General features: G+C 72.0%; 386 protein-coding genes and 3 pseudogenes (2 of these 389 running past the window's edge). 208 read left to right on the forward strand and 181 right to left on the reverse strand.

Going from position 1 to position 461373, the window contains the following annotated elements; all coding sequences use genetic code 11:
* Both L3i22_RS15695 and L3i22_RS15700 read left to right on the forward strand, forming a co-directional pair.
* Nucleotides 1-367: the end of a hypothetical protein gene (locus tag L3i22_RS15695; RefSeq protein ID WP_221327701.1), read on the forward strand. 3551 nt of this gene lie to the left of the window's left edge; 367 of the gene's 3918 nt are visible here — the last part of the coding sequence; its start codon lies off the left edge, out of view; its stop codon occupies nt 365-367.
* Between the two features lie 55 nt (nt 368-422).
* A complete protein-coding gene (locus tag L3i22_RS15700) occupies nt 423-1169 on the forward strand; it encodes a glycosyltransferase family A protein (protein ID WP_221327702.1) in 747 nt (248 codons plus the stop codon).
* On the opposite strand, the gene L3i22_RS15705 is transcribed toward L3i22_RS15700, so the two are convergent.
* From L3i22_RS15705 to L3i22_RS15715, 3 genes are all read right to left on the reverse strand, one after another.
* Nucleotides 1166-2194 carry an aldo/keto reductase family protein gene (locus tag L3i22_RS15705; RefSeq protein WP_221327703.1) on the reverse strand — a complete coding sequence of 343 codons (1029 nt, stop codon included), beginning with the start codon at nt 2192-2194 and terminating at the stop codon, nt 1166-1168. The genes L3i22_RS15700 and L3i22_RS15705 overlap by 4 nt on opposite strands.
* A gap of 69 nt (nt 2195-2263) precedes the next feature.
* Nucleotides 2264-4600, reverse strand: coding sequence for an ABC transporter permease (locus L3i22_RS15710; protein ID WP_221327704.1), 2337 nt, complete (start codon nt 4598-4600; stop codon nt 2264-2266).
* A 73-nt stretch (nt 4601-4673) separates the two neighbouring features.
* On the reverse strand, nt 4674-5363 hold the full coding sequence (locus L3i22_RS15715; protein ID WP_221327705.1) for an ABC transporter ATP-binding protein: 690 nt from the start codon (nt 5361-5363) through the stop codon (nt 4674-4676).
* Nucleotides 5364-5511: 148 nt separating this feature from the next.
* Here L3i22_RS15715 and L3i22_RS15720 point away from each other — a divergent pair, with 148 nt between their 5' ends.
* From L3i22_RS15720 to L3i22_RS15755, 8 genes are all read left to right on the forward strand, one after another.
* A complete protein-coding gene (locus L3i22_RS15720; RefSeq protein WP_255658676.1) occupies nt 5512-6321 on the forward strand; it encodes a sensor histidine kinase in 810 nt (269 codons plus the stop codon).
* On the forward strand, nt 6318-6968 hold the full coding sequence (locus tag L3i22_RS15725) for a response regulator transcription factor (RefSeq protein WP_221327706.1): 651 nt from the start codon (nt 6318-6320) through the stop codon (nt 6966-6968). Before L3i22_RS15720 ends, L3i22_RS15725 begins: the two co-directional genes overlap by 4 nt.
* Before the next feature lie 34 nt (nt 6969-7002).
* A complete protein-coding gene (locus tag L3i22_RS15730; protein ID WP_221327707.1) occupies nt 7003-7449 on the forward strand; it encodes a hypothetical protein in 447 nt (148 codons plus the stop codon).
* A gap of 76 nt (nt 7450-7525) precedes the next feature.
* On the forward strand, nt 7526-8665 hold the full coding sequence (locus L3i22_RS15735; RefSeq protein ID WP_221327708.1) for an acyl-CoA dehydrogenase family protein: 1140 nt from the start codon (nt 7526-7528) through the stop codon (nt 8663-8665).
* A gap of 34 nt (nt 8666-8699) precedes the next feature.
* Nucleotides 8700-9161, forward strand: a complete 462-nt coding sequence (locus L3i22_RS15740) for an Lrp/AsnC family transcriptional regulator (RefSeq protein WP_221327709.1) — start codon at nt 8700-8702, stop codon at nt 9159-9161.
* Between the two features lie 113 nt (nt 9162-9274).
* Entirely contained in the window at nt 9275-9430 is a 156-nt protein-coding gene (locus L3i22_RS15745; RefSeq protein WP_221327710.1) for a hypothetical protein, read from the forward strand.
* Between the two features lie 67 nt (nt 9431-9497).
* Nucleotides 9498-10295 carry an alpha/beta hydrolase-fold protein gene (locus L3i22_RS15750; protein ID WP_221327711.1) on the forward strand — a complete coding sequence of 266 codons (798 nt, stop codon included), beginning with the start codon at nt 9498-9500 and terminating at the stop codon, nt 10293-10295.
* An 84-nt stretch (nt 10296-10379) separates the two neighbouring features.
* The gene (locus L3i22_RS15755; protein ID WP_221327712.1) at nt 10380-11273 is read left to right on the forward strand and encodes an aminoglycoside phosphotransferase family protein; all 894 of its coding nucleotides are present in this window, start codon (nt 10380-10382) and stop codon (nt 11271-11273) included.
* Here the strand turns inward: L3i22_RS15755 and L3i22_RS15760 are convergent.
* Nucleotides 11270-11866 carry a TetR/AcrR family transcriptional regulator gene (locus tag L3i22_RS15760; protein WP_221327713.1) on the reverse strand — a complete coding sequence of 199 codons (597 nt, stop codon included), beginning with the start codon at nt 11864-11866 and terminating at the stop codon, nt 11270-11272. The two genes, L3i22_RS15755 and L3i22_RS15760, sit on opposite strands and share 4 nt — an antisense overlap.
* Before the next feature lie 123 nt (nt 11867-11989).
* Here L3i22_RS15760 and L3i22_RS15765 point away from each other — a divergent pair, with 123 nt between their 5' ends.
* Nucleotides 11990-12916 carry a zinc-binding alcohol dehydrogenase family protein gene (locus L3i22_RS15765; RefSeq protein ID WP_255658267.1) on the forward strand — a complete coding sequence of 309 codons (927 nt, stop codon included), beginning with the start codon at nt 11990-11992 and terminating at the stop codon, nt 12914-12916.
* A gap of 313 nt (nt 12917-13229) precedes the next feature.
* A complete protein-coding gene (locus tag L3i22_RS15770) occupies nt 13230-13682 on the forward strand; it encodes a hypothetical protein (RefSeq protein WP_255658268.1) in 453 nt (150 codons plus the stop codon).
* 207 nt (nt 13683-13889) lie between these two features.
* Here L3i22_RS15770 and L3i22_RS15775 read toward each other — a convergent pair whose 3' ends face one another.
* Nucleotides 13890-14912 (reverse strand): hemerythrin domain-containing protein, encoded by a 1023-nt coding sequence (locus L3i22_RS15775; RefSeq protein ID WP_221327715.1) that lies wholly within the window; start codon nt 14910-14912, stop codon nt 13890-13892.
* A 450-nt stretch (nt 14913-15362) separates the two neighbouring features.
* On the reverse strand, nt 15363-16220 hold the full coding sequence (locus tag L3i22_RS15780; protein ID WP_221327716.1) for an arylamine N-acetyltransferase: 858 nt from the start codon (nt 16218-16220) through the stop codon (nt 15363-15365).
* 27 nt (nt 16221-16247) lie between these two features.
* Here L3i22_RS15780 and L3i22_RS15785 point away from each other — a divergent pair, with 27 nt between their 5' ends.
* Nucleotides 16248-16532, forward strand: a complete 285-nt coding sequence (locus L3i22_RS15785) for a putative quinol monooxygenase (RefSeq protein WP_221327717.1) — start codon at nt 16248-16250, stop codon at nt 16530-16532.
* 78 nt (nt 16533-16610) lie between these two features.
* Here the strand turns inward: L3i22_RS15785 and L3i22_RS15790 are convergent, their stop codons facing one another.
* Nucleotides 16611-17333 (reverse strand): class I SAM-dependent methyltransferase, encoded by a 723-nt coding sequence (locus L3i22_RS15790; RefSeq protein ID WP_255658269.1) that lies wholly within the window; start codon nt 17331-17333, stop codon nt 16611-16613.
* A gap of 153 nt (nt 17334-17486) precedes the next feature.
* Between L3i22_RS15790 and L3i22_RS15795 the strand changes: the two genes are divergently transcribed.
* Entirely contained in the window at nt 17487-17678 is a 192-nt protein-coding gene (locus tag L3i22_RS15795) for a CsbD family protein (protein WP_221327719.1), read from the forward strand.
* Nucleotides 17679-17814: 136 nt separating this feature from the next.
* Here L3i22_RS15795 and L3i22_RS15800 read toward each other — a convergent pair whose 3' ends face one another.
* Entirely contained in the window at nt 17815-19167 is a 1353-nt protein-coding gene (locus tag L3i22_RS15800) for a KamA family radical SAM protein (RefSeq protein ID WP_221327720.1), read from the reverse strand.
* 135 nt (nt 19168-19302) lie between these two features.
* Here L3i22_RS15800 and L3i22_RS15805 point away from each other — a divergent pair, with 135 nt between their 5' ends.
* The 9 genes from L3i22_RS15805 to L3i22_RS15845 all read left to right on the forward strand — a co-directional run bounded on the left by L3i22_RS15805 (nt 19303) and on the right by L3i22_RS15845 (nt 29496).
* Complete coding sequence (locus L3i22_RS15805; RefSeq protein ID WP_221327721.1) at nt 19303-20316, forward strand: L-erythro-3,5-diaminohexanoate dehydrogenase; 1014 nt, start codon at nt 19303-19305, stop codon at nt 20314-20316.
* A gap of 4 nt (nt 20317-20320) precedes the next feature.
* Complete coding sequence (locus tag L3i22_RS15810; protein WP_221327722.1) at nt 20321-21856, forward strand: amidohydrolase; 1536 nt, start codon at nt 20321-20323, stop codon at nt 21854-21856.
* Between the two features lie 13 nt (nt 21857-21869).
* Nucleotides 21870-23420 (forward strand): lysine 5,6-aminomutase subunit alpha, encoded by a 1551-nt coding sequence (locus tag L3i22_RS15815; RefSeq protein WP_221327723.1) that lies wholly within the window; start codon nt 21870-21872, stop codon nt 23418-23420.
* The gene (locus tag L3i22_RS15820; RefSeq protein WP_221327724.1) at nt 23417-24148 is read left to right on the forward strand and encodes an OAM dimerization domain-containing protein; all 732 of its coding nucleotides are present in this window, start codon (nt 23417-23419) and stop codon (nt 24146-24148) included. Before L3i22_RS15815 ends, L3i22_RS15820 begins: the two co-directional genes overlap by 4 nt.
* The gene (locus tag L3i22_RS15825) at nt 24145-24510 is read left to right on the forward strand and encodes a hotdog domain-containing protein (protein WP_221327725.1); all 366 of its coding nucleotides are present in this window, start codon (nt 24145-24147) and stop codon (nt 24508-24510) included. The genes L3i22_RS15820 and L3i22_RS15825 overlap by 4 nt, the downstream gene beginning before the upstream one ends.
* Entirely contained in the window at nt 24507-25775 is a 1269-nt protein-coding gene (locus L3i22_RS15830; protein WP_221327726.1) for a glutamate mutase L, read from the forward strand. Before L3i22_RS15825 ends, L3i22_RS15830 begins: the two co-directional genes overlap by 4 nt.
* A gap of 518 nt (nt 25776-26293) precedes the next feature.
* Nucleotides 26294-27919 (forward strand): apolipoprotein N-acyltransferase, encoded by a 1626-nt coding sequence (lnt, locus tag L3i22_RS15835; RefSeq protein WP_255658677.1) that lies wholly within the window; start codon nt 26294-26296, stop codon nt 27917-27919.
* The gene (locus L3i22_RS15840) at nt 27916-28710 is read left to right on the forward strand and encodes a polyprenol monophosphomannose synthase (RefSeq protein ID WP_221327727.1); all 795 of its coding nucleotides are present in this window, start codon (nt 27916-27918) and stop codon (nt 28708-28710) included. The genes lnt and L3i22_RS15840 overlap by 4 nt, the downstream gene beginning before the upstream one ends.
* 261 nt (nt 28711-28971) lie before the next feature.
* Entirely contained in the window at nt 28972-29496 is a 525-nt protein-coding gene (locus L3i22_RS15845) for an FxsA family protein (protein ID WP_221327728.1), read from the forward strand.
* 467 nt (nt 29497-29963) lie between these two features.
* On the opposite strand, the gene L3i22_RS15850 is transcribed toward L3i22_RS15845, so the two are convergent.
* Both L3i22_RS15850 and L3i22_RS15855 read right to left on the reverse strand, forming a co-directional pair.
* On the reverse strand, nt 29964-30302 hold the full coding sequence (locus L3i22_RS15850; RefSeq protein WP_221327729.1) for an RNA polymerase-binding protein RbpA: 339 nt from the start codon (nt 30300-30302) through the stop codon (nt 29964-29966).
* Nucleotides 30303-30578: 276 nt separating this feature from the next.
* Complete coding sequence (locus tag L3i22_RS15855) at nt 30579-31766, reverse strand: serine/threonine protein kinase (RefSeq protein WP_221327730.1); 1188 nt, start codon at nt 31764-31766, stop codon at nt 30579-30581.
* A gap of 582 nt (nt 31767-32348) precedes the next feature.
* Here L3i22_RS15855 and L3i22_RS53485 point away from each other — a divergent pair.
* Entirely contained in the window at nt 32349-33218 is an 870-nt protein-coding gene (locus L3i22_RS53485; protein ID WP_255658272.1) for a hypothetical protein, read from the forward strand.
* On the opposite strand, the gene L3i22_RS15865 is transcribed toward L3i22_RS53485, so the two are convergent.
* Nucleotides 33184-34056: a phosphotransferase enzyme family protein gene (locus L3i22_RS15865; protein ID WP_221327731.1), complete on the reverse strand. Its 873-nt coding sequence runs from the start codon at nt 34054-34056 to the stop codon at nt 33184-33186. The two genes, L3i22_RS53485 and L3i22_RS15865, sit on opposite strands and share 35 nt — an antisense overlap.
* A gap of 2 nt (nt 34057-34058) precedes the next feature.
* The gene (locus tag L3i22_RS15870) at nt 34059-34601 is read right to left on the reverse strand and encodes a hypothetical protein (protein WP_221327732.1); all 543 of its coding nucleotides are present in this window, start codon (nt 34599-34601) and stop codon (nt 34059-34061) included.
* 103 nt (nt 34602-34704) lie between these two features.
* On the opposite strand from L3i22_RS15870, the gene L3i22_RS53490 reads away from it, so the two are divergent.
* Together L3i22_RS53490 and L3i22_RS15880 are read left to right on the forward strand one after the other, a co-directional pair.
* Nucleotides 34705-37242 (forward strand): DUF4041 domain-containing protein, encoded by a 2538-nt coding sequence (locus L3i22_RS53490; RefSeq protein ID WP_255658273.1) that lies wholly within the window; start codon nt 34705-34707, stop codon nt 37240-37242.
* 12 nt (nt 37243-37254) lie between these two features.
* Nucleotides 37255-37845, forward strand: a complete 591-nt coding sequence (locus tag L3i22_RS15880) for a hypothetical protein (protein ID WP_221327733.1) — start codon at nt 37255-37257, stop codon at nt 37843-37845.
* Here the strand turns inward: L3i22_RS15880 and L3i22_RS15885 are convergent.
* A complete protein-coding gene (locus tag L3i22_RS15885; RefSeq protein ID WP_221327734.1) occupies nt 37794-39029 on the reverse strand; it encodes an MFS transporter in 1236 nt (411 codons plus the stop codon). The genes L3i22_RS15880 and L3i22_RS15885 overlap by 52 nt on opposite strands.
* 67 nt (nt 39030-39096) lie before the next feature.
* Between L3i22_RS15885 and L3i22_RS15890 the strand changes: the two genes are divergently transcribed.
* Complete coding sequence (locus tag L3i22_RS15890; protein WP_221327735.1) at nt 39097-40071, forward strand: helix-turn-helix transcriptional regulator; 975 nt, start codon at nt 39097-39099, stop codon at nt 40069-40071.
* 11 nt (nt 40072-40082) lie between these two features.
* On the opposite strand, the gene L3i22_RS15895 is transcribed toward L3i22_RS15890, so the two are convergent.
* Entirely contained in the window at nt 40083-40778 is a 696-nt protein-coding gene (locus tag L3i22_RS15895; protein WP_221327736.1) for a hypothetical protein, read from the reverse strand.
* 97 nt (nt 40779-40875) lie between these two features.
* Between L3i22_RS15895 and L3i22_RS15900 the strand changes: the two genes are divergently transcribed.
* Nucleotides 40876-41337, forward strand: coding sequence for an SRPBCC family protein (locus L3i22_RS15900; RefSeq protein WP_221327737.1), 462 nt, complete (start codon nt 40876-40878; stop codon nt 41335-41337).
* A complete protein-coding gene (locus L3i22_RS15905) occupies nt 41334-41675 on the forward strand; it encodes a metalloregulator ArsR/SmtB family transcription factor (protein ID WP_255658274.1) in 342 nt (113 codons plus the stop codon). Before L3i22_RS15900 ends, L3i22_RS15905 begins: the two co-directional genes overlap by 4 nt.
* A gap of 53 nt (nt 41676-41728) precedes the next feature.
* Here L3i22_RS15905 and L3i22_RS15910 read toward each other — a convergent pair whose 3' ends face one another.
* Entirely contained in the window at nt 41729-42175 is a 447-nt protein-coding gene (locus L3i22_RS15910; RefSeq protein WP_221327738.1) for a VOC family protein, read from the reverse strand.
* 109 nt (nt 42176-42284) lie between these two features.
* Nucleotides 42285-42923 carry a DUF2461 domain-containing protein gene (locus L3i22_RS15915; RefSeq protein WP_255658275.1) on the reverse strand — a complete coding sequence of 213 codons (639 nt, stop codon included), beginning with the start codon at nt 42921-42923 and terminating at the stop codon, nt 42285-42287.
* Nucleotides 42924-42992: 69 nt separating this feature from the next.
* Here L3i22_RS15915 and L3i22_RS15920 point away from each other — a divergent pair, with 69 nt between their 5' ends.
* Nucleotides 42993-43790: an LLM class flavin-dependent oxidoreductase gene (locus L3i22_RS15920; protein ID WP_255658276.1), complete on the forward strand. Its 798-nt coding sequence runs from the start codon at nt 42993-42995 to the stop codon at nt 43788-43790.
* On the opposite strand, the gene L3i22_RS15925 is transcribed toward L3i22_RS15920, so the two are convergent.
* Entirely contained in the window at nt 43780-45393 is a 1614-nt protein-coding gene (locus L3i22_RS15925; RefSeq protein ID WP_221327740.1) for a methyl-accepting chemotaxis protein, read from the reverse strand. The two genes, L3i22_RS15920 and L3i22_RS15925, sit on opposite strands and share 11 nt — an antisense overlap.
* 170 nt (nt 45394-45563) lie before the next feature.
* On the opposite strand from L3i22_RS15925, the gene L3i22_RS15930 reads away from it, so the two are divergent.
* A complete protein-coding gene (locus L3i22_RS15930) occupies nt 45564-46334 on the forward strand; it encodes an LLM class flavin-dependent oxidoreductase (protein WP_221327741.1) in 771 nt (256 codons plus the stop codon).
* A gap of 30 nt (nt 46335-46364) precedes the next feature.
* Here L3i22_RS15930 and L3i22_RS15935 read toward each other — a convergent pair whose 3' ends face one another.
* Both L3i22_RS15935 and L3i22_RS15940 read right to left on the reverse strand, forming a co-directional pair.
* A complete protein-coding gene (locus tag L3i22_RS15935; RefSeq protein WP_221327742.1) occupies nt 46365-46811 on the reverse strand; it encodes a cupin domain-containing protein in 447 nt (148 codons plus the stop codon).
* A gap of 10 nt (nt 46812-46821) precedes the next feature.
* Nucleotides 46822-47673: a LysR substrate-binding domain-containing protein gene (locus tag L3i22_RS15940; RefSeq protein WP_221327743.1), complete on the reverse strand. Its 852-nt coding sequence runs from the start codon at nt 47671-47673 to the stop codon at nt 46822-46824.
* Between the two features lie 129 nt (nt 47674-47802).
* Between L3i22_RS15940 and L3i22_RS15945 the strand changes: the two genes are divergently transcribed.
* The 9 genes from L3i22_RS15945 (at nt 47803) to L3i22_RS15985 (ending at nt 57371) form a co-directional block, all read left to right on the forward strand.
* The gene (locus L3i22_RS15945) at nt 47803-49134 is read left to right on the forward strand and encodes an NtaA/DmoA family FMN-dependent monooxygenase (protein ID WP_221327744.1); all 1332 of its coding nucleotides are present in this window, start codon (nt 47803-47805) and stop codon (nt 49132-49134) included.
* 11 nt (nt 49135-49145) lie between these two features.
* Complete coding sequence (locus L3i22_RS15950) at nt 49146-50648, forward strand: ABC transporter substrate-binding protein (RefSeq protein ID WP_221327745.1); 1503 nt, start codon at nt 49146-49148, stop codon at nt 50646-50648.
* Entirely contained in the window at nt 50645-51604 is a 960-nt protein-coding gene (locus L3i22_RS15955) for an ABC transporter permease (protein ID WP_221327746.1), read from the forward strand. Before L3i22_RS15950 ends, L3i22_RS15955 begins: the two co-directional genes overlap by 4 nt.
* Before the next feature lies 1 nt (nt 51605).
* The gene (locus tag L3i22_RS15960; protein ID WP_221327747.1) at nt 51606-52454 is read left to right on the forward strand and encodes an ABC transporter permease; all 849 of its coding nucleotides are present in this window, start codon (nt 51606-51608) and stop codon (nt 52452-52454) included.
* Nucleotides 52441-53235, forward strand: coding sequence for an ABC transporter ATP-binding protein (locus tag L3i22_RS15965; protein WP_221327748.1), 795 nt, complete (start codon nt 52441-52443; stop codon nt 53233-53235). The genes L3i22_RS15960 and L3i22_RS15965 overlap by 14 nt, the downstream gene beginning before the upstream one ends.
* Nucleotides 53222-53974 (forward strand): ABC transporter ATP-binding protein, encoded by a 753-nt coding sequence (locus L3i22_RS15970; RefSeq protein WP_221327749.1) that lies wholly within the window; start codon nt 53222-53224, stop codon nt 53972-53974. The genes L3i22_RS15965 and L3i22_RS15970 overlap by 14 nt, the downstream gene beginning before the upstream one ends.
* A complete protein-coding gene (locus tag L3i22_RS15975) occupies nt 53971-55296 on the forward strand; it encodes an NtaA/DmoA family FMN-dependent monooxygenase (protein WP_221327750.1) in 1326 nt (441 codons plus the stop codon). Before L3i22_RS15970 ends, L3i22_RS15975 begins: the two co-directional genes overlap by 4 nt.
* Nucleotides 55293-56294 carry an LLM class flavin-dependent oxidoreductase gene (locus tag L3i22_RS15980; RefSeq protein ID WP_255658277.1) on the forward strand — a complete coding sequence of 334 codons (1002 nt, stop codon included), beginning with the start codon at nt 55293-55295 and terminating at the stop codon, nt 56292-56294. Before L3i22_RS15975 ends, L3i22_RS15980 begins: the two co-directional genes overlap by 4 nt.
* 93 nt (nt 56295-56387) lie before the next feature.
* Nucleotides 56388-57371 carry a zinc-binding dehydrogenase gene (locus tag L3i22_RS15985; protein ID WP_221327751.1) on the forward strand — a complete coding sequence of 328 codons (984 nt, stop codon included), beginning with the start codon at nt 56388-56390 and terminating at the stop codon, nt 57369-57371.
* Between the two features lie 25 nt (nt 57372-57396).
* Here L3i22_RS15985 and L3i22_RS15990 read toward each other — a convergent pair whose 3' ends face one another.
* A complete protein-coding gene (locus L3i22_RS15990; RefSeq protein WP_221327752.1) occupies nt 57397-58572 on the reverse strand; it encodes an ROK family transcriptional regulator in 1176 nt (391 codons plus the stop codon).
* Between the two features lie 145 nt (nt 58573-58717).
* On the opposite strand from L3i22_RS15990, the gene mmsA reads away from it, so the two are divergent.
* The 3 genes from mmsA to L3i22_RS16005 are packed head-to-tail and all read left to right on the forward strand — an operon-like array spanning nt 58718 to nt 62687.
* Nucleotides 58718-60265 carry a multiple monosaccharide ABC transporter ATP-binding protein gene (mmsA, locus tag L3i22_RS15995; protein ID WP_221327753.1) on the forward strand — a complete coding sequence of 516 codons (1548 nt, stop codon included), beginning with the start codon at nt 58718-58720 and terminating at the stop codon, nt 60263-60265.
* Nucleotides 60262-61560 carry a multiple monosaccharide ABC transporter permease gene (gene mmsB, locus L3i22_RS16000; protein ID WP_221327754.1) on the forward strand — a complete coding sequence of 433 codons (1299 nt, stop codon included), beginning with the start codon at nt 60262-60264 and terminating at the stop codon, nt 61558-61560. Before mmsA ends, mmsB begins: the two co-directional genes overlap by 4 nt.
* A gap of 17 nt (nt 61561-61577) precedes the next feature.
* Nucleotides 61578-62687, forward strand: coding sequence for a sugar-binding protein (locus tag L3i22_RS16005; protein WP_221327755.1), 1110 nt, complete (start codon nt 61578-61580; stop codon nt 62685-62687).
* A gap of 80 nt (nt 62688-62767) precedes the next feature.
* On the opposite strand, the gene L3i22_RS16010 is transcribed toward L3i22_RS16005, so the two are convergent.
* From L3i22_RS16010 to L3i22_RS16025, 4 genes are all read right to left on the reverse strand, one after another.
* A complete protein-coding gene (locus tag L3i22_RS16010; protein ID WP_255658278.1) occupies nt 62768-63445 on the reverse strand; it encodes a SprT-like domain-containing protein in 678 nt (225 codons plus the stop codon).
* A 453-nt stretch (nt 63446-63898) separates the two neighbouring features.
* Nucleotides 63899-65908, reverse strand: a complete 2010-nt coding sequence (locus L3i22_RS16015) for a xanthine dehydrogenase family protein molybdopterin-binding subunit (RefSeq protein WP_221327756.1) — start codon at nt 65906-65908, stop codon at nt 63899-63901.
* 5 nt (nt 65909-65913) lie between these two features.
* Complete coding sequence (locus L3i22_RS16020; protein WP_221327757.1) at nt 65914-66888, reverse strand: xanthine dehydrogenase family protein subunit M; 975 nt, start codon at nt 66886-66888, stop codon at nt 65914-65916.
* The gene (locus L3i22_RS16025; protein ID WP_221327758.1) at nt 66885-67373 is read right to left on the reverse strand and encodes a (2Fe-2S)-binding protein; all 489 of its coding nucleotides are present in this window, start codon (nt 67371-67373) and stop codon (nt 66885-66887) included. The genes L3i22_RS16020 and L3i22_RS16025 overlap by 4 nt, the downstream gene beginning before the upstream one ends.
* A gap of 108 nt (nt 67374-67481) precedes the next feature.
* On the opposite strand from L3i22_RS16025, the gene L3i22_RS16030 reads away from it, so the two are divergent.
* Together L3i22_RS16030 and L3i22_RS16035 are read left to right on the forward strand one after the other, a co-directional pair.
* On the forward strand, nt 67482-67910 hold the full coding sequence (locus L3i22_RS16030) for a DUF6010 family protein (RefSeq protein ID WP_221327759.1): 429 nt from the start codon (nt 67482-67484) through the stop codon (nt 67908-67910).
* Nucleotides 67911-68160: 250 nt separating this feature from the next.
* Nucleotides 68161-68355 (forward strand): hypothetical protein, encoded by a 195-nt coding sequence (locus L3i22_RS16035; protein WP_221327760.1) that lies wholly within the window; start codon nt 68161-68163, stop codon nt 68353-68355.
* 145 nt (nt 68356-68500) lie between these two features.
* Here L3i22_RS16035 and L3i22_RS16040 read toward each other — a convergent pair whose 3' ends face one another.
* Nucleotides 68501-69076, reverse strand: coding sequence for a TMEM175 family protein (locus L3i22_RS16040; protein WP_255658279.1), 576 nt, complete (start codon nt 69074-69076; stop codon nt 68501-68503).
* Between the two features lie 166 nt (nt 69077-69242).
* Here L3i22_RS16040 and L3i22_RS16045 point away from each other — a divergent pair, with 166 nt between their 5' ends.
* Complete coding sequence (locus L3i22_RS16045; protein WP_221327762.1) at nt 69243-70619, forward strand: NAD(P)/FAD-dependent oxidoreductase; 1377 nt, start codon at nt 69243-69245, stop codon at nt 70617-70619.
* A gap of 245 nt (nt 70620-70864) precedes the next feature.
* Here L3i22_RS16045 and L3i22_RS16050 read toward each other — a convergent pair whose 3' ends face one another.
* On the reverse strand, nt 70865-71599 hold the full coding sequence (locus tag L3i22_RS16050) for an SDR family oxidoreductase (protein ID WP_221327763.1): 735 nt from the start codon (nt 71597-71599) through the stop codon (nt 70865-70867).
* 114 nt (nt 71600-71713) lie between these two features.
* Here L3i22_RS16050 and L3i22_RS16055 point away from each other — a divergent pair, with 114 nt between their 5' ends.
* The 5 genes from L3i22_RS16055 (at nt 71714) to L3i22_RS16075 (ending at nt 78898) form a co-directional block, all read left to right on the forward strand.
* Entirely contained in the window at nt 71714-72913 is a 1200-nt protein-coding gene (locus tag L3i22_RS16055) for a DUF1800 family protein (RefSeq protein WP_221327764.1), read from the forward strand.
* A gap of 11 nt (nt 72914-72924) precedes the next feature.
* Nucleotides 72925-74130: a DUF1501 domain-containing protein gene (locus tag L3i22_RS16060; protein ID WP_221327765.1), complete on the forward strand. Its 1206-nt coding sequence runs from the start codon at nt 72925-72927 to the stop codon at nt 74128-74130.
* Between the two features lie 89 nt (nt 74131-74219).
* Nucleotides 74220-76076, forward strand: coding sequence for a PAS domain-containing sensor histidine kinase (locus tag L3i22_RS16065; protein WP_255658280.1), 1857 nt, complete (start codon nt 74220-74222; stop codon nt 76074-76076).
* A 133-nt stretch (nt 76077-76209) separates the two neighbouring features.
* Nucleotides 76210-76815, forward strand: a complete 606-nt coding sequence (locus L3i22_RS16070) for a DivIVA domain-containing protein (RefSeq protein WP_221327766.1) — start codon at nt 76210-76212, stop codon at nt 76813-76815.
* A 64-nt stretch (nt 76816-76879) separates the two neighbouring features.
* Entirely contained in the window at nt 76880-78898 is a 2019-nt protein-coding gene (locus L3i22_RS16075; protein WP_255658281.1) for an ATP-binding protein, read from the forward strand.
* Between the two features lie 115 nt (nt 78899-79013).
* On the opposite strand, the gene L3i22_RS16080 is transcribed toward L3i22_RS16075, so the two are convergent.
* From L3i22_RS16080 to L3i22_RS16100, 5 genes are all read right to left on the reverse strand, one after another.
* Nucleotides 79014-79811 carry a hypothetical protein gene (locus L3i22_RS16080; RefSeq protein ID WP_221327767.1) on the reverse strand — a complete coding sequence of 266 codons (798 nt, stop codon included), beginning with the start codon at nt 79809-79811 and terminating at the stop codon, nt 79014-79016.
* 108 nt (nt 79812-79919) lie between these two features.
* Nucleotides 79920-80519 carry a hypothetical protein gene (locus tag L3i22_RS16085; protein ID WP_221327768.1) on the reverse strand — a complete coding sequence of 200 codons (600 nt, stop codon included), beginning with the start codon at nt 80517-80519 and terminating at the stop codon, nt 79920-79922.
* A 113-nt stretch (nt 80520-80632) separates the two neighbouring features.
* Entirely contained in the window at nt 80633-81787 is a 1155-nt protein-coding gene (locus L3i22_RS16090; protein ID WP_221327769.1) for an oxygenase MpaB family protein, read from the reverse strand.
* A 203-nt stretch (nt 81788-81990) separates the two neighbouring features.
* Nucleotides 81991-82770, reverse strand: coding sequence for a (2Fe-2S)-binding protein (locus tag L3i22_RS16095; protein WP_221327770.1), 780 nt, complete (start codon nt 82768-82770; stop codon nt 81991-81993).
* Between the two features lie 180 nt (nt 82771-82950).
* The gene (locus L3i22_RS16100) at nt 82951-83478 is read right to left on the reverse strand and encodes a hypothetical protein (RefSeq protein ID WP_221327771.1); all 528 of its coding nucleotides are present in this window, start codon (nt 83476-83478) and stop codon (nt 82951-82953) included.
* Between the two features lie 170 nt (nt 83479-83648).
* Between L3i22_RS16100 and L3i22_RS16105 the strand changes: the two genes are divergently transcribed.
* The gene (locus tag L3i22_RS16105; protein ID WP_221327772.1) at nt 83649-85055 is read left to right on the forward strand and encodes an NAD(P)/FAD-dependent oxidoreductase; all 1407 of its coding nucleotides are present in this window, start codon (nt 83649-83651) and stop codon (nt 85053-85055) included.
* Here the strand turns inward: L3i22_RS16105 and L3i22_RS16110 are convergent.
* Genes L3i22_RS16110 through L3i22_RS16125 form a run of 4 tightly spaced genes read right to left on the reverse strand, consistent with a single transcriptional unit; the run spans nt 85032 to nt 86885 of the window.
* Nucleotides 85032-85652 carry a TetR/AcrR family transcriptional regulator gene (locus tag L3i22_RS16110; protein WP_221327773.1) on the reverse strand — a complete coding sequence of 207 codons (621 nt, stop codon included), beginning with the start codon at nt 85650-85652 and terminating at the stop codon, nt 85032-85034. The two genes, L3i22_RS16105 and L3i22_RS16110, sit on opposite strands and share 24 nt — an antisense overlap.
* Nucleotides 85649-86335: a DsbA family protein gene (locus L3i22_RS16115; protein WP_221327774.1), complete on the reverse strand. Its 687-nt coding sequence runs from the start codon at nt 86333-86335 to the stop codon at nt 85649-85651. The genes L3i22_RS16110 and L3i22_RS16115 overlap by 4 nt, the downstream gene beginning before the upstream one ends.
* Nucleotides 86335-86490, reverse strand: a complete 156-nt coding sequence (locus L3i22_RS16120) for a hypothetical protein (protein WP_221327775.1) — start codon at nt 86488-86490, stop codon at nt 86335-86337. The genes L3i22_RS16115 and L3i22_RS16120 overlap by 1 nt, the downstream gene beginning before the upstream one ends.
* A gap of 56 nt (nt 86491-86546) precedes the next feature.
* Nucleotides 86547-86885, reverse strand: a complete 339-nt coding sequence (locus tag L3i22_RS16125) for a nuclear transport factor 2 family protein (protein ID WP_221327776.1) — start codon at nt 86883-86885, stop codon at nt 86547-86549.
* Between the two features lie 79 nt (nt 86886-86964).
* On the opposite strand from L3i22_RS16125, the gene L3i22_RS16130 reads away from it, so the two are divergent.
* On the forward strand, nt 86965-87798 hold the full coding sequence (locus tag L3i22_RS16130; protein WP_221327777.1) for a MerR family transcriptional regulator: 834 nt from the start codon (nt 86965-86967) through the stop codon (nt 87796-87798).
* A gap of 39 nt (nt 87799-87837) precedes the next feature.
* Here the strand turns inward: L3i22_RS16130 and L3i22_RS16135 are convergent, their stop codons facing one another.
* Nucleotides 87838-88200 (reverse strand): nuclear transport factor 2 family protein, encoded by a 363-nt coding sequence (locus tag L3i22_RS16135; RefSeq protein ID WP_221327778.1) that lies wholly within the window; start codon nt 88198-88200, stop codon nt 87838-87840.
* Nucleotides 88201-88453: 253 nt separating this feature from the next.
* On the opposite strand from L3i22_RS16135, the gene L3i22_RS16140 reads away from it, so the two are divergent.
* Nucleotides 88454-89536 carry a DUF3616 domain-containing protein gene (locus tag L3i22_RS16140; RefSeq protein WP_255658282.1) on the forward strand — a complete coding sequence of 361 codons (1083 nt, stop codon included), beginning with the start codon at nt 88454-88456 and terminating at the stop codon, nt 89534-89536.
* Here L3i22_RS16140 and L3i22_RS16145 read toward each other — a convergent pair.
* Together L3i22_RS16145 and L3i22_RS16150 are read right to left on the reverse strand one after the other, a co-directional pair.
* Nucleotides 89533-89964, reverse strand: a complete 432-nt coding sequence (locus L3i22_RS16145; protein ID WP_221327779.1) for a MarR family winged helix-turn-helix transcriptional regulator — start codon at nt 89962-89964, stop codon at nt 89533-89535. The genes L3i22_RS16140 and L3i22_RS16145 overlap by 4 nt on opposite strands.
* The gene (locus L3i22_RS16150; RefSeq protein WP_255658283.1) at nt 89961-91490 is read right to left on the reverse strand and encodes an MDR family MFS transporter; all 1530 of its coding nucleotides are present in this window, start codon (nt 91488-91490) and stop codon (nt 89961-89963) included. The genes L3i22_RS16145 and L3i22_RS16150 overlap by 4 nt, the downstream gene beginning before the upstream one ends.
* 48 nt (nt 91491-91538) lie before the next feature.
* On the opposite strand from L3i22_RS16150, the gene L3i22_RS16155 reads away from it, so the two are divergent.
* Nucleotides 91539-92495, forward strand: coding sequence for a D-2-hydroxyacid dehydrogenase family protein (locus tag L3i22_RS16155; RefSeq protein WP_221327781.1), 957 nt, complete (start codon nt 91539-91541; stop codon nt 92493-92495).
* Here the strand turns inward: L3i22_RS16155 and L3i22_RS16160 are convergent.
* Complete coding sequence (locus L3i22_RS16160) at nt 92488-94302, reverse strand: glycoside hydrolase family 5 protein (RefSeq protein ID WP_221327782.1); 1815 nt, start codon at nt 94300-94302, stop codon at nt 92488-92490. The two genes, L3i22_RS16155 and L3i22_RS16160, sit on opposite strands and share 8 nt — an antisense overlap.
* Before the next feature lie 47 nt (nt 94303-94349).
* Complete coding sequence (locus L3i22_RS16165) at nt 94350-96296, reverse strand: bifunctional diguanylate cyclase/phosphodiesterase (protein WP_221327783.1); 1947 nt, start codon at nt 96294-96296, stop codon at nt 94350-94352.
* Nucleotides 96297-96578: 282 nt separating this feature from the next.
* Here L3i22_RS16165 and L3i22_RS16170 point away from each other — a divergent pair, with 282 nt between their 5' ends.
* Together L3i22_RS16170 and L3i22_RS16175 are read left to right on the forward strand one after the other, a co-directional pair.
* Nucleotides 96579-97688, forward strand: coding sequence for a branched-chain amino acid ABC transporter substrate-binding protein (locus tag L3i22_RS16170; RefSeq protein WP_221327784.1), 1110 nt, complete (start codon nt 96579-96581; stop codon nt 97686-97688).
* An 82-nt stretch (nt 97689-97770) separates the two neighbouring features.
* A complete protein-coding gene (locus L3i22_RS16175; RefSeq protein WP_221327785.1) occupies nt 97771-99894 on the forward strand; it encodes a transglycosylase domain-containing protein in 2124 nt (707 codons plus the stop codon).
* Between the two features lie 26 nt (nt 99895-99920).
* On the opposite strand, the gene L3i22_RS16180 is transcribed toward L3i22_RS16175, so the two are convergent.
* Nucleotides 99921-100754, reverse strand: a complete 834-nt coding sequence (locus L3i22_RS16180) for a patatin-like phospholipase family protein (protein WP_221327786.1) — start codon at nt 100752-100754, stop codon at nt 99921-99923.
* A gap of 115 nt (nt 100755-100869) precedes the next feature.
* On the opposite strand from L3i22_RS16180, the gene L3i22_RS16185 reads away from it, so the two are divergent.
* Nucleotides 100870-101454, forward strand: a complete 585-nt coding sequence (locus L3i22_RS16185) for a DedA family protein (RefSeq protein WP_221327787.1) — start codon at nt 100870-100872, stop codon at nt 101452-101454.
* A 38-nt stretch (nt 101455-101492) separates the two neighbouring features.
* Here the strand turns inward: L3i22_RS16185 and L3i22_RS16190 are convergent, their stop codons facing one another.
* Nucleotides 101493-101939 (reverse strand): MarR family winged helix-turn-helix transcriptional regulator, encoded by a 447-nt coding sequence (locus tag L3i22_RS16190; RefSeq protein ID WP_255658285.1) that lies wholly within the window; start codon nt 101937-101939, stop codon nt 101493-101495.
* 61 nt (nt 101940-102000) lie between these two features.
* On the opposite strand from L3i22_RS16190, the gene L3i22_RS16195 reads away from it, so the two are divergent.
* Both L3i22_RS16195 and L3i22_RS16200 read left to right on the forward strand, forming a co-directional pair.
* Nucleotides 102001-103542, forward strand: a complete 1542-nt coding sequence (locus L3i22_RS16195) for an MFS transporter (protein ID WP_255658286.1) — start codon at nt 102001-102003, stop codon at nt 103540-103542.
* A gap of 42 nt (nt 103543-103584) precedes the next feature.
* Nucleotides 103585-104475 carry an META domain-containing protein gene (locus L3i22_RS16200; RefSeq protein WP_221327789.1) on the forward strand — a complete coding sequence of 297 codons (891 nt, stop codon included), beginning with the start codon at nt 103585-103587 and terminating at the stop codon, nt 104473-104475.
* On the opposite strand, the gene L3i22_RS16205 is transcribed toward L3i22_RS16200, so the two are convergent.
* Nucleotides 104459-105940, reverse strand: coding sequence for a hypothetical protein (locus L3i22_RS16205; RefSeq protein WP_221327790.1), 1482 nt, complete (start codon nt 105938-105940; stop codon nt 104459-104461). The two genes, L3i22_RS16200 and L3i22_RS16205, sit on opposite strands and share 17 nt — an antisense overlap.
* Nucleotides 105941-106018: 78 nt before the next feature.
* Complete coding sequence (locus tag L3i22_RS16210) at nt 106019-107182, reverse strand: LLM class flavin-dependent oxidoreductase (protein ID WP_221327791.1); 1164 nt, start codon at nt 107180-107182, stop codon at nt 106019-106021.
* 558 nt (nt 107183-107740) lie between these two features.
* Between L3i22_RS16210 and L3i22_RS16215 the strand changes: the two genes are divergently transcribed.
* Nucleotides 107741-110263 carry a hypothetical protein gene (locus L3i22_RS16215; RefSeq protein ID WP_221327792.1) on the forward strand — a complete coding sequence of 841 codons (2523 nt, stop codon included), beginning with the start codon at nt 107741-107743 and terminating at the stop codon, nt 110261-110263.
* Nucleotides 110264-110386: 123 nt separating this feature from the next.
* Here the strand turns inward: L3i22_RS16215 and L3i22_RS16220 are convergent, their stop codons facing one another.
* Entirely contained in the window at nt 110387-112012 is a 1626-nt protein-coding gene (locus tag L3i22_RS16220) for a hypothetical protein (protein ID WP_221327793.1), read from the reverse strand.
* 208 nt (nt 112013-112220) lie between these two features.
* Nucleotides 112221-112400, reverse strand: a complete 180-nt coding sequence (locus L3i22_RS16225) for a hypothetical protein (RefSeq protein ID WP_221327794.1) — start codon at nt 112398-112400, stop codon at nt 112221-112223.
* Nucleotides 112401-112729: 329 nt separating this feature from the next.
* Between L3i22_RS16225 and L3i22_RS16230 the strand changes: the two genes are divergently transcribed.
* The 3 genes from L3i22_RS16230 to L3i22_RS16240 all read left to right on the forward strand — a co-directional run bounded on the left by L3i22_RS16230 (nt 112730) and on the right by L3i22_RS16240 (nt 116888).
* Nucleotides 112730-113296: a Uma2 family endonuclease gene (locus tag L3i22_RS16230; protein WP_221327795.1), complete on the forward strand. Its 567-nt coding sequence runs from the start codon at nt 112730-112732 to the stop codon at nt 113294-113296.
* Between the two features lie 151 nt (nt 113297-113447).
* Nucleotides 113448-116201 (forward strand): TIM-barrel domain-containing protein, encoded by a 2754-nt coding sequence (locus tag L3i22_RS16235; RefSeq protein WP_221327796.1) that lies wholly within the window; start codon nt 113448-113450, stop codon nt 116199-116201.
* Nucleotides 116202-116327: 126 nt separating this feature from the next.
* Entirely contained in the window at nt 116328-116888 is a 561-nt protein-coding gene (locus L3i22_RS16240) for a hypothetical protein (protein ID WP_221327797.1), read from the forward strand.
* 4 nt (nt 116889-116892) lie between these two features.
* Here L3i22_RS16240 and L3i22_RS16245 read toward each other — a convergent pair whose 3' ends face one another.
* A complete protein-coding gene (locus L3i22_RS16245; RefSeq protein ID WP_221327798.1) occupies nt 116893-118872 on the reverse strand; it encodes a M6 family metalloprotease domain-containing protein in 1980 nt (659 codons plus the stop codon).
* 62 nt (nt 118873-118934) lie between these two features.
* On the opposite strand from L3i22_RS16245, the gene L3i22_RS16250 reads away from it, so the two are divergent.
* The 3 genes from L3i22_RS16250 (at nt 118935) to L3i22_RS16260 (ending at nt 120237) form a co-directional block, all read left to right on the forward strand.
* Nucleotides 118935-119342, forward strand: a complete 408-nt coding sequence (locus tag L3i22_RS16250; protein ID WP_221327799.1) for an ankyrin repeat domain-containing protein — start codon at nt 118935-118937, stop codon at nt 119340-119342.
* A gap of 72 nt (nt 119343-119414) precedes the next feature.
* Nucleotides 119415-120047, forward strand: coding sequence for a DivIVA domain-containing protein (locus L3i22_RS16255; RefSeq protein ID WP_221327800.1), 633 nt, complete (start codon nt 119415-119417; stop codon nt 120045-120047).
* A gap of 31 nt (nt 120048-120078) precedes the next feature.
* Nucleotides 120079-120237 (forward strand): hypothetical protein, encoded by a 159-nt coding sequence (locus L3i22_RS16260; RefSeq protein WP_221327801.1) that lies wholly within the window; start codon nt 120079-120081, stop codon nt 120235-120237.
* On the opposite strand, the gene L3i22_RS16265 is transcribed toward L3i22_RS16260, so the two are convergent.
* The gene (locus L3i22_RS16265) at nt 120229-120735 is read right to left on the reverse strand and encodes a glyoxalase/bleomycin resistance/extradiol dioxygenase family protein (protein WP_221327802.1); all 507 of its coding nucleotides are present in this window, start codon (nt 120733-120735) and stop codon (nt 120229-120231) included. The genes L3i22_RS16260 and L3i22_RS16265 overlap by 9 nt on opposite strands.
* A gap of 17 nt (nt 120736-120752) precedes the next feature.
* Between L3i22_RS16265 and L3i22_RS16270 the strand changes: the two genes are divergently transcribed.
* Nucleotides 120753-121559 carry a helix-turn-helix domain-containing protein gene (locus L3i22_RS16270; RefSeq protein ID WP_221327803.1) on the forward strand — a complete coding sequence of 269 codons (807 nt, stop codon included), beginning with the start codon at nt 120753-120755 and terminating at the stop codon, nt 121557-121559.
* A 72-nt stretch (nt 121560-121631) separates the two neighbouring features.
* On the opposite strand, the gene L3i22_RS16275 is transcribed toward L3i22_RS16270, so the two are convergent.
* Nucleotides 121632-123263 (reverse strand): FAD-binding protein, encoded by a 1632-nt coding sequence (locus L3i22_RS16275; RefSeq protein ID WP_221327804.1) that lies wholly within the window; start codon nt 123261-123263, stop codon nt 121632-121634.
* Between the two features lie 66 nt (nt 123264-123329).
* Here L3i22_RS16275 and L3i22_RS16280 point away from each other — a divergent pair, with 66 nt between their 5' ends.
* Nucleotides 123330-123902 (forward strand): TetR/AcrR family transcriptional regulator, encoded by a 573-nt coding sequence (locus L3i22_RS16280; RefSeq protein WP_221327805.1) that lies wholly within the window; start codon nt 123330-123332, stop codon nt 123900-123902.
* Between the two features lie 65 nt (nt 123903-123967).
* Here L3i22_RS16280 and L3i22_RS16285 read toward each other — a convergent pair whose 3' ends face one another.
* Entirely contained in the window at nt 123968-126421 is a 2454-nt protein-coding gene (locus L3i22_RS16285) for a GH36-type glycosyl hydrolase domain-containing protein (RefSeq protein ID WP_255658288.1), read from the reverse strand.
* Nucleotides 126422-126549: 128 nt separating this feature from the next.
* Here L3i22_RS16285 and L3i22_RS16290 point away from each other — a divergent pair, with 128 nt between their 5' ends.
* Both L3i22_RS16290 and L3i22_RS16295 read left to right on the forward strand, forming a co-directional pair.
* The gene (locus L3i22_RS16290) at nt 126550-127581 is read left to right on the forward strand and encodes an LLM class flavin-dependent oxidoreductase (RefSeq protein ID WP_221327806.1); all 1032 of its coding nucleotides are present in this window, start codon (nt 126550-126552) and stop codon (nt 127579-127581) included.
* A 3-nt stretch (nt 127582-127584) separates the two neighbouring features.
* Complete coding sequence (locus tag L3i22_RS16295; RefSeq protein WP_221327807.1) at nt 127585-128256, forward strand: NADPH-dependent F420 reductase; 672 nt, start codon at nt 127585-127587, stop codon at nt 128254-128256.
* Nucleotides 128257-128433: 177 nt separating this feature from the next.
* Here L3i22_RS16295 and L3i22_RS16300 read toward each other — a convergent pair whose 3' ends face one another.
* Nucleotides 128434-129351, reverse strand: a complete 918-nt coding sequence (locus L3i22_RS16300) for a YafY family protein (RefSeq protein ID WP_221327808.1) — start codon at nt 129349-129351, stop codon at nt 128434-128436.
* 96 nt (nt 129352-129447) lie between these two features.
* Here L3i22_RS16300 and L3i22_RS16305 point away from each other — a divergent pair, with 96 nt between their 5' ends.
* Both L3i22_RS16305 and L3i22_RS16310 read left to right on the forward strand, forming a co-directional pair.
* Nucleotides 129448-129849, forward strand: a complete 402-nt coding sequence (locus L3i22_RS16305) for a DUF1761 domain-containing protein (RefSeq protein WP_221327809.1) — start codon at nt 129448-129450, stop codon at nt 129847-129849.
* 47 nt (nt 129850-129896) lie between these two features.
* Nucleotides 129897-130907, forward strand: coding sequence for a hypothetical protein (locus L3i22_RS16310; protein WP_221327810.1), 1011 nt, complete (start codon nt 129897-129899; stop codon nt 130905-130907).
* 3 nt (nt 130908-130910) lie between these two features.
* On the opposite strand, the gene L3i22_RS16315 is transcribed toward L3i22_RS16310, so the two are convergent.
* Nucleotides 130911-131444: a DUF305 domain-containing protein gene (locus L3i22_RS16315; protein WP_221327811.1), complete on the reverse strand. Its 534-nt coding sequence runs from the start codon at nt 131442-131444 to the stop codon at nt 130911-130913.
* Between the two features lie 88 nt (nt 131445-131532).
* Nucleotides 131533-133035, reverse strand: a complete 1503-nt coding sequence (locus tag L3i22_RS16320) for a DUF1996 domain-containing protein (RefSeq protein ID WP_221327812.1) — start codon at nt 133033-133035, stop codon at nt 131533-131535.
* Nucleotides 133036-133263: 228 nt separating this feature from the next.
* On the opposite strand from L3i22_RS16320, the gene L3i22_RS16325 reads away from it, so the two are divergent.
* The 6 genes from L3i22_RS16325 to L3i22_RS54610 all read left to right on the forward strand — a co-directional run bounded on the left by L3i22_RS16325 (nt 133264) and on the right by L3i22_RS54610 (nt 137830).
* The gene (locus tag L3i22_RS16325; protein ID WP_255658289.1) at nt 133264-134181 is read left to right on the forward strand and encodes an acyl-CoA dehydrogenase; all 918 of its coding nucleotides are present in this window, start codon (nt 133264-133266) and stop codon (nt 134179-134181) included.
* The gene (locus tag L3i22_RS16330) at nt 134175-134897 is read left to right on the forward strand and encodes a PIG-L deacetylase family protein (RefSeq protein ID WP_255658290.1); all 723 of its coding nucleotides are present in this window, start codon (nt 134175-134177) and stop codon (nt 134895-134897) included. The genes L3i22_RS16325 and L3i22_RS16330 overlap by 7 nt, the downstream gene beginning before the upstream one ends.
* Complete coding sequence (locus L3i22_RS16335) at nt 134894-135493, forward strand: class I SAM-dependent methyltransferase (RefSeq protein ID WP_221327813.1); 600 nt, start codon at nt 134894-134896, stop codon at nt 135491-135493. The genes L3i22_RS16330 and L3i22_RS16335 overlap by 4 nt, the downstream gene beginning before the upstream one ends.
* A gap of 260 nt (nt 135494-135753) precedes the next feature.
* Nucleotides 135754-136368 carry a TetR/AcrR family transcriptional regulator gene (locus L3i22_RS16340; protein ID WP_221327814.1) on the forward strand — a complete coding sequence of 205 codons (615 nt, stop codon included), beginning with the start codon at nt 135754-135756 and terminating at the stop codon, nt 136366-136368.
* On the forward strand, nt 136365-136814 hold the full coding sequence (locus L3i22_RS16345) for a thioesterase family protein (RefSeq protein WP_221327815.1): 450 nt from the start codon (nt 136365-136367) through the stop codon (nt 136812-136814). Before L3i22_RS16340 ends, L3i22_RS16345 begins: the two co-directional genes overlap by 4 nt.
* The gene (locus L3i22_RS54610) at nt 136811-137830 is read left to right on the forward strand and encodes an alpha/beta fold hydrolase (RefSeq protein ID WP_221327816.1); all 1020 of its coding nucleotides are present in this window, start codon (nt 136811-136813) and stop codon (nt 137828-137830) included. The genes L3i22_RS16345 and L3i22_RS54610 overlap by 4 nt, the downstream gene beginning before the upstream one ends.
* Here the strand turns inward: L3i22_RS54610 and L3i22_RS16355 are convergent.
* Nucleotides 137827-139332, reverse strand: a complete 1506-nt coding sequence (locus L3i22_RS16355; protein WP_221327817.1) for a cellulase family glycosylhydrolase — start codon at nt 139330-139332, stop codon at nt 137827-137829. The two genes, L3i22_RS54610 and L3i22_RS16355, sit on opposite strands and share 4 nt — an antisense overlap.
* 116 nt (nt 139333-139448) lie before the next feature.
* Here L3i22_RS16355 and L3i22_RS16360 point away from each other — a divergent pair, with 116 nt between their 5' ends.
* The 3 genes from L3i22_RS16360 to L3i22_RS16370 are packed head-to-tail and all read left to right on the forward strand — an operon-like array spanning nt 139449 to nt 141700.
* Complete coding sequence (locus L3i22_RS16360; RefSeq protein WP_255658291.1) at nt 139449-140225, forward strand: metallophosphoesterase; 777 nt, start codon at nt 139449-139451, stop codon at nt 140223-140225.
* A 30-nt stretch (nt 140226-140255) separates the two neighbouring features.
* Nucleotides 140256-141044: a carboxylesterase gene (locus L3i22_RS16365; protein ID WP_221327819.1), complete on the forward strand. Its 789-nt coding sequence runs from the start codon at nt 140256-140258 to the stop codon at nt 141042-141044.
* Between the two features lie 44 nt (nt 141045-141088).
* Nucleotides 141089-141700: a VOC family protein gene (locus L3i22_RS16370; protein WP_221327820.1), complete on the forward strand. Its 612-nt coding sequence runs from the start codon at nt 141089-141091 to the stop codon at nt 141698-141700.
* Nucleotides 141701-141781: 81 nt separating this feature from the next.
* Here the strand turns inward: L3i22_RS16370 and L3i22_RS16375 are convergent, their stop codons facing one another.
* On the reverse strand, nt 141782-142483 hold the full coding sequence (locus tag L3i22_RS16375) for an SDR family NAD(P)-dependent oxidoreductase (RefSeq protein WP_221327821.1): 702 nt from the start codon (nt 142481-142483) through the stop codon (nt 141782-141784).
* 209 nt (nt 142484-142692) lie between these two features.
* Between L3i22_RS16375 and L3i22_RS16380 the strand changes: the two genes are divergently transcribed.
* The 3 genes from L3i22_RS16380 to L3i22_RS16390 all read left to right on the forward strand — a co-directional run bounded on the left by L3i22_RS16380 (nt 142693) and on the right by L3i22_RS16390 (nt 144788).
* Complete coding sequence (locus L3i22_RS16380; protein WP_221327822.1) at nt 142693-142926, forward strand: hypothetical protein; 234 nt, start codon at nt 142693-142695, stop codon at nt 142924-142926.
* Between the two features lie 233 nt (nt 142927-143159).
* Nucleotides 143160-144134, forward strand: a complete 975-nt coding sequence (locus L3i22_RS16385; protein ID WP_221327823.1) for a hypothetical protein — start codon at nt 143160-143162, stop codon at nt 144132-144134.
* A 36-nt stretch (nt 144135-144170) separates the two neighbouring features.
* Entirely contained in the window at nt 144171-144788 is a 618-nt protein-coding gene (locus tag L3i22_RS16390) for a TetR/AcrR family transcriptional regulator (protein ID WP_221327824.1), read from the forward strand.
* Between the two features lie 10 nt (nt 144789-144798).
* On the opposite strand, the gene L3i22_RS16395 is transcribed toward L3i22_RS16390, so the two are convergent.
* The 8 genes from L3i22_RS16395 to L3i22_RS16430 all read right to left on the reverse strand — a co-directional run bounded on the left by L3i22_RS16395 (nt 144799) and on the right by L3i22_RS16430 (nt 154424).
* Nucleotides 144799-145860 (reverse strand): alanine racemase, encoded by a 1062-nt coding sequence (locus L3i22_RS16395; protein WP_221327825.1) that lies wholly within the window; start codon nt 145858-145860, stop codon nt 144799-144801.
* 34 nt (nt 145861-145894) lie between these two features.
* Nucleotides 145895-147496, reverse strand: coding sequence for an ABC-F family ATP-binding cassette domain-containing protein (locus L3i22_RS16400; RefSeq protein WP_221327826.1), 1602 nt, complete (start codon nt 147494-147496; stop codon nt 145895-145897).
* 521 nt (nt 147497-148017) lie between these two features.
* Nucleotides 148018-148824 (reverse strand): hypothetical protein, encoded by an 807-nt coding sequence (locus tag L3i22_RS16405; protein ID WP_221327827.1) that lies wholly within the window; start codon nt 148822-148824, stop codon nt 148018-148020.
* Between the two features lie 84 nt (nt 148825-148908).
* Nucleotides 148909-149793 (reverse strand): intradiol ring-cleavage dioxygenase, encoded by an 885-nt coding sequence (locus L3i22_RS16410; RefSeq protein WP_221327828.1) that lies wholly within the window; start codon nt 149791-149793, stop codon nt 148909-148911.
* Nucleotides 149790-150761, reverse strand: coding sequence for a maleylacetate reductase (locus tag L3i22_RS16415; RefSeq protein ID WP_221327829.1), 972 nt, complete (start codon nt 150759-150761; stop codon nt 149790-149792). The genes L3i22_RS16410 and L3i22_RS16415 overlap by 4 nt, the downstream gene beginning before the upstream one ends.
* Nucleotides 150758-152506 (reverse strand): FAD-dependent monooxygenase, encoded by a 1749-nt coding sequence (locus L3i22_RS16420; protein WP_221327830.1) that lies wholly within the window; start codon nt 152504-152506, stop codon nt 150758-150760. The genes L3i22_RS16415 and L3i22_RS16420 overlap by 4 nt, the downstream gene beginning before the upstream one ends.
* Nucleotides 152507-152622: 116 nt before the next feature.
* Complete coding sequence (locus L3i22_RS16425; RefSeq protein ID WP_221327831.1) at nt 152623-153543, reverse strand: helix-turn-helix domain-containing protein; 921 nt, start codon at nt 153541-153543, stop codon at nt 152623-152625.
* Nucleotides 153540-154424, reverse strand: coding sequence for a LysR substrate-binding domain-containing protein (locus L3i22_RS16430; RefSeq protein ID WP_221327832.1), 885 nt, complete (start codon nt 154422-154424; stop codon nt 153540-153542). Before L3i22_RS16430 ends, L3i22_RS16425 begins: the two co-directional genes overlap by 4 nt.
* Nucleotides 154425-154494: 70 nt before the next feature.
* Between L3i22_RS16430 and L3i22_RS16435 the strand changes: the two genes are divergently transcribed.
* From L3i22_RS16435 to L3i22_RS16445, 3 genes are read left to right on the forward strand one after another with little or no spacing between them, the layout of a single operon-like run.
* Nucleotides 154495-155670 carry a thiolase family protein gene (locus L3i22_RS16435; RefSeq protein ID WP_221327833.1) on the forward strand — a complete coding sequence of 392 codons (1176 nt, stop codon included), beginning with the start codon at nt 154495-154497 and terminating at the stop codon, nt 155668-155670.
* Nucleotides 155667-156329, forward strand: coding sequence for a 3-oxoacid CoA-transferase subunit A (locus L3i22_RS16440; RefSeq protein WP_221327834.1), 663 nt, complete (start codon nt 155667-155669; stop codon nt 156327-156329). Before L3i22_RS16435 ends, L3i22_RS16440 begins: the two co-directional genes overlap by 4 nt.
* Nucleotides 156326-156976, forward strand: coding sequence for a 3-oxoacid CoA-transferase subunit B (locus L3i22_RS16445; protein ID WP_221327835.1), 651 nt, complete (start codon nt 156326-156328; stop codon nt 156974-156976). The genes L3i22_RS16440 and L3i22_RS16445 overlap by 4 nt, the downstream gene beginning before the upstream one ends.
* A gap of 327 nt (nt 156977-157303) precedes the next feature.
* Here L3i22_RS16445 and L3i22_RS16450 read toward each other — a convergent pair whose 3' ends face one another.
* The 3 genes from L3i22_RS16450 to L3i22_RS16460 form a co-directional block, all read right to left on the reverse strand.
* Nucleotides 157304-157810: a hypothetical protein gene (locus L3i22_RS16450; RefSeq protein WP_221327836.1), complete on the reverse strand. Its 507-nt coding sequence runs from the start codon at nt 157808-157810 to the stop codon at nt 157304-157306.
* A 93-nt stretch (nt 157811-157903) separates the two neighbouring features.
* On the reverse strand, nt 157904-158410 hold the full coding sequence (locus tag L3i22_RS16455) for a septum formation family protein (RefSeq protein WP_221327837.1): 507 nt from the start codon (nt 158408-158410) through the stop codon (nt 157904-157906).
* 254 nt (nt 158411-158664) lie between these two features.
* Nucleotides 158665-160263, reverse strand: a complete 1599-nt coding sequence (locus L3i22_RS16460) for a methyl-accepting chemotaxis protein (RefSeq protein WP_221327838.1) — start codon at nt 160261-160263, stop codon at nt 158665-158667.
* A gap of 279 nt (nt 160264-160542) precedes the next feature.
* Between L3i22_RS16460 and L3i22_RS16465 the strand changes: the two genes are divergently transcribed.
* Nucleotides 160543-161418 (forward strand): TIGR03619 family F420-dependent LLM class oxidoreductase, encoded by an 876-nt coding sequence (locus L3i22_RS16465; RefSeq protein WP_255658292.1) that lies wholly within the window; start codon nt 160543-160545, stop codon nt 161416-161418.
* 285 nt (nt 161419-161703) lie between these two features.
* Here the strand turns inward: L3i22_RS16465 and L3i22_RS16470 are convergent, their stop codons facing one another.
* From L3i22_RS16470 to L3i22_RS16495, 6 genes are all read right to left on the reverse strand, one after another.
* The gene (locus L3i22_RS16470) at nt 161704-162507 is read right to left on the reverse strand and encodes an alpha/beta fold hydrolase (protein WP_221327840.1); all 804 of its coding nucleotides are present in this window, start codon (nt 162505-162507) and stop codon (nt 161704-161706) included.
* Between the two features lie 176 nt (nt 162508-162683).
* Nucleotides 162684-163706 (reverse strand): branched-chain amino acid ABC transporter permease, encoded by a 1023-nt coding sequence (locus tag L3i22_RS16475; protein ID WP_221327841.1) that lies wholly within the window; start codon nt 163704-163706, stop codon nt 162684-162686.
* A complete protein-coding gene (locus L3i22_RS16480) occupies nt 163703-164569 on the reverse strand; it encodes a branched-chain amino acid ABC transporter permease (RefSeq protein ID WP_221327842.1) in 867 nt (288 codons plus the stop codon). The genes L3i22_RS16475 and L3i22_RS16480 overlap by 4 nt, the downstream gene beginning before the upstream one ends.
* Nucleotides 164570-165268 carry an ABC transporter ATP-binding protein gene (locus L3i22_RS16485; protein WP_221327843.1) on the reverse strand — a complete coding sequence of 233 codons (699 nt, stop codon included), beginning with the start codon at nt 165266-165268 and terminating at the stop codon, nt 164570-164572.
* A complete protein-coding gene (locus tag L3i22_RS16490) occupies nt 165265-166011 on the reverse strand; it encodes an ABC transporter ATP-binding protein (RefSeq protein ID WP_221327844.1) in 747 nt (248 codons plus the stop codon). The genes L3i22_RS16485 and L3i22_RS16490 overlap by 4 nt, the downstream gene beginning before the upstream one ends.
* A 2-nt stretch (nt 166012-166013) precedes the next feature.
* A complete protein-coding gene (locus L3i22_RS16495; RefSeq protein WP_221327845.1) occupies nt 166014-167186 on the reverse strand; it encodes a substrate-binding domain-containing protein in 1173 nt (390 codons plus the stop codon).
* 152 nt (nt 167187-167338) lie between these two features.
* Between L3i22_RS16495 and L3i22_RS16500 the strand changes: the two genes are divergently transcribed.
* On the forward strand, nt 167339-168106 hold the full coding sequence (locus L3i22_RS16500) for a 3-hydroxybutyrate dehydrogenase (RefSeq protein WP_221327846.1): 768 nt from the start codon (nt 167339-167341) through the stop codon (nt 168104-168106).
* Between the two features lie 10 nt (nt 168107-168116).
* Nucleotides 168117-168920, forward strand: a complete 804-nt coding sequence (locus L3i22_RS16505; RefSeq protein WP_221327847.1) for an alpha/beta fold hydrolase — start codon at nt 168117-168119, stop codon at nt 168918-168920.
* Here the strand turns inward: L3i22_RS16505 and L3i22_RS16510 are convergent.
* The 10 genes from L3i22_RS16510 to L3i22_RS16555 form a co-directional block, all read right to left on the reverse strand.
* Nucleotides 168857-169021: a hypothetical protein gene (locus L3i22_RS16510; RefSeq protein ID WP_221327848.1), complete on the reverse strand. Its 165-nt coding sequence runs from the start codon at nt 169019-169021 to the stop codon at nt 168857-168859. The genes L3i22_RS16505 and L3i22_RS16510 overlap by 64 nt on opposite strands.
* A gap of 104 nt (nt 169022-169125) precedes the next feature.
* Nucleotides 169126-170088: a LacI family DNA-binding transcriptional regulator gene (locus tag L3i22_RS16515; protein WP_221327849.1), complete on the reverse strand. Its 963-nt coding sequence runs from the start codon at nt 170086-170088 to the stop codon at nt 169126-169128.
* A gap of 38 nt (nt 170089-170126) precedes the next feature.
* Nucleotides 170127-170483, reverse strand: coding sequence for a nitroreductase/quinone reductase family protein (locus L3i22_RS16520; protein ID WP_221327850.1), 357 nt, complete (start codon nt 170481-170483; stop codon nt 170127-170129).
* Nucleotides 170484-170516: 33 nt separating this feature from the next.
* On the reverse strand, nt 170517-170936 hold the full coding sequence (locus L3i22_RS16525; RefSeq protein ID WP_221327851.1) for an SHOCT domain-containing protein: 420 nt from the start codon (nt 170934-170936) through the stop codon (nt 170517-170519).
* 31 nt (nt 170937-170967) lie between these two features.
* Complete coding sequence (ppk2, locus tag L3i22_RS16530; RefSeq protein ID WP_221327852.1) at nt 170968-171783, reverse strand: polyphosphate kinase 2; 816 nt, start codon at nt 171781-171783, stop codon at nt 170968-170970.
* 101 nt (nt 171784-171884) lie between these two features.
* Nucleotides 171885-175154, reverse strand: a complete 3270-nt coding sequence (locus tag L3i22_RS16535) for a discoidin domain-containing protein (RefSeq protein ID WP_221327853.1) — start codon at nt 175152-175154, stop codon at nt 171885-171887.
* Complete coding sequence (locus L3i22_RS16540; RefSeq protein WP_221327854.1) at nt 175151-176557, reverse strand: family 43 glycosylhydrolase; 1407 nt, start codon at nt 176555-176557, stop codon at nt 175151-175153. The genes L3i22_RS16535 and L3i22_RS16540 overlap by 4 nt, the downstream gene beginning before the upstream one ends.
* Nucleotides 176558-176570: 13 nt before the next feature.
* Complete coding sequence (locus L3i22_RS16545) at nt 176571-178976, reverse strand: beta-L-arabinofuranosidase domain-containing protein (protein ID WP_221327855.1); 2406 nt, start codon at nt 178974-178976, stop codon at nt 176571-176573.
* 665 nt (nt 178977-179641) lie between these two features.
* On the reverse strand, nt 179642-180406 hold the full coding sequence (locus L3i22_RS16550) for a hypothetical protein (RefSeq protein WP_221327856.1): 765 nt from the start codon (nt 180404-180406) through the stop codon (nt 179642-179644).
* 573 nt (nt 180407-180979) lie between these two features.
* Nucleotides 180980-182809: an arabinofuranosidase catalytic domain-containing protein gene (locus L3i22_RS16555; RefSeq protein ID WP_221327857.1), complete on the reverse strand. Its 1830-nt coding sequence runs from the start codon at nt 182807-182809 to the stop codon at nt 180980-180982.
* A gap of 198 nt (nt 182810-183007) precedes the next feature.
* Between L3i22_RS16555 and L3i22_RS16560 the strand changes: the two genes are divergently transcribed.
* The gene (locus L3i22_RS16560) at nt 183008-183793 is read left to right on the forward strand and encodes a PrsW family intramembrane metalloprotease (RefSeq protein ID WP_221327858.1); all 786 of its coding nucleotides are present in this window, start codon (nt 183008-183010) and stop codon (nt 183791-183793) included.
* Nucleotides 183794-183800: 7 nt separating this feature from the next.
* Here L3i22_RS16560 and L3i22_RS16565 read toward each other — a convergent pair whose 3' ends face one another.
* The gene (locus tag L3i22_RS16565) at nt 183801-184472 is read right to left on the reverse strand and encodes a TetR/AcrR family transcriptional regulator (protein WP_221327859.1); all 672 of its coding nucleotides are present in this window, start codon (nt 184470-184472) and stop codon (nt 183801-183803) included.
* Between the two features lie 62 nt (nt 184473-184534).
* On the opposite strand from L3i22_RS16565, the gene L3i22_RS16570 reads away from it, so the two are divergent.
* The gene (locus tag L3i22_RS16570) at nt 184535-184918 is read left to right on the forward strand and encodes a VOC family protein (protein ID WP_221327860.1); all 384 of its coding nucleotides are present in this window, start codon (nt 184535-184537) and stop codon (nt 184916-184918) included.
* A 111-nt stretch (nt 184919-185029) separates the two neighbouring features.
* The gene (locus tag L3i22_RS16575) at nt 185030-185848 is read left to right on the forward strand and encodes an alpha/beta fold hydrolase (protein WP_221327861.1); all 819 of its coding nucleotides are present in this window, start codon (nt 185030-185032) and stop codon (nt 185846-185848) included.
* A gap of 99 nt (nt 185849-185947) precedes the next feature.
* Here the strand turns inward: L3i22_RS16575 and L3i22_RS16580 are convergent, their stop codons facing one another.
* Together L3i22_RS16580 and L3i22_RS16585 are read right to left on the reverse strand one after the other, a co-directional pair.
* Complete coding sequence (locus L3i22_RS16580; protein ID WP_221327862.1) at nt 185948-189322, reverse strand: CARDB domain-containing protein; 3375 nt, start codon at nt 189320-189322, stop codon at nt 185948-185950.
* Nucleotides 189323-189534: 212 nt separating this feature from the next.
* A complete protein-coding gene (locus L3i22_RS16585; protein ID WP_255658295.1) occupies nt 189535-193071 on the reverse strand; it encodes a family 78 glycoside hydrolase catalytic domain in 3537 nt (1178 codons plus the stop codon).
* A gap of 208 nt (nt 193072-193279) precedes the next feature.
* On the opposite strand from L3i22_RS16585, the gene L3i22_RS16590 reads away from it, so the two are divergent.
* The 5 genes from L3i22_RS16590 to L3i22_RS16610 all read left to right on the forward strand — a co-directional run bounded on the left by L3i22_RS16590 (nt 193280) and on the right by L3i22_RS16610 (nt 202440).
* Nucleotides 193280-195928: an amino acid permease gene (locus tag L3i22_RS16590; RefSeq protein WP_221327864.1), complete on the forward strand. Its 2649-nt coding sequence runs from the start codon at nt 193280-193282 to the stop codon at nt 195926-195928.
* On the forward strand, nt 195925-198099 hold the full coding sequence (locus L3i22_RS16595) for a bifunctional diguanylate cyclase/phosphodiesterase (RefSeq protein ID WP_221327865.1): 2175 nt from the start codon (nt 195925-195927) through the stop codon (nt 198097-198099). Before L3i22_RS16590 ends, L3i22_RS16595 begins: the two co-directional genes overlap by 4 nt.
* Nucleotides 198100-198173: 74 nt before the next feature.
* Nucleotides 198174-199667: a GGDEF domain-containing protein gene (locus tag L3i22_RS16600; protein WP_221327866.1), complete on the forward strand. Its 1494-nt coding sequence runs from the start codon at nt 198174-198176 to the stop codon at nt 199665-199667.
* 120 nt (nt 199668-199787) lie between these two features.
* On the forward strand, nt 199788-200990 hold the full coding sequence (locus L3i22_RS16605; RefSeq protein ID WP_221327867.1) for an epoxide hydrolase family protein: 1203 nt from the start codon (nt 199788-199790) through the stop codon (nt 200988-200990).
* A gap of 49 nt (nt 200991-201039) precedes the next feature.
* Complete coding sequence (locus tag L3i22_RS16610; RefSeq protein WP_221327868.1) at nt 201040-202440, forward strand: amidohydrolase family protein; 1401 nt, start codon at nt 201040-201042, stop codon at nt 202438-202440.
* A 10-nt stretch (nt 202441-202450) separates the two neighbouring features.
* On the opposite strand, the gene L3i22_RS16615 is transcribed toward L3i22_RS16610, so the two are convergent.
* Nucleotides 202451-203842 (reverse strand): hypothetical protein, encoded by a 1392-nt coding sequence (locus tag L3i22_RS16615; protein WP_221327869.1) that lies wholly within the window; start codon nt 203840-203842, stop codon nt 202451-202453.
* Nucleotides 203842-204885 carry a DUF3500 domain-containing protein gene (locus L3i22_RS16620; RefSeq protein ID WP_221327870.1) on the reverse strand — a complete coding sequence of 348 codons (1044 nt, stop codon included), beginning with the start codon at nt 204883-204885 and terminating at the stop codon, nt 203842-203844. The genes L3i22_RS16615 and L3i22_RS16620 overlap by 1 nt, the downstream gene beginning before the upstream one ends.
* Before the next feature lie 392 nt (nt 204886-205277).
* Between L3i22_RS16620 and L3i22_RS16625 the strand changes: the two genes are divergently transcribed.
* Nucleotides 205278-205529, forward strand: coding sequence for a hypothetical protein (locus tag L3i22_RS16625; RefSeq protein ID WP_255658299.1), 252 nt, complete (start codon nt 205278-205280; stop codon nt 205527-205529).
* A 112-nt stretch (nt 205530-205641) separates the two neighbouring features.
* Here the strand turns inward: L3i22_RS16625 and L3i22_RS16630 are convergent, their stop codons facing one another.
* The gene (locus tag L3i22_RS16630) at nt 205642-208266 is read right to left on the reverse strand and encodes a LuxR C-terminal-related transcriptional regulator (protein WP_221327871.1); all 2625 of its coding nucleotides are present in this window, start codon (nt 208264-208266) and stop codon (nt 205642-205644) included.
* A gap of 88 nt (nt 208267-208354) precedes the next feature.
* Between L3i22_RS16630 and L3i22_RS16635 the strand changes: the two genes are divergently transcribed.
* Both L3i22_RS16635 and L3i22_RS16640 read left to right on the forward strand, forming a co-directional pair.
* Nucleotides 208355-209359, forward strand: a complete 1005-nt coding sequence (locus L3i22_RS16635; protein ID WP_370644471.1) for a permease — start codon at nt 208355-208357, stop codon at nt 209357-209359.
* Nucleotides 209360-209402: 43 nt separating this feature from the next.
* Nucleotides 209403-210131 (forward strand): TIGR03943 family protein, encoded by a 729-nt coding sequence (locus L3i22_RS16640; RefSeq protein ID WP_221327872.1) that lies wholly within the window; start codon nt 209403-209405, stop codon nt 210129-210131.
* Nucleotides 210132-210140: 9 nt separating this feature from the next.
* Here L3i22_RS16640 and L3i22_RS16645 read toward each other — a convergent pair whose 3' ends face one another.
* On the reverse strand, nt 210141-211214 hold the full coding sequence (locus L3i22_RS16645) for a hypothetical protein (RefSeq protein WP_221327873.1): 1074 nt from the start codon (nt 211212-211214) through the stop codon (nt 210141-210143).
* A 319-nt stretch (nt 211215-211533) separates the two neighbouring features.
* Complete coding sequence (locus L3i22_RS16650) at nt 211534-211965, reverse strand: MarR family winged helix-turn-helix transcriptional regulator (RefSeq protein WP_221327874.1); 432 nt, start codon at nt 211963-211965, stop codon at nt 211534-211536.
* Between the two features lie 115 nt (nt 211966-212080).
* On the opposite strand from L3i22_RS16650, the gene L3i22_RS16655 reads away from it, so the two are divergent.
* The 4 genes from L3i22_RS16655 to L3i22_RS16670 all read left to right on the forward strand — a co-directional run bounded on the left by L3i22_RS16655 (nt 212081) and on the right by L3i22_RS16670 (nt 219090).
* Nucleotides 212081-213151, forward strand: a complete 1071-nt coding sequence (locus L3i22_RS16655) for an alkene reductase (RefSeq protein WP_221327875.1) — start codon at nt 212081-212083, stop codon at nt 213149-213151.
* A 140-nt stretch (nt 213152-213291) separates the two neighbouring features.
* Entirely contained in the window at nt 213292-218166 is a 4875-nt protein-coding gene (locus L3i22_RS16660) for a caspase family protein (protein WP_221327876.1), read from the forward strand.
* Complete coding sequence (locus tag L3i22_RS16665; RefSeq protein ID WP_221327877.1) at nt 218159-218503, forward strand: hypothetical protein; 345 nt, start codon at nt 218159-218161, stop codon at nt 218501-218503. The genes L3i22_RS16660 and L3i22_RS16665 overlap by 8 nt, the downstream gene beginning before the upstream one ends.
* A complete protein-coding gene (locus L3i22_RS16670) occupies nt 218500-219090 on the forward strand; it encodes a hypothetical protein (RefSeq protein WP_221327878.1) in 591 nt (196 codons plus the stop codon). The genes L3i22_RS16665 and L3i22_RS16670 overlap by 4 nt, the downstream gene beginning before the upstream one ends.
* A gap of 4 nt (nt 219091-219094) precedes the next feature.
* Here L3i22_RS16670 and L3i22_RS16675 read toward each other — a convergent pair whose 3' ends face one another.
* Nucleotides 219095-220252 carry an RtcB family protein gene (locus tag L3i22_RS16675; RefSeq protein ID WP_221327879.1) on the reverse strand — a complete coding sequence of 386 codons (1158 nt, stop codon included), beginning with the start codon at nt 220250-220252 and terminating at the stop codon, nt 219095-219097.
* Nucleotides 220253-220296: 44 nt separating this feature from the next.
* Complete coding sequence (locus L3i22_RS16680; protein ID WP_221327880.1) at nt 220297-220740, reverse strand: hypothetical protein; 444 nt, start codon at nt 220738-220740, stop codon at nt 220297-220299.
* A 95-nt stretch (nt 220741-220835) separates the two neighbouring features.
* Between L3i22_RS16680 and L3i22_RS16685 the strand changes: the two genes are divergently transcribed.
* The gene (locus tag L3i22_RS16685; protein WP_221327881.1) at nt 220836-221309 is read left to right on the forward strand and encodes a response regulator; all 474 of its coding nucleotides are present in this window, start codon (nt 220836-220838) and stop codon (nt 221307-221309) included.
* A gap of 46 nt (nt 221310-221355) precedes the next feature.
* Nucleotides 221356-221757, forward strand: coding sequence for a PPOX class F420-dependent oxidoreductase (locus tag L3i22_RS16690; protein WP_221327882.1), 402 nt, complete (start codon nt 221356-221358; stop codon nt 221755-221757).
* A gap of 70 nt (nt 221758-221827) precedes the next feature.
* On the opposite strand, the gene L3i22_RS16695 is transcribed toward L3i22_RS16690, so the two are convergent.
* A complete protein-coding gene (locus tag L3i22_RS16695) occupies nt 221828-222154 on the reverse strand; it encodes an STAS domain-containing protein (RefSeq protein WP_221327883.1) in 327 nt (108 codons plus the stop codon).
* A 260-nt stretch (nt 222155-222414) separates the two neighbouring features.
* Here L3i22_RS16695 and L3i22_RS16700 point away from each other — a divergent pair, with 260 nt between their 5' ends.
* The 3 genes from L3i22_RS16700 (at nt 222415) to L3i22_RS16710 (ending at nt 225489) form a co-directional block, all read left to right on the forward strand.
* Nucleotides 222415-223179, forward strand: coding sequence for a SigB/SigF/SigG family RNA polymerase sigma factor (locus L3i22_RS16700; protein WP_221327884.1), 765 nt, complete (start codon nt 222415-222417; stop codon nt 223177-223179).
* Between the two features lie 32 nt (nt 223180-223211).
* Nucleotides 223212-224456: an EAL domain-containing protein gene (locus L3i22_RS16705; protein WP_221327885.1), complete on the forward strand. Its 1245-nt coding sequence runs from the start codon at nt 223212-223214 to the stop codon at nt 224454-224456.
* 133 nt (nt 224457-224589) lie between these two features.
* Nucleotides 224590-225489 carry an anti-sigma factor RsbA family regulatory protein gene (locus L3i22_RS16710; protein WP_221327886.1) on the forward strand — a complete coding sequence of 300 codons (900 nt, stop codon included), beginning with the start codon at nt 224590-224592 and terminating at the stop codon, nt 225487-225489.
* A 6-nt stretch (nt 225490-225495) separates the two neighbouring features.
* On the opposite strand, the gene L3i22_RS16715 is transcribed toward L3i22_RS16710, so the two are convergent.
* Both L3i22_RS16715 and L3i22_RS16720 read right to left on the reverse strand, forming a co-directional pair.
* A complete protein-coding gene (locus L3i22_RS16715; RefSeq protein WP_221327887.1) occupies nt 225496-226131 on the reverse strand; it encodes a sensor domain-containing protein in 636 nt (211 codons plus the stop codon).
* An 88-nt stretch (nt 226132-226219) separates the two neighbouring features.
* Nucleotides 226220-226555 (reverse strand): hypothetical protein, encoded by a 336-nt coding sequence (locus tag L3i22_RS16720; protein ID WP_221327888.1) that lies wholly within the window; start codon nt 226553-226555, stop codon nt 226220-226222.
* Nucleotides 226556-226790: 235 nt separating this feature from the next.
* On the opposite strand from L3i22_RS16720, the pseudogene L3i22_RS16725 reads away from it, so the two are divergent.
* Both L3i22_RS16725 and L3i22_RS16730 read left to right on the forward strand, forming a co-directional pair.
* Nucleotides 226791-228848 (forward strand): annotated as a pseudogene (locus tag L3i22_RS16725) (catalase); the annotation flags it as partial.
* A 282-nt stretch (nt 228849-229130) separates the two neighbouring features.
* Nucleotides 229131-231407, forward strand: a complete 2277-nt coding sequence (locus tag L3i22_RS16730; protein WP_221327890.1) for a bifunctional diguanylate cyclase/phosphodiesterase — start codon at nt 229131-229133, stop codon at nt 231405-231407.
* A gap of 99 nt (nt 231408-231506) precedes the next feature.
* On the opposite strand, the gene L3i22_RS16735 is transcribed toward L3i22_RS16730, so the two are convergent.
* Nucleotides 231507-232346, reverse strand: coding sequence for a LysR family transcriptional regulator (locus tag L3i22_RS16735; RefSeq protein WP_221327891.1), 840 nt, complete (start codon nt 232344-232346; stop codon nt 231507-231509).
* A 71-nt stretch (nt 232347-232417) separates the two neighbouring features.
* Here L3i22_RS16735 and L3i22_RS16740 point away from each other — a divergent pair, with 71 nt between their 5' ends.
* Entirely contained in the window at nt 232418-233143 is a 726-nt protein-coding gene (locus L3i22_RS16740) for an SDR family oxidoreductase (RefSeq protein ID WP_221327892.1), read from the forward strand.
* 100 nt (nt 233144-233243) lie between these two features.
* On the opposite strand, the gene L3i22_RS16745 is transcribed toward L3i22_RS16740, so the two are convergent.
* Both L3i22_RS16745 and L3i22_RS16750 read right to left on the reverse strand, forming a co-directional pair.
* The gene (locus L3i22_RS16745; protein ID WP_221327893.1) at nt 233244-233801 is read right to left on the reverse strand and encodes a hypothetical protein; all 558 of its coding nucleotides are present in this window, start codon (nt 233799-233801) and stop codon (nt 233244-233246) included.
* A gap of 318 nt (nt 233802-234119) precedes the next feature.
* Entirely contained in the window at nt 234120-234941 is an 822-nt protein-coding gene (locus L3i22_RS16750) for a hypothetical protein (RefSeq protein ID WP_221327894.1), read from the reverse strand.
* A 377-nt stretch (nt 234942-235318) separates the two neighbouring features.
* Here L3i22_RS16750 and pdxY point away from each other — a divergent pair, with 377 nt between their 5' ends.
* On the forward strand, nt 235319-236170 hold the full coding sequence (gene pdxY, locus L3i22_RS16755) for a pyridoxal kinase PdxY (RefSeq protein WP_221327895.1): 852 nt from the start codon (nt 235319-235321) through the stop codon (nt 236168-236170).
* Between the two features lie 386 nt (nt 236171-236556).
* Here the strand turns inward: pdxY and L3i22_RS16760 are convergent, their stop codons facing one another.
* On the reverse strand, nt 236557-237333 hold the full coding sequence (locus tag L3i22_RS16760) for an NPP1 family protein (protein WP_221327896.1): 777 nt from the start codon (nt 237331-237333) through the stop codon (nt 236557-236559).
* Nucleotides 237334-237478: 145 nt separating this feature from the next.
* Nucleotides 237479-238666: a PQQ-binding-like beta-propeller repeat protein gene (locus L3i22_RS16765; protein ID WP_221327897.1), complete on the reverse strand. Its 1188-nt coding sequence runs from the start codon at nt 238664-238666 to the stop codon at nt 237479-237481.
* A gap of 540 nt (nt 238667-239206) precedes the next feature.
* Here L3i22_RS16765 and L3i22_RS16770 point away from each other — a divergent pair.
* On the forward strand, nt 239207-239776 hold the full coding sequence (locus tag L3i22_RS16770; RefSeq protein ID WP_221327898.1) for a hypothetical protein: 570 nt from the start codon (nt 239207-239209) through the stop codon (nt 239774-239776).
* A 315-nt stretch (nt 239777-240091) separates the two neighbouring features.
* Here L3i22_RS16770 and L3i22_RS16775 read toward each other — a convergent pair whose 3' ends face one another.
* The 4 genes from L3i22_RS16775 to L3i22_RS16790 all read right to left on the reverse strand — a co-directional run bounded on the left by L3i22_RS16775 (nt 240092) and on the right by L3i22_RS16790 (nt 245768).
* Entirely contained in the window at nt 240092-241348 is a 1257-nt protein-coding gene (locus L3i22_RS16775) for an RIP metalloprotease (protein ID WP_221327899.1), read from the reverse strand.
* Nucleotides 241349-241634: 286 nt separating this feature from the next.
* Complete coding sequence (locus L3i22_RS16780) at nt 241635-242564, reverse strand: MBL fold metallo-hydrolase (RefSeq protein ID WP_221327900.1); 930 nt, start codon at nt 242562-242564, stop codon at nt 241635-241637.
* Nucleotides 242565-242643: 79 nt separating this feature from the next.
* Entirely contained in the window at nt 242644-245034 is a 2391-nt protein-coding gene (locus L3i22_RS16785; protein WP_255658303.1) for an FtsX-like permease family protein, read from the reverse strand.
* Complete coding sequence (locus L3i22_RS16790; RefSeq protein WP_221327901.1) at nt 245028-245768, reverse strand: ABC transporter ATP-binding protein; 741 nt, start codon at nt 245766-245768, stop codon at nt 245028-245030. The genes L3i22_RS16785 and L3i22_RS16790 overlap by 7 nt, the downstream gene beginning before the upstream one ends.
* Before the next feature lie 169 nt (nt 245769-245937).
* Between L3i22_RS16790 and L3i22_RS16795 the strand changes: the two genes are divergently transcribed.
* The 3 genes from L3i22_RS16795 to L3i22_RS16805 all read left to right on the forward strand — a co-directional run bounded on the left by L3i22_RS16795 (nt 245938) and on the right by L3i22_RS16805 (nt 248584).
* Entirely contained in the window at nt 245938-247140 is a 1203-nt protein-coding gene (locus L3i22_RS16795) for a sensor histidine kinase (protein ID WP_255658304.1), read from the forward strand.
* Entirely contained in the window at nt 247137-247799 is a 663-nt protein-coding gene (locus L3i22_RS16800; RefSeq protein ID WP_221327903.1) for a response regulator transcription factor, read from the forward strand. Before L3i22_RS16795 ends, L3i22_RS16800 begins: the two co-directional genes overlap by 4 nt.
* A 143-nt stretch (nt 247800-247942) precedes the next feature.
* Nucleotides 247943-248584 (forward strand): class I SAM-dependent methyltransferase, encoded by a 642-nt coding sequence (locus L3i22_RS16805; RefSeq protein WP_221327904.1) that lies wholly within the window; start codon nt 247943-247945, stop codon nt 248582-248584.
* Nucleotides 248585-249215: 631 nt separating this feature from the next.
* On the opposite strand, the gene L3i22_RS16810 is transcribed toward L3i22_RS16805, so the two are convergent.
* From L3i22_RS16810 to L3i22_RS53495, 3 genes are all read right to left on the reverse strand, one after another.
* Nucleotides 249216-250025: an AraC family transcriptional regulator gene (locus tag L3i22_RS16810; RefSeq protein WP_221327905.1), complete on the reverse strand. Its 810-nt coding sequence runs from the start codon at nt 250023-250025 to the stop codon at nt 249216-249218.
* Nucleotides 250026-250324: 299 nt separating this feature from the next.
* On the reverse strand, nt 250325-250726 hold the full coding sequence (locus L3i22_RS16815; RefSeq protein WP_221327906.1) for a hypothetical protein: 402 nt from the start codon (nt 250724-250726) through the stop codon (nt 250325-250327).
* Between the two features lie 48 nt (nt 250727-250774).
* On the reverse strand, nt 250775-252169 hold the full coding sequence (locus tag L3i22_RS53495) for an alpha/beta fold hydrolase (RefSeq protein ID WP_255658679.1): 1395 nt from the start codon (nt 252167-252169) through the stop codon (nt 250775-250777).
* A 110-nt stretch (nt 252170-252279) separates the two neighbouring features.
* Here L3i22_RS53495 and L3i22_RS16825 point away from each other — a divergent pair, with 110 nt between their 5' ends.
* Together L3i22_RS16825 and L3i22_RS16830 are read left to right on the forward strand one after the other, a co-directional pair.
* Entirely contained in the window at nt 252280-253467 is a 1188-nt protein-coding gene (locus L3i22_RS16825; RefSeq protein ID WP_221327907.1) for a pyridoxal phosphate-dependent aminotransferase, read from the forward strand.
* Between the two features lie 98 nt (nt 253468-253565).
* Nucleotides 253566-253811, forward strand: a complete 246-nt coding sequence (locus tag L3i22_RS16830) for a hypothetical protein (RefSeq protein ID WP_221327908.1) — start codon at nt 253566-253568, stop codon at nt 253809-253811.
* A 72-nt stretch (nt 253812-253883) separates the two neighbouring features.
* Here the strand turns inward: L3i22_RS16830 and ctaD are convergent, their stop codons facing one another.
* Nucleotides 253884-255653 (reverse strand): cytochrome c oxidase subunit I, encoded by a 1770-nt coding sequence (gene ctaD / locus L3i22_RS16835; protein ID WP_221327909.1) that lies wholly within the window; start codon nt 255651-255653, stop codon nt 253884-253886.
* Between the two features lie 114 nt (nt 255654-255767).
* Here ctaD and L3i22_RS16840 point away from each other — a divergent pair, with 114 nt between their 5' ends.
* Nucleotides 255768-256040 carry a DUF3040 domain-containing protein gene (locus L3i22_RS16840; protein ID WP_221327910.1) on the forward strand — a complete coding sequence of 91 codons (273 nt, stop codon included), beginning with the start codon at nt 255768-255770 and terminating at the stop codon, nt 256038-256040.
* A gap of 22 nt (nt 256041-256062) precedes the next feature.
* On the forward strand, nt 256063-256263 hold the full coding sequence (locus L3i22_RS16845; RefSeq protein WP_221327911.1) for a hypothetical protein: 201 nt from the start codon (nt 256063-256065) through the stop codon (nt 256261-256263).
* A 119-nt stretch (nt 256264-256382) separates the two neighbouring features.
* Here the strand turns inward: L3i22_RS16845 and L3i22_RS16850 are convergent, their stop codons facing one another.
* Complete coding sequence (locus L3i22_RS16850; protein WP_255658306.1) at nt 256383-256928, reverse strand: TetR family transcriptional regulator; 546 nt, start codon at nt 256926-256928, stop codon at nt 256383-256385.
* A 132-nt stretch (nt 256929-257060) separates the two neighbouring features.
* On the opposite strand from L3i22_RS16850, the gene L3i22_RS16855 reads away from it, so the two are divergent.
* Nucleotides 257061-258512: an MFS transporter gene (locus L3i22_RS16855; protein WP_255658307.1), complete on the forward strand. Its 1452-nt coding sequence runs from the start codon at nt 257061-257063 to the stop codon at nt 258510-258512.
* Between the two features lie 98 nt (nt 258513-258610).
* On the opposite strand, the gene L3i22_RS16860 is transcribed toward L3i22_RS16855, so the two are convergent.
* The 5 genes from L3i22_RS16860 to L3i22_RS16880 all read right to left on the reverse strand — a co-directional run bounded on the left by L3i22_RS16860 (nt 258611) and on the right by L3i22_RS16880 (nt 271974).
* Nucleotides 258611-264700 (reverse strand): S8 family serine peptidase, encoded by a 6090-nt coding sequence (locus L3i22_RS16860; protein ID WP_221327913.1) that lies wholly within the window; start codon nt 264698-264700, stop codon nt 258611-258613.
* 219 nt (nt 264701-264919) lie between these two features.
* Nucleotides 264920-267829: an AAA family ATPase gene (locus L3i22_RS54340; RefSeq protein WP_221327914.1), complete on the reverse strand. Its 2910-nt coding sequence runs from the start codon at nt 267827-267829 to the stop codon at nt 264920-264922.
* Nucleotides 267830-268140: 311 nt separating this feature from the next.
* Nucleotides 268141-269331, reverse strand: a complete 1191-nt coding sequence (locus tag L3i22_RS16870) for a globin domain-containing protein (RefSeq protein WP_221327915.1) — start codon at nt 269329-269331, stop codon at nt 268141-268143.
* A gap of 20 nt (nt 269332-269351) precedes the next feature.
* The gene (locus L3i22_RS16875) at nt 269352-270554 is read right to left on the reverse strand and encodes a low temperature requirement protein A (RefSeq protein WP_221327916.1); all 1203 of its coding nucleotides are present in this window, start codon (nt 270552-270554) and stop codon (nt 269352-269354) included.
* A 10-nt stretch (nt 270555-270564) separates the two neighbouring features.
* On the reverse strand, nt 270565-271974 hold the full coding sequence (locus L3i22_RS16880; protein WP_221327917.1) for an MDR family MFS transporter: 1410 nt from the start codon (nt 271972-271974) through the stop codon (nt 270565-270567).
* Nucleotides 271975-272045: 71 nt separating this feature from the next.
* Here L3i22_RS16880 and L3i22_RS53510 point away from each other — a divergent pair, with 71 nt between their 5' ends.
* Nucleotides 272046-272723 (forward strand): TetR/AcrR family transcriptional regulator, encoded by a 678-nt coding sequence (locus L3i22_RS53510; protein ID WP_255658309.1) that lies wholly within the window; start codon nt 272046-272048, stop codon nt 272721-272723.
* 37 nt (nt 272724-272760) lie between these two features.
* Here L3i22_RS53510 and L3i22_RS54345 read toward each other — a convergent pair.
* The 6 genes and pseudogenes from L3i22_RS54345 to L3i22_RS54350 form a co-directional block, all read right to left on the reverse strand.
* Nucleotides 272761-273816, reverse strand: a pseudogene (locus tag L3i22_RS54345) (sensor histidine kinase); the annotation flags it as partial.
* A gap of 86 nt (nt 273817-273902) precedes the next feature.
* On the reverse strand, nt 273903-274559 hold the full coding sequence (locus L3i22_RS16890; protein WP_221327919.1) for a response regulator transcription factor: 657 nt from the start codon (nt 274557-274559) through the stop codon (nt 273903-273905).
* Nucleotides 274560-274639: 80 nt separating this feature from the next.
* The gene (locus L3i22_RS16895; protein ID WP_221327920.1) at nt 274640-275908 is read right to left on the reverse strand and encodes a cation:proton antiporter; all 1269 of its coding nucleotides are present in this window, start codon (nt 275906-275908) and stop codon (nt 274640-274642) included.
* Nucleotides 275905-277164 (reverse strand): cytochrome P450, encoded by a 1260-nt coding sequence (locus tag L3i22_RS16900; RefSeq protein WP_221327921.1) that lies wholly within the window; start codon nt 277162-277164, stop codon nt 275905-275907. Before L3i22_RS16900 ends, L3i22_RS16895 begins: the two co-directional genes overlap by 4 nt.
* Nucleotides 277161-278150 (reverse strand): alpha-hydroxy acid oxidase, encoded by a 990-nt coding sequence (locus L3i22_RS16905; RefSeq protein ID WP_221327922.1) that lies wholly within the window; start codon nt 278148-278150, stop codon nt 277161-277163. The genes L3i22_RS16900 and L3i22_RS16905 overlap by 4 nt, the downstream gene beginning before the upstream one ends.
* Nucleotides 278147-279694 (reverse strand): NAD(P)-binding domain-containing protein, encoded by a 1548-nt coding sequence (locus L3i22_RS54350; RefSeq protein WP_221327923.1) that lies wholly within the window; start codon nt 279692-279694, stop codon nt 278147-278149. Before L3i22_RS54350 ends, L3i22_RS16905 begins: the two co-directional genes overlap by 4 nt.
* 78 nt (nt 279695-279772) lie before the next feature.
* Between L3i22_RS54350 and L3i22_RS16915 the strand changes: the two genes are divergently transcribed.
* Nucleotides 279773-280267 (forward strand): DinB family protein, encoded by a 495-nt coding sequence (locus L3i22_RS16915; protein ID WP_221327924.1) that lies wholly within the window; start codon nt 279773-279775, stop codon nt 280265-280267.
* A gap of 14 nt (nt 280268-280281) precedes the next feature.
* Here L3i22_RS16915 and L3i22_RS16920 read toward each other — a convergent pair whose 3' ends face one another.
* Nucleotides 280282-281301, reverse strand: coding sequence for an FAD-dependent monooxygenase (locus L3i22_RS16920; protein WP_221330000.1), 1020 nt, complete (start codon nt 281299-281301; stop codon nt 280282-280284).
* Nucleotides 281302-281406: 105 nt separating this feature from the next.
* On the opposite strand from L3i22_RS16920, the gene L3i22_RS16925 reads away from it, so the two are divergent.
* The gene (locus tag L3i22_RS16925) at nt 281407-281577 is read left to right on the forward strand and encodes a hypothetical protein (protein ID WP_221327925.1); all 171 of its coding nucleotides are present in this window, start codon (nt 281407-281409) and stop codon (nt 281575-281577) included.
* Here L3i22_RS16925 and L3i22_RS16930 read toward each other — a convergent pair whose 3' ends face one another.
* From L3i22_RS16930 to L3i22_RS16940, 3 genes are all read right to left on the reverse strand, one after another.
* A complete protein-coding gene (locus L3i22_RS16930; RefSeq protein WP_221327926.1) occupies nt 281578-282144 on the reverse strand; it encodes a dihydrofolate reductase family protein in 567 nt (188 codons plus the stop codon).
* Nucleotides 282145-282234: 90 nt separating this feature from the next.
* Nucleotides 282235-282525 carry a hypothetical protein gene (locus tag L3i22_RS16935; RefSeq protein ID WP_221327927.1) on the reverse strand — a complete coding sequence of 97 codons (291 nt, stop codon included), beginning with the start codon at nt 282523-282525 and terminating at the stop codon, nt 282235-282237.
* Nucleotides 282526-282888: 363 nt separating this feature from the next.
* Nucleotides 282889-284385, reverse strand: a complete 1497-nt coding sequence (locus L3i22_RS16940) for an aromatic amino acid ammonia-lyase (RefSeq protein WP_255658310.1) — start codon at nt 284383-284385, stop codon at nt 282889-282891.
* Nucleotides 284386-284448: 63 nt separating this feature from the next.
* Between L3i22_RS16940 and L3i22_RS16945 the strand changes: the two genes are divergently transcribed.
* Both L3i22_RS16945 and L3i22_RS16950 read left to right on the forward strand, forming a co-directional pair.
* Nucleotides 284449-285966, forward strand: a complete 1518-nt coding sequence (locus L3i22_RS16945) for an NAD(P)-binding domain-containing protein (protein WP_221327928.1) — start codon at nt 284449-284451, stop codon at nt 285964-285966.
* Nucleotides 285967-285968: 2 nt separating this feature from the next.
* Nucleotides 285969-287333: a class I adenylate-forming enzyme family protein gene (locus tag L3i22_RS16950; protein WP_221327929.1), complete on the forward strand. Its 1365-nt coding sequence runs from the start codon at nt 285969-285971 to the stop codon at nt 287331-287333.
* Between the two features lie 154 nt (nt 287334-287487).
* Here the strand turns inward: L3i22_RS16950 and sodN are convergent, their stop codons facing one another.
* Both sodN and L3i22_RS16960 read right to left on the reverse strand, forming a co-directional pair.
* The gene (gene sodN / locus L3i22_RS16955; protein ID WP_221327930.1) at nt 287488-287892 is read right to left on the reverse strand and encodes a superoxide dismutase, Ni; all 405 of its coding nucleotides are present in this window, start codon (nt 287890-287892) and stop codon (nt 287488-287490) included.
* Entirely contained in the window at nt 287892-288386 is a 495-nt protein-coding gene (locus tag L3i22_RS16960; protein ID WP_255658311.1) for a flavin reductase family protein, read from the reverse strand. Before L3i22_RS16960 ends, sodN begins: the two co-directional genes overlap by 1 nt.
* A gap of 104 nt (nt 288387-288490) precedes the next feature.
* Between L3i22_RS16960 and L3i22_RS16965 the strand changes: the two genes are divergently transcribed.
* A complete protein-coding gene (locus L3i22_RS16965; RefSeq protein WP_221327931.1) occupies nt 288491-289132 on the forward strand; it encodes a DUF309 domain-containing protein in 642 nt (213 codons plus the stop codon).
* Here L3i22_RS16965 and L3i22_RS16970 read toward each other — a convergent pair.
* The gene (locus L3i22_RS16970) at nt 289116-289658 is read right to left on the reverse strand and encodes a DUF3558 family protein (RefSeq protein WP_221327932.1); all 543 of its coding nucleotides are present in this window, start codon (nt 289656-289658) and stop codon (nt 289116-289118) included. The genes L3i22_RS16965 and L3i22_RS16970 overlap by 17 nt on opposite strands.
* 123 nt (nt 289659-289781) lie before the next feature.
* Complete coding sequence (locus L3i22_RS16975) at nt 289782-290246, reverse strand: Lrp/AsnC family transcriptional regulator (protein WP_255658312.1); 465 nt, start codon at nt 290244-290246, stop codon at nt 289782-289784.
* Between the two features lie 82 nt (nt 290247-290328).
* Between L3i22_RS16975 and L3i22_RS16980 the strand changes: the two genes are divergently transcribed.
* Nucleotides 290329-291300, forward strand: coding sequence for a DMT family transporter (locus L3i22_RS16980; RefSeq protein ID WP_255658314.1), 972 nt, complete (start codon nt 290329-290331; stop codon nt 291298-291300).
* On the opposite strand, the gene def is transcribed toward L3i22_RS16980, so the two are convergent.
* Nucleotides 291229-291774, reverse strand: coding sequence for a peptide deformylase (def, locus tag L3i22_RS16985; protein ID WP_221327933.1), 546 nt, complete (start codon nt 291772-291774; stop codon nt 291229-291231). The two genes, L3i22_RS16980 and def, sit on opposite strands and share 72 nt — an antisense overlap.
* Nucleotides 291775-291933: 159 nt before the next feature.
* Here def and L3i22_RS16990 point away from each other — a divergent pair, with 159 nt between their 5' ends.
* Nucleotides 291934-292797, forward strand: a complete 864-nt coding sequence (locus L3i22_RS16990) for a Pr6Pr family membrane protein (protein WP_221327934.1) — start codon at nt 291934-291936, stop codon at nt 292795-292797.
* Here the strand turns inward: L3i22_RS16990 and L3i22_RS54615 are convergent.
* Nucleotides 292688-293047, reverse strand: a complete 360-nt coding sequence (locus L3i22_RS54615) for an RCC1 domain-containing protein (protein ID WP_370644542.1) — start codon at nt 293045-293047, stop codon at nt 292688-292690. The genes L3i22_RS16990 and L3i22_RS54615 overlap by 110 nt on opposite strands.
* Nucleotides 292933-293532, reverse strand: a pseudogene (locus L3i22_RS16995) (DUF6461 domain-containing protein); the annotation flags it as partial. The gene L3i22_RS54615 and the pseudogene L3i22_RS16995, both read right to left, overlap by 115 nt.
* 1395 nt (nt 293533-294927) lie before the next feature.
* Here L3i22_RS16995 and L3i22_RS17000 point away from each other — a divergent pair.
* Nucleotides 294928-295143: a hypothetical protein gene (locus tag L3i22_RS17000; RefSeq protein ID WP_221327936.1), complete on the forward strand. Its 216-nt coding sequence runs from the start codon at nt 294928-294930 to the stop codon at nt 295141-295143.
* Nucleotides 295144-295332: 189 nt separating this feature from the next.
* On the opposite strand, the gene L3i22_RS17005 is transcribed toward L3i22_RS17000, so the two are convergent.
* Complete coding sequence (locus L3i22_RS17005; RefSeq protein WP_221327937.1) at nt 295333-295524, reverse strand: hypothetical protein; 192 nt, start codon at nt 295522-295524, stop codon at nt 295333-295335.
* Nucleotides 295525-295623: 99 nt separating this feature from the next.
* Here L3i22_RS17005 and L3i22_RS17010 point away from each other — a divergent pair, with 99 nt between their 5' ends.
* Nucleotides 295624-296784 (forward strand): mCpol domain-containing protein, encoded by a 1161-nt coding sequence (locus L3i22_RS17010; protein WP_221327938.1) that lies wholly within the window; start codon nt 295624-295626, stop codon nt 296782-296784.
* Nucleotides 296785-297064: 280 nt separating this feature from the next.
* Here L3i22_RS17010 and L3i22_RS17015 read toward each other — a convergent pair whose 3' ends face one another.
* Nucleotides 297065-297562, reverse strand: coding sequence for a hypothetical protein (locus L3i22_RS17015; protein WP_221327939.1), 498 nt, complete (start codon nt 297560-297562; stop codon nt 297065-297067).
* Between the two features lie 192 nt (nt 297563-297754).
* On the opposite strand from L3i22_RS17015, the gene L3i22_RS17020 reads away from it, so the two are divergent.
* The 7 genes from L3i22_RS17020 to L3i22_RS17050 all read left to right on the forward strand — a co-directional run bounded on the left by L3i22_RS17020 (nt 297755) and on the right by L3i22_RS17050 (nt 305396).
* Entirely contained in the window at nt 297755-298126 is a 372-nt protein-coding gene (locus L3i22_RS17020; RefSeq protein WP_221327940.1) for a cell wall-active antibiotics response protein, read from the forward strand.
* 43 nt (nt 298127-298169) lie between these two features.
* Nucleotides 298170-299105 (forward strand): cation diffusion facilitator family transporter, encoded by a 936-nt coding sequence (locus tag L3i22_RS17025; RefSeq protein WP_221327941.1) that lies wholly within the window; start codon nt 298170-298172, stop codon nt 299103-299105.
* Nucleotides 299106-299385: 280 nt separating this feature from the next.
* A complete protein-coding gene (locus L3i22_RS17030) occupies nt 299386-300705 on the forward strand; it encodes a YcaO-like family protein (RefSeq protein WP_221327942.1) in 1320 nt (439 codons plus the stop codon).
* A gap of 17 nt (nt 300706-300722) precedes the next feature.
* Complete coding sequence (locus L3i22_RS17035; RefSeq protein WP_221327943.1) at nt 300723-301355, forward strand: TOMM precursor leader peptide-binding protein; 633 nt, start codon at nt 300723-300725, stop codon at nt 301353-301355.
* Entirely contained in the window at nt 301352-302974 is a 1623-nt protein-coding gene (locus tag L3i22_RS17040; protein WP_221327944.1) for a hypothetical protein, read from the forward strand. The genes L3i22_RS17035 and L3i22_RS17040 overlap by 4 nt, the downstream gene beginning before the upstream one ends.
* Nucleotides 302971-303705: a hypothetical protein gene (locus L3i22_RS17045; protein ID WP_221327945.1), complete on the forward strand. Its 735-nt coding sequence runs from the start codon at nt 302971-302973 to the stop codon at nt 303703-303705. The genes L3i22_RS17040 and L3i22_RS17045 overlap by 4 nt, the downstream gene beginning before the upstream one ends.
* Before the next feature lie 590 nt (nt 303706-304295).
* Nucleotides 304296-305396 (forward strand): hypothetical protein, encoded by a 1101-nt coding sequence (locus tag L3i22_RS17050; protein ID WP_221327946.1) that lies wholly within the window; start codon nt 304296-304298, stop codon nt 305394-305396.
* Between the two features lie 70 nt (nt 305397-305466).
* Here L3i22_RS17050 and L3i22_RS17055 read toward each other — a convergent pair whose 3' ends face one another.
* Nucleotides 305467-306264 (reverse strand): alpha/beta hydrolase, encoded by a 798-nt coding sequence (locus L3i22_RS17055; protein ID WP_221327947.1) that lies wholly within the window; start codon nt 306262-306264, stop codon nt 305467-305469.
* Between the two features lie 461 nt (nt 306265-306725).
* On the opposite strand from L3i22_RS17055, the gene L3i22_RS17060 reads away from it, so the two are divergent.
* The gene (locus L3i22_RS17060; protein WP_221327948.1) at nt 306726-307475 is read left to right on the forward strand and encodes a lysophospholipase; all 750 of its coding nucleotides are present in this window, start codon (nt 306726-306728) and stop codon (nt 307473-307475) included.
* 328 nt (nt 307476-307803) lie between these two features.
* Here the strand turns inward: L3i22_RS17060 and L3i22_RS17065 are convergent, their stop codons facing one another.
* Nucleotides 307804-309354 carry a polysaccharide lyase family 1 protein gene (locus L3i22_RS17065; protein WP_221327949.1) on the reverse strand — a complete coding sequence of 517 codons (1551 nt, stop codon included), beginning with the start codon at nt 309352-309354 and terminating at the stop codon, nt 307804-307806.
* Between the two features lie 278 nt (nt 309355-309632).
* Between L3i22_RS17065 and L3i22_RS17070 the strand changes: the two genes are divergently transcribed.
* Together L3i22_RS17070 and L3i22_RS17075 are read left to right on the forward strand one after the other, a co-directional pair.
* A complete protein-coding gene (locus tag L3i22_RS17070; RefSeq protein ID WP_221327950.1) occupies nt 309633-310016 on the forward strand; it encodes a cupin domain-containing protein in 384 nt (127 codons plus the stop codon).
* A 396-nt stretch (nt 310017-310412) separates the two neighbouring features.
* A complete protein-coding gene (locus L3i22_RS17075) occupies nt 310413-310691 on the forward strand; it encodes an excalibur calcium-binding domain-containing protein (RefSeq protein ID WP_221327951.1) in 279 nt (92 codons plus the stop codon).
* Nucleotides 310692-311009: 318 nt separating this feature from the next.
* Here L3i22_RS17075 and L3i22_RS17080 read toward each other — a convergent pair whose 3' ends face one another.
* Both L3i22_RS17080 and L3i22_RS17085 read right to left on the reverse strand, forming a co-directional pair.
* Nucleotides 311010-311591, reverse strand: a complete 582-nt coding sequence (locus tag L3i22_RS17080) for a Dps family protein (protein ID WP_221327952.1) — start codon at nt 311589-311591, stop codon at nt 311010-311012.
* 334 nt (nt 311592-311925) lie between these two features.
* Complete coding sequence (locus L3i22_RS17085; protein WP_221327953.1) at nt 311926-312141, reverse strand: hypothetical protein; 216 nt, start codon at nt 312139-312141, stop codon at nt 311926-311928.
* Nucleotides 312142-312284: 143 nt separating this feature from the next.
* On the opposite strand from L3i22_RS17085, the gene L3i22_RS17090 reads away from it, so the two are divergent.
* Both L3i22_RS17090 and L3i22_RS17095 read left to right on the forward strand, forming a co-directional pair.
* Nucleotides 312285-312830, forward strand: coding sequence for an alpha/beta hydrolase (locus L3i22_RS17090; protein ID WP_221327954.1), 546 nt, complete (start codon nt 312285-312287; stop codon nt 312828-312830).
* Between the two features lie 42 nt (nt 312831-312872).
* Nucleotides 312873-313262, forward strand: coding sequence for a hypothetical protein (locus L3i22_RS17095; protein WP_221327955.1), 390 nt, complete (start codon nt 312873-312875; stop codon nt 313260-313262).
* A gap of 4 nt (nt 313263-313266) precedes the next feature.
* Here L3i22_RS17095 and L3i22_RS17100 read toward each other — a convergent pair whose 3' ends face one another.
* Nucleotides 313267-315144 carry a BTAD domain-containing putative transcriptional regulator gene (locus L3i22_RS17100; RefSeq protein ID WP_221327956.1) on the reverse strand — a complete coding sequence of 626 codons (1878 nt, stop codon included), beginning with the start codon at nt 315142-315144 and terminating at the stop codon, nt 313267-313269.
* A 119-nt stretch (nt 315145-315263) separates the two neighbouring features.
* Between L3i22_RS17100 and L3i22_RS17105 the strand changes: the two genes are divergently transcribed.
* Complete coding sequence (locus L3i22_RS17105) at nt 315264-316133, forward strand: hypothetical protein (RefSeq protein WP_221327957.1); 870 nt, start codon at nt 315264-315266, stop codon at nt 316131-316133.
* Here the strand turns inward: L3i22_RS17105 and L3i22_RS17110 are convergent.
* From L3i22_RS17110 to L3i22_RS17120, 3 genes are all read right to left on the reverse strand, one after another.
* Entirely contained in the window at nt 316130-317893 is a 1764-nt protein-coding gene (locus L3i22_RS17110; protein ID WP_221327958.1) for a thiamine pyrophosphate-dependent enzyme, read from the reverse strand. The two genes, L3i22_RS17105 and L3i22_RS17110, sit on opposite strands and share 4 nt — an antisense overlap.
* A 177-nt stretch (nt 317894-318070) precedes the next feature.
* Complete coding sequence (locus L3i22_RS17115; RefSeq protein ID WP_221327959.1) at nt 318071-318916, reverse strand: TIGR03619 family F420-dependent LLM class oxidoreductase; 846 nt, start codon at nt 318914-318916, stop codon at nt 318071-318073.
* Between the two features lie 18 nt (nt 318917-318934).
* Nucleotides 318935-319594: an alpha/beta fold hydrolase gene (locus tag L3i22_RS17120; RefSeq protein WP_221327960.1), complete on the reverse strand. Its 660-nt coding sequence runs from the start codon at nt 319592-319594 to the stop codon at nt 318935-318937.
* A gap of 56 nt (nt 319595-319650) precedes the next feature.
* On the opposite strand from L3i22_RS17120, the gene L3i22_RS17125 reads away from it, so the two are divergent.
* Entirely contained in the window at nt 319651-320766 is a 1116-nt protein-coding gene (locus L3i22_RS17125; RefSeq protein ID WP_221327961.1) for a YafY family protein, read from the forward strand.
* A gap of 189 nt (nt 320767-320955) precedes the next feature.
* On the forward strand, nt 320956-321339 hold the full coding sequence (locus L3i22_RS17130; protein ID WP_221327962.1) for a response regulator: 384 nt from the start codon (nt 320956-320958) through the stop codon (nt 321337-321339).
* A gap of 58 nt (nt 321340-321397) precedes the next feature.
* On the opposite strand, the gene L3i22_RS17135 is transcribed toward L3i22_RS17130, so the two are convergent.
* Complete coding sequence (locus tag L3i22_RS17135) at nt 321398-321871, reverse strand: carboxymuconolactone decarboxylase family protein (RefSeq protein ID WP_221327963.1); 474 nt, start codon at nt 321869-321871, stop codon at nt 321398-321400.
* Between the two features lie 144 nt (nt 321872-322015).
* Entirely contained in the window at nt 322016-322735 is a 720-nt protein-coding gene (locus L3i22_RS17140) for an SDR family oxidoreductase (protein ID WP_221327964.1), read from the reverse strand.
* 147 nt (nt 322736-322882) lie between these two features.
* Here L3i22_RS17140 and L3i22_RS17145 point away from each other — a divergent pair, with 147 nt between their 5' ends.
* The 3 genes from L3i22_RS17145 (at nt 322883) to L3i22_RS17155 (ending at nt 325943) form a co-directional block, all read left to right on the forward strand.
* Nucleotides 322883-323905: an alpha/beta fold hydrolase gene (locus tag L3i22_RS17145; RefSeq protein ID WP_221327965.1), complete on the forward strand. Its 1023-nt coding sequence runs from the start codon at nt 322883-322885 to the stop codon at nt 323903-323905.
* A 66-nt stretch (nt 323906-323971) separates the two neighbouring features.
* Nucleotides 323972-324664: an isoprenylcysteine carboxylmethyltransferase family protein gene (locus L3i22_RS17150; RefSeq protein ID WP_221327966.1), complete on the forward strand. Its 693-nt coding sequence runs from the start codon at nt 323972-323974 to the stop codon at nt 324662-324664.
* Nucleotides 324665-324674: 10 nt separating this feature from the next.
* A complete protein-coding gene (locus L3i22_RS17155) occupies nt 324675-325943 on the forward strand; it encodes a hypothetical protein (RefSeq protein ID WP_221327967.1) in 1269 nt (422 codons plus the stop codon).
* Here L3i22_RS17155 and L3i22_RS53530 read toward each other — a convergent pair.
* The gene (locus L3i22_RS53530; RefSeq protein WP_255658319.1) at nt 325940-326548 is read right to left on the reverse strand and encodes a hypothetical protein; all 609 of its coding nucleotides are present in this window, start codon (nt 326546-326548) and stop codon (nt 325940-325942) included. The two genes, L3i22_RS17155 and L3i22_RS53530, sit on opposite strands and share 4 nt — an antisense overlap.
* Nucleotides 326549-326577: 29 nt before the next feature.
* Nucleotides 326578-327129, reverse strand: a complete 552-nt coding sequence (locus L3i22_RS17165; RefSeq protein ID WP_221327968.1) for a CGNR zinc finger domain-containing protein — start codon at nt 327127-327129, stop codon at nt 326578-326580.
* A 70-nt stretch (nt 327130-327199) separates the two neighbouring features.
* Between L3i22_RS17165 and L3i22_RS17170 the strand changes: the two genes are divergently transcribed.
* From L3i22_RS17170 to L3i22_RS17190, 5 genes are read left to right on the forward strand one after another with little or no spacing between them, the layout of a single operon-like run.
* Entirely contained in the window at nt 327200-328168 is a 969-nt protein-coding gene (locus tag L3i22_RS17170; RefSeq protein WP_221327969.1) for a DMT family transporter, read from the forward strand.
* Between the two features lie 54 nt (nt 328169-328222).
* A complete protein-coding gene (locus L3i22_RS17175; protein ID WP_221327970.1) occupies nt 328223-329014 on the forward strand; it encodes an alpha/beta hydrolase in 792 nt (263 codons plus the stop codon).
* Between the two features lie 8 nt (nt 329015-329022).
* Nucleotides 329023-329982, forward strand: a complete 960-nt coding sequence (locus tag L3i22_RS17180; RefSeq protein WP_221327971.1) for an alpha/beta fold hydrolase — start codon at nt 329023-329025, stop codon at nt 329980-329982.
* Entirely contained in the window at nt 329982-330767 is a 786-nt protein-coding gene (locus L3i22_RS17185) for an oxidoreductase (RefSeq protein ID WP_221327972.1), read from the forward strand. The genes L3i22_RS17180 and L3i22_RS17185 overlap by 1 nt, the downstream gene beginning before the upstream one ends.
* Nucleotides 330768-330802: 35 nt before the next feature.
* Nucleotides 330803-332173 carry an FAD-binding oxidoreductase gene (locus L3i22_RS17190; RefSeq protein ID WP_221327973.1) on the forward strand — a complete coding sequence of 457 codons (1371 nt, stop codon included), beginning with the start codon at nt 330803-330805 and terminating at the stop codon, nt 332171-332173.
* A gap of 7 nt (nt 332174-332180) precedes the next feature.
* Here L3i22_RS17190 and L3i22_RS17195 read toward each other — a convergent pair whose 3' ends face one another.
* From L3i22_RS17195 to L3i22_RS17205, 3 genes are all read right to left on the reverse strand, one after another.
* Complete coding sequence (locus L3i22_RS17195) at nt 332181-334880, reverse strand: AAA family ATPase (RefSeq protein WP_221327974.1); 2700 nt, start codon at nt 334878-334880, stop codon at nt 332181-332183.
* Between the two features lie 39 nt (nt 334881-334919).
* Nucleotides 334920-337343, reverse strand: coding sequence for an AAA family ATPase (locus L3i22_RS17200; protein ID WP_255658682.1), 2424 nt, complete (start codon nt 337341-337343; stop codon nt 334920-334922).
* Nucleotides 337344-337433: 90 nt separating this feature from the next.
* Complete coding sequence (locus L3i22_RS17205) at nt 337434-338366, reverse strand: BTAD domain-containing putative transcriptional regulator (protein WP_221327976.1); 933 nt, start codon at nt 338364-338366, stop codon at nt 337434-337436.
* 142 nt (nt 338367-338508) lie between these two features.
* Here L3i22_RS17205 and L3i22_RS17210 point away from each other — a divergent pair, with 142 nt between their 5' ends.
* The 4 genes from L3i22_RS17210 to L3i22_RS17225 all read left to right on the forward strand — a co-directional run bounded on the left by L3i22_RS17210 (nt 338509) and on the right by L3i22_RS17225 (nt 345686).
* Nucleotides 338509-341217 carry an AAA family ATPase gene (locus L3i22_RS17210; protein WP_221327977.1) on the forward strand — a complete coding sequence of 903 codons (2709 nt, stop codon included), beginning with the start codon at nt 338509-338511 and terminating at the stop codon, nt 341215-341217.
* A gap of 18 nt (nt 341218-341235) precedes the next feature.
* Nucleotides 341236-343953, forward strand: coding sequence for a LuxR family transcriptional regulator (locus L3i22_RS17215; RefSeq protein ID WP_221327978.1), 2718 nt, complete (start codon nt 341236-341238; stop codon nt 343951-343953).
* 73 nt (nt 343954-344026) lie between these two features.
* Nucleotides 344027-344743 (forward strand): alpha/beta fold hydrolase, encoded by a 717-nt coding sequence (locus L3i22_RS17220; RefSeq protein WP_221327979.1) that lies wholly within the window; start codon nt 344027-344029, stop codon nt 344741-344743.
* Nucleotides 344744-344972: 229 nt separating this feature from the next.
* Complete coding sequence (locus tag L3i22_RS17225; protein ID WP_255658320.1) at nt 344973-345686, forward strand: GTP pyrophosphokinase family protein; 714 nt, start codon at nt 344973-344975, stop codon at nt 345684-345686.
* On the opposite strand, the gene L3i22_RS17230 is transcribed toward L3i22_RS17225, so the two are convergent.
* Entirely contained in the window at nt 345687-346157 is a 471-nt protein-coding gene (locus L3i22_RS17230) for a type II toxin-antitoxin system PemK/MazF family toxin (protein ID WP_255658321.1), read from the reverse strand.
* A gap of 56 nt (nt 346158-346213) precedes the next feature.
* Here L3i22_RS17230 and L3i22_RS17235 point away from each other — a divergent pair, with 56 nt between their 5' ends.
* Nucleotides 346214-347074, forward strand: coding sequence for an SAM-dependent methyltransferase (locus L3i22_RS17235; protein ID WP_221327981.1), 861 nt, complete (start codon nt 346214-346216; stop codon nt 347072-347074).
* Here L3i22_RS17235 and L3i22_RS17240 read toward each other — a convergent pair.
* Nucleotides 347034-349082, reverse strand: coding sequence for a helix-turn-helix transcriptional regulator (locus L3i22_RS17240; RefSeq protein ID WP_221327982.1), 2049 nt, complete (start codon nt 349080-349082; stop codon nt 347034-347036). The genes L3i22_RS17235 and L3i22_RS17240 overlap by 41 nt on opposite strands.
* A gap of 121 nt (nt 349083-349203) precedes the next feature.
* Here L3i22_RS17240 and L3i22_RS17245 point away from each other — a divergent pair, with 121 nt between their 5' ends.
* Nucleotides 349204-350070: an NADP-dependent oxidoreductase gene (locus tag L3i22_RS17245; RefSeq protein WP_221327983.1), complete on the forward strand. Its 867-nt coding sequence runs from the start codon at nt 349204-349206 to the stop codon at nt 350068-350070.
* 6 nt (nt 350071-350076) lie between these two features.
* Here L3i22_RS17245 and L3i22_RS17250 read toward each other — a convergent pair whose 3' ends face one another.
* A complete protein-coding gene (locus L3i22_RS17250; RefSeq protein ID WP_221327984.1) occupies nt 350077-350673 on the reverse strand; it encodes a TetR/AcrR family transcriptional regulator in 597 nt (198 codons plus the stop codon).
* Between the two features lie 120 nt (nt 350674-350793).
* Between L3i22_RS17250 and L3i22_RS17255 the strand changes: the two genes are divergently transcribed.
* The 3 genes from L3i22_RS17255 to L3i22_RS17265 all read left to right on the forward strand — a co-directional run bounded on the left by L3i22_RS17255 (nt 350794) and on the right by L3i22_RS17265 (nt 352845).
* Complete coding sequence (locus L3i22_RS17255) at nt 350794-351627, forward strand: TIGR03620 family F420-dependent LLM class oxidoreductase (protein ID WP_221327985.1); 834 nt, start codon at nt 350794-350796, stop codon at nt 351625-351627.
* Nucleotides 351628-351629: 2 nt separating this feature from the next.
* Nucleotides 351630-352367: an SDR family NAD(P)-dependent oxidoreductase gene (locus L3i22_RS17260; protein WP_221327986.1), complete on the forward strand. Its 738-nt coding sequence runs from the start codon at nt 351630-351632 to the stop codon at nt 352365-352367.
* Nucleotides 352368-352437: 70 nt separating this feature from the next.
* On the forward strand, nt 352438-352845 hold the full coding sequence (locus L3i22_RS17265) for a hypothetical protein (RefSeq protein ID WP_221327987.1): 408 nt from the start codon (nt 352438-352440) through the stop codon (nt 352843-352845).
* A 1-nt stretch (nt 352846) separates the two neighbouring features.
* Here the strand turns inward: L3i22_RS17265 and L3i22_RS17270 are convergent, their stop codons facing one another.
* The 4 genes from L3i22_RS17270 to L3i22_RS17285 form a co-directional block, all read right to left on the reverse strand.
* Nucleotides 352847-353314, reverse strand: a complete 468-nt coding sequence (locus L3i22_RS17270; RefSeq protein ID WP_221327988.1) for a nitroreductase/quinone reductase family protein — start codon at nt 353312-353314, stop codon at nt 352847-352849.
* 95 nt (nt 353315-353409) lie between these two features.
* The gene (locus tag L3i22_RS17275; RefSeq protein WP_221327989.1) at nt 353410-353925 is read right to left on the reverse strand and encodes a hypothetical protein; all 516 of its coding nucleotides are present in this window, start codon (nt 353923-353925) and stop codon (nt 353410-353412) included.
* Nucleotides 353926-353956: 31 nt separating this feature from the next.
* Nucleotides 353957-354862, reverse strand: a complete 906-nt coding sequence (locus tag L3i22_RS17280) for an LLM class flavin-dependent oxidoreductase (RefSeq protein WP_221327990.1) — start codon at nt 354860-354862, stop codon at nt 353957-353959.
* On the reverse strand, nt 354859-356931 hold the full coding sequence (locus L3i22_RS17285; protein ID WP_221327991.1) for an LLM class flavin-dependent oxidoreductase: 2073 nt from the start codon (nt 356929-356931) through the stop codon (nt 354859-354861). Before L3i22_RS17285 ends, L3i22_RS17280 begins: the two co-directional genes overlap by 4 nt.
* Before the next feature lie 82 nt (nt 356932-357013).
* Here L3i22_RS17285 and L3i22_RS17290 point away from each other — a divergent pair, with 82 nt between their 5' ends.
* Nucleotides 357014-357448, forward strand: a complete 435-nt coding sequence (locus L3i22_RS17290; protein ID WP_221327992.1) for a MarR family winged helix-turn-helix transcriptional regulator — start codon at nt 357014-357016, stop codon at nt 357446-357448.
* 32 nt (nt 357449-357480) lie between these two features.
* On the opposite strand, the gene L3i22_RS17295 is transcribed toward L3i22_RS17290, so the two are convergent.
* Complete coding sequence (locus L3i22_RS17295) at nt 357481-358275, reverse strand: thioesterase family protein (protein ID WP_221327993.1); 795 nt, start codon at nt 358273-358275, stop codon at nt 357481-357483.
* Nucleotides 358276-358349: 74 nt separating this feature from the next.
* On the reverse strand, nt 358350-359441 hold the full coding sequence (locus tag L3i22_RS17300) for a pyridoxal-phosphate dependent enzyme (protein WP_221327994.1): 1092 nt from the start codon (nt 359439-359441) through the stop codon (nt 358350-358352).
* 934 nt (nt 359442-360375) lie between these two features.
* Here L3i22_RS17300 and L3i22_RS17305 point away from each other — a divergent pair.
* Nucleotides 360376-360828: a MarR family winged helix-turn-helix transcriptional regulator gene (locus L3i22_RS17305; RefSeq protein ID WP_255658324.1), complete on the forward strand. Its 453-nt coding sequence runs from the start codon at nt 360376-360378 to the stop codon at nt 360826-360828.
* A 174-nt stretch (nt 360829-361002) separates the two neighbouring features.
* On the opposite strand, the gene L3i22_RS17310 is transcribed toward L3i22_RS17305, so the two are convergent.
* Nucleotides 361003-362412 carry a PLP-dependent aminotransferase family protein gene (locus tag L3i22_RS17310; protein ID WP_221327995.1) on the reverse strand — a complete coding sequence of 470 codons (1410 nt, stop codon included), beginning with the start codon at nt 362410-362412 and terminating at the stop codon, nt 361003-361005.
* 47 nt (nt 362413-362459) lie between these two features.
* Here L3i22_RS17310 and L3i22_RS17315 point away from each other — a divergent pair, with 47 nt between their 5' ends.
* The 4 genes from L3i22_RS17315 to L3i22_RS17330 all read left to right on the forward strand — a co-directional run bounded on the left by L3i22_RS17315 (nt 362460) and on the right by L3i22_RS17330 (nt 367772).
* Entirely contained in the window at nt 362460-363602 is a 1143-nt protein-coding gene (locus L3i22_RS17315; RefSeq protein WP_221327996.1) for an MFS transporter, read from the forward strand.
* Between the two features lie 169 nt (nt 363603-363771).
* Nucleotides 363772-365013, forward strand: coding sequence for a DUF6271 family protein (locus L3i22_RS17320; RefSeq protein ID WP_221327997.1), 1242 nt, complete (start codon nt 363772-363774; stop codon nt 365011-365013).
* A 1-nt stretch (nt 365014) separates the two neighbouring features.
* A complete protein-coding gene (locus tag L3i22_RS17325) occupies nt 365015-366619 on the forward strand; it encodes a GNAT family N-acetyltransferase (protein ID WP_221327998.1) in 1605 nt (534 codons plus the stop codon).
* Between the two features lie 4 nt (nt 366620-366623).
* Nucleotides 366624-367772, forward strand: a complete 1149-nt coding sequence (locus L3i22_RS17330) for an MFS transporter (protein WP_221327999.1) — start codon at nt 366624-366626, stop codon at nt 367770-367772.
* Nucleotides 367773-367820: 48 nt separating this feature from the next.
* Here L3i22_RS17330 and L3i22_RS17335 read toward each other — a convergent pair whose 3' ends face one another.
* Nucleotides 367821-369365: a ricin-type beta-trefoil lectin domain protein gene (locus L3i22_RS17335; protein WP_221328000.1), complete on the reverse strand. Its 1545-nt coding sequence runs from the start codon at nt 369363-369365 to the stop codon at nt 367821-367823.
* A gap of 133 nt (nt 369366-369498) precedes the next feature.
* Here L3i22_RS17335 and L3i22_RS17340 point away from each other — a divergent pair, with 133 nt between their 5' ends.
* Together L3i22_RS17340 and L3i22_RS17345 are read left to right on the forward strand one after the other, a co-directional pair.
* The gene (locus L3i22_RS17340) at nt 369499-370539 is read left to right on the forward strand and encodes a glycoside hydrolase family 43 protein (RefSeq protein ID WP_221328001.1); all 1041 of its coding nucleotides are present in this window, start codon (nt 369499-369501) and stop codon (nt 370537-370539) included.
* Between the two features lie 74 nt (nt 370540-370613).
* Nucleotides 370614-372005: a PQQ-binding-like beta-propeller repeat protein gene (locus L3i22_RS17345; RefSeq protein ID WP_221328002.1), complete on the forward strand. Its 1392-nt coding sequence runs from the start codon at nt 370614-370616 to the stop codon at nt 372003-372005.
* Here the strand turns inward: L3i22_RS17345 and L3i22_RS17350 are convergent.
* Complete coding sequence (locus L3i22_RS17350; RefSeq protein WP_221328003.1) at nt 371949-372371, reverse strand: ankyrin repeat domain-containing protein; 423 nt, start codon at nt 372369-372371, stop codon at nt 371949-371951. The genes L3i22_RS17345 and L3i22_RS17350 overlap by 57 nt on opposite strands.
* A gap of 127 nt (nt 372372-372498) precedes the next feature.
* On the opposite strand from L3i22_RS17350, the gene L3i22_RS17355 reads away from it, so the two are divergent.
* Nucleotides 372499-373701, forward strand: a complete 1203-nt coding sequence (locus L3i22_RS17355; RefSeq protein WP_221328004.1) for a glycosyltransferase — start codon at nt 372499-372501, stop codon at nt 373699-373701.
* On the opposite strand, the gene L3i22_RS17360 is transcribed toward L3i22_RS17355, so the two are convergent.
* Entirely contained in the window at nt 373702-375159 is a 1458-nt protein-coding gene (locus tag L3i22_RS17360; protein WP_221328005.1) for a cryptochrome/photolyase family protein, read from the reverse strand.
* Nucleotides 375160-375430: 271 nt separating this feature from the next.
* Nucleotides 375431-376000, reverse strand: a complete 570-nt coding sequence (locus L3i22_RS17365) for a hypothetical protein (RefSeq protein ID WP_221328006.1) — start codon at nt 375998-376000, stop codon at nt 375431-375433.
* A gap of 89 nt (nt 376001-376089) precedes the next feature.
* Here L3i22_RS17365 and L3i22_RS17370 point away from each other — a divergent pair, with 89 nt between their 5' ends.
* The 6 genes from L3i22_RS17370 (at nt 376090) to L3i22_RS17395 (ending at nt 382696) form a co-directional block, all read left to right on the forward strand.
* The gene (locus L3i22_RS17370) at nt 376090-377298 is read left to right on the forward strand and encodes a serine/threonine-protein kinase (RefSeq protein WP_221328007.1); all 1209 of its coding nucleotides are present in this window, start codon (nt 376090-376092) and stop codon (nt 377296-377298) included.
* A gap of 82 nt (nt 377299-377380) precedes the next feature.
* Nucleotides 377381-377854, forward strand: a complete 474-nt coding sequence (locus L3i22_RS17375; RefSeq protein ID WP_221328008.1) for a MarR family winged helix-turn-helix transcriptional regulator — start codon at nt 377381-377383, stop codon at nt 377852-377854.
* A complete protein-coding gene (locus L3i22_RS17380; RefSeq protein ID WP_221328009.1) occupies nt 377841-378935 on the forward strand; it encodes an NAD(P)-binding domain-containing protein in 1095 nt (364 codons plus the stop codon). Before L3i22_RS17375 ends, L3i22_RS17380 begins: the two co-directional genes overlap by 14 nt.
* 66 nt (nt 378936-379001) lie before the next feature.
* On the forward strand, nt 379002-379769 hold the full coding sequence (locus L3i22_RS17385; RefSeq protein ID WP_221328010.1) for a S9 family peptidase: 768 nt from the start codon (nt 379002-379004) through the stop codon (nt 379767-379769).
* Between the two features lie 101 nt (nt 379770-379870).
* Nucleotides 379871-381022, forward strand: a complete 1152-nt coding sequence (locus L3i22_RS17390) for a PP2C family protein-serine/threonine phosphatase (RefSeq protein WP_255658328.1) — start codon at nt 379871-379873, stop codon at nt 381020-381022.
* A 57-nt stretch (nt 381023-381079) separates the two neighbouring features.
* Nucleotides 381080-382696, forward strand: a complete 1617-nt coding sequence (locus tag L3i22_RS17395; RefSeq protein WP_221328012.1) for a methyl-accepting chemotaxis protein — start codon at nt 381080-381082, stop codon at nt 382694-382696.
* A gap of 53 nt (nt 382697-382749) precedes the next feature.
* Here L3i22_RS17395 and L3i22_RS17400 read toward each other — a convergent pair whose 3' ends face one another.
* Nucleotides 382750-383808 (reverse strand): RCC1 domain-containing protein, encoded by a 1059-nt coding sequence (locus tag L3i22_RS17400; RefSeq protein ID WP_221330008.1) that lies wholly within the window; start codon nt 383806-383808, stop codon nt 382750-382752.
* Between the two features lie 198 nt (nt 383809-384006).
* Between L3i22_RS17400 and L3i22_RS17405 the strand changes: the two genes are divergently transcribed.
* The 3 genes from L3i22_RS17405 to L3i22_RS17415 all read left to right on the forward strand — a co-directional run bounded on the left by L3i22_RS17405 (nt 384007) and on the right by L3i22_RS17415 (nt 388246).
* Nucleotides 384007-385125 (forward strand): cellulose binding domain-containing protein, encoded by a 1119-nt coding sequence (locus tag L3i22_RS17405; protein ID WP_221328013.1) that lies wholly within the window; start codon nt 384007-384009, stop codon nt 385123-385125.
* A gap of 257 nt (nt 385126-385382) precedes the next feature.
* Entirely contained in the window at nt 385383-385745 is a 363-nt protein-coding gene (locus tag L3i22_RS17410) for a hypothetical protein (protein ID WP_221328014.1), read from the forward strand.
* Nucleotides 385742-388246, forward strand: coding sequence for a hypothetical protein (locus tag L3i22_RS17415; protein WP_221328015.1), 2505 nt, complete (start codon nt 385742-385744; stop codon nt 388244-388246). The genes L3i22_RS17410 and L3i22_RS17415 overlap by 4 nt, the downstream gene beginning before the upstream one ends.
* Nucleotides 388247-388270: 24 nt before the next feature.
* On the opposite strand, the gene L3i22_RS17420 is transcribed toward L3i22_RS17415, so the two are convergent.
* Complete coding sequence (locus tag L3i22_RS17420) at nt 388271-389023, reverse strand: GNAT family N-acetyltransferase (protein ID WP_221328016.1); 753 nt, start codon at nt 389021-389023, stop codon at nt 388271-388273.
* A gap of 314 nt (nt 389024-389337) precedes the next feature.
* Nucleotides 389338-390189 (reverse strand): helix-turn-helix transcriptional regulator, encoded by an 852-nt coding sequence (locus L3i22_RS17425; protein WP_221328017.1) that lies wholly within the window; start codon nt 390187-390189, stop codon nt 389338-389340.
* Nucleotides 390190-390275: 86 nt separating this feature from the next.
* Here L3i22_RS17425 and L3i22_RS17430 point away from each other — a divergent pair, with 86 nt between their 5' ends.
* The 8 genes from L3i22_RS17430 to L3i22_RS17465 all read left to right on the forward strand — a co-directional run bounded on the left by L3i22_RS17430 (nt 390276) and on the right by L3i22_RS17465 (nt 400969).
* Nucleotides 390276-391037: an SDR family NAD(P)-dependent oxidoreductase gene (locus L3i22_RS17430; RefSeq protein ID WP_221328018.1), complete on the forward strand. Its 762-nt coding sequence runs from the start codon at nt 390276-390278 to the stop codon at nt 391035-391037.
* A gap of 241 nt (nt 391038-391278) precedes the next feature.
* Entirely contained in the window at nt 391279-393120 is a 1842-nt protein-coding gene (locus tag L3i22_RS17435) for an ATP-binding protein (protein WP_221328019.1), read from the forward strand.
* A gap of 37 nt (nt 393121-393157) precedes the next feature.
* Nucleotides 393158-394285, forward strand: a complete 1128-nt coding sequence (locus tag L3i22_RS17440) for a glutamate--cysteine ligase (protein ID WP_221328020.1) — start codon at nt 393158-393160, stop codon at nt 394283-394285.
* A gap of 47 nt (nt 394286-394332) precedes the next feature.
* Nucleotides 394333-395646, forward strand: coding sequence for a M20/M25/M40 family metallo-hydrolase (locus L3i22_RS17445; protein WP_255658329.1), 1314 nt, complete (start codon nt 394333-394335; stop codon nt 395644-395646).
* A gap of 47 nt (nt 395647-395693) precedes the next feature.
* Entirely contained in the window at nt 395694-397295 is a 1602-nt protein-coding gene (locus L3i22_RS17450; protein WP_221328022.1) for a xylulokinase, read from the forward strand.
* A gap of 1816 nt (nt 397296-399111) precedes the next feature.
* Nucleotides 399112-399627, forward strand: coding sequence for an LURP-one-related/scramblase family protein (locus L3i22_RS17455; RefSeq protein ID WP_221328023.1), 516 nt, complete (start codon nt 399112-399114; stop codon nt 399625-399627).
* Between the two features lie 91 nt (nt 399628-399718).
* Nucleotides 399719-400498, forward strand: coding sequence for a hypothetical protein (locus L3i22_RS17460; RefSeq protein WP_221328024.1), 780 nt, complete (start codon nt 399719-399721; stop codon nt 400496-400498).
* Nucleotides 400499-400564: 66 nt separating this feature from the next.
* Nucleotides 400565-400969 carry a hypothetical protein gene (locus L3i22_RS17465; RefSeq protein WP_221328025.1) on the forward strand — a complete coding sequence of 135 codons (405 nt, stop codon included), beginning with the start codon at nt 400565-400567 and terminating at the stop codon, nt 400967-400969.
* Here L3i22_RS17465 and L3i22_RS17470 read toward each other — a convergent pair.
* From L3i22_RS17470 to L3i22_RS17485, 4 genes are read right to left on the reverse strand one after another with little or no spacing between them, the layout of a single operon-like run.
* Nucleotides 400948-402525: a glycoside hydrolase family 13 protein gene (locus L3i22_RS17470; RefSeq protein ID WP_221328026.1), complete on the reverse strand. Its 1578-nt coding sequence runs from the start codon at nt 402523-402525 to the stop codon at nt 400948-400950. The genes L3i22_RS17465 and L3i22_RS17470 overlap by 22 nt on opposite strands.
* 26 nt (nt 402526-402551) lie before the next feature.
* Nucleotides 402552-403433 carry a carbohydrate ABC transporter permease gene (locus tag L3i22_RS17475; protein WP_221328027.1) on the reverse strand — a complete coding sequence of 294 codons (882 nt, stop codon included), beginning with the start codon at nt 403431-403433 and terminating at the stop codon, nt 402552-402554.
* Complete coding sequence (locus L3i22_RS17480; RefSeq protein ID WP_221328028.1) at nt 403433-404350, reverse strand: carbohydrate ABC transporter permease; 918 nt, start codon at nt 404348-404350, stop codon at nt 403433-403435. The genes L3i22_RS17475 and L3i22_RS17480 overlap by 1 nt, the downstream gene beginning before the upstream one ends.
* The gene (locus L3i22_RS17485) at nt 404347-405696 is read right to left on the reverse strand and encodes an ABC transporter substrate-binding protein (protein WP_221328029.1); all 1350 of its coding nucleotides are present in this window, start codon (nt 405694-405696) and stop codon (nt 404347-404349) included. Before L3i22_RS17485 ends, L3i22_RS17480 begins: the two co-directional genes overlap by 4 nt.
* Nucleotides 405697-405874: 178 nt before the next feature.
* Here L3i22_RS17485 and L3i22_RS17490 point away from each other — a divergent pair, with 178 nt between their 5' ends.
* The 3 genes from L3i22_RS17490 to L3i22_RS17500 all read left to right on the forward strand — a co-directional run bounded on the left by L3i22_RS17490 (nt 405875) and on the right by L3i22_RS17500 (nt 410716).
* Nucleotides 405875-406879 (forward strand): LacI family DNA-binding transcriptional regulator, encoded by a 1005-nt coding sequence (locus L3i22_RS17490; protein WP_221328030.1) that lies wholly within the window; start codon nt 405875-405877, stop codon nt 406877-406879.
* A gap of 211 nt (nt 406880-407090) precedes the next feature.
* Entirely contained in the window at nt 407091-409526 is a 2436-nt protein-coding gene (locus L3i22_RS17495) for a CBM35 domain-containing protein (protein WP_221328031.1), read from the forward strand.
* A 71-nt stretch (nt 409527-409597) separates the two neighbouring features.
* Complete coding sequence (locus tag L3i22_RS17500; RefSeq protein ID WP_221328032.1) at nt 409598-410716, forward strand: NAD(P)/FAD-dependent oxidoreductase; 1119 nt, start codon at nt 409598-409600, stop codon at nt 410714-410716.
* Here L3i22_RS17500 and L3i22_RS17505 read toward each other — a convergent pair.
* A complete protein-coding gene (locus L3i22_RS17505; RefSeq protein ID WP_221328033.1) occupies nt 410676-412241 on the reverse strand; it encodes a serine/threonine-protein kinase in 1566 nt (521 codons plus the stop codon). The genes L3i22_RS17500 and L3i22_RS17505 overlap by 41 nt on opposite strands.
* Before the next feature lie 110 nt (nt 412242-412351).
* On the opposite strand from L3i22_RS17505, the gene L3i22_RS17510 reads away from it, so the two are divergent.
* Nucleotides 412352-413938 (forward strand): diguanylate cyclase, encoded by a 1587-nt coding sequence (locus tag L3i22_RS17510; protein ID WP_221328034.1) that lies wholly within the window; start codon nt 412352-412354, stop codon nt 413936-413938.
* Nucleotides 413939-413947: 9 nt separating this feature from the next.
* Here L3i22_RS17510 and L3i22_RS17515 read toward each other — a convergent pair whose 3' ends face one another.
* The 5 genes from L3i22_RS17515 to L3i22_RS17535 are packed head-to-tail and all read right to left on the reverse strand — an operon-like array spanning nt 413948 to nt 418037.
* Nucleotides 413948-414901: a zinc-binding alcohol dehydrogenase family protein gene (locus tag L3i22_RS17515; protein ID WP_221328035.1), complete on the reverse strand. Its 954-nt coding sequence runs from the start codon at nt 414899-414901 to the stop codon at nt 413948-413950.
* On the reverse strand, nt 414898-415260 hold the full coding sequence (locus L3i22_RS17520) for a hypothetical protein (protein WP_221328036.1): 363 nt from the start codon (nt 415258-415260) through the stop codon (nt 414898-414900). Before L3i22_RS17520 ends, L3i22_RS17515 begins: the two co-directional genes overlap by 4 nt.
* A complete protein-coding gene (locus L3i22_RS17525; RefSeq protein WP_221328037.1) occupies nt 415257-416120 on the reverse strand; it encodes an extradiol ring-cleavage dioxygenase in 864 nt (287 codons plus the stop codon). The genes L3i22_RS17520 and L3i22_RS17525 overlap by 4 nt, the downstream gene beginning before the upstream one ends.
* 31 nt (nt 416121-416151) lie before the next feature.
* Entirely contained in the window at nt 416152-416916 is a 765-nt protein-coding gene (locus L3i22_RS17530) for a citryl-CoA lyase (protein WP_221328038.1), read from the reverse strand.
* Nucleotides 416901-418037 carry a CaiB/BaiF CoA-transferase family protein gene (locus L3i22_RS17535; protein WP_221328039.1) on the reverse strand — a complete coding sequence of 379 codons (1137 nt, stop codon included), beginning with the start codon at nt 418035-418037 and terminating at the stop codon, nt 416901-416903. Before L3i22_RS17535 ends, L3i22_RS17530 begins: the two co-directional genes overlap by 16 nt.
* A gap of 178 nt (nt 418038-418215) precedes the next feature.
* On the opposite strand from L3i22_RS17535, the gene L3i22_RS17540 reads away from it, so the two are divergent.
* On the forward strand, nt 418216-419637 hold the full coding sequence (locus L3i22_RS17540) for an amidohydrolase family protein (RefSeq protein ID WP_221328040.1): 1422 nt from the start codon (nt 418216-418218) through the stop codon (nt 419635-419637).
* 4 nt (nt 419638-419641) lie between these two features.
* Nucleotides 419642-420436, forward strand: a complete 795-nt coding sequence (locus tag L3i22_RS17545; RefSeq protein WP_221328041.1) for an IclR family transcriptional regulator C-terminal domain-containing protein — start codon at nt 419642-419644, stop codon at nt 420434-420436.
* A 45-nt stretch (nt 420437-420481) separates the two neighbouring features.
* Here L3i22_RS17545 and L3i22_RS17550 read toward each other — a convergent pair whose 3' ends face one another.
* Nucleotides 420482-421288 (reverse strand): SAM-dependent methyltransferase, encoded by an 807-nt coding sequence (locus L3i22_RS17550; protein WP_221328042.1) that lies wholly within the window; start codon nt 421286-421288, stop codon nt 420482-420484.
* Nucleotides 421289-421462: 174 nt separating this feature from the next.
* On the opposite strand from L3i22_RS17550, the gene L3i22_RS17555 reads away from it, so the two are divergent.
* A complete protein-coding gene (locus L3i22_RS17555; protein ID WP_221328043.1) occupies nt 421463-423541 on the forward strand; it encodes a M14 family zinc carboxypeptidase in 2079 nt (692 codons plus the stop codon).
* Between the two features lie 313 nt (nt 423542-423854).
* Here L3i22_RS17555 and L3i22_RS17560 read toward each other — a convergent pair whose 3' ends face one another.
* Both L3i22_RS17560 and L3i22_RS17565 read right to left on the reverse strand, forming a co-directional pair.
* Nucleotides 423855-424934 carry a hypothetical protein gene (locus L3i22_RS17560; protein ID WP_221328044.1) on the reverse strand — a complete coding sequence of 360 codons (1080 nt, stop codon included), beginning with the start codon at nt 424932-424934 and terminating at the stop codon, nt 423855-423857.
* A 252-nt stretch (nt 424935-425186) separates the two neighbouring features.
* Complete coding sequence (locus L3i22_RS17565; protein ID WP_221328045.1) at nt 425187-426629, reverse strand: PepSY domain-containing protein; 1443 nt, start codon at nt 426627-426629, stop codon at nt 425187-425189.
* Nucleotides 426630-426861: 232 nt separating this feature from the next.
* Between L3i22_RS17565 and L3i22_RS17570 the strand changes: the two genes are divergently transcribed.
* Entirely contained in the window at nt 426862-427278 is a 417-nt protein-coding gene (locus L3i22_RS17570) for an ATP-binding protein (protein ID WP_255658337.1), read from the forward strand.
* A gap of 93 nt (nt 427279-427371) precedes the next feature.
* On the forward strand, nt 427372-428415 hold the full coding sequence (locus L3i22_RS17575) for an NAD(P)-dependent alcohol dehydrogenase (RefSeq protein ID WP_221330010.1): 1044 nt from the start codon (nt 427372-427374) through the stop codon (nt 428413-428415).
* 305 nt (nt 428416-428720) lie between these two features.
* Here L3i22_RS17575 and L3i22_RS17580 read toward each other — a convergent pair whose 3' ends face one another.
* From L3i22_RS17580 to L3i22_RS17590, 3 genes are read right to left on the reverse strand one after another with little or no spacing between them, the layout of a single operon-like run.
* A complete protein-coding gene (locus tag L3i22_RS17580; RefSeq protein WP_221328046.1) occupies nt 428721-429533 on the reverse strand; it encodes an ABC transporter ATP-binding protein in 813 nt (270 codons plus the stop codon).
* Nucleotides 429530-430594, reverse strand: coding sequence for an iron chelate uptake ABC transporter family permease subunit (locus tag L3i22_RS17585; protein WP_255658338.1), 1065 nt, complete (start codon nt 430592-430594; stop codon nt 429530-429532). Before L3i22_RS17585 ends, L3i22_RS17580 begins: the two co-directional genes overlap by 4 nt.
* Entirely contained in the window at nt 430591-431625 is a 1035-nt protein-coding gene (locus tag L3i22_RS17590; protein ID WP_221328047.1) for an iron ABC transporter permease, read from the reverse strand. The genes L3i22_RS17585 and L3i22_RS17590 overlap by 4 nt, the downstream gene beginning before the upstream one ends.
* 132 nt (nt 431626-431757) lie before the next feature.
* On the opposite strand from L3i22_RS17590, the gene L3i22_RS17595 reads away from it, so the two are divergent.
* The 7 genes from L3i22_RS17595 to L3i22_RS17625 all read left to right on the forward strand — a co-directional run.
* A complete protein-coding gene (locus tag L3i22_RS17595; RefSeq protein ID WP_221328048.1) occupies nt 431758-432780 on the forward strand; it encodes an ABC transporter substrate-binding protein in 1023 nt (340 codons plus the stop codon).
* Nucleotides 432781-433404: a GNAT family N-acetyltransferase gene (locus L3i22_RS17600; protein WP_221328049.1), complete on the forward strand. Its 624-nt coding sequence runs from the start codon at nt 432781-432783 to the stop codon at nt 433402-433404.
* Between the two features lie 52 nt (nt 433405-433456).
* Nucleotides 433457-433690 carry a phosphopantetheine-binding protein gene (locus L3i22_RS17605; protein ID WP_221328050.1) on the forward strand — a complete coding sequence of 78 codons (234 nt, stop codon included), beginning with the start codon at nt 433457-433459 and terminating at the stop codon, nt 433688-433690.
* Nucleotides 433687-435180 carry an FAD-dependent oxidoreductase gene (locus L3i22_RS17610; RefSeq protein WP_255658339.1) on the forward strand — a complete coding sequence of 498 codons (1494 nt, stop codon included), beginning with the start codon at nt 433687-433689 and terminating at the stop codon, nt 435178-435180. The genes L3i22_RS17605 and L3i22_RS17610 overlap by 4 nt, the downstream gene beginning before the upstream one ends.
* Nucleotides 435177-435398 carry an MbtH family protein gene (locus L3i22_RS17615; protein ID WP_221328051.1) on the forward strand — a complete coding sequence of 74 codons (222 nt, stop codon included), beginning with the start codon at nt 435177-435179 and terminating at the stop codon, nt 435396-435398. Before L3i22_RS17610 ends, L3i22_RS17615 begins: the two co-directional genes overlap by 4 nt.
* A gap of 79 nt (nt 435399-435477) precedes the next feature.
* Nucleotides 435478-450315, forward strand: coding sequence for a non-ribosomal peptide synthetase (locus L3i22_RS17620; protein ID WP_221328052.1), 14838 nt, complete (start codon nt 435478-435480; stop codon nt 450313-450315).
* A protein-coding gene (locus tag L3i22_RS17625; RefSeq protein WP_221328053.1) for a non-ribosomal peptide synthetase crosses the window boundary here: on the forward strand, nt 450315-461373 show its 5' portion. Its footprint extends 1409 nt past the window's final position; 11059 of the gene's 12468 nt are visible here — the first part of the coding sequence; it begins with the start codon at nt 450315-450317; its stop codon lies beyond the right edge, outside the window. The genes L3i22_RS17620 and L3i22_RS17625 overlap by 1 nt, the downstream gene beginning before the upstream one ends.

Genomic DNA, 461373 nt, shown 5'->3' on the forward strand with positions numbered 1-461373 from the left:
GCTGACCGGGCACACCGACGCGGTCAGCGCGGTCGCGTTCAGCGCCGACGGGCGGACCCTGGCCAGCGCCGGCTACGACCGGACGATCCGGCTGTGGAACGTCGCGGACCCGGCCGAGCCGGCCGCCGCGCTCGACGGCCAGGCGCTGACCGGGCACAGCGGGGTCCTGCTCACGCTGGCCTTCAGCCCGGACGGACGGTCGCTGGCGGTCGGTGGCGCGGACACCACCGTGCGGCTCTGGCAGGTCGACCGGGACGCGGCCGAGCGGCGGATCTGCTCGACGACCCGGGGTGTGCTGACCGCCGCGCAGTGGGATCAGCTGCTGCCCCGGCTCGAGTACCGTCGGCCCTGTCCCGACTTGTCGTGAAATATGCCTCGTGCCGCTACCGTCGGCTGTCCGGGCTTCTCGTGAAAGGTGCCTCATGCCGCTGATCTCCGTCCTCACCCCGGTGCACGCGGACCGGGCGGAGTTCCTCGCCGAGGCGGGCGAGAGCCTCGCCGCGCAGGACCTGCCGGCCGGGTGGGAGCTGGAGTGGCTGGTCCAGGAGGACGGCCCGGCGTCGGAGTTGGCCGCCGTGCCCCGGCGGTTCCCGTTCGCCCGCTACCAGGCCAACGGCGAGACGCTGGGCGTCAACATCGCGCGCAACGTGGCCCTGGCCCGGGCGAACGGCTCGCTGGTGCACGTGCTCGACTCCGACGACCTGCTGCTGCCGGGCGCGTTGCGCACGGCGATCGCGGCGTTCGGCGCCCATCCGCGCATCCACTGGGTCAGTTCGCAGGCGTACGACCTGCTGCCGGACCTGACCCGGGTGTCGTTCCCGGCGCCGCTGGAGCCCGGGGTGATCGAGCCGGGTGTGCTGACCCAGCTGGTCCTGGACAGCGGGAAACCCGCGGCGCCGTGTGCCGGGCTGACCGCGCGCACCGACACCGTCCGGGCGTTCGGCGGCTGGGTGGCCACCGCGCGCGGCGGGGACCTGGCGCTGGTGGTGGCGCTGGGCGAGACGACGCCGGGTTACCTGCCGCCGGAGATCACCTGGTTGTACCGGCGGCACCCGGGCCAGATCACCGGCCAGGCTGGCTGGTCCCGGCTGCAGGACGAGTCGATGGCGCTGATCCGCCAGCGCATCGCCGCGCTGCGCCGCCTCAGCGTCTCCGTCGCCGGCGATTAGGCCGCCGCCCGGCCCCAGTTCTCCTTCACCGCCATCATCTGGGCGGTCTTGGCGGGGTCGCGGTCGACCAGGTCGCCGAGCACCGCGTCGATCTTGACGAGCAGGTCGTCGGACAGGCGGACGCCGGCCGCGGCGGCGTTCTCGGTGACCTGCTCCGGGCGGGTCGCGCCGATGATCGCCGAGCTGACGCCGTCCTGCCGCAGGGTCCAGGCGATCGCCAGCTGGGCCATCGACAACCCGGCCTCGTCGGCGAGCGGCCGCAGCTGCTGAACGCGTTCGAGCAGCTCGTCGCCGAGCACCCGGCGGATGAACCGGGGCGCCCGGCCGCCGCTGGAGGCGCGCGAACCTTCCGGCGGGGGCTGCCCGGGCAGGTACTTGCCGGTCAGCACGCCCTGGGCGAGCGGCTGGAAGACGATCTGCCCGAGGCCCTCGTCCCGGCAGAGCGGCAGGACCTCCGGCTCGATGACCCGCCAGAGCATGTTGTACTGCGGCTGGTTGGCGACGATCCGGCTGCGCAGGCCCATCCCCGCGGCGAGGTCGAGGGCGGCCCGGATCTGCGGCGCGGTCCATTCGGAGACGCCCAGATAGAGGACCTTGCCCTGACGTACGAGGTCGTCGAAGGCGATCAGCGTCTCGTCGAGCGGCGTCCGCTCGTCGAAGCGGTGCGCCTGGTAGAGGTCGACGTAGTCGGTGCCGAGCCGGCGCAGCGAGGCGTGACACGATTCCATGACGTGCTTGCGGGACAGGCCCCGGTCGTTCGGGCCGTCGCCGGTCGGCAGGCACACCTTCGTGGCGATCTCCACCGACGAGCGGCGGACCGGGCGCAGCGCCTCACCGAGGAGCTCCTCGGCCGCGCCGAGCGCGTAGACGTCGGCGGTGTCGAACGTGGAGATCCCGGCGTCCAGCGCGGCCCGGATGCACGTCATGGCCGAGTCGCGCCCCACCGACTCACCATGGGTCAGCCAGTTTCCGTACGTGATCTCACTGAGGTAGAGGCCGCTGCGCCCCAGGCGTCGGTGATCCATACGTTTCACCCTATTTGGTCATGGGCGTCGCCCGGCTGCCCGGTTTCTGCCGGGCGGCCGGGCGACTCGTCACTCGTTGTGCAGCACCTGGGCGATCGTCAGCCGGGCCGCCGACCGGGCCGGCAGCAGCGCCCCGAGCACCGCGATCAGCACCCCGGTGAGCACCAGCAGCGCGAGCATCCCCGGCCGCCAGACCTGCATCACCTCGGCCGGCAGCCGGATGCTGCTGGCCTTCGCCGCGAGCGGCACGACGAAGTGGTGGGCCACCATCCCCAGCGGGATTCCGATCAGGCCGCCGATCACCCCGAGCGCGGCCACCGAGGTCACCATCATGGTCACCACCTGCCGTGGGGTCATCCCGATCGACTTGAGCATGCCCAGGTCGCGGCGCCGGTCGAAGACGTTCAGCGCGACCGTGTTCAGCACGCCGAGCGCGGTGACCACGGCCAGCAGGATCGACAGGACGGTGGAGAACCCGCGCACGACGGTCGTGAGGTCGTTGCCGCCGGTGTTGTTCCAGGCGAACAGCCCCGGGTCGGCGGTCCGGACCGCGGCGGCGTACGCGTTCAGGTCGGTCCCCTCGACCGCCTGCACCTGGTAGAAGAAGTTCTCCGGGACGAGCTTGCGGCCGGGGTCGAGCCGGGTGAGCGCCGCCCGCTCGGCGAACAGCCCCTCCGGGCCGGGCACGCCCCGAACCGTCTCGCCGACCAGGGTGAACGTCGTGCGGGCGCCGCCGAGCTCGACGGTGAGCCGGTCGCCGAGCTTGAGGCCGCGCCGGGTCATCAGCTGGGTCGGCGCCACCACCTCGTCCGGCCCGGTGATCCAGTGCCCGTCCAGGAGCTGGGCCTCGTAGCCCATCGCCGCGACGTCGCCGCGACCGAAATTGATCGGAATCGGCTCGCTCAGCCCGGCGACCGAGACCGACACCCCGTAGAACACCGCGACCCGGGCGGTGCCGGGCAGCCCGCGCAACATCGCCTCGATCCCGGTCTCGCCGCGGGTGCTGGTCGGTCCGATCTGCGGCGAGGTCGGCCGCACCCCGATGTCGCCGCCGGAGCGGTTACCGATCTCGGCGACCCGCACGACCGAGCCGGACAGCCCGCTCGCGAAGGTCACCGTCAGGACGCCGAGCAGCAGCGTGGCCATGGTCAGCGCGGTCCGCCCGGGCCGGGCGAACGGCAGGCCGAGCCCGAGGCTGACCGACCGCGGCAGCCGGGAGCCGGTCAGCGCCCGCTGCGCCCGCAGGCCGCGGCCCGGCCGCTGGGTGGTGCCGGCCGAGATCGCCTCGGCGGCGGAGAGCCGGTGGGCGCGGCGGGCCGGCAGCAGCGCGGCCAGCACCACGATCACCGGCAGGCCGATCAGCCCGGCGGCCCACACCCAGGGCCGGGTCCCGGTGTCCTGGCCGAACCCCAGGCCGCGGAACGTGTCGCCGAGCATCGGCTGGGCCGCGAACGCCCCGAGCACCGTGCCCGGCACCGCGCCGATCACCGCCGGGACGGTCACCATGGTCAGGTACACCGTGACGACCTGGCGCGGGGTGAACCCGATCGCCTTGAGCACCCCGATGTGCCGGACGCCGGAGACCACCGCGCCGCTCACCACGTTGCCCACGATGATCACGGCCACCAGCAGGCCCAGCACCCCGAACGTGCCGAGGAACGGCAGGTACGTCCCGGGCTCGGCGGCCGCCTTGTCCTTGAGGACCAGGTACGGCTGGGCGGCGACGAGCGCGCCGCCGGGGAGCCCCGTGGTCACCCCGGCGAGTCGCGCCGCCACCGCCTCCTTCGACGAGACGTCACCCGCGAACCGGTAGAGCATCTGGGTCGCGGCCGGACGCATCGCGGTCATCTGCGCCGGGGCGACCCAGGCGTCGGCCGAGCCGCTGATGCTGAACGCCCAGCCGACCACGGTGAGCCGGGTCCCGTGCACGGTGAGCGTGGTGGTCCGGGCGAGCGGCCCGCTGTCGAAGTCGTCCGGGTGCGGCGCGGAGGCCAGCACCACCTCGCCCGGCGCGGTGGCCCAGCGGCCCCGCCAGACGTCCAGCCGGTCGACGGCCCCGCCCGGGTCGGCGCGACCCACCACGGTCAGCGGGCCGCCGGCGAGGAAGAGGTCGTCCTGCTCCTCGGCCTCGACCACGACCTGCGGGAACGGCCCGTTCAACGCGGTCACCCCGGCGGTCGCGCCGGACAGCTGGGCGTCGGTGACCTTCGCCGGGTCGAACGTGGCCACCGAGTGCGCGCCCCGCTGCGTCTCGAACGCGCGGTCGAACGGCGCGGACGCGGCGTCCAGCAGGGCGAGCGAGACCACCCCGGTGGCCGTGCAGAAGAGCGCCACCAGGGCGATCACGAAGGTCTGCAGCTTGCGCCGGCGGATCGCGGCCCGAGCCGCCCGCCACACGGCCGTCATGACGACGCTCCGCTTCGCTCCGCGTCATCATGACGTGAAGGACTGAGCTCGATGATGAACTCCCTTCGGTCGTTCATAGTCTCTCCAGCGTGGACTCGCGGGCCACCCGGCCGTCGCTCATCTCGATCAGGCGGCTCGCGCAGCGGTGCGCCAGCCGCTCGTCGTGCGTGACGATCAGCAGCGTCTGACCGATCTGGTTCAGATCCAGCAGCAGGTCCATCACCTGCTCGCCGGCCTTCGAGTCGAGCGCGCCGGTGGGCTCGTCGGCGAGCAGCAGCGCCGGCCGGTTCATCAGCGCCCGGGCCACCGCGACCCGCTGCCGCTCGCCGCCACTGAGGACGGCCGGGTACATGTTGCGGCGGTCGGCGATGCCCAGCTCGTCGAGCAGCTCCAGGGCCCGTTTGCGGGCCGGGCCGGCCTTGCTGCCGGTCAGCTGGGCGGCCAGGGCCACGTTGTCCAGCGCGGGCAGGTCGTCCAGCAGGTTGAAGAACTGGAAGATCATCCCGAGGTGGTGGCGGCGGAACAGCGCCAGCCGGGTCTCGTTCATCTCGTCGACGCGCTCGCCGTGCACCTCGATCGTGCCGGCGGTCGGCCGGTCCAGCCCGGCGATCATGTTGAGCAACGTGGACTTCCCGCACCCGGACGGGCCCATCACGGCCACCGCCTCGCCGGGCCGGATCTCCAGGGACACCCCGTCCAGCGCGACGGTCTCCCCGTACTCCTTGCGTACGCCGCCGAGGCGCACCACCGTCTCACTCGTCATGGCACGGAACGCTACAAACGTCGTACCGGAAAGGCATCGGACCGTGGTCTGACATCCTCGCGCCGTAGTCCTGGAGATGTAGGCGCCGTAGGCGCCCGGGATGATGTGCCGGTGGCCGCCGTCTGCCAAGGTGTGACGGGTGGGAACGGTGTGGCTGTCGAGCGCGCTGGCGGTGGCCTGCGCCATCGCCGCCGGCCTATGGGTCGCGCTGGTCCGCGTCCGCCGCCGGCACGCCCGTGACCTGGGCGAGCGCGGCTGGCTGCTGGAGCGGGAGCGGGAGATCGCGGCCCGCTCGGCGGTCGGTGAGGAACGCGCGCGGATCGCCCGGGAGCTGCACGACATCGTCAGTCACAACGTCAGCGTGATGATCGTGCAGACCGCCGCCGCGCGCGAGGTGATGGCCACGCTGCCGGCCACGGCGGACTCCGCGCTGGCCGAGGTGGAGAAGGCCGGCCGCACCACGATGACCGAGCTGCGGCACCTGCTGGGCCTGCTCGCGCCGCGCGCCGAGGGCGGCGAGACCGATGCTGATCTCGCGCCGCAGCCCACGTTGCGCAGCCTCGGCCCGCTCGTCGACCGGATCGCGTTCGCCGGCCTGCCGGTCGAGGTGCGGATCGCCGGCGAGCCGCGCCCGCTGCCGTCCGGCATCGACGTCACCGCCTATCGCATCGTCCAGGAGGCGCTGACCAACGCGCTGAAGCACGGCTCCGGCGGCAAGGCCGAGGTGACCATCCGCTACGCGGAGCACGCGCTGCGGGTCGAGGTGCTGACCACCGGCCCCAGCGTGCTGACCGGAAATGCCCTGCCGCGAAGCGGCGACGGGGAGGGCTCCGGCGCCGGTCGCGGTCTGCTCGGCTTGCGGCAGCGAGTTTCGCTGTACGGCGGTGACCTGGACGCCCGCCGCCGCCTGGGCGGTGGGTTCCGCGTCCGTGCCAGGATTCCCGTGGAGGGGCCATGACGTCGCCGCGCGTCCTGATCGTCGACGACCAGGAGCTCATCCGAGCCGGATTCCGGCTGATCCTGACCGCCCGCGGCATCGACGTGATCGGCGAGGCGGCCGACGGCGCCGAGGCGGTCGACGCGGAACGCCGGCTGCGGCCCGACGTCGTGCTGATGGACATCCGGATGCCGGCCATGGACGGCCTCGAGGCGACCCGGCGGATCCTGGCCCGCGGCACCCGGTGCAAGGTGCTCATGCTCACCACCTTCGACCTGGACCGGTACGTGTACTCGGCGCTCGCCCTGGGCGCCAGCGGCTTCCTCCTCAAGGACGTCACCGCCGACCACCTGGCCGCCGCGGTCCGCCTGATCGGGACCGGGGACGCGCTGCTCTCGCCGTCGATCACCCGGCGGCTGGTGCAGCGGTTCGCCACCGCGGAGCCGGCCGTGCACCGCGACCTGTCCCCGCTCACCCCGCGCGAGCTGGAGGTGCTGACGCTGCTCGGGCGCGGGCTGTCGAACGCCGAGCTGGCCGAGACCCTGACGCTGAGCGAGGCGACCGTGAAGACCCACGTGGCCCGCATCTTCGCGAAGCTGGAGCTGCGCGACCGGGCCCAGGCGGTCGTCCTGGCCTACGAGACCGGCCTGGTCACCCCGGGTTCCTGAGTTTTGTCGGACCCCTCGTCTAGGTTCCTGAGCCATGGGAAGCCTGGACTGGGACGTGCTCGACGAGCGGGCCCGCGGCGGTGACGCCGACGGGGTGCGGGACATGCTGTGCGCGGCCGCCGAGCCCGAGCGGGTCGCGTTCCTGATCCTGGCCGCCCGGCCCACCCCGTTCGCGGCCGAGGTCGGTCGTGACCTCGCTGACCTGGTCGCTCATGACCTGGTGAAACTGGGTCGGGTGGCGGTTCCGCTGAGTGACGCGCACCGGGCCGGAGCGTCCCGGGCCGTGTGGGAGCTGCTGCTCGCCGCACTGCCCACGCTGATTCCGCTTCGGCCGCGCGGACTGCCGGGCGTCCTCGAGCTCGGCACCCGGGTGGCGGTCGCGGTCGGCGCTCACGATGACCTTCCCGAGCTGGCCTCGGTGCGCGGGGGAGCCCGGCTGACGGCCGAGGCGAAGCGGCTGCGGGCGGTTCTGGTCCGATGATCGGGCGCGTGCCAGGAAAGCGGGTGGGGAGGTGAGCTGGGTGTCCCGGGAGTTGAACGAGCGTTAAGCTGACGGGGTGACCGTCGATCGACTGCTTCCCACCCCTGAGGCACATGACCTGCTCGACCTCACCAGTGAGCTCGCCACCCGTGAGCTGGCCGGCAAGGTCGACGACTACGAGGCGCGCGGCGAGTTCCCGAGAGAGGTCCTGCGTACGATAGGCCGCTCCGGGCTGCTCGGGTTGCCGTATGCGGAAAGCGACGGTGGCGCCGGACAGCCGTACGAAATCTATTTGCAGGTCCTGGAAATTCTCGCCGGAACCTGGTTGGGGATCGCCGAGGCGGTCAGCGTGCACACCCTGTCCTGTTTCCCGGTCGCGGCCTACGGCAGTGAGCGGCAGCGCAAGGCGTTGCCGGAGATGCTCGGCGGTGACCTGCTCGGCGCCTACTGCCTCTCCGAGCCGCAGGGTGGCTCGGACGCGGCGAACCTGACCACCCGCGCCGTGCCGGACGGTGAGGACTGGCTGGTCAACGGCACGAAGGCATGGATCACGCACGGCGGCTCGGCGGATTTCTACAACCTCTTCGTCCGCACCGGCGCGCCCGGCGCGAAGGGAATTTCCTGCCTGATCGCGGATGCGAACACGCCCGGGCTGCTGCCGCAGGCGCGCGAGCGGCTGATGGGCATGCGGTCCGCGGCGCCGGCGCAGATCGTCCTGGACAACGCGCGGATTCCGCACGATCGCCTGGTCGGCGACGAAGGCCAGGGCTTCGCCATCGCGATGAAGGCGCTCGACGCCGGGCGGCTGGGTATCGCGGCGTGCGCGGTCGGACTGGCCCAGGCGGCGACCGGCTATGCGGTCGCCTACGCGCGTGAGCGTGAGCAGTTCGGCCAGCCGATCGGGCGGTTCCAGGGCGTCGGCTTCATGCTCGCCGACATGGCCACCCAGGTCTCGGCGGCCCGGGCGCTGCTGCTCGCGGCGGCCCGCCTGAAGGACGCCGGCCGGCCGTTCTCGATCGAGGCGGCGAAGGCGAAACTTTTCGCCACCGATGCCGCGATGCGCGTGACCACGGACGCGGTGCAGGTGCTCGGCGGGTACGGGTACGTCGCGGATCACCCGGTCGAGCGCTGGTTCCGCGAGGCCAAGATGCTGCAGATCGTCGAGGGCACCAACCAGATCCAGCGGATGGTGATCGCCCGCTCGCTGACCGGCTGACAGCAATCGGTTGCCCGGTCGTTACTCTTACCGCGTGGAAGAGATCGACCGGGCGATCGTGTCAGCGCTCACCGTGGACGGGCGGCTGTCGTACACCGACCTGGCCGAACGGGTGGGCCTCAGTGTTTCCGCCGTGCACCAGCGGGTCCGCCGGCTGGAACAGCGCGGTGTGATCGCGGGGTACACGGCGAAAGTTTCCTACGAGGCGTTGCATCTGCCGTTGACCGCGTTCGTGGCGATCCGGCCGTTCGACCCGTCCCAGCCGGACGACGCGCCGGAGCGGCTGGCGCATCTCACCGAGATCGACTCCTGCTACTCGGTGGCGGGGGAGGACTTCTACATGCTGCTGGTGCGGGTGAAGAGCCCGGCTGACCTGGAGCGGTTGCTGCAGGACATCCGGACGGCGGCGAACGTGACGACGCGGACGACGGTGGTGCTGTCGACGCCGTATGAGAACCGGCCGCCGCGGATCGCGGCGTCTGCCGACGACGAATAGTTCCTTCGCTCGGTCCGTACCCCATGGTGTTGCGGGTCTTCTTTTGACCTAGCCTCCTAGGACGCCTAAGCCATGGTGTGCCTGGGCACTCCGAGACTGGCAAGCTGGAACGCATGGACGCGAGCGACGGTGACCTGCACAGCAGGCTGACACGGGACTGGGCGGCCGGCGGGAACGACCTGCTCGCCCGGCTCGACCTCGCTATCCCGGCCGCCCGCCCCGGACATCCCCGTCGCACCTCGTGGACCCCGCGGGCCGCCGTGGACTGACATCCGGACCCGTGTCGGGTCCGCCGGGCGCGCGTTGTCCTGACGACACGAGCGAAGGGCGGACGACATGCGACGACGTACCCTGCTGGCCGCGTCCGTGGTGGCGGCCTCGGCGGCGGCCGGCGCCTGGGCCTACGAGTCCACCCGCCCCGTCGTCGTCCCGCTGGCCGTGCCCTCGGTGCCGCCCGGCCCGGAACGCTGTGAGCTGCGGTATTCGAAGGCGCGGGGGACCACTGTCGACTTCTACACGGCGGTGCCGGCCGGGCACGGCGACGGCTCGGGGCTGCCGGTCTGTCTGGTGCTGCACGGCGGTTCGAAGCGGCCGGCCGACTTCGAGGGGCTCGGGCTGGGCCGGTTCCTGACCGACGCGGTGAACCGGGGCGCGGCGCCGTTCGTGCTGGCCGGGGCGACCGGGGACCGGCTCGCCTGGCAGCCGGACGGCCGGGACGACCCGCAGCGGATGCTGCACGAGGAGTTGCCGGTGTGGTGCGCGGCGCGCGGCTACGACACCGGGCGGCTGGCGGCGTGGGGCTGGTCGATGGGCGGTTACGGCTCGTTGTTGCTGGCCGAGGCGTTTCCGCGGTTCGTGCGGGTGGTGGCGGCGTTCTCGCCGGCGGTGGCGCCCGGGGACGCGGTGTTCCGCGACGCGGATCGGCTGGCGGGCACGCCGGTCGGGCTGTGGTGCGGCCGGTCGGATCCGCTGTTCGGAAACGTCCGTGCGCTGCGCCGGGAGTTGCCCGACGAGCCGATGGCCGGAACATTCGGACCGGGAAAACATAACTTCGATTATTGGAGTACGGCGATTCCGGCGGCTTTCGCGTTCATCGCCGCCCGATTGAGCGGGGTAACACCGAGTCCGGCGTGATCGGGGACGGGAATCGCCCCGTACTTTCGGCCCCGGTCGGAATGCGGAGGCGGATGGCGTCCCGGCTCGGATAGCGTGCGATGTATGAATGACAGCGGGAGCCGGGTGGTCGTACCGGAAGAATTCGCCCGGTGGCGGGCCCACCTGGACGGGGTCAGCGGCCGTGCGTGGGTCGCCGCCCTGCCCGCCCACGTCGAGCGTCTCCTCGCCCGGTGGCGCCTGACCCTCGACGAGGCCGCGCCCCGGCACGGCGGGCAGGCCCTGGTCCTGATGGTGACCCGCGACGACCGTCCGCTGGCGCTGAAACTGAGCGCGCCGCAGGACCCGGCGACCGCGCGGGAGGCGGCCGGCCTGCGTGCGTGGCGTGGTCGTGGCACCGTTGAGCTGCTGGAATCCGAGCCGGGCGCGGTGCTGCTGGAGCGGCTCGACCACACGCGGACGCTGCACGCGCTCCCGGTGCGGGAGGCGGCGGTCATCGCCGGCGGTCTCCTCCGCCTGCTGGCGATTCCGCCGCCGCCCGAGGTGCCGGCGTTGCCGGACATCGCGACGACCCTGCCCGAGCGCCATCGAAGGCTGGGCGATCCGGTTCCGGGCCGCTGGTTCTCCCAGGCTTTGGAGTACGCGGTGGACCTGCCCGGCGCCGGAGAGAATGTTTTGCTCCACGCGGATCTGCACTACGGAAACATTCTCGCCGGAATTCGATATCCGTGGCTCGCCATTGATCCGCGTCCGTTGTCCGGTCCACCGGAGTATTCCGTTCCCGAGCTGCTGTGGAGTCGAGTGGACGAGCTTCATTCGGCGGCCGAGATCCGCCGGCTGTGTGACCTTCTGGTCGACGCCGCCGGGCTGGATCCCGGCCTGGCTGTGGGCTGGGCCGTGACCCGCTGTGTCGATTACTGGCTGTGGGGCCTGGAGCGCGGTCTGACCATCGATCCCGTCCGCTGTTCGCGAGTCGTGGCCGCGTTGCTCCGCGACTAGCGCCCATCGTCCGGGATCAGCGCCGTGACCAGGTCACGCAGCGTGCGGTCGAGGCGGTCGCCCGCGCCGCTGGCGAGCACGCCGAGAACGGGCTCGCTGTGCACCGAGGCGAGCAGCACGTGGGCGAGCATGTCGGCGTCGAGGTCGGGGCGTTCCTGCCCGGCCAGCGCGGCGATGTGGCCGTGCCAGGCGCGGTAGACCGGATGTTCCTCGCGTGGCCCCTGGTCAGCCGGTGTCGCGATGGTGGTGCCGAGCGCCGCGAGCAGGCCCTTGTTGCGGGAGACCAGGTCGACGATCGCGCTGAGGAAGGCGAGCAGCCGGGCGCGCGCGGGGGCGCCGGGCCCGAGTGGGGGTGGCCCGTCGGCGATCGCCACGCCGAGGTCGTGGGCGCGCTCCTGGACGAGGGCCAGCATCAGCCCGTCGCGGCTGCCGAAGCGGTGGAACACGGTGCCTTTGCCGACGCCGGCGGTGGTCGCCACCAGATCCATGGAGATCTGTGCCGGGTGGTGGTGGGCCAACAGCTCCTCGACGGCCCGGAGCAGGGCGGTTCGGTTGCGGGCGGCGTCGGCGCGGAGGCCTTCGGATCGTGGCATGGCATCTCTCTCGACAAGTTGACCGGCGGTCCAGTAACGTCGGAGTCAAGTGGACTGCCGGTCAGTTTAGCGGGGGGAGGGCACGTGCGGCGAGTGCGATATCAGGAGTTCGGCGGCCCGGAGGTGCTGACCGTCGAGGAGGCCGAGCGTCCGGCTCCGGGCGAGGGCCAGGTGCTGATCCGGGCGGAGGCGATCGGGGTCAACTTCGTCGACACCCGGTTCCGTCGTGGCGGTGAGGGGATCTTTCGTCGGCCGTTGCCGGGTCGCCCCACCGGCGACGTCGCCGGGATCGTCGTCGAGGTGGGGCCGGGGGTGGATCCGGGGCTCGCCGGCCGCCGGGTGGCGGCTCTGGCCGAGGATGCTTATGCGGAGTTCGTTGTCGCGGAGGCGCGCTGGCTGGCCGACGTCCCGGCCGGGCTGAGTGCGGCTGATGCGGTGATGCTGCCGATGGCCGCTCCGGTGGCGCTGCGGGTGCTGCGGTCCGCGGGTCTGCGACGCGGCGAAAGTGTTCTGGTGCATTCCGCGGCCGGAGGGATCGGGCACCTGATCGTGCAGCTCGCGCGGGTCCTCGGCGCCGGTGTCGTGATCGGGGCGACCTCGGGTGACAAGGGGGATTTCGTTCGCTCGCTCGGTGCTGACCTGGCGGTGGACTATGCCGTGCCGGGTTGGGCAGGGCGAGTGCGGGAGGCGCTGCCGGCGGGCGTCGATGTCGTGCTGGACGCGGCCGGTGGGGTGCTGATGCGGGAGGGCGTGGCGTTGCTGGCGCCGTTCGGTAGGGCGGTGGCCTACGGCGCGGCGTCCGGCGATCCGGGTGAGGTGCCGGTCGGTTCGCTGTTTGCGCTGCGGACCATCTCTGGTTTCAACCTGACCGCCTGGCGCCGGGCGGCCCCGGATGTGGCCCGCCAGGAGATGGACGAGGTGGCGAATCTGTTCGCGGCCGGACGACTTCGGACCAGAGTGCATGCTGAATTGCCGCTGGCGGAGGCGGCAACGGCTCACAAGTTGATGGAGGAGCGCGCCCACAGTGGGCGGCTTCTGCTCCGCCCATGACTTGCGGTTCGCGGAGTCTGCATCGCTGCGCCCGTACCCGGGGTTCCCCGAGGTCCTGTTCCGGCGGCGGGTCTTGCGTCGCTGGGGGTGGGTGCTGCCGCGCTCGGGTCGTGGGTGTTCGCGGGCTGGTTCAGAGCGCGGGTGCTGCGCCGCGCGGGTGCGGGTCGTGGGTGTTCGCTGTTCGGCTTTGCCGCGGGGAGCTTCGTGCTCTTCGGCCGTCGGGGGAGGTGCTGCGGGTCGATTGTTCGGCGTGGGGCGAAGTGTTGCGGCTCTAGCGTGACCGGGTTGATGGCGCACGTGGGAGGGAAGACCGATGGCGGAACCGGGCCGCATGATTGAGCAGGCTGTTTCTCGCGCTCTGCACCTCGCGCAGAGCTGGACCGGGTGGGACGGGACGCCGATCCCGGTCGACGATCGGGTGTATACGCCGCACAAGGCGATTCGGCGGATCGGCGATCACCTGATCGATCATCTCGCCGAGGTGGAGGCGCGGCTGGCCGGGGTGCCGACGATCCCGGACCACTGGCACGCGTCGGCGATCACCACGCCGGGTGATCTGGCGCCGTTCACCGGGGAGGACCTGGCGGAGGCGACGAGCCGGCTGACCCGGTTGGCGCAGATCTGGGTGGTTCGGTTGGGGGCGCTGACCGAGGAGCAACTCGATCGGGCCTCACCGGGCGCGTGGACGATTCGTGAGATCGCGGGGCATTTGTCCGATACCTACTACGCCGATGCGGTCGGGGACCTGGCTTCCGTGCGCGGATAGCCCGGAGCGAGGCCACCTCGCATCGGCGGTCACCTTTGCCCTTGCCTGTTTTGTCCCCTGCTCGGGGCTTTCGCCCGCAGCGCTTGGTTGAGTGGGGGAGCGGCGGCCCGCCGGTGTGGGGCCGCCGCTCTTGGCTGGGGCTGCCAGCCGCTCTTGGCTGGGGCTGCCAGCCGCTTTGGAGGGGGCTGCCAGCTTTTGGAGGGCTGGCTATGTGATGGCGGGTGGCGACTTCAGATGGAGGACGGGGGTGGACCAGCCGTTGTCGGGGACGCCGGCGTCCAGGGCTTCGGCCAGGGCGCGTTCCTCGTAGCGGAAGTGGGACTCCATGATCGCGGCCAGGCCGTCCAGTTCCGGGGCGATCGCGGCTGGGGCGGAGGTGGTGAGATCCGCTATGCGGGTGAGGATTTCGGTGATCAGGCCGTGGTCCTCGACCAGCTTGTCGATCGTCGGCGCCAGGTCGGGGCGTTCGTGCAGCAGGGCGGCGAACAGGCCGCTGTCCTCGCCCTGGTGGTGCGTGGTCAGGGCACTGCAGAAGGCCAGGCAGTGCGTCCGCAGATCGGTCTGCGCCCAGTCGGCCGCGGCGGTCTCGCCGCGCGGAGCCGGGTGCGCTGGGTCGGCCGGGGCTGTCTTGCCGCGCGGAGCCGGGTGCGCTGGGTCGGCCGGGGCTGTCTTGCCGCGCGGAGCCGGGTGCGCTGGGTCGGCCGGGGCTGTCTTGCCGCGCGGAGCCGGGTGCGCTGGGTCGGCCGGGGCTGTCTTGCCGCGCGGAGCCGGGTGCGCTGGGTCGGCCGGGGCTGTCTTGCCGCGCGGAGCCGGGTGCGCTGGGTCGGCCGGGGCTGTCTTGCCGCGCGGAGCCGGGTGCGCTGGGTCGGCCGGGGCTGTCTTGCCGCGCGGAGCCGGGTGCGCTGGGTCGGCCGGGGCTGTCTTGCCGCGCGGAGCCGGGTGCGCTGGGTCGGCCGGGGCTGTCTTGCCGCGCGGAGCCGGGTGCGCTGGGTCGGCCGGGGCTGTCTTGCCGCGCGGAGCCGGGTGCGCTGGGTCGGCCGGGGCTGTCTGATCGCGCAGATCGGGGTGCGGGAGGTCGGCGGTGGTGGCCTTGTCGCGCGGGTCGGGGTGGGCCTGGGTGGCTGCGGTGGATCGGCTGCGTAGGGCAACCAGGCGCCGGCGCAGTTCCTGGTGGGTTTCGGCTAGTTGTCTGCTCAGCGCGGCGACTCGGTCGCCGGTGGGGGAGGCCACTTGGGCGGTCCTTCGGTTCCACACCTCCATGCCCGGCGTGGTCCGCCGCCGACACGCGATGCTCCCGCAATCCGATCACATCGGCTTTCGCCGGGGCAAACCCCAAATCCGATTTAGTACGACCTATGCCGCGGCCGCGAGGCAGGAGCGTGACGCTGGCCGGCGCCGGTGAGGCGGGGAGCGATGAGTCGCCGAGGCGCGGGCGTTGCCGGGGCCGGGTGCGACCGCGCGGGGCGGGCGCGGCCACGTGCGGCGCACGCTCTGGCGGGTGCGCCGGGTGCGCCGGGTGCGCCGGGTGCGGCGGGTGCGGCGGGTGCGGCGGGTGCGCCAGCCGCGCCAGCCGCGCCAGCCGCGGGCCGGGGCGTGGCTGGGTGCGGCGAGGCGCGGGCGGGGCTTGGTGCGGGCTGGTGGGTGTGGTGCGGTGGCGGTGGCTTGCGGGGTGCGGGTGGGTCAGGTGGGCTGCTGGGCCAGCCACTTCTCGTGGGCTGTGGAGAGGCGGGACCACAGGGCGTCGCGTTCGGTGGGGGTGGTGTCGGTGAAGGTGAGGCCGAAGACGTCGGCCATGGCGGTGAAATAGTCGGTTCGGGTGGTCAGTTCGGTGCGGTCGGGGTCGGTGCCGATTCGGGTCAGGACCAGGGTTCGGATCAGGTCTACGCCGGTGGCGTCTCGGCGGGCGGCGGTGGCGACCCGGACGAAGCCGGACTCCGGGGAGGTCGACAGGTGCTCGTGTTTGGCCTCGAAGGCGGACATCTCGGTGGCCGCGCCGCGGAAGTCCATGCCGAGGAACGAGCCGGTCGGGTCGTGGTCGAAGCGCCAGGCGCCGGGCTCCAGGTCGGAGGGGGACAGGCGGTAGCGGAACGGGCCCTGCTGGTACTCGCCGGCGACCAGTGGGAGCGGGCCGTGCAGGCCGTCGCCCATGCCGAGGTCGACGAGCCACTCGCCGGCCGGGGCTTCCGGGGCGGGCAGGCCGGTGACGGTCAGCACGAGATGGTTGGCGCTGAGCTCGGCCGGGGTCGAGGCGTTCCCCTGCACGCCGCCCACATGCCGGGTGACCTGGTATCCGAGCGCTCGCAGCAGCGCCGAGAACGCCCCGTTCAAGTGGTAGCAGTAGCCGCCGCGGCCGGCCAGGATCCGCCGGGTGGAGTCGGCCGGGTCGATGGTTGTCGGGCGGCCGAGCCAGATTTCCAGGCATTCGTAGGGCACCCGCTCGGCGTGTGCCGTGTGCAGCGCGTGCAAACCCGGCACGCTGGGGGCCTGACCGGCGAGTGACGAGAGCCCGAGCCGGTGAAGATACCCGTCGACGTCCATACCGGGACCCTATCGACCGGAGGCCACGTGATCATCATTGCCGGGGAGCTGCGCGTCGCGCCTGACGATCGCGACGACTATCTGACCGCGGTCGCCGGGGTGGCGCGGCTGGCCAGGCGGGCTCCGGGCTGTCACGACTTCACCCAGTCGGCCGATCCGATCGAGTCGGGCCGGATCCTGGTCTACGAGCGCTGGGAGTCCGACGACGACCTGCTCGCCTTCCGCGACTCCGGCGGCCCGGACCTGGACCTGCCTCCACTCCTGTCAGCAGATGTCCACAAATATCGGATTTCTGCCGTCGAAGCCCCCTGACCGCAACCCCGGCCGGCGCGGCCGTGAGCAGGACGTGGCCGCAAAAGCGGATCGGCCAAGGCGGCAGAGAGCCGAACCTCAGGCAGGCAACTCCGCGTAGGCGCACTGGGTCAGGTAGGGCAACGTGTACGAACTCCGGCCGACCAGCGCCGGATGCGTAGCCGTCAACTGCCGGACCTGCGCGAGCACCGCCGCCCGCTCGTCGACCGGCAGCAGGATCACCCGGCTGCGCGAGGCGACCAGGTCGAGCAGTTCCCCGGGCCGCATCGTGTGCGCCCACTCGAACGTCGACGTGGTGATCGGGCCGAGCGGCGGCCCCATCACCGTCGCCCGCCGGGCCTCGCGCCCGATGATCGTGCCGAGACGCTGCACCCAGTCGGTGCGCTCATCGCGCAGGTTCCAGATCAGGCCGAGGCGGCCGCCGGGCGTCAGCACGCGCGCGATCTCCGGCACGGCGCGCGCCGGGTCGACCCAGTGCCAGGCCTGCGCGACCAGGACCACGTCGACCGACGCGTCCGGCAGCGGGATCTGTTCCGCGGTGCCCTGGCGTGCGGAGACTTCCGGCACGGCCCGCCGCAGCTCGCCGAGCATGCCCTCGGACGGGTCGACGGCGATCACGTCGAGGCCGCGGGCCCGGATCTGCCGGGTCAGTTTCCCGGTGCCGGCGCCCAGGTCGAGGACGCGGGGCTGCCCAGCGGGCAGAAGAAAATCAAGGGCGTCTTCGGGGTACGGCGGACGGCCGCGCTCGTAGGCGCCGGCAGCCGTTCCGAAGGAGGTCGCGGCAACGGAGGGGGCATCCACGACCACGATCATATTCCGCGCCGGACGACCTCGCCGTACATCGAGTGCGATCACTCGCTGTTTCGGAATCGCGCCGATCGGGCACTTGATGGTCGAGGCGCTGAGCGAGGTTCGAGGCGCCGGACGACGACGAGCAGCACGGAGGGTTGACCGATGAGCTTCACCGACAAGGTCAAGAACAAGGCCGAGGAACTGTCCGGCAAGGCGAAGCAGGCCGTCGGCGACGCGACCGACAACCCGCGTCTGCAGGCCGAGGGCAAGGCCCAGGAGGCCGCCGCGCACGCCAAGCAGGCCGGTGAGCACGTCAAGGACGCGGGCCACGACGTCCGCGACACCTTCAGCTGAACCAGGCACGGCGAAAGCTGAACCAGGCACGGCGAAAGCCGAACCAGGTAGGGCGAAAGCCGAACCAGGCGAGGCGAAAGCTGAGCTGAGCTAGACAGCACGAAAAGGGCCCCCTCACCCGGGGGCCCCTTTCGTCTTACACCGCGACGACTTCCTGCTGCTTGCGCCACCAGTCCTGGCCGGCCTCGGGCAGCGTGTCGATCGGGTCGTAGTAGGCGTAGAGCTTCGACAACGCCTCGCTGTCGTCCTTCTCGATCGACGTCCGGTAGTTCTTCGTCCAGTACGAGATGCCGTGCTCCCGGTCGTACTCGGCGACCATGTGCACCCAGCGCTTGCCGACGAACGGCACGTCGCAGACGATCCGCGGCGTCGCGTAGCCCGGCAGGTACCCCATCAGGTCGTGCTGCAGCTGCTGGGCGTGCCAGACCGGCACGCGCCAGTGCTCCGCGTTCGGGATCATGTCGCACATGTAGAAGTAGTACGGCAGGATCCCGGCCTCGCCCTGCAGCCCGAAGCACAGGTCGAGCAGGTCGGCCGAGGTGTCGTTGATGCCGCGCATCAGCACGCCCTGGTTGCGCACGTCGCGCACGCCGATCTCGAGCAGCGTCTGGGCCGCCTTGGCGACCGACGGGGTCAGCGAGTTCACGTGGTTGACGTGGGTGTGCACGGCCAGGTTGACGCCGCGCCGCTGGGCGGTGACGGCGACCCGGTGCATGCCCTCGACGACGTCGTCCTGCAGCCAGTGCTGGGGGAGGCCCATCAGGGCTTTGGTCGCCAGCCGGATGTCCCGCACGGTCGGCACCGCGAGCAGGCCCATCAGGTACGCCTCGAGCTGCTTCCACGGGACGTTTGCCACGTCGCCGCCGGAGACGACCACGTCCCGTACGCCGGGATGGGTCTTCAGATAGTCGAGGTGGGCCGCGTAGCGATCCACGGGCTTCTGCAGGAGCTTGAGCTTCGGGACCGTGGGCGTGCTGTTGCCGACCAGGTCCATCCGGGTGCAGTGCCCGCAGTACTGCGGACAGGTCGACAGCAGTTCGGCGAGGACCTTGGTCGGGTAGCGATGGGTGAGGCCCTCGGCGACCCACATGTCGTGCTCGTGCAGTGAGTCGCGGCTGGCGTTCGGGTGCGACGGCCAGTCCAGGCGCCGGTCGGTGGCGATCGGGAGCATGTACTTGCGGACCGGGTCGGCGTAGAACGACGCCGTGTCCGGCACCTCGTGCGGCACCATCGTGTTGAGCATCTGCGGCGGGAGCAGCATCGACATGGTGGCCAGGCGCTGCTGGTCGGCCTCCAGGTCGGCGTAGAACGACTCGTCGACCAGGTCGCCGAGCACCGCCCGCAGCTGTTTCACGTTCTTCACACAGTTGACCCGCTGCCACTGGGCGGACTGCCACTGGGCGGGCGTGACGTCGCGCCAACCGGGGAACCGGGTCCAATCCGGCTCGACCAGCTCACGCCGCTGGTACTCGTATGGCTGTTCGGACACCGCGTCCTCCCGAAGTTTAAGATCCGTTCAGGTGCACTAACGTACTGGAGAATCTTCGGTCTAGAAACCCAGGCTACGGAAGATTTACGGTAGAGCGGCGTCTGTAGGCGAGTGTTTAACGTGAGGAGGCTGTTGATGGCGGGATCGGTGGGTCTGCACCGGGTGATCGAACCGGCCGGGGTGCTGCCCCAGGCCGCCTGGCGCCTGGACGCCTCCCCGGAGATCGGCCCGGACGAGGTGCGCATCCGCGTGCAACGGCTCAACCTCGACGCTGCCAGCTATCGGCAGCTCGCGCAGAAACATGCCGGAGACGGGGCGAAGATCCGCGCCGAGGTGCTGGAGATCGTCGGGACCCGCGGCAAGATGCACAATCCGGTCACCGGCTCCGGCGGCATGCTGATCGGCGTGGTCGAGGCGGTCGGCCCGGAGTCGCCGCTGCCGGTCAAGGCCGGCGACCGGGTCGCGACCCTGGTGAGCCTGACCCTGACGCCGCTGCGGATCACCGACGAGCTGCGGGGCTGGGACGGATTGTCCGAGCAGGTCCCGGCGGACGGGACGGCGATCCTGTTCGGCCGCTCGATCGTCGGGGTGCTGCCCGACGACCTGCCGCCGGAGCTGGCGCTGGCCGTCTACGACGTGTGCGGGGCGCCGGCGCTGGTCGACCGGGTCGCCCGGAGATATCGGGACCCGACCGTGCTGGTGCTCGGCGGGGCCGGCAAGAGCGGATCGCTGAGCCTCGCGGCCGCCAAGCGCGCGGGGGCCCGTACCAAAGCGATTGTCGTCTCCGAAGCGGAGCGCGACGCGCTGGCGCAAGCCGGAGTCGCGGATGAGATCGCGATCGCCGATGCCCGGAACCCGGTCGAGGTCGCCGGGAAAGCCGGCCCGGCGGACATCACGGTCGTCTGCGTGGACGTGCCCGGCTGCGAGCACGGCGCGATCCTGGCGACCGAGCCGGGCGGCACCGTGATCTTCTTCTCGATGGCGACCAGCTTCTCCGCGGCCGCGCTCGGCGCCGAGGGCCTGGCCGCCGACGTGACCATGCTGGTCGGCAACGGATACGTGCCCGGGCACGCGGAATTCGCGGTCGATCTGCTGCGCACGACACCCGCGGTGCGCTCGTTGTTCGAGAAGCGGATCGCGGGAGACTGACCGCATGACTAACCCCAAGGTCTGCTACACCAACGGTCGCTTCTACTCCGCCGCCGAGCCGCGCGCCACCGCGATGCTGGTCAGCGGCGGGACCATCGAGTGGCTCGGCGACACCGCCGACGCCCCGGCCGCCGACCGCACCGTCGACCTGGCGGGCGCGCTGGTCACCCCGGCGTTCGTCGACGCGCACCTGCACGCCACCGACACCGGCCTGGCGTTCGACGGCCTGGACCTGTCCGGGTCCGGCTCGGCCCGCGAGGTGCTCGACGCGGTCGCCGCGTTCGCGGCCGGCCGCCCGGCCGACGGCGTGGTGCACGGGCACGGCTGGGACGAGTCGACCTGGACCGACCAGACCCCGCCGACCGCGGGCGAGCTGGACCGGGCCGCCGGGGGCCGCAAGGTGTACCTGTCCCAGGCCTCGGTGCACTCCGCGCTGGTCAGCTCGGCGCTGCTGCCGGCCGCCGAGGGCGTCGACGGTCACCACCCGTCCGGCTGGGTGCGCGAGCACGCGCACCACGCGGTCCGGGCGGTCGCGCTTGGCGCGCTGACCGACGCGCAGCGGACCGCGGCGCAGCGGACCGCGCTGAGCCGGGCCGCCGCGATGGGGATCGCCGCGGTGCACGAGTGCGGCGGGCCGGGCACCTCCAGCGAGGCCGACTTCCGGTCGGTGCTCGCGCTGTCCGGGCAGGGGCTGCCGCAGGTCTTCGGCTACTGGGGTGAGCTCGGCGGCGCCGAGAAGGCGCGGGAGCTGGGCGCGGCCGGGGCGGCCGGCGACCTGTACGCGGACGGCGCGCTCGGCTCGCGGACCGCGTCGCTGCGCGCGCCGTACCACGACGGCGAGCACGGCTGCGGCGAGGCGTTCCTGACCGCCGAGCAGGCCGCCGAGCACCTGCTCGACTGCATCCGGGTCGGCTTCCAGGGCGGCTTCCACGCGATCGGCGACGCCGCCATCGAGACCGTGCTGGAGGGCTTCGCGCTCGCCGCCAAGCAGGTCGGCGTGGACAAGATCCGGGAGGGGAACCACCGGATCGAGCACGTCGAGCTGATCGACAAGGCGATGATCGCCCGGATGGTCGAGTTCGGCGTGATCGCCTCGGTGCAGCCGGTCTTCGACGCGCTGTGGGGCGGCAACGACCGGATGTACGCCCAGCGCCTCGGCGTCGACCGGGCCCTGACCAGCAACCCGATCGGGGCGATGCACGCCACCGGGGTGGCGCTGGCGTTCGGCTCGGACGCGCCGGTGACCGCGCTCGACCCGTGGTCGGTGGTGGTCGCCGCGTCCGCGCCGCGCAACCCGGTCTACCGGATGAAGGTGCGGGCGGCGTTCGCGGCCGCCAGCCGCGGCGGGTGGCGGGCCGCCGGCGTGAGCCGGGTCGGCGTGCTGGCCCCGGGCGCGTCGGCGACGTTCGCCGCCTGGGACACCCCGGGCGGGGTGCTGGAAGGACTGCCGGCGCTGCTGCCGGACATCGACGGCGTGGTGCCGGCGCGGCCGGTCTGCCGCCGCACGGTGCTGCACGGCGACACGATCTACGAGAGCTAGGGAGACTGGTCAGTTGGCCGGGAAGCTGGATCTGGACCCGCGGATCGTCGCGCGGGCGAGGGCGCTCGCCGCGAAGGCCGGGCAGCCCGTCGTCGACCTCGCGCGGTCGCACACCACCGTGTCGGTGGAGCGGGCGGTGCTGCGCCTGGCCGGGGTGCACGGCGCCGACTCCGACGGGATCCCCTGGGTGAACCGCCTGGTCGACGCCGTACGCGCGGACGTCGGGCTCGGGCACGGGGTGGCCGTGCCGGTGCTGCACGCCGCGCTGACCACGGGTGTCGAGGACCTCACGGTGCTCGCGCAGAAGGCGGCCGCGGGGTCGGTGCGCTTCGAACAACCGGAGAAGAAGGCCGAGGTGGCCGCCGCCCGGCGGCAGGCGAAGAAGGCCGCGGCCGGCGGTCTCAAGATCGTCGATCGGCGCCGGGCCGAGAGAGAAAAACTGATTCGACGGTACGGCGATCCGAAGCAGCGCCCGTGGATCTACCTGATCGTCGCGACCGGGGACATCTACGAGGACATCCCCCAGGCGCAGGCGGCGGCCCGAGCCGGCGCCGACGTGATCGCGGTGATCCGGTCGACCGGGCAGTCGCTGCTGGACTACGTGCCCGAGGGCGCGACCCGGGAGGGCTTCGCCGGCACCTACGCCACCCAGGAGAACTTCCGGCTGATGCGGGCGGCGCTCGACGAGACGTCCCGTGAGCTTGGCCGATACATCCGGCTGACCAACTACGCGTCCGGTCTGTGCATGCCGGAGATCGCCGCGCTGGCGGGCATGGAACGCCTGGACATGATGCTGAACGACTCGATGTACGGCATCCTGTTCCGCGACATCAACCCGATCCGGACCTTCGTCGACCAGCGGTTCAGTCGTCAGGTGCACGCCCGCGCCGGGATCATCATCAACACCGGTGAGGACAACTACCTGACTACGGCCGACGCCGTCGAGGCGGCCCACACCGTGACCGTGTCGCAGCTGCTCAACGAGTTCTTCGCGCACGAGGCCGGCCTCGAGGACTGGCAGCTCGGGCTCGGGCACGCCTTCGAGATCAACCCGGATCTGCCGGAGTCGTTCCGGATGGAGCTGGCGCACGCGCTGCTCGCCCGGGAGCTGTTCCCGGACGCCCCGCTCAAGTGGATGCCGCCGACCAAGCACATGACCGGCGACGTCTTCCGCGGCAACCTGCTCGACGGCTTCTTCAACCTGGTCGGCGCGCTGACCGGCCAGGGGATTTTGCTGGTCGGCATGATGACCGAGGCCGTGGTCACCCCGTGGCTGTCGGACCGCGACATCGCCCTGCAGAACGTCCGGTACGTGCTCGGCGCCGCCGGCAAGCTGCACGAGGACTTCGTGCCCGCGCCCGGCGGCTTCATCCGGGAACGCGCGAACCAGGTCCTCGGCGAGGGCATCGAGCTGCTCGAGCGGATCGTCGACGACACGCTGATGGACGCCATCGCCGACGGCACGTTCGGCCTGATGAAACGGCCCGCCGACCGGGGCAAGGGCCTCGACGGGGTGGCCCGGCACGACGAGGACTACTACAACCCCGTACAGGAGATGCTGTGATCGTCCGCCCTTACGGAGACACCACGGGCGACGGCATGGTGCAGCTCTCCTTCACCCTGCCGATCGTGCACGACAAGCGCGCCGAGGGCGCCGCGCTCCAGCTCGCCGGGAAGATGGGCATGGATCCGGCGATGCTCGTGCACGCCAAGCCGATGGGCGACGGCTTCACGTTCTTCGTCGTCTACGGCAAGGTCGGCCACCTCGTCGACACCGAGAAGGTGCAGATCGTCGAACGGGACTTCCCGCTGCTGAGCGCGAAGGAGGTGAACGCGGTGATCAAACGCCGCCTGCGCCGCCCGCTGAACGTGGTCGGCGCCTGCATCGGCACCGACGCGCACACCGTCGGCATCGACGCCATCCTCAACCTCAAGGGCATCGCCGGCGAGAAGGGCCTGGAGTACTACTCGGAGATGTCGGTGACCAACATGGGCGCCCAGGTGTCGGTGCCCGACCTGGTCGAGGAGGCCCGGGCGAAGAAGGCCGACGCGGTGCTGGTCTCGCAGGTGGTCACCCAGCGCGACGCGCACCTGCACAACACCCGGGCGATGTCCGCGGCGTTCCGCGAGGCGCTGCCGGCCGGCCGGCGCCCGCTCCTGATCATCGGCGGCCCGCGGTTCGACGAGCTGATGGCCGGCGAGCTCGGCGTCGACCGGATCTTCGGCCGCGGCACGACGCCGCGCGAGGTCGCCTCCTACCTGGTCCATGCCCTGACGGAGAAGAAACAATGATCACTGTTACGCACCGGCGGTATGTGCCGTACTCGCACGCGCACTACGCCGGGAACCTGGTCGACGGGGCGTACTCGCTCGGGCTGTTCGGCGACGTGGCCACCGAGGTCTGCATCCAGCTGGACGGGGACGAGGGGCTGTTCGCCTCCTACGACGACGTGCAGTTCAAAGCGCCGGTGCAGGCCGGCGACGTCCTGGAGATCACCGCCACGGTGGTGACGATGGGCACCCGCAGCCGGAAGATCGCGTTCACCTCGACGGTGGTCTGCCGGGGGACCGGGGGCTCGGCGGCGGCGGTGCTGGCCGAGCCGATCATCGCGGTGACCGCGGTGGGCACGGTCGTCGTGCCGCCGAAGGCGTGACCCGCGGGGACGTCGCCGTCTGCGTGGACGTCGGGTCGACGTACACCAAGGCCGCCTTGATCGATCTGAGCGGCGCGCGACTGATCAGCCGGGCCGAGGTGCCGACGACGTCCGGAACGGACGTCCTGGAGGGTCTGGACGCCGCCGTCGCCGCCGTGGGTGGCGACGGCGCCCCGCGCTACGTCTGCTCGTCGGCCGGTGGCGGGCTGCGGCTCGCGGTCGTCGGCTACGAGAGCCTGGTCACCGCGGAGGCCGGGCACCGCGTCGGGCTGTCCGCCGGCGCCCAGGTGGTCCACGTCGCGGCCGGTCCGCTGACCGGCGCGGCGATCGCCGCGCTGCGCGCGTCGCGCCCCGACGTGGTCCTGCTGGTCGGCGGCACCGACGGCGGCGACGGCGAGGTCCTGCTGCACAACGCCGGGCGCCTGGCCGCGAATCGCTTGCGGTTGCCGGTGGTCCTGGCCGGCAACGCGGACGTACGGGCGGAAGCCGCCCGTCTGCTCACCGAACGCCGGGTGCCGGTGACCGAGACCGGCAACGTGCTCCCCCGGATCGGGGTGCTCGACCCGCTGCCGGCCCGCGCCGCGATCCGCGAGGTGTTCCTGCGGCACGTGATCGGCGGCAAACGCCTGTCGAAGGGCACCCGGTTCGCCTCGCTGGTGCGCGCCGCGACGCCGGACGCGGTCCTGGCCGGGGTCGAGCTGCTCGCCGACCGCGCCGGATCCGGGGTCCTGGTGGTCGACGTGGGCGGCGCGACCACCGACGTGTACTCGGCGCTGCTGCCCGACGCGGAGGCGGAGACCGGCCCGCGCCGCGATGTGGCCGGAACGTTATGGAGATCGCGAACCGTCGAGGGCGACCTCGGCGTCGCGGTCGGCGCGGACGGCACCCGGCAGGCCGCGACCGCGGAGAAACTGGCCGAGCCGGGACCGGACCGCGAGCTCGCCGCGACCGCCGCCATGATCGCGCTGCGCCGGCACGCGCGGGGTTACTCGGCCGGGCCGGGACTACCCCGGACGGGTGGCCGTGACCTGCGCGATGTCCGCCTGGTGGTGGGCTCCGGCGGGGTGCTGCGGCACGGCGGCGGCGAGCACGTGCTCGGTGCCGTGCTGGGCGACACGGCCGGTGGCTGGGCCCTGCCGGACCGGGCCCGCGCGGTGATCGACCGGGAGTACGTGCTGGCCGCGGCGGGATTGCTGGCCGTCGATCAGCCGGCCGTCGCCGGGGCTCTCGCGGACACCCTGCTGGCCGCCGGGCGGGATCGATAGCGTACATTTTCGAACACGCCGGAGGACGCGACACGCCGGAACGGGCATCAGCCGGTTGACAGACCGCCCCCGTCCGGACGTACCGTCTTCAGGTCCTGTTTCACGGCAAGCGACTGTGATCCGCTTCGCTCCCTTACCCACTGGCCGCAGTGCCGTTCCCGCAGGGGTCGCGCGTTCAGCCAGGTCCAGGGGGTTCGGGTGCGCGGGCGGCGCGGACGGGTCGCACCACCGGGAGCCGAGACGAGCCGAGCCTGGCCAGTAGACAACGGCACGACGCGGGCAGCCAGCCCGCGGCGCGTCGGTCCGAAGGTCAGCGCGACGCACGCCTGGCGTAACGGCCGTGATGAGGGACAGAAGCACCCCGAGGGGCGCGGCCGCTGGACGCCGCGCCCCTCTGCCAGTTCTCCCCGTCCTTGCCGGCCCTTTTCCCAGCTCCCTCCTGGCCGGCTGATGCCGGATTGCCGCCGACTGCCTGGCCGGAACCGCGCGACCCGGCAGGTAGCCTGCCTGGCGTGGAAATGACGATGCCGCCACCCGAACTCGCCGAGCCCGGTCCCGGCGACCCGGCCCCCGCCGCGCCCGCACCCGCGCCGCTGCGGCTGCCGGTGGCCGTGGCGCTGGCCGTGGCCGCGGGGGCGGCGTTGCTGCTCGCCCTGCCGCCGTACGACCTGTGGTGGCTGGCCCCGGCCGGGGTGGCCCTGCTGACCGCGGCGGCGCACCGGCGGCGGCTGCGCGCCGGCCTGGGCCTCGGCTTCGTCACCGGCCTGGTGCTGTTCTTCCCGCTGCTGGAGTGGACCCGGATCGCGGCCGGCTGGCTGCCCTGGGCGCTGCTGTCCACCGCCCAGGCGGCCGTGCTCGGCCTGACCGGCCTGGCCGTCGCCGTGCTGTCCCCGCTGGCCGACCGGCGGCGGGCGCTCTGGCCCCTGCTGATCGGTCTGCTCTGGGTCGCCGACGAGGCGCTGCGCGACCGGGCCCCGTTCGGCGGCTTCCCGTGGGGGCGGCTCGCGTTCAGCCAGGGCGACGCCCCGTCGCTGCGCCTGGCGGCCTGGGGCGGCGCGCCCCTGGTCACGTTCGCGGTGGCCGCCGCCGGGGGCGCCCTGGTCGCGCTGGCCTGGCGGGACTGGCGCCGCCCGGCGTTGCTGCCGGTGGCCGGTTTCGCGGCCGCCCTCGGCGTGCTGGTCGCCGCGCCGGCCGCGGTGCCGCTGTCCGCGCCGACCGGCCCGGGCTACACCGTCGCGATCGTCCAGGGCAACGTGCCCCGCCTCGGGCTGGACTTCAACGCCCAGCGCCGCGCGGTGCTCGACAACCACGTCAGCGCGACCCGGCAGCTGGCCGCCGACGTGCTCGCCGGCAAGCAGCCGAAACCCGACCTGGTCGTCTGGCCGGAGAACTCCAGCGACATCGACCCGCTGCGCAACCAGGACGCCTCCGACGAGATCGCCGCGGCCGCCGCGGCGATCGGCGTGCCGATCCTGGTCGGCGCGGTGCTGCGCACCGACAACCCGAACGACATCAAGAACGCCGGGCTGCTCTGGATGCCCGTCACCGGGCCGGACCTGACCCAGACGTACGTCAAGCAGCACCCGGTCCCGTTCGCCGAGTACATGCCGCTGCGCCCGATCGCGCGCCTGGTCACCGACAAGGTCGACCTGGTTCGGAACATGCTGGCCGGCGACCACGCCGGCGTGATCGACACCGGCGCGCTGACGCTCGGCGACGTGATCTGCTTCGAGGTCGCCTACGACGGCATCGTCCGGGACACCGTGACCAAGGGCGCCCAGATCCTCGCCGTGCAGACCAACAACGCCACCTTCGACGAGGGCGAGGCCCGCCAGCAACTGGCCATGGTCCGGCTGCGCGCCGTCGAGCACGGTCTCGACGCGTTGATGGTGTCGACGGTCGGAGTGTCGGCTTTCGTGGATACGAGCGGCGGCGTGCACGGGGCGACGGCGTTCAACACGGCGGAGGTGGTGGTGCATAAGATGACCGCCGGGGGGACGCGTACGCTGGCGACTCGTTCGGGCATCTGGCCCGAGGCGACAGCGGTCGGGCTGACCGTGATCGCCCTGGCCGGCGCCGTTCTTCTGCGCCGCCGGCGGGTAAACCACATCACTGACGGCGACGAGAACGTGGAGGAAAGTTGAGCGAGGCGGAAGGCTACCCGGGAGTGGGGCGTGTCCTCGTGATCATCCCCACGTACAACGAGGCCGACAACGTACGGCTGATCACCGCCCGGGTGCGCGCGGCCGTGCCGGACGTCGACATCCTGGTCGCCGACGACAACTCACCGGACGGCACCGGCGCGATCGCGGACGAGCTGGCCCTGGCCGACGACCACATCTTCGTCCTGCACCGGCAGGGCAAGGAGGGGCTCGGCGCGGCGTACAAGGCCGGCTTCGCGTGGGCCAAGGACAAGGGCTACGACGCGGTCGTCGAGATGGACGCGGACGGCTCGCACGCCCCCGAGGAGCTGTCGAAACTGCTCGACGCGCTCGGCTCGGCGGACGCGGTGCTCGGCACCCGGTACATCCCCGGCGGCAGCGTGCACAACTGGCCGATGCACCGGCTGCTGCTCTCCCGCGGCGGCAACATCTACATCCGGATGGCGCTCGGCATGCCGTTCCGGGACGCGACCGGCGGCTACCGGGCGTACCGGATGACCGTGCTGGACGCGATCGACGTGGCGACCGTCGCCTCGACCGGCTACTCGTTCCAGGTGGAGCTGGCCTGGCGGACGTTCAAGGGCGGCTTCAAGCTCGTCGAGGTGCCGATCACGTTCACCGAGCGCGAGCACGGCGTCAGCAAGATGAGCGGCAACATCTTCAAGGAGCAGCTGCTCCGGGTCACCGTGTGGGGGGCGCAGGCCCGCAAGGAGTCGCTGCTCAACCTGCTCGGCCGCAAACCCAGGCAGGAGCAGCGGCAGACCTGGCCGTGAGCCTTGGCCTCGCCGGGAGGCTTGGGCTTGCCGTGCGGCTTGGTCTTGCCGTGCGGCTTGGTCTTGCCGTGAGCCCTGGTCTTGCCGTGCGGCTTGGTCTCGCCGTGCGGCTTGGTCTTGCCGTGAGCCCTGGTCTCGCCGTGCGGCTTGGTTGAGTGATGGTGGCCGTTTTCTGAGTGACGGTGGCCTCAGCGGGCACACAGGCAGGTCGCAGGTTCCGGTGTCATGCTGGAGTGGCACGCATGACACCGGAGGACTCCAATGCGCCGTAGCCGCTTGGCATATCTGCCTTTCGTCTTCCCGCTGCTCGCGATCGCCGAGATCTCGGCCTTCGTGGCGGTGGCCCACCTGATCGGGGCCGGCTGGGCGTTCCTGCTGCTCGCCGCGGTCACCCTGGCCGGCTTCTCGCTGCTGCGCCGGGAAGGGATCCGCGGCTGGCGGGCCTTTCAGCAGGCTGCCACGGCCGGCCGGCCGCCCGGCGCCGAGGTGGCCAACTCGCTGGTCGGGCTCGGCGGGGCGCTGCTGCTGGCCCTGCCCGGCTTCGTGACCGGCGTGATCGGGCTGCTCCTGCTGCTGCCGCCGGGCCGGGGGCTGGCCCGGGGTGGGGTGGAGCGCTTCGCGTCCCGTCGCCTCGGGGGCGCCGCGACCGGCGACCTGTTCGGGCCGCGCAAGGTCCGGGTCCGCGTCGACGACCCGGGCGTGGTCGACTCCACCGTGGTCAACGGGGAGACCCCGCCGGCCCAGCGCGAGCCGGCCGCCGCCATCGAGGGCGAGATCGTCCGCTAGCCCAGCCTCTGCCTGATTCGTCCTACCGCGGCCCGCGCCGGAGCCTTCCTCCGGCCCGGGCCGCTTTTTGCCCAGCGAGCCGCTCGGCAAGCTGGGCTCGGCGGGGCCCAGCCAACTCGGCGAGGCCCAGTCGTGCGGCGAGGCCCAGCCAGCGCGGCGAGGCCCGGTTTGTCCGGCGAGGCCAGCTTGCACGTGTCGCCCGGTTTGTCCGTCGAGGCCGGCCGCGCCCGCCGGCCTTCGCGTGGGAGCGCCCAGGCCCGAAATGCCCCGGCCGGGACCCGCTCGCGCCGGACCCGCTCGCGCCGGGTCCAGGCCCAGCCGGGTCCAGGCCCAGCCGGGTCCAGGCCCAGCCGGGTCCAGGCCCAGCCGGGTCCAGGCCCAGCCGGGTCCAGGCCCGGCCCGGGAGACGACGAAAGGGCCGCCCCCAGCCGGGGCGGCCCTTTCCGTGCCTGGTGTTGCGACCGGGACTAGCGGCCGCGGCGGGTGCGCACTTCCTGGAGGCGTTCGTTGAGAATGTCCTCCAGCTCGGCGATCGAGCGCCGCTCCAGGAGCATGTCCCAGTGGGTACGCGGCGGCTTCGCCTTCTTCGCTTCCGGCTCGCTGCCGTCGACCAGACGGGCCACGCTGCCGTCGAACTTGCACTCCCAGGTGGTGGGCACCTCGGCGTCGACGGCGAACGGAACCTCGAACTGGTGACCCTTGACGCACAGGTACTCACGGGTCTGTCGGGGCGCCAGCTCGGTGTTACGGTCGGACTCGTAGCTGACTGCGCCTAGACGGCTGCCGCGCAGCATGCGTTCGCCCATGATCGGCTTCCCCTCGCTCGTGGTGCTGCTCTCGTTGGTGTAACGAAAGGGGCGGCCGCCGGATTCCTGCGCCCGCCGAGTGTTCTATCGGTCTTTTACCCGCCTGGTAAAGGCGATGTAACGCTATGAGCGTAACCGGCCAGCGACCTTACCCTGCAAATTGAACGGTCGTGAAGTGGACCTTGGTCCAGTTTACGACCGTTTGACACATCTACGGGTGGTGCGATGTCGGTCACTCGGACGGTAACCGGCGGCCACATCGTGATCATGTTGTCGCTAATGGCCGCCGGGGGTGGCCTGGGCCGGAGCGGGAGCCCCCGCCGGCCGCGCCGAACCCAGTGCGGCCAGCGCCGAGGCCAGGTCACTGACCTGACTGGTGAGCTGCGCCACCCGCTGATGCGCGGAGTCCGCGTCGGCTCGCGCGGCGGCCAGGCGCCGCTCCAGGTCGACGCGTTCCTCGACGGCCCGATCAAGATCTTTGCGGGTCCGGTCGAAGTCCCCGGCCGTGCGCCGCAACTCGTCCCGATCGCCGGTCACCGCGGCGAGTTCCTGCCGCACCCCGGCCACCTCGGCCGCGGCCCGGTCGGCCCGGGCGGTCGCCTCGGTGGCCGCCTTCTCGGCGCGCGCGGTGGCCTCGGCGGTGGCCCGCTCGGCGGCCTTCGCCCGCAGCTCGGCCTGCTCGGCGGCGGCCCGCAGGGCGTCCGCGTCGGCGCGGGCGGCGGTCAGCGACTCCTCGGCGCGGGCGGCGGTCTGCTCCGCCGTACGCCGGAAGTCGTTGTGATCCCGCAAGGCCGCCGCAAGATCGCGTTCCGCGGCATCGCGCTGGGCCTTGGTCTCCTGGACCTGGTGCCGCGCGGCGGACAGCTCGTCGCCGGCCGCGTCGCGTTCCGCCTCGGCGCGTTCGCGCAGCGCGGCCGCCGCCGTCGCGGCCTTCACCGCCTCGTCGCGCGCCGTGAACGCCTCCTGCTCGCGCTTGCCGGCCTCCTCGGCCGCCCGCGTCGCCTCGGTGGCGCGCTGCCGGGACTCGTCGCGTTCCGCGGTCGCGGCCACCGCGATCTGCTGCGCCGCGGCGGTCGCGGTCGCCGCCTGCTCGGCGTCCCGGCGCGCGTCGTCCCGCTCGGCGTGCGCGGCGGCCACCGCCGACGACGTCTCCGCCCGCACCTCGGCGACCTGCCGCTCGACCCCGGCCGGCGACATCTCCGAGTGCAGCGCCTCGGTCAGCGTGCCGACCATCTGGTCGAGGCGGTCCACCACCTCCCAGGTGCGGGCCACCGAACCGGCCAGCCCGGGGGAGGAGCGGTGCCGCATCCGCACGTTGCGGTTGGCGCGCTGGCACTCGCCGTCGTTGTCCCGGCAGTACCGGAACGGCCGGCCGGCGGAGGAACGCTGCGGCACGGGGCGCCCGCAGTGGGCGCAGGGTCGGGTTTCCATCGCCTCGGCGGCGGAGTGGTCCTGCATCGTCATAGCAGGACCCACCCTAGGCCGAACAACGATCTTCCCGATGTCACCACACCGATGCCTTCCCCGAGCCGCGCATTGTTTCCCCTACTGTGCCCGCTCCACTCGCCCTGCCCCGGGCCCTCTCGGTCGATCAAGATCAAATTCTTCATTGCCTATGTCCGCCGGGGTACAGATCGTCGCTCCCGCGGGGACCCTTCCGGGCCTCGCAGGGCGCGGGGCGCCCAAGAACGCGAGGCCCTCCAGGGCGATGTCCGTGGGTGGTTGCGGTTCAAAAGAACCAACGCCAGCCGGCTGCCGCGCAGGGCCCAGCCGCGGCCCCGCTCCCGGCGGGTGGGATATCCGCGAGCGTCGTGGTGTCCCTGCTCGTCATGCTCGGAGCGAAGTTCGCGATCAAGCTGCGCCGCGGCCTTACCTCGCGGATTTGCGGCGTGGCCCGAAGAGTGTGGGCGCTGGGCAGCGGGGATCGCGGCGTGGCTGGGAGTGCGGTCCGGGGGAGTGGGGATCGCGGCGTGGCCGGGAGTGCGGTCCGGGGGAGTGGGGATCGCGGCGTGGCCGGGAGTGCGGTGCGGGGGAGTGGGGGTTCGGTTGGCTGAGCCGTTTCGGTGGGATCTGATCCGGCCGGATGAGCTGGGTTCGCTGCTCGACGGGGTCGAGCCGCCCGACCTGTGGTTCCTGGACGCGCTCACGGTCTGCGCCGGCAAGGTGCTGGCCCGCAGCGGCGACGGTGACCCGGTCTTCGTCGGCCGGTCGCTGGACTCGATGTTCGACCTGCTCAGCGGCGCCCTGGACGGCCTCGGGGAGCGCCGGCTGCACCGCCTGCCGATCTCGTTCACGCGGCCGTACCGCCGGGTGGGCCCCCGGCGCTGGGCGGAGCCGGCGCTGACCACCGCGGAGCGCGACGAGGCACGGCGGATGCTGGCCACGGCCGGGGTCACGCCCTACACCCTGGCCCGGCGCCGCCGCCCGGTCACGTTCGTCGACGTGGTCGACGGCGGCGGGACGTTCACCGAGCTGTACGACCTGCTCCGCACCTGGATCCGGGACGAGCGGGAGACCTGGCCGGTGATCCGGCGCAAGGTGCGCTTCGTCGGCGTGACGATCCAGCAGCGGACCAGCCCGAACACGTACCGCTGGGCGCAGGCGCGACAGTGGACCCGGGAGCTGCCGGCCGACGCGGTGCGGAGCGTGTCCCTGGACGTCGACACCTGGTCGTACCTCGGCAACACGCAGCAGAAGCTGACCCGTTCACTGCGCCCCGACCGCTGGCTGGCCGACGCGGACGGCCCGGACCGGGGCGAGCGGACCCGGCAGGCGCTGGCCGAGGCGGTCGCCCTGGTCGCCCACGGCCGCAGCCGAGCCGGCCGGCAGGCCCTCGCGCGGTCGATCGGCGAGCGAGCCCAGCCCTGGACCCGCACCCTGGTCACCGACCTGAACGCCGCCGCGGAGGGCCGATGAGACGAGTTGAGGCCCGGCGCAGATGGGCGACGTTCCAGCTGAGGTCGAGCGTCGCCGCGTCCTCGCCCGCGAGGCCCAGGAAGCACCACGCCTGAAAGGTCGGCACGAGCAGACTCCGCTCCAGTTCGGACAGCGGCCGCACCTCCTCGTACCCGCTGATCACCCCGTCCTGATACCCGCGCCAGGCCAGCGCGAAGTCGGCCACGAGATGGCTGACGTGGGTGAGCTCGAAGTCCAGCACCCCGGTCAGCCGATCGTTCTCGAACAGCAGGTTCCACGGCGTGAAATCGCCGTGGATCACCCCGCTCGGCGCCTCCACGACCGGGTTGGCCGCGAAGAACTCCACCGCCGCGGCCCGGCACGCGAGCAACTCGGCACCGTCGTCCGGATGGAGTTCCCGGTACGCCCGCAGCGTGCGCTCCAGCTCCGGATCGCCGACCATCGCCGCGGGAAACCCGAAGCCCTCGCGCTGCCCGGTGATCCCGGTCGCGGCCAGCGCGGCGTGCAATTCGGCGAGCAGCCGGCCCCGCCGACGCTGCTCGGCGGGACTGTCCGAGCCGGCCGTGACGTGCGGCCGGCCCGGCAACCGATCCGCCAACAGCCACACGCCGTCCGGCGTGACCAGGGGTTCCTCGGCCGGCTCGGGGGTCGGCCAGCCCTGCTCCCGGAGCGCGGCCGCGACCCGGAGCGAATACCGCCAGTCCGGGCTGTCCGCCGGGTTGATCCGCTGCACGACGTACTCCCGGCCGTCCCGGGCCGCCGCCCAGGTGTACGTGGACCGGGCGCCCAGCTGCGGGCCGACGGTCAGCCGCCAGCGATCGCGGACCTCCGGGTCCATCGTCACTCGCCGCCCAGGGTGCTGTCGCCGCTGTGGTAGTCGTAGTCGCGGTCCCGGCCGGGCGGGCGGATCTCGTGCACCGCCGACGGCGTGGCCAGCCGCAGGCCGTCCTCCGGCTCGGCCAGCTCCTTGGCCAGGTCGTTGGCGAAGCTCGCCGCCCACAGCCCGCCGACCAGCACGACCACCAGCAGCGCCAGCCCGGCGCCGCTCATCGTGGTCCCCTTCGCGGCCCCGTACGCGAACGCCCCGGCCGCCGCCACCAGCGCCAGCACCTGCCCGGCGCGGTAGGCGTACCTCGCGCGTCGCCTCCGGACCCGCCGCGAGTCCCGCAGGGCGGTGCTGGCCAGCAGGCAGTCGACCGTCTCGCCGCAGGTGCCGCAGTCGACCGGGGTGCCGGCCTCGCCCTCGGCCGGTCGCTCGGCCACGATCGGGTGCAGTTCGTACCACTGCAGAACCGGGGTTTCCGGCTCGGCGACCCCCTCCGGCCGCTGGGCCACCCGGTGCCCGAGCTCGAACGTCGGCCGGGTCTCGTCCGTCACACTCATCGATCCACCATGGGGTGACGCGTCAAGGTCGGTCGATCGGTGGACGCGTGGATGACTGTCCGGTCTGTGGAGATGATCAAAGAGTGATCGTACGGTGACGGTCATGTCCATACCGTTCGATCTCTGGGGCCAGCGTGGCTGGGCCTCCGCGGAAGTCGCCGGCGAGTCGCACTACCAGGCCGCGATCCGGTCGCTGTTCGGCGCGCGTCTCCCAGCCGGTGGCAGCGAGATCACGGTCGCCGCGCAGCTGCTGCCCGAGCCGCTCAACAAGCACGACCGCAACGCGGTGGCGGTGTTCGTCGGCCCGGCCCAGGTCGGCTACCTGCCACGGGAGACCGCGATGAGCTACGCGCCGACGCTGATCGGCCTGGTCGCGCGCGGGTGGACGCCACAGGTCGGCGCGCGGGTCTGGGGCTCGCAGTGGGGTCCCGGCGAGTTCAGCGTCTCGGTCCGCCTGGACCTGGCCGAGCCGCACATGATCATGCCGGCGAACCAGCCGCCGCCGGAGCCGCACCGGATGCTGCCGTCCGGCGGAGCCATCCAGGTCACCGGCGAGCAGCACCATCTCGACGCGCTCGCCACCTGGCTGCGCGCCGAGGGGGAGTGCTGGGTGCACGCCACCCTGCACGAGATCACCGAGCAGTCCGCCCGCAGCGCGCGGACGGTGGTCGAGGTGCGGATCGACGGCGCCCGGGTCGGGCAGCTCACCCCGCGGATGAGCGGTGAGGTGCTGGCCGCCGTCCGGCACCTCGCGGAGCGCGGCCTGGGCGCCTGCACGCGGGCGATCGTCAAGGGCAACAGGATCAAAACCGAGGTCATTGTGTACGCGGCCCGCGCGCACGAACTTCCGGACAGCTGGCTCGACCTCCCCTCCGAAACCGCGCCCCCGCCCGCCGCCTCCCCGGCCCCGCCGGCTCAGCTCGCGCCGGTCCCGATGCCCCGCCCGATCCCGATCGTGCCCGTCGCCGCGGAACCCTCAGCAGCCGAGACCGCGGTCCTGTCCGCCCCGGCGAGCCGGCCGGCGGCACCGGCACAGCCGCCGGCCCCGGTGATCCTGCCGGCGGTGCCGCCCGCGCCGATCGGCCAGATGCCGCCGCCCGAGCCGGCCGCCCAGACCGCCGTGCTCCCCGCCCCGGCCGGGCACACCACGGTGCCGATCACGCCGCCCGCCCCGCGGGGACCGCGTGCTCCCGACGTACCGGAAAGGCAATCGGACCCGGCGCAAGCCGCGGGACCACCGCAAGCACCGCATCGCCCGCGTTTCAACCCGCCGCCGAACTGGCCCGCCCCGCCGCCCGGATGGTCGCCGCCGCCGGGCTGGGCGCCGGATCCGGGCTGGGGACCGCCCCCGGCCGGTTGGCAGGTGTGGATCGAGGAGCCGCCGGTCGAGGAGCCGCGGCACGATCCGGAGATCCCGCTGTTCGGGGCGCGCGGGAAGGCCCGGGAGCTGGCGGCCGAGGTGGAGAAGCTGCGCGCCGAGCGGGAGGAGATGGCCCGGCTCGGGCTGTTCGACCTCAAGGACCTGATGGAGCAGCGGCAACGCCTGCAGCGCGACCTCACCGACCTGCGGCACCACCTCGACGGACTGCGCAAACAGGTGGTCGTCACCGAGGAGGAGGCGCTGCTGCAGGAGGCCGGGATCTACCGCTACCGGCATCCGCTCAGTGACGCGGTCGCCTACCAGGAGGCCCTCGCCCACCTGCAGGATCAGATCAAGGAGATGGCGAAACCGGACGGCGGCGCGGTGCTGGCCGCGGCCGGCTGGACGGTGAACGGCTCCGAGGCGCAGGGGCGGACGATGCTGCGCGACTACGCGAAGCTGATGCTGCGCGCCTACAACGCCGAGGCGGACAACCTGGTGCGGACGCTGAAGCCGTACAAACTGGATGCCGCGATCGAACGGCTCGGCAAGGTCGCCGGGACCATCGCGCGGCTCGGCAAGACGATGGACATCCGGATCTCCGAGCCGTACCACCGGCTGCGCGTGCAGGAGCTCGGGCTCACCGCCGACCACCAGGAGCGGCTCGCCGAGGAGAAGGCGCGCGAGCGGGAGGAGAAGGCCCGGCTGCGCGAGGAGCGGCAGCTGCAGCAGGAGATCGAGCGGGAGCGGGCCCGGCTGGACAAGGAGCGGCAGCACTACGCGAACGCGCTCGCCGCGCTGCGGGCCGGCGGGGACGTCGAGGGCGCCGCGCAGCTGCGGGACCGGCTCGCCGAGATCGACGCCGCGATCCAGGACGTCGACTACCGGGCCGCGAACGTCCGGGCCGGCTACGTCTACGTCATCTCGAACCTCGGCGCGTTCGGCGAGAACATGGTCAAGGTCGGGATGACCCGCCGGCTCGACCCGCTGGACCGGGTCCGCGAGCTCGGCGACGCGTCCGTCCCGTTCGTCTTCGACGTGCACGCGCTGTTCTTCGCCGAGGACGCGGTCGGCATCGAGGCGCAGATGCACGCCCGCCTCGCCGACCGCCGGGTCAACCTGGTCAACCAGCGGCGCGAGTTCTTCTACGCGACGCCCGCCGAGGCGAAACGTCACCTGATGGAACTGACCGGAAACCTGCTTCAGTACGAGGAGACGCCCGCCGCCCTGGAATACCGCCAGAGCCTCAACCAACCCCGCCGGAACGTCGTACCCGGGTGATAGACCTACGGGGTGGACGATCTGGAGCTGTTCACCGAGGAGGTGGCGGCACTCAACGGTGACCAGCCGGTGTTCCCCGCCCGCGAGGTGGTGGACCGGCCCGGCGACCCGGAGCGCTGGTTCCCGGGCTGGCCCGGGCCGGTGCTGCTGCTCTCGGTGGAGAATCAGGGCGTCTGCGCGTGGGGTGTCCCGCTCGACGATCCGGCCCCGCCGGTGCTGGTCGGCGGGCCGGCCGGCGCGACCCGGGTGTTCTCGCCGGACGTGGCCTCGTTCGTCGAGTTCCGGCGCTGGGCGGCGAGCTGCGAATGGGAGTTCGCGGCGCAGGCCGACGAACTGGACGAGGTGACCCTCAGCCACCTGCGCCGGCGGTACCGGGAGCGGCCCGGCCCGCGGGGCTGGCCGGGCCGGGCGACGTTCCGGTTCGAGGGGGCGGACGTGCGGATCATGCTGTGGGACGCGCCCGGCCAGTGCGACTGGTTCGTCGCCGGCGCCGGCGAGGCCGAGCTGCTGAACCTGCTCCCGTTCGCCGACCTGCGCACGTCGCTGTATGCCTACGACGCGTCCGGGGCCGCGGTGCTCGCCCGGGTCAGGGGGCGGGGCTGACCGGGGCGGGGGATCAGCAGGGCGCAGAGGACGGTGGCGGCGCCGGCGGCCGAGACGGCCAGGGGTGTGGTGGTGAGCTGGGCCGCCGCGCCCAGGATCACCGGGGAGAGGCCCTGGGCGGTCATCATGCCGGTGGAGAGCAGCGCGAACATCTGGCCCCGCCGCGCCTCCGGGGTGGCCTCCAGCAGCGGGCGCTGCAGCCCGAGTTGGTACGCGGCGCCCGCCCCGCACAGCACCAGCAGCGCGAGCGAACCACCCAGCGGCAACCCGGCGACGAGCAGCGCCAGCGGCCCGCCGGCCAGGACCACCAGCGGCCGGGAGAGGCGTTCGCGCATCGCCGGGCGGACCCAGCGGCCGACGATCAGGTCGCCGAGCAGCATGCCGACCGGGACCGCGGCCATCAGCGCGCCGGCCGAGCCGGCCGGGAAGCCCCGCGCGGTGGCGTACGCGACGAGCAGCGCCTCGGCGCCCGCGACGCACGCCGGCGGCAGCCAGTGCACCAGCATCAGCCGGCGGATCACCGGGTCGCCGAGCAGGTCCCGGACGCCGGTCAGGCTGGCCCGCACCGCCGAGCCGCCCTCGGCCCGCAGCCCGTCGAGATCGGGCAGGCCCAACCGGACGATCAGCGCCGCCAGCACCTGCCCGGCGGCCGCGACGAGCAGCGCCTGCCGGGGGCCGACCGCGGCGACCGTGACCCCGCCGACGGCCAGGCCGAGCAGTTGCGCGCCGGAGGACGCGGCGTTCATCACCGAGCGGCCCAGCACGTACGCGTCGCCGGTCAGGACGTCCGCGACCAGCCGCCCGGCCGCGCCCATGAAGATCGGCGTGCCGCAGGCGACCGCCGCGATGATCGTCAGCTGCGCGGCGACCGGCATCTCGACGGTGGCGATCAGCAGCGCGGCCGCGCCCCCGGACAGGTACCCGGCGACGATCAGCGGCCGGGGCCGGATCCGGTCGGTCAGCGCGCCCAGCAGCAGCCCCCCGGCCAGCTGCGGCAGGAACCCGGCGGCGAACGCGAGCGCGCTCAGCAGCGCCGACCCGGTCTGTTCGAAGACGAGCACGGAGAGCGCGAAGATCCGCAGGGATTCGGCCGCGATCGCGGCGGTGCGGGCGAAGAACAGCACCCGGAACTTCGGCTCGGCGAAGACCTCGCGGTAGGTCGCGCCCCGATCGGCAACAGTCACCCCGTCACGATGTCGGCCGGCGGGTCACCGGCGCGATTGATTCGCCAGGTGGCGTAACGTCGGGGTGGTGTTGCGGTTCGAGGTCGGTGCGGAGGATCTGCTGCGCACCCGGTTCGCGGTCTCGCCGATCTTCGAGCTGCACGACCTGCTGCGGGCGCTGGAGACCCCCGCGCCGGCCCTCCCGTCGTCCTGGCTCGCGCGCTTCCGGACCGGATTCGATCAGCTGCGGGAGCATCCGGGCCGGGACGCCGTCCGGGTGCTGAAGACCGCCCGCGAGGGTGCGAACTTCTTCGCCCCGCCGCCGCGCGGGATGGCGCAGACGATCGAGCAGGACCTGGCCGCGGTGCGGGCCTGGCCGCTCGGCGCGGCCCGTGAGGAGATCGACTACTACCTGGCCCGGCGGCGGGTCACGGCGGCGACCCGGGCCTTCCTGTACGACCCGGACGTCCTCGACCGCGTCGCCGACTTCCTGGAGCTGGCCTGGTCGGTCCTGCTCGCCGCGGAGTGGCCGCAGATGCGGGCGGTCTGCGAGCGGGACGTCGTGCACCGCGCCGCCGAGCTGGGCCGGGCCGGGTGGGAGGCGGCGCTGGCCGGCCTCGGCCCGCGGGTCCGCTGGCGGGACGGCGGGATCGAGCTGTCCGCGCACGGCGGGCCGGCCGGCGCGCTGGGCGGGGCCGGGCTGCTGCTCGTGCCGGCGGTGACGATCTGGCCCGGCACCGCGGTCTTCGGCGACGACCCGTGGCCGAAGGCGATCATATATCCGGCCCGCGGCGTGGGCGCGCTGTTCGAGCCGGCGCCGGCCGCGGTGCCGGACTCGCTGGCCGGGCTGCTCGGCCGGAGCCGGGCGCAGCTGCTGATCGGGCTGGGGGAGCCGGCCAGCACGACCCACCTCGCGGCGGTGTTCACGCTGGCCACCGGGGCGGTCGGCGACCATCTCGCGGTGCTGTACCGGGCCGGGCTGGTGACCCGGGCCCGGTCCGGGCGGTCGGTGCTCTACGCACGGACGCCGCTCGGCGACGCGCTGGTCCGGGCCGCGGGCTGAGCCGGGCGGGGTCAGGTGACCGCGTACCACCAGCGGTCGAGGTCGCTGTCCATCGCCTCGATCTCCTCCTCGCTCGGGCGGTAGCCGGGCGGCAGGTCGACCTCGAGCGCTCCGGTCCGCCGGACGATCTCGCGCAGCTCGGCCACGCCCGGGGTGGCCGGCAGCTCGTCGGCGTGCAGCGGATACCCGCCGACCAGGATCTCCGGGCCCAGCCCGTACCAGTGGGCGATCAGCTCGGCGTCGCCGTCCCGCTCCGCGGCGGCCGCGATCCGGGTGGCCACGTCGATCAGCCGGACCCGGTTCGGCGGGACCGCGGCGGCGCCGGTCAGTCGCCCGGCGCCGGCCATCCGCTGCCACAGCGCGCTGCCGGCCTCGGCGTAGAGCCAGGGTGGGTCGACGTACCCGGTCGCCAGCTCACGCTCCGGAAGCTCGTCGTCCTCGTGCAGGTCGGTGAAGTCGTCCAGCCCGTCGAAGAACGCGCGCCGCTCCGCGTAGTCGGGGTGCTCGGCGACCGGGAACCGGTAGGTGTGCCCCCGTCGCAGCAGGATGTCGCGCACCCGCCCCTGCGTGATCGAGCAGTCGAAGGTGAACTGGAACGCGTAGAGCGCGACGAACCAGTCGCGCAGCCGTCCGTCGTCCGCCGGGTGGTGCCGGTCCAGCGTCCGGACCGACTCGTACACCAGATCCTCGATCTCATGCATCGACACCCGGGCACCTTAGCCCGTCACCGACGCGCAACCGATGGTTGCATGTTGCGCCGGTCCGGGTTAGGTTAGGTGCAACCAAAGGTTGCAGGAGGAAGTCATGGAACTCGGAACCATCGAGCGCGAGATCTACGTCGACGCCACCCCCGAGGTCGTCTTCGAGGTGGTCAGCAGCGCGGAGCACCTCAAGGGCTGGTGGCCCGACGACGCCGACTACGCGGCCGTCGCCGGCGCCAGCGGGACGATCAGCTTCGGGAAGGGCGACGCCGAGGCGCAGGTCGAGCAGTTCACCGTCGTCGACGCCCAGCCGCCGCGGATGTTCTCGTTCCGCTGGACGCACCCGGCCGGCGAGACCGCGACCGCGGGGAACTCACTGCTGGTCACGTTCGACCTCACCCCGTCCGGCGGCGGCACGACGCTGCGGATGACCGAGACCGGGTTCCGCGAGCGGGGCTGGTCGCAGGCCGTGCTGGAGGAGTGCTACCGGGACCACGTGACCGGTTGGGATCACTTCATCCCGCGGCTCGCGCCCTACGTCGCCACCCTCCAGGTCCAGCCGTGACCACGGCCGTCGTCGACGACGATCTCTGGTCGGCGATCGGCGACCCGACCCGGCGGCGGATGCTGGACCTGCTGCTCACCGAGGGCGGCGGCACGGCCAGCACGCTGAGCCGGCAGATGACCGTGACCCGCCAGGCGGTCGCCAAGCACCTGACCGTGCTCGACCGGGTCGGGCTGGTCCGTGGCCGCCCGGCCGGCCGGGAGCGCCGCTACCAGGTCGACGAGGCGCAACTCGCCCGCGCGGTCGCCCAGCTCGCCGCGGTCGGCGCCGCCTGGGACGCCCGCCTGCAGCGCATCAAGCGCATCGCCGAGGCGATTCAACAAACCAGAAACACCTGATTTGGGTACGGGCGTGGCCCGCGCCCGCACGCAAGGCCGCCGGCGCGGGTGGGTCAGTCCAGGCAGAACTCGTTGCCCTCCGGGTCGGCCATCACGATGTGCCCGGCGTTCGGCGGCACCGGCTCGTGGCGTTCGAGCCGGGTCGCGCCGTGCCCGACCAGGCGCTCCGCCTCGGCCTCCAGCGCCGCCATCCGCTCGTCGCCGGTCAGCCCGGGCGCCGCCCGTACGTCGAGGTGCACCCGGTTCTTGCCGGTCTTGCCCTCCGGCACCTGCTGGAAGAACAGCCGCGGCCCGGTCCCCTTCGGGTCGACCACGGCCGACGCGCTGTTCCATTTGTCCTCCGGCACACCCCACGCCGCGAGGGCCTGCTCCCACGAGTCGAACCCGTCCGGCGGCGACTGCACCTGATAGCCCAGCGCCTCGGCCCAGAACGCGGACAGCGCGGCCGGGTCGGCGGCGTCGAAGGTGAACTGGACCTCGCGTGCGATCTCAAGAGTCATGCCCCCACCCTGCCGCAGATTGCGGACACGGGCTGACCGGAAATCGAACGAACCGGCGGATCACCCGGGCCGCGGCGTGGCCCGGGCGGCGCGAGCCGCGGGACCGGGCCTACTCCGCGGCGAGCGGCGGGCCGACCTGGTCGTCGAGCCAGTGCCGCAGCGGCAGGCCGGCGCGCAGGAAGTCGACCACCCGGGTCTTCGCCGCGGCCGTGCCCAGCCAGGCCGCCGGCGGCCACTCCCGCCAGGTGATCAGGCCCTTGTGCCGGAGCAGCTCGATCCGCGGATGGTCCTTCGGGTAGCCGCGCGGCGCGGTCTTCAACGTGTCCCGCCCGGTCACGGTGATCCCGGCTTTCTCGGCGTCCGCGATGAGCCCGAGCAGCACCGTGCCGCTGACGTCGTTGGCGACCGCCGTCCGGTAGCGGTCCAGCTGACCGGAGTCCATCTGGTAGTACCCCGACCCGGCGGCCAGCCCGTCCGCCGACAGCTGCAGATAGCCGCCGCCCTCCAGCCACGCCCCGAGGTGCGTCTTGTACGGCGTCTTGTCCTTGCTGAACCGCACGTCCCGGTACGGCCGGAAGACCTTCCCCGGCCCGAACTCCGGCTCGAGCGCGGCGAGCAGCTCCAGCATCGGCCCGCGCACCTGCTCCTCGTAGAACGGGAGGTGCCTGGTCCAGTACGTCTTCGAGTTGTCGGCGCTGAGCCCCTCGTAGAACTCCAGCGCCTCGACCGGCCAACCGCGGAACGTCACCCCACGATTCTGCGCCATCGCCCGCGGCCGCCTTGAGAAGGGTCGCGGATTCATATATTAGCTATAGAGGTGATAGGCGATCCGAGCGAGTTCCTGTGGTACATCCCCAACGAGGACCGGCCCGGCCACCGCGGCGACGACGTGGTCGCCGGGCACAACAGCCTGGACGCGCTGGTCAGCCAGGCGCAGGCGGTCGAGGCGCACGGCTGGGGCGGCGCGCTGATCGGCACCGGGTGGGGCCGGCCGGACACGTTCACGGTGGCGACCGCCCTGGCCGCGCGGACGACGACGTTCCGGCCGTTGATCGCGGCCCGGCCCGGTTACTGGCGGCCGGCGCACTTCGCCTCGGCCGCCGCGACGCTGCAGCACCTGAGCGGCGGGCGGGTGCTGATCAACATCGTGTCCGGGAAGGACAACCTCGCCGCCTACGGCGACGAGGAGGGCGATCAGATCCAGCGGTACGGCCGGACGCGCGAGTTCCTGCGGATCGTGCGCCGGTTGTGGGCCGAGGAGAACGTCACCTACCAGGGGGAACACTTCCGGGTCACCGATTCGACCGTGGTGCCGCGGTTGAGCCGGCCGCCGCGGCTGTACTTCGGCGGCGCGTCCGAGGCCGCCGAGCGGGTGTCCGCGGCCGAGGCGGACGTGCAGCTGTTCTGGGGCGAGACGCTCGACGGCGTACGGGAAAGGATCGAAAGGTTGAAAGCTCTGGAAAAGGAGCTGGGGCGGGAGCATCCGCCGCTGGAGTTCGGTCTGCGGATCACCACGGTGGTGCGCGAGACGACCGAGCGGGCCTGGGCGGACGCCGAGGCGAAGGTCGCCGCGACGTCCGAGGGTGATCAGTTGTTGCCGCTGCTCAGAGCGTGAAACCGGTGACCAGGTCGCGCAGCTCGCCGCTGGTCCGGGCCAGGCTCGCGGCGTTCTGCTGAGCCTGTCCGGCCACCGCCGTCGTGGTGCCGACCGCGCCGGCCACCCCGGCGATGCTGTCGGCGATGGTGGTGCTGCTGTCCGCGACCTCGGCCACGTTGCGGCCCATCTCGCTGGTGGTGGCGGTCTGCTCCTCGACGGCCGCCGCGATCAGCGTCTGGAAGTCGCTGATCCGGTTGACCACGTCGCCGATCCGGCCGATCGCGCCGGCCGCCTCGGACGAGTCGGACTGGATGGCCTGGACCAGCCGGCCGATCTCGGTGGTGGCCCGTGCCGTCTCCTGCGAGAGCTCCTTGACCTCGCCGGCCACCACCGCGAAGCCCTTGCCCAGGTCACCGGCGCGGGCGGCCTCGATCGTCGCGTTCAGCGCGAGCAGGTTGGTCTGCTCGGCGATCGCCGTGATCATGGCGACCACCTTGCCGATCTCGGCGGACGACGCGCCCAGCTTGCCGACCGTGCGGTTGGTCTGCTCGACCGCGCCGACCGCCTCGCCGGCCACCTGCGCGGCCTCGCCGGCGTTGCGGGCGATCTCGTCGATCGCCAGGGTCATCTCGGAGCTGCCGGCCTGCAGGGTCCGCACGTTGCCGGAGACGTGCCCGGCCGAGTCGGCGACCGCGGTGGCCTGGGCGTCGACCTCGGCGCTGGCCGCGGCGATCCGGGTGGACACCTCGGAGAGCTCGCCGGAGGCCGCGGAGACCGTCTCGGCGTGCCCGGCGATCGCGGCCACCGTCTCGCGCAGCGACGCGGCGGTCCGGTCCACCGCGTCGCTGAGGCTGCCCAGCTCGTCGCGGCGGTTCAGGCCGACCCGCACGGTCAGGTCGTGGTCGGCGAGCCGCTTGAGCGCGGCGACCACCTTCGCCAGCGGGCCGGTCACCGAGCGGGTCACCCAGATCCCCATCGTGATCGCCAGCGCGGTGGCCAGGATCAACGCCAGCACGAGCATCCGCAGCGCCGTGGTGCGGACCTTCTCCACCTCGGCGCGGAGCGCCTCGGCACGCTGGTCGACCGAGGCGTCGAGGCTTGCGGTCAGATCCAGGATCTTCCCGTACGAGGCCCCGGCCTCCCCACCGTTGATACTGGTCATCGCCGTGGCGCGACCGGCCCGGGTGTCCGTGGACAGCCACTGCATGACCTTGGCGTCCCAGGTGAAGAAGTCGTCCCAGGCCGGCTTGAGCTGGGCGAACTTCGCCCGCTCGGCCGCGGTCATGGCGCCGGTACGGGTGGCCGCCAGGTCGGTGTAGATGGTGTCCTTCGACTTCAGCTCGCCCTCGCGGTTGTAGCCGTCCGGGCCGGTGGCGTAGGCGTACCCGAAGGCGCCGGCGTCCGCCACGACCAGGCCCTGCCAGCCGGTGACGTCGGCCGCGTCGTACTTGATCGCCCCGATGTCGTCGCGGACCTGCTCCAGGGTCGCCAGCTCCTCCTCGGCGGAGACCTGCTGGCGCATTCCCCACCAGCCGACCCCGGCGGACGCGCCGATCAGGGCGGTCAGCACGAAAAAGGAGGCGCCGAGGCGCTTGCCGACATTGATGTCACTGATCCGCATGCCTCTGAGATCGGCGTACGCGGGCAGGGGTTGAAGGTTTGCGATGTGACCCTGGTCGCGGACGGTTGATGTTCGGTTGCTCTTCGCCGCCCGCGTTTTAATCCTATTCGGCCGATAGGAATTATGGTCTAATGGGACTCTGCTCGATCCGTTGCCGAAGGTGGTCCCCGATGCGTGGTGTTCCCGTCCTGCTCGCCCTGTCCGTCGGCGGGCCCGGCCTGCACTCCCTGGCCGACGCGGGGGAGATCGTGGCCGCCGCGGAGGAGGCCGGGGTCGCCGCGATCCGGCTCGCCGACCGGTCGCCGAACGGGACCGCGCTCGACCCGGCGGTCGTCGCCGCCTACCTGGCCGGCCGGCACGCCGGGATCGGATACCTGCCGGTGCTGCCGACCACCGGGAACCCGCCGCTGACCGCGGCCCGGCGGACGCTGTCGCTGGACACCGCCACCGGCGGGCGCTCCGGGGCGGTGCTGCGGCCGGGCGACTCGGTGCCCCGCTGGATCGAGTACGCCCGGGTGCTCACCCGGCTGTGGGAGTCGTTCCCCGGCGACGACCGCCCGGACGGGCCGGTGCTCGTGGCCGACCTCGGGGTGCTCGGGGTGGCGACGGTCGCGCCGCTGGCCGACATCGTCGTGGTCGACCTGGGGCAGGCCGGCGGGGCGGACGCGGACCTGAGCCAGGCCCTGCGGCTCGCCGGGCGGGAGCGCGGGGAGGTGGCGCTGCTCGGCCGGGTCACGGTGGCCAAGGGTGAGGTGGTGCCGGGCTTCGCGACCCGGCTGCGGTCCTGGGTCGACGAGCACCTGCTCGACGGGGTGGAGCTGGTGGCCGAGGGCGGGGTGGACGACGTGGTCAAGGTGCTGCGGGCGCTGACCCCCCGGCCGGTGGGCCGGACGCTGCGCGAGGCCTTCGAGCTGCGCCCGGCGGTCGCCCTCGCCGGCTGACGGGCCGGCGGGGCGCTCAGGACCGGGCGCTCAGGACTCCGCGTGGCCGACCGGGCCGACCCACTTGAGGTCCGGGAGGTTGACGACGATGGCCTCCTGGGTGGTGCGGGAGATGACCACCACGGCCTCGTTCGCCGGGTCCGGGTTCTCCTCGCGGTGCGGGACCCACGGCGGGACGTAGATGTAGTCGCCGGGCTTGGTGTCGACCCGGGTCTCGCCGTGCTCCTCGTCCAGGAAGACGAACGACGGGTGGCCGCTGACCACGTAGATCGCGGTCTCCGACGCGCCGTGGTGGTGGTTGCCGGAGGAGGTGGACGCGGCGACGTGGGTCTCGCCCATCCACAGGTTCCGGCTGCCGACGGTGGCGCCGCTGATCGCCTCGACGCGGCGCATGCCGGTGGTCTGCGCGGTGTCCGCGCTCAGGGAGCCGCCCGCGACGTGGTGCAGCCGGCGGTGGAACGGGTCTTCGTCTGCCATGCCCATGATCCTATCGATCCAGTAGGACTTTGTGCAGGGCCGCCGCGGTGCCGGTGACCAGGTCCGGCGGCAGGCCGCGGCGCGGCTGCACGGAGAGCGCGATCGGCCGCGGCGCCGGCAGGTCGTCCCGCTCGACCAGGCCGTCCGGGCGCTGGCCCTGGGTCGCCATCAGGCCGACGCCGAGCCCGGCCCGGACCGCGGCCTGCACCCCGGCCAGGTGCGCGGCCTCGCAGTCGACGTCGGCGGCCAGCCCGTGCGCGGCGAGCGTCTCCAGGGCCCGGGTGCGCAGCGCGCAGGGCGCGTCGAAGGCGACCAGCGGGATCGGCCGGCCGCTCGCCGGGGGCGTCCACTGTGGCGCCGAATACCAGGTCAGGTGCAGCTCGCCGACGGTCCGCGCGCTCTCGTCCTCGGCCGGGCCGAGCAGCAGGGCCAGGTCGATCCGCCCGTCCTGCAGGTCGGTGCGCAGCTGGCTGCCGCGGTCGATCCGGAACCGGATGCGCGCGTCCGGGAACGTGCCGGTCAGCGCGCCGGCCAGGTCGGGCAGCAGCTGGGCGGCGGCGTGCTCGGTGGAACCGATCAGCAGCACGCGTTCCGCGGTGGCGCCGAACGCGTGCAGCGTCTCGTCGTGCACCGCGAGCAGCCGGCGCGCGTGCAGGAGCAGCGCCTCGCCGTCGGCGGTGAAGCGGGAGCCGCGGCCGTCGCGTTCGACCAGGGTGCGGCCGAGGGTCGTCTCCAGCCGGCGCACGTGCTGACTGACCGCGCCCTGGCTCAGGTGCAGGGCGGTCGCGGCCCGTTGGAAGCCGCCGCAGTCGGCGACCGCGACCAGGCTGCGCAGCGGTGCGATGTCGAGAAAACGACTCATGCCTATCAGGTTACTAGGAATTGATTAGCCGTGGTGATGGCTCACATCACGATCTCTCGTTGGACACGACCGCCTACCCACCGTGATGCTCGTCTTGTTGAACCCTGCAATCCTATCGGAGAAGTAGAGATGACTCGAAGGAACCTGATACTCGGCGCCGTACTGCTCGGCGTCGGTGGACCGGGCCAGCATCACACCTGGCTGAGTCCCGAGATACCCGGTGACGCCAGCGTGGACATCCGCTGGTACATCGCCCGCGCGCAGCAGGCCGAGGCCGCCAAGTTCGACCACGTGTTCATCGTGGACAGCCAGTTCATCACGCCGGACTCGCCGAACCACTACCTGAACCGGCTCGAGCCGCTCACCCTGCTCTCCGCGGTCGCCGTGCACACCACCCACATCGGGCTGGTCGGGACGCTGACCACCTCGTACAACGACCCGTTCAACATCGCCCGGCGGCTGGCCTCGCTGGACGTGATCAGCGGCGGCCGGGCCGGCTGGAACGTGGTCGCGACCGGGGACGGCGGCACCGCCGGGAACTACGGGCGCGAGGAGCACTACGACTACTCCACCCGGTACGGCCGGGCCCTGGAACACGTCCGCGTGGTGCAGGGGCTGTGGGACTCGTACGAGGACGATGCCTTCCCCCGCGACAAGGAGCGCGGCGTCTTCTTCGACAAGGACAAGCAGCACGCCCTGAACCACGTCGGCGAGCACTTCTCCGTGGTCGGCCCGCTCAACCTGCAGCGCAGCCCGCAGGGCCAGCCGGTGATCTTCCAGGCCGGCGACTCGGACGAGGGCCGGGACCTGGGCGCGAGCATCGCCGACGCGATCTTCACGCACGCGCAGACGATCGAGCAGGGTCGAGCGTTCGCCGCCGACCTCCGCGCCCGCGCCGCCGCCAAGGGTCGCGACCCGGAGCAGATCCTGATCGTCCCGGGGATCAGCCCGATCATCGCCGACACCGACGAGGAGGCCCGGGCCAGGGAAGCCGAGATCGTCGGAGGCAAGGACTTCGACCGCGCGCTCAAGGAGCTGGGCCGGCCGTTCGGCTGGCACGACTTCACCCAGTACGACCTCGACGCCCCCTTCCCCGACCTGGGTGACCTGGGCGACCGCAGCTTCAAGACGCAGGCCGAGCGGATCAAGAAGCTGGCCGCCGACAACGGCTTCACGCTGCGCCAGGTGGTCCGGCACAGCATCGACTCGCGCCGCTCGCCGTTCGTCGGCTCGCCGCTGACCGTGGCGAACGAGATCCAGAAGTGGTTCGAGGCGGGCGCGTTCGACGGCGTCAACATCACCGTCACGGTGCCCAGCGAGTTCGCCCGGTTCACCGACGAGGTGCTGCCGATCCTGCGCGGGCGCGGCGTCGCGCGTGACGAGTACGGGTCCACCACCCTGCGCGGCAACCTCGGCCTGCCGGTGCCCCGCAACATCCACACCCGCGAGCTGGTCAAGTGAGGGGCACGGCGATGAGACGTACCAAATTTGCTGCCGCAGCCGTGGCCGCCACCCTGACCCTCGCGGGGTGCGCCGGAGGCGCGGCCGGCGCCGACAGCGGCGAGAGCACCCTGCGCTGGGCCGTCACCCTGCCGGCGCACTGGGACCCGGTGGTCAGCGGCAGCGGCGCGCAGTTCCGGATCCTGTCGCTGGCCTACGCCTCGCTGACCGACATCAACGAAAAAGGCGAGGCGGTCCCGAGCCTCGCGCAGAGCTGGGACTACAACGCCAAGGGCGACCAGGTCACCTTCCACCTGCGGCCGAACCTGAAGTTCACCGACGGGTCGGCGCTGGACGCGGCCGCGGTCAAGGCGTACCTGGAGCGGGCCAAGACGCAGAAGGACTCGGCGCTCTTCGGCGACCTCACCTCGATCAAGACGGTCACCGCGAAGAGCGCGACCGACGTGGTGATCGACCTGACCCAGGTGGACTACCAGATCCCGCTGCTGCTCGGCGAGCGCGTCGCGCAGATCACCAGCGCCACGGCCGCGCAGGACGCGAAGAAGCTGGACCAGTCGCCGGTCGGCGCCGGCCCGTTCGTGGTCACCGAGAACGTGCCCGGCTCGCACGTCTATCTCAAGAAGAACCCGGACTTCTGGGACGCCGCGAACATCCACGTCGACAAGGTCGAGCTGCTCGCCGCGCCGGAGGACGCGACCATCGTCTCCGGGCTGCAGACCGGCGTCTACGACCTGGCCAACCTGATCCCGAGCCAGGTCAAGGCGGCCGAGGCGGCGAACCTGGACGTGGTCCAGCAGCCCGGCTTCAACGCCTCGAACATCAGCCTCAACGTCAACAAGAAGCCGTTCGACAACCCGAAGGTGGTCGACGCGGTCCGCTACGCGATCAACCGCCAGGAGTTCGTCGACAAGGTCACCTTCGGGTACGGCAAAGCCACCGACCAGCCGTTCCCGTCCGAGTACCTGGCGTACGACCCGCAGTCGGCGAACAAGTACCCCTACGACGTGGCCAAGGCCAAGCAGCTGCTCGCCGAGTCCGGCGTCCCGGCGAGCGACCTGAAGCTCAACCTGGTCGTCCCGGCCCAGTCCACCGCGGCCGAGATCGTGCAGTCGCAGCTCGCCGCGATCGGCGTCCCGGTCACCATCAAGGTCGACCCGAACTGGGCCACCCCGTTCTTCGCCAAGGACCTGACGCTGTCGCTCTACGGCACCACCGGGCGCGAGTCGCCGGTGCAGACGCTGACCGCGCACTTCGGGCCGAACGGGCCGCTGAACCTGAGCACGCCGTACGAGCCGGAGGGCTTCGAGGCCGCGGTCGCCAAGGCCCGCCAGACCCCGCTGGACTCGCCGGACTACCAGGCGAACCTGCAGGCCGCGACCCGGGCCGGTCTGGACAGTCGGGCGCTGGTGTTCACGTACTCGCAGCCGAACCTGTTCGTGAAGAGCAAGAAGGTCTCCGCCCTGACCCCGATCCCGGGGCAGATCCACTGGACCGGGCTCACGGTCGGCTCATGACGAGACGCCTGCTGACCGGCCTGTTGCGTTCGATCGCGATCTTCGTACCGGTCTTCCTGGTCGCCACGTTCGTCACGTTCGCGCTGCGGGCGCTCAGCGGGCTCACCCCGGCCCACCTGCAGCTCGGTGAGTCGGCCACCCCGGAGGCGGTCGCCCAGATCGAGCACCAGTGGGGCCTGGACCGGCCGTTCCTCACCCAGTACCTCGACTGGTTCGGTCAACTGCTGCACGGCGACCTCGGGACCAGCTGGTACAACGGCGCGAACATCAGCCGGCTGCTGATCGAGGGCGCGGTGATCAGCCTCTCGGTGGCCGGCCTGGCCCTGGTCATCGGGGTGGTGTTCGGCTTCGGGTTCGGCGTGCTGGCCGCGGCCCGCCGGACCACCTGGGTGGACCGGGCGATCACCGGGTTCATGACGTTCATCTCGGTGATGCCGTCGTTCGTGGTCGGCATCGCCCTGGTGGTGGTGTTCGCGGTCGGGCTCGGCTGGTTCCCGTCGGCCGGCTACGTGCCGGCCGAGCGGGGGCTGGGCGTCTGGCTCGCGCACATCGTCCTGCCGGCCGTCGCGCTCAGCTTCGACACCGTCTCGGACGTGGCCCGGCAGTTGCGGTCCGGGCTGGTCGCGGCGTACCGGGAGAACTACGTGACCGGCGCGGTGGTCCGCGGCCTGAGCCCGCGCCGGATCTTCTTCCGGCACGTGCTGCGCAACGGGATGGGCCCGGCGCTGACCGTGCTCGGCATGAAGTTCCCGAACCTGCTCGGCGGCGCGGTCGTCACCGAGTCGATCTTCGGGATGGCCGGGTTCGGCAAGTTCGCCGCCGACTCCGCGCAGCGCGGCGACGTGCCGGCCGTGCAGGGCGTGCTGGTCGTCTCGGTGATCCTGGTCGTCGTCTTCAACCTGCTGGTCAACGTGATCCTGGTCCGGGTCACCCCGGCCTCGGCGAGAGGGGTCTGACATGGTCCGCCGCGTTCTCGGGCTGGCCACCGGGCGGATCGCCGCCGGCATCCTGCTCGCGGTCGTGCTGCTCGCGATCCTCGGCCCGCTGCTCGCCCCGCACGACCCGCTCGCGGGCGGCGCCGAGGTGCTCACCCCGCCCTCCGGCGCGCACTGGCTGGGCACCGACTACCTGGGCCGGGACGTGCTCAGCCGGCTGCTCGACGGCTCCCGGGTCAGCGTGCTCGGCTCGGTGCAGGTGGTGCTGGTCGCGCTGGTCGCCGGGGTGATCCCGGGGATCCTCAGCGTCTACCTCGGCACCGTCTTCGAGTGGCTCACGCTGCGCCTGGCCGACACCCTGATCGCGCTGCCGTTCCTGGTCTTCGCGGTCGCGGTGACCGCGCTGCTGGGCAACGGCATCCCGCAGGCGATGTTCACCGTCGGGATCCTGATCTCGCCGCTGTTCTACCGGGTGTCGCGGGCCGCGACGCTGTCGGTGGCGCGCTCGCCGTACGTCGAGGCGGCGATCATCGCCGGCGCCTCGGTCGGCTGGGTGGTCCGTAGGCACGTCTGGGTCAAGGTGCTGCCGCCGATCGCGGTCGCCCTGGCCAACACGGCCGGCGTCGGCTTCGTGGTGGTGTCCAGCCTGACCTTCCTCGGCATCGGGGTGCAGCCGCCCGCGCCGACCTGGGGCGGGGTGCTCGCCGCCGACCTCGGCTACCTGAGTTTCCGGCCGTGGGCGCCGCTGGTGCCGACCGCGCTGATCATGGCCACCGTGTGGGCCTGCAACCTGCTCGCCGACGCGATCCGGGACGTCTCCGGCGCGGCCGGGCGCGAGCTGCTGAGGAGGAAGCGTCATGTCCCTGCTTGAGCTCCAGGACGTCCGGATCGGGCGCGGCGCGGAGACGTTCGTGCGCGGGGTGTCGTTCGCCCTGGAACCCGGCGGCGTGGTCGGGATCGTCGGGGAGTCCGGCAGCGGCAAGACGCTGACCTGCCGGGCCGCCCTCGGCATCCTCCCCGAGGGGTTCACCGTGGACGGCCGGATCGAGCTCGACGGCCGGGACCTGGCCGGCCTCGGCCCGCGCGAGTGGACCGCCCTGCGCGGCTCGACGATCAGCGCGGTCTTCCAGGACCCGGCCTCCTACCTCAACCCCTCCCTGACGATCGGGTCCCAGATCGCCGAGGTGATCCAGGTCAAACTCAACACCAAAAGGCGGATTGCGAGGGTACGGGCGGTCGAGCTGCTCGACGCCGTCCGCCTCCGGAACCCCGCGACCGTGGCCGGCCAGTACCCGCACGAGCTCTCCGGCGGAATGCTGCAGCGCGCCCTGATCGCCACCGCCATCGCGGCCGAGCCCAAGATCCTGATCGCCGACGAGGCCACCACCGCGCTCGACGTGACCGTGCAGGCGGAGATCCTCGCGCTGCTGGCGTCGCTGCGCGCGGAGACGGGGCTGGCGCTCGTGGTGGTCTCGCACGACCTGGCCGTGGTCGCGCAGCTCTGCGAGGAGGTGCTGGTGATGCGGGCCGGCGAGGTGGTCGAGCAGGGGCCGGTGGAGCAGGTGCTGCACGCGCCGCGGCACGAGTACACCCGGCTCCTGATCGACGAGCACGAGTCGTACGGATTGGAGAAGTATCTTGTCTCTTCTTGAGATCAGCGATCTGAACGTCCACTACGGCAAGTTCCACGCGCTGCGTGGTGTCGATCTCGCGCTGGCGCCGGGGGAGACGGTCGGGGTCATCGGCGAGACCGGGTCCGGCAAGTCCACCCTGGCCCGCGCGATCCTCGGCCTGGTCCGGGTCTCGTCCGGCAAGATCGTTATCGACGGCGACGAGGTGAGCGCGTTCCGCCCGCGGCGGTGGCGGGCGTTCCGGCGTCGCGGTGTCCTGCAGTATGTCTTCCAGGACCCGCTGCGCAGTCTCGATCCGGATCTGACGGTTGCCGAGTCCTTGGCGGAACCGTTGCGGATTCAAGGTCGTACCGGAAATGTCGGTAAATATCTCGATCGGGTGCGCCTCGACGCCTCGCTGCTCGACCGCCTGCCCGCGGAGCTCTCCGGCGGCCAGCGGCAACGGGTGGCAGTGGCCCGGGCCCTGGTCAGCGAACCCCGGCTGATTCTGCTCGACGAGCCGGTCAGCGCGCTCGACTCGGCCAACCGGGTCCGCGTCCTGGAGCTGCTCAAGGAGCTGCGCGACGCCGGCACCGCGCTGCTGTTCATCTCGCACGACCTGGGCTCGGTGGCCGGGATCGCCGACCGGATCGCCGTCCTCTACCAGGGCGAGATCGTCGAGGACGGCCCCACCCGCCAGGTGATCACCGACCCCCGGCACGACTACACGAAGTTGCTGATCAATTCGGTCCCGACCCTGCGAAAGGCGGTCACCGCATGACGACCCGGAAGATCCATCTGGCGCTGCGCGCGTACGGCGTCGGCGGCCCCGGCCAGCACAGCCTGTGGAAGGACCCGCGGGTCCCGAACAACGCCAGCATCGACATCGACTGGTACATCGCCCAGGCCAGGGCGGCCGAGCACGCGAGGTTCGACGCGCTGTTCATCGTGGACAGCCAGTTCATCGACGCGACGTACCCGCCGCACTACCTGAACCGCCTGGAACCGCTCACCCTGCTGTCCGCGGTGGCCACCCACACCCGGCACATCGGGCTGGTCGGGACGCTCAGCTCGACGTACAACTCGCCGTTCAACGTGGCCCGCCGGTTCGCCTCGCTGGACCACATCAGCCACGGGCGGGCCGGCTGGAACGTGGTGACCAGCCTGGACTCCGGCACGTCGCGCAACTACGGGCTGGACGAGCACCTCGACTACGCGACCCGGTACGGCCGCGCGCTGGAGCACGTCCAGGTCGTACGCGGGCTCTGGGATTCCTATGAGGACGACGCGTTCCCGGCCGACGTCGAGCGGGACCTGTTCGTCGACCCGGCGAAGCTGCACGCGCTGAACCACGAGGGCGAGCACTTCCGGGTGGCCGGCCCGCTGAACCTCTCCCGGTCCGAGCAGGGCCAGCCGGTGATCTTCCAGGCCGGGGTGTCCGAGGAGGGCCGCAACCTGGCCGCCGAGGTCGCCGAGGGGATCTACGCGCCCGGCGGATCGCTCGACAAGGTCCAGGCGTATTACGCGGACATCAAGCGGCGCGCGCTCTCCAAGGGCCGGAACCCGGATCACGTGAAGATCTTCCTGGGCGCCCAGCCGGTGATCGCCGGCACCGACGAGGAGGCGCACCGGCTGTCCCGGGAGATCTTCGAGGCGGACAACGACTTCACCCGCAAGCTCGCCCAGTTCGGCCGCTCGTTCGGCGCCTACGACTTCGCCCGGCACGACCTGGACGCCCCGTTCCCGGACGTCGCCCACCTGGCCGAGAAGAGCGGCCGGACCCGCGGCGCCGCGATCGTCGAGCGCGCCCGCGCGGAGAACCTCACCCTGCGCGAGACGGTCCTGGCGTTCACCGAGTACCAGCCGTCCCCGTTCACCGGGGATCCGAAGACCGTGGCCGCGACGATCGCCGAGTGGTTCGCCGCGGGCACTTTCGACGGGCTCAACATCGGTTTCCGTACGAGTGAGGACCTGAACCGCTTCGTCGCCGACGTGGTCCCGCTGCTGCAGTCCGACGGCCTGTTCCGCACCGAGTACGAGTCGGCCACCCTCCGCGGCAACCTCGGGTTGCCGATCCCCGCGAACCGTTGGAGCACGGTATGAGCATCCGGCTCGGTTTCCTCACCCACGTCCAGGGCCGCGGCGAGCACGCCCAGGCCTACCGCGACGCGCAGGAGCTGTTCGTCGTCGCCGACGAGCTCGGCTTCGACGTCGGCTGGGTGGCCCAGCACCACCTGCCGATCCACGGCGGCGGGCTCTCCTCGCCGTGGACGTTCCTGGCCCACGCGGCCGCCCGGACCAAGCGGATCCGGCTGGCCACCGCGATCACCATCCTGCCGCTGGAACACCCGATCCGGCTCGCCGAGGACGTCGCCGTGGTCGACACGCTCAGCGGCGGCCGGGTCGAGATCGGCGTCGGCAGCGGCTCCGGCCCGCAGGAGTACGCGGCGTTCGGCGCCGACTTCGAGCACCGCCGCGAGCTGACCACCGAGCACTTCGCGGTGCTGCGCCGGGCGCTGGCGGGGGAGGAGGTCGGCACGCCCGGGTTCACCATCCAGCCGCCGATCGCCGGGGACTTCAGCGACCGGGTGTGGCAGGGCGTCTTCAGCGACGCCGGCGCCGGCTACGCGGCCGAGGCGGGCGCGAACCTGCTGCTCAACCGGGCGACCTACGGGTACGACGAGTCGACCGACGAGATCCAGCGCGGGTGGGCCGACACGTACCTCGGAAAATGGCGGCAACCGCGACCGCCGCGCATCGGTCTCTCCCGGTTCGTCTTCCCGGCCCGCGACAAGCGGGCGGCGCTGACCCAGATCGAGGAGGGCGTGCTGCGCGCCACCGCGAACTTCGTCTCCCGCGGCACGTTCCCGGCCGGGCAGACCCTGGAGGAGTACCTGCGCCGCTTCCACGCCTTCTACGGCCACCCGGACGAGATCGTCGCCGCGTTCCAGCAGGAGAAGGTCCTGCCGGTCGCCACCGACCTGATCACCCAGTTCAACCCGGGCGTGCCGGAGCTCGACGCGGCGATCCGCGCGCTGGAGCTGATCGCCACCGAGGTCGCCCCGGCCCTGGGCTGGAAACCCCAGCCCGCGGCCGACTAGGCCCGGCCCCGGCGTTCGCGCGCGTCTTGACCTCAAGCGACGTTGAGCTTGAACACTGTCCGGGATGCTGTCTCTTGGGGAGGGGCCCCGCGCATGCGCGCAATCCAGGTAGCCACGTTCGGCGGACCGGAAGTGCTGACGGTCGCGGAACTACCCGAACCGGTGCCCGGTCCCGGTCAGGTCGTCATCGGCATGGCGGCCGCCGACGTCATCTTCCTCGACACCCTGCTGCGCGGCGGCTGGGGACAGAACTTCTTCCCGCTGACGTTGCCCTACGTGCCGGGCGGTGGCGGAGCGGGCGTGGTGGTGGCGACCGGCGACGGGGTGGACCCGGCCTGGATCGATCGGCGGGTGGTGGTACGGGCCGGCGCCGGTTACGCCGAGCGCGTCGTCGCGGACGTCGGGGAGATCATGCCGGTGCCGGACGGCCTGTCCTTCGAGACGGCCGCGGCGCTGGTGCACGACGGTGTGACCGCGCTCGGCATGGACCGCCTGGGCATGCCGGAGAGGGGCGCCTGGGTGCTGGTCTCGGCGGCTGCCGGTGGCGCCGGATCACTGCTGGTGCAGCTGGCCGTCGACGCCGGAGCCCGGGTGGTGGCCGCCGCGTCCAGCGATGTCAAGCGGGCCCTCGCTCGCCGGCTGGGCGCGACGATCACCGTCGACTACACCCGGCCGGACTGGATCAGCCGGGTGCGGGAGGCCACCGGTGGCGGTGCCGCCCTGGTCTATGACGGGGCGGGTGGGCCGCTGGGCACGGCGACCTTGGACGCGGTGGCCGACGGCGGCCGGTTCATCACCTACGGCTCCGGCGACGGTTTGGCCGCCCCGGATTCCGAGGTGGCCGCGCGTCGCGGCATCCAGGTGTGCACTCCGCTGCTGGACGGCCCACCGAACCGGCAGACCGTCCGCGAACTGCTGGGTCTGGCCCTGGAGCGGGCCGCGCGGGGGCAGCTGCGCCCGGCGGTGGGCGCCACCTATCCACTGGAACGCGCCGCTGACGCGCACCGCGCACTCGCCTCGCGCGCCACAGTCGGCAAGTCGTTGTTGCTGGTCGGCGGCGCTCGAGCCGCCGGCTGACCTCGCTGCCGGACCCGGCCCAGGCCTACAGCGAGAGCAGGTCCGAGACCTGCGGCGAGTACGTCGTGTGCAGCACCAGCGCCGCCGCCCCGACCATCGCGGCGTCCGCGCCGAGCGGGGAGACCTCGACCCGCACGGTGCGGATGCTGCGGGCCAGCGGCCGGGTGGCGAGCGCCCGCGCGGTGGCGTCGCGGAAGCGGGTCTCCAGGTGGCGCAGCCCGTGGCCGCCGAGCACGACCAGGTCGATGTCGAGGATGTTGGCGACGTTGACGACCGCGGTGGCCAGGTGCGCCGCAGCCACCTCGACCACCTTGACGGCCATCGGATCGCCGTCGACCACGCCCTGCCGCAGCGCGGCGTAGGTGCCCAGCCCGCTCGCCGCGACCAGCGCGTTCGGGCTGATCAGGCTCTCCAGGCAGCCGTGGTTCCCGCAGTAGCACTCCGGGCCGTCCGGCTGGACCGACTGGTGGCCGAACTCGGCGGCGTTCATCGAGCCGCCCCGATAGACCTGGTTGTCCAGTATCAACCCGCCACCGACACCGGCGCCGAAGAAGAAGTAGGCGAAATCGGCCACGCCGCGGCCCGCGCCGGCCCAGCACTCGCCGATCGCCGCGGCGGTCGCGTCGTTGTCCAGGGTCACCGGCAGGCCGGTCGCCTCGACCAGCATGTCCTTGAGCGCGACCCGGGTCCAGCCCATCAGCTGCGGCGGCCCGACCAGCGCGCCGAGCGCCTGATCGATCGGGCCGGGGGTGGCCAGGCCGAGGCCGAGCACCCGGTCACGGGCCACGCCGGTGGTGGCCAGCATGTCCTCGACCAGGCCGGCGATGGTCGCGGTGATCTCCGCGGGGGAGGCCCCGGGCACCACCGGCTGCTGCAGCTTGACCAGCGGCCGGCCGAGCAGGTCGGTGACCACACAGGACAGTTGGAACGGGTCGAAGTGCACGCCGACCGCCAGGCCGGCGTCGGCGTTGACCCGCAGCCGGGTGCGCGGTTTACCGCCGCTGGACGCGGCCGCGCCGTCCTCCCGGACGATGCCCTCGGTGATCAGTCGCCGGACGATGCCGGAGACGGTCTGCGGGGTGAGCCCGGTGGACTCGGCGATCTCGACCCGGCTGATGCCGTCGGCGAGCTGGATCTGGTCGAGAACGACGGCCCGATTGTACTGGCCGACTTTCGGAAGGTTGGTTCCTGTACGCCGCACCGGAGTAGCGCCTCCCGGTCGTTACCTGATCGATGCCGACCATGATGCCACCTACCCGTTGACTTAGTAAATAAATAAGATTTACAGTCTGGAAACGCTGACGTCACGCATGTAGATATCTGCAAAAGACCTGTTGGGAGGCGGCATGAGCGCTGCTCCGCCACTGCTGGAGATGCGGTCTATTACCAAGACCTTCCCCGGCGTCAAGGCGTTGTCCGACGTGAACCTCACCGTCCGTGACGGTGAGATCCACGCGATCTGCGGGGAGAACGGCGCCGGCAAGTCGACCTTGATGAAGGTCCTCAGCGGCGTCTACGGGTTCGGGTCGTACGAGGGCTCGATCGTCTATCGGGGCGCCGAGGCGAGGTTCTCCGACATCCGCGCCAGTGAGCACGCCGGCATCGTGATCATCCACCAGGAGCTCGCGCTCGTCCCGGGGATGTCGATCACGGAGAACATCTTCCTGGGCAACGAGCCGCGCCGGTACGGCCGGATCGACTGGAAGGCCGCGAACAGCAAGGCCATCGAGCTGATGGCGATGGTCGGGCTGAAAGAGGACCCGGACACCCTGATCAAGGACATCGGGGTGGGCAAGCAGCAGCTCGTCGAGATCGCGAAGGCGTTCGCGAAGGACGTGCAGCTGCTGATCCTGGACGAGCCGACCGCCGCGCTGAACGAGAACGACTCGCAGCACCTGCTCGACCTGCTGCGCGGGTTCAAGCAGCGCGGCATCACCTCGATCATGATCTCGCACAAGCTGAACGAGATCGAGGCGATCGCCGACTCGATCACGATCCTGCGCGACGGGAAGACGATCGAGACGATCGACGTCAAGGGCGAGGGCGCCGACGAGGACCGGATCGTCCGCGGGATGGTCGGCCGCGACCTGAGCAGCCGCTTCCCGGACCACACGCCGAACATCGGCGAGGTGTTCTTCGAGGTGCGCGGCTGGACGGTCCGGCACCCGATCTCCGCCGACCGCCTGGTCTGCAAGAACTCGAACTTCACCGTGCGACGCGGGGAGATCGTCGGGTTCGCCGGTCTGATGGGTGCCGGGCGCACCGAGCTGGCGATGAGCCTTTTCGGTCGCTCCTACGGCGTCTACGAGAGCGGGCAGATCTTCAAGGACGGTAGGGAGATCCAGCTCAAGTCGGTCGCCGACGCGATCGCCAACGGTCTGGCCTACGTCAGCGAGGACCGCAAGGCGGTCGGCCTGAACCTGCTGGACGACATCAAGACCTCGGTCGTCGCCGCGAAGCTCTCGAAGATCACCCACAACGGGGTGCTGGACGAGGCCAAGGAGTACCGCGAGGCCGAGGCGTACCGCAAGAGCCTGCGGATCAAGACGCCCACCGTCGACGAGGGCGTCACCAAGCTCTCCGGCGGCAATCAGCAGAAGGTCGTCCTGGCGAAGTGGATGTTCACCGACCCGGACCTGCTGATCCTGGACGAGCCGACGCGCGGTATCGACGTCGGTGCGAAGTACGAGATCTACGGGATCATCCAGGAACTCGCGTCCGAGGGCCGCGGGGTCGTGGTGATCTCCTCCGAGTTGCCCGAGCTGATCGGGCTCTGCGACCGGATCTACACGGTCTTCGAGGGCACGATCACCGGCGAGATCTCGCGGGCTGACGCCAACCCGGAAACCCTCATGAAGCAGATGACCTCCACGAAGAAGCTGGCCACGTCATGAGTCGGATTAAAGAGCTACAGAAGAACCTCTTCGGGGGTACGACCTCGAACGCCCGCCAGTTCGGGATGATCTTCACGCTGGTGGCGATCATCCTGTTCTTCCAGGCCAAGACCGGCGGGTTGACCCTGCAGTCGGGCAACATGATCGCCCTGACCCAGCAGTACGCGTACATCTCGGTGCTGTCCATCGGCATGCTGATGGTGATCGTGGCCGGCCACATCGACCTGTCGGTCGGCTCGGTCGCCGCGTTCACCGGCATCGTGGTGGCCAAGGCGATCACCGAACACAACGTGCCGTGGCCGGTCGGCATCGTGCTCGGCCTGGTCGTCGGCGCGCTGATCGGCGCCTGGCAGGGCTTCTGGGTGGCGTACGTCGGGATTCCCGCCTTCATCGTCACGCTGGCCGGCATGCTGCTCTTCCGCGGCGGCAACCAGTACATCGGTAACGCCGACACCGTTCCGGTGCCGCAGGGCTTCCGGGAGATCGGCGCCGGTTACCTGCCCGAGGTCGGCCCGGATACCGGGTACAACAACCTCACGCTGCTGCTCGGCCTGCTCGCCTGCGTCGCGGTGGTCTGGCGTGAGCTGCGGTCCCGGCAGGTGCGCACGCAGATGGAGGGGGCCGAGCCCGCTCCGCTGTGGATCGCGATCCTGCGCATCGTGGTGATGATCGCCGTGATCGTCTTCGTCGCGCTGCGCTTCGCCGGTGGCCGGGTGGGCACCAGCTTCCCGATCTCCGGCATCATCCTCGCCGTCCTGGTTCTCGCGTACTCGTTCTACACCCGGAACACCGCGGGCGGCCGGCACATCTATGCGGTCGGCGGCAACTCGCGTGCCGCCGAGCTGTCCGGCGTGAAACTACGCCGGGTGAACTTCTTCGTCATGATGAACATGTCCGTCCTGGCCGCCCTGGCCGGCATGATCTTCGTGGCCCGGTCCGCGGCCTCCGGCCCGCAGGACGGACTCAGCTGGGAACTCGACGCGATCGCCGCGGTCTTCATCGGCGGCGCGGCGGTCTCGGGTGGTCTCGGGACGGTCGGCGGTTCCATCGTCGGCGGTCTCGTCATGGCCGTGCTCAACAACGGTCTGCAGTTGACGGGCACCGGCTCCGACATGGTCCAGATCATCAAGGGTCTGTTCCTGCTCGGCGCCGTCGCCCTGGATGTCTACAACAAGAAGCAGGGTCGTTTCTCGATCATCGGTTCACTGACGCGCAATTTCCGCTCCGGGCATGAGGCAGCGGCCGGCACGTCATCCGAACCGAGCATCGAGAAGCAGCCTGCGGCCCGCTCCTGAGAAGGGTATTAATTTCCATGCGTCGTAACTTTCTGATCAAGAGCGTTGCCGTCGGTGCGGCCGTCGCGCTCGCCATGACCGGCTGCTCCAGCGACCGTGAGGGCACCTCCAACGGTGACTCCGCCGCCCCGGCCGCGGGCTTCGCCAAGGACGCCCTGATCGGCGTGGCCCTGCCGTCGAAGACCTCGGAGAACTGGGTGCTCGCGGGTGACCTGTTCACCAACGGCCTCAAGGACGCCGGCTTCCAGTCCGACGTGCAGTACGCCGGCGCGTCGACCACGGTCGCCGACCAGCAGGCGCAGATCACCGCGATGGTGACCAAGGGCGCGAAGGTCATCGTCATCGGCGCGACCGACGCCGCCCAGCTGTCCACCCAGGTGTCGGCGGCCCACGCGGCCGGCGCGAAGGTCATCGCCTACGACCGCCTGATCACCAACACCGCGGACGTGGACTACTACATCGCGTTCGACAACTTCAAGGTCGGCCAGCTCCAGGGCCAGGCCCTGCTGGACGGCATGAAGGCCAAGAAGCCGACCGGCCCGTGGACCGTCGAGCTGTTCTCCGGCTCGCCGGACGACAACAACGCCGGAGTCTTCTTCAACGGCGCGATGGACGTGCTCAAGCCGCTGATCGACAAGGGTGACGTCGTCGTCGGCTCCGGCCAGAAGGACGTCAAGCAGACCGCGATCCAGGGCTGGAAGGCCGAGGGCGCGCAGAGCCGCATGGACTCGCTGCTGAACTCGACCTACAACGGCAGCAAGACCCTGGACGGCGTGCTCTCCCCGAACGACACCCTGGCCCGCGCCATCATCACCTCGGTCAAGGGTGCCGGCAAGCCGATCCCGGTCGTCACCGGCCAGGACTCCGAGGCCGAGTCGGTCAAGTCGATCATGGCTGGCGAGCAGTACTCCACGATCAACAAGGACACCCGCAAGCTGGTTGCCGAGACCATCAACATGGTCAAGACCCTGCAGACCGGTGCCACCCCGACCGTGAACGACGACAAGTCGTACAACAACGGCACCAAGGTCGTCCCGGCGTACCTGCTCCCGCCGGTCATCGTCACCAAGGCGAACGCCGCCGAGTCGTACGCCAACGACCCGAAGCTCGCGCCGCTCACCAAGTAAGACCGAGTAAGTAGATCGCGCAAGCGGGCGTCCCCGGGTTTCCGGGGGCGCCCGCTCCGTCTTATCCGGCGGCCGGCTTCTTATCCGGCGGCCGGCTCGACCATCGTGAACGGGGCGTTCAGCAGGCCCTTCGCCGTCCTGATCTGAAAGCGGGTGCGCCCCTGCTTGACGATCGTCCCGGTCAGCCCGCCGTACTTCCCGGCGCCGGTCAGCCGGACCTGGTCACCGATCCCGGGCTGACCGGAGGGCCGCGCGCCGCGCGACCGGATCCGGGTCAGCTCCGCCGCGTAGGCCGGGTGCAGCGCCGCCGGATGCCCCCGGTACGTCCAGGCGAACAGCGCGAACCGGTCGAACCGCGGCGAACACTCCCGGCACGACTTCACCCGGACCGGCTGCCGATGCGCGGTGGTGCGGTGACCGGACCGGCAGACCCCCAGCCAGGCCCCGTCCACCCGGGGCGCCTCGGCGGGCACACATCGCCGCCCCGAGCAGCCGATCCGGATCGCGGTGGCCCGCCACACCGCGTTGTGCCCGTGCCGCGGGCCGACCAGGGCGTGCGCGATCTCGTGCAGGATCGTCTCGATGACCTGCTCGGGCGCGTACAACTCGACCAGGGGGCGGGAGAGCCCGATCTCCTTGCGGTCGGCGCGGCACACACCGGCGCGGGTCTTGGCGTCGTCGAAGGTCAGGCGCCACGTGGTCAGGCCGTGCCGGGCCATCAGGGCGAGCGCCGTCTCCCGCGCGTCGTTCAGGTTCAACCGTGCTCCTCGTTGTCCTCCTAATCATGCCGCAGCCCTACGACAATCTCCCGGAGCAGCCATCCGGTCCGCGGCGGCCTCCTTCGCCCAGGGCGATGCCCGGAAACATCAAGATCAACTTCTTCATTGCCTACGCTGCGGCCAATAACTGATCGTCGCTCCCGCGGGGACCCTTCCGGGCTTCGCAGGGCGCGGGGCGCCCAGAACGCGAAGCCCTCCAGGGCGGCGTCCGAGGGTGGTTGCGGTTTCAAAGGACCCCCGCAAGCCGCCCGCCGGGTCAAGGCCCAGCCGCGCCTCCCGCTCCCGGCTGGTGCTGGGGGCTGCCTCCGGCACCCCGAAACAGCCCTGGCCGCCAGCCGAGTCCGCGACCGCCGCGCGCGCTGGGGTCGCGGCGTGGGTCGGGGCGGCGTGGGGGCCGGGATCGGCACGGAGGGCGGGGCTGTGCGGGTGTGGTCAGAGGAGTTTGTCGAGGCGGGCGGGGAGGTGGCGGATCCGGGTGCCGGTGGCGTGCCAGACGGCGTTGAGGATGGCGGCGGGGGAGCCGACGATGCCGACCTCGCCGATCCCCTTGCTGCCCATCGGGTTGAGGTCGTCCTCCGGGGCGTCGAGCCACCCGGCGTCGAACCACTCGACGTCGGCGTGCGTCGGGATGTGGTACTCCGCGAAGTCGTGGTTCACCCAGGTGCCCTGGGCCGGGTCCAGCACCGACTCCTCGTGCAGCGCCATCCCCATCCCCATGATCATGCCGCCGAGGAACTGGGACCGGGCGGTACGCGGGTTGAGGATGCGCCCGCCGTCGAACATCCCGAACAGGCGGGACACCCGGATCTCGCCGGTGACGGTGCTGACCCGTACCTCCGCGAAGTGCGCGCCGGAGGCGTGTCGCCCTTCCTTCTGCTCCCCGACCAGTTTCGTGGTGTCGAAAACGGCCACGTCCGCACCCGAGGAACGCAGCTCGCGGCAGGCCCCGGTGACCGCCCAGCCCCAGGACGCGCTGCCCGAGGAGCCGCCGGCGACCGAGGCCCGGGGCAGCGTGCTGTCGCCGATCAGGATGTGGATCCGCTCGATCGGCACGTCGAGCTCGTCCGCGGCGATCTGCGCGAGGATCGTCCGCGCGCCGGTGCCCAGGTCGGTGGCGGCGATCGCCACCTCGTACTCACCGTCGCCGAGTCCGCGCACCCGGGCGGTCGACGGCATCGCCATCGCCGGGTAGGTCGCGCCGGCCATCCCGGTGCCGGTCAGCCACTCGCCATCGGTGCGCTGCCGTGGCCGCGGATCCCGTCCCGACCAGCCGAACCGCTCCGCGCCGCCGCGCAGGCACTCGACGTAGCGGGGATTCTCCGGTGAGTTGCGGATCCGCAGCCCGACCGGGTCGACGCCGAGGCGGACCGCCAACTCGTCGAGCGCGCACTCCAGCCCGACCATCCCGGGCGCCTCGCCGGGCGCCCGCATCCAGCGCGGCGTCGGCACGTCGAGCCGGACGACCTGGTGACCGGTGCGCAGGTTCGGCACCGGGTACATGCTCCGGGTGACGACCGACGCCGACTCGACGAACTCGAACAGCCGGCTCGACTGCGTCCACGTCTGGTGATCGATCGCGGTCAGCGTGCCGTCCGCGGTCGCCCCGATCCGGAGCCGCTGGACGGTCGGCGCGCGATGGCCGACGACGCTGAACATCGCCTGGCGGGGCAGCGCCACCTGGACCGGCCGCCCGGTGACCAGTGAGCCGAGCGCGGCCAGCACGGCGTTCGGCCGGGCGCTGCCCTTGGCGCCGAAGCCGCCGCCGATGTGCTCGGCGACCACGTGGACCCGCTCGGCGGGCAGCCCGAAGATCGTGCCCAGGGTTTCCGCGATGCCGGACGGGTGCTGGTTGGCGTCGTACACCGTCAGGTCCGGACCGTCCCAGCGGGCGATCGTGGCGTGCGGCTCCATCGGGCTGTTGTGCACCGCCGGGGTGCTGTACGTGACGTCGATCGTCACCGGGGCGCCGGCCAGCGCCCGCGCCACGTCCCCGGTGTGCGACTCGGCGGGCACGCCCGGGACGACCGACTCCGGGGTGTACCGGTTCGGGTCGTCGGCGCGCAGATCGACCTCATGGTCGTCGACGGTGATGTCGAGCTGGATGTCCTGCGCGGCGCGGCGCGCGGCCTCCAGCGTGCCGGCGACCACCAGGGCGACCGGCTGGCCGCGGTAGCTGATCTGATCGGACCGCAGGACGGCGAGCTCGGGGTCGTCGGACGCCGCCAGGTGCGGGACGTTGCCGTGCCAGAGCACGACCAGCACGTCCTCGTCGGTGGGGTCGACCAGGACCGCGTCGAGCCGGCCACGGGCCACCGGGGACTGGACGATCCAGCCGTAGGCCATCCCGTCCTGGTGGTACTCCGCGGCGTACCGGGCCGCGCCGGAGACCTTCGCCGGCCCCTCCAGGCGCGCCACCGGTGCGCCGACGGCACGCGTCGCCATGCTCGTCATCGGACGTCTCCCGCCAGCGCGGCGAGCGTCGCCGCGGTCAGATTCCGGATCAGGACGATCTTGTACGCGTTGTCCCGCAACGGCTCCGCGTCCAGCAGCTCGGCGTCCGCCGCGGCCCGGAAGTGCTCCTCGGTCGCCGGCCGCCCGCGCAGCGTCTCCTCCGCGGCGAACGCCCGCCACGGCTTCGGCGCGACCGCCCCGAACGCCAGCCGCACGTCACGGACCAGGCCGTCTTCCACCCGCAGCGCCGCCGCGACGGAACCGACCGCGAACGCGAAGGACGCCCGGTCCCGCGCTTTCCGGTACCGCGAGCGGGCCGCGAACGGCAGCGCCGGCACGTCCACCGCGGTGATCAGCTCGCCGTGCTCCAGCACGGTGTCCCGCTCCGGGGTGTCGCCGGGCAGCCGGTACAGCTCGGTCACCGGGATCGACCGCGGCCCGGCCGGCCCGTCGACCTGGACGATCGCGCCGAGGGCCGCGAGCGCGACCGCCATGTCCGACGGGTGGGTCGCCACGCAGGCCGGCGAGCCGCCGAGGATCGCCAGGTTGCGGTGGTCGCCCTCGCGCGCCGGGCAGCCGGACCCGGGCAGGTGCTTGTTGCACGGCATCGTCGCGTCCATGAAGTACCGGCACCGGGTGCGCTGCAGCAGGTTCCCGCCGGTCGTCGCCATGTTCCGCAGCTGCCCGGACGCGCCGGACAGCAGGGCCTGACTGAGCATCGGGTAGGCGGTTCGCACCCGCTGATCGGCGGCAAGATCACTATTGCGTACGGCGGCGCCGATCCGGATCCCGCCGTCCGGGAGATCGGTCACCGCCCGCAGCGGCAGGGTGTTCACGTCGACGAGCACGTCCGGGGTGGCGACGCCGAGCTTCATCAGGTCGACCAGGTTCGTGCCGCCGGCCAGGAACACCGCGCCCGGTTCCAGTCCGGCGGCGGGGCCGGTGGCCGTACGGTAATCGAAGGTTTTCATCGGCCCGCCGCCTGCCGGATCGCCGGAACCATGTTCGGGTAGGCCCCGCAGCGGCACAGGTTGCCGCTCATCCGCTCGCGGATCTCGGCGTCGCTGAGCAGGTCGTCGGTCTCGGTCACCGCGCTCGGCCAGCCCTGGGCGGCCTCGTCGAGCATGCCGACCGCCGAGCAGATCTGGCCCGGCGTGCAGTACCCGCACTGGAACCCGTCGTGATCCAGGAACCCCTGCTGGACCGGGTGCGGCTCACCCATGTCGGCCAGCCCCTCGACCGTGGTCACCGCGGCGTCCTGCTGGGTGATCGCCAGGATCAGGCAGCTGTTGACCCGGCGGCCGTCGAGCAGGACCGTGCACGCGCCGCACTGGCCGTGGTCGCAGCCCTTCTTGGCGCCGGTCAGCCGCAGCCGCTCGCGCAGCGCGTCGAGCAGCGTGGTCCGCGGGTCCAGCCCGACGAGATGGTGCTGGGCACCGTTGACGGTGAGACGCATCCCCCGCCGATACCCGTCCACAGCGGGTTAAACCGGTTGGCCAGATCCCGTGGACACGGGGCATTCCGGCCACTGTTCGGGCCTGTCGATCCTTCCTAGATTCAGCCCATGTCTGTGCTAACGCCGCTGCTCATCGGGGTCGTCGCGGTCCTCGTCCTGTCGCTGGTCCCGGAACCGCACCGCCAGAAGATCAACGCGCTGGGGATCGCCGGGGCCGGCGCGGTCTACGTCAGCGGCGGCGGTTTCGGCCGGTGGGAACTCGCGTTCACCACGGTCATGACCGTCGTCGCCTATCTCGGGCTGCGCGGCTGGCGGTGGATCGGGGTCGGCTGGCTGCTGCACACCGGCTGGGACGTCCTGCACCACCTCAAGGGCAACCCGATCCTGCCGTTCGCGCACGACTCGTCGTTCGGCTGCGCGATCTGCGACCCGGTGATCGCGCTGTGGTGCTTCACCGGCGGCCGATCGTTGCTGGTCAGGCATCGTCCTCGGGCTCGTGCGGGCGCCGGGCTGCCTGATTCGCCACGTCCGGAATGATGTTGCTGTGATCGGCCTTGCCGGTCCCGTCCGCCGCGACATCCGGATGCACGGACCGCCGGTGGCCCTCGATCTCGTCGTCGGCGAAATCGGTGTGACAGAGGTTGCAGTTAGCCATCCCTCCACCGAACCAGACAACCCGGCCCGATGCCTCCTCTATCGGCCGTTCCCACCCAGATCTTTCGGCCTGCTCCCCGTTCGGGCGGCCGTTCGCCACGCGCCCCGAAAATCGCGGTCATAGGGTCAGGGCGTGGAAGCGCGGCAAGCGAGAGCCAACGTCGCGCGTTTCGTGGGCAACGGCGCGCTCGGGCTCGGCTTCGCCGTCGCGCTCGCGGCGGCGCTCTTCGGGATGGGCACGCCGATCGCGCCCTACGTCCTCGCCGGCCTCTTGGTGATCACGGGCGTAGGACTGCGGCTGGAAGGGGCGATCCTGGATCGCGGCTGACCGCGGGTCTCCGATGACCCGCACCTCAACTGCCGCCGCGAGCGGGCGCCTCGACGTCATTGTCTGGAGTGGATTGAACTTTTCCGGCCGGAATCCGTTGGAAGAATTGTCCGGGCGCGTGTGTCCCCAGCACCGCGCCCGGGCTTCAGGACGGGGCCTCGACGACCCGGGCGATCCGCGGGTCGGGGACGATCCACAGGACCGCTACGCCCGCGAAGCAGGCCAGCGCGACCCACACCGGGACCGGTGCCAGTGCGCTGAGCAGCCCGACCAGCAGCAGCGCCGTGGACACCTTGCCCTTGCGGTCGCGGCCGACCGCCCGGCGCAGCGGCGAGTCCGGTCCCTGGTGGCGCATCGCGACCGCTTGCAGGACGAAGTAGCCCGCGGCGGCGGCGAGCAGGTTTACGCCGTAGACGAAGACCGGGGTGTGCGCGAAGCGGGACTCGTCGACCCATGCGGTCGTGAACGGCAGCAGCGAGAGGGCGAACAGGAGCCCGAGGTTCGCCCACAGCACGCCCCCGTCCACCTGCTTGATCAGGTGAAACAGGTGGTGATGGTTGGTCCAGTAGATGCCGACGTAGACGAAGCTCAGCAGATACGTGAGGAGCCCGACCCCGGAGCTGCGGGCCAGGTCGGCGAGGCTGTGCCCGTCCGGGACCTTCAGCTCCAGCACCATGATCGTGATGATGATGGCGAGCACGCCGTCGCTGAGCGCCTCCAACCGGCCGGTCCTCACCGTGCTGCCGTCCGGCGCGGGGTCGTCAGGATCTGGCTCATGGTTCCTCCCCGGGGTGCGGTGTGGTCACGAGCTGAGACCGGACAGCCCCCGGATCTGTGACGTGGCGGACTCGCTGTCACAGATCCGGGGGCTGTCCGGTCCTTCTGGTGTGCGAACGATTCTGGTGGTCGGCGGCGGGTACGCCGGGTTCTACACAGCGTGGAAGCTGGAGAAGAAGCTCCGGCGCGGCGAGGCACGGGTCATCGTCATCGACCCGCGGCCCTACATGACGTATCAGCCGTTCCTGCCGGAGGTGCTGGCCGGCTCGGTGGAGGCCCGGCACGCCGCGGTCTCCCAACGGCGACACCTCAAGAAGACCAAGATCATTTCCGGTACGGTGGTGAAGATCGACCACGCCTCGCGAAGCGTGACCGTGCGCCCGGCCGAAGGACCCGAGTACGCCCTGGCCTACGACACGATCGTGGTGACGGCCGGCGCGGTCACCCGCAAGCTCGCCATCCCGGGCGTCGTCGAGCAGGCGATCGGTCTCAAGCACGTCGAAGAGGCCGTCGCGATCCGGGACCAGCTGCTCACCGCGTTCGACCGGGCGTCGACGCTGCCGCCCGGCCCGCGCCGGCGACGGCTGCTGACCGTCACGTTCGTCGGCGGCGGGTTCTCCGGGGTGGAGGGCTTCGGCGAGCTGTTGTCGCTGGCCACCGCGCTGGTGAAGAAGTATCCCGAGCTCGACCCGGCCGAGGTCGGTTTCCACCTGGTCGAGGCGCGGGACCGGATCCTGCCCGAGGTCAGCGAGAAGCAGGGGCGGTGGGTGGTCCGGGCGCTGGAGAAGCGCGGCGGCCACGTGCACCTCGGGGCGCTGGTCCGGTCCGCGCAGGACGGGCACGTGGTGCTGTCGACCGGGGTGGAGTTCGACTCCGACCTGATCGTGTGGACCGCGGGCAACGCGGCGAACCCGATGGTGCACAACCGCACCGACCTGCCGATCGACGCGCGCGGGCTGCTCGTGGTCCGGGCCGACCTGCGGGTCGGCACCGCGGACGCGCCGGTCCCGGACGCGTGGGGCGCCGGCGACGACGCGGCGGTGCCGGACCTGGCGCTCGGCGACGGGACGGCGACCGTGCCGAACGCGCAGCACGCCGTCCGGCAGGGCAAGCTGCTGGCCCGGAACCTGCTCGCCGACCTGCGCGGCGGCCGGGTCCGGGAGTACGTGCACCACAGCCTCGGCACCGTCGCCACGCTCGGCCTGGGGATCGGGATCTTCGAGTGGCGGGGGCTGGTGGTCAAGGGGTTCCCGGCGTGGCTGATGCACCGGGGTTACCACGTGCTCGCGGTGCCCAGCTGGGAGCGGAAGTTCCGGGTGCTGGCGATCTGGCTGATCGCGGCGGTGTTCGGGCGGGACATCGTGTCGCTCGCCTCGGTCCAGCACCCGCGGCACGCCTTCGTCACCGGCGGCGACCCGGCGGTCCTGACGATCGCGCCGGAGCCGGTCACGGATGCGGCCGAGCCGCTTCCGGATTTCGTGGGATAGGCCGACCGGTCCGCGATTTCGGGTTTTGTGGGGTAAACCGTGCCCACCCTCGGACGTCGCCCTGTAGGGTCTCGCGTTCTGGGCGCCCCGCGCCCTGCGAGGCCCGGAAGGGTCCCCGCGGGAGCGACGATCTGTACCCCGGCGGACCGGGGCAATGAAGATCTTTAATGGTTTTTTCTTGGTCGCATTGAACGGCCCGCTCCGGAGAGCGGGCCGTTTTTGCAGGTCAACCAGCTAGGAACAGGTCAGCCGGCTAGGAACGTGCGGAAGTCGGTCTTGGCGAGGTGGGCGCCCGGCTTGGCGATGATCGCGTCGCCGGCGACCGCGGCGAACATGCCGGCGGCCGGGTCGAGGACGACGGTTCGCTTGTCGTCCTTGGCCGCGAGGTAGACGCGGCCCAGCTCGTCGAGGGTGAAGACCTCCGGACCGGCGACGTCGCGGGTCGCGTTGAGCGGTGCGCCCGCGGCCACCTCGGCGACCGCCCGGGCCACGTCCGCCGAGGCCATCGGCTGGATCGGGGTGGCCGGCAGCCGGACCGTGTCGCCGTCGGTGGTCCAGGACAGGACCGCGCCGACGAACTCGAAGAACTGGGTGGCCCGGACGATCGACCACGGGATCGGCCCGGCCTTGAGGATGTCCTCCTGGAGCACCTTGGCCTGGTAGTAGACCAGGTCCGGCACCAGCTCGGCGCCGACGATGGACAGGATGACGGCGTGGCCGACCCCGGCGTCCTTCGCGGCGGCGAGCAGGGTGTCCATCGTGGCGCGGAAGAACTCGGGGGACGCCTCGTCGAAGGTCGGCGAGTTGGTCAGGTTGACCACGACGTCCGCGCCGGTCAGCGCCGCGGCCAGGCCCTTGCCGGTGAGCAGGTCCAGGCCGGTCGACGGGGAGTGCGGCACGGCCTCGTGCCCGGCGGCGTCGAGCAGGGTGACGACCTGCGAGCCGATCAGCCCGGTGCCCCCGATGACGGCGATCTTCATGGTGGTGCCTCTCTGTTGGGTTCACCGGCTATGACCGGACAGCCCCCGGATCTGTGACAGGTTCCGGATGCCGCGCTTACACGGGCCTTACACGGCGGGCCTAGCGTCGCCGCCATGACCGAGCGCACCCGGGTGTCGCACCTGCTCCGAAGGCTGACCTTCGGCCCGACCGCGGGCGAGGTGGACGCCGCGGTGAAGGTGGGCTTCGACGCCACGCTGCGGACGTTGATCCGCCCGCCGGGGCCGGTGCCGGAGCCGGAGCTGGGCGCCGAGCCCGACCCGAAGGACCGCCAGGCGCGGCAGAAGCAGGCGGCCGCGGCGCTCCGGTGGTGGCTGGGGCAACTGGCCGCCGGGGGAGCGGCGGAGAAGCTGACGTTCTTCTGGCACGGGCACTGGGCGACGAGCGTGCAGAAGGTGCGGTCGGGGCGGCTCATGCTCGGGCAGCTGGCGACCTTCCGGAAGTACGGCTTCGGGGACACGTCGCCGCTGGTCCGGGCGATGCTCCGGGATCCGGCCCTGATCCTGTGGCTGGACGGGCAGAAGAACACCCGCCGGGCGCCCAACGAGAACCTGGCCCGGGAGCTGATGGAGCTGTTCACGCTCGGGATCGGGGCGTACACCGAGGCCGATGTGAAGGCGGGCGCGAAGGTGCTCACCGGCTGGCGCGTAGACCGTAAAACCGGAAAGTCGGTATTTGTCGATAAAAAGGGTGCGGACGGGCCGGTCACGCTGCTCGGGCGGACCGGCACGTTCGACGTGGACGACTACGCCGGCCTGCTCGTCGACCACCCCGCCCACCTGCCGTTCCTGGCCCACCGGCTGTGGATCCGCTACGCCTCGGCGACCGCGCCCTCCGAAGCGGCCGTCGCCCGGATCACCGCCGCCGGGCGGAACGCCTCCGCCCTGCTCACCGCGCTGTGCGGCGATCCGGAATTCGAGGGCACCAACGGAACCCTGGTGAAGCAGCCGGTCGAGTGGCTGATCGGCGCCACCCGCCAGCTCGGCCTCCCGGTGCCCCAGCAGGCCCTGGCCGACCTGCGCGGACTCGGCCAGGTGCCGATGCGCCCGCCGTCGGTCGGCGGCTGGCCGGTCGGCGTCGCCTGGCTGACCACGTCGGCCACGGTGGCCCGGCTGCGCGCCGCGCAACGGCTCGCCGCCGCGGCGAAGACCGAGGTCAAGGATCCGGAGGCGCTGGCGAACCTGCTGGTCGTCGACGGGTGGAGCGACCGCACGCTGGCCGTGCTGCGCGGCGTCAAGGATCCGCGGAAGCTGCTCGCGATCGGCCTGGCCAGCCCCGAGTACACGGTTCACTGAGAGGGGTTGGGATGGACACGCTCACCCGCCGCCGGTTCCTGATCGCCAGCGGAGTCACCGTGGCGGCCGGGGCTGCCGCGTACGGCATCACCGATCTTCTGAAATCCGCCGGGGAACGCGATCCGGCGGCGAAAGTGCTGGTCCTGGTCACGCTCTACGGCGGGAACGACGGACTCAACACGCTGATTCCGTACGGCGATCCGGCCTACGCCACGGCCCGCGCGGACCTGGCCTACGACCCGGACAAGCTGCTGCACCTGGACGACCACTTCGCCCTGAACCCGGGCCTGACCGGCCTGCACCAGCTCTACCAGCGCGGCGGACTGGCGATCGTCCGGGGCGTCGGCTACCCGAAACCGGACCGCAGCCACTTCCGCTCGATGGACATCTGGCAGACCGCGCAGCCGCAACGGCCGGGCACCACCGGCTGGCTCGGCCGCTGGCTGGACGCCGCGGGCGGCGATCCGCGGCTGGCGGTCTCGTTCGAGCCGGTCCTGCCGCCGCTGCTGGCCGGCGCGACAAGTGCCGGCGCGACCGTGCCGGGCGGCAAGCTGACCCTGCCCGCCGTGATCACCCCCGCCCAGGTCGAGGCGCTGGGCGGGCCGGTGCCCGGCGAATCGCCGGCCCGGGCCCGGGCCGCGGCCTGCTTCGCGGACCTCATGCGGGTCCAGGACCTGATGGACGACACCATCGCCGAGGACGACGGGGCCGAGGACGACGACGCCCCGGCGACCGCGACCGGCGGCAGCGCCCCGCCGCTGGACCAGCAGCTCGCGCTGGTCGCCCGGTGCGTCGAGGCGGGCGTGCCGACCCGGGCCTACTCGGTCTCGCTCGGCGGCTTCGACCTGCACGCCGGCGGCCGGGACGCGCAGCAGTCGATCCTGGCCCGCCTGGACCGGCCGCTCGCCGCGTTCCAGCAGCGGATGGCCGGCAAGGGGGTGGTGGTCGCGGTCTACTCCGAGTTCGGCCGGCGGGTGCGGGCGAACGCCTCGGACGGCACCGACCACGGCACCGCCTCGGACCTGTTCCTGCTGGGGGACGGGGTGACGGGTGGGATGTACGGCGAGGCCCCGAGCCTGACCGACCTGGACGACGGCGACCTGAAGTACACCGTCGACTTCCGGGACGTGTACGCGGCGTTGCTGCACGACGTCCTCGACGGCGATCCGGCGCGTACCCTGGACGGCTGGGGCGGCCGTCTGGAAAAGGCGCTCTGAACTGTTCGTTCGTTGCTGTCGGGCAACTTCCGGCGAGGCCGGGCCCAGACTGGCGTGGGACAGTTCCGGCGTAGCGGAAAGGCTGCCCGATGGGGAAGCCAACGGCAACGGCACCGGACGTACGTGGGCGGCTGCGCACGCTGTACGTCCTGGTCTCGATGGTGTCGGTCACCGGGCTGGCCGTCGTGTCGGCGCTCCTGCCGGCGCGGACGCTGATCTTCGGCATGGTCGCGATCGGGCCCGCGCTGGCCGCGCCCGCGGCGAGTCCGGCCGCTGTGCTCGGGGTGGGTGGCTATGCGCTCGCGGCCGGCTTCGCGGTCTCGACGGCACAGGGCCTGCTCGGCACCGGGGCGCAGGTGGCCCGGCTCGGCTTCGTTGCGATCGCGACCGGGATCTGCTGGTTCCTGGCCCTGCACCATCGCCGCATGCTGCGGGTCTCGGCCGGGTCGGCACGGGAGCGGGAGATGCTGGGCGCGGTCGCCGAGCAGTCCGGCGACGCGATCATCGCCAGCACGCTCGACGGCCGGATCCTCGCCTGGAACGGCGGCGCCGAACGGATCTACGGGTGGACGGCGGCCGAGATGCTCGGCCGGTCGTTCGGCGAGATCCTCCCGGCGGATCGGGGGTCGGCGCTCGAGGACACCCTCGCCGAGCTGGCGCTGGGCCGCCGGATCCACCTCGACGAGACCCGCCGGATCCGCAAGGACGGCACGGCGTTCCTGGTCTCGGTGGACGTCTGGCCGGTCCGCGACGGGAACGGGATCGTCGTCGCGGCGGCCGCCACCGAGCGCGACATCACCGAGGAGAAGCAGGCCCGGGACCGGTCCGCGCGGACCGACCGGCTGGAGAGCCTGGGCCAGCTCGCCGGCGGGGTCGCGCACGACTTCAACAACCTGCTCGCGATCATCCTGAACTACGCGGACTTCCTCGCCGACGAGGTCACCGGGGCGGCCGCCGACGACCTGTCGCGGATCCGCAACGCCGCTGACCGGGCCAAGTCGCTGACCGGGCAACTGCTGCTGTTCGCCAAGGGCGAGCCCACCCAGGTGGAGATCATCGATCTGAACCGGGTGGTCACCGAGGCCGACGAGCTGCTTGGCCGGACCATCGGCGAGAACGTCCGGCTGATCTGCCGCCCGGCGGACGGGCTCATGCCGGTCCGCGCCAACCGCGGGCGGCTCGACCAGATCCTGCTCAACCTGGTGATCAACGCGCGGGACGCGATGCCCGAGGGCGGCGTCGTGGTGGTCGAGACCGACTACCTGGAGCTGGGCGCCGAGCCGGCCGCGCCGCTGCCGCCCGGCCGCTATGCCCGGCTGACGGTCAGCGACACCGGCTGCGGCATGACGCCCGAGGTTCGCGACCGGCTCTTCGAGCCGTTCTTCACCACCAAGACCCCCGATCGAGGTACGGGGTTGGGCCTCGCCACGGTCTACGGCATCGTCGGCGACGCGGGCGGCTCGATCGGCGTCGACTCGGCGCCCGGCATCGGCACCACGTTCCGGATCCTGCTGCCGGCCGCGACGTCCCAGGTGGAGGCGCCGGCCGGGCCGTCCGGCGAGCCGGCGCAGGGGCACGGCGAGCTGGTCTTGGTGGTCGAGGACGACGACTACGTCCGCGATCTGGTGATCCGCATCCTGCGGGACCACGGCTACCGGGCCACCGCGCTGGGCGAGTCGCTGGCCGGGATGGACCTGGACGACGTCGCGCTGGTGATCACCGACGTGGTGATGCGCGGCCGCTCCGGCCCGGCCCTGGCCGCCCGGCTCCGCGCCCGCCGGCCCGACCTGCGGGTGCTGTTCATGTCCGGCTACAGCGACGCCGAGGTGCGCGGGGAGTACGGCGTCAGCCCGGAGATCCCGATCCTGCAGAAGCCGTTCACCGCCGTCGAACTGCTCACCGGAGTGGGGGACGCCCTGTCGGCGGCTCACGCAAACGGGGCTTGACGTGCACACGATGTTGACATTGACTCGTCGGGCCGGGTGTACTTCCTTCCGACGCTGACCGGGCTCAATCGGATCACCGTCTTCGTCGCCGCCAATGTGGGAACGTGCACAGGCTCAGGAAGGTGGTACCGCCATGGGGCTGAGTCCGGCGGAGATCGACCGCGTCGCGTTCCGGCGCCCCCGTCCGGGTACGAACGGCTACAGCGAGGACCAGGTCGACGCGTTCCTCGACGACGTGGCCGGCGAGATGCGCCGGCTCGAGGCGGAGAACCGGGCGCTGAGCGAACGGCTCGCCCCGGACGATCCCGAAGACCTCGCCGAGCGGGTCCGTCGCGCCGAACTGGACCGCCTGCGGGCCGAGGAGCACGCCCGGGCGCTGCGCGACGAGCTCGCGTCGGCCAGACAGTCGGCCGGGCCGCCGGCCAAGTTGGACAACCCGCACATGCTGGAGCTGGCCCAGCGCAACGCCGACGAGTACGTCGCCGAGGCCCGCCGGGAGGCGGAAACCCTGCTCGAGCAGGCCGGTGCCAAGGCCGCGCACCTGCTCAGCGACGCGCAGCTGCGGGCCTCCACGATCGTGGCCGACGCGCGGCACGCGCACGCCGAGGCGATCGCCGGCATCGAGGCACAGCGGACCGCCACCCTCGACGAGCTCAGCGAGCTGGCCGCGCTGGCCGAACGTCAGCGGGCGTCGGTCCGCGGCGACATCACCGGCCGCCTGGGTGAGTTCACCGCCTGAAAAATCCGGGTCAATTTGTTGCAGACCGGCAAATACCACAGTTTTTTCGGCGCACACTTTTCTGGTGACGGTGAACGGAATGGTCGCCGGCCCGGCATGGACGGCGTCCCTGAACAGTGCGGCGCTGCTGGACAGCGTGCAGGAGGCGTTCCTGGCGGTGGACTCCGCCGGCCTGGTGCGCGGAGTCAACCGGTCGGCCCAGGAACTGCTCGGCTTCCCGGCCGAGGAGATCTGCGGCCGCCATATCGACGACACGCTGCGCCCGGAGCACGACGGCCCGACCGAGCCCGCGCTGGCCCGGCTGTTCGCCTCCGCCCCGCAGCGCCCGGTCGGGCGGGAGATCCGGGTCCGGCACCGGGACGGCCACCCGATGGCGGTCCGCGCCACGGTGTCGGTGATCCCGGCGGCCGGCGGCCCGGTCGCCTGCATCTTCCTCACCGACCTGTCCGGCCAGGCGGACGCGGAGGAACGCGCCGACCGCAACGACAGCTTCCTCGCCGCGCTGCTGGACAGCCTGTCGGTGGGCGTCACCGCCTGCGACGACGCCGGCCGGCTGGTGGTGCTGAACCGGGCCGCCCGGGACGACCTCGGGCTGCTCGCCGACGGCCCGGTCCCGCAGCCCGGCGCGATCACCGCCGGTGCGGTCATCCGCGACGACCGTGCGACGCCGCTGGACTGGGAGCAGACACCGCTGGCCCGGGCCTCCCGGGGCGAGCACGTCGACGTGACCGACGTGGTGGTCGAGGTGCCCGGCCGCAGCGCCCGGACGTTCGCCACCACCGCCCGGCCGATCCACGGCCCGGACCGGCGCCAGGTCGGCGCCGTCGCGGTGGCCCAGGACGTCACCGCGGTCCGCCGCCTGGAACGCTTCCGGGTCTGCCAGGACACCATCGACCAGATCCTGACCTCGTCCACGTCGATCGCCGAGGTGACCCCGGCCGTGCTGCGCGCCGTGGCCGGCACCCTGGGCTGGCCGGGCGCCGAGCTGTTCCTGCTCGACGAGGCGTCCGGCGTGCTGCGGCCGGCCGGGCACTGGGGCTCCGGCGACGAGATCTTCGGGCACCAGCCGATCTACGGCCAGGCCCTGACCGGGCGGGTCTGGGCGACCGGGCAGCCGATCCTGGTCCCGGACATCACCTCGCGGCGCGACCGGTTCACCGGGTACGAACGGGACCGGATGGAGGCCTGCCTGCGGAACGGGGTGCGCACCGCGCTGGCCGTCCCGGTCCGTGACAGCGGCACCCTGCTCGGGGTGCTGACCTGCTACGCCGCCGCCCCGGAACGGCACGAGGACCAGCTCGTGGTGCTGCTCAACGGGGTCGCGGCACAGATCGGCGCGTGCGTCGCGCTGCGCCGGTCCGAGCAACTCGCCCGGCAGCTCAGCCAGGTCCAGGAGGACTTCATCAACCTGGTCGGGCACGAGCTGCGGACCCCGCTCACCTCGATCACCGCGAACGCCCGGATGCTGGCCGAGGACGCCGGCCTGCTCGACGAGGAACATCGGCAGATGGTGACCGCTATTGATCGCAACGCGGGCATCCTGCAGAGCATCGTCGACGCGCTGCTCGACCTGGCCCACCTGGACTCCGGGCACAGCGACGTCCGGCTCGGCATCGTCGACCTGGCGGCGATCGTCGCCGACGCGATCACCGTGGCCCGGCACCCCGCGGCCGACGCCGGCGTGCGCCTGGAGGCCTGTCTCCCGGCCCGGCTGCCGATCGCCGGCGACGCCGCCCGGCTCCGGCAGGTCGTCGACGACCTGCTGGCCAACGCGATCCGGTACAGCCGGCCGGGCGAGCCGGTGCGGATCACGCTGATCGAGGACACGATCGCGGTCCGGCTCTGCGTGATCGACCTCGGCATCGGGGTGCCGGCCGGTGAGCACGGCCGGGTCTTCGACCGGTTCTTCCGCGGCAGCAACGTCCGCCACCACGGCATCGCCGGGCACGGGCTCGGCCTCAGCCTGGCCCGGGCGATCATCCGCCTGCACCACGGCACAATCTCGCTGTCCGACAACGATCCCACCGGCACGGTGGTCTGCGTGACGCTTCCGCTGCTCGCGGGACCGGATTCGGCACCCTGACCGTCCGCCGCCCGGAAGGATGACGGGTGTGCTGCTGCAACGCTGGTTCGCCGACCGCGGGGGTCTCCTCGATGGTGGTCAGCGCCGAGCAGGCCGCCCAGCTCTGCGCGGCGGCCTATCGACCTCGGCCGCGAGCCGCGACCCGGAGTGCGCGGGGAGGCAGCCGGACGCCGCCCAGAGTGTGGAGCGCGGCCGCCCCACGCCGCCGCGGCCGAACACCGGCCCGGGTGCCGGCAACCGCTGCGTCCAACGCGGCCACCTCGGCCTCGATCTCGGCATCGTCCTGGTCGCCGATCGTGGCCGCGGCCTCCTCGTCGGCCGCGGCTTCCGGGTCGGCCGCCGGCTCCGGGGTCGCCGCGTCGTCGGCTGCGGGCTCCGGGTCGTCGCCGGCGTCCGGGGCCTGCGGCGCGGCCGGCTCGCGGACCTGGATCTCGATGGTGTCGCGGGTCCGGACCTCGGCCTCGGCGAGCGGCGCGGCCAGCAGGAACGCCTCCGGCAGCCCGGCCGGCAGCGCCTCCGCGGCGACCCCGGCGGGCTCCGGCGTGAAGAGCATCTTCGCCGCACCCAGGTTCGCGGCGGCGAACAGCGCACTGACCGCGGCCAGGATCGGCGACGCGCTGACGGACGTGGCGACCAGCACCCCGGTCGCCGCCGCGGTGGCCAGCGCGGTCGTCGCGCCGGCCTGCCGGATCCGCTGCGTGCCCCGGGCCCCGATCAGGAACGCGGCCGCCGCGGCCGCCGACCCGAGCACCGCGGAAACTCCCCACACGGTGGCGATCGGCCAGATCGGCCCGACCGGGTAGTCCCCCTCGGAGAGGAAGAACAGCAGGAACGGCGCCCCGACCAACGCGGTCATCAGGAACACGACCGCGTCGACGGTGAGCACGATGGCCCCTCCGGTGATCGCGTCCATCCTGCGTGCCCAACCAGTGCTAACCATGGTGACCGCCCTCCCCGCGAGCTTTGATCAGGCACCGTACCTTATCGATCCGGTAACAGCTGCCGGGGATCGCGAGCCTGATCAATCTCCGACAAGCCGCCCTGCCGCCCGCGCGCGACCGCGGGCGTCCTGGATCCCGGCCGCGACCGCCGCGTACAGCGCGGCGCCCGAACCGACCCCGGCGATCAGCCCGACCACCCCGTCCGAGGCGCCGAGCCCGTGCGCCACGAAGCCGGCCACCCCGAGCAGTGTCATCGCCGCGCCCAGCCAGTGATAGACCGGCATCCGCCACGCCCAGGCCAGCGGGAAGAAGTGCACGCCGACCACCACGGCGACCCAGGCGACCGCGACCTCCGGCGCCGCCAGGACCTGATTGATCACGTAGAGCCCGCCGAACAGCGCGACGACCTCACCGGCCACCGCGTACCAGTACCGCCGGTCGGTGAACCCGACGACGTCGCCCGGCCGCGCCCCCACCGTCGCCAGGCGCGCCACCCGCAGCACCCCGGCGAACAGCGCGACCGCCACCAGCACCCCGGCCACCCGGATCACCAGCGGCCACGGGCCGGCCAACCCGCCACTGTTGACCATCACGAACACCGTGCCGAAGCTGAGCGCGATCATCGAGCCGGTCAGCAGCCCACTCGGCCGTCGGCGCACATCGCTGGTTGTCCCCGTCATGCGGACATCCTGCCGTCACCGGACATTCCGCGCTGTCCCGTCGGCCGCCGGCGCCGCTCGGCCGTCGCCGGCGAGGCTCGGCCGCCGTCGGCGACGCTCGGCCGCTGCCGGGGTCAGGGTGGGAGCTCGGCGCCCCAGCGGGCGAACTGCGCGCGGGCCTGCCGCTCGCCCCGGGTGAGCAGCCGCGCGCGTCCGCCGGGCAGGCGGCCGAGACCGTGGCTGAGCAGCAGGTTCACCCCGAGCCGGGACAGGCCGTACCACGGTGGACGGTGCGGGAGGCCCAGATCGCGCATCGCCGCGCGGCCGAGCAGCCAGGTGCTCACCGAGAGGGCGCGTTCGCGCTCGTAGCGGCGCCGCCAGCCGTGCGTGACCTCGTCGGTCATGGTGATCAGCGCGCGGGCCAGGGCGACACTGTTCGCGTCCGGCGGCGGATCGTGGGCGAGGAAGTGGTAGAGCAGCCGCCGACCCTGGCGCTCGGTGTGCGGCAGCCACCGCTCGTCGACGCCGAGCAGCCAGCCGACGTAGCACCAGAGGTGCATCACCGCCCGCGCGTCGTCCCGGGAGACGCGCACCCCGAGCAGCCGGAGGTGCAGCAGGAAGCTGGTCGAGAAGACGCCCAGCGTGCTGGCCTGGTCGTACTGGTTGATCGGGGTGCCACGGCCGGCGTGATCCCAGCCGGGGTCGTCCGTGAGCGAGGCGTTGACGAGGGCGTGCATCACCCGTACGTGCAGGGTGGTCCGGAATCCGGCGCCGTCCGGCGCCAGACCGCCCGGCGCGGTGACCGCACGCCACCAGATCGACGTCTCCCGGATCCGCCGCAGCGTCTCGCCGCCGGTCAGCCGGCCGGTCCGGACCAGCGGTTCGAGGGCCGCACCGGTGCGGTACCCGCCGAGCAGCGAACCGTAGGCCAGGACCAGCCCGGCGTCCATGCCGAACGCCCGGCAGGCCTCCGCCCCACGGGCGAGAAGATCGTCATCGACCCATCCGGGCCGCTTCCGGACCGCGGCGAGAAAGGCGGCGAAGATTTCCGGTACGTCGTCAGCCGGCCCCGCCGCGATCATCCGATGCAGGTCGCGACTGGTCAGCGACGGCGACTCCCGCACCGCCCGGACCAGCGCCGCGGCCGGTTCGTCGCACCGGCTCAGCCCGGCCTGGAGAGCGGCGATCTCCGGCCCGGTCGGTTCCGCGCCCGGCCCGGCGAGCAGCCGCAGCGGCCGGGCCGCGCGCTCGCCCCACGCCCGGTCCGCCCCGAACCTCGTCGGCACCATGCCCCGACCATAGGCACTCGGCGGCGCCAGCGGGAGAGCCGCGGCGCCCGGTGCTCGGGCAGCGGAAGCGGGAGAGCCCGCGGCGCCCGGTGCTCGGGCAGCGGAAGCGGGAGAGCCCGCGGCGCCCGGTGCTCGGGCAGCGGAAGCGGGAGAGCCCGAGCCCGCGGCATCCGGTGCTCGACAGCGGCAGCGGGACCCGTGCGTCAGGTCGGCCGGTTCAGCACCGAGCGCCAGTACCGCTGCCGGTCCTCGGGCGGCGTCAGCACGCAGTCGCCGCAGGTGCCGCCGCCGGGCACCCGGTAGTACAGGCAGCAGTTGCGCCGGACCAGGAACCAGCGTTCCCGCCCCGGATCGGGCCGGATCAGGTCCGCGGTGGCGCGCAGCGGCGGCCGGCACAGCGTGGCCTCGACGATCTCGGCGGCCCGCGCCGCGTGTTCGGGCGTCAGGTCCGCGATCATGCCGGCCGCGCCGCCCAGCGCCGAGGCGACGTTGCCCCACAACACGTGCGGCGACAGCGCGAACCGGCTGCGGAACACCTCGAGCAGCGGCTGGACCAGGCCGAACGTGGCGGTCTCGGTGAGCCGGTCGGCGATCACGTGGGACGGCTCGCCCGCGCAGGGGATCGAGGTCAGGTCCCGGTAGGCGATCGGAATCGGACCGCCGGGCACCGGCCGCCACCACAGCCGCGAGATCGCCGGCACCGGCAGGGCCTGGCCGGCGGCCGCCGCGCCGAGCAGGGGCGAGAGGAGCCGCGAGGCGAGCCCGAGAAAGGTGATCGACGCGACCGCGCGCTCCTCGATGGCTTCCCGATCAAGACCGGACATCCGTACGAGGGTGTTGCGCGCCGTCTCGACCCGGGCCGCGACCATCCGCTCGTCGAGCAGCGCGCTCAGCGGGAGCCACCCCGGTTCCGCGTCCCAGGGCTCCCACTCGAAGTAGGGGCCCAGCCGCGACGCGACTCGCAGCGCCTCCACCGATCCCACGCGGCCCAGCCTAGACGCCCGGTCCACGCCGAACGCCAACCCCCGGGATCAATACGACGACGATCCGCGCTCGCCGGACCGGCAGTCCGCCGTGGCCGGGGTTGACGACCTGCTCCGCCGTACGCCGCAGGAATTGACCGCAAGGGGAAGCGGCCGGGAGTTGAGCGGATGGTTGTCGGGTCAGCGGTCGCAGGCCTGGTCGGCGGCGGAGCGCCAGTCCTTCTCCGGGACCACGTGCTGCTCGGTGTAGCCGGTGACGGTCAGGACCTCGCCGGGCGCCATGGCGCGCAGCTGGGCCAGCGTGAAGGTCAGGCTGCCGGGGTTCGACAAGCCGCCGGACAGGTAGTACTCGACGCCGTCGCGCAGCTCGGGCAGGGTGTCGCGCTGGTTCAGCCACTCGGGTGGCGTTTCCAGCAGGGTGATCCGGGCGGGCGCCTCGACGGTGCTCACCCGGATCGTGCTCGACGGCAGCGGGCTGGTCGGCGCCTCGACGGACCACTCCACCCGCGTCGCGGGCGGTGCGGTGCTCGTGCCGCTCTCCCAGAGCGTCACGTAGTCGATCCCATCGCGGGCGCACTCCGCGATCAGGACGGTCGGCTTGCCGTCGGCCATCACCAGTGCGAAGTACGGATTCGCCTTGGGCCCGCAGGCGGTGAGGGAGAGCAGGCCGGCCACGCCGAGAAGCAGGCCCGCCCATCGCTTCGACATATGAACCCCCGTGAATATCGATCGTCCTCGCCGACGCTAGGGCCGCCCGGGGCGACGCACGGTGACGATCGGCTCACGAAAGGATCACGACCGCGGACGTCTCCGGGCGGCCGTCACGCGGCGCGCCGGAAAGATATGGTGAGGACTCCTAATTGGAACGGGGGCCATCCATGTCAGTCGCGAGCCGGTTCGCCGAGATCTCGACGTCCGCGCAGCCGACCGGCGCGCGGGTCCTGTTCCGGCAGGTGATCGTGCTGGGCGGGAGCGTGGCCGGGCTGATGGCCGCCCGGGTGCTCAGCGATCACGCCGAGTCGGTGCTGATCGTGGAGCGCGACGACCTCGCCGCGCTCGACGCCTCGGACGAGCAGATCGCCGCCGACCCGATCGGCGCGGTCGGCCCGCGGCCCGGCGTGCCGCAGGGCAGCCAGGTGCACGCGCTGCTGCCGTCCGGGCAGATGCAGCTGGAGCGGTGGTTCCCCGGGTTCGGGCAGCAGGCGCTGGCCGCCGGCGCGATCGACCCGCCGCTCGGGACGAACCGGTTCTACATGGACGGTGAGCTGCGCGACGACCCGCCGACCGGGCCGGCCGCGCAGGCGCTGATCTCCAGCCGGCCGTTCCTCGAGGCGCTGATCCGGAACCGGGTGCTGGCGCTGCCGAACGTCCGGACCGTCGTCGGCCGGGGTGAGGACCTGCTGATCGAGGACGGCACGGTGACCGGGGTGGTGGTCGACGGCGTCGCCGAGTCCGCCGACTTCGTGGTCGACGCGACCGGGCGATCGAGCCGGCTGGGCGACTGGCTGGAGGCGGCCGGCTTCCCGAAGCCGCCGATGCAGCGGATGGGCATCAAGCTGAACTACGCGACGAAGCTGTTCCGGCGGCCGGCCGACGCGCCGGTGTGGACGTGCATCTCGATCGCGAACCCGGGCCCGGGCAAGACCGCGCGGATCGGCGGATTCACCCCGATCGAGGGCGACCGCTGGACGATGCTGGTCTCCGGGTACGCCGACGACCGGCCCGGCCGCGACGACGAGGAGTACCGCGAGCGGTGCGTCCGGGACTTCCCGGCCGACTTCGGCGACGTCGCGACGACGGCCGGCTCGGCCGGTGCGGTGGTCACCTACCACCAGGCGGACAGCCGGCGCCGGGACTTCCACACGCTGCGCCGGTTCCCGGCCCGGCTGGTCGCCGCGGGGGACGCGGTGGCCTCCTTCAACCCGGTCTACGGCCAGGGCATGACCTCGGCGATGCTGCACGCGTCCTGCCTGTCGGAGTACCTGCGCGGCAACCCCGACCTGGCGAAGCCGGCCCTGTCCTACTTCGCCGACGTGAAGGTCGTGGTCGACGCGGCCTGGCAGGTCTCCACGATGGCCGACCTGGCGCTGCCGCACGTGGACGGCCCCTACCCGCGCGGCTACAAGATGATCCAGTGGGCGAGCGGGCTGATCTTCAAGGCGTCGATGCGGGACCCGGCGGTCAACCAGCGGCTCGGCCAGGTCACCACGATGCTCGCGCACCCCAGCGCCCTGACCAGCCCCGGTTTCCTGATCCGGGCCCTAGCCGTCGGAGCCCGTGCGTAGGGTGTGCAGCCCGTCCAGCAGGAAGCGCAGGCGGCGCTGATAGTCCGCCCGGGTCTGCTGGCTGCAGGCCTGGACGATCGCGCCGCGCTCCAGGATCAGGTAGTTGAGATCCTCGGGCGTGAGGTCGGCGCGGATCACGCCGGCCGCCTGCGCGTCCCGGAGCAGGCCGAACGCGAACTCCTGCGCCTTCGCGCACAGGTGCAGCAGCGGCTCGGAGTCCGGCAGCGCGCGGATCAGCACGTCGTTGGCGGCCGGCTCGTCGTACTGCAGCAGCCACATGCCGAGCAGGTACTCCTCGAACCGGGCGAGCGGGTCGCCCCGCTCGCCGGCCGCGGCGATGATGCCCTGGATCCGCTCGGCGACCAGCTCGTCGACGACCGCGTCGATCAGGCCGCGGCGGCTGCCGAACCGGTGGTAGATCGTGCCCTTGCTGACCCCGGCCGCCCGGGCGACCTCGTCCAGCGGGGTGGTCAGGCCGCCCGAGCGGAACACGTCGAGGGCGGCCCGGCGGATGCCCTCGACGTTGCGCCGGGCGTCGGCGCGCCGCGGCCGGTCCGGCCCGACCGGGCTTGCCGAGTCGCTCGCCGGCTCGCTCATGCCGGCTGGGCGGCGCGGTCCTGCCAAGCTTTGTCCAGCACCTGCCGGAACGCCTCGATCGGCTGGGCGCCGGAGATGCCGTACTTGTTGTCGAAGACGAAGAACGGGACCCCGGTGATCCCGTACGCCTGGGCCTGCGCGATGTCGGCCCGGATGTCGCCCTCGAACGCGCCGTTCGCCAGCGCCTCGACCGCCTTCGCCCGGTCCAGCCCCAGCTCGGCGGCGAGGTCGGCGAGCACCTCGTGGTCGGCCAGGTTGAGCCCGTCGGTGAACTCGGCCTTGAACAGCCGCATCACCATGTCGTGCTCGCGGCCGGCCGCCTTCGCCAGGTGGATGATCCGGTGCGCGTCGAGGGTGTTCACCATGATCGAGTCCTCGAACCGGTAGTCCAGCCCGGCCGCCGTGCCCTGCGCGGTCAGGTGGGCGTGCGACGCCTCCAGCTGGGCGGCCGGCATCTTGTAGTTCTGCGCCAGGTACTCGTCGGCCTTGATCGCCTCGCCGACCGGGAAGCCCGGGTTCAGCTGGAAGCTGTGATACCGGACCTCGACGGCGGAACCGTGCGGGAACTGCTCGATCGCCTGCTGCAGGACGCTGTCGCCGAGGTAGCAGAACGGGCAGACGACGTCGCTCCAGACGTCGATGACGATCGGCTCGGCCGTCCGGCCGAAAACGCTGGCGGTCATCAGTTGCACACCCCATCCACGTCGCACACGCCGGCGCCGTCCGCCGACTCCAGGAAGATCAGTGCCGGAACGACCGGCGCGGGCTGCTCGATCGCCGGGGCGTCCGGCTGCTCGGCGACCGGCTCGGCGGTGGCCGGCAGGGAAGTTGACTCCATGGTCAAGAAGCTAGCAACAACTTGACCCTACCGACAAGAACGGTGCGGCGAACGTCTCAGCCGATCGTCAGCCCGGCGATCCGGCCGTCCCGGAGGGTGAAGTGCTCGTCGACGTCGGCCACGCCACCCGGGAAGTCGCCCCGCAGGCGGACCGCGACGACCCAGCCGTCCGCGCCGTCCGGGCGGATCCCGGTGACCTCGGCGGTGTACGTGTACTTCGCCGCGACCTCCGCCCGCCAGGCGCGGATGGCGGTGTGGCCGACCCGGGTGCGGCCCTCGTCGACGACTGTCGCGTCCGGGGTGAACGCCTGGACGACGGCGTCGGGGCTGCCGCCGCTGTCGGCGGTCAGGTAGGCGCGGACGGGGGCGGGCAGGGTGCTCAGATCGATGCTCATCGGGCCATCGTGCGAGCTCCCGGCACGGGAGGGTCAAGCGCTGGACTCTCCCCCTGGGGGAGGGGCGAGGATAGGGCCCATGGCCGCCCTGCTGACCGTCGGTGAGTTCGCCCAGCTCACCCACCTGAGCATCCGGACCCTGCGCCGCTATCACGACTCCGGGCTGCTCACCCCGGCCCGGGTCGACGAGGCCACCGGGTATCGGTACTACGACGCCGGGCAGATCCCGGCCGCCCAGGTGATCCACCGCCTGCGCGAGCTGGACCTGCCGCTGGCCGAGGTGCGTCAGGTGCTGGCCACGCCGGACCAGGAGGAGCGGGCCGGCCTGATCGCCGCGCACCTCCGGCGGCTGGAGGACCAGCTGGAGCGCACCCGGGCGGCCGTCGCGTCGCTGCGGCAGTTGCTGCGGCCGCCGGCCACCGACCTGCCGGTGCGGGTCCACCGGGTCGGGGAGACGACGGTCGCCGGGATCGGGGCGGAGGTCGTGCTCGGCGACGTGCTCGCCTGGTATGCGGGGGCGATGGCCGAGCTCGACGCCGTGGTGGTGGAGCCGGCCGGGCCGCCCGGCGGGTCGTACGACAACGAGCTGTTCACCGACGGCCGGGGGCACGCCCTGGTCTACCTGCCGAGCGCCGCCCCGCCGTCGACCGGGCGGGTGCGACCGGTCGTGCTGCCGGCCGCGGAGCTGGCGGTCGCCACGCACGCCGGGGATCACGACACGATCGACGTGACCTACGGACGGCTGGGCCGGTGGGTCGCCGAGCATTCCCTCGCCGTGGGCGGCCCGGTCCGGGAGCACTACCTGTGCGGCCCCCGGGACACCGCGGACGCCGCGTCGTGGCGCACCGAGATCGCCTGGCCGGTCTTCGCGGCCGCCCCTCAGGCGTCCCCGACGCCCGGCAGCGGGATGTAGTGGCCGTTTCTCAGGCGTCCCCGGCGCCCGCGCCGCTTCTCAGGCGTCGCCGGGGCCCAGCAGCAGGGTGTAGACGCTGGTGATCTTGCCGCCGGCGACGTGCGCGACGTCGATGCCGCGCACCACCGGCGGCTCGCCCCGCGGGCCGAAACCCCAGGCCAGGTAGCCGAGATCCTGCACGACGTGGATCGGTCCGGTGGTCGTGAAGACGAAGCCGGGCGACCCGTCGAGGATCTGCTGCGCCTTGGCGTCGAGCGCCTCGTGCCCGGTCACCGTCTCGTCGGGGTCGGCGAACGTCACGCCGGGCGCGTAGACCCGGCCGATCGCGGCCCGGCGCCGGTCTCCGTCGCGCTCGTTGAAGACGTCCAGCAGGTTGGCTCGCATGAGCTCTTCGACGGTCACCTCGTGAGGTCCTTTCCGTGGGGCTTGCCAGGTTCGGGCGATGGGCTCGATGCTCGGGTGCCGCGGGCCTGGCGCGGGCTGATCGAGACGACGGCACTGCTGCGGCACCGCCCGGATCAGCGGCTGATCGAGACGACGGCACTGATTATCCGGTGCTGGTCACCCGGCACGAGCGCGGGGACACGTCATGCCCGGGCCGGGAGCGGCGCGGTAACCGGCAACCGGGGACCGGTGGTGGCCCCGTGGTGCGACGATGTCGACCATGACGGTCGACTACACCGTGCGGTTGCGGTTCTCCGACGACTCGCGGGCCGCGGCAACCCACACCAACCTTTCCGCCGTACGGCTTGACGGACGCGTCCTGTGGATCGCGGGCGACGAGACCGCGACCGTCGAACGGCTGCTCGCCGACTCCCCGGAACGGCCCGCCGAGTTCGGCGCGGAGGCCCGTTTCCGCCTCGCCGACCTGGTCGACCTGCCCGGTGCGGACGCCGACGAGGAGGCCGACGTGGAGGGGCTGGCCCGGAGCGGGGACTTCCTCTGGGCGGTCGGCTCGCACAGCCTGCGCCGCAAGCAGATCCGCGACCGGCACGACGGGCCGAAGGCGCTGAAGCGGCTGGCCCGGATCGAGGGTCAGGACAACAGGCAGATTTTGGTACGGCTGCCGATCGCCGACGTGGACGGCGTCCCCACGCCCGTCCGGGAGAAGGTGGTCGACGGGGTCACCCATCGGGCCGCGGCGCTGAGCGGGCGGGACGACCTGCGCCGGCTGCTGCGCGACGACGAGCACCTGGCGCCGTTCCTGCCGATCCCCGGCAAGGACAACGGGCTGGACATCGAGGGGATCGCGGTCGTCGGCGAGCGGGTCTACCTGGGGCTGCGCGGGCCGGTGCTGCGCGGGTGGGCGTTCGTGCTGGAGGTGCGGCCGTACGTGACGCCGGAGGAACCGGAGCGGTTGCGGCTGCGGTTGTTCGAGGACGGCCGGCCGTACCGTAAGCATGTCCTTGATCTGAACGGGCTCGGCGTGCGGGACCTCTGCCCGGACGGGGACGACCTGCTGGTGCTGGCCGGGCCGACGATGTCGCTGGACGGGCCGGTGTGGATCTACCGCTGGCACGGCGCGAGCCGGGTGGGGATGCCGTCGGTGGTCCGCGGCGAGCTGATCAGCCGGGAGCTGGAGCTGACCTTCGGCGAGGGCGACGACCACGCCGAGGGGATGAGCCTGTTCGGCGACGGCCGGGTGCTGGTGGTCTACGACAGCCCGGCCGCCGCGCGGCTCACCGAGGACGGCGCGGTCATCGCCGACGTGCTGAAGCTGCCGCCGCGCCGGCCTTAGTCCATCGTGATCGTGTTGAAGCGGGCCAGCAGCGTGGCCAGGGTGTGCACGTCCTCCCGCGGCCACGCACCGAGCCGGGCGCGCAGGCGCTGACTGCGGGCCGCGCGGGCCTGCAGCATCCGGCGCCGGCCCTCCTCGGTCAGCGCGACCAGGTGGGCGCGGCCGTCGGCCGGGTCGGGCAGCCGCTCGATCAGGCCCAGTGCCTCCAGCGGCTTGAGCTGCCGGGTGATGGTGGCCTTGCCGACGCCGAGGTCCTCGGCCACGTCGCTGGGCCGCCGCGGGCCCTGGTCGCGCAGGCGGACCAGCAGGCCGTAGGCCGACGCGTCCAGACCCGGGTGCACGCCGTGGCTCAGCCGCTGGGAGGCGGCGCGGGCCCGCCGGACGAAGACGGCGAACTCGCGCTCCAGGGCCGCGTAGTCGTCAGTCATCCCTTCGTCTGCAGGGCGCTCGTGGTGCGCAGCGGAACCTCCCGGATGAACACGATGCAGAGCAGCGCGACCAGCGCGAACGGGGCGGTGTACAGGAAGAGGTTACCGGTGGCGTGGCCGTACGCGTCCTGGACCACGGCGCGGACCGGGGCCGGCAGGTCGGCCAGCCGGGGGACTCCGGAGCTGCCGCCGGTGGGATGGATGCCGAGCCGGGCCAGGCCGTCGGTGGTGTACCGGGTGATCTGGCCGGCCAGCACGGCGCCCAGCGCGGAGACGCCGATCGTGCCGCCCAGCGAGCGGAAGAACGACACCGAGGTGCTGGCCGCGCCCAGGTCCTGCAGGCGGATCTGGTTCTGCACGGCGAGCACCAGGTTCTGCAGGGTGGTGCCCAGGCCGATGCCGAGCAGCGCCATCCCGATCGCGAGCTGCCAGTACGGCGTGGCGTGCCGGGTCAGGCCGAGCAGCCCGAGCCCGGCCGCGATCAGCACCGCGCCGCCGACCAGGTACGGCTTCCACCGGCCGGTCGCGGTGATGATCCGGCCGACCACCGCCGAGGCGAGCGCCAGGCCGAGGATCAGCGGCAGCGCCAGGATGCCGGCCAGGGTCGGCGACTTGCCCCGGGACAGCTGGAAGTACTGACTCAGGAACGTGGTGCCCGCGTACAGCGCGACGCCGATGACCAGGCTGGCCGCGATGGCCAGCACGACCGTGCGGTCGCGGAACAGCCACAGTGGCACGATCGGCTCCGCGGCCCGCCGCTCGACCAGCACGAACACCAGGGTGAGGGCGATCACGCCGGCGAGCATCAGGGCGGTCGGGCCGGACAGCCACGCGTACTTGTCACCGGCGAACGTCACCCAGACCAGCAGCAGCGACGCGGCCGCGGTGATCAGCGCGGCGCCCGCCCAGTCGATCCGGACCCGGCGGCCACCGGCCGGCAGGTGCAGCGTCCGCTGCAGCATGACCATCGCCAGCACGGCGAACGGCACGCCGACGAAGAAGCACCACCGCCAGCCCAGCCAGCTGGTGTCCACGATCACCCCGCCGATCAGCGGGCCGGCCGAGGTGGCGACGGCGAGCACGGCGCCGATGTAGCCCGAGTACTTCCCGCGCTCGCGCGGCGAGATGATCGTCGCCATCACCACCTGGGTGAGCGCGAGCATCCCGCCGGCGCCGACGCCCTGCAGCGCCCGGGCCGCGATGAGCAGCGCCGGGTCGGCCGCCAGCCCGGAGAGCACCGAGCCCGCGGTGAAGACGATCAGCGCGGCCTGGATCAGCAGTTTCTTGCTGACCAGGTCGGCGAGCTTGCCCCAGACCGGGCTGGACACCGTGGTGGTCAGCAGCGTCGCGATGATCACCCAGGTGTAGACGCTCTGGTCGGCGTGCAGGTCCGCCACGATCGTCGGCAGCGCGTTGGTGACGATCGTCGAGGACAGGATCGCCACGAACATGCCGGTGTAGAGCCCGGACATGATCTGCAGGATCTGCCGGTGCGACAGCGGCGCCGGCGCCTGTGTCGTGGTCATGCGATGGACTCCCATTCAGTTGCCTGGGGCAACTATATAGTGGGGGTCATGCGGATCGTCGTGCTGGATGACTATCAACGGGTGGCGCGCGGCTACGGGCCGTTCGACGCGCTGCCGGACGCCGACGTCGAGGTGCTGCACGAGCACCTCGACGACCCGGATGCGCTGGTGGCGGCGCTGCGGGGCGCGCAGGTGGTGGCGGCCATGCGGGAGCGCACCCCGTTCCCCGCGGCGCTCTTCGACCGGTTGCCCGACCTGCGCCTGCTGATCACCACCGGGATGGCGAACGCGTCGATCGACCTGGCCGCGGCCCGCGCGCACGGCGTCACGGTCTGCGGCACCAGCCTGAGCGGGTCGGCCCGGAGCTCGAACACCGCCGAGCTGACCTGGGCGCTGATCCTGGCCGTGCAGCGGCACGTGACCACCGAGGACCGGGCGCTGCGGGACGGGCGGTGGCAGACCACGATCGGCACCGATCTGAACGGGGCCACGCTCGGCGTGCTCGGGCTGGGCCGGCTCGGCACCCAGGTGGCCCGGATCGGGCAGGCCTTCGACATGCGGGTGATCGCCTGGAGCGCGAACCTGACGCCGGAGCGCGCCGCCGGGGCAGGCGTCGAGTACGTCGACCGGGACGAGTTGTTCGCCGACAGCGACGTGCTCACCGTCCACCTGAAACTCAGCGACCGGACGACCGGCCTGGTCGGCGCGGCCGAGCTGGCCCGGATGAAGCCGTCCGCGGTGCTGATCAACACCTCCCGCGGGCCGATCGTGGACCGGAACGCGCTGGTGAGCGCGCTGACCGCGGGCACGATCGCCGGGGCCGGCCTGGACGTCTACGACGTCGAGCCGCTGCCGGCCGGTGACCCGTTGCGCGGCGCGCCGAACACCGTGCTGCTGCCGCACCTCGGCTACGTCACCGACCGGACCTACCGGGTGATGTATCAGCAGATCGTCGAGGACATCGAGGCCTGGCGGGCCGGCGCGCCGCTGCGGGTGCTCAGCTGAGCTTGCGGCAGAGCAGCGCGTCCGGGGTGCGGGCCGAGCCGATCCGGCCGGTCCAGGCGATGCCGGCGACGTATTCGTCGTCGGCGCACTGGCCCTTGTACCGGCCGGTCGCGAAGTCACCGCCCGGGTTGCCGGCCGGCCGGTTGTCGCCGCGGTCGAACCAGACCGTGCGGCCGGCGTCGGCGGAGGCGGGCTGGCCGGTGGCGCACAGGGCGCTGGACATCGCGGCGCCCCGGACGGCGTAGCCGATCAGGCGGGCGGCGGCCGGGCACTCGAACTTGGTGTAGCCGGAGGCCCAGTCCCGGCTGACGTACCGCTCGTCGGTGACGACCTGGTACGACGTCCACGTGGTGGCGCCGGCTGTGTCCGTACACAAGCCGCGGTTTTGATTGTGGCTCAAACCGATCAAGCGCTGGCCGTCCGGGCAGGCGGCCTTGCGGGCGCCGGAATCCCAGTCGGGCCGGCCGCGCATCTGCAGGGAGGCGATGAAGTCGCCGTGGTCGGGGCTGAGCATCGAGTGCACCGGGACCGGATCGACGTGGCCGGACCGGCCGGTCGCGCCGAGCAGGCGTTGCCAGGCGGCCGACCGCCAGTCCGGGTCGTCGAGCAGGCCGGAGCGGTGCCCGGCGGCGTCGAAGAAGAGCAGGCCCCAGCCGTTGGCGGCGCGGGTCTCGGCCCAGCCGACCGCGGGCCAGTAGGCGAAGTCGGCGTCGGCCCGGATCAGCAGGTCGACGAAGTTCTCGAACCAGGCCCGCTGGGCGCTGCCGGGCGCGGCGTTGCCGTCGACGCCGAACTCGCTGATCCACACCGGCGCCGTGAAGTGGTTTCCGGGCTCGCCCGCGACGTAGAGGGCGTCGCGGTTGACGACGGCGGCCAGATCGGCCGGGCTCAGGTCGCGGTAGCGCGGGTCGCTGGTCTCGCCGATCCCGGTCGCGCCGCTGTGGTTCGGGCCGGTGTAGTCGTAGAAGTGCGCCGAGTAGACCAGCTTCCCGGACCGGACCAGCGTGTGCGAGAGCGTGCGGACCGGCTTGAGGGTGGGCCGCTCGTGCGCGAAGCCGTCCACCGGGATGCCGGTCCAGTTGATCCCCTCGACGATGATCAGCAGGTTCGGGTTGGCCTCGGCCAGGATCCGGTCGCCGGTGCGCTGCGAGGCGGCGAACCAGTCGTGCCCGTCGCCGCTGCCCCAGTTCGGGTCGTCGAGGACGTTGCGGCGCACCTCGTTGTAGAGATCGGCGCCGACCACGCGGGGGTTGTCCCGGTAGCGGCGGGCCATGAACAGCCAGTCGTCCGCCCACTGCTGCTCGGTCTGGGCGGTGTTCCAGCGCTCGTTGCCGTCGACCCCGCAGCACCATTTCGTGGTGGTGGTGTGGTTGTTCAGGATGACGGCGAGGCCGGCGCCGGTGAGTCCGGCGACCACCTGGTCGTACACCTGGAGTGGGGTGAGTCCGTGCAGTTGCGGGTTCGCGGCCGAGTCGGCGACCGGGGTCGCGTCGCGGATCATCTCGTTCGAGAACGGGAGCCGGACGCTGTTGAGGCCGAGTTGGCGGAAGCCGTCGACGATCGAGGCCAGGGGAGCGCGGTCGAGGCCGAGCGGCATCCGGCCGGAGTCCTCCCCGGCGTGGTGCGTGCCGTCGCCGTTCGAGGTGCCGCTCGCGCCGTGCCAGTTGGCCGAGCGCAGCTGGAAGCGGTCGCCGTCGGCGTCGACGATGTAGCGGCCCCGGGTGGAGAGCGGTCCGGTCCAGTCGGGGGCGGCCGGGGCGGCGGCAACCGCCGGAGCGAGCAGGAGCAAGGCGAGAATGATTCGCATTGACCCATGCTCGCAGAAAAGTGACGTACTTCAATATGCGCGACCGGTCAGACGATCGCGCCGGAGAGCACCGCCTCGGCCCGCCGGCAGGCCGCCCGCAGGTCATCCGGCGGGACCGGGTGGCTCAGCAGGTAGCCCTGGGCGAAGTCGCAGCCGATCTCCCGCAGCCGGGTGAGCGTCGCGAGGTCCTCCACCCCCTCGGCCACCACCTGGAGACCCAGGTTGTGGCCGAGGTCGGTGGCGCTCCGCACCATGATCGCGTCCGGCGTGCCCTCGGCCAGGTTCCGGACGAACGTCCGGTCGATCTTCAGCTCGTCGGCGGGCACGTCCCGCAGCTGGAGCAGCGACGAGAAGCCGGTGCCGAAGTCGTCGACCGACACCGCGACGCCGCTCTCGCTGATCCGGCGCAGCGTCCGCAGCGCCGAGCCGGAGTCGGCCATGATCCCGGTCTCGGTCAGCTCCAGGCAGAGCAGCTCGGCGGGCAGTCCGGCGGCGACGATCGTGGCCTGCACGGTCTCGGCGAAGCGGTCGTCGCCGAGCGCGCCGGGCGACACGTTGACCGAGACCCGGCACGACCAGCCGGTCGCCCGCCAGGCCGCGGCCTGCCGGGCGGCCACCGCCAGCAGGTGATAGGTGAGCGCGGTCTCCAGGCCGCCGCGCTCGGCGACCGGCAGCAGCGTGGCCGGCATGACCAGACCGTGGGTGGGGTGCTGCCAGCGGACCAGCGCCTCGACCGCGGTGACCTGCCCGTCCGAGAGCCGCACCTGCGGCTGGTACCAGAGCTGCAGCTGGCCGTCCGGGTCCCCGGTCTCGAGCAGCACCCGCAGATCCGCGAACAGGCGCATCCGGTCGTCCTGCTCGTTGACGTCGGTGCCCGGGTCGTAGACGGCGACCCCGCCGCCGCGGCGCTTGGCGCGGTACATCGCGGTGTCGGCGTGCCGGAACAGCTCGTCGGCGCTGTCCACCGGGCTGAGCGCGACGCCCACGCTGCCGCCGACCGCGGCCAGCTGGCCCTCCACCCGGAAGTCCCGGTTCAGCTCGGCCACCAGCCGGTCGGCGAGCCCGACGGCCTCCGGCAGGCCGGTCACGCTCGGGATCAGCACCGCGAACTCGTCGCCGCCCAGCCGGGCCACCACGCCGGGGGCGCCGACCTGCCCGGCCAGCCGCCGGCCCGCCTCGATCAGCACCTGGTCGCCGGCGTGATGGCCGATCGTGTCGTTCACCGCCTTGAACCCGTCCAGGTCGATCACCATCAGCGTCACCGGGTCGCCGGCCCGGTCCAGCGCCTCCTGCAGGTTCTGCTGGAACAGCGTGCGGTTGGGCAGCCCGGTCAGCGCGTCGTGCAGGGCCTGGTAGCGGCTGTCCGCGGCCCGCTCGACCAGCCGGCGCTGGTAGCCCAGGATCATCCGCATGATCATCGCGACCAGGGTCAGGCCGGCGCCGAACCCGATCGCGGTGCCGACCAGCAGCCGGCCCTGGGTGTTCCGCAGCATCGTCACCTGCTGCTGGGCGTACTCGTGGTACGAGCGGGCGATCGCGTCCACGTCGTTCTGCAGCGAGTAGTAGGCCGGCGTCAACTGGAGCCGGTCGAACTGCATGTAGTCCGGGTCGCTGCCGGCCACCTTGTCGATCAGCTGCTCGGCGAGCAGGCGGTACGCGACCTGCCCGGTCAGCAGGCTCCGGGCGTCCTGCCGGATCCGCTCGTCCGCCGACCGGCCGAGCTCGGTCAGGTTCCGTTCGGCGCTGTCGGCCACCTGCACGAACCGGCTGCGGACCGCCACCGACGGCTCGACCTGGTAGTGCCGCAGGTTCACCTCCTGCATCGCCACGGCGATCCGGGCCTCGGTGAACTTCTCGTCGACGACCAGGGCGGCGCTCTGCTGGCGGGTGGCCCGGGTCGTGCTGATCGTGCCCTGCAGCACATACCCCGCCAGGGCCAGCAGGACGACGGCCAGCGACACCGTCGTCAGAAGGCTGCGGCCACGGCCTCGCATGCGCCCCAACACATTCCCTGTTTCGGCAGCTTCCCCACCGGTTCAAGGAAAACGCTTCAGTTCCGGGCAGACGGCGTCGATCGGACCGTTGTGCGTTCAGGTTCTGTCTCGCGGATCGCGAGGGGCTACGGCGTGGCCCAGCCGGCGCCTGACGGCGTCCGGAGGAAGGCCACATACAACCCCGGTATGCGACCTTCCTCCGGCCGACGCCAGACACCACCTGGACCTCGCCTCGCTCCCGCGCGATCCGCGAGACAGAACCTGGGTGTCGTCGCGGCTGCCGTGCTGCTGGCCGGTCTGGCGGGCTGCTCGGAGTCCGGCAGCCCGGGCCCGGCCGTGTCGCCGGCCGACGTGATCCGGCTGGCCAGTGTGCTGCCGCTGACCGGGCGCAGCAGCCACACCGGCGAGTCGATGCTCAACGGGGCCAAGCTCGCGGTCGCCGAGGTCAACGCCGCCGGGGGAGTGCTCGGGCGCGACGTCGAGCTGATCACCGAGGACGACGCGTGCGATCCCGGCACCGCGGTCAGCGCCGCCCAGACCGTCATCAAGCAGGACGTGGCGGTGTCGGTCGGCGGGTACTGCAGCAGTGCCGTCGTACCCACGCTGAAGATCTTCCGTGACGCCGGGGTGCCGATGGTGATCGCGCAGGCGAACTCGACCGACCTGATCGCGCCGCACTACGACAGCGTGTTCCTGATCTGCGGCACGGTCACCGCCGAGGCGGTGTTCGCCGTCGACTGGATGAAGAAGCTCGGCGGCAAGCGCCTGTCGATCGTCCACGACGGCACCAGCTTCCCGATCACCCTGGCCGACGCGACCGCCGCCCGGGCCCGCGCCACCGGCGCGCTGACCGTGGCGAGCGAGCTGAAGCTGAGCCAGGGGGCCGCCGACTACCGGCGGATCGCCCAGGCGGTGGTCGCCGGCCGGGCCGACACCGTCTACTACACCGGCTACTACGGCGAGGCGAACCAGCTGATCAAGGATCTGCGGGGGAGCGGCTTCACCGGGCGGATCGTGGTCGGCGACGGCGCCACCGACGGGCCGCTGCTCACCGACCTGAGCCAGGAGCAGAGCAGCGACGTCTACGGCACCGCGCTGCTCGTCCCGGAGTTCATGCCCGAGCTGGCCGAGTGGTCGCAGCGCTATCAGCAGGCCTACGGCGTCGCGCCGGGCCCGTCCAGCGCCGAGTCCTACGACGCGGTGATGGTGGCGGTCGGCGCGATCAAGCGGGCCGGCGGCACCGGCCATGAGGCGCTGCGGGCCGCGCTGAGCGCCACCGACTACGCCGGCCTGTCCGGGACGGTCACGTTCAACGCCGACGGCACCCGGACCGTCCCCAAGTTTCTCCTGCTCAAGGCGGACGGTAAGCGGTTCCGGCTGGCGGGTGGATAAAAGGTGTCCGGGATCACGGCACTGTTCTGCGGTCGTACCCCGTCGTTATTGGTGACGGTCCAGAACGGGAGAACAGACGACGATGCGCAAGAACGCGACCTCCCTGCTGATCTGCGGCCTGCTCGGCGGGCTGGTGGTCGCCGCCGCGGCGTTCCCGGCGGCGGCGATCTCCGGCCTGACCGCGAAGGCCGGCGGCGACTCCTTCGACAGCCTGCCCAGCGAGCTGAAGGACTACAGCTCCCCGCAGATCACCCGGGTCTACGCCAGTGACGGCAAGACGCTGATCACCCAGTTCTACGACGAGTTCCGCAGCGACGTGCCGCTCAAGGACATCTCGACGAACATGCGGGCGGCGATCGTCGCGGCCGAGGACCGCAACTTCTACAAGCATCACGGCGTCGACTTCAAGGGCGTCGCGCGGGCCTTCGTCAACAACAGCGGCGGCAACGCCCAGCAGGGCGCCTCCACCCTGACGATGCAGTACGTGCGGATGTCGCTGGCCTACTCGGCGACGAACCCGCAGGAGATCGTCGACGCCACCAAGGACACCCCGAAACGCAAGATCACCGAGATGAAGTACGCGTTGCAGGTCGAGAAGGAGCTCACCAAGGACCAGATCCTGGAGCGCTACCTGAACATCGCCCCGTTCGGCAACCAGGCGTACGGCGTCTTCGCGGCCAGCCAGATCTACTTCAAGAAGCGCCCCAAGGACCTGACCGTCGGCGAGGCCGCCATGCTCGCCGGCATGGTCAAGGCGCCGACCAGCTTCAACCCGACGATCGCGACCGGGTACACGCAGATCAAGGAGCGGCGGGACAACTACGTCATCCCCGGCATGGTCACGATGGGCTCGATCACCCAGGCGCAGGCCGCCGCCGCGCTGAAGGAGCCGATCCCGCGGCAGGTGACCTCGATCGGCAACGGCTGCATCGCGGTCGCCAAGAGCTGGGGCTTCTTCTGCGACTACTTCTACCGCTGGTGGATGGGGCAGGAGACGTTCGGCGCCACCGCCTACGACCGGGAGCGGCAGCTCAAGAGCGGCGGCTATCAGGTGGTCACGTCGCTCGACATCGACGCGCAGAACGCCGCCCGCAAACGGATCAGCGAGCAGATCAGCGACAACACCCGGAACGCGATCCTGCTCGCCGGCGTCGAGCCGGGCACCGGCCGGGTGCGGCTGCTCGCCGCCAACCGCAAGTACAAGCTGGACGACCCGGCGCACCCGCAGAACCCGCTCTCGCCGAACCCGGCGCTGCGCAAGCAGAAGATCCGCGCGTCGTACCCGAACACCACCAACCCGCTGATCACCGGCGGCGGCGACATCGACGGCTACCAGGCCGGCTCGGTGTTCAAGATGTTCACGATGGTGGCCGCACTGGAGGCCGGCGTCCCGCTCAACCATACGATCAACACCCAGGTGCAGTACCACTCGCACTACCCGGTCGAGGCCGACTCGCCGTCGGCCTGCGCCGGCACCTCCGACTGGTGCCCGAAGAACGCCGGGGCCAAGGAGGCCGGGCCGTACAACATGTGGACCGGGTTCGGCATGTCGGTCAACACGTACTTCGTGCCGCTGGAGGAGCAGGTCGGGGCGGACAAGGTGGTCGCCGTCGCCAAACGGTTCGGCGTCCAGTTCCGCAACTCGCAGGACGCGACCTACGCGAAATCCGCCGCCACCTGGGGCGCCTTCACCCTGGGCGTGTCCGCGTCGACGCCGCTCGACATGGCCGACGCCTACGCCACCCTGGCCGGCGACGGCATGTACTGCACGCCCACCCCGATCCAGCAGATCACCAGCGCCGACGGCACCAAACTCGACGTCGGCAAGCCGGCCTGCACCAAGGCGACCACCCCGGACGTGGCCCGCGCGGCCCTCGACGCGGCCCGCTGCCCGGTCGGCGACGCCGCCCAGACCGGCGACTGCCACGGCAACGCCACCGCGCCCGCCGCGCACGGCCAGATCGGCCACCCGGTCTACGGCAAGACCGGCACCACCGACGCGAACAAGACCTCGTCCCTGATCGTCGGCACGACATCGCTGGTCATCGCCGGCTACATGGCCGACCCCGACTACCAGAACCACCCCGACCCGACCAACCACTACCAGGTCAACGGCGCGGTGATCGCCACCCTGGCCGACGCCCTGAAGGGCAAACCCAAAGTCCAGTTCAAACCCCCGACCAACACCCTTGCGTACGGCGGTTAGCCCCGCCCCCGGCGCCGGCGGCGGATCTACCGGTCGGCCCAGAGGGTGCGGAGCGCGGGCGCCTCGGCGGCGGCCTGGGCGCGGCCGGCCTCGGCGGCGGGGCCGCGGCGGGCCGGGTCGAGGGGGTTGGTGCCGAACGCGGCGCGGGTCGCCGTGTCCGGGGTGATCACCGTGCCGCGGACCTCCGGGCCCAGGGCCGCGAGCTGGGCGGCCGGGCGGCCGGACGGGCGGGCCGACTGCGACGACGGGGCGAGCACCACCACCCGGTCGGCGCCGGCGGCCAGGTCGACGTTGGCGATCGAGCGGATGCCGCCGTCGACGTATCGCGTGCCCTCGACCGTCGCCGGCGGCCAGGTCAGCGGGATCGCGCAGCTCGCCGCGACGGCGTCGATCAGCGGGACGCCGCTGGACGCGTCGAAGATCCGTACCTCGCCGGTCTCGGCCTCGACCGCCGGAATGAGCAACCGGACCGCCGGCCAGTCGGCGTCGCCGATCCGGGCGGCGATCGCCGCCCGGCGTTCCGCCTCGGAGACGGTGCGGGCGCGCAGCGCCTGCCGGCCCAGCCAGGCCCGGCCGCGCGCCGGATCGCCGGGCCAGAGCCCGGCGACCGCGAACTTCAGGAGATTCCCGAGACGCAGGCGGGCCGGGATCTCGCTGCCGGGGCCGGCCACCTGCGCCTCGAAAAGAGCTTTCAGCGGTACGCCGGAGAGCACCTGAGCCGCCGTCGACGAGCCCGCCGAGGTGCCGACGACCAGTCCCGCGCCGGTCAGGTCGACGCCGTGTTCGGCCAGCCCGTGGAGCAGGCCGATCTCCCAGGCGACGCCGGTGACGCCGCCTCCGCCCAGAACGAGTGCCTTCATGCCCGTGATCCCATCACACCGGGCCGGGAGCAGCATAGACAACAGTCGTTCGAGGCGGCCGTGACGAGGATCGCGAAGGTGTGTCGCCCGGTGCCGGCCGGTCTACGGTGGGGCCATGCTGGAGCTCATCGATCGGTTCGGCTATCTCGGCATCGGGGCGATCGTGTTCGTGGAGAGCTTCGGCATCCCGGCGCCGGGCGAGACGGTGATCATCGCGGGCGCGGCCTACGCCGGCCGGGGCCATCTCAGCATCGTCGCGGTCGCGCTGATCGCCTTCGTCGCCGCGGTGACCGGCGACAGCCTGGGCTACTGGATCGGCCGGCGCGGCGGGCGGCCGCTCGTGCACCGCTTCGGGCATTACGTCCGGCTGACCCCGGAACGTCTGGACAAGGTCGAGGGCTTCATGACCCGCCAGGGCCCGAAGGTCGTCGTGGTCGCCCGGTTCGTCGAGGGCCTGCGCCAGCTCAACGGCGTCGTCGCGGGCCTCACCGAGATGCCCTTCCCGCGCTTCCTGGCCTGGAACATCCTGGGCGCGGCCCTGTGGGTCGGCGTCTGGTCGACCGCCGCCTACCTGGCCGGCGACCACATCGAGCAGATCGCCGCGACCCTCAGCCGCTACCTGGTCATCGCCGTCGCGGTGGCGGCCGTCGCCCTGTTCCTGTTCTTCCGCCACCGCCTCCGCCGGTCAACCCCCAAATAAGATCAACCCCACCCTTCGCCGTACGGCGGTGAAGGCCGTCACAGGGTGGCGAAGTCCTCGTCGCCGCCGGTGGACTCGGTCATCCGGGTCAGCCAGGCGTGCACCGTGGCCAGCTGTTCCGGGGTGAAGCCGGCCGACAGCCTGGCCTCGACGGCCCGGACCGTGGGCAGCGCCTCGGCCAGCCGGGTGTGGCCCGCGTCGGTGAGGAAGACCTGCTGGGAGCGGCGGTCGGACGGGTGCGGGCGCCGCTCGACCAGGCCGGCGCGTTCCAGGCCGGTGAGCATCTCGTTGGCCGACTGCCGGGCGGTCGAGACGGCGCGGGCCACGTCGGCGACGGTCAGGCCGGGCTGCTGGCTCAGCATCAGCAGCGACGCGAACTGCGCGACGGTCAGGTCGTGCCGGACCAGATCCTCGGCGACCGCGCCGCGCAGGGACAGCCAGGCGTGCCGGACGAGGAAGGTCGAACATTCGGCGAGGTATTCCACCGGCCCATTGTGCTCCGGGCGGGATTGACAGGAACCTGTCATTCGGAGAAGAGTGACACCCATGACCGTCAGGGACCTGTCAAACAATCTAGCGCGGCAGCGCCGGGTGCTGGCCGTGCTCGTCTTCGCCGCGGTGCTGATCTGGATCGACACGAGCATCCTGGGCATCGCCCTGGAGCGGCTGGCCGACCCGGCGACCGGCCTCGACGCCACCCCCGGCCAGCTGCAGTGGGCCGTCGGGGCGTATTCACTGCTCTTCGCGACCGCACTGTTCGCCGCCGGCGCGCTCGGCGACCGCTACGGCCACCGCACGATCCTGGTGCTCGGCCTGATCTTCTTCGGCGCCGCCTCGGTCTGGGCGGCCTGGGCCGGCGGCGCCATCGGCCTGATCCTGGCCCGCGGCGTGATGGGCCTGGGCGGCGCGATGATGGTGCCCACCTCGATGGCGATCATCGGCGCCACCTTCCCGCAGGAGCGGCGGGCCGGGGCGATCGCCGCCTGGTCGGCCTCCAGCGGCGTCGGCGTCGCGCTCGGCCCGCTGCTCGGCGGCGTGCTGGTCGACCACTTCTGGTGGGGCTCGGTCTTCCTGGTGAACCTGCCGGTGGTGGCCGTCGCGCTGATCGGGATCGCGCTCGTGGTGCCCAACCCGCGGCAGGAGCATCGCCGCCGCCCCGACCCGGCCGGGCTGCTGCTGTCCACCGCCGGACTCGCCCTGCTGGCGTACGGGCTGATCGAAGCCGGTCAGGACACCGGCTGGTCCAGCCCCCGGGTCTGGGGAACGGTGCTGGCCGGACTGGCGCTGCTCACCGGGTTCACCGTCCTGGAGTGGCGGTCGAGCGAGCCGTCGTTCGACCCGCGGCTGTTCCGCAACGGGCGGTTCAGCGCCGGGAACGTCGCGATGGGCGCGCTGTTCTTCGCGATCACCGGGCAGATGTTCTACGGCAACTTCTACCTGCAGGGCGCGCGCGGGATGTCGGCGCTGCACACCGGGCTGGCCTTCCTGCCCGGCGCGATCGGCGTGGCGGTCGGCTCCGGGCTCGGCGCACGGCTGGCCAAGCGGTACGGCGTGGGCCGGGTCAGCGGCACCGGGCTGCTCGTGGTCGCGGCCGCCTTCCTGGCCAACCTCGGCTTCGGGCTGCACACCCCGCTCCTGCTGTTCTGCGCGGTGGGCCTGGTCAGCGGGGTGGCGATGGGCTGCGCGATCGCGCCGACGGTGGCCGCCGTCATCGCGGTGCTGCCGCAGGACCGGATGGGCGCCGGCTCGGCGGTGAACAACACGGTCCGGCAGGTGGGCAGCGTGCTCGGGATCGCGCTGCTCGGCACGATCCTGACCACGACGTACCGGAATCGGATCGAACCGTTCCTCGCGTCGCTGCCGGAACCGGTCCGGGCGGCCGCGTCACCCTCGGCCGAGCACACCCGGGCCGTCGCGGCCGGGCTCGGCCGGCCGGATCTGGCCGGGGCCGCGAACGACGCGTTCATCACGGCGATGCACGTCACGGCGGCTTCCGCCGCGTTCGCCGCGGCGCTGGGCGGCATCCTGCTGCTCACCGCGTTCCGGGCCCGCCGCCCGGCACCGGAGCCCGCACTCGCACCGGTGTGACACCCGGGGGAACCGGGGGCGCCGCGAGCGCGTCTTACCGGGATGAAGAGCCTCATCGCGGTGGCGCTGTCGGCGGCGATCCTGGCCGGGTGCGCGGGTCAGGCACCGGCCGCGGCGCCGGGGGCGTCCGACCGGGCGGCGGCACCGGGGGTGTCCGAGCCGGCGGCGGCGACCGTCGCGCTCGACCCGGTGGCGCTGGTCGGGCTCTGGCAGCTGTCCGCCGACGGCGCGCCGAAGAACGTGGTGCTGCGCATCGGCGGGCCGGGCGACCTGGAGCTGTTCCAGCCGTGCGCGGTGCTGACGGGCGACTGGCGGGCGGACGAGACCGGCCTCTTCGCCGGCCGCCTGGACAGCCGGTCCGGCCCGCCGCTGTGCGACGGCCCGGACCTCGGCGCGACCGTGGCCCGGGCCGCCGGCTACCGGATCGACGGGGCCGAGCGGGTCCTGGTCGACGACCGTGGCGCGACCGTCGCCCGGCTGCTGCCCGGTGCCGTGCCGGTGACCCGGCCGGACCTGGCGGCCGACGTCACCGGGGTGCCGCGGGTGACCGACGAGATCCGGCAGCGGCTCCGGGCCGCCGCCCCGCTGCCGGCCGGCCTGACCCCGGTCACCGCGCCGGTGCTGCTCGGCCGATGGCTGCCGGTGGACCGGCCGGCCCGGGCGAGCCGGGCGTACGTCGAGTTCCTGGCCGACGGGCGGTGGCAGGGCAGCGACGGGTGCAACGGTGCGGGCGGCGGCTGGGCGGCCGGGCCGGGCGGCTCGCTGGTGGCGACGGCCGGCGCGTCCACCGAGGTCGGCTGCGACAACGTGCCGGTCAACCGCGCGCTGGCCACGACCCGCCGGGCCGGCCTCGACGGCACGACGCTGGTCCTGCTGGACGTCACCGGCACGGAGCTGCTGCGCCTGACCCGACAGATCACTCCGCGACGGTGATGATGCGGCGCCGGCGGGTCGCGCGGAACAGGAACAGCCCCGCGGCCAGCAGGATCGCGCCGCCGGCGGCCAGCAGCCCGGTGGACGGGCCGGTGATCGGGAGGCTGGCGCCGGTGTCGACGGTCAGGTCGGCCTTGTCGTTGGTGTGGACGGTGTCCTGCACGCCGCCGTACGCCTGGACGTAGCCCCCGTCGTGCGCGCCGTCCTCGATCTCGACGGTGAAGGTGAACATCTGCTTGCCGCCCTTCGGCACCTGGTCGAGCACCAGGCACGCCCAGTCCCGGCCCGCAAAACCGTCAAAGTTGACGTCCGTGGGCGAGGTGCCCGGCAGGCACATCTGGTCGGAGGTGACCGGCTTGACCCCGGACGGCAGCTTGACCCGCACGTAGTTGAGCGACTGGGTGGACAGCCCGACCGTCGCGAACGGGCCGAGGTTCCGCATGCCGATCTGAGCCGTGACCCGCTCGCCGACCGCACCCTGGAAGACGCCGCCGACGGCCTTGCTGTCGGCGGGCGCGGTCGGGGTGGTGACGGTGAACAGGGCGACGTTGTCGTCCGGGTTCAGGTCGTCCTGGACGTCGTCGTCCTTGATGCTTGCGGCCGACGACATCTTCTGCAGCTTCAGCTCGTCGCCGGTCCGCCCGGCGTTGCGCTTGGTGAAGGCGGCCACGTACTTGTCGGTGAGGCCGACCACGACGGCGTTGGCGTAGTACTGCGCCGGGCCGGGGGCGTCCGCCTTGACCTTGATCTTCGCCGGGGTGGCGGCGGACAGGGCGGCGGTCTCGCCCGGGGCGAGCGAGTCGTCGAGGACGCAGATCACGCCGCCGACCTCGGCATCCGGCTCGCAGTTGCGGTAGCGGCCCAGGTCCGCCTCGAGGGTGTCCTGGCCGGCCACCGCCAGGCCGAGCGTGCCGGAGGTGGCGTTGCCGGTGTTCCGGACGGTCACCGGCAGGACGGCCGACTCGCCGCGGCCCAGCTTGACGTCCGGCAGGGCGCCGATCTCGAGGTCCACACCGGGCTTGGTGGTCCGGATCACCTGCACCTCGACGTCGTCCATCTCCTCGCCCTCGACCGCGACGGTCACGTGGAAGGACGAGGTCAGGCTGGTCGACGTGGTGGCCGGCTTGACGGTGAAGCTGAAGGGGCGGCGCTCACCGGCCGCCAGCTTGCTGATCTTGCAGGTGGTGGCCGAGCAGCCGGCCGGCGGCACGAAGCCGAGCGACGCCGGCACCGAGTCGAAGCCGATCACCACGTTCTCGGCGGCCCCGCCGCCGACGTTCCGCATCTCGAACGTGACCGTCTTGGACAGGCCGTCGACCACCGTGATCGACTCGGTGAGGTCGAGGAAGACGATCGGGAAGTCGAGGGCCGACTCCGCGTGAGCCGGCAGCGCGAGACCGGACAGGGCCAGACCCGCGGCCAGCGGGGGCAGCAGGAGGCGACGGAACAGGGCGCGCAGACTCATGATCACCGTTCTCGGAATGGGTCACCCGGGCCGAAGCCGGGCGAAGTCCGAGCAGCGTAAGCGGCCGAACCTGCAAGATCAACCAGCCGATCGCGTCGCCTTTCCGGCCGTCCGGTGCTTCTCGATCTCGCCGGCCGCGTCGGGGACCGTGCGCCCGTGGGCCGCCGGCCGGCCCCCGTACGGATCCGCCTCGCCCCACAACGACGTCGGCGCCGCCCGGCGGACCACCGGCAGCACCTCGGCGGCCAGCCGCTCCAACATGGTCAGCTGCTGCTCGTGCGGGATCATCGTCGGCAGGCTGAACGACTGCAGATCGTGCCCGAACGCCTCGTGGAACCAGAGGATCTTCTCGGCGATCTGCTGCGGCGACCCGACCAGCACCGGCCCCCGGGCGATCGCGTCGTCGATGCTCGCGAACGTCGACTCGTTGCCCGGCGTGTGGTTCCCCGGCCGGTTGAAGAACTCGATGATCTTCTCGTAGGTCGGCCCGAACGCCGCCCGCGCCTGCTGCGTGGTGTCGGCCAGGTAGAGGAACCCGGCGCCGGCCCCGACATAGGCGAACCGCGGGTCGTGCCCGTGCTCGGCATAGGTCCGCCGATAGTGGTCGATCAGCACGGTGTAGTTGTCCCGCGGCTGGATTGCGTTCGCCGAGAAGAGCGGGTCGCCCCACTTCCCGGCCAGCTCCGCCGAGGTCACCGTGGTCGCCGAGCCGTGCCAGACGCGCGGGGCGCCGGCGTAGGGCCGGGGCAGGCTGGTCACCTCGTCCAGCGGCCCGCGGAAACGCCCCTGCCAGGTGACCTGCTCCTCGCGCCAGAGGCGGCGCAGCAACTCGTACTTCTCCGCCAGCGCGTCCCACTGGTCGCCGTTCCCGATGCCGAACATCGGCAGCTGGCGCAGCTCGTTGCCCTTGCCGATGACCAGCTCGAGCCGCCCGCGGGACAGCTGGTCGACGGTCGCGTAGTCCTCCGCGACGCGCAGCGGATCGAGGATCGACAGCACCGACACCCCGGTCGAGATCCGCACCCGGCTGGTGCTCGCGGCAACCGCGCCGAGCAGCACGGACACGCCACTGGACAGGAACGCGCCGGCATGCCGCTCACCGATAGCCACCGCGTCGAACCCGAACTCCTCCGCATACCTCGCCGAGGTCAGCGCCTGCGCGAACCGCTCGTCGGGCCGGATCTCCCGCCCGGTCACCGGATTCGTCAGGTTCGGAAGAATGTCAAGGACCTGAAACCTCACGCGCTGCCTCCCGCCGGCCGACCTCGCCCCCGACCATACTCCGGATCGCCCATCGGCAAAGTAGTGATTAAGGTCAAATTCTTCATTGCCTCGGCTGCGGCCGATAACTGATCGTCGCTCCCGCGGGGACCCTTCCGGGCCTCGCAAGGGCGCGGAGCGCCCAGAACACGAGACCCGCAAGGGCGACGTCCGAGGGTGGGCACGGTTTACCCCAAACCCCGAACGGCCACCGAGGCTGTCTCGGCTCCGAGGGCGGTTGCTCTACCCCAAGATCTGGTCCCGTGGGAGTTGTCCACACTGCAGCGTCATCCACAGGCCACCAGCATGATCTTGCCGATTCACGCGACAATTACGTCAGCGGAGGTGGCCCCCCCTCAGGGAGGGTGGGACCTGCTCTTTTGGTGATCGACGGGCTTTCGGGGTGGGCTCGGCTCCGGTGTGGCTGAGGTGGCACGGATGGGCGAGGCCCGGCGGTGGGGCGGGCTCGGGACCCCTCGAACGGGGTGGCGGTCGATAGGGTGACGACTGTCGACAGTGGGGGCTCGGGGTGGAGGACGGATGTGGGATGCGCTGATCGCTGCCATCGCGGCCGCGGTGATGTCCCGGGCCAGTGAGGACATCGGTAACGCGGCGCAGTCCACCTGGACGATGCTGATCGGCCGGGTCAGGGCCCGCCTGGGGACCGGCGCGGCGCTGGTCGACACCGGTGACCGGGACGCGTTCGAGCGGGCGCTGCGCGAGCTCCTGGAGAGCGATCCGGAGTTCGCCGCCCGGGCCCAGGCGCTGGTCCAGCAGGCGCAGGGCGAGCTCGGCGCGGCGTCGCCGATCGCGGTGACGGTGCCCAGCCCGGCGCTTCCGGAGCGGCTCGCACCCCGGCTGCTGCCCAACGGGCCCGCGGACTTCGTCAACCGGACCGGAGCGCTCGCCGCGCTGGACGAGATCCACCGGACCGGGGCGCTCGCGGCGCCGGACGAGATCCACCGGACTGGGGCGACCGCGGTGCTGGACGAGATCCACGGGACCGGGGCGACCGCCGCGCTGGATGGGATCCGCGGCACGGGCCGGGCCGGCGCCACCCCGGTTGTCGTGCTGCGCGGCGCGCCCGGGATCGGGAAGAGCGCGCTCGCGCTGCGCTGGGGTCACCAGCGGCAGGAGTGGTTCGGCGGCGGGCAGCTCTACGCGGATGTCCGTGAGCTTCCGGACGCGCTGCTGACCAGCCCCGAGTCGACCGAGGCGGTGGTGACGACGTTCCTGGTGGCGATGGGCGTGCCGGTCGGGCTGCTGCCGGACAGCTTCGCGGCCCGGCTGTCGCTGTACCGGACGATGACCGCCGACCGGCCGGTCCTGCTGATGCTGCGCGGCGTCGCGCTGCCGGCGCAGGTCAGCCCGTTGATCCCGACCGCTCCCGGCAGCCTGGTGCTGGTGAGCACCCAGCACGACGTGAGGGGCATGGCCATGGACGGCGCGCAGTTCATCGACGTCGGCCCGCTCGACGACCCGGCCGCCCGGGAGTTGCTCGCCGCGGTCGCCGGCCGGGAGCGGATCGAGGCCGAGCCGGCCGCGGCGCAGCGGGTGATCGACCTGTGCGGGCACCTGCCGATCGCGCTGCGGATCGTCGCCGCGCGGCTGCGGCTGGACGCCACGACGACGGTCGCCGAGCTGGCGGGTGAGCTGACCGCGGAACCGTACCTGCTCGACGCACTGGCCCTGCCCGGTGCCGGCAACGCGGTCGAGCCGCTGTTCAACAACGTCTACCGGCACCTCGGGGTCAAGGCCCAGGGGCTCTACCGGGACCTCGGGGTGATCCCGGTCGCCGAGGTCACCGACGGTCTGCTGGAGCGGATCGGCTGGCGGGAGCGGGCCGCCCGGCGGTCCGCCGTCGACGAGTTGCTCGGCCTCAACCTGCTGGAACGGGCCGGCCGGGACCGGTACACGCTGCATCCGCTGATCCGGGCGCACGCGGCCCGGCTCGCGAGTGAGTCCGAGACCGGGGCCGAGACCGGGGCTGGGGCTGGGGCTGGGGCCGAGACCGGGGCTGGGGCTGGGGCTGGGGCCGAGACCGGGGCTGGGGCTGGGGCTGGGGCCGAGACCGGGGTCGGCTGGCCGGAGCGGGTGGTGGCGGAGACCGTCGACTACTTCTGCGACCTCGCCGAGTCCGCGGACCGGGCGATCATGGGGGAGCGGCGCCGCCTGATCACCGGCCCGGCGCGGGACGACGGCCCGTTCGACGGGCCCGGCCGGCGGGTCGAGGCCCTGCGGGCGCTGGACCGCGGCCGGGAGGACCTGCTGCGGGTGACCCGGGCCGGGCTCGCGATCGGCGCCGACACCCAGGTGGCGCGGCTCGCGACGGCCGCCCAGGCGCTGTACTTCAACCGGCCGTACCTGGCCGACCGGATCGCGATGTCCGAGTTGGGCATCACCGCGGCGCAACGGCTGGGCCGGGCCGACGTGGAGGTCCAGATCCGGTGCACGCTGTCCGCGGCGCACTCCGGCGCGGGTGACCTGACGCGGGCACGGGCCGAGATCGACCGGGCGCTCGCGCTGCTGCCGGCCGCCGATGACCGGGTCCTCGCCGGAACGGCCTGGGAGTTCTTCGCCCGCCTGCTCGACCGGGTGGCGCGCGCCGCCCCGGAACCGGAGCAGGCCGCCGCGCGCGAGGAGGCGGAGGCGGCCTTCCGGACGACGATCGACATCTACCGCGAGGTGGGCCTGAGCCGCGGCGTGGCGCTCGGGCAGCTCTACTACGGCGTCCACCTGGACGCCGCGGGCCGGTCGGCCGACGCGTTGCCGCTGCTCGAACAGGCGCGGGACGGTCTGAACCGGGCCGGCGACGACCGGAACGCGACCCGGGCCGGCGCGGCGATCGGGGCCGCGCACCTGCACCTGGGCCGGCATCGCCGGGCGTACGAGGAACTGGCCGCGGCCGCCGCCTACCTCGCCGTCGCCGAGCTGTGGAACTACGAGCTCGAGGTACGGGAGAACCTGATCGTCGCCGCCACCGCGCTCGGCGACCGGGTGTCGGCCGCCGAACACGCGTCCCGCGCCGCCGAGATCCGCCGCCGATCAGACCCCGCGAGCTAGCCACACCGCGTCGGGAGAGCCGCCGCCGGTCAGACCCCGCGAGCCAGCCACACCGCGACGGGAGAGCCGCCGCCGGTCAGACCCCGCGAGCCAGCCGCGCCGCGGTGGGAGAGTCAGCGGGGGTCAGATCCCGTGAACCAGGTGCACCGCGACGGGGTGGTCGGTGCCCGCGACGCGGAGGTGCCACCGGCCGTCGCCGAGACTTCCGGCGCGGGCCAGGGTGTACAGCGCGGCGACCAGCCCGGCCACGTCCGCGCTCCCGGCGATCTCGGCCCGGCGGCCGTCCCGGAACACCGCGACAGCCCCGCCGGCGACACCCGCGCCGGCCACGGCGGCCCCGGGGAACCGGGCGAGCGTCTCCTCGGCCCAGGACCGGGCCGCGGATCGCCCGGTGACCGCGGCCCGGGTCAGCACCTCGGCGGCCTGCAGCGTCCGCAGGTCCCACTCGTCGTCGCCCGCGTGGAGGTGACCGATCCAGCCGTCGACCGGCTCGGCCACGTGCCGGCGGACGGCCGCGGGATATCGCCGTACCCAAATAAGCTTGTCTTCGGTTTTGGTGTGGATCACGTGCGAGGCCACCGGGACGGTGTCCGGGATCGGCGGCGGCCAGACGGGCAGCGGGGCCGGCTCGGGCGGCTCCGGCAGGTCGAGCAGCTGGTAGAGGACCGTGCGGAGCGGGCGCGCCGCCGGCGGCCCGGCGAAGGTGGCGTCGACCGCGGGCGCGTACCGGCCGGGCACGTGACCCGCGATGGTCGCCTCGACCTGCTCGGCCGGTGAGCGGCGTGGGTCGAGGCGAGCGGCGAGCCGGCTCAGCGTGGTCATCGGCGTGCCGGGGATGACCTCGTCGCCGAGCGGGGCCAGCAGCAGTGGAACGTCGGCGCCGGCCGCGAGCAGGCTGACCGACGAGTGATCGCCGACCACGCAGTCGGCGGCCGCCAGCGTCGCCTGCCAGCCCTCGTCCGGCGGGATCATCAGCAGGCCGGCGTCGCGCGCGGCGGCCAGCCACATCCGCACCTGGAGTCCACCGTGGCCGCCGGTCACGTTCGGATGCAGCACGGTGGCCACCCGGTAGGCGTCGGCGTCCAGCTCGGCGAGCAGTCGCGCGGGCAGCTCCGGCCAGCGGCCGAACAGCGACTGCCGTCCCCAGGTCGAGGTGACCACGACCAGGCGGCGGTCGCCGAGGCCGAGCGCGGCCCGGTAGCGCTGCCGCAGCAGGCGGGCGGCCCGCAGCCGGTCCAGCATCGGATCGGCGATCAGCACCGTGCGCCCGGCCGCGGCCGGTTCCGCCGCGGCGAGCTGCGCGGCCTGCTGCGGATGGGTGACCGCGACGAGCACCCGGCGCCCGGTCAGGTCGTCGGCGCGGACCGTGCCGGTGACCCGGCGACCGTCACCGCGCGAGTCCGGCAGGCTCTTGTGGAAGCCGGCCCCGTGCTGCAGCACCAGGGTCGGCGCGTCGATCGTCCGCAGCTCGGTGTTCTCACTCGCGGTCAGCGCGGCGTCGAAGTCGAGCTCGGCCAGCTGCTCCCAGGGCACGATCTTGGCGCCGGCCCGCCGCAGCAGCTCGGGAACGCCGTCCCGGAACGGCGACGAGTCGTTGAACGCGAACACCACCTGGACCCGCGGGTCGTCTCGGAGCAGCTGGACCGCGTCGAGGACGCGGGCCGTGGAGGTGACCGTGCGGGCGATGGCGAGGAGGGTGCGCTCGGCGGCCACCGTCACCCACTGAGAGGCCTCGGCGCCGACCGGCACGCGGACGGAGTCCGGCCTCCGGCCTCCGGCCCCCGGCCCCCGGCCCCCGGCCCCCGGCCCCCGGCCCCCGGCACTTCCAACGAGTCGGGAGCGCCGATGGGTGCGGTTGAGGAATCGGTGCTGCTCACATCGCCGGCCGTGACCACGGGACGAAGCTAGTCGATGGCCGCGCCCCGCATCCAATCCGCCCGGGGAAGCGGCATCATCGTCACCGGGCCGGAGCCGGAGCCGAGGACGGGCGCGTGGGCTGACCCCGTACCTCCGAATTGGTCTTGATCTTGCGGGCTCGACGAGCACTGGTGAGCAGGCGTTCGCGGTCCGCCTCGGCGATCAGCTCGCGGCGGTGGTCGTTCGCCAGGCTCAGCATGACGTCCGGGTGCATCAACATGACTGGATCTCCTTCGTGGTAACCGCTGATGAGTCCATCCTCGGTTTCCGAAGGTCCGGTCACATCGGGAACACCTGTCTATCTTCGCTGCCCAGCAGGGTTTAGAGACAGCCCGCGACGCGCCTAGGCATACCTACGACCGGGGCCTCCCGCTCGAATGCCCGTTGACCTCACCTCTAGCGCAATGACAAGATGCTCCATAACGACTTGTCGTGGGACAATGAACTAGAGATGGGTAGGGCATGAAGTGGTCGGGTCAGTTGCTGTCGCCTGGACAGGCTTGGCATGGCACGCTGGAGGAAGGCAGGTGCCGGGAGGTGGAACAACCGATGAGCGCGACGATCCTGGAACACCCGGGACCCTGGAGCGAGGACGAGTACTTCGCTCTTGGCGAGACCATGAATCGGGTCGAGCTGGTCGACGGGAGTCTCTGGGTGAGCCCCTCACCAACCAATAGGCATCAGCACATCTCATTCCTGCTCGCGAGGGAGCTCTACGGCCCGGCTCAGCTTGCCGACCTCCTGGTCTTGCAAGATGTCAACCTGCGGTTGGCCAGCGCTCGCGTGTTGGAGCCGGACATCGTGGTGGCCAATGCCAGTGACCTGGCTCCGGCGGTCGATGCCGCGGACACGGTGCTCGTCGTCGAGATCGTTTCGCCGAGCAATGCCGGAATGGACCGCCTGCTCAAGCCGCAGTTGTACGCGGCCGCCGGGATCGGCTGGTACCTGCGGGTCGAGCAGCCGCAGGAATCGGTGGAGTTGCATCTCCAACGCCTGGTCGAGGGGCAGTATGTCTCGTTCGCGGTGGCCGGCCCGGGGGAGGAACTGGTCACCGAGGAGCCGTTCCCGTTCCGGCTGGAGATCGCCTCGCTACTGGGGCATCGCCGCCGCCGGTGACGGCGGTTTCGTGGCCGAGCGGATCGCCGGGGGCCGCGTGGTCGTAGAGCGGGACCGGGGGTGCCGGCTACCGGCCAGCCTTTTGTTTGATCCATTGACATTTGTTACCGGCGAGTGACAGCGTTGTCAGGGATAGATCTCATCGCCACCGATGGGGGTTTTCCTGTTGCGCGATCTTGTCCGTAGGAGGGTCGCCGCGGCGGCCGCCCTGACCCTGGTGACGGGCGGCCTCGCGCTGACCCCGTCCTCGCCCGCTCAGGCCCACACCAAAAATCCCCGGAGCGTCGTCTCCGGCAACGCCCGCTTCCAGGTCCTCTCGCCGACCCTGATCCGCACCGAGTACTCGGCGACCGGCCACTTCACCGACGCCGGCACCTTCAACGTGATCGGCCGCGACGACTTCGCGCCGGCCCGCTTCACGCAGAAGGTCGCGCACGGCTGGCTGACCATCGAGACGGGCGCTGCCACCTTGCGCTACCGGGTCGGTTCCGGTCCGTTCGGCAAAGACAATTTGACGGTACGACTCGAAACCGCCCGGCAAACCGTGACCGCCGCCCCCTGGTCGGGCACCGGCGCGCCGGACTGCGAGCCCGGCGCCCTCTGCGAGGCCGAGGCCCTGGCCCTGACCGGCCTGAGCACGGCCACCGACCACCGTGACTACACCGGCCAGGGCTTCGTCGCCGGTTTCGAGGGCACCGGCACCGCGCTCACCTTCGCCGTCACCCCGGCGAGCGCCGGCGCCCAGCAGCTCAGCGTCCGCTACGCGAACAGCACCGGCGGCGACGGCCAGAACGTGACCCGCACGCTGACCGTCACGGTCGACGGCGTCGCGGCCGGCACGCTGAGTCTGCCCCCGACCGGCGGCTGGGACACCTGGGCACTGGCGTCCGTGCCACTGAGCCTGACCACCGGCCGGCACCAGATCGCCCTGGTCCGGACGGCGACCGACACCGGCAACGTCAACGTGGACAGCCTGGCCGTGCTCGCGCCGGGCGCCGGGTATCCCGGCCCGGTGACGCCGGCTCCGCGGCCGTGCGCGTTCGGCACGGTGTGCGAGGCGGACACCGGCGCCCGGGCCGGCGGCGCCAGGCTGGCCGACGACCACAACGGCTACTCCGGCGAGGGCTTCCTGGCCGGGCTCGAACGCACCGGCGCGGGGGTGGCGCTGACCGTGACCGGGGTGCCGGCCGCGGGCACGTACCAGGTGCAGGTGCGGTACGCGAACGGCCAGGCCGGCAGTCAGCCGGTGCAGAGCCGGACGATGGCGGTGACGGCGAACGGGGATCCGGCGGTCACGGCCACCCTGCCGCCGACGAGCGGATGGGACTACTGGCGTACGCAATCGGTGTTGATCGGTTTGCAAGCCGGGACCAACACGGTGAGCCTCGGCTGCCCGACCGACCAGAGTTGCAACGTCAACGTGGACACCGTCGCGGTCACCGGGCGGACGGCACCGCTGCTGGCCGCGCACGCGCCGCTCGGCGGGTACCGGCGCGGGCTGGACAACGTGAACGGCGGCGCGCGGACCTACGCGGGGCTGCTGTACCAGGACGGCTGGTCCCTGGTCGACGATTCGGGCACCGGGCAGGACGGCTACGTCTTCGCCTACGGTCCGGATTACCGCCGCGCGCTGCGTGAGCTGTCCACCCTGACCGGCCCGACGAAGTTGCTGCCGAACTGGGCCTACGGCGTGTGGTACTCGGAGTATTACGACCGTACCGCCGCCGATCTTGAATCTCTGGTGGCGCGCTTCAAGAGCGAAGGCGTGCCCCTGGACTCGCTGGTCGTGGACACCGACTTCAAGGCGCCGGACCGGTGGAACGGCTGGTCGATCGATCCCACCCGGTTCCCGGACTGGACCGCGTTCGCGACGTTCCTGCGCGAACAGGGCGTGCACACCGGCCTGAACATCCACCCGAGCATCCTGGGCTCGGATCCGAGGTTCGCGCAGGCGCAGCAGATCGCGAAGGGCAAGCTGCAGCGGACCGGCTGCAACGGGGGAGCGGACTGCTACGTCTTCGACTTCGACGACGCCGACCAGCTCCAGGCGTACTTCTGGCTGCACGACCAGATGGGCGCGACCGGCGTCGACTTCTGGTGGCTGGACTGGTGCTGCGACGCGTCCCGTGGGGTGGACGCCCGGATCAACCAGGCGTACGCCGACAAGACCGGGTTCGCGTTCTCCCGGGCCTACGGCTCGCTGCAGGCCGGCGGTTACGGCAACCCGGGGCCGGTGCCGTCCGGTCCCTGGGCGGACAAGCGGACCACGCTGCACTTCACCGGGGACACCATCTCGAACTGGGAGACCCTGCGGTTCGAGGTCGGCTACACCCCGGGTGAGTCGGCGGCGACCGGGCTGGCCGCGGTCAGCCACGACATCGGCGGGCACACCGGCGGGCTGCAGGAACCGGGCAGCGAGCCGGGCAGCACGAAACTGCCCGACGACCTGTACGCGCGCTGGGTGCAGATGGGCACGTTCCAGCCGATCGACCGGCTGCACTCCAACCACAGCGACCGGTTGCCGTGGCAGTACGGCCCGGCCGCGAACGCGTCCGCGAAGAAGTTCCTCAACCTGCGGAAGAAACTGCAGCCCTACACGTACGCGGCGGCGAAGGAGGCCACCCGCACCGGCATGCCGATCGTCCGGGCGATGTATCTGGCCTACCCGGGCGAGCAGGAGGCCTACGCGACGTCCGGCAGCCAGTACCTGTACGGGCCGGACCTGCTGGTGGCGCCGGTGACCACGCCGGGCTCGACCGCGACCACGACGGTGTGGTTCCCGCCCGGCGACAGCTGGACGGACTACTTCACCGGCAGGCGGTACGCGGGTGGGACCAGCGCCGCGATCACCACGACGCTGGACACCATGCCGGTCTTCGTCCGCTCCGGCGCGAAGAAGCCGTAGCCGGACCGGGGGTGCCGGGCCGTGATCACGGCCCGGCACCCCCGGTCCACAGTGGCCGAAAGTCGGTTACCCGGGTGGTCACCGGACGGTACCTTTCGGTCACGGGCCGGCGACGGGGGAGCGACGATGACGATGCGCGAGTTGAAGCGGCTCGAGATGGAACGGCTCTGGGAGAGCACCCGGCGGTTGCGGATCTCGCTCCTGGTCACGCTGGCGGCCGTCGTGGTCCTGCTGGTGCTGCTGATCGTCGGCGATGTCGGCCTCCCGGTCTTCTTCGGCGCACCGATCGGCGTCGGCATCGGCCTGCTGCTGACCATCCCGAACCGTAAGGTCGTGGCCGAACTGGGCCTGACGCCCGCCGAGGCGCGCGTGATCGTGGAGGCCGAGCGGCTGCGGCGGAACGGCGTCGCCGACCTCCCGCCCGAGGCCCGGGCCGGGCGGGAGACGGTGCGCGGCCGCATCTGGCTCGCCGTCGCGCTGGTGAGCACCGTGATCCTGGTGGTGGCGGCGAAGTACTTCTTCGGCAAGGCCGGCCAGACGGTCGAGGAGGACGCCCCGACCGACATCTGGTTCGGGGTCAGCTTCTTCGCCGGTTTCGCCGCGCTCGTGCTGGCACCCACCGCGTTCTGGCAGGCGGGCAACCATCGGGAGGCCGCCCGCAGCTGGCAGCGGCGGGCCGGGGCCTGAGTCGTCAGCGCCGCACCGTGCACGTGGTGGTGACGGTCGCGGCCGGGTCGCTCTCCGAGGTGACCGTGACCCGGGTGGTGTGCTTGACGTAGACGTCCACCGACGCCGTCCGGTCGACGGCCACGACCTCCCGGGGCAGCGTCGCGCCGGGCGCCGCGATCCGGAAGACGTCGTCGCCGGTGCCGGTGTTGCGCAGCGGGATCGTGCACTTGCCGTCGCGCGCGATCGCCGGCGCTGCCTGCACGCCACGAGCGGCCGGCCCGGCGCCGTCCAGCGAGCGCACCGCCACCTGGTACGACAGCACCCCGCTCCGGTCCCGCTTCCGGTCCAGCACGTAGAACTGCAGCCGGTTGGCGGTGTCGGTGTACTCGAACTCGCTGCCCGACCCGGTCCCGGCGTGGAACAGCGCGTCCGACAACTGCCGGTAGTCCCCGATCGTCATCTTCTGCGGCGTCCCGTCCGGCAGCACGAAGTCCACCTTGTCGATGTCCTGCGGGTTGGCGTCGACGGTCCAGATGAACGGCGCGTTGTCCGCGTTCTTCGTCTTGGCCAGCAGCACCCCGGAGTCCGGCGTGAACGAGTCGAACCCCATCCGGTCGACCACTTCCAGGGTGTAGTTGTCGTACTTCCCGCCGTCGCAGAACGGATCCGTCGCGGTGTCGCAGGCCGGTGCACGGTCGCCGCCGTCGAGCGTCACGTTGATCCCGGCCAGGCCGCGCCCCTCCACCTCGCGGGCGGTCACCCGGGTCACCACCACCCCGGAGGTGGCCAGCGCGTCCCGGGACAGCTTGAGCACCGCGTCGTCGTCGACGATGCCGAGCTTCACCTTGTTGCGCAGCATGTGCTGGGCGCCCATCGACGACCCGGAGGTGCCCGGGATCAGCCACCGGCTGTGCGGCCCGCCCGGCCCGTTGAACGTGCCCCGGCTCAGCATCTCCCACGGCCCGCTGTAGTCGCGCCGGGCCGGCACACTGTACGGATTGTTGTAGTTGTCGCCGATGCCGAGAATGTGGCTGAACTCGTGCGCGTAGGTCGACATCCCCGAGCTCTCCGCCTGCAGCGAGCTGCCCTGGGTCGCGTTGGGCCAGACGTTCGACGACGCGGCCCACGAGGTCCAGTCGACGTACCGGGTCGCGTTCCAGTTCGGCAGCGCCGCGTCCGGCGGCCCGAAGTCGTCGGTGACGTCCTCCTTGGTCTGGAACTTCATCTGGCCGAACTCCTGCCAGGTGGACGACTCGTCCTGACCCGCGGACAGGAAGAACACGAAGTCGAACTTGGCCGCTTCGGCCTCACCCACCGCCGTGGTCCAGGCCGCCTTGGCGTCGGTACGGAGGTCGCGCCCGCACGTGTCGCCGGCCGGGCAGCCCTGGCCGCGCTGCATCGAGTTCTCGATGCCGTACTCATGACTCGACTCCGGCATCTGGTAGACGCCGAACGCGCTCAGCTCGATGCCGTACCGCCCGTTCGAGTCCTCCATCCAGTACTCGTGGATGGTGTGCCCGTGGTTGAGCGCGCCCGGCTTGTTGAGGAAGTCCCGGTAGAACGCCGGAACCGCGGCCCGGTCCAGGTTCTGCACGCCGTTCGGGTTGCCGTAGATCGTGGAGTTCGCCGGCTGGGTCACCACGAACGGCTGGTTCGGGTAGTCGACCAGCACGAGCGCGCCCTTGAAGTTCCGCTCCGAGCCGGGCACCGCCGGGTCCGCCCAGTTCGTCCCGGGCACCGCCCGGTAGTCCGACCAGGTCATCGTGTCCGGCAGTTCGTACCGCTGCGGGTCGATCGGCTGCGGGCCGCCGCCCGGCTTGGCCAGCGCGGCCGCCTGGTCGACCTGCCACGGCTGGGTCTGCGGCCAGTGCCGCATCCGCCACGGCGTCTCCGGGTCGACGCCGCCGGGCGGCGCGGCCGTCGCCGGGGTCGCGGCGAGCGCGCCGGACACCGCCAGGATCGTGACCGACAGGACCGAGAGCAACCGCCGCGCCGTCGTCATCCCGCCATCCTGCCAGTCCAATAGATGCTTATCAATTGGACTGGCGGTCGACAATGGACCGGATGAACCAGCGCCGACGCAAGAGACTGCAAGCCCGTCTGCTGGCCGCCGCCGGCTGGGGCAGCGCCCGGGAGGTCGCCGCGCTGCTGCGGGCCGGCGCCGACCCGAACCTGCCGGCCCCGGGCGGCAGCACCCCGCTGTACCGCGCGAGCGTGCAGAACCGTCCGGAGATCGTCCGGCTGCTCGCCGCGGCCGGCGCTGACCCGGACCGGGAGAGCGGCACGGGCGACGAGGGACTGCCGCTGACCGCCGCCGCCTGCTGGGGGCACGAGGCCGCGGTGCGCGAGCTGCTGGCCGCCGGCGCCGACCCGCACCGGCGCGAGGACGGCGGGAGCGGGCGCACCGCGATCGAGTGGGCCGAGGCCGGCGGGCACCTCCGGACCGTCGAAATCCTGACCGCGGGGGTGTGATCCCGGTTTCGTCCGGCCGGAGCGGGCGGTGCGGCGGCGTACAGTCGGAGACCGATTCGATCGGGGTGCTCTATGCCGCTAACGCCGGCCGACGTTCACAACATCAGCTTCCAGCGGGCCACCCTGGGCCGCCGGGGGTACGACACCGACGAGGTCGACGCGCTCCGGGAGGAGATCGGCCTGGAGATGGCCCGGCTCCTGGCCGAGCAGGACGCCCTGACCGACCAGCTCCGCCGCGGCGGCCCCGGTCCCGCCACCGGCCCCACCGAGGACGAGCTGGCCGAGGTCAGTGACGCGCTGGGCCGGGAGCTGCGGGCCCGCGACGAGTCGGCGCGGATCGCCGACGGTCTGCAGCGCCGGCTGCACGAGGTCCGCAACGCCGCTCCGGTCCCGGCGCCGCCGGCGCTCGACGAGCGGGTGCTGGCGATGGCCCAGCGCACCGCCGAGCAGCACGTGCAGGACGCGTTCCAGGAGTCGGAGCAGGTGCTCGGCGAGGCCCGGCAGGAGTCCGAGCAGCTGGTCGAGCAGGCCCGGTTGACCGCCCGCGACATCGAGCAGGACGCGCTGCGCCGCGACGGCGAGGCGGCCGCCGCGCTGACCGAGCGCCGGTCCGCGCTGCAGCACGAGGTCGCCGAGCTGACCGAGCTCGCCGAGAACTACCGGGCCGACCTGGCCGACGACGTCCGGCACCACGGCGCGATCTGACCTTACGGTCCTTGCCCGGAGCCCGGACGAGTTGATCGCCTTCGCCCGGGAGCGGCTCTCCGCGCACCAGGTGCCCAAGGCGGTGCACCTGGTCGACGCGCTCCCCAGGAACCCGTCCGGCAAGCTGCTCAAACGCGACCTGCGCGAGCGGTTCGGCGGCGCCGCCTCCGCGGTCGGCCGGTCAGGCTGACTGGCTCTGCTGGGCGGCCCACTCGGCGACCCGGCGGGCGCTCTCCTCCTCGGACAGGTCCTCGACCCGGGTCATGATCGACCAGCGGACGCCGAACGGGTCCCGGATGCTGGCGAACCGGTCGCCGGAGACGAACGTGGTCGGCGCCTCCCGGATGACCGCGCCGGCCGCCTCGGCCCGCGCGACCACCGCGTCCACGTCCGGGCAGTAGCGGCCCATCGAGTAGCAGTCCTGGTCCCCCTCCGGCGGCGCGACCAGGCCGTAGTCCGGCATCGGCTCGCCGAGCTGCAGCAGCCCGTCGCCGAAGTCGAGCACGGCGTGTGCCACCACCTTGCCGAACTCGGTCACGTCCACCACCCGTGCCCCGAAGATCTCGGTGTAGAAGTCGATCGCCCCGCGCGCGTCCGGAATGACCAGAAAGGGGGTCAGAGCGGTCGCGCCGTGCGGTGTGCCGTTCGTGGTGTGCCGGCCGTCCGCGGCCTTCGTCGTCTCGGTCATAGGACAGGATCGTAGGTATGACCAGCGGGAAGCGGCTTGAAGATTCGCGACATCCGCGGGGTGTCCTCTACCCGGCGCGGCTGCCCACCTTCGCGCGGATCCCGCCGCCCGAGCCGGTCGAGCAGTTCGTGCGGTGGTTCTGGATCCCGGAGTGGCAGCTCCAGCCGGGACGGTCGTCGCGCCAGCACCTGATCGCGTTCCCGGCCTGCAACCTGGTCGTCGAGCCGGACGGGGTCGGGCTCGCCGGGCCGACCACCCGCGCCTCGCACCGGGATTTGACCGGAACCGGCTGGGGCGTCGGCGCCCTGCTCCGGCCGGCCGCGGTGCCGCACCTGGTCGCGGACCCGGCCGCGGTGCGCGACACCTACCAGCGGATGGATCTTCCCGACCTGCACGACCTGGTGTGCCGGGCGATGACCGGGCCCGGCGACCGGCACCGGCACGCCGTCGACGCGTTCGCCGGGTGGCTCGCCGCCCGGATCCCGCCGCCGGACCGGGAGGCGCTGCTGGCCAACGAGATGGCCACGGTCATCGACTCCGATCCGGAGATCCGGACGGTCAAGGACGCGACGGTACGGCTGAGCATCCCGGCCCGATCCCTGCAACGGCTCGCCGGTCGCTACGTCGGGCTGACCCCGCTGGCGATGATCCGCCGGCGCCGCCTGCAGGAGGCCGCCGAACGCCTGCGCACCGACCCGGACACGGCCCTGGCCGACGTCGCCGCGGACCTCGGCTACAGCGACCACGCCCACCTGGCCAACGAGTTCCGCGCGGTCCTCGGCCTGACGCTCAGCGGCTATCGGCGCAGCGCCACCGAACCCTGACCGGGACCGATCAGGCCAGGTGATATCACCCGCCCGACTCGCCGGCTCGAACGTGGCGGAGACGCGACCGGCCTACGACCGGCGGGCCATCTGCCGGGCGGCGCGCAGGCCGAAGACGACCGCGGGACCGATCGTCGAGCCCGGCCCCGGATAGGTGCGGCCCATCACCGACGCGGAGTTGTTCCCGGCGGAGTAGAGGCCGTCGATGACCGTGCCGTCCTCGCGCAGCGCCCGGCCGTCCGGGTCGGTGACCACGCCACCCTTGGTCCCGAGGTCACCGATGACGATCCGGTACGCCGCGAACGGCCCCTTCTCCAGCGGCCCCAGGCAAGCGTTCGGGTGCACGGTCGGGTCGCCGTAGTACCGGTCGTAGGCGGAGTTCCCGCGCCCGAAGTCCCCGTCGACCCCGGACCGGGCGAACCCGTTGAACCGCTCGACGGTCGCCCGCAGCCGGGCCGCGTCCACGCCGATCCGTCCGGCGAGCTCGTCCAGGGTGCCGGCCTTCGCGGTGATCCCGGCCTCGCGCATGGCCTTGTTGTTCTTCGGGTCGAGCGCGAACGTACGCAGGTAGCGCCGCGCGTGCCGGGCGTCGGCGACCATCCAGTACACCCCGTCCTTGTCGTGTTCGAGCATGTGGTGCCCGAGGTCGACGTAGGACTCCGACTCGTTGGCGAACCGCTCGCCGTGCGCGTCCACGATGATCGAGTACGGCAGCGACCGCTCACCCACCAGGAACGCCGGCCCGTGCCCCGGCGCGCCCGCCAGCGACCCGCCCCACCAGGCGTCGTCCATCAGCTCGACCGCGGCGCCGGCCTTCTGTGCCAGCTCGATCGGGCGTCCCAGGTTCGCCGGGTTCCCGGAGGGCGAGCCGTCGATCCCGTGGTACCGCCGCCGCCACTCGGTGTTGTGGTCGAACCCGCCGCCGGCCAGCATCACGCCCCGCCCGGCGCCGACCGTCACCGACCGCCCGTCCCGGGTGATCCGGATCCCGGTGACCCGGTCGCCCTCGACGATCAGCTCCTCGAGCGGCGCGTCGAGCCACAGCGGCACCCGGCCGCGCAGCACCACCGCCCGCAGGAACGAGGTGGCCAGCCCGGCCCCGATGCCGGTCAGCCGCTGCCCGCGGACGACCCCGCCGAGCGCCCGGAACACGAACTTCGCGCCGCGCCCGAAGCCGGCCGGGGTCGACCAGGCCCGGCCCAGCAGCCACACGTCGTCGGTCTTGACCGGCATCGCGGCCGGCGCGTTGATCGTCTTCCACCAGTCGCCGATCGTGCGGGAGTTGACCGGCTCGACCTCGATCGCCCGGCCGATCTTCCCGCCGGGTAGCTCCGGGTAGTAGTCGGGGTAGTCGGCGGACCGGGCGAACACCATGCCGTGCTTCTCGGCGGTGGTGACGAAGTCGGTGACCCCGTCGACGAACGCCTCCTTGCGCTCCCGGGACGTGGACCGCCCGGTCTCGCCGACGGTCGCCTCCAGGTAGGTGAGCGCCTCCGCCCGGGAGTCGCCGGCCCCGGCGCGGCGCATCAGCGGGTTGTCCGGCAGCCACATGCCGCCGCCGGACATCGCGGTGCTGCCACCCCACTTGGCGCTGCCCTCGACGATCAGCACGCTGAGTCCCTCGTCGGCGGCGCCCAGCGCGGTGGCGAACCCGGCCGCGCCGCTGCCCACCACGACCACGTCGTAGGTGTGATCGAAGGTCATGGTCGGTCCCTCCCGGCTCCCGGCTCCCGGCAACCGGACAAGACTGTCCGGTTGTTAGGGTGCAGCATGCCCACCAGCAGCGGTCGCGTCAACCGTGGTCCGGCCGCGGCCTCGGAGAATCGGCAGGCGATCCTCGACTCGGCCCGCCGGCTGTTCACCGAGCGGGGCTATCACGTGCCGCTGAGCGCGATCGCCAAGGACGCCGGGGTCGGCCAGGGCGTGCTCTACCGGCACTTCCCGACCCGGCTCGACCTGGCGTTCACGGTCTTCGAGGAGAACTTCACCCAGCTCGAGGCGATCGCCGCGGAGCCCGGCCCGGACGCGTTCGGTCACCTCTGGGAGCGGATGGTCGAGCTGACCGTGGAGTCCGCCGCGTTCGTCGAGATGGCGGTCGACGCCCGCCGGGCCATGCCGGAGTACACCGGCGGCGAGCGCCTGCGGGTGCTGATCGGCGACACGCTGCCGCGGGCCCGGGCGGCCGGGCTGATCGATCCGGTCGTCACGGTCGCCGACGTGCTGCTGGCGCACCGGATGGTCTACGGCGTCATCGCGACCGTGATCGATCCGGCCGAGGCCGCGCCGGCCGCCCGTCGCGCGGTGGACCTCCTGCGCTGGGCGGCCAGAGATCAAAAGACGTAAATCCGATTTCCCGTACGCGGTGAGCCCGGTGGCCGGGCGAGCCTGAACCCGCCCGGCCGTACGGGTCAACCCCCGATGACCGCCTCGACCCGCACGGTCGCGCCCGCCGGGGCGAGCGGGATCAGCGCGCCGTCCACGCGTTCGCCGTCGACGAGCAGGTGGGTGACCCGCCCGCGGGCCCCGGCCGGCTTGCGGACGGTGATCTCGTAGGTGGCGCCGCGGAAGGCCCGGGTCGCCGAGAAGCCGGGCCATCCGTCCGGCAGCACCGGGTCGATCCGCAGGCCGGCCAACTCCGGCCGGATGCCCAGGATCCACTGGGTGATCGCCACGAAGTTCCACGCCGCGGTCCCGGTCAGCCAGGAGTTCTTGGCCTCGCCGTGGGTCGGCGCGTCCCGGCCGGCGATCATCTGGGCGTAGACGTACGGCTCGGACCGGTGCACCTCGCTGATCGCCTCCCGCGCCGACGGGTTGATCCGCCGGTAGTAGTCGAACGCGCGGTCGCCGTGGCCCAGGATCGTCTCGGCGATCATGATCCACGGGTTGGTGTGGCAGAAGATCCCGGCGTTCTCCTTGTACCCGGGCGGATACGTGGAGATCTCCCCGAGCTCGATCCGGTACGACGTGTACGCCGGCTGCTGCAGCACCACGCCGTGCGGGGTGGCCAGCCGCTCGGCGACGCTGTCCAGCGCGCGGGCGGCCAGCCCGTCGTCGAGCCCGACGCCGGCCAGCACGCACATGCCCTGCGGCTCGACGAAGATCTGGCCCTCGTCGTTCTCGCCGGAGCCGACCGGGTTGCCGTAGAAGTCGTACGCCCGGCGGAACCAGTCGCCGTCCCAGCCGTGCTCGGTGATCGTGCCGGTCATCTTCTCCGCGGCGGCCCGGTACTCGGCGGCCCGCTCGTCCCGCCCGCGCAGCTCGGCGATCCCGGCCAGCTCCTTCGCGGCCAGCACGAACTGCCCGGCGATGAAGACCGACTCGGCCTGCCCGCCGACCGCGTTCTCGGTGGTCTGGAACGGCTCGCCGGGCGTGTCCGAGAAGCAGTTCAGGTTCAGGCAGTCGTTCCAGTCGGCGCGGCCGATCAGCGGCAGGCCGTGCGGCCCGAGCCGGTCCAGGGTGTACGCCAGGGAGCGGGTCAGGTGCTCGTAGAGGGTGACCTCGCTGCCGGCCTCGTTGTCGAACGGCACCGGCTCGTCCAGGATCGTCGCGTCCCCGGTCTCCTTGAGGTAGGCCGCGACGCCCAGGATCAGCCACAGGGGATCGTCGTTGAAGCCGTCGCCGATGTCGTTGTTCCCGCGCTTGGTGAGCGGCTGGTACTGGTGGTACGCCCCGCCGGTGGCCAGCTGGGTGGCGGCGATGTCCAGGATCCGCTCCCGGGCCCGCTCCGGGATGACGTGCACGAAGCCGAGCAGGTCCTGATTGGAGTCCCGGAAGCCCATGCCGCGGCCGATGCCGGACTCGAAGAGCGACGCCGACCGGCTCAGGTTGAAGGTCACCATGCACTGGTACGCGTTCCAGATGTTGACCATCCGGTCGGTGTCCGGGTCCGGGGTGCTGACCTGCAGGTTGCCGAGCAGCCGGTCCCAGTGCTCGCGCAGGGTGGCGAAGCCCTCGGCGACGGCTTGCGACCGCAGCCAGTGGGCGATCACCGGTCGTACCCGAAGCTTGTTGAGGTTTTGTGATTGTGGGGGATCGAACTTCTGGTCGCGCGGGTTCTCGGCGTAACCGAGCACGAAGATCACCTCCCGGGACTCGCCCGGCGCCAGGGTGAGGCGGACGTGGTGGCTGCCGATCGGTGACCAGCCGTCGGCGATCGAGCCGGTGGCCGCGCCGTTCTCGACCGCGGCCGGGCGGTCCCAGCCGCGGTAGGCGCCGAGGAACGCCTCGCGCTGGGTGTCGAAGCCGGCCAGCGGCTCCGAGCAGGCGAAGTAGGCGAAGTGGTCGCGCCGCTCCCGGTACTCGGTCTTGTGGTAGATCACGCCGTCGTCCACCTCGACCTGCCCGGTGGAGAAGTTGCGCTGGAAGTTCGTCGCGTCGTCCTGGGCGTCCCAGAGGCAGAACTCGACCGAGGAGAAGAGCGACAGCTCGGCGGTGGTGTCGCGCTCGTTGGTGACCGTGGTCCGCCAGACCTCCAGGGTCTCGCCCAGCGGCACGAAGTACAGCGTCTCGGCGCGGACGCCGCCGCGGGCCGAGGAGATCCTGGTGTACGACAACCCGTGCCGGCACTCGTAGTCGTCGAGGTCCCGCTGGGTCGGCTGCCAGGACGGCGACCAGAAGTCACCGGTCGCGTCGTCGCGCAGGTACAGGTAGCGGCCGCCGAGGTCGAGCGGCGCGTTGTTGTAGCGGTAGCGGGTGAGCCGGCGCAGCCGTGCGTCGCGGTAGAACGAGTAGCCGCCCGCGGTGTTGGAGATCAGCCCGAAGTACTCCTCCGAGCCCAGGTAGTTGAGCCAGGGCAGCGGGGTGTCGGGCCGGTCGATGACGTACTCACGGGTCCGGTCGTCGAAGTGTCCGTAACGCACCATGCATCTCCTTCGGTTGGGAGCGCTCCCATTTCGGGATTGTAAACGCCGCCTGTGCCCGGGCTCACGTTTGATTGACGTGTCAATTACCTCGCGGCATAGTTGACACGTCAATCACGGGAGGCGGGGTCATGCGGGAACTGGAATTCGGGCTCGACACCTTCGGCGACGTGCCGGTCGGCGACACCGGCGCACCGGTGTCCTACGCCGCCGCGATCCGGCAGGTCACCGACGAGGCGGTGCTCGCCGACGGGCTCGGCGTCGACGTGATCGCGCTCGGCGAGCACCACCGCCCGGAGTACGCGATCTCCACCCCGGAGACGGTCCTCGCCGGCATCGCCGGCCGCACCTCGCGGATCCGGCTGGCCTCCGGCGTCACCGTGCTCAGCTCGGACGACCCGGTCCGCGTCTTCCAGCGCTTCGCCACCGTCGACGCGCTGTCCTCCGGCCGCGCCGAGGTGATCCTCGGCCGGGGCTCGTTCACCGAGTCGTTCCCGCTCTTCGGGTACGACCTGAGCGACTACGACGTGCTGTTCGAGGAGAAGCTCGACCTGTTCGTGCGGCTGCTCGACGAGCGGCCGGTCACCTGGACCGGCACCACCCGCGCCCCGCTGACCGACGCCGACGTGTTCCCGAAGACCGAGTCCGGCCGGCTGACCACCTGGGTCGGCGTCGGCGGCTCCCCGCAGTCGGTGGTCCGCACCGCCCGGCACGGCCTGCCCCTGATGCTCGCCGTGATCGGCGGCGCCCCGGACCGGTTCGCGCCCTACGTCAAGCTCTACCGCCAGGCCGCCGAGCAGCTCGGCACGGTCGCCCACCCGGTCGGCATGCACTCGCCGGGCTTCGTCGCCGACACCGACGAGGAGGCCAAGGAGATCTTCTACGCGCCGTACAAGGTGATCCGCGACCGGATCGGCGCCCTGCGCGGCTGGCCGCCGTTGCGCCGCAGCGAGTTCGAGGCCGAGGTCGAGAACGGCTCGCTCTACCTCGGCTCCCCGGAGACGGTGGCCCGCAAGATCGCTCGCGCGGTCCGGGCGCTGGACGTCGGCCGGTTCGACATGATCTACACTGCCGGGGCTCAGCCGGTCAGCGCCCGGCTGCGCTCGGTCGAGCTGTTCGGTGCGAAGGTGATGCCCATGGTCCGCGACATCCTGGCCGGCTGAACGATGACCACACTCGGCATCCTCGGCGCCGGCAAGGTCGGCACGGTCCTGGCGCGACTCGCGGTCGCCGCCGGCTACGACGTTCTGGTGGCCGCCTCGGGCGACCCCGCGAAGATCAAGCTCATCGTCGAGGTCCTCACCCCCGGCGCCCAGGCCGTCCCGGCGGCGGAAGCGGCCGCCCGGGCGGACATCGTCGTGCTCGCCCTGCCACTCGGCAAGCACCAGAACGTCCCGGTCCCGGCCCTGGCCGGCAAGCTGGTGATCGACGCGATGAACTACTGGTGGGAGGTCGACGGCATCCGCGACGACCTCACCGACCCGCGGACGTCCTCCACCGAGACCGTCCAGAGGTTCCTGCCGGCGTCCCGGGTGGTGAAGGCCTTCAACCACATGGGCTACCACGACCTGGAGGAGGGCGCCCGCCCGGCCGGCTCGCCGGGCCGGCGCGCGATCGCCCTGGCCGGCGACGACCCGGCCGACGTGGCGGCGGTGTCGGCGCTGATCGACGCGCTCGGCTTCGACCCGGTCGACGCCGGGCCGCTGGCCGAGGGCATCCGGATGGAACCGGGCGCCGAGCTGTTCGGCGCGAACGTGGCCGCCGACGAGGTCCGCGCCATGCTCGCCGGTTTCCCGGACTCCCCCCGCGGCCGAGCCGTCGCCGAAGCCCGCGCCTGACCCACCTCCCCGGGCCCCGAGAGCGTGGGTTCTTTTGAACCGTGCCCACCCGCGGACGTCGCCCTTGCGGGTCTCGCGTTCTGGGCGCCCCGCGCCCTTGCGAGGCCCGGAAGGGTCCCCGCGGGAGCGACGATCGGTTATTGGCCGCAGCATAGGCAATGATGAATTTGATGGGTCTCAATTGCCGGCGGCGCGGCGGAAGCGGTCGGCGAGCTGGGTGCAGGCGGCCTGGAGCTCGGGTGGGGCGACCGGCTCGAGGTCGGTGTCGTAGCGGGCGAAGGCCGCCGCCAGGCTGACCCAGGACCAGGAGCCGAGGGTGACCCGGCAGCGGTCCGGGCCGAGCTCCTCGACGATGCCCTCGTGGGTGAACCGGGCGATGTGCGCGGCCGGTTTGCCGAGGATCGCGGTTCCCTGGCACGGCCAGTTCCCGGAGGTCGAGCCGCGGAAGACGCCCAGGACGTAGCCGGTCACGTCGCCGCCGGGGAGTTCGCGCGGGGTGAAGCGGGGGCCGTTCGGGGTGCGCAGGGTCATCCGGTCGGCCCGGAACGTGCGCCAGTCGTCGCGGTCGAGGTCCCAGGCGATCAGGTACCACCGGCCGTCCCGGGTGATCACGTGGTGCGGCTCGGCCCGGCGCCGGTTGTCGCCGTAGTCGAAGCGGAGCACCTCCCGGGCGTGCACCGCGCCGCTCAGGGCCAGCAGGAGCTCGCCGTCGACCTCGGCGGCCGGGCGGCGTACCGCGGTCACCCGCAGCGCCTCGACCCGGTGCCGCAGCCGGGACGGCAGGACCTGCCGGATCGTGGTCAGCGCCCGGGTGGCCGCCTCGCCGCCCGCCACCTGCAGCGCCAGGACCAGCGCGACCGCCTGCTCGTCGTCGAAGAGCAGCGGCGGCAGGTCCTTGCCGGCGCTCAACCGGTAGCCGCCGTCGGGGCCCTTCACCGCGTCGATCGGATAGCCCAGCTCGCGCAGCCGGTCCACGTCCCGGCGGATGGTGCGCAGGCTGATCCCGAGCCGCTCGGCGAGCAGGCCACCGGGCCAGTCCCGTCGGGACTGCAGCAGGGACAGCAGGGCCAGCAGGCGGGCGGACGTGGTCGGCATGCTCCGGATTCTGCCCGGAGAAGGTGCCACAACCTGGCACCTACCCCTGCGAATCTTGCCGCACCTTCCGCTTACGAGCAGTTCGGAGACACCATCATGGGCGACGTCAACTGGATCGGGATCCTGGCCGGCTTCCTGGCTTTCACCGTGCTCGGCGGCGTGTGGTTCGCGCTGCTCTTCCCGCGGGCGTACAACCGCTCGCTCGGCCGGGAACCGGGGGCCAAGCCGGAGCCGTCGCCGCTGTTCTTCGCCGGGCCGGCGCTGACCAGCCTGGTCATCACGGTCACCAGTGCCTACCTGATGGCGGAACTGGGGATCGAGACGTACCGGGAAGCCCTGGTCTTCGGGTTGGTCGTGGGTGTCGGCTATCTCGCGGCGAACACCGTGAACATCGCGATCAACCCGAACTTTCCGCGGCCGCTGCTCTACGCGGCGATCTCCGGGGGCTACAACATCCTCGGCAGTGTGCTGGTGAGCGTGCTGCTGCTGTCGTTTTAGGACTCGCTTAGCGGGCGGTTAAGGGCGGACTCGGGATAGTCCTCGGCATGCGAAACAAGACTCTCGCGACCCTGACCGCGCTGGCCGCCGCCGTACCGCTGGCGGCGTTCACCGCGCCGACCGCGGTGCAGGCGGCCGGCTCCAAGTTCTGTGACGGCGGCAGCTACACCGTGCTCGGCAAGACCGGCGTCAAGGACCGGTTCCGGGGCACGGTGGCGGCGCCGGCCGGGCGCTTCACCGTGCAGGGAAAGTACACCCGGTTCAGCGTGGACCCGGCGACGTTCGCGATCTACGACTACACGTTCACCGGCGCGGCGAACGTCGGGGACATGACCGGGGGACAGGCCACCGCGGTCTACGCGAGCAAGGTGCCCGACCATCGGGGACTCGCCCTGACCAGTGGCATCAGCCTCGAGCTGCGGGACGGGGACATGACGATCTCCCGTACCGGGACCGGGGGTCTGAGCATGAAGATCCAGGCCAAGGACTGTGCGCAGGGCGGCATCTTCCAGATGGAGCCGGCGCGCGGTGACGGCACCCGGACCCGGATCGTGCACACGCTGGCGGACTCCGCGTTCTACTACGACAACCCGAACTTCCGCGCCAGGCTCGGCTCGTGGCTGGGCTCCGCCTGCGCCGACGAGGTTTCCGGGCCCTCCGGGCAATTTTGCGTACGGGTGAGCCCGCGCGTGAACATCGCCAGCGATGCCGCCCCGAAGCTGGTGCTGCGGGACAGCGCCCAGGTCGCCACGCGGGTTCGGCAGGCGTCGTGCGGGCCGGACTTCACCAACCCGCTGGGTCTGTCGGAGACGACGGATCACTGCGGGGCGACCAGCGTCTGGGATGTCGCCAGCGGTGGGCGGATGGGGATGGTGACCGGGGAGGACGCCACCGAGGTGGCCAACCCGCCGACCAACTGCACCGAGGACTGCGAGGCGGGGAACGGGGTCAACGGGCGGCTGGCGATCCTGGGGTTCCCGGCGGTGGTTCCGGCGGGGAGCCGGCTGGCGCCGCGGACGTCGGGGGACGGGCTGACGGCTCCGCTCACCGCGCCCTGAGGGTCATCCCACGGGGAGTGCTGAACGGGTGGTGAGGACGGTGCCGGCCAGGGTTCGGGTGGCCTGGTCGGCGCCGTGGTCCTGTTCGCCGCGGGCCAGGGCGATCGACTGGGTGATGCCCTCGCGGAGCTTGTCGAGGGCAGCGCGGTCGAAGGCCGTACCGGGAAGGGCTGTCATGGTTTTCAGTTCTTCCGCGGTGACCATGCCCGGCATCGGCATGCCCACGTGCGGATTGTCGGCCGGGAGGCCGGCCCGGTCGTGCAGGGCGCGCAGTTGGGGCAGCTCGGCGTCGGTGAGGGTGCGCACCTGGGCGGCGAGCGAGGTGACTGCGGGGGTCGCGGTGTGCGCCGGGATCGCGTCGAGCAGGGGGAGGAGCTGCTCGTCGAGGGCCAGGGCGACCTCGATCCAGGCCAGGTCGGTGCCGCCGAACGCCGGCTCCGTCGCGGTGGCGGTCGTGGTCGCGACGGCCGCGGTTGGCGTCGGCTCGGCGCAGCCGGCCAGCATCAGCGCCGCGGCCGCGATCGCGATCAGTCGCACGGTGGCTCCTTGCATACATGCGGAACATGACAGGTGATGCCCCTGCTGCTGGTCAGCAGGGGCATCGGTCCTACTCGGGTCGGGACGGTCAGCCGCCGGTGAAGGTCGGCGTCGAGCCGCACTTCGCCCCGGCGTTGATGCACACCTTGACCAGCGCGCCGATCTTCGCCGGCTCCCACGCGTTCATGAAGTCGCCGTGGATCGACGACGCCATCCCGGAGGACAGCGCCAGCCCGTCCCCGCCGAGCGAGTCGTAGCCGAGCATCAGCGACAGGCTCGGGATCGCCACCGGGAAGTCGCCCTTGCAGACGCCGTTGACCGACGGACCCATGTGCGACTTGTGGTCCGGCGAGTCGACGTGCTTGCCGTCCCAGCAGTCCTGGAACGTCAGCTGGTAGATCAGGTTGCCGCCGGCCGCACACTTCGGCCAGTTCCCGTCGGCGCTGCGGCCGGTCTCGGCGCTGCCCGCGCACCAGAACTGCGAGCTGGTGCCGGCCGGCGTGGCGACCTGCTTCTTCGGGTCACCCTGGACCATCACCAGGCCCGGCGGGAACGGCCGTACCGTCGCCGGGTCCTTGATCTTCGCCCCGTAGTACGCCCGGAAGTTCTTCATCTTGACCGGGGTGCCGTTCTTCAGCAGCGTCGGCGCCCAGTACGCGCTGTTGTCGCCGGGCGCCGTGCAGGTCGTCGACTCGGCGAGCAGGTCCTTGCCGGTGCTGCTGGCGGTGACCTTCGGGCCGAAGAACGTGTGCAGGTGGGACGCGCCGGGCAGGTTCGGGAAGACGATCGGGTCGTCGGGCGTCTCGCCGGAGACCGAGCAGTCGGTGTGGAACTCGGGGACCATGGTGATGCCGGCCGGGACCGGCTTCGAGGCCACCGCGTTGTACTGGGCGAGCGCCTTGTCCCACGCGGCCTGGTCGACGTCGACCCAGCCGCCGGGGGTGGCGGCGGGCGGGGTTGAGGTCGCGGCGCTCGACGGCGTCGCGGACGGGGTGCCGGCCGGCGGCTCGGTGGTCGTGGCGGGGGAGGCCGGCGGCGTGGTCGGGGTAGCGGAGCCCGACCCCAGCAGCAGGTAGTTGAGGTTGACGAAGTCCGAGCGGGACTTGCTCTTCATGACCAGGAACAGATTCTGCTTGCCGGCCGGCGCGGCGGCGGCCTTGGCGGTGACCGTCGTCCACTTCTGCCAGCCGCCGGTCTTCGCGACCGGGAACGTGGCCAGCAGCGGGCCGGCCGGGCTGCCCAGGCGTGCCTCGACCGCGCCGCCGTCGGCGTTGTTCGAGGCGATCCGGGCGCTCAGGGTGCCGCCGCCGATGGTGACGCCCTGGTACTTCAACCAGTCGCCGTTGGCCAGCCAGCCGACGTTCTTGCCGCCGCCGGTGTCCGAGGTCTTCTCGGTCTTGGCGCCGGACTGGGCGGTGAACGCCTCGGCCTGCAGCGCGCCCGGGACGGTGACCTCGCCGGCGTCCGCGGTCGCGATGTAGACGCCGCTCGCCCCGAGCGCCGCGACCACGGTCGCGCCCAGGATCACCCGGGTGGTCCGGCGTCGCCGCCGGGGATCCCCCGGAGCGACGTGCCTCGATTCATTAGACATGCGAAATCCTCAATCAACTGCCGAAGAATTGCTTCGGGACGAATTATGCGCACCTCTCACAGCTGATTCAATACGTCAAGAAAAAATTCATTTCCGCAGGTCAGAGGGGTGCTGGTGGCCGCGATCCGGCCTCTGAATAACAGTTTTTCCGAGCCGGTTCCTTAAGTTTTCTTTAAGGCTTACGGGTGGTTCGTGATTGCCCGGCGAAACGCGGGGTATCCGCTCGCCGTGTTGATCGAACTTCCGGATCTGCCCCTGCCCGGCCGCGGGGCGACCGCCGAACGTCTGCGCGGGCTGACCGCGCTGGGCCGGGCCGATCTCGTCGCCTGCCGGCTCGCCGAGGGGCACGCCGACGCCGTCGCGATCCGCGCCGAGCTCGGCGACGCCTGTCCTCCCGGCGATCAGGACCATGCGGTGGGCGAGGTCCGCTGGGGCGTCTGGGCCGCCACACCCGCTTCGGTACGGGCCGAGCCCGGCCCCGAGGGCTGGCTCCTCACCGGCGACCGCCCGTGGTGCTCCGGCGCGGCCTGGTGCACCGACGCGCTGGTGACCGCGGCAGCCGACGACGGGATCCGGCTGTTCGCGGTGCGCAACGACGGCCCGTACGCGCAGCCCCTGGACGGCACCTGGCCGGCGATCGGGATGTCCGGCAGTGACAGCCGGACGGTCCGCTTCACCGGCGTCCCGGCCCGCCCGGTCGGCGGCCCCGGCGACTACGTCGACCGTCCCGGCTTCTGGCACGGCGGCGTCGGCGTGGCCGCCTGCTGGTACGGCGGCGCGCTCGCGGTCGCCGACACCCTGCACGCCGCGGCCCGCGCCCGGGAGCTCGGCCCGCACGCGCTGGCGCACCTCGGCGCGATCGACGTCGCGGCCGGCGCGGTCCTCGACCAGGCGGCGGCCCGGATCGACGCGGAGCCCGGGGCCGACGCGCACCGGCTCGCCCTGCGGGTGCGCGCGACCGTCGAGCACGCCGCGACCGAGGTGATCGACCGGGTCGGCCGGGCGCTCGGCGCCGGGCCGCTCTGCCGCGACAACAACCACGCGCAGCGGATCGCCGACCTGACCGTCTACCTGCGCCAGAGCCACGCCGAGAGCGACCTGGAACAGCTCGGCCGGCTGCTGGCGACGGAGGAGTCACCGTGGTGAGACCGATCGCCGGGAACGGCACCACCGAGGAGCAGTGGCGGACCTGGACCGCGATGCGGCAGTGGCCCGAGCTCCGGCTCGACCCGCCCGGCCCGCCGCTGGTCGTCGCGCCGCACCCGGACGACGAGATCCTCGGCGTGGCCGGGCTGATGGCCATGCTCGGCGCGGCCGACCTGGCCGCGGTCACCGACGGCGAGGCGTCGCACCCCGGGTCGACCGTGCACACACCGGCCGCGCTCGCCGCGATCCGGCGCGCCGAGACCGCCGATGCGCTGAACCGGCTCGGGCTCGGCTCGGCGGTGACCCACCGGCTCGGGCACCCGGACGGCGGGATCGACGAGGACGTCCTGGCCGGGCAGCTGGCCGGGCTGCTCACCCCGGGCCGGTGGTGCCTGGTCACCTGGCGCGGGGACGGGCATCCGGACCACGAGGCGAGCGGGCGGGCGGCGGCGCGGGCGTGTGCCGAGACCGGCGCCCGGCTGCTCGAATACCCGATCTGGGCGTGGCACTGGGCGTCGCCGGACAGCCCCGACGTGCCGTGGGACCGGGCCCGGCGGGTCGATCTGCCGCCGGCCGCCCGGACCGCGAAATCCGCCGCGATAGCGGCTTTCCCGAGCCAGACCGTGCCGCTGGGCCCGGCCGAGGCGGACGCCGCGATCCTGCCGCCGCACGTCGTCGCCCGCTTCACCCGCCCGTTCGAGGTGATCTTCGCGTGACCACGCCGATCGCCTACTTCGAGCGGATGTACGCCGCCGACCCCGACCCGTGGAGCTTCGAGTCCCGCTGGTACGACGCCCGCAAGCACGCCCTGACCGTGGACGCGCTCCCGTCGCCGCGCTACCGGCGCGGGCTCGAGCCGGGCTGCTCCACCGGCCTGCTGACCGCACGGCTGGCCGCCCGCTGCGACCACCTGCTCGCGGTCGACGCGGTCGAGTCGGCGGTGCGGACCACCGCCGGGCGGCTCGCCGGCGACCGGCACGTGCGGGTGCGGGCCGCGCGGATGCCGGACGAGTGGCCGGAGGAGACGTTCGACCTGATCGTCCTCTCCGAGCTGGGCTACTACTTCGACGACGCCGACCTGGCGACGCTGCTCGCCCGGGCGGCCGGCTCCCTCGAGCCCGGTGGCGACCTGGTGGCCGTGCACTGGCGGTGGCCGGTCGGCGAGCACGCCCGCGGCGGCGACGAGGTGCACGCCGCCCTGGCCGGAGTCCCGGGCCTGCACCGGCTGGCCCGGCACGAGGAGGCGGACTTCCTCCTGGAGGTCTTCAGCCGCGACCCGGCCTCGGTCGCGCGCCGCTCCGGCCTGCGGTGATCGCCGTCGTCGTCCCGGCCCACGACGAGCGCGCGCGGCTGCCGGCCTGCCTCGCCGCGCTGCGGGCGGCTTTCCGCCGGTCACCCACGACGAGGACCGGGGCCTGGTCGACGCGGTCCGGGCGGCCGGCGGCCGGGTGGTGACCGACGCCCGCTGCCCGGTGCGGACCAGTGCCCGCCCGGACGGCCGCGCCCCGGACGGGTTTTCTGTTCACCTCAATAATCTTTACGACCGGTCGGTCTTTTTGTAGGGTCGAGGGCATGACCCAGGACGGCCGGCTGCTCCGCGGCGAACGCACCCGCACCGCGGTGCTCGACCAGGCGCTGCTGCTCGCCACCGTCGACGGGCTGGACGGGCTGTCGCTCGGCCAGGTCGCCGCGGCGCACGGGGTCAGCAAGTCCGGCCTGTTCGCGCACTGGCGCTCCAAGGAGTCGCTGCAGCTCGCGGTGATCGACCACGCCCGGGCGCAGTGGACCGAGCGGGTCATCCGGCCGGCGCTCGCCGAGCCGGCCGGGGTGCGCCAGGTGTGGTCCGTGCACGACCACCGGCTCGGGTTCTACGAGTCCGGGGCGCTGCCCGGCCGGTGCTTCTTCGCCAACGCGCACTTCGAGTTCAACGCCCGCCCGGGGGTGATCCGGGATCGGCTCGCCACCGAGCAGTCCGACTGGATGGCGTTCCTGACCCGGGTCGCCGCCGAGGGCGCCGACCTGCGGCCGGGCACCGATCCGGCACAGCTGGCGTATCTGATCGAGTCGCTCGGGGTGTGCGCGGTCATGCGCCCCTCGCCGGCGAGCTTCCGGCACGCGCGCCGGGTGCTGCACGACTTCCTCCGTACCGTCGCCATTGATCCTGATTCTCTCCCGGAGCTGACATGACAACCGTGACCGAAGCCGGCGCCATCATTCCCATGCCGGTGCACTTCGACGACCTGGACGCGATGGGGGTCCTGCACAACGCGCGCTACGCGGTGCTGGTCGAACGCGCCGTGATCCAGTGGTGGAACGAGCACGGCGTCTCGTTCTCCGGTGGCCGCCCGACCACGCCGGACGCGTTCAACGTGGTCCGGGAGTACGGGATCACCTTCCACCGCCCGGTGACCGGGACCGGCGACATCGTCGTCCACTTCTGGATCGACCACCTGGGCTCGACCAGTGCCACCTACGGTTTCCGGGTCACCTCCACCGACGGCGGGATCGTGCACGCCGAGGGCAAGCGGGTGAACGTCCGGCTGGACCCGGCCACCATGCGCCCGGCCCCGTGGACCGAGCCGGGCCGGGAGATCGCCGCGACCCTGCTGCGGCCCGGCAAGATGGGTGGATGAGCACCTTCGTCCTGATCCACGGCGCCGGCGACGTCGGCTGGTACTGGCACCTCGTCGAGGCCGAACTACGAGCGCGCGGCCACGACGTCGTCGCGCCGGACCTGCCCTGTGACGACGACACCGCCGGCCTGGTCGAGTACGCCGACGCCGTGGTCGCCGCGATCGGTGACCGGACGGACCTGGTCGTCGTCGGGCAGTCGCTGGGCGGCTTCATCGCGCCGCTGGTCTGCGCGCGCGTGCCGGTCGACCAGCTGATCCTGGTCGCGCCGATGATCCCGGCGCCGGGCGAGTCGCCCGCTGAGTACTGGTCGCACACCGGCTGGGACGTGCACGGCGACTTCGACGACTGGTTCTACCAGGATGTCCCGCCCGAGCTGGCCGCCGAGGCCCGCCGGCACGGGCGCGCCCAGTCCGAGGCCCGGCTGGGCGAGCCGTCGCCGCTGACCGCGTGGCCCGACGTGCCCACCCGGGTGCTGATCTGCCGCGACGACCGGATGTTCCCGCCCGACTACCTGCGCCGGGTCGCGCGGGAGCGGCTCGGCGTGGTGCCCGACGAGATCGACGGCGGTCACACGCCCGCGCTGAGCCGGCCGGTGGAATTGGCGGGGCGGCTCGACGCGTACGTCTCAATCCCGGTTTTGATCCGGACTTTTTTCGCGGCCTTCGCCTCCGGCGACGACCTCGACGAACGCCTCGGCGCGCTGCGCCGCGCTTTCCTGCCCGGTGCGATCATCGTCCGCACCTGCGGGTCAGAGCCTGAGGTGTACGACGTGGAAGGCTTCATCGCCCCACGCCGCGCCCTGCTGAGCGGCGACGGGCTGACCGGCTTCCGGGAGTGGGAGGTCACCGGCCGCACCGAGGTGTACGGCGACGTCGCCCAGCACTTCTGCACCTACGCGAAGTCGTGGACCCGGGACGGCGCCGAGCACACCGGCCGCGGCGCCAAGACGATGCAGTTCGCCCGGACAGCGGCCGGCTGGCGCCTTTCCGCGGTTGCCTGGGACGACGAACGTTAGGACGCGTCGATGCGCACGTCGTCGAACCAGACCGAGCCCAGGTTGTCGCCGGACTTCAGGTGCAGCTGGACGCCGGCCGCGTCGTCCGGCGCGACCGTCTCGACGGTCAGCCGGGTCCAGTCGGTGGTGCCCCGGGGCAGCCGCGCCGACCGGTCCTGACGGATCCAGCGGCCGTCGGCGTCGAACCAGCTCAGCGCGATCTCGGTGGTCCCGGTCGCGTCCGCGCCGCGGGCCCACGCCGACGCCGTCCAGGTCTGGCCGCCCACCACCGGGGTGACCGGGGAGATCCGCAGCGACGGCAGGCCGCGCGAGCTCCGGCCGGTGCCGGAGAACCGCACCGACCGGGAACCGGCGTGCGCGACCTCGTCGGTCTGCTGGGCGACCCCGCCCTCCGGGAAGTTGTCCCGCCACGGCGAGTCGGTGTTGTCCTGCTCGAAGCTGAGGTCCAGCACGTCCTCGGCGGATTCGGTGCCGGACCAGGCGGACCGGACCACGGCGGCGGCCGGCTTGGCGGTGCCGTCGGTGCGGTAGAGGCCGAACTGGTACTGCGCCGGCAGCGTCGCCACCATCGAGCCGGCCGGGATCGAGCCCTCGGTGAAGTCGGTCAGCGTCCACGGCGACACCGAGCGGACCCCGGCGACCGCCGCCGCCCGGAAGACCCGGGCCAGGTAGGCGGCCTGCTCGCCGGGACTGCCGACGCCGGTGCTCAGGCCGGTCTCGCCGATCACCATCAGGTTCGGCGCGACCGCGGCGCGGGCCCGCACGATGTCGGTGAGCGCCTTCTCGGACTCGCCGTAGAAGTGGAAGTCGTAGTAGTCCAGCGTCACGTCGCCGAGCACGTCGCGCAGCTCGGCCAGCCCGTCCGGGCCGGCGTGCCCGTCGACCGACACGGTCAGCGGCATCGTCGGCGCGAGCGCGCGGATCGCCGGGATCACGGTCCGGACCCAGCGCACGGCCGGCTCGTCCTCCGGCGACATCTCGTTCTTCACCTCGACCGCGATCACCCGCGGGTCGTCGGTGTACGGCCCGATCACGGCCCGCGCCCAGTCGACGCTCCCGCGCACGCTCTTGTAGTGCGACCACCAGTCGAACAGGGTCAGCTTCACGGCGAGCCCGTGCAGCGCCGCGATGCTGATGAAGTCGCTGAGCCTGTCCAGGTACTCGGGCCGCGGCGTGGGGAAGCCGAACACCCGGGGGAACACCACGATCCGCACGCTGTCCGCGCCGAGCGCGGCGATCCGGCCCAGGTCGCTGTCGACCTGCACCGCGTCGAACCGGGTCCACATCGCCGACCAGCCGGCGCCCGAGGGGTAGTAGTTCATGGTCTTCGCCCCGGCGACGGCGGCGAGCCGCCCGGCCAGGGTCGGAGCACCGTCGGCGGCGGCCGTCACGGGCGCGGTTCCGGCCTCCGGTTCGTCGGCGGAGGCGGGCACCGCTGGGGCGAGGACACCCACGGTCAGCAGGAAAGACAGGGCGAGGGCACGAAAGCGTTCACTGCTCATCGAGGTACGGCGTCCTTTCACGTCATCGTCGCGGCATGAACCGTTTCGGCCCGCCCGAGACGACGCGGAGTTCAGCCCGGTTGCCAACCGGACACCATCCGGTGCAGGGTCGTGCCGTGCCCCGGCTTGATCGCATCGCGCTCATCTCTGACGTCCACGGGAATCTGACCGCTCTGGAGGCCGTGCTCCGCGACATCGAGGACCGGGGGATCGAGCGGATCTACAACCTCGGCGACTTCGTCGGGAAGGGGCCGCGCGGCCGGGAGGTGATCGACCGCTGCCGGGAGCGGTGTCCGGTCAACATCCTCGGGAACTGGGACGACTTCCTGCCCGACCCGGCGCGGACCTACGACAACGAGGCGATGCGCTGGTGGCTGGCGCAGCTCGGCCCGGGCCAGGGCGACTGGCTGCGCGCCCTGCCGTTCTGCCACGACCTGCTGATGAGCGGCCGCCGGATCCGGCTCTTCCACGCCTCGGCGACGAGCGTGCACCACCGGGTCAGCTTCGACCACGACGGGGAGCAGTTCGCCGGCATGTTCGCCAACACCGCGGCGACCGGGGACCGGAATCCGGCGCCCACGGTCGTCGGCTACGGCGACACGCACGATCCGTTCTACGAGGTGGGGCCGGGTGGCCGGACGCTGTTCAACACCGGCAGCGTGGGCAACTCGATGGACGACCCGACCCCGGTCTACGCGATTCTCGAAGGGGTTCTCGACTCCCCGGAGCCGGCGTCGTTCGGCGTTCAGTTCGTCCGCGTGCCGTGCGACCTGGAGGCGGAGCTGGCCGAGGCGGCCCGGCTGGGCATGCCCGAGCTGGACGGCTACGTCTCCGAGCTGCGGCACGGCATCTATCGCGCCCGGAGCACGCCGGTCTATCACCGCAAGGGCTGAACTCCGGCCGGTCCCGTACGTTGTCCCCCGATGATGGACACTTCGGAGCGAGAACCGAGCCGCCTGCTCAGTCACGGCGGCCGGACCGCGCGGGCCGTGCTGCTGCTGCACGGATACACGCACGACCCGTCGCAGTTCGCCGGGCTCGGGGCGGAGCTGTTCGCGCGCGGTTACAACGTTTTCATCCCCAGGGCGCCGGGGCACGGTCTGCCCGATGCGCACGCTCACCGGTCGGTCACCCGAAGACAATTGACGACGTACGGCGAAGAAGCTCTTGATCTGGTGAAAACGCTCGGCGACGAGGTGGGCATCGCCGGCATCTCCGGTGGCGCGGTGCTCGCGGCCCGGCTGGCGACGCGCCGGGACAGCGAGGTCCGGCGGCTGTTGCTGCTGGCCCCGTTCTTCCGCCCGAGCCCGGCGCAGGCACCCGCCGCCCTGATCGACGCCATGACCGTCCTGTACGGCCGCGGCCTGCTCCCGGACCGGATCACCACCCGCGGCTATTCGCTGCGCGCGGTCGCCCAGTACCTGGCGCTCGCCCGCACGATCCGCCCCCGCAACGCCCGCCTCGACACCCTGGCGATGGTCCTCAGCCGGGGTGACACCGTCGTCGACCCCCGCCGCGCGATCGCGGTGGCGACCCGTCTGGCCGGCTCGAGTGGCATTCCGCTGACCCTGGAGAGCATCGAGGGAGCCGGGCACGACGTGCTGAAGGTCCCCGGTTCCGAGAAGCTCTACGCGGACCTCTACGAGGGTCGCCCCGGGCATGGACCAGGGCCGCACACGGGGGCGACCACCCCCTCCGCGACGGCAGAGTGATCCGTGGATGCCGACCGGGCATCCACACAGCGGAGGAGCTGACGATGGTGGACTTCCAGGTCGAGATCATGGTCCTGCCGGTTGCGGACGTGGACCGGGCCAAGGCCTTCTACGCGGGCCTCGGGTGGCGCGAGGACGTGGACTACGCGGGCCCCGACGACTTCCGGGTGGTGCACTTCACCCCGCCCGGATCGGCCGCGTCGATCATCATCGGCAGCGGGGTCACCGACGCCGTCCCGGGCTCCGAGCGCGGCGTGCACCTGGTGGTCGGCGACATCGAGGCGGCCCGCGCCGACCTGGTCGCCCGGGGCGCCGAGCCGAGCGAGATCTTCCACGACGCGGGTGGCGTGTTCCACCACGCCGGCACGGCCGCCCGGGTCGCCGGCCCGCACCCGGACCGCCAGTCGTACGGCTCGTTCCTGACCTTCAGCGACCCGGACGGCAACGTCTTCACGCTGCAGGAGGTCACCCGGCGCCGCCCGGGCCGGATCGATCACGTCGTCTACGGCTCGGCCGCCGAGCTGGAGGCGGCCCTGCGGGACGCGGCGATCGCGCACGGCAAGCACGAGGCCGAGGTGCTCGACGGCAAGTACGACGAGAACTGGCCGGCCTGGTACGCCCAGTTCATGGCCCGGGCCGCCGGCCTGGAGTCCTGAGCAACCCGCCACGAGAGCCGGCCCGGAACGCCCCGGGCCGGCTTTTCCGTGCTCAGCTCGGCCCATTTCCGTGGCGCCGGTTCAGCTCGGCCCGCTTCCGCGGCGTCGGCTCAGCTCGGCCCACTTCCGCGCCTCGGCGATCCGGTCCGCGCCGGCCGACAGTGCCGCCGCGAGCGCGTCCGCGCCCAGCGGCAACCGGCGCGGCGGGTCGTCGGCCGCCACCACCCGCACGATCGCCTCGGCCGCCCGCACCGGCTCGCACTCACCCAGCTCCACGAGGATCACCCGGATGCCGAGCGGCGCGACCCGCACCTCCAGGAAGCCCTCCGCCGCGATCCCGCCGGTCCGCCGGTCACCGGCGGAGACCTGCACGAACGTGCCGGCCCGCAGGACCGGCAGCGCGGCCTCGGTGACGTGCACAACGCCGAACAGGTCCGCCTCGATCTCGGCCCGCAGGCCGTCCGCATCCCCGGCCCGCAGGCTGTCCGCGTCCTCGGCCCGGAGTCGGTCCGCGTCCTCGGCCGGCGCGCCGGTGACCACCACGTCCAGGCGCCCGAACGCGTCGACCGTGTCCCGGACCGCCCGTCGCGCCGCGGCGGGGTTGGTGACGTCCAGCGCGACCGCCTCGACCCGCCCCGGAAACGCCGCGACCAGGTCTTTCAGCTCGTCCGGCCGGCGCGCGGCGGCCATCACCCGGGCGCCGGACTCGGCGGCCGCCACCACGACGGCCCGGCCGGGTGCCCGGTCACTCCCGGTCACCAGCCAGACCTTCGGCTCACTCATGCTGTCTCCCCTTCCCGGCGGTGGTCCCACCGGCCCACTGTCGCCCGCGGCCCCCGGGTGCGGGACCAGGGTCCGGCCCTGGCCCGGGGGACACCAGGGTTCGCGACCAGTGCGCCGCCCTGGGGCGCCGGGCGCCCCGGACGGAGCAGGTTGAACGGACTACCCGCTGCACTCCCTGCGCGCAGCGGTCGCCTGAGAGGGGTTCCATCGTGATCACCGCCCGGATCGCGCCGTTCGCCGTAGCCGCGGCGTTCGGCCTCGCCTTCGCCTCGGCCTGCGACGACGAGATGTCCGTCGCCGACGCCGTGGTCGCCGCGGCCGCCGGCCCGGACCGCCCCGCGCCGCCGCCCCCCATCCGCCAATGGGTGGAGTCGTCCCATCGGAGGGAATCCCTTCAGCCCGGAGAAGATCAAATTCTTTCTTGCCTCGGCTGCGGCCAATAACTGATCGTCGCTCCCGCGGGGACCCTTCCGGTCCTCGCAGGGCGCGGGGCGCCCAAAAACGCGAGGCCCTACAGGGCGACGTCCGCGGGTGGCTGCGGTTTCAAAGGACCCACGCGATCCGATCCGTGGTCCCGGCCCAGCCGCGTCTTCCGCCCCCTCGGGGCCGGGTTCAGTGTTGTGATGAAGTTCGCTCGATTGGCAAATATTGATTATAGTGGCCTATAAACTTCACCATGTCGAACGTTGTTGAATGGAACGATGCCGCGCAGGACGCCTTCGCGGGGGACCTCGTCACGATCTTCGCGTACACCACCCCGGCCGGCGGCGCGATCGCGATCCCGGTCTCCCCGACCGGCGGAGTGCACCGCCCGGCCGGCGAGCTCTCGGTGACCACGTCCCTGGCGTTCAACCGCAAACTGCGCCACCTGCTGCGCGACCCCCGGGTGGCGATGGCGTACCACACCCGCGACCACGGCTTCGCCACCGGCGACGACTTCGTGCTGGCCCAGGGCCTGGCCACGGTCCCGCTGGAGCCGTCCCCGGCCCGGCTCGCCGCGATCCAGCCGGACATGGACCGCTTCCTCGGCCCCGCCCCGACCGGCCCGATCTGGGACTGGCTGCTCCGGGAGTACCACCAGCAGCGCGTCGTCATCGACATCGCGGTCCGCCGGGTCGCGTCCTGGCCGGCCCTGGACGGCAGCGGCGCCCGCCAGGTCACCGGCGAGCCCTGGCCGGCGGCGAGCCCGGCCGCGCAGCAGCCGCCGGCCCGGGGCACCGCGCCCCGGGTCGACACCGCCAGGTTCCACAAGCAGATCCACCAGCTCCCGCACCAGCTGGTCGCGTTCCGCGGCGCGGACGGTTTCCCGGTGGTCGTGCCGGTCCGGGTCACCGCCCGGGACGAGCGCGGCCTGCACCTGGAGGCGCCGGCCGGCCTGCTCCCGGAGGGCGGCCGCCGAGCCGGTCTCGCCGCGCACTCGTTCGGCCCACAGGCGATCGGCCTGGCCACCCGCTGGGCCACCGGCTGGCTGGAGGTCACCGGCGGCGCCGCGGTCTACGCCCCGCACACCGCGGCCGGCTTCGTCGCCCCGCCGGTCAAGACCGTCCAGACGTTCGTCAACGGCGTGATGGCCAAGCAGGGCATCCGCAAGGCCCGCCGGGACGGCACGCTCACCGAGCTGGCCGCGCTGAAGGCCGCGCCGGTGGAATGAGGGAAGCCGCCGGTACGACCGCTACGATCCGTGATCGTGGCAGCGAACCGGTACAACTCGCCGCGGCGAGCCGACGCCGCGGCCGCGACCCGTGCCGAGATCCTGGCCGCCGCCCGCGAGCTGTTCGTGCGGGACGGCTACGCGGAGACCACGGTTCCGAAGATCGCCCGGGCCGCCGGCGTCGCGGTGCCGACCGTCTACACCAGCGCCGGCGGTAAGGCGGACATCCTGGCCGCGCTGCTGATGCCGATCATGGAGGATCCGGCGGCGACGGAGACCGCGTCGGCGGTCCGGGCGACCTCCGACGGCGCCGAGATCATCCGCCTGATCGGGTACGGAACGTGGCAGAACCACGCCCGGCACTGGGACACCGTCGTCGAGCTGTTCCCGCAGGCCCGCGCCGAGCCGGCCGCCGCCGCCGTGCACGACCGGATCCTGCGGGGCTATCAGCAGGCGGTCGGCGTGATCGCCGACCGCCTGGCCGAGTCCGGCACCCTGCGTGCCGGCCTGAGCCGGGACGACGCGCACGACATCCTGTGGTTCTACTTCGGCGCGGGCGCCTGGCCGGCCCTGGTCCGGGACCGCGGCTGGTCCCTGGAGCGCACCCGCGACTGGCTGATCGAGGCGGCGTCCAGGGACCTGCTCAGCGGCTGACCCCGCCGGCTCAGGTGTTGGCGTTCCGAGCGGCCACCCGCCAGCGGTCCACCTCCTGGCCCGCGGACACCACGACCAGCTCGTCGGCGAGGTTCACGGTCGTACACACGTGGTTGGGCACCACCCGCAGGACCTCGCCGAGCCCCGGCACCGCGGCCCCCTCGGGCACAACGACCGTGGCGTGGTGCTCGGACAGCGCGACGATCCGCGCCTCCGGCTGATCGATCAGCCGCCCGAACCCGGTCGCCCACGCCTGCTGGTCGGCCCCGAGCACCTTGCTCCCGGCGTCCACGATGATCCGGTTCCCGGACCGGCTGACCACCGTCGCCGTGACGGTCAGCGCCACGTCCGCCCACCCGCACGTGCCCAGCTCGACCTGCTGCGCGTCGCCGAACAGGTAGACCCCGGGCCGCATCTCGGTCACCACGCCCGGGCCGGTCAGCGCGGCGGTCGGGGTGGAGCCGCCGCTGCGGACGCCGGCGTCCAGGCCCGCCGCGGTCACCGCGGCCGCGGCCTCGGTCAGCGCGGACTCCTCTTCACCCGCGACCGGCCGCTGACGACCGGGACCGTAGGCGTGACCGGGGAACGTGAAGACCCCCCGTACGCGCAAGCCTGCTTTTTCTGCCTTTGCGGCAAGATCACCGGCCGCTGCCGGCGCCACGCCGCTGCGATGATGCCCGCTGTCCACCTCGACCAGCACCTCCAGGCCGGGCACCGCCGCGCCCAGCGCCGCGGCGCTCTCCGCCGAGTCGATCCCGACCCGCAGCGCCACCCGCGACGCGAGCTCCCGCAGCCGGGCGGCCCGCTGCGGCGAGGGCCAGACCGGATACGCGATGAACAGGTCGTCGAGCCCGGCCGCGGCGAAGACCTCGGCCTCGGCCACGGTGGCCACGGTCAGCCCGGCCGCGCCGAGCTCGACCTGCCGCCGGGCGATCTCCACGCACTTGTGCGTCTTGGCGTGCGGCCGCAGCGCGAACCCGCGGGCGGCGGCGCTCGACGCCATCGCCCGCAGATTCCGGTCGAGCACGCCCCCGTCCACGATCACGCTCGGGGTGGGCAGATCGACAACCACGACAACCTCCTGAGGTACGACTCGCCAGTAAAGATCACTCGGTCAGTTGCCCGTCGGCCAGGTGCAGCCGGCGCGTGATCCCGATCTCCGCCAGGAACCGCGCATCGTGGCTGACCACGACGAACGCTCCCCGATAGGCCCCGAGCGCCGCCTCCAGCTGCCCCACGCTGTCCAGGTCGAGGTTGTTGGTCGGCTCGTCGAGCAGCAACAACTGCGGCGCCGGCGCGCCGAACAGCACGCATGCCAGGGTCGCCCGCAACCGCTCGCCGCCGCTGAGCACCCCGACCGGCAGATGCGCCCGCGCGCCCCGGAACAGGAACCGTGCCAGCAGGTTCATCCGCTCGGCGTCCGGCAGGTCGGGCGCCCACGCGGCCAGGTTCCCGGCGACGGTCCGGGCCGGGTCGAGCAGGTCGAGCCGCTGCGACAGGTAGGCCACCCGCCCGTCGGCGCGCGTCGCCACCCCGGCGTCCGGCTCCCGATCCCCGCTGATCAGGCGCATCAGCGTGGACTTCCCGGCGCCGTTCGGGCCGGTCAGCGCGATCCGCTCGGGCCCGCGAACATCAAGATCAACATCATTCAGGACCCGATTGCTTCCGTACGAAATCCGCAGCTTCTCCCCGTGAAAAACCGTGCGCCCAGCCGGAACCGCGGTCCCCGGCAACTCGATGGCGATCCGGTCGTCCTGCCGGGCGGCCCGCGACGCCTGGTCGAGCCGCGTCCGGGCGTCCCCGACCCGGTTCGCGTGCACCTCGTTCGAGCGCGCCGCGGACACCTGCGCGTCCCGCTTGAGCCCACCGGCCACGATCCGGGCCAGCCCGGCGTCCGCGAGATTCCGCGACGCGTTCGAGGCCCGGCGCGCCGCCCGCTCCCGGGCCTGCTGCATCTCCCGCTTCTGCCGCTTGAGATCCTGCTCGGCGTTGCGGACCTGGCGCTCGGCGACGTCCCGCGCCTGGCTCCGCGCCTCGTCGAACGCGCTGAAGTTCCCGCCGTACCATCGGATCTCGCCGTGCTCCAGCGCCGCGATCCGATCCATCTCGTCGAGCAGCGCCCGGTCGTGGCTGACCACCAGCAGGCATCCGGTCCAGCTCCGCAGCACGTCGGTCAGCCGCTCGCGGGCCGCCCCGTCGAGGTTGTTGGTCGGCTCGTCGAGCAGCAGCACGTCCGGCCGTTTGAGCAGCTGGGCGGCGAGTCCGAGGGAGACCACCTGGCCGCCGCTGAGCGTGCCGAGCGGCCGATCCAGCCCGATCCCGCCGAGCCCGAGCCGCTCCAGCTCGGCGCGGGTCCGCTCCTCCACGTCCCAGTCGTTGCCGACCGCGGCGAAATGCTCCTCGGCGGCATCCCCGGACTCGATGGCATGCAGCGCGGCGATGACCGCCCCGACCCCGAGCACCTCGCCGACCGTCTGCCCGGCCAGAAACGGCAGATGCTGCGGCAGATACCCGAGCACCCCGTCGACGACGACGCTGCCCCCGCCCGGCCGCAACTCCCCGGTGATCAGCCGCAGCAGCGTGCTCTTCCCGGCCCCGTTCGCGGCGACCAGCCCAGCGCGCCCATCGGGCACGGACACCGACAGATCATCGAAAACCGGAGTGTCATCCGGCCAGGAAAACGACAGATTGGTGCAAATGAGAGACATCAAAAGGCCTTAGAGGTACGAAGGTGTCCCTGATCAGGGAATGACGACAGAGACCACGCGGACGGCGCCATCACACGCGCACGTCGGTGGCCGCATCAGGGCCGTAACCCCGAAACGTCGTCGTCCATAGACACCGGCACTCTCCGTCCTCCGGAACCGTCCCCCAGATTAGCGCGCGATCAGAGCCCGCCTCGCCGGTCAGCCCACACCAGCAGCGCCGGCCACCCGCCGTGCTCTGCCCCTGCCAGCAGGGCCGGCATCCGTCGCGGCCCGGCGGATACGTTTCGGTCGATACCCCAGGCGCGCATCGGCCCTGGGCTCCCGCAAACGCCGCGCTGGGATCTCCGATACAGCGTGTAACCGTAGTCGATCGAACGATGTGAGGCGGACGGTCGAGACATGAACCTCTCCCATGAACTCCGCCCCGCACCATGCGTCCCGCCGCCCTGCTCACCACCGCCGACGACCGCACCCGCCCGACGCACCGACCGGTCGAGTTGCGGGCGGTGGGCTCAGGCCGATCACATGTCTGGCCTGGCCCATGGCCGTGGCCGCAGCGCCGACCAGGTGATCATGGCCGGTCCGGTCAGCAGCAGGACGGCTGTGGCCACCGCGAGCATCGAGGGCGGCGGACTCGTGACGTTGTAGGAGCCGCAGCTCATGTCCAGGTCCTGGAACGGTTTCAGGAACTGGGTCTGCCGGTCGAGACCGGCCAGATTGTCCACCGCGGGCACCACGGCGAACACCAGCAGCATGGCGCCGGCGATGAGCAGGACGTTCTCCACCGGGCGGCCGCTGGTGCGGGTCATCGCGAGGACGACCGATACCGCCGCGGTCACCAAGGTCAGCATGCCCGGTGCGGTGACGATGAGCGGAGCCGGCGCGGCGACCCCCGGGTAATCGGGGAAAAGGCCGGTCAGGATCAGCGGAACGAGGACCACACCGAGAACGACGTGCCAGAGCCGGAGGCGTACCCCCGCAGCTCGGGGGAGGAGCCGCACCGCCGTCGTCGCACACACCAGGGCGAGAAAGCGCACGGCTTCGGCCGCCCAGCCGTAGTACAGCTGACCGCGCCGGTAGTCCCAGACCTCGGCCGACCGGTTCCCGCAGCCGCCCGCGCTCCAAAGATCGGGCACCGGAGTCCACTCGGCGATCAGATCGATCAGGACAGCCACGGCCAGCAGCAGGCAGAACGCCACCAGCGCGCCGCGCCGGAGCCGGGGCGCCGGGTGAACCGGCATCGCGGCGAACATCGCCAGGATCAGGAACGTCATGGCCTCGGCGCCGTGCCGAAACACAGTCGCGTCCGTCCTGATCGCGGCGCCCACGACTACCAGCGCGACGCCGTAGACAGCGATCACCGCGGCAAAGGGGCGCACGCGGACGAATTCTCCCCGCCACCCGTGACCGGATCAGCCGAAACGCGTTTCCGGGGCCAGGACGATGTCGAAGCGGACCCGGGTCCACGGGCGGTCGCCCAGGTCGCGGCCGTCCGGCGTCGGGGTGCCGGGCGCCTGCCGTTCGAAGTCCTTGACCAGGGAGTCGCGGACGCCGAAGACGCTGTCCCGGTCGAGCAGTTCGTCGCCCCGGACGAAGATGTGCGTGACAAGCGTCCGAAGGCCCGCCGCCTCGACCATGAAGTGCAGGTGGGACGCGCGCATCGGGGAGCGCCCGGTGGCGTCGAGCAGCTTGCCGACCGGCCCGTCGTGCGGGATCGGGTAGGGCGTGGGCACGATCGCCCAGAACCGGTACGCCCCGTCCGCGCCGGTGTGCAGATGACCGCGGGCGGCGACCCGGTCGTCCCCGTACTGCACGTCGTAGAAGCCGTCGTCGTCCGCCTCCCACACCTCGATCCGCGCCCCGGGCACCGGCTTGCCGTCGGTGTCGGTGACCACGCCCTCCACCCAGCACGGCTCCCCGGGTGCCCCGCCGGCGATGTCCCCACCATGCTCGATCGCGGGCGAGCCCTCGACGAAGAACGGCCCGAACACGGTCGCCTCGGTGGCGTCCCGGTAGGCCTCGTTGTTCACCGTCACGGTCTGCATGGACGCGCCGAGCACGTCGGAGAGCAGGATGAACTCCTGCCTGCGGTCGTCGGTGAGGTGCCCGGTCGCGGTGAGGAACGCGATCGCCTGCTGCCACTCCGCCTCGGTCAGCCGCACGTCGCGGACGAAGGCGTGCAGGTGCCGGGTGAGCGCCCGCATGATCTCCTTCAGCCGCGGATCGGGCGTCCCGTCGAAGGACGCGGTGACCCGTTCGATCAGCTGCTCCTCGCGAGCCTGCTGTTCAGCGCTCATCTCAGTTCCTCCCCGGCCCAGGCTCGGTGCAGCAGTTCGGTCAGGTTCTCGGCGGTGACCGGGACCGGGTTGCCGGCCGGCACCACCGGCAGGATCGCCTCGACGGCGGCCGGGACGTCGGTCTCCCGGAATCCGTAGTCGCGCAACGCGCGCGGGGCGCCGATCTCGTCGCGCAGGCCGTCCAGCGTCGCCGCGATGCGGGCGGAGACCCCCGGGGCGTTCAGCGCCATCACATACGGCAGGACCGTCGCGTGCGTCTGTGCGTGCGGAAGGTTGAACATCCCGCCGAGCACATGGCAGATCTTGTGATGGAGTCCTGAGCCGGCCGACGCGAACGCGACCGCGGCCAGGTGGGCGCCGTAGACCGTCTGCTCCCGGCCGTCGAGGTCGGGCCGGCGCAACCCGTCGCGCAACGCCCGGATGCCTTCGAGGGCGAGTGCCAGGTTGATCGGGTCGGCCCGTGGCGCCCACATCGAGTCGACGCAGTGCGCGAGCGCGTTCAGCCCGGACGCGGCGGCGAGCTCCGCCGGCAGCGTCAGGGTCAGCGCGGCGTCGTAGAGGACGGTCCGCGGCAGCACCCGCGGGTCGGAGCCGGTGGTCTTGCGGCCGTTCTCGGTCAGGCCCCACACGTTGGTGGCCTCCGAGCCGGCGAACGTGGTGGGCACCGCGACGATCGGCAGCCCGGTGGTCAGCGCGACCGCCTTGGCCAGCCCGGTGGTCGACCCGCCACCGACGCTGACCAGCACGTCGTGGCCGTCGGCGGCCTTGCGGGCCCGCTCGGCGACCTCGATCGGCACGTGCATCGCCACCTCGCGGTGGTGGGTCGCGCCGGGCAGCACGTCGGCTGCCCGGGTGGTGATCACCAGTGGTCGCCGGCCGAGCCGGGCGACCTCCTCGGGGAGGCGCTGGAACGCCTGGTGGGAGGCGAAGACCACGCGCTGCGGCAGGGTCTCGTGGGTGAAGTTCATGAGGTTCGCCCGAGGATCGTGGCCATTGCGCCGCGCAAGGCCCGGTGGGGGTCGCCGGGCAGGCTCATCGAGCGCCAGCCGATGTGCTTGTCCGGGCGGACCAGGATCGCTCCATCCTCCTCGACCTCCCGGACGCGCGCCCAGTCGTAGTACAGATCGGTGACCGCCCGGCCCGGCCCGATCACGATCGCCTCCAGGCCGATCCCGAACTCGGCCGCGACCTTCTCGGCGGCCTCCGCCCAGGTGCCGCCGGCGATGCCGGTGAGCAGGGTGAACCGGGTCATCGGGGCCAGGTCGAGGGTGGAGACCCGGTTCCGGGAGTCGCCGACCCAGACGTGCGGCAGCCGGGAGCCGGGCACCGTCGACGGCTGGTAGTACAGCTCCGGGTCCCGCACCGGCGCGGGCCGGGCCGAACCGTCCGGGACGACCGCCGCGGACGTGTAGAACTGGCCGAGCTCGACCCCGTGCGCGTTGAACTCGTAGTGCTTGAGCTCCATCGCGGACACCAGGGCGGCCCGTTTGGCGGCGCCGGCCGGGGTGTCCGCCTTGCGCTCCTCGATGCGGGCGGCCATCTCCGCCTCGTCCTTCGCGTCGAGCAGGCCGAGCACCTCGAAGAACTGGACGAACTCGCGGCTCGACCGGTTGGCGCGCAGGACGATCTGCTCGGCCACCGGGGCCCGCTCGGTGGTGTACGTGTCGAGCAGCCCCGGATCGGCCTGCCCGCGCAGCACGGCGGCGAGTTTCCAGGCCAGGTTGTAGGAGTCCTGGATCGACGTGTTCGACCCGAGACCGTTGGACGGCGGGTGCCGGTGCACGGCGTCGCCGGCGCAGAACACCCGCCCGTGGTGCAGACGCTCGGCATACATCTCGTTGTTGCCCCACAACGACGTGCCGGTGATCTCCACGTCCAGATCGGGCAGGCCGAGCAGGCTGCGGACGATCGCGACCGCGGCGGCGTCGTCGACGACCGGGGCCGGCTGGTTGATGTCGTACCCCCACACGACCAGCCACTCGTTCCACGGGCGGACCATCCGGACCAGCCCCGCGCCGATGCCACCGACGTTCGAACCGGGCTGGATGACCCAGTAGAGGACGGAAGGCCGATTACCCACGTACGGCGAAAGGTCTGCTTTGAAATTGATGTTCATCGAACCGGCGATGTCCATTGCACCGGCCATCGGCAGCCCGAGATCCTCGGCGACCTGGGAGCGTGCGCCATCCGCGCCGATCAGGTATTTCGCTCGGATCGTGTACTCCTGGCCGGTGACCCGGTCGCGCACCTCGACGTCGACGCCGTCCTCGTCCTGGTGGTGGCGCAGGTATTCGGTGGAGAACAGGGTCCGGGTGCCGCGCTCGGTCGCGTTGCGGACCAGGATCGGCTCGAGGTAGGTCTGCGGGATGTCGACCGGCAGGCAGGGGGAGGCCAGCTCGTAGTCGCCGTGCCGGCCCGGGTGGGTGCCCCAGGTCAGGATCCGGCCGATCTCCTCACCGGCGATCGCGGTGCAGAAGACGGTGTCGCCCATCAGATGGTGCGGCGTGGCGTCGGCGAGCACCTGCTCCTCGATGCCGGCGTCGCGGAACACCTCCATCGCGCGCTGGTTGGTGATGTGCGCGCGGGGGGTGTTCGCCGTCCAGCGGTACTTGGTGATCATGAGGTTCGGGATGCCGAGCGTGGACAGCAGCAATGCCGCGCCCGCGCCGGCCGGGCCCGATCCCACGACGAGAACATCGGTGGTCACCACCATGGTCCTGCCTCCTCCACAGCTGCGGTCCGGGCCAGTCTGGAGGTCTGCCCCAGGGGCAGAGCAAGCCCTCGGGAGGAAACACGGCGGAAATCAGAAAGCGTGGCGGAACTTCAAAATCAAAAAGATTGCGGCGTACGACGTACGTCCGCGGCCCTGATCCCGAACCGCGCCCGGAACGCCTGCGAGAAGTAGGTCGCCGAACCGAATCCGCACCGCGCGGCCGCCTCCGCGACGCTCGTGCCCGGTGCCGAGAGCAGCAGCGCGCGAGCCCGATCCAGGCGCCGGGCCAGCACGTACTGCGGAAGGCTGGTGTCCGTCGCGGCGAAGGCCCGGGACAGATGCCGCTCGCTGATCCCGATCCCGGTGGCGACCCGTGCCGCGTTCAGACCGGGATCGGTCAGATGGTCCTCGATGAAGGCGCGAGCGTTGGCCAGGTGCACCCGGCCCGGGTCGGCCGGGGTCCGCCCGAGCAGCGCGGCGACCAGGTGCAGCAGGGTCTCCTCGTCGACCGCCGGCTGATTCTGATCAGCTCGCACGGCGCGGTCGACCAGTGCGCTCAGCGTGCGCGCGGCCGGGGCGACCACCGGAGCGCGCAGCTCGTCCAGCCCGGTCACCTCGCGGAACGTCTCGCGCGGCACCTTGATCGCCAGCTCCTCCAGCCCCCGCGAGAAGCCGCGCATGAACGGCCGGTCCGCGTCGCAGACCAGCACCTGCCCCGGCCGCAGCGTGACCACGCCGTCGTCGTGATAGAAGAACGCCTCGCCCCGAACCGCCAGGTAGACCGCGATCGCGTCGGCCGGGCTGGTCCGGATCACCTCGGCCGGCCGCTCGACGACGTGCGAGTTCCCCCGCACCCGGGCTAGCTGGACCCGGTCGAGCCGCAGGTTCAGCTCGGTCCCGTCGAACGGCTCCTCGCCGAGCATGTGGCAGCGCAGACCGATCAGCGCATCCCGGTTGTGGTCCTCCCACAGCTCGATGCGCCGGGCGGTGGGCAGGCCGGCGGTGCTGAACCGGACCAGCCGCCGGGGCGGGGTCACGACGAGCAGCGTACGACGATGTCGGCCACCTGACGAACCGCCGGCGAGCTCTCCGCGGCCCGGGTCGCGATCGCCAGGTCGATCGTCGGCGCCTGGTTGATCGGGACGTATTCGACACCCTCCAGGTCGAGGCTGCGGACCGCCTCCGGGACCAGGGCGACGCCGAGCCCGGCGGCGACGAAGACGACCAGCGTCGCGGTCTCGCCGACCTCCATGATCGACGACGGTTGGAAGCCCGCGGCGGCGCACGCGGCCAGCACGTGCTCGTGCATCGACGAGCGGTGCCCGGAGAAGTGCGTCACGAACGGGTCGCCGGCCAGCTCGGCCAGGTCGATGCTCGCCCGGTCGGCCAGGTCGTGCCAGTCGGGCAGGACCGCGATCAGCCGCTCGGTGCGCAGCACGCGGACGTCGAGCTCCGGCCGGACGACGCCGTCGGGACGCAGGACCACCAGGTCGTACGTGCCGTCCAGCAGACCGTCCAGCAGCGCCGGGCTGAGCGACTCGCCGTGCAGCTCCAGGCGGACGTCCGGCAGCAGCCGGCGCACCTCCCGGGCGGCCTGGGGGAGCAGGTCGTAGGTCGCGGTGCCGATGAAGCCGACCGACACCCGCCCGGCGTGCCCGGACGCGACCAGGGACATGTCGGTGGCGGCGCGCTCGACCGAGCCGAGCACCGCGCGGGCGTGCTCGGCGAAGCGCAGACCCGCCCCGGTCAGCTCGACCCGCCGCGTGGTGCGGCTGACCAGCTCCACGCCGAACTCCCGCTCCAGCTGCTTGACCTGCTGCGACAATGCCGGTTGGGCGAGGTGCAGGCGCTCGGCGGCCCGGCCGAAGTGCCGCTCCTCGGCGAGCGCCACGAACGAGCGCAGGTGCCTCAGTTCCATGCATCCACGTTATCAATCGAGCTTTATTCAGTATTGGCCACGATCGGTGTGGTCGGCCTAGGTTGGTGGCATGACTTCCGCGTACCTCTTCGCCGCGACCCGGACGCCGTTCGGGCGATTCAACGGGGCCCTCGCCGAGAGCCGTCCGGACGATCTGGCCGCCGCCGCCGTCCAAGGCGTGCTGAGAAAGACCCCCGACCTGGATCCGGCCGCGATCGGCGACGTCGTGTGGGGCTGTGCGAACCAGGCCGGCGAGGACAACCGTAACGTCGGCCGGATGGCCGTGCTCCTCGCCGGCCTCCCCGTCTCGGTTCCGGCCACCACGGTCAACCGGCTCTGCGGCTCGTCGCTGGACGCCGCGATCATCGGCTCCCGGGCGATCGAGACCGGTGACGCCGACGTGGTGCTGGTCGGCGGCGTCGAGTCGATGACCCGCGCCCCGTGGGTGCTGCCGAAACCGTCGAAGGCGTTCCCGGTGGGGAACGTGACCGCCGTGTCGACCACGCTCGGCTGGCGGCTGGTCAACGACAACATGCCGAAGGAGTGGACGATCTCGCTGGGCGAGTGCAACGAGCTGCTCGGGGAGAAGTTCGGGATCTCCCGCGAGCGGCAGGACGCGTTCGCCGCCCGATCGCACGTCCTCGCTGCCGCGGCGTGGGATGCCGGCTTCTACGACGATCTGACCGTTGCCGTCGGCGACCTGGTCCGGGACGAGGGCCTCCGGCCGGACAGCACCGCCGGGAAACTGGCCAAGCTCAAGCCGTCGTTCCGCCCGGACGGCACGATCACGGCCGGCAACGCGTCCCCGTTGAACGACGGCGCGTCCGCGGTCCTGCTCGGCTCCGAGGCGGCCGCTGACCGGATCGGATCAGCCCCGATCGCCCGGGTCGCCGGCCGCGGGGTGTCCGCGGTCGACCCGGTGATGTTCGGTTACGCGCCGGTCGAGGCCGCCGACCGGGCGCTCGCCCGCGCCGGCATCACCTGGGCCGACGTCTCCGCGGTCGAGCTCAACGAGGCGTTCGCGGTGCAGTCCCTCGCCTGCGTCGACGCCTGGGACATCGACCCGGAGATCGTGAACGCCAAGGGCGGCGCGATCGCCATCGGCCACCCGCTCGGCGCGTCCGGCGGCCGCATCCTCGGCACGCTCGCCGCGCGGCTCAAGGAGTCCGGCGGCCGTTACGGCGTCGCCGCCATCTGTATCGGCGTCGGTCAGGCCCTCGCCGTCGTCCTGGAGAACGTGGCATGAGCGCCGTCAAGATCTGCGACAGTACGACGGAGGCCGTCGCCGGGATCGCGGACGGCTCGACCGTCCTGATCGGCGGGTTCGGGCTGGCCGGGATGCCGGTGCAGCTCATCGACGCGCTGATCGAGCAGGGCGCCACCGACCTGACCGTGGTGTCCAACAACGCCGGCAACGGTGACACCGGGCTCGCCGCGCTGCTGGCGAAAGGCCGCGTCCGCAAGGTGATCTGCTCGTTCCCCCGGCAGTCCGACTCGTGGGTCTTCGACGGGCTCTACCGGTCCGGCAAGATCGAGCTGGAGGTCGTGCCGCAGGGCAACCTCGCCGAGCGGATGCGGGCCGCCGGGGCCGGCATCGGCGCGTTCTACAGCCCGACCGCGGTCGGCACGCCGCTCGCCGAGGGCAAGGAGACTCGCGAGATCGACGGCCGGACCTACGTTCTGGAGTTCCCGATCAAGGGGGACGTCGCACTGATCGGCGCGCACCGGTCGGACCGGATGGGCAACCTGGTCTACCGCAAGACCGCCCGCAACTTCGGCCCGGTGATGGCCACCGCCGGCCGGCTCGTGATCGCCCAGGTCAGCGAGGTGGTCGACACCGGCGCACTGGACCCGGAAGCGATCGTGACCCCGAGCATCTACGTCGACCGGGTGGTGGCGGTATGAGCCTGAACAAACACGAGATGGCCGCGCTGGTGGCCCGGGACATCGAGGCCGGCTCGTTCGTCAACCTCGGGATCGGCCAGCCGACCCTGGTCGCGGATCATCTACCGGCCGACGCGGGCATCGTGCTGCACACCGAGAACGGCATGCTCAACATGGGTCCGGCCGCGACCGGCGACCAGATCGACCCGGATCTGATCAACGCGGGCAAGGTGCCGGTGACCGAGCTGCCCGGCTCGGCGTATTTCCACCACGCCGACTCGTTCGCCATGATGCGCGGCGGCCACCTGGACGTCTGCGTGCTCGGGGCGTTCCAGGTCTCCGCGCGGGGCGACCTGGCCAACTGGCACACCGGCGAGCCGGACGCGATCCCCGCGGTCGGCGGCGCGATGGATCTGGCGGTCGGTGCGAAGAGCGTCTACGTGATGATGACCCTGTTCACGAAGGACGGCACGCCGAAGCTCGTGCCGGACTGCACCTATCCGCTGACCGGCCTGCGCTGCGTCAACCGCGTCTACACCGACCTGGCGACCTTCGTCATCACGCCCGAGGGCGTGCGAGTCCGCGAGACCTTCGGCATCTCGTTCGACGAGCTCAGCGCCCGCCTGCCGATCCCACTCCTGAGCGGAGACTCTGTCCCGGCGCGGTGACAGCGAGGGTCGGCGCCCGGCCCGCGGCCTTCGTAACCGCACCGTCGCTCGGGAGGGTGGCGCGATCCGTCCTCCGTGAGGGGCGCTGTCCTCTTTCGCGAGGGCGCAGGTCGGGGCGATCTGCCGAGCGAGACCGGCCACCGGTGGTGGGCAGGGGAGCCGGCCCGGGCAGGGAGTCGGTTCGGGCCGTTGGCAGTGGGCCGGGGAGTTGGTCCGAGTCGTTGGTGGTGGGCCGGGGAGTTGGTCCGGGCCGTTGGTGGTGGGCCGGGGAGTTGGTCCGGGCCGTTGGTGTGGGCTGGGGAACTGGTCCGGGCCGTTGGCGGTGGGTCAGTTCGGGTGGGCCCAGGCGAAGGCGGCGATGATGCCGAGGGCGAGGGCGACGTTGAGCCAGCGGATCCGGCGGACGTGCAGGCCGTCGTCGGGGAGGGCGCCCACCTGCTGGAGCGCCTCCACCAGCCACCATGGGCCCTCGCGCATCGGCTGGTGATTGAACGTGGTGTGGAAGGCGGCGATGTCCACGGACGGGTAGCCCTTGATCGGCAGCGACGTGTCCAACTCGTCGTGGTGCGGGTCGCGCGGAATGACCAGGCTGCGTGCGACTCGCCAGCTGCGGAAGAAGTTGCGGATCACCACGGCGTCCGGGGTCACGACCACGCTGGTGCCGGGTCCGCCCAGATAGACCGCAACGGCCAGCGCGACCAGCATCAGCGAGAACGTCGCCGAACTGGCCGGCCAGGTCAGCCAGGTCACGACCGGAATGAGCCCCAACGCCAGCCCGATGATCGCCAGCCCCTGCCAATCACGTTGGCGATAGATCATCCGGCGTGGTGACACGGCGACAGCATAGATGCCGTGCGCGGGCATCCCGGTCGGCCTGGGCGTCCTCTCCGTGGCCGCCTTCTTCATGGGCCGGAGGAAGGCCGAGGGCTACTTCGTGTGGATCTCGGTGCCGGCGACGACGGAGCCGGTGACCGGGCTCTGGGCGGCTTCGACCACGCAGAGGACCACGTGGTCCTCGGGCCACGATTCGGCCGACGGGGAGTACTGCCAGGTCTTCCAGCCGTCGACGGCCGGTGAGTCGTATTGGTCGAAGGCCTCGGCACAGAACTTCTCGGACTGCTGCTTGACGGCCTCGTCGCCGGGGTAGGCGCCGTCGGGCAGGGTGGTGACCGCGTATACCTCGGCCTGGTGGCTCTTGGCGCAGTCGGTCACCGGCAGCGCGTAGGCCGTTTCGTCGTCGAGGTCGGAGATGCAGTGTCCCGCCTGGACCTCCGCGACGTTGACCATCTCGAAGTCGTCGTTCCCGAAGTGGCGGGGCAGCCAGAAGAAGAGTCCCCACACGATCGCGCCGAACGTCACCGCCAGGGCGACGTAGCCGGGCCATTTCCGTTTCGGGCCGCCCAGGTAGGAGTGGTTCGCATCGCTCTCGGTCACGAATCGGAACGGTACCGGTCGATGACCCGATCGCGATGCCCCGGTCCGCGAAAATGATCAAGGCGCGGGGCGCGGGGCGCGGGGCGCGGGGCGCGGGGCGCGGGGCGCGGGGCGGGGCGAGGGCGCGCGGCGGGGCGCGTGGGCGCGAGGGCGTGGCGCAGCGGGGGCGAGGGTGTGGGCGCGGGGCTGGGCGTGGCCCGGGATCGAGCGCGGGGGTGGGGCAGGGCGCGGGGGTGGGGCGGGGCGAGGCGCGATCAGTAGCGGAACGTGCCGATGATGTCCTGGAGCTGCGTCGAGATCCGCGCCAGGTCCGTGGCGGCGTGTTCCGTGGCGTTCGCCGCGTTCCGCGTAGTCGACGTCACGTTCACTACCTCGGCCAGCTGCGAGCTGATGTTCGACGTTCCGTCCGCAGCCCGCCCCAGGTCGTCGGTCATGCCCTTGGTCGTGGCGCTCTGCTCCTCGACCGCCGACGCGATCGTGTTCTGGAAGTCGTTGATGTTGCCGATGATCTGGCCGATCCCGGCGATCGACTCGACGGCCTCCTTGGCGTCCCGCTGGATCGCCTCGACCCGGTGCGAGATGTCCTCGGTGGCTTTAGCCGTCTCCTGGGCGAGGTCCTTGACCTCGGACGCCACCACCGCGAAGCCTTTGCCCAGCTCACCGGCCCGGGCCGCCTCGATCGTCGCGTTGAGGGCGAGCAGGTTCGTCTGCTCGGCGATCGCCGTGATCGTCTTGACCACGCTGTCGATCTCGCCGGACGACACGTCCAGCTTGGTCATCAGTTTCTCGGCTTCGGCGGCGACCTCGACCGCACTCGACGCGACCGCCGCGGCCTGGCTGGCGCTGATCGCGATCTCCCGGATCGCCGCGCCCATCTCCTGCGCACCCCCGGCGACCGCCTGCACCCCCGCGGTCACCGCCTCGGCGGCCTGGTCGATCGAGTGGACCCGGCTGGAGGTCTGGTCGACGCCGCCGGACAGGTTCCGGCTGGCCTCCTGCATGTCCTCGGATCGCTGGGCGAGCCCGGAACTCGCCTCGGAGAGCGTCTGCATCACGGTCCGCATGTGGTCGACCGCCGCGCCGGCCGAGCGGGACATCCGCCCGATCTCGTCGGTGCCCTGGTCGGCCGGGCTGTCCCGCAGGTCGCCGGCGGCCATCGCGGACATCACCGCTTCGAGCGCGGCCAGCCGGCGGGCGAACATCCGGGCGACCAGGAGGGCGATCGCGCCGGCCAGCAGGACGCCGACGACGAGCGTGGCGATGATGGTGACCCGGGCGCGGGAGGCGGCGTCGGCGGCGGCTTTCGCGGCGGCGGCGGCGTTGGTCTGCGAGAGGGACTTGAGTTCTTCGATGTGTTTGACGGCTTCGACGATGGCCGGGTTCATCTTGGTGGTGCGCAGGTTCTGCCACTCGTCGAGGTTGCCGGCGTCTTTCGCGGCGACCGCCTGGGCGCGATATTTGAGGTATTCCTCCCACGACGTCTGGACCTGGGCCATCCCGGCCTTCTCGCCCGAGCTGACGTCCAGCGCGCTGTAGTCGGTGATCTGCTGCGACACCTGGTCGATCATCGTCGCCGAGTCCGCGCTGTAGGCCTTGGCCTTGACCGGGTCGGTCGAGGTGGTGCCGGACAGCCCGGCCCACCGGGAGTGCCAGATCAGCTGCTGGATGTCGAGCACCGCGGTGATCGGCTTCAGGGCCTGCCGGTAGATCGCGTCGGCCCGCCCGGCGATCGTCGACATCCGGGTGATCCCGACGACGCCGACCACGACCGCCACCACCAGGCCGACGGTCGCCGCCAGCAGCAGGTTCGACCGCATGCTCATCGAGCTCAGACGCTTGCCGTTGGACGCCACGGAACCACCGTAAAAGCCCGGAGCGGCCGGAAGTTCCCACTTCCGAATGTCCGTAACGTCAGACTTAAAAACACCAAACCCTTAAATGCGATTGGGGTACGGGATCAGCCGACCACCCACCACCCCACCAGGCATCGGAGAAACAGTGGGTGGTGGATCCTCCGCGCGGATGATCAACGGCGGCGACCCTCCTCAATGGAGAAACTCGCCGTTAGGCTGCACGCCATGCGGCTGGGTGTGAATCTTCCACAGAATGATCGATACGATCTCGCGCACGACGTGACCGCGTTCGCCCGCGCGGCCGAGGAGATCGGCTTCGACAGCCTGTGGGCGTACGAGCGGATTCTCGCCCCGGAGGACACCAGCGGCGCCCACGGCCTCTACGGCATCCCGGACCTGCCGTGGCCGGCGAGCTATTCGCACACCACGGATGCCCTGGTCACGCTGACCCTGGCGGCGGCCGTCACCGGCCGGGTCGAGCTCGGCACGAGTGTGCTGGTGCCCGGCCTGCACCTGCCGTTCCGGCTGGCCCGGAGCCTGGCCGCGCTGGACGCGGCGAGCGGCGGCCGGCTGATCGCCGGGCTGGGCAGCGGCTGGTCGATCGACGAGTTCGAGGCCACCGCGCCGCGGCCGATCGCCGAGCGGGGCCGGGCGCTCGACGAGTTCCTGGACTACGCGGCCGCGGCCTGGGGGCCGGACCCGGTCTCGTTCGAGAACGACCGCTACCGGCTGGCGCCGAGCCGGGTGAACCCGAAGCCGAAGCGCCGGATCCCGATCCTGCTGGCCGCCTCGAACCGGACGGCGCTGGGGCGGATCGCCCGCCGGGGCGACGGCTGGCTGCCCACCGGCGTCCCGCCCCGGCGGGCCGGCGAGGTGCTGGCCGGGATCCGGGCGCAGGCCGCCGAGCTGGGCCGGGATCCCGCCGCGATCGGCTGCGTCTTCCAGCTGGGGATGCGCAGCCTGGCGGAGGTGCCGGCGGCGGGCCGGCAGCCGTACACCGGAAGCGTCAAGCAGGTCGTCGCGGACCTCGAGGCGCTGGCCGAGGCCGGCGTGGACCACGTGTACGTGACGCTCGCCTCGGCGGCCCGCGGCCTCGACGAACTGATCGACGCCGCCCGGACCCTGCACGCGGAGGTCCGGGCCGCGGGCCTCTGACCAGCGATTCCCGCGTGGCGGGTCAGGGGATCCCGGGGAGCGCGCCGGCACCCCATTCGCGGCACCCCATTCGCGGCGCACGATCTCGGCGAACGCCGCGCGGAAGTACACGTCCTCGTACGCCCACGCCGGGTCCTGGTAACCGGGCAGGGGATAGGGGTAGAGCGATTCCCCGAGGGCGATGAAGGCTTGCAGGATCAGGTGTGGAAGTCGCATCGGATTACCTCCTGGAGAAGAGCCGGAGCCCGGTGGCGGGCCGGACGGCTCCGCCACCGGTGCCGGGGATCAGCTGTGCTCGCGGGCCGCGCGCTCGATCACGGCCGCGGTCTTCTCCGGCTGCGACGCCAGGACCAGGTGCGACGCGCCCTTCGCGACGGTCACCTCGGCGTGCGCCCGGGCCGCCATCCAGTACTGCGCGGCCGCCGGGATGTTCTTGTCGGCGGTCGGGATCAGCGCGTAGCTGGGGATCGTCTTCCACGCCGGGGTGCCGGTCTCCGGCTCGGCGAGCGCGGCCGCGTCGATCGGGCGCTGGCTGACCGCGAGCAGCCGCGCGGTGCGGGCCGGCACGTCCGCCGCGAATTGCTGCGGGAACTTCGCCTGGTCGATGTAGAGGTCGGAGCCGATCTGGTGCAGGGTCGGCGCGAGCGTGCTGCCCGGGAACTTGTTCGACAGCTCACCGGCCGACTCACCGGTGTCCGGCAGGAACGCGGCCACATAGACCAGGGCCGTCACCTTCGGGTCGCCGCTGGCCGCCTCGGTGATCACGTTGCCGGCGTAGGAGTGCCCGACCAGCACGACCGGGCCGTCGACGTCGTCCACGACCGACCGGACCACCGCGGCGTCCGAGGCGACGCCGCGTAGCGGGTTCGCCACCGCGACGACCGGGTAGCCGTCGTCCTGCAGCCGGCGGACCACGTCGTTCCAGCCGCTGGAGTCGGCGAACGCGCCGTGCACCAGGACCACGGTCGGTTTCGCCCGGTGGCCGCCGGCGTGCGCTTCGGCGATCGACGGGCCGAGGCCGTAGACGGCGCCGGCGGCGAGCACGACGCCCGCGGTGGTGGTGGCGATGACGCGCGACTTCTTGTTCATGGCAACTCTCCTCAGCAGGGGTTCTGCCGAGAAGCCTGTCCGCGGCCGGGGGTCGGGCGCCCCCGGGAACGGCCCTGGTGCCCACCGCCCCGTGCCCTGGCCGGGACAGGACCCGGCCCCGATCTCGGAGGGGAAGGTGAGATCGGGGCCGGGACGACGTACCGGAAAAGTGGTTTTTATGGGGTTGAATTGATCGGCTCGCGGCGGCGGACCGCGCGTTGCAGGGGCTCCCATCGGGTGCGGAGGCCGGCGAGCCCGCCCGGGACGAAGTAGACGGCCAGGATGAACAGCGTGCCCAGGATGAACAGCGGCTCGCTGAGCGGGCCGGGGAGCTGCCCGCCGAGACGGGCCAGGCGCTGGTCGAGGTAGGCGTAGAGCAGGCCGCCGGCCAGCGCGCCCCACCGCGTGCCGGCGCCGCCGAGGACCGCCATCACGATCAGGGCCAGGGTGAAGTCCGACGAGGCCACGTGCGGCGACGCGCCGCCGACCACCAGGGCGTAGACCACGCCGCCGAGCGCTGCCAGAGCGCCGGCAAGAACAAAGGCGACAAGCTTCACACGGTACGGCGACAGCCCCACCACCGCGATCCGACGCTCGTCGTCGCGCAGTCCGATCAGCGTGCGGCCCAGCGGCGCCCGGTCGACGGCGTGCACGACCAGGACCACGACGACCAGGACGGCCAGGGCCAGCCAGTACAGGTTGACCGTGTTCGTCACGCCGACCAGCGCGTCCGGCAGCGACCCGGTGCGCATCGGCAGGCCCTCCTCGCCGCCGGTCAGGCCGCCCGGGTCCCGGTTCACCAGGATATAGCCGACCTGCGCGAACGCGAGCGTGACCATCGAGAACGCGATCCCCGAGGTGCGCAGCGCGACCGAGCCGAGCAGTCCGGCCAGGGCCGCCGCGGCGAGCACGGTGACCAGCGTCGCCGACCACAGCGACCAGGCGTAGTGGCTGACCAGGATGTCGACGCCGTAGGCGCCGGCCGCGATGTAGAGCGCGTGCCCGAACGACAGCAGCCCGGCCCGGCCGAACAGCAGGTCGTAGCCGAGCGCGAGCGCCCCGAAGACCAGGCAGACGGCCAGCAGCTGGAGCGTGCCGGGCGAGTTGAGCGGCCCCTCGAAGAGCCCGGGCAGCGACAGCGTCGACCACGGCAGCACCGCCGCGAGCAGCAGCAACGCCAGGGGAACGAACCGTTTCACGCGGCGACCGCCTTTCCCGCGATGCCGGCCGGGCGCAGCAGCAGCACGACGGCGAGCAGCACCACCACGCTGACGTCCCCGGCGCCGGCCGCGCCGTAGTAGTTGACGAACTGCTGGAGCAGGCCGACCCCGACCGCGGCGATCGCCGAGCCGTTGATCGAGCCGAGGCCGCCGATCACCACCACGATGAACGCGAAGATCAGCAGCGAGCCGCCCTGACCGGGGGAGACCGAGGTGAAGTACATCCCGCCGAGGATCCCGGCCAGCCCGGCGAGGGCCCCGCCGATCGCGAAGACCAGCGTGAACGCGTTGCGCACGTCGATGCCGAGCGCCCGGACCATGGCCCGGTTCTCCACCCCGGCCCGGATGATCAGGCCGTACCGGGTCCAGCGCAGGAACGCCAGCAGCCCGCCGAGCACCAGCACCGCGGCGCCGATCAGCAGGAACCGGTCGTCGGGCACGGTCGCGCCGAGGATCCCGGTCACGTGCGACGCCCATTGCGGGCGCGGGAAGACCCGGGCGTCGGCGCCCCAGACCGACTGCAGCAGCGCCACCCCGGCCAGCGACAGACCGACGGTGACCAGCACCTGCTCGGTGTGCCGGGCGTAGAGCGGCCGGATCAGCACCAGCTCGACCAGCGCGCCGGTGGCGGCGGCCGCGACGATGCCGAAGACCACCGCGAGCGGCAGGCCCACGTGCGGGGCGGACCACCAGGTGGCGTAGGCGCCGACCGACAGGAACAGGCCGTGCGCGAAGTTCAGGACTCCGGCCAGGCCGAAGACCAGTGACAGTCCGGAAGCGATCAGGAAGTAGAGCGCCGCCAGGCCGAGCCCGGTCAGCGTCAGCAGAACCACCGTCGACATTCAGTGCCTCCCGACGCCGAGCAGGGCCCGCGTCGTCTCGTTGTTGCCGAGCAGGTCGCTCGCGGCGCCGCGCCAGGCGACCCGGCCGGCCTCGATCACCACGGCGTCGGCGGCCAGCTTGCGGACCACCGCCAGGTTCTGCTCGACCAGCAGCACCGGCACGCGTTCGGCGACCCGGCCGAGCACGGTCGCGACCGCGGTGACCACGGCCGGGGCCAGGCCCTTGGTCGGCTCGTCGACCAGCAGCAACCGGTTCGGGTTGAGCAGCACGCGGGCGATCGCGACCATCTGCTGCTGCCCGCCGGACAGTGTCCCGGCGCGCTGCGCGGCCCGCTGTTCCAGTTCCGGGAACAGCTCGTGGACCAGGGCATAGTCCGGTTCCGGGGTGCGCTCGGCGAGCCGCAGGTTCTCCGCGACGGTCAACCCCGCGAAGACACAACGATCTTCCGGTACGTACCCGAGCCCGTCCCGCACCAGCCGGTGCGTGGCCCGCCCGAGGGCCGGCTTCCCGTCGTACTCGACGCTGCCCTCGGCCGGGAGCTCGCCGAGGATCGCGCGCAGCGTGGTGGTCTTGCCGACGCCGTTGCGCCCGAGCAGCGCGGTGACGCCGGTCGCGGCCACGTCGAAGGTCACGCCCTGCAGGATGTGGGACCCGCCGAGGCGTACCGAGAGATCCCTGATCGTCAGAATCGAATTCACAACCCCTCCCCGAGGTACGCCTCCTGGACGAACGCGTCGGCCATCACCGCGTCCGGGGTGTCGCAGGCGAGCAACGCCCCGTGGTGCAGGACCGCCACCCGGTCGGCCAGGTCGAGGACCACGTCCATGTGGTGTTCCACCATGAGCACGCTGCGGCCGGTGCCGGCGGTCAGCCCGCGGATCACCTCGACCAGGGCGGGCACGTCCTCGGTGCTCACGCCGGCCATCGGCTCGTCGAGCAGCAGCACGCGCGGGTCGCCGGCGAGCAGCAGCGCGATCTCGAGCTTGCGTTTCTCGCCGTGCGCGAGGGAGCCGGCGGTGCGGTCGGCGCGGTGCTCAAGACGTACCTCCGCAAGAATTTCCGCGACGCGGACCGTGATGTCGCGGTCGGAGCGGCGACGCCAGGCGCGCATCGCGCCGCCCTTGCGGGCCTGCACGGCGAGCGCGACATTGTCGGTGACGGTGAGCGAGCCGAAGACCGCGGAGGTCTGGAAGGTCCGGCCCAGGCCGTTGCGGGCGCGGCGGTGCGGCGCGAGCCGGGTGATGTCGTCGCCGCCCAGCAGGATCCGGCCGGAGCTGGGCCGGCGCAGGCCGCTGATCAGGTTGAACAGCGAGGTCTTGCCGGCGCCGTTCGGGCCGATCAGGGCGACGAACTCGTCCGGATCGAGGTGCAGGGTGACGTCGTGGACGATCGGCACGGCGCCGATCGTCCACGAGACACCCTCGACGGTGAGGGCGGGCACGCTCAGCCCTTCATCGCGGCGACCGGCGGCGCGGCGGCGCCCGGGTCGATGGTGCCGGTCAGCGCCGCGCCGGTGCTGGTCAGCTTCGCCTGGAACATCGGCTGGAGCAGCGCGTGGTCCTCGGCGCGGACGGTGAGCGTGCCCTTGACCGAGTCGAAGCTCCAGCCCTCCAGCGCGCTGACCATCTTGCCGGCGTCGTCCGGGCTCGCGGTGAGCGCGTGCACGATCATCTGCGCGGCGGCGAAGCCGTCCGGGTGGAACAGGTCGGTCTTCCCGCCCGGCACCGCGGCCTTGAGCGCCTGGTAGGCCGGGTTCTCGGCGGCCCCGTCGAAGTAGTGCGCGAGCAGGTTCAGCTTGTCCGCGGCCGGGCCGAAGCCGGCCCAGGCGGCCCGGATGTCCAGGCCGGTGACGACCTTCGTGCTGGTCAGCACGCCTTGCTGGTCGAGGGCCTGCCACATCGCGCCGGCCGTGGCGCCGGCCCAGGCGACGAAGACCAGGTCCGGCTTGGCGGCCTTGATCTGGCTGGCGAACGGGGTGAAGTCGGTGGCGCTGGCCGGCACGGCGATGCTGGTGACCGTCGCGCTGCTGCCGACCACCTTGGTGACCGCGTCGACGTTCGACTTGCCGAACGCCGAGTCGGGCGCGAAGACCACGACCTTCTTACCGTCGCCGAGATAGGCCTTGGCGGTCAGGACGTCCTGGTACGACTGCCGCCCCGACCGGAACGTGTACTTGTTCGCCCCGGTGATCGCGTCGCTCGCGGCCGGCCCGGAGACGAACAGCACCTTGTTCTCCGCGGCGAGCGGCGCCACCTGCAGCGCCACGCCCGAGGACGTCGAACCGGCGAGCACCTTGTACCCCTTGCCGATCAGGTCCTTGGCCGCCGACACCGCCTTGACCGGGTCACCGGCGTCGTCGGTCCAGCTGACGTTGATCGTGCGGGCGCCGATCTTGCCGGTGTTGTTGGTCGCGTACGCGAGCCCGGCCTTGAACCCCTCGGCGTACTGCGCGCCGTAGCTGGCCAGCGGCCCGGACTGGGAGTAGACCACGCCGACGTTGATCGACGAGTCGTCCCCGGCCGCCTGTTGCGGGCTGCCGCATCCGCTCACGGTGACCACGGCGACGGTCAGCGCGGCGCCGAGCCACGCACGCCGGGATGTCGACAAGGACCTCATCGAATGCCTTCCGTTAAGAAACTGTTTCGTGTGGCCACCAGCTAAGAGTGTCGATGTGACGTAGACCATCCGGGTTGATCACAGGGGTTTCTCGTCTCTTGTGTGGCGTGGCCACATACTCGGCGCGGTCGCCGATCCGTACGGTCACCGGCATGACGACGGCACGGGTGGTCGACCTCGACCTGACAGGACGTACCGCGCTGGTGACCGGCGCGGGCAGCGGCATCGGACGCGCCTGCGCCGAACGCCTGGCCGCGGCGGGCGCCGAGGTGATCGCGGTGGACATCGACGAACGCTCGGCGAAGGAGGTGGCCGCGGCGATCGGCGGGCGGGCGATCTGCGCCGACCTGTCCGACCCGGACGCGGTCGACGCGCTGCCGGCCGAGGTGGACGTGCTGGTCAACAACGCCGGCCTGCAGGTGGTGGCGCCGCTGCCGGACTTCCCGGCGGACAAGTTCGCGCTGATCCAGCGGGTCATGGTGGAAGCGCCGTTCCGGCTCGTGAAACTGGTGCTTCCGCACATGTACGACCGGGGCTGGGGGAGGGTCGTCAACATCTCCTCGGTGCACGGGCTGGTCGCCTCGCCGTACAAGGTCGCCTACGTGACCGCCAAGCACGGCCTGGAAGGGCTCTCCAAGGTGACCGCGCTGGAGGGCGCGCCGCACGGGGTGACCTCGAACTGCGTCAACCCGGCCTTCGTCCGGACGCCGCTGGTCGACAAGCAGATCGCCGACCAGGCTCTCGCGAACGGCATCCCCGAGGCCGACGTGGTTGAGAAGATCATGCTGGACCGGGCGGCGATCAAGAAGCTGATCGAGCCGGAGCAGGTCGCCGAGCTCGTCGCGTATCTGTGCAGCCCGCCGGCCTCGTTCATCACCGGATCATCGATCGTCATCGACGGCGGCTGGACCGCTCACTGAGGAGTCGCACGTGCAGGAGATCGAGATCCCGGTGGCCGGTGGCACGCTGCGGGCACTGAGCTGGCCGGGGCCCGGGCCGGTGGTTGTCGCGGCGCACGGGATCACCGCGAACGCACTGTCCTGGGCCGCGGTCGCCCGCGCGCTGGCCGGCCGGGTGCATCTCGTCGCGGTGGACCTGCGCGGGCGGGCGGGGAGTGCCGGCCTGCCCGCGCCGTTCGGGATGGCCGCGCACGCGGACGACCTGGTCGCGGTCCTCGATCATCTGGGGGTCGGGAAGGCGCCGCTGGTGGGGCACTCGATGGGGGCGTTCGTGGTGGCGGCGACCGCGTTTCATCATCCCGGGCGTGTGGGGCCGGTGTTGATGGTGGACGGTGGGGTGTCGCTCGGTGTGCCCTTGACCGTCGAGGTGGACGTGGCGCTGGAGGCGGTCATCGGCCCGGCGATGCGACGACTCTCGATGAAATTTGAGTCAGCAGCGGATTATGTCGCTTATTTCACGGCGAATCCGGCATTGGGTCGCTACTGGTCGGCGGACCTGGAAGCCTACGTCCTGCGCGACTTCACCGGCACCGGCTCGACCTGCAACGTCGACGCGATCCGCGCCGACGCCACCGACATGCTCCGCGACCCGCTGCCGGCCCCGTTCCCGCTGCTCTGGGCCCCCCGCGGCCTGATGGACGAGGACCAGGGCCTCTACCGCGCCGACCAGCTCACCGACGTCGACGCCGAGCTCGTCCCGGACGTCAACCACTACACGATCCTGCTCGGCGCCGGCGCCTCCCGGGTCGCCGACCGGATCGCCGCGCTGGTCTGACGGCGGATCGGGCGGACCAGCAGCAGGGCGGCCACCACGGCCAGGCTGACCGCCGCGGAGAGCAGCAGCAGGTGACGGGCCGCCACCACCTCGGCGGTCAACCTCCGCCGCCGCTTCCGCGCCGCCTACGCCACGACCCCGGCCGCTTACCGCAGCACGTTCCGCGCACGGTAGGCGGCGCGGGCCCGGGCCGCGGGTGGGCCGGTCAGCTGGAGCCGCGGACGGTCAGGGCGGTGGGCAGGCGGGGCGGCGGGGGCAGGGCCGGGTCGAGCAGGTGCCGGATCGCCGAGGCCGCTTCCTCCTCGACCGGCATGAAGATCGAGGACAGGTCGGCGGCCTCGGCCAGGGCGCTGCCGTCGAAGCCGACGACGGCGACGTCGTCCGGCACGCGGCGGCCGGCCTCGCGCAGCGCCTGCAGCACGCCCATCGCCGACACGTCGCAGGCGGCGAAGACCGCGTCCAGCCGGGGTTCGCGGGCCAGCAGGTCCTTGGCCGCGGCGTAGGCGGTGGCCCGGGTGAAGTCGCCGTGCGTGGCGACCACGGTGAGCCCGGCGCCGGCCATCACCCGCAGGAAGCCGGCCCGGCGTTCCCGGGCGCACGGCGTGTCCGGGCCGAAGACCGCGCCGACCCGGCGCCGGCCGGTCGTCACCAGGTGGACGGCGGCCTGGTGGCCGCCGCTCTCGTTGTCCGGCGCGACGAACGGGACGCCGGGCGCCGACTCGCCCAGCGCGATGGTGCGGCCGCGCCGGGCGTAGGCCGCACCGGGAGCCGCCGGCACGTTGATCAGCACGCGGCCGAACGGCGGGTCCGGGTCGGCCGGCGGCGGGGCCGGGACCAGCTTCACTTCGAGGGCGACGTCCTGCCCGGCGAGCGCGTGGGCCGCCCCGGTCAGCACCCGGCCGTAGAACGGCTTCGCGCTCAGCGCCTGCGGGTCCGGGTCGACGATCAGGATCTCGATGCGCTCCCGGACGCCGGTGCGGGCCCGGCCGGTCGCCAGGGCGCGGGCCGCGCCGTGCGGCTCGAAGCCGAGCCGGTCGGCGACCGCGAGCACCCGGCGGCGCACCTCCTCCGAGACGCCGTAACCGTCGTTGATCGCCCGGGACGCGGCGGTCTTCGACACCCCGGCGACCCGCGCCACGTCGGCCAGTCTGGGACGTCGCTCCTGCATGGATCAACGATATCTGACGATGGGAGCGCTCTCCGCGGTCACGCGGGCCGGATCTCGACCAGGGGGCTCCCGGCGATCCAGCTCTCCAGCGTGCCGGCCCAGGTGAGGGCCGGCACGATCTCGCCGAAGATCCGGGCGCGTTCGTCCGGATCGGTGACCGGCCGCCCGCGTACCCTCAGATCCTGATCTTTCAGGTGGATGGTGAACGCGGGGTCGGCCAGCACGTTGGCGTACCAGTCGCGAGACCCCGGGCTGCCGGTCAGCCAGTAGCGGCCGGCCGCCCGGTAGCGCCAGGTCTCGATCCGTCGTGGCTGCCCGCTCCGGCGCCCGATCGTGGTGATCTCGACGGTCTGTTGCTGGTCCAGCGGTGCCAGGGTCTCGTCCATCGCGGTCATGGACCCATCCTGATACCTCAACCAGGCTTCACCTCAAGAGCGGGCTGTGGTCGGGCGGGTTCCGAGCGCCTCGGCCTTGATCTGCTCGAACTCGGCGGTGTCGATGGCGCCGGAGTCGAGCAGCGCCTTGGCCGAGGTGATCTGCTCGGCGGCGCTCGCCGGGGCGGTCTCCTTGGCGGCGACCGACCGGATGTAGTCGTCCTGCCGCGCCCGCATCTCGGCCTGGGCCTCCATCGAACGCGTGGACATGCCGTGGCCCCGGGCGATCACGTAGACCAGCGACCCGATGATCGGCAGGAAGATCAGGAACAGCGACCAGATCGTCTTGCCCCAGCCGCCGAGGTCCCGGCTGCGGAACAGGTCGCCGAAGATCCAGAACAGGCACATGAACCAGGCACAGAAGATGAAGAACTCGATCGTCGCCAGCAGGAACGATCCGTTGTCGTTGAACACGCGGTACTCCTTCGATAGGTGGGGTGGGCACTCAGAACGGGGTGGGGATGAGCCGGCCGCCGACCGGCGGTTCCGCGTGCCCGTCCTTCACCGATCGCCGGGGGAGCTTCACGTCCCGGTGCGGCGTCGGCTCGTAGGGCACCATGCTGAGCAGGTGGGTGAGGACGTTGAGCCGGCCGCGCCGCTTGTCGTCGGTGCCGGCGATGAACCACGGCGCCCAGTCGGTGTCGGTCGCCTTGAACATCTCGTCCCGGGCGCGGGAGTAGTCCCGCCACTTGCTGTACGACTCGAGATCCAGATCGGACAGCTTCCAGGTCTTGCGGGGGTCGTTGATCCGGTTCTTCAGGCGCCGGGTCTGCTCCTCCGGGCTGACCTCCAGCCAGTACTTGACCAGGATCACGCCGGAGTCCACGATCGCGCGCTCGACGCCGGGCACGAGCGCCAGGAACTGCTGGGCCTGCTCCTCGGTGCAGAACCCGAGGACCCGTTCGACGCCGGCCCGGTTGTACCAGCTGCGATCGAAGATCACCACGTCGCCGGCGCCGGGCAGGTGCGGCACGTAGCGCTGCAGGTACATCTGGGACCGTTCCCGATCGGTCGGGGCGGGCAGCGCGACGACGCGGAACACCCGGGAGCTGACCCGCTCGGTGAGCGCCTTGATGGTGCCGCCCTTGCCCGCGGTGTCCCGACCCTCGAAGACGATGCAGATCTTGGCTCCGGTGGCCTTCACCCACTGCTGCATCGCGACGAGCTCGCCGTGCAGCACTCGTAGTTTCCGCTGGTATTCCTTCTCCGTCATGCGGACCGGAGCGGGCCGTTCCTCGCTCGGCTGTTTGTGCTTCGCCATGACGTCAAGAGTTCGGTCACGGCCGCGGCGGCGCATCGTCCGGTGAGGATGAACGAACCCGGTGGCGGACCTGCCGGAGCAGGCCCGCCACCGGGCTCCGATCAGCCGAAGGCCTTCACCTCCAGCAGTCCCACCGAGGCCGTCCCGCTGGTCAGGGCCACCCGCAGGCGGGTCGTGCTGAGCTGCGGGAAGGTCACCTCGTTGTATTGATTGGCGACCACCGGGTAGCCGCTCGCCGACGGCACGTCGGCATACGCGGTGCCGGTCCAGTACTGGAGTTTCCAGGACGCCGGCAGGTCGATGCCCTGGCCGTCGTCGAAGAAGTAGACCTGGGCCGACTTGAGGGTCTGCGCCGTGGGCCAGGTGAGCTCGGCCCACTGCTGGCCGGTGTTCGGCCAGGTGCCCCAGCGCGGGTTGACCGTGTCGTTGGACGACGGCGGGTCGATCCCGTCGTTGAGCGCGGCCACCGACTCCCACGACGAGGTGTACGACGCGCTCGGCGTCGCCGTCAGCGCCAGGTTCGACGACACCGGCGGTACGACCGTGCCCCGCTGGTACAGCTTGAGCTCGGTCAGCCCGGTCTTCGCGGTCCCGGTCGGCTGGGTCACCTGGATCCGCAGCCGGGTCGTGCTGACCGGGGTGAAGTTGACCTTGTTGTAGTTGGACTGCGGCGCGGCCGGCGACTTGACCTGCGAGGTCGCGGCGACGAAGGCCGAGCCGTTCCAGTACTGGACGGTGTAGGCCGACGGCGGCCGGTAGTGGTTGGTGGCCCGGTCGTTGCGGAAGTAGAGCCGGGCCTCGTCGACCGTCCTGGCCGAGCCGAAGTTGACCTCGTACCAGTCGGTCGCGTTCGCGCTGCCGTAACTACCCCACAGCGGCGAGTTGGTCGGCAGCCCGTCGACGGCGGCCGCGGTGGTCGTCCCCGAGGCGGTGTACGACGCCGACGTCGTCGCCCCCGCGGCCAGGTTGGTGGCGGTCGAGGTCAGGTCGACCCCGGCCTTGGCGAACACGTCGGTGATCCGGTCCCCGCCGAGCACCACGTTCTGCGGCGCCTGCAGCGACGAGAACGCCGCGCTGTACGCGACCGTCCCGCTGCTGCCCGACGGGAAGGTGACCGCCCCGGTCGCCGGGTTGTAGGTGAACGGCGTGAGCTGGTTGACCGTGGCCACCCGGGTCCCGTTCAGGAAGATCGAGTAGCCCTGCGGGACGCCGCTGTACTTGACCACCCCGTCGGCCGGGTCGTCCCAGACCACCGAGAGGTCCGCGTTGCGGTAGCGCAGGTTGTTGACCGCGAAGTTCGGCCAGCCGATGTTGATCGGGGACAGCTCGATCTGCGCGTCGTTGCGCGGGCGCAGCCCGGCCACGTCCTCGATGATCGTCCAGTTGCTGCTGCCCAGGATGTTGTGGTGGATCCAGGACCGGTAGGTGATCGCGCTGCCGTTCCAGTCCGCCCAGAACTCGTTGGCGTCCGGCCAGTCGGTGCTGCCGTTGATGTACTGCGCCCAGGTGTTCCAGTAGAGCAGCTTCTTGTAGTCGTCCGCGCTCATCCACTGGTTGGGGTAGTTGCGCAGCACCGACGAGTAGAGCCGGAACTGCACCGTCGAGTTGATCGTGGAGAAGTTGTTGCTGCCCGGGCTTCCGGCGGCCGCGGCGGCCGCCTTGTCGACCTGGTTCGCGGTGTAGAACGGGAAGATCGGGTACTGCGCCGGGTCGGCGAACAGCCGCAGCGCCTGACGGTAGTCGGCGGTGTTCGGCATCAGCCCCACCGCGTACGGATAATAGTTGTTGATCTCTTTCCAGGGGACGAACGTGTTGGTGGCGACGTGCTTGTGCTCCAACAACTGGTCGGCCGGGTTCCAGAGGGTGGTGACCACGCCGTTCTTGATCCGGTCGGCGAGGGTCTGCATCTCGGTCGCCTTTGCGGTGTTCCCGGCCAGGGTGTAGGCGTCCCGGGCGGCGTTCGCCGCGGACCAGACGTACGCCGTCTCGGCCCGGTCCAGGTTGCCGGCCTTCCAGTGGAACGACACCGCGTCGGCGTCGTTGCCGGTCATCGCGCCCCAGTCGTACTCGATCACGCCGTTGTTGTTGGTGTCGTAGGTGGCCAGCTGCCCCTTGGCGTCGCCCTCGGCGTACCGGGCGAAGTTGTTCAGCATGGCCGGCTGACCGCCGTGGATCTGGTACGCCCGCCACGCCGCCTCGGCGATGTACTGCGTGTACGAGTTCGACCAGTTCTCCGGGTCACCCGGGTTGTCGACGAACCGGCCGTTCGCCGAGTACTGCCCGACCGCGAGGTACGGCCCGTACGAGTACTCCGCGTTGCGCAGGTACTTCAGGTCGTCGATGTGCATCGGCTGGGTCAGCGCGATCGCGTTGTTGTACCCGGTCGCGCCCTCGACCGACTGCGGGAACTGGAAGTCCTGCCCGGGGATGTCCGCGTCCAGGTAGTTGAAGCGCATCAGCCACCAGCGGTAGTAGATGTTCTTCTTGATCGCCGGGTCCGGCACGTCGATGTACGGGACGTTGTCGGCCCACCACTTGTTGTACGCCCGCACGTGCGTCGCGAACGCGTCGGCCGCACTCAACGCGCGGTAGGTGTTGTAGTCGGTCAGCGACGCCGGGATCTCGGTCGCGACCATGCCCAGCTGCACCTTCGTGGTGACGGTGGCCCCGGCCGCGACGGTCACCGACCGGGACAGCGCGCCGCTCGCCGCGGTGAACCCGTCCCCGGAGAACCGCGGGTAGATCGTGGTCAGGCTGTTCTTCACCGCGCGGGTGCCGGTCAGCTCGGTGCCGCTGACCGTGGTCGCGTACGGCGAGGTCGCGTTCAGCGTGACGGTCGCCGACGCGGTCCCGGAGTTCACCACCGCCAGGTTGGTGACCAGGACGTTGTTGTTGGTGATGTACCGGGTGGCCTCCACGCGCAGCGTGCCGCTGGTGTGCACGGTCTTCGCATAGCTCGGGGTCTGCTTGCGCTGGGCGGCCTGCTCGGTGAACGTGCCGGGCGAGGCGGTCACCGCGTACGCGTTCTGGCTGCTGATGTTGTCCCAGTAGGCGGCGTTCCCGCCGAAGCCGATCACCGCCGGGTTGTAGGTGTACATGAACGCCGCGCGCCCACGGGTCATCAGGAAGTTGCCGGCCGGGTCACTGCCGGTGCGGGTGAGCAGGCGGTCCATCCAGAAGTCGGTGCCGCCGGACTCCGCGTCGTAGATGGCCTTCATGGTGTCGCCGGTGGTGTAGGCGACCGGCGGCTGCGGGATCGCCGAGCCGCTGAACGTGGGCAGGCCGATCGTCTGCGCGGCCTGCGCCGCCGTCGCCGGCAGGCTGAGCACGGCCGCGACCAGGAGCAGGGTCATACCGTAGGCGCGCCTCATGACTGGAACGCCTTCCACTCGAGGATGCCGGTGGAGTAGCCGGTGCGCGAGGTGACCTGCAGACGTAGACGTGTTGAGTTGACTTGACTGAAGTTGACGACATTCTCAACATTGCCGGAGACTCCACATGTTGACTGCATTGATACGTCAACATATGCACTGCCGTTCCAGTACTGCAGTTTGCAGGAGGCGGGCAGGTCGATGCCCTGGTTGTCGTCGAACCAGTAGATCGACGACTTGTTGATCGACTGCGCGGTGGGCCACTGGTACTCGACCCATTGCGTGCCCTGTTGCGGCCAGTTGCCGTACGCCAAATTGGTTCTGTCCTGTGAATTCGCCGGTGTGCCGCCGTTGTTGATCGCCGCCAGCGACTCCCACGACGACACGTAGGAGGTGGACGCCGTCGCATTCGGTGCGAGATTGGTGCCGCTGCCGGAACTGCCGCCACCGACGGTCGGAATGACCTTCTGGATCGTGCCGTCGGCGTTCCAGTACAACTTGTCCACCGCCACCGACCGGCGGAAATTACCGCCGCCGGGCGCGTCCGCGGTGTGGTAGACCAGGTAGGACTGGCCGTTGAAGTCGACGATCCCGGCGTGGTTGGTCGTCGACGACACCTGCCCGAGCACGATCCCGCGCTCGGTCCACGGCCCCAGCGGATTCGCCGCGGTCGCGTACCGCTGGCAGGCGTAATTCGAATTGGTCACGCAGCCGTTGGTGTCGTTGGCCGCGTACATCAGGTAGTAGGTGCCGTTGCGTTTGAACATCCACGGCGCCTCCCAGTAATTGGTGAGCCCCGACGGTGTGACCACCGATCCGACCGTGCTGATCATGTCGGCGCCGAGTTTGACCGCGCGCGGCCCCCAGTACCCGCCCCAGTACATGTAGGCCTGGCCGTCGTCGTCCACGAACACCGTCGGGTCGATGTTCAGCCCGGACGAGTTCGCCGTGCTGTCGCTGATCAGCGGCCCGCCCTTGGCGTCGGTGAACGGCCCGAGCGGGCTGCTGCCGACCGCCACGCCGATGTCCATCCACCCGGCGCCGTTGCCGTTGACCGAGGTGTACCAGTAGTACTTGCCGTTGCGCGGCTCGACCTCGCCGGCCCACGCGTCCGCCCCGGCCCACGCGAACGTGCCGATGTTCGCCTTCGCGCCGTTGTCGGTCCAGGTATTCGCGTCGGTGGAGGACAGCACGTGCCACTCACGCATGACGAAGTTGGTGCCACCGGTCGGCGCCTCGTCGCGCCCGGCGTAGATGTACATGGTGTTGCCGACGACCAGCGGGGCCGGGTCGGCGGTGTAGATCGCGGTGATGATCGGATTGGCGGCGGCCGCCGGGGTGGCCACCGCGGCGACCGCGGTGATCACGCCGCAGGCGGCAGCCACCCATTTTCGTACGGACATCTGGGCTCCTCTGCTACTGAACCTGGGAAACCTCGGACGCGGACAGCGCCCGGCTGAAGATCCGGAAGTTGTCCACGGCCGCGGCGAGGTAGGGATCGCCGGCGTACTGCGAGCGGCCGATCCAGTTCTGGGTGGTGGCGCCGAGCGCGCTCGGCCGGACGGTGAGCGCGCTGTTGCGGGCCACCTCGGCGCCGTTCACGTAGAGCACGCCGAGGTTGCCGGTGTGGGTGACCGCCACGTGCGTCCACACCCCGGTGGGCAGGGCGGCCGGGGCGTTGATCTGCTGCTCGGCGCCGGCGCCTCCGGTGGTGATCGCGTACCGGGCGGTGCCGGCGCTGCTGCGCGGCGTCAGGAACAGGTACGAGCCGGTGCCGCTGCCGAAGTCGAAGACGCGCGTCCACGTCGTGGCGGCGTCGACCCGTACCCAGAAAGCGATGGAGAACGAGGTCGCGCCGCTCACAATTCCGGAAGGCAGATTGACGTACGCGGTGGAGCCGTTCAGCAGCACCGCATTGCCCGCGCGCCCGGCCGTCCGGGTGGCGCTCCCGGCCAGCGTCCCGTTGCGCCCGCCGCCCCCGGTGTCGAGCACGGTGCTGCCCGATGCCTCGTCGAACGGGTAGTGGATCTCCGCGGCCGGCGTTCCGGTCACCGTCCAGTAGACCGAGTACCGCTGCCCGTGCGTCTTGTAGAACGGCCGCAGCAGCACCGACCCGCTGGTGTACTCCAGGGGCACGCCGGTGGCCTGCAACGAGGCCGGGTCGAGGGTCGGCAGCGCGGTCAGGTTCTGGGTGCCGAACTGGCCGGCGAGCACGATCGGCCCGTGCTTCACCGCCCGTACCGTCGCGTTGTCCGGGGTTGGTTCTTGAGTGAGTGCCATCGGCAGGCTGATGTCGACGGTGTCGCCGCTCGCCCAGGTCCGGTTGATCGCCAGGTACGTGCCGGGTGTCGCGGTGCCGGTCACCGTCCCGTTGACCCGGACCTGCGCGCCGGTGGTCCACGACGGGATCCGGATCCGCAGGTCGATCGCCCCGGCGCCGGTCACGGTCAGCCGGGACGTGGACGTCTCCGGGTACGTGGTGGCCTGCTGGACGGTGATCCCGCGCCCCGGCCAGGTCAGCGTGGAGGCGATGAACAGGTTCACGTACAGCGTGTTGCCGTTGACGAAGTAGATGCTGTCGCCGAACTTGGTGTTCGTCTCCATCCCGGTGCCGTGGCAGCAGGTGAAGTTGTCGTAGTCGTTGCTGTAGCTCTTGATCCCGCCGGCCCGCAACGGCACGTAGTAGCAGTGGAAACCGTGCGCCGAGCTCGGGTTCTGCGCGCCGAGCAGGTGGTTGTAGAGCGCCTTCTCGTAGAAGTCCATCCACTCGGCGGCCCGGCCCGGATCGGTGAAGAACAACTGCCGGGTCAACTTCAACATGTTGTACGAGTTGCAGCACTCGCAGGTGGTGTCGGACAGTTGGCTCGCGATCTGGTTCGGCGTCTGGAAGTACTCGCCGTTGGAGTTGCCGCCGATCGCGTACGAGTGCTGCCGCACCACGAAGTTCCAGAAGTTGACCGCGATGTCGCGGTACCGGGTGGTGCCGGTCGCGTGGAACCCGCGGATCGCCGCGATCGCCTTCGGGATCTGCGTGTTCGCGTGGAACCCGGCCAGCGCGTCGGTGTTCGCGGCGAGCGGGTCGAGGATCTGGGCGTGGTCGAAGTACTGCGCCGTGGTCAGGTGCGCGGCGTTCTCGGTGACCTGGTACAGGTTGAACAGGGTCTCGCCGATGCCCCCGAACTCGGTGCGCAGGATCTGCTGGCGCTGGGCGTACGTCAGCGGGCTGTTTCTGCTCTGGACCCAGCCGGCCTTGCGCTCCAGCACCGTCCTGGCCTGCGCGTTCCCGGCGAGCTGGTACTGATCGAGCAGTCCCGCCACGATCTTGTGGAGCGTGTAGTAGGGCGCCCAGACGCTCTGCCCCGCTTCGAGACGATCAAAAAAGCTTTCCGGGTACGCGGACAGGTAGCCGCTCGGCTTCTGGCAGAGCGCGAGCTGAGCGACCAGGTAGTCGCCCTTGGTCTTGAACGCGGCCTCGCCGGTGCTCGCATACGCCTGGGCCAGCGCGGAGAGCACGTGCCCGATCGAGTGCCCGCGCAGCTCGGTGGCCGGGGACTCCCAGCCGCCGCACGGGGTGGCCGACGAGGACAGTCCGGCGGTGACCCGGAACATGTGCAGCAGCCGGTCGGCGTCGAGGAACCGCAGGTACTCCTGGGTCCGGCCGGCGTTGTCGGCGAACGGGCCGGCGCCGAGCCGGACCGCGGTGAGCGGGAACGGGTAGGCCGAGACCCCGGTGTCCGGGCGGGCCAGGGCGGGGGTGGGCAACAACGCGCCGGCCGCGCCGGCGGCGCCGGTCATCAGCAGGGTGCGCCGGGAGAGGGGCATGGGGGATCGCCTTTCTATCGATAAGTGTCGATTTATACGCGGGGAGTCGACCCCTTCCGTGCGGCGGTGCGGGAGGGTGCGCGGCGTTTCCGGACAGCCGGAATCGGCCGCCGGGAGGGCGGATCGAGGGTGCTTTTCCCGAGGCGGCCACGGCCCGGGCTGACTTCTCCGGACCGGGGGTGCAGGTCACCTCGGAGGCCAGCGTTCCTTACGAAAACGTTTTCGGCAAGATGTCAGCCAGGTTACGAATAGAAACTCATCGACGGCCAATCACCCTGGTAGCGCCCCTGCGAGGGGTTACTCACGCCGAAACTCCCAGGTTGCCGACCGAAACCGGCGGCGTTCAGGGGCGGTCTTTGCGCTAGCCCGGTTTGGCTCTAAGGGCCTCTCCGCGCCTGCTTTGGGAGGCCGCGAATGCTTGCCGGCGTGTTCCGCGAAAGTTTGCTGACCCTGATCGGGCGGTCAGCTGGTAGAAGCCCTGCTGCTCAGGCCGATGTCGCTGTCATAACGTGCACGTACGGGATCTTGCCGCTCGAAAGTCCGATTTCTTGGGCGTCGGTGGTTTTGCTCAGCGCGATCCATGGCTGACCGCGGGCTCAATCTGCCGATGCCCTGATCGGGTATAGCAGGTGTTTTCGGGGCGACTCGCGCGCTTGGTTGTCGTGTCACCTGAGAATGTTGGCGACCAGCGAACATGAGGTGACCAGCAGTGCGAGTACGGCGGCCCGTTCCCCGACGGTCCACGTGGTCCAGCCGTGGCCCGGTATCGGCCCATCGATCCACAGAACGGTTTGGTTGCCTCGTTCCCGGTAGCGGCCGATCAAGAAGCCGACGATCGTACTGACGATGACGGTCAGTGCGGCTGTCGCGACCGAGCTAGGACGGCCGTCGACAACTCCGGCTGTGGCCAGCAGTACGACGATCATTGTTGAAGTCAGCAGACTGGCGCCGGACAGCCGTGCGGTGCACCATCGGCGCAGTTCGGGCGAGCCGTCGGCGTATCGGAGAATTTTACGGAATTGCTCTCCTCGGCCGATTGCCCAGGCGCTGTCGGCCGACTCTATGGTGATGACGGCCGACTGTGCATCGATGTCGACGGCCACTTTGTGTCTGTCGTCGCCGGCGCGGATCTGTAAATTTTCGAGCTGGCGCGGGTCGCCCGGCTCGAGGCGGTTCTCTGTTGCGGTTCGCAATCCACTCAACGATCTGCTGCGGAGTCGGGCGCCGTTCCAGATCGTGGTGATCTCTGGAGTGGACAATGTAATGCCGTCGGCAGACGCCCGGATCAACTTGCTGATCTTGTCCTCGTCGAGCTGTGGACCGTATACCGTAATTTTTACGACCGTTGTTTCCTCTGCCGAAGCGTCAGGAGTCGGGGGGATCACCACTGCATTCTCCTCTTGGCCGGGCGGGTGGATGCCGAGGTGCAAGTCGGTAGGAAACTCGCCGGCGACCCCTAGATCTCTTGTGGTGAGAGACCTGAGATCGCTTCTTGATCCGCTTGCCCGGTGAGCGTAATTGATGTATGTGTGCTGTCACTTCCTCCAATGACACTGTATGGACTGTAGTTCAACGGAGTTTGGGGTGGAGGGCAGCCAGATGACCAAATTGACAAAATTAGCCAGTGTCTGAACGAGCCGGAGTGAGTGGGTGCAGGGGAACTCCGTTTCTACATCGGACACGGCATTTTCGGTCATCAGGTGCCGTTGATGATGAGGTTGAGGAGTGCGCTACGCCGGACTTCGGCGCCGATTTTATTTTTCCTTGAGATCATCACAACTGGCTTGACAAAATTAGCCAGCATTTGGGTTGAAGTCGAGGTGCGGTTGATGCGGGGTCAGTTCATTCTTGCGATGGGCCGGGTGCTTGCGCAGATCGACTGCTGTTGGCCAACTCCGCGGACCCTGTCATGTGGTCGTTCAACTTGGGGCCTGTGGGCCGACGGCCGACCGGAGACGGTGAAGGCCGGCGTGCGACGCACGCCGGCCTTCGATGAGCAACGGTCAGGACAGGGCGAACTTCTGGGCGGCCGAGCCGTTGCAGTCGTAGATCTGCAGGCGGGTGCCGTTGGTGGTGGCGCCGTTCGGGGCGTCCAGGCAGCGACCCGACTGCGGGTTGCGCAGGGAGCCGTCGGCCTGCTGCTGCCAGACCTGGCCGGCGACGCCGTTGCAGTCGTAGAGCTCGACCTGCGTACCGTTGGCGGTGCCGTTGCCGTTGATGTCGAGGCAGCGGCCCAGGGTGCGCAGCGCGCCGTTGGACTGGTGGAACCAGTGCTGGTCGGTGCCGAAGGTCTGGCAGTCCCACAGTTGCACGGCGGTCAGGTTGCCGCCGTTGTCGTCACCGGCCACGTCGACGCACTTGCCGCCGGGGCCGGCCGTGACGCCGCCGCCGTTGACCGCGAACTTCTGCGCGGCCGCGCCGTTGCAGTCCCACAGCTGCAGCCGGGTGCCGTTGGCGGTGTTGCCGTTCGGCGAGTCGACGCAGCGGCCGGACTGCGGGTTGCGCAGCGAGCCGTCGGCCTGCTGGACGAACTTCTGGGCGCCGCCGCCGTTGCAGTCCCACAGTTCCAGCAGCGTGCCGTTGGCGGTGCCGTTGCCGGTCGCGTCCAGGCAGCGGTTCAGCGTGCGCAGCGAGTTGTCCGGGAAGTGCGTCCAGTGCTGGTCCTCGGCGTAGTTCTGGCAGTCCCACAGGGACACCGCGGCGCCGTTCGCGCCGGTGTCGTCGGCGGCCACGTCCACGCACTTGCCGCCGGGGCCGGTGACCGTGCCGGCCGGGCCGTTCGGCACGTTCGTCTGGCCGCCGTAGCCGACGGCGACCACGTTGGCCTGCACCGCGTTCTCGGCCGCGTCGGTCGGGTAGCCGTAGGTCATCGCGCCCTCGAACCAGGTGCCCCGGTTGCGGTTGCTGTTGTCGCCACCGATCCCGAGGATGATCCCGCCCTCCTGGTGCATCGGCTTGTAGCCCTGCTTGTCGGTCGGCAGCGAGCCGTTCCACCACGTGCTCAGGCCACCCGACTGGGCATTTCCACCCTTGAGGGCGTACGTCGTCTGGCCGTTGTTCTTCAGCACCGCGGTGACGAACGGCGAGCTGTTGCCCGGGTTCGGGTTCGAGCCGTTGGCGCCCTGGAACATGCCGTTCTCCAGGTCCGCCTCGATCCACGGGCCGGAGCCCTGGCACGGCGCGAAGTAGCAGGTGGTGGCGATGCTGACGGCGTCCATGTGGCCGTTGCCGGTGTCGTACGGGGTGGACTCGGCGTTGCCGTAGTCGAAGCAGCAGTCGGAGCCGACGTGGGTGCCGCTGGCCACCATGTAGACGCCCTCGGGCTGGCCGTTGACCGCCACGCCGGACGCGACCCCGTTGTAGCGGTAGCCGACGCCGGGGGAGACCCAGAGTCCGTACACCTTGTGGCCGCCGGCCGTCACCGCGATCTCGCTCGCGTCCGCGCCCCGGTCGCCGCTGCCGGCGCCGCCGTCCGGCGCGACCGTCAGGTCGTTGTGCCGGCTGCTCTGGTCCCAGACCTTGGTGATCCGGCAGGTCGTGCCGTTGCAGAAGGCGTCCTGGTCGGCCGCGTTCGCGTAGCCGCCGGCGGCGAGCGTGCCGACGTCGTGGGTGGCGCCGTCGGAGGCCCGGGTGACCTGGTAGAGCCGGCCGCTGTAGGCGCCGAACAGCGCGCGGGTGGTGCTGTGCGCGGCGACGCAGGCGGTGCCGGCCGCGGCGTAGATGTCGCAGGGCAGGGTGCCGGCCGCGCTGGCCGGCGTGGGTGCGGCGAGCAGTCCGGCGATCAGGCTGATCGCCGCCGCGGCGAGCAGCGTGAGAGAGCGTTTTCTTGGCATGGCGAAGGTGCTCCTCGCGGAGGGGGATGGGAGCGGATGACATCGACCGACGTCGTGTCATCTATGTTTCGGAAGTTACGCCCGCTGATCGAACACGTCAATATGCGATTACAAATGTGCGGTTCTGTTGGAAGCCGCGCCGACCCGCCACTGTGCACAAGCTTTTGCAGGTCAGCGTGGTCGGGAATACTCACCGGCATGACTTCCGCGTGGCGCCGATGGGCGTGGGTTCCGGTACTCCTGATCGGGGTGGCGCTGTTCGTCCTGGTGCTGGTGACCCTGGTGGACACCCAGAACCTCAACTACGTGCCGTCGATGATCCTGCTCGGCGCGAGCATCGCCCCGGCGACGTTCCTGACCTTCGCGCAGGGCCGCTCCGGCCGGTGGCAGGTCCCGGCGTCCACGCTCGCGGTGACCGCGTTCTTCGGCGGCGTGATCGGCGTGGTCGCGGCCGGCTGGCTGGAGTACGACGCGCTCCACAAGCTCGGCGTGCTCCCGATGGTGTTCGTCGGCCTGATCGAGGAGACCGCGAAGCTGCTGGTGCCCGTGGTCGCGCTGGCCTTCCTCTGGCGCCGGCGCCCGACGCCGGCCGACGGCCTGGTGATCGGGGTCGCCAGCGGCGCCGGCTTCGCCGCGCTCGAGACGATGGGGTACGGGTTCAGCGCGCTGCTCGCCTCCAACGGCAACATCGGCGACGTCGAGCAGACCCTCTTCGTCCGCGGCGTCACCGCCCCCGCCGCGCACCTGGCCTGGACCGGCCTGACCAGCGGCGCGCTGTTCGCGTTCGCCGCCGCGCCGGGTCTGCGGCGGCTGTTCGGGTTCGTGCTGACCTTCCTGGCGGCGGTCGGCCTGCACGCGGCGTGGGACAGCTTCGGCACCGAGATCGCGTACATCGTGGTCGGCGGGGTCAGCATGGGCTGGGTCCTGCTGGAGCTGCACCGGTACCGGCGGTTCACCCCGAACCCGGTGCCCGTGCCGGCCTGACCGGTGCTCACCCCGCGGGCAGCAGGGTGGCGGCGAGGAGCGTGGCCGTCCGCTGCCCCCACTGCGCCGGGGTCCACCCGCACAGATCGCTGAACTGCAGATACGTTTCGACGTTGCCGATCACGAACGCGATGTCCCGGGCCTGCTCGACGTCCAGCTCGGGCTTCAGCGCGCCCCGCTCCGCGAGCAGCTGGACCAGAGCGCCGTATGCCGTCCGGGTCTGCTCCTGATTGACCGCCCACTGTGCGGCCAGCTCCGGGTCGGTGCCGGTGGCCCCGCGGACCACCCGCATCAGCGGCGCCACCCGCTCGACGATCGACCGGCCGCCCTCCTGCCACAGCGCGATGACCCGCCGGGGGTCGGGCTCCGCGTGGATCTGCCGCACCCACGGCCGGTCGAGCAGCGGCACCGGCTCGTCGTCACCGACCGCCGCCTCGTCGAGGGCCTGTTTGAGCAGGGTGCGCTTGTTGGCGAAGTGGAAGTAGACAGTCTGCACCGCCACCCCGGCCTGCTCGGCGATCTGGTCGAGCCGGGTCGGCGCGTAACCGTGCGCGACGAATTGCTCGGCCGCCGCCGCCACGATCCGGCGCCGGGTGGCCCGCGCCTGCTCCGCCCGGGTCCCGGACTTTCGCTCTGCCGGGGTGCCAGATTTTCGCGGGCGCTTGACAGGGTCGGCCATTCGCTAGAGCCTACTCTAGTGACTGGCTAGAGTTGATTCTAGCGAAATGAGCGGAGCTCACGATGACCGAGCTGTCCGGGATCCATCACGTCAAAATTCCCGTCGCCGACCTCGATCGCAGCCGCGACTGGTACACCACCGTGCTCGGGTTGCGGGTGGCGATCGAGTTCGCGGAGGACCGGGTGCTCCACGGCCTTGCCCTGGTCGACCCGGCCGGCACCCTCAGCCTGGCGTTGCGGCTGGACCCGGCGCGGGCCGCCGGGCTGGCCGGGTTCGACCTGGTCGCACTTCGTGTGCCGACCCGGGACGCCGTCCAGGGCTGGAGTCGTCGGCTGACCGAGATCGGCCAGCCGCACGGCGGCGTGGTGACCGGGCACGACGGCGGCTCGGTCCTGATCGGCCTGCACGACCCGGACGGCATCGAGATCCGCCTGTACGCCGACTGACCACCGCCGTCGGGCCGGTCTTTGTGCTGGCTGACCGCGGCCTTCGGGCCTGACCCCGGGCCGGCTGACCACGACCCTTGCGTCAGGCGGCCGCGACCGAGAGGAACGATCATGATGGACCAACTTGCCTGGACCGACACCGGTGGCGACGGGCCAGTGCTACTGCTGATCCACGCCGGTGGCTTCGCCGACTGGCTCGTGCCGCTCGCGGCCGAGCCCGCGCTGGACGGCCTCCGGGTGATCCGGCTGACCCGGGCCGGTTACACCGGGGTGGAACCGCCGCCCGGCCTGACCGTTGCCGATCACGCGGGGCACGCGGCCGCGCTGCTGCGTCACCTCGGTGCGGTTCCCGCGCACGTGGTCGCCCACTCGTCCGGCACCACGATCGCGCTGCAGTTGGCGTTCGACCATCCTGACCTGGTCAGCGGGCTGACGCTGAGTGAGCCGCCACTGGTGGACACCCTGGTCGACCCGGTGGACCTGGGGTTCCTGCACGCGACGATCGGGCCGGCGATCGGCGCGGCGATGGGCGCGATGGCGCACGGGGACCGGCCGGGCGCGTTCGGCGCGTTCATGACCGCGGTGTGCGGGCCTGAGTACCGCGAGGTGATGACCCGCGTGCTGGGCGCCGAGGGGCTGTCGCACGCGGAACGGGACTGCGGATACTTCTTCACCGCCGAGCTGCCCGCGGTCGCCGGGTGGACGCTGGACCCGGCGATCGCCGGGCGCCTGGCGAAGCCGGTGCTGCTGATCGAAGGTGGCCGGAGCCCGGCGCCGACCCACCGCCTGGTGGCCCGCCTGGCCGGCCTCTTCCCGCAGGCGACGACCGCGACCGTCGAGAATGCGAACCACCTGCTGCCACTTACCGCGCCGGCCGAGCTCGCCGACCTGATCGCGGCCGGGTTGCGCGTCACAACGCACCGATCGTGACCGTGTCCGCCCGGTCCGAAAGCAACGTGACAACGGGCCGGTGGGAAACGTGACGGCGGGCTGGGGTGCGCGGTCCGCCGCGCACCCCAGCCCCTCAGGTCAGCTTCCGGAGAAGGTGAACTGCGAGCCCGGCTGGGTGACGATGTTGCCGTCGGCCGAGTTGGTGACGGTGACGCCGGAGAGGACCGCGTTGCCGCGCGCCCCGCTCATCGCCAGGATGCCGGCGCCGTTGTTCGACTTGTCGATCCGGACGTTCGTGATGGCGACGTTCGGCATGTTCCCGCCGCCGTTCTTGAACTGGATCCCGTCGTACGTCGAGTCGATGATGTCGGTGTCCCGGATGGTGACGCCGGTGATGTCCTTCGTGGAGGGGAACAGGGTGATCGCCCCGAACTCCTGGTCCTCGTTCCAGAACGCCCCGCCGGTGCGGTAGAGGCCGTTGTTGGCGATCAGCGTGGTGCCGGAGAACGGCAGCGGGCTGTGGTCGGTCGCCAGCATGATGCCCGGGTAGTTCGCCGTGTCGGAGACCAGGTTGTTCTCCGCCGAGTTGCCGTAGCCGCCGTAGATCGCGATGCCGTTGGCCCGCCACGGCAGCTGCACGGTGTTGTTCACGAAGTGGTCGTCGTGGTCGATGTCGACGTTCTGGTCCTTGACGTACGGGTTGGCCCAGATCGCCAGCGCGTCGTCGCCGGTGGTCCGGAACGAGGAGTTGAAGACCCGGGAGTTGCGCGTGCCGTTGGAGAAGTTGATCCCGTCGGCGTACGTGTCGCGGATCCGCATGCCGCTGAACTCGACCCCGTCACCCGGGTTCCAGTAGGCCGGCGTGTCCGAGTAGTCCCGGCCGACCCAGGCGCCGACGTTGACGTGCTCGATCCACACGTTGCTGATCTTCGTGTTCTTGCCGAACCGGCCGTTGAGGCCGTGGCCCCGGTTGGCCCGGTTCTGCGTGTTGCCGAAGATCGCCAGGTCGGAGATCTGGGTGTTGTCGTCGATGTCGAAGCCGACGTTGCCCTCGTGCGGGTGGTTGATGTTGCCGACCACGTTCTGCGGCTGGGTGTTCGTGTAGAGCTGGGTGTGCCACATGCCGGCGCCGCGGATCACGGCGTTCCGGATGCCCTTCTGGTTGTACTGGTTGCGGGTCGGGTCGGGCGAGAGGATCTTCTGCTCCTGCCGCCACTGCCCGGCCGGGATCCAGACGCAGGGGATCACGCCGTTCTCGTCGTCGGTGACCGCCCGCTGGATCGCGGAGGTGTCGTCGAGCCCGTCGTTCGGCACCGCGCCGTACGTGGTGATCGAGACGCAGCCGGCCGGCTGGCTCAGCGGCGCCGCGACCTGCTCCAGGTCGATCAGGTCGATGACGTAGAAGCTGGCCGAGTCGCCCGAGTCGCGCTGCAGCTTGAACCGGGTGCCGGCCGGGTAGGACGTGCCCAGCAGCGCGTTCGACTCGTCGAACAGCCGGCGCGCGTCGGCCGACGGGGTGTTCGACAGCGACTCGGTGTCGTCGGTGGTGCCGTACAGCCAGCTGTTGCGCGAGCTGAGGGTGAGCTTGCGGTTGAAGACGTCGTTGACGTACAGGCTGATCGTCCAGTCCTGGCCGCCACCGCCGGCGGCGTCCGGCACCGAGTTGCGGACCACGATCGAGTTGGCCTGGTTCGCCGAGGTGAACTCGACGAACTGGCCGGTGCTGCCCAGCCGGACCGACTGCCGGCCGGAGGACTCCGAGGCGAAGTTGGTGTGCCCGAACGTCCGCAGCGCGTCCGGCTGCAGCAGCGTGCCGGTGTAGCGGGCGGCCTCGGCCTCGTACTCCGAGTACGGCACCGCGGCGCCGCGCCCGACCACGATCGACTTCGACAGCGTGTTGTTGCCCTCGTTGGTCTCGGCGACCACGCCGGCCGAGTCCGTGGTCGCGACGGCGGTGGCGCCCCCGCTGGTCGCGGTCCAGGTCCCGCCGATGGTGACGGTCGTGGTGGCGCCGGCCGCGATCGCCGGGGTGGCACCGGTGAGCGTGCTGGAACCGACGACGACGCGGGTGGTGCTGGCGGCCGCGGCGCTGGTGCCCCGGTTCTGCACGCCGACGGTGAAGCTGACCGCCGCGCCGACCGCCGGGTTGGCCGGGGTCAGGTTGACCGCGGTGACCAGCAGGTCCGGGCCCGGCGCCTGGGCGACCACGAGCTGGGTGCTCGCGGTGAACGTGTTGTTGTCGTTGTTCGACTCGGCCACGGTGTTGGCCGGGTCGACCGTCGAGGCGACGGTGTAGGTGCCCTGCGCCCGGGCGCTGACCGCGCCGGTCACGGTGGCCGTCGCGCCGGCCGCCAGGGCCGGGACGTTCGCGCTGGCCACGACGGCGCCGTTGAGCTTGAAGTCGAGCGTGGTGGCGGCCGAGGCGACGGTGCCCGAGTTACGGACGCCGGCGGTCAGGGTCAGCGCCGACGTCTCGTCCGGGCTCGCCGGGCTCCACGTGGTCGAGGTGACCACCAGGTCCGGCGCCGGCGCCCAGGCGCCGATCACCTGCAGCTCGGCGACCTGCCCGCCGGGCGCTCCGCTGTTGGTGAAGAACTGCAGCCGTACGTCGGAAGCCTTGCCGCTGACCGGGATGGTCACCGTGTTCTGGCTGTTCGACGGGCTGAAGCTGTAGTCGGCACGGGCCTTGAGCTCGGTGAACGCGGTGGCCGTGCCGGCCCGGCCGAGCACCTGGACGGCCTGCGTCCGCGGGCCCCAGGCGGCGTCCGGGTTGAGCTTGACGACGACGCCGGTGACGTTCGCGTCCGCGCCGAGCTTCACGGTCAGCGTGGACGGGAAGCCGGCCGACTCCCAGTACGTGCTCAGGTTGCCGTCGTTGGCGTTGGTCGCCACGAAGTTGAACGTCGCCGAGGACGCCTCGATCGCCTTGCCGCCGGCCAGGTCGGTGCCGGTCGGCGGGTTCGGGTCGGGATCCGGGTCGGGGTCGGTCGTCCCGCCCACGCCGTAGACCTCCAGCTCGGACAGCTGCCCGGCCGGCCAGCCGGTGTTCGCGGTGATGTTCACGCGGACGAACCGTACCGAAGCGGAAGTGAAGTTGATCGTGACGGTGTTGCCGGTGGCCGGGTCGAACACCCGGCCGGCGGACGCCGAGAGATCGCTGAACGTCGAGCCGTTGGCGCTGCCCTGCACGCTCAGCGTCTGCGTGCGGGTGGCCCACGCGGTCGCCGGCGGCAGCTTCAGCGCGACCTGGTCGATCGCGACACTGCTGCCGAGGTCGACCTGGATCCACTGCGGAAAGGCGTTGTTCGGGCTCTCCCAGTAGGAATTCGGGTTGTTGTCGTTGACCGCGGCGGCGGGCTGCGCGCCGAGGGAACCGCTGGCCGAGACGACCTTGCCGAGCGCGAGGTTGGCGCCGCCGGCGGCGTGCGCGGCCACGGGGGACAGGCCGAGGACGGTCAGGCCGGCCACCAGGGCGACGCTGACCAGTCTTCGACCGAGAGCTTTCGGATTCATGGGGGTCCGTTCTGGGACGGGAGCGGAGCGGACGGGTTTTACAGCTCGCACACGGAAAATTTCGGAGATCTGCCGAGTTCTTGCGAGCGAGGACATTCAATGTTTCAGATATGTCACTGGTTCGTCAACGCTCGTTCTCCAGAACACGTCAGCACGGAAAAGGCCGGGCGCTCGGCGCCCGGCCTTCACCTGTCAGAAGCGGTCAGCAGCGGTCAGACGGTCGAGGTGAACGTGTAGGTCCCGGCGCCGACCACGTAGGACGTGCCGCCGACCGGCACCGCCTCGGCCGGCGCGGAGGTCACCGTGGCGCCCGGAACCCGTACCGTCGCCGAGGTGTTCGGAGCGACGACGACCTGCAGCGTGATCGTGGACCCGGACCGGCTCCACGCGCTGCGGACCCGGCCGAAGGCCGTGGTCAGCTCGGACGACGCCGAGGTCAGCGTCCCGCCCGGCTTCGGCGCGAGCAGCACCTGGGCATACCCGGGCGCGGCCGGCGCGACCCCGCCGACCTGGCGGTAGAGCCAGTCGCCGACCGAGCCGAGCCCGTAGTGGTTGAACGAGTTCATGCCCGGGTCCTGCAGGCTGCCGTCCGGGCGGATGCCGTCCCAGCGCTCCCAGATCGTGGTCGCGCCCTTCGCGATCATGTAGCCCCAGCCGGGGTAGTCCGGCTGCTGCAGGATCTGGTACGCGACGTCCACATGCCCGTGGTCGGCGAGCACCGGCAGCAGGTTCTCCACCCCCATGAAGCCGACCGACAGGTGACCGCCGCGGGCCGCCACCTTCGCGGCCAGCTTGTCCGCGGCCGCCTGCACCCGGTTCGCCGGGACCAGGCCGAACGCGAGGGCCAGCACGTACCCGGTCTGGCTGTTGTTCCCGATCGTGCCGTCGGCCGCGACGAACCGGCCGGCGAACGCGGCCGCGACCTGGTCGGCCAGCGCGCCGTAGGACGCGGCCTGCGCGGTGCGGCCGGTGGCCGCCGCCATCCGCGACACCAGCCGCGCCGACCAGCCGAAGTACGCCGTGCTGGTCAGGTCGTTCGCGGTGCCGTCGTCGACGTTGAGCCAGTCGCCGTAGGTGTCCTGGTTGCGGATCAGGTCGGTGCCGGACGTGCCGCGCAGGTAGTCGACCCAGCGGGCCATCGCGTCGAACGTGCGGTCGGCCGGTCCGAGGTCGCCGTAGCGCTGCCAGATCGTGTACGGCACGATCACGCCCGCGTCGCCCCAGCCGGCCTTGCCCGCGCCGCCGAGCACGTCCGGCGCCACGTCGGTGAACGCCCCGTCCGCGTGCTGCGCGTCGACCAGGTCGGTGGCGAACTTGTTGAGCAGCCCGTACGTGTCGAAGTTGAACGTCGACGTCGCCCCGAACGCGGCGATGTCCCCGGTCCAGCCGAGCCGCTCGTCGCGCTGCGGGCAGTCGGTCGGGATGGAGAGCAGGTTCGACCGGGCGCCCCAGAGGATCGCCTGCTGGACCTTGTTGAGGGTGGCGTCCGAGCTGGTGAACGTGCCGGTGGCGGCGCCGTCGGTCCAGGCCGCGAGCCCGGTCAGGCTGTCCGCGGTCGGGGTGCCGGGGAAGCCGGTGAGCTCGACGTACCGGTAGCCGTGCACGGTGAACCGCGGTTCGAACGTTTCAGTGCCGCCGGTGCCGGCCAGGGTGAACCGGTCGGTGGCCTGCGCGGCCCGCAGGTTCGTGGTGTAGAGCGTGCCGTCGGCGTTGAGGATCTCGCCGTGCCGCAGGGTGACCGTGGTGCCGGCCGGGCCGGTCACCCGCAGCCGGTCCCAGCCGGTGAAGTTCTGCCCGAGGTCGGCGATGAACACGCCGGGCTTGGGCTGGGTGATCGCGACCGGGCGCAGCTCCTGGTGGACGGCCACCCCCGGGTCGACCTGCGGGACCAGGGTGGGCCGGGTGCCGGTCCTGACGGTCACCGCGGTCCAGCCGCTGTCGTTGAAGCCCGGGGCGGTCCAGCCGGCGATCGCCTGGCGGGCGTCCTGGGTCTCACCGGCGTACAGGTCGTCGGCGCGGACGTTGCCCGGCGCGGTCCGCCAGCTGCCGTCGGTCTGCACGGTGGTCGAGGTGCCGTCGGTGAACTCGACCACCAGCTGGGCGGCGTACCAGGGCTGGGTGCCGTACCGCTGGCTGCCGGCGAAGCCGATGTTCCCCGAGTACCAGCCGCGGCCGAGCTGCGCCGCGAGCGCGTTGTCCCCCTGCCGGATCGACGAGGTGACGTCGAAACCCCGGTACTGCAGCCGCTTGGTGTAGTCGGTCCAGCCCGGCGCGAGCCGCTCGGCGCCGACCCGCGTGCCGTTCAGATAGGTGTCGTGCAGACCCAGCGCGGTGGTGAACAGCCGCGCCCGGGCCACCGGCTTCGCGATCGGAAAACCCTTGCGGAGGTACGGCGCCGGGCCCGGCACCAGCACCTGGCTGCCCCACTGGCCGCCGCCGTAGCCGGCCAGCACCTGTGCCGACGCCCATCCGGAGTCGTCGAACCCGGGCTGCTGCCAGCCGCTGGGCGCGGTGGTGAACGCCTTCCACGACCCGTCGGTGACCGTCGAGCCGAGCTTGGCGATCACCCCGGCCGGGCCGGCCGCGGTGTTCGTGGCGGCGATCGCGATCGTGCTGGTCCCGGCCGGGATGGTCACCGCGGCCGCGGTCTTCCACGAGTCGGTCACCCGGGGGCTGGCCGAGACCTGCGTCCCGTTGACCCACACGTCCGCGGTGTCGTCACCGGTCACCACCATCGTGGTGCTCGCGGCCAGGCTGACTGTCCTGCGGAAGTACCGGGTGGCGGCGGGAGCGCTGTTCGCCGGGTCGCCCTCCGGGTACCAGATCCAGTTCGCGCCGCTCAGGTCGCCGGCCGGGGGTGCGCCGACGAACGGCGCGGTCAGGGTGATGCCGGTGTCGAAGTGGGCACTCGGGCTCCACCCGCTCGGCCGGCCCTGCGCGTCCCAGACCCGGACCCGCCAGTGGTAGGTCTTGTTGGGGGCGAGCGCGGTTCCGCCGTACCCTAAGTCGGTTGATTGTGATGTTGCGACCGTGCCGCTGTCCCAGACGTCGGCGGCGCCCGGCGTGCTGCCCACGGTGATCTGGTAACGGCCCTGCATCTGCCCGCCGGTGCCGGACGCGAGCCGCCAGCCGAACCGCGGACTGTCCACGCCGACCGGGTTGACCTGCCGATTCACCGTCAGGTCGGTGACGCTCACCGGCGAGGCCGCGGCCGGGTCGGGCAACGCGACACCATTGCCCCACGGCCCGGCGCCAAGATCTTTCGCGGTGGTCCAGGAGGCGTCGGAAAAGGCCGGGTCAGACCAATTTTCCGGTACGGCGGTAGCCACCCGCCACGAGGTGTCGGTGACCAGGTCCACCGACCCGGCGTGCAGATGCCCCAGGACGCCGGCCGGTCCGCCGGTGTTGCGGGCCGCGATCGCGACCGTGTTCGACCCGGCGTGCAGCGCGCCGGCCAGGTCGACGTAGATCGCCTTCTGCCAGGAGTCGGCCACCCGCGGCGAGCCGGCCAGCCGGGTGCCGTTGACCCAGACGTCGACGGTGTCGTCGCCGGTCACGACGAACTGGGCAGTCGCGATGTCGGCGGCGGTGACGGTGAACGTGCGGCGCAGGTAGCGGGTGGCGGCCGGAGCGCTGTTCGCCGGATCGCCCTCCGGATACCAGATCCAGTGCGCCCCGGTCAGGCTCACCGGCGGATCCGCCGCCACGGCCTGAATCGATATCGGTGCCAGCAGGAGCGCGGCTGTCATGGCCGCGATTGAACCGTTCATTCGGACCTCCTGAGCGCGTGAAACGTTTCATAACGACGCTCATCGATCCTATGGTTGTTAACGCGCACGAAACAAGAACCTTGTCTATTTCCGCAACTCGAACTCGGCCCCGATCGGCTCAGCGGCTCAGCCGATCGCTCGTCGCGCCGATAGGGCGGACGAGCGGGAGGAGTCGTGGGTGCGGGTCATGACGGCTGCGGCCGGGGCCGGGAGCGATGACCGGTCCCTGCGCGAGCACCCCCGGACGATCGGCTGGTTCGGCACCACGGCGCTGGCCATGGGCGGGTCGAACCAGAGCCTGTTCCTGATCCCCGCGCTGGTCGTCTCGCAGGGCAGCGCGGCCGTGCCGCTGCTCGTGGTCGGGCTGCTGCTGTCCTGGGCGGCCGCGCCGGGCTGGCTGGAACTGGTCCTGATGTGGCCGAACCGGGTCGGCGGGATCGCCGCGACCTGCGCCGAGGCGTTCCGGCCGTACAGCGCGGTGCTGGCCAACCTGACCGGCGTCTGTTACTGGTGGGGCTGGGTCCCGACCTGCGGTCTCACCGCGATCCTGTCCGGTTCCGCGATCCACCAGTGGGTGCTGCCGCAGGTGCCGGTGACGGTGCTGGCGGTGACGATCGTGGTGCTGTTCACCGCGGTCAACCTGGCCGGCGTCCGCTGGGTGACCCGGCTGGCCAGCCCGATCGCGATCGGCTCGGCGCTGCTGGCCTTCCTCTCGGTGATCGGGCCGGTGGTCACCGGCCGGACGGACTGGCACCAGGCGGCCTCGTTCCACCTGGTCTCGCCGTTCGCCGGGGTCTTCGGCGAGATCACCAGCGCGATGGCCGGGCTCTACCTGATCGGCTTCGCCGCGCCGGCCTTCGAGGCGGCCACCTGCCACGTCGGCGAGACCAAGGATCCGGTCCGCAACGTCAAGCGCGCGATGATCGCCAGCGGCGGGATGGCCGGGGTCTACTTCCTGCTGGTCCCGGTCGTCTGGCTCGGGGTGATCGGCACCGACGGGCTCAGCGGCGAACTGGCGGTCAGCCTCGGCCCGGTGTACGGCACGGTGCTCGGCGCGGCGGCCAAGTCGGCCGCGATCATGTTCATGATCTTCAACATGTTCCACGGGACGCTGCAGCCGCTGGCCGGCGCCGCCCGGACGCTGTCGCAGCTGTCCGAGGACGGGCTGCTGCCCCGGGTGCTGTCCGCGCGCTCGCGCACCGACACCCCGTGGGTGGCCACCACCCTGACCGCGGTGCTGGCGATCGCGTTCCTGCTGGCCGGCGACCCGGTCTGGATGATCGCCGCGGCGAACTTCACCTACCTGATCGGGATCGGCCTGCCGAGCGTCGCGGTCTGGCTGCTGCGCCGGCAGGCCCCGGACCAGCACCGGCCGTGGCGCGCGCCGCGGGGCACGGTGATGCTGGGCGTGTGCGCGGCCGCCGTCTGGGGATTGTCGACGGTGCTCGGCTTCGAGCAGTACGGCCTGCCCACCGTGCTGTTCGGCCTGGCGCTGGCCTACTCCGGCGCGGTGTTCTACACCTGGCGGGTGGTGCGCGACCGCCGCGCGGCCGGCCTGCCGGTCTACTTCCGCTCGATGCACATGAAGCTGACCGGCGCGATGCTCGCGGTGATGGTGCTCGACGGCGCCGGCTACCTGCTCGCCGTGCAGACCGTGGACCGCGGCCAGCTGATGCTGACCACGGTGCTGCAGGACATCTTCGTCGCGGTCGCGATCCTGACCGTCACCGTCGGGCTGGTGCTGCCCGGCACCATCGCGCAGGCCGCCGGGCAGCTCGCGGCCAGCGCCGACCGGCTGGCCCAGGGCACCCTCGCCGACCTGACCAAGGCGATGGAGGCGCTGGCCGGCGGCCGGTTGGAGGACGCGCACGCCCAGGTCGACGAGACCCCGGTGGCGGTGCACACCCGCGACGAGATCGGCACCATGGCCGAGAGCTTCAACGTCATGCAGCGCCAGATCGCCAAGGCCGCGATTGCGCTCGACGTGGCCCGCGAGGAGCTGCGCGACCACCGCGACCACCTGGAGGACCTGGTCGCCCGGCGCACCGTGGCGCTGGAGGCGGCCAACCGGGAGATCGAGCAGCGCGCGGCCGAGCTGGCCGAGCAGGGCCAGCAGCTCGAACGGACCCTGCACGACCTGGAGAGCGTGGAACGGGAGCGCCGGCAGCTGCTGGCCCAGACCATCCGCGGCCGGGAGGACGAGCGCACCTGGCTGGCCGCGGAGCTGCACGACGGCCCGATCCAGCGGCTCACCGCGGTGCGCTACGGCTTCGAGGAGGCCTCGCTCGCGCTGGAGTACGACGACGTCGCGGACAGCAAGGCGCTGCTGCTGGAGTCGCAGCAGCGGCTCGAACAGGAGATCCGGGACCTGCGGAGCCTGATGACCGAGCTGCGCCCGCCGGCCCTCAACGAGCAGGGGCTCGAACCGGCCCTGCGGGACCTGGCCTCCTCGTTCACCCGGCGCACCGGCCTGGAGTGCCCGGTGTCGGTGGCCACCACGCGGCGGATGACGCCGGAGGCCGAGACGGTGCTCTACCGCGTGGTGCAGGAGGCGCTGACCAATGTGGCCAACCACGCGCACGCCGGTCGTGCTCGTGTGGAGCTGGTCGACGCGTACGGCGGCGAAGGGGTTGATCTGACCATCGACGACGACGGGGTCGGTTTCGCGCTGGAGGACATGCCGTCGTTCGTCGCCGGCGGGCACTTCGGGCTGGCCGGGATGCGGGAGCGGGCCGAGTTGACCGCCGGGCGGTACACGATCACGTCGACGCCCGGGCACGGCACCCGGGTGCAGATCTGGATGCCGGCGTCCGAACGTGAGGTGGCGGCGTCATGATCGACCGGCAGCGGCCGGACCGCGGCTCCGGCGAGGCGGGCGCGTCCACCATCCCGATCGTCCGGACCCTGGTCGTCGACGACGTGGACGAGGTGCGCGACGGGCTGATCCGGCTGATGGCCCGGGTGCCGGGCATCGAGGTGGTCGGCGCGGCCCGGGACGGCGCCGAGGCGGTGGCGCTGGCGACCGAGCTGCGGCCGGCCGTGGTCCTGATGGACATGCGGATGCCCGGGATGGACGGGCTGACCGCGACCAAGAAGATCACCGCGCTGCCGGACGCGCCCGCGGTCATCGTGCTCTCCGCCTACGGCGACGAGTCGCTGGTGATCGAGGCGCTGCTCTCCGGGGCGTGCGGTTACCTGGTCAAGGGCACCAGCGGGGTGGCCCTGGCCGAGGCGGTGCAGGCGGCCGCGCGCGGCGAGGCCCGGCTGGCCGGTTCGGTGACCCGGCCGCTGGTCCAGCGGCTGGTGGAGTCGCTGACCGCCGAGCGCGGCCTGCGGACCGCGGCGGAGCAGGCCCAGCGCAGCGCCACCGAACGGGAGTCGGAGAACCGGGCGATGGCCACCCGGCTGGCCGGGCTCCTCGACTCCGCGCCGGTCGGCATCATCGAGACCGACCCGACCGGCCGGGTGCTGCGGTGGAACCGGGCCGCCGAGGGCATCTACGGCTGGACCGAGGCCGAGGTGCTGGGCCGGGTGGACCCCAGTCTCACCGACCCGGGCAGTTCCTCCGCCCAGCACCTGCGCAGCGACGGCTCGATCGTCGAGGTGGAGGTCGCGCAGGCGCCGCTGGTCGACGAGGACGAGCGGCTCACCGGCGGGATCCGGATCGTCACCGACGTGACCGAGCGCCGGCTGCTCGAGGACCGGCTGCACCACCAGGCCTTCCACGACCTGCTGACCGGCCTGCCGAACCGGGCGCTGTTCCTGGACCGGGCCGAGACCGCGCTGGCCCGGGCCCGCGTCAGCGGGCAGCCGGTGCTGGTCTTCCTGCTGGACCTGGACGGGTTCAAGACCGTCAACGACAGCCTGGGCCACCTGGCCGGCGACGAGCTGCTGACCATCGCCGCGTCCCGGCTCGCCCAGTGCATCGGGGCCGACGACACCGTGGCCCGGCTGGGCGGCGACGAGTTCGCCGTGCTGGTCGAGCGGTTCGACGATCCGGGCGTCGCCGAGGCGCTGGCCGAGCGGATGCTGGCCGCCCTGCTGGAGCCGACCTGGCTCGAGGGCCGCCCGCTGACCGTCGACACCAGCATCGGCGTGGTCGAGTCGTCCGGCGCCGAGGACGAGAACGCGCTGAGCCTGCTGCGCGACGCCGACCTGGCGATGTACGCGGCCAAGACCGGCGGCAAGGCGCGCTTCGCGCGGTTCGAGCCGCAGATGCGCATCGCCGTCATGGAGCGCGCGATCGTCGAGTCGGATCTGCGGGCCGCGCTCAAGCTCGACCAGCTGCGGCTGGTCTACCAGCCGATCGTGGACATCCGGACCCGCCGGATGCAGGGCGCGGAGGCGCTGCTGCGCTGGTACCACCCGGAACGCGGGGTGATCCCGCCGGTCAGCTTCATCCCGCTCGCCGAGGACCTCGGGCTGATGACCGAGCTCGGCGCGTGGGTCATGCGCAGCGCCTGCCGGCAGCTCGGGGCCTGGCGCCGGCAGCTGCCGGACGGCCGCAACCTGTACGTGAGCGTCAACCTGTCGCCGACCCAGTTCGCCGACCCCGGCCTGCTCGACCACGTCCAGGACTGCCTGCGGGAGTCCGACCTGGCGCCGGAGAACCTGGTCCTGGAGATCACCGAGCAGGTGCTGGTCGACCAGTACGGGCGGGCCCGCGCGGTGCTCGCCGAGCTGAACCGGCTCGGCGTCCGGGTCGCGATCGACGACTTCGGCAGCGGCTACAGCTCGCTGGCCTACCTGCTGGAGCTCGACGTCGACATCCTCAAGATCGACAAGTCGTTCATCGACGCGCTGGCGCTGCGCCCGAAGGCCGCGGTCCTGGTCGGCAGCATCCTGCACATGGCGTCCGCGCTCGGACTCCGGCCGATCGCCGAGGGGATCGAGGACGAGGAGCAGCTGGCCTACCTGCTCGCCGCGAACTGCCCGTCCGGCCAGGGCTACCTGTTCTCCACCCCGGTCGACCCGGACCAGATCGCCGCGATCGCCATCGCCCCCTGATCCGGGCCGGTCGCACCCGACCGGCACCCGTTCCGGTACCGGGCCGGCGGCCGGCATCGGATTCCCTTGTGCCCGTGACAGACGCCCCGCGGAACGACCCGCCGACTCGGCAGCCCGCCAAGCACGCGTGGTGGCTGTACCTGACCGCATTCGTTCTCGGGCTGATCCCGTACGTCTTCCTGCCGCCCGGTCCGCTCTTCGGCGTCTGGTTCGAGGTGTTCGCCTGGTCCGGGGTGGCCGCGATGGCCTACCGCCTGCTGCGTTACCGGCGCGCCGGAACGGGCCCGCTCTGGCTGATCACGTTCTGGGCCGCCTGCGGGGCCGCCGGCGTGCTCGTCCTCTCGATGCTGGAGCGGCCGCCGTCACCGGGCCCGCAGGACGCGGTCTTCCTGCTGGGCAGCACCGCGCAGATCGTCGGCATGATCTGGCTGGTCCGCCGCCGGGTGCCGGCCCGCAACCGGGAGCGGCTGCTCGACTCGGCCGTGATCAGCTGCGGGTACGCCCTGGTGGTGGCGATCTTCCTGATCAAGCCGGCGGTCGTGCAGGCCGGCTCGGTGCCCGCCGCGATCACCCTGGCCGCCTACCCGATGGCCGACCTGTTCATCTTCGCCCTGCTGGTCAGCCTGCTGCTCAGCGGCGGCCTCGGCGGCCGGGCGATGCGGCTGCTCGTGCTCGCCCAGCTGGCCCTGCTGGTCTACGACCTGGCCTACGCGTTCGTCCCGGAGCTGCTGTTCCAGAGCTCGCTGTTCGCCGGCGTGGCCAACGCGGTCTCGCTGCTCGTCTACGGGCTGCTCGGCGCCGCCGCGCTGCACCCGGGCTTCGTCGAGCTGACCACCGCCTCGACCCGCAGCCGCCCGGACCTGCCCTGGCTGCGCACCCCGCTGCTGTGGACCGCCACGATGGCCGGGCCGGTGCTGCTGGCCTGGGAGGCGTGGCGCTACGACTCGCGGGTGCCGGACGCCGTCGTGATCGCGGTCGGCTGCACCCTGATCTTCGGCCTGGTCGTGGGCCGGCTGCAGATCCTCGTCGCCCGGGTCAACTCGCAGACCGCGGAGCTGGCCGAGCAGGCCCGGACCCTGGAGGTGCTGGCGTCCTCGGACGGGCTCACCGGTCTGGCCAACCGCCGCACCTGGGACGACCTGCTGGCCGCCGGGCTCGACCAGGCCGGCCGGCGGCACCTCACCACGACCGTGGCGATCCTCGACATCGACCACTTCAAGCAGTTCAACGACGTGCACGGCCACCAGGCCGGGGATCGCCTGCTCAAGACCGCGGCCGCGAACTGGACCGCGCAGATCCGCAATCAAGACCTTCTTGCCCGGTACGGCGGTGAGGAGTTCATCCTCCTGCTGCCGGACTGCGACGCGGCCACCGCGACCGAGATCCTGCACCGGCTGCGCGCCGTCACCCCGGACGCCCAGACGTTCTCCGCCGGCGTCGCCACCTGGGACCACCACGAGTCCGCCGACGACCTGGTCGCCCGGGCCGACGCCGCCCTCTACGCGGCCAAACACGCCGGGCGGGACCGCTCGGTCGTCGCCGAGCCCGGCCACGCCGTACCGGTCTGAGCGTCGCGGCGTCTTCACATGCCGCGACGAGCGGCCATGGAGTCGATCGGCCCGGAGTGGAAGCATCCGAATCGAAAGAGTCGAATGCGATGGCGCCCGGATCGAGAGGACAACAGCGACATGACCACGATCGAGCAGCACGCCGGTGACTCCGCCTGGCCGTTCACGGTGCAGATCCCCAAGGACGCGCTCGACGATCTGGGCCGCCGCCTGGCGGGCACGCGCTGGCCGGGCAAGGAGGTCGTCGGGGACCGGACGCAGGGCGTGCAACTGGCCACCATGCGGGCGCTGCACCAGTACTGGACGACCGAGTACGACGGCCGCCGGATCGAGACCCGGCTGAACGCGTTGCCGCAGTTCACCATGGCGATCGACGGCGTCGACATCCACTTCGTGCACGTCCGGTCGCGGCATCCGGAGGCGCTGCCGCTGATCATGACGCACGGCTGGCCGGGCTCGGTGATCGAGCTGCTCGACGCGGTCGGCCCGCTCACCGACCCGACCGCCCACGGTGGCGGCGCCGCGGACGCCTTCCACCTGGTGCTGCCGTCCCTGCCCGGGTACGGCTTCTCCGGTGAGCCGGCCGAGACCGGATGGGATCTCGCCCGCACCGCGCGCGCCTGGGCCGAGCTCATGCGCCGGCTCGGCTACCAGCACTACGTGGCCCAGGGCGGGGACGTCGGCGCCGGCGTGACCGACACGATGGGCCGGCTGGGCCCGGACGGGCTGGCCGGCATCCACACCAACCTGCTCGTGCCGGCGCTCAACGACCCGGCGTCGCTGCCCAGCGGCACGGACGCCGAGCGGGCCGCGCTGGCCGCCATCAAGACGTTCCAGAGCAGCGGGAACGGGTACTTCGTGGAGATGGCGACCCGGCCGCAGACGATCGGGTACGCCCTGCTGGACTCGCCGGCCGCGCTCGCCGCCTGGATGATCGACCACGACACCGACGCCTACTACAAGATCGCCCGCGCGTTCGTCGACGGGCAGCCGTCCGGCAACCTCACCCGGGACCACATCCTCGACAACATCACCGCCTACTGGCTGACCGGCACCGGCGCCTCGGCGGCGAGGTCCTACTGGGAGGCGTACGGGCCGGACGCGCCCGCCGCCGGTGGCCGGCCGCTCCCGCCGCCGCGGATCCCGGTCGGTTTCAGCGCGTTCCCCGGCGAGATCTGGCGGACGCCGCGCAGCTGGGCCGAGCAGTCCTACCCGACGCTCACCTACTTCGGTGAGGCCGAGCGCGGTGGCCACTTCGCCGCCTGGGAGGAGCCGGAGCTGTTCGCGGCCGAGCTACGGGCCGCGTTCCGCTCGTTGCGCTGACCGGTGACCCGGCCCTGACCAGCGGGAACGCCGGTAGGCTGGGCAACCGATGAGTACTCTGCTGCTGCGCGACGCCACCGTCGTCGACACCCGGGCCGGCGGTCTGCGGCCGGGCACCGACGTCCTGATCGAAAACGGCCGGATCGCCGCGGTCGGTCCCGGTCTGCCGGCGCCGCCCGGCGCCGAGGTGGTCCAGGCCTCCGCACGGTACGTCGTGCCCGGCTACAACGACATGCACGCGCACCCGCTCGGCCAGCGGGCCGGCGTCGACGCCACGCTGGAGCTGATGCTCGCGCACGGCATCACCGGCTTCCGCCAGATGCACGGCGACCTCGGCCTGCTCCGGGCCCGCGCGGCCGGGACGCTGCGTCTCCCGGCCGCGTCCCCGGCCCTGCTGGCGCTGCCCGGACCGCTGCTGACCATGCTGAACACCGCGACTCCGGAGGCCGCCGCGACGGCGGTCCGCGAGCAGGTCACGGCCGGCGCCGACTTCGTGAAGTCGGCGGCGATGACCCCGGACGGGTTCTTCGACGCGCAGGCCGAGGCGCTGCGGCTGGGCGTGCCGATCGTCGGTCACCTGCCGGCCGGCCTCGACGTGGTGCGCGCCTCGAAGCTCGGCGTCCGGTCGGTCGAGCACTTCGGGGCGGGCCTGGGCGTGCTCGGCTGCTGCTCGGGCCACGACGAGATCCCGGCGACCGGCGAGCAGCGGCTCCGGCTGCCGTCGGTCCGGCTGCCGTTCATGGACCGGATCCTGGCGGCGGTGCTGCGCCGGATCGTGCTCAACCCGGTCCAGCTGAACAAGCCGGCCGATCTCGCGCTGCTCGACGAGGCGATCCACGAGTACGACGAAGGCCACGCGCACCGGCTGGGCGAGCGGTTCGCCGCGGACGGCACCTGGCACGTGCCGACGCTGATCCGGCAGAAGACCAGCAAACTCTGCGACGACCCGGGTTTCCCGGCCGATCCGGACCTGCGCTACATGACCCCGGCGACCCGCCGGACGTGGGACGGCGCGGTCAAGCGGTTCGCCCGGTTCACGCCGGCCCAGCGGGCGACCCTGGCCGCCTCGCACCGGCTCGAGTATCACCTGGCCAGGACATTCGACCAGGCCGGCGTACGGATGCTGGCCGGCACCGACTCGTCCGGCGCGGTCTGGATCGTCCCCGGCGCCGGCCTGCACGACGAGATCGACCTGCTCGCCGAGGCCGGCATCGCCCCGCTGCGCCTGCTGCAGATGCTCACCCTGAACGCCGCCGAGTTCCTGGACGCCACCGCGACGATGGGCACCGTCGAGCCGGGCCGCGACGCCGACCTGGTGCTGCTCGGCGCGAACCCGCTCGACGACACCGCCAACCTGCACCGGGTGACCGGGGTGATCCGCTCCGGGACGCTCTACCCGGAGCAGCGGCTGACCGCGATGAAGGACCGGCTCGTCCGTACCGTCGGCTGATTTTGATCTTCTAGGCACCGGCCAGCGTCCGGGTGATCAGGCCGGCCCCGAGCACGACCACCACCGCGGCGCTGACCAGCGGGAGCAGGCGGGCCCACCGGGCCGGCGCGCCGCCGGAGAACCGGCCGGTGAGCGCGGCGAACCGGCGGGCCCGGACGAGCAGGACCCCGATGCCGATCAGGACCGCGGCCAGGCCGGCGCTGAACGACACGATCAGCAGCAGGCCGACGGCGATGTGGCCCAGGCCGATCGCCAGGATCATCACGCCGAGCGCCTCGGGACACGGCACCAGGCCGCCGGAGATCCCGAGCGCCACCACCGACGCCAGTCCCACCCGCCCGGCCGGCGGATGGTCATGGTGATGGTCGGGCCCGTGGTCGTGGTCGTGCCCATGGGCGTGCGCGTGGGCGTGGACCCGGGCGAGCACCGTGCGGCGCTGCCAGAGCAACCGCAGGCCCAGACCCAGCACGAGGACGCCGGAGATCAGCTCCAGCGCCGGGACCAGGACGTCCGGCATCGCGAACCGGGTGGTCAGCAACGCGGTCAGGCCGATCACGAAGACCGACGACGTGTGCGTGACGGTGACCGACGCGCCCAGCGCCAGCGCGTCGCGGACCCGGGCGCCGCCGCCGACCAGGTAGGCGGCCATCATCGTCTTGCCGTGCCCCGGGCTGAGCGCGTGGAACGCGCCGAGCAGCATGGCCAGTGCGACGGCGGCGAGCGTGACCCCGGCCGAGCGGGCCGGATCCTGGGTCATCGACAGCAGGCGCTCGACGCCCCAGCCGGTGCCCCCGGTGTCCGGCGCGGCCGCCGGGGCGGTGTCGCCGAGCACCGTGAACGTCGTGCTGACCTGCCGCTGGGCCTCGTCGTGCCGCTGTTCGCCGACCCGGATCGGCGCCTTCTTCGGGGTCAGGACGGCGACCTGGTACTGCGGCTTGGCCGGGGCGAAGTCGTTGCGGAAGAACAGCGCGTGGTCGCCGGCCGCCGGGGTGAGCGGGGCCGTGGCGGTGACGTGCAGAACGCCGTACCCGGCCTGGGCCTGGAGGTAGGTCGGCAGCTCCACGCCGGTCAGCCGGAGCGGCACCGGGACGTCGTCCACCCGCAGGGCGACGCCGGCGAGCAGGCGCCGGGCGTAGGCGTCGCCCTCGGCCGGGCTGAACGCCCGGTCGTGATCGGTGTCCAGGTCGGCGAGGAAGGCCGGGGCGACCAGGACGCCGGCCGCCAGCTCGACCTCGACGGTCACCGTGTCGGTGCCGACGGTGACGTACGAGGTCTGCCGGGAGACGTCCAGCGGATGGGCCGAGGCGGCGCCCGCCGGGAGCAGGATGAGGGCCGTCGCCACGAGGGGCGCCAGCAGCCGGGCCGGCGCCCTCCGTGCACGGCCCGGGGCCGTGGTCGTCATCAGGAGATCGCTGCCCCGTAGTCGTTCTCCGGATCGCGGTAGATGCCGTGGATGTGGTTCGCGGCGGTCCCGCCCATGGCCTGCGGCGAGTACTCGATGATCACCCGCGGGCCGGTCACCCGGAAGTACGCGGCGCCGGTGCTGGTGGTCGGCCCGTACCAGGCGAAATAGGTCTGATCCAGGGTGGCCTGGACCTCCGCCAGCCGGCTCGCCGCGTCCTCGGCGTTGACCAGGTTGCCGTACTTGCCGATCAGGGTCAGCAGCGTGGCCTTCTGCGCGGCGGTCAGCGACGAGCCGGGGACGCCCTCGTAGATCGGCGCGCGGGCGTCCTGGCCGGGGCCGTACAGCAGGTCGATGTACGTGCTGCCGCGCACCGCCTGCGCCTTCTGCGCCGTGGTCAGCGAGCTGACCAGCGTGTACGCCGAGGTCCAGATGTCCCCGAGCGGCTTGACCGCGACGCCGGCGTCGGTGTAGCTGCCCGGCTGCGCCCCGATGAAGCTCGGGTAGAGGGCGACCTCGGTGCCGGACACCGTGGCGTTGACGGTCACGTGGTGCCCGCCCCACTGCCACTGCCACGGGGTGGTCGCCGACGGGCTGCCGATCAGCGCGATCCAGTAGTACTTCTGGCCGTACAGCAGGCCGCCGCCGCTGGTCAGGAAGTCGTCGGCGCGCCACTCCTGGCGGACCCGCTGGTAGCCCTCCGGGCTCAGGGTCGCCTGCATCACCGCCAGCCAGGCGTTCTGCTGGGGGGTGGTCAGGTTGCCCCACATCAGGCCGCTGCGGGTGTAGAGGCCCTGGGGCAGGTTGGACCACTTCTGCTTCTGGGCGGTGTTGGTCCAGGCGTACTGCACCGCGGTCTTCTGCGCGGCGGTCAGGGTGGCGAGGAACGCGTTCGCCGCGCTGACGATGGCCGGGGTGGTGTCGGCCACGGCGACGGCCGGTGGTGGCACGGGCGCCGGGCCGGCGGCGGACGCGTCGACCGCGCCGCCGGTGACCAGCGCGAGGGTCACGCCGGTGGCGAGGAGAGCGGATCTCGTTCTCAAGGAGGCTGCCTTTCCTGGGTGCGGGTGGCTGCACGTTCAGCTCGTCGATCGATCGAGGTGAATGAGAGTAGAGCACATTCCCGCACCGGGTGATACATCACGCCGACTACATACCATCGGGGTGTCTGTGCAGCTCAGGGCGTTGCAGAATGGTATTCCGTGCCGCTTTTCGATCGTATTTGACAATGGCTCGCCATGGCATTCCGTGCAATTCTTCGCGACCGGCTCGCGGGGCCTCCGGCCTGCGGGTTCACGGGGTCGGGCGCGGCTGGGGGATCGTCACCAGCATTGTCGACAAAATGGCGCGCAATATGGTCGACGGGCGGCCTGTGCGGAAGGACACGGCGGCCCGGGACGAGGCGCCGGGCCGGGTGGTTCCTAGGATGGTCGCCATGAGTGACGAAACGACGCCCGAGCAGCTGCGCCAGCACATCAAGGACCTGGACGCCGAGATCGCCGAGCTCCGCCGGCTGGACGGCGACGCCCAGGCCCGCCGCGGTGAGGACGGCGGCGAGTCCGAGGGCAACGTCGAGAACGAGGAGCTCGCCACCGAGCTGACCGGGATCGCCGAGAACGAGGCCGTCATCGACGTCCTGGTCCAGCGCCGGGAGAGCCTCGAAACCCGGCTGCGCGCCGCGGAGTAGGTGCTACGCCGCCCCGGTGGAAGCGGTGTAGGAGCAGCCGGGGATATCCATCTTCATCATGGAAAAAGCCTACGAAGGCGACCGGGGGAGCGGTATACGTCGGGTGACGTAACTAGCCGCGATCCCCGGGTACCAGGTCGCGGAGCTGGGCGCGGGATGTCACGCCCAGCTTCGGGAACGCCTTGTAGAGGTGGGTGGAGACGGTCCGGGCGGACAGGAACAGCGATGCGCCGATCTCGCGGTTGGTCAGGCCGGCCGCGGCCAGGCGGACCACTTCGCGTTCCTGACCGGTCAGGGTGGTCCAGGCCGAGGTGGCCGGTTCGAAGGCGGTGACTCCGGCGGCGCGCAGTTCGGCGGCGGCCAGGTCGGCCCAGGGGCGGGCGTCCATCCGTACGAAAGCGATCGAGGCCGCGTGCAGCTCAGCGCGAGCGTCCCGGGATCGTTGGCGCCGGCGGAGCCAGGCGCCGTATTCCAGGCGGGCGCAGGCGAGTTCGAAGGGCCATTGCGCCGCGGCCGGATCGGCGGTCGCCGCCAGGTGGAACGGCTCGGCGCCGTCCCCGGCCAGCTGCGCCCGCGCCCGGGCCAGCTGGAACCGCAGTCGTGGCGCCGCCCCGGCCAGGCGCTTGCCGGCCCGGTCGACCACCGGCCGGAGCTCGTCGAGAAGGCCGGCCCGGACCCCGGTGACAACATAAAGAGCGATTTCCCGGTACGACATGTGCGGGTGCAGTGGCTCCCCGGAAGCGTCGAAGAGCGGTTGCAACGCACTCCAGGCCCCGTCCGCGTCCCGCTCGGCGACCGCGATGTACGCCCGGGTGACATGGCTGGTCACCTCGAGGACCCGGTACTCACCGGGAGTGAGGGTCCGCAGCCCGGTGCCGCACATCTCCCGGGCCAGCTCGACCTGACCGCGCACGGCCGCCGCCCGCGCGCCCAGCTCGAAGCCGTGCTCGCCGGCGAACGCGTGCCCGATCGTCGCGGCCAGGTCGACCAGCAGCCGGCTGGACTGCTCCGCCGCGTCGAAGTCCCCGAGGTCCAGCTGCACCTGGGCCAGCGTCATCAGGGTGTTCGTCATGTTGGCCGGGCCGCCCTTACGGAACAGCTCGACGGCCCGCCCGAGCCGGATCAGCGCGGTGCGCGAGTCGTCCAGGACCCAGGCCGCGGCGCCCAGCATCATCTCGTGGTTGGCCATCTCGGTCGGCGGACCGTCCGGGACCGGGTCGTCGTGGATCAGGTCCAGGATGTCGGGCGGCCGGTCGAACGGGTCGATCTCGGCCCGGATCCAGGCCCGGCAGGCGACGATCGGGGCCGGCAGCGGGCCGCGCCGGGCGGAGATCCGGTCGTAGCGGTCCAGCCAGCGCTCTACCAGGGGCCCGTCGGAACCGCGGCGGTAGGCCAGCACCGCGAGCGTGGTCAACGACGACCAGCCCCAGTGCGGCTCCTCGTCCTGGACCAGCTCCAGGGCCGCCAGGACGGCGCCCCAGGCGTCGCGCTGGCGGCTGGTCTGGGAGATCGCGTAGGCCAGCATGTGGCTGGCGATCGCGCGGGTGGACCGGTCGGTGGACCGGTCGTGCAGCGGGCCGGCCAGCTGGATGATCCACTCGAAGAAGCCGCCGCCGGAGGCGGTCCAGGCGGCGTTCAGGGTGCGGCGCTCGCGGTCGGCGGGGGCCGGGCTCAGCTCGGCCGCCCGGATCAGCGAGCGGGTGGCCTCGGCGTAGGCGCCCCGGCGCTGGGCGCGTTCGGCGGTCTGTTCCAGGGCGGCGGCGACCGATTCGTCGGTGACGATGGTGGCCTCGGCCAGGTGCCAGACCCGGCGGTCCGGGTCGTCGTGGTGCGCGTCGGCGAGGCGGCGGTGCGCCCGGACCCGGTCCTCGGTGGTGCCCAGTTGGTAGGCGGCCGAGCGGGCCAGCGGATGCTGGAAGCGGACCGTGTGCCCGGCGACGGTGACCAGGCCGGCCGCCTCGGCCGGCCCCAGCCGGCGTAGCAGCGCCGCCGGGTCCTCGGCCCGGCCGACCGTGCGCAGGTCGCCGTCGCCGGCCGCGACCAGCAGCAGGGTTGCCCGGGTGGCGGCCGGTAGCGCGCGGAAGCGGGCGGCGAAGGCCAGCTCCACGGTGGTCGGCTCGCTGTCCGCGGTGGCCGCCCGGCCCAGCTCCAGCAGGGCCAGGGGGTTGCCGGCGGCCCGGTCCAGGATCCGCGGCAGGGTGGCCCCGGCCAGGTCCACCCCGGCCTGTTTGAGCAGCCGGATCGCGTCGTGCTCGCCCAGCGGTGGCAGGGCGACCGCGGGCAGGCCGGCCAGCGCGGCCGGGATCTCGTTGTCGCGGCAGGCGGCCAGGAACGCGACGTTCGTGCCGCGCAGCCGGCGGGCGATGAAGCCCAGCACGGACAGGGACGTCTCGTCGCACCACTGGGCGTCGTCGAGGGTGATCAGAAGCGGACCGGACTCGGCCTCGGACTCCAGCCAGGCCAGCACGTCCAGCCGTAGCCGCAGCGGGTGCGGCGACTCACCGGCCACCGCCGCCAGCAGCTGGTCGTCGGTGATCAGGTCGGCCAGGGCGGTGTAGGGCAGATGCCGGTCACTCAGCGCGCCGGTGGCGGCCAGCGTCCGGCCGCCGGCCGCCCGGACCGCGTCCAGCACGGCGGTCTTGCCGGCACCGGGGATACCGGTCAGCAGGGCGACGGCGCCGGGAGCGGCGAGCAGGTCCGACACCTGACGCAGCGTGTCCGCACGGCCGATCAACATCCGGCCATCCTAGGGACGCGGTCGGGCTTTGCCGGTGGGAGCGGGTAGGTTCGGTCCCGGCCGCACGACTGACGACAGGGGGCTGCCGGTGAGCGCACCGACGACCACGAGCACGAAGAAGAGCGCGCCGAGCCCGGAGAAGGGTGCCACGATCGGCTCGCTCGAGGTGCTCGCCGTGCTGCTCGTGCTGCTGGTGCTCGCCCGCGGCAGCATCGCCGGGATGATCTCCGGGGCGGCCCTGCAGACCTGGTCGACCGTGTTCGTGTCGGTGCTGGTGCAGGCGGTGCCGTTCCTGGTCTTCGGGGTGGTGCTCTCGGCGGTCATCGCGGTCTTCGTGCCGCGCAGCTTCTGGGCGCGGGCGCTGCCCAGCCATCCCGCGCTCGCCGTGCCCGCCGCCGGGATCGCCGGCGTCATCCTGCCCGGCTGCGAGTGCGGCAGCGTGCCGATCGCCGGCTCGCTGATCCGGCGCGGTGTCACCCCGGCGGCCGCGCTCGCGTTCCTGCTGGCCGCGCCCGCGATCAACCCGATCGTGCTGACCGCCACGGTGATCGCGTTCCCCGGCGAGCCGATGATGGCCGTCGCCCGCGGCGTGGCCAGCCTGGTCGTCGCGGTCACCATGGGCTGGCTCTGGCTCCGGATCGGCAAACCGGAGTGGATCAAGCTGCCGCACCGGCCCGACCTGGACGACGAGTCGCGCTGGCGGGCGTTCTGGGCGGCGTGCCGGCACGACATCATGCACGCCGGCGGCTTCCTGGTGCTGGGCGCGGCCGCCGCGGCGACGATCAACGTGGTGATCCCGGCGTCCTGGCTGCAGAGCCTCGCGGCGTACCCGGTGGTCTCGGTGATCGCGCTGGCCACCCTCGCCGTCCTGCTCAGCATCTGCAGCGAGGCGGACGCGTTCGTCGCCGCGTCGCTGTCCCAGTTCTCGCTGACCTCGCGCCTGGTCTTCCTGGTCGTCGGCCCGATGGTGGACCTCAAACTGATCTCCATGCAGACCGGGGTGTTCGGCCGCCGCTTCGCGATGCGGTTCGCGCCCGCGACGTTCGTGGCCGCGATCCTGGTCGGGTCCGCGTTCGGGGTGGTGCTGCTGTGAGCGCATTCGTTTCCGCGGTCCGGGCCGGCCGGGCGGTGCCGCGATGAGCCGGATGGCACAGGCGGTGATCATGCTGCTGTTCGGTGGCGCGATCATCAAGGCGACGGTCACCGATGTGTTCCTGCGCTATGTCAAGGAGGGCCTTCGGCCCTTCCTGCTGGTCGCGGGAATCCTGCTGGTCGCGGCGGCGATCATGACGATTTGGTACGACCTTCGCGCGTCCCGTCACGGCGCGGAGGAGCACCCCGAGGAGCATGACGACGGGCACGGTCACGGCCACCACGAGCCGCGCGTCGGCTGGCTGCTGCTCCTGCCGGTGCTCGGCCTGCTGCTGATCTCGCCGCCGGCGCTGGGCTCGTTCGCGGCCGGGCAGGCCGGCAGCGTCGGGCTCTCCGCCGCCTCGGACTATCCGCCGCTGCCGGCCGGCGATCCGATCGAGCTGAGCCTGCTCGACTACGCGTCCCGGGCGGTCTTCGACAGCGGCCGCAGCCTGGCCGGGCGCAACGTGAAGATGACCGGCTTCATCACGCCCGGGCCGGACGGCAAGCCGATGCTCGCCCGGATCGTGCTGACCTGCTGCGCGGCCGACGGCCGGCCGATCAAAGTCGGTCTGACCGGTGTCCCGCTGGACGCGCCGCCGGACGCCTGGATCCAGGTGGTCGGCGTCTACAGCACCGAGGTGGGCACCGACCCGGTGAACCAGGCGCAGGTCGCCTACCTCGAGGTCAAGTCCTGGCAGGAGATCGACCAGCCCAAACAGCCCTACGCCTGATCGGCCGGGTCAGATGGTGCGCAGGTCCAGGCTGTTCCGGACGAACGAGGACTGGTCGCCGGTCGACCACCACAGCACCCCGGCGCGGTAGGCGATGTTCCCCGCGTCCGGGCTGATCAGCACCAGGTGCCGGTTCGTCAGGTCGTAGATCAGCAGCTGCTGGTTGCCGGTCAGCTCGGACTGGGTGGTGATCTTCGCCAGCACCTCGAACCGGTCCAGCACCGCCACGTCGGTGATCGCCGTGGCGACGTTGCCCTCCAGCACCTTGCGGCGGGCCGAGCCGTCCGGGTGCGACAGATCGATCCGCGAATACCCATCCTCGTTGATCGACACGACCTGGCACCAGGCGGTGCTGCACGCCGTCACGGTCCGGTCCGCCGACGGCACCGCGACACTCGCGCCGGTCGTCAGGTTGCGCAGCGCGGTCGCCCCGCGCGCCGAGGTCTGCCCGTCGACCGCCCACGGCCACCCGGACAGCCCCCAGGTGCCCTTCTCCCGGGTGACGGCGACCGGCCCGCCGGTGAGCGCCACCGACCGGAACTCGGTCTGATCCCCGGCCCCGCTCGCCACCCAGTGCACCGTGCCGTCCGCGACGATCAGGTCGTGCTCGGAGTCGTAGAACCGCATCGCCCCGACATCGGCGGTCAGCATCCGCGCCGACTTCGGCGCCCGCCGGTCGGCGGACCACAACTGCTGCTTGCCCTGGACGCTCTCCACCCAGATCAGGGTGTCCCCGCTGCTGGTCACGGCGGCGAACGGGGCCCGGTGCTCGGCCGGCACCCGGCGCAGCTCGGTCACCTTGCCGTCACCGTCGCGGACGATCAGGCGCAGGGTCTTGGCGTCGGCGCTCTGCGTGGTGCCGATCGCGGTGCGGGCGTCCAGGAACAGCGCGGGGGAGAACTCGCTGCCGTCCGGAAGCTTGGACGGGGCGCTGCCGCGTGCCGCGTTCGGCCAGGCGGTGGCGAGCGGGATCGGCTGCGGCTCACCGGACTGCGCGGGCGAGCCGAACAGCAGCGCCGCGCCTGCGGCGAGCGCCACACCGAGGCCGATCACCGTACGCGCGTTGCGCCCCCGCCGTGACATCACGCGATGTTAGCTCGGGTCGCTGCGCGGGCCGGATCGCGCGTAGCAGATTCCGGCCGTCAGGTGGCGTTTTCCACAGCAACGGTCCGTCCACAGCCCGCCGACATGATCTTGCTCGTTCCTGCCAAACTTCTCGGTGTGGAGGTGGCCCCCCTTTGGGAGGGTGGGTTTTTTTTTTTTTTACGTAGGCCGCTCCCGGTGCAGGCCGCCGGCAGGGCTCCACCGAGCCTGCCGTGGGCGTCGGCCGCGTCGATGGCATCCGCCGGGACCACGGTTGCCGCGCCGACATCCCGGCCACTCCCGTCCCGCCGCCGGCGGCTCAGGTCGTCCGGTGCGGGCATCGCCCCACGTGGACCTTGGCGAGCAGGCCGGCGAACTGCTCCTGGTCGTCCGGGGTGAGCGCGCCGAGCAGGTCGGGCAGGCGGGCGTCGACGTCCTCGTACAGCGCACGCCCGATTTTTTGTCCCTCGGGGGTGGCGTGCAGCATGACCACGCGCCGATCCTGCTCGGACGTCGTGCGGCGGACCAGCCCGCGGGCCTCGATGCGGTCGATGAGCTGGCTGAGCGCGGGCTTGGCCATGCCGAGCTGGGCGGCGAGGTCGACCATCCGCCGGGGCTGGTCCTTGATCGTGCACAGCAGCTGGGACTGCGCGGGGGTGAGGTCGTGCTCGGCGCAGATCTGCGCGTGGCGGCGCTGGATCGTGGCGGAGAGCCCCAGCAGCATGTCGCCGAGTCCGGGGTGTGGTTTCACCTGCCCATTCTCCTTCATCGAGGTGCGGTGAGCGCCATCGTACTTGCGGACGTTCACGTGATGAACTAACTTCGTTCACGGCGTGAACCGTTTATCGGATGAAGGATTCAGAATCATGGCAACCGCATTTGACGCGTACGACCTCGGTGGCACCAAGCTCAGCAACCGCATCGCGATGTCCCCGATGACCCGTAACCGCGCGTTCGGTCCGGGCCTGAGCCCGACCGAGCTGAACGCGGAGTACTACGCGCAACGGGCCGGCGCCGGCCTGATCATCACCGAGGGCACCCAGCCGGCGGAGGGTGGCCAGGGCTACCTGAACACGCCGGGCCTGCACTCCGACGAGCAGATCGCCGGCTGGCGCACGGTCACCGACGCGGTGCACGCGAACGGCGGCGTGATCTTCGCGCAGCTGATGCACACCGGCCGGATCGGGCACCCGAGCATGCTCCCGGGCGAGCTCGGCCCGGTCGCGCCGTCCGCGGTGCCGGCCGCCGGCCAGGTCTTCACCCACGACGGGCTGCAGGACCTGGTCACCCCGAAGGAGCTGACCGAGGCGGAGATCGCCGAGGTGATCGCCGGGTTCGCCGCGGCGGCCCGCAACGCGATCGCGGCCGGGTTCGACGGCGTCGAGATCCACGGGGCGAACGGCTACCTGGTGCACCAGTTCCTGTCGACGAACGCGAACCGGCGCACCGACGGCTGGGGCGGCGACATCGAGGGCCGGACCCGGTTCGCCACCGAGGTGGCCACGGCGGTGGCCGAGGCCGTCGGCGCCAACCGGGTCGGCATCCGGCTCTCGCCCGGGAACACGTACAACGACATCGCCGAGGAGTCCGTCGAGGAGCTCTACACGGCGCTGCTCGCCCGGCTCGCCCCGCTGAACCTCGCCTACCTGCACATCGCCGAGAGCGCCGGCCGGGAGCTGACCACCAAGCTGCGCGCCCAGTGGCCGGGCACGTTCGTGCTGAACCCGGGCACCTACCCGAACCCGACCGGCCCGGACGCGCTCGCGCTGATCGAGGACGGGACCGCGGACCTGGTCTCGTACGGCGTCCTGTTCCTGGCCAACCCGGACCTGCCGGCCCGGCTGCGGGCCGGCGGCCCGTTCAACACCCCGGACATGGCCAAGGCCTACGGCGGCGACCACACCGGCTACATCGACTACCCGCCGCTCGGCGCCTGACCGACCCCGGCGGGGCGGGACTCGCTGTCCGCTCCGCCGATCGGGCGGAATGAATCCGGCTGTTTCGCCGGAAGTCTTGTCACCCAGCGTGCTGCCTCGATAGCGTTCGGTCCTCCGTCTGTCTCTTGAGGAAGGTGGACGTGACCGGACGCGCCGCCCTGCTCATCGGTGTCCCCTCCTATCAGAGCGAGCTCTTCGAGGCGTTCCCGCACGTCGTCGAGGCCGACGTCAAGCTTATGGGTGACGTTCTCAAGAAGTCCGACTATGCCGTCACCACCTGCGGGGTCGGCGGCACGGCCAACGGCTTCGGGTCGCTCAGCCAGATCCGCCAGGCCATGAAGAAGGCGTTCCGGGAGGCACCCCCAGGCGGCACCCTGATCGTCTACTACTCCGGCCACGGCGTGGTCATCGGGGACAGGAGCTACCTGGTTCCCGGGGACGCGTTCACCGAGCCGGAGGGCCTCGACGTGGACAGCCTCATCCCGCTCCTGCCAAGCAGCCTCGCCCGGCTGGTGTTGTTCTTCGTCGATGCCTGCCGGAACAATGTCTCCGGCGCGCTTGTGCTGCCGGAGAACGCCTCGCGCCCCAGCCCGCCGAACGGCGATTTCGTGATCGTGAACAGCTGTAGCCCGGGTGAGGTGAGCAGCTACAGCGAGGATGGCAGCTACTTCACCCAGATGCTGGCAGAGGCACTCGACACCGGCACTCCGGCTCAGACGGTCGAAGAGGTCGTCCAGACCGTGATCCAGCGCATGCGGCAGCGCAACGAGCTCAGCGACGGGATCCGGCAGACGCCGAAAGCCAGTCTCTCCCAGCACGACATGATGGCGAGCCCGGTCGGGAAGGTCGAGATCTGTCTGGGTGAGCGGGTTGGGATGGCCTGGCACGACGCTGTCGCGGAGAGCCCGCTCTGGGCCCGATCGTCGGCCGATGCGGAGACCACGGCCGTGACCCGCGAGGTCGTCCTGCAGGTGATCGCCGACTGCGCGGAGATCTGGCGGGAGGGTCGGCAGCGGCTGCAGGACGAGGCCGCGCTCGCCGACCCCTGGTCCACCCCGGACCACGCGGTGCGGGTGCTGGACCGGCTCACCCAATTGCTGCCCGAGGGTGCCCAGCTCACCGTCACCGAGCTGGCGGCGGCCGTGTCCGCCCCGTTCCTACGGGAGGTGATGCTCAGCGCCGGCTTGAAGATCGCGGCCGGTATCAATCCGCAGACCTTCGCGATGAAGTACAGCCAGCGTGCGCGCCGGGACTTGGAGATCACCCATGACCAACACGAACATGTCTGGCGGCGCGCCGAGGGCCTGGGTAAGCGAGGCCGGATCGACGTCCGGGACACCCTTGCGATGTGGCTGGTCCACCGCTGGCTCGGGAGCCGCCCTACCCTGGCGGAGGAGGACGAGGTCAACCGGCTGATCGAGAAGATCGGTGAAGTTGTGTGTGCCGGGCCGGGGCCGACCCGCCGAGAGCTGCCCAGCCAGTTCCGTGTATTGCTGCACTGCGCGGACGGCGGCAAGACGAACGACGCCCTGGTGACTGAACTGAAGGACGTCGCCCACTCGCCCCGCTTCCGGACTCTGGGCGGACTGCTCTGGCTCGCCGGCGTTCTCGCGGTGGACGCCCGACGGATGCCGAGCCTGATCGTCGACCATATCGGAGTGATTGAGGAACTCTCGCTAGTCACCCTGCACCACGAGATCGCGAAGGTGCAGTGGGCGCTGGACGAGGAGGGAGCGCTCGGGCTCAACGCCGTTTGCGATCACCCGGCGTGGTACACGCTGCTGGAAGGGGTCCTGGAGCGCTCCGGCAAGATTCACCGTGCGCTGCGCGCGCTGGAACTCGACCTGAACCTGGCCGGCGGGCTGCCCGCCGCGATCGTCGCCGGGGACTTCCGTCCGGAGAAGGAGGACGACGGCACAGATCGGTTCACCGCTCCCGTGCTTCGGTTCCGGCTCTCCGATGAGAAGGTCCGAGAGCTGCTGATGGGCCGACAGCTCTACGGGGAACCGGACTTGGCCATCCGCGAGCTGTACCAGAACGCCCTCGATGCGTGCCGCTATCGCTGGACCCGACGGGAGTTCCGGCGTCGCCGCAACCAGGACGTCGGAACCTGGTCCGGGAAGATCTCGATCCGGCAGGGCCGGGACGAGGACAACGGGCGCCGCTACATCGAGTGTCAGGACAACGGCGTCGGGATGGGCGAGGAGGTCTTGAAGAAGATCTTCGCCAACGCCGGAGAACGGTTCACCTACCAGCCGGCGTTCCGTTCCGAGTTCGCCGCATGGCAGAACCTCGATCCGCCCCTCGACCTGACCCCGAACAGCCAATTCGGCGTAGGCGTGTTCAGCTACTTCATGATCGCCGAAGAGATCGAGATCTGGACCTGGCCGGCGAACGCCAACGACGCGACCGACGTGCACGGCTATTGCGTGCGGATCGCCAGTAGCGGCAGCCTGTTCCAGATCGCCAAGGCCTCGGAGCCGCACGGCGGCGGCACGCGGGTCCGGCTCTACCTCACCGAGGACAACGTGTCGGTGGTGAATACCATGCGGCGGTTGCTCTGGATCTCCGAGTTCGAGGTCGAGGTCCTAGAGGACCAGACCGCGCCGGTGCGGTGGGAACCGAACACCTTGCGTTATGACGGAACCTCGGTGACGCCATTGCCCTACGGCAGTGATTTTTGGTGGGTGCCGGGTGAAGGCGGTCTGATAGCTGACGGCATCCGGACGAACGAGGAGCGGTTCGGGCTCGTCGTGAACCTGCGCGGGGAACACCGGCCGCGGTTCACGGTCGACCGCAACCGGCTGCGCCAGTGGGACCAGGAGTGGATCGATCAGCAGATCGAGGCGTCCCTTCCACAGCTCGCGACGTGGCCCGGGCTCACTTTCAACTGGCTGTGGGAACTCACCGAGAACTCGCCGGTCGTCGGCGAGACGGTCTTTGACTGGCTGGTGAAGCACAGCCGGACCTTGCGGGTGGAGGGTCCCGCGAGTCAGGAGAACGACCCCGCGGTGGCCCGGATCGGCTGCCTCTCTGTGGATCAGAAGCTGTTCAGCGGCGAGTTGAACGGCTGGACCGGCGGGTATGACTGGCTGGTGGCGTGGCGTGCGGCCGTGTGGCGCAGCTACACCAATCACTTGGTCGTCGATGAGATCGCGGTGGCCGATCGGGCCGGCGGTTTCCCGCTTGTCCGGCCGATGGACTCCGCCGTGTTCAACAGCCTCTACGACCAGAGCGGATGGACGGCCAGCGACGGCATGCCGTCGCTGGAGACACTGCTCATGGTTGCAACGGACCGCCAGGAGTCGCCTCGGGTGCGGCTGCAGAGACTTCGGCGCTTTGCGGTCACGGGCCTGGATTTGCGATCGGCGCGAGCCATCCCGCCGGTGGAGCACCGCTTCCACGAGGACTGGGAATCGCCGGACGACGGAACGGAGGACGCCCGCCTTCTGCTGGCGACCCCGGCCTGGACCCGGCCGGGCGCCGTCCCTCGGCCCGATGCGGCCAGCTGGCTTGCGCTGGCGTCGCAGAAGACGCGTCTACCGCTGCGCGAAGTGGTGGAGCGTGTCTCGGCCTTGATTCCGTCCGATTGGACTCCACCTGACGATGAATTGGTCTCGGCATTGGGGCAGCGGCTTTTCGAGTTCACCGACATCGCGCTGATCGAGCAGAAAGGGCTCAGTGCCCAGCGCTGGATCGACCCGCAGGTTCAGCCGTACCAGGTCGTCCAGTTGAGTGCACGCCTCGGCCGGACGGTCGCGGAGATCCTGAATTCCCTCGACACGCTGGCCCCGCTCGGATATGTCGTGCAGAAGCGTGATCGGATTCCGGCCGAAATTACGGCGATCGAGCGCGATGCGCTGCTGACAGTTCACGAATTCAATGTCGGCCTGGGGGTGCCCGACATGATGGTTCTGGCGAATCGGTACGGCACCGATCTTCCGGGCGTGTTCGACGGTCTCCGCCGGATCACCTCAGCCGGATTGATATCGGTCCCCGATTTCGATGAACGTCATCGGGGCGTAGTGCCCACCGACGAAGAGATCAGCATCATCAAGGATCAACTGAACGCCTACGACCTGCGGACCCGTAGCCGACGGCCACCGACCGGGATGAGGGCCCTGTTCTCCCTGGCCGTATATGTGACCGTCGACGATGGCCAGGTCGAGGAGGAACGGCTCGCGGCGTGCCGTCGCCTGATCGACCTGGTGGACCCGCGGCGACCGATCACGATCCCAGAGACCATTTTTCTCGCGACGTGCATCGGCGGCACGCTGAAGCGTGCGATCGAATTCTATCGCGAGATATTGCCGCTGACGGCGGACATTTCATTGATTCCCGGAAAGATATCTGATTCGCCGGTGAGAATGCGATGGCAGACGGTGAACATGCTGCTGAACCGCTTTCGGTTCATTGAGTTTCTGGACGAAGAGGTGACTTGGTCCGACGGTCCGTCCGGAATCGTGCGGATGGGATCGTATTGGCAGTTCACCGTGCCGAGATGCCTCGACATGATGGAGCCCTTCCGAGAGTATGGAGCACCGGTCGGATCGATTGATGCCGAGTCCCGGGCGGAGGCCTCGACGCATCGGATGGATGTCTTCGACACGGCGATTCTGAGCCGTTCGGGCGACTACCGAAACGAGGAACCGATCAGGGTGGTCACCCCGCTCTATCTCGTGCAGACCGCTGGGCGGTTCGGATGGACGCTGGCCGAGGCGCGGCTGCGGTTTGCGCGGTTCGAGCCGCTCGGCCTCAAGATCCCCATCTCGGCCGAGCTCTGCGATGACCTGATCGTGTGCTGGCAGGACCTTCTGGTCCTCACCACGTTCCTGGACGGGCAGGAGCCGGCACTCTCCGGTCCGGTGTCCGGGCAACACCTGCGGGATGCCGCCGAGGAGATCGAGGAGACGGTCGGCCAGGTGCGTGCGCGTCTCGAACGGTTCGCGGACCTGTTCGGATTCTCCCTGGAACCGGAGTTCGACGTCGACGAAGGGAACCAACCGGATGCCTGACGCCCAACCGGTCGAGAACCATCGGACCATCGACTACGCCCTGAACTTCCACGATGACCAGGCCCAGTTCTTCCGGGTGGAACCCGAACCGGACGGGCGAAAGGTGATCGTCCGCGGGATCTGCCCGGGGTGCGGCGGCCGGACCCGGACGGTGTGGCCGACCGGCATCGGTTCCGGTTCCAAGGGGACTTTCACCGGCTCGGGGGAGGAGGCCGCAGCACGGATCCCGGACCGGAATCGTCTGGTCAGGTGTGAGTGCGGGCTCTCCCACCCGAACCGCCCGGCCACCGAGCTCTTCACCGGCTGCGGCGCCAACTGGCACGTGGAGATGCCGTGAGCGGGGACGCGCTGTGGTGGACAGATCGGGCTCGTCAGCTCGAGTACGGGCAGCTGGACGCGGTACGGAAGCAGGCGGAGTCCTGGCGGACCGGCCTGACCGGGGTGACCGCCCTGATCGGCGCGGTTCTCGTGGTCAAGGGCAAGGACGACTTCACACGGCTGGACACCGCGTACGCGGTCCTGGTCCCGGTGCTGCTCGGCCTGGCGCTGCTCGCACTGCTGACTGCGACCGTCGCCGCCCTGCGTGCCGCCGCCGGCGCGCCGAAGGACGACATCCTGCTGAACGGCGAGAATCTCAAGGCCTGGACCGAGACGGAGGTCGGGAACGCCCAGCGGGCCATCCGGCTGGCGCAGCTGCTCACCGCTGTGGGCGTGGTGCTCATCCTGGGCGGCGCCGTGCTGACCTGGTTCGCGCCGGCCAAGCCCGCCGACACGCCGCTGGTGCGTGTCGACGTGGCTGGCCAGCGATTCTGCGGGAAGTTGCTCCAGCAGGACGGCTCCGTGCTGCGGATCGGTGAGCAGGACCTCTACCGGATCGTCCCGATCACCGGCCCGGTCACGGTCGAGACGGTGAAATCCTGCTGAGTGGCTAGTCGCCCTTGACGTTGACCAGCTGACGCAGGGTGTGGCGGATCGTGACCAGGTCCGCCGCGTCCCGCATCACCACGTCGATCGGCTTGTAGGCCTGCGGGATCTCGTCCAGGAACGCGTCGGTGTCGCGGTACTCGATGCCCTTCATCGCGGTGCGCAGCTGCTCCCGGGTGAAGGTCTTGCGGGCCTTCGAGCGCGAGTACGCCCGGCCGGCCCCGTGCGGTGACGAGTTCAGCGCCTCGGCGTTGCCCTTGCCGACGACCACGTAGGACGCGTCGCCCATCGACCCGGGGATCAGGCCGGGCACGCCGGCGGCCGCGTTGATCGCGCCCTTGCGGGACAGCCACACCGTCTCGCCGTAGTGGGTCTCCCGCTCGGTGTAGTTGTGGTGGCACTGCACCCGCTCCAGCTCGCGCACCGGCCCGCCGGCGAACGCGGCGAAGCACGCCACCACGCGGTCCATCATCTCGTCGCGGTTGGCCAGCGCGAAGTCCTGCGCCCAGCGCAGCTCGCGCAGGTACGCGTCGAACTCCTCGGTGCCCTCCTCGAGGTAGGCGAGGTCGCGGTCCGGCAGTTCGATCCCGCGCTCGGCCATCAGCTTGCGCGCGACCTCGATGTGATGGCTCGCGATCTTGTTGCCGACGCCGCGCGAGCCGGAGTGCAGGAACAGCCAGACCCGGCCGTGCTCGTCCCGGCACACCTCGATGAAGTGGTTGCCGCTGCCCAGCGAGCCGAGCTGCAGCCGCCAGTTCGGCGCGTAGCCGGCCGGGTCGAAGGGCGCCTGCGCGGCGAGCCGGTCGACGCGGCGGCGGGCGGACTCGGTCAGCACGGTGTTGTAGCCGCCGGCCGAGAGCGGGACCGCCCGCTCGATCGCGGTGCGCAAGCCGCTGAGGTCCGGGTGCAGGTCCTCGACCCGGTACTGGGTGCGGACGGCGGCCATCCCGCAGCCGATGTCGACGCCGACCGCGGCCGGGATCAGCGCGCCCCGGGTCGGGATCACCGACCCGACCGTGGCGCCCTTGCCGAGGTGCGCGTCCGGCATCAGCGCGATGTGCGGGTGGATGAAGGGCATCCGGGACGCCTTCTCGGCCTGCTTCAGCGTCTCGTCCTCGAGCAGGCTCGCCCAGTTGATCAGTCGCTCGTTGATCTGCCGCACGTCAGGTTCCTCCCGGTGAAATCGAGAGGATCCTGACACGTACCTCAGGAATCGGCCGTTGATTTAAACCGGGACCGCAGGGTGCCGACCGCTCCGGTGCAGCCCAGCGCCCAGGCCACCAGCAGCGGCTGGAACGCCAGCCGCACCGCCCGCTTGGCGTCGGTGTCCAGCCCGAAGCCGTCCTTGTGCTCGGCGAACTGGGCGATGTTGCCGGGGAAGACGGCCACGAAGAAGGCCGCCGCGGCCGCCCCGACGAGCCCCCGGGCCGGCTGTTTCCAGACGCTGAGCAGCGCCACCCCCAGGCTGATCTCGGCCGCGCCGGAGGCGAGCACCACGAAGTCCGGGTCGAGCGGCAGCCAGGCCGGGACCTGCGCCTGGAACTCCTGCCGGGCGACGGTCAGGTGGGAGGTGCCGGCGAAGGCCAGGAAGGCGCCGAGCGCGACCTGTCCGGCGCCGGCCGCGACGCGCAGTGCGCGAGAACTCGTCATTCGGGATTCGTACCCCGAAGACCGCCCGGAAGCCGAGTCGGATATGTCACCCGGACGAGGGTGATAAAGCCTGGCCGGTTGGGTAATCCGCCCGGATGACCACCGCTCGAGCCCTGCACGTGCTTCTCGTCGACGACGACGAGGCGGACGTCCTGATGGTCGAGGAGGCGCTCGAGACGGCCGACGTCCCGCCGATCGTGACCCGGGTCGCGGACGGGCGGCAGGCGCTCGACTTCCTGCGCAACCGGGGCGTCTACGCCGAGGCGCACCGCCCTGACCTGGTGCTTCTCGACCTGAACATGCCGCGGATGAACGGTCACGAGGTGCTCGCCGCGATGAAGCAGGACGAGGAGCTGCGGACCATCCCGGTGGTCGTGCTGACCACCTCGTCGGCGCGCGAGGACGTGACGGCCAGTTACCGCGAGCACGCCAGCGCGTTCGTGACCAAGCCGATGGACTACCCGTCGTTCGAGATCGCGGTGCGGACGATCAGCGACTTCTTCCAGTCGGCCGCGCTGGCCGAGCAGGAGCGGAGCGCGGTCATCCTGCCGTTCCGGCCCCGGCGTTGATCAACGGTTGTTAGGGTTGCCGCCGCGCTCGGAAGGAGCCCACACCGTGACCGACCTGCCGACCCGGCTCATCGACCTGCTCGAGGCACCCAGCCCGTGCCTGATCGCCACCACCAACCCGGACGGATCGCCGCAGCTCACCCAGACCTGGGTGGACACCGACGGCAAGCACGTCCTGATCAACACCGTGCGGGGTTTCCGCAAGCTGCGCAACATCGAGCGGGACCCGCGGGTCGCGGTCAGCGTGCTCGACGGCGCCGACCCGTCCAACTACTACTCGCTGGCCGGCACGGTGATCAGCACGGACACCGAGGGCGCCCGGGAGAGCATCGACCGGATCTCGCGGAAGTACACCGGCGGGCCCTACCAGAACTACGGCGGCGGCGAGCAGACCCGCGTGCTGCTGACGATCCGGGTCGACCGCGTGGTCCACGCGCCCTGGCACTGATTTTTGACGATCAACATCATTGCGCCGTACGTCGTCCGTACGGCGCAATGATGTTGATCGTGATGTTGATCTAGCTGTTGGTGGCGGGCTCGCCGGTCAGCACCTCTTCGAGGTGGGTGACCTGCAGCAGCATGCGCACCATCGGGCCGAACTCGGTCAGCCGGAACGTGATCCCGCGGGCCAGGGCGGCCTTGCGGGTGGCGACGAGCGCGCCGAGCCCGGTCGAGTCCAGGAACGCGACCTGGTGCATGTCGACCTCGAGCTGGGTGAAGCCGGGGGTCTCGATCGTCTGGCGGAGGACCTGGCGCAGTGCGCCGACGGTGTCCGCGTCGATGTCGCCCTCGGGCACGATGACGACCCGATCGTCGTGCCGTTCGATCGTGCATCCGAATTCCATGTCGTCTCCCTGTCGCGGTGTGCCCGCCGCGATGCCCATATCGGTATCCGGCCAAACACATAACGCGTCACACGTTCCGGTGGTATACCCGACCCACCTGGACCGATTAGTACTTTCGGCTGGCAAGATCCGGGCCGTACGGCTAGGGTTCCGTCATCGGTCAAACAGTGCGCCGAGATTCCGTCCAGATGTGCGTCAGGGCATCGGGGGTGCGATTCTCGCCTGCGCGTGGCCTCCCCCGCCCGGTGAAGGGGACCGTCATGCGCTACGCAGCGATCGACAACGAGACCGAGCCGGCCACCACGCTGGTCGAGACCCCGCGCGACGACCCGTCCTGGTCGTGGAAGCGCGGCGAGGCGATCACCGCGTGGCTGCCGATGGCCCGCCGGCTGGCCCGGCGCTACGCCAGCCGCGGCGTCGAGCTGGAGGACCTGGTCCAGGTCGCCACGGTCGGTCTGATCAAGGCGATCGACGGTTTCGCGCCGGACCGCGGCGCCGAGTTCACCGGCTACGCGATCCCGACCATCCTCGGCGAGCTGCGCCGGCACTTCCGGGACCGGATGTGGAACATCCGGGTGCCGCGCCGCCTGCAGGAACTCAACATGGGGATCAACCGGGCGCGCACCGAGCTGATCCAGACGCTCGGCCGGGTCCCGACCGTCGCCGACATCGCCCGGCACCTGGGGGTCGGCGAGGAAGCGGTGATCGAGGGGCTGGAGGGGGCGTACGCGTACCGCCCCACCTCGCTGTCCACCCCGATCACCGCGGACGGCGACGCCGAGCTCGGCGACACCCTCGGCGCCCCCGACCCCGGGTTCGAGGAGGCCGAGCTGCACCTCGCGCTCGGTCCCGCGCTGGCCGTCCTGACCGAGCGCGAACGGACGATCGTCACGCTGCGCTTCTACGGCAACCTGACCCAGAGCCAGATCGGCGAGCAGGTCGGGGTGTCCCAGATGCACGTGTCCCGGCTGCTCACCCAGGCGCTCGTCAAGCTGCGCGGCCATCTGGGGCCGGACACTCACTAAGGTCCGACCGTCCGTGGACGATCTACGGCGACGTGCCCGACATCCACGAAGTGCTCGACCGGCGACTGATCACACCGGTGTTCCAGCCCCTGGTCGACCTGACCTTCGGTCGGGTGCTCGGGTTCGAGGCGCTCAGCCGGGGCCCGGCCGGCACCCCGCTGGAGATGCCGACGGCGCTGTTCGCCGCGGCGCGCGCGGCCGGCCGGGAGGCCGAGCTCGACTGGATCTGCCGGGCCGCCGCCTACCGGGTGGCGCTGCGGGCCGGGTTCGGGCCGGAGCTGAACCTGTTCGTCAACATGGAGCCGACCGCGTGGCGCGCGGACTGCCCGGCCGACCTCGCGCCGATCGTCGCGCAGGCCCGGCATCGGCTGCGGGTGGTCACCGAGATGACCGAGCGGGTCATCGCGCACGACCCGGCGGCGCTGCTCGCGGCGACCGCGAGCTGCCGGGAGAGCGGGTGGGGCGTCGCCCTCGACGACGTCGGCGCCGACCCGATGTCGCTGGCGCTGATGCCGTTCGTGCACCCGGACGTGGTGAAGCTGGACATGCAGCTGCTGCGGGCGCCGGACGACCCGAACACCGCCCGGGTGGTGGCCGCGGTCGCCGCGTACGCCGAGTCCAGCGGCGCGATCGTGCTCGCCGAGGGGATCGAGACGATCGAGCAGGTGGCGGTCGCGCGGAGCATGGGCGCGACGGTCGGGCAGGGCTTCTGGTTCGGCGTGCCCGGACCGTTGCCGGCCGACCTGCCGTACGCCAGCGCGCTGCCGAACGTGCCCAGGTCGACGGGGGACGCGCGGACGCCGTTCCAGGTGGTGGCGGCGGAGCGGCCGGTCACCCGGACGTCGAAGGCCCAGTTGATGTCGATGAGCCGGCACCTGGAAGCGCTGGCCGGCGACGGCCCGGAGCCACCGGTCCTGCTCGCCTGCTTCCAGGACGCCCGGCACTTCACGCCGGCGACCGCCACCCGGTTCACCCGGATCGCCGCGCACAGCCCGTTCGTCGCCGCGGTCGGCTCCGGGCTCAGCGACGAGCCGGCCCCGGGCGTCCGCGGCGCGCACCTCGACGCCGCGGACACCATGCACGGCGAGTGGAACGTGATCGTGGTCGGTCCGCACCGGGCGGCCGCCCTGGTCGCCCGGGACCTGGGCGACGACGGTCCGGACCGGAGTCGGCGGTTCGACTTCGCGCTCACCCACGACCGCCGGCTGGTCGTCGCGGCGGCCCGCTCGCTGCTGCGCTGCCTGGCGCCGGTGCCCGTGCTCAGCGGGCCGGGCTAGCCGCCGCCCCGCGCACCGGTCGCTGTCCTCGGCGGGCAGGACTAGTCTCTATCCCGAAGAGCGGTGGTGGGGAGGAGGACCCGATGAGCGGTACGGTCCCGGACCCCGGACGGCCCGATGTGGAGTCCGGCGCGTGAGGGACCACCCAGCGCTGCTCTACCAGGACATCGACGACTTCCTCCGAGGCGCCACGGCGTTCGCGCGGGCCGCGGTGACGGCCGGCGAGGCGGTGCTGGCCGCGGTGCCGGACAAGAACCTGGCCGCCCTGCAGGACGCCCTCGCCGACCTGGACGGTGAGATCCGCTACGTCGACATGACGGTCGCCGGCCGCAACCCCGGGCGGATCATCCCCGGGACCCTGCTGCCGTTCGCCGCCCTGCACGCCGGCCGGCCGGTGGCGATCATCCAGGAGGTGGTCTGGCCGGGTCGGACCGCCGTCGAATACCCGGCCTGCCTCCAGCACGAGGCGCTGCTCGACCTGGTCGTGCCCGGTGCGGTGCTGTGCCCGTACGACGCGGCCGGTCTGCCGGACGCGTGGGTGCGGGACGTGTGGTGCACCCATCCGGCGATCATCGCGGCGGGGGAGCGGCGGGCCAGCGCGCTCTACAACCCGGCGGCCGGTCTCGGCGAGCCACTCCCGCCGGTGCCGGCCGGCGCGGCGACGACCGCCTTCGCGACGGTGGCGGACCTGACCGCGGTCCGGGGCTTCACCGGGTGGCACGCCCGGCAGGCCGGCCTCTCCGAGATCCGGGCCGAGGACCTGGTCGTCGCGGTCAACGAGCTGGCCGAGAACACCATCCTGCACAGTCCCGGCGGCGGGGTGGTCGCGGTCTGGTCCGAGCCGCACGTGCTGGTCTGCCAGGTCGACGACGGCGGTCAGATCATCGACCCGCTGGCCGGCCGGATCCCGCCGTCGGCGACCAGCGAGGGCGGGCGCGGCCTGCTGCTGGCCAACCAGCTGTGCGACTTCGTCCGGATCGACACGCGCCCGGGCGCGACGAGCATCCGCCTGCACATGGACTCGGTGCGGTGAGCCCGCTCAGGTGAGCAGGGCGCGGGCGAAGCGGGCCTCGAGCCGGGCCGCGGCGCCCACCACCGCGGGCAGCGTGCCGGCGAAGAAGAACGCCACCGCCAGGTAGAAGATCACGATGGTCAGGTAGGAGTCGCCGAGCCCGAGCAGCTCCGGCAGCTCGACGTCGTGGCTCGGCAGCGCCCAGCCCCACAGTCCCCAGGTCAGACCGCCGAGCAGGCCGGCCCACCAGGTCATGGTCAGCGTGACCGAGAGCGTGTTCGGCAGCCAGCGCAGCCCGGCGTGCGCGAGGTCCCGCCAGGTCTGCCGGTCGCCGAGCGCGGTCAGCAGCCGGATCAGCACGTTGCGGGACTCGGTGGTGCGGTACCCGGGCCGGGCGACCGGCTCGCCGAGCACGGCCGCGATCCGCCCGCGCTCACTCTCCGCGAAACCCCGGGACATGCCCAGGGCAAAGATCATCAGGGGTACGCCGAGCCAGACGACCGCCAGCCCGAGCCCGGCCGTGAAGCCGGTGACACAGACCGTGAACGCGGCCATGGCCAGCGGAAACCCGGTCAGCACGTACCGGGTGTCGAGCCCGGCCCGCGGCACGAACCGCAGAGCCGGCCCGGGAACGAGCACGGGGTCCAGCTGCGTCGTCGTCATGCCTGTGACGCTATTCATCGACGCCCGCGTGTTCGATGGGGCGAGCTGGTCGTTCCATGGTGGGGCTAGCCCCACCATGGAACGGTCGCTACGAGTGCAGGCGCAGGATGACGTTGGCGATCAGGACCAGGGCGACGAAGCCGATGCTGAACGCCCAGACCGACTTCTGGGCGGCCGACTTCTGCTGGCCGGGGGCGCCCAGGTTGCCCTTGGCGAAGGTGAACGACGGCGCCATGTACTCCAGCGCGACGCCCTCCTCCGGGACCATGAAGTCGAGCTTGGCGCGGCCGACCCGGCGCGGGAACATGTACGGCACGAAGATCTCGAGGTGGTGCGGCCCACCCGGGATCAGCTCGTAGTACTGCTGCCCCCAGTCGTGCACCACCACGTCGTGGCCGTCGATGGTCAGGCGGGGCTTGGTCATGTTGTAGAGGAAAGCGCCCGGGGGACGCCGGAAGTTGAGGGCGAGAGCAGCCATCGTCGGGCTCACAAACGGGGGTCGGCGGCAAAGAATTGTGCGCACTCTATGTGAGGGCGATGGGCCCCGCCACCCCGGATTGACCTTGGGCGGGATCGTTTGTCCGGGGTGGCCCGGGGTACTCGACACACCGGTCGAATAAACCTTATTGAGGGAGTTTGTCCGGATGGCATCACCGAACCCGGCCGAGTCCGGCCAGCAGGGCGAGTACCTGACCACCGCGCAGGGGGCGCGGCTGCGCGACACCGACCACTCACTGAAGGCCGGCCCACGCGGCCCGATCCTGCTGCAGGACCACCACTTCCGCGAGAAGATCACGCACTTCGACCACGAGCGCATCCCGGAGCGGGTGGTGCACGCCCGCGGCGCCGGCGCGCACGGCACGTTCGTCGGTTACGGCGCGGCTGACGGCCTGACCCGCGCCGGGTTCCTCAAGAAGAACAAGAAGACCGAGGTTTTCGTACGATTCTCGACCGTGCTCGGCTCCCGCGGCTCCGCCGACACCGTCCGGGACACCCGCGGCTTCGCGACCAAGTTCTACACCGACGAGGGCACGTTCGACCTGGTCGGCAACAACATGCCGGTGTTCTTCATCCAGGACGCGATCAAGTTCCCGGACCTGATCCACGCCGCCAAGCCGCACCCGGACCGGGAGATCCCGCAGGCGCAGAGCGCGCACGACACGTTCTGGGACTTCGTCACGCTGCACACCGAGGCGCAGCACCACACCCTGTGGAACATGTCGGATCGGGGCCTGGCCCGGTCGTACCGGATGATGGAAGGCTTCGGGGTCCACACGTTCCGCCTGGTCAACGACGCCGGCGCGACCGTCCTGGTGAAGTTCCACTGGAAGCCGAAGCTCGGTGTGCACTCGCTGGTCTGGGAGGAGGCGCAGCTCGCCTGCGGGCTGGACCCGGACTTCCACCGCCGCGACCTGTACGACGCGATCGAGGCCGGCGCCCACCCGGAGTGGGAGCTCGGGCTGCAGGTCTTCCCGGACACCCCGGAGGAGACGTTCGCCGGGATCGACCTGCTCGACCCGACCAAGCTGGTGCCGGAGGAGCTCGCCCCGGTGCAGCCGGTCGGCAGACTCGTGCTGAACCGGGCGCCGGCGAACTTCCACGCCGAGGTCGAGCAGGTCGCGTTCCACCTCGGGAACCTGGTGCCCGGCATCGACGTCACCAACGATCCGCTGCTGCAGGGGCGGCTCTTCTCCTACGTGGACACCCAGCTGACCCGGCTGTCCGGGCCGAACTTCCACCAGATCCCGGTCAACCGGCCGCACGCGCCGGTCAACGACCTGCTCCGGGACGGCGCCCACCAGCACGCGGTGCACGCCGGGATCGCGGCGTACCACCCGAACTCGCTCGGCGGCGGGAATCCGCACCCGACCGAGGAGGGCGCGTTCGTCGACGTGCCGGTCACCGTGGCCGAAGCACCCAAGATCCGGCAGAACCCGGCGTCGTTCGACGACCACTACAGCCAGGCGCGGCTGTTCTGGCAGAGCATGACGCCGGTCGAGCGGGACCACATCGTCCGGGCGTACACGTTCGAGCTCAGCAAGATCCTGCGTTCGGAGATCAAGGAACGGCAGCTGCGGTGCCTGGCCGAGATCGACCCGGTGCTCTGCTCGTCGGTGGCCACCGGGCTGGGGCTGCCCGCGCCGGAGCCGGCGGCCGCGTTGCCCGAGGTCACGCCGAGTCCGGCGCTGTCCCAGCTCGGGCGAGAGTGGCCGGCCGACGGGCGGGTGGTCGGGATCGTCGTCGGGGACACCGAGCCGGACGGGGTCGCCGAACTCCGCACGGCGATCCTGGCGGCCGGGATGGTTCCGCTGGTCATCGGGCCGCACGGGGGCGAGATCGGCGGGCTGGCCGTGCAGCGGACGTTCGCGACCGCGCGCTCGATCGAGTTCGACGCGGTCCTGCTGGCCGCCGCGCCCGCCCCGGCGCCGGACGCGACCCCGGTTCCGGCTGCGGCCGCGGCTCCGGGTTCGGGCCGCGACAAAAAAGCCGGGCCTTCGGGTACGGCGTCGGTCGACCCCCGGGTGCGCCTGCTGATCGACGAGTCCTGGCGGCACGCCAAGGCGCTCGGCGGCTGGGGCCCGGGCGCCGAGCTGCTGCGCGAGACCGGCCTGGCGGACACCCCGGGCGTCGTCACGCACGACACCGCGGCCGGCGTGCTGACGGCCGTCCAGCAGTTGATGGCGTCACACCGGGTCTGGGAGCGTTTCCCCGCCTGACCGCCGTTTTGTTTTTTGAAACCGCAACCACCCGCGGACGTCGCCCTGGAGGGTCTCGCGTTCTGGGCGCCCTGCGCCCTGCGAGGCCCGGAAGGGTCCCCGCGGGAGCGACGATCAGTTATTGGCCGCAGCGTAGGCAATGAAGAATTTGACGTTGTTCGGTCCGGACATCGGCAGATGTGGTCGCGAACCCGGCGGTCGGCGCGGGCGAAGATGACCTAGCGGCGTAAGGTCGTTGGGCAAGCTGCTCAAGGATGCCTCGCCCGAGCCGATGAGAGCGCCGTGACGAATCAGCCGGTTGTCCCGCCGTGGCGGCTGACTCGTACGCTCGTGCTCTCCGGTGGTCTGGTCGTGGTCGCCGCGATCTGGTTCTCGATCGGCCTGATGGTCCGCACCCCGCCCGCGATCGGCTGGCTGCCGCTGCTGGTGGCCGTGCCGGTCGCGATGGTCACCTCGTGGCGGGCCTCCGCGCAGGGGCGCACGATGTGGCGCTACAACGCGGTCGGCATCGTGCTGATCGGGCTCGGCGCGGCCGGCAACGCCTATGACTACTTCAGCGGCAACCAGGAGGGCCAGCACATCAGTGGCTGGACCGCCGGGCTCTACATCGCCGGCCTGGCCGCGATCATGTGGGGCCTGCTGCGGATCCCCGGGGTGTACCGCTCCCGGATCGAGTGGGTCCGGTTCGGCCTGGACAACGCCACGATGATCGTCACCGTGCTGACGTTCTGCTGGCACCTGATCTATCCGCGCTGGCACAGCTGGCTCGGCGACAGCGTGGCCGGCGCGATCACCGTGCTGATCGTGGTCGGCGCCGGCTTCATCTGTGTCTTCGCGTTCATCAAGGTGGCGTTCACCGGGACCGGGCCGATCGACCGGCGGGCGCTGCACCTGCTGGCGCTGACCGGCGCGGTCGGGGCCGGGGGCGGGTCGCTGGCGCCGCTGCTGGCCTCGCACCCGTACCTGAACACCGCGCACGTCCTGCTCCCGAGCACCTGTTTCTGCCTGTGCATCGCCGCCGACCGGCAGCTGCGCGCGAACCGGGCCGGCCCGCCGCAGCCGCGCGAGGTCACCCGCCGGTTGAGCCTGGTGCCGTACGCGGCGGTGCTGGCCACCGGCGGTCTGCTGCTGTTCAGCGCGCTCACCCACACCGCCGATCTGATCGCCATCGCGATCGGCTCGGTCACCGTCACCGTGCTGGTCGCGGCCCGTCAGCTGGTCGCGCTGCGGGACAACATGCTGCTGCTCGACGACCTCGACGCCCGCCAGCGCGAGCTCGCCCACCGGGCCACCCACGACGTGCTGACCGGGCTGCCGAACCGGGCCGTCCTGGTCGAGGAGATCGACGCCGCGCTCGCCGAGGACCCGTCGGCGATCAGCGCCGCCCTGGTCGACCTCGACGACTTCAAGGAGATCAACGACGACCTCGGGCACGCGGTCGGCGACGCGCTGCTGATCGCGGTCGCCGACCGGATCGCCGCGTGGCTGCCGCCCGACGCGGTCGTCGCCCGGCTCGGCGGCGACGAGTACGCGCTGCTGCTGCGCTCCGGCGAGCACGCCGCGATCCTCGGCGTGATCGCCGCCCAGCTGCGGCTGCCGCTGCGGGCCGCCGGGCACGAGCTGGTCGTCGAGGCCAGCTTCGGCCTGGCCCCGGCGCGCGGCGGCGACACCGCCGACGAGCTGCTGCGCCGCGCCGACGTGGCGATGTACGAGGCGAAGGGCCAGGGCAAGGGCCGGCAGGTCGGCTACACCGCGGAGATGGACCAGCGGACCGCCGAGCAGTCCCGGCTCTCCGCCGACCTGCGGACCGCGCTCGACACCGACCAGCTGTACCTGCTCTACCAGCCGATCGTCGAGATCCCCGGCGGCGAGCTGTTCGGCGTCGAGGCGCTGGTCCGCTGGAACCATCCGGAGCGGGGCACGGTCAGCCCGGGCGTGTTCATCCCGGCCGCCGAGCGCACCGGCCTGATCGTGCCGCTCGGCGCGTGGATCCTCGAGGACGCCTGCCGCCAGGCCGCCGCCTGGCTCTACGAGCTGGGCGACGCCGCTCCGAAGACGGTCACCGTGAACGTGTCGGCCCGCCAGCTGCGCGAGGCCGGCTTCGCCCGGGACGTCGACGCGGTCCTGCGGCGCACCGGCCTGCCCGCGCACGTGCTGACCGTCGAGGTCACCGAGACCGCGGTCTTCGACGGCGGCGCGGCCCTCGCCGAGCTGAAGGCGATCGCGGCGCTCGGCGTCAACATCGCGCTCGACGACTTCGGCACCGGCCACTCGTCGCTCAGCCTGCTGCGCACCTGCCCGGCCGACATCCTCAAGGTCGACAAGTCGTTCGTCGACGACATCACCGAGGGCGGTCAGCACGCGGTGGTGACGGCCGCGCTGATCCACATCTGCGACGGGCTGCACCTGCGGGCCGTCGCCGAGGGGGTGGAGACGGCCGCCCAGGCGGCGGAGTTGCATCGGCTGGGCTATCGGTACGCGCAGGGCTACCACTACGCGAGGCCGATGCCGGCCGCGGAGGTGCCCGCGTATCAGCCTCCGCTGCGGGTCGCGGTCTAACCCGATTCTTGGGTACGGCGTGGGCCCCGGCCCCGCCGCGCGGGTCGGATCGGGCTGACGCCGTACGGCGAAGTCCCGGTTTTCTGATCTTGGGGTCTTCTAGAGGCGCGTCGCGGTGCGGACCAGGGCGGCCAGCGCGCGCGAGCGGCTGTGCGGCGGCCAGGCGATCACCGTGGTCACCGGCGGGGCGTCGAGGACCGGGACCGCGGCCACCCCCTCCGGCAGGTGCAGCCGGCTCGACTCCGGCGCGACCATGCACGCCCGGCCGAGCGACACCAGCTGCAGCACCTGCAGGCTGTCGCGGACCTGCGGGCCGGGCCCGTCCGGGAAGCTGCCGTCGCGGGCCCGGAAGCGCGGCAGCGGCAGCCCCGGCAGACTCTGCACCTCGGCCAGCCGCAGGTGCTCCCGCGTGGTCAGCGGATGCCCGGCCGGCAGCAGCGCCACCTGCCGTTCCGTGCCCAACTCCTCGGTGTCGAACCCGGCCGTCGAGTCGAACGGCAGGTGCAGCAGCGCCACGTCGGCCCGCCCGTCGCGCAGCATCCGCTCCTGCTCGGCGATGCCGCAGAGGACCACTTCCAGGGGTGCGGAGTCCGGCTCCGCCTCGTAGGCGTCGAGCAGCTTGGCCAGCAGCTCCGTCGACGCGCCGGCCTTGGTGACCAGGATCAGCCCGGCCTGCTCGGTCGCGGCCCGCCGGGTGCGCCGCTCGGCTGCCTCGACCGCGTCCAGCGCCACCCGGGCCTCGCGCAGCAGCACCGACCCGGCCTCGGTCAGCGTCGCCCCGCGGCTGGACCGCTCCAGCAGCGTGACGCCGAGCCGCCGCTCCAGCTGGCTGATCGCCCGGGACAGCGGCGGCTGCGCCATCCCGAGCCGCTGGGCGGCCCGCACGAAGCCGAGCTCCTCGGCGACCGCCACGAAGTACCGCAACTCCCGCGTCTCCATACCGTCAGGGTATCGCCGGTGCACCTGATCGGTCTTGGCCCGTTCGTGCCGTCCGGGACAGGCTGGGTGACATGAGCGAACAGACAATTGCACTGGTCACCGGGGCGAACAAGGGCATCGGCTACGAGATCGCGGCCGGGCTCGGCGCCCTCGGGGTGACCGTCGGCGTCGGCGCGCGCGACGACACCCGCCGGGAGGAGGCCGTCGCCAAGCTGCGGGCGGCCGGCGTCGACGCGTTCGGCGTGGCGCTGGACGTGACCGACGACGCCAGTGTCGCCGCCGCCGCGGCGCTGATCGAGGAGCGTTACGGTCGCCTCGACGTCCTGGTCAACAACGCCGGCATCACCGGGGGCCGGGAGCAGGAGCCGACCACGGCCGACCTGGACATCATCCGCACGGTCGTCGAGACCAACGTCATCGGCGTGGTCCGGGTGACCAACGCGCTGCTCCCGCTGCTGCGCCGGGCCCCGTCGCCGCGGATCGTGAACATGTCCAGCAGCGTCGGCTCGCTGACGCGGCAGTCCACCCCGGGCGGCGAGCTCGGGCCGATCGCGGCGGCGTACTCCCCGTCGAAGACGTTCCTGAACGCGGTCACCGTGCAGTACGCGCGGGAGCTCGCCGGCACGAACATCCTGATCAACCTGGCCTGCCCGGGGTACTGCGCGACCGATCTGAACGGCTACCGCGGGCACCGTACCGCCGAGCAGGGGGCGGCCACCGCGATCCGGTTGGCGACCCTGCCGGACGGCGGGCCGACCGGGGCCTTCTTCGAGGACGACGGTTCCGTCCCCTGGTGACTGCCGATCTTTCCGGCCCGCACGTCTTTCTGACACGCACGTCTTTCTGACACGCACGAAGCGGGGCCTCCTTTGCGGAAGCCCCGCCCCGGCTCGCTGGTCAGGAGACGCTGGTGATCTCGTTGACCTTGGCCTTCACGGTCAGGGTCCTGGTCTTCGTGCCGTTCGGACCGGACGCGGTCAGCAGATACTTGTGGGACTGGTAGGAACCCGGGTCCCCGCTGCACGGAAAGCTCAGCGTCGCCGAGTCCTTCGCGTCATAGGCCGCGTAGATGCCGGGTCCGTCGACCGACAGCGTGACCGTGTCGGCGCCGGTGACCTTCCACTCCAGGGTCACGTCCTCACCCGGGAACTTGGCCTGGTCGGTGCCGGACGGGCAGGACGGCTTGCCGGAGACCCGGTAGTAGGAGATCACCGGGCCGGCCGGGGCCGTGGTGGTGGTCGTCGTGTGGGTGCTGGTGGGCCGCGTCGTGTGGCTGCTCGCCGGTTCCGCCGGAGCGGAGTCGGACGGGTCGGAGCCGGCCGGAGCGGAGTCGAGGACGACCGGATCCGACCCGGCGACCGGATCCGAGCTGGTGGACGGATCGGGAGTGGACCCGGCCTCGGCCGCCCGCAGGCGGGACAGCGCGAGCCCGGCGGCCACGGCGGCGATCACCATGACGATAAGAGCAGTGACGAACCAACGACGTCGAGCCGCACCCTGTGCCGGCAACGTGTCCTCCCTGGTAAGGCTGGCTTCCGGGGGGAACTTTACGAGCGCGCCGGACGGTCCGGTACCACCGTGCGGACGGTGTGGCACGAAGCCGGTACAACGCGTTGCGGCCGGGTCACGGCCGGGGTCGCGGCACTGCTTGGATCAGGCGCGCGGGCGCCCGGCCCGGTCAGTGCTGCGCCCGTCAGCACCAGGCCGAGCCGGATCAGGCGCGGGCGCCCGGCCCGGTCAGTGCTGCGCCCGTCAGCGCCGGGCCGAGCCGGATCAGGCGCGCGGGCGGCGGCGGCGCTCGAAGCCCGGCAGCTCGATGTGCGGGTCGAGGTCGTCGCCGGAGGAGACCTGCGAGGCCAGGCGCTGGGTGACGCGCCGTGCCCCGGGCCGGCGACGGCCGTTGGCGTCCGGGACCTCGGGCTGGCTGAGCAGCTCCGCCATGTCACCCATCGAGCGGGCGATCTCGTCGAACGGGATGTACAGCGCGCGGTTCGCGGCCGAGCCCAGGTACTCGAACGGCTCCGAGCCGGCCATCGGGACGAAACGTACGCCGAGCATGTCGAGGTTGCGGAAGGCCGCCGAGTCCAGCATGCAGACCACGTGGCGGACGTTCCAGCGGTGCCCGGCGTTGATGAACGCGCGGTAGAGCATGCCGCTGACGGTCAGGCCGTTGCGGTCGGCGCGGTAGCGGGGGAGCACCGCGAGCGTGGCGTAGTCCCAGATCTTCCCGCCGTCGTGCATGCCGTGCATGTCGACGATCACCGACAGTGAGTGGCCGATCAGGTCGGGCGCGTCGTCGAGGGTCTTGCCGCCACCCTCGATCGCGCGGGCGGCGCCGGCCGGCAACCCGGTCTCCCGGTCGAGGATCAAGAAGAAATAGCTTTGTTCCTCGTACGGCGTGTACTCCGCCAGCATCGCGGCCTCGCCCAGGCCGAACGACTCCTCGAACACCATGCGCTCGACGGTTCGCGCGACGTCGGCCATCGGATCGTGGGTGGCCAGGGCCAGTGCGACGAAGCGGTTCGTCGACGTGTGCTCGCTCAGTGCCTTGGCGCACAGATCGGCGATGGTCGCGTCGTCGAGAGCGTAGGTCATCTGGGGGACTCCTTCAGCGGTGCCGGCGAGTGGGGATGTGCTCGGCGCACCAGGCATACCGGGGGAATCGGACTTATGCAGCATTGGCCAAAAATGCCGCGTAGTCAAAGCTAGAAAAGTCACAGGCGGTAATGCTCGGGTGGACCCCGGGATGGTCACCTGCCGGATGTACTTTCGGCCGCTCGGCGGGCTGCTGTTGGTTGACCGCCGCCGCCGCCGCCGCCGCCGCCGCCGCCGCCGCTGCCGCTGCTGCCGCTGCCGCGAGCGTGGGCCTGCCCAGCCGACCACATGATGACCGAACGTGATCACGTCTGGCTGGCGGGCTCGGCCGGCTGCCGCCTGATCGGGTCTCGCGGCGTGGCCTCTAGGCTGGGCGGATGAAGGTTCTGTCCATCCAGTCGGCGGTGGCCCACGGGCACGTCGGCAACTCCGCGGCCGTGTTCCCGTTGCAGCGCATCGGTGTCGAGGTCGTTCCGGTGTACACGGTGAACTTCTCCAACCACACCGGTTACGGCGCCTGGCGCGGCCCGCTCATCCCGCCGTCGGACGTGGCCGAGATCCTGCTCGGGGTGGAGGAGCGCGGGGTGTTCCCGGAGATCGACGTCGTGCTCTCCGGCTACCAGGGCGGCGTCGGCATCGGCGACGTGATCATCGACGCCGTGCGCCGGGTGAAGGCCGCGAACCCGGCCGCCCTTTACGCCTGCGATCCGGTCATGGGCAACGCCAAGTCCGGTTGCTTCGTCGCCCCCGAGATCCCCGAGCTGCTGCGGGACCGGGTCGTGCCGGTCGCCGACATCATCACGCCGAACCAGTTCGAGCTGGGCTTCCTGACCGGCACCGAGCCGGCGAGCATCGAGTCGACCCTCGAGTCGGCCGACCTCGCCCGGGCCATGGGCCCCTCGACCGTGCTGGTCACGAGCGTCGAACGGCCCGACCGCGAGGAGGGCACGATCGAGATGCTCGTCGTGGACCCCACCGGCGCCTGGCTGGTGACCACCCCACACCTGCCGTTCAAGGCAAACGGCTCCGGCGACGTCACGGCCGCCCTGTTCGCGGCCCACTACGTCGCCACCAAGGACGCGGCGCTGGCCCTGGAACGAACGGCCTCCAGCGTCTTCGACCTGATCGAGACCACGTACCGCTCCGGCCTGCGGGAACTCCAGCTGGTCCAGGCCCAGGAGTTCTACGCCACCCCCCGCATGCAGTTCAAGGCCAAACAGGTCCGCTGAGCACGCCCTCGTCTCCCGCGCGGGCGCCCACCCCCAGCGCCCGCGCGCCGACACCCACCACTGGCATCCGCGCGCCGACGCCCACCGCCCGCACCCACGCCCGCCGCCGCTGCCAGCACCAACGCCCATGCGAGCACCCGCCTCCGCAGCAGTGCCGCTGCAGGCGCCCGCGCAACGCCCCGCGCAGCGCCCGCGTCCGCAGCTGGCGCCCGCCGCCCGCGCAACGCCCCGCGCGGCCTCCGCGCCCGCGCAGCTTCCGCGCCCGCGCCGCGTCCGCGCAACGCCCGCGCTAGCGACAGCGCTTGCGCCCGCTGCCTGCGCCCGCTGTCAGCGCCAGCACCCCGGCCGGGCAGGACTCCGTCTGCGAAGCCCTGCCCGGCCGGCCTTCACGCGTAGGGATCGAAGGCGATGCCGGCCGGCTTCGCCGCGTTGAGCAGATACTCGAACGACCCGTCCTTGATCTTGATAGTCGCCGATCCGAAGTCAGCGGCCATCAACTTGTCCCGCAGCTCGACGCTGGGGTAGCCGTTCCAGTCGACCAGCGGCGGGTACCGCCAGTTGTGGTAGTGGTTCTCCGGCGGCTCGTCGTTGCTGTTGGCGAGCCGGAAGAAGTGGGTCGACGCCCCGTCCTTGTGGTAGACGGTCTTGGGGTGACTGCCGTCGAAGCGCACCTGCGGCCGGGCATAGGTCACCTGCGAGCTGTGCTGCGTGGTGCTGACGTATTCGACCTGGTTGGATGCCTGGTTCACCCAGGAGATCACGTGCTCCCAGTCGTGCCGATGGCCGCCGAGGCCGCTGCCGGCGACAGCCTGGTCCTTCTCGAAGTAGCTGGCGTAGACGATCGCGCACCAGCCGTTGTTGCACTTCGACCGGGCATACGTCTGGGAGTTGTCCAGGTCGGACTGGTCGCGGCAGCTGCCGTTGACCGCGCCGGTGGTCTTCAGCCCGGGCGCGATGGTGCCGTCGGGGCTGATCGCCGGCGTGGCGTAACAGCCGTCGGTGTCGTAGTCGTAGGCGGGGGAGAACGACTGCTCGTACCCACCCGCGTTCTGCGGAAGGTTGTGGGGTGGGTCGGCGAAGGCCGGTGCGGCCGAGGCCACGAGCAGGAGCGCGGTCAGGCCGGACGCGGTGGCGATCCGGGCCAGGGGACGGTTACGACGCATGAGTCGTCGGCCCTTCGTGTCGTCACGCCATGGGGCTGGCGGTTCGCAGTGATCTTCACTGTCGCGATAGAGGCCGGTCAATAGCTCCCGGTTCCGGAATCCGGATGTGCGGGTGGATCCCAGGCGGGATCCACCCGCAGTTAACTCACCGGCCGTACGCCACCAGACGCCCGGAGGCCGGCACCAGCAGAACCCCCTGCCCGGCGGCCAGGCCGGTCAGCGGTGTCGAGACGTTCTGCTCGTCCGGCGGCCGGATCTCGGCGCCGGTGTCGGCCGACCACACCTCGGTGCCGGTGACCGGATCGACCGCGTACACCCGGCCGCTCTGCGAGCCGACGTAGACGTAGCCGTTGACCACGATCGGCGCGCTGCGCAGCTGGCCGCCGTCCCCGGTGAAGGTCCAGATCGGCTGGTCCGGCGTGGCCGCGGCCGCCGCGTGCAGCACACCGCCGACCACGAAGAACCCGGTCCTGCCGGAGAACGCCGGCGCCGGCATGCCCCACGAGCCGAAGCGGGTCTTCACCGCACCGGTGTTGAGGTTGAGCACCGGCAGCGACCCGTCGAACGACTCACGCACCCACAGCCCGCCGGCCGCGACCACCGGTGTCTTGCCGCCGCCGCCCGAGCATCCGGTGGAGTGCACCCAGACGCTGGCGCCGGTCGCCGGGTCGAACCGGTAGGACTGCTCGCACGCGTACGACACGTAGACGCCGGTGGCGGTCACCGCGGGCGAGCTGTTGTCGCCGTTCGCCACCGGTGCGGTCCAGACCACCGCGCCGGTCGCGGCGTTCACCGCGTACACCGTCCCGCCCGAGCCGGCGCCGCCGGTGTAGACCATGCCGGCGCGGAACGTCGGCGCCGAGCTGAACGAATACTGCCCCGGCAGGTCGGTCTGCCACAGCTGGCGACCGGTCTGCACGGCGAACGCGGTCAGCCGGCCGTCGCCGTTGATCGCGTAGACCCGCCCGGCGCCGAGGGTCAGCGCCGACCAGTAGTAGGTGCCGCCGAGCGCGACCGGACCCCACACGTCCTTGCCGGTGCGGGTGTCGATCGCGTACAGCGAAGTGCCGTAGTCGTCCCCGGTGCGGACCGTGACGAAGGCCCGGTTGTTGGCGATGACCGGATAGGACACCGCCTGGCCGAGGTCGCGCCGCCACTTCTCGGTGAGCGGAGGCGCGCCCACACCGGCGGCCGAGAGCCCGTCGTGCCGGGCGTTGATCTGATAGGCCACCGCGACGCCGGTCGTATCGGCGGCCTCGGCGGGCGTCGCGACGACGACCGTGACGAGCACGGCGGCGGCAGCGGCGGCGATCGCCCTGCGCAGTCTGTTCACAGTGGATCCCTTCCCCGTGTGGCATCCCCGTCGATGTTCGGAAATGCCGATGGGGGAGACCCTAGATTCGGGCTACGACACTTTGCCGCCCCGCCGCCGGCGGACCACTCACACCCCCCGCCGCCCAGGACCGATTCTGATCTCACCGTCGTCGGTCCGTCCGCGATCCCATCGTCGCCAGACCGATTTCGATCAATTTCGCGATCAGTCATCCCGCCCAGCGCCCAGCAGCCCCGCTGCCCAGCGCCCAGCAGCCCCGCTGCCCAGGGCCCAGCCGCCCAGCGCCCAGGGCTCAAGCCCACCGAGCCGCCCAGCCGCCCGCAACTCCCGTCGCCCGCACCGCCCCGCCGCCCAGTCCACCGAGCCGATCGAGCCGCCCAGCCGGTCGGGATTTCGGCCGATCGGGGATTCGCCCCGGGCCAACGGAGATGCTGGCCAGCCCCGATCTGGTCGCCGCTGGCCAGACGTCCGACGCGGCTCGGGCCGCATGTAGCGCAGATCGCCTTGGCGCCACCACGGCCCTCATGATTGAGTACCGCCGTGATCAAAGAGTCGGAGCGCAGTCTCGGGGTCAGCCTGACCCTCGCTGTGCTGGTGGCGGCGGCCCTCGGACTGGTGGACACGTTCTGGGGCCTGGGCCGCCACGTGCCACCGTGGCTGGTTCGAACCGCCTGCTCGGCCACCGGCTGCGGCAACCGGTCGATGGCCGTGCTCGGCTGGGCGATGTGCGCCCTGGTGATCACGGTCTCGTTCGCGATGTGGCTGCTGTGGCGCCGCAGAGAAATGCGCCTGTTCGCCCGGCTACTCCCCGGCGCGGTCCTGCTCGTCCTGCTCGGCCTGATCACCACCACCAGCAAGGACAAACTGGGCGGCGGCCCCACCCTGGCCGAAGTCCTGGCCACCCAGCCCGGCGCCCCCGCCTACCTGACCGGCGTACACGTCGGCCTGTGGTCAGCCGCAATCATCATCCTGGCCGAGCTGGTCCTGTGGATCTGCCGAGACCGCGCCGCCCCGTCCTACATCTGGATGTGGCAGGCAGCCCAACTGGCCACCCCACCCACCATCCTCATCGGCGCCCTTTTCACCACCCTGCTGAACCCCCTCTCCTAACCCCCGCCCGCCCGCCCGCGCCGCTCGCGCCCGCGCTGCTCGCGCCCGCGCCGCCCGCGCCGCTCGCTCGCACGCCGCCCGTGCCCCCGCGCCGCTCGTCCGCCCGCACGTCGCCCGCACGTCGCCCGCACGCGCCGCGCGCCCGCCCGTGCCGTGTGCCTGCGTCTGGGGCTGCATGCACGCCGCCCCCTCGCGCCGTGTCGCCCGCCCGGGGCGCACCCCCTCAAGCGGTGTCGCCAAGCCCGCGCCCCTCACGCGGAGCCGACAGCCGCCCGCCCGCGCGCGGCTCGCTGCCAGCCCTGCTGGAATACCGGCTCAGCTGGTGAAGTGGACCGGATTCACCAGGTCGGCGTAGGCGAGCAGAGCGGCCATGGCGACCATGACCAGAGCAGCGGCCGAGGTCAGCGGAATCGTCCTGGCCACGTCGACCGGCCTGGTCCACCGCCGGCCGAAGAGACGGCCGATGCCACGCTTCATACCCTCCAGCAGAGCAGCGGCGATGTGGCCACCGTCCAGCGGCAGCAGCGGGATCAGGTTGAAGACGCCGATCGCGATGTTGAACGAACCCAGCAACTCCAGCAGGAACAACAGCCGGTCGGCGACCGGCAGATCGGACGCGGCAACATCCCCGCCGAGCCGGGTGGCACCGACGACACCGATCGGCCCGTCGACCGCCCGCGGCGCGTCACTGAAGGCGGCCTGCCACACGCCGACCATCCGCTCGGGAAGGTGGAAGACACCGACCGCGACCTCTTTACCGGCGGCCCTGACCACACCGGCGACCTCGACCGGTGTCATGTGCTCGCGGGCATATGCCGGCTGGACGCCGAGGAAGCCGCCCTGACCGTTGACGCCCATGATCAGCGGCACCTTTTCGGTCACGCCGTCGCGCATGATGGTCAGCGTGACCGGCTGACCGGCATCGGCGCGGATCATCCCGGTCAGCTCGTCCCACGAGCGGACGGACGCATCGCCGTACCCAATGATCTTGTCGCCCGGTTGGAGACCGGCCGTGACCGCCGGACTGGCCGCGACCACCGCCTGGATGGTGGGTTGAGCGGTGTTGACGCCGATGCCGGTGAGCGCGATCGACAGGAAGACGAAGCCGAGCAGCATGTTCATCGCCGGACCGCCGGTCATGATGATCACGCGCTGCCACCAGGGGCGCTGGTAGAACAGCCGGCCGTGATCGCGCGGGCCGACGTCCTCCCAGGCGGCCTCGCGGGCGCCCTCGATCAGCGACCGCAGCGGACCGGTCGACCATCGGCGCACCTTGCCGGGCGGCGTACCCGGAGCCGGCGGCAGCATGCCGACCATCCGGATGTACCCGCCGAACGGCAGCCACTTGATGCCGAATTCGGTCTCACCCCGACGGGTGGACCAGGCGGTCGGCCCGATTCCGACCATCCACTGAGTCACCTTGACGTTGAATCTGCGGGCTGGCGCGTAGTGACCGACCTCGTGCAGGGCGATCGACAGCAACAGGCCGAGCAGAAAGACCACAGCACCGAGGAGCCACGTCATGCCGGGCAGTCTAGGGGCACTCACCGGCAATTCCAGGGTGGTCGGCACGCCTCGTTCCAATGACCGGCCGGAGTCTGCCCTCTTAAGGGCAGAACCGCGCCCGAATTCCCGGGCGTCGGCCCGGGCGGCCGATCCGGACCGCCCTCGAGATCGGCGCGGAGACGGGCAAGGCGACCCGTCTCTTTCGAGTCCTGCGTGCCCTGCCGGACGAGGTGGACCTGACCTCCGACATCACCCTTCACCTGTCCCGCCGTCACTGACCCGCCTCCCGTCTCCATCCGGCGCTTGTTGATCGGCAGCGTCTCCACTGCCGCTGGTGTCCGCTTTCGATCCCTCAGACGCGGGTGGCGAGCGGCCCACCGTTGTAGGCGACCGCATCGGTGAACGCGGCGATCAGATCCAGCTCGGTGCCGTGGTGGTCGGCATAGAACCGATGCAGGTTCAGCACCAGCCGCTCGGCATCTGCCCACCCGGCGAACTCACCCAGCTCCACTCCACGAGCGGCGTCGAGCGGCGAGAGCCCTCGCTCGACCCCGTCCGCGCCGGCCCGCATCACCAGCCGGTAGTACCGCCGGTGCTCGTCCAGCACCCGCGCGATGTCGTCACCGCTCAGGATCGGCCCGTGCCCGGGAACCACCACCTCCGGCCCGAAACCGGCCAGCCAGTCGACCGCGGCCAGCGCCCCAGGCAGCGAACCCATGAACACCAGCGGCGTCAGCCCGGCGAAGACCAGGTCATCGGTGAACAGCACGCGCTCGTCCGGGACCCAGGCGATCAGGTCGCCGGTGGTGTGCGCCGGCCCGCCGGGGTGCCGCAGCTCGACCCGCCGCTCGCCGAGATGAACGGTGAGCGCGTCGCCGACGGTGACGTCCGGCAGGCGGCGCTCGACGTCACCCCAGTCCGGCACCGGGCTCCAGAACGGCGGACATCCGTCGATGATCGGATCGACCCGTAGGCCCTCCCGCATCTTCTCCTGCCCGATGATCACGGTCGGCAAAGGCAGAAGACTGTTCCCGTACGTGTGGTCCCCGTGCTGATGGGTGTTCACCGCCAGCTTCGGAGCCTGCCCGGTCGCTGCCTGCAACGCATCCAGGAATCGCCGGGCCCGCGTAGCGGTAGCGCACGTGTCCACCACGAGCTGCCCCGCCGCGGTGGTGATCGCCCCCGCGTTGTTCAGCCACCACGATCCGTCCGGCTGCACCCAGGCGTGAATCCCCGCCCGGACCTCGACCAGCCGCGCTCCATCTTCCACTGCTGCATTCATGGCCTGAGGGTACCGTCCTGTTTTGTGGGCATTTGATCTGCCGATGACGTGGTGATCCTGCGCCCGAGATGATGTCGTCTCATAGGTCTGCCTGTGGGGAATGCAGCGCGGGCGCGCGCAGCATCCGTCGGGTGGGCAGGGCCCCGGCAACCAGCGCGAGCAGCAGACACGAGCCGATCACCCCGGCGACGACCGGCCACGGCACCACCAGCGGGACTGCCGCGCCGGTCTGCTCGCTCAGCCCGGCACGGATGGCCAGCAGCGCCCCGAGAGCGACCACCCCGCCCAGCACCGCCCCGATCGCCACCACCAGCGTGGACTCCGCCGCGACGTACCCGGCGACCTGCCGTCGGGTCGCCCCGGCCAGGCGCACCACCCGGAGGTCGGGTGCACGCCCCTCGGCCGCCATCATCAGCGTGTTGGCGACGGCGATCGCGCCGTATCCGGCCGACACCCCGATCAACATCAACGTGAACATCCACACCAGCCGGTCCTCGCTGCTGTCGGCCTCCGCAGCCCAGGCGGCCGTGTCGATCACCCGGGCACCGAGGCCGGCCGGAACGTCGCGGTCCAGGTAAACGGCAGAGGTCAGCGCGGACGGGTCGTGCCGGCGCACGGTCTCGCGGGACAGTAGGAGGTCACCCCGGATCGACCCGTCGGCGACCACGGCGACGATCCGCAGCGCGATCCGCTGCCCGTCGGCGAAGACCACCGGACACGTTCCTCCCGGAGACAGGTGCGCGGACTCGGTGACCACGACGGTGTCCGTGTCGCGAAGGCCGTTCGCCGAACCCGAGACCACTCGTGCGCCCCGATCCGCCTCGGCGAACGTGGCTGGCTCGACGCCGAGGGCGAGAAGGGCCCGTTGATCCGGCCCGAACACCGTGGTCGGCAGGATCGCTGCGCCGGTCGCGGCGCTCACCGTGGCGTCGGACAGCCCCGGCGTCCGGTCCGGCACCATCACCCGGCCGGCCGCGACATCTGCCGCCCGGCCCGCCGCGTAGGCCGCCGTCGACGTTCGGACCATGCCTGAGACGAGCACCGCGAACGCGACGGTCAGCAGCACCGGCGCGGCCGTGGACGCGGTTCGCCGTGCCGCGCTCAGCGCGCCCTCACGAACCAGGAGGCCGATCGTGCCACCGCCGCGCCGCATCGGGAGCCGCAATAGCCGGACGAGCAGCGGAATCGCTGCGGGCGCGAGCGCGACCATCCCGGTGACCAGCGCCATCGCCCCGTACAGCGCGAACGTCGCACCATCCTGGGCGTCGTCCGAGGTCGCGGTGCCGACGGCCAGCGCAACACCGGCCGCCATCAGCAGACCGCCCGTGATCCAACGCAGCCGCCCCATCGAGCGTTGCTCGACGGCAGCCTCGCGCAGCGCCTCCAGCGGTCGCACCCGGGAGGCCCGGCGCGCAGCGGTCCAAGCGCCGGCGAGAGCCACCAGCGGACCGAGCACGAGCGCGCCCAGCAGCGGCAACGCGCTGTACCGCACTTCATACGTCGCCGGCTCGAACCCCACGTCGATGAGAATCCGTGCGGCCATCGGAGCCACGGCGGCACCGATGATCGCGCCGAGGACCGCTCCGACGCTGCCGACCAGCAACGCTTCGCCGTACACCATCCGCCGCACCTGCCGAGGCGTAGCCCCGACCGCCCGCAGCAGGCCCATCTCCCGCCGTCGCTGGGTGACGGTGAAGGCGAACGTGGACGCGACGACGAACACCGTGACGAAGCCGGCCAGCGCCGCCACCCCGGTGAGGACCTGCATCCCGATCCAGCGTGTCCGGGCGTCCGCACCCGGCTCCAGCGCTCCCCGCTCGTCGCCGGTCAGCACCGTCCCCGCCGCCCCGCCGCTGTCGCGCGCGGCCTTCGCCACCGAACCGGCATCCGCGCCCGGCGCCAGGACCAGCCCGATCGCGCCGACACCCGGGGACAGTCGCGCGGCCGCTTCGTCCGAGACCAAAATGCCCGGAGCATCGATCAAACCCGTCACTGTGTACGCCGTGGGCCCCGCCGCCGTCAGCACCGTGACCGTGCTTCCGGCCCGAAGGCCCAGGGCCCTGTCCAGCACCACCTCGCCCGGTCGCCTGGGCGGCTCGCCGGCCACCAGGCGCCCACCCCCGAGGCGGGCCGATGACCAGCCATGACCTTGCACGACGGTCTCGGACGGCTCCCCGCCGACGACGGCCTGGGCGTAGAAGGAACGGTCCGCCACCGCGGCCGCGACCCCCGGAAGGGCCGCGAGTCGACTGCCCATCTCCTCGGCTCGCGCACCCGGCCACGGAATCGCCGGTGAGAACTGATCGGCGGGGCTGTGGCTCGCCGGCGCCTGAACGATCACCGCGGCGGCGGCGAGCCGGTCAGGGATCTTCGGCCGGCCCGCGACGATCAACAACAGGGCGAGGGTGACCAGCGCGATCCCGACCACCACGGCGACCAGCGCACCGATCGTCCGGCGCAGCCTCAGCACGGCTCCTCCACCAACTGCGTGGTGTGAGCGGCGATCTGCTCCGGCGCCAGCGGCCCCTGGACGTCGTCGGCGATCCGGCCGTCGGCGAGGAACACGATCCGATCGGCACGGGCGGCGGCGACCGGATCATGGGTCACCATGACCACCGTCTGCTGATGCTCGTCGACCAGCGTCCGCAGCAGGTCGAGGATCTGCCGCGAGGTCGCACTGTCCAGAGCACCGGTCGGCTCGTCCGCGAACACCACCGCGGGACGGCTGATCAGCGCGCGAGCGACCGCGACACGCTGCTGCTCGCCGCCGGAGAGCTCGCTCGGGCGGTGCCGGAGGCGCCCGGCCAGCCCGACCGCGGTCAGCGCCTCGGCGATGTCGCCGGGTGGTGTGCGGCGGCCGGCCAACCGGGCCGGCAACGCCACGTTCTGCTCAGCGGTCAGAGAGGAGACCAGATTGAAGGACTGGAACACGAAGCCGATCCGGTCCCGCCGCAGCCTCGTGAGCTGATCCTCGGTCAGCGGGTCGAGCACGACACCGTCGACGGCGATCGAGCCGCTGATCGGGCGGTCGAGCCCGGCCGCGCAGTGCAGCAGGGTCGACTTGCCGGACCCCGAAGGGCCCATCACCGCCGAGAACGTGCCGCGCTCGAAGGACACCGAGATGCCGTCGAGCGCGACCACCTGCCGGTCGCCCGTGCCGTAGGCGGCTCGGACGTCCTCCAGAACAACCGTCTGCGTCGTCATGGCGGCAACGATCCCGCGCCGGGGCCGGGTGGCGCATCGGACCAGGATGGACACTTCGCGTTCCGACCAGCGTGGTACGTCGTACCCAATAATCGGTCTTTCCTCATCCCTGGGGATGACAGCTTGTGGGCCGACGCGCGGCGCTGCCGCACCGGATACCGTCTTGCGCATGGACGCGGCTCAGGTGATCAGGCGCCTCCGCCCGGTCGAGCTCTACGTTCTCGACGCGGTCGGAGCGGCCTTCGTCGTGCTGATCTGTCTGGCGGGGGCGATCGAGGCGCCGCCGGGCGGTCAGCCCACCGAGCCGGGCTGGGTGTCGGCGCTGACTGCCCTGGTGATCGGCCTGCCGATCGCGGTCCGCCGCCGCTGGCCCACCACGGTGGCGATCACCGTGACGGTGGCTTCCTCCCTCGCGCTGGGGTCGGAGGTCATCCCATCCTTCGCGGCACCGGGGCCGGCCTGCGGGCTCGTCCTGGCCTTTTATACCTTCGGCGCCGCCGTGCGAGACACCCGAGCATTTCTGATCCAGGGGGTCTGCTGCTTCCTGATCAGTGCCGGTATGGGCGCGCCGATGTTCTTCGCGGACCACAGCGTTCCGGCGCCGGACAGCCCGCCGCCGCTGCTGACCTTGTTCTTCGGCGCTCTGATGATCGCGCCGTCCGCGATCCTCGGGTTCGCCATCGGCGAGCGACGGGAACAGAATGCCCAGCGCAGCGAGCAGTTGCGGCGCGAGGCCGCGATCGAGGAACGACTGCGGATCGCGCGGGAGTTGCACGACATCATCGCGCACACGATGACCCTGATCGTGGTGAAGGCATCGATCGGCAACCACGTCGCGGAATCCCAGCCGGACGCGGCACGCGACGCGCTGCGGGTCATCGAGAAAACCGGACGGGCCGCGATGTACGAGGTCCGCAAGGTGCTGGACATGCTGCGGGCGGACACCCCGTATACGCCTACGCCCGGCATCGACGACCTGCCGAGACTGGTCGAGATGGCCTCGGCGGGCGACGCGTCCGTGACACTCACGGTGGACTGCCCGGAGGAGACGGCCGTCGACACGATCGCCGAGTCGGTGCAGCTGACGGTGTATCGGATCGTTCAGGAAGCGGTGACCAACGTGGTGAAACACGCGGCGCCGGCACATTGCCAGGTCACCGTGCTCGTCGGTGCGGATGACATCCGGGTCGAGGTCAACGACGACGGGCAGCGGCCGGTGCGCGCCGGTAAGAGCGGGCAGGGGCTGATCGGGATGCGCGAGCGGGCGGCACTGCACGGCGGAACACTCAGCGCTGGGCCACGGGACGGCGGTGGATTCGCCGTGACGGCCTTGCTTCCGGTCGACGGCGCGGCGAGCGGCGGTGGCCGGTGATCCGGGTGCTGATCGTCGAGGACGTGGCGCTGGTGCGGGAGAGCTTCCAGATGCTGGTCAACTCCAGCGAGGGGTGCACGGCGGTGGGGGAGGCGGCCACCGGCCTCGAAGCTGTTCGGCTCGCCGGCGAGCTCCAGCCGGACGTGGTGCTCATGGACGTGCGGATGCCGGAGATGGACGGCATCGAGGCCACCCGCCTGATCTGCCGAAATCCCGCGCTCAGCGGTGTGCACGTGTTGATTTTGACGACGTTCGACCACGATGAATATGTGTATGGGGCGCTGCAGGCGGGCGCGAGCGGCTTCCTACTCAAGGACAGTCCGGCGGGGGAATTGCTCAACGCCATCCAGGTGGTTGCCGCCGGGGAGGCGCTGCTGTCGCCGAAGGTGACGCGGAAACTGGTGTCGGAGTTCGCCCGGCAACCGCGGCCCGGAAAGCCGATCCCGGGTTCGCTGGACGGTGTGACCGAGCGTGAACGCGAAGTGCTGACGCTCGTCGGCCGCGGGCTGTCGAACGACGAGATCGCCGCGCACCTGGGGTTGAGCGTGGCCACGGTGAAAACGCACGTGGGACGAATCCTGGCGAAGCTGCCCGTCCGCGACCGCGCCCAGCTGGTGATCGTCGCCTACGAGACGGGGCTGATCAACGTGGCTTCCTGACAATCGCTGCCTGCGCTGCCTGCGCTGCCTGCGCTGCCTGCGCTGCCTGCGCGTCGGCTGGTGGGCCGGGGCTGGTGAGAGCAGTGAGCGGGGCGAGCGATTGGTTCAAGACTGAGCGGGGGTGTGCGGCTGAGACTTCGGGCATGAGTGAGAGCGGTTTTACCCCGGCGCTCGGGCGGTTTGCGCCGACGCGGTTCTACGATCCGGTGATTGCGCTGACGCGGGAGCGGCTGTGGCGGGCGGTGACCGTCGCGCACGTGGCGCCGCGGCCTGGTGACGTGATTGTCGACGTTGGCTGTGGCACCGGCTCGCTGGCGTCGATGCTGGTGCGGGCCGAGCCGGAAGCTCGGATCGTCGGGGTGGATCCCGACCCCGAGGTGCTTGCGATCGCGGAGCGGAAGACGCGCGCCGTGCGGTGGGTTTCGGGCCGGGGTGATGCGCTGGCGGGGCTGCTCGGGGAGGGTACTGCGGACATCGTCGTTTCCAGTCTTGTGCTGCATCAGTGCCCGATGCCGATGAAGCGGGCCATGCTCGCGTCGATGGCCGCGGTTCTGCGGCCTGGTGGCCGATTGGTGATCACCGACTACGGGCTTCAGCGGACCGCCCTGATGCGGCTGGCGTTTCGGACGGTGCAGTTCGCGGACGGCAAGGCAGACACCCAGCCGAATGCCGATGGGGTATTGCCGGAGCTGATCACCGCGGCCGGCTTCGAGGATGTCCGCGAAGCTGACGTCATCCGAACGATCACCGGATCAATCTCGGTCTACGTGGCTGAGCGGGGCTGATCGCGGGGCCGGAACCTGCGGTGCGGGGCTGATCGCGGGGCCGGAACCTGCGGTGCGGGGCTGATCGCGGGGCCGGAACCTGCGGTGCGGGGCTGATCGCGGGGCCGGAACCTGCGGTGCGGGGCTGATCGCGGGGCCGGAACCTGCGGTGCGGGGCTGATCGCGGGGCCGGAACCTGCGGTGCGGGGCTGATCGCGGGGCCGGAACCTGCGGTGCGGGGCTGATCGCGGGGCCGGAACCTGCGGTGCGGGGCTGATCGCGGGGCCGGAACCTGCGGTGCGGGGCTGATCGCGGGGCCGGAACCTGCGGTGCGGGGCTGATCGCGGGGCCGGAACCTGCGGTGCGGGGCTGATCGCGGGGCCGGAACCTGCGGTGCGGGGCTGATCGCGGGGCCGGAGCCCGCAGCGCGGGGCTGATCGCGGGGCCGGAGCCCGCAGCGCGGAGCTGATCGCGGGGCCGGAGCCCGCAGCGCGGAGCTGATCGCGGGGCCGGAGCCCGCAGCGCGGAGCTGATCGCGGGGCCGGAGCCCGCGGGGCGGAGCCGATCGTTGGCCGGAGTCTGCTGCACTCCGTGATGCGAGGTCCGATCGATTCGGCCTGGCTCAGTTGCGCGGCGGTCGGAGCGACCGCGTTTACGGTGCCGGGTGCGGGTGGGCGCGGAGGATCGGGAGGACTGCGGCTGGAGTCAGGCCGACCATTTCGCGCATGCGGCGAGTCAGATGGGCCTGGTCGGCGAAGCCCGCGGTGACGGCGGCCTCCGCCGGGGACTGACCGGCCCGCAGAGCTTCGGCGGCGCGGCGCAGTTCGGCCCATACCCGCCAGCGGGGGAGCGGCATGCCGACCTGCTGCCGAGCCAGGGCACGAAGGCGCTGCGGGGAGAGCCCGACCTCGGCGGCCAGTTCCGGCATCGACAGGTTCCGCTCCGACAGCAGCCGCATCGCTCGGACCAGCCGAGGATCGAGCGCCCGGGATCGCCCTTCGCCGATCTCGCGCAGGTCGTGCAGTTCGGGCGCGGCGGCGATCCCGTCCCGGTAGCGTGCGCGCAGGTCGTCCGCGAACACCGAGTGCGGCTCGACATAGAACGTCACCAGGTCCGCGGCGGGTAGCAGCCGATGCCGCACCATCGGCGGCACGACGAGGGCCACCCCTCGATGCTCGATCCCCGCATCGTCAACCACCCCCACATCGCCTTGCGAAGCCGCCGAACTGACACCAGGGCGCGCGGGCGGCGAGGCACCGTCGACCACCGCGCTGCCGGCCACATTGAGTGGTGGGGCGCTGACGTCCTGGGGGACGGTGTGGCGGTGGGCCGCGTCGCCGGGCGGGTTGAGCTGCGCGGCGATGACGATCTGGAAAGCGGCGTGACGATGGGCCGCGCCGTCGGTGGCCGGTCCCCGGTACTCCGCATACCCGTCACCGACCGTAAACCGCCCCCTGCTCACCCCGAGATGATGGCAGGAACCCGCCGCGACCGGCTCCGCAGCACCGCTCGGCGGCATACCTGGCCGGCCAAAACTTGGTCGTCGACGGTGGCGTTACCGTCCGCGGCCCGTTCACCTGATCCGATTCCGGTGCCCACGGCAGGCGATCACTCGCGGTCAGCCCATTTCCCGGTACGGCGTTAGATGGTGATCCACCGCAGCCCGGCCCTCGCCGGCAGCGGGTACGCGACCTGTCAAGCCTGCCTGTGGACAACCGGCCATTGTGGATAACCCGAACCCGCCCCCGCGCCGGGTCTAGGCTAAATCCGGCGAAGCAGCAACCAGGCGTCGGCAGGGAACAGCCGGCGCGCGACGTTCCAGGCGAACCGGGAGTAATACGGACGCGCGGCCGCCGCATCGATGATCCTCGGATCGTCCATCCGATGTTCGACGCCTCGCCAGCGGATCGTGCACCCGCCGGCCGCTACGACGTTCCGCACCCAGTTCGTCCGCGCACCCCAGGGGAGGTTGATGACGAAGCCGTCCGATGTGGCGACCACGGCGACCGGCACGGTCAGGTCCCGTCCGCTGACCCGCCCGCGGTGGTGCACCACCGCCCAGGCCGGGAACCAGCGCCGCCCAGCGAGCACCCGCACGGCGGGCGCGGTGGCGCGGGCGAACCGCCACGAAGTGTTGTCCGGAGTCGTAGCCGAGGAGGTCATACCCCAGATCGTGCGCCGCTGATCCGTCCGCCACATCCAGGAGATCCGTCATTCGTGATGGCGGTTTTCCGTCATCCCGCGCAGCGCATAAGCGACCGCGTCGGCCCGGCCACGAGCCCCGATCTTGCGATAGACGTTGCCGAGGTGGCGCTCGACCGTGTGCACCGCGATCCCGAGCCGCCGAGCGATCTCGGAGTTGGAGTCCCCACCCGCAACCAGCCCCAGCACCTCCACCTCCCGAGGCGTGAGCTCCCCACCCGAGCCCCGGCGGCCACCAACGCCCGGCGCGAGGGGAAAGCGCGGCGCAGCGACATCGCGCGGCGCGGTGGCCGGGCCGAGCGGGCGTGCGGGGCCGAGCGGCCGTTCGGGGTTGGGCGGCGGCCCGGTGTCGCGCGGCGCGGTGGCGGTGTCGCGCGGCGCGGTGGCGGTGTCGCGCGGCGCGGTGGCGGTGTCGCGCGGCGCGGTGGCGGTGTCGCGCGACGCGGTGGCCGGGCTGGGCGGGGTGCTGACCAGGCTGGATGGCGCGGTGGTGGGGCTGGGCGGCGAGGCGGTGGCGGAGGAGGCGGTGGCGGCGGGGAGGGTGGAAGGGTGGGGCGGGGTGGCTGGCGCCGGGCGGTTGCCGGCGGTGGGTGGGGGCGGTTCCGTGGTGCCGAGGACGAAATCGGTCACCAGGCGGACGTCCTGCTCCGGGTTCTCCAGGAACAGCGTCGGTGTGGTGCCGGGCAACTCCACCAGCCGTGCGTCCGGGAGGCCGTCGGCCAGGCGCCGGAAGACCTCCACCGGGATCTGCTGTTCGCTCTGCCGGTGCAGGACCAGGGCCGGCGCCTGGACCAGGCGCAACTCCGCGGTCACGTCGATCTCCTCGGCCGCCGAGAACCAGGCTCGGGCCACCGGGGCGGTGGTCGCCGTGCGGAAGGCCTCCGCTGTCCAGCGCCCGGACGGCGCCGAGTCCCAGCCCAGCCAGGCCGCCGCCGCGGCGTCCGCGAACAGGCCCCAGTCCTGATCGACAAGGGACAGCAGCGCCTGGGTCTGCGCCGGCCGCATCGCCTCGCGCATCCGGGCGGCGCCGCCGAACAGCACGAGCCGGTCGACCCGGGACGGCTCCCGGGCGGCGAAAGCGATCGCGGTGGCCGCCGCGTGGTAATAGCCGAGAAGTGACGCCGATTGGATTCCGGCGTCGTCCAGAACGGCCCGCAGATCGCGCAGATGCGCGTCGACGCCGAGATCGTCGAGGTCGATCCGGCGGTCGGACGCGCCCATCCCGCGGCCGTCGTACAGCACGATCGTCAATTCCCGGGCCAGCGCCTCATACGCCGCCCGCATCGCCGGAATCCGCCACTGCGCGGCGATGTTGCTGAGCGACGGCATCCACACCAGCACCGGACCCCGCCCGAAGACCTGGTAACCGATCGTCACGCCGTCCGCGGTCCGCGCGTAGTGCATCTCCACCCGCCCATTATCCCTGCGGCCGCGAATTCTGTCGTACCGGGAAGGCCTTTCAAAAGATTATATTGCCTTTCCCATACGGTGTGGGCGCTGGCAGGATGAGCCCTATGCGCCGTATTTCTGAACGAATCTCCGGCATCGCGGAATCCGCCACGCTGGCCGTCGACGCCAAAGCAAAAGCCCTGCGCGCCGCCGGTCGGCCGGTGATCGGATTCGGGGCCGGGGAGCCCGATTTCCCCACGCCGGAGCACATCGTCGAGGCCGCGATCGAGGCCTGTCGCGACCCGCGGAACCACAAGTACACGCCGGCCGGCGGGCTGCCCGAGCTGCGCGAGGCGATCGCCCGCCAGTCCGGCCACCCGGTCGAGCCCAGTCAGGTGATCGTCACGAACGGCGGCAAGCAGGGCGTCTACCAGGCGTTCGCCGCGCTGCTCGACCCGGGCGACGAGGTGCTGATCCCGGCGCCGTTCTGGACCACCTACCCGGAGGCGGTCCGGCTGGCGGGCGGCGTCCCGGTCGCGGTGAACTCCGACGAGTCGACCGGCTACCTGGTGAGCGCCGACCGGCTGGAGGCCGCGCGAACCCCTCGTACCAAAGTGTTGTTGATGTGTTCTCCGTCGAACCCGACGGGCGCGGTCTATGCACGCGAGCAATTGTCGGAAATCGGCAACTGGGCCTTGGAAAATGAGCTTTTCGTCGTCACCGACGAGATTTACAAGAATTTGGTGTACGGCGACGCCCAGTTCCATTCGCTGCCCGCGCTCGTCCCCGGCCTCGCCGACCGGACGATCGTGCTCGACGGTGTGTCGAAGACGTTCGCGATGACCGGCTGGCGGGTCGGCTGGATGACCGGGCCGAAGGATCTGATCGGCGCGGCGCTGAATCTGCAGTCCCATCTGACATCGAATGTCAGCAATGTGTCGCAGGTCGCCGGGCTCGCCGCGGTGAGTGGTGACCGCACCGCCGCGGCGCGGATGCGGGCGGCTTTCGATCGGCGCCGCCGCACGATCGTCGACCTGCTGAACGACATTCCCGGGGTGGTCTGCCCGGAGCCGCAGGGCGCGTTCTACGTCTATCCGTCGGTGAAGGGGCTGCTCGGGCGTCCGTTGCGCGGCCGCATTCCGGCGACGTCCGCGGAACTCGCCGCGATCGTGCTGGACGAGGCGGAAGTGGCGGTGGTTCCCGGGGAGGCGTTCGGCACGCCGGGTTACCTGCGTTTCTCGTACGCATTGAGCGACGCCGACCTGGCCGAAGGCGTGCACCGTTTCGCGAAGCTGGTGAGCGAGGCGGGGTAAGTGACGTCCACGCCGCGCCCGCTGTCCGAGGACCCGCCGGCCCCGGTGAAGCGGCGCCGCTGGGCCCCGGTCGCGGCCGGGGCGGCGCTGGTGCTGCCGTGGAGGACGTCGCGGGCGGGCTCGGCGCCGATTACCTGATCGAGAACGATCTGCTCTACAAATCCACCGGCAAGGACTGGGCCTGGCAGGCGATCACCGGGGCGAATCCGCTGGTGTCCAGCTCCGGGAAGGTCTATCGGTGGCGGGTGCGGCCCGGGCTCGGTGGACGGCGGGTGCTGTTCGACGCGGCGACGGCGAACGGTGCCGAGGTGGGTAGCGCGGTCATTCCGGTGAAGCGGTGCTGACGCCGTACCGTCGCCAATAAAAGCGTGCCCACCTGCCGAGGGCAGGTGGGCAGCGAAGGCCGAGCCGGGAATTCAGCGTTTCTTCTTGCGGTCCCGGTCGGAGGCGATGTCCTCGGAGTACGACGCCCCGCCGTCGGATTCCTTGCGAAGCGGCCGCGCGCCGCCCTCCGGCGGACCGGCCAGGGATTGCTCACCGGCCGCGAGGTGCGGGAATTTCAGGTCGAAAGCCGGCCGCTCGGAACGGATCCGCGGCATCCGGTCGAAGTTGCGCAGCGGCGGCGGGCTGGACGTGGCCCATTCCAGCGAGTTGCCGTAACCCCACGGGTCGTCCGCGATGACCGTCTTGCCGAACTTGTAGGACTTCCACACGTTGTAGAGGAACGGCAGCGTGGCCGCGCCGAGAATGAACGAGCCGATCGACGAGATCGTGTTCAGCGTGGTGAAGCCGTCGGTCGGCAGATAGTCCGCGTAACGGCGGGGCATGCCCTGGGTGCCGACCCAGTGCTGCACCAGGAACGTCATGTGGAAGCCGATGAACGTCAGCCAGAAGTGCAGCTTGCCGAGGCGTTCGTCGAGCATCCGGCCGAACATCTTCGGAAACCAGAAGTAGATGCCGGCGAAGACCGCGAACACGATCGTGCCGAACAGTACGTAGTGGAAGTGCGCCACCACGAAATACGAGTCGGAGACGTGGAAGTCCATCGGCGGCGAGGCCAGGATGATGCCGGAGAGGCCACCGAAGAGGAACGTCACCAGGAAGCCGATCGCCCACACCATCGGCGTCTCGAAACTGACCTGGCCGCGCCACATGGTGCCGATCCAGGTGAAGAACTTCATGCCGGTCGGCACGCCGATCATGAAGGTGAGGAAGCTGAAGAACGGCAGCAGCACCTGGCCGGTGGCATACATGTGGTGCGCCCAGACGCTCATCGACAGGGCGGCGATCGCAATGGTCGCGCCGACCAGGCCCTTGTAGCCGAAGAGCGGTTTCCGGCTGAACACCGGAATGACTTCGGTGATGATGCCGAAGAACGGCAGGGCGATGATGTACACCTCGGGATGACCGAAGAACCAGAACAGATGCTGCCAGAGCATCGGGCCGCCGGTGTCGACGTCGAACACGTGCGCGCCGAGCACCCGGTCGGCCGCGAGCGCGAACAGCGCGGCCGCGAAGAACGGGAACACCATGATCGCCAGCAGGGCGGTGACCAGCATGTTCCAGCACATGATCGGCATCCGGAACATGGTCATGCCGGGCGCGCGCAGGGTCAGGATCGTGGTGATCAGGTTGACCGAGCCGAGGATCGTGCCCAGGCCGGAGATGGCCAGGCCGACCACCCAGCAGTTGCCGCCGATGCCCGGCGAGTGCACCGAGTCGCTGAGCGGGGTGTAGGCGAACCAGCCGAAGTCGGCCGCGCCGCCCGGGGTGAAGAAGCCGCTGATCGCGATCAGCGTGCCGAACAGGTAGAGCCAGTAGGCGAACGCGTTGAGCCGCGGGAACGCGACGTCGGGGGCGCCGATCTGGATCGGGACCACGAAGTTGCCGAACGCGAACACGATCGGCGTCGCGAAGAACAGCAGCATGGCCGTGCCGTGCATGGTGAAGAGCTGGTTGAACTGCTCCGGGGACAGGATCTGCATGCCCGGGCGGGCCAGTTCGGCGCGCATCAGCAGCGCCATCACGCCACCGACCATGTAGAAGACGATCGAGGTGATCATGTACATGATCCCGATCTGCTTCGCGTCGGTGGTGCGCAGAGTCCGGCCCAGCGCGGACCCTCTGATCTGCCGGCGGACCGGATGGGGTCTGACGGGGGTCGGCCTCGGGGCGACGGTGGTCATCCAGCCTCCTCGGCTGCGCATACGGAGAACTACTGCTCACCCTCTGTTATAGGCTGCTAGTGCTTCAATTCGTGCCAGATCGGCTATTCCTCTTATGTCCGGACGGGGGAGCGGGTGCTGGAGGAGAAGGACCGTCGCGTGCTCGCGGACATCGAAGAGCGGCTCTGCGCCGGGGACCCGGCGTTCGCCCGGCGGATGCGATCGGCGCCCTGCCCGTTCCCGACGTTGTCGGTGCTGTGCGTGGTCGCGTTCCTGTCGCTGCCGTTCCTGGGGTTGTTCCTGGGACCGGGGGCGGTGCTGCTGGCGATCAACGTGACGGCGGCCGTGGTGATCCTGGTCCTGGCGTTCCGGGGGCGGCGGCGCTGGGCGGGCCCGGGGTCGCAGTGACCGATTCCGATATTGTGCGGCGATGGATGCACGGGGACGCCGGATCGAGACCTCCCGCACGCTCGGGAACCTTTGCCTGATCATCGGCTTCGGTACGGCGGCCGTGATCGGCCTGGCTTCGGTGGCGTCGGTCGCGCCCTACCTCTTTGCCATCCTGTTCGTGATGACCGGTCTCGGTCTCCGCATCGAGGCGATCGTCCTCGACGCCGGCAAGAGTTCCTGACCGAGCAGGGCCGAGCAGGGCCGGGCCGAGCCGAGCCGAGCAGGGCCGAGCCGAGCCGGGCCGGGCCGAGCCGGGCCAGGCCGAGCGGCTTGAGGCTTTAAAAGCGCTTTTATCCGGACTTATGGGCGCAGCATTGCGGAGATCAGCCGCTCGACCCGCGGGGTCAGCTCCGACTCCTCAGCCGCGGCGAGCGGCTCCACCCCCGCCGACCGCAGGATCGTCAGCCCCAGCATCGCGGCCAGCACGAACTGCGCGTCGAGCTCGTCCGCCCCACTCAGCCGAGCCAGCCGCTCCGCGAACGAGTGCAGCGTCCCGATCCGGATCTCCTCGGCCCGCGGATCCCCGGACGAGCGCAACAGCATCATGATCCGTGTCTGATACTGCCCATCCCGCGCGTCGCTGAGGTGCCGTGCCATCACCGCCGGCAGCTGCTGGAGCGCCACCTCGTCGGTGACCGTGCGCTCCAGCTCGTCGGCGGACCCGGCCAGGCACGCCCGGAACAGCCCTTCCTTGTTGCCGAAGTACCGGGCGATCAGCGCCACGTTCACCCCGGCATCGGCGGCGATGTCCCGGATGAACGTCGCGGCGTACCCGTCCCCGGCGAAGCGCCGCCGGGCCGCTTCGAGCAGGAGCTGCTTGGTGGCGGCCGAGTCCCGACGTCTCATGTGACCACCGTAACTGATGTAATCGCTGGATGACTTAGTCGCCTTGGTCTCATAATGTCGATAAGTAATCCAGGGCTTACATCCACTCTCCCCGGGGGATCCGTGACGACAACAACCGAGCAGCGCCCACGCGTGAACTCCACGCTGCTGGTGCTCTACCTGTCCCTGGGCGGCCTGGCCTTCGCCGTCCTGCAGTCGCTGGTCGCGCCCGCGCTGTCGACCATCGCCCGGGACCTCGGGGTCTCCGCCGCCGACGGCAGCTGGGTGATCACCGCGTACCTGCTGGCGGCGTCGGTGCTCACGCCGATCCTCGGCCGCCTCGGCGACATGGTCGGCAAGCGCCGCGTCCTGATCGGCGTCCTCACCACCCTCGCCGCCGGCACGCTGCTCGCCGCCCTCGCGCCGAACCTGTCCGTGCTGATCGTCGCCCGGGTCCTGCAGGGCGCGGCCGGCGCGATCCTCCCGCTGTCGATCGGCATCGTCCGCGACGAGCTGCCCCGGGAGAAGGTCGGCGTCATCGTCGGCCTGCTCTCCGCGATCTTCGGCATCGGCGCCGGGGTCGGCATCGTCGGCGCCGGCCCGATCGTCGAGCACCTCACCTGGCACTGGCTGTTCTGGCTGCCCCTGGTCCTGGTCGTGATCGCCCTGCTCGGCGCGATCTTCGGGATGCGCGAGTCGCCGGTCCGCACCCCGGGCCGCCTCGACTGGGCGGGTGCCGGCATCCTCTCGGTCGGCCTGGTCGCGCTGCTGCTGGCGATCAGCAAGGGCCAGAGCTGGGGCTGGGGCTCCGGCGACACGATCGGCCTGCTCGCCGCCGGTGTCGTACTGCTGGTGGTGTTCGTCCTGGTCGAGCTGCGGGTCGCCGAGCCGCTGGTGGACATGCGCCTGATGAAGCTGCGCGCGGTCTGGTCCACCGACCTGGTCGCGATGATCCTCGGCTTCGCCATGTTCGGCACGTTCCTGCTGGTCCCGACGCTGCTGCAGCTGCCCGCGGCGACCGGTTACGGCTTCGGCAAGTCGGTCTCCCAGTCCGGCCTGTTCCTGCTGCCCACGGTCGTCATGATGGTCGTCTTCGGACCGCTCGCCGGCCTGCTGTCCAAGCGTTACGGCCCGAAACTGCCGATGTTCCTCGGCACCGTCGCGGTCGTCGCCGCGTTCGCCCTGCCGGCCCTCGGGCACGGCGCGATCTGGCAGGTCCTGGCGTCCGGCGTGCTGACCGGCACCGGCATCGGCCTGTCCTTCGCGGCCATGTCGAACGCCATCATCGAGGCCGTCCCGTCCGCCCAGACCGGCGAGGCGACCAGCGTCAACACCATCGCCCGCACGATCGGCAGCAGCATCGGCACGGCCGTCGTCGCCGCGGTGATCACCTCGCACACCACGGCCCAGGGCCTGCCCACCGACGACGCGTTCACGATGGGCTTCTGGACCTGCGCCCTGGTCGGCGTCCTCGCGGTCGCCGCCGCCCTCGCGTTCCCCTCCGCCCACCGCCGCCACGAAGAGGCGGTCGCGACGGGCGTCACGGACCTTCCGGACGAGCCGGAGGAGATCCACCTCCCCCACCTGCACCACGTGGACAAGTAACCCGCCGCCCCGGGCAGCTCGGTAGCGCTGCTGCTCCGGTGATCAGAGCCTCCCCGGCAAAGTCGCCGGGGAGGCTCTGACTTTTTTGGGGGGCCGGGTTAGAGGCGGGGGTCCTCCTGGACCTTCAGGGCGTTGAGGATCGGGTCGGCTTCGTCTTTTTCTCGGGTGAAGGTGAGGGTCAGGTCGCCGCCGGTGTGGGTGACGGTGACGGTGTTCGGGTCGGCGGTCAGGGCGCCGGCCTTTGCCTGGACGTCGTGGTCGTAGAGGGCGATCTTGCCGTCCGCCAGCACGTCGAAGGCGCGCTTGCCCGGCTTGACCTTCTCGAACTCCGCGAAGTCGAGCTCGATCCGGTACGTCCCGGCCGGGGCGTTCTTGAACACGTACTTGAACGTCTCGCCGGTCCGCTGGGTGCGGTACACCGCGTCGTCCCTGGTGCCGGCGATGTCGGCACGGGTGGTGGTGACCTTGCCGCCGACGTAGTTCTGGTCGGGTGACCAGACGAAGCCGTCGGCGCCTACGGCTCCGGGGCCGCCGGCGTCGATGCCCTTCCAGTAGGCGGACGTCGCGAGGCGGACCGGTTTGAGCTGGGTGTCGCCCTTGCCGGCGTTGGACGCGACGAGCAGGTTCCCGGTGAGCACGCCGGGTTTGAGGCCGGTGTTGTCGGCCGTCACGGTGACGGTGGTGGACTTGCCGGCCGCGAGCGTGACCTTGCCGGCCCCGGTGAGGGTCAGCCACGGGAGCTCGGCCTGCTCGCTGATCTGGACGTCGAGCGGGGCGGAGCCGCTGTTGGTGACGGTGACCTTGGTGGTCGCCTTCTGGCCTTTGTCGAGCAGCCAGTCGAGGTCGCCGGCGGTGACGGTGGCGATGCCCGTGGTCAGGGCGGTGTTCCGTACCTCGGCCTGGTCTTTCTTGGTGATGGTGACCGTCTGACTGGTGGTGATGTAGTTCGGCGCCTCGATCTTCACGGTGTTCTCGCCGATCAGTGCCTGGGCCTTCCACCGGCCCTTCACATCCGTCGTGATGACTCTCTCGCCGAGTGTGACAATCGCGCCCTCGATCGGCTTGCCGTCGTTGAAGTCGGTGACCGTGCCCTCGATTGTTCCCGAGGCCGGGATGCTGTACTCCAGGCCCATGCCGGCCTTGAGGACGGGCTGGTCGACGGAGTACTGACCGGCGGGGTTGTGGTTCAGGCTCTCCACCCCGATCGTCGCCGACGACCCCTGGGTGAGCGGGTTCTCGCCGCCGACCCCGTCGCCGTAACCGATCTGGATCCGGCCGTCGGCGATCAGCGTGACCGAGAAGCTGACCCGAGCCGTCCGGTCGCTGTAGAAGGTGACGTTGCGCCACTCGACGACCTGCGCCGACACCCCGTCCACCTCGGTCGTGCCGAAGTAGATGCCCGCCTCGTCGTCGACGACCAGGTCGTCCCAGAACGGGTGGATCGCGTCGATCGGGGACGAGGACGGCAGCGCCGTGTTGTTCCCCGACGTGTCGGCGCGGTCGAAGGCCAGCGTGCCGTTGGTCGTCACGCACACGCCGTCCCAGGCGCTGTCGTAGAACGGCTGCAGGTAGCCGGCGTCGAACCACAGCGGGCCGCAGAGGTCGTCGCCGTGCCAGCCGGATTCCTGCGTGCCCTGGCGGTAGAGCCCGTCGGTCACCTTCATCGTGTACGAGCGACCGGCGGGAGCCACCGGGACGGGACCCGGGTCCGGCTGCTCGGGCTGTTCCTCCGGCGGCGCCGCGTCGGCGCGCGGGTCGAGCGTCACCCGCAGCGCCGCGATGCTCGGGGGCTTCAGGCCCTTCGAGCCGCGCAGCTCCACGGTCAGCGGACCGCCCGCGTGCGTGATGACGGCCTTGCGCCAGTCGGCGGTGTCCGGCCCGACGGCCGCGGTCGGATCGTAGGCGTAATCGGTCAGCGCTCCGTCCACGAGCACGTCGAACACCCGCTTGCCCCGACCTGTCCTGTCGATCTCGGCAAAACCGAGATCGATCGCGTACGTGCCCTTGGGGGCGTCCGGGAAGCGGTAGAACAGTGACTTGTCCGACGTGGTGCGCTGCGACTGGAACAGCGCGTCATCCGTCGTACGGGCAATCGGGGTTTTGGTGAAGTTGATCTTTGTCTTGCCCTGGTAGCCCCAGGACTTCTTGCTCGCGGCCTGGTCGGCGGACCAGATGAAGCCGGAGCCGTCGGTCAGCTTGGCGCCGCCGGAGTTCACGCCGACCTGGTACTTCGTGGTCGTGAGCGTCACCGGGACGTAGCTCTTGGACTGCCGGCCGGAGTCGGAGCGAACCACAATGTTCGCGCCCTGGACGCCGGGCTCGGCGCCCTTCGAGGTGATCGAGACCTGCACGGTCGTCGACTGGCCGGGGGCGAGGGTGCCACCGGTCGAGGAGAGCGACAGCCACGGCAGGTCGGTGAACAGGTCGTCCTCGACGTCGACGAGCACGACGTCGTCGGCGAGCTGGTCGACCGCCCACAGCGCCCCGGTGGCGTCGGTCTCGAGGCCGCCGCCCTGGCCGGCCTTCTGACCCGGGAACCACCACGCGTTGACCAGCGAGCAGTCGTCCGGGTCGACCTGCAGCAGGCGGGTCGGCCGGTTGGAGGTGAGGTCGGTGTACCAGATCGTGTCCGACGCCTGGTTGTAGGCCAGACCCATCACCTCGGGCAGCGGCGGGGCGCAGAAGGACAGCAGCGCGCCCGCGTTGTCGTGCGACGTGCCGGCGACGGTCCCGATCATGCCGTTCGCGCGGCCGCCGACGTAGAAGACGTCCTCGGCCGGGTTGTAGGCGAGACCGGTCAGCTGCAGCGTGGACCAGTCACCCTTGATCTGCCGCGTCTCCTTGCCGGTGTCCCGGTTGAAGCAGTGGATGTAGCTGGCCGGGCTGTCCTCCATCTGGCACATGTCACCGGTCTTGGTGTCCAGCGCCATGTCGAACGCCCGGTAGTCGGGGTTCCACGACGCGTCGAAGACCTTCCCGGTCTTCTTGCCGGTCACCGTGTAGGCGGTGTTGGTGCGCTTGTCGTAGTCGTGGACCCAGACGTCGCCGTCGTAGCCGAGGCCGGAAGGCTCCTTCTCCGCGATCGTGCCGGGGATCGGGATCCGGGTGATGACGTCGCCGCCGGCGGTCGGGCCGACCTTGGCGGCCGCCTGCGCCTCCGCGGTGCTCGACGTGGCCGGCTTGCCGTCGACGGTCGACGGCTTCATGCCGCTCGCGCCGGCCTTCCACGCGGCGAGGTCGATCTTGCTGGCCGCGCCCGTGCCGGTGCGCGCGGTGGCGCCGGCGGCGTCGAGCTCGGGGTGCCGCGCGGCCTCACCCAGGTTGTACGTGAGGGGAGCGGAGCCGTTGTTGGTCAGCGTGAGCGTGCCGGTGCCGTTCTGGCCGGTGCCCAGCAGCGCGTCCAGGCCGTCGGCCTTCAGCCCGGCGGCGCCCGTGGTCAGACGCGCGTCGATGGTGGCTTTCGCGTAGAGCTGCTTCAGCGCGAAGGGATACGTCGCGGTCGGGTAGTTCGTCGCCTCGACCGTCATGGTGTAGTCGCCGACCGGGAGCTGCCGGTGCACGATGCCGGTCCCGTTGGTGGTGACCGCCTCGACCAGCCCGTCCTTGGTGCTGAAGGAAACCTTCGCGCCGGCGACCGGCAGCCCGTCGTTCTGGTCGGCGACGGTCGCGTCCAGGTACCCGAAGTCCGGCATGTCGTAGGTGACGATCATGCCGTCGTGCAGCACCGGGGCGTGGTCGGAGAACCGGATGCCGTCGACGCCGGCCCAGCCCTGGATGCCGGTGACGGCCTGCTCGCCGGCGGTCACCGGGTCGTCGGAACCGACGCCGTCGCCGTACCCGAAGATCATCGTGCCGGAGCGGGTGAGGGTGGCCGAGAAGTTCACCGGCTCGGTGTACTCGGCCCGGGTCGGCCAGGCCCAGAGCTTGGCGTTGCGGTACTCGACGACGAACGCGTCCTCGCCGTTGACCTTGGTGGCCGCGGTGAAGACACCGCCGCCGGCGGCGAACTCGACCGGGGTCTGGACGTAGAACGGGAAGATGCCCGCACCGCCGTAGCCCGGTCCGGTGGCGCCGTCCGGAGCGATGACGCCACGCAGGCCGACGCCGAGGGTGTCGTGGGTGCCGTTGTAGAGCGCGATCGGGAACGGCAGTTTCACCGTGGCCCAGACCCCGCTGTCGAAGGTGACCGGGTCGGTGCCGCGCAGGTACTCGCCCGCGGTGACGGCGCAGCGGTAGCCGCCCTTGTCGACGACCAGCCCGACCGGGATCTCGGCCGGCTGGTTCTGCGCGCCGACGGTCAGCGGGACCGTGGTGGGGGAGAAGCAGGCGTTGGGCTGGACGGCCAGGCCGTACGCGCCCTCGGGGACAGCGGCGATCGTGAAGGCGCCGTCGGCGTCTGTCCGTACCGTCTTCAGGGGGGTGTCCTTGACGGTGACGTCGGCGTTCGGGACCGGCCGCTTCTGGTCGTCGACGACCCGGCCGCTGATGTCGTGCTTCGCGGCGGCGGTCAGCGGCAACGTGACGGCGGTGTCCTCGCCGAGGCTGATCGTGACGGTGGCCGTCGCGGTCAGGTAGCCGAAGACCTTGGTGGTGAGCTGGTAGTCACCGGCCGGCAGGCTCGTGGTGAACCGGCCGTCCTGATCGGTGCCGATCGACCGGCTGAACGGGCCGCTGATCGTCACGTCGGCCGCCGGGACCGGGGCGCCGCCGGCGGTGACCACACCGGTGAGGGTGCCGCCCTTGCGGGGCGCGAGCGCCAGCAGGCGGACCAGGTCGAGCCGGCCCTCGCCGTACTTGTTGTTGATCTCGGCGGTGCCGCCGCACTCGGTGTCGTCGACGTCCACGGCCGACTCGCCCAGCAGGCGCCGGGTCTCGTCGACCTGCCCGATCAGGGTCGGGTCGTAGCTCCAGAGGTCGGCGACGGCGCCGGCGATGTGCGGCGCCGCCATCGACGTGCCGGACATCTCGATGTAGCTGTTGTTCGGGTACGACGAGCGGACGGCGTCACCCGGAGCGGAGATCTCGGGCTTGATCTTGCCGCCCTCGCCCTCGCCCTTGCGGGAGAACGACGCGAGCGTGCCGTCCGACGAGTAGGCGCCGACGGAGTACGCGTCCTCGGCCGAGCCGGGCGAGGAGACGCTGTCGCAGTCCGCGTACGGCGAGGTGTTCCCGGACGACCAGACGCTGAAGATGCCCGCCGCGGTCCAGGCCTCGTCGACGGCCTGGAAGAAGTTGTCGAAGTTGTGCTCGACGGTCTGACCCCACGAGTTGTTGACCACGTGCGGGCGCTTGGCCGGATCGGGGTTGTTCCCCTGCAGGTCGGTCGGGGCGAGCAGCCACCAGCCGGACCGCAGCAGCGACTCGACGCCGGTGCTGTCGCAGCAGCCGTTCGTCGCGATCCACTGCGCGTCCGGTGCGACGCCGATGTGGTCGGCGCCGTCGGAGCCGACCATGGTGCCCATGGTGTGCGTGCCGTGGCCGTTGTCGTCGCAGGGCGCGCCGGTGCACGAGCCGCGGGTGGCCATCCAGTTGTAGTTGTGGTCGACGGTGCCGTCCGGCTTCGTGCCCCGGTACTGGTGCAGCAGGGCCGGGTGGTCGAACTGCACGCCCGAGTCGAGGTTGGACACGGTGATGCCGGCGCCGGTGGCGCCCATCGCCCAGGCCTGCGGGGCGTGGATGGACTCCAGTCCCCAGGTGACGGTCTGGTCCTCGGCGGCCCTCGACGCGGCGGGGGCCTTTTCGTCCACCGGCGTGACGAGCGCGACCTGCGGCGTGGTGTGGATCTCGGCGACCTGCACGCGGGACGCCACGGTCAGGGCGAGCTTCTCGGTGCCGCCCTTGACGAGTACGGCGTTGGCGATCGGGTATGAGGTGTACTTGACGCCGGCCCGGTCGAGGTCGGGGGAGACGGATGCCACCGAGGTCTTCGCCGCCGCGGTCAGCGCGTCGTAGACGAACCTGCCACGGGCGGTCCAGTCGGCGATCTTCTTCGCCGGGGCGAGGTCGGCCTTGGCGGCGAAGGTGATCCAGAAGTCGGCGGACGGCTGCGTACGGAATCGGTCGGTCAGGTCGGACGCGATCTTGCCGGCCGGTGTGCCGGGATCGGGCGCCGCGGACGCCGGTAGTTGCTGGAGCATGCTCAGGCCGGCCGCGATGGCCAGCGAAGCCGCGAGGGTCTTGAGTCTCATGGGGGTCTCTTCCGCCTACAGGGGTTGGTAGGGGTCGTGGCTCTCGTCGTCGGCGTCGCCGGCGCTGTCGTGGGGCTCGAGAGGTGGCGGTTCCTCGACGGGCGCGGAGTCGTCACGCGCGACGGGTGGCTCAGACATGCATCGGCAACTGGCTATGGATCATGTGGCCATGCTCGGGCGGGACGAGGGGCCTTAGCTATCCGGCGGATACGTCAAACATCACGGCTCGGCGAAGACGCCGGCCTCGACGGCCTTGACCGCGAGGGCGGTCCGGGAGTTCACCTGCAGCTTGCGCATCGCCGCGCGCAGCTGCTGGTCCACCGTGGCCGGGGACTTGGACAGGATCCGGCTGATCTCCCGGTTCGTCTTGCCGGCGACGACCAGCTGGACCACGTCGAGCTCGCGCGGGGAGAGCTGGTCGCCGTACCCGCGCCGGCCGCCGCGCCACAGTCGCGGGACCTCGGCGCCGTGCTCGCGCAGCCGCTGGGCGACCCGGTCCGCGTCGCCGCGGGCGCCCAGCCGGAACAGCTGCTCGTACTGCTCGGCCAGCAGCTCGCGGCCCGGCTCGATCGAGCCCTGCGCGAGGAGCGCCTCGGCCTGGCGCTCGCGGGCGCGCATGGCGTCGTAGGGGCGGGGCAACGCGCTCCAGGCACGCGCCGCCCGGCCATGGGCCGTCGCCGCCCGGGCGTGGTCGCCGGCCGCGTCGAGCAGCAGGGCCCGGCACACCGCGAGCGCGGCGCGCGGCGCGGGCGCCGTGCGGCCACGCAGCCCCCGGGCGAACTGGTCGACCAGGCGGGTCGCGGCCGCCGGCTCGCCTTCGGCCAGGAGCGCCTCGATCCGGGCCGGAACAAGATCTGCGGCCCAGACCCAAATTCCCTTTCGCCGTACGGTGTCCAACGGCTCGTCGGTGATCCGCAACGCCCGGCGGCTGTTCCCGTCGGTCAGCCACAGCCGGGCCAGCGCGGCGGCGGCCTCCATCGTGTCGTCGGCCGCGCCGAGCCGGGCCGACTCCTCCAGGACCAGCCGGAACTGCTCCTCCGCGGCGCGCCGCCGGCCGGCCGTGGCGGCCAGCCGAGCGGCGAGGCGAATGCTGCCGAGGTAGTGGGCCGGCCGGTCCCGGTCGGCCTCGGCGAGGGCCACGGCCGTCTCCGCGAGACCGTCCCACCGGCCGGTGTGCCACGCCAGGTTGGCCTGTTCGAGCCGGACGTTGTGCTGCAACCGGGACGCCTGCTCGGCCTCGGCGAGGCGCATGGCCACGGCGAGGTGCTCCTCGGCGTCGGCGTACCGGCCCCAGATCAGCGCGCCGGTGCCGATGTTCACGTGGATCCGGGCCACGTCGAGCCGCTCCGCCGCCGTGGTGCCGTCGACCGGCAGGCCGGCGACGACGTCCCAGGCCTCCTCCTCGCCCAGCATGAGCAGGGCGGCGGCCCGGTTCCCGGCCAGGTTCAGCCGCTGCGCGGGGGAGTCGATCCGGTCGGTCAGCGCGGCGGCGCGATCCAGCCAGCGCCGGTGCGTCGAGGCCGGCCACGGCCCCGCGTACGCCCAGCCGAGGTAGGTCATCGCCCGGGCCGCCTCGACCGGGTCGTGGTCGAGGTTGGTCACCGCCTGCTCCAGCTCGCTGAGGGCGGCCTGCGCCTCGCCCCCGGTGATCAGGAGCCGGCCCAGGGGGTTGCGGATCTCGGCCTGCTGGCGGGCGGAGAGGCCGGGGGTGTCCAGCACCGAGCGCAGGGTCCGGATCACCCGGTGGTAGACCGCGTCGACCGGTTCCCGGCGGCCCAGCGCGGCGACGCCGGCGATGCGCGCGACCCGCGCCCGGTCCGCCGGCGGCAGCACGGCCCGGGACAGCAGATCGACCAGCAGGTCGACGGCCTTGGTGTGGTCCCCCGAGGCGATGGCCAGCTCGGCGCCCTGCTCGGCGTAGCGCGCCCAGGATGCCGTCTCGCCGGCCTCGCGGAAGTGGTGGGCGAGGCGGGCCACCGGCGGCGGACTCAGGTGTTCCAGGGCCCGGCCGGCCAGCAGGTGGAGGTGCCGGCGGTCGATCAGCGGGATCGCCTCGTAGACGGCGGTGGCGGCCAGCACGTGCCGGAAGCGCCACCGGTCGCGGTCGTCGCCGTCCAGGACACCGGCGGTGGCGGCCTCCACGATGGCGCCCCGGCACGCGTCGGGGGACAGGCCGGCGGTCATCGCGATCGTCGCCACCGAGGACGGCTCGGCCAGCGTGGCCGCCGCGCGCAACGCCTGCTGTGCGGCCGGCGACAGCCGGCTCACCCGCTCCCGGGTGGAGTCGCGCACCGTCGGCGGGACCCGGAGCTCGCGCAGCTTCAGCCGGACCCACTGCCCGTCGCGGAAGACCAGGTCGGCCCGGTCGCACATGAGGCGGACCGACTCCTCCACGGCCAGCGGGACGCCGCCGGTCCGGTCGTGCATGAACGTGGTGAACTCCTGCGAGATCGGGTTGCCGTCCAGCATCGAGGAGACCAGCGCCGCCGTGTCGCCGGGTGGCATCGGCGCCAGGGCGATCCGCAGCTGGGTCACGCCGGCCGGCAACCGGGACGTCAGCCGCAGCAGCAGCGAGCCGTCGCCGACCTCCTCCGGCCGGTAGGAGATCACCAGGCTGGGCCCGTCGGACCGCTGCCGGGAGCTGACGAACAGCAGGAACTCGCAGGTCACCTCGTCGGCCCAGTGCGCGTCCTCGAGCACGAGGACGTCGACGCGCAGCGCCCGCAGCAACTCGTGCAGGGCCCGGAACAGGCGGTGCCGGGCCGCCTTCGCGTCGTCCAGGGGCGGCAGGGCGGGCGGCAGATGCGCGGACCATTCCGGGAACAGTGGCCGTAACGCGCCCGCCAGCTCGGTGAGCCGGAGGCCCGCCATCGGATGCTCGATCCCGAGGAACGCGTCGACGATCGGCCCCAGCGTCAGCGACTCACGAAGCGGCGGGCACACCGACACCAGGGCGGTGTGCCGGTCCGGCGCGGCCAGCCACTCGCGCAGCAGCCGGCTCTTGCCGATCCCGGCCTCGCCCTCCACCAGCACGATCGCCGGTGGCCGGGCCAGCGCGTCGCGCAGCGCCGCCATCTCCCGATCGCGGCCGACGAAACGCGGCGTGGAAACGGGCGACGCATCGAGCATGCGCGATGATCTCGCTTTTCGGCCTCCCGGCACAAGACCGTCGTGGCACCCACGTTCCCGGCTGGCGCTTACGGCTCTTTTCCGGCCAGGAAAGGACCGTGAGTGCCAGCCGGGACCGCGAGGCGCGGCTGGGCCCTGACCCGATGACCGGCTCGCGTGGTCCTTTGAAACCGTGACCACCCGCGGACGTCGCCCTGGAGGGGCTCGCGTTCTGGGCGCGCAGCGCCCTGCGAGGCCCGGAAGGGTCCCCGCGGGAGCGACGATCAGTTATTGGCCGCAGCCGAGGCAAAAAAGATCTTTAAGTTGATCTTTCAGGCGTCGGTGTCGGCCTGCCAGAGGTCCGGGCCGAACATCTCGTACTGGATGTCGCGCGGGGCGACGCCGCGTTCCAGCAGCGTGCCGCGCACCATCTCGAGGAACGGCAGCGGCCCGCACAGGTAGTACAGCGCGCGTTTCGGCCGGGGCACCTCGCCGAGGTCGAGGGTGCCGCTGTGCGCCGAGGTGACCGGCAGGGTTTCCGGGCCGCCGTGCTCGTACCAGACGTGCAGCTCGGATTTGGGCAGGTGGGCGAGGTCGTCGACGATCTGGCGGCGGAGCGGGAAGGTGGCCTCGCTGGTGTCGGCGTGCAGCAGCATGACCGGCAGGCGGGAGCCGGCGGCCACCAGGTGGGAAATCATGCCGGCCATCGGGGTGACACCGATGCCCGCGGAGATGAAGATGACCGGCCGGCCGCTGTCGTCGAGGACCACGTCGCCGTACGGGATGCTGAGGGTCAGCTCGTCGCCGGGCTGGACGTGGTCGTGCAGGAAGTTGGAGACCTCGCCGTCGCGTTTGACCGCGAAGTACCGGTGCTCGCCGTCGTCGGCCCGGATCAGGCTGTACTGCCGCGGCTGCCGGTTGCCGTCCGGCATCGGCGCCTGGACCGTCACGTACTGGCCGGGCAGGGACGTCTTGACCAGGCGATCGTCCATCCGGCGCATGACGAAGACGACCACGTCCCCGGTCTCGTTGATCTTCTCGGCGACCCGCCAGCGCCGCCAGACCCGTTCCGCGGTGACGCCGCGCGCCGAGTAGAGGCCGCGCTCCCGGTTGATCAGCGCGTAGGCCATCAACCAGTACACCTCGTCCCAGGCCAGCAGCGTCTCGGGGGTGATCAGCGGCCCGAGCACGTCCCGCATCGCCCACATCAGGTGTTCGTGCACGATCTGGTACTGCTCGGGACGGATGCCGAGCGACGCGTGCTTGTGCGCGACCCGGGTGAGCAGCCGGCCGGGCAGCCGCCCCGGGTTGGTGACCAGGGCCTCGGCGAAGACGATCACCGACAGGGCGAGCGACTTGGGCTGGCTGCCCTCGGCATGGTGACCGCGATTGAACACCCCGTCGTGCAGCTCGGGGTGCGCCTCGAACATGTGCGCGTAGAAGCGTTCGGCGATCGTGTGAATGTTCGCGCCGACGGTCGGAAGGGTCTGCTGGACGAGCGGCCGAGCGGTCTTGGACAGCACAGACCGACGATAATCGCAGCTCAGGCCGCCTCGACGGGGATCCGGGCAAGCCGCCGGTAACCGACCTGCCAGAGCGCCAGCATCAGCAGGCCGCCGACCAGCACCCAGGCCGCCAGATGCCCGCCGAACGCGCCGAGCAGGACCGCGCCGGCGGCGGCCGGCAGGGCCCAGCCGAGCGTCCACCGGCGGGCCGCGCCGGAGAACCCGATCGGGCCCGCGACCAGGTAATACATCGCCGCGCCGCCGCACAGCACCCAGCGGATGCTCGCGCCGGCGTGCTCGGACTCGCCGGCCAGGCCGCCCAGTCCGGCGGCGATCGCGACGATCGCGGCGGTGGTCAGGTAGTGCGCCGGCATGGTCAGCCGCAGTGCCCGCGACAGCGCGCCGGAGAGCGGCACCGCGGCCGAGCCGTACTGCAGGGTCAGCCACCAGAGGGCGACGAGAAGACCGAAACCGATCAAACCCAGGGCCCAGATTTCGTACGACCAGTGCGCCACCCCGGCAGCCGAGTTCACCAGCTGGGCGACCGCCTCCCCGAGCACGATGATCACGAAGAGTCCCAGCCGTTCGCCGAGGTGCGGGCGGTCCGCCGCGGCGGCCTGCGGAGCCGGGTCGGCCTCGTGCCAGGGCGCGAACCGGCGGACCAGCCGGGTCGTCCACCGGCGCTGGTCGCGCTCGTAGTCGCGGCGCTCGGCGGCCAGCAGCCGCTCCGGCGAGCGTGAGGCCAGCAGCGAGAACCCGACGTCGAAGACGATGCCGAGCGCCCACAGCCAGTACCGCGCGGGCGTGCCGAAGCCGAGCGAGGCGATCCACGGGATCAGGCCGAGCGCCTGGTGCACGCCGGGCCACTCGGTCATCACCTCGTTCTCCCGCTTCCAGGACGCGATCGCGAGCATCCGGCAGGCGACGTACGCGATGATGAACGGCTGCGGCCGGTCGTGCTCGGCCAGCTGCGGCACCGAGGCGGCCATCACCGCGATGCCGAACATCGCGGCCAGCATGGTGACCAGCCGGGTCTGCGTGGCCGCGACGTTGGCGTAGAGGGTGAAGCCGGTCCAGACGCTCCACATCGCGTAGTAGAGCACCGCGAAGATCAGCAGCCGCCGCCCGTCCGGCTCGGCGTGCAGCAGGTGGGCGAGCTGTGCCACGGCGGCCACGATCACCAGGTCGAAGAAGAGCTCCAGCCAGGTGGCGTGCCGCTCCTCGGCGGCCGTTTGCGACATGGCCGGAAATCTATCCTTCGGCGGCCGCCATCGTGGGGGCCGGGGCCGGGGCCTTTCCGGGGAGCAGGACGGAGAGCGCGACGGCGACCGCGGTGAAGCCGATCGACCACCAGAACGCGGTGTCGAACGCGGTGACCAGCGAGCCGGTCCGCCGCGCCGTGCTGGCCAGGATGACGGTCAGCAGCGCCACCCCGACCGAGCCGCCGACCTGCTGGCCGATCCGCAGCACGATGCTGGCGTGCGGGACCCGTTCCCGGTCCAGGCCGACGAAGGCGACCGTCATCAGCGGGATCACCACCATGCCCAGCCCGAGGCCGCGGACGAACAGGGCGACCAGCAGCGGCCAGGTCGCGGTGTCCGCCCCGACGAACCCGAACGGCACGGTGGCCAGCCCGGTCAGCGCGAACCCGAGCAGCGCCACGCCGCGCCCGCCGACCCGGTCCAGCAGCCGGCTCGCGACCGAGCGGCTCAGCAGCGAGCCGACGCCCTGCGGGATCAGCAGCAGGCCGGCGCCGAGCGCGTCCGCGCCGCGGACCTCCTGCCAGTAGAGCGGGAGCAGGATCATCGCGCCGTAGAGCGCGGCGCCGGAGAGGAACATCAGCGCGGTCGACGCCCAGGTCGGCCGGGAGCGCAGCACCGCCAGGTCGACCAGCGCGGTGTCCGGCCGGCGCACCGCCCAGAGCACGAACGCGACCAGCAGCGCCGCCCCGCCGAGCATCGGGACCAGCGCGCCGGCGCTCGCGAAGCCGTGCTCGCCGGACACCTTGGACAGGCCGTAGAGCAGGGCGACCAGCGCGGGGGAGAGCAGCACCAGGCCGACCACGTCGAGACGGATGCGCCGGCCCGGCTCGTCGGCCGGGATCAGCCGGACCGCGAGGGCCAGGCCGATCAGGCAGAGCGGCACGTTCACCAGGAACAGCCAGCGCCAGCTGCCGGCGCCGAGGATCAGCCCGCCGATCACCGGGCCGAGGATCGGCCCGAGCGCGGCCGGCAGCGCGACCAGCGACATCAGCCGGCCGATGTCCTTACCCCGGACCTGCTGCATGATCATGGTCATCATCAGCGGCATCATCGCGCCGCCGCCGAGGCCCTGCAGGACCCGGAAGCCGATCAGGCTCGGCGCGTCCCAGGCGAACGAGCAGAGCACCGAGCCGAGCAGGAACACGGTCAGCGCCGCGATCCACAGCCGCTTGCCGCCGAGGCGGCTCTGCAGCCAGCCGACCACCGGGATGACCACGCCCAGGGCCAGCAGGTACGCCGTGCTCACCCACTGGATGGTGGCGACGTCGGCGTGCAGGTCGGTGGCGAGCTCGTGCAGCGCCACGCTGACGATCGTCGAGTCGAGGATGACCGTGATGCCGCCGGCGAGCACCGCGATCGCGGTGCGCAGGGCTGTCGGGTCGATGCGGGATTCGGACATCGTGCGCCGCCTTAAGGTACGCGTGCGTATCTAACTTTGGCCACGGTACGACGCCGCGATAAGATACGCAAGTGACTCTTAAGGGCACCCGGCGGCGCGGTGACGAGCTCGAGGAAGCGATCCTCGACGCGGCCTGGGGCGTGCTGATCGAGCAGGGCTACCCGGCCTTCACCTACGAGGCGGTCGCGGCCCGGGCCGGCACCAGCCGCCCGGTGCTCTACCGCCGCTGGCCGCAGCGCGAGGACATGCTGCTCGCGGTGCTCCGCAAGCACTGGTGGTCGCACCCCATCCCGGTCCCGGACGCCGGCAACCTGCGCGACGACGTGATCGGCTTCCTGCGCCGCGCCAGCACCGAGCGGACCCGGATGGTCGCCCTGCTCAGCGTGCAGATCATGGACTACATGCGGGAGACCGGGAGCAGCTTCGCCCAGCTGCGCGACAGCCTGCGCCCGCCGGGCCTGCCGAACGCGTTCGAGCGGATGATCGCCCGCGCGGTCGAGCGCGGCGAGGTGCCCGACGTGCCGCGCCTGCCCCGGCTGGTGAACCTGCCGTTCGACCTGTTCCGCAACGAGCTGCTGATGACCATGAAGGCGATCCCGGACGAGACGATCATCGAGATCGTCGACGGGCTGTGGCTGCCGCTGCTGGGTTACCGCGCCGGTCCGCCGTCACCCGCAGCGCCGCTGCCGGCGCCGGCCGCGGGCCGCTCGGCCGCCGGGCCTCCGGCGCCAGCGGCAGACGGACCGTGAAGACCGCGCCCGTGCCCGGGTGACCGTCCGCGGTGATCGTGCCGCCGTGCCCGTGCACCACCTCGCGCAGCAGCGCCAGGCCCAGGCCGAACCGGCGGTCCCCGGCGCCCGCGTCCCGGTGGAACCGGTCGAAGATCCGCTCGGCGTCCGCCGGGTCGAACCCGTCGCCGGTGTCCGCCACCACCAGCTCGGCCGCGCCGCCGCGGAACGCCCGGCTCGCCGCGACGGTCCGGACGGTGAGCCGGATCTGCCCGCCGGCGGTGTGCGTGAGCGCGTTCGTCAGCAGCTCGCTGACCACCCGCCGCAGCGCCGACTCCACCCCGGGCACCAGCACCGGCCACGCCGGGACCGCCAGCTCGATCGGTGCCGCGGTCACCCGCTCGGCCTCCTCGGCGGCCAGCCGGGCCAGGTTCACCGGCGCCCCCGGCGGCAGGTTGCCGCGGTCCGCGGCCAGCCGCGCGGAGAGCAGCAGCTCGTCGACGATCTCGCCGAGCCGGCGGGTCGTGCTGACCAGCCGATCCAGCTCGCGGTGGTCGGCGCCGGACTGCGCCGCGCGCCGGGCCAGCAGCTGGGCGCGGGTGTGCACCTGGGCGATCGGGGTGCGCAGCTCGTGGCTGGCGTCGGCGACGAACCGCCGCTGCCGGCCGAGCGCCTCGGCCAGCGGGGCGACCGCGCGGTGGCCGGCCATCGTCGCGGTCAGCACCGCCGCGAGCAGGCCGGCCCCGGCCGCCAGCAGGAACGCGGTCAGCAGGTGCCGCCGGTCGGCGAGTTGGAAGCGGGCGTCGAAGACGGCCTGCCGGATGGTGCCGTCGCGGGCCTCGGTGCGGATCCAGTAGGTGGTTCCGTCCCGGTCGACCTGGCGGGTCCGCGCGCCGCTGCCGGCGAGCACCCGGTCGACGTCGTCGCGCAGTGGGAGGCCCGGGGGAGTGGCGCGGTCGGCCCGCACCCCGGATCCGTCGGCGGCGTAGCGCAGGATCCACGAGCAGGCGGGTGGACCGGCGACGGTGCCGTACCGTACGCCGTAATCGAGCTCTTGATTTATCTGTTTTTCCTGGCTGTGCCGGAGCATTTCGTAGGAGATCGCGCCGGCCATCGCCAGCAGCACCCCGATCGACAGGCCGACCAGCAGCCCGATCCGCCAGCGGGCCCGGCGCACCGCCTTGAGCTCGAGGACCTGACTCACAGCGCGCCCAGCCGGTAACCGAGCCCGTGCACGGTCTGCACCGCCCGGCGGCCCAGCTTGCGGCGCAGGTAGTAGACGTAGGTGTCCACGATCGACGCCGCCGACGCCTCGTCGAAGACCCGGCTGCGCAGCGCCGCCCGCGGATGCACGGCGGTGGGCCGGGCGGCCAGCACGCGCAGCAGCTCGAACTCGCGCGCCGACAGCGCCACCCGGGTGCCGTCGGCGAGCACCGCGTCCCGGGCGCCGAGGTCGAGATGCCCGTCGCCGAGCCGCAGCAGCTCGGTCGCGTCCGAGGTGCGCCGGCACAGTGCCCGGATCCGCGCGCTCAGCTCGTCCAGATCGAACGGTTTGACCAGGTAGTCGTCGGCGCCCGCGTCGAGCCCGGCGATCCGGTCGTCGACCGTGCCGAGCGCGGTCAGCATCAGCGCCCGGGCGGCCACCGCCCGTGCCCGCAGCCGGGTGATCAGGGCCAGGCCGTCGAGCGCCGGCAACCGCCGATCGATGACCAGCACGTCGTAGGGCCGGGTCAGGCCCAGGTGCAGTCCGCGCTGTCCGTCCGGGGCCTGGTCGACGTGATACCCCTCGTCGACCAGCGTCTCGGTGACCATCTCGCGCAGATCCGAGTCGTCCTCGACCACCAGAAGTCGGCGCATGACATCGAAGATCTCATATGAATGGACGTTCCGGGAGAAAAAGACAAGATCTTTCTTAAGGTACGTCGTGAGCATGGTCCTCAGCCCACCGGCACCGGCTCGGGCTCGCCGCTCGGCGCGGGCGCGCGCCGCGCCTCCAGCCGCTCCACCAGCGTCAGCAGCGGCGTCGTCATCAACGTCGTGACCAGCGCGACCAGCACCAGCACGGTGAACAGCGAGGAGTTCACGATGCCCGCCTCGAGACCCACGTTCAGCGCGATCAGCTGCATCAGCCCGCGCGCGTTCATCAGGATCCCGACCCGCAGCGCCACCCCGCCCGGCTCGCCGCGCAGCCGGGCCGCGGCCCAGCACGCCCCGAACTTACCGACGATCGCCAGCGCCACGCACGCCCCCGCGAACATCAGCACCCGCACGTCGCCGAGCAGCCCGAACTCGGTCCGCAGCCCGGAGAACGTGAAGAACAGCGGCAGGAACACCGCCGAGGCGACCGGGGTGAGCGTCTCGATCACCTGATCGGTGCGCTCGGCGCGGGGCATCACCACGCCGACCGCGAACGCCCCGAACACCGCGTACAGCCCGATCTCGTCGGTGTACCAGGCGACCAGGAACAGCAGCGCGACCGTGCCGAGCAGCCGGGTCCGGCCGTCCAGCCGCCCGCTGCGCATCAGCGCGCCGGACACCCGGCCGCCACCCAGCCAGAGGGCCAGGAAGAACAGCACCGCGCCGCCGGCCGTGACGACCGCCGGCCCGGCCTCGCCGGACGCGAACGCCAGCACCACGGCCAGCATGATCCACGCGACCAGGTCGTCGATCGCGCCGCTGGCCAGGGCGAGCGAGCCGTGCCGGGTGCCGGCGTGCCCGCGCTCGGTGATGATCCGGGCCAGCATCGGGAACGCGGTGATGGCCAGCGCCACGCCGACGAACGCGGCCGACACCCCGATCGCCACGCCGGCCGGGCGGATCGGCACGGCGTCCGCGGTGACCAGCACCAGCAGCACGCCGAGCAGCAGCGGGACGGTGATCCCGGCGAGCGAGACCGCGCCCGCGGTGCCGGCCAGCCGGGTGACCCGGTGCGCCTTGAAGGCGTACCCGGCCTGGAACATGAACAGCACCAGGCCGACCTGGCCGACCACGTAGAGGACGGGCAGCAGCGGCGCCGGGAACAGCCACGCCTGGACCTGCGGGAACAACAGCCCGAGCAGCGACGGGCCGAGCAGCACCCCGGCCAGCATCTCGCTCACCACCGGTGGCTGCCCGGCCTTGCCGAGCAGCCAGGAGGCGAGCCGGCAGAACAGCAGGATGACCGCGACCGCGATGAAGAACCGCGGCGCGAGCTCGGTGGGGGTCACGGGCAGGCCTCCTCGAAATAGGTGGTGCAGAGCTTCTGGCGGCGGGCGTCGAGCACCATCCACGTGCCCAGCACCAGCTGCTTGACGGAGCGGCCGGCGTCGGCGATCCGGTCGGCCCGGCGCAGCGCGACCAGCCGGCCGGTGCCCGGCCCGGCCTGGCCGATCGGGGTGAGGTAGGCCGGACCACGGCTGGGCAGCGAGCGGGTGTGCGTGACCGAGGACGCGAGGGTGAACCGGCGCAGCACCGCACGGGTGGCGGCGCGCAGCATCACCGGGGCGGCGCCGCGGGCCGGGCAGGCCCGGTTCGCGGTTATCCCGTACGGGATGAAGTTGGCATCCTTTTTCGGCAATGTCCGCCACCGATCAGGGTCGAAGGTGTCGTCGGCGGCCGGGCCGGTGCGCTGGAACGCCAGGTAGTTGAAGAGCAGCACCGAGCCGGTGGGCAGCGTGACGTCGCCGACCGGGATCGGCGCCGAGGTGATCCGGTGCGCGATGCCGAACAGCGGGTGCACCCGCAGGGTCTCGTCGATCAGCCGGTCGAGGGCGTCGTCGGCGAGGTCGCCGGCGCCGGACTGGGCCGCGCACAGCAGGATGTGGGCCATCGCCTCGGACATCTGCACGACGGCGGTGTTGAAGAACGCGCCCTGCAGGTACCAGGCCGTCTCCCGGGCGGTGAACGGTGGCGGCAGCACCACCGGGCAGGTGTCGTCCGCGAGGCGGGCGAGCAGGTACCGGGTCAGGCGGTCCCGGCGGCGCATGTGCCGCAGGCTCAGTCCCTTCAACGCGGTGACGACGTCGTCGGCGTTGGCGACGATGAGTTCCTTCGCCTCCGGCGGGCACTTTTCTTCGAAGACCAGCTCGAAGAAAACTTCCGCCCAGACCGGCATCATCAGGTCGCGGAGCCGGACGAAGGAGGTTTTCTTCGTCGGCAACTCGTCCAGGGCGCGCCGGGTGGCGGCGGTCGCCAACTCGTCGGAGCGGGCGTGCGGCACCGCGAGCACCTTCCGGGTGGTCCGCGCGACTGTCTGATAGCGATCACCCGGCTCCAGGTGCTCCTGGTGCATCTGCGGGCCAGGCGCCAGCCAGTACCAGAACAGGTCGGAGAGCCCGGCGCCGCGGCTGCGCCCGTCCGCCGCCGGATCGCTGTAGACCCGCTCGAAGTGCTCCGCGCCGACCAGCGGCCCCGGCACCGGGATGCCCTCCGCCCCGTTCACCCGCCGGAAGATCCACTCGCGGAGCCGGACCACCGCGGTCATCCGGCCACCACCAGGTCCGGGCTCAACTCGGCCGGTCGCTTCGCTCCGGCCAGCGCCATCGCGTGGTCCAGGTCCGCCGTCAGCCTGCGCAGTTCATCGCGTACGCCGTCCGCCCCGCCGGCGGCGAGCGCGTCCAGCACCGGCCGGCCGAGCAGCACCGCGTCGGCGCCCCGGGCCAGCGCGATCAGCACGTCCGTCCCGCGCCGGATCCCGCCGTCGACCAGCACCGGAACTCGTCCGCCGACGGCGGCCACCACGGCCGGCAGCGCGTCGATCGTGGCGACCGCCCCGTCCAGCTGCCGCCCGCCGTGATTCGACACGATCAGGGCGTCCACCCCGTGCTCCACCGCCAGCCGCGCGTCGGCCGGATGCAGCACCCCCTTGAGCACGATCGGCAGCCCGGTCACCCCACGCAGCCAGCCGATCCGATCCCAGCCGAGCGTCGCGTCCATCTCGATGCTCCGCACCCGGCCGGTGTCGTCGCGCATGTTCTCGCAGGCCAGCCCGGCCGGCAGGTCGGTGAAGCCGTGGCGCCGGTCCCGCTCGCGACGCCCGAACACCGGGGAGTCCACGGTCACCACCAGGGCCCGGCAGCCGGCCCGCTCGGCCCGCCCGATCAGCGCCGCGGTGAACGCCAGGTCCGGCTGCGGATAGAGCTGGAACCACAGTGGGCCACCGGCCTCGGCGATCCGCTCGACCGGCTGGGTCGCCGCCATGCTGACCACCAGCACGGTTCCGGCCGCGCCCGCCCCCTGCGCGGTCGCGGCCTCCCCGCCCGGGTGGGCCAACAGGTGGAACGCGGTCGGCGCGACCAGGATCGGGGTGGCCAGCTCGGCGCCGAACAGGGTGGTGCGCAGATCCCGGTCGCCGGTGGCGCGCAGCACCCGGGGCACGATCCGCAACCGGTCGAAGGCCGCCAGGTTGGCCCGCAGCGTCCGCTCCTCGCCGGCCCCACCGGCGAAGTAGTCGGCGTGCACCGGGTTCATGACAGGCTGCGGGCGACGAATGTTGTCAGCGGGGCCACGTGCGCGTCCGGGCGGTCCCACCGGTTCTCCAGGTTCTCGGCCACGTGGTGGGTGCCGGCCAGGGCGCCGTCGCGGAAGTGGCGGACCACCGGGTGCAGGTAGGCCGCGTCGTGTGCCTGGCCGGGCACGTCCTGCATCACCCGGGTGACCGTGACGTCGAACGGGTCGACCTGGTCGTGCTCCGGGCCGTACTCCAGGGTGACCACGAACGCGTGCCGGTAGGCGTGGTCCGCGGTGGCCAGGCCGTGCTCGGCGAACCAGTCCACCGGCACCTCGTCGTGGTACCGCGCGCCGCTCTCGCCGACCGTCACCACGTCGGCCAGGAAACCGAACTGCTGCCAGAGCGCCGAGGTCCGGTTCACCCGGGCGATGATCGCGTCGGTGACGGCGGCCGGGGTGACGTCGAGTTTCCCGGCGGGCCACGGGGTTTCGCCGTACGAAAGCTCGAGGATTTTGTGCAGCGCGCGCACGGCGTAGCGGAAGCCATGGATGAAACCGCTGGTGGATTTCTTGAAATCCCGCACCTGGGAGATCGTGCCGGCGAAGAACAGGCCGGGCACGTTCACCGATTCCCACGACGCGGTCTGCGCCGGGAAACGGTCCCGGATGGTCAGCTCGGGGCGGCACGAATCGTCGAAGATCGACGCGTCGAAACGGAATCCGGTGCAGGCCAGCACCCGGTCGTAACGCAGTTCCTTGACCACCTCGTGCACCCGGGAGAAGCTGAACGTCACGGTGAAGCCGTCGCCGTCGCGCTCGATGCTCCTGATGCTCCCGTCCAGGATCGCGTTCGCCGACTTCAGCTGGTACGTGTCCAGGAAATTGTTGTTGACCGCGCGCAGATGGCCGACGTAATGCGTGCGCCAGGCCAGCCGCACCGAACTCGGCCCGGCCACGTGAATGACCGTGGTCGTCTCCATCAGGTTGTCCGCGGTCTCGAACGCGGAGTTCCCCTTGCCGATGATCAGCACCCGTTGGTCCAGGTAGTCGCGCGGGTCGACGGACATGTCGGCATAACTCTCGGCCAGCTCGAGACCCGGGATGTCCGGCCGGTAGGCCTGCGAGACGCCGGTCGCCACGACAATTCTCCGGGCCCGGTACGTCTTGTCGCCGGCCGTTATCGCGAAGCCGTCGCCGTCCCTGCTGATCCGCGTGACCCGGGTGTCGTACTCGATCCGCAGACCCTTGCCGAAGTCGGCGAGATAGCGCACGTAGTCGTCGGCCGACGGGAAATAACGGTCGGTGTACTTCGTGAACAGCAGCTCCGGATCGTCGCTGAGCAGCGAGTTCCAGTCCAGCCGCAGATTCAGCTCCGGATCGTCGGTGCCGGTGCGCGGCTTGTTGACCGAGATCAGGGTCCGGTGCCGGGGAAACCGTTCGAAGAACGCCCCGGGCGCGCCGGTTCCCTCCAGCACCAGATAGTCGCGCTTGCCGTCGGCCTCCAGCAGTCGGGCGAGCTGCAGACCGGCCGGCCCGGCCCCGATGATCACGTAATCAAGCGGCATGCCGCCGACGCTACGAAGCAGAACTCAGCGAAATTTCAGAGCATCCCGTCCGCCCCGGATCTGTCGTAGGGTCGGCGGATGCTTGAGACGCAGCGCGAGCGGGTGCCGCTCAACGACGGCGGCGAGCTGGACACGGCACTGGCGTTCCTGACCTTCGCCCGGTCCTGCGTGCTGAAGAAGACCGACGGCCTGGACGAGGCGCTGCTGCGGCGGCGCCTGGTCGTGTCCGACACCACGCTGCTGGGGCTGGTGCAGCACCTGACCGACGCCGAGCGGTACTGGTTCGGGTACACGTTCGCCGGTGACAAGCGGTGGGCCGACGTCGACTTCGACATGGCGGTGCCCGCCGGCCGGAGCGTGCAGCAGGTCCTCGCCGACTACCGGACGGCGATCGCGGAGAGCGACGCGCACATCCGGGCGGCGGCGGACCCGGCGGCGCTCACCGCGCAACCGGTGCACGACGAGCCGCGGACCTTGCGGTGGGTGCTCGCGCACATGACCGGCGAGACCGTCCGGCACGCCGGTCACGCCGACATCCTGCGCGAGCTGATCGACGGGGTCACCGGCCGCTGATCGGCCCGGCCGGCTCACTGGCCGCGGATCAGGCGGGCGCTGGCGGCCACCGTCTCCTCGGTCTGGGCGCGCCGACCGGCCTCGTAGGCGGCGAAGGCGGTCGCGGGATCGGCGTGCTCGCGCAGGGCCGCGGCGAGGGCGACCGCGTCCTCCAGGGCCATCGACGCGCCCTGGGCGGCGGCCGGGGTGGCGGCGTGCGCGGAGTCGCCGGCCAGCACCATCCGGTCGTTGTGCCAGCGCGGCGTGGTCGGGATGTCGTAGGAGTCGCCGCCCACCACGTCCGCGGTCGCCGCGATGATCGCCGCGGCCGGCGTCGGATCGTCCCGGAACATCGCCAACGTTTCTTCCCGCGGCCGGTCGACGGTCCGCTGCTCACGGCCGATCCGGGCGAACCACCAGGTGCGGCCCTCCCCGGCCGGCACGGTGAAGCCGAAGAACGCCCGGCTGCCGCGGACCATGTGGTACTCGTCCTCGTCGACGCCGGCCGGATTCCCCGGGGCGTAGCCGTAGACGACGTGCTGCCCGGAGTAGCGGGGCTCGGGCGCTTCCGGATCGATCAGCCGCCGGGTGCGCGAGTGGATCCCGTCCGCCCCGACCAGGACGTCCCCGGCGACCGTGCTGCCGTCGGCGAACGTCACCTCGACCCCTGTCCCGGTGATCGCGGCCCCGGTCATCCGCTTGCCGTGCCGCACCGGGATGCCCCGCGCGACCGCGAGCTCCTGCAACGCCCGGTAGAGCGCCGCCCGGGTCATCGACCGGGCCGCCCCCTCGATCGGCCGCCGCCCCAGGTGCTGCCCCTGGGCGTCCCAGAGTGCCACCGCCCGTGCCGGGAACGACACCGCCGCCACCGCCTCGGCCGCACCGAGCTCGGCGAGCGCGCCCATCCCGTTGCCCATCACGGTCAGGAACGCGCCCGCGTCGTCCCCGCCGGACTCGTGCGCCTCGAACACCTCGGCCGCGATCCCGGCCCGGTGCAGCGCCAACGCGGTCGCGGCCCCGGCCACCCCGCCCCCGGCGACGATCACTCTGTCCACAGTCATGGGTCACATGCTGCCAGGGGCGGTCGGGAGCACCACTCCTGCGACGGCGCCGTCAGTTTCTGCTTCACCGGCGACGAGGCCGCGCAACTGCTGTTCGGGGTGGGCGCCGCGCTCCTGCTGATGTCGCTGCTCGGGTCGCTGATCAGCGCCGCGCCGCTGGTGCGCCGGATGCGGTCGGCGGCGCTGGCCGGCACCGTGTCCGCCCTGACCGGCGTCGGCGCGGTCCTGGCCGTGGTGATCGTGCTGTTCCTCGCCAACGCCCTGATGTGATCAGCTCGGCGCCGGCGTGTAGCTGGTGACGACGATCCGGCCGTCGACCAGCCGGGACCGGGCGGCCCGCAGGTTCAGCCGCTGCTTCGGCTCGCCGAACAGGCGCCGGCCGCCGCCGAGGACGACCGGGTGGACGGCGATGTGGAACTCGTCGATCAGGTTCAGCTCGGTCAGGGCGGCGGCCAGCCCGGCGCCACCGGTCAGCAGGATGTCTCCGCCCGGCTGCGCCTTCAGGGCGGTGACTTCCGTCGCCAGGTTGTCGTGGACGACCCGGCTGGTCCAGTCGTCACCGGGGAAGGTCCGGGAGAACACGATCTTCGGGGTGGCCCGCCAGAACGGCGCGAAACTGGCGACGTGCGAATCGGGGGAGACCGACTCGGCCTCCGGCCAGAAGCCGACCATCATCTCCCAGACCGGCCGGCCGTAGATCAGCGTGTCGACCGTGCGGTTGAGCCCCTCCGAGTACGCCGACAGCTCCGGCCCCATCACCGGCCAGTCGAACTCCCCGTTCGGCCCGTCGACAAACCCGTCGACCGACGTGTGCACCCAGTAGACGATCTTCCGCATGATGGCTCCCTCAGACAGCGTGCCGGCAACGTGCTCACCGGTCAGTCGGAGCCGGCCGCCGCGTTTGAACATGCCGCGCGGAAACGATTCTCAGCCGGCTTGCCGCCGGTTCCGGCGCCGGCGTCGACGGTATCGCTCAGCCAGCCCGCCCCGCATATGACTCCAGGGGATCAGCGGCAGTCCGACCGGCGCGACGGCCGCGGCGACACCGATGAGCAATCCGTGCGGGTCGAACTTCGGAACGGCTTCGAAGCCGAGCAGCCCGGGCATCCGGAACGAGGTCCGGCTGCCGGCCTGAGTCCGGAACGGCGCCCTGGGCCGGATCGTGAGCGACGCGGTGATCCGCCCGTCCTGATGCTGCAGCTCGCCGGTGATGGTCAAGCTCTGGTGGTCGTGGACGTGATCCGGCGGCGAGCGCGATCGAGGAGGCGATCAGAGCGGCGCCCGCGACGGCGCGGGCTCGTCGGCCGCGGCGCGCCCGTTCGGCGGCGAGTTCCTGGTCCGCTCGGGCGCGAGCCGCCTCGATCCGGTGCCGTCTCCGCTTGACCTGGGTGAACCAGGCGGAGGTTCGGGCCGGGGAGGAGGCGGAAAGGCGAGGACGCCGGTTGGGGCCGGCCACGGGCGGTGCGTTCCTCGTGCGGTCGGCCTCGGCCGGTCTCCCGGCGAGCCAGGACCGCACCGCGCTGACGGCGCTGCTGAACCTCATGCGTCATCGGCTTTCACCCCGACAATGATGCGTCCAAGTCAGAGTGTGCGCAGGGGCGCCGGTGCGAGGCTCTCGACGATTGCGGCGGCGCGGCGGACGTCGTCCTCCAGCGGGCGGTCCGGGTCGATCGGTGGGATGGCTTCGGTGAGGGCGTCCAGGAGGCGGGCGCACTCCGGGGCGGTCGGCGGGCGGGCGCCGACGTGCAGGGCCTGGCGCAGGCCGAGGGCCAGGGAGCCGGTGATCAGGGACAGCAGGCGGGACTGGTCCAGGGCGCGCAGGGCGGACTGCGTACCCAAGGGGATGATGTCTTGATTGTGAAGGTTTGTCGGCAGGCTCTGGATGCTGGCCGGCATCGCGTCGCGGCGGATCTCCGCGATCAGGGCGGTCGAGGCCAGCTGGACGCCCTGCAGGCCGTGCTGGCGGCCCGGGCCGGCGGCGAGCATCGGTGGGAGGCCGCCGTTGCGGACCGGGTCGACCAGCAGGTCGAGCTGGCGTTCGGCGAGGTTGCCGAGCTGGGCGAGGACCGTGGTGAGCAGGTCCGCGGCGAAGGCGGCGGGTTGTCCGAAGAAATTTCCGCCGTGTACGACGCGGTCACCGTCGGGAAAGAACAACGGGTTGTCGCTGACCCCGCGCAGGTCGGCCGCGACGACGCCGTCGGCGTAGCGCAGCGCGTCCTCGGCCGCGCCGAGCAGCTGTGGCGTGCAGCGGATCGAGTACGGCTCCTGCAGCGGGCGCTGCCCGGACGGCGTCGTCCCGGCGAGCACCGCGCGCATCGTGTCGCCCACCGCGACCGTGCCGGCGTGGCCGTACGCGTCCAGCAGCGCGGCGTCGAGGAACTGCGGATCACAGCCGAGCAGGTCCGCCAGCACGCAGGTGAGCAGCTGGATCACCCGGTGCGACGTGCGCACCCGGTCCAGGGCCAGCGCGGCCGCCGCGGTGGTCAGCGACGTGCCGTTGACCAGCGCGAGCGCGTCCCGGCCGTCCAGCGGTAGCGGGGTGAGGCCGGCCTTGTGCAACGCCTCCGCGGCGGGCAGTCGATCGCCGTACACATAGGCGTGTCCCCGGCCCCGCAGTGCCTGCGCCGCGGCACCCAGCGGAATCAGGTCGCCGCTCGCGCCCACCGAGCCGAGCCGGGGCATGGCCGGCGCGAACGTGGTGCCCAGCGCGTCCGCGAGCGCGTCGACGACGTGCGGCGACACGCCCGAGGCGCCGCGGGCCAGGGAGTGCGCGCGGACCAGCAGGGTGGCCCGGGCCAGGTCCGGATCGAGGTCCGGGCCGTGGCCGGCGCCCAGGTGCGCGAGCGTGTTGTCGGCCTGATCGCGCTGGTCGGCGCGGCCCGGGTAGCCGACCAGCGCGCCGAAACCGGTGGTCGCGCCGTAGACCGCCCGGTCGTCGCCGAGCACCTCGGCCAGGAAGGCCCGCCCGGCCGTCAGCCGCTCGCGCACCTCCGGAGTGATCCGCACGGTGATCGGCTCGCGGGCGGCGCGCAGGTCCGCGATGCGCAGCGGGGCCGCCAGATCCACCTCGATCGTCATGGCTCGGGACGCTAATGAGGAGTTCTCAGAACCCTCTGAAATCGCGTCCGTAGCTTGCGGCCTATGACGCACGACTACCTGATCATCGGCGCCGGGCCGGCCGGCTTGCAGCTCGCCGCGCTGCTGGAGCGCGACGGTCATGACTACGTCGTTCTGGAAGCGGGTGCGGCGGCGGGAACTTTCTTCACCCGCTATCCGCGGCACCGCACGCTGATCTCGATCAACAAGGTCTTCACCGGTTCCGAGGACCCGGAGTTCAATCTGCGGTCGGACTGGAACTCGCTGCTCACCGACGACCCGGCGCTGCTGTTCAAGAACTACAGCCGAAGGTATTTTCCGTCGGCCGACGACCTGGTGCGCTACCTGAAGGACTTTGCCGACGGTTTGAAAGTTTCCTACGGCAGGAAAGTCCAGCGGGTGTCCCGGGCGGAAGGAATCTTCACCGTCGAGACCTCGGTGGAGACTTTCACCGCGCGGCGGGTCGTCGTCGCCACCGGTGTCCCACAGCTCTATGTGCCGCCGATCGAGGGCGCCGAGCTGTGCGAGCGCTACGACACGGTCAGCGTCGACCCGGCCGGCTTCGAGAACCAGCGGGTGCTGATCATCGGCAAGGGGAACTCCGCCTTCGAGACCGCGGACGCCCTGGTGGAGTCCGCCGCGGTGATCCACGTCGCCGGGCCGCACGCGATCCGGCTGGCCTGGCAGACGCACTACGTCGGGCACCTGCGGGCGGTCAACAACAACTTCCTCGACACCTACCAGCTGAAATCGCAGAACGCGGTGCTGGACGGCACCGTCGAAAGCATCGTGCGCCGGGACGACGGCGGCTTCCGGATCGTCTTCCGCTACGCCCGGACCAGCGAACGGCTGCGCGAGATCGACTACGACCGGGTCATCCTGGCCACCGGCTTCCGGTTCGACGCGTCCATCTTCGACGAGTCGGCGCGGCCCGAACTGGCGATCAACGACCGGTTCCCGGCGCAGACCCCGGCCTTCGAGTCGGTCAACGTGCCCGGGCTCTACTTCGCCGGCACGCTCTCCCAGCAGCGCGACTTCAAGAAGTCGACGAACGGGTTCATCCACGGTTTCCGGTACGGCGTCCGCGCCCTCCACCGGATCCTGCGCAGCCGCCACCACGACATCCCGTGGCCGTCGGCGCCGGTGGAGGCCACCCCGGAGGCGATCACCGACGCGATCATCGCCCGGATCAACGTGTCCTCCGCGCTGTGGCAGCAGTTCGGCGTGCTCGCCGACGTGGTCACGGTCTCCGGCGGCGCGGCGCGCTACCACCAGGAGGTGCCGGTCGCCTACCTCGGACCGGAGCCGCTCGCGCTCGTGGTCACCCTCGAATACGGCCCCGGCCACGACCAGGTCGACCCGTTCGACATCACGGTGCCGCGGATCGCCGAGAACGACGCCGCCACCGCGCACCGGGCCAGCTACCTGCACCCGGTGGTCCGCTGCCTGCGCGACGGTGTGCTGCACAAGACCCACCACCTCGCCGAGAACCTGGAGAACCACTGGAACCTCCCGGCGGTGCACCAGGAGCCGCTGGCCCGCTTCGTCAAGGATGTCCTCTGACGATGTGGCCCGATCCGGTGCTCGAACTGCTCGCCGACGGCGGTGACCGGCCGGTCTTCGAGGACGGTGACCGGGTGGTCACCGCCGCGGAGATGGCCACCCTGGTCCGGCGGATCGCGGCGGGGCTGCGGCACCACGGGATCGGCCCCGGTCGCGGGGTGGCGTTGCGGCTCGGGGTGAACGCGCCCGCCTTCGCGGCGACCATCGCCGCCTTCGCGGTCGGGGCGCGGGTCTCCGGACTCCCGGCCGGGCTCGCCCCGGGGCAGCTGTCGTACCTGCTGGAACGGGACGACGCGGTGCTGATCGACGACGACGGGGTGCGGTCGCTGGCCGACTTCGCCGACCAGCCGCTGTCGGCGGCCGGGCGTGGGGACGACGTGGCCCGCGTCATCTACACCAGTGGGAGCACCGGCAACCCCAAGGGCTGCGCCCAGACGTACGCCGCGATGTCCGCCGGCTGGGCCCCGTACCCGGACCGCTGGCCGCCGGTGGTCGCCGCGCTCGCCGAACGACTCGACCGCTACCTGGTCTTCGGCTCGCTGAACAGCCAGGTCATGCTGGAGTACGGCATCCTGACGCTCGCCGCCGGCGGCACCCTGGTCGCCGCGCACCCGCCCGTCTTCCCGGCCGCGATCGTCCGGCACCGGGCCACCGCGAGCGTGATCACCGTCGGAAAGTTGCACCAACTGGTCCGCGCCCAGCGCGCCGAACCGGCCGATCTGAGCAGCCTGAAGGCCCTGATGGTGTCCGGCTCGCCGCTGGAACCGGGGCGGTTGCGGGAGGCGCTCGACGTGCTCGGGCCGGTGGTCTTCCACGGCTACGGGCAGACCGAGACCGGCATGATCTCGATGGCGCTGCCGGGGGAGCGGCCGGACACGGTCGGCCGGCCGCCGGCGGTCACGAGGATCAAGATCAAGGACGGCGAGCTGTACGTACGGACCCCGGCGCAGGCCGGCTCGTACTGGCAGGACCCGGACGAGTCGGCGAAAGTTTTCGTCGACGGCTGGGTGCGGACCCGGGACCTGGCCGCGCTCGACGCCGACGGCTACCTGCGGCTGCTCGGCCGGGCCCGCGACGTGATCATCGTGCAGGCGACGCTGGTCTACGCCGGGCCGATCGAACGGGTGCTCGCCACCGATCCGTCGGTTGCCGAGGCCTACGTCGTCGGGCGTGCGGACGACGAGACGGGAGAGGCGATCCACGCGTACGTCGTCCCGGCCACCAACCGCACCCCCGACCCGGCCGCCCTGCGCGACCTGGTCGCCGCGCACCTCGGCACCTCATCGGTCCCGAAAACCGTGACCGTCATCGATCAGGTCCCGCTGGCCCCGAGCGGCAAGCCTGACAAATCCGCGCTGCCGCGCTAGCCCGCGCCGCAAGCCCGGCAATCCGCGCTGCCGCGCCGCAAGGCCCGGCCGGCGCTGGGGCTGCTCCACCGCCGGCCGGCTCGCGTGCGATGCCAGCCGGCGGTAAGCGCATGTTCAGGGCCGGATTGCGGCCCTCAGCGCCAGCCGGAAGCGGTCAGGCCTGCTTGGTCTCCCAGAAGATCTTGGAGATTTCCTCGATCTTCGCCAGGAGCTGGTCGGCGATCGCCGGGTCGACCGAGCCCTTGGCGCCGCCGGCGCCGGCGAGCTTGGTGGCCTCGTTGAAGAGCTGGTGCAGCTGCGGATACTTCTCGAAATGCGGCGCCTTGAAGTAGTCGGTCCACAGCACCCACAGGTGGTGCTTGACCAGCTCGGCGCGCTGCTCCTTGATCAGGATCGCCCGGGTCCGGAACTCCGGATCCGCGCTGGCCTGGTACTTCTCGGCGATCGCCTTGATCGACTCGGCTTCGATGCGGGCCTGGGCGGGGTCGTAGACGCCGCAGGGCAGGTCGCAGTGGGCGCTCACGACGGTGCGCGGGAGCAGGAGACGCGGCAGGCGCATCAGGATTCCTCCGAGGTCACGAACTTGCGGGAATGGTGGATCAGCGGGCGGTCCGCCGGGCCGTGGAACACCTCGACGACGGTCGCGACGACCAGCGTCGAATCGCCGACCGGCACCAGGTGCAGGGGCTCGGCCCGTAGCGCGGCGACCGCGTCGAGCAGGATCGGCTCGCCGGTCGGCAGCGTGCTCCACCCCTGGTCAGGGGTGAAACGTTCGCCGCCGGAGCGGGCGAAGTGCCCGGCCAGCCCGGCGTGCCGGATGCCGAGGAGATGCACCACGAAGCTCGGCGCGGCCAGCAAGATCCGCGCCGAGTAGGTACCCATGACCGAAAATGACAAGGCCGGCGGGTCGACCCCGACCGATGCGACGCTGGAGGCGGTCAGGCCGACCGGGCCGTCCGGGCCGGCGCCGGTGATCACCGCGACGCCGGTCGGGTACTGCCGGAACGCACCTTTCATCCGCTCGCCGACACCGTTCAGGGTTCCTAGATCCACCGCCCCACGCTAAAACCTCAAGTCAACTTCATGTCAAACGCCCCTGACCAGGCAGTTCGTCATCCAGTTCTCGCTTCTGTGGAGTTCCGGGGCAGTATGAGGACATGAACCAAGGACCTTCGAACCACGATTTCGGTACGGCGTCAGCCGACGCCCCGGAAGGCCACGAGGTCCCCGCCCCGCAGCCCGGCGAGGCGAGCCGGCAGCTCGGCGAGGTGAGCCGGCAGCCCGGCGAGGCGGGCCGGGGGTTCACCGGAGCGCCGGCCGTGGAGGTGGTCCGCGACCGGGACGCCGCCGGCCGTGCCCGCAACGCCCGCCCGCGCGACGGTCTCGGCCGCCCCCTGCCGCACGGCATGACCGGCATCCCGACCACCCCGGAGGACCTGGTGCTCCCGCCCGCGGAGGCGCTGCGCGAGGCCGAGCACCTGCTCGCCGCCGGCCGGCCGTTCCACGCCCACGAGGTGCTCGAAGGGGCGTGGAAGGCCTGCGACGACGACACCCGGGAACTGTGGAAGGGGCTGGCCCAGCTGGCGGTCGGCGTCACCCATCTGCGGCGGGGCAACGAGGTCGGCGCGGTGCGGTTGCTGTCCCGCGCCGGGGACCGGATCTCGGCGTACGCCGAAATCTCTCCGCACGGGATTCCGGTGGCCGCGCTGACCACCTGGACCCGGGATCTCGCCGCGCGCATCGGCCATGGGCCGATCCCGGAGGAGATGCTCGCGCCGCGGCTCAGATCTTCGGAATGATCACCTTCGCGACCTTCGTGGCGGTGACGATGTTCTGCTCCTCGGCGTCGCCGCGCGAGTAGACGTCGATCTGCACCGTGCCGTACAGCACGTAGAGGTGCCCGCTGGCCGAGTACGCGTCCTCGCCGACCCCGTCCACCCTCGTCGCGTCGGCCGTCGTCACCTTGAACTCGGCCTCGGTGGTGCGGCTCAGGAACACCGCGAGCTGACCGTCGTTCTGCTGCCACTGGCAGAAGCGGGTGACGTCGCCGTCGTCCGCGCCGTCCTCGTCGATCTGGGTGATGGTCCGGCCGGTCAGGCTGGTCACCTCGGCCTTGGACAGCAGCGTGCAGGGGTTCGGGATGTCGCCCTGGTCCTTCACGGAGCCGGTGGCGCCGGTGTCCTCGGTCGGTTTCGCCGTGGCCGGCGTCGCCTGCGCGGTCGCGGCGGGCTCGGCGGACTTGTCGCTGTCGGCGTTGTTTAGCACGCCGCAGCCCCCGATCCCGAGCGCGGCGATCGAGACAAGTGCGACCAGGGGGTATTTCACGGGTGCTCCTTCTGGGGGCGGGGGAAAGTCCCAGCTGAATCGCATCATGAGCGAGGTGGTCAACCCCAGAGGAGAAGCGCTGAAGTCACCCGTCAGCGTCGGGCCGCGCCGTGCTGGACCGCCTCAGGGCAGGGGCAGCGGGGACTGCGGTTTCGTCACGGCGAACGCGAACGTCGTCTTGATCGACGCGAAGGCCGGGATCGGCCGGATCTCCCGCCGCAGCAGCTCCTCGTAGGCGGCGAACGACGGGATGACGATCTTCACGAGGTAGTCGTCGTCGCCGGCCAGCAGGTACGCCTCGACCACCTCGGGGATCGCCCGCAGCTTCGCCTCGACCTCGTCGACCACCGCCGACGCGTGCGAGAGCAGGGTCAGCCGGGCGAACGCGGTGATCGGCAGCCCGACCGCGTCCTGGGACAGGACGGCCGCGTAGCGCTCGATCACCCCGGACTCCTGCAACTGCCGGACCCGGCGCAGGCACGGCGACGGGGAGAGCCCGACCCGGTCGGCCAGCTCCTGATTGGTCAGCCGGCCGTCGCGCTGCAGTTCGAGCAGAATCCGCCGGTCGATCGAGTCCAAGGTCGTCACGTGGCAGATTCTGCCACTGCGGGACGGGATCCTGGCAGAATACGCAATCGCGTGCCCCGTGGATCTTCATAGCCTTGCCCGCATGCATCGTCGAAGCGGCCTGGCCGCGCTAGCGGTCGCCGTCGTTCTGTGGGCGACGTTCGCCCTGACCATCCGCGGGATCGGCGGCTCCGGCCTGACCCCGGTCGACGCCGCCGTCCTGCGCTTCAGCACGCCCGCGCTGCTGCTGGCGCCGTGGCTGCCCCGGGCGTTCCGGGCGGTGCGCCGGGAGCGGGCCGGCACGATCCTGGCGATCAGTCTCGCCGGGCTGCCGCACTTCCTGCTCTCCGCGTTCGGCGGGAGCCTGACCTCGGCGGCGCTGGTCGGGCTGCTGCTGCCCGGCTCGGTGCCGCTGTTCGTCGCGGTGATCCTGGCCGTGCGGGGCGGCGACCGGCCGACCGGCCGGCGGTTGCTCGCGCTGGTGGCGATCACCCTCGGGGTCGCGGCGACCGCGGTGCTGACCAGGTCGGCGGGGACCGTCGCGGGGATCGGGATCCTGCTCGCGGCCGGGTGCGCGTGGGCGGTCTACACGATCGCGCTGCGGCACACGCGACTGGATCTGATCAGCGTGGTGCTGGTCGTGTGCGTGCCGTCCGCGCTGGCGGCGCTGGCCCTGGAGGTCAGCGGGGTGCTGCCGGCGCATCTGGGGGCGGCGCCCCGGTCGTACGTCGCAATCTTTGTGGTTTTGCAGGGAATCGGCACCGGGATCTTTTCCACGTTCAGCTACGTCTACGCGGTCCGCTGCCTGGGCAGCGGCATCCCGGCGGTGACCGGCGCGCTGAGCCCCGTGCTGACCACGCTGCTGGCCGTGCCGATCTTCGGCGAGCCGGTCACCGCCGGGATCCTTGTCGCGTTGACGCTGGTCACCGGCGGTGTCGTCACCTACAACCGGGCATCGGCCCGGGCCGCAGAGCGAGCCTCGGCCCGGGCGTCAGTGCGGGCCTCAGTGCGGGCTGACGCGGACCTCCGGCCGGGGCAGGCCGTCGAACCAGGAGGCCTCCCGCAGCGTGTCTAGCAGGCGCTGCCGGCCCGCCTCGTCCTGCCGGTCGATGAACAGGATGCCGTCCAGGTGGTCGGTCTCGTGCTGCATGCAGCGGGACAGGATGCCGTCGCCGACCACCTGGACCGGGTCGCCCTTCTTCGTGTAGCCCTTGGCCAGCACGTTTGTCCGGCGGCGGGTGTCCAGGTAGATGCCGGGGATGGACAGGCAGCCCTCCGGGCCGGACTGCTCCGCCTCGTCCGGGAACTCCAGCACCGGGTTGACCAGATGATCCAGCCGCAGGTCGTTGCCGGGCAGCTCCGGGCTGATCGCGAAGACCCGCAGGCCGACCCCGATCTGCGGCGCGGCCAGGCCGGCGCCGCCCGACCGGGTCAGGGTCTCGGTCAGATCCTGGACCAGCCTGTCCAACTCGGCGTCGAAATCGATCACCGGGGCCGCGACCTGGCGCAACACCGGGTCACCGACCTTCCGGATGGGAACTACGGTCACAGCGGGCCTCCAGGAATCACCGTCGATGGTTCCACTATTTCGTACGCCCTCCGATGGTCCCGCGACCAGTCGGCGCCGTTCTCTTCGTGGCACGTCCTTTGCTGAACCGGTCCCGGCGGGCAGGCGTAGTCGCAGAGGACAGGGGAGAGGTGAGCGTCGATGTTGGTATATGCGTGGCGTGTCCTGATCGTGCTGGCCGGGGTCGCGGGGCTGTATGCGGGTGACTACGGGGTCGTCGCCTACACGACCCAGAGCGCGCTCATCGCGGTCGGTTACTACCTTGCGGTTCTCTATCTGATGGGCCATCGGCGTACGACCGAGGCGGCCGCTCCGAGGCTACGCGCCGCGGTGCTGTCCTGGCTGCTGCTCAGCGGCCTGGTCCTGCACTTCGTGCTGGCCGGCGGGGCGAACCCGCTGCCCGGCCTGACCGGGCCGGACCCGATCGCCGACTGGTCGTCGTTCCTGCTGCACTACGTGCTCCCGGCGATGGTGCTGGTGGACTGGCTGCTCTTCCGGCCGTACGGCGTGACGCGGTGGGGCGATGTGCTCCTGTGGATGCTGTATCCGCTGGGGTATGCCGGGATCGCGCTGGGGCGAGGGCAGCTCGGGTTCCCGTATCCGTATACGTTCCTCAACCCGGAGCGTCTGGGGTGGCCCGGCGTCGGGATGTGGATCGGGGGCCTGGCTGCGGGATTCGGGGTGCTCGGGACCCTGCTGATCGGGCTGGACCGGCTGCGGCGCCCGCGGGTCCGGCCCGCCCCGCCGGTCACGAACCCGAACTGGCCCGACCCGCCGACCCCGCCGGTCACCGACTTCGGCGCCCTCGGGGCCCCGCCCGCGCCCGCGTCCGCGCTTGGTCCCGCGCTTGGTCCGGCGGCGCCGGTCTGGTCCGAGACCACCCGGCCCACCCTGTTCAACCCGGCGCCGTCGGCCTGGCCCCCGCCTCCTCCGCCGTCGCCGTCGGCCTGGTCGCCGTCGCCGGAGCGGCCGCCCGGGGTCTGGCAGCCCCGCCGGCCGGCCTGAGCGTCCAGCCGGCGACGTCGCCCTGACCGTGCCCGTTGCTGCCGGCGGCCACGACCCGGCCGGCCGCAGTGACGCCGACGGTGTGGTGGCTGCCCGCGGCCGGTGCCTGAGCTACCGGAGCGGGTCGGGGATGGTCGCCGCCAGGAAGCTGGAGCCGGACAACAGCTCTTCGGTCAGGGGAACACCGGTGAGCCTTTCGGTGAGCACCAGCGCGGCCTCGTTGTAGTCCCGGCGGGACGAGTCGGCCCAGCCCAGCCCGGCCATTTCGGCGCGGATCCGGTCCGGGGCGGATCCGGACATCGGCTCCGGGACGGCGGGCTCGAAGTCGGCGACGATGACGCCGTCGTCGGCCAGCACGAAGCGGCCGTCGTCCTCGACGTTCCGATAGTTCGCGACCAGGCGCGTGCCGGCCGACAGCCTTCGCAGGAGGTCGTCGTCGATGGCCGTGACCCCGTTGTACTCGACCATCAGACTCCAGTGGCCGGTGTCGGTGATGGCCAGCATCGCGTCGTCGTCACCCGGCCCGGGCACCGAATCCCAGGGATGGATGCCCTTGTCATGGGCCGCCATCCGGTCGGCGAGCTCGGCGGGAGTGACGGCGCGCAGCCAGGCAATACCCCATGCCGGTGAATCCGGGATCCCCGACCAGCCACGCGTAGTCCGCCGGCACCGCCGCGGCGCCCCGCGGCGGCCAGGGCGTGAACGAAGCCGCCGCGACCGCAGGTTCTGCCGGATCTACCGGCGACGGCGAGGACCCGGCCGGTGGGGGCGTTTTGGTGCAGCCGGCGACAGGCAGCCCGGCGAGGATGGCCAGCAGACTGCGTCTGCGCATGTTGACCAGTAAAGCAGCCCCACCGATTGTGACCAGCGCGACGCGAAAACCCACCGCCGGAGCCATCCGAGCTGGGCATCGGACCGGCTCCAGCGCTCCCCGAAAGCCGCCGTGCGCGGCTCACCGCAGTCTGCCGGGGAAGCGTCCACCCTGCTATCCCGGCGGCAGGCCGGGGAGGATGTGCGAATGCTCTGTGTCGCAGAGTTCGTCCCCAGGCCCCGTACCGACCGGATGCATACAAGAACTGCTGCGTCGGCCAATTGGCCCCGGACCGCAGCTTGCCGATCAGGTCGATGACGGCGGCCGGACCGCATTCGCGCTAACCCACCTGCTGACCAGGTCTCCCGCCTGAAGACATCGCCGACTGGTGCCGCATGCCGTAGCAGTATGCCGGTCCTCGCACATGACCAGTCACGCTTGCTCGTAGGTAGATTGCAGCGATTTCGGTCGAGGCCGGTTGCAGGTAGCAAGCATCGTCGGTGACGAGCACCGCCAGCCTTTCGCCGAACCACTGCGGTACTTTGCCGCGTGCGGGCCGGAGACGCTGATGGAATTCGCATGTAACAGCTAGTGGCTGGCGATCGTCGCGTTGATCCCGGCCGGCGACAGCGTGAGCGATCAACTGCGTCGCGCGGCTCTTTCCCGCCGCCGCCGAGGCGGCGATAGCAGGATGCCGTGGAGCAGATCAGTACGGGTGAGTTGCTGAGGCGGGAGCCGTAGAAGCTCGCGGTACGCCGGTCGGCGTCGTCGATCAGCGGGGATCGTCCCGGTCCGCGTAGAGGCCGGTCTGCAGCGATGTGAGGCCGTAGCACTGGGAACATACGGTGGCCGCCAACCCGGGCACCGCAGCCGCGGACGCGACCCACCGATAGCGAGGGCCATGACAACGGCCACGGTGATCTACCGGAGTCGTCGCACGTCGAGATCGTAGTTGCCCCTGGCGAATCAATCGGTGCGGTTGGCCCGGGCAGATCCTTCGTCCGGCTCCGTGATGGACATCTGGCGGAAGAACACCAGTCATCGCCTGTGAAGCACGAGGTACCGGTCTGAGCGCTGACGGCGGCTACATGCGAGTGGACCAAGGTCGACCGTCTTGCGCGGGGGAAACGTCTCCGGGACAATGCAGCCGGCCGCAAGACCAGATTTAAGTTGGGGGTCCTGGAGTCGTGTCGACTGGCAGCAGAGATAGTGGTCGCCCATTTGCAGATCTTGAGGCGGAGTTCGAGTCGGTCTGTAATGCTGCGATCGACGCCTGCCGGCACCTCTCTCCGCCATATCACCCTACTGTGTGGATAGGAATGATCGCGAATCTGCACGCGGCGGAGGCTGCCCGCCGTCTCGTTGTTAGCGGAGACATTCAGGCTGGCTTCGGCCGCCTTGTTGAAGCGGGGCGACCGGAACTCACCATCGAATGGGAGATCCTCAACTCAAGGTGGGATCCGCTGTTCAGCGAACAGCATCGAGAGGCTGCGCGCTGGCGGCTCCGCCAGGCAGGCGTCGAGCCGCCTCGGTAGCGCTGAAACCCGTTCGGTACCCAAAACGGCGAACCTATCACCTTATCTGCAGCCCGGCGCATGAACGGTGGCATGAGAATATTCTTGCGTTTAGGCATGCGCTAGAATATTTCTGCTAACGGCTCACGTCGTAATAGCGAAATCAAATGCCGGAAGGATGTCCCTTTGGCGAAGCTTCGGCCGAAGTTGTCAACGGTCGAGATCAGGGATCTCGCCTGGTGGTTCTCTGCCGCGCTTGTTGGTGGCGGCATTCCAAACATTATTGAAGGGCTCCCCAAAGGTCTTTCTATCCTCACCGCCGTAGCTTTTATAGGTGCGGCTATTCTCGTAATACAATACTTCAGAAATCGCCGCCGAAGCGGGGTCGCGGTCTTTGTTCACCTGCCCAGCCCGGGGGATAAAGAGTTAGAAAGGCCGGCTCTTTCCCAAGTTGACAAGTGGATGCAGTCTCGGCATCGGACATGGTTTCGAACTGGTCCCATGCGAGATGATCTCGTCGGAAAGCCTGCTAGTCGAGCCGAGTGGGCGTTGAAAACTATGCGCTTCCGGCTCGATGAGGCGGAGTTGCTTACGAACGACGACACTAGTTTATTCTTGTACTTCCTTGCTCGCAATCCGGACGCTTTTGCGCTAGGGTCACTACTTCGGAATGTTATTCCTCCGGCATCGCGCCCTGGAATTCAAGCACTTTCTTCGGTCCTAACAACAGATTTTCGGGTGCAGGTCATAGTCCATCAGGTTTCTATCTATGATGGCACCGTAAATCTCAATGAGACGAACCTTTCTGATGTTATGTCGTCGCCGAGACCTGAACGAATATCAGATGTGATGGTCGTTGGGAGGGAGCAACTTTCTGGTACTACGGAGCGACTGGCCCTCATCGTTTACGCGGCCTCAGATCGAAACGAGGTCGACGATCGCCAGGCTGCATTCTTTAGCGATGCGCGCCGCGCCGCCTCAGGGGCCCCTGGCACACGGTACCTGACAGAGGCAGACGATGTTTGCGACCGTACGCTTGAGGTCGTGGTCGATTGGACTGCGTTGGCAGAGGGCATGAAAGATGGGACATCTGGGCGAAGCATTGCCGCCTTGAGGGAGGCCTGGCTGCGATACTGTGTCGAGCAGTACGGTCGACAAGAAGTCCCTGTTCGACTTTTCCTGAACGGATCGTCGCTCGTTTCCTTCACGGCTGGCGCGTTCTTGCCTAATGGTAGTCGCCTAGTTCCACACGACAATGGAGTACCGCGAAAAACGCAGCCTTCTTCAGGCTTGCAAGCGTCAGTCATGGCGATTTTGGATGGCGATAATGTAGGCCAGGCGATCGAGAACCGAATGCTTCAAAACGATACTAACGGTGTGCTCGACGCAAGTGCGGCGGTAGGTGACGCGCTGGAGTTACTCAGTCGGCGCCTGTCAGCCGTCTCTGGCGTTAAACAACTTTCTTTCGGCGGCGACAGTGCGCTATTTGAGATCGATGGGAATGCTGTCGAAATTTTCCTTCGTGAACTGGAAATTTCACGGACGTGCATTGACTTTCACTTCTCGTGCGGGTATGGACCGGATATTCGGAGTGCCTTCATTGCGTTAAGGTCCGCCAAAACTTCCGGAAAGAACGTAACCAAGTCTTATCGGTCCCTGTGACTAGAATAAACTAAGTGCGGCAATTCTTTACTCATCGAATTCTCGGTGAGGGGTCAGCAATCTCCACCGGCAGTTGAGCCTGCCGGTGGAGATGTGCGTGGTAGCTGGCTGGCACATGAGATTGATGGGTCGTCCCGCTGGAGAGCGGTCGGTTCAGGCCGGGCCGTCAGAGTTGGGGTAATGGCCTTCAGACGCAGAACAAAGTCGTCGAGTAGGGGCTCTGGCGCCGGATGGTTGCTGCCGCCCGTTCTCTGTCCGAGGTGCTCACGGGCGAGTGCGGCTAATGCACTGGTGAGGGGGTGCGTGCGGTGATGGCGACGCACGCGACCGGCATCGGTCCGTCGCTCGACGGCGATGGTCGCATCGTCAGGATCTGGATGCCGGCGTCGGCGATCTCGATTCCGGCCTCCAGTTCGATCAACCGGTGACCGGCGTGCGCCAGCAGTGGGCGTAGGTCCTCGATCGTCAGCGGATAGGCGGGGATCGGGTTGATTCCGTCCAGCAGAACGTCGCCCCCGAAGGTCACGAAGATGCGGTTGGCCCGGAGGTCGGGGCCGTACTGGACCACCAGACGGCCCTCGAAGAATTGGTCCTCCGCCGATTCTCGGGAGCCGGCCGTGTGCAGCCAACTGAGGCCATCGTTCAGCTGGCGCCGGACCTCGTCGCGGTCCTGTCCCAGCATGATCGAACCGACGCCTGTTCCTGGGGTGACGAGGTACGCCGAGGTCGTCGGCCTCGCGTCCGCACCGGCCGGAAAGGAGCTCATCTCGCCACGCATCTCATGTCCCGGCCCAACCGCCGTGACGGCCTGGACCTCGGCATTCGACCCTGCTCATCGGCTGGTCAGAACGTCGGCGAGAGGATCTTGCTCCCGGAGAGCGGCATGTGCGTCCCGGGATGACAGATGTCATCGACGGGGCGTGACGATCAGCCTCGGGGGACAGCGATGGTCGTCCATAGTGTCGTGGGTATGGATCACACGGATTCGCCGGCGTTCAGTGGCCGGGACGGGGCAGCCTGGTACGTCTCACTCTTCGGTGGGCTCAAGCGCCGCGGCGGCTGGAAGATGCCGCGTGACATGCGGTTCGTGGGCACGGTCGGCGGGCTCAACCTGGACCTCAGCGGGGCCGGCCTGGTGCCCGGGGAGCCGTACTGGATCACCAAGTTCAGCCTGGTCGGTGGGGTGTCGTTGCAGGTCCCGGCCGGGGTGAGCGTGGTGCCCGAGGGGTTCCGGATCTTCGGCCCGGTGCGGAACGCGGCGCCGGTCACCGGTGGGGACGAGATCGTCGTGAAGGTGCGGGCGTTCGGGCTGGTCGGCGGCATTCACGTGGAGCGCGTCTGATCGGCAAGTGTGCGCTTCCGGTGGGCCGGGTATCGGCGCACTCGTGGACAACAGCGCGGGCGACGGCCGTACCGAAGAAGAAGGTAATAAGGAAAAAGGCAGCGCCTGGACGGTGATCGTGGCGGTGTCCGCCAACCTGGCCATCGCGATCGCGAAGATCGTCGCCGGGTTCCTGACCGGGTCCGCGTCGATGTGGGCGGAGGCCGCGCACTCGGTCGCGGACACCGGCAACGAGGTGTTGTTGCTGGTCGGCCTGCGGAAGTCGCGGAAGGGGCCGGATGCGCGGCATCCCTTCGGGTACGGGCAGGAGCGGTACTTCTGGACGTTCCTGGCCGCGCTGGGCATCTTCCTGGTCGGCGGCGTGCTGTCGATCGGCGAGGGGGTGCGCAGCCTGATGAACCCGGAGCCGGTCGAGTCGCTCTGGGTCGGTGTCGGTGTGCTCGTGGTGGCCGCCGGGTTCGAGAGCTACTCCTGGTACACCGCGCACAAGCAGCTGCGCGAGGAGGCCCGCGAGCAGGACCGGTCGATGCGGCATCACCTGCGGCACTCCTCGGATCCGAGCGCGACCACCGTCTTCCTGGAGGACACCGCGGCCCTGATCGGCCTGGCGGTGGCGCTGGCCGCGCTGGTCCTGCACGCGGTGACCGGGTGGGCCGGTTGGGACGCGGTCGGCAGCATGACGATCGGCCTGCTGCTGATCGGGGTCGCGTTCCTGCTGGCCCGACGGTCGAAGGGGCTGCTGCTGGACGAGTCGGCGCCGGCCGACGTGCTCGATCCGATCCGCGAGCGGGTCGCGGCCGAGGACTGGGTGGCCGAGATCCGGGATCTGCACGCGGTCTGGGTCGGGCCGTCGCAGCTGCTGGTCAACCTGCGGGTGACGCCGACCGGCGAGCGGGATCTGGTGAGCCGGGTGACGGGCTTGCGGCATGCTCTTCTGGATGACGAGTCGATCACCCAGGTGACGGTCACTCTGGAGTGATTGCGGCCCGGGAATGGGCACGGCAATGGCCGATGAATTGCGGTCTCCGCATTGCCTACCGGGCCGATCAGAACGACCGAATAGGTGGCCGGTTACTGTCTCTACATCGTAACAAAAGGTGCATAAAAGTACCCAGGCTGCATTTTCCGTAAACCCCAGCGAAGCGGGCTTTCTCCGGTCCAGGCTTATGGGCGCGTCAGGCCACCCCCGGCCGGCGCCGAACCGAGCGCCCGGCCACCCCCGGCCGGCGCCGAGCCAACGACCGAGAGGGTGCGCGGAGATGAGTGCGGTTGCCGCAGAGGCGGCGCGGCGGACCACCGGCACGCTGCAGGACCTGGTCTCGCCACTGGGCGGCCTGATAACCACCGTCACGCAGCTGGCGGTCGAACCGTCGAACCCGCCGCTGCAGGTGTTCTCCGCCGACCTCGGCGACGTGTCGACGGTGATCACCAACCTGTGCGGGCCGGAGTGCCTGGGCAGCCTCGACGGCACCGGGACCGGGGTGGACCCGGAACTCGCCCGGATCGTCGGGATCGCCGAGGCGCTGGAACGGTACGCCAACTGCATCTTCGACGAGAAGCAGATCCGCTGGGCGTCCGCCGAGGAACTCGGGGACGAGGCGCTCGACCTGGACGCGCTGCCCCGGGTGTCGGCGACCGAGCTCGCCGACCCGCACTGCGGGATCGCCGTGCCCGACAAAACCGCGCAGATGCGCTGGGTGCGGGGGATGAATCTGCGTACCCGGAAATTGTCCTGGATTCCGGCGGTCCTCGTTTACATGCACTTTTCCGCGCACGGGGCGGAAAGCATCACCAACCCGATCTCGACCGGCGCGGCGGCGCATTACGACCCGGCGCGGGCGATCTGCGGCGCGCTCTGCGAGGTGATCGAGCGCGACGCGATCAGCCTGATCTGGCTGCAGCGGCTCGCCCTGCCGCGGCTCGAACTCGACGTGGTCGGGCCGCAGCTGCGGCGCTTCCTGGATCTGTGCGCGGACCGGGACGTGACCGTCGAGCTGTTCGACGCGACCACCGACCTCGGGATCCCGACCGTGTACGCGGTCTCGATCGCGCGCGAGCACCCGACCTGCCGTACCGTCGTCGCCTGCGCCACCGGCCTCGACCCGCAGGCCGCCGCCGCGAAGGCGATCTCCGAGACGGTGTCGGTGCGGATCGCCCTGCAGGGTGACCGGGCGCCGGACGACGTGCACGACTTCACCGGGGTGTCCGACGGCGCGATCTACATGGCCGCCCCGGAGCGGGCCGACGCGTTCGACTTCCTGCTGAACAGCCCGGCGCGGCGCCGGCTGTCCGAGATGCCGACGCTGACCGCCGGCGACTCGACCGCGGACCTGCGGCTGGTGCTCGATCGGCTGGACGCGAGCGGGCTGGACTCGTACCTCGTCGATCTGACCCCGGACGAGGCCCTGCGCGTCGGGATGACCGTGGTCCGCGCGGTGATCCCCGGGCTGCTGCCGCTCTCCTTCACCTACCGCTCGCGCTTCCTCGGCAGTCCCCGGCTCTACGAGGCGCCGGTCCGGATGGGTCACCCGAGCCGGGCGGAGCACGAGCTCAACTCATGGCCGCAGCCGTTCGCCTGATGTCACCGGGAGCCAGCATGTACCACCTGATCGTCACTCCGGTCGGTCCGTTCGGGTTCGCGGTCGCCGAGCGGCTGCGTGACCTGTGCACCGACGTCTCGATCGTCGACGCGCCGGGCTTTTCAAAGACCAAGACCGATTTATCCGTACGTAGTGTGAAAGTGCTCGCCTCCTGGCGCCGAACGCCGCGCCTGGAGCGCGAGTTCGACGACGAGTCGTTCCGCACCGGACAGCCCTGGCTGCCGGTGATCCTCGACCACCCGCAACTGGAGATCGGCCCGGCCGTCGTCCCCGGCCTGGGCGCGTGCCACGACTGCTACCGCCGCCGGCTCGCGCAGCACGACAACGCCCGGGTGATCCGCGCGGCCATCGGCGACCACTACGACGCGCACCCGGAGTCCGGGCCGGACGGCTACCTGCCGTCGACGGCGCTGCTCGCGGCGGCCGTCGTGGCCGACGTGGTGGACCGGCTGCGGACCGACGCGGCGGCCGAGGCCGGCCGGGTCCGCCAGATCGAGGTGCCGACCCAGCAGGTACGGACCGGACGGGCGGTCGGCGTGCACGGCTGCCCCCGGTGCGGGCTGGGGCGGGACGAGACGACGCGGTCGTACGAACGGCTGCCCGAGATGCTGCAGGGAGTCTGGCGATGATCCAGGTCGAGGAGGCCACCCGGTCCGAGGGCCGGTTGACCGCAACCACCATGGCGTACGCCGTCGCCGCCGACCCCCAGTTCAGCGTGCCGGTCCGGCCCTGCCTGGCGGCCGGTCTGGTCGAGGTGCCGCTGGTCGACGGGGTCGCGTTCCCGGGCACCGGCAACCGGCAGACGGTCCTGCGTGGCCGGTCGGCGGTCCAGCTGATCCCGCGGCTGCTGCCGCACCTGGACGGCACCCGCACCGTCGAGGAGCTGGCCGAGGTGATCCCCGGCGTGCCGGTGAGCACGCTGCGTGCCTGCGTGTCGCTGCTCTACGTGAGCGGGTTGCTGCAGGACGGGCCGGTCGGCGCGCCCGTCGAGGTGATCCCGGCCGAGGTCGCCGGATACCTCGGCCGCAACCTGGACACCACCCGGGTCAACCGCAGCCGCGACGAGGCCTGCGAACGGCTCGCCCGGACCCGGGTGCTGGTCGCCGGCACCGGGCCGCTGGCCGCGACGCTCCGCACCGAGCTGGCCGGAGCCGGCGCCGACGCGCACGCCTGGACCGGCGAGCCGCTGACCGTCGGGGACTTCCTGGTCGCCGTCGACAACGGGGACGCGGCCGCGATGGCCGAGGTCGACGCGGCCTGCCGCGCGGCCGGGACCGGCTGGCTGCGTACCGCGGCCGGCACGGACACCGCCGAGATCGGGCCACTGTTCGACGCCCGCTACACCTGCTGCCACGACTGCTTCTCGCGCTGTCGTCCGGAACTGTCCGGCGAGCCGACGCCGGCGCGGGCCGCGATGTGGGCGGCGCTGGCCGCGACCGAGGTCGTGCACCTGCTGTCCCGGGTCGGCCAGGTCGCGTCGATGCAGGTCTGCACGGTCTACGACCTCGCCGGGTGGTCGCAGCGGGCGGTCGGCGCCTACCGCCGGCCGGGCTGCCCGAACTGCCTGCCCACCGACCCACGGGCGGAATCGGACACGCCGCCGCTGGCGCACCGTTACGAGCAGGCCGTCGCGTTCCCGCCCCGCGAATGGCTCAACCCCAAGGAGCACCAGGCGCACTACCGGCCCGCGAACCACGCACTGCAGCGCTACAACAAGGAATATCAGGCCGCTGCGCGCCTCGCGCTGGGCGCCGGGTCACTGTCAGACCTTCTTCGCCGTACGGCGGGATTGCGTGACCTGGGTGACAAGGGCAGTCCCGGTCAGATCAGCCGGTGGTCGCCGACCGGGGGGAACCTCGGCTCGGTGCAGGCCTACCTGCTCGCCCGGGACATCCCCGGGGTGGATCCGGGCTGGTACTTCTACCAGCGCGCCGACCACAGCCTGGGCCGGATCCGGGCTGCCTCGGCCGGGGTCTGCCCGGAGCTCGAGGACACCGATCCGTCCGCGCTGCTGGTCCTCACCGGCACGCTCGACGTGGTCGCCGCCAAGTACCACGACTTCGCGTACCGGATCCTCTGCCTCGACGCCGGGGTCGCGCTCGCCCAGCTCGCCGCGGTCGCCGCCACCCACGGCATGACCAGCCGCTTCGCCGACCGCTGGGACGACACCGCCATCTACGACGCGCTGCGGCTGGACCCCGCGGCCGAGCCGGTGACCGCCGTGGTCGCCCTGAAGGGGATCCGATGACCACGACCGTCGACGAGGACCGCTACCAGTTGCTGGACGGACTGCTGGCCGACACCCGGCTCGACGCGGCGGCGGCCCGCCGCCCGCTGCGTCCGGCACCCGCCCACCTGCTGACCGTCTCCGATCAGGGGCCGGTCATCGCGCTGCCCGACCCGGCGCCGCCCCGCGCCGAGCTGGACGACGTGCTGGCCGACCGGGTCGCCGTCCGCGACTACGCGCCCACCCCGCTGACCACCGCCGAGGTCTCGGCGATCTGCGCGGCCGCCGACCTGATGGACGTCGAGGCGTGGCCGCGCGAGCAGCAGGCCGGGCTCGGGCTGGAGCTCTACCTGGCGGCCTGGCGGGTGGACGGCGTGGACACCGGGCTCTACCGCTACCTGCCCGAGCAGCGCGCGCTGCGCCGGGTCGCCGACCTGCCGTCCGGGGCCGAGGCCGCCGAACTGGTCATGCAGGAGGAGTTCGCCGAGGCGGCCGCGCTGCTGCTGATCACCGGGAACCTGGCCGGCGCGATCGACCGGCACGGCAGCCACGGCCACCGGCTCCTGCTGACCCGCGGCGGCGCGGCCGGGCACGCCGCCTGGCTGGCCGCCCTGCGCCTGCGCCTGGTCGGCACCGTCTTCGCCGGCCTGCTGCCGCACGTGCTGCGCGAACGCGCCGGCGCCGACGGCTATCACCGGGCCCCGCTGCTCGCCTTCGCCGCCGGTCGCGCCGCGGCGGACGCGACGGCCTGACGCCCGGTCCACAGTCTGGGGTCCGCGCTTCCGGCGTCCGGGCCCCGGCCGGAAGGCCCACTGGCCGGACGGCATCCGCATGACAACGACACATCGAAGGAGCTGAGTCGCCATGCACACTGAACTGAATGGACCCGAGGTCTTCGAGGAACTCGACCTCTGGCTCGAGGACGACCTGACCGCTGAGCAGCTGCCGATCGTGGTCAGCGCGTCCCTGCTGGGAACCGGCGGGTGCAACGGCTGCGGCCCGTGCCGCGGTTGTGGCCCGTGCCGTGGCTGTGGCCCGTGCCGCGGTTGTGGCCCGTGCCGTGGTTGCGGCCCGTGCCGCGGCTGTGGCCCGTGCGGCGGCTGTGGCAGCGGCGGTTCGTGCGCCAGCTGCCGCTGACGCCCGTGCAGCAGCTGCGTCGGCGTCTCGTGCGCCAGCGGCAGCTGACGCGCTGACGCCCTGCGCAGCTGAACTCGGCCGGGGGTGCGCCACCCGGCGTGCCTCCGGCCGGCCCGTCACCTCCGACGGGGGTGCGCCACCCGGCGTGCCTCCGGGCCGGCCCCGTCACCTCCGATCTCTTCGGCTTTTTCTCCGGGAAGCGACCATGACCACCACTGACTGGCTCGAAGGGCCTGTCGCCCTGGCCCCCCAGGTCACCCTCATCGACGGCGCCGACGGGCACCCGCTGCTCTTCGACCCGGAGACCGGCACCTACGTCCGGATCAGCCCGACCGGCGCGCGCCTGGTCCCGCTGCTCGACGGCAGCCGCACCGGAACCGCTCTGCTGGACGCCGCCCGTCGCTCGCGCGGCCCCGAAGGCGTCCGTGATCGTGCCCCTGTGCTGTTGTCATTTCTCACCGATCTGCGGGCGGCCGGCGTGCTCTCCGTGCCGCCCGAACCACTGGGTGGCCGGGACCTGTTCATCGCCCGCTTCTTCCGCCTCACACCGCGCATCCGGATCCCGGCCCGGCACCTCAACCGGATCCTGCGCCCGCCGTCGATGGTGCTGGCCCGCTTCCCCCGCACGATCACCTCGCTCCTGCTCCTGGCCGCGGTGGCGTCCGTGGTCACCATCGCGCTGGCGCTGACCCTGCCCGCCCCGCTCGACTTCGTCGGCCCGCCCTGGCTGCTCACCGTAGCCGTGCTGCTGGTCCAGGCCACCGTGCACGAGATGGGCCACGCCGCGGTCTGCCAGGCACTCGGCGTGCCGGTGCGGGAGGCCGGGGTGAAGCTGTTCTGCTTCCTGATCCCGTTGACCTACGTGGACCGGACCGACGCCTACCGCGTCCGCTCCCGCTTCGGCCGCAGCGCGGTGGCCCTGGTCGGCCCGCTGATCGACGTGGCCGCGGCCGGCCTGTCCGGTCTGCTGATCGCCATCGACCCGGTCCGCTTCGGCGACGTGCGCTGGCTCCTGGGTATGCAGTTGTTCGTCATCTTCAACAACCTCAACCCGCTGCTCCCGGTGACCGACGGTCACCACGCGATGGAAGCGGCGATGGGCGAGATCAACCTGCGCGACCGAGCCTTCCGCTACATGGGCCACGTCCTGTTCCGCATGCCACTGCCCGCCGCCCACCGGGCGGTCTCCACCGCCCGGCGCCGCGTCTACCTGGCCTACGGCCTGATCAGCACGGTCTTCGTAGCGCTACTCCTCACCATGATCTCGATGAACTACTACCACCTGATCACCCAATTCCTGTCCTGACCCGCCTCCGCGCCTCCGCGCCTCCGCGCCTCCCAGCTCGGCCCAGCCCAGCTCGGCTCGGCCCGGCTGGTCAGGCGGCGCCGAGGCCCTGCTTGTTGAGCCAGTCCAGGGACGTCTGGGCGACCTCGCGCCACCCGTGGTCAATCGTCAGCGAGTGACCGCGGTCGGCGAACTGGATCAGGTCGGTGACCGCCGAGGACTTCCGGTACTGCTTGGCGGTCGCGCGGGTGATCACCTCCGGGACGGTGTGGTCCTTGCCGCCGGCGATCAGCAGCAGCGGGCCGCGGTCCTCGTTGCCGGTGTTCACCTCGGCGGGGGAGTGCAGCGAGAAGTTCGCCGCGGCGGCCTCGAACAGCGGCTTGCCCGGCGCCGGGATCGTCCAGCGCTCGTGCAGCTCGTCGGACTCCTCGGCCGGCAGCGTGTTGCCGAAGCTGTACCGGAACTGCTCGGCGGTCAGCGACACCGCGCGGTGCCGGTTCGCCGGGTTCCGGAAGACCGGCAGCGTCGAGTGCAGCGCGGACAGCGGCAGCGGCAGCACGCCCTTGATCTGCGCGGCGTCGATCGCCACCGCGCCGGCGCCGTGGCCCAGGCCGAGCAGTTTCTCCGAGATCATGCCGCCGAACGAGTGACCGATCAGGATCGGCGCCTCGTCCAGACCCTCGATGATCCGCGCGTAGTGCTGGGTGACATCGTCGATGCCGTGGTCGGCGATCGAGTCCGGATCGGTCCGGGCCGCGGCGACCGTGTCCGGCGTGCCCGGCCACTCGGGGGCGAGCGTGCGGTAGCCCGCCGCCTCGAAGAACTCCTGCCAGGGGGTCCAGGAGGTGGAGTGCAGCCAGAGCCCGTGAATGAAGACAACTGTGGACATCGACGTTCCCTTCGCTTGGTGACAGCCTCATCCTGCCGGTCCGGGCACCCGCCGCGCTTCCGTCCTTCGACTGTGGAGCGATTAGTTCTTTGGTAGGAAGCGGCGGGCTCCCGCGGCCCTCTAACGTTCCGGGCACAACGACGGCGAGCGAGGAGCAGACATGGAACTCCATCTGACCGGGCGGAACATCGTGGTGACCGGCGCCGGCCTCGGCCCGGCCGTCACCCAGGCGTTCGTGGCCGAGGGCGGCCGGCAACGTCACCAGCGGCGAGTTCGGGATCGACGGGGAATGATCACGACAGGGCGCGGAAGGAGCGGTAGTCTTCGGTTCGCCGTGGCACTACCGGAGGAGGTGAGACCCATGACCGATGTTTCGAGGTGGGTGCTCCCTCGCTCCGTCACGGCCGGCGTCTGAAGCCGGGGGAGCGCCTCGACAAAGGCAACCCCCGAAAGGCAAAACCATGGATTCTGTACGTTTCCTCGCCGACTCCTCGTCGGACGGGGTCCGCGAGCGTGACTTCATCGTCGGCGAGATCCCCGGCGTTCTCTGGTCACCGGCCGTCGCCGGCGGTCCCACCCCGCTGGTCCTGATGGGTCACGGTGGCGGGCAGCACAAGAAGACGCCGGCCCAGGTGGCCCGGGCCCGGGACAACGTGGTCAAGTGGGGCTTCAGCGTGGTCGCGATCGACGCGCCGGGGCACGGCGATCGCCCGCGCCGGGCCGTGGACGATCAGGCCCGCGCCGAGCTGCGGCAGGCGATGACGGACGGGGACTCCGCCGGTGTCGCGTCGGTGAGCGCCCGCTACGGGGCGACGCTGGCGGAGCAGGCCGTACCCGAATGGCAATTGATCTTGAAGGTTTTTCAGGATCTTCCGGAGATCGGGCCGGAGGCGCCGATCGGGTACGGCGGTGGGATCACGCTCGGCACCGGGATCGGGATTCCGCTGGTCGCGGCCGAGCCCCGGATCCGGGCGGCGATCTTCGGTGGCGGGTTCGTGGTCGGTGAGTCGCTGATCGAGGCGGCGCGCAGGATCACCGTGCCGGTGCAGTTCCTGCTGCCGTGGGACGACCAGCACGTGGACCGGCAGTCGGCGCTGGACCTGTTCGACGCGTTCGGCTCGGCGGAGAAGACGCTGCACGCCAACCCGGGCGATCACCGCAACATCCGGTGGTACGGCCTCGACGAGGCGTTCCTGTCCCGGCACCTGTAATCGGGACGTCGCCGCTGAGCGGGCCGACCTGGGCTGAGCGGGCGGGCCGCGCCTGGATGGGCGGCCTGGGCTGGGCGGACGGGCCGGGCCCATCGGGCGGGCTGCGGCTCAGCGTGCGCGTCGGGCTGGGCTCAGCGGGCGGGCGGGCTGCGGCTCGGTGGGCGCGTCGGGCTGGGCTGAGCGGGCGGCCGGGCCGCGGCTCGGCGGGCGCGTCGGGCTGGGCTCGGCGGGCGGGCTGCGGCTCGGTGGGCGGATCGGCCTGGGCTGAGTGGGTGGATCGGGAAGGGCGGGGGCGGCGTCCGGCGGGGGCCGGACGCCGACTCCGGTGTCAGGAGGCGTAGGTCTCGAACTCGGCGACCTGCGGCGTACCGGAAGCGCTGGTGATTTTGAAGGTGATCTTTGTTGTTGATGTTGCGGTGAAGGTGATCACGCCGGCGCCGGTGCCGGACTTCAGGACGGTGCCGGTGGCGCCGTTGAGGACCTGGTAGGCGCCGATCACGCCGGAGGTGATCTCGCGGATGTTGATGCGGGAGACCGTGGTGGCCGAGCCCCACTTGATCGAGATGTCGCCGGTGGTGCCGCTCGGTGACCAGTACGTGCTCAGGCTGCCGTCCTTGACGTTGCCGTAGCTCGTGCCGCTCGCCTTGCTGGAGCCGTCCGCTCCCGCGCCGGAGGCCAGGCTCAGGTTGGTGCCGGTCGGCTGCGACGTGGTCGGGGTCGGGCTGCTCGGCGTGCTGGGCGTCGGGCTGCTCGACGTCGTCGGGCTCGGGCTGCTCGTGGTGGTCGCGCACGTCCCGGTCGACGTCTTCAGGCCGGTGTCCGCGCCGGCGGTCGCCTTGACCACGGCCGGCACGCAGGAGGTGCCGTCCAGGGTGTACGAGTACGGGATGCTCACGGTCGTGTTGGAGACCGGGTTCGGGCCGGCCGGGTTGGTGTCCGTGCCCGGCGCCGACCAGGTCACGTTGTCGAACGTGTTCCCGCTGACCTGCCAGTAACCGGGCAGGTCGGTGTAGAACGTGCCGAGCACGTCCTTCGAGTCCTGGAAGTAGTTGTTGTCGACCTTCGCCTTGCCGCCGGCCCGCGGGTTGATCCCGGACTCGTTGAGGCTGTGGTAGTAGTTGTTGTAGATGTGCGCGGTCGCGCCACGCAGCAGCGGCGTGCGGGAGTCGATGTTCTCGTACCAGTTGTGGTGGAACGTGATCGGCCCGTTGGCGAGGTCGCTGTCGCTCGAGCCGACCAGCCCGCCGCGGCCGGAGTTCCGCAGGATGCTGTAGGACAACGTGACGTAATTCGTGTTGTCCTTCATGTCGAACAGGCCGTCGTAACCGGCGTCCTCGCCGCCCGAGGCGATCAGCGTGGCGTGGTCGACCCAGACGTTGTGCACGTCGGTCTCCATGCCGATCGCGTCGCCGCCGTTCGACGTCGGGGAGCCGGACTTCTTCACGTTCTGGACCGTCACGTTCTGGATGATGATGTTGCTGGCGTTCCGGAGGTGGATGCCCAGCTGGTCGAAGACGGCGCCGCCGACGCCGACGATCGTGACGTTCGAGATGTCCTTCAGCTCGATCTTGTCGGCGGCGGTGTTGCAGCTGTCGCCGGAGACCTTCGTCGTGTTGCCGTGGTTGATCGTGCCGGTGACCTCGATGATGATCGGCGTGCTGGCACTGGCCCGGCCGCACAGGGCCTGGTGGATCTGGGTGCCGGTGGTCGCCCGGACGGTCGTCCCGCCGGCGCCGCCGGTGGTGCCGCCGTTCTGGGTGGCGAAGCCGCTGGCCGAGCCGGCGACCGCGGCGGACGCCTGGGGGAGTGGCAGGGCGATGGCGATGGCGCCCGCGGCTACCGCGGTGCCCGCGACGGCGATGAATCGGGTTTTCCTCATGATCGGCGCTCCTTGGGGATGGGGTGCAGGAAAGCGCTTTCCTATGGTTCTCTGCCGAGCATAGGAGGACGTCGATTAACACACAAGAAACTTCGCCGTTTGCATTTTGTTGCAGTTCCCGGCGGCTCTCGACGGCCGACTCCGGCCGCTGTCCAGGGGGTTCCCGGCTACCCGCGCTCCGGCCGGCCCCCGCGGGCCCCGGCGGCCTGCGGAGAGCGGCACCCCGCAGGTTCCCCGCGCCGGCCGCCGGTCGTCCTCGCCGGCCGGAGAATAGGGGCATGAGCTCCTACTTCAAGGTCGTCCCGGAGGTGTCGGCACCGTCCGCGGCGGCCTCCCCGGACAAGTTCGACGGCGGCGTCTGGCAGGCCGACATCCTCGCCCGGCAACGGCCCGACGGCCTGCGCGGCAACCGCTTCTCGTACGCGCCGGGCGGCCGCTCCCACTGGCACGTCCACACCGGTGAGCAGGCGCTGGTCGTGGTCTCCGGCCGCGGACTGATCCAATGGGAGGGCCTGGCGGAGCCGATCGTCCTCGGCCCGGGCGACTGGGTGCACGTCGAGCCCGGCGTCCCGCACTGGCACGGCGCCACCGACGACAGCACGTTCGTCCACCTCGCGGTCACCGCCACCGGCGAGACCGAGTGGGGCGACCCGGTCACCTGACAACCCGAGGTCCGCTCCGGCCGCACGCGACGCAGATCCGGCCGGCACGCGACGCGAGGTCCGCTCCGGCCGGCACGCGACGCAGATCCGGCCGGCACGCGACGCGAGGGCCGGTCCGGCCGGCACGCGGCGCGAGGTCCGCTTCGGGCAGGCTTCACCCATTTCCCGGTACGGCGGTAGCCGCCGCCCCGCAGCCCGGAGCCCATCCGGCGCTACCGGGAGCGCGGCCGTGCACCGCCGCGGCGGTCGTTGTCCATGCGACGCGCCGGAGGTTCCGCGCTTCGGGCACCGGGACCGGCGAAGCGGCCGAGTTGTCGGCTGGAACGACCGATGGCCGCCCCGGTTCCCCCGGCCGTAACGTCCGGTTTCCACCTTCCACCGAAGATTCGGAGTTCCATGCTCGACAAGATCGCGCGAGGTCTGCTGGTCGGCGCGCTCGCGTTCGCGGGCGCCACGGCCGTCACCGTCACCCCGGCCCAGGCGGCGGCGAAGACGTACAAGAACTGCACCGCCCTGAACAAGGTGTACAAGCACGGCGTGGGCAAGAAGGGCGCCAAGGACAAGGTTCGGGGCACCACGAAGAAGGTCACCAACTTCAAGGTGTCGAACGCGCTCTACCAGGCGAACAAGAAGTCCGACCGGGACAAGGACGGCATCGCCTGCGAGAAGCGCTGACCTCGCGCACGCCGGGGCGCCCGACCCACCCGGGCCGGGCGCCGCAGCCGGAGCGGGCGCCAATCCCGCGTCCGTGGCCGGGACCGCAGGCTGGAGCGGGCGCCGACCCGCGTCCGAGGCCGGGAGCGGGGGGCTGGAGTGGGTGCCGACCCGCGCCCGAGGACCGGGGGCGGTGGCCACCGCCGTACGGCGAAAAAGGCCGCCGGAACCACCGGCGGCCTTTCGCGTGCAGGAAAAGCGTGCAGGAAAAGCGTGCAGGAAAAGCGTGTTGGAAAGCGTGCCGAAAATCCCGCAGGAAAGCGCGAGAAAAGGCGGAAATCAGCGCTTGCCGCGTTTGGCGGCGGTTTTCTCGTCGTGCACGCCGGCCGTCGACAGCACCCCCTGAGCGTTCTCCAGGTGGGCCCGGACGAACCAGTGATACTGCTCCAGCTTGCCCGCCTGGCCGATCAGCAGATCCTGCGTCACCGGATCCGGCTCGTCGGTCTTCTCGATCGCCGCCCGGTGCGACTCGATCACGCCGCTGTAGACGATGTCCAGCGCGGCCAGGTGCGAGTTCGTGTCGGCCCGGCCGATCGAGTAGTCGTCCCAGGTGCGATGGGCGACCAGTGCGCCCGGCGTGCCGACCGGGGATCCGCCCAGCGTGGCGATCCGCTCGGCGATCGCGTCCACCATTTCGCGGACCGAGTCGACCTGCGGGTCGAGCATCTGGTGCACGGCGATGAAATGTGGGCCGACCACATTCCAGTGCACGTGTTTGAGCGTCAGCGCGAGATCGTTGAGCGCGTTGAGCCGCTCCTGCAGCACCGCGATGACCTCACCCGCGACGTCGGGCTTGACCCCGGGCACCGTGTAGCTCGGGCTCGTGGCGGTGGTGGCTGTCGCTCGCTTGCGCGGTGGCATTTCTCATCACTCCTTCACCGATGGACTCGGTTTCTCGCAATTCCCGGGTTCGGCGTGCGCAAACCCGACCGGGCACACTGCCGGGCCGGAATGGCGGCACGATTCTGGCGCGCTATCCGGCGGCCGCGGTCTGTGCCCGCCTCGCCGACGAGGGCGCCTGGCCTCTTCGTGGTGGCGGGCCTGTTCACCACCCGGGACCGGGAGGCCCCGCCGGAGCCGCGCACTCAGGTGTGCACGCTCGGCGCGGGGTTTCATCGTGGTCGCGATCGCCACGGCACCCTGCTGCCGGTGACACGGAGTCGCCGCCCGGCTGAGGGCGGCGGCTCCGGGAACGTCAGACCCGCTGGGTCTCCGTCGTCGACGGATGCAGCTCCGTCGTGGTCTTCTTGACGAAGCGTCCGGTCGCCGTGCTGCGGTGCACCTCGTGGTCACCGCGGCTCTTGCCCACGTGCTCGGTGGTCGTGGTCTTGGGCTGCCGCGCGGTGGTGGACTCCTTGACGAAGCGTCCGCTCCGCGCGCTGCGATTCACGTCGTGTTCCTTGCCGGCCATCTCGGGCGACCTCCTGTCGTCTCGTCGTACTCCTGTCGATGTGCCCATCGACGGCGAGCGAAAACATGACGGGCGATGTGCCCATCGACGGGACGGGAAACATGACGGGCGCGGCCGGTGTGTCGATTGAATATCATCACTGGATGTCGGTCGTCCTGTTGATCCCCGGTCACAGCTACTCCGCCGAGCGGCCGCTGCTGCACTTCGCCGGCGAGGTGTTCGCGAAGCACGGCTGGACGGTCCGGGAGGTCCGCTGGCCGTCGCTGCTGCCGCACCGGGGTGACGATCCGGACCTGTGGAACCGGCAGTTGCGGTCCTACGTGCACGACCATCTGGGCCGGGTGCTGGCGCGGGAGACCGACCCGCGGATCGCGCTGGTCGGCAAGTCGATGGGCTGCTTCGCGGCCGCCCACGCCGCGGACCGGGGCCTGCCCGCGGTCTGGCTGACCCCGATCCTGCGCCTGCCCGAGCTGCCGGCCGATCTGCACCGCAGCCCGGCCCCGTTCCTGCTGGCCGGCGGCACGGCCGACCCGGCCTGGGACCCGGCGGTGGTCCGGGGGCTGCGCCGCCCGTTCTACGAGGCGGAGGGTGCCGATCACGGCCTGGAGATCACCGGTGACCCGGTGAGCTCGGTGGAGATCCTGCGCCAGGTCACCGCCGCGGTGGACGACTTCGCCGGCACGCTGTAGACGCCCGTTTCCGCCGGTTCCGTTCGGGAGCAGGATGACGGGATGGACACTCCCGCGCTACGGCTCGTGGTGGGAATGCGTGTGGTCCCGGACGCTCCGGACGGAATCCTGTGCTGGTCGGGACGCCTGGGTGACGAGTCCGGGGTTCCGGTGAACGTCATCCTCGACGACGAGCCGATGACGGCGATCGATGTCGCGTTCATCGACCGGATCTGTGCGGACGCCGATCGTCTCCTGGCCGTCGCGGCCGGGGCCGCCGGGCTGACCGGCGACCCCGGGCACTGGGATCCGGAGATGACGTTCCGGTCCGGGGAGAACTGGGAGGTGCGGTTCACCGAGGCGCCCGCCCCCACCGAACTGGGCCTGCTGGTGGTCTTCGCCGGCGATCGGGTGACCGAGATCGACGATCTGGCCGACTGGGACGACGCGTGACCTCTCACATCGCGGCCAGGTAGTCGGCGACCCGGCCGACGGTGAGCAGTCCGCTGGCCGCGCCGGCCCACTCCGCCGCGGCCGGGGCGAGCGCGGCCCGGGCCCGGGCCATCGCCACCCGGTCGCCGGCCAGCGTCGCGGCCCGCGCGAACAGGCACCACAACGCCTCGGCGAGCAGGTCGGCCGGCGGGTCCGGGACGTCGGCCAGCACGGTCTCGCCCGGCCGGGTCACCAGGCGCGCCCACATCGCATAGGGCCCCCAGGCGTCCTCGTAGAGCACCGGCAGGCCGAGCCGCAGCCGCCGGCCCAGCCGCGCCAGCGGCAGCAGCCCGGCCCGCACCCCGGGCATCCCGGCCCCGTCCAGCCGCTCGGCCGCTGTCCGATACGGATCGTCGGAGACCGCCCCGGTCAGGTCCGCCCGCAGCGCCCGGTACCACTCGGTGAACACCGTCGCGAGCGGCAGCTCGTGCCGCTCGGCCAGCCGGTCGGCCGCCGCCGCGTGCCGGTCCCCGTCGTCGAACCGGCCGGTCGCGCTCGCCGCCTGCAACCGGATCAGGTGCCCCAGGATCTCCGCGGTGACCAGCCCGTGCCGGGCGGACAGGGCGACCAGCTCGGCGCCGATCGCGTCCCGGCCCGCGGAGTTCCCGGTCCGGTGGCAGCTCTGCATGAACGTGCCGTTCAGCGCGAACGCCAGCAGCGCCGGGTCGTCCAGGTCCCGGGCGATCGCCTCGGCCCGCCGGGCGCACTCGCCCGGCCGCGGGTCCCGGGTGCCGCGCGACTCGACCGCGATCGTGGCGAGGAGCCGGACCCGGGCCGCGTCGTGCCCGGCGGCCGGCAGCACGGCGAGCGCCCGCTCGGCCGCGGCGACGATCTCCGCGGACTGCGCCGGGTCGTCGGCCCGGGTCCAGATCGCCGGTACGTCGTAGGCGCCGATCACCCGCGCGGTCAGCTCCGGGTCGCCGAGCTGCTCGGCTGCCCGGACCGCCGCGGCCCGCTGCTCCCGGGCCACCTCCAGACCGTCCGGGCCGGTCACCGCGAGGTTGCGCAGCAGCCCGACCGCGGACTCCAGCCGGCCCCGCGAGCCGCTCGGCACCAGCCGCTCGTAGGCCGTGGCGGCGTGCGTGAAGACCGATTCGGACAGGTGATCCAGGCGGGGTTCCTGGCGCAGCACGTCGATTTCGAGGGCGCGCAGCTCGGCGCCCGGCTCCACGCCGAGCTGCCCGGCGAGCAGCTCCCGGGCCCGCCGCAGCACCGCCAGCGCGTCGCCCTGCCGGCCCGCGCGGTACAGCGCCAGGGCGAGCAGCCGCCACCCCGGCTCGCGCCAGGGGTGCGCGGTCACGTGCTCGTCGAGGTCCGGCACCGCGTCCGCGGGGCGGCCCAGGTCCAGCAGCGTCTCGGCGCGCAGCTCGACCGCGCGCAGGCGCAGCTCGGTGAGCCGGGACCGTTCGGCGCGCGGCCACGCGGCGTCCGGGAAGTCCGCGTACGCCGGCCCGCGCCACCACCCGAGCGCCCGGTCCAGTGCGGCGAGCGTCGCCGTCGCGCCGACCACCTGCTCGAACCGCCACGCGTCGACCTGGTCGGGGGTGGCCGCCAGGGCGTAACCCGAGCCCCGGCTGACCAGCAGTCGCGCCGGCGCGCGGGGCGGCCGGTCGGGTTCGACGGCACGGCGCAGGGCGGCGACAAACGTCCGTACCGTCGCAATCGCTTTCGCCGGAGGCGAAACCCACAGGTCGTCGACGAGATCGGTGACCGGAACGACGCGGCCCCGGGCGACCAGGAGCCGGCCCAGCACGGCGCGGTGCATCGGCCCCTTGAGCGGGATCGGGCGGCCGTCCGCGTCCTCGGCGGTCACCGGGCCGAGCACCCCGAACCGGATCAGCACCGTGCTGACGCTACCGGGCTGCTCGTCCGCTGTTCACCCGGCCTGGGCACGGAGCACCTGGTGAATGTCCGGGGGGGAGCCCTATGATCCATGATCATCTTGCTGCGGGGGCGGAAAACATGGGTCAGGGCAAACGGGCGATCGGTCCGATGGAGATCGCCGGCATCGCGATCGTCGCGATCCTGGTGGCGGTGGCCGTCTTCCACCGGATGAACGCCGGGCCGGAGGGCAACGCCGCGGACGCGGCCTACCCGGCGCCGAGCGGCTACTCCGGACTTCCGGCCAAGCGGACCGGCACACCGGCGCCGAGCGCGGCGAACGCCGGCCCGTTCGCGGGCACCCCGGCCGGCAACTACGCGAAGGGCGAGGCCGGGCTGGTCATGCCGGCCGCGAAGGCGGTCCCCGGCTTCACCGTCGCCGAGGTGCGGGCCGGCCTGGCGGACGTGCGCGCCGCGATGATCGCCGGCCGGCTGGACCAGCGGATGCTGGTCCAGCACGAGCCGTCGGTGTTCCTCGGCCTGGTCGCGCCGTCCAGCCGGTCCCACCTCGAGCCGGCGTTCAAGGACGGCGGGCAGATGACGCTCGCCACCTACATCGATCCGGCCGTGAAGCTGGACCCGGCCGAGCAGCCCCGGGTCAACGGCACGGTGACGTTCACCTCGGTGCAGAGCGGTGGCGTGCCGACCCTGCAGGTCAAGACGAACTTCCTCTGGGTGTACGCGTTCATCGGCGGCTACCCCCGCATCGCGGCCGTGCACGACGAGATCACCTGGCAGCTGCCGAGCGCGAAGAACCTGGCCGCGGCCGACAAGGGCCTGTGGATCCGGGAGTCCAGCGGGTACACCGCCTGGATGGACTGCGAGGCGTCGAAGAAGGGCCTGCTCCGGCCGGGCGTCTCGACCGACCCCGAGCAGACCGGCGCCACCGAGGACCCGGAGGCGGCGCTCGACTCGGCCCACTCGCTGGATGTCGGGAGCAGCTGCAACTAACCCTTCAGCTGCTGGATCTTGTCCTTGAACAGGGTGGTCGCGATCGCCGCCTGGTGCGGCTGGCCCTTCAGCCACGAGGCGGCGAACTTCTTCGCCTGGTCGTAGGAGACCTTCCCGGGCAGTGGCGGCTCGTCCGGGTTCACCGCGACGTCCAGCAGGGCCGGGCCGGGGTACGCGAGCGCCTCCGCCAGGGCGTTCGGGAGGTCGGCGGACTTGTCGATCCGTACCCCGAAAGCACCGCAACCGGAAGCCCAGCCGGCATAGTCCGGCAGCGGTTCCCCGAAGCGGACCCCGTGCTCGGGATAGCCGAGCACCATCTGCTCCCAGAGGATCTGCCCGAGCGAATTGTTGTTGTTGATGACCACCTTGATCGGCAGCCGATAGCGGACCGCGGTGTGGAATTCGGCCATCAGCATCGCGAAACCGCCGTCCCCGACATAGGCGATCACCTGCCGCCCCGGATACGCGTGCTGCATCGCCATCGCATAGGGCAGCCCCGGCGCCATGCTGGCCAGCGTCCCGGACAGATAGAACTCGCGATTCCCGCGGATCTGCCAGTGCCGCGCCGCCCAGGTCGCGATGGTGCCGGAATCGCACGCCATGATCGCGTCGTCGGCGCACTGCAGGTCCAACCGGTGCGCGAGATATTGCGGGGCGATCGGATCCCGGTCCGACGATTCCAGCGCGGCCATCGCGGCCTTCCAGTCCGCGAACTTCGCCCGGTACTCCCGCAGCAGGTCGCCCTTCTTCGGCTCCAGCAACGGCAGCAGCGCGGTCAGGGTCGCGCCGACGTCGCCGACCAGCGGCACCTCGGTCGGAATGCGCGTGCCGGCCCGGGTGGCATCGATGTCGACCTGGACGACCCGCGCCTTTCCGGGCTCCGGAAGGAACTTCGTGTACGGGAAGTTCGTCCCCAGCATCAGGAGCGTGTCGGCCTCCTCCATCAGCTCCTCACTCGGCCTGGTGCCGAGCAGCCCGAGACCACCGATCACGTACGGTGAGTCGTCGGCCACCACCATCTTCCCGAGCAGCGACTTCACGATCGGCGCGTCCAGCCGCGCCGCCACCTCCTCGACCAGCGCGCCGGCGCCCCGCGCGCCGATCCCGGCCAGGATCGCCACCTTCGAGCCCGCGTTCAGCACGTCGGCGGCCCGGCGCAGGTCCTCGTCGCGCGGCCGGACGTCCGGCGCCAGGTAGATCGGTGCGGTCGCCGGCGATCGCACCGGCGCGACCGTCTGATACGGATCCGCGTGGGCCGGCGCGATCTGGATGTCGTTCGGAATGGTCAGGTGGGCCACGCCCCGGCGCGCGTACGCGGTCCGGATCGCGATGTCCACCACCGCCGGCACCTGCGCCGGATTCATGATCACCTGGTTGTACTCGGCGACGTCCTCGAAGAGCCGGTCCAGCGCCACCTCCTGCTGGTAGGCGGTGCCGAGCACACTGCTCTCCTGCAGCCCGGTGATCGCCAGCACCGGCACGTGGTCCAGCTTCGCGTCGTAGAGCCCGTTCGCCAGATGGATCCCGCCGGGCCCGGAGGTGGCCAGGCAGACCCCGATCTTCCCGGTCGCCTTGGCGTAGCCGGTCGCCATGAACGCGGCCGCCTCCTCATGGTGCACCAGCACGAACCGGATCTTGTCCGCGTGCCGGCGCAGACCCTCCATGATCCCGTTGATCCCGTCCCCGGGCAGGCCGAACACGGTGTCGACGCCCCAGGCGGCGAGCCGCTCGATCAGAACCTCAGCAGTAATCTCGGTCACCCCGACGAGCTACCCGCATTCCGCCTGCCCAATCACGCCACCTCGCCCCGAGCACGGCCTTCGGCCTCTTCAAGATCAAAACCAGAGAGGCCCATTTCCCGTACGTCGTGAAGCCCAGCGCTCGGCAGGATGTTCTCGACGGCCGCGCGAGCCGCATCGGGGGCGACCGGATTCGGGTCAGCGGATCAGGCGGCCGGCGAAGGCGGACATCTGGGCGTGCTGCTCGGCGGGGTCATCAGCGGTCGCGCTCACCACGACCCGTGTCACGCCCTCGGCGGCCAGGGCCTCGGCGCGCTCCGCGGACATCGTGATCGAGCCCCACCGGGTGTACTCCAGCGCGCCCGGATCGCGCCCGGCCGTGACCGCTTCGGATCGGGCCAGGGCGAGTTGGGCGGCGCGTTCGTCGGGCAGCAGCATCCCGCCCGGGAAGAAGCCGTCCCCGCGCCGGCCGGCGCGGCGGGCGGCGGCGCGGCTCGATCCGCCGACGTGGATCGGCAGCGGCGCGAGCGGCTGCGGGAAGCTGCACAGCGCGTCGAAGTCGAAGAACTCGCCGTGGAACCCCACCCCCTCCGCGCCGCCGGACCAGAGCAGCCGCAGCACGTCGATCGCCTCGTCGGCGCGCCGCCCGCGGGACGCGAAGTCGACGCCGACCGCCGCGGCCTCGCCCGGCAGGCTGCCCAGCCCGACCGTGACCAGCCGCATCCGGCCCTTCGACAGCACGTCGATGGTGGCCAGGCGCTTCGCCAGCACCACCGGGTGCTGGTAGGGCAGCAGCAGCACCCCGGTCCCGAGCAGCAGCCGGCTGGTCGCCGCCGCCACGAAGCTCAGCGCGTCCAGCGGATCCACCAGCGGCAGCGACGCCGGGATCGGCATCGCCCCGAGCGTCGCTCCCGGGTACAGCACGATGTGCTCCGGCAGGTAGAGGCCCTCGAACCCGCACGCCTCGGCATGCCGCGCGTAGGCCACCAGATGGTCCGGATCCACCCCGAACGACCCCGTGCTGTAGCTGATCGCGAATCGCATGCGGGTCACGCTAAACGTTCACGCCGGTGTCAAGGCCAGCCGGCGGGCGAGCTCGGCCGGCTCGGAGAACATCGGCCAGTGTCCGGTTCTGATCTCATGGTAGGTCCAGCCGTCGCCGGCCATCAGGCCGAAGGCGGGCACGGTCGCGGCCAGCTCACGCAGCTGCGTCTCGGGGAAAGAGCAAAGGATTCCGGTACGGGGGATGCCCCGCCACGCCCCGCCGTGCCGCACCGGATCGGTGGCCGTCGCGACCGGCTGCGGCCGCCCCCGCTCCCGGACGACCGACCAGTCGAACCCGGTCGCCGACGGTGGCGCCTCGTCGGGCACCGGCAGCATGCCGTCCACCGGCTCCGGTCGCGACCCGTCGAAGTCGGCCTGGGACATGCCGTCCGGCATCGGGCCCGAGTCGACGTAGACCAGCCGGGCGACCCGGGACGGCACCCGGTCGGCGGCCGCCGTGATGATCAGCCCGCCGTAGCTGTGCCCGACCAGCACCACGTCGTCCAGCGTGGTCAGCAGCCCGGTGAGCTGGTCGACGTGGTCCGCGACCCCGGTTCCCGGGTCGAGGTCGAGGGATACCGGTCGTACGTCGTGGCCCTGATCTTTGAGCGGTGAGGCGACCGCCTCCCATGCCCAACCGCCCAGCCAGAACCCCGGGACCAGCACATATGTCGTCATGCGGGCCACGGTAGGCGGGATACCGGGCAGGTTCCGCCCGGTATAAGGTGTGGCCCATGCCACAGTCGCTCGGAAAGGTGCTCGGGCTCCTGGAGTTGCTCCAGGCCGCCCCCGCGGGTGTCACCGTCGGTCACCTCGCCGCCCGGCTGGGAGTCGACGAGCGCACCGTCCGGCGGTATGCCGCGCACCTCGCCGACCTGGGCATCCCGGTCGAGGGCCGGCGCGGGCGGTATGGCGGGTACGCGCTCGCCCCCGGTTACCGGCTGCCACCGCTGATGCTGACCGACGAGGAGACCCTCGCGGTGCTGCTCGGCCTGATCGCCGGGCGGCGCACCGGCCTGGCGACGACCGCGGCGGCCGGGGAGACCGCGCTCGCCAAGATCCAGCGGGTGCTGCCGGCCACGTTGCGCGCCCGCACGGACGCGCTGCTGGCCACCCTCGAGTTCGCCACCACCCGCCCAGCGCCGGCTGCCGCCCCGGCCCGCGACCGGCAGCCGGCCACGGCCCCGCCGCCCCGCGACCGGCCGCCGGCCACCGAGACGCTGCTGACGATGGCCGCCGCGGCCCGCGACCGGTCCCCGATCGCCTTCACCTACGCCAAACCCACCGCCAAACCCACCGCCGAGCCAACCGAGCCCGCCGCCAAGGCCAGCGCCAAGCCCGCCGCCGAGCCAGTCGAGCCCGCCGCCAAGGCAACCGTCAAGCCCGCCGCCGAGCCGGCCGAGCGCCGCCTGGACCCCTTCGGCCTGGTCTTCCACGCCGGAAAATGGTTCGTGACCGGTCGTGATCACGACCGCGCCGCGGTGCGCACCTTCCGCCTCGACCGGGTCAGCGACCCCCGGGTCCTGCCCGGCACGTTCGAGGTCCCACCCGGCTTCGACCCGGCCGCCCAGGTCGCCGCCGGCCTGGCCACCGCCGCCTGGCGCCACGAGGTGTCCGTGCTCCTGCACGCCGACCTGGACGAGCTGCGCCGCCAGATCCCGCCCACCGCCGCCACCCTGGCCCGCGCCGGCGACGACGTCCGCCTGACCGCCCGCGCCGAACGCCTGGACGGCATGGCCCGCCTGCTGGCCGGCCTGGGCTGCGACTTCACCGTCGAGACCCCGGACGCCCTCCGCACCGAACTCACCACCCTGGCCACCCGCCTCCGGTCCGCCGCCACCCGCCGGTGACCGCGGACGCACTCAAGAGTCCCGGCCTGACCTGCGACGGTCGCCGCTCGCCGGTGACCGCGAACCCATCCGGGAGCCCCGGCACGACCCGGGGCGGCAGCGGCCGGGCCGGTGCCGGCGGCCCCGCGTTGCTACCGGCCGGTACAAGGTCGGACGTTAAAACGCGGTTGAGCTGGGCATCGAGACGCCGTGGCGACCATTGTCATAGCTGAGGATGACCCGGACATCCGCGAGATCTCCGCGCTGCTCCTGCGCAAGGCCGGACACACGACCATCCCCGCCGGCGACGGCGCGGAAGGCTGGCAGGCCGTGCTCAACTACTCCCCGGACCTGGTGATCAGCGACATCGACATGCCGGAGACCGACGGACTCGCGCTCTGTGCGCAGATCCGGGCCCATCCGGCGACCGCGCGGGTACCGGTCATCTGCATCAGCGGCGTGCTCATGCCCGGCGACACCTGCGTCGAGCAGGCCGGTGGCACCGCGCTGTTGCACAAGCCGTTCGCCTCGGCCGACCTCCTGGACCAGGTCCGCTCCGTCCTGACCACCACGCTCGGCGCGGAGAGCCCCTGACCACCGGGGGAATCGCGCCGAACCCACCGGTGCCGCGATTCCCCCGCCGCGCCGCTGCTCAGCTGTACTGACCGGGCACGTAGTCCCCGGCCGGCCGCAGCGTCACGACGCTCAGCCGGTTCCAGGTGTTGATCAGCGCGATCAACGCCACCAGCGCCCCGAGCTGCTCCTCGTCGAAGTGCTTGGCCGCGTTCGCCCACACCTCGTCCGGGACGCCGCCGGCCGTGTCCGCGATCCGGGTGCCCTGCTCGGCCAGCTCCAGGGCGGCCCGCTCGGCCTCGGTGAAGACGGTGGCCTCGCGCCAGACGGCGATCAGGTTCAGCCGGGTCGCGGTCTCGCCCTGGTGCGCGGCGTCCTTGGTGTGCATGTCGACGCAGAACCCACAGCCGTTGATCTGGCTGGCCCGGATCTCGACGAGGTGCGCCGTGGTGTGCGGCAGTGGCGACGCCGCGATCGCCTTGCTCGCGCCGAACAGCTGCTTGACGACCTTGCCGCCGATCTCGGTGTTCTGAAAGTCCAGCCGAGCGCTCATGATGTCCTCCTCGTAGGTGGTGACTCCGACACCACTACGACACCCGGCCCCGGCCGAATGTGACGTGACCCGCGTCTCTCCCCGGCCATCGAAAGGACGGGGCCGGGCGACGCTCGCGGTTTCGGCTGTTCGCGCGGGGCGGGGTCAGCGGAGGAGCTGCTGGCCTCCGTCGATGTCGTAGACGGCGCCGGTCAGCACCTCGTTGGTCATCAGGTGCAGGATCAGGTCGGCCACGTCGTCCGGGCCGACCACCCGGCCGACCGGCAGGGTGGCCCGCAGCTCGGCGCGGCGCTCCTCGATCCGGTCCCCGAGGAGCCGGGCCGACAGCGGGGTGTCGACGAACCCGGCGGCGACCGTGTTGACCCGCAGCGGCGCCAGTTCCAGGGCGGCGTTCGCGGTGATCGAGGAGAGCGCCGCGGTCCCGATGCCGATCAGGGCCAGGCCGTGGCCGGGCCGCCGGGCGCCGGTGCCCGAGATCAGGGTGAGCGACCCGCCCGGCCGGACCCGCGCCGCGCATTCCCGGGCGACCCGCAGCGGGCCGAGCAGGTGCAGGTCGAGCGAGCGCGCGGCCTCGTCGAAGTCGATCTCGGAGATCGGCCCGTAGGCCGGCCCGGGCCCGCTGAGCAGCACGTGGTCGACGGTCGCCGGCAGCCCGGCGAAGAACGCGCTCAGCGCGGCGGGGTCGGCCAGGTCGAGGACGGCGGTGGCGGCGCCGAGTTCCGCCTGCGCCGCCTTCAGGCGCTGTTCGTCGCGGCCGGTGACCAGTACGTTCGCACCGGCCGCGCGGGCCCGGCGGGCGGTCGACAGGCCGATGCCCGCGGTGCCGCCGAGGACGACGACGGTGGTGCCGGAGAGAGAGCTCATCGGTTCGCGCTCCTTCGCAACAGGGGACTTCCGCCTCCTGTGGTACCACCTTCCGGCGCGCGGCAGGGAGACGTCGGCCGGGCGGCAGGGAAACCCCGGCGGGGCGGCGGGGGAACGCCGGGTGGGTGGGCGGGCGACAATGGGGCGATGGGGCAGCGGATCCTGACCGCCGGCGGGCCGGGTGGGGCGCGGATCGCCTACGCGGTCAGCGGGGACGGTCCGCCGCTGGTCTACGTCTCCGGCTGGCTCAGTCATCTGGAGCTGAGCTGGGCGCTGCCCGCCGAGCGCGGCTTCTACGAGGCGCTCTCCGACGGGCGGCGGCTGATCCGGTACGACAAGCCGGGCTGCGGCCTGTCCCCGGCGGCGGACGAGCCGTTCTCGTTCGGGCAGGAGCTCGACACGCTGCGGGCGGTCCTCGCGGCGGCCGGAATTGATCGGTTCGATCTGATCGGGATCTCCAGCGGGGCGGCGGTCGCGGCGGCGTGGGCGGCCGAGCACCCGGCGAGCGTGTCGCGGCTGATCCTCTACGGCGGGTGGGCCTTCGGGCCGGACGTGGCCGCCCCGGAGATCCAGACGCACGTGCTCGGGCTGGTCCGGCAGCACTGGGGACTCGCCTCCGACCTGCTCGGGAACGTGTTCGCGCCGGACGCGGACGCGGGCAGCCGGGCGGCGTTCACCCGCTACCAGCGGGAGGCGGCGAGCGCGGAGACCGCCGCGGCGATGCTGCTCACGGCGTACCGGACAGATGTTCTTGATCTTCTCGGCCGGATCGCGGCGCCGGCGCTGGTGGTGCACCGGGAGCGGGACCGGGCGGCGCCGGTGCGGGAGGGGCGGCGGCTCGCGGACGGGATCCCGGGCGCGCGGTTCGTGGTGCTTCCGGGGCGGTCGCACCTGCCGTACATCGGGGAGGTGGAACCGCTGGTCCGGGAGATCCGGCGGTTCCTCGGGCTGCCGGTGCGGCGGCGCGGGACGGTGCCGGCGCTGACCGCGCGGCAGCGGGAGGTGGCCGCGCTGATCGCGGCGGGCTGCACGAACCGGGAGATCGGCGCGCGGCTCGGCATCGCGGAACGGTCCGCGGAGGCCCACGTGGAGCGGATCCGGCTGCGGATGGACTTCCGGTCCCGCGCGCAGATCGCCGCCTGGTACGTGGCGACCGCCGGCCCGGAGTGAGCCGCCGGCCCGAACTGAGGTATTTCCCGGCCTGTCCGCCCGGTCCGCGGCCGCGACGATGGACCGATGATTGTTCTGGGGTACGCCGTTCTCGCCTATGCGGCTTTCCTGTCCAGCACGGCCTGGTCGATCTGGTTCCTGGCCGGTCCGATCGATGATCCGGCATCCCGGCCGGCCGGGATCAGCCTGGTGATCGACGGCGCGCTGCTGATGCTTTTCGCGGTGCAGCACACCGTGATGGCCCGCGCCGGATTCAAGAAGCGCTTGACCCGGCTGATTCCGGAGGCGGCCGAACGCAGCACCTTCGTCCTGGCCGCCAGCCTGACCCAGTTCGCCCTGCTGCTCTGGTGGCAGCCGGTCCCGCACGTGCTCTGGCAGGTCAGCGGTCTGCTGTGGGTGGTCTACGCGGCCGGCTGGGCGCTGGCGATCTGGTCCACCTACCTGATCGACCACGCCGACCTGGTCGGGTTGAAGCAGGCCTGGCGGCATCTGCGCGGCCAGGAATATCATCCGCCGGAATTCCGGGCGCCCTGGCTGTACCGGTGGTGCCGGCATCCGATGATGCTCGGTCTGGTGATCGCATTCTGGGCGACGCCGACAATGAGCGTCGGGCATCTTTTCTTCGCGCTCGCCGGAACCGGTTACATCCTGATCGGGATCAGATTCGAGGAACGGGATCTGCGGGCCCGGTTCGGCGCTGATTATCAGCAGTACGCGAAGCGAGTCCCGTCGATCGTGCCGGGGCCGATTCGGCGCTAGGATGGCGCGCGTGTCCGCGCCCCTCGACCGACACCGCGACCAGCGCCAGCAGCTCCTCGCCGGCGTGACCGAACGGCTGCGCCGGCTCGGTATCCCCGCCTCGTTCGGCCAGCTCACGCCCTACTACGACTTCTACGGCCAGATTCCCGACGGGCTCACCGGCCTGGTCGTCGACGAGCCGGTCGGCCCGGGCAGCATGCAGGTCACCGTGGTGGCCGCGCACCGCACGGGTGAATCTTCGACCGATCCGCACCTGTGGGTCCGCGAGGTCGACCTGGAGTACGACCTGGACGGTGACGTCTACTTCGAGGTGAGCACGCTCGACGACGCCGGTGACGGCAGCGCGGTGTGGGCGCCCCGGCAACTGGTCGGCAGCGAGGAGGGGGTGGTCGACGCGATCCGCCTCTGGCACGGGTACCGGGACATGCTGCGCGCCACCCCGCCGCCGCCGGACGCCCGGCGGTCCGGGCGCCGGGCGAAGCAGCTGGCCGCCCGGCACACGGCGGCCGGCGCGGCCCGGGTCCGGTTCGCGGTCGACGAGTCCGAGGTGCCGGTCGAGTTCCGGCCGGCCCTCGGCGCGCACCTGACCGATCTCGATCACGCCCAGCTCTGCTTTCAGTTCCCCCGCGACAAGACCGGGCGGTACAGCCGGAGCGCGGTGGTCGCGCTCAGCGGCTACGGCGTCGTGCTCGGCAAGCGCGGCCCGTGGCTGTCCGTCCGGGCGGCCGGCGACGAGCTGGTCCTCGGCGTCGAGGCGCTGATCGACGTGAACCAGGACCACCGGTGGGACCGGCTGCCCTGGCTGTGGCGGACGTCCGCGCGCGACACCGGCCCGGAGGAGCGGTGGCAGACGCCGTCGGCCGAGCACGTGCGCCCGATCGCCGACCTGCTGGAGCGCAACGCGCTGACCGACGCGCTCACGCTCTCCGGCGTCGAGGTCGACGGTGACCTGGCCGCCCTGCTGCTGGGGTACCCGATCAGCTACTCGTTCGCGCGGTACACCGAGACCTGGGTCCGGACCCTCTACGACCAGCTGGCCGGGTGCGCGCCGTGGCGGTTCGCCGCCGCGTTCCGGGCCTGGCAGGACGAGCGGCGCACGGCCGGGCGCACGCCGCAGCACGAGGTCGCGCTGTTCGGCCTGAAGGGGCTCAACCAGCAGTCGAAGCCGATGGTCGCGCTCACCGCCGAGGGCGGCGTGTCCCGCCTGACGATGATCTGGAGCGCGAGCAACGCCCGGCTGCCCCGGGCGCTGTGGGAGCTGCCGGCCGACCTCGGCTAGCGGATGACGGCCCGGCCGGGGCCGCTGGTCGCCTCGAACAGGGCGGTCGCGGTGCCGTCGGCGGTGGTCACCACCCAGACGTGGCCGGTGTAGGTCGGCTGCAGGTATTCCTGTCCCGGCTGCAGGTCCTGGTAGTGGACCCGCTTGTGGTCGTAGTCGAGCCACCACACGCTGACCGGGCCGGCCGTGGTGTTGACGAAGGCGACCGAGGTCGCGGCGCCGTCGGTCGCGTCCGCGGCGGTGGCCTCCGCGCTCGGCGGCAGGGGCGGCAGCTCCGCCCAGCCGGCCACCGGGGTGGGCGCCAGGGTGACCGAGACGACCGGGGCGGGCACGGCCGCGGACTCCGCCGACTCCGGGTCGCCGTCGCGGGTCATGGCGATCGCGAAGGAGATCACGAAGACCAGCACCGTCCCGCCCACGAACAGGAACACCCGGCGGCCCCGGTTCTTCGGGAGCTGCGGGTAGAACGCCGGCTGCGCGGGATAGAAGGGCTGCTGGTACGGGTTCGGCTGATAGGCCGGAACGACGGTGGGCTCGTAGGGGTCGGCCGGCTGGCTCACCGGCGGCTGGTACGCCTGCGGGACGTTCGGCAGCTCTTCGGTCACGGGATCACGGTAGTGACCACGCGCTCGTCTCAGGCCTCCGCTTTCCGGGCCCGGAAAGCGATCATGTTCATCCGGTTTCCACAGCGGACCGTGCAGAACCGCTTCGAGCCGTTGCGGGACAGGTCGATGAAGATGCCGGTGCAGTCGTCGGCGTCGCAGACCCGCAGGCGGCCCATCTCGTTCATCCGGATCACGTCGATCAGGGCGAGCGCGGCCTCGGCCCGGATCCGCTCGGCGAGCGGCGCGTCCGGCGCGGTCGCGTGGATGTGCCAGTCCGAGTCGTCGTGCCGGGTCAGGTACGGCAACGCGCGCGCCTCCCGGAGCATCCGGTTGACCACCTCGACGGCCTCGTCCCGGTCCAGCGTCCAGACCGCGCGGATCTGCTCGCGGGCCTGCCGCACCTCGCGCAGCTCGGCGGCGTCGTGGTCGAGGCGTCCCGAGTACGGGTTCGCCGCCAGCAGCGCGGCGAGCTGTTCGACGGTGGACAGCTCGTCGAGGCCGGAGCGGGACGCGCCGGCGGCGGTGTTGGCGAGGATCGCGGCGAACTCCAGCGCCTCCTCGGTGTCAGGGGCAAAAAGCAATTTGACTCCTCACTCAGGCGAGCCTAGCGTCAGGGACGTAACCAATTTAGTCCATGACGGAGGAGTCGCCGTGAAGCTCTCCCACCAGTCCACCGGGTTGGCCGCCGCGGTGATCTCCGCCGCCTCGTTCGGCACCTCCGGCGCGTTCATCAAGCCGCTGCTGGAGGCGGGCTGGTCGCCGGCCGCCGCGGTCACCGCCCGGGCGCTCACCGCCGGGCTCCTGCTGCTGCCGTTCGTGCTGCTCTCGCTGCGCGGCAACTGGGGCGCGCTGTGGCGCGGCCGGTGGCGGCTGTTCGGGATGGGCGTGATCGCGGTCGCGTTCACCCAGCTCACCTACTTCGCGGCGATCAGCCGGGTGCCGGTCTCCACGGCCCTGCTGGTGGAGTACCTGGCGCCGCTGCTGCTCGTGCTCTGGGCCTGGGCGGTCACCCGGCACCTGCCGCGGCCGGCCGTGCTGGTCGGCTCGGTGCTGGCGATCGGCGGGCTGGTCCTGGTGATCGGGCCGGGCGCGCTGCAGGCGGTGGACCCGGTCGGGCTCGCGCTGGCGTTCGCCGCCGCGATCGGCTGCGCGGTCTACTTCGTGGTCGCCGCCCGGCCCGCCGACGGGCTGCCGCCGGTCGCGCTGGCCGGGGTCGGGCTGCTGCTCGGCGGGGTGGTGCTGGGGCTGGCCGGGGCGGTCCGGGCGGTGCCGATGACCGCGACGTTCGGGGAGGTTCCGCTGCTCGGGGCGGTCGTGCCGTGGTGGGTGCCGCTGGGCGTGGTCGCGGTGTTCGGGACGGCCATCGCGTACGCCTCAGGGATTTTCGGGTCCGGACGGCTCGGCTCGCGCCTCGCGTCCTTCGTGGGCCTGCTCGAGGTGGTCTTCGCCTCGATCCTGGCCTGGATCGTGGTGGGGGAGCGGCTCACCCCGCTGCAGATGCTCGGCGGCGTGCTGATCCTGGCCGGCATCGCGTCGGTCCCGGCCGAGCCGCCGGTCGTGGTGGCCGAGCCCGAGGTCCCCGAGGTGCCCGAGGACGCGCGCCCACTGTTTGCCCACTGAGGTCTTCCTAGCCTGAAGCCGCTTTCGAGGCATCAAGGCTAGGGAGACCCAGAAGTGTCCATACCTGTCATCTTCATCCACGGCCTGTGGCTGCACGCGTCGTCGTGGGAGCCCTGGATCGAGCTGTTCACCGAGCGCGGCTACCGCGCCACCGCGCCCGGCTGGCCCGGGGACGCCGACACCGTCGAGGCGACCCGGGCGAACCCGGACGCCCTCGCCGGACACGGCATCGACGACGTCGTCGACCACTTCGCGAAGATCATCGAGGGCCTGGACCAGAAGCCGATCCTGATCGGCCACTCGTTCGGCGGCATGATCGCCCAGAAGCTGCTCGGCCTGGACCTGGGCGTGGCCGCGGTCGCCGTGGACGCCGCCCAGATCAAGGGCGTGCTGCCGCTGCCGCTGTCCACGCTGCGCTCGGGCTTCCCGGTGCTCGGCAACCCGGCGAACGCCAAGCGCGCGGTCTCGCTGACCCCGGAGCAGTTCCGGTACGCCTTCGGCAACGCGGTCTCCGAGCAGGAGTCCCGCGAGCTGTTCGACCGCTGGTCGATCCCGGCGCCGGGCAAGCCGCTGTTCGAGGCCGCGGCCGCGAACTTCAACCCGCACTCGCCGGCGAAGGTGGACACCGCCAACGAGTCGCGCGGCCCGCTGCTGCTGATGGCCGGCGGCAAAGACCACACCGTGCCCGAGGTGGTGGTGCGCTCGACGCTCAAGCAGTACCGGCACTCGCAGGCGGTGACCGACATCGTCGACTTCCCGGCCAAGGCGCACTCGCTGACCATCGACGCCGGCTGGCAAGAGGTCGCCGAGACCGCGCTGACCTGGCTGAAGGCGCAGGGCCTCTGATGCGCGCGATGACGAAGGTGATCGCCGCGGCAGTGGTCGCGGTGGTGGCGCTCAGCGGACCGGTGGTGGCCGACGCGCACGACCGGGGGACGGCCGACAGCCGCCTGCCGAAGGGCTTCACCGAGCAGAAGGTCCGGGTCGGCGACGTCGGCATCAACTACGTGCGCGGCGGCCACGGCCCGGTGCTCGTGCTGATCCACGGCTACCCGGAGACCTGGTTCGAGTGGCACAAGGTGATGCCGGAGCTGGCCGAGCACTACACGATCGTGGCGCCCGACCTGCGCGGCGCGGGCAAGAGTGACGCCCCGGCCGGTGGCTACGACAAGAAGACGATGGCCGCCGACATCCACGGGCTGCTGGTCAAGCTCGGGCTGAACAGGAACGTCCGGGTGGTCGGGCACGACATCGGCACGATGGTCGCCTACGCGTACGCCGCGGCGAACCCGACCGAGGTCAAGAAGCTGGTGCTGAGCGAGGCGCCGGTCCCGGACAAGTCGATCTACTCCTACCCGGCGCTGCCCGAGGTCGGCCGCGGCGTGTGGAACTTCGGGTTCTTCTCGCTCACCAACGGCCTGCCCGAGCAGATGGTCGACGGCAAGGAGGAGACCTGGGTCCGGCTCTTCACCGACCAGCTGATGGACGTCAAGGGCTCGATCGGCACCGACGACGTCAAGGTCTTCGCGAAGTACCTGAAGGACGACGCGCACCTGCGGGCCAGCTTCGAGTGGTTCCGCGCGTTCCCGAAGGACGTCAAGGACAACGAGGTCAACATCAAGACCCCGCTGCCGATGCCGGTCCTGGCGATCGGCGCCGACGGCAGCCTCGGGGCGAACATCGAGACCCAGGTCGATCAGTACGCGACGAACGTCCAGGGCAAGGTGATCAAGGGCTCCGGCCACTGGATCTACGAGGAGCACCCGGACGAGATGACCGGGATCCTGCTGACCTTCCTCGGCGGGGCGTCCTAGTGGATCTCCGACTCTCCGGCCGGACCGCGCTGGTCACCGGGGCCAGCAAGGGCATCGGGCTGGCGATCGTGCGGGCCCTGGCCGGCGAGGGCGTCCGCGTCGTCGCCGGCGCCCGGACCACCACCCCGGAGCTCGCCGCGCTGGCCGCCGAAGGGCTGGTGCACCCGGTCAACGCCGACCTGGGCACCGCCGAGGGCGCCGCCACCCTGGTCGAGCGGGCCGCGGCCGAGCTCGGCCGGCTGGACATCCTGGTCAACAACGTGGGCGGGGTCCGGCCCCGGGTCGGCGGGTTCCTCTCGGTCACCGACCAGGACTGGCTGGACTCGCTGACCATCAACCTGCTGGCCGCGGTCCGGGTCACCCGGGCCGCCCTGCCGCTGCTCCTGGAGCGCGGCGGGAACATCGTCACGATCAACTCGGTGAACTCGTCGCTGCCCGATCCGCTGGTGATCGACTACAGCGCGAGCAAGGCCGCGCTGGCGAACTTCTCCAAGTCGCTGTCGAAAGAGGTCGGCCCGCGCGGCATCCGGGTCAACACGATCAGTCCCGGACCGGTCGAGACCGACCTGTGGCTCGGGGCCGGCGGGGTCGCCGAGACCGTGGGCGCGGCCGGCGGCAGCTCGCCCGAGGACGTCGCCAAGGGCGCCGTCGGCGGCACCGCGACCGGGCGGTTCACCCGCCCCGACGAGGTGGCCGACCTGGTCCTGCTGCTGGCCGGGGATCGCGCCGGGAACGTCACGGGCGCCGACATCGTCATCGACGGCGGGTTGATCAGCACGCTGTGAGCGGGCTGCCGTCGTACCAAGGAAAGGTTTTGATCTTGAATCTCGACACGCTTCGGGCGACCGTCGCCGGACCCGTCCTGCTGCCCGGCGACCCCGGGTACGCGGACGAGCTGGCCACCTACAACCTGACCGTGGTGCACACCCCGGCCGTCGTCGTCGGCGCGCGGACCGCGGCGGACGTGCAGGCCGCGGTGCGGTACGCCGCCGGCGCGAACCTCCCGGTCGCGATCCTCGGCGCCGGGCACGGCAGCTCGGTCTCCGACGAGGGCGCGGTGCTGATCACCACCCGGCGGCTGACCGGGCTGGTGATCGACAAGGAAGCCCGGACCGCGCGGGTCGAGGCCGGCGTGCGGTGGGCCGAGTTCATCGAGGAGGCGAACAAGGCCGGGCTGGCCGGGCTGAACGGCTCATCGCCGACGGTGACCGTGGTCAGCTACACCCTCGGCGGCGGGCTCGGGCCGTTCGGCCGCAAGTACGGCTACGCCGCCGACCACGTCACCGCGCTGGACGTGGTCACCGCCGACGGCGAACTGCGGCACGTCACCGCGGCGAGCGAGCCGGACCTGTTCTGGGCGCTGCGCGGCGGCAAGGGCAACTTCGGCGTGGTGATCGCGATCGAGTTCACGCTCTTCCCGATCCCGGCGTTCTACGGTGGCGGGATCTTCTTCCCGGGCGAGCTCGCCGCCGACGTGCTGCACCTGTTCCAGGAGTGGACCCAGGACCTGCCCGAGGAGATGTCCGCCTCGGTGGGGCTGCTGCACCTGCCGCCGCTGCCGTTCGTGCCGGAGCCGCTGCGCGACCGGCTCGTGGCCCACCTGCGGATCACCTACCTGGGCAGCCCGTCCGAGGGGGCGGTGCTGGTGCAGCCGTTCCGGGAGCTGGGCACGCCGATCATCGACGCGGTGGGGATCCTGCCGTACGCGGCGATCGCCTCGGTGCACAACGACCCGGTCGAGCCGCTGCCGCTCTACGAGCACGGCGCGCTGCTGCGTGAGCTGCCGAAGGAGGCGGTCGACACGGTGCTCAAGTTCGCCGGGCCGGGGTCCGCGTCGCCGCTGGTGCTGGCCGAGATCCGGCACATGGGCGGGGCGCTGAGCCGGGCGCCGGAGGTGCCCAACGCGGTCGGCAACCGGGACGAGACGCTCTACAACGTGTTCCTGGTGGCGGCGGGCGGCCCGCCGGCCGCGGCCGCCCTGCACGGTTACGAGCAGGAGCTGATCGACGCGCTGGCGCCCTGGTCGACCGGCCGGCGGTACCTGAACTTCATGTTCGCCGGGGACGCCGCCCCGGGTGCCGCGGCGCTCGCCTTCGCGCCGGAGTCCTACGAGCGGCTGACCGGGATCAAGCGGCGCTTCGACCCGGCCAACCTGTTCCGGATCAACCACAACATCGCGCCGGCGGCCTGACCGGCCGTTATTCCCGGGCGAGCGCCTCGCGCAGCGCCGCCCGGGCGGTGATGCCCAGCTTCGGGAAGATCCGGTGCAGGTGGGTGCTGACCGTGCGGTGCGACACGTAGAGGCGCTGGCCGATCTCCCGGTTGGTCAGCCCGTCCGCCGCCAGCTGGGCGATCTGCAGCTCCTGCGGGGTGAGCCGGTCCAGCGCGTCCATCGCCCGGTGGGTGCTGGTCTCGCCGGAGGCGCGCAGCTCCTGCCGGGCGCGTTCGCTCCACGGGACGGCGCCCAGCGCGTCGAACGCCTCCCGGGCGGCGCGCAGCACCACCCGGGACTCGGCCCGGCGCCGGTGGCGGCGCAGCCAGCTGCCGTAGACCAGCTGGGCCCGGGCCCGGACGAACGGCCACCCGGCCAGCTCGGTGCCGAGGAAGTCGACCAGCGACTGCTCGGCGTCGTCGGCGCGGGCCAGCATCGCCCGGGCGTAGCCGAGCCCGACCCGCAACGCGGTGGTCGGCATCCGCTCGGCCACCCGTTCCAGGTCGGCCACGATCGCGACCACCTGCGGCCGGGCCGGCCCGCGGGCGGCGGCCTCGGCCAGGTCGCCGATCGCGTCCCAGCCGTGCAGCAGGTGGTACGCCGGATCGCCGGGCCGGAAGATCCGCAGCAGCGGCTCGACGGCCTCCCGGTGCCGCCCGGCGGCCAGCTCGGCGAGCCCGCGGGCATGCTGCACGGTGGCCAGCGCGGTGGCGGCGCGCAGCGGGGTGGCCAGCAGCTCGGCCTGCGCGGCGCACTCCTCGAACTCGCGCAACCGCCCGCGCAACGCCGCTACCTGCGCGTTCTGCGCCCAGCCGAGCGCCTCGACCGGCGGCACCGAGGTCTCCCGGGACAGCCGGATGGTCTCCTCCACGGCCGGGACCGCGATGCTCAGGTTCATCAGGTTCACCGCCGCGCGGCCCTGCACCGCCAATGCCCGGGCGAGCAGGCCCAGCCGGCCCTGACCGCGCAGGTGGGCCAGCGCCGGGGCGGCGAAGGCCAGGCACAGCTCGAACTCGCCGATCGCGTTCGCGCTGGTGGCCAGCGCCCGGTAGGACGACTCGTCGGTGACCCCGGCGGCCGCCCAGCCGCGCAGCCGGTCCAGCACCTCGGCGCCGCAGGCCACCGGATGGGCGAACGCGAGCACCAGCAGCAGCCGCGGGTCGTCGGCGGCCACGTCGATCCGGCGGGCGGCGGCCACCACCGAGTCCCGGATCTCGCTGCCCGGCTCGGTGTACGCGCAGGCCAGCCCGACCGCGTAGAGCAGGTCCAAGGCCAGGTCGGTCTCGCCTCGGGCGATCGCGTCCCGCGCGAACACGACCAGCGTCCGGACCCCCGGAAGGCTCTCCGCCAGGTGATTGTCGAACCGGCCGCGCACCCAGGCGGTCCGGGCCTGCTGGGCCGGGCTGATCTCGGCCGGCCCGATCAGCCCGAGCAGCCGGTCCACCTCGTCGCGCCGGCCCAGCTCGGTGGCCCAGGCCGCCGCGCGCAGCAGGCGTTCCACCCGGGCCGGCTGGTCGGTGCTCAGCCGGGCGGCCAGTTCCAGGGCGCGGACCGCGCCGGCCACCGCGCCGCGCCGCTGGGCCTGCTGGGCGGAGTCGTCCAGGTCCGCGGCGATCCGCTCGTCCGGGCCCTCGCTGGCCGCGGCCCGGTGCCACAGCCGCCGCTCGGCCCGGTCGCCGATCACCCGGGCCAGGGCGGTGTGCACGGCCAGCCGCCGGACCCCGTCGATCCGGTGCCGGATCGCGGACCGGATCAGCGGGTGCCGGAACCGCAGCCGGCCCTCGTCGACGGTGACCAGCCGGGCGTCGATCGCCGGCTGCAGGACGGCGGCGGCGACCGGGCGCCCGGCGAGCAGCCCGGCCGCGGCCAGCGTCTCGGCCAGGCCGTCGCCGTCGTTGAGCGCGGCCACCTCCAGCGCGGTCACGGTCACCGGGGCCAGGTCACCGAGCCGGCCGGCGAACGCCCGCTCCAGGCGGTCGGTCAGCGGCAGCCGGTCGCCGTCCGGGTCGAGCGGCAACTCGGCCAGGGCCAGCGGGTTGCCCTCGGCGGTGGCCAGCACCCGGGCCCGGACGGCCGGCGCCAGGTCCGGCGCCCGCGCGTCGAGCACCTCCTCGGCCGACTCCGGGTCGAGCGGCCACAGGTCCAGCACCGGCAGGCCGGCGCCGTCCAGGGCGGTCTCGAAGCCGTCCCGGGCCGCGGCGACCAGGCCGATCGGCTCGGCGGCGATCCGGCGGGCGACGAAGGCCAGCACCGCGCCGCTGGCCGGGTCCAGCCAGTGCGCGTCGTCGACGGTGACCAGCACCGGCGCCCGGCCGCTCGCCTCGGCGAGCAGGTTCAGCGAGGCCAGGGCGATCAGGAACGGCTCCGGCGGTGGGGCCTCGGCCAGCCCGAACGCGGTCAGGATCGCGGTCCGCTGCGGGACCGGCAGCGCCCCGGCCAGCCCGAGCAGCGGCGCGAGCAGCTGGTGCAGGCCGGCGAAGTCGAGATGGCTCTCCGCCTCGACGCCGGTGGTGGTCAGGACCCGCAGGCCGGCGCGCCGGGCGTCGGCGGCGGCCCGGTGCAGCAGGGCGGACTTGCCGATGCCGGCCTCACCGCGGACGATCAGCGCGGCGCCGCCGCCGGCCAGGCCGCCGAGCAGGGCGGTGATCCTGCGGATCTCGTCCGAGCGCCCGGACAGACTCGCCATCGGGGCGTCTCACCTCGGTCCGGTTAGTCAGCGGGCCGATCATACGGGCCGCAGCGCGCGTTCGGCGCGGGCCAGCCACGGGTGTGCGCCGGATCGCTCGAACACCGCTGCGGCGCTGGTCAGGACGGGTCGGGCGGCGGCGTCGCGGCTGTGGCGGTGCAGCCATTCGCCGTACAGCAGGTGGGTCCTCGCGGTCTGCAGCGGATACTCGCCGGCTACCGCGAGGCGGAAGTTGGCCTCCGGATCCTCGCCCAGGACGGCGCGGGCGCGGTGGGCCAGCGCCCGGATCAGCGGCGAGCCGGTCGCCTCGGCCAGCCGCCCGGCGTCGTCGACGGCGGCCCGCACCGCGTCGGCGTGCCCGGTGCCGGCCGCGGCCTCGGCCAGGTCCGCGATCGCCGCCATCGCGACGTCGGCCTGCACCGCGGTGCCGCACAGCGCCTCGTACGCCGCCGGCAGATCGCCCCCGGCCAGCGCGGACAGCCCGATCGCCCAGGCGCGCAGCGCGTCGATGTCGCCCCGGATCGGATCCGCGGCGGTGACCGGCCGGCCCTGCCAGGCGTGCGTGTGGGCGATGACCGCCTCGGCGAGCCCGGCGGCGATCGCCAGGTCACCGTCGCGGGCCGCGTCGCGCACCCGCTCGGCCTCGGCGAGCGCCTCGTCGAGGCGGCCCCGGACCCCGAGGGTGAAGGCCACCTCGGCCCGGACGGCGACCGAGTCGGCCAGGTAGCCACGCTCCCGGAACCCCTCGGCGGCGGCGGTGAAGAACCGGGCGGCCAGCGGCCAGTCCTGCAGGGCCTGCGCGGCGCTGCCCAGACCCGACCGGAAGGCCACCGGGAGCTGGTCCAGGCCGGCGGCGTACGCGTGCACCAGCGGCAGCACGGCCGGGGCGTGCCGCTCGGGCGCCAGCACACACAGCGAGATCGCGACCCGCGGATCGGTGGCCGGCACGCCCAGCTCGGCGAGCGCCCGGCCGATCCGGTCCCGCGCCGCCTGCGGGGTGGCCCGGCGCCGGCTCAGGTAGGCGGCCGCGCCCAGCAGCTGCAGGGCCATGTCGAGATGGCCCTCGGCGGCGGTGGCGCGGCCCTGGTCGTACAGCTCCTCGGGGGTGCAGGCCCGGATGCCGGAGTTGAGGTCGATGCCGAGCCGGATCACCGCCAGGTCGCCCCGGACCAGCGTGTCGGTGGCCACCTCGCCGGCCCGGTCGGCGAGCCGCCGGGACTCGGTGGCCATCCCGGCCAGGCGCGCCGCCTCGGACGCGAGGATCAGCCGCCGGGCCTGCCCGTCGGGGTCGCGGGTGAGGGCGGCGGCCCGTTCCAGCGCGCGCATCGCGGCGCCGTGCAGGCCGCGCAGGCGGTCGCCGGCGGCGGCGTCCTCCAGCTCCTGGGCGACGGTGTCGTCGTACCCGATGGTCGCCGCGGCCCGGTGCCAGGCCGCCTGGGACGGCTGGCCCCGCTCGGTCAGCGTCTCGGCCAGCGCCTCGTGGGTGCGGACCCGCCGGTGCAGGCCGGCCGCCTGGTAGACCGCCGACCGGATCAGCGGGTGCCGGAAGGTCACCGACCCACCGGTCAGGGCGACCAGGCCGGACCGCTCGGCCTCGGCCAGCGCGCCGAGGTCGAGGCCCAGCCGGCCGGCCGCGCCGGTCAGCTCCGGGATCGACGAGGTGTTGGCGGCGGCGGTCAGCAGCAGCAGATCCTGGGCGGCCGGGGAGAGCGCGGCGAGCTGCGCGGCGTACCCACGTTCCAGCCGGGCGCGCAGCGACGTGCCGCCCGCGTCGGGCCGGCCGCTGGCCGCCTCGCGGGCCAGCTCGATCAGGGCGAGCGGGTTGCCCTCGGCCTCGTCGAGCACCTGCCGCAGCGCGTGGCCCGGGATGTCCGGGTGCCGCCGGGACACCAGGGCGCGGGCGTCGGTGTCGCTCAGCCGGTCCAGGACGATCTCGTCGAGCCCGATCGGGTCCAGCGCGGTCGCCCCGTCCGGGCGCCGGCCCACCACCATCACGATCGGCGCGGCCGACACCCGCTGCACCAGGAAGGCGATCATGCTGAGCGTCGGCTGATCCATCCAGTGCGCGTCGTCCAGCACGATCATCAGCGGCTGTTCGGCGGCGAGCGCGGTCAGCAGGCCGATCACCGCGGCGGAGAGCCGCAGCCGGTCCACCTCGACCCGGGGGCCGAGGCCGAACACGCTGAACAGCACGTCACGGTCCTCGACCGGCAGGATCTCGGCCCGGTCGATGATCAGCCGGAACAGCTCGTGCAGCCCGGCCAGGCCGATCTGCGTCTCGCCCTCGACGCCGGAGCAGGTCAGGACCCGGAAGCCGGCGGTCCGGGCGACGTCGGCGCCCGCCCCGATCAGGGTGGATTTGCCGACGCCGGTCTCGCCGGTGATCAGGATCGCGCCGCCGCCCGCGGGCGCCCGGCCGATCAGCCCGGCGAGGCGGGACAGGGGCTCCGCGCGGCCGATCATCTCGTGCACCATCGAACCGTAGGGCCGATGGGAGCGCGCCCGCGTACGTCACCTGACGGACGACGACGCGATCATTCAGGGTCAAAAACCTTAAAACCGACAAATCTTGCTTGGGTACGACATGAGCCGCGCCGACCGCAGATTCCGCGCCCGCCCCGGCGCCCGTCGGACCGCGCCCGTGGTGGCGGCGATCTCCGGGCGGAGATTTTGTGGCCGCAGCACCGGAGCGAGGGTGGCGCCGACCTCCGGGTCGCGGTCTCGTGGCCGCAGCACCGCGTCGCGGGCCGCGTCCACCTCCGGACCGGGGGAGATGCCCAGCTCGTCGGCGAGGCGCCGGCGCAGGGTCTGATAGGTCTGCAGCGCCCGCGCCTGCTGCCCGGCCGCCGCCAGCAGCCGGATCAGCCGCCCGTGCAGCGGCTCGTCGAACGGCGCCCGCCCGGCCGCCTGCTCCACCACGTCGGCCAGCTCGCTCGCGCCCCCGGCGGCCAGGGCCGCGTCGGCGGCGTCCCGGGCCACGGTGGACAGCTCCTGGCCGAGCCGGGTGAAGACGGCGTCGCCGCGCACCCGCGGGTCGAGCCCCTCGCCGCCGGCGCCGGCCCACAACCGCAGCGCCTCCCGGTAGCGCGCGACCGCGACCCGGCCGCCGGCGGCCCGGGCCTGGCCCACCAGCGCGCGGAACCGCAGCAGGTCGAGACTGTCGCCGCCGACGTCGAGCCGGTAGCCGCCGGACGACCGGATCAGCCAGCCGCCGATGTGCCGGGCCGGCAGCTCCGGTTCGAGCGTGCGGCGCAGCAGGCCGACGTTGCGGTGGATCGCGTTCACCGCGGTCGCCGGTGGATCCTCGCCCCACAGCGTGTCCACCAGCTGCGCCACGCTGACCGTCTGGCCGCCGTGCGCCAGCAGCAGCGCGATCAGCGCCCGGGCCTGCGGCGCGCCCAGGTCCACCTCGTGGTCGCCGTGCCAGGCGCGGACCGGCCCGAGCACGGTGAACCGGATCGGTCGCCGGTCCCGTCGTTGTGTCAAGACTTCTTGTGGTGTCAAGACTTCCCCCCTCGTACCGCTCCGAGTCTTCGCAGCGGCCGTGAGCAGGGCATCGGTCAGGTGACTGCGGTATGGGGGGACCGGGGCGCCGATGACTTAGGACATCCGGCGATAGGGTCTGCGGATGCACGGTCGGGGGCGGGAACAGGCGGTACTGCGCGGGCTGCTGGCGCAGGCCGGTCAGCGCGGCAGTGCCCTGATCATCCGGGGCCCCGCCGGGATCGGCAAGTCGACGCTGGTCGACGACGCGCGGGCGACCGCGCTGGCGTCCGGGTTCCGGGTGCTGACCTGCGCCGGCGTGCAGCGGGAGAGCAGCTCCGGGCTGGCCGGTCTGCAGCAGCTGCTGCACGTCGTGGTGGACCGGGCCGACCAGCTGCCGGACCGGCAGCGCGCCGCCCTGCACAGCGTGTTCGGCCTCGGCCCGGGCACCTCGCCGGACCCGCTGGTGCTCGCGGTGGCGGTGCTGGCCCTGCTCGAGGACCTCGCCCAGGAGCAGCCCCTGCTGCTGATCGTCGAGGACGTGCAGTGGCTGGACGAGCCGACCGCGAACCTGATCGGCTTCGTCGGCCGCCGGCTGCGCGACTCGGCGATCGTCATGCTGCTGACCCGCCGCTCCGAGGCCGGCGACCCGGGCACCGATCCGGGCCTGCCCGAGGTGGTGCTCGACCGGCTGACCGACGGCGACGCCATCGCCCTGCTCGCCGAGCTCGACCCGGGGATGCGCCGCGAGGTCCGGGACCGGATCCTGGACGAGGCCGAGGGCAACCCGCTGGCCCTGGTCGAACTGTCCCGCGGCCTGATCGAACGCGGCCTGCACGACGCCGGCGGCCTGCCCACCCGGCTGCCGCTGAGCGCCCGCCTGGAGAACGTCTTCGCCGACCAGGTGGCCCGGCTGTCGCTGCCGGCGCAGGACCTGCTGCTGCTCGCCGCGGCCGGTACCGGGGTCACCCTGACCGAGCTCGGCAAGGCCGCCCGGGAGCTCGGCATCGACGAGCCCGAGCAGCGACTGCGCGAGGCCGAGCGGGCCGAGCTGGTCCGCCCGGCCGGCGACGAGCTGTCGTTCCGGCACCCGCTGATCCGCTCGGCCATCCACGGCGCGGCCTCGTTCCCCCGCCGGATCGCCGCGCACCGGGCGCTCGCCGAGGTGTTCGCCGGTGATCCGGAACGGTCGGCGTGGCACCGCTCGGCCGGGACCGTCGGCCGCGACGAGCTCGTCGCCCGGGACCTGGAGACCGCCGCCGAGCTGGCCCGGACCCGGGGCGCGCTGGGCGGCGCGATGCGCTACCTGGAACGGGCCGCCGAGCTGTCGCCGGACCCGGGGCAGACGGCCCGCCGGCTGGCCCGGGCGGCCGACGCGGCCCGGCAGAGCGGCCTGCCCGACGCCGCGCTGCGCCTGATCGCCGCGGCCAAGAAGCACGCCGATCCGCTGGTGGTGGCCGACCTGGCGGTCACCGAGTCGTTCCTGGCGATCACCACCGGCGCCGGCGGGCTGGACATCGGCGGGCTGCTGGAGAGCGCCGAGCGGGCCGCGCCGGTGGACCGGGACACCGCGGCCAGCCTGCTGATGTTCGCGGCGATCCGGTGCCGCCAGGAGGCGCCCGGGTCGGCCACCGCCGGCCACGTCCTCGACCGGGTCCGGGAGCTGCTGCCCGGCGACGACCCGCGGGTCACCATGGCGACCGCCTACCTCGCGCCCACCCGGGACGCCGAGCGGCTGGTCACCGCCGTCCGGGCGGCGACCCGGCACCTGGCGGTGCTGCCGGCCGCGGCGGCCACCGGCCTGGCGATGGCCGCGGAGCAGCTCTACGACTGGCCCCTGGCCGGCTCCTGCTGGGCGGTCGGCGCCGAGGGGCACCGGCGGGCCGGCACCCTCACCGACCTGGCCGGCGTGCAGGTCCAGCAGGCCCGCAACCTGCTGGTGCGCGGGCGGCTGGCCGAGGCTGTGGTGGTCGCCGACGAGGCCCGGCGGCTCGGGACCGACCGGGGCCTGCCGCTGGTCGTCGCGGCCGTCGACGTCCTCGACGCGCAGCTCGCGGCCTGGCGCCAGGCCGACGGGCCGGTCCCCGTCACGGTCCCGGAGAACCGGGTGGACCTGCGCTTCCACCTCGGCTGGGCGCACGGGCTGGCGGCGCTCGCCGCGGGCCGGCCCGCGGACGCGCTGGGCGAGCTGATCGAGGCGGCCGGGCATCCCGACCTCGGCCCGCTGGCGGTGGCCGACCTGGCCGAGGCGGGGGTGCGAGCCGGCGCCGCCGACCGGGTCGCGCCGGTGGTGGCCGCGATCGAGGAGCGGACCCGGGCGTTCGACTCCCGCCTGCTGCGCGGCCTGACCGAGCGGGCCCGGGGCCTGCTCGCCGGGGACGACGACCGGGCCGAGGAGCACTTCCGGGCCGCGCTCGGCCTGACCGGGGCGGCCGGTCCCGGCGGGCCCGAGGCGGCCGGCGAGTTCCCGCTGCAGGTGGCGCGCACCCGGCTGGTCTACGGCGAGTGGCTGCGCCGGCAGCGCCGGACCGCCGACGCGCGCGCCGAGCTGGCCGTCGCGGCGACCACGTTCGAGCACGCCGGGGCACATCCGTGGGCGGCCCGGGCGCAGGCCGAGCTGCGATCCGCCGGGGTCGCCGTCGACTCGGCGGCGGCGCTCACCGGCGCCGCCCTGCTCACCGCCCAGGAGCTGCAGATCGCCCGGCTCGCGGCGGGCGGCCTGACCAACAAGGAGATCGCCGACCAGCTGTTCCTGTCGCACCGTACGGTCGGGGCGCATCTCTACCGGATCTTCCCGAAGCTGGGTATCACCAGCCGGGCGGCGCTCACCGGCCTGCTCGGCGACCTCGCCTGATTCGGTACGGTCCATGCCGTGATCGGTCGTGAACGGGAACTCGCCGCACTGCTGGAGCTGTTGTCCGAGGCCCGGGCCGGCCGGGCCGCCGCCGTGGTGCTGCGCGGCGAGGCCGGCATCGGCAAGTCCACCCTGCTCGCCGCGCTGGAGCGGGCCGCCGCCGACACCGGCTTCCAGGCGCTGACCTGCGCCGGCGTGCAGAGCGAGGCGTCGATCGGGATGGCCGGCCTGCACCAGCTGCTGCACGGCGCGTTCGACCGGGTCACCGCCCTGCCCCCGCAGCAGCGCGACGCCCTGCGCAGCGCGTTCGGGATCGGCCCGGACGTGTCGCCGGACCGGCTGGTGCTGTCGGTGGCGGTGCTGAGCCTGCTGGAGGACCTGGCCGGGGACCGGCCGCTGCTGCTGGTGCTGGAGGACGTGCAGTGGCTCGACGAGCCGAGCCTCGGCATGATCGCGTTCGTCGCCCGCCGGCTGCGGGACGTGCCGGTCCTGATCGTCGCCACCTGTCGCGCCGAGCCGCCCGGCCCGCTCGGCACGCTGCGCCTGCCGGAGATGGTGCTGGACCGGCTGCCGGACGCGGCCGCGGCCCAGGTGCTCGGCGCGGCGAACCCGGCGCTCGGTTCGCGGGCCCGGGCGCTGGTGCTCGACGAGGCCGAGGGCAATCCGCTGGCCCTGATCGAGCTGGCCCGGGGCCTGGCCGGGCGCGACCCGGCCGAGGTGAGCGGGGTGCATCCCCGGCTGCCGCTGTCCGCGCGGCTCGAGCGGGTCTTCGCCGGGCAGGTCGCCGCCCTGCCCGGGCCGGCCCAGGACGTGCTGCTGATCGCCGCGGCGATCACCGGCTCGCGGCTGGACGAGCTGGCCGCGGTGGCCGAGCGGCTGGGCCTCGGCCTGGCCGACCTGGCGCCCGCCGAGGAGGCCGGCCTGGTCCGGGCGGACGAGGCCGAGCTGCGGTTCCGGCACCCGCTGGTCCGCTCGGCGGTGTACGAGGCGGCCGCCCGGGACCGGCGGGTCGCCGTCCACGAGGCCGTCGCCGACGTGCTCACCGCCGGTGGGGACCAGCCCGGCGCCGCCTGGCATCGCGCCGCCGCCACCACCGGGGCCGACGAGGCGGTCGCCGCGGATCTCGAGCAAGCGGCCGCGACCCTGACCACCCGGGGCGACACCGGCGCCGCGGCCCGCTCCTGGGCGCGCGCCGCCGACCTGTCGGCCACCGACGCGGACCGGGCCCGCCGGTTCGCCCACGCCGCCGAGACCGGCCGGATGGCGGGGCTCAACGCGGCCGCGGCTCGGCTGGCCGCCGCCGCGATCCAGACCTCGGACGACCCGGTCGTGCTGGCCCGGGCGGCCCTCGCCGAGGAGGTCATCGGCATGATCACCGGGGTGGTCAACCGCGATCCGCTGCAGGTGGGCTCGATCGCCCGGCGGGCCGCGGCGGGCGCGACCGCCGAGCGGCCCGAGGGTGCGTACCTGGCGCTGGCCCTGCTGTTCAGCACCGCGATGTACTGCGCCGCCTACGGCGTCGGGCCGGACGTGCGCCGGCGGATCGTCGAGGACGTGCGGGCGGTGGCCGGCCCGGTGGCGAGCCAGATCTCGATCGGCGCTCTCGCCCTGCTCGACCCGGTGGCGTACGGCGAGGCCGCCCTGACGCACCTGCGCGAGATCCCCGCGACGTCCAGCCCGACCCTGGTGCTGAGCCTGGCCCTGGCCGCCGAGCCGGCCCACGACTGGGTGCTCGCCGCCCGGCACATCGCCACCGGCCGGGAGCGGGCCCGGGAGATGCGCGCGGTCGGTGACCTGACCACCGGCGGCGTCCTGCTCGGCCGGGCGCTCGCCGTGCAGGGCCGGCTCACCGAGGCGCTGGCCGCCGCCGAGGAGGGCAACCGCCTCGCCGCCGACCTCGGTGAGCACTTCCTGAACGCGCTGGGCGAGTCGATCGTCGCGAACGTCCACGCGTGGCGCGGCGAGACCGAGGAGCTCGCGGCGGCGCTGGCCCGCAGCCGGGCGCTGGGCACCCCGATCCGGGTGGACATGACCGTGTGGCAGCGCTGGAGCCAGGGTCTGGCCGAGCTCGGCGCGGGCCGGCACTGGCACGCGTACATCGAGCTGACCGCGGCCTGCGAGATCCCGAACCTGGGGCTGCTGGCGATCGCCGATCTGGCCGAGGCGGCCTGCCGGGCCGGCTACGCGCGGCCGTTCGCCGAACGTCTCGCGGAGGCCCGGGAGCAGACCGCCTCGTTCTCCAGCCCGCTGCTGCGGTCGTTGCTGCTGCGCGCGGAGGGGCTGCTGGCCGAGGACGACGGCGAGCCGTGCTTCCGCGACGCGCTCGCGGTCCCGGGGGCGGCCGACTATCCGCTGCAGATCGCCCGGACCCGGCTGGTCTACGGCGAGTGGCTGCGCCGGCAGCGCCGGATCAACGAGGCCCGGGCCGAGCTGGCCGCCGCGGCCGACGCGTTCCGGGCGGCCGGCGCCCGGCCGTGGCTGGCCCGGGCCGACGCCGAGGCGCGCGCCGCCGGGGTGGCCGTGCCGGAGACCGCGGACCTGCCCCGCGGCGCCGCGCTGACCGCGCAGGAGCTGCAGATCGCCCGGCTCGCCGCCGAGGGCCGGACCAACAAGGAGATCGCCGACCACCTGTTCCTGTCGCACCGCACGGTCGGCGCCCATCTGTACCGGGTCTACCCGAAGCTCGGCATCAGCGGCCGCGGCGCGCTGCGCGAGGCGATCGCCGGGCTCGGCTGACGCCCACTGTTTCTCCACAAACGGCCCCCTACGGTCGCCGCCAGGCGAGGTCCGCCGAACGGGAGGAGCAGACATGTCGGGGATCGGGAACGAGCCGGTCGTGGTGCTGGTGCACGGGGCGTTCGCGGAGTCGGCCAGCTGGGACGGGGTGCTCGAGCGGCTGGCCGAGCAGGGGGTGACCGCGGTGGCGGCGGCCAACCCGCTGCGGAGCCTGGAGCGCGACGCCGCGTACGTCCGGGACGTGGTCGCGTCGCTCGAACGGCCGGTGGTGCTGGCCGGGCACTCCTACGGGGGTCAGGTCATCACGCAGGCGGCGGGGCGGAATCCGTACGTCAAAGGCCTGGTCTTCGTCTCTGCCTTTGCCCCGGACACCGGGGAGAGCGCCCTGGAGCTCTCCGGGAGGTTCCCCGGCAGCACCCTCGGGGACGCGGTGACCGCGCGGCCGCTGACCGAGGGCGGGGTCGAGCTGTCGATCGACGTGGCCAGGTTCCCGGAGCAGTTCGCCGCGGACGTCGACCCCGAGGTGGCGGCGCTGATGGCCGCGACGCAGCGGCCGGTGGCCGAGCGGGCGCTGGCCGCCGGCCTGGTCGGCGAGCCGGCCTGGCGGACGCTGCCCAGCTGGTTCGTCTGGGGCGACGCGGACCGCAACATCCCGGCGGCGGCGCTGCGGTTCATGGCCGAGCGCGCTCAGGGCCGGGAGCTGCGCGAGATCGCCGGTGCCGGGCACGCCCTGACCGTCTCGCAGCCGGGCGCGGTCGCCGAGACGATCCTCAAGGCGGTCGCCGGCTGACCCCTGCGCCGGGGTGCGGGCGGGTCCGGAGCGGCCGGCGTGTCGATCCGGGCCGCCCCGGCGTCTTCGGCCACTATCTTTGCGGTGCAGCGTGTTGCGGGTGAGGCCACCCGTGTCACGCTTCGTTCGTGTGGTTCCCGGGCGGGCCGAGCGGCGGTCCGCTACTGTGCGCGCCGGGACTGCCGATTGACGGTGGAGGGGCCACCGGACGCACCGAGGAGAGAAGATCGTGACCACCGAGCATCCCCAGCGGGGAACCCTCGGCGCAGGTGACCGGCAGGTCGCGCGACTGCACCCGTTGATCTTCACCGCCCCGGAACCGGAAATGCCGCATCACCTGCGGTCCGAGCTGAACACGTTCCTGATGGTGTACCGGTTCGGCCTGGCCGAGATCGGCACGAAGATCAACATCCTGGCCGAGGAGCTCGCGCACCGCGGTCGCGGCAACCCGATCGAGCACGTCAGCCCGCGCCTGAAGACCCTGGGCAGCATCGCCGCCAAGGCGCGCCGGATCGACTGCCCGCTGACCATCGACGACCTGCGGTCCCGGGTCCGCGACATCGCCGGCATCCGGATCGTCTGCGGCTTCGTGCCGGACGTCTACACGGTCGCCCGGATGCTGACCCAGCAGCCGGACATCCACCTGGTCACGACGAAGGACTACATCGCCGAGCCGAAGGCGAACGGCTACCGCAGCCTGCACCTGATCGTGGAGATCCCGGTGTTCCTCTCCGACCAGGTCGTCGCGGTCCCGGTGGAGGTCCAGCTGCGCACGGTCGCGATGGACTTCTGGGCGAGCCTGGAACACAAGATCTACTACAAGCACGACGCCGACGTGCCGCCCGCGCTGCGCGCCGAGCTGGCCGCCGCGGCCGAGGACGCGGCCCGCCTGGACCAGCGGATGGAGCGCCTGCACCAGGAGATCCACGGCCCCCGGCACTGATCACTTCCAGTTGTAGTTCCGTTTCAGGATCGCCGCGACCCGGGCGAAGCGCATCGGGTCCAGGATCGCGCCCTCGCGGCGGATGCCGGTCTCCTCGACCTCCAGGACCCGGTCCAGCCGCAGCCAGCTGGGCCGCTTGTCGCGGTCCCACTCGCCGGGGCCGAGCGCCAGCCAGTGCCGCCGGCCGTTGCGCTCGTCCTGGCTGGAGAGCATCAGGCCGAGCAGGGTGCGCCCGTCCCGCCCGACGACCAGGACCGGGCGGTCCTTGCCCTTGCTCGCGTCCTCCTCGTACTCCACCCAGGTCCAGACGATCTCGCCCGGGTCGGCGTCGCCGTCCAGGTTCGGCGCGTAGACCAGGTGCCGGCCGCGCTCGCGGGTGGGCACCAGCCGCTTGTCGGTCGGGACCGGACCGGTCCGCCGGCCGCTGACCCGCCGCAACGTGCCCGAGATGCCCGTGAGGATTCTGCCCATCGCGGCACCGTACCGGATCATGCGGCGGCGTCGTAAGGTGTGCGGGAACGACCACTATGGACTGTTCGGGAGGGCTCGTGTCCGATTCGAGGCTGGACACCAGCCGGCCGCATCCGGCCCGGCGCTACGACTACTGGCTGGGCGGCAAGGACAACTTCGAGGCCGACCGGGAGTCCGCGCGCCAGATCGAGGAGCGGATGCCGCTGGTCCGCCTCACCGTGCACGAGAACCGCTGGTTCCTGCACCGCGCCGTGCGCTTCCTGGCCCGGCAGGGTATCCGGCAGTTCCTGGACATCGGCACCGGCATCCCGACCTCGCCGAACACCCACGAGATCGCCCAGGAGATCGACCCCACCAGCCGGATCGTCTACGCCGACAACGATCCGCTGGTGCTCGCCCACGCCCGCGCGCTGCTGGCCGGCGACCCGCGCGGCAGGACCGCCTACCTCGACGCCGACCTGCGCGACCCGGCCCGGATCCTCGGCGACGCGGACCTGCGGCAGACCCTGGACCTGACCCGGCCGGTCGCGCTGATGCTGATCGCGATCCTGCACTTCATCCGGGACGCGGAGGACCCGCGCGGCATCCTCGACACGCTGATCGACGCGCTGCCCGACGGCAGCTACGTGGTCGCCACACACGTCACCCTCGAATACATGACCCCGGAGGAGTACAAGGCGGTCCGCGCGGTCGCCGAGGCGCAGTCGCAGTCGCGCAGCGGGGTGGAGCTGGCCGAGCTCTTCGCCCGCCCCGACCTGACGCCGGTCGGCCCGGGCGTGCAGTCGGTCTCGCAGTGGTGGGCCGAGGACGCCCCCGGCCCGCGCCCGCGCGTCGAGGACGTCGCCTGCAACGGCCTGATCGCCCGGGTGACCAGGGTTAATCGGTCAGCGCGGCGGGCAGCTCGGCGCGAGTGGTGACGCCCAGCTTCGGGAAGATCCGGTAGAGGTGGCTGCTGACCGTGCGCGGCGACAGGAACAGGCGCTGGGCGATCTCCTTGTTGGTCAGCCCCCGCGCGGCCAGCTCGGCGATCCGGGTCTCCTGCGCGGTCAGCGCCTCCCGGTCCGGCCGGCCGACGGACTCGCCGGTGGCGCGCAGCTCCAGGCGGGCGCGGGCGGCCCAGGCGGTGGCGCCGTGCGCGTCGAACAGGCTGGCGGCGGCCCGCAGGTACGGGCGGGCCTCGGCGCTCCGGCGGTCGCGGCGCAGGCTCACGCCGTACGCGAGATCCGCCCGCGCCTTGTCGAAGGGATGCGCCGGCAGCACCTCGGCGACCTGCTCGGGCGAGTGCCCGGCCGGCGACCGGTGCAGCCGCAGCAGCACCCGGGCGGCGAACAGGCCCCGGACCAGCGCCGGTGAGCCGCTGCCGGCCTCCGCGTCCAGCTCGGTGAGCAGCGGCTCGAGCTCGGCGGTCCGGCCGGAGAGCACGGCGGCCTCGGCGAGCGAGCCGAGCGCCCAGAAGCGGACCGTCGGGTGGCAGGCGATGTCGCCGCGGTCGAACATCCGCCCCAGATGATCGAACGCGGCCACCGCGTCGCCGACCGCGAGCGCGGCCGTGCCCCGCACGAGCTGACCGAGGCAGATCAGGTGCGCGCCGTTCGGCAGCAGCTCCCGGACCGAGGCGTCGGCGATCGCCTCGGCCGCCGCCCGGTCGCCCCGCAGGGCCGCGGCCATGCCCCGGGCCAGCCGCGCGAGGATCGCCCACCACGGCTGCGCGGTCTGCCCGGCGAGCGTGATCGCCTCGTCCGCGGCGCGCTCGATCGCGTGCGCGTCGGCCCGGAAGACGCCGATCCACGCGTCGGTGACCAGCGCCTCGGTGAGCCGGCCGAGTCGCTGCTGGGCGCGGCACCGGGCGATCCCGGCGGCGATCAGGGTCCGGGCCGGGGCCACCGCGCCGGCCGCGAGCGCGGCCCAGGCCAGCATGATCTGCTCGGGCGCGTCGACGTACGCGGTGGACAGGAACCGCGCCAGCCCGGCCCGCAGCTCCGCGCCGTGCTCGACCGGGCCGGCCAGCGCGGGCAGGGCGGCGGCCCGGGCGGCCGGCAGCCCGGGGCGGCGCGCCGACCCGGCGATCGCCGCGCGGACGGCCGGCGTCAGCGGCACGAAGAAGAGCTGCAGGACCACCTCGCCGGCGAGGTCGAACGCCGCGTCGGCGACCCGCGCGAAGGCGAGCAGCCGGGTGCCGGTGACCTCGAGGTCCGCCCCGGCGCCACTGTCGTGCCAGGTCAGCCACAGCTGCTCGGGCTCGCCGAGCCGGCCGCGATCGACCAGGTCGAGCATCTCCCGGACGACCTCGGCCGCCCCGGCGTCCCGTGCGCACACCGCCGCCTGGAAGTACCGGTACGCCCGCCGCTGCGGGTCCGCGGAGAGCCGCCCGGCCCGCCCCCACGCGACGGCCGCGTCCCGGGTCGCCCCACGCCGCCACGCCTGCCGCGCCACCGCCTCGCACCGCTCGGCGCCGGTCTCGTCCGGCCCGAGCACGCGCAGGCCGGAGCCGTCGAGCCGGCGCCTGGCCGGGGCGTCGTCCGGCATGCCGAGCAGCAGGGACGCGTCGCCGAGCCGCCGCCCGGCGATCGTCAGGACCTGCCAGGTCTCCTCGTCGAGCCACTGCGCCTGGCCGGCGACCAGCAGCGTGCCCGGTTCGAGCCGGTCCAGCATCGCCAGCGCGACCCGGTAGGCCCGCCGGTCCGGGTGGTCACCGGCCAGGACCTGGTCGATCAGGCGGTCCGCGGCGGCCGGCACCAGCGGGCGGAGCAGCCGCTCCAGCCCGGCGTAGGCGAGGCCGGCCTCCGCCTCGACGCCGGTCACCCGCAGCACCGGGCGCCCGAGCCGGGTGGCCTCGGCGGCCGCGTCGTCCAGCACGGCCCCGGCGTCGTCCCCGACGATCACCAGTGCCGGGCCGGGCTCGTCGAGCGGGTGCGCGCGTGTCACCCGCCGAAAGGTACCTAAATCCGGCTCCCGGCGGGCCGCGAGATCCGTCACGTGACTGCGGAATGACCCAAACGGCCGCCGGGCGCCCGGCCCCCCTTCAAGATCGACATAGGGTCGGGGCATGACCAGGGCGATTCTTCTCGACGGCTATGGACCTCCGGACGTGCTGCGGCTCGGTGAGATCGAGGTGGGCGCGCCGGACGCCGGGCAGATCCGGGTCGCCGTGCGTGCCGCCGGGGTCGGCCCGACCGACCTGGCCATCCGGTCCGGCAAGCTCGGGGCGCGATTCCCCGGCAGCGTGCTCGGATTCGAGGCCGCGGGCGTGGTGGAGAGCGTCGGGCTCGGGGTGGATGACGTCGCGGCCGGGGACGAGGTGGCGGTCCTGCTGCCGGAGCTGGGCGGCTATGCGGAACTGGTGGTCGCCGACCACTGGACGCTCAAGCCGCCGGCCGTCTCGTGGGCCGAGGCCGCCGCGCTGCCCGCCTCCGGGGAGGCCGCGGTCCGGGTGCTCGACCAGCTCGCGGTGGTGGCGGGGGAGACGATGCTGCTGCTGGGCGCGGCCGGCTCGGTCGGGCTGATCGCGACCCAGCTCGCGGTGGCCCGCGGCATCACGGTGGTGGCGGCGGTCCGGCCGGACGACTTCGCGCTGGTCGAGGGGCTCGGCGCGACGCCGGTGGACTATCACGCGGTGGCGGCCGGGCCCGTCGACGCGGTGTTCGACGCGTCCGGCCGCGCCGATCTGCCCGCGATGATCGAGCTGGCCGGTGGGCCGGAGCGGGTGATCACGCTGTCCGACCACCGGGCCGCGGCGCTCGGGGTGGTGCTGTCCGAGATCGAGCCGTCGCGGGTGCGGGCGGCGCTGGCGACGGTGTTCGGGGCCGGGCTCACCCCGCAGGCGCGGACCGTGGTGCCGCTGGCCGAGGCCGGGTCGGCACACGCGCGGCTGGAGAGTGGCTCCGTCCGTACCAAATTCGTTCTTGAGGTCTGAGGGTCTTCAGCGGGGGACGGCGCGCAGGGCCAGGTCGACCGTGGCGTGCAGGGCGGCGCGGCCGACTCCCGCGGTGGCGTGCACGGCGTTGCCCTCGCTGACCACCATCACGTAGCGGGCCAGGGCGACCGGATCCGTCCCGGCGGGCAGGTCGCCCTCGGTCACCGCGCGGGTGAGGCGCTCGGCCAGGGCCGCCTCACCGGCCAGCCGGCTCGCGGCCAGGAACTGCGCGATGTGGCCGTCGTCGCTGCCGCAGGCCAGCCCGCCCTGGATCGACAGGCATCCGGCGGGGCGATCTTCCCTGGTCAGCGCGTCGGCGTTGGCTCGGAGAAAGGCTTCGATCACGGTGTACGCGGTGGGCTGCGCCAGGGCGGCCCGCGCGTAGGCCATGTCGAACTCGGCGTAGCGGGTGACCGCGCGCCGGAACAGCTCGTCCTTGTTGCCGTACGCCGCGTACATGCTCGTGCGGTTGATGCCCATCGCCGCGGTCAGGTCGCTGAGCGACGCGCCCTCGTAGCCCTGGCGCCAGAACACCTCGACGGCCCGGTCCAGGGCCGCGTCGGCGTCGAAGCCCCGCGGCCGTCCGCGCTCCCTGGTGGTCATCCCGGTGCCTCCCCGTCGTCGTGACGCACCTCATCTTAACCGATCGGTACAGAAATAACCGGTCGCGTGCTAGCGTTCCGTCATTCGGTACCGAGCGGTACGGAAATGGGGGGCAGGATCATGGAGACTCTGGGGCGCGTCGGCGTCTGGAGCATGGAGTTACGCGGCGCCGGGCGACCGGCGGTGCGGGACGCCGCGGCCGAGCTGGACCAGCTCGGGTGGCGCACGATCTGGCTGCCCGGCCTGGACGGGGCCGGCGTCCTCGACGACGTCGACCACCTGCTGGCCGCCGCGCCGCACAGCCAGGTGGTCACCGGGGTCCTGAACATCTGGGGACAGCCGGCCGCGGACCTGGCCCCGTGGGCCGCGGCCCGCGCGGACCGGGTCCTGCTCGGACTCGGCATCGGCAGTCCCGCCGGGGCGGCCGCGCACGGGCAGGACTACGGCAGCCCGGTCGCCTCGATGCGGCACTACCTGGACCGGCTCGGGCCGGGCCGGCAGCTGCTCGGGGCACTCGGGCCGAAGATGGTCGACCTGGCGGTCACCCGCACCGCCGGCTGGCATCCGTTCCTGGTGACCCCGGACTACGTGTCGGCGTACCGGGGGCAGGTCGGACCGAGCCCGCTGATCGCGCCGCATCAGGCGGTCTTCCTCGGCACGGACGTCGCCGAGGCGCGGGCGGCGGCCCGGGCCGGCATCGGGATGTTCCTGGGCTTCCCGACCTACCGCGCCAACCTCAAACGCCTGGGCTTCACCGACGACGACCTGGTGCCCGGCGGGAGCGACCGGCTCATCGACGCGCTGGTCGCGCACGGGACCGCCGACGACATCGCCCGGCGGGTCCGCGAACACCTCGACGCGGGGGCGGACCACGTCGCCGTACACGTGCTCGGATCCGCTGTTCCTCCCCTCACGCAGTGGCGTGAGCTGGCATTTCTTTCGAAGGAGAACTGATCATGACCAAGACCGCACTCGTCACCGGCGCCACCTCCGGCATCGGCCTGGCCGCCGCCCGCCGCCTGGCCGCGGACGGCACGCACGTCTTCCTGACCGGCCGCCGGCAGGACGCGCTCGACGAGGCCGTCGCCTCGATCGGCGCGAACGCCACCGGGATCCGCGCCGACGTGGCGAACCTGGACGACCTCGCCCGGGTCGCCGACGAGATCCGGCGCCGCGGCGACGGGCTCGACGTGCTGTTCGCCAACGCCGGCGGGGGCGAGTTCGCCGGGCTCGGGGACATCACCTGGCAGCACTACGCGGACACGTTCAACACCAACGTGGGCGGCACGCTGTTCACCGTGCAGACCGTGCTGCCGCTGCTCAACCGGGGTGCGTCGGTGATCATCACGAGCTCGAACATCGACGTGAAGGGGGCCGCGTCGTTCAGCGTCTACGCGGCCAGCAAGGCGGCGCTGCGCTCGTTCACCCGCAGCTGGGCGGCGGAGCTGGTGGGCCGGGAGATCCGGGTCAACAGCATCGCGCCCGGACCGATCGAGACGCCCGGCCTCAGCGGCCTGGCCCCCGACCCGGCCGCCGCCGAGCAGCTGCTCAAGGGGCTGGCCAGCGGGGTGCCGATGAACCGCCTGGGCAAGCCGTCGGAGATCGCCGACGTGGTCGCGTTCCTGGCCTCGGACGCCAGCTCGTTCATGACCGGCGCGGAGGTCTACGTGGACGGCGGCGCCAGCCAGGTCTGACCGGCCCGGGACCCCGGCCCGGGCGCGGACCGGGGTCCCGCCTCGACCACGGGTGGCAATATTGCCGATCGTGGATGCCAGACAGCTCATGCCGATCGACGTCGACCTCACCCTCCCCACCGGAGTGCCGGTCGAGCTGGTCGACGTGACCGCGGCGGGTTTCGAGCCCGGCCGGCTCGCGGGCGCGCCGGAGCTCGCCTATCTCAGCCTGGCCGGCAACACCGAGCCGGTCCGGATCGCCGGGCTGGCCGCGGTGCCCGGCCTGCTCCGGCTGGACGTCTCCGGCGCGGCCGTCGCCGACCTGCCCGCGATCGCGGCGTTCCCGGCGCTGCGGGTGCTGTCGCTCAACGGCGCTCAGTGGCAGACCCTGCTGGACTCCGGGTGGAGCCCGCGCGGGCTGGCCGCCGCGCGACTCACCGGCCCGCGCACCGCGGCGCAGGTGGCGATCTTCCAGAAGGCGACCGGGCAGGCCGGTTGAGTCAGCGCAGGCTCAGCCGGAACGACCGGGCCCCGGCGGCCCAGGCCAGGTGCAGGTCGGCCGGCTCCGGTTCGCCCTGGTCGTCGAGGCCGATGTGGTTGAAGCCGGCGAAGTTGTGGTTGTCGCGCGCGATGATCGCGTAGTCCGCGACCACCTCGGCCTCGCCGGTGTGCACGACCACGTCGGCCCGGCGTTTGCGGCCCTTGAACCGGACCTCGACCGGCTCGCCGGTGCGCAGATTCCGGCCCCACCCGAACGGCGACCCGATCAGCAGGGTCCCCTCGTGCCGCGTGTAGGCGACCGGGACGGTGTACCGCTTACCGGACTTGCGACCGACCACGTACAGCGTGATCAGGCGCCGGCCGATGCCGCGCGAGATCAGCGGCGTCCGCAGCAGCCCGCGGACGATCCGGTTCGCGACGCCCTGCAGGGCGAGGGTCTGCGCCCGGCCCGCCTGCTCCTCGGCCATACCGCGACTCTTCCGGACCTCCGCCGCCGCCGCAAGACCCGATCAAAATCTTGCGACGGTACGGCGTAAGACCCGCCCCGCCCGCCGGAGTCCGCTCAGGTCAGCAGCCGGATCCGCGGTGTCTCGTGGTCGGTGGCGATCGGCTCCCCGCACTGCGCGCAGCCGACCGTGTGCGGCCGGCCCAGGTTCGTCTGGGTGGAGAAGGTGCCGGCCCCGAGCGGCTCCGGGCACAGGTACCCGAGGTGCAGCCGCACCCACGGCCTCGCGGTCAGGGCGAGCGCCGGCTCGTCCCGCTTGGCGTCGTGGAACGGCGCCCACCACTGGTCCACCACGGCACGCAGGACGGTCCGCCCGGATTCCCCGCTTCCTTCGAGATCGGTGCTGTCGAAAGCGGACACCCGCACCGGCGCCGGGTGCCGCGCGATCCACCCGGGCCGCCCGTCGCCGGAGCAGCTGCCCTCCTCGTCGCCGTGCTGCACCTCGGTGGTGCGCCCGTTGCGCCGGCAGACGAAGCAGTCGAGGCTGATCTCGATCCGCCCGGTCCAGTGCACGTTGTGGGACCGGGCGCCGCCGAGCCCGAGGACGGCCGTCACTTCGATGGATCGCACCATGGGTGGATCCTGGCACGCCGGTCCGCCCGGCTCAGCCCGGGCCGCCGCGCTCGGCGGCGACCAGCTCGCGCACGGCCGGGGCGACGTCCCCGGCGAACTCCTCGATCGCCGCCGGGTCGTCGCCGGCCAGGATGAACGTGCTGATCCCGTGTTCCAGGACCAGCCCGGCGAGGTCCTCGGCCCACTGCTCGGCCGGCCCGTTCAGGAACGAGCGCCCGAACCCGCTGAACGTCCCGTTGATGTTGAGCAGCCGGCGGACCTGCGCCGGGTCCCGGCCGGCCTCCCTGGCGCTGTCGTCGATGTGCTTGTTGATCGTGGCGTAGTCGCCCGGCCCGCCCTCCAGGTACGACAGCGACGGCAGCACCCCGTCCGCGGCCCGCCCGATCAGCCGCAGCATCCGCGGCTTGTACGCGCCGATCCAGATGCTCATGTCGTGCGCCGGCGCCGGCCCCCGCTTGAGCCCCTCGACCTGGTAGTACTCGCCGTGCACGTTGACCGGCCCGGGCCGGTCGGCGTCCCAGACCGCGCGGATCACCTTGATCGCCTCGCCGAGCGCGGAGACCGCCTGGCCGGGGGTGAGCCGCCGGGCGCCCATCGCCTCGATGCCGTCCCAGAACGCGCCGGCACCCAGCCCCAGCTCGATCCGCCCGCCGGTGAGCCGGTCCAGGCTCGCGTGGCTGCGGGCCAGCACGGCCGGCTGCCGCAGCGGCAGGCTGAGCACGTTGCCGCTGAGCCGGATGCGCTCGGTGCGCGCCGCCACGTACGAGATCAGCGTCCAGGTGTCGTGGAACTTCGGCAGGTACGGATGGTCCTGGAAAGTCGCCAGGTCGAGCCCGGCCCGGTCGGCGACGACGGCCAGCTCGACCGCCTGGTGCACCGGCTGCGCGGTGGGCGTGATGAACGTTCCGAAGAGCAGATCGTGGCCGTAGTCGGTCATCGGGTCGCCGCCTTGATGTTGAAGTTGTCGCGGAACAGGTTGCCCGGGTCGTAGCGGTGCTTGAGCTCGCGCAGTCGGTCGAGGGTGGCCGGCGGGAACGCGGCCTCGACGGTCGCCACGCTCTGATCGGTGTCGAAGCTCAGATAGAGACCCTCGAAATGACCGGCCAGGGTGGCCCAGCCGGCGTCCACCCGGCGCTTCGAGGAGCCCATCACGATCACCGAGAAGTTCGCCGAGCGATGGGCGTAGGCGGTCTCCTCCGGCGCGACGTCGGCCACCGCGCCACCGACCGTGCGGATCTGGAACCAGTGCACCGCCCCACTGGCCAGCAGGTCCATCGCGGCCCGCGCGAACTCCGGGGTGAGGTGCTCGATCAGGCCGGACCGGGAGACCGGCTCGCCCGCCCCCTGGTGGTAGCCGCCGTCGGCGGCGTTCGAGATCACCCCGGTGTACGGCGTGAGCACCACGTTCTGCTGGTACAGCGGCGCGATCTGCGCGATCGGCTGCAGCTGCTCGATGATCGTCTCCGGGTCGTCGTTGTCGACCACAGCCATCAGCTGCGCGAACGCCGGCTGCCCGGGCCGCGGCGGCCCCATGATCAGCTGGCCGCTGACGTCGCGCGGCGCCTCCTCGATCGCCCGGCCCCACTTGACCAGCAGCTCGGCCGGGTCGTCGGCGGCCATCACGAGCTGGGCGAAGCCGACGTTGCCGACCTCGTACACCTCGAACTCGAACGAGGTGACCACGCCGAAGTTCGCGCCGGCGCCGCGGACCGCCCAGAACAGGTCGGCGTTCTCGCTCGCCGAGGCGCGCACCACGCGGCCGTCGGCGAGCACCATCTCCACCGCGGTCAGGTGATCGATGGTCAGCCCGTGCTTGCGGGCCAGCCAGCCGACCCCGCCGGCGGTGGCCAGCCCGCCGACGCCGACGCCGCCGTAGTCGCCGGAGCTCAGCGCCCAGCCGAACGGGTCGAGGGCCTGCGCGACGTCCATCCAGCGGGCGCCCGGACCGACTCTGATCAGCCGCCGGGACTCGTCGAGGATCTCGATCGTGTTCATCGCGGCGAGGCTGACCACGATGCCGCCGTCGTTCGTGGACCGGCCGCTGACCCCGTGCCCGGCACTGCGCAGGCCGAACGGCAGGTCCGGGTGCGCGCGGACGAACGCCAGCGCGTCGATGACCTCGGCGGTCGTGCGCGGGCGCAGGACCAGGCCGGGGGAGCCGCCCCGCATGTAGGTCGAGCGGACCCGCGGGTAGTCCAGGTCGCCGGGCTCGACCGCGGTGGCGGCCAGGCTCGCGGGCACGCCGTCGTAGTCGATGCCGGGGCGGCGCTTCGCCCGTACCGAAGCGGGTCTGAAAAGCTCTGAGCCGGCGCCGGACCGCATGGTCTCCCAGGGAGTCAGCTCGGGCAGTTCGTCCGCGCGCACCAGGAAGGTGTCCGCGCCGAGCGCGGCGAGCTCGGCCGGGCCGAGGCCCGGACCGACGATCAGAACCCGCCGGATTTCCCCAGGGTCACGGTCCGCCTCGATCGCCGCCGCATCAATTGACTTGTACGCCGTGGCCAACTCATCCGCGCTGATCAGGTCGAGGTCGGCAACCCAGGCATCGGCCGTGCGCCCGGCCAGCCGCAGCGACCGCTGATCGCTCCCGGTCAGCCAGAGCGGGATGCGGTGCGCCGGCAGCGGCCCGCGCTGGGCCTTGGGCACGTGGTGGTGCGCCCCGGCGAAGCGCAGCGGCCCGGCCTCCCCGGCGTCCAGCACCCCGCGCACGATCGCGGCCACCTCGTCCAGGTGCTCGCCGGTCAGCGCCAGGCTCAGCCGCCCGCCGGAGAGCAGGTCGAGGCTGGCCGCGGCGCGGGCGAGCACGGCCGGCTCCCGGCTCGCGACGCTCAGCCCGGTCGCGACCAGGCCGATCGTGGCGGTGTGGCCGGCGATCCAGGTCAGCAGCGTCCAGTCGTCACCGCCGTCGGGTGCCCCGGGGACCGCGACCAGGTCGTAGCCCAGCTCCTCGGCCCGGCGCGCCCCGGCCACCGAGGTGACCAGCGCGCCGAATCGGGTTGGATGTGTCATCGCGGTCCTCCACGGGTTGATGCGTCAACTAGTTGATACATCAACCCGGACCTGATCTGCAAACGGACGTAGGATTCCGATCGTGACCCCCGATGTTCTCAGCACCTGGCAGGCGTACCAGCGCATGCGGGTGCTGCTCAACGGCCAGATCAACCGGGAGCTGGGCCGCTCGACCGGCCTGTCGGAAGCCGACTTCGACATCCTGTTCTTCATCGAGCAGTCCGGCGAGACCAGCGTCCGCTCGGTCGCCCTGCGCTGCGGCCTGGCCTGGGAGAAGTCACGCCTGTCCCACCAGCTGCGCCGGATGGAGCAGCGCGGCCTGATCGAGAAGGCCCCCGGCGCGGTCATCCACCTGACCGAAAAGGGTCGCGCCCAGATCACCGCCGCGCGGGACTGCCACGAGGCCGCGGTCCGCCGCTACTTCGGCGACGTGCTGACCGCCGAGCAGCTCGCCACCCTGGCCACCATCTCCGAACGGGTGGTCGCCGGCCTGCCCCGTTCGCACAGCGGACACTAGCGCGGCGCCGCCGGCAGCGCCGGCGGCGGACCTCAGCGCGGCGCCACCAGCAGCGGCTGCGCGATCCGGCACAGCAGGCCGTGGTCGTCGCTCATCGTGCCGCCGGCGATGCCGGTGCCGTCCGGCCCGATCGTGGTCGCCACGTCCAGGAACATCCACGGCGACGCGGGCGCCCGCTGCACGGTGACGGTCAGCGTCGGCGGGATGAACAGCCACCCGGTCAGCGGCACCTCGCCGGACAGCCCGTTCGCCGAGTCAGCGACCACCAGCATCCGCTGCAGTGCCCCGGTCTCCTCGCCGTCGACCAGCGGAATCCGCACCCGGGTCCAGACCTGCGCCGGGCCGAGCCGGTTGAAGCCGCTCTCGACGAACCGCCACTCGATGGCCTCGCCGTAGCCCCACCCGGCGCCGACCCCCTCGAAGTAGACCTCCGGCGCCGGCGTCGCCCCCGGCAGCGGCGGTGGCGTCAGGGCCGGCGTCGCCACGTGCGCGGTCGCCCCCGGCTGCTGCCGGATCCGCCACGCGGACGCCTGCACGGCGAGCTTGCCGTTCGCGTACAGCTTCGCCTCGACCAGCTCGACCCGCCGCCCGGGCCGCACCACCCGCGCCTCGGTCCGGATCCGCCCCTGCGGAATCCCGCCGAGAAAGTCCACGCTGATCCGCGCGATCGGCAGCCCCTCGTCCGGGTCGCACCGCTCGATCGCCCGGGCCAGCAGCGCGGCCGGCGGCCCACCGTGCTGCAGGCTGAAGTCCCACGGGCTGGCGGTCGCCGGCGTCGACTCGAACTCGTCGTCCCCCACCGGCAGATAGAACGCCTTCTCGCTCATCCCCCGACTCTAGATCCCGGCCCCGTTGCCGGCTCCGGCTCGTTCCCGGCCCGTCTCAGTGGCCGGGCGCCAGGTCAGGCGATCAGATCCTTGAACCCGCTCGATGTGGAGACGCACACCACCGGCCCGTCGAAGGGGCCGACGCTGCGCAGCCCGGCCAGGCCGGCGGCGCTGGAGAGCTCGGTCCACAGGCCGGCGCGCGCGAGTTCCGCCTGGGCCGCCCGCAACCGGGTGTCGTCGACGGCGAGCGCCCGGCCGCCGCTGCCACGGACGGCCAGCAGGCCGCGATAGCCGCTGACCGGAGACACGATCGAGTGGGCGTCGGTCGGGCCGACCTCGACCCGGGCCGCCGGGACGTTCTGCCGGATCGCCTTGACCAGCGGTGCGGCCGCGGCCGGCTCGCAGGCGATCATGCGCGGTGTCCGATCCGCGAGCCCCAGTCGTTCGAGCTCGGCGAAGCCCTTCCACACACCGAAGAGAAGCTCGCCGTAGCCGGTCGGGACGAAGACAGCCGCGGGCGTGCCCAGGTCGGCGTGGATCTCGTAGGCGATCGTCTTGTACCCCTCCGGACCGAAGGGGTGGCCGGTGTGGGTGACCGTCGTGCTGCTGACCGGATGTAGCCCGTCCCGTTCGGCCATCTGCCGCATCAACGGCCAGCGATCCTCCCAGGGCACGCTGACGACGGTCGCACCGTAGGCACGCAGGAACGCGGCCACCGCCGGCTGCGGATCGGGCCCGGTGATCACCACGCACGACAGGCCGGCGCGGGCCGCGTACGCCGCCGCGGAAGCCCCGTGGTTGCCGGACGAGGCGACCACGACACCCGGCGCGCCCACCCCGACCGCGGCGCTGATCGCGCAACGGTTGAGGCGGTCCTTGTGGCTCCAGGTGGGGTTGCGGGACTCGTCCTTGACGAATATCCCCGGCTCCAACTCGATCAGCGGGGTGCCGCCCTCACCCAGTCCCGGCGCGAGCAGCGGGGGCAGGAGCGCCGCGTAGCGGTCCGGCCGGAACTCGCCCACCAGCTCGTAGTCGTAGTCGACGTCGACCGGGTAGGCGATCTCCGCACTGCTCGTCGCCGGGCAACCGCTGGTCAGCGGCGGCCAGAGCGGAAACCTGATCCGGGTGTCACCCAGCGATCGCTGTCCGATCGCGAGCGAGATCACCTTTCGACCTTAGTACGACCATGGCGAGGCGCGCCGCCACGAAGGTGCCTGGATAGGCTCAAGGCGGTCGCGCTCGCCGTCCTCGGCGATGGCCTCCTGCCGGACGGATACGCGATCCAGGACGTCGACTCCGACGGCCTGTGGGTGGAACGTGGCGGCCACCGGTTCCCGTTGCGGGAGATGAGCGACGGCTATCGTACGGTGGCCGCGCTGGTCGTGGACCTGCTGAAGCAGATCCACGAGGCCTACGGGAGCCTTGAGGTCGCGGAGGCGGACGGATCCTCGCTGCCCAGGCCCGCAAGCGATCTTAGTGGTAGCCGTGGTAGCCAGCTCGTCCCGCTCGGCTTGTCGTCATGGCTGTTCCGGGCACCTTCGGCAGCCGTGGTCACCAGCTCGTCCGCCCCGGCTGGTCGTGAGGGCTGTTCAAGCGCGCCGGGACTGCCCTGAGTGCCAGCCGGGCGGTTGCGGCTGGTGGTCAGGGGTGACTCGACCGGGCTGAGGCGCACCTGTGGGCCAGCCGGGGGCTTGCGGCGTCGGCGGGGCGGGCCCACGGCGTACCTCCGAAGGCACCGCGAGCGGCAACCGCCTGCAGTGGCGGCCGCAGCGGTGACCGGCAGCGGGCGGGGCCTGGCAAGCAAAACAGTGAGCAGGCCGCCGCCGCGACCGGCCGACGGGCAGCGGTGCCAGGCAAGCCGGCAGTGGAGCCACTGGAAGCCCGGTGCCGGGACCGTCTTCGCCGACGTGCCCGATGTCGTGGAGCTGCTGCGGAATCGGCAGGTCCGGCGGGAGCTACTGCTGGGTTCCTGACCGGAGCTGCTGGGTGAGGAGCAGGGCGGCGTGGTCGAGGGCGTAGTCGGCCTCGGGGCGGGGCTGCCCCGTACGTAATAGATGTCTTGGAAGTATATTCCTTGGCAACCAATGTAGGATACCTTCCGTGGCATCGACAACCGCGCTCTTCGACGACCTCGTGCGCTGTGAGACCCGGCTCTACAACGCCGCCAACGACCGGCTGCGGGACCGGCACGGGATCGTGACGTCGCAGTTCGAGTTCCTGCGGTTCGTGCGGGACCATGCCGGGTGCCGGGTCGCCGACATCGCGGCCACGTTCGCCATCGGGATCGGCGCGACCAGCAAGGGGATCGACCGGCTGGAGGCGCGCGGGCTGGTCGTGCGGCAGCCGAATCCGGTGGATCGGCGGTCGTCGCTGCTCGCGCTCACTCCCGAGGGCGCCGAGCTGGCCACGGCGGCCGAGCAGACCGTCGACGCGGTGCTGACCGAGCTGCTGGAGCGGAACCTGGCGCCGGGTGCGATCAGCGCGGTCGCACAGGCGATGGCCGACCTGCGGGCGGCTCTGGAGCGCGACCAGATCGGACTGCCGACCGGCTGACCTTTTCCGGCCGTGATGCGAGTCTGTCCAGGAAAGACCGGATCCTGGCGGCCGGCCAGGAGCAGACCGCCCACGACGCCTGGGTGATCCGGATACGGCACCTGCCCGCGACCGTCGCGCGGCTCAAGGTGGAGTCGGACGTGCCGCTGCGGTCGCACGGCCGCACCCAGGAGCTCATCCACCGCCCGAGCCCGCACGCGTGGGGTCGCGCAGCAGGTCGGCGACGGCGCTCAGGCCGGCCTCGATCTCGTGCCGGGACGTGTTGCCGAAGCCGAGGATCAGCCGCGGAGGCGGGTCGGTGACGGTCCGGTGCAGGGCGGCCATGCCGTAGAGGCCGACCCCGCGCCGCGCGGCCGCCGCGACGAAGGCCGCCTCGGACGTGCCGGCCGGCAGGTGCAGGATCGCGTGGAAGCCGGCGGCCAGTCCGGTCACCGGAAGGCCCGGGGCGAGCCGCGACAACGTCGTGACCAGGGTTTCCCGTCGGGCGGCGTACTCCGCGCGGACCTTGCGCAGGTGACGGTCGTAGCGGCCGGACTCCAGCAGCAGGGCCAGGGCCAGCTGGTCCAGGCCGGGGCTGCCCCGATCGGCGAGGTTTTTGACCCTGGTCAGCGGGGCCAGGAGCCGTGCCGGGGCGACGATCCAGCCCAGGCGCAGAGCCGGCGTCAGGGACTTGCTGACCGTGCCGAGCGAGATGACCCGGTCCGGCGCGAGGCCCTGCAGCGAGCCGACCGGATCCCGGTCGTAGCGGAACTCGGCGTCGTAGTCGTCCTCGATGACGAAGCCGTCGCAGTCCCGCGCCCAGCTGATCAGTTCCAGCCGGCGTTCGCCGGAGAGCACGACGCCGGTCGGCCACTGGTGCGCCGGCGTCACCAGCACCGCGCGGGCGCCGCGGCGCCGCAGCGCGGCCACGTCCAGACCGTGCTCGTCCACCGGCACCGGCGTCCCGGCCAGGCCGGCGAAGCTGCCCGGGTCCTCGAAGGCGACCGTGCCGATGCCCTCGGCGGCGAGCACGGTCGTGACCAGGCTCAGCGCCTGCTGCATCCCGGCGCAGACGAGCAGGTCGCCGGGGGTGGCGACGACCGCCCGGACCCGGGTCAGGTAGGACGCCAGCACCGCGCGCAGCCGCGGCCGGCCGGCGGCCTCGCCGTAGTCGAAGGCGGTGTCCGGCGCGGTCCGGCACACCTCGCGCATCGCCCACGCCCAGGCCTCGCGCGGGGCCAGGCCCAGGTCGGGCACGCCGTGCCGGAAGTCGGCGACCCGATGCCGGTCGGGTGGCCCGGCCGGCTCCGGCGACGCGGCGGCCGGCGTGGCGGCCGCCGCCGCGACCCGGGTGGCCGATCCCGGCCGGCTGGTCAGATAGCCCTCGGCCTGCAGCTGCGCGTACGCGTCCTGGACCAGCCCGCGCGACAGGCCGAGCGCGCGGGCGAGCTCCCGCGACGACGGCAGCGGCTCGCCGCCGGCCAGCCGACCGGCCCGGATCGCCGCGCGTAACTGGTCCTCCAGCTGGGTCCGCAGCCCGGTGGCACCGCCCCGGTCGATCGTCACCAGCAGCTCCGGACCGGAACCGGCCCACTCCACGCGCATGGAACCGGACCTTATCAATGGTCCGGTTGGTGCCTAGCGTCGTCGACATGAGCATCGACGCACCCGCCCGGATCGTCACCCGGTCCCTTCTGATCCGATTGCTCTCGGTCATGGGAGCGGCGATCGGCTTCTACCTGCCGCTGTCGGTGGTGCCGCTGTTCGCCAAGCAGTCCGGTTCGGATCTGGCGGCCGGCCTTGCCACGGTCGCGCTGCTGGTCGCCACCGTGCTGGGCGAGCTGGGCACGCCGCGCCTGACCGCCCGGCTCGGCTACCGGCGGTCACTGGCGCTCGGGCTGACGCTGCTCGGGCTACCGACGGTGATCCTGATCGCCGACGCGAGCCCGGCCACCATCCTCACGGTGAGTGTGGTTCGCGGGCTCGGGTTCGCGATCTGCACGGTCGCCGGCGGGGCGCTCACCGCGGAGAGCGTGCCCGCGGATCGCCGCGGCGAGGGGCTCGCGGTCGTCGGGCTGGTCAGCGGCATGACCAGCATCGTCGCGCTGCCGGCCGGGGTGTGGGCGGCCGCACGCTGGGGATTCGCGCCGGTGTTCGCGGCGACCGCGGTGCTGACCCTCGCGGCGCTGGCGTCGATCCCCGCGCTGCCGGGCCGGGCGGCCCCGGACGGCACCGAGCGGAACAGCGGCGTCCTCGCCGGACTTCTGCGGCGGGACCTGCGCCGGCCGGCGGCGGTCTTCGCCTTTTCGACCGCGGCGGTCGGCGTGCTCGTGACGTTTCTTCCGCTGGCCCTGATCGGCCGGCCGGCCTGGGTCGCCGCGACCGCGCTGCTGGTCCAGCCGACCGCGGCCACCGCCGCGCGCTGGGTCGCCGGCCGGCTCGGCGACCGCGGGGGAGCGGCCCGGCTGCTGGCGTCCGGGCTGGTCCTCGCGGTGCTGGGGATGGCGGCGCTGGCGCTGACCGGATCGCCGGCGGCGGTCGTCGGCGGGGCGCTGGCGTTCGGGATCGGTTTCGGTCTGCTGCAGAACACCACACTGACGCTGATGTACGACCGGGCGCCGGACCAGGCGCTCACCGTCAGCGCGATCTGGAATTCCGCCTACGACCTCGGGATGGCCGCCGGCGCGCTGGTTGCCGGGTTCCTCGTCACGGCGTACGGATATCAGTGGGTCTTCGTGCTGACCGCGGCGTCGATGCTGCCCGCCTTCGCCCTGCTGCGAGGGGCACCGCGCTGATCAAAAAGTTCCGGAACCGGTGTCGACCAGGTGTTTTCCGACATGTGACGGGTGTCCTAGTTGTCACCCCGTGCGTGGTCCGTTAGGTTCCTCGCGTTGTCCTGATCGGCGGGCGCCGATGTCCTGCGCCGTCGATTCTGCAACGGGTGGAAAGACGGGGGAAACGCGCGTGAATGGCCCGAAGCAGCGCCGCCGGATCTGTCTGGTGGTGCCGACCAACCGTGAGTGCGTCGCGACGCTCGCCGAAGTCGTCGCCGAGGCGGAATACGCCGCCGCGCGTTTCGGCGTCGACGTGCAACTGCTGGTGCTGGACTCCTCGGACCATTTCGCGGCGCACGCGGCGGCGCTGTCCGCAGCCGCGCACGTCTGGCATCTCGACGACGCCCGCCAGCGGGAGTTCCTGCGCCGGGTGATCGCCACGGCCGACGTCGCCAAGCCGGATCTGCTGCTCGACCTGATGCAGCCGCGCGGCGTCTCCTACGGCGCCTGCACCAACCGCGCGTTCCTGATCGCGGCCGCGCTGGGCTGCGACTCCGTGCACCGCCGCGACTCGGATCTGTACTTCCAGACGTACGCGGGGGAGAAGGTCTTCCCGATCGACGCCGAGCTCTCCGCGCTGGGGAGACCGGCCGGGGAGGTCGCGGCCACCGAGATCCGCCTCGACGACCGGCTCCGGGACCTGCCGGTGGCGATGGCCGGCGCCTCGTTCGTCGGGGAGATGTCCGTCGACATCGAGGACATCCGGGACCACGACGCCTATTACGACCTGGTCAGCCTCTGGGCCGCGCCGGGCAGCACCGACGAGGAGAAGCGGGCCCTCGTCGACGACTCGTTCACCGGCAGCGCGCCGTTCGACGGCGACCACGCGATTCTCTCCGTGGTCGACCCGATGCGCGTCGACATGCACAACATCAGCTTTTACGGATTGCACGAGCGGGTGCCGCTGCCGACCGCCACGGACACCATCGGCAGCGACTATTTTCTCATTCACGTCGCCGACAAGGGCGGCCTGCCCGGGCTTCTGCACAATCGGCACATCGTCAATTTCCACACCGCCGAGCGCAAGAGCGACGCGGGTTTCCTCGCCTATCAGATGCGGTTCGCCAAGTTCATCCTGTCGATGTACTACCTGCACTTCGTCTACCAGCGGATGACCACCGACGACCCGGCCGATATCGCCGCCCTGGTGCGGGCGAGCACCTGGCAGCCGCGCGAGCCGAACGAGGCGACCGCCGACGCGATGGAGGCCGCGTACCGGCGGCTCGGCGGCCGGTTCACCCAGGTCGCCGACCAGGTCCGGGCCCGCCGGGACACGCTGCTGATCGAGGCGCGCCGGGACATGGACGACTACGCGCTGCTGATCGACGACTGGGCGGCGTTGATCGCGGCCGCCCGCGTGACGTCCGTCTGAGATGCCGCCCGCCCCGCACCTGAGCGCCGCGCTGGCCGCGGCCGACACCGACCGGATCGTCTACGACCTGACCGGCATCGAGAACCAGTACCGGCGGCTGCTCGCCGAGCTGCCCGGCGCCGACGTGCGGTTCGCGATGAAGGCGTGCCCGGTCGACGACGTGCTGACCGGCCTCGCCGACCTGGGCGCGGGCTTCGACGCCGCCAGCCCCGGCGAGATCCGGCAGGCGCTGCGGACCGGGGTGCGCCCGCGCCGGGTGCACTACGGCAACACCGTCAAGTCGGACGCCGACATCGCGGCGGCGTACCGGCTCGGGATCGGCACCTACGCCACCGACTGTGCCGAGGACGTGCGGGCGATCGCCGCGCACGCGCCGGGCAGCCGGGTGTTCTGCCGGGTGACGACCACCGGGGCCGGGGCGGTGTGGGGGCTGACCGGCAAGTGCGGCAGCGGCGACCCGGTGTCGGTGCTCGTGCTGGCGCGCTCGCTCGGACTCGTGCCGGCCGGACTGTCGCTGCACGTGGGGTCGCAGCAGATGACCGTACGCGGATGGCAATTGGCTTTTGATTCTCTGGCCGAACTCCTGCCGCGGCTGCGTGACCAGGGGATCCGTCTCGACCACGTGAATCTCGGGGGTGGGCTGCCGGCCGCCGGGTACCCGGGGCTGACCCCGCCGACCGCGGAGATCTTCGCGGCGATCCGGGCCGGCATGCGGCGGCTGCGCGAGCTGGCCGGCGGCGACCTGGGGTTCGTCGTGGAGCCCGGCCGTTACCTGGTCGCCGACCACGGTGTGATCCGGGCGCGGGTGGCGCGGCTGACCGTCCGGGACGAGGCCTGGCTCTATCTGAGCTGCGGGCGGTTCAACGGCCTGTACGAGGGTGACCAGCTGCGCTACCGCCTGGAGTTCCCGACCCGGGCCGGTGGTCCGGCGGTGCCGGCGGTGGTGGCCGGGCCCAGCTGCGACAGCGACGACGTGCTCGGCGGGGGCGTCGCGGTGCCGGTCCCGGCCGCGCTGACCTCGGGCGATCCGGTCTGGATCCACGCGGCCGGGGCGTATGCCACCAGCTACACCACGGTCGGTTTCAACGGATTCGACCCGCTGCCGTGCGAGACCGTGCGCGCCGAGCGGATCCGCCCGATCGAGCCGGGCGACTGGCCGGCGATCGTCACGCTCGAGGCCGAGGCCTACGGCAAGCAGGAACTCTCCGAGACCCCGGAGGCGCTGCGCTCGCGGGCGCACCCGGCGACGTCGTTCGCGCTCGACCTGGGCGACCGGATCGGCGGCTACCTGCTCGCGCTGCCGTACCCGCCGGGCCGTTTCCCCGACCTCGCCCGGGCCGAGACCACGGCGTTCCGCTCCACCGATCTGCACCTGCACGACATGGTCATCGACCCCGATCTCCGCGGCCGCGGGTGGGGACGGCGGCTGGCGCAACACCTGATCAAAACCGGGCAATTGCTTTCGTACGAAGGAATCTCGCTCGTCGCCGTCGACGGCGCCGCCGGGTTCTGGTCGTCACTGGGTTTCCGCGTTCAGCCGCGGGTGACGCTGCCCGCCCGGTACGGCCCGGACGCCGTCTACATGTCCCGCGACCTGAAGGAATAGCCCCGTGTCGTTTCGCCGCGCCCAGTTGTCGGTCGCCGCCCTGTTCGGCTCGCTCGGTTTCCAGTACTCCACCTGGGCCGCCCGGATCCCGGCGCTGACCGAGCGGCTGCACCTGTCCTCCGCCGAGGTCGGCGTGCTGCTGCTGGCCGCCGGCGTGGGCGCGGTGCTGTCCGCCCCGCTGGTGCCCAGGCTGATGGCCGCGCTCGGCTCCCGCACCCTCGCGGTCACCGCGGTGTTCGTGCTGGTCGCGGCGCTGGCCGGGCTGGCCGTCGTGCCGGGCTACCCGCTCGCGCTGGGCGTGCTGCTGATCGACGGCGTCGCGGTCGGCTGCCTGAACGTGGCGATGAACGCGCAGGGCGCCGCGCTGGAGAGCACGTTCGAGCGGACCACGATGGCGAAGCTGCACGCCACGTTCAGCGGTGGCATCTTCGGCGGGGCGCTGCTCGCCTCGGCGGTCACCTCGGCGACCGGGTCGGTCCCGGTGCACTTCGCGGTGGCCGGCGCGATCCTGCTGGTCCTGGCGCTGTCGGCGCGCCCGGCGTTGCTGCCCGAGGACCTGCCGTCGCCGGCCGCGGCGACCGGGCGCAAGTGGAGCCTGCCGACCGGCGCGGTGCTCTGGCTCGGCCTGGCCATGCTGCTGGCCACGATCACCGAGGGCGCGATGACCGACTGGTCGGCCCTGTACCTCAAGGACGTCGCGCACGCGGCCGACCACCTGCTGCCGCTGGGCATCGCGGTGACCTCGGGCATGATGCTGCTCGCCCGCCTGTTCGCCGACGGCTGGCGGGACCACTGGGGCGACCGGAGCGTCGTCGTGGCCGGTGGCACGCTCGCCGCCGCGGGCCTGGCCGCCGGGCTGCTGGGCGGTGGCGCCTACGCCGCGCTGGCCGGGTTTGCCTGCGTCGGCCTGGGCATGGCCGCGGTCAGCCCGTGCCTGTACATGGCCGCCGCCCGGCACGGTACGACCGCACTGACCGCGGCCGCCACGATGAGCACGACCGGGCTGCTGGTCGGGCCGCCGGCGATCGGGTTCGTCGCCCAGGGTGTCGGCCTGACCTGGAGCATGGCGGTGGTGGCCGGTACGGCCGCCCTCACCGCCCTCTGCGCGACGGCGATCCGCTGGCCGTCCCGCGCGGCCGTCGCGGTGAGTTGAGCCCCGGCCGCCCGCCGGTCCCGTGCGGGCGGCCGGACCCCTACCAGTTCAGCCGCGGCGCCACTTCTGGTTGGCGCCGCCGAGGCAGTCCCACAGGAGCAGCTTCGCGCCGTTGCCGTTCACCCAGCCCCCGATGTCCAGGCACTTGTTGGCCTGCGGGTTGACCAGGTCGCCGGCCGCGCTGAGCACCCACTGCTGGGCCGGGTTGCCGCTGCACGTGGCGATCTGGATGACCGCGCCGTTGGTGGTCGAGCCCCACGGCACGTCCAGGCACATGTTGTTGCCGGTGCGCAGGGCGCCGCCGGTGGCCTCCCACTTCTGGGCGCCGCTGCCGTTGCAGTCCCACGTCTGCACCTGCACGCCGTCGGCGAAGTTGCCGTTCGGCACGTCGAGGCAGAGGTTGTTCCAGTTACTGACGATCGCCGTGCCGCCGCTGCCGCCGGCGGTGGTCAGCGACAGGCCGTAGACCGACAGGATCTCGTTGACCGGCTGGAACCACATCGTGCCGCCGCTGGTGCAGTTGCCGGTGCCGCCGGAGGTGACGCCCTGCGCCTGGTTGCCGGAGATCCACGAGCCGCCGGAGTCGCCCGGCTCGGCGCACGCGTTGCTGCGGTTCAGGCCGGAGACCGCGCCCTGGGCGTAGTTGATCGTCTCGTTCTTGCCGAGCAGCGTGCCGCAGCGCCAGCCGGTGGTCCGCCCGGACCGGCAGATCGAGCTGCCGACCGCGGCCTCCGACGATCCGCTGACCAGCACGTTCCCGCCGGCGTAGTTGTTCACCCAGGGCTGCGAGACCCAGTTGCCGTTGGTCCGCACCCAGGCGTAGTCGTTGCCGGGGAACGACGAACCGGCGAACGTCCCCTGGGCGACGTTGTTGTAGCCGAGCGTCGGGCTGCCCGCGCCGCCGCAGTGCCCGGCGGTGACGAAGCCGCCGGCGACCGGGAAGCCGACCGAGCAGAGCGTGTTGCCGTTGATCACGTACTGGTCGCCGCCGCGCGTGTCGTACATCGGCTTCGGCTGCTCGGCGGCGGTCCGCACGGTGACCGCGCCGGCGCCGGCGGCCGCCGCGAACGCGCGGGCCCGGGCCTCGGTGCCCGGCTCGGTGGTGATCACGACGCGGTTGGCGGCCGGGTCGACGTACCAGCTGCGGATCGCGTCCGGGGCCGATGCCGCGCGGCGGTCGAGTTTGGCGCGGGCGGCGTCGAGGTCGCTCTCGGCGCGGGCCACGACGACCGGGTCGGCGCCCTCCGCGCGGACCTTCGCGGCGTCGTCCTTGCTGGTCACGGCGACCGTCAGGCGGCCGGCGCCGGTCGGGATCCAGGCGCCGCCGAAGTGTTTGCCGAGCTGGGCGCGCAGCCGCTTCTCGACGACCGGGGCGGCGGCCTCGGTGGTGAGCCGGGCGGCGATCTGGGCGTCGTCGAGGTGCAGGTCACGGCGCATCGCGTCGAGCATGCCGGGCGCGAGATCGAGTCGGGTGGCCGGCGACGAGGCGGCCGGGGACGACGGGGCGGGGGCGGCGTGCCCGGCGGGTGGGCTCACCGTGACCGCGGCGACGGCGACCGCGCCGGCCAGTAGCGACTTGAGGATACGGGGCATCCGGACGTCCTTCCAGACATGTTGGGGGATGTGGAAGAGAGCGCTCTCAGGCTTGATTCTTTACAGGTGTCCGCTCTACTGTCAACAAACCTCAACAATTACGCTCGTCAATGAAAATCCCCCGGGAGCAGCCATGCGAAGAGTGCTCGCCGCATTGACTCTGATCATTTCCGTCCTTGTCGCACCGGTTCCGGCCGACGCGGGACAGACCAGCCTGCGGGCCGCCGACCCGAGCGTGCTGCGCGTCGGCGGGACCTACGTCGGCGTGCAGTCGACGGGCGCGGGCATCGCCGTACGGCAAGCCTCTTCGCCTGATGGTCTGGCTTCTGCCGCAGGCCGCACGGTCTGGACCGACACCGGGAACCTCGGTGAGGTGTGGGCGCCGGAGGTGCACTTCGACGGTGGGCGGTACTACATCTATTTCACCGCCGGACGCGGTTCGGCCCATCGGATGTACGTGATCAGCTCCGCGACCGCCGCGTCGGGCTACGGCGGCGCGACCCGGCTGGTGTTGCCCGACGACAAATGGGCGATCGACGGGACCATGTTCGTGTTCAACGGGCAGCGCTGGTTCGTCTGGTCCGGGTGGGCCGGCGACACCAACGTCGAGCAGAACCTCTACATCGCCCGGATGAGCAGCCCGACCGCGACGACCGGGGCGCGCTACGTGATCTCGCAGCCGCGGGAGGGCTGGGAGCGGGTGGTCGGCAATCCGTACATCAACGAGGGGCCGGAGGCGATCCGGGACCCGAACGGGCAGCTGCACATCGTCTACTCCGCGAACGGCAGCTGGAGCGAGCAGTACTGCCTCGGTGAGCTGCGGCTGCGGGCCGGCGGGGATCCGGCCTACGTCTGGGACTGGTACAAGTCGAACGGCTGCCTGTTCGGCTCGAACCGCGCCACGATGATGGCCGGCTGGGATCCGACGGTGACTGTCAACGGACCTGGGCACAACACGTTCGTGCTGCTCAACGGGGATATCGCGACCAGTCCGCCGGCCGGGCCGCGATTTCCGCTGATGTATCACGCGGTGCCGAAGGGGACGCCGTACGCGTGGGCGAACCGCTACTGGTACACCGGCACGTTCTGCTGGTGGGGCAACACGACGTACTCCCGGGCGAACGTGCCGGGCGCGACCACCGACACCGGCTTCAGCCTCAAGTTCTTCGAATAGCCCCCGGCCGGGAAGATCGTCGGCTGACGATATGGTGGCGGCTCCTGGCCTTGCGGTGTAACGGGGGTTGACGCATGCCGGTGAATCGAGGCCGACTGTGGGCCGTGCTGATCATTGTCGTCGGGGTGCTGGTCGCGGCCGTGGTCGTCGCGGTGCTCGTCGGCGGGTCGGACGGCCCGGACACGACGCCGGTCACGTCCGGCAGCGCCGGCGGCACGGCCGTCCGGAAGACGGCGGCGGCCGGCCCGGACGGTGACGGCGGCACGGTCGCGTGGACCACCGACACCAAGACCGGCTCCTGGACCGCGGAGGTGGTCGGCGACACGGCCGTGCTGCTGGACGGCACAGCGCTGCTCGGCCTGAACGTCGCCGACGGCAGCCGGCGGTGGCGGTTGCCGTATGCGAGCAAGGACACCACGTTCGTCGTGGCCGGCGCCATGGTCGTCGTGCAGCAGGGCAACGACGGCCCGCTCGACGTGATCGAGCCGGCTACCGGCCGCATCGCCTGGTCCACCGCCGGTCCGGCCCGGATGGTGGCTCGGGCCGACGCGCTCTACCTGGATCCGTGCCCGCGCCGGCCGGGCCCGGACGACTCCTGCGTCACGGTGAAACGGCGGGTCACCGACGGCGCCACGCTCTGGTCCGTCAAGGACCCCGGCTTCTTCCTGCAGGACAACGTGATCGGCGGGCGATCGCCGCTGGCGCCGGCCGCGACCGCTTATCTGCCGGTCACGACCTCGGCCAAGGGCCCGGCCCGGGGCGCGCTGCTGGACACGGCCTCGGGCCGCCTGCTCGCCGGCCGGATCGCGCCGCACGCCTGGTACCTGCTCGCGGCCGGGCACACCCTGGTCGCCACCGACCATGATCCGGCGCCCGGCGACGACGACTGCACGGTGCGGGTCGACGCGGTCGACGCCGTCACCGGGAAGCCCGCCTGGCACGGCGCGGTCTACAGCGGCCGTAAGGCGAACGGCGAGTGCGCGAAGCAGCTCAGCTCGGCCTACTCCGGCACCGTGCTGCTCGGCTCGGGCAGCGACGTGGCCGCGGTGAGCCGGAACGGTCGCGCGACGCTGACCGACGTCACCACCGGCAAGGTCCGCTGGACCGCCGCGGAACCGGGCGTGCCGATCGCCGGCGACGACCGGAGCCTGCTGGTCCGCGACAACGCGGAGACCGGGCCGATCGCACTGCTCGACCTGGCGACCGGCCGGAAGCTCTGGGCCGCACCGGATCCCGGCCTGCCCGGCTCGTCGGCCAGTTGGGCGGCGGTCGTCGCGGGTGACCTGGTCGCGGTGATGGGCGCGACCGGCGACCGGCCCTACGTGCTGGTCTACGACGCGCGGACCGGCCGGCTGCTGGCCCGGCGCGGTGGCTGGCTCACCGGGATCGGCGACGGCTGGGTGATGGTGTCAACCACGGTGGGCGCCGGAGCGGGCGGCCTGAAGGTCCAGATGCTGAGGTTCTGAGAGCAGCGCGGCCATCTCCGCGAGGTGGAAGAACTCTGCCGTCGGCACGGCGGAGGCGGGGTCGGCGCCGGCCGCGAGCAGCGCCCGCACGATCTCCCCGCGCTGCCGGAACACCGCGGCCGCGAGGGCCGTCTGACCGCGATCGTTCACCCGTTCCGGGTCGGCGCCGTGCTCCAGCAGCGCCGCGACCGTGTCCGGATGACAGTGGTAGGCGGCGAGGATCAGCAGCGTGTCGCCTTTGTCGTTGGTGAGGTTCACCGGAAGGCCCGCGGCCACACCGGCGGCCAGCTCCTCGGTGTCACCGGAGCGCGCCAGGTCGAACATGCGGTGCGCGAAGGCGGGCGTCGCGTCGTCCAGGTCGGTCATGGGCGGTGCGATACCCACTCCCCGCCACTACCAACATATAGCGTGACCCGGGGCTTGCGGCAAGCCCCCCAGCAGGGCGCAGAATCGCTGGTCGAACGCCGGGACCAGGGAAAACGGGAGTTGCTGGATGCGAGTTCTGCTGACGTCATGGGGATCACGCGGGGACATCGAGCCGCTGGCCGGGCTGGCGGTGGCGATCCAGCGGCGCGGCGGCGAGGCGGTGATCGCCGCCCCGCCGGACGACGACTTCGCGGTGCTGCTCGAGCGCGCCGGCGTGCCGATGATCGGGCTGGGCCCGTCGGTGAAGTCGGTGGTCGCCGCGCCGAAGCCGCCCGGCGCGCAGGCCGCGTTCCAGCTGGCGCCGGCGCTGGTCGCGGCCCGGTTCGAGACGCTGATGACGGCCGGGCGGGGCTGTGACGCGCTGCTGGCGACCGGCCTGATGCCGGCCGGCGCCCGCGACGTGGCCGACAAGCTGGGGATCCGCTACGTGCTGGCGTGTTTCCACACGCTCGGGCTGCCGTCGCGGACCGAGGCCCCGGGTCGCCGCCCGGGCACGCCGTCGCTGCCCGGTGCGGACCTGAAGACCCAGTGGGCGCAGGACGCCGAGCGGGTGAACGCGCTCTACGGCGCGGCGGTCAACACCCACCGGGCCGCGATCGGGCTGCCGCCGATCGACAACGTCCGCGACTACGTGTTCGGTGACCGCCCCTGGCTGGCGGCCGACCCGGTGCTCTGGCCGGCCGCCGGCACGACCGAATTCGATCTGGTGCAGACCGGCGCGTGGTTCCTGCCCGACGACCGTCCGCTGCCGGCCGGCCTGGAGTCGTTCCTGGACGCCGGCGAGCCGCCGGTCTACGTCGGTTTCGGCAGCATGGCGTCGTACACCTCGAAGGACCTCGCTCAGGTGTCGATCGGATCGGTCCGCGCGCAGGGCCGCCGGATCGTGCTCGCCAGCGGCTGGGCCGGGCTGACCGGCATCGACGACGCCCCGGACTGCTTCGTCGTCGGGGACGTCAACCAGCAGGCGCTGTTCCCCCGGATGGCCGCGATCGTTCACCACGGCGGCGCCGGCACCACGCACACCGCGGCCCGCTCCGGCACGCCGCAGGTCATCGTGCCGCACATCGCCGACCAGCCGCGCTGGGCCGCCCGGATCGCCGAGCTGGGCATCGGCGTCGCCCACGACGGCTCGGCGCCGGCGGTCGACTCACTCTCCGCCGCGCTCACGGCCGCCATGAAACCCGATTTGCGGGTACGGGCGCAGGCCGTCGCCGCCACGATCACCGCCGACGGCGCGGACGCCGCCGCGAAGCTGCTCCTGAATCCGTGATCAGGGGGCCCGCGAGCCGCGGGCCCTCTCCTGTGCCAGCAGAACGTCCAGGTCGGCGAGCCGGTGCAGGCCCCGCAGCGGCTGCCGCATCCGATGGTTGGCGGCGAACGTCTTCTCGTGCCGGGCCAGGAAGGCCCAGTAGCCGGCCGTGTACGGGCAGGCGTCGTCCCCGGTCCGCGACGTCGGCCGGTAGCGGCAGCCACCGCAGTAGTCGCTCATCCGATGCAGGTAGGCGCCGCCGGCCGCGTACGGCTTGGTGCTCATCCGGCCGGCGTCGGCGAACTGGCTCATGCCGATCACATTGGCCGTCATCACCCACTCGTAGCCGTCGACGAAGCACCGGTGGAACCAGTCGGCGACCGCGCCCGGGCGCCAGCCCCGCTGCATGGCGTAGTTGCCGAGGACCATCAGGCGGGGGATGTGGTGGACCCAGCCGCGGTCGCGGACCCCGGCCAGCACGTCCGACAGGCACCGCGCCTCGACCGCGTCCGCGTTGAGCTCCGCGAACCACTTCGGCAGCTCGTGCCGGGCGCGCAGTTCGTTCCGGGCCCGGTACTCCGGTTCGAAATACCAGTACAGGTGCCAGACGAAATCCCGCCAGCCGAGGATCTGGCGGATGATTCCCTCCGCGCTCGCCAGCGGAACCGAGCCGTCCCGGTACGCCCGCTCGACGCGCTCGACCACCTCCAGCGGGTCGAGCAGCCCGAGATTGATCGCCGGGCTGAGCAGGCTGTGCGCCATCAGCGGGTCCCCGGCGAGCATCGCGTCCTCGTACGGCCCGAACGCCGGCAGCCGGTGGGTGACGAAGTGCCGGAGCCGGGCGAGCGCCTCGGCCCGGGTCGCCGGGAACATCCGCGGCCCGTCGTTGCCGACGAACGTGATGCCGTCCTCGCGCTCCCACCGGTCCAGGTCGGCGCGGACCTCCGCGTCGATCTCGTCCTCGGTGATCACCGGCGGCGCCGGGACGTCCAGGCGGGTCGCACCGCGCGGTGGCGGCTCACGGTTCTCGGCGTCCAGGTTCCACCGGCCGTCGGCCGGCTCGGCACCGTCCATCAGGATGTCGTGTCGTTCCCGGGCGTGCCGGTAGAAGTCCTCCAGCCGCAGGTGATCGCGGCCGCGCGCCCAGGCGACGAAGTCCTCCGGGGCGGTGATGAAGCCCCGCGGCGGCAGCATCTCGACGTCCGGCAGCCGCCGGACCAGGCCGCGGGCGGCCCGGGAGGTCGGATGGCACACGGTGAGCGGTTCGTCGACGGCTTCGGCGTACGTCTCGGCCCGCACCAGCCGCACGTTCTCGTCCCGGGCCCGGTGGCGCAGCGCGGAGAGCACGAGGTGGGCCTTCTGCCGATGGAACGCCCGCCGCCGGAACACCGCCTTCGACTCGACGAGCAGGACGGGCTGCCCGGGAGCGTCGAGGAAGTGCGGGCCCAGTTGATCGGCGAACAGCCAGCGGCGGCGCATACCGCCCATCCTGCCGCCCGGAAGCGGCCGCGATGGGCCGGCCGCGGGAAACCAGCCGGACGGTGACTACGACGCGGTGCGCAGGCAGCGACCGTCGTCCCGGACGCCGACCGGGTGCATCGTGCCGAGACCCAGACCCATGCACCGCCACCAGGACGATCGCGGCCCGCAGACCGAAGGGACGCGAGGAGCGATCCTCGTCACCGAAGACGAACACGCCGCCAAGGTAGCCGCTCGCGGGTGCGCCCCGGTTGCCGTGCGGGTGCGCCGCTCAACCGGGCTGGGACTGGGCGTGGGCGACGAAGTCGCGGACCCGCCGTACGTCGGAAATGTCCCAAAGAATCGGAGTGAAGGAGGGTTCGGCCGCCCAGGTGCGCCACACCATCCGGCGAGCGCCGACGAACGGTTCGGTGAGGGCCGGGAACGCGCCGAACGCCAGGTCGCCGGAGCCGTCCGGGCGCTCGGTGATCACCGGCGGGGGCAGGATCCGCAGGTATTCGGTGGTGACCCGGGTGCCGGTCCAGCCGCCGTGGACCAGGAGACGCCGATTGGTGATGGTGTACCGGGTGCGCTTGATCGCGACCCCGCGCACCAGGAACCGGCCGGCGACGAAGTAGATGCCGATCAGGATGAACGGCACGCCCCACAGCACGGCGAACAGCGGAGCGCCGTCGGCGAGCACCTGGCTCTCCCAGAAGATCACGAACCCGCACCACACCAGACTGAACGGGATCAGCAGCGTGTCGGACCGCCGGATCACGCGGGTCCGCCGCGGACGCCCCTCCCACAGCACCCGCTCATCCGGGAGCAACGGGAGCTGCGGGAGTAGATGGTTCTCCATACCTGCAGCATGATCTTCGTGTACAGGCGACGCCACCCCGTTCCCGGCGAGGAAGCCAGGTTTGCCGGCCGTTCCATCGGGAATCGGTGATGTCCGTGGACTCGGGAGATCTCATAGCGGACCGGTATCGACTGCGGGAGCGGGTCGGTCGCGGCGGAATGTCGGTGGTGTGGCGCGCCGACGACGAGGTGCTCGGCCGCGAGGTGGCGGTCAAGGTGCTCTCCGCCGCGCTGGCCGCCGACCCGGAGCTGCGCCGGCAGATCCGGGACGAGGCCCGGACCGCCGCGCGGCTGCGGCACCCGGCGGTCGTCGCGGTCCACGACTACGGCGAGTTCACCGACCGCGGGCGGACACTGTCCTATGTCGTGATGGAGCTCGTCGACGGCCGGACCCTGGCCGACATGCTGACCGGCGGCAGCCTGCCGTGGAAGGTGGCGGTCCTGGTCGGCGCCCAGGTCGCGTCGGCGCTGGCCGCGGCGCACGCGGCCGGGATCGTGCACCGGGACGTGAAACCGGCCAACGTCATGGTCACCAGCGTCGGGGTGAAGCTCGTCGACTTCGGCATCTCGGCCACCGTGGGAGCGCTCGACGGGCGGGCCGGCCAGATCCTCGGAACGCCCGCCTACCTGGCCCCGGAGCGGATCGCGGGCGGCCCGGTGCGGCCGGCCACCGATGTGTACGCCGTCGGCCTGCTGCTGTACCTGGCCCTGTGCGGCCGGATGCCGTGGGACGCCTCGACGGTCACCCAGATGGTCCGCGCCCACGTGTACGCGCGCCCGGCCGCGCTGCCGGCCATCCCCGGCCTGCCCGCGCCGGTCGTCCACCTGGTGTCGCGCTGCCTGGCCAAGCAGCCCGCCGACCGGCCGTCGGCGATCGAGGTCGCCGAGCGGCTCGGCGAGATCGCCGGCCTGCCGTCGGCCCGGGTGATGCGCAGCGCCGCCGCGGCCCCGACGCTCGGCCTGCCGGAGGCGGCCGCCCGCCGGCCCCGGCGTGCGCTGCTCGTCGCCGCCGGCGCGGCCGCGGTGCTGCTGAGCGCCGGCGGCGCCTGGTGGGGCCGGGACACGCCGGCCGGTCCGGTGGCGTCGACCGGCAGCACCAGCCCGTCGACGTCGGCGACCGTCCCGCCGGTCACCACCGTCCAGACCACCACCGTCCGGGCCACGTCCGTCGTTCAGCGGACCACCGACCCGGTCGCGCGGATCCCGGCCGCGGCCCCGGTGGCGCCGGCGCCGAAAGGGAAGGCCGCGAAACCGAAGGTCAAGGCCGAGAAGCCGGCCAAGCCACCGAAGAAACCGTGAGCGCCCGGCACTGTCGCCAAGGACACTGATCACCTCCGCCCGGCCGGCGTTATGGTTGACGCGTCAATCAAGGAGGTGGCGCATGGCCGGGTCACGACGACTGCCCACCCGCGAGGAGCTGCGCGTCTGGCGCGACTTCGTGGAGACCACCGACGCGCTCCGGGGCCGGGTCGCCGGCCGGCTGCAGACCGACACCGGGCTCTCGACCAGCGACTATCCGGTGCTGCTCGCGCTCAGCGAGGCCCCCGGGAGCCGGCTGCGGTCGTCCGACCTGGCCGTGCGGATCGGCTGGGAGCGCAGCCGCCTGTCGCACCACCTGGGCCGGATGGAGCGCCGCGGGCTGATCCGCCGGGAGGACTGCCCGACCGACAGCCGGGGCGCCGAGATCGTCCTCGCGCCCGACGGTGACCAGGCGTTCCGGGCCGCCACCGTGCCGCATCTGCGGGCCGTGCGGGAGCTGTTCGTCGACGCGCTGACGCCCGCGCAGCTGGCCGCGGCCGAGGAGATCGCGGCGGCGCTGCGGGCCCATCTGGCGGTGCCCGATGCCGATCGCTGAGCGCCGGGCCACGGTGGTGGTCATCGGCGGCGGCCAGGCCGGCCTCTCGGCCGCCTATCACCTGAAGCGGCGCGGCTTCGCCGACGCGATCACCAACCCTTCCGGCCGTACGTTCGTGGTCCTGGACGCCGCCGCGAAACCGGGCGGCGCGTGGAGTCACCGGTGGGAGTCGCTGCACATGGCGACGGTCAACGGGATCTTCGACCTGCCCCGCTTCCCGAAGCCGCCGATCGATCCCGGTGAGCCCAGTCGCACGGCCGTGCCACGGTATTTCGCCGACTTCGAGCGGGTCGCCGCATTGCCGATCCTGCGCCCGGTGACGGTTGAGGCCGTACGGGAAAATGGGTCTGATCTTGTCGTTGAGACCGATCAGGGGGAGTGGGTCACCCAGGCGATCGTCAATGCGACAGGCACCTGGACGAATCCGGTGCGGCCCCACTACCCGGGCCAGGAAACGTTCACCGGGCTGCAGCTGCACACGAGTGAATACGTGTCGGCGTCGCAATTCGCGGGCCGGCGGGTCGCGGTCGTCGGCGGCGGAATCTCGGCGGTCCAATTGCTGGAGGAGATCTCCCGGACGGCGACGACGTACTGGTACACGCGGCGCGAGCCGGTTTTCCGGACCGACGGCTTCGAGCCCGAGGTGGCCGGCCGGGAAACGATCGCCAGGGTCGTCGCGGACGTCGAGGCGGGCCGCCCGACCGGAAGTGTGGTCTCCTACACCGGGCTGGCCTGGACGCCCTATGCGATCGCGGCGAAAGCGCGCGGCGCGCTGGAACGGCGGCCGATGTTCACCGCGATCGAGCCGTTCGGGGTGCGCGAGGCGGACGGCTCGTTCACCGGCGTGGACGTGATCCTGTGGGCGACCGGATTCAAGGCCGCACTGGCTCATCTCGACCCGCTGGGCCTGCGGAACGAGCACGGCGGCATTCAGCTGATCGGCACCCAGGTGGCCGGCGAACCCCGGGTGCACCTGATCGGTTTCGGTCCGTCGCAGTCGACGGTCGGCGCCAACCGGGCCGGCCGGGAAGCGGTCGGCGCGCTGATCAAACACCTCGCACCGGCCCCGGTCCGGGGCTGAGGGAGTCACTCCGAAGGGGACCCGTGCCGCGGCGGTTCCGCCCCTCGGGGCCGCTAGGCTCGCCCGGTGACATCGCGGACCGTGGTGACGGTGGACGGGATCGACCTGGCGGCGACGGTGTGGCCGGGCGCGGCCGGGCAGCGGCGCCCGGGGCTGCTGTTCCTCCACGGCATGCACAGTGACCAGGGCGGATATCAGGAACGGGCGCGCGCGGTCGTCGAGGAACTCGGCCTCACCTGCCTGACTCTCGACCTGGGCGGGCACGGCGAGTCCGGCGGCGACCTCACCCGGCTGACTCCGCGTGACCACATCGAGCAGGTCACCGCGGCCTACGACGTGCTGGCCGGGCAGCCCACCGTCGACCCGGACGCGATCGGGGTGTGCGGCGCGAGCTACGGCGCCTTCCTCGCGTCGATCCTGGCCGGGCGCCGGCCGGTCAGCAAACTGCTGCTCCGCGCCCCGGGCCTGTACGGCGACGACATGCTCGACCGGTTCCTCGGCCCGCCCGTGCACTCGGAGGCGGTCCCCTCCCCGGCGACGCGAAGCCTGCGGGGGTACGGCGGTGACACGCTGATCGTCGAGTCCGGCGCCGACGAGGTGATCCCGCCCGAGGTGATCGCCGCGTACCTGGCGGCCTGCCCGCGCGCCCGCCGGGTGGCGATCCCGGGCGCCGCGCACGCGCTCACCGACGCGGTGTGGCGCCGCCGCTTCCTGGACGAGATCCTCGGCTTCTTCGACGACCGCCCGGCCGGCACCCGCCGCACCGTCGGGCGATCAGCCGCGTCCCCCGAGCCGGTCCCGGCCGCCCCGGGCCGCCACCGCGCCGCCGGCTGAGCGTCCCGGGTAGATCGTCATGATCACCCGCCACTGTGGGTAAGTCGCTGCCGAGGTGCAATGGCTGCGCTCGGTGGGAGGATGGGGCGATGCTCGCGTCGATGGAGGCTGTGCGGCGGCTCATGGACCTGCGGCACCGGGGCCGGGCCGAGGACCTGCCGGAGGTGCTCGCGGCCGCCGCCCCGCTGCTCGACGCGGAGGCCGCGACCGTGCTGCTGGTCGACTACGGGCAGCTGGCGCTGCATCCGCTGCGGCCGAACCCGCTGGATCCCTCGACCCCGCACCGGGTCGAGGACACCCGGGCCGGGCGGGCCTTCACCACCGCGCGGGAGCAGTGGCACGACGGGACGCTGTGGATGCCGCTGCTGCACGGCGCGGAGCGGCTCGGCGTCCTGGAGCTGCGGTTGAAGGCATATCCGGACGACGCCGACCGGGCCGATCTCGCGGTGATCGCCGCCCTGATCGCCGAGTTGATCGCGAGCCGGCGCTTCTACGGGGACGCGGTCGAGCACACCCGGCGACGGCTGCCGATGCAGCTGGCGGCGGAGATTATCTGGAATCAGCTGCCGCCGCTGACGTTCGCGGTCGACGGGACCGTCATCACGGCGGTGCTCGAACCCTGCTACGAGGTGGGCGGGGACGCGTTCGACTATGCGGCCAACGCCGACGTGCTGCACGTGGCGCTCTTCGACACGGTCGGGCACGGGATCAGTGCCAGCGCTCTCACGACACTCGCGCTGAATACGTACCGTAATGCCCGTCGTTCCGGTCTTTCCCTGATCGACAGCTGCCGGTCGATCGACAAGTGGATCCGCTCGCAGCACCCGGGGGCGTTCGTCACGGCGCTGCTGGCCGAGCTGGAGATCACGACGGGGGCGTACCGGCGGATCAGCGCCGGTCATCCGGCCGAGTTGTTCCTGCGGGGCGGCCGGGCGCTGCCGCAGCTGCCGACGCCGAACACGCTGCCGCTCGGGCTCGGGCACATGCTGACCCGGTTGCCCGAGGTGATCGAGCAGCAGCTGGAGCCGGGGGACACGCTGGTCTTCTACACCGACGGGATCACCGAGGCGCGGGACGTGACGGGTGCGCTGTTCGGGGTGGACCGGCTCAGCGCGTTCCTGCTGGAGAACCTGGATGCCGACGTCCCGCCGCCGGAGGTGATGCGCCGCCTGATCCACACGATCATCTCGTACGAGGAGGGCGAACTGCGCGACGACGCGACCGCCGCGATGCTCCAGTGGCGCCGCCGGTAACCGTCCGACAACCGGGATCCGGTCAGATCGCCGTGTTTTGTGGGCAATCATGCGAGGGTGACGATCCTCAATCGGGTACGGCTGGGCACGCGGTTGACCACCGCTTTCGCGCTCGTCGTCGTGCTGCTGCTGGTGGTGATGGCGACCGCGCTCACCACCGCCAAGCACCAGGGTGACGCGGCGGACCGGATGGCCCGGGCACAGCGGTTCGCCGGGCTGATGCAGGACGCCAAGTACTCGGCCGCCGACTTCAACGGCTGGCAGACGGCGTACGCCTTCGACGCCCACCGCGGGGTCGCCGACGCCGCCACGGACACCGGCGCGTCCCGCGCGTCCTTCCTCGAGTCGATCAAGACGTTCCAGACCACGGTCACCGCCGCGTCCGAGGCCGCCAACACCGCGACCGAACGGGACGAACTGGCGCAGATCGCCACGCTCGCCGACGACTTCCTGACCGTCGACACTCAGATCGCCGGACTCTACGGCCGCGCCACCACCGCCGCGATCAAGCAGGCCGACGGGCTGGTGATCGGCAAGGAGATCCAGATCTTCCAGGAGATCAGCACGAACCTCGACAAGATCGTCGTGGTGGCCGTCGCCGACTTCGCCGCCGCGCGGGCCAGCGCCGCCACCTCGCAGAGCAACGGCTCGACGCTGATCTGGATCGCCGGGTCGGCGGCGGCGCTGATCGCGATCCTGCTGGCGATCGCCGTCACCCGCTCGGTGACCGGGCCGGTCGACCAGGTGCGCCGGCGTCTCGACCTGCTGGCCGACGGCGATCTGGCCACCGCGGTGTCGGTGGTCGGCCGGGACGAGATCGCCGCGATGGCCACCGCGCTGGGCCGCAGCATGGACGCGCTCGGCGGGGCGATGCACACCATCGACGACTCGGCGACGTCGCTCGCGGCCGCCGCCGAGGAGATGACCAACACGTCCGTCCAGATCGCCGCGTCGGCCGAGGAGTCCGCGGTCCAGGCGCAGGCGGTGGCCGGCGCGGCCGGTCAGGTGTCGCTGAACGTGCAGACCGTCTCGGCCGGCAGCGAGCAGATGGGCGCCTCGATCCGCGAGATCGCGCACTCCACCACCGAGGCCAGCGCCGTGGTCACCTCGGCGGTGGAGGCCGCGCGGGCGGCGAACACCACGATCGCCGCGCTCGGCCAGTCGTCGCGGGAGATCGGCGAGGTGGTCGAGGCGATCACGTCGATCGCCGAGCAGACGAATCTGCTGGCGCTGAACGCAACGATCGAGGCGGCCCGGGCCGGTGAGCTGGGCAAGGGCTTCGCCGTGGTGGCCGGTGAGGTGAAGGAGCTGGCCCAGGAGACGGCCCGGGCGACCGAGGACGTCACCCGCCGGGTCGACGCGATCCGCGACGGCACCGAGAAGGCGGTTTCCGCGATCGGCCAGATCGCCTCGATCATCGCCCGGGTCAGCGATTACCAGACCACGATCGCCTCCGCGCTCGAGGAGCAGACCTCCACGACCGCGGAGATGAATCGCAGCATCTCGGACACCGCGGTCAACGCCGAGCAGATCGCCTCGAACGTCGCCACGGTCGCCCTCGCCGCCCAGCAGACCACCGAGGGCGTCACCCAGGCCCAGCAGGCCACCGCGGAGCTCGCCCGGATGTCCAGCGACCTGCGCAATCTGGTCTCCCGGTTCCACTACGCCGCCTGAGGATCAAGTTCTCCAAGATCAAAATCAAGAGACGATTGCGACGGTACGGGCGGTCAGAGCGTCACCTGCGCCGGGGCGAGGCGTTGCGTGGTGGTCCCGTCGCCGAGCTGACCGTTGGCGTTGTTGCCCCAGCACCACAGGCTCGCGTCGGTGCGGGCCGCGCACGTGTGGTACCCGGTCACGTGATCGCTGGTCCAGGTGGTGGCGGTGCCGACCCGTACCGGAACGCTCTGGTTCGTGGTCGTTCCGTTGCCGACCGCGCCGGCCATGTTGTTGCCCCAGCACCACAACGAGCCGCCGGTCTGGTTCGCGCACACCGTGTTGAAGCCGGCGTCCGCCCGCGCCCAGTCGGTGCCCGTGCCGACCTGCACCGGCGCGGTCTGGTAGGTGGTGCCGGTGCCCAGCTGGCCGTACCCGTTGTCGCCCCAGCACCACAGCGTCCCGTCGGTGCGGGTCGCGCAGTTGAAGGCGTAGCCCGCGGTCACGTTCGCCCAGGTGGTCGCGGTGCCGACCTGCGCCGGAGTCGTCGACGCGAGCCGGTTGCCCAGGCCGAGCTGCCCGTCGCCGTTGTCGCCCCAGCACCACAGCGTGTGGTCGGTGCGGGTGGCGCAGCTGTGCCCGAAGCCGGTGCTCACGTTCGCCCAGCTGGTCGCGGTGCCGACCTGCCGCGGCGCGGTCGCGTAGTAGACGTCGGACGGGTCGGTGCCGATCTGCCCGAGCCGGTTGAAGCCCCAGCACCACAGCGTGCCGTCGGTCCGCGTCGCGCAGGTGTGCGCGTCGCCGGCGCTCACCGTCGCCCAGGTGGTCGCGGTGCCGACCTGGGTCGGGACGTTGCGGCTGGTGGTGGTGCCGTCGCCGAGCTGCCCGCGGCTGTTGGCGCCCCAGCACCACAGCGTCCCGGTGGTCTGGGTCGCGCAGGTGTAGCTGGTGCCGGCGTCGACGGTGGCCCAGGTGGTGGCGGTGCCGACGCGGGCCGGTGCGGTGCGGCCGGTGGTGGTGCCGTCGCCGAGCTGGCCGCTGTAGTTGCCGCCCCAGCAGGACAGCGCGCCGCTCTTGATCGCGCAGGTGTGGGCGTAGCCGGCGCCTGAGGCGGCCGAGGCCGGCCCGGCCATGGCGAGCACGGCCAGTCCGGCGGTGATCGCCGCCGCGAGGAGTGCTTTCACGTGTGGTTCTCCCGGTCTCTGATTGGGAGCGCTCCCAGCGCGCTCTGTAAGTTTCCTATCATTGATGAACGACGCTGGCTAGAAACAATCGAGAAACATCTGTACCGTCCGCTGGGAGCGCTCCCAAGCCTTGAAAGGTTGCTCCCCATGAGACGTTCGCTCCGTGCACTGCTCGCGGCCGGCCTGCTCGCCGCCGCGGGACTCACCGGTGTCGCCCTGGCCGGGCCGGCCCAGGCCGACACCCAGATCTGCGACCAGTACGGTTCCACCACGGTCGGTGGCCGGTACGTGGTCATGAACAACCGCTGGGGCACCAGCGCCCAGCAGTGCATCAACGTCACCGGCAGCGGCTTCGCCATCACCAGCCAGCAGGGCGTCGGCAACACCAGCGGCGCCCCGGTGTCGTACCCGGCGATCTACCTCGGTTGCCACTACACCAACTGCTCGCCCGGCACCAACCTGCCGATGCAGGTCAGCGCGATCTCCAGCGCGACCAGCAACATCAGTTACAGCTACGTGTCCGGGGCGACCTACGACGCGGCGTACGACATCTGGCTCGACCCGTCGCCGCGCAAGGACGGGGTCAACGCCCAGGAGATCATGATCTGGTTCAACCGGCAGGGCTCGATCCAGCCGATCGGCTCCAAGGTCGGCTCGGCCACGATCGGCGGCCGGACCTGGGACGTGTGGCAGGGCAGCAACGGGTCCAACGCGGTGGTCTCGTACGTGGCGCCGTCGGCGATCAGCAGCTGGAACTTCAGCGTGCTCGACTTCGTCAACGACGTGAAGAACCGCGGCGCGATCACCAGCTCGTGGTACCTGACCAGCATCCAGGCCGGGTTCGAGCCGTGGATCGGCGGCGCCGGCCTGGCCGTCACCGACTTCTCCGCCGCGGTCAACGGTGGCGGCGGCACCTCGACCCCGCCCTCGACCCCGCCCACCGGGACGGCCGCCTGCCGGGTCACCTACGGGACCAACGTCTGGAACACCGGGTTCACCGCGACCGTGACCGTGGCCAACACCGGCACCGGCGCGATCGACGGCTGGGCACTCGGCTTCACGCTGCCCGGCGGCCAGTCGATCACCGGCTCCTGGAACGCCGCGCTGAGCGGCACCTCCGGCGCGATCATCGCCCGCAACGCGGCCCACAACGGCAGCATCCCGGCCGGGGGCAGCACCTCGTTCGGCTTCCAGGGCACCTACAGCGGATCGTTCGCCGGCCCGGCGGCGTTCACGCTCAACGGCGCGGCCTGCACCCGGGCCTGACCGCCGGCGACCGGGCCCGGAACGTCCACCGGGCCCGGTCCACCCCGTCCGGCTGACACCTGAACGGATGCTGTCGTCTTCCGGCACGCCGCAAATGCCCTGGTGAGCGCGGTGTGCCGAGTTCATCCCCTCATCGGCCGCTTTCCCGGCCCGGCCCCGGCCGCAACCCTGTCACAGGCCTGACCGGCTCCTTCCCGGGGCCGGAACCGGCTCCTCTGCCGGGTGGCCCGGCCCAGCGTTGCCGACGAGAGAAGACGATGAACACCTTTCACCAGCAGTTCAACACGACCGGGAACGCCGCCGTCGGCGTCCAGATCGGCCAGCTGAGCGGCGACCTCCACCAGGGCGCCGGCGTGCTGGTGGGCGTCGCCGCCGACCTCGACCGGCTGCGGACCGCGCTGAGCCGGGCGCACCAGCGCGGCGAGATCGACACGGCCACCCTGGACGGTGCCCGGCAGGAGCTCGACGTGGCCGGGGCGGCCCTCCCGGCCACCGACGACGAGCGGCGCGGACAGGTCCGCCGGGCGCTGCACAACCTCTTCGGCCTGCTCGCCGGGGTGGCCGGGTTCGGCGCCCAGATCGCCGCGATCGTGTCCGCCGTCGAAGGCCACGGCGCATGACCACCTGGGACACCGGCGCCGACCAGATCTTCCACACCGACGGGCAGGCGTACGTCGGCAGCCAGATCGGCGTGCTGCACGGTGACGCCCACATCTACCAGGTGGCCGGGAACGCCGCGCCGGGGGAGCAGTTCCGGGTGGCGGTCAACTACCTGCGCGCCGGCCTGCCCGGCGAGGCCCGCCGGCTGATCCGGGCCGCCGTGATGGAGGGTGGGCTGGACGCCCCGGAGGTCGCCTACTACTGGGCGCTGGCCGTGCTCAGCGGCCGCCGGCTGGCCGCGCTCGACCGGGACGACTTCGCCGCCCTGGAACACGCCTTCGCGATGGCCGCCGCCCGGCCCAGCGGACGTTACTGGCGGTGCACGCTGGTCATCCAGCTCTTCGTCGACGCGCTCAGCGAGATCGGGCCGGACGGGCAGCCGAACCCGGTCGCCTGCGCCGAGGCGCTGCGCCACCACGCCGAACTGCCCGGCAGCGACCGGCAGGAGATCGAACGCCACCTCGATCAGCTCCTGGCGCACCTGGTCGAGGACGACGCCGACCAGTCCGGCAGGGAACGCATCCGGGCCGAGCGGATGGCCGGGGACCGCCGTAGCCGGGTGCCGAAGTTCTTCGAACCGGACCCGGCGCCGCCGGTCCGCAAGGTGCCCGTGCTCACCCCGCCCGGCGCGGCCTGGCGCCCGGTCGCAGGCGGCGCCGGGATCGCGCTGCTCGGACTCTGGATCCTGCTGGCCGCGCTGGCCGAGGTGAGCGTGCTCGCCGTCCTGCTGGTCCCGGTGCTGCTCGGGGCCGGCGGCTGGTACGCCGGCCGGCACCTGATGGAACGCGTCTACCTGCGCAGCCGCCGCGACGCCCAGGAGGCCGAACTGACCCGGGGCGAACGGCCCGCGATCGTGCGGCCCGGCAACTCCGCGCCCGAGGAGGGCTTCACCGACGCGGTCACCGCGATGATCGACGCGGCCTTCGCCCAGCGGCAGCCCGCCGACCAGAGCCGGGAGGCGTACTGGCGGGAGACCTGGGGACTGCGGTCGGCCCTCTACGGCGACCTGGTCGACCTCTACGCCTACGCCGGGGTGCCGGCCGCCGCGATCAACTGGCTGGTCAACCACCACGCCGACGACATCGCCCGGCGCTGGAAGGCCGGCGGCCTCGACGAGTTCCGCCGCGACCGGGCCACCGCACCCGTCGCGCCGCCCGCCTTCCTCGGCGGCCTCGCGGCGCTCGCGGCGGCCGCCGTGCTGTCCGTGCTGACCCTGCTGACGCTGGAGAACGGCAGCCAGTTCTTCTCGCTCGTGGTCGCCGTCGGCATGCTGTACGCCGCCGCCCGGGTCGCCCGCGGCGGCGCCATGGTGCTGTACGGCGAACGCCGCCGGGTCGTCCTCGACACCGCCGAGTTCGACCGCCGGTGGGACACCGAGCGGGCCGCCCACCAGCGGCGGGTCGCCTGGCTCGCGGACCGGCCGAGCGACGTCGAGATGGGGCAGTGGCTGGCGCTCGACCTCGCGTACTTCAAACGGGGGGTGATGATCGACGGGCGCCTCACCAGCCACGAGGTGTTCACGCACGTGATCCTGACCGAGGCGGCGCCGGGCAGCGTCCGGGCCCGGTTCGTCGGCGGGCCGTTCCGGCACTCGGCGTACACGGTGCTGCTCTTCCTGCTGACCGCCGGTGGGGTCCGCAAGGTGCAGGCCCGCCTGGAGTTCGCCGCCGGCAAGTTCGTCGGCGAGCAGCGCGACAACTTCCAGTACCGGGCGATCGTCTCGGCCAAGGTGAAGGAGGTGGGCGTCCGGTTCGACGACGGCCAACCGCGGGTGCTCAGCGACGACGAGTCCGCGGTGCAGCGGGACAAGGTGGTGCGGCGGGAGGCGCTCGAGCTGGCCCTGGTGGACGGGTCGAAGATCCGGGTGCTGGTGGACCACTTCGCGCTGGAGACGATCGACGGGCGCCGGGAGTCCCCGGACGAGCTGGCCGGGCTGGCCCGGGACAGCTCGGGAGTGTCCGGCGCCCTCCGGGTCCTGGAAGCGGTGGCGGCCGAGGGGCGGGAGTGGATCGGGCTCGAACTCAACCGGATGTATCGCCGCTCGCCTCGCCGGCGGCCCTCGCTGCCCTCGTCGTCGCTGCCGCCCCCGCCCGTGTCGTTGCCGCCCTCGCAGCCCTCGCAGCCCTCGCAGCCCTCGCAGCCGCGGCCCTCGCAGCCCTCGCCGCCGCGGCCCTCGCAGCCCTCGCCGCCGCGGCCCTCGCAGCCCTCGCCGCCGCGGCCCTCGCGGCCCTCGCAGCCCTCGCAGCCCTCGCAGCCCTCGTGGCCCTCGCCGCCGCGGCCCTCGCAGCCCGCGCCGCCGCCGTCTTCGTCGCCGTTGCCGGCGCCGTTGCGGCCCTCGCCGCCTGCGTCGTCGCCGTTGCTGCCCTCGCCGCCGCCCTCGCCGTCATTTCCCGGGCAGAACCGGCATAACTCCACGCCGGGTGGCCACGCGACGGTCTACGGCACCGGTCAGGACCGCTGATTCACGGTCCGGCCGGTTCGCGTCTCAGGCCTGATCAACTCCGGGCTTGCGCAGGTATGGCGTCGTGGTGCCGAGCGCCTCGAACCCGAGCCGCTGCAGGATCGGGCGGCTCTGGTCCGACGCGTCGACCTGCAGATACTCGTACCCGTGGTCGGCCGCGATCCGGGCGCGATGGGTCACGAGCGCCCGGTAGATGCCCCGCCCGCGCCACTCGGCCACCGTGCCGCCGCCCCAGAGGCTGGCGAACGCGGTGCCCTCGTGCAGGTCCATCCGCGCCCCGGAGACCGGCACGTCACCGGCCATCGCCACGACGGCCCGGGTGCCCTCCGGGTCCTCGCGGAGCTTCGCCAGCACCTGGTCGCGCAGCGAGCCGCTCGAATGCCCGAACGCCGCCTCGGTGGCCCGGAACATCAGATCCACCCCGGCCTCGTCGGTCACCGGCACCAGCCGGATCCCGTCCGGCGTGGCGAAGTCCAGATCCAACTCACTGATCTGCGCGACCATCAGCGTCTCCGGCTCGTCCGGCACGAACCCGGCCTTGACCAGCCGCTCCCCGAGATCCGCCGGCCGATCATGGCTGTAGAGCTTCCACTCCACCTCGACCCCGAGCCCGCCGAAGTACCGAGCCTGCTCGGCGATCACCGCATCCGCAGTGTCCTCATCAAGATCCGACCACAGCACGGCGTTCCAGGCATCCGCCGCCCCCACATGCCGAACAACCCGCTCCCCACGCTCCATCCGCGTCGAGACGCCCCCGACCACAGCATCCCGCCGCATCTGCCGATCAAACAGCCCAACCACGTCACCAAGATTCACGCGCTCACCCAACACCCCCACCCCACCCCAGCAAAGCCATTTTTCTCCCCAAGACCCCCAACCAACCTCTCCAACCATCGCCCTGCAGCCCTGCAGCCCTGCAGCCCTGCAGCCCGTCGGCCCGTCGGCTCTTGGCCGCGCTGCCGCCCGGCCGCTCGGCCCGTCGGCCCCTTGGCCGCTCTGTCGCTCGGCTACTCTGCCGCTGGGCAGATCGGCGGTGGAGACTTTCCGTCTACACCAGCAGGTCAGGTGTTTGAAATCTTCAACGGCGCCGCCTATCCCGGGACGTCCATGCGCTGGGTTCCGATCACCGAGAGGAGGCGGAGGGCCTGCTCGGAAGGGGAACCGGGGACGGCGGTGTAGATGATCAGGCGCTGGTCCTGGGCGGTGATGTCGAGGACGTCGCAGTTCACCGTGACCGGGCCGACCAGTGGGTGCTGGAACGTCTTGACCAGGGTGGGGTCCTCCGCGACGTCGTGGGAGGACCACAGCTCACGGAACTCGGGGCTGCCGGCGGACAGGTCGCTGATCAGTGCGGCCAGCTCGGGATCGTCGGGATAACGGGCGGCTGCCGCCCGCAGGCGACGGGCCGAGGAACGGGCGTAGGCGGGGGCGTCGGAAACGCCGTACAGTCGCCGGCCTTTGGGGTTTGGGCCTAGGAAGACCCGGCGGACCAGGTTGCGGTCGCGGCGGGGGATGGCGGAGAAGTCCTCCAGGAGGGCGGCGGCCAGATCGTTCCAGGCGAGCACCTCGAAGGTGGCGGAGATGACCGTGGCGGCCGCGTGGGGGAGGCGGCTGATCAGGTCGAGGATGCTCTGGCGGACCTCGCGGGACGGGCCGGCCGGGGGCAGCGGCGGCTCGCCGGCGAGGTGGTGCAGGTGGACGCGCTCGGCGTCGGTCAGGCGCAGGGCCCGGGCCAGGCCGGAGAGCACCTCGCGGGACGGGCGCGGGCCTCGGGCCTGCTCCAGGCGGGCGTAATACTCCGTGGAGATGTGGGCCAGCTGGGCTGCCTCCTCACGGCGCAGGCCAGGGGTGCGGCGGCGCGAACCGGCGGGCAGGCCGGCGTCGGCCGGGCTGATGCGCTCACGCCGGCTTCTCAGGAAGTCGGCCAGTTCCCGTCGATCCATGCCTCGATTCTGCTCGCCTCGCGAGGTCTTAAACAGGGAGCGACGCTCCCTGGCAACGGCGCTCGGGGCGGGGCAACCTTGCCGGCATGACCGATCTGCTCAGCGACAAAGTTGCTTTCATCAGTGGCGCCGGGCGGGGCATCGGGGCCGCCGCGGCCCGGCTGTTCGCCCGCGAGGGGGCCCGGGTGGTGCTGACCGCGCGCACCGAGGCCCAGCTCAAAGCCGTTACCGAGGAGATCCGCTCGGCCGGCGGGACAGCTGACTACATAACCTGCGACCTCGCCGACCCCGAGTCGATCAAGGCGGCCGTGGCGCATGCGGTCGATCGGTTCGGGCGGCTCGACGTGGCGTTCAACAACGGCGCGACGATCACGCCGCCCGGGCCGATCGACCAGGTCGGTGAGGAGGATTTCGACCGGCTCTACACGGTCAATCTGAAGAGCGTCTGGCTGGCGATGAACGCACAGGTCGCGGCGATCCGGGCGACGGCCGGCCGGGGCGCGATCGTGAACAACTCCAGCGTCGGGAGCTTGGCGGGCAATCCGGCGCTGCCGGCGTACGGGGCGATGAAGCGCGCGGTGAACAGCCTCACCGAGTCGGCGGCGATCACGTTCGGGCCGGAGGGCATCCGGGTCAACGCGGTGGCACCGGGCAACACCCGGACCGAAATGATCGAGACGTGGGAGTCGGAGTCGCCGGGCCTGACCGCCCGCCTGATCGCGGCGACCCCGCTCGGCCGGCAGGCCGAGCCGGAGGAGATCGCGCAGGCGGTGGCTTGGCTGCTCAGCGACCACGCGTCGTTCGTGACCGGCACGGTCCTGCGCGTGGACGGCGGCGCGCGGGCATGACCGGTCAGCAGCGGTATTGGAGGTGCGGCGAAGGAGGCTGACGAGGACGGGCATGATGCGAGCCCGGTCGCGCTGCGGCGGTGCTCGGGCGGGTGCGGCGTGATGCTCGGCTGGAGCGGCGGGGCTTGGGCGCGGCTGGGGCCGGGGCTGTGTGGCTGGGGTTGAGGCTGTGTTGCTGGGTGGTGCCCGGTATGGCCGGAAAACTCGGTCGTGGGGGCTGGTGTGAGCGTAGCGTCGCGTTGTGAGGTGGGATGGCCTGTTCGGGAGGCGGGCCGCCGGTGAGGAGTGGGCCCGGCCGGTCTCGCGTCGTTCGTTGCTCGTGCTGCTGCTCGTCGCGGCGCTCGGGGTCTCCGGGACGTTGCTTGCCGCCACCGCGCTGCGTCGCGGTGAGCACCGGTTCGGCGAGCGCGCCGCGGACCAGCAGGCGGCCTCCGCGGCGCAGGCGATCTCCGACGGCGTCCGGCGGTACAGCGACTACCTGACCGGCCTCGCCGCCGCGGTCGGCGCCCAGCAGCAGCTGGAGGCGGCCGAGTTCGAGGCGATCACCGCGCCTGTCGGGCGGCGGATGCTGGCCGGGGTCGCCGGTGTCGCCTACGTCGTGCCGGTCACCACCGCCGAGATCCCGCGCGTCCAGCAGTACTGGCGGGACCGGGGCGCGCACGGCCTGACCCTGCGCTCCGCGCCGGCCTCGGACACCCACCACCTGTTCATCATCCTGGGCCGGTCACCGGAGACCATCCCGACGCCGCTCGGCGTGGACCTGTCGACGGTGAGCGCGGCCCGCGCGGCCATGCGCACGTCGGAGGCCGCCCGCGAGGTCGTCATCAGCGCCGCCTACCAGCTGCGCAAGGACCTGGTGCTGCCGCCGGCCGACCGCCGGGCCGGGTTCGTGCTGGCGGTTCCCGTGCACGCGACCGCGCCGTCCGCGGACGCCGGGCATCTCCGGGGCTGGCTGCTGCTCGGCATGCGCGGCGGGGAGTTCCTGGCCGGCGCGGTCGGTCACGTCGCCGGCCGGGCCGCGTCGGTCGGGCTGTCCGACGACGGGCAGCCGATCGCGCGGTGGCGCCCGGACGTACCGGCCGATCCGCGGCTGGCCGTGCGGACGCTGCCGATCGTGGTACCCGGCCGGACCTGGCAGTTGACCGTCCGCCCGACCGTCCAGCTGATCGATCGTCGGGGCGCCCGGGCCAGCCTGGTCGCGCTGGCCGTCGGCGCCGTCTTCACGTTGCTGCTCACCGCGCTGACCGCGTCGATCGCCACCTCCCGGGACCGGGCCCGCCGCCGGGTCGAGGTCGCGACCGCGGCGCTGCACGCGGACATCCGGCACCGGGAGGCGGTTGAGCAGCAGCTGCGCCGCCGGGAGGCGGAGCTGGTCGGTTTCGCCGGGGTGATCGCGCACGACCTGCGCAATCCGCTGGCCCGGATCGCCGGCTACACCGATTTCCTGCGCGAGGAGGCGACCCGCTACCTGGAGAGCGAGCACCGCGACTACCTGGAGCGGGTGTACACCTGCGGGCAGCAGATGACCGTGCTCATCGACGACCTGCTGGACTACGCGACCGCCGACAACCGGCCGCTGCGGGCCCGCCCGGTCGACCTGCACGCCCTGGTCGAGCAGGTGGCCCGGGATCGCGGGGAGGCGCCGCACGGCCGGACGGCGCTGGTCACGGTGGGTCCGCTGCCGTCCGTGGACGGCGATCCGACGTTGCTGCACCAGCTGTTCGACAACCTGATCGGGAACGCGATCAAGTACACCGCGCCGGACCGGACGCCGAAGGTGCGGGTCAGTGGCCGGCCGGAGGGCGACGACCGGTGGCGGATCGAGGTGTCCGACAACGGCATCGGCATTCCGGAGCGGCAGCGCGAGGCGGTCTTCGACGCGTTCACCCGGGCCGACGGCAGCGAGGGCTTTCCGGGTACCGGCCTGGGCCTGGCCATCGTCCACCGGATCGTCGAACGCCACCACGGCACGATCGGGGTGGACGCCGCCGCGGAGGGCGGCAGCTGCTTCTGGATCGTCCTGCCGGCCACCGGCGTGCGGCCGGCCCCGGCGGTGGCGGGTCACGGATCGGCTGTCACATAGACTCCGGTGAGCGCCCCGGCATCCGTAGAGTTGGCCCATGGGTATCGCCTTCGCCCCATCGGTCAGATCGCGTCTAGGGATCGAGTGGGAGATAGCCTGTGTCGATCGCCGCAGTGGTGAGCTCACCGCCGCGGCCCCGGAGCTCCTCGCCAAGCTCGGCGCCGCGGAAGGGTTTCCGCACGTCACGAACGAGCTGCTGACCAACACCGTGGAACTCGTCAGCGCGCCGCACCACCGGGCGCGGGACGCCGTCGCCGACCTCACCCACCTCGTCGAGCGGGTCGCCGCGGTCGCCGAGCCGATGGGCGTCGAGCTCATCTCGTCCGGCACGCACCCGTTCAGCCAGTGGTTCCGGCAGCAGGTGACGCCGGGCAAGCCACGCTACGACACCCTGATCGACCGGACCCAGTGGTGGGGCCGGCAGATGATGATCTGGGGTGTGCACGTGCACGTCGCGGTCGACGACCGGCGCAAGGTGCTGCCGATCATCGGCGGGCTGCTCACCTATCTGCCGCACTTCCAGGCGCTCAGCGCGTCGAGCCCGTTCTGGGCGGGGGAGCGGACCGGGTACGCCTCCAACCGCGCCCTGATGTTCCAGCAGCTCCCGACGGCCGGGCTGCCCCCGCAGCTGAGCGACTGGGCGGCGTACGAGGCACTGGTCGCCGACCTCACCCACACCGGCGTGATCGAGGAGCTGAACGAGCTGCGCTGGGACATCCGCCCGTCCCCGAAGTGGGGCACGATCGAGATCCGGACGTTCGACGGCATCTCCTCGGCCTGGGAGATCGGGGCGATCGCCGCCTTGACCCAGTGCCTGGTCGAGCACTTCTCCCGGGAGCTGGACGCCGGCCGGGAGGTGCCGCGGATGCAGCCGTGGTTCGTCCGGGAGAACAAGTGGCGGGCCGCCCGGTACGGCCTGGACGCGATCATCATCCGGAACACGGCCGGCGACGAACGCCTGGTCACCAAGGATCTGGAGGAGCTGCTGCCGCGGCTGGCGCCGGTCGCCGAGGCGCTGGACTGCGTGGCCGAGCTGGAGCGGCTGCGGGACATCGTCGACGGGGGTGCCAGCTATCAGCGCCAGCTGCGGGTGGCGTCGGCCAGTCAGGGCAGCCTGAAGGCCGTGGTCTCGGCCCTGGTGCGGGAACTGCGGGAGGGATGCTGATTCCGCCCGTACGGCAAACTGGTTTTGATCTTGGGGATAATGCCGAAGTGAACCAGGTGCGGGCGGTGGACGAGGTCGTCGGGTTCGCCGCCGACCTGATCGCGATCGACACCACCAACGCCAGCGACTCCGGCGGGCCGGGCACCGAGCGGCCCGCCGCCGAGTACGTGGCGGAGAAGCTGACCGAGGTCGGCTACGACGTCACCTACGTGGAGTCCGGCGCGCCCGGCCGCGGCAACGTGATCGCCCGCCTGCCCGGCGCCGATCCCGCCCGCGGCGCGCTGCTGGTGCACGGGCACCTGGACGTGGTGCCCGCCGACGCCGCGGAATGGTCGGTGCACCCGTTCGCCGGCGAGGTGCGCGACGGCTATGTGTGGGGTCGCGGCGCGGTCGACATGAAGGGCACGCTGGCGATGTCGCTGGCCGTCGCCCGGCAGCTCAAGCGGGACGCCGTGGTCCCGAACCGGGACCTGATCTTCGCCTATGTCGCGGACGAGGAGGCCGGCGGCTTCAACGGCGCCCGCTGGCTGGTCGACCACCGGCCGGAGCTGTTCGAGGGCGCGACCGAGGCGATCAGCGAGGTCGGCGGCTTCTCGGTGACCGTCGGTGACGGCGCCCGGGCCTACCTGGTGGAGACCGCCGAGAAGGGCGTCGCCTGGCTGCGGCTGACCGCACGCGGGACCGCCGGGCACGCCTCGCTGCTGCACACCGACAACGCGGTGGCGAAGCTGGCCGCCGCGATCACCCGGCTCGAGCAGCACGAGTTCCCGCTGGTGCTGACCGGGCCGGTCGCCGAGCTGCTGGAAGGGCTCGCCGAGATGACCGGGGTGCCGTTCGACCCGGACCGGCCGGAGGCGGCCGTGGCCCGGCTCGGGCACCTGGCCCGGCTGGTCGGGGCGACGCTGCGGGACACCGCGACGGTCACCATGTTCGAGGCCGGCTACAAGGGGAACGTGGTGCCGTCGACCGCCCGGGCGACCGTCGACGGGCGGATGCTGCCGGGGCGCGAGGCGGTGTTCGAGGCCTCGCTGGCCGAGATCCTCGGGCCGGGGATCGAGCGGGAGTACCTGCACATGCCGGGGGTGGCGACGACGTTCGACGGGTCGCTGGTCGACGCGATGGCGGCGGCGATCGGGGCGGAGGATCCGGGGGCGCGGCTGCTGCCGTACATGCTCTCGGCCAGCACCGACGCCAAGTCGTTCCAGCGGCTCGGGATCCGGCACTTCGGCTTCTCGCCGCTGCGGCTGCCGCCGGATCTGGACTTCACGTCGCTGTTCCACGGGGTCGACGAACGGGTCCCGGTGGACGGGCTGAAGTTCGGCGTGCGCGTGCTGGACCGGCTGCTGCGGGGTCCGATCTAATGTTAGCGTTCACACTCCGATAACCCCGGCCTGCTTGAGGTAGAAACATGACCATGACGGATGCGTTGCGCGAGGCGATCGAGCAGGGGCACACCGCCCTCGGGATCGAGCTGGGGTCCACCCGGATCAAGGCCGTGCTGATCGGCCCGGATCACGAGGCCATCGCCACCGGCGCGCACGACTGGGAGAACCAGTTCGTCGACCGCGTCTGGACGTATTCGCTCGACGCCGTCTGGTCCGGCCTGCGGGCCTGCTACGCCGCGCTCGCCGCCGACGTCCGCGAGCGCTACGGCGTCGAGCTGCGCACCACCGGCGGCCTCGGCGTCTCCGCGATGATGCACGGCTACCTGGCCTTCGACGGCGCGGGCGAGCTGCTCACCCCGTTCCGCACCTGGCGCAACACCAACACCGGCGACGCGTCCGAGCAGCTCAGCGAGATCTTCGACTACAACATCCCGCACCGCTGGAGCATCGCCCACCTCTACCAGGCGGTGCTCAACGGCGAGGAGCACATCCCGCATCTCGCCCATTTCACCACCCTCGCCGGGTACGTGCACTGGAAGCTCACCGGCCGTCAGGTCCTCGGCGTCGGCGACGCCAGCGGCATGTTCCCGATCGACGTCGCCACCGGCGGCTACGACACCCGCCTGCTCGCCCGGTTCGACGAGCTGGCCACCGGCCGCGGCCTGCCGCTGAAGCTCGAGGAGCTGCTCCCCGCGGTGCTCCCGGCCGGCGCCGAGGCCGGCACGCTCACCGAGGCCGGCGCCGCGCTGCTCGACCCGTCCGGCACGCTCCAGCCCGGCGTCGCGGTCTGCCCGCCCGAGGGCGACGCCGGCACCGGCATGGTCGCCACCAACTCGGTCGCCCGCCGCACCGGCAACGTCAGCGCCGGCACCAGCATCTTCGCCATGATCGTGCTGGACGGCCCGCTCAGCCGCATGCACCCCGAGGTCGACCTGGTCACCACTCCGGCCGGCGACCTGGTCGCGATGGTCCACTGCAACAACGGCGCCAGCGAATTGAACTCGTGGGCCGGCCTGTTCGCCTCCTTTGCGTCCGCGCTGGGGGTGACTGTCGATTCGAACACGATCTTCGAGACACTGTTCCGTTCCGCGCTGGACGGTGCCCCGGACGGCGGCGGCCTGATGGCTTTCAATTACCTTTCCGGCGAGCCGATCACCAAACTCCACGAGGGCCGCCCGCTGTTCCTGCGCGAGCCGGGCAGCACGCTCTCCCTCGCCACCTTCATGCGCGTCCAGCTCTATTCCGCGCTGGCCACGCTGCGCATCGGCATGGACGTCCTGCAGAAGGCCGAATCGGTCCAGCTCGACCGGATGTTCGCCCACGGCGGCCTGTTCAAGACCGCGGGCGTCGCCCAGAACCTGCTGGCCGCGGCGATCAACACCCCGGTCTCGGTGGGCAATCTGGCCGCCGAGGGCGGCGCCTGGGGGATCGCGATTCTGGCCGCTTTCCAGGCCACCAAGCAGCCGGGTCAGACCCTGGACAACTTCCTGACGACATCGGTCTTCGCCAATGCGGAATTGGAGACGGCCGCGCCGGATCCGGCGGATGTGGCCGGTTTCGACGCCTTCATGCGGCGGTATGTCGCCGCGCTGCCGATCGAGCAGGCCGCGGTAGAAAACAGCTGACCCTGGAGGCCGGCGGGGCATTTCCGGCTTCGCCGGCATTTCGCATTCTTTTATTACCTGTGTCCGCCGGGGTACAGATCGTCGCTCCCGCGGGGACCCTTGCGGGCTTCGCTGGCCGCTGGCGCGTCCATAACGCGAAGCCCTCCAGGGCGACGTCCGCGGATGGGCACGGTTTACCCCAAAACCCCCGCCGCCGCCTGCCGCCGCCTGCCGCCGCCTGCCGCCGCCCGCGCTGGCCGCCTGCCGCCCGCTGCCGCTGCCTGCCGCCCGCTGCGCCGCGGCCCGGGGCGCCGTGTGCCGAGCGCCACGACTTCGATAGAAACCGCAGGTCGCGGCCCATGCGCGGCACCTGACGGTTATCCACAGCAGCGCGCCGTCCACAGGCCGCCAGCTGCCGCCTGCACGATCTTGGAGTTCCTCGCCAAAATAGGGAAGTGGGCGGATTGCCCCCGGTGGGTGGGGCCATTTGCGGTTGGTGGTGGGCTTGGGCCGGCTTGCCAGGCGGCGTGATCGGTGGTTGCGGCAGGTGGGGCCGGATCCGGTTCGTGCTGGCTGATTTCCTGCCTGAGGTGAGGTGGTCATTTACTTGAGTGTGCCGATGGGAAATAGTTTCTATCGGGACTGTGGAGCTTGTAAGTAAATGACAGAGAATGGCATGATCAGGTACTGACATGAGGGGTTCCGCGGCCGCGATAATTGTTGTATGAGTCAGATGTCGCTGTTCAGTCGAAGCGAGACCAGCAGGTTGCGGGATCGGACCCGTGCCCGCAATTATTCAGCGGCCCGCGACGAGTTTCGCCGCGAGCATGAAAGGCACCGTGCGTGGGGCCTGAAACGGCGACACGCCGAGCGTATGCGCCAGATCAGAGAGCGAGAGGCAGCGTCCTCGGCGGTCTCTGGCCCCGCGTCACGCTCCGACCCCGCCTTGCCCGCTTGCCCCGCGCCAACCTCGGCACCCGAACCAACCTCGGCCCTCGCGCCGAATCCGGGCCTTGCCCCAGGCCTGGGCCCTGCGCCGGAGCTGGGCCCTGCGCCGGGTTTGGGCCGTGAGCCGGACTTGGGCCTCGAGCCAGGTCTGAGCCCTGCGCCGGGCCTGGGCCGTGAGCCGGGTTTGGGCCGTGAGCCGGACTTGGGCCTCGAGCCAGGTCTGAGCCCTGCGCCGGAGCTGGGCCGTGAGCCGGACCTGGACCTCGAGCCGGACCTGGGGCCCGCGCCAGAGCTGGGCCCTGCGCAAGTATCGGGCGGTGCGCCACTTTCGCGGCCTTCGCGGGGTTTGGCTGCCACGCCACATTCGCAGCCTGCGGAAGCCTTTGGCCTGGCCTCAGCTCGGGGCCGAGGCCCGTGAGGGAGTGGTGGGCGCTCGGCCGAGATGCCGTGCGCCGAGTGGGTGAGACGGGGGCGAGGGTGAGCCAGGCGCGGGTGAGTCGGGCTGCCGGACTGCCTAGGTGGGCTGGCCCGCCCGCGTCGAGTGGCTCGTCGCGCGGCGGACTCCAGGGTCCGGGTGGGCCGGGCTGCTGAACTGCCCGGGTGGGCCGGAGCGCCCGGGGTGCGGGTGGGCCGGGGTGCCGGGGTAGGCCGGAGCGCCCGGGGTGCAGGTGTGCCGGGGTGCCGGGGTGGGCCGGGGGTGCCGGGGCGCCCGGGGTGCAGGTGTGCCGGGGTGCCGGGGCGCCCGGGGTGCCGGGGTGGGCCGGAGCGCCCGGGGTGCGGGGGTGCCGGGGTGGGCTGGAGTGCTGGGGCGGGTGAGCCCGGCCGGAGTGTGGGTGGGCCGGGGTATGTGGTGGGGGTGTTCGCAGCGTGATGGCGGAGAATCGGGCGCATGTACTTGATCAGGGAGCGGTTCTTCGCCATCGGTGACGACTTCGACGTGCTCGACGAGGACGGCAACAAGGTTTTTCGCGTCGACGGTAAGGCGTTTAGCCTCCGGGACAAGCTGGTCATCGAGGATCGGAACGGGGACGAGGTGGCGACCGTGCACCGCCATCTGATCGCCCTCCGGCCGACCTACGAGGTGCGGATCGGTGGGGAGGAGGCGGCCGAGGTCCGGAAGAACCTGTTCACGCCGTTCCGCGACAAGTTCACCATCGACGTGCCCGGCGACGACGACCTGGTGATGAAGGGCGACCTGCTGGATCACGAGTACGTGATCGAGCAGGACGGGGACGAGGTCGCCGCGGTCTCGAAGCGCTGGCTGACGGTTCGGGACACCTACGCCGTACAGATCAAATCGGGGGTTGATCCGCTTTTGATCCTCTGCAGTGTGCTCGCGCTGGACCTGGCCATGGACCGGGAGGCCGAGAAGAAGGACAAGGAGCAGCGCAAGGACGAGGACTGAGGCGCGGGTCTCAGAAATCCTCCGGCGCGGAATCGGCAACATCGCCGCAGACCGGTCGATGGGGTGGCAACTCAGCAATCGGGAGGGTCTCATGCTCGCCGAGCACTCCATCGCTCACCCCGTCGACTGGTGGCGGCAGTTCGAGACCGCGACCGAGCGCTTCGACGAGGCGATCCTCACGACCGGTATGACCGAGTTGCTGCTGCCGAAGATCACTTCGCAGTTGTTGCAGCGGGAAGCGGACATCGCCGCCGACATCACCATCCTGTACCGGAACCGGCCCGCCAGTGAGGGACTGCAGGATCGCTACAACGGCGCCCGGAGCCGGCTGCGGGAGACGATCGAGCGCCTCGCGGCGCGGGACGTCGACCCGAACGCGCTGGTCGAGGCCGAGGTGGTGTCCTGGGTCCTGGACGGCGACTACGCCCGGGCCGCGGCGGAGATCGAGCCCCGGGTCGGCGCGGTGGTGCTGCTGCGGATGTTCGTGGCCGCGCTCCGCGTCGCCCACCTGAACGTGAACGTCACCGCCCAGCTGCTCAACGCCGGCCGCACCCCGGCCGAGTCGATCTACGCCGGGAAGATCGTCGGCAAGTACGGCTACTGGCCGGACTGGCTCCGAGACCTGGTCGTCGAGCACGCCCAGGCCGGCACCCTGACCGACGAGTTCGTCGCCGCGCTGGACCTGTGCGCGTTCGCGACCCTGCGTTCGACCCAGTCGCGGCTGGCCCGGCAGTTGCTGCGGCGCGACCCGGTGGCGATCAACTCGGCGGCCCGCACCCTGGAGACGATCGGCGAGATCGAGATCGCCGCGCGCCTGCGCGAGGGTGACATGGGGGCGGTGGCGTTCGCCGCCCGTTTCGCGTCCGTGTAAGCGCGGGAACTTTCCGCGGCCGGTTCCTCTCCTACTCGTGACTTCGTCCGAAGGAGAGGAACCGACATGCGCATCATCAAGGCAGCCGTCGCCGCCGCGGCCCTGGCCGTCACCCTGCTCGCCGCGCCCGGCGCCGCCCACGCCGCCGCCGGCGCCCAGGTCTGGTACCACCCGGGTGACCAGTATCTGCCCGCCACCATCTGGCACTTCGACGCCGACGGGACCGGCTATCTCCGCAGCTACAGCCCCAGCCTGACCGGCTGGGCACTGCAGCGGCAGACCGGCTTCACGTTCGAGCGGTCCGACACCGGGTTCACCCTGCACACCGTCTACGGCGGCACCCGGCGGATCACCGGTGTCAGCTACGCGGCGGGCACCGACGTCTGGGCGGTCAGCAACGACGGCTGGAACGAGACCTGGTACGGCTGCCGCTCGGCGGGCCGCCCGCTCTACGCGGCGGTCGCCTGCTGACGGCCGAGCAGCCAGACCGCGGTGTCCGGCGGCACGAGACCACCCTCGACCGGCCCGCTGGCCAGCAGCAACTCGCCGGCCGGCAGCGTCACCGGCTCGGCCGACAGGTTGGCCAGGAAGGTGAAGCCGCCGGGCCGCGTGAACGCCAGCACCTCCGGATCACCGGGCAGCCAGGCCAGCGTGCCCGCCCCCAGCCGCTCGCGCCGCAACCGGATCGCCGTGCGGTACAGCGTCAGCATCGACCCCGGATCCCGGTCCTGGAGGTCGGGGGTCCGCCGGAACCAGGAGGCCGGCCGGGGCAGCCAGGACGGCGTGTCCTGTTCCCCGGCCCAGGGCAGCGGCACCCGGCAGCCGTCCCGCCCGACGTCCAGGCCGCCGGTCCGGTGGAAGATCGGGTCCTGGCGCAGCTCATCCGGGATGTCCTCCACCTCCTCGAGCCCGAGCTCCTCGCCCTGGTAGAGGTAGACCGACCCGGGCAGCGCCAGGTTGAGCAGCAGCGCGGCCCGGGCCCGGCGGGCGCCGAGCGCCAGGTCCACGGACGCGCCGTGCTGGCGCCCGGCGTGGCTGAACGAGGTGTTGACCCGGCCGTAGCGGGTGACGTGCCGGGTCACGTCGTGGTTGGACAGCACCCAGGTCGCGGGCGCGCCGACCGGGGCGTGCGCGGCCAGCGTGGCGTCGATGACGTGCCGCAGCGCCTTGGGTTCCCAGGCGCAGTTCAGGTAGTCGAAGTTGAACGCGGTGTGCATCTCGTCCGGCCGCAGGTACAGGGCCAGCCGGTCCGGCTGGTCCAGCCACACCTCGCCGATCAGGGCGCGCGGCGGCGAGTACGCGTCGGCCACCGCCCGCCACCCGCGGTAGATGTCGTGCACCGCGTCCCGGTCGACGTACGGGTGCGCCGGCGGCGGGTCGGCCGGGTCGAAGTCGGCCAGCGCCGGGTCCTTGGCCGGCATGGTCGCCGAGTCGATGCGGACCCCGTCGGCGCCCAGGTCGAACCAGAACCGCAGCACGTCCTCGTGCTCGGCGACCACGTCCGGGCTGGTCCAGTTGAGGTCGGGCTGTCCGGGGTCGAACAGGTGCAGGTACCACTCGCCGTCCGCGACCCGGGTCCAGGCCGGCCCGCCGAAGACCGACTGCCAGTTGTTCGGCGGGAGATCCCCGCGGCCGGGCCGGAACCAGAACCGTTCCCGCTCCGGCGAGCCCGGTCCGGCGGCCAGCGCCGCGGCGAACCAGGCGTGCTGGTCGGAGACGTGGTTCGGGACGATGTCGATGATCACTTTCAGCCCGAGCGCGTGCGCCTCGGTGATCAGCGCGGCGGCCTCGTCCAGGGTGCCGAAGAGCGGGTCGATCGCCCGGTAGTCGGCCACGTCGTAGCCGGCGTCGGCCTGCGGCGAGGCGTACCAGGGGTTGAACCAGAGCGCGTCCACGCCCAGCCCGGCCAGGTGCGGCAGGCGCTGCCGGACCCCGGCGAGGTCGCCGACGCCGTCGCCGTTCGCGTCGGCGAACGAACGCACATAGACCTGGTAAATGACGGCGTCACGCCACCATTCGTCGTTCACGAGAAGCTCCCCGATGGAAGAAGTGGTCAGCCTTTGACGGCGCCGGCGGAGAGGCCGCCGAGAATGTGACGCTGGAAGATCACGAAGATGACGATCATCGGGAGGGCCGCGAGGGTCATCCCGGCGATCATCTCGGTCGGCGGCACCTGACTGCTGGCCGACAACCGCTGGAGCGCGACCGACAGGGTCTGCCGCTCCGGGTCCTGCATGATCAGCATCGGCCAGAGGAAGTCCTTCCACATGCCGATGATCGAGAAGATCGAGATGACCGCGAGGACCGGCCGCGACAGCGGCAGCACGATCCGGGTCAGGGTGGTGCCCCGGGTGGCGCCGTCGATCGCGGCGGCTTCCAGGATGTCGTTCGGAATGTTGTCGAAGAACCGTTTCAGCACGTAGATGTTGAACCCGTTGGCCGCCGCCGGAAGCCACAGCCCCCACGGCGAGTTCAGCAGGTTGAGGTGCAGGATCGGCAGATCGGTCACGGTCAGATAGGCCGGCACCAGCAATGCGGCGACCGGCAGCATCAGCGTGGCCAGCATCAGAGCAAAAACCAGTTTCCCCAGTACGGGACGAAGCCGCGACAGCGAATAGGCCGCGCTCACGTCGACGGCCAACTGCACCAGCCACCCGCCGAGCGCGTAGTAGACGGTGTTCAGAAAGAAATGCGGGATCCGCAAGTGATCCCAGGCGTCCCGATAGGCGGCGAGACTCGGATGCTCCGGCACCACGGTGACCGACTGCGCCGCGAACTCGGCGGGGGTCTTCAGGCCGGCCGTCGCCATCCAGTAGACCGGGTACAGGAAGACCGCGGCGACGACGATCGTGGTCACGGCGAGCACGGTGAGATAGACCGTACGGCCGACCGGGGTTTTCAAAGCGATGCCGGAGACCAGCGTCCGCTGAGCCATCAGGCGCTCCTCTCCCGGGTGATGCGCAGGTAGATCGCCGCGAACGCGGAGAGCACCACGAACAGCAGCACGCTGAGCGCGGCGGCGAGCCCGAAGTCCTGATTGACCGCGAACGCGTACCGATAGATCAGCGTCATCACGGTGATGGTGTCCGGATTGGTGAAGCCGGTCAGCTGGAACGGCTCGATGAACACCTGCATCGTCGCGGTGATCTGCAGCAGGAGCATCACCAGCATGATGAACCGCAGCTGCGGCAGGGTGACCCGCCGGATCCGCTGCCACAGCCCGGCGCCGTCCAGCTCGGCGGCCTCGTACAGTTCCGGCGGCAGCGATTGCAGCGCGGCCAGATACATCAGCGTCGAGCCGCCCAGATTCGCCCAGGTCGACACCAGTACCAGCGACAACATCGCGGTACGCGGTGACTGCACCCATTGCGACTCGGGCAGGTGCGCGCCGTGCAGCAGCGTGTTGAACAGCCCCTGCCCGGGGTCGTAGAAGAACTGCCAGAGCATCGCGCTGACGATCGGCGGCAGCATCACCGGCAGGTAGACGGCGAGCCGGAAATACGTCGTGAAGTGCCGCAGTTCGTTGAGCAGGATCGCCAGCCCGATCGGCACCGCATAGCCGAAGATCAGTGCCAGGCCGGTGAACTCGGCGGTGTTGCGGATCGCGGTCAGGAACAGCGGATCGGCGAAGAGCGCCCGGTAGTTGTCCAGCCCGACCCATTGCGGGTCGGTGACCAGGTTGTCCTGCTGGAAGCTCAGCGTGATGCTGCGGACCAGCGGGTACCAGGAGAACAGCGCGAAACAGAGCAGGCCGGCGGCGAGAAAGCCGTACGCCATGAGGTTGTCGCCGAGCCGGCGGCGGAAACCGCCGGCCCGCAACCGCAACGGCGCGACCAGAGTGGCGGCCGTCATTGTTGAACGGTCGCCAGGATCGCGTTGACCTGCTTCTCGGCGTCGGCGAGCAGCTTGGTGACATCCGCGTCCGGCTTGGTCAGCGCGGCCGCCATCATCGGGTCCAGAATCGCGTAGATCTTCTGCGCGTCCGGCGGCTCCAGCTTCAGCGGAATGCTCGCCTGGGCGGCCACGAACGGCGCGAAGTTCTGGGTCGGCACGTTGGCGTACTTCTTGCTCGCCGCGTCGTAGGCCTGGCCGGCGGCGCCGGTGAAGATGTTCGGCTCGGGCAGGCCGACCGGCTGCTTGTCCGCCGCGTCGCGCTGCTTGCCGAACTCGATCCGGTCCGGGTTGGCGTGCCGGAACAGCACCCACGCCATCGCGGCCTTGACCTGCGCCGGGGTGCTCTTCGGCGAGAACATGTAGCCGCCGCCCCCGCCGAGCGTGCCCTGCCCGCCGGGCACCGGGCCGAAGCCGTAGTCCTCGGCTTTGCCCTTGTACTGCGCGACGATGGTCGGGATGTTGTCGGCGGTCGCCAGGTACATGCCGAGCTTTCCGGCGCCCATCTGCTGCAGCAGGTCGGCCCATTCCAGGAGCTGCCGCTCACCCATCGACTTGTCGGCGAACCGCATGTCGTGCAACTGCTGCAGAACGGCCCGGCCGGTGTCGTTGTTGAACGCCGCGGTCCATTTCCCGTCCGCGCCTCTGGCCGCCACGTCGCCGCCGCGGGTGTACATCTCCGCGGTGAAGTGCCAGCCGCCGGTGTTGTTCTTGCTGTAGTCGCCGTAGCCGTTCACGCCACCGCCGAGCGCGGCGATCTTCTTGGCGTAGTCGCGGACCTCGTCCCAGGTGGCCGGCGGCTTGTCCGGGTCGAGTCCGGCCTTCTGGAACAGCGCCCGGTTGTAGACCAGACCCATCGTGTAATTGCCCTCGGGCAGCCCGAACGTCCTGCCTTTCCCGTCCCCGAAGACGTCCAGCAGATTCGGCTTGATCTGCGAGACGGACGGAAATTCCTTGAGGTACGGCGTGATGTCCGCGGCCTGTTTCCGGGCGATCAACCCGGCCGGGTCGGTGAAGTAGACGTAGAACGCGTTCTCCAACTGCCCACCGGCGAGCCGGGCGGAGAACGTCGCCGGATCCATCTTCCCCTCCTTGGGGTCGATCGTGATGTCGGTGTGCAGCTTCTCGAACTCGGCGACGTCGGCCAGGAAGTTCTTGCGCTGCAGCGCCTCGGTCTCCGGCGGCATGTTGTTGACGGTGATCGTCACCGGCCCGCTGGTCTGCGCGGGCGCGGAGTCACCGCAGGCGCCGGCGGTCAGGGCGAGACCCGCGATGCTGGTCAGGGCGAGAAGACGCCGTCTCTTCATGCTGGCTCCTGGTCTATATATGCAGGTCAGAGGCGTGACCTGAGGACGTGGAGGACAAGTTACGGGCCGCCGTAACGTGAGCGCAACAGACCGACAACTACTTGCAAGAACTGTCGAATATCGCGCAAGTAATTCTGCAATCTGGCGTCGTAAAGGCGACCGCCACTACGCTCCGGCCATGACACGCAAGATCGCCGAGGTGGCGTCGAAGGTCGGGGTCAGCGAGGCGACGGTCAGCCGGGTGCTCAACAGCAAGCCCGGCGTCTCGGCCGCCACCCGCCAGTCCGTGCTCACCGCCCTGGACGTGCTCGGCTACGAGCGGCCCACCAAGCTGCGCGGGGTCCGCGCGCGACTGGTCGGCATGGTGCTGCCCGAGCTGCAGAACCCGATCTTCCCGGCCCTCGCCGAGGCGGTCGGCGGCTCCCTGGTGCAGCTCGGCTTCACGCCGGTGATGTGCACCCGGACGGTCGGCGGGCTGACCGAGGCGGAGTACGCCACGATGCTCTTCGACCAGCAGGTCTCCGGTGTGGTGTTCTGCGGCGGGCTCACCGAGAAGGAGCACGAGCAGCTGATGCAGCGCGGCGTGCCGGTGGTGATGCTCAACGCCGCGAACGCGTACCCGGGGTTCCCGCGGGTGTCCACCGACGACGTCGCGGCCGTGCAGATGGCCTACCGGCACCTGACCTCGCTGGGCCACCGGCGGATCGGGCTGCTGGTCGGGCCGGAGGGCCACGAGCCCTCACACCGCAAGGTCGCCTCGATGCGCGCGGCCACCGCCCGCTCCGACGGGGCGGTCACCGGGCTGATCTCGCACGCGATGTTCTCGTTCGAGGGCGGTCACGCCGCCGCGACCGACCTGATCGAGGCCGGCGCGACCGGGCTGATCTGCGGCAGCGACGTGCTGGCGCTCGGCGCGACCCGGGCCGCGCGGCGGCTCGGCAAGCGCGTCCCGGACGACGTGTCGGTGGTCGGCTTCGACGACTCGGCGTTCATGAACTACGCCGACCCGCCGCTGACCACGCTGCGGCAGCCGATCGAGTCGATGGCCCGGGCCGCGGTGACGCTGCTGGTCAACCAGATCGGCAGCCGGACCACCGCGACCGGGCCGAAGGAGTTGCTGCACGAGCCGGAACTGGTCGTGCGGGGCTCGACCGGCCCGGCGCCGGTTGCGGAATCCGAGTAAGAACGCGAAATTTTCCGGTTCCCGCTTGCCGGGCTTCCTTGGCGGCGGCCACCCGCATCGAGGGCTTTCTCCAGCTCAGCAAGCCCGTCACGAACCTGCTGCTTTTCCGACAATTGAAAGTCGCAGAAATTCTCCAAGATCGTCCAAATCTTGCAGGCCGGAAGGGGTGCGGACTAGCGTCCCGGCGCAGTCCATCCCCTTTGGAGTCCACATGCGCAGACCTCCCGTCCTCCTCCTGGTCGCCGCACTCGTCACCGCGTTCACGGCGACCGTCCCCGCCGTTTCCGCACAGGCCGCCACCTCGGTGCTGGAAGCCGAGTCGGCCACCCTGTCCGGCGGCGCCCGGACCGAAACCGATCACACCGGATACACCGGAACCGGATTCGTCGGCGGTTACACCGACGGCAACAAGGGCGCCGCGGCCACCGCCTTCGCCGTGACCTCCGCGACCGCCGGCAGTGCGCCGCTCACCTTGCGGTTCGCCAACGGCACCGGTTCCCCCAAAACCCTTTCCCTGTACGTCAACGGAGTCCGCGCCCAGCAGTTCACCCTCGCCGTCACCGCGAACTGGGACAGCTGGGCGACCCAGGGCCTGACCGCGAGCCTCGCGGCGGGCGCCAACACCGTCACGATCAGGTTCGACGCCACCGACTCGGGCAACGTCAACCTGGACAGCCTCACGGCCGGCACCCCGGACACCGGTGGGACCGACACCGAGGCCGAGACCAGCTTCCACGCCGGCGGGCCGGTGGTCAGCACGGCGATCGCCGGGTACTCCGGGAGCGGCCACCTCACCGGGTTCACCGCCACCGGCGCCCGGGTCGTGTTCACCGCGAACCTGCCGTCGGCCGGCAGCCGGGCGACCACCCTGCGGTACGGCAACGGCAGCGGGGCCACCCGGACGTTGTCCGTTTATGCCAACGGGCTCAAGGCCGGGCAGATCAGCCTCCCGGCCGGCAGCGGCTGGCGGACGGTGAGCACCGCGCTGACGCTGCGGGCCGGGCTCAACACCATCACCTACCAGCGCGACGCCGCCGACAGCGGGGACGTGGCGATCGACCGGATCGACGTGGCCGGCGGCCAGGCGCTCGCGGCCCGCGGGGCGACGCTGCCCTATACCGAGTACGAGGCGGAGAACGGGACCACGAACGGGACCGTGCTCGCGGCGGATCGGACCTACCAGACGATCGCCTCGGAATCGTCCGGGCGCCGGGCCGTCCAGTTGAGCGCGACCGGGTCGTACCTGCAAATGGTGTTGACCCGCCCGGCGAATGCGCTGACCGTGCGCTATTCGATTCCCGACAATGCCGCCGGGACCGGGATCGACGCCTCGCTGTCGCTCTACGCCAATGGCACGCAGGTCAAGGATCTGGCGCTGACCTCGCGGTACTCGTGGGTCTACGGGGACTATCCGTACACCAACAATCCGGCGAGCGGGAACGCGCACCGGTTCTACGACGAGGCCCGGGTCCTGATCGGGGACTGGCCGGCCGGGACCGTGCTGAAACTGCAGAAGGATTCCGGGGACACCGCCGCGTCGTACACCATTGATCTGATCGACGCCGAGCAGGCCGTGCCGGAGAGCATGCCGGCCGGATTCGTGGCCGCGTCCGGTTCCATCGCCGACTCGGTCACCGCGGCGAAAGCGGCCGGAAAGGGTTTGTGGATCCCGGCCGGGACCTATCCGATCACCGGGCGGATCAACGTCCAGGGCGTGACGATTCGCGGGGCCGGGCCGTGGTACACGACCCTGAGGGGAACCGGCGGGAAGGGCGGGTTCTTCGCGACCGGAAACGACGTGCGGATCAGTGACCTGGCGATTTCCGGCGATTCTACGGTCCGGAACGACAGCGGGGACGACGCCGCCTTCGAGGGCAATTTCGGGACCGGGTCGATGCTGCAGAACGTGCTGGTCTTCCACTCGAAGGTCGGCCTGTGGGCGGACCACGGGACCGACGGTCTGTACGTGATCGGCGTGCGCATTCGCGACACGTACGCGGACGGGGTGAATCTGCACGGCAACGTGCGCAACACCCGCATCGACCAGTCGTCGGTCCGCAACACCGGCGACGACGCGCTGGCGATGTGGTCGGACGGCGCCGCGGTGACCGATTCGGCGTTCACCTTCAACACCGTCCAGCTGCCGATGCTGGCGAACACCGCCGCGATCTACGGCGGCAGCGGCAACCGGATCGCCGACAACCTGCTCGCCGACACGGTCACCGCCTCGGCCGGGATCGCGGTCGGCACCCGCTTCAACCCGGTGCCGCTGTCCGGGACCACGGTGCTCGCCCGCAACACGCTGACCCGCACCGGCGGCTACGAGCCGAACTGGGCGAGCCGGCTGGGCGCCCTGTGGATCTATGCCGACACGGCGGACATCACCACGCCGATCCAGGTCACGGACACCACGATCGCCGACAGCACGTACCAGGGCGTGCTGCTGAGCTGGGGCCGGACGATCACCGGCGTGACGTTCGACCGGGTCACGATCGCGGGCGCCGGCACGTACGGCATCGCCGTCGACAACGTCTCCGGCAGTGCCGCCCTCGCGAACACCGCGGTGACCGGCGCGGCCGCGGGCGGCCTGGACAACCCCGGCACCGCGTTCACCATCGTCCGAGGTCCCGGCAACTCGGGCTTCTGATCGCCTTGACTTCGTTGGAATGTCGTTCCATCCTTGGACTGGAACGGCATTCCAACGTGGGAGGTAGTGCCATGATCACGATCATCGGAGCCGGGCTCGGCGGGCTCACCCTGGCCCGGGTGCTGCACGTGCACGGCATCGCGGCCACCGTCTACGAGGCCGACGCCTCCGCGCGGGCTCGCACGCAGGGCGGCCAGCTCGACATCCACGAGCACAACGGCCAGGTCGCGCTGCGCGACGCCGGGCTGTTCGACGAGTTCCGCGCGCTGATCCACGCGGGCGCCGAGGCCACCCGGGTGCTCGCCCCGGACGGGACGGTCCTGCTCGACCAGCCCGACGACGGCACCGGCCACCGGCCCGAGGTGCTGCGCGGCGACCTGCGGCAACTGCTGCTCGACGCGCTCCCGGCCGGCACGGTCCGGTGGGGCCACAAGGTGACCGCGGTCCGGCCGCTGGGCGACGGGCGGCACGAGGTGACCTTCGCCGGCGGTGCCACGGTGACCGCCGACCTGCTGGTCGGGGCGGACGGCGCCTGGTCCCGGGTCCGGCCGCTGGTCTCCGCGGCCACGCCGGAGTACTACGGGACGTCTTTTATCGAGACCTATCTGTACGACGTGGACCGGCGGCACCCGGCGACGGCGGCGGCGGTCGGCGCCGGCGGGATGGCCGCGCCCGTTCCCGGCAAGGGGATCCAGGCGCACCGGGAGGCCGGCGCGGTGCTGCACACCTACGTGGCGCTGACCCGCCCGCTGGACTGGTTCACCGATATCACCACCGAGCGGGTCGCCGCCGAGTTCACCGGCTGGGCGCCGGAGCTGACCGCGCTGATCACCGGCGGGGAGACCGCGCCGGTGGTGCGGGCCCTGCACACGCTGCCGATCGGGCACTGCTGGCCGCGCGTGCCCGGGGTGACCCTGCTCGGCGACGCCGCGCACCTGTCACCGCCGAACGGCGAGGGCGCCAACCTCGCCATGCTCGACGGGGCCGAGCTGGGCCGGGCGCTCGCCGCGCACCCCGGTGACGTGGAGGCGGCGCTCACGGCGTACGAGAAGGAATTGTTCGTCCGCAGTGCCGAGGAGAGCGCCGAGGCGGTGCGGGACTTCGAGGTCTGCTTCGGCGCCGGCACCCCGGCGAGCCTGCTCACCCTGTTCAGCTCGGCGACGGCAGCGGACCCCGGTCCACGAAGCTGAAGCTGCCCAGGGGTGCGGCGTCGCCGAGCTCCTGGACATACAGGATCTTGTCGTCGACGCTCCACTGCACGGCCCCGTAGGCGTCGCTGTAGAGCCCGTACGTCGGGCGCTTCTTGTCGTCGAACTCTCCGGTGGGCACCAGCGAGAAGACCGTCGCCTTGGTGTTGACGCACTCCGCCGCGACCAGTCGCGCCAGGTCCTGGTCCTGGGGGATCTTCACGCCGAGGCACACCTCGCGCCCCGGGGCCGGGTCGTAGAGCGCGCGGATCAGGAAGTCGACACCCAGCGGCACCAGGGCGAACTCGGACCGGGCGCCGGTGCCGTCGCCGCCGATGACCTCGCTGTAGTGCTGCTCCAGGGCCAGGTCGCGGTCGGCCTCGACGATGTGGATCAGGGTCTTGTGGGTGCCGCGCATGATCGCCGACTGCTTCTGGGCGGCGGTGAGCGCGGCGGCCGCCGAGGCCGCCGGCGACGCCGGCCCCGCGGAGGCGGCCACGGAGGGCCCGGGCCCGCGGCTGATGCTGACGTTGACGTCGGTCGGGGGAGCCTCGGCCAGGTAGTGCGCGGTGAGCACCCCGGCCCCGGCCAGCAGCACGGTGCCGGCCGCGGTGACCGCCAGCAGCCGGGACCGCCGCCGCGGCGCCGGCGCCGGCGCGGGCACCAGTTCGGTGTCCGCCTCGACCGGGCGCACCGCGAGCGCCGGCGACTGCCCGCCGGCCAGCAGCAGGTCGAGCAGCTCCCGCGCGGTCGGCCGCCGCGCCGGCTCCTTGTCCAGGGAGCGCTCGACCAGCCCGCGCAACGAGTCCGGCAGCCCGGACAGGTCCGGCGGCTGGGTCAGGATGCGCACCGCGGTGGCGGCCGCGGAGTCGGCGGCGAACGGCGTCTTCCCGTTGGCCGCGAACGCGACCACGGCACCCCACGCGAAGATGTCCGCGGCCGAGGTCACCGGCCGCCCGTCCGCCGGGTCGAAGCGCTCCGGCGCCATGTAGGCCACCGTGCCGACCATCTGATCGGTACGGGTGTGCTGGCTGGTCGCCTCGAACGCGCGGGCGATCCCGAAGTCGATCACCTTGATGCCGCCCCGGGCGAACAGCACGTTGCCCGGCTTGAGATCGCGGTGGATCACCCCGGCGCCGTGGATCGCGGTCAGCGCGGTCGCGATCCCGACCGCCACGCTGTGCAGCGCCGCCCCGGACAGCGGGCCGGTGTCGCGCACCTCCGCGGCCAGGCTCGGGCCGTCGACGAACTCGACCACCAGGTACGGCGGCTCGTGCTCCGGATCGGCGTCGAGCACCTCGGCGGTGGAGAACGGCGGCACCTGCTTGGCCCGGTTCACCTCGCTGCGGAAGCGGGCCCGGAACTCCGGCTCGTGCGCGAACTCGGGCCGGACCATCTTGATCGCGACGAGCCGGCCGTCCGGGTCGCGGCCCTGGAAGACCGTGCCCATGCCGCCCTCGCCGAGACGGCCGACCAGCTCGTAGCGGCCCAGCCGGGTCGCGTCGTTCGGGCGCAGCGGCATGCTCATGTCGACTTCGTTCTCCCTCTGTCGGCATCGATCACCGCGATCCGGAAGTTTACCCATGCCGATCGAGCGGACTGCTCAAGACCGTGCCTCCCTGGACGATGAGCCCGGACATGGACCCGAGGACCCTGAACGTGGAGCTGACCGCGCTCGAGGAGCAACCGAGGTACGGCATGGACCTGGACGAGTGGTTCACCAGGGCGGCCGGCATCGAGGCGGCGGCCGCCGCGATCGGGGCCACCGATCTGGAGCTGCGGGCCCGGCTGCTGCGGGCCGACCTGGTCGGGCGGCGCGGCGACGTGATCACCAGCGGGCAGATCTGCCGCTCGGTGAACGCGTGGGCCGCCGACCACGGGCACCATCTGCTGCTGGCGCTCAGTCACCTGCGGTTGTCGCCGTACTTCGGCCAGCTCGGCGACTATCCGACCGCGCTGGAGCACGCGCTGGAGGCGATCCGGGCGCTCGCCGAGATGGGCGACTCGGCGTCGGCGTACCTGCGCTGGCGTTGCGTGATGGCGCTCGCCGACGCCCTGGCCGACGTGGAGGACATCGCCGCCGCGCGGCAGCGCTACGCCGAGGCGGAGCGTCTGTCGGCGACCCTCGGGGACGTGCGGGCGCGGATCCGGGTCTTCAACAATCTGGCGTACACCGAGCACGACGTCGGTGACAGCGAGAAGGCCGAGCACGCGGTCGAGCGGATCCTGCGGCTCGCCGCCGAGCACGAGCTGACCCTCGACTACAACACCCTCGACACGGTGGCGACCGTGCAGCTGGCCGCGGGCCGGTTCCAGGACGCGATCACCACGCTGCTGCCGGCGCTCGACGACGAGTACGCGATCGCCTACGAGGAGGTCGGCTCCCGCGCGCAGAGCCTGGTCACCCTCTCCGAGGTGCACCGGCGGGCCGGGAACCTGGCCGGCGCGCAGGACGCCGTCGACCGCTGCCGCCTGCTCTGCGAGGACCGCCGGCTCTCCGGGGTCGCGGTCGACGTGCGGCGCGAGCAGGCCGAGATCTGGGCGGACGCCGGTCGCCTGGCCGAGGCGCTCACCGAGTACAAGGCGTTCCACGCCGCGGCCATGGCGCTGACCTCCAGCGAGCGCGACGCACGGGCGAAGACCCTGCATGCGATGTACGAGGCGGACGAGGCCCGCCGAGCCGGCGCCCGCGCCCAGGAGCTGTCCCTGCGCGACCCGCTGACCGGCCTGTTCAACCGCCGCTTCGTCGACGTGGAGCTGCCGGTCCTGCTCGGTCAGGCGGAGGAGGCGCACGCCCCGCTGTCGATCGCGCTGATCGACCTCGACCACTTCAAGCGGGTCAACGACACCTGCTCGCACGAGGTCGGCGACCAGGTGCTGCGGGCGATCGCGGAAATGATCACCGACGCGGCGGCGGCCGGCCGGGACGCGTTCGCGGCCCGCCTGGGCGGCGAGGAGTTCCTGCTGGTCCTGCCGGGCGCCGGCCCGGACGCGGCGTTCGCCTGGGCGGAGCGGCTGCGGCTGGCGATCCGCGGGCACGACTGGCGGCCGACGACCGGGACGCTGCCGGTGACCGCCAGCATCGGCGTGGCCTCCTGGGCGGCGGACTGCCGCACCCAGGAGGCGCTGCTCAGGCGCGCGGACACACATCTGTACGCGGCCAAGGAGGGCGGCCGCGACCAGACCTCGGACGGGCCGTTCCGACTGTTGAAACAGGCTTCCTGAGTCCGGCACCTATCCCATGGTCAGCACGATCCGGCCGTGCGCCAGACCCGCGGCCTGCCGCTCCCAGGCCGCGGTGACCTGCTCGAACGGCACGACCTCGTGATCGACGGTCAGCCGGCCGGCCGCGGCGTGCCGGGCGATCCCGGTCAGCAGCTCCGCGCGCTCGGCCGCCGACAGCGAGTTGTTGGTGTAGCCGATGATCCGCAACGATCCGCCGCGCAGCGTGGCCGAGTCGATCGGCGCGGTCGCGCCCGCCGACGAGCCGAGGTTGACCAGGCGTCCGCCGGGGCGCAGCACTCGCAGGGCAGTCGCCGCCGGCGCCCCGAAGATCGGGTCGAGGATCAGGTCGACCGGCCCGTCCGCGGCCGCGCGCAGGCGCTGCTCGAACCCGTCGGGCAGCAGCGGCACGATCGCGTCCGCGCCGAGTTCGGCCGCTCTGGCCAGCGATTCCGCGCCCCGGGCGACGGCGATCACCCGCCGGGCGCCGCCGAGCCGGGCCAACTGCACGGCGGCCTGGCCGACCACGCCGCCGGCGCCGAGCACGACGACGTGCTCGCCCGCGGCGAGATCACCCGCCCGGTACAGGGCCGCCTGCGCGGCCATGGCCGACAACCCCAGAGCAGAGATCAATTCCAGGGGTACGTCGTCAGGCAGGCGCACCACGTCGGCCGCCGGAACCGTCACGACCGTCGCCATGCTCCCGTCGCCCGGCCGCATCCCGGCCGGCGTCGCGAACCACACCGGCGACCCGTCGGCCAGTCGCCCCACGCCCTGCACACCCGGCACGTACGGGGTCACCGGCGTACCGAAATAGCTTTTTCCCGAAGCGCAGAGCAGGTCGAGCGGGGTGATCGGGACGGCCGCGACGGCGACCGTCAGGTCGTCGTCGCCCGGCACCGGAGCCGGTCGCTGGGCGAGCACCGGCGCCGTGCCGCACATGGTCAGGACCGCCGCGGTGATCATGTCGCGATGTCGGGGTAGGGCAGGGTGAGGTGGGCGAGCGCCGCGCCGTACGCCTTCTGGTACTCGAGCGGCTCGGTGTTGTCCCGCTCGAACAACGCGATGAACAGCGTCAGCGTCAGGAACGGGTGCGCCCCGAGCTCGAAGAGCGCCACGTGATCGTGCCCGACCAGCGCGGCCCGCTCGCCGTCGGTGAACGCCTGCCACGTGCTCGCCTCGCCGGTGTGACTGTTCAGCAGCGCGTTCGCGACGTTCGCCTCCCACCAGCCGACCAGCTCGGCGGGCTCGTGGCGGTAGCGCTCCACCAGCTCCGGGTCGCGGTCCACGGTGAACAGGAACTTGTTCAGCAGATACTTGCTCACGCCGGGCCTCCGTCCGGGTACCAGGTGAAGTACGCCTCCATGGTGTGGAACAGGTCGAGCGTGTCGACGTAGTCGGCCTTCACGCCGGCCCCGGCCACGCCCATCATCAGCATGAAGTCCATGAAGCCGTGGGTGGCGTTGCCGGGGGAGTGCAGGCTGTCCAGGGTCACCTCGCGCAGGCAGCCGTCGAGGTCCCCGTTGGCGATCCACCCGACCGCCCGCTCGTCGAAGGCCGGGTCGGGCCCGTGCGGCCCGAACTGGCGCGGCCCGCCCAGCTCCAGCGACAGGTGACCGGTGCCGATCACGGCGACCCGCAGGTGCGACGGCCACTGCTCGATGATCTTCCGGATCGACTCGCCGAGCTGCACGAACCGTTTCGGCTGCGGCAGCGGCGGCGCGAAGATGTTGGTGTAGATCGGCACGATCGGCAGGTCCGCCTCGGGCCGCAGCGTGATGATCGGGCAGGTGATGCTGTGGTCGATCCGCAGCTCGTTGCTGAACGCCAGGTCGAAGCCGTCGTCCAGGCCGGCCCGCAGGATGTGCGTGGAGAGGTCCTCCTGGCCCTTGAGGGTCATCCGGGGCAGGCCGAACTCGCGCTCCTCGTTGTACCAGTTCGCGTCGTACATCGGCGCCTTGCCGACCAGGAACTGCGGCATGTTGTCCAGCCACAGCTGGTGGAAGTGGTCCGAGCCGACCATCACCAGGACGTCCGGGTTCGCCCTGGTCAGCGTCTCGCGGAAGGCGAGGATCTTCCGCGTCCACTCGTCCGCGAACGGCGGCCGGTCCGCGCCGGTCGCGGTGCTGGCCCGGTAGTAGAAGGGGTGGTGCGTCGAGGCGATGACCGCGACGATGCTGGCCATGGGCAGTCCTTAAGGCTCGTAGACGGCGTTATCAGGGCTCGTAGACGGCGTTCCGGTCGACCGTGAGGTAGATCTGGTTGGCGATCGGGCGGCGCTGTTCCTCGGCGATCTGCCCGAGCAGGCCGGCGGCGCGGGCCAGCAGCGCGAACCCGCGCAACATCTCGACCGGAAAGCCCAGGTCGGCCAGGGCGGCACCACATACCCCGGCACCATTCAAAGGCAAATTCTTTCCGTGTACGCGTCCAATCGCCTCGAACAGGCGAAGGTGGCGACCGTAGAGACCCTCGTCCTTGGCGATCCGGATGAGCACCGGAGTGCGGGGGTCCTGGACTTTGTGGACGGGATGACCGAGGCCCGGAATCCGGCCGTTGGCACCGGCGATCGCCTGCCGCGCGATCTCGTCGAAGTCGTCGCCCTCGGCGTCTCTCAGCGCTGCCGCCAGAAACTTTCCACAGTCCTCGGTGACGCCGAGGAAGCGCGAGCCGCCGCCGAGCAGCCCGGCCGCGAGCGCGCCCTGCAGCGAGTCCGGCGCGGACAGGTACGTGAGCCGGGCCGCGATCGCGGTCGGCGTGAACCCGTGATCGGCCAGCGCCACCAGCACGGCCTCGAACAGCCGCACCTCGCCGGCGTTCGGACGGCGGCCGGCGACCAGCCAGAACGCCAGCTCGCCGAAGCCGACCTTGCCCATCAGATCCGCGGCCAGATCCTGCCCGAGCAGCGAGATGGTGTCGGCATCCGACGTACCCAGGCCGGTGGGAAATTTTAGTTCTGGGTTTGAATTCAGCTCAGTAGCCATGCGCGGATCTCCTCGCCGTGTTCGTCCAGTCCGGGCGGCGGCAGGTGGTACGCGGCCGGCGTCTCCGAGAACGTGATCGGGTTGCGCACGCTCGGCACCCCGCCGACCGTGACCACCGGCTCCAGGCCCAGTTCCGCGGCGAGCGCCACCCCGCCGTCGATGGTGTTGATCGGCGCGCACGGCACCCCGGCCGCGATCAGGTCGCGGAACCACTCGTCCTTGGTCCGCTTGGTGAGGCGTTCCACCAGAAGCGGCCGCAGCTCCTCGCGATTGGCCGTACGGTCCTGATTGCGCCCGAAGCGCGGATCGTCCGGCAGGTCCGGCAGGTCGAGGACCTGGCAGAGCTTGCGGAACTGCCCGTCGTTGCCGGCGATCACGATCAGCTCGCCGTCGGCGGTGGGCAGCGGCTCGTACGGGAAGAGGCTGGGGTGCGCGTTGCCCATCCGGTAGGGGACGGTGCCGCCGGCGACGTACCCGCTGGAGTGGTTGACCAGGCCGGACAGCGCCGAGCTGAGCAGGTTGACCTCCACGTGCTGGCCGCGTCCGGTCTCGGCCCGGCGGTGCAGCGCGGCCAGGATGCCCAGGCTCGCGTGCAGGCCGGCCATCACGTCGAAGACCGAGATCCCGGCCCGGAACGGCGAGCCGTCCGGGTCGCCGGTGAGGCTCATCAGGCCGGAGATCGCCTGGACCATCAGGTCGTACCCGGGCATCGACGCGCCCGCGCCGGTCCCGAAGCCGCTGATGCTCGCGTAGATGATCTTCTCGTTGCCGGCCGCGACGGTGTCGTAGTCGAGGCCGAACCGGGTCAGGCCGCCCGGGCGCATGTTCTCGATCATCACGTCGGCGCGGCGGGCCAGCTCCTGGGCGGCCGCGCGGTCGTCGTCGTCCTTGAGGTCCAGCACCACCGACCGCTTGTTCCGGTTGATGCCGAGGTAGTACGTCGAGACGCCGTCCCGTACCGGGGGCATCCAGGTGCGGGTGTCGTCGCCGGCCGGCCCCTCCACCTTGATCACCTGGGCGCCGAGGTCGGCGAGCAGCATCGTCGCGTACGGCCCGGCGAGAACCCGGGAGAAGTCCGCGACGAGCAGCCCGGCCAGCGGGCCCGTGTGGTGCTCGGTCATGTGTACCGCCCGTTCTGCGGACACATGTCCGCTCGGCACAGCTTTCGCGTTAACGGCCGTGCTGTCAACGACTTGGTCATCGCGGCGAAACATTTCCTTGACACCAGAAGTGACCGGGCACACTGTTGAGCGATCCGCGCTGCCCGCACAGCGGACAGGCGTCCGAAAAGAGGTGACGATGAGCGCTATTTTCCGGAACGGCCTGGTGCTCACCATGGACGACGCGCACACGGTGCTGCCCGGCGCCGACGTCCTGGTGATCGACGACCGCATCGCCGAGGTGGGACACGGCCTCACCGCGCCGGACGGCGCCGAGGAGATCGACGCGTCCGGCGGCATCGTGATGCCCGGCATGATCGACACGCACCGGCACATGTGGCAGACCGCGATGCGCGGCTACGGTGCCGACTGGACCCTTTCGCAATACTTCGTCTGGTACTACCTGGAGTCCGGCAAACTTTTCCGCCCGGAGGACGTGTACGCCGGAAACCTCCTGTCCGCGATCGAGGCGATCGACTCCGGGGTGACCACCACCGTCGACTGGTCGCACGGGCTGCAGACCCCGCAGCACGCCGACGCCGCGGTCGACGCCCTGGAGGCGGTGCCCGGCCGGTTCGTGCTGGCCTACGGCAACATCCAGCAGGGCCCGTGGCAGTGGACCACCTCGGACGGCTTCCGGGACTTCGTGCGCCGCCGGATCGACGGCGGCAAACTCGCCGGGTTCCAGCTGGCGTTCGACGTCACCGGCGACCCGGCGTTCCCGGAGAAGGCGGCCTTCGAGGCGGCCCGCGAACTGGGCGTCGCGGTCACCACGCACGCCGGGGTGTGGGGCGCGACCAACGACGACGGCATCCGGCTGATGTACGAGAACGGCTTCATGACCCCCGGCACCGTCTACGTGCACGCCGCGACGCTCAGCTCCGACTCGTACCACCGGATCGCCGCGACCGGCGGTTCCGTCTCGGTCTCGACCGAGAGCGAGCAGAGCGCGGGGCAGGGCTACCCGCCCACCTGGCAGCTGCGCCGGCACGGCATCCCGGTGTCGCTGTCGATGGACACCAGCGTCTGGTGGAGCGGCGACCTGTTCTCCGCGATGCGCACCACGCTCAGCGCCGACCGCTCCCGCGAGCACCTGGAGGCGCACGCCCAGCAGCAGACGATCACCAACCACCACCTGCGCGCCGAGCAGGTGGTGGACTGGGCGACCCGCGGCGGCGCCCGGGCGCTCGGGATGGATTCGAAGGTCGGCGCGCTGACCCCGGGCCGGCAGGCGGACATCGTGCTGCTGAAGAACGACGCCTCGCCGGTGATGTTCCCGGTCCTGCACCCGTACGGCCACGTCGCGTTCCAGGCGCAGCGCGGCGACGTGCACACCGTGCTGGTCGGCGGCAAGGTCGTCAAGCGCGACGGCAAGCTGGTCGGCGTGGACCTGGCCGCGGCCCGGGCCAAGGTCGAGGCGACGGTTTCTTTCCTGCGCGAGACGCTGGGCGAGGAGGCCTGGCTGCGCGGCATGAATCCGGACATCCCGGCGGCGGAACTTTTCGACAACCCCTACCAGTACACCCAGTGGGACGCGGGTTCCGCGCAATGGAAGCATTGACCACGTGACAGACATCGGAAGGAGCGACTTCATCGAGGCGCTCGCACGCGGCCTCGACGTCCTGCGCTCCTTCCGGCCCGGCACCCCGGCGATGACGCTCAGCGAGATCGCCGGGCAGACCGGGCTGGCGCGACCCACGGTGCGGCGGATTCTGATCACCCTGGAGACGCTCGGGTACGTGCGCGGGGCGGGCCGTGGCTACGCGCTCACCCCGCGCGTGCTCGAGCTGGGCATGGCCTACGTGAACGCGCTGAGTATGTGGGACGTGGCCCGCCCGCACATGGAGAAGCTGGTCGCCGAGACCAACGAGTCCACGTCGATGGCCCAGCTCGACGGCAGCGACATCGTCTACGTGGCCCGCGTCGCCGTCCCGAAGATCGTCACCCTGGCCGTCACCATCGGCACCCGCTTCCCGGCCCCGGCCACGTCGATGGGCAAGGTCCTGCTCGCCGCGCTCCCGCCGGGCGCGGTCGAGACGGTCCTGGCCGAGGCGTCCCGCTCGGGCATCACCGCGCGCTGGCAGCCGACGCCGGCCGAGCTGGAGGCGGCGCTGCGCGAGGTCCGGGCCAAGGGCTGGGCCCTCGCGGATCAGGACCTGGCGCCGGGCGTGCGCTCGGTGGCGACCGGCGTCCGCGACGGCGACGGCCGGGTGATCGCGGCGATCAACGTGACCGTCCACGCGGCGGAGACGTCGCTGGAAACCCTGCTCGACGAGCATCTGCCGAAGCTGCTGCGCACGGCCGCCGACATCGGCCACGACTGGGCTCTCACCGCAGCAGTTCCCTCAACCACGATCTAAATCATTTCTTCGGTACGGCGTCAGCCCCGGTCGCGGGCCCGCTGGTCAGGGCTTGCGGGCGACCGCGCCGTATTCGTCGACCGCGCGCAGGTCGTCGCCGGTGGCGTCCGGGGACGGGCGCCACTGTGAGCACGGGACCAGGCCCGGATCGAGGAGCTCCAGGCCGTCGAGGAAGCGGGCGATCTCGTCCGGGTGGCGCAGGTGGTAGCTGAGCGGCGCGTTCGCGTTCCACACCCCGATCGCCTCCTCGAAGGCCGGGCCGTCGATCACGTTCGTGCCGTCCGCGGTGATCAGGTAGCTGCCCGCCGGCAGCGCGGCCAGCAACTCCCGGACGATCGCCACCGCCCGGTCGAGATCGGGCACGTGGCCGAGAATGTTCATCAGGATCAACCCGACCGGCTGGGTCAGGTCGAGCGTCGCCCCGGCGGCCGCGAGGATGGTCGCCGGCTCGTGCAGGTTCGCGTCGACGTAGTCGGTCCTGCCCTCGCGCGTGCTGGTCAGCAGCGCCCGGGCGTGCGCCAGGACGAGCGGGTCGTTGTCGACGTAGACGATCTTCGCGTCGGCGGCCGCGGCCTGCGCCACCTGGTGGGTGTTCTCCGCGGTGGGCATGCCGGTGCCGATGTCCAGGAACTGCCGGATGCCGGCCTCGTCCACCAGGAAGGTGACCGCCCGCCTCAGGAAGGCCCGCGAGTGTCGCGCCACCACCTTGATGTCCGGGTACAGCTTCGCGAAGTCGTCGCCGACCGCACGGTCGACCGGGAAGTTGTCCTTGCCGCCCAGCCAGTAGTTCCACACCCGCGCCGAGTGCGGCACGCTGGTGTCCAGTCCGGCGGTGGCATCACTGTCGGTCATGCGCCCGAGCCTACGCCGGATCGTCGCGATTCCACATGGGACGGTGCTAATTTCCGCCGTACGGGATACCGATTCTGATCTGTCCCGGCGAAGCCCGCGGTGGGCCTGGGATGTTGACATCGGTCGATCGAAGCGATGGGGTGATCTCACGTCCTTCTATGCCCAGGAGGCTTGATGTCGCTCCGAGTCCGCTGGGTGGCCACCGCCGCCCTCCTCGTTCTGGGTTCCTCGTACGCCGCGACCCCGGCGCACGCCGAACCCGTCACCGCCGCAGCTCCGGCCATCTCGCTCAGTGCCGGCGAGCATGCGCTGATCAGATTCCGCCTGCCCGATGCCGCCGCGCTGGACCGCCTCGTCGCCCAGGGCGCCGATCTCGCGGCCCGGCCCAAGACCGACGCCGGCGCCGTCCTCGCCGATGTCGTCGTCGACGACACGCAGCTCGCCGACCTGGTGAAGACCGGGGCGGTGCCGGTGCAGCTGATCCAGGCCGAGTCGGCCGCGCCGGCCCGGCGATCGTCGCTCGCGGCGACCGCCGACACCCTGCAGTTCCTGCAGTCCTACTGGTGGACGACGAACGGCCGGACGTTCCTGCAGACCGAGGTGGCGACGACCGCGACCGACGACCCGGACGTCGAGATCACCGTCACCTGGACCACCGCCGACGGCACGACCGGCACGTATCCGCTGATCCGCTTCGAGGACTCCGGCGAGTACCAGTACCACTACGCGTTGCCGCAGCCGCTGCCCGCGAAGCCGGTGAAGGTCACCGCGTCGTCCAGCCTCGGTGGCGTGTCCCGCGCGGTCACCCCGTCCGCCTGGCCGGCCGCGACGCCGCCGCCCACGCCGGCCGGGTACCAGAAGGATTTTGTCGCCGCGTACATGACCCCGACCGATATCGCCGCCCGGATCAAGCGGCTGGCCCGGCAGTACCCGAAGCTCGTCGACGTCCTCAACTTGCCGAACAAGACCCAGGGCTATCGGCGTACGGCGGTGGCCTACCTCGGTGACCCGAACGCGGCGGCCGTCGTGGTCGAGTCGGTCAAGTTCGGTGACCAGGGCTGGAACGGCGTGCAGGTGCGCACCGTCGACCCGGGCGCGGTCAACCGCCCGCTCGCCGCGTCCTACGCCGACCGGGTGCTGACCGTCCGGCTCGCCACCGACAACGCCGGCAAGACGATCAGCACCACCGACGACGTGGCCGCGTTCATCATCGCGAAGTACCCGCAGAAGTTCCGTGCGACGGTCGAGGCCGGCTCGGCCGGGCTGCCGATGCCGGTGGTCGCGCCGGTCCGGCTCGACGACGGGCTCAAGGGCACCGAGGTGTCGAAGAAGCCGTGGACCGTGCAGGCGCTGCGGATCGGCAAGGTGCGCGACGGCTCCAAGATCGGGGTGCTGGCGTACTCCCAGGAGCACGCCCGGGAGTGGGCGACGCCGCTGGTCACGCTGGAGTTCGCCGAGCGGCTGCTGGCGAACTACGCCACCGACCCGGCGACGAAGGAACTTGTCGACAACGTCGACGTGTTCGTGATTCCGGTGGTCAACCCGGACGGGGCGAACTATTCCTTCAACGACTTCAACTTCCAGCGGAAGAATCTTGTCAACCACTGCACCGGCGCCAACCGGGACCCGCGGTACCGCGACTCGTGGGGCGTGGACGTGAACCGCAACTACACGGTGGGATCTTTCTTCGACGGCTACGTCGGTGGTAGCGGAAATTGTCTTTCCGGCACGTATGCCGGCACCGCGGAGCTCTCCGAGGCGGAAAGTTCCAACGTGATCGCGCTGGCGTCGGCGCACGCCAACATCCGGTTCGCGATGAACGTGCACTCCTACGGCGGCTACTTCATGTGGCCGCCCGGGTCGTACAAGGCCGACGGCCGGGTCACGCTGCCCCGCCCGTCGATCGACGAGTCCAAGTTCTTCCTGGACAGCGCGCGGCGCATCGTCGGTGCCATCGCCTCCTCGCGCGGCACGGTCACCTGGCCGGCGTACACCGGGCCGGTCGCCGACGTGCTCTACTCGGCCGCGGGCAACTCGGCCGACCAGCTCTACTACGAGCTGGGCATCGACGCGTGGGACTTCGAGGTCGGCAACGACATCTGGAACGACGCGACCCAGGAGTGGGAAGGGGTGGGCTTCCAGCCCCCGTTCGACGAGGCGCACGCCGAGTCGCAGGAGTATGCCGGGGGTCTGCTGGAGCTGGTCCGGGTGGCCAGGGACAAGCAGGCCGAGGAGTCCGCAACAGTCCGCTGACCGTTGATCCTGGGAGTGGGTTGGTGCCCACTCCCAGGATTCCCTGGCCCAGCGAGTGACCCGCGCGCCTGAGCCGCGGCCACGGTCGGTCCGGCCCGGAGCGCGGCGGCGGCGTGTGCCGGCTTCGCGCGCCTGAGCCGCGGTCGCGGTCGGTCCGGCCCGGAGCGCGGCGGCGGCGTGTGCCGGCTTCGCGCGCCTGAGCCGCGGCCACGGTCGGTCCCGCCCGGAGCGCGGCGGCGTGTGTCGGCTTCGCGCGTCTTGGCCGCGGTCGCGGTTCGGCCTGGCGTGCGGCGGCGTGTGTCGGCTTCGCGCCTCAGCCGCGGTAGCGCTCCGCCCGCAGCTCGGCGGCTTCCGCGAGCATGGCCTCGGCGTCCCGCGATTGTTCCTCGGTGACATCCGGCCGGGCCTGGATGCGGTCGGCCTGCTCGGTCAGCGCCGTCGCCAGGCCCAGCAGCTCCCGTCGCCGGTTCGCGGCCAGGCTCTCGCGGGCCGCCGCGATCGCCTGCGTGCCCAGGTCGGTGGCGGCCGTCGGCTGCCCGGCCGCGTCCAGCCGCCGGGCGTGGCGCCGCAGGATGAAGGCGTAGTGGGGCAGGAACGCGGCCCGGTTCGCGGCGAGTGCTTCCTGCGCCAGGTCGACTGCCTCGCGGCCCGCGGCGAGCGCTTCCTGCGCCAGGTCGACCGCCTCGCGGCCCGCGTCGAGCGCTGGGCCGGATCGGTCGAGGGCGGCGAGCCGGTCGGCGAGCAGGTTGAGGGCCCGGGCCAGCCACGGTAGCTGGGCGGCCCGGTTGCGGCCGATCAGTTCCCGGCGCAGGCGCACGGCCTCCTCGTAGAGCGGCACCGCCTCCGCGTCGGTCTCGGCCAGCGCCGCTCGATTACTCACCGCCTCGGCAAGTTTGCCCAGGTAGGCGTCCCGATCGGCGGCGGCCAGCGCCCGGAACACCGCCAGCGACTCGGTCATCGCGGCCCGGGCCTCGTCGGCCCGGTCCGCCGCGGACAGCCCGGTGGCGTACGCGGACAGCGCCGAGGCCAGCCCGGCCCGGCCGGCGACCGGGTCGGTCGTGCTGATCTCGCGCTGGAGCGTGACCGATTCCTCGGCCGCGGCCAGCGACTCCGGCCAGCGGGACACCTTCGACAGCGCCAGGGCCTGGTTGCTCAGGGCCTTGGCCAGGGAGGGGAGTCGTCCGGGACGGTCCTGCCGGACCAGTGCGCGATGGCGGGCGACGGACTCGGTCGCGGTCTGTGCCGCCTCCGCCCAGCGGCCCGCCCGCATGAGCCGGTTGGCCTGGTTGAGCAGCGCCCGGGCCTGCTCGACGGCCAGCTCGACCCCGGCCGGCGTCGCAGTTCGCTGCCGGGCCGCGGGGTCGCCGCCCCGCAGCCGATGAAGCCAGTCCATGGCGGCAATCTACGACGACCGATCAATCCCTGCCACCCGCGGCGGCGGGCGGGGAGCGACCCTGGCCGGCGGGGCAGGCGGGGAGGGCCCGGCAGCGGCGGGGCAGGCGGGGAGGGCCCGGCGGCGGCGCAGGCGGGGAGGGCCCGGCGGCGGCGCAGGCGGGGAGGGCCCGGCGGCGGGGCAGCGGCTGTGGCCGGCGGGAGAGGGGGCCGGCCGCGGCGGGGGAGTGGCCGCGGCCGGCGGGATTGTCGGTCAGTGGCCGGCGGGGGCCGGACTGACCGGGATGTTCGGGGTACGGCGGCGTCGGAGCGTGGTGAGGATCAGGTCGAGGGCCAGGAACGCCAGCAGCGGGATGCCGAACAGCGGCAGGAACCAGCCGACCGCGAAGAGCACCGGCAGGCCGACCGCGATCGACCAGGCCGGAAGGCCGGTCCAGTTGCCGCCGGCCGGTGCGGCGCCGGCCAGGGCGCGGCGGTCGGTGCGGGTGGGGCGGCGCTGCCACCACATCCGGTAGCCCCAGATGATCACGCAGATCAGGCCCAGGGCCAGCGCGGCGAGCAGGATCTGGTTGGGCAGGCCGAACAGCTGGCCCATGTGGGCGTAGATGCCCCACTGGGTCAGCTTGGCCAGCAGCGGCCAGTCCGCGAAGTCGATCCGCTCGACGATCTTCCCGGTCGAGTCGACGGCGACCGCGTCCCGGCCGACCGGCCAGAGGCTGTCGTTGCCGGTGACGCTCCAGGCCGTGCCCGCGTCGGCCGGGACGGCGATCGACACCGCGCCGGTCAGCCCGGCGTCGCGGGCGGACTGGTAGACCGTGGTGATCGCGCCCGGGTCGACCGCGGCGGCCTCGGCGGCGCCGCCCATGGTCATGCCGTCGTGGTGCCCGCCGGAGGTGGCCGCGGCCGTGCCGGTCAGCGACGTGGAGACGGCCGGGCGGCTGGCGTCGAACGAGTCGATGATCGCGTCGAAGTTCGCGCCGGCGTGGTTCGACCAGGTCAGCCCGGTCGCGGAGAGGAACAGCAGGCCGACCGCGATCCACAGGCCGGTCGCCGCGTGCCAGCCCCGGGTGCGGCGGACGCCCTTGCGGGCGGCCAGGTCCGGGACGAGCATGCGCCGCCTGGCCGTGGCGTGCCGGCGCCACCACAGGAGCACGCCGCCGAGCGCGAGGACCCACAGCCAACTCGCGGCCAGCTCGGAGTAGAGCGCGCCGGTCTCGCCGAGGTGAAGGTTGGCGTGCAGGTTGTCCAGCCACTCGTTGAGCGGGGTCGCGGTCCACCAGGTGGTCAGCTCGCCGGTGACCTTGCCGGTGTACGGGTCGACATACACCGTCCGCTGGTGGTCGGCGTCCAGCGCCGGGTCGGAGAAGTCGACCTGGGTGGTGACGGAGCGGTCTCCCGGTCGTACCGTCAGCAATTGTCCCCCGGGATGAGCGGCCCGGGCCGCGGCAACCTGATCGGCCAGCGGCAAGGCCGCGGCCCCGGGGTTCTCGACCGTCAACTCGGTGCTGTAGATAATTTTCTCCAGCTGCGGAGTGAACGCGTAGAGCATCCCGGTGGTGGCCGCGACCAGTAGGAACGGCGCGACCAGCAGGCCGGCGTAGAAGTGCAGGCGCAGCAGCAGACCGCCGAACGCGGACGGCGTGCGCGCGAGTCGCGGCAGCGGGGTGGGGGTGCTGAGCTCGGGGTGCACGGCCATCGGCTGTCCTCGTCGAGGTGTCGGCGGCGCGGTGGGTGCGCCGGCATCCGGGGTTGCAGTCGACGCGCCGGGATTCCGGTCGGAGCGTCGCCCGGATAGTCGCCGGAAGCGTCCCGCTGGTTCCCAGCGACTTTTCAGCCGGCGATGGGTGACGTACGGCACGAGGTGAGAAGCGCCCCTGGGCATCGTTGGACGGATTGTGGGAACTCACATGGTCATGACGGGGTGGGCGATGCGACGGCCGCCGGTTTTCGACGAGGAACTCGCCCGGTGGACCATCGCCGGCGCGCCCGAGCTGCAGTTTCTGCGAGCGGAGCTGCAGCGGGCGGCGATGAGCCGGTCGGCGACCGCGGCCGACGGGGAGGACCTGGCGGAACGGTTGCAGATCGTCGCGACCGAGCTGGCCGGGAACGCGCTGCGGCACGGCCGGCCGCCGACCGTGGTGGTGCTGCACCGCTCGAACGGAAAGCTGGTCATCGATGTCCTGGACGGCGACGCCGAGTCCGGCCCGGCGGTGGCCGACCGGCGTGCGGCGGGCGCCGGCGGGCTCGGGCTGCTGCTCAGCGAGCGCCTGGCCGAGCAGGTCGGCTGGTACCCGACCGGGGACGGCAAGCTGGTCTGGGCGTCGTTCGCGCTCCCGGCCCGCTGAGATGTACTGCTGGTACACCCATCACCGGTGACTTCTTCCCGCTGGAGCGGGTAGGTGTGATGGAGCAGTATTCATCCGTTCTGGGAGGGCATCATTCTCACCGTCAACGCGATCGCCGCGATCTCCGCCACCGAGCCGCTCGTGCGCACCACGATCCAGCGGCGCGACCTCGGGGCGCGCGACGTTCTCATCGAGATTCGCTACGCCGGGATCTGCCACTCCGACATCCACACGGTGCGCGAGGAGTGGGGCAAGGTCCAGTACCCGCTGACCGTCGGGCACGAGATCGTCGGCGTCGTCGCCGAGGTCGGTGCCGAGGTCACCCGGCACGCGGTCGGGGACCGGGTCGGCGTCGGCTGCATGGTCAACTCGTGCCGGGAGTGCGACAACTGCAAGGCCGGGCTGGAGCAGTACTGCAGCGGCGGGAACGTCGGCACGTACTCGAGCAAGGACCGGGACGGCACGATCACGCAGGGTGGTTACTCGACGCACGTCGTGGTCGACGAGGACTTCGTGCTGCGGGTTCCGGAGGCCATTCCGTACGAGGCGGCGGCGCCGCTGCTGTGTGCGGGGATCACCACGTACTCGCCGCTCGCCCACTGGAACGCCGGGCCCGGCAAGAAGGTGGCCGTCGTCGGCATGGGCGGTCTCGGTCACATGGCCGTCAAGATCGCGGCCGCGATGGGCGCCGAGGTGACCGTGCTCTCGCAGACCCTCGGCAAGAAGGACGACGGGCTCGGGTTCGGGGCCGCGCACTACTACGCGACCAGCGACGACGCCACGTTCACGACGCTGAAGAACAGCTTCGACCTGATCATCAACACCGTCAGCGCGCCCATCGACATGCGGTCCTACCTGGGGCTTCTCCGGCTCGACGGCACGCTCGTCAGCGTCGGCGCGCCGCCGGAGCCGCTGGCCGTGCCGGTCTTCGCGCTGTTCGGGCAGCGGCGTTCGTTCGCCGGGTCGAGCATCGGCGGGATCGCCGAGACCCAGGAGATGCTGGACTTCTGCGCGGAGCACAACGTCGCGCCGGAGGTCGAGGTGATCAGTGCGGAATCGGTCAACGAGGCGTATGAGCGGGTGCTCAAGTCGGACGTGCGGTACCGCTTCGTGATCGACGTGGACACCCTGCGCTGATCCCGCGCGCGCCGGCTCTTTGCCACGGTGGCGGCGGTCGCTTGCGCTGATCCGCTGGTCACGGTGGCTTGCCAGGCGGCGTCCGCGGCCGCTTGCGGTTGCGGCCGCCGCTTTTTGCGGCGGCCGCTTGCGATTGCTTCGGAGGTACGTCGTGGGCCCGGTCCGCTCGCGGCGCAGCGCCCCGGCTGGTGCTCAGGGCTGCTTCGGCGCGCGCGAAGCGCTCTCAGTGCCAGCCGGGCTGAATGAGCTGGTGTTCAGGGCTGTTTCGGCGTGGTTGAGGCGCCACTGACGACCAGCCGGGGCAGTCAGCTCGGTTTGGGGAGCGGGACGACCAGCGGGGTGCCGGTGGCGGGGTCCGGGACGACCATCGCGGACAGGCCGAAGACCTCGGCGAGCAGGTCGACGGTGAAGACCTCGGCGGGCGGGCCCTGGGCGACGATCCGGCCGGCGTGCATCGCGATCACGTGCTCGGCGTAGCGGGCGGCCAGGTTCAGGTCGTGCAGGACCATCACGATCGTCCGGTCGCGCTCGCGGTGCAGGCGCCCGACCAGGTCCAGCACGTCGATCTGGTGGGCCAGGTCCAGGAACGTCGTCGGTTCGTCGAGCAGCAGCACGTCGGTGCCCTGGGCCAGGGCCATCGAGATCCAGGCGCGCTGACGCTGGCCGCCGGAGAGCGCCTCGACCGGGCGGTCCGCGAAGTCGCGCATGTCGGTCCAGGCGAGCGCCTCGGTGACGATCTCCTGGTCGGCCGGGGACCACTGCCGGAACCAGGTCTGGTGCGGGTGCCGGCCGCGCATCACCAGGTCGGCGACGGTGAGCCCGTCCGGCGCCACCGGGGACTGGGGGAGCATGCCGACGATCCGGGCCACCTCGCGGGTGGGCACCCGGTCGATCCGCCGGCCGTCGAGCAGGACCTCGCCGGCGAACGGCTTGAGCAGCCGGCCGAGCGCACGCAGCAGGGTCGACTTGCCGCAGCCGTTCGGGCCGACGACGGCGGTCACCGCGCGATCCGGGATGTCCAGGTCGAGGCCGTCCACCACGATGTCGTCGCCGTAGCCGAGCCGCAGCCCGCGCGCCTGCAGCCGGCTCGTGCGGGTGACGGTGCGCAAGCCGGTCATGTCGTCCTCCGATTGGTGCGGATCAACAGCCAGAGCAGGTAGGGCGCGCCGACGATCGCGGTGACCAGGCCGACCGGCAGTTCGCGCGACGGCAGGACGGTGCGGGCCACCAGGTCGGCCGCGGAGACGAGCAGGGCGCCGAGGATCGCGGAGACGACCAGGGGCGGGCGGGAGCCGCCGCACAGGCGCAGCGCGATCTGCGGGACGACGAACGCGACGAACTCGATCGGCCCGGCGGCGGCGACCGCTGCGGCGGCCAGCGCGACGGCGGTGAGCACCACTGCCAACTGCGCCAACTGCAGACGTACGCCGAGGGACCGCGCCACGTCGTCGCCGAACTGCAGCGCCTGCAACGTGAAGGCGGTGGCGACCGCCAGCGGCAGCAGCACTGTGAGCGCGAGGGCGAGCGGCCGGACCTGCACCCAGTCGGCGCCGGCGACCGAGCCGTTGAGCCACACGGTGGCCCGGGCGGCGTCGACGATCTCGGCGCGGATCAGGAACCAGGAGACGCCGCCGCTGACCACCTCGCCGACGCCGATGCCGATCAGTACCAGGCGGTAGCCGTCCACGCCGCGCCGCCAGGCCAGCAGGTACACGGCGGCGGCCGTGACCAGGCCGCCGGCCAGCGCGGCCAGCGGCACCCCGGTGGCCGCGGATCCGCCGAGCACGATCAGCGCGACCGCGCCGAGCGAGGCGCCGTTGGTGACGCCGAGCACGTCCGGGCTGGCGAGCGGGTTGCGGGCGAACGTCTGGGTCAGCGCGCCGGAGACGGCCAGGGCCGCGCCGACCATCAGCGCCACCAGGATGCGCGGCAGCCGCAGGTCGAGGATCACCAGTTGCTGCGCCGCGGTGCCCCCGCCGAGCAGGGTGCCGACCACGTCGCCGGGCGCGATCGTGAAGCTGCCGTGCCCGATGCTGACCACCGTGACCGCGATCGTGGCGGCGATCCCGGCCAGCCCGACGGCCACGCCGCGCGGCGACAGGGTCCCGCCGAAGCGCCCGGCGCTGAGCACTCTGCGCCCGGCCGGCCGCACCGGGGTGGTCGGGGTAAGAAGGGTCACAGCTTGACCGTCCCGGCTCGGCGGCGGACCAGGGCGATGAAGAACGGCGCGCCGACCGCGGCCAGCACGATGCCGGTCTGCAGTTCGGCGGGTCGCAGCACGACCCGGCCGACGGTGTCCGCGGCCAGCAGCAGGACCGCGCCGGTCAGCGCCGAGCAGGGGATCAGCCAGCGATGATCGGGACCGGTCATCGAGCGGGCCACGTGCGGCACGATCAGGCCCAGGAAGATGATCGGCCCGCAGGCCGCGGTCGCCGCCCCGGCCAGCAGCACGATCGCGGTCACGCCGATCACCCGGGCCGACAGGATCCGCTGGCCGAGGGCCCGGGCGACGTCGTCGCCGAGGCCGAGCGCGTTCAGCGCGGGCGCGTTGACCAGCGCGAGCACCAGCCCGGCCAGGATGAACGGCGCGACCTGGGCGGCCACCCGGGCGTCCCGGCCGGAGAGCGAGCCGACCACCCAGAACCGGAAGACGTTCAGGCTGGCGTCGTCGCTGAGCAGCAGGGCCTGGGTGAACGAGCTGAGCAGGGCGCTCATCGCGAGCCCGGCCAGTGCGAGGGTGACCGGGGTCGGCCCGCCGCGCCCGCCGGTCGCGACCGCGAAGACGGCGAGGCTGGCCAGCAGCGCGCCGGCGAACGCGAACCAGATGTAGCCGCTGAGCCCGCCGACGCCGAGCTGGATGCCGATCACCACGCAGAACGACGCGCCGGCCGAGATGCCGAGCAGGCCGGGGTCGGCGAGCGGGTTGCGGGTGTGGCCCTGCATCAGGGCGCCGGCCGCGCCGAGCGCGAGTCCGGCCAGGACGCCGAGGACGGTCCGGGGCAGCCGGAGTTCGCGGACGATCGCGGTGGCCTGGGCGGCCGGGTCCGGGTCGGTCAGGGCGTGCCAGATCTCGGCCGGGCTCAGGGTCTGCGCGCCGATCGACAGGCTCAGCACGACCGCCATCGCGACCGCCGCGACCAGGCCGATCAGCGTCCGGCCAGGACGGTGCGCGACCGGTGCCGGGCGGCCGGCCCGGAGAGTGGTCACCATCTATTTTCCTTCTCGCCCATTGCCGAAATCCTATGGAAGGTTAGCCTTACCGAAACAAGGACCCCGTATTGCCTCCGTAGCGGAGCGTCGCTTAGCTTAGCCTCACCTAACTTCGCGATCGAGAGGTCCCACATGTCCTTCCCCATCCCCGTTTCCCGCCGCACCTTCGCGGCCGGACTCGCTGTCGCGGCCGGGCTCGCCCTGCTCAGCGGCTGCGGCGGCGACGACGGTGACGACGCGGCGGCGCCGGCCTCCTCGACCGCCGCGGCCGCGAGCTTCCCGGTCACGCTGACGCACAAGCTGGGCACGGCCGAGGTCAAGGCCGCCCCGCAGCGGGTCGTCGCGCTGTCCGACGCCGACCTGGACGCGCTGCTGCTGCTCGGCGTGCAGCCGGTCGGCGTGGCCGAGTCCTCCGGCGAGGGTGGCGTCACCGACTGGGCCCGGCCGCTGCTGACCGGCAAGCCGACCGTGCTGACCGCGGGCGACACCGGCTTCGACGTGGAGAAGATCGCCGCGCTGGCGCCGGACCTGATCCTGGCCGGCGGCGACTACTACATCGCCGACGAGTACGCCAAGCTCAGCAAGCTCGCCCCGACCACCGCGTACGAGACCACCGGCGCGTTCGAGGACCCGTGGCAGACCACGCTGCGCCAGGTCGGCAAGGCGGTCGGCCAGGGCGCGAAGGCCGAGCAGGTGGTCACCGACGTCGAGGCCAAGGTGGCCAAGGCCAAGACCGATCACCCGGAGCTGACCGGTAGGGAGTTCACCCTCAGCCAGATGTGGGAGGCCGGCTCGATCGGCGTGCTGCGCTCCGACAAGGACGCCGGCGTGAAGATGCTCAACGACTTCGGGATGAAGCTGGCGCCGGCGGTGGCCGCGCTCAAGGGCGACGAGTTCGCCGTGCAGCTGAGCCTGGAGAAGGTCAGCGTGCTGGACTCGAACGTGACGCTGGTCTACTACGCCGACCCGGCGCTGCAGCCCGGCCTGGAGGGCAACAGCCTGTTCAAGGGCCTGGCCTCGGTCCAGCGTGGCTCGTACAAGGCGCTGACCGGTACGCAGTTCTCGGCGCTGCGCTCGCCGACGGCGCTGTCGGTGCAGTACCTCATCGACAACGTCCTGCCGGTGATCTCGGACGCGGCCAAGAAGGCCGCCTGAGTGTCGGCCCGCGAGGTGACCGACGGTCTCGCCGCGGCGGTTGTCGCGGCGGGGCCGCCGCCCCTGCCGGTGCTCGCGGCGCCCTGGTCGATCCGGGTGCTGGAGGCCAAGGGGGACGATCCGGAGCTGGTCAGCCGCTGGATGAACGAGCCGCACGTGGAGCTGTTCTGGGAGCAGGCGTGGCCGCCGCAGCGCTGGGCGGACGCGATCGCCGGGCAGCTGGCCGGGGAGTGCTCCCGGCCGTGCCTGGTGTCCTACCGGGACGAGCCGCTGGCGTACGTGGAGATCTACCGCACACCCCGGGACGTCGTCGGCCTGCGCTACGACGCGGATCCGTACGACCTGGGTATCCATCTCGCGATCGGCGACCGCGGCCGGACCGGGCGGGGCCTGGGCCGGGCGATGGTCCGGGCGGTCGCGGACGGGCTGGCCATCGCGGACCCGCGGGTGCGCCGGGTGCTGGCCGATCCGGACGAGCGGCACGCGATGGCGCGCCACATGTTCGCCGGCGCCGGATTCCGGCTGCTGGGCGTTCGTGATCTTGGTCATAAACGCGCTGCCCTCTATTTCTATGAGATTTCAGGAAATGACCCCGAGCGCGCCTTTACCGACTCGTGGGAATAAGGTAAGCCTTACCTAACTAACTAATCGGACCACTACCGAAGGACCCCCGCAGATGACCGCACCCCTGAGCCTCGAACGTCTGCGCAGCGACGTCGCCGAGGTGCTGGCCGAGGAGCCGGGCAGTTTCGCCGACGACGAGAACCTGATCGATCTCGGTCTCGACTCGATCCGGTTGATGAGCCTCGCCACCCGCTGGCGGGAAGCCGGATACCAGGCCGGATACCTCGACCTGGCCAAGGAGCCGACGGTCACCGCGTGGTGGAACCTGCTGGAGGGGAAGCGTTGAGCCCGATCATCGAAAGCGCCGACGTCGTCGTCATCGGCGGCGGCCCGGGTGGGTCCACCACCGCCACGCTGCTCGCCAAGCGCGGGCACCGGGTCGTGCTGCTGGAGAAGGAGACCTTCCCCCGCTACCAGATCGGCGAGTCGCTGCTGCCGTCCACGGTGCACGGCATCGGCCGGATCCTGGGCGTGACCGAGGAGCTGGAGAAGGCGTCCTTCATGGTCAAGCGGGGCGGCAGCTTCCGCTGGGGCACCAACCCGGTGCCGTGGAACTTCCTGTTCGCGGTGGCCCCCGAGCTGTCCGGCCCGACCTCGTACGCCTACCAGGTCGAGCGGATGAAGTTCGACGACATCCTGCTGCGCAACGCGGCGAAGAACGGCGTCGACGTACGGGAGAACAGCCCGGTCACCGAGGTCGTCAGCGACGACGAGCGGGTCCGCGGGGTGCGCTACACCGGCCCGGACGGCGTCGAGCACGAGATCCGCGCGACGTTCGTGGTGGACGCCTCCGGCAACCGCAGCCGGGTCCACCAGAACGTCGGCGGCGAGCGGCTCTACTCCGACTTCTTCCAGAACATCGCGCTGTTCGGCTACTTCGAGGGCGGCAAGCGGCTGCCCGCGCCGGACAGCGGCAACATCCTCTGCGCCGCCTTCGACGAGGGCTGGATGTGGTACATCCCGCTCTCCGACACGCTGACCAGCGTCGGCGCGGTGATCAGCCGGGAGCACGCGGCCAAGCTGCAGGGCGACCAGGAGCAGGCGCTGCTCGGCTTCGTCGACCGCTGCGAGATCGTCAAGGGCTTCCTGTCCGAGGCGACCCGGGTCACCGAGGGCACCTACGGCGAGATCCGCACCCGCAAGGACTACTCGTACACCAACTCGACGTTCCACCGGCCCGGCATGGTGCTGGTCGGCGACGCGGCCTGCTTCATCGACCCGGTCTTCTCCACCGGCGTGCACCTGGCCACCTACGCCGGTCTGCTCGCCGCCCGGTCGATCAACAGCGTGCTGGCCGGCGACGTCACCGAGGAGCGCGCGTTCGGCGAGTTCGAGGGCCGCTACCGCCGCGAGTACCGGGTCTTCTACGAGTTCCTCTCGGCGTTCTACGACATGCAGAGCAACGAGGAGTCGTACTTCTGGAAGGCCCGCAAGGTCACCAACTTCAACGCCACCGACCTGGAGGCGTTCGTCAGCCTGGTCGGCGGCGTGCACTCCGGTGAGCAGGCCTTCACCAACGCCGACCAGCTGGTCGGCGACTTCCGGGAGTCGTCCGGCGCGCTCGCCGACGCGGTCGAGCGCACCGGAAGCATGGAGACCGAGACCGGCGACAAGATGCACCACCTCTTCGGTACGCCGGTGGTCCAGGAAGTGATGACCGAGATGAACAACGTGCAGGTGCGCGGCGTGCTCGGGGAAGCCGCGCGGGAGCTGCCGCTGCTGGCCGACGGCCTGGTCCCGTCCGCCGACGGCCTGGCCTGGAGGGAGACCGCGTGACGACCAACCCGTTCGAGGACGAGGACGGCCGGTACCTGGTGCTGGTCAACGACGAGCGCCAGCACTCGCTCTGGCCGGCGTTCGCCGACGTGCCGGCCGGCTGGACGGTCGCGTTCGGCGAGGACAGCCGGGCCGCCTGCTTCGATTACGTCGAGAAGAACTGGACCGACATGCGGCCCGCGTCGCTCGTCGCCCAGATGGACGCCGCAGCCGGCTGATCGCCGCCGCTCCACCCGTGGACCGCCGCGCCTTGCCGGGCGCGGCGGTCACCACCCTGCACAAGTACGGAGTACGCCAGTGCCCGACCGTCTCGAGCTCACCGCGGCCCAGGCCGGTGTCTGGTTCGCCCAGCACCTGGACCCGGGGCCGGCGTTCACCACGGCCGCCTGCGTCGACATCGACGGCGAGATCGACCCGGTGGTGTTCGAACGGGCGCTGCGCCGCACCCTCACCGACGCCGAGGCGCTGCGCGCCCGGTTCACCGTCGCTGACGCCGTACCCCAGCAGGAAGTTGTCGATGATCCGCAGTGGGCCCTCGCGGTCCTGGAGCTGGACGACGACGCCCTCGACCGGTGGGTTCGCGACGACCTGGCCACGCCGATCGACCTGGCCGAGGGGCCGGTCTTCGCGCAGGCGCTGATCCGGCGCGGCCCCGGCCGCTGGACCTGGTACCAGCGCTGCCACCACATCGTCATGGACGCCTACACCTCGGCGCTGGTCGCCCGCCGGCTCGCCGACGTCTACACCGCGTTGATCGCCGGGGAGCAGGCGCCGGCGAACCCGTTCGGTACGCTCGCCGAGGTGGTCGCCGAGGACGCCGCCTACCGCGCCTCCGCCAAGCGGGCGAGCGACCGCGAGTTCTGGCGCGAGCACCTGGCCGGCCTGGAAGTGCCCGATCTTTCCGCGGGTCCGGTCCGGCCCAGCCCGACGTTCCTGCGCCGCCGCGTCGAGCTGCCCGCGGACGCCGGTCGCGGCCTGACCGCACTGGGCACCGCCGCCGGGGCCACCCGGGTCGAGGCGGTGCTCGCCGCGACCGCGCTCTACGTGCACCGGCTGACCGGCGCGCCCGAGGTGGTGCTCGGCCTGCCGATGATGGGCCGGCTCGGCTCGGTCACCGCGCGCGTGCCGGTCACCGCCGTCAACGTGCTGCCGCTGCGCCTGGCCGTCGCCCCGGCCGACACCGTCGCCGAGCTGATCACCCGGGTCGCCGCCGAGATCAGGGCGATCCGGCGGCACCAGCGCTACCGGGGCGAGGACATCCGGCGTGACCTGGGGCTGATCGGCGGCGAGCGGCGGCTGGCCGGGCCGTGGGTCAACATCAAGCCGTTCGGGTCCACGCTGGACTTCGGCGGGCACCAGGGCACCCCGCGGTACGTGTCGCCGGGGCCGGTCGACGACCTGTCGATCACCCTCGACGACCGGGGCGGCGACGTCCTGGAACTCGCCGTCGACGCGAACCCGGCCCGCTACACCGAGGCCGAGCTGGACGGGCACGCGAACCGGCTGGCCGGGCTGCTCACCACGATGGCCGTGATCGCGCCCGGGACGAGCACCGGCCGGCTCGGACTCGTGGCGGCACCGGTCGTCGACGACACCGTCCGGGAACTGCCCGCGGCGGGACTCGTCGAGCTGTGGCGCGCGCAGGTACGCCGTACGCCTCAGGCAGTTGCCTTGATCGAACCTGACGGCGCGTCGCTCACCCATGCCGACCTCGAACGCCGCGTCGCGCACCGCGCGGCCGAGCTCGCCGCAGGCGGCGCGGCACCCGGCCGGATCGTCGCCGTCCGCCTCCCGCGCACCGCCGAACTGCTGGTCACCCTGCTCGCGGTGCAGGCGACCGGCGCCACCTACCTGCCGCTCGACCCGGACTTCCCGGCCGATCGCCTGGCCTGGATGATCGAGGACAGCCGGCCGGCGCTGCTGGTCACCGCGGACGGCATCGAGTCGCGGCCGGCACCCTCCGGGCAGAGTGAGGGCGCGGCCTACGTCCTCTACACCTCCGGCTCCACCGGCAAGCCCAAGGGCGTGGTCGTGACCGGGGCGAACCTGGTCAACTTCCTGCTCGCGATGCGCGCGGAGGTGCCGCTCGGCGCGAGCGACCGGCTGCTCGCGGTGACCACGGTCAGCTTCGACATCTCCGGGCTGGAGCTCTACCTGCCGCTGCTGTGCGGCGCGGCGGTCGTGCTCGCCGCCAAGGAGTCCGTACAGGACCCGGAGGTGCTGGCCGCGCTGGTGCGGCGCACCGGGGCGACAGTCGTGCAGGCCACCCCGACGCTGTGGCGGGCCCTGGCCGACGTGCCGGGTGGCGCGGCCGCGCTGAGCGGGCTGCGGGTCCTGGTCGGCGGCGAGGCACTGCCCCCGGAGCTCGCGGCCGAGCTGCGCAAACACGCGGCCGAGGTGACCAACCTGTACGGGCCGACCGAGACCACCATCTGGTCGACCGCGCACCGGTTGAGCTGCGACACGGTCAGCGTCGGGCGTCCGATCTGGAACACCCGGGCGTACGTGCTGGACGCGGCGCTGCGGCCGGTGCCGGACGGCTTCCCGGGCGAGCTGTACCTGGGCGGGGCGGGCGTGGCCCGCGGCTATCTGAACCGGCCCGGGCTGACCGCGTCCCGGTTCGTGGCCGACCCGTGGGCGCCGGGGGAGCGGATGTACCGCACCGGGGACCTGGCCCGGCGCCTCGACGACGGCAGCTTCGACGTGCTCGGGCGGGTGGACCACCAGGTCAAGCTGCGGGGCTTCCGGATCGAGTTGGGCGAGGTCGAGGCGGTCCTGGAAGGGGAACCGGGGGTGACCCGGGCGGTGGCGATCATCCGCGAGGACCGGCCCGGTGACCGGCGTCTGGTGGCCTATCTCGTGGGCAACGCCGACCTGGAGTCGCTGCGTCGCCGGGCGGCCGGGGCGCTGCCCGACTACATGGTGCCGGCCGCGTTCGTGCCGCTGACCTCGCTGCCGACCACGCCGAACGGCAAGCTCGACCGCAACGCGCTGCCGGCGCCGGATTACGCGGCGGCTGCGGTGGAGACCGCCCGGACGCCTGAGGAGGAGATCCTTGCCGGGGTCTTTGCCGAGGTGCTGGGGGTGCCGTCGGTCGGGGTGCGGGACGACTTCTTCGCGCTGGGTGGGCATTCGCTGCTCGCTGCTCGGGTGGCGGCGCGGGTGCGGACGGTTCTGGGCGCCGAGCTGACGTTGCGGGATGTGTTCGAGGCGCCGTCGGTTGCCGCGCTGGCGAGCCGACTTAAGCCGATAAATCGCCCAATGTTGCTCCCTGGCGCGGGTCCGGATGTTATGTCGGCAGCCCAGCGACGCATGTGGTTCCTGACCCAGTTGGACGGGCCGAATCCGACCTACAACCTGCCGCTGGCTCTCGACGTCGAGGGCGACCTGGATCTGGCCGCGCTGCGGGCTGCCCTGAACGACCTGGTCACCCGCCATGATCCATTGCGGACGATCTTCGTGGAGAGAAGCGGCGAGCCGCGTCCTGTTCTGCTTGACCCGCGCGTTGATCTTCAGGTGGCAACCGGCGGCGATCTTGGAGACGCCGTCCGGGAGCCGTTCGACATCACCACCGAGGCGCCGCTGCGCGCCCGCTGGTTCCCGCAGCAACGCGTGCTGCTGCTGGTCGTGCACCACATCGCCGGTGACGAGTGGTCGCTCACCCCGATGCTCGACGACCTGGCCACCGCGTACACCGCCCGCCTGGCCGGCGCCGCGCCCGCCTTCGCCCCGCTGCCGGTCCGCTACGCCGACTACGCCGCCTGGCACTCCTTCACCGACGCCGACCTCGACTTCTGGCGTACGAACCTGGCCGGCGCCCCCGAGGTGCTGCGCCTGCCCACCGACCGGCCGCGCCCGGCGCGGGCCGCGGACGCCGGCGGCACGGTCACCTTCCCGATCGGGGACGATCTGGCCGAGCGGTTGCGGCGGCTGGCCCGCGAGCACGGCGTCACCCTGTTCATGACCCTGCAGGCGGCGGTCGCGGCGCTGCTCGGCCGGCTCGGCGCCGGCGACGACATCCCGCTGGGCACCCCGGTGGCCGGGCGCGGCGACGAGGCCCTCGAACGGCTCGTCGGCTTCTTCGTGAACACGGTCGTGCTGCGGACCGACGTCTCCGGCGACCCCACCTTCGGCGAGTTGCTGCAGCGGGTGCGCGCCGCCGACCTGACCGCGCTGGCCCATCAGGACGTGCCGTTCGAGCGCCTGGTCGAGGAGCTCAACCCGCGCCGCTCGCTCGGGCACCACCCGCTGTTCCAGGTGATGGTCTCCTACCAGGCCGCGCTGCCCGAGGTGGCCGGCTTCCCGGGCGTCCGGGTCACGCCGCGGCTGGTGGCGACCGGCACCGCCAAGTTCGATCTGACCGTGGACGTCGCCGAGCGGCCCGCGGGGCTGACCGGCAGCGTCGAGTACCGCGCCGACCTGTTCGACCGCGGCACCGTGACCGCTTTCGCCCAGCGTCTGGTGCGGCTGCTGCGGGCCGTCGCCGACGACGCGTCGACGGCGATCTCCGCGGTGGACCTGTTGGACGAGACCGAGCGGGCGCCTCTGCGTGGGGTCCGCCGCGAGATCGCGCCGCGCACGCTCGGCGAGCTGTTCGCCGGTCCGTCCGACGTGGTCGCGATCGAGGACGGCGACCGCCTGCTCACCTACGCTGAGCTGGACATTCTCGCCAATCGGCTGGCGCACCGGCTGATCGCGGCCGGAGCCGGCCCGGAGCGGGTGGTGGCCGTCCGGCTGCCCCGTTCCGCGGATCTCGTCATCGCCATGCTCGCGATCGCGAGGACCGGCGCGGCGATCCTGCCGCTCGACCCGAACCATCCGGCGAGCCGGCACGAGCTGCAGATCGCCGACGCCCGGCCGATCCTGGTGCTGACCGATATCAGGGAGATGTCGGACAACGACAGCGACCCGGGCGTGGTGATCCACCCCGACCACCCGGCGTATGTCATCTACACCTCGGGCTCCACCGGCCGCCCCAAGGGTGTCGTCGTGCCGCACCGGGGCCTGGCCGCGCTGGTCGAGGGTGTGCGCGCCGGTTTCGGGGCCGGACCCGGCACCCGGGCGTCGCAGTTCGTGTCGCCGGGCGTGGACGTGGCGTTCAGCGAGCTGGCCGCGACCATCCTCTCCGGCGGGACGCTCGTGATCGTCCCCGAGGACGTGCGCCTGGGCGCCGGGCTGGGCGCGTTCGTCGCCGAGCGCGGGCTGACCCACGTGGACCTGCCGCCCGCGCTGCTCGCGGCGCTGCCCGCCGCGGACTTCCCGGCCGGCGTGACGATCGTGGTGGGCGGCGAGGCGACCTCGGCCGACCAGGTGCGGCTCTGGTCGCGCGGGCGGCGGCTGATCAACGCGTACGGGCCGACCGAGACCACGATCACCGCGACCAGCTGGGTCGCGACCGATGACTTCGACACCGTCCTGATCGGGCGGCCGGAGCTGAACCGGACCGCGTACGTGCTCGACGCCCGGCTGCGCCCGGTGCCGCCGAACGTGCCCGGCGAGCTGTACCTGGGCGGGGACGGCCTGGCCCGCGGCTACCTGAACCGGGCCGGCCTGACCGCGTCCCGGTTCGTCGCCGACCCGTTCGACGCGCCCGGCGCCCGGATGTACCGCACCGGCGACCTGGTCCGGCGCACCGTCACCGGGGAGATCGAGTTCCTCGGCCGCACCGACGACCAGGTGCAGCTGCGCGGCTTCCGCGTCGAGCCCGGCGAGGTCGAGGCGGCCCTCACCGACCATCCCGCGGTCACCCAGGCGTCGGTCATCGTCCGACAAAACCGCCTTCTTGGGTACGTCGTCAGCACCGTCCCCGGCGAAAATCTCCGTTCCTACCTCGGGGCCCGGCTGCCCGCCCCGCTGGTGCCCGCCGCGATCCTGGTGCTCGACAGCCTCCCGCTCACCGCCAGTGGCAAGGTCGACAAGGCGGCCCTGCCGGCCGTCGAGCTCACCACCGGCACCGGCGAGCGGCCGGTGACCGCGGTCGAGCGCACCCTGGCCGGCCTCTTCGCCGGGCTGCTCGGGCTCGACGAGGAGGCGGTCGGCCGGCACGACGGGTTCTTCGCGCTCGGCGGCGACAGCATCCTCGCCATCCAGCTGGTCGCCCGGGCCCGCGCGGCCGGTCTGAACTTCGCGCCCCGCCAGGTCTTCGAGCACCAGAGCGTCGCCGAACTGGCCCGGGTCGCGGTCGCGGTCCGGGCCGAGCCGGCCGAGTCCGGTGTCGGGGTCGCCCCGGAGACGCCGATCATCGCCTGGTTGCGCGGGCTCGCCGCCCCGATCGACCGTTACTCCCAGGCCCTGCTGCTGCGCACCCCCGCCGGTGCCACCGGCGACGAGATCGCCACGGTCGTGCGGGCCGCGCTCGCCCCGCACGACGTGCTGCGCGCCCGGCTGGTCACCACCGGCGACGGCCGCTGGGCGCTCGACGTCCCGCCCGGCGACCTGGCCCTGGACCTGAGGGTCGCCGGCGACGACCTCGAGATCGAACGGGAGGCCGCCGCCGACCGCCTCGACCCGGCCGCCGGGATCATGGTCCAGGCCGTCTGGTTCGACCGGGGTAGGCGCCCCGGCCGCCTGCTGCTCGTCGCCCACCACCTGGTCGTCGACGGCGTCTCCTGGCGGATCCTCGCCGAGGACCTGGCCGCCGCCGCGCGCGGCGAAACCCCGGCCGCCGCCGGCACCTCGTTCCGTGGTTGGGCACTGGGGCTGCGGACCGTCCACCCTGATCGCGACCTCTGGCAGCGGATCACCGAGGGCCCGGCGGGCAACCCGCTGGACCCGGCCCGGGACACCGCCGCAACGCTGCGCCGAATCACCGTCACCGTCGACGCGGGCCTGACCGGACCGCTGCTGTCCACGGTTCCGGACACCTTCCGGGCCGGGGTGCAGGACGTGTTGCTGGCAGGCCTCGCGTTGGCCTTGGCCCGCCGCTCGGGTAGCCACGTCGAGAACCTCGTCGGTTTGGAGGGCCACGGCCGCGAGGAACAGGTCGTGCCCGGCGCCGACCTGGTTCGCACGGTCGGCTGGTTCACCAGCGAATACCCGGTCCGTCTCCCGGCCGCCGCCGGTGGCCCGGCCGCGGTGCTCCGCGGCGTCAAGGAACGCCTGCGCGCGATCCCGGACGGCGGCATCGGCTACGGCCTGCTGGCCGACCAGGACCGGACCGCGCGGCCCGAGGTGCTCTTCAACTACCTGGGGCGGTTCACCGGGCCCGGGACCGACGCCGACTGGGCGATCGCCCCGGAACTGCCCGCCGCGCACGCCGTCGCCGACCCGCGCATGCCGGTCAGTCACCGCCTGGCCGTCAACGTCGCCACCGTCGACAGCGACGCCGGCCCGGTCCTGCGCGCCGAGTTCAGCTACCCGTCCCACGCGCTCGGCGACGCCGAGGCCCGCCGGGTCGCCGACGACTGGCTCGCCGCCCTGGTCGCGCTGCTCGCCGCCGCGAACGAGCCGGGCGCGAACGCGCTCACCCCCACCGACGTCCCGCTCGCCGGCCTCACCGCAGCCGACCTGGCCGAGCTGGCCGCGCGCCAGCCGGACCTGGCCGACGTACTGCCGCTGTCGCCGCTGCAGGAGGGTCTCTACTACCTGTCCGATCTCGATCAGGACACCGACGTCTACACCGTCCAGCAGGTCTTCACCCTCACCGGCACGGTCGACCCGGCCCGGTTGACGCGGGCGGCCGGCGCGCTGCTGGATCGCTACCCGAACCTGCGCGGCGGCTTCACCCGCACCGCCGGGGGCGCCGCCGTCCAGGTGATCCCGGCCGTGGCCGAGGTGCCGTTCACCCAGGTCACCGTGGACGCCGACGGCTTCGACCGGCTGGTCGCGGACGAGCGCGGCCGCCGCTTCGACCTGAGCGAGCCGCCGCTGCTGCGATTCGTCCTGGCCACCCTCGGCGACGGCGACCACCGGCTCGTCCTGACCCAGCACCACCTGCTGATGGACGGCTGGTCCGGGCCGCTCGCGATGCGGGACCTGTTCGCCGCGTACGCCGGAATCGGTCGGGAGAAGCCCCGCCCGTTCACCGACTACCTCGCCTGGCTGGCGGCCCAGGACGACGCGGCCGGCGAGATCGCCTGGCGCACCGCGCTGGCCGGCGTCGACGAGCCGACCCTGGTCGCTCCGGACGCGCCCGCCACCGCCGTCCTGCCCCGGGTCGCCGAGATCGTGCTGACCGAAAACGACACCGCGCGGCTGACCGCTGCGGCCCGTCGCCAGGGACTGACCCTGAACACCGTCGTGCAGGGCGGCTGGGCGCTGCTGCTGTCCGCGCTGACCGGCCGCGACGACGTCGTCTTCGGCGCGACCGTGTCCGGCCGCCCGGCCGCGCTGCCCGGCGTCGAGGACATGGTCGGCCTGTTCATCAACACCGTCCCGGTCCGGATCCGGCTGGATCCCGCGGAGAGCTGGACCGAGTTGCTGCGCCGGGTGCAGGGCGAGCAGGCCGCGCTCCTCGATCACCAGCACCTCGGGCTGGCCACCATCCAGCGGCTCGCCGGGGTCGGCGAGCTGTTCGACACGCTGACCGTTTTTGAGAGCTACCCGGTCGGCGCGGGCCTGCCCGTGGTCGAGGGACTGACGATCGGCGGCGGCATCCCGGTGGACGCCACCCACTACCCGCTCAGCCTGGTCGTCGTCCCGCACGCGAGCTTGCGGCTGCGGCTCGAACACCGTCCCGATCTCTATGACGAGGGCGCTGCGCTGCGGATTCTCGGTCAGTTCCGGTCGTTGCTGGACGCCTTCGTCGCGGACACGCCGCCGCTGTCGGCCCGGCCGGTGGGCTCGCTGCAGGCGGCCGGACCGGCTGTCATCGTGCCTTCCGGCACGATCCTCGACGAGTTCGAGGCCGCTGTTCGCCAGGCGCCCAGCGCGGTTGCTGTCCGATTCAGATCCGATTCGCTGACGTACGGCGATCTGTCCGCGCGTGTCGATCGTCTCGCCCGGGTGCTGGTTGCTCGGGGTGCGGGGCCGGAGAAGGTCGTGGCGGTTCTGTTGCCGCGGTCCGAGGATGCGATCGTGGCGTGGCTGGCGGCGTTGCGATCGGGTGGGATCTATCTGCCGATCGACGTCGACTATCCGGCGGAGCGGATCGAGTATCTGCTGGCTGACGCGTCGCCTGTGGTGGTGGTGACGCCGGAGTTGCTGGCGCTCGCCGTGAGCGCGGAGGCCAGCGCGGATGTTTCCGCGGACGCTGTCGGCGTGCTGCCGCATGTCGTCGGCGCAAATGGGGCGTATCTGATTTATACGTCGGGGTCGACGGGTCGGCCGAAGGGTGTCGTGGTCGAGCACCGCAGTTTGCTCAACTTCTATCGGCACCACCGTGAGCATTTGATCACCGGGGAGCGGACCCGGGCTGCGTTGTCGGCGGCGTTGGTTTTCGACACGTCGTGGGAGGGTGTGCTGTGGCTGCTCGCCGGTCACGAGCTGCATTTGCTCGACGACGACACGCGCCGGGATCCGGCGTTGTTCGTCGACTATGTGCGGCGGCATCGGATCGACTTCCTGGATGTGACGCCGTCGCTGGCCGGTCCGTTGGTGGATGCGGGTCTGTTGGAAGGAAATTTCCGTCCGGCTCTGGTGGCGCTCGGTGGTGAGGCTGCTGATCCGCGGATCTGGCAGGCGTTGCGTGACGCCGACGGCGTGACCGGCGTGAACCTGTACGGACCGACCGAGTGCACGGTCGACACGCTGATGGCGTGGGTCGCGGACAGTGCTTCGCCGCTGGTCGGCCGCCCGATCGGCAACACCTCGGCGTATGTGCTGGATGGCTGGTTGCGGCCGGTTCTGCCGGGCGTCGCCGGTGAGTTGTATCTTTCGGGCGCTCAGCTCAGCCGTGGTTACCTGGACCGGCCGGGACTGACCGCTACCCGCTTCGTTGCCGACCCGTTCGTCGCCGGCGAGCGGATGTACCGCACCGGTGACGTCGCGCGCTGGACCGCCGAGGGCACGCTGGAGTTCGTCGGTCGCGCCGACGACCAGGTGAAGATCCGCGGGTTCCGGGTCGAGCCCGGTGAGGTCGCCGCGGCGTTGCAGGAAAATTCCGCCGTCCGGCAGGCGGTAGTCGTCGCCCACCAGGGGCACCTGGTCGCGTATGTCCTCGGCAAAGCCCCCGGCCTGCGCGAATGGGCCGCCGAACGTCTCCCGGACCATCTCGTCCCCGCCGCCGTCGTCGAGCTGGACGCGTTCCCGCTGACCGTCGCCGGCAAGCTGGACCGGCGCGCCCTTCCCGAGCCGGACTTCGCCGGGATCGCCGGCGCCGCCGCCCCGCGGACCGCGACCGAGGAGATCCTCTGCGGACTCTTCGCCGAGGTTCTGTCGCTACCGGTGATCGGCGCGGCGGATGATTTCTTCGCGCTCGGCGGCCACTCGCTGACCGCCACCGCCCTCGCCGCCCGGGTCCGCGCCGTCTTCGGCAACGCCCTGCCGATCCGGGCCGTCTTCGACCAGCCCACCCCGGCCGCGCTCGCCGCCTACCTGGACCGGGCCGGCGCCGGAGCGGACCTGCCGGAACTGACCGTCGCCGAGCGGCCCGACCCGCTGCCGCTCGCGCCCGCCCAGCACCGCCTCTGGCTGCACCACCAGCTCAACGGCCCCGCCCCGACCTACAACGTGGCGTTCGCGCTGCGCCTGGACGGGCCGCTCGACGCGGGCGCGCTGCGACTGGCCCTGGACGACGTGCTGGCCCGGCACGAGAGCCTGCGCACGGTGTTCCCGACCGTCGACGGCCAGCCGGTACAGCGGATCCTCGACCGTCCTCAGGTGACCTGGCACTCCGCCGAGTTCAGCGACGCGGCGCTCGCCGAGGCCAGCCGATACGGCTTCGACTTGGCCGATGAACTGCTGATTCGTCCCTACCTGTTCACCGACGTCACACCGGCAGCGGCCGGCCACGGGCTGGAGCGGCACGCGCTGCCCGACCCGTTCACCGACGGCGCACCGGCGATGGCGGGGCGCGGGCCGGAGCGGCACGTGCTGCTGCTCCTGCTGCACCACATCGTCACCGACGAGTGGTCCGAGGGGCGGCTGATCGCCGACCTGGGCGCCGCCTACGCCGCCCGCACCGACGGGCACGCCCCGGACTGGGCGCCGCTGCCGGTGCAGTACGCCGACTACGCACTCTGGCAGCGTGACCTGCTCGACCGGGTGCAGGACGGGCAGCTCGCGTTCTGGCGGGACACGCTCGCCGGCGTCCCGACCGAGCTGGCCCTGCCGGTCGACCGGCCGCGCCCGGCGGTGCCCAGCCACGCGGGTGGCATCGTGCCGTTCGCGATCGGCGAGCGGACCCATGGGCAGGTCCGGGAACTGGCCCGCCGGACCGGGAGCACGGTCTTCATGGTGGTCCAGGCCGCCCTGTCGGCACTGCTCGGACGGCTCGGGGCGGGCGACGACATCCCGCTCGGCAGCCCGGTCGCCGGCCGCGGTGACCAGCGGCTCGACGCGCTCGCCGGGTTCTTCGTGAACACCCTGGTGCTGCGCGCCGACCTGAGCGGCGACCCGTCCTTCGCGGACCTGGTGACCCGGCTGCGGACCGTCGACCTGGCCGCGTTCGGGAACGCCGACGTGCCGTTCGAGAAGGTCGTCGAGGCGGTCAACCCGGAGCGGTCGCTCGCCCGGAACCCGCTCTTCCAGGTGATGGTCGCGTTCCAGCACGTGCCGGCCGAGACGCCCGGGCTGCCGGGCCTGGTCACCACGCCGGTGCCGATCGACACCGGGGTGGCGCAGTTCGACCTCGGTGTGGTGGTGACCGAGGAGGAGGACGTGGCCGGGCTGCGCGGCGTGATCGAGTACTCCGCCGACCTGTTCGACCGCGTAACGGCGGAATCTTTCGCCGACCGATTCGTCCGGCTGCTGGAGTCGGCGGCCGGTCACCCGCAGCAGCGGCTCTCCGAATTGGAGGTGCTTTCCGCCGTCGAGCGGGAAGCGTTGGAAAGTGACTGGCAGGGAAGGCGGGCACCGACGGTGCCGCGCACCATGGCGGAACTTTTCGCCGCCGCGGTCGAAGCGGATCCGGCGGCGCCGGCACTGCAGGAAGGAAATTTCCTTCTCAGCTACGCCGAGCTGGATCGGCGGACGAACCAGCTGGCCCGGCGGCTGATCCGAGCCGGCGCCGGCCCGGACCGGATAGTGATGGTGCTGCTGCCACGCTCGGCGAATCTTTTCGTCACCGAGCTGGCCGTGGCCAAGGCCGGCGCCGCCTACCTACCGGTCGACCCGTCCTACCCGGCCGAGCGCATCGCCGGCCTGATCGCCGACGCGAACCCGGTCCTGATCGTCACCGCCGACGCCACCGATCGGCCGCTCGACCTCGGGGTTGCGCCAACTCTCGGGGCTGGGCCTGGGCTTGGGGCTGGGGCTGGGCTTGGGGCTGGGGCTGGGCTTGGGGCTGCGCCCGATCTCGGGACCACGACCGGCGGCCTCCCGGCGCGGTTCGGCGGATTGCCGGTGCTCAGCCCGGGCGACGGCGCAGGCGAGGAGGACTCGGCGATCACCGATGCCGACCGGATCGCGCCGCTCAGGGCCGAGCATGCGGCCTACGTCATCTACACGTCCGGCTCTACCGGGCGGCCCAAGGGTGTCGTCGTCCCGCACACCGGCCTGGCCGACCTCTCCGACACGTTCGCCGAGCTCTGGCGGGTCACCCCCGGGCACCGGATCGGCCAGTTCGCCTCGCCGAGCTTCGACGTCACCGTCGCCGAGCTGGCGGTCACCCTGCTGCGCGGCGCCACCCTGGTGATCACCCCGGAGGAGTCCCGGCTCGGCGAGGACTTCGCCGCGTTCGTCCGCGAGCAGCGGATCACCCACTTCGCGCTGCCACCGGCCGCCCTCAGCGCGGTCCCGCCCGACGGCATCCCGGCCGGGGTGACCGTGATCTCCGGCGCCGACCGGCTCTCGCCCGAACTGCTGGCCCGCTGGACCGCCACCCACCGGCTGCTCAACGCGTACGGCCCGACCGAGGCGACGGTAAATTCCACCTACTGGGAGTGCGAGCCCGCAGGACCGGTGCTGATCGGCCGCCCGGACCGCAACAGGCGCGCCTACGTGCTGGACGCCGCGCTGCGCCCGGTCCCGCCCGGCGTCCCCGGCGAGCTGTACCTGGCCGGCGCCGGCCTGGCACGCGGCTACCTGGGCCGGGCCGCGCTGACCGCCGAACGGTTCGTCGCCGACCCGCACGCCGCCGGCGAGCGGATGTACCGCACCGGCGACCTGGTCCGCCGCACCCGCGACGGGCAGCTGGAGTTCCTCGGCCGCGCCGACGACCAGGTCAAGATCCGCGGCTTCCGGATCGAGCCGGGCGAGGTCGCCGCCGCGCTCGCCGAGCACCCGGACGTCCGGCACGCCTACGTCCTGGCCCGCGACGGGCACCTGATCGGCTACGCCGAGGGAACGACCGACCCGGCCGACGTACGGGCGTGGCTCGCGCACCGCCTCCCGGACCACCTGGTCCCGGCCGCCGTGGTGATGCTCGACGCGCTCCCGCTGAACGCCGCCGGCAAGGTCGACCGCACCGCCCTGCCCGAGCCGACCGTCGACCGGCACGTCGAGCGGCCCACGACCGTACTGCAGGAATTTTTCTCCGGTCTTTTCTCGGAGGTTCTCGATCTGGATCGGGTCGGTATCGACGAGGGATTCTTCGCCCTCGGCGGCGACAGCATCGTGGCGCTGCAGCTGGTGTCGCGGGCCCGCGCGGCCGGCCTGGAGCTCAGCGCCCGCCAGGTGTTCGAGCACCAGACCGTCGCCGCCCTGGCCGCGGTCGTCACCTCGGCCGGCGGCACCACCGCCGAGCCGCCCGGCGCCGGGCTGGGCGCGGTGCCGATCACCCCGATCCAGGCGTGGCTGCGCGACCAGCACGCCCCGATCGACACGTTCGCCCAGTCGGTGGTGCTGACCGTGCCGGCCGCCCTGGACCGGGACCGGCTGGTCCGGCTGGTGCAGGCGATTCTGGACCGGCACGACGCGCTGCGGGCCCGGTGGACGCCGGACGGACTGGTCGTTCCGGACCGGGGATCCGCCGACGCCGCCGAGATGGTCCGGGTCGGTGCCGGGCCGCTCGCCGCGGAACATCTGGCGGCCGTACGGCGGCTCGCCCCGGCCGAGGGCCGCATGCTGCAGGCCGTGCTGTTCCCAGGGCGCCTGCTGCTGGTCGGGCACCACCTGGCGGTCGACGGCGTCTCCTGGCGGATCATCGCCGGGGACCTGGCCACCGCCTGGCGGGGTGGCGAGCTGCCGCCGGTCGGCACGTCGCTGCGCAGCTGGGCCCGCGGCCTGACCCGCGCCGCCCGGGACCGCGCCGGCGAGCTGCCCCGCTGGGAGAACGCGCTGGCCGGCGCCGAGCCGATCTTCGGTGCGGCCCGGGCGACCGTCGCCGACCAGCGGGAACACACCCTGCGGCTGACCGCCGAGCAGACCCGGCCGCTGCTGACCACGGTGCCCGAGGCGTTCCACGCCGGGGTGCAGGACGTGCTGCTCACCGGCCTGGCACTGGCCGTCCGCGCCTGGCGCCCGGCCACCGCCGCGCACGGTCTGCTGCTGCGGCTGGAGGGGCACGGCCGGGAGGAGCACCTGGTCCCGGGCAGCGACCTGACCCGGACCGTGGGCTGGTTCACCACCGAGCACCCGGTCCGGATCGACCCCGGCGGGGACGATCCGGCGACCGCGCTGAAGCAGGTCAAGGAGCAGTTGCGGGCGATCCCGGACGCCGGGGCCGGCTACGGGCTGCTGCGCTACCTGAATGCGGAGACCGCGCCGAAACTTTCCGCCGCGCCGCAGCCGGAGGTTCTTTTCAACTACCTGGGCCGGATGGCCGCCTCGGGCGCCGACGACGGCGAATGGGTCGCCGCGGCCGAGAACGACACGCTCGGCGACGGGCTCGACCCGGCCTTCCCGGTGGCGCACGCGCTGGAGATCAACGCGGCCACCGCCGACCTGCCGACCGGCCCCGAACTGGACATCCGCTTCTCCTACGTGGACGGCGCGCTGACCGCGGCCGACCTGGAAGAACTGGGCCGCCACTGGTCGGCGGCCCTGGACCGACTGCGCGACGCCGCCACCGGTGGCGGCGGGCACACCCCCTCCGACCTGCTGGTGCAGCTCAGCCAGGACGAGATCGACGAGTTCGAAGACGAATGGAGACTCTAGTGACGACGCCCAGCGGGTTGCAGGACATCCTGCCCCTGTCGCCGCTCCAGGAGGGTCTCTACTTCCTGTCCGCGTACGCCTCCGGGGACGCCCCCGACGTGTACGTGGTCCAGCAGGTGCTCACCCTGGACGGGGACCTCGACGCGGGCCGGTTGCGGGCCGCGGCGCAGGGGTTGCTCGACCGGCACGCGAATCTGCGGGCCGCGTTCCGGCCGCGCAAGGCCGGCCAGCCGGTGCAGTTGATCCCGGCCGCGGTCCCGGTGGACTGGACCGAGACCGACCTGACCTCTGCCTTCGCCGGGGCCGGCCCAGCCGGTTTTGTCGGGGCGGGCCCCGATGGTGACCTTGAGGGCGCGGCCGATCGGATCGCTGACACGGCTCGTGCGAAGCCGTTCGACCTGGCCCGGCCGCCGCTGCTGCGGTGGAACCTGATCCGGCTCGGCGCAAGCCGCCACCGGCTCGTGCTGACCAGCCACCACATCCTGCTGGACGGCTGGTCGGCGCCGCTGCTCGTGCGCGACCTGCTGCTGCTCTACGCCGGCCGCCCGGTGCCGGCGGTCCGCCCGTACAAGGACTACCTGGCCTGGGTGGCGAAGCAGGACCGGTCCGCCGGCGAGAACGCCTGGAAGCAGGCGCTCGCCGGAGTCGAGGAGCCGACCCTGCTCGGCGACGGCGCGACCGCGGCGGCCACGCCCGAGGCGATCGAGCACGTCATCGACGCGGTCCGGCTCGCCGAGACCGCCCGCGCGCACGGCCTCACCCTGAACACCGTGGTCCAGGGCGCGTGGGCGCTGGTCCTGGCCGAGTTGACCGGCCGCGACGACATCGTTTTCGGCAGCACCGTCTCCGGCCGCCCGGCGACCCTGCCCGGCGCCGAGGACATGGTCGGCCTGTTCATCAACACCGTCCCTGTCCGAGTTCGACCACTGCCCGGCGACACCTGGACCGGGTACCTGAGCCGCCTCCAGGCCGAGCAGGCGACGCTGCTCGACCACCAGCACGTCGGCCTCTCGACGATCCAGCGGCTCGGCGGGATCGGGCCGCTCTTCGACACGCTGCTCGTCTTCGAGAGCTACCCGCTCGACGCCGACGGACTGCGCGCGCTGGAGGACGCGGCCGGGCTGCGGCTCGCCGAGGTCACCGGCAAGGACGCCACGCACTACCCGCTGACCTTGACCGTCATCCCGGGGGAGCGGCTCACGCTCGGTGCCGAGTACCGCGCCGACGTGATCTCCCGCGAGTCCGCGAGCCGGCTGCTCGGCCGTCTCGAAGCGCTGCTCGTTCGTTTCGCGGACGAGCCCGGCGCGCGCCTGGCCGCACTGCCGTCCGGCGGATCCCGGCGGGCTCCCGGGCCGGTCGTCGACGTGCCTTCCGGCACGATCCTCGATGAGTTCGAGGCCGCTGTTCGCCAGACGCCCAGCGCGGTTGCTGTCCGATTCAGATCCCATTCGCTGACGTACGGCGATCTGTCCGCCCGGGTCGATCGGCTCGCCCGTGTTCTGGTTGCTCGGGGTGCGGGGCCGGAGAAGGTCGTGGCGGTTCTGTTGCCGCGGTCTGAGGATGCGATCGTGGCGTGGCTGGCCGCGTTGCGATCGGGTGGAATCTATCTGCCGATCGACGTCGACTATCCGGCGGAGCGGATCGAGTATCTGCTGGCTGACGCGTCGCCCGCGGTGGTGGTCACGCCGGAGTTGCTGGCGCTCGCCGCGAGCGCGGAGGCCAGCGCGGATGTTTCCGCGGACGCTGTCGTCGTGCTGCCGTCGGTCGTCGCGACAAATGGGGCGTATCTGATTTATACGTCGGGCTCGACGGGTCGGCCGAAGGGTGTCGTGGTCGAGCACCGCAGTTTGCTCAACTTCTATCGGCACCACCGTGAGCATTTGATCACCGGGGAGCGGACCCGGGCTGCGTTGTCGGCGGCGTTGGTTTTCGACACGTCGTGGGAGGGCGTGCTGTGGCTGCTCGCCGGCCACGAACTGCACCTGCTCGACGACGACACCCGCCGGGATCCGGCGTTGTTCGTCGACTATGTGCGGCGGCATCGGATCGACTTCCTGGATGTGACGCCGTCGCTGGCCGGTCCGTTGGTGGATGCGGGTCTGTTGGAAGGAAATTTCCGTCCGGCTCTGGTGGCGCTCGGTGGTGAGGCTGCTGATCCGCGGATCTGGCAGGCGTTGCGTGACGCCGACGGCGTGACCGGCGTGAACCTGTACGGACCGACCGAGTGCACGGTCGACACCCTGATGGCGTGGGTCGCCGACAGCGCTGAACCGCTGGTCGGCCATCCGATCGGCAACACCCGGGCATACGTCCTGGACGGCTGGCTGCGGCCGGTCGCCGACGGCGTAGCGGGGGAGCTGTACCTGTCCGGTGCCCAGCTCGGCCGTGGTTACCTGGACCGGCCGGGGCTGACCGCTGCCCGCTTCGTCGCCGACCCGTTCGTCGCCGGCGAGCGGATGTACCGCACCGGCGACCTGGTCCGCTGGACCGCCGACGCCGGCCTGGAGTTCGTCGGGCGCGCCGACGACCAGGTCAAGATCCGCGGCTTCCGGGTCGAACCCGGCGAGGTCGCGGCCGCCCTCACCGAGCACCCCGACGTGCGGCACGCCGCGGTGGTGGCCCGAGACGGGCGGCTCGTGGCGTACATCGTCGGCGAAGCCCCCGGCCTGCGCGAGTGGGCCGCCGAACGTCTCCCGGATCATCTCGTCCCCGCCGCCGTGGTCGCCCTGGACCGCCTGCCGGTAACCGTCGCCGGCAAGCTCGACCGGCGCGCCCTGCCGGCGCCCGACTTCGGCGCGCTGACCGGCGACGCCGCACCCCGCACGCCCGCCGAGCAGACCCTCGCGGCCCTGTTCGGCACGCTGCTGGGCCTGCCGTCGGTCGGCGTGGACGACAGCTTCTTCAGCCTCGGCGGCGACAGCATCGTGTCGCTGCAACTGGTCGCCCGCGCTCGGGCCGCCGGCCTGCGGATCACGCCGCGCCAGATCTTCGAGCTGCGGACGGTGGCCGCCCTGGCCGCGGTCGCCGTGCCCGCCGACGCACGACGCCCGGCGGCCGAAGCCGGCGCGGCGATCGGCGACGTGCCGTTCACCCCGGCGCTGACCTGGTTGCGCGACGCCGGCCCGGCCGGAAATTACCACCAGAGCATGGTGCTGCGCGCCCCCGCGGATCTCACCGTGGAGCGGCTGCACGCGGTGGTCCAGGCCCTGCTCGACCGCCACGACCTGCTGCGCGCCCGCTGGACCGGCACCACCCTGACGGTTCCGCCGCCCGGTTCGCTGAACGCGAAGGATGTTGTCACCACCGGCACCACCCTGACGGTTCCGCCGCCCGGTTCGCTGAACGCGAAGGATGTTGTCACCACCGGCGCGGCCCGGCTTCGGCCGGCCGATGGCGTACCGGTTCAGGTGGTGTGGCGCGGCGACGAGATCGAGTTCGTGATCCATCACAGCGTCGTGGACGGCGTCTCCTGGCGGATCCTGCTGCCGGACCTGGCCGCGGCCTGGACCGACGTGGTCGCCGGCCGGGCTCCGCAGCTACCGCCCGGGGGCACGTCGTTCCGGGAGTGGGCGCTCGCCCTGCAGGCGGCCGCGGGGGACACCGCGCAGGCCGGCTACTGGACCTCGGTGCTGTCCGGCGACGCCGAGCCGCCGCTGGGCGCCCGGTCCGTCGACCCGGCTCGCGACACCGTGTCCACCGCGCGGACGGTCACCGTCACGCTCGACCCGGCCCGCACCGCGCCGCTGGTCGGGGACGTCCCGGCCGCGTTCCACGCCTCGGTGCCGGAGGTACTGCTCACCGGGCTCGCCCTCGCGCTCGGCGGGGACTCGCTGCTGGTCGAACTGGAAGGCCACGGCCGCGAGGACAGCCTGCTCCCGGGCGCGGATCTTTCTCGGACGGTCGGCTGGTTCACCAGCGAATATCCGGTTCGGCTGACCCCGGGCACCGGGGGACCGGCCGCCGCGCTCAAGCGGATCAAGGAGCAGTTGCGGGCGGTCCCGGAGAACGGCGCTCGGTTCGGATTGCTGCGCCACCTCAACGCTGCGACGCGCGACGGGCTCGCCGCCCGCCCGGAGCCGCAGATCGTCGTCAACTACCTGGGCCGATTCGACACGCCGGGCGCGCGGGCGCTGGGCGGATTCGACACGCCGGGCGCGCGGGCGGCGGACGCCGCGGGTGCCTGGACGGCGATCGACGGGCTGGGCGGTGGCGCGGACCCGGACATGCCGCTGAGTCGCGCGCTGGAGATCAACGCGTCCGTGGTGGACGGCAGCCTGACCGTCTCGCTGACCTACCCGGACGGCGTGCTCACCGAGGCCGAGGTCCGGAAAATCGCGGACGACTGGTTCGCCGCACTCGACGGCCTGATCGCCGCGCCGGGCGGGCACACCCCGTCCGACCTGCTGCTTCCCGGAATCAGCCAGGACGAGATCACCGCGCTGGAGGCCCTCCCGGCCGGCCTCGACGACGTGTGGCCGCTGACCCCGCTGCAGGAGGGCCTGGTCTTCCTCGCCGCGGTCGCCGAGGACGTCGACCCCTACGTGGTCCAGCAGGTACTCGACCTGGCCGGCCCGCTCGACCCGGCCCGGCTGCGCGCGGCCGGCCAGGCGCTGCTCGACCGGCACGCCGCCCTGCGGGTCAGCTTCCCGTCCGGCCCCGGCGGCGTGATCCGCCAGGTCGTCGCCGCCCACACCGACCTGCCCTGGTCCGAAGTCGACCTGTCGTCATCCCCGGCCGCGTCCTCGCCGCCGGCCGCGTCCTCCTCGCCCTCAGCCGCGTCCTCCTCGCCCTCGGCCGCGTTCGACGAGTCCACTGCCGCCTCTTCGGCCGCGTTCGACGAGTTGGCTGCCGCGGACCGGCACATGCCGTTCGATCTGTCCGGGGCTCCGCTGCTGCGGCTGACGCTGGTCGAGGTCGGCCCAGAGCGGCACCGGCTGATCCTCACCAACCACCACGTGCTGCTGGACGGCTGGTCCACGCCGCTCGCCGTACGCGAGCTGTTCGACCTCTACAACGGTCACGAGCTGCCCGCGCCGCGCCCGTACCAGGACTACCTGCGCTGGCTGATGCGCGCCGACCGACCCGCCGCCGAGCGAGCCTGGCGCGACCACCTGGCCGGAATCGATCAGCCCACCCTGGTCGCTCCGGGCGTCGGCCCGGTCCTCGACGCCCGGCCCGGCAAGCTCGAACGGGAGCTGCCCCGCGAGGTCACCGAGCGCCTCACCGCGCTGGCCCGCACCCACCAGGTCACCCTCAACACGGTCGTCCAGGCCGGCTGGGCGGTGCTCCTGGCGCACCTGACCGGCCGTACCGACGTGGTCTTCGGCACCACCGTGAGCGGCCGCCCGCCGCAGGTTCCCGGCGTCGAGGACATGATCGGCTTCTTCATCAACACGCTGCCGGTGCGGGTGCCGCTCGACCCGGCGCAGACCTGGTCCGGCCTACTCGAACGGCTCCGCGCCGACCAGGCTGAGCTGCTCGAACACCAGCATCTGCCGCTCCGCGACATCCAGCGGCTCGGCGGCATCGGCGAGCTCTTCGACACGCTCACGATCTTCGAGAGCTACCCGCTCGACACCGGCGCGCTGCACTCCTCGACCGGCGCCGCCGGCCTGCGGATGACCGACGTGACCGGTGACGACGCGCCGCACTACCCGCTGACCCTGGCGGTCGCGCCGGACGAGCGTTTGCGACTCGGCCTCGCGTACCGAAAGGATGTTTTTTCCGCGGAGACCGCCGAGGAGATCCTCGATCGCTTCGGCGCCCTGCTGGCCGAGCTGGCCGCCACCCCGGATCGCCCGGTCGGCCGAGCCCTCCCGGCCCCCGCGCTGATGTCCGAAACCGCACACCCCATCCCGGCCGCCACCCTGCCCAGGCTCTTCGCCGAGGCCATCAAGATCAACCCCAACAAAACCGCGCTTGTGTACGAGGGAAGCAGCCTCACCTACGCGGAACTGGACGACCGAGCGGGCCGCCTCGCCGCGAAGCTGGTCACGGACGGCGTCCGCCCGGGTGACGTGGTGGCCGTCGGCATCCCGCGCTCGCTGGACCTGGTCGTCGCGCTCTACGCGGTCCAGCGCGCCGGAGCGGCCTACCTGCCGATCGACCCGTCGCACCCGAAGGACCGCAACGACTACCTGCTGACGGATTCCGGCGCCACGATCCTGCTGACCTCAGCCGATCCCGGCAACCACGAGCCCATCCCGGCCGTGGACGTGCCGGCCGATGCCGCCGCCTACGTCATCTACACCTCCGGCTCCACCGGTAGGCCCAAGGGCGCGATCGTCTCTCACCGCTCGATCGTCAACCGCTTGCTGTGGATGCAGCACGAGTACCGTCTCCAGCCCGGTGAACGCGTCCTGCAGAAAACCCCGGCCGGCTTCGACGTCTCGGTCTGGGAGTTCTTCTGGCCCTTGATCACCGGCGCCACGCTGGTCGTAGCCCGCCCCGACGGCCACCGGGACCCGTCCTACCTGGCCACGTTGATCGCCACCGAGCAGATCTCCACCATCCACTTCGTCCCCTCGATGCTCCGAGCCTTCCTCGCCGACCCATCCGCAATCGCCGCCGTGACCCCCTCCGCATCCTCGGGCAGGCCGGCAGTCCAGGCAGCCGCATCCTCGGGCGGGCTGGCAGTCCAGGCAGCCGCACGCTCTGCCGTGGCCGCCGAATCGGCCGAGGTCGCGGGAGCCGGCGGGCTGCGGCGGGTGATCTGTTCCGGCGAAGCGCTCCCGGCTGACCTGGCGGAACTCTTCCGCGAGCTGTTGCCCGGCGTCGAGCTGCACAACCTCTACGGCCCCACCGAGGCCGCCGTGGACGTCACCTACCACCGGGTCGACACCACGGCCCCCGGCCCGGTCCCGATCGGCTGCCCGGTCTGGAACACCCAGGTGTATGTCCTGGACCCATGGCTGCGCCCGGTCCCACCCGGCATCACCGGCGAGCTGTACCTGGGCGGCGTCCAGCTGGCCCGCGGCTACCTGAACCGCCCGTCCCTGACCGCGTCCCGCTTCGTCGCCGACCCGTTCGGCACCCCCGGCAGCCGCCTCTACCGCACCGGCGACCTGGCCCGCCAGCGCCCCGACGGCACAGTCGAGTACGCCGGCCGCACCGACGACCAGGTAAAGATCCGCGGCCTACGAGTCGAACCCGGCGAGATCGAAGCCGCCCTCCTGGCCCTCCCCGGCATCACCGCCGCCGCCGTGGTCGCCCGCGAGGACGGCCCGGCCACGCGCTTGGTCGCCTACCTGGTCGGCACCCCGACCGCCCCCGCCCCCGCAGCCCCGTCCGCCTCCCCGGTGCCCACTCTCGATCCGCCTGCCGATCGCAATCCGGCCGTTGCGCCTGGCCCGGTTGCCGGCCGCACCCCGGCCGTTGCTCTCGACCCGGCGGCGCTGCTCGCGGTGACCCTGCCCGAGCACCTGGTCCCGGCCGCGTTCGTCACCCTCGACGAGCTGCCGCTGAGCCCGAACGGCAAACTCGACCGCCGCCGCCTCCCCGCCCCGGACTTCGCCGCCCGAGCCGGCGACGACCACCCCCGCAACCCCACCGAGGAGTACTTCGCCACCCTGGTAGCCGCCGTACTCGGCCTGCCCCGAGCCGGCATCCGCGACAGCTTCTTCTCCCTCGGCGGCGACAGCATCCTGGCCCTGCAACTGACCGCCCGCGCCCGTGCGGCCGGCTGGCAGCTGACCGCCCGCGACGTCTTCACCCACCCGACCGTCGAAGCTCTCGCCCAGGCCGCGACCCCGCTGGCCCCCGCGGTCGCCCAGGACGCCACCGAGGGCTGGGGCATCATCCCAGCCACCCCGATCATGCGCGACCTCGCCGTCACCGACCCGAAGCTGAGCCAGTCGATGCTGCTGCCGGCCGGACTCGTGCCGGCCGGCCCGGTGCCGGCCGGAGCCGTGCCCGCGGAAGCCGAGCCGACCGGTGCCGGGCCGACCGGTGCCGGGCCGACCGGTGCCGGGCTGGCCGGTGCCGGGCTGGTCGAGCGACTGCAGGCGCTGCTGGACCGCCACGACGTGCTCCGTGCGCGGTGGACCGGCGACGGCCTGCACGTGCCCGCGCCCGGCACGGTCCGCGCCGAGGATCTGATCGACAGCGGTCCGCTCGACCCGGCGGCCGGGCGCATGCTCCGCGCCGAACTCCGCGGCGACCAGGTCCTCCTGGAGATCCACCACCTGGCGGTCGATGCGGTCTCGTGGCCGATCCTGATCAGCGACCTGTCCGGCGGCGATCCCGGCCCGGCGGGTACCCCGTTCCGCACCTGGGCCCTCGCCCTGCAACAACTCGCCACGGAGCGCTCCGGGGAACTCGACCACTGGCTCGAGGTCCTCGGCGGGCCGACCGCCTACCTGGGCGACGTCGTGCTCGACCCGGCCGTCGACACGCTCGGAACGCTCGACCAGGTAACCGTGCGTCTCGGCGTCGAGCAGACCGCCCCGCTGCTCACGTCGATCCCGGCTGCCTACCGCGCGAACGTCCAGGACGTGCTCCTGTCGGCGCTCACCGCGGCTGTCGACGACGACCTGCTGATCGAACTCGAAGGCCACGGCCGCGAAGAGCATCTGCTCCCCGGCGCGGACCTGTCCCGCACCGTCGGCTGGTTCACCACCTCCCATCCCGTGCGATTTTACGCTGGTCAGAAGGCCCTTCCGGAGTTGTCCACAGCAGAGACTCATCCACAGGGCGCCCCGCGGACGCCGGCGAATTCTGGGACAATGGTTGGTGGAGGATCCCCCTGGGAGGGTGGGTCCTGCTCGGCGGGGGGCGGGGCCGGATCGACCGGGGCTGGACCGGCCGCGAGCTGGGAAAACGTCGCCGCGGCGCCAGGCCGCGAGGCCGGCTGGGAGAGCGCCGACTCGGCGCCGGGCCGTGAGGCCGGCTGGGAGAGCGCCGGCTCCGCGCCGGGCCGTGAGGTCGGCCGGGGGAGCGCCGGCTCGGCACTGGGCCGCGAGGCTGATCCGGTCACCCTGCTCAAGCGGGTCAAGGAGATGCTGCGCGCGGCGCCGGACGCCGGGATCGGCTACGGCCTGCTGCGGCATCTGAACCCCGCGACGGCCGAGCGCCTCGCGCCGCTGCCCCAGCCGGTGGTCCTGTTCAACTACCTCGGCCGGATCGGTGAGGGCGGCCGCGGCCGGATTGGCGAGGGCGGCGACGACGGGCTGCGCGGCGACGCCGGGCTCCGGGGTGACGCCGGGCTCCGGGGTGACGACGGGCTCCGGGGCGACGCCGGGGATGACATCGCCGCGCGGCACGTGCTGAACATCGAGGCCTCCGTGCAGGGCGGCGAGCTGCTGCTCTCCGTCGCCTATCCGCGGCGGGTGCTCGGCGAGGCGGCCGTGCGGGAGCTGCTGGACCGCTGGACCGCCGCGCTGATCGCGCTGGCCGAACGCCCCGGGCCAGGCGGGCTCACCCCGTCCGACGTGCTCGCGCCGGCATCCCAGGATGACCTTGACGAACTCGCCGGGCGCTACCCCGGGCTGGTCGACGTGCTGCCGCTGACACCGCTGCAGGAGGGCCTCTTCTACCTGCACGCGCTGGACGGCACCGACGTCTACACCGTGCAGCAGCGCCTCGACCTGGACGGCGACGTGAACCCGGAGCGCCTGCGGGCCGCCGCGAGGGCGCTGCTGCGCCGGCACCCGAACCTGCGCGCCGCGTTCACCACCACCGCCGCGGGGACTCCGGTGCAGGTCATTCCGGCCGAGTTGGACCCGGTGTGGGACTACCGGGAGGTCAGCGGGGACGAGGCCGACCGGCTCGCCGACGAGCAGCGTGAAGCGCCTTTCGACCTGGAGCGCGCGCCGCTGCTGCGGTTCCTGCTGCTGCGGCTGGGCGAGGCCGAGTACCGCCTGGTGTTGACCCAGCATCACCTGCTGGTCGACGGCTGGTCCGGGCCGCTTATCGCGCGGGAGCTGTTCACCGCGTACGCCGGGAATCAGCCCACGCCGAGCCGCGCCTACCGGGACTTTCTCGCCTGGCTGGGGCAGGCCGACGCCGAGGCGGCACGCGAGGCGTGGCGGCGGTCGCTGGCTGGACTCGCCGAGCCCACCCTGGTGGCCCCCGGTGGCCGCGCCGGGTTGCCGGCCGAGGTCACCGATCGGCTGCCGACGGCCGCGGCCGAGCTGGCGCGCGGTCTCGGCATCACGCCGAACACGCTGGTCCGGGCATTGTGGGCGGTGCTGCTGGGGCGGCTCACCGGGCGGGCCGACGTGGTGTTCGGCGCGACCGTGGCGGGGCGGCCGGCGGAGCTGGCCGGGGTCGAGGAGACGATCGGGCTTTTCATCAACACCCTTCCGATCAGGGTACGGCTTCTGCCCGGCGAGACCTGGCGCGACTTCCTCGCCCGGTTGCAGCACGAGCAGGCCGTCCTGCTGCCGCACGAGCATCTCGGGCTGGCCGCGATCCAGCAGTTGGCCGGGATCGGCGAGCTGTTCGACACGCTCGTGGTGTTCGAGAGCTACCCGGTGGACGCCGACCGGCTCGACGACAGCCAGCGCGCGGCCGGCGTGAAGCTGGCCGGGGTCGAGAGCCGGGACGCCACGCACTACCCGTTGACACTGGTCGCGGCGGAGGACGACGGGCTGCACCTGGCCCTGGAGTATCAGCCGTCGCGCTTCGACGAGGCGACCGCGCGGCTGCTGCTGGACCGGCTGGTGGCGCTGGCCGGCGAGGTGGCCGCGGATCCGGCGCGGGCGGTGGACCGGGCCGACGCGCTGACCGCGGGGGAGCGGCGGCGGATGCTCGTGGACTGGAACGCGGGGGCGGTGCCGGTGCCCGCGGCGACGCTGCCGGGGCTGGTGCGGGGCTGGGCCGAGCGGACGCCCGGGGCGACGGCGCTTGTGGTCGGTGACCGGAAATGGACGTACGCCGAATTGGTGGAAAGGGCCGAAGGCCTTGCTCTTGATCTTCGGGAGCGGGGGGCCGGGCCCGGGCGGATCGTGGCGCTGGTGTTGCCGCGCGGGGAGCAGATCGTGCCGGCGATCCTCGCGGCGATGATGTCCGGCGCCGCCTATCTGCCGATCGATCCGGAATATCCCCCGGCACGCATCG

Source organism: Actinoplanes sp. L3-i22, assembly GCF_019704555.1.
Taxonomy (GTDB): Bacteria; Actinomycetota; Actinomycetes; order Mycobacteriales; family Micromonosporaceae; genus Actinoplanes.

Coding starts and splice junctions, on each gene's coding strand:
- L3i22_RS15700 (WP_221327702.1), top strand. CDS start 423: ATGCCGCTGATCTCCGTCCTCACCCCGGTGCACGCGGACCGGGCGGAG.
- L3i22_RS15705 (WP_221327703.1), bottom strand. CDS start 2,194: ATGGATCACCGACGCCTGGGGCGCAGCGGCCTCTACCTCAGTGAGATC.
- L3i22_RS15710 (WP_221327704.1), bottom strand. CDS start 4,600: ATGACGGCCGTGTGGCGGGCGGCTCGGGCCGCGATCCGCCGGCGCAAG.
- L3i22_RS15715 (WP_221327705.1), bottom strand. CDS start 5,363: ATGACGAGTGAGACGGTGGTGCGCCTCGGCGGCGTACGCAAGGAGTAC.
- L3i22_RS15725 (WP_221327706.1), top strand. CDS start 6,318: ATGACGTCGCCGCGCGTCCTGATCGTCGACGACCAGGAGCTCATCCGA.
- L3i22_RS15730 (WP_221327707.1), top strand. CDS start 7,003: ATGGGAAGCCTGGACTGGGACGTGCTCGACGAGCGGGCCCGCGGCGGT.
- L3i22_RS15745 (WP_221327710.1), top strand. CDS start 9,275: ATGGACGCGAGCGACGGTGACCTGCACAGCAGGCTGACACGGGACTGG.
- L3i22_RS15750 (WP_221327711.1), top strand. CDS start 9,498: ATGCGACGACGTACCCTGCTGGCCGCGTCCGTGGTGGCGGCCTCGGCG.
- L3i22_RS15755 (WP_221327712.1), top strand. CDS start 10,380: ATGAATGACAGCGGGAGCCGGGTGGTCGTACCGGAAGAATTCGCCCGG.
- L3i22_RS15760 (WP_221327713.1), bottom strand. CDS start 11,866: ATGCCACGATCCGAAGGCCTCCGCGCCGACGCCGCCCGCAACCGAACC.
- L3i22_RS15770 (WP_255658268.1), top strand. CDS start 13,230: ATGGCGGAACCGGGCCGCATGATTGAGCAGGCTGTTTCTCGCGCTCTG.
- L3i22_RS15780 (WP_221327716.1), bottom strand. CDS start 16,220: ATGGACGTCGACGGGTATCTTCACCGGCTCGGGCTCTCGTCACTCGCC.
- L3i22_RS15795 (WP_221327719.1), top strand. CDS start 17,487: ATGAGCTTCACCGACAAGGTCAAGAACAAGGCCGAGGAACTGTCCGGC.
- L3i22_RS15805 (WP_221327721.1), top strand. CDS start 19,303: ATGGCGGGATCGGTGGGTCTGCACCGGGTGATCGAACCGGCCGGGGTG.
- L3i22_RS15810 (WP_221327722.1), top strand. CDS start 20,321: ATGACTAACCCCAAGGTCTGCTACACCAACGGTCGCTTCTACTCCGCC.
- L3i22_RS15825 (WP_221327725.1), top strand. CDS start 24,145: ATGATCACTGTTACGCACCGGCGGTATGTGCCGTACTCGCACGCGCAC.
- lnt (WP_255658677.1), top strand. CDS start 26,294: ATGACGATGCCGCCACCCGAACTCGCCGAGCCCGGTCCCGGCGACCCG.
- L3i22_RS15845 (WP_221327728.1), top strand. CDS start 28,972: ATGCGCCGTAGCCGCTTGGCATATCTGCCTTTCGTCTTCCCGCTGCTC.
- L3i22_RS15850 (WP_221327729.1), bottom strand. CDS start 30,302: ATGGGCGAACGCATGCTGCGCGGCAGCCGTCTAGGCGCAGTCAGCTAC.
- L3i22_RS15855 (WP_221327730.1), bottom strand. CDS start 31,766: ATGACGATGCAGGACCACTCCGCCGCCGAGGCGATGGAAACCCGACCC.
- L3i22_RS15865 (WP_221327731.1), bottom strand. CDS start 34,056: ATGGACCCGGAGGTCCGCGATCGCTGGCGGCTGACCGTCGGCCCGCAG.
- L3i22_RS15870 (WP_221327732.1), bottom strand. CDS start 34,601: ATGAGTGTGACGGACGAGACCCGGCCGACGTTCGAGCTCGGGCACCGG.
- L3i22_RS53490 (WP_255658273.1), top strand. CDS start 34,705: ATGTCCATACCGTTCGATCTCTGGGGCCAGCGTGGCTGGGCCTCCGCG.
- L3i22_RS15900 (WP_221327737.1), top strand. CDS start 40,876: ATGGAACTCGGAACCATCGAGCGCGAGATCTACGTCGACGCCACCCCC.
- L3i22_RS15910 (WP_221327738.1), bottom strand. CDS start 42,175: ATGACTCTTGAGATCGCACGCGAGGTCCAGTTCACCTTCGACGCCGCC.
- L3i22_RS15925 (WP_221327740.1), bottom strand. CDS start 45,393: ATGCGGATCAGTGACATCAATGTCGGCAAGCGCCTCGGCGCCTCCTTT.
- L3i22_RS15930 (WP_221327741.1), top strand. CDS start 45,564: ATGCGTGGTGTTCCCGTCCTGCTCGCCCTGTCCGTCGGCGGGCCCGGC.
- L3i22_RS15935 (WP_221327742.1), bottom strand. CDS start 46,811: ATGGCAGACGAAGACCCGTTCCACCGCCGGCTGCACCACGTCGCGGGC.
- L3i22_RS15940 (WP_221327743.1), bottom strand. CDS start 47,673: ATGAGTCGTTTTCTCGACATCGCACCGCTGCGCAGCCTGGTCGCGGTC.
- L3i22_RS15945 (WP_221327744.1), top strand. CDS start 47,803: ATGACTCGAAGGAACCTGATACTCGGCGCCGTACTGCTCGGCGTCGGT.
- L3i22_RS15950 (WP_221327745.1), top strand. CDS start 49,146: ATGAGACGTACCAAATTTGCTGCCGCAGCCGTGGCCGCCACCCTGACC.
- L3i22_RS15955 (WP_221327746.1), top strand. CDS start 50,645: ATGACGAGACGCCTGCTGACCGGCCTGTTGCGTTCGATCGCGATCTTC.
- L3i22_RS15960 (WP_221327747.1), top strand. CDS start 51,606: ATGGTCCGCCGCGTTCTCGGGCTGGCCACCGGGCGGATCGCCGCCGGC.
- L3i22_RS15965 (WP_221327748.1), top strand. CDS start 52,441: ATGTCCCTGCTTGAGCTCCAGGACGTCCGGATCGGGCGCGGCGCGGAG.
- L3i22_RS15975 (WP_221327750.1), top strand. CDS start 53,971: ATGACGACCCGGAAGATCCATCTGGCGCTGCGCGCGTACGGCGTCGGC.
- L3i22_RS15980 (WP_255658277.1), top strand. CDS start 55,293: ATGAGCATCCGGCTCGGTTTCCTCACCCACGTCCAGGGCCGCGGCGAG.
- L3i22_RS15985 (WP_221327751.1), top strand. CDS start 56,388: ATGCGCGCAATCCAGGTAGCCACGTTCGGCGGACCGGAAGTGCTGACG.
- mmsA (WP_221327753.1), top strand. CDS start 58,718: ATGAGCGCTGCTCCGCCACTGCTGGAGATGCGGTCTATTACCAAGACC.
- mmsB (WP_221327754.1), top strand. CDS start 60,262: ATGAGTCGGATTAAAGAGCTACAGAAGAACCTCTTCGGGGGTACGACC.
- L3i22_RS16005 (WP_221327755.1), top strand. CDS start 61,578: ATGCGTCGTAACTTTCTGATCAAGAGCGTTGCCGTCGGTGCGGCCGTC.
- L3i22_RS16015 (WP_221327756.1), bottom strand. CDS start 65,908: ATGGCGACGCGTGCCGTCGGCGCACCGGTGGCGCGCCTGGAGGGGCCG.
- L3i22_RS16020 (WP_221327757.1), bottom strand. CDS start 66,888: ATGAAAACCTTCGATTACCGTACGGCCACCGGCCCCGCCGCCGGACTG.
- L3i22_RS16025 (WP_221327758.1), bottom strand. CDS start 67,373: ATGCGTCTCACCGTCAACGGTGCCCAGCACCATCTCGTCGGGCTGGAC.
- L3i22_RS16030 (WP_221327759.1), top strand. CDS start 67,482: ATGTCTGTGCTAACGCCGCTGCTCATCGGGGTCGTCGCGGTCCTCGTC.
- L3i22_RS16050 (WP_221327763.1), bottom strand. CDS start 71,599: ATGAAGATCGCCGTCATCGGGGGCACCGGGCTGATCGGCTCGCAGGTC.
- L3i22_RS16055 (WP_221327764.1), top strand. CDS start 71,714: ATGACCGAGCGCACCCGGGTGTCGCACCTGCTCCGAAGGCTGACCTTC.
- L3i22_RS16060 (WP_221327765.1), top strand. CDS start 72,925: ATGGACACGCTCACCCGCCGCCGGTTCCTGATCGCCAGCGGAGTCACC.
- L3i22_RS16065 (WP_255658280.1), top strand. CDS start 74,220: ATGGGGAAGCCAACGGCAACGGCACCGGACGTACGTGGGCGGCTGCGC.
- L3i22_RS16070 (WP_221327766.1), top strand. CDS start 76,210: ATGGGGCTGAGTCCGGCGGAGATCGACCGCGTCGCGTTCCGGCGCCCC.
- L3i22_RS16080 (WP_221327767.1), bottom strand. CDS start 79,811: ATGGACGCGATCACCGGAGGGGCCATCGTGCTCACCGTCGACGCGGTC.
- L3i22_RS16085 (WP_221327768.1), bottom strand. CDS start 80,519: ATGACGGGGACAACCAGCGATGTGCGCCGACGGCCGAGTGGGCTGCTG.
- L3i22_RS16090 (WP_221327769.1), bottom strand. CDS start 81,787: ATGGTGCCGACGAGGTTCGGGGCGGACCGGGCGTGGGGCGAGCGCGCG.
- L3i22_RS16100 (WP_221327771.1), bottom strand. CDS start 83,478: ATGTCGAAGCGATGGGCGGGCCTGCTTCTCGGCGTGGCCGGCCTGCTC.
- L3i22_RS16105 (WP_221327772.1), top strand. CDS start 83,649: ATGTCAGTCGCGAGCCGGTTCGCCGAGATCTCGACGTCCGCGCAGCCG.
- L3i22_RS16110 (WP_221327773.1), bottom strand. CDS start 85,652: ATGAGCGAGCCGGCGAGCGACTCGGCAAGCCCGGTCGGGCCGGACCGG.
- L3i22_RS16115 (WP_221327774.1), bottom strand. CDS start 86,335: ATGACCGCCAGCGTTTTCGGCCGGACGGCCGAGCCGATCGTCATCGAC.
- L3i22_RS16120 (WP_221327775.1), bottom strand. CDS start 86,490: ATGGAGTCAACTTCCCTGCCGGCCACCGCCGAGCCGGTCGCCGAGCAG.
- L3i22_RS16125 (WP_221327776.1), bottom strand. CDS start 86,885: ATGAGCATCGATCTGAGCACCCTGCCCGCCCCCGTCCGCGCCTACCTG.
- L3i22_RS16130 (WP_221327777.1), top strand. CDS start 86,965: ATGGCCGCCCTGCTGACCGTCGGTGAGTTCGCCCAGCTCACCCACCTG.
- L3i22_RS16140 (WP_255658282.1), top strand. CDS start 88,454: ATGTCGACCATGACGGTCGACTACACCGTGCGGTTGCGGTTCTCCGAC.
- L3i22_RS16145 (WP_221327779.1), bottom strand. CDS start 89,964: ATGACTGACGACTACGCGGCCCTGGAGCGCGAGTTCGCCGTCTTCGTC.
- L3i22_RS16150 (WP_255658283.1), bottom strand. CDS start 91,490: ATGACCACGACACAGGCGCCGGCGCCGCTGTCGCACCGGCAGATCCTG.
- L3i22_RS16155 (WP_221327781.1), top strand. CDS start 91,539: ATGCGGATCGTCGTGCTGGATGACTATCAACGGGTGGCGCGCGGCTAC.
- L3i22_RS16160 (WP_221327782.1), bottom strand. CDS start 94,302: ATGCGAATCATTCTCGCCTTGCTCCTGCTCGCTCCGGCGGTTGCCGCC.
- L3i22_RS16165 (WP_221327783.1), bottom strand. CDS start 96,296: ATGCGAGGCCGTGGCCGCAGCCTTCTGACGACGGTGTCGCTGGCCGTC.
- L3i22_RS16175 (WP_221327785.1), top strand. CDS start 97,771: ATGCGCAAGAACGCGACCTCCCTGCTGATCTGCGGCCTGCTCGGCGGG.
- L3i22_RS16180 (WP_221327786.1), bottom strand. CDS start 100,754: ATGAAGGCACTCGTTCTGGGCGGAGGCGGCGTCACCGGCGTCGCCTGG.
- L3i22_RS16185 (WP_221327787.1), top strand. CDS start 100,870: ATGCTGGAGCTCATCGATCGGTTCGGCTATCTCGGCATCGGGGCGATC.
- L3i22_RS16195 (WP_255658286.1), top strand. CDS start 102,001: ATGACCGTCAGGGACCTGTCAAACAATCTAGCGCGGCAGCGCCGGGTG.
- L3i22_RS16200 (WP_221327789.1), top strand. CDS start 103,585: ATGAAGAGCCTCATCGCGGTGGCGCTGTCGGCGGCGATCCTGGCCGGG.
- L3i22_RS16205 (WP_221327790.1), bottom strand. CDS start 105,940: ATGAGTCTGCGCGCCCTGTTCCGTCGCCTCCTGCTGCCCCCGCTGGCC.
- L3i22_RS16215 (WP_221327792.1), top strand. CDS start 107,741: ATGTGGGATGCGCTGATCGCTGCCATCGCGGCCGCGGTGATGTCCCGG.
- L3i22_RS16225 (WP_221327794.1), bottom strand. CDS start 112,400: ATGTTGATGCACCCGGACGTCATGCTGAGCCTGGCGAACGACCACCGC.
- L3i22_RS16230 (WP_221327795.1), top strand. CDS start 112,730: ATGAGCGCGACGATCCTGGAACACCCGGGACCCTGGAGCGAGGACGAG.
- L3i22_RS16235 (WP_221327796.1), top strand. CDS start 113,448: ATGGGGGTTTTCCTGTTGCGCGATCTTGTCCGTAGGAGGGTCGCCGCG.
- L3i22_RS16240 (WP_221327797.1), top strand. CDS start 116,328: ATGACGATGCGCGAGTTGAAGCGGCTCGAGATGGAACGGCTCTGGGAG.
- L3i22_RS16245 (WP_221327798.1), bottom strand. CDS start 118,872: ATGACGACGGCGCGGCGGTTGCTCTCGGTCCTGTCGGTCACGATCCTG.
- L3i22_RS16250 (WP_221327799.1), top strand. CDS start 118,935: ATGAACCAGCGCCGACGCAAGAGACTGCAAGCCCGTCTGCTGGCCGCC.
- L3i22_RS16255 (WP_221327800.1), top strand. CDS start 119,415: ATGCCGCTAACGCCGGCCGACGTTCACAACATCAGCTTCCAGCGGGCC.
- L3i22_RS16265 (WP_221327802.1), bottom strand. CDS start 120,735: ATGACCGAGACGACGAAGGCCGCGGACGGCCGGCACACCACGAACGGC.
- L3i22_RS16270 (WP_221327803.1), top strand. CDS start 120,753: ATGACCAGCGGGAAGCGGCTTGAAGATTCGCGACATCCGCGGGGTGTC.
- L3i22_RS16275 (WP_221327804.1), bottom strand. CDS start 123,263: ATGACCTTCGATCACACCTACGACGTGGTCGTGGTGGGCAGCGGCGCG.
- L3i22_RS16280 (WP_221327805.1), top strand. CDS start 123,330: ATGCCCACCAGCAGCGGTCGCGTCAACCGTGGTCCGGCCGCGGCCTCG.
- L3i22_RS16285 (WP_255658288.1), bottom strand. CDS start 126,421: ATGGTGCGTTACGGACACTTCGACGACCGGACCCGTGAGTACGTCATC.
- L3i22_RS16290 (WP_221327806.1), top strand. CDS start 126,550: ATGCGGGAACTGGAATTCGGGCTCGACACCTTCGGCGACGTGCCGGTC.
- L3i22_RS16295 (WP_221327807.1), top strand. CDS start 127,585: ATGACCACACTCGGCATCCTCGGCGCCGGCAAGGTCGGCACGGTCCTG.
- L3i22_RS16300 (WP_221327808.1), bottom strand. CDS start 129,351: ATGCCGACCACGTCCGCCCGCCTGCTGGCCCTGCTGTCCCTGCTGCAG.
- L3i22_RS16305 (WP_221327809.1), top strand. CDS start 129,448: ATGGGCGACGTCAACTGGATCGGGATCCTGGCCGGCTTCCTGGCTTTC.
- L3i22_RS16310 (WP_221327810.1), top strand. CDS start 129,897: ATGCGAAACAAGACTCTCGCGACCCTGACCGCGCTGGCCGCCGCCGTA.
- L3i22_RS16320 (WP_221327812.1), bottom strand. CDS start 133,035: ATGTCTAATGAATCGAGGCACGTCGCTCCGGGGGATCCCCGGCGGCGA.
- L3i22_RS16340 (WP_221327814.1), top strand. CDS start 135,754: ATGACCCAGGACGGCCGGCTGCTCCGCGGCGAACGCACCCGCACCGCG.
- L3i22_RS16345 (WP_221327815.1), top strand. CDS start 136,365: ATGACAACCGTGACCGAAGCCGGCGCCATCATTCCCATGCCGGTGCAC.
- L3i22_RS54610 (WP_221327816.1), top strand. CDS start 136,811: ATGAGCACCTTCGTCCTGATCCACGGCGCCGGCGACGTCGGCTGGTAC.
- L3i22_RS16355 (WP_221327817.1), bottom strand. CDS start 139,332: ATGAGCAGTGAACGCTTTCGTGCCCTCGCCCTGTCTTTCCTGCTGACC.
- L3i22_RS16365 (WP_221327819.1), top strand. CDS start 140,256: ATGATGGACACTTCGGAGCGAGAACCGAGCCGCCTGCTCAGTCACGGC.
- L3i22_RS16370 (WP_221327820.1), top strand. CDS start 141,089: ATGGTGGACTTCCAGGTCGAGATCATGGTCCTGCCGGTTGCGGACGTG.
- L3i22_RS16375 (WP_221327821.1), bottom strand. CDS start 142,483: ATGAGTGAGCCGAAGGTCTGGCTGGTGACCGGGAGTGACCGGGCACCC.
- L3i22_RS16385 (WP_221327823.1), top strand. CDS start 143,160: ATGTCGAACGTTGTTGAATGGAACGATGCCGCGCAGGACGCCTTCGCG.
- L3i22_RS16400 (WP_221327826.1), bottom strand. CDS start 147,496: ATGTCTCTCATTTGCACCAATCTGTCGTTTTCCTGGCCGGATGACACT.
- L3i22_RS16410 (WP_221327828.1), bottom strand. CDS start 149,793: ATGAGCGCTGAACAGCAGGCTCGCGAGGAGCAGCTGATCGAACGGGTC.
- L3i22_RS16415 (WP_221327829.1), bottom strand. CDS start 150,761: ATGAACTTCACCCACGAGACCCTGCCGCAGCGCGTGGTCTTCGCCTCC.
- L3i22_RS16420 (WP_221327830.1), bottom strand. CDS start 152,506: ATGGTGGTGACCACCGATGTTCTCGTCGTGGGATCGGGCCCGGCCGGC.
- L3i22_RS16430 (WP_221327832.1), bottom strand. CDS start 154,424: ATGGAACTGAGGCACCTGCGCTCGTTCGTGGCGCTCGCCGAGGAGCGG.
- L3i22_RS16435 (WP_221327833.1), top strand. CDS start 154,495: ATGACTTCCGCGTACCTCTTCGCCGCGACCCGGACGCCGTTCGGGCGA.
- L3i22_RS16440 (WP_221327834.1), top strand. CDS start 155,667: ATGAGCGCCGTCAAGATCTGCGACAGTACGACGGAGGCCGTCGCCGGG.
- L3i22_RS16445 (WP_221327835.1), top strand. CDS start 156,326: ATGAGCCTGAACAAACACGAGATGGCCGCGCTGGTGGCCCGGGACATC.
- L3i22_RS16470 (WP_221327840.1), bottom strand. CDS start 162,507: ATGAACAAGAAGTCGCGCGTCATCGCCACCACCACCGCGGGCGTCGTG.
- L3i22_RS16480 (WP_221327842.1), bottom strand. CDS start 164,569: ATGTCGACGGTGGTTCTGCTGACGCTGACCGGGCTCGGCCTGGCGGCG.
- L3i22_RS16495 (WP_221327845.1), bottom strand. CDS start 167,186: ATGAGGTCCTTGTCGACATCCCGGCGTGCGTGGCTCGGCGCCGCGCTG.
- L3i22_RS16500 (WP_221327846.1), top strand. CDS start 167,339: ATGACGACGGCACGGGTGGTCGACCTCGACCTGACAGGACGTACCGCG.
- L3i22_RS16515 (WP_221327849.1), bottom strand. CDS start 170,088: ATGCAGGAGCGACGTCCCAGACTGGCCGACGTGGCGCGGGTCGCCGGG.
- L3i22_RS16520 (WP_221327850.1), bottom strand. CDS start 170,483: ATGACCGCGATGGACGAGACCCTGGCACCGCTGGACCAGCAACAGACC.
- ppk2 (WP_221327852.1), bottom strand. CDS start 171,783: ATGGCGAAGCACAAACAGCCGAGCGAGGAACGGCCCGCTCCGGTCCGC.
- L3i22_RS16535 (WP_221327853.1), bottom strand. CDS start 175,154: ATGAGGCGCGCCTACGGTATGACCCTGCTCCTGGTCGCGGCCGTGCTC.
- L3i22_RS16540 (WP_221327854.1), bottom strand. CDS start 176,557: ATGTCCGTACGAAAATGGGTGGCTGCCGCCTGCGGCGTGATCACCGCG.
- L3i22_RS16545 (WP_221327855.1), bottom strand. CDS start 178,976: ATGCCCCTCTCCCGGCGCACCCTGCTGATGACCGGCGCCGCCGGCGCG.
- L3i22_RS16555 (WP_221327857.1), bottom strand. CDS start 182,809: ATGCCAAGAAAACGCTCTCTCACGCTGCTCGCCGCGGCGGCGATCAGC.
- L3i22_RS16560 (WP_221327858.1), top strand. CDS start 183,008: ATGACTTCCGCGTGGCGCCGATGGGCGTGGGTTCCGGTACTCCTGATC.
- L3i22_RS16565 (WP_221327859.1), bottom strand. CDS start 184,472: ATGGCCGACCCTGTCAAGCGCCCGCGAAAATCTGGCACCCCGGCAGAG.
- L3i22_RS16570 (WP_221327860.1), top strand. CDS start 184,535: ATGACCGAGCTGTCCGGGATCCATCACGTCAAAATTCCCGTCGCCGAC.
- L3i22_RS16575 (WP_221327861.1), top strand. CDS start 185,030: ATGATGGACCAACTTGCCTGGACCGACACCGGTGGCGACGGGCCAGTG.
- L3i22_RS16580 (WP_221327862.1), bottom strand. CDS start 189,322: ATGAATCCGAAAGCTCTCGGTCGAAGACTGGTCAGCGTCGCCCTGGTG.
- L3i22_RS16585 (WP_255658295.1), bottom strand. CDS start 193,071: ATGACAGCCGCGCTCCTGCTGGCACCGATATCGATTCAGGCCGTGGCG.
- L3i22_RS16590 (WP_221327864.1), top strand. CDS start 193,280: ATGACGGCTGCGGCCGGGGCCGGGAGCGATGACCGGTCCCTGCGCGAG.
- L3i22_RS16595 (WP_221327865.1), top strand. CDS start 195,925: ATGATCGACCGGCAGCGGCCGGACCGCGGCTCCGGCGAGGCGGGCGCG.
- L3i22_RS16605 (WP_221327867.1), top strand. CDS start 199,788: ATGACCACGATCGAGCAGCACGCCGGTGACTCCGCCTGGCCGTTCACG.
- L3i22_RS16610 (WP_221327868.1), top strand. CDS start 201,040: ATGAGTACTCTGCTGCTGCGCGACGCCACCGTCGTCGACACCCGGGCC.
- L3i22_RS16615 (WP_221327869.1), bottom strand. CDS start 203,842: ATGACGACCACGGCCCCGGGCCGTGCACGGAGGGCGCCGGCCCGGCTG.
- L3i22_RS16625 (WP_255658299.1), top strand. CDS start 205,278: ATGAGTGACGAAACGACGCCCGAGCAGCTGCGCCAGCACATCAAGGAC.
- L3i22_RS16630 (WP_221327871.1), bottom strand. CDS start 208,266: ATGTTGATCGGCCGTGCGGACACGCTGCGTCAGGTGTCGGACCTGCTC.
- L3i22_RS16640 (WP_221327872.1), top strand. CDS start 209,403: ATGAGCCGGATGGCACAGGCGGTGATCATGCTGCTGTTCGGTGGCGCG.
- L3i22_RS16645 (WP_221327873.1), bottom strand. CDS start 211,214: ATGTCACGGCGGGGGCGCAACGCGCGTACGGTGATCGGCCTCGGTGTG.
- L3i22_RS16655 (WP_221327875.1), top strand. CDS start 212,081: ATGGCAACCGCATTTGACGCGTACGACCTCGGTGGCACCAAGCTCAGC.
- L3i22_RS16665 (WP_221327877.1), top strand. CDS start 218,159: ATGCCTGACGCCCAACCGGTCGAGAACCATCGGACCATCGACTACGCC.
- L3i22_RS16680 (WP_221327880.1), bottom strand. CDS start 220,740: ATGACGAGTTCTCGCGCACTGCGCGTCGCGGCCGGCGCCGGACAGGTC.
- L3i22_RS16685 (WP_221327881.1), top strand. CDS start 220,836: ATGACCACCGCTCGAGCCCTGCACGTGCTTCTCGTCGACGACGACGAG.
- L3i22_RS16695 (WP_221327883.1), bottom strand. CDS start 222,154: ATGGAATTCGGATGCACGATCGAACGGCACGACGATCGGGTCGTCATC.
- L3i22_RS16700 (WP_221327884.1), top strand. CDS start 222,415: ATGCGCTACGCAGCGATCGACAACGAGACCGAGCCGGCCACCACGCTG.
- L3i22_RS16715 (WP_221327887.1), bottom strand. CDS start 226,131: ATGACGACGACGCAGCTGGACCCCGTGCTCGTTCCCGGGCCGGCTCTG.
- L3i22_RS16720 (WP_221327888.1), bottom strand. CDS start 226,555: ATGACCAAGCCCCGCCTGACCATCGACGGCCACGACGTGGTGGTGCAC.
- L3i22_RS16735 (WP_221327891.1), bottom strand. CDS start 232,346: ATGGAGACGCGGGAGTTGCGGTACTTCGTGGCGGTCGCCGAGGAGCTC.
- L3i22_RS16740 (WP_221327892.1), top strand. CDS start 232,418: ATGAGCGAACAGACAATTGCACTGGTCACCGGGGCGAACAAGGGCATC.
- L3i22_RS16745 (WP_221327893.1), bottom strand. CDS start 233,801: ATGGTGATCGCCGCCGTGGCCGCCGGGCTCGCGCTGTCCCGCCTGCGG.
- L3i22_RS16750 (WP_221327894.1), bottom strand. CDS start 234,941: ATGACCTACGCTCTCGACGACGCGACCATCGCCGATCTGTGCGCCAAG.
- pdxY (WP_221327895.1), top strand. CDS start 235,319: ATGAAGGTTCTGTCCATCCAGTCGGCGGTGGCCCACGGGCACGTCGGC.
- L3i22_RS16760 (WP_221327896.1), bottom strand. CDS start 237,333: ATGCGTCGTAACCGTCCCCTGGCCCGGATCGCCACCGCGTCCGGCCTG.
- L3i22_RS16780 (WP_221327900.1), bottom strand. CDS start 242,564: ATGAATGCAGCAGTGGAAGATGGAGCGCGGCTGGTCGAGGTCCGGGCG.
- L3i22_RS16790 (WP_221327901.1), bottom strand. CDS start 245,768: ATGACGACGCAGACGGTTGTTCTGGAGGACGTCCGAGCCGCCTACGGC.
- L3i22_RS16795 (WP_255658304.1), top strand. CDS start 245,938: ATGGACGCGGCTCAGGTGATCAGGCGCCTCCGCCCGGTCGAGCTCTAC.
- L3i22_RS16805 (WP_221327904.1), top strand. CDS start 247,943: ATGAGTGAGAGCGGTTTTACCCCGGCGCTCGGGCGGTTTGCGCCGACG.
- L3i22_RS16815 (WP_221327906.1), bottom strand. CDS start 250,726: ATGACCTCCTCGGCTACGACTCCGGACAACACTTCGTGGCGGTTCGCC.
- L3i22_RS53495 (WP_255658679.1), bottom strand. CDS start 252,169: ATGCACTACGCGCGGACCGCGGACGGCGTGACGATCGGTTACCAGGTC.
- L3i22_RS16825 (WP_221327907.1), top strand. CDS start 252,280: ATGCGCCGTATTTCTGAACGAATCTCCGGCATCGCGGAATCCGCCACG.
- ctaD (WP_221327909.1), bottom strand. CDS start 255,653: ATGACCACCGTCGCCCCGAGGCCGACCCCCGTCAGACCCCATCCGGTC.
- L3i22_RS16845 (WP_221327911.1), top strand. CDS start 256,063: ATGGATGCACGGGGACGCCGGATCGAGACCTCCCGCACGCTCGGGAAC.
- L3i22_RS16850 (WP_255658306.1), bottom strand. CDS start 256,928: ATGAGACGTCGGGACTCGGCCGCCACCAAGCAGCTCCTGCTCGAAGCG.
- L3i22_RS16860 (WP_221327913.1), bottom strand. CDS start 264,700: ATGAGACTCAAGACCCTCGCGGCTTCGCTGGCCATCGCGGCCGGCCTG.
- L3i22_RS54340 (WP_221327914.1), bottom strand. CDS start 267,829: ATGCTCGATGCGTCGCCCGTTTCCACGCCGCGTTTCGTCGGCCGCGAT.
- L3i22_RS16875 (WP_221327916.1), bottom strand. CDS start 270,554: ATGTCGCAAACGGCCGCCGAGGAGCGGCACGCCACCTGGCTGGAGCTC.
- L3i22_RS16880 (WP_221327917.1), bottom strand. CDS start 271,974: ATGTCCGAATCCCGCATCGACCCGACAGCCCTGCGCACCGCGATCGCG.
- L3i22_RS16890 (WP_221327919.1), bottom strand. CDS start 274,559: ATGCGCCGACTTCTGGTGGTCGAGGACGACTCGGATCTGCGCGAGATG.
- L3i22_RS16900 (WP_221327921.1), bottom strand. CDS start 277,164: ATGACCGCGGTGGTCCGGCTCCGCGAGTGGATCTTCCGGCGGGTGAAC.
- L3i22_RS16905 (WP_221327922.1), bottom strand. CDS start 278,150: ATGAACCCGGTGCACGCCGACTACTTCGCCGGTGGGGCCGGCGAGGAG.
- L3i22_RS54350 (WP_221327923.1), bottom strand. CDS start 279,694: ATGCCGCTTGATTACGTGATCATCGGGGCCGGGCCGGCCGGTCTGCAG.
- L3i22_RS16915 (WP_221327924.1), top strand. CDS start 279,773: ATGCTTGAGACGCAGCGCGAGCGGGTGCCGCTCAACGACGGCGGCGAG.
- L3i22_RS16930 (WP_221327926.1), bottom strand. CDS start 282,144: ATGCGGAAGATCGTCTACTGGGTGCACACGTCGGTCGACGGGTTTGTC.
- L3i22_RS16940 (WP_255658310.1), bottom strand. CDS start 284,385: ATGACGATCGAGGTGGATCTGGCGGCCCCGCTGCGCATCGCGGACCTG.
- L3i22_RS16945 (WP_221327928.1), top strand. CDS start 284,449: ATGACGCACGACTACCTGATCATCGGCGCCGGGCCGGCCGGCTTGCAG.
- L3i22_RS16950 (WP_221327929.1), top strand. CDS start 285,969: ATGTGGCCCGATCCGGTGCTCGAACTGCTCGCCGACGGCGGTGACCGG.
- sodN (WP_221327930.1), bottom strand. CDS start 287,892: ATGCGCCTGCCGCGTCTCCTGCTCCCGCGCACCGTCGTGAGCGCCCAC.
- L3i22_RS16965 (WP_221327931.1), top strand. CDS start 288,491: ATGAACCAAGGACCTTCGAACCACGATTTCGGTACGGCGTCAGCCGAC.
- L3i22_RS16980 (WP_255658314.1), top strand. CDS start 290,329: ATGCATCGTCGAAGCGGCCTGGCCGCGCTAGCGGTCGCCGTCGTTCTG.
- L3i22_RS16990 (WP_221327934.1), top strand. CDS start 291,934: ATGTTGGTATATGCGTGGCGTGTCCTGATCGTGCTGGCCGGGGTCGCG.
- L3i22_RS17000 (WP_221327936.1), top strand. CDS start 294,928: ATGATCGCGAATCTGCACGCGGCGGAGGCTGCCCGCCGTCTCGTTGTT.
- L3i22_RS17010 (WP_221327938.1), top strand. CDS start 295,624: ATGCGAGATGATCTCGTCGGAAAGCCTGCTAGTCGAGCCGAGTGGGCG.
- L3i22_RS17015 (WP_221327939.1), bottom strand. CDS start 297,562: ATGCGTGGCGAGATGAGCTCCTTTCCGGCCGGTGCGGACGCGAGGCCG.
- L3i22_RS17020 (WP_221327940.1), top strand. CDS start 297,755: ATGGATCACACGGATTCGCCGGCGTTCAGTGGCCGGGACGGGGCAGCC.
- L3i22_RS17030 (WP_221327942.1), top strand. CDS start 299,386: ATGAGTGCGGTTGCCGCAGAGGCGGCGCGGCGGACCACCGGCACGCTG.
- L3i22_RS17035 (WP_221327943.1), top strand. CDS start 300,723: ATGTACCACCTGATCGTCACTCCGGTCGGTCCGTTCGGGTTCGCGGTC.
- L3i22_RS17040 (WP_221327944.1), top strand. CDS start 301,352: ATGATCCAGGTCGAGGAGGCCACCCGGTCCGAGGGCCGGTTGACCGCA.
- L3i22_RS17045 (WP_221327945.1), top strand. CDS start 302,971: ATGACCACGACCGTCGACGAGGACCGCTACCAGTTGCTGGACGGACTG.
- L3i22_RS17050 (WP_221327946.1), top strand. CDS start 304,296: ATGACCACCACTGACTGGCTCGAAGGGCCTGTCGCCCTGGCCCCCCAG.
- L3i22_RS17055 (WP_221327947.1), bottom strand. CDS start 306,264: ATGTCCACAGTTGTCTTCATTCACGGGCTCTGGCTGCACTCCACCTCC.
- L3i22_RS17060 (WP_221327948.1), top strand. CDS start 306,726: ATGGATTCTGTACGTTTCCTCGCCGACTCCTCGTCGGACGGGGTCCGC.
- L3i22_RS17065 (WP_221327949.1), bottom strand. CDS start 309,354: ATGAGGAAAACCCGATTCATCGCCGTCGCGGGCACCGCGGTAGCCGCG.
- L3i22_RS17070 (WP_221327950.1), top strand. CDS start 309,633: ATGAGCTCCTACTTCAAGGTCGTCCCGGAGGTGTCGGCACCGTCCGCG.
- L3i22_RS17075 (WP_221327951.1), top strand. CDS start 310,413: ATGCTCGACAAGATCGCGCGAGGTCTGCTGGTCGGCGCGCTCGCGTTC.
- L3i22_RS17080 (WP_221327952.1), bottom strand. CDS start 311,591: ATGCCACCGCGCAAGCGAGCGACAGCCACCACCGCCACGAGCCCGAGC.
- L3i22_RS17085 (WP_221327953.1), bottom strand. CDS start 312,141: ATGGCCGGCAAGGAACACGACGTGAATCGCAGCGCGCGGAGCGGACGC.
- L3i22_RS17090 (WP_221327954.1), top strand. CDS start 312,285: ATGTCGGTCGTCCTGTTGATCCCCGGTCACAGCTACTCCGCCGAGCGG.
- L3i22_RS17095 (WP_221327955.1), top strand. CDS start 312,873: ATGGACACTCCCGCGCTACGGCTCGTGGTGGGAATGCGTGTGGTCCCG.
- L3i22_RS17105 (WP_221327957.1), top strand. CDS start 315,264: ATGGGTCAGGGCAAACGGGCGATCGGTCCGATGGAGATCGCCGGCATC.
- L3i22_RS17115 (WP_221327959.1), bottom strand. CDS start 318,916: ATGCGATTCGCGATCAGCTACAGCACGGGGTCGTTCGGGGTGGATCCG.
- L3i22_RS17120 (WP_221327960.1), bottom strand. CDS start 319,594: ATGACGACATATGTGCTGGTCCCGGGGTTCTGGCTGGGCGGTTGGGCA.
- L3i22_RS17125 (WP_221327961.1), top strand. CDS start 319,651: ATGCCACAGTCGCTCGGAAAGGTGCTCGGGCTCCTGGAGTTGCTCCAG.
- L3i22_RS17135 (WP_221327963.1), bottom strand. CDS start 321,871: ATGAGCGCTCGGCTGGACTTTCAGAACACCGAGATCGGCGGCAAGGTC.
- L3i22_RS17140 (WP_221327964.1), bottom strand. CDS start 322,735: ATGAGCTCTCTCTCCGGCACCACCGTCGTCGTCCTCGGCGGCACCGCG.
- L3i22_RS17145 (WP_221327965.1), top strand. CDS start 322,883: ATGGGGCAGCGGATCCTGACCGCCGGCGGGCCGGGTGGGGCGCGGATC.
- L3i22_RS17150 (WP_221327966.1), top strand. CDS start 323,972: ATGATTGTTCTGGGGTACGCCGTTCTCGCCTATGCGGCTTTCCTGTCC.
- L3i22_RS17180 (WP_221327971.1), top strand. CDS start 329,023: ATGACGAAGGTGATCGCCGCGGCAGTGGTCGCGGTGGTGGCGCTCAGC.
- L3i22_RS17195 (WP_221327974.1), bottom strand. CDS start 334,880: ATGGCGAGTCTGTCCGGGCGCTCGGACGAGATCCGCAGGATCACCGCC.
- L3i22_RS17200 (WP_255658682.1), bottom strand. CDS start 337,343: ATGATCGGCCGCGCGGAGCCCCTGTCCCGCCTCGCCGGGCTGATCGGC.
- L3i22_RS17210 (WP_221327977.1), top strand. CDS start 338,509: ATGCACGGTCGGGGGCGGGAACAGGCGGTACTGCGCGGGCTGCTGGCG.
- L3i22_RS17220 (WP_221327979.1), top strand. CDS start 344,027: ATGTCGGGGATCGGGAACGAGCCGGTCGTGGTGCTGGTGCACGGGGCG.
- L3i22_RS17230 (WP_255658321.1), bottom strand. CDS start 346,157: ATGGGCAGAATCCTCACGGGCATCTCGGGCACGTTGCGGCGGGTCAGC.
- L3i22_RS17235 (WP_221327981.1), top strand. CDS start 346,214: ATGGACTGTTCGGGAGGGCTCGTGTCCGATTCGAGGCTGGACACCAGC.
- L3i22_RS17245 (WP_221327983.1), top strand. CDS start 349,204: ATGACCAGGGCGATTCTTCTCGACGGCTATGGACCTCCGGACGTGCTG.
- L3i22_RS17250 (WP_221327984.1), bottom strand. CDS start 350,673: ATGACCACCAGGGAGCGCGGACGGCCGCGGGGCTTCGACGCCGACGCG.
- L3i22_RS17255 (WP_221327985.1), top strand. CDS start 350,794: ATGGAGACTCTGGGGCGCGTCGGCGTCTGGAGCATGGAGTTACGCGGC.
- L3i22_RS17260 (WP_221327986.1), top strand. CDS start 351,630: ATGACCAAGACCGCACTCGTCACCGGCGCCACCTCCGGCATCGGCCTG.
- L3i22_RS17270 (WP_221327988.1), bottom strand. CDS start 353,314: ATGGCCGAGGAGCAGGCGGGCCGGGCGCAGACCCTCGCCCTGCAGGGC.
- L3i22_RS17275 (WP_221327989.1), bottom strand. CDS start 353,925: ATGGTGCGATCCATCGAAGTGACGGCCGTCCTCGGGCTCGGCGGCGCC.
- L3i22_RS17280 (WP_221327990.1), bottom strand. CDS start 354,862: ATGACCGACTACGGCCACGATCTGCTCTTCGGAACGTTCATCACGCCC.
- L3i22_RS17285 (WP_221327991.1), bottom strand. CDS start 356,931: ATGACACATCCAACCCGATTCGGCGCGCTGGTCACCTCGGTGGCCGGG.
- L3i22_RS17295 (WP_221327993.1), bottom strand. CDS start 358,275: ATGAGCGAGAAGGCGTTCTATCTGCCGGTGGGGGACGACGAGTTCGAG.
- L3i22_RS17310 (WP_221327995.1), bottom strand. CDS start 362,412: ATGCGCGTGGAGTGGGCCGGTTCCGGTCCGGAGCTGCTGGTGACGATC.
- L3i22_RS17315 (WP_221327996.1), top strand. CDS start 362,460: ATGAGCATCGACGCACCCGCCCGGATCGTCACCCGGTCCCTTCTGATC.
- L3i22_RS17325 (WP_221327998.1), top strand. CDS start 365,015: ATGCCGCCCGCCCCGCACCTGAGCGCCGCGCTGGCCGCGGCCGACACC.
- L3i22_RS17335 (WP_221328000.1), bottom strand. CDS start 369,365: ATGCCCCGTATCCTCAAGTCGCTACTGGCCGGCGCGGTCGCCGTCGCC.
- L3i22_RS17340 (WP_221328001.1), top strand. CDS start 369,499: ATGCGAAGAGTGCTCGCCGCATTGACTCTGATCATTTCCGTCCTTGTC.
- L3i22_RS17345 (WP_221328002.1), top strand. CDS start 370,614: ATGCCGGTGAATCGAGGCCGACTGTGGGCCGTGCTGATCATTGTCGTC.
- L3i22_RS17350 (WP_221328003.1), bottom strand. CDS start 372,371: ATGACCGACCTGGACGACGCGACGCCCGCCTTCGCGCACCGCATGTTC.
- L3i22_RS17355 (WP_221328004.1), top strand. CDS start 372,499: ATGCGAGTTCTGCTGACGTCATGGGGATCACGCGGGGACATCGAGCCG.
- L3i22_RS17360 (WP_221328005.1), bottom strand. CDS start 375,159: ATGCGCCGCCGCTGGCTGTTCGCCGATCAACTGGGCCCGCACTTCCTC.
- L3i22_RS17365 (WP_221328006.1), bottom strand. CDS start 376,000: ATGGAGAACCATCTACTCCCGCAGCTCCCGTTGCTCCCGGATGAGCGG.
- L3i22_RS17370 (WP_221328007.1), top strand. CDS start 376,090: ATGTCCGTGGACTCGGGAGATCTCATAGCGGACCGGTATCGACTGCGG.
- L3i22_RS17375 (WP_221328008.1), top strand. CDS start 377,381: ATGGCCGGGTCACGACGACTGCCCACCCGCGAGGAGCTGCGCGTCTGG.
- L3i22_RS17380 (WP_221328009.1), top strand. CDS start 377,841: ATGCCGATCGCTGAGCGCCGGGCCACGGTGGTGGTCATCGGCGGCGGC.
- L3i22_RS17390 (WP_255658328.1), top strand. CDS start 379,871: ATGGAGGCTGTGCGGCGGCTCATGGACCTGCGGCACCGGGGCCGGGCC.
- L3i22_RS17400 (WP_221330008.1), bottom strand. CDS start 383,808: ATGGCCGGGCCGGCCTCGGCCGCCTCAGGCGCCGGCTACGCCCACACC.
- L3i22_RS17405 (WP_221328013.1), top strand. CDS start 384,007: ATGAGACGTTCGCTCCGTGCACTGCTCGCGGCCGGCCTGCTCGCCGCC.
- L3i22_RS17410 (WP_221328014.1), top strand. CDS start 385,383: ATGAACACCTTTCACCAGCAGTTCAACACGACCGGGAACGCCGCCGTC.
- L3i22_RS17415 (WP_221328015.1), top strand. CDS start 385,742: ATGACCACCTGGGACACCGGCGCCGACCAGATCTTCCACACCGACGGG.
- L3i22_RS17420 (WP_221328016.1), bottom strand. CDS start 389,023: ATGCGGCGGGATGCTGTGGTCGGGGGCGTCTCGACGCGGATGGAGCGT.
- L3i22_RS17425 (WP_221328017.1), bottom strand. CDS start 390,189: ATGGATCGACGGGAACTGGCCGACTTCCTGAGAAGCCGGCGTGAGCGC.
- L3i22_RS17430 (WP_221328018.1), top strand. CDS start 390,276: ATGACCGATCTGCTCAGCGACAAAGTTGCTTTCATCAGTGGCGCCGGG.
- L3i22_RS17440 (WP_221328020.1), top strand. CDS start 393,158: ATGGGTATCGCCTTCGCCCCATCGGTCAGATCGCGTCTAGGGATCGAG.
- L3i22_RS17450 (WP_221328022.1), top strand. CDS start 395,694: ATGACCATGACGGATGCGTTGCGCGAGGCGATCGAGCAGGGGCACACC.
- L3i22_RS17455 (WP_221328023.1), top strand. CDS start 399,112: ATGTACTTGATCAGGGAGCGGTTCTTCGCCATCGGTGACGACTTCGAC.
- L3i22_RS17460 (WP_221328024.1), top strand. CDS start 399,719: ATGCTCGCCGAGCACTCCATCGCTCACCCCGTCGACTGGTGGCGGCAG.
- L3i22_RS17465 (WP_221328025.1), top strand. CDS start 400,565: ATGCGCATCATCAAGGCAGCCGTCGCCGCCGCGGCCCTGGCCGTCACC.
- L3i22_RS17475 (WP_221328027.1), bottom strand. CDS start 403,433: ATGGCTCAGCGGACGCTGGTCTCCGGCATCGCTTTGAAAACCCCGGTC.
- L3i22_RS17480 (WP_221328028.1), bottom strand. CDS start 404,350: ATGACGGCCGCCACTCTGGTCGCGCCGTTGCGGTTGCGGGCCGGCGGT.
- L3i22_RS17485 (WP_221328029.1), bottom strand. CDS start 405,696: ATGAAGAGACGGCGTCTTCTCGCCCTGACCAGCATCGCGGGTCTCGCC.
- L3i22_RS17490 (WP_221328030.1), top strand. CDS start 405,875: ATGACACGCAAGATCGCCGAGGTGGCGTCGAAGGTCGGGGTCAGCGAG.
- L3i22_RS17495 (WP_221328031.1), top strand. CDS start 407,091: ATGCGCAGACCTCCCGTCCTCCTCCTGGTCGCCGCACTCGTCACCGCG.
- L3i22_RS17500 (WP_221328032.1), top strand. CDS start 409,598: ATGATCACGATCATCGGAGCCGGGCTCGGCGGGCTCACCCTGGCCCGG.
- L3i22_RS17505 (WP_221328033.1), bottom strand. CDS start 412,241: ATGAGCATGCCGCTGCGCCCGAACGACGCGACCCGGCTGGGCCGCTAC.
- L3i22_RS17510 (WP_221328034.1), top strand. CDS start 412,352: ATGGACCCGAGGACCCTGAACGTGGAGCTGACCGCGCTCGAGGAGCAA.
- L3i22_RS17515 (WP_221328035.1), bottom strand. CDS start 414,901: ATGATCACCGCGGCGGTCCTGACCATGTGCGGCACGGCGCCGGTGCTC.
- L3i22_RS17525 (WP_221328037.1), bottom strand. CDS start 416,120: ATGGCCAGCATCGTCGCGGTCATCGCCTCGACGCACCACCCCTTCTAC.
- L3i22_RS17530 (WP_221328038.1), bottom strand. CDS start 416,916: ATGGCTACTGAGCTGAATTCAAACCCAGAACTAAAATTTCCCACCGGC.
- L3i22_RS17535 (WP_221328039.1), bottom strand. CDS start 418,037: ATGACCGAGCACCACACGGGCCCGCTGGCCGGGCTGCTCGTCGCGGAC.
- L3i22_RS17540 (WP_221328040.1), top strand. CDS start 418,216: ATGAGCGCTATTTTCCGGAACGGCCTGGTGCTCACCATGGACGACGCG.
- L3i22_RS17550 (WP_221328042.1), bottom strand. CDS start 421,288: ATGACCGACAGTGATGCCACCGCCGGACTGGACACCAGCGTGCCGCAC.
- L3i22_RS17555 (WP_221328043.1), top strand. CDS start 421,463: ATGTCGCTCCGAGTCCGCTGGGTGGCCACCGCCGCCCTCCTCGTTCTG.
- L3i22_RS17560 (WP_221328044.1), bottom strand. CDS start 424,934: ATGGACTGGCTTCATCGGCTGCGGGGCGGCGACCCCGCGGCCCGGCAG.
- L3i22_RS17565 (WP_221328045.1), bottom strand. CDS start 426,629: ATGGCCGTGCACCCCGAGCTCAGCACCCCCACCCCGCTGCCGCGACTC.
- L3i22_RS17570 (WP_255658337.1), top strand. CDS start 426,862: ATGCGACGGCCGCCGGTTTTCGACGAGGAACTCGCCCGGTGGACCATC.
- L3i22_RS17580 (WP_221328046.1), bottom strand. CDS start 429,533: ATGACCGGCTTGCGCACCGTCACCCGCACGAGCCGGCTGCAGGCGCGC.
- L3i22_RS17590 (WP_221328047.1), bottom strand. CDS start 431,625: ATGGTGACCACTCTCCGGGCCGGCCGCCCGGCACCGGTCGCGCACCGT.
- L3i22_RS17595 (WP_221328048.1), top strand. CDS start 431,758: ATGTCCTTCCCCATCCCCGTTTCCCGCCGCACCTTCGCGGCCGGACTC.
- L3i22_RS17605 (WP_221328050.1), top strand. CDS start 433,457: ATGACCGCACCCCTGAGCCTCGAACGTCTGCGCAGCGACGTCGCCGAG.